At 68.0% G+C, this 461373-nt stretch carries 401 protein-coding genes, 6 tRNA genes, 3 pseudogenes and 1 riboswitch (1 of these 411 cut by a window edge); of the genes and pseudogenes, 279 read left to right on the forward strand and 131 right to left on the reverse strand.

What is annotated here, in order from left to right; genetic code table 11:
- Positions 1-104 precede the first annotated feature (104 nt).
- Positions 105-893, forward strand: coding sequence for a GNAT family N-acetyltransferase (locus tag ALI44B_RS12570; protein WP_077054965.1), 789 nt, complete (start codon positions 105-107; stop codon positions 891-893).
- 20 nt (positions 894-913) lie between these two features.
- Here ALI44B_RS12570 and ALI44B_RS12575 read toward each other — a convergent pair whose 3' ends face one another.
- From ALI44B_RS12575 to alr (ALI44B_RS12620), 9 genes and pseudogenes are all read right to left on the reverse strand, one after another.
- Positions 914-1675: an enhanced serine sensitivity protein SseB C-terminal domain-containing protein gene (locus ALI44B_RS12575; protein WP_077054966.1), complete on the reverse strand. Its 762-nt coding sequence runs from the start codon at positions 1673-1675 to the stop codon at positions 914-916.
- Between the two features lie 9 nt (positions 1676-1684).
- Positions 1685-2998, reverse strand: a complete 1314-nt coding sequence (locus ALI44B_RS12580; protein ID WP_077054967.1) for a hemolysin family protein — start codon at positions 2996-2998, stop codon at positions 1685-1687.
- Between the two features lie 115 nt (positions 2999-3113).
- Positions 3114-4487, reverse strand: a complete 1374-nt coding sequence (locus tag ALI44B_RS15615; RefSeq protein WP_496507436.1) for a sulfate/molybdate ABC transporter ATP-binding protein — start codon at positions 4485-4487, stop codon at positions 3114-3116.
- A pseudogene (locus tag ALI44B_RS16460) lies at positions 4464-5264 on the reverse strand (ABC transporter permease); the annotation flags it as partial. The gene ALI44B_RS15615 and the pseudogene ALI44B_RS16460, both read right to left, overlap by 24 nt.
- 154 nt (positions 5265-5418) lie before the next feature.
- Positions 5419-6093 (reverse strand): molybdate ABC transporter substrate-binding protein, encoded by a 675-nt coding sequence (modA, locus tag ALI44B_RS12600; protein ID WP_238592201.1) that lies wholly within the window; start codon positions 6091-6093, stop codon positions 5419-5421.
- A gap of 149 nt (positions 6094-6242) precedes the next feature.
- Positions 6243-6647 carry a TOBE domain-containing protein gene (locus tag ALI44B_RS12605; protein WP_077054968.1) on the reverse strand — a complete coding sequence of 135 codons (405 nt, stop codon included), beginning with the start codon at positions 6645-6647 and terminating at the stop codon, positions 6243-6245.
- 78 nt (positions 6648-6725) lie between these two features.
- Complete coding sequence (locus ALI44B_RS12610) at positions 6726-7958, reverse strand: hypothetical protein (RefSeq protein ID WP_077054969.1); 1233 nt, start codon at positions 7956-7958, stop codon at positions 6726-6728.
- Positions 7959-8220: 262 nt separating this feature from the next.
- Positions 8221-9255 (reverse strand): D-alanine--D-alanine ligase, encoded by a 1035-nt coding sequence (locus ALI44B_RS12615; RefSeq protein ID WP_238592202.1) that lies wholly within the window; start codon positions 9253-9255, stop codon positions 8221-8223.
- A complete protein-coding gene (gene alr / locus ALI44B_RS12620) occupies positions 9242-10528 on the reverse strand; it encodes an alanine racemase (RefSeq protein WP_083709990.1) in 1287 nt (428 codons plus the stop codon). The genes ALI44B_RS12615 and alr (ALI44B_RS12620) overlap by 14 nt, the downstream gene beginning before the upstream one ends.
- 232 nt (positions 10529-10760) lie before the next feature.
- Between alr (ALI44B_RS12620) and glsA the strand changes: the two genes are divergently transcribed.
- A complete protein-coding gene (gene glsA / locus ALI44B_RS12625; RefSeq protein ID WP_083709991.1) occupies positions 10761-11849 on the forward strand; it encodes a glutaminase A in 1089 nt (362 codons plus the stop codon).
- 11 nt (positions 11850-11860) lie between these two features.
- Here the strand turns inward: glsA and ALI44B_RS12630 are convergent, their stop codons facing one another.
- Positions 11861-12313, reverse strand: coding sequence for an Lrp/AsnC family transcriptional regulator (locus ALI44B_RS12630; protein ID WP_077054971.1), 453 nt, complete (start codon positions 12311-12313; stop codon positions 11861-11863).
- A 110-nt stretch (positions 12314-12423) separates the two neighbouring features.
- On the opposite strand from ALI44B_RS12630, the gene ALI44B_RS12635 reads away from it, so the two are divergent.
- From ALI44B_RS12635 to ALI44B_RS12645, 3 genes are all read left to right on the forward strand, one after another.
- Entirely contained in the window at positions 12424-12891 is a 468-nt protein-coding gene (locus ALI44B_RS12635) for a DUF2000 domain-containing protein (RefSeq protein ID WP_077054972.1), read from the forward strand.
- A 62-nt stretch (positions 12892-12953) separates the two neighbouring features.
- Positions 12954-13202 (forward strand): type II toxin-antitoxin system Phd/YefM family antitoxin, encoded by a 249-nt coding sequence (locus ALI44B_RS12640; protein ID WP_077054973.1) that lies wholly within the window; start codon positions 12954-12956, stop codon positions 13200-13202.
- Entirely contained in the window at positions 13199-13462 is a 264-nt protein-coding gene (locus tag ALI44B_RS12645) for a type II toxin-antitoxin system RelE family toxin (protein WP_077054974.1), read from the forward strand. The genes ALI44B_RS12640 and ALI44B_RS12645 overlap by 4 nt, the downstream gene beginning before the upstream one ends.
- On the opposite strand, the gene ALI44B_RS12650 is transcribed toward ALI44B_RS12645, so the two are convergent.
- Positions 13450-14898, reverse strand: coding sequence for an amino acid permease (locus ALI44B_RS12650; protein ID WP_077054975.1), 1449 nt, complete (start codon positions 14896-14898; stop codon positions 13450-13452). The genes ALI44B_RS12645 and ALI44B_RS12650 overlap by 13 nt on opposite strands.
- Before the next feature lie 137 nt (positions 14899-15035).
- On the opposite strand from ALI44B_RS12650, the gene ALI44B_RS12655 reads away from it, so the two are divergent.
- Complete coding sequence (locus tag ALI44B_RS12655; protein ID WP_077054976.1) at positions 15036-15413, forward strand: hypothetical protein; 378 nt, start codon at positions 15036-15038, stop codon at positions 15411-15413.
- On the opposite strand, the gene ALI44B_RS12660 is transcribed toward ALI44B_RS12655, so the two are convergent.
- The 5 genes from ALI44B_RS12660 to ALI44B_RS12680 all read right to left on the reverse strand — a co-directional run bounded on the left by ALI44B_RS12660 (position 15414) and on the right by ALI44B_RS12680 (position 20908).
- Positions 15414-16157 (reverse strand): methylated-DNA--[protein]-cysteine S-methyltransferase, encoded by a 744-nt coding sequence (locus ALI44B_RS12660; RefSeq protein ID WP_083709993.1) that lies wholly within the window; start codon positions 16155-16157, stop codon positions 15414-15416.
- Positions 16154-16705, reverse strand: coding sequence for an RNA polymerase sigma factor (locus tag ALI44B_RS12665; protein ID WP_077055593.1), 552 nt, complete (start codon positions 16703-16705; stop codon positions 16154-16156). The genes ALI44B_RS12660 and ALI44B_RS12665 overlap by 4 nt, the downstream gene beginning before the upstream one ends.
- A 158-nt stretch (positions 16706-16863) precedes the next feature.
- On the reverse strand, positions 16864-18072 hold the full coding sequence (locus tag ALI44B_RS12670; protein WP_083709994.1) for an ice-binding family protein: 1209 nt from the start codon (positions 18070-18072) through the stop codon (positions 16864-16866).
- A 167-nt stretch (positions 18073-18239) separates the two neighbouring features.
- Positions 18240-19517: an ArgE/DapE family deacylase gene (locus ALI44B_RS12675; RefSeq protein WP_077054977.1), complete on the reverse strand. Its 1278-nt coding sequence runs from the start codon at positions 19515-19517 to the stop codon at positions 18240-18242.
- Positions 19518-19537: 20 nt separating this feature from the next.
- Entirely contained in the window at positions 19538-20908 is a 1371-nt protein-coding gene (locus tag ALI44B_RS12680; protein ID WP_083709995.1) for an MFS transporter, read from the reverse strand.
- A gap of 174 nt (positions 20909-21082) precedes the next feature.
- On the opposite strand from ALI44B_RS12680, the gene ALI44B_RS12685 reads away from it, so the two are divergent.
- A complete protein-coding gene (locus tag ALI44B_RS12685) occupies positions 21083-22342 on the forward strand; it encodes an RsbRD N-terminal domain-containing protein (RefSeq protein WP_077054978.1) in 1260 nt (419 codons plus the stop codon).
- Here the strand turns inward: ALI44B_RS12685 and ALI44B_RS12690 are convergent.
- From ALI44B_RS12690 to ALI44B_RS12700, 3 genes are all read right to left on the reverse strand, one after another.
- Positions 22323-23180, reverse strand: a complete 858-nt coding sequence (locus ALI44B_RS12690; RefSeq protein WP_083709997.1) for a heme ABC transporter ATP-binding protein — start codon at positions 23178-23180, stop codon at positions 22323-22325. The two genes, ALI44B_RS12685 and ALI44B_RS12690, sit on opposite strands and share 20 nt — an antisense overlap.
- A complete protein-coding gene (locus tag ALI44B_RS12695; protein ID WP_077055597.1) occupies positions 23171-24256 on the reverse strand; it encodes a FecCD family ABC transporter permease in 1086 nt (361 codons plus the stop codon). Before ALI44B_RS12695 ends, ALI44B_RS12690 begins: the two co-directional genes overlap by 10 nt.
- A gap of 110 nt (positions 24257-24366) precedes the next feature.
- Positions 24367-25620, reverse strand: a complete 1254-nt coding sequence (locus ALI44B_RS12700) for a heme/hemin ABC transporter substrate-binding protein (protein ID WP_238592203.1) — start codon at positions 25618-25620, stop codon at positions 24367-24369.
- A 216-nt stretch (positions 25621-25836) separates the two neighbouring features.
- On the opposite strand from ALI44B_RS12700, the gene ALI44B_RS12705 reads away from it, so the two are divergent.
- From ALI44B_RS12705 to ALI44B_RS12760, 13 genes are all read left to right on the forward strand, one after another.
- Positions 25837-29559 carry an HtaA domain-containing protein gene (locus ALI44B_RS12705; RefSeq protein WP_077054979.1) on the forward strand — a complete coding sequence of 1241 codons (3723 nt, stop codon included), beginning with the start codon at positions 25837-25839 and terminating at the stop codon, positions 29557-29559.
- A gap of 247 nt (positions 29560-29806) precedes the next feature.
- Positions 29807-30604 (forward strand): GNAT family N-acetyltransferase, encoded by a 798-nt coding sequence (locus ALI44B_RS12710; protein WP_077054980.1) that lies wholly within the window; start codon positions 29807-29809, stop codon positions 30602-30604.
- Between the two features lie 109 nt (positions 30605-30713).
- Entirely contained in the window at positions 30714-31193 is a 480-nt protein-coding gene (locus ALI44B_RS12715) for a transporter substrate-binding domain-containing protein (protein ID WP_077054981.1), read from the forward strand.
- A gap of 2 nt (positions 31194-31195) precedes the next feature.
- Positions 31196-32176, forward strand: coding sequence for a cation diffusion facilitator family transporter (locus tag ALI44B_RS12720; protein ID WP_077054982.1), 981 nt, complete (start codon positions 31196-31198; stop codon positions 32174-32176).
- Positions 32177-32279: 103 nt separating this feature from the next.
- Positions 32280-32609: a DUF7882 family protein gene (locus tag ALI44B_RS12725; RefSeq protein WP_077054983.1), complete on the forward strand. Its 330-nt coding sequence runs from the start codon at positions 32280-32282 to the stop codon at positions 32607-32609.
- A gap of 58 nt (positions 32610-32667) precedes the next feature.
- A complete protein-coding gene (locus ALI44B_RS16300; protein WP_077054984.1) occupies positions 32668-35508 on the forward strand; it encodes a lamin tail domain-containing protein in 2841 nt (946 codons plus the stop codon).
- Positions 35505-35636, forward strand: coding sequence for a hypothetical protein (locus ALI44B_RS16545; RefSeq protein ID WP_268794198.1), 132 nt, complete (start codon positions 35505-35507; stop codon positions 35634-35636). Before ALI44B_RS16300 ends, ALI44B_RS16545 begins: the two co-directional genes overlap by 4 nt.
- A 92-nt stretch (positions 35637-35728) precedes the next feature.
- Positions 35729-36349 (forward strand): hypothetical protein, encoded by a 621-nt coding sequence (locus tag ALI44B_RS12735; protein WP_077054985.1) that lies wholly within the window; start codon positions 35729-35731, stop codon positions 36347-36349.
- A gap of 225 nt (positions 36350-36574) precedes the next feature.
- The gene (locus ALI44B_RS12740; protein ID WP_077054986.1) at positions 36575-37264 is read left to right on the forward strand and encodes a hypothetical protein; all 690 of its coding nucleotides are present in this window, start codon (positions 36575-36577) and stop codon (positions 37262-37264) included.
- A gap of 158 nt (positions 37265-37422) precedes the next feature.
- Positions 37423-37881: a hypothetical protein gene (locus ALI44B_RS15620; protein ID WP_083709998.1), complete on the forward strand. Its 459-nt coding sequence runs from the start codon at positions 37423-37425 to the stop codon at positions 37879-37881.
- Between the two features lie 14 nt (positions 37882-37895).
- Positions 37896-39038, forward strand: a complete 1143-nt coding sequence (gene purM / locus ALI44B_RS12750) for a phosphoribosylformylglycinamidine cyclo-ligase (protein WP_238592204.1) — start codon at positions 37896-37898, stop codon at positions 39036-39038.
- A 52-nt stretch (positions 39039-39090) separates the two neighbouring features.
- Entirely contained in the window at positions 39091-40548 is a 1458-nt protein-coding gene (purF, locus tag ALI44B_RS12755; RefSeq protein ID WP_077054988.1) for an amidophosphoribosyltransferase, read from the forward strand.
- 234 nt (positions 40549-40782) lie between these two features.
- Complete coding sequence (locus ALI44B_RS12760) at positions 40783-41136, forward strand: TIGR02611 family protein (RefSeq protein ID WP_238592205.1); 354 nt, start codon at positions 40783-40785, stop codon at positions 41134-41136.
- A gap of 223 nt (positions 41137-41359) precedes the next feature.
- Here the strand turns inward: ALI44B_RS12760 and ALI44B_RS12765 are convergent, their stop codons facing one another.
- Positions 41360-41554 (reverse strand): DUF3073 domain-containing protein, encoded by a 195-nt coding sequence (locus tag ALI44B_RS12765; protein ID WP_077054989.1) that lies wholly within the window; start codon positions 41552-41554, stop codon positions 41360-41362.
- Positions 41555-41796: 242 nt separating this feature from the next.
- A complete protein-coding gene (locus tag ALI44B_RS12770) occupies positions 41797-42012 on the reverse strand; it encodes a hypothetical protein (RefSeq protein ID WP_077054990.1) in 216 nt (71 codons plus the stop codon).
- Positions 42013-42125: 113 nt separating this feature from the next.
- On the opposite strand from ALI44B_RS12770, the gene ALI44B_RS12775 reads away from it, so the two are divergent.
- From ALI44B_RS12775 to ALI44B_RS12805, 7 genes are all read left to right on the forward strand, one after another.
- Positions 42126-42491 carry an ArsR/SmtB family transcription factor gene (locus tag ALI44B_RS12775; protein WP_077054991.1) on the forward strand — a complete coding sequence of 122 codons (366 nt, stop codon included), beginning with the start codon at positions 42126-42128 and terminating at the stop codon, positions 42489-42491.
- Positions 42492-42510: 19 nt separating this feature from the next.
- A complete protein-coding gene (locus ALI44B_RS12780; RefSeq protein ID WP_077054992.1) occupies positions 42511-43002 on the forward strand; it encodes an SRPBCC family protein in 492 nt (163 codons plus the stop codon).
- Positions 43003-43199: 197 nt separating this feature from the next.
- The gene (locus tag ALI44B_RS12785; protein WP_077054993.1) at positions 43200-44369 is read left to right on the forward strand and encodes an inorganic phosphate transporter; all 1170 of its coding nucleotides are present in this window, start codon (positions 43200-43202) and stop codon (positions 44367-44369) included.
- The gene (locus ALI44B_RS12790; protein WP_077054994.1) at positions 44366-44599 is read left to right on the forward strand and encodes a hypothetical protein; all 234 of its coding nucleotides are present in this window, start codon (positions 44366-44368) and stop codon (positions 44597-44599) included. Before ALI44B_RS12785 ends, ALI44B_RS12790 begins: the two co-directional genes overlap by 4 nt.
- Positions 44600-44605: 6 nt before the next feature.
- The gene (locus ALI44B_RS12795; RefSeq protein ID WP_077054995.1) at positions 44606-44998 is read left to right on the forward strand and encodes an ankyrin repeat domain-containing protein; all 393 of its coding nucleotides are present in this window, start codon (positions 44606-44608) and stop codon (positions 44996-44998) included.
- Positions 44991-45140: a GH-E family nuclease gene (locus ALI44B_RS16580; protein WP_179100268.1), complete on the forward strand. Its 150-nt coding sequence runs from the start codon at positions 44991-44993 to the stop codon at positions 45138-45140. The genes ALI44B_RS12795 and ALI44B_RS16580 overlap by 8 nt, the downstream gene beginning before the upstream one ends.
- Positions 45141-45148: 8 nt before the next feature.
- On the forward strand, positions 45149-45550 hold the full coding sequence (locus tag ALI44B_RS12805) for an ankyrin repeat domain-containing protein (RefSeq protein ID WP_077054996.1): 402 nt from the start codon (positions 45149-45151) through the stop codon (positions 45548-45550).
- A 15-nt stretch (positions 45551-45565) separates the two neighbouring features.
- On the opposite strand, the gene ALI44B_RS12810 is transcribed toward ALI44B_RS12805, so the two are convergent.
- The 4 genes and pseudogenes from ALI44B_RS12810 to ALI44B_RS12825 all read right to left on the reverse strand — a co-directional run bounded on the left by ALI44B_RS12810 (position 45566) and on the right by ALI44B_RS12825 (position 50424).
- Positions 45566-46249, reverse strand: coding sequence for a metal-dependent transcriptional regulator (locus tag ALI44B_RS12810; protein ID WP_077054997.1), 684 nt, complete (start codon positions 46247-46249; stop codon positions 45566-45568).
- A 27-nt stretch (positions 46250-46276) separates the two neighbouring features.
- A complete protein-coding gene (locus ALI44B_RS12815; RefSeq protein WP_077054998.1) occupies positions 46277-48316 on the reverse strand; it encodes an APC family permease in 2040 nt (679 codons plus the stop codon).
- Between the two features lie 780 nt (positions 48317-49096).
- Positions 49097-49489 (reverse strand): annotated as a pseudogene (locus ALI44B_RS16465) (PadR family transcriptional regulator); the annotation flags it as partial.
- On the reverse strand, positions 49486-50424 hold the full coding sequence (locus ALI44B_RS12825; RefSeq protein ID WP_077054999.1) for a DUF4097 family beta strand repeat-containing protein: 939 nt from the start codon (positions 50422-50424) through the stop codon (positions 49486-49488). The gene ALI44B_RS12825 and the pseudogene ALI44B_RS16465, both read right to left, overlap by 4 nt.
- 184 nt (positions 50425-50608) lie before the next feature.
- On the opposite strand from ALI44B_RS12825, the gene ALI44B_RS12830 reads away from it, so the two are divergent.
- Entirely contained in the window at positions 50609-51058 is a 450-nt protein-coding gene (locus ALI44B_RS12830; protein WP_077055000.1) for a TipAS antibiotic-recognition domain-containing protein, read from the forward strand.
- A gap of 62 nt (positions 51059-51120) precedes the next feature.
- Here ALI44B_RS12830 and yczE read toward each other — a convergent pair whose 3' ends face one another.
- Positions 51121-51783, reverse strand: coding sequence for a membrane protein YczE (yczE, locus tag ALI44B_RS12835; protein ID WP_077055001.1), 663 nt, complete (start codon positions 51781-51783; stop codon positions 51121-51123).
- Positions 51784-51844: 61 nt separating this feature from the next.
- On the opposite strand from yczE, the gene yczR reads away from it, so the two are divergent.
- The 3 genes from yczR (at position 51845) to ALI44B_RS12850 (ending at position 57887) form a co-directional block, all read left to right on the forward strand.
- A complete protein-coding gene (gene yczR / locus ALI44B_RS12840; protein ID WP_077055002.1) occupies positions 51845-53290 on the forward strand; it encodes a MocR-like transcription factor YczR in 1446 nt (481 codons plus the stop codon).
- A 183-nt stretch (positions 53291-53473) separates the two neighbouring features.
- Positions 53474-57364 (forward strand): efflux RND transporter permease subunit, encoded by a 3891-nt coding sequence (locus ALI44B_RS12845; protein WP_077055003.1) that lies wholly within the window; start codon positions 53474-53476, stop codon positions 57362-57364.
- Positions 57365-57416: 52 nt separating this feature from the next.
- A complete protein-coding gene (locus ALI44B_RS12850) occupies positions 57417-57887 on the forward strand; it encodes an NUDIX hydrolase (RefSeq protein WP_077055004.1) in 471 nt (156 codons plus the stop codon).
- 12 nt (positions 57888-57899) lie between these two features.
- Here ALI44B_RS12850 and ALI44B_RS12855 read toward each other — a convergent pair whose 3' ends face one another.
- A complete protein-coding gene (locus ALI44B_RS12855; RefSeq protein WP_077055005.1) occupies positions 57900-58532 on the reverse strand; it encodes an antibiotic biosynthesis monooxygenase in 633 nt (210 codons plus the stop codon).
- Between the two features lie 167 nt (positions 58533-58699).
- On the opposite strand from ALI44B_RS12855, the gene ALI44B_RS12860 reads away from it, so the two are divergent.
- Together ALI44B_RS12860 and ALI44B_RS12865 are read left to right on the forward strand one after the other, a co-directional pair.
- Positions 58700-58924 (forward strand): hypervirulence associated TUDOR domain-containing protein, encoded by a 225-nt coding sequence (locus ALI44B_RS12860; RefSeq protein ID WP_077055006.1) that lies wholly within the window; start codon positions 58700-58702, stop codon positions 58922-58924.
- Positions 58921-59916: an SDR family oxidoreductase gene (locus ALI44B_RS12865; RefSeq protein WP_077055007.1), complete on the forward strand. Its 996-nt coding sequence runs from the start codon at positions 58921-58923 to the stop codon at positions 59914-59916. The genes ALI44B_RS12860 and ALI44B_RS12865 overlap by 4 nt, the downstream gene beginning before the upstream one ends.
- Before the next feature lie 106 nt (positions 59917-60022).
- Here ALI44B_RS12865 and ALI44B_RS12870 read toward each other — a convergent pair whose 3' ends face one another.
- A complete protein-coding gene (locus ALI44B_RS12870) occupies positions 60023-60523 on the reverse strand; it encodes a GNAT family N-acetyltransferase (RefSeq protein WP_077055601.1) in 501 nt (166 codons plus the stop codon).
- A 292-nt stretch (positions 60524-60815) separates the two neighbouring features.
- On the opposite strand from ALI44B_RS12870, the gene ALI44B_RS12875 reads away from it, so the two are divergent.
- The gene (locus tag ALI44B_RS12875; RefSeq protein ID WP_077055008.1) at positions 60816-63128 is read left to right on the forward strand and encodes a DEAD/DEAH box helicase; all 2313 of its coding nucleotides are present in this window, start codon (positions 60816-60818) and stop codon (positions 63126-63128) included.
- 138 nt (positions 63129-63266) lie between these two features.
- Here ALI44B_RS12875 and ALI44B_RS12880 read toward each other — a convergent pair whose 3' ends face one another.
- The 8 genes from ALI44B_RS12880 to ALI44B_RS12915 form a co-directional block, all read right to left on the reverse strand.
- Positions 63267-64436, reverse strand: coding sequence for an Rv2578c family radical SAM protein (locus ALI44B_RS12880; RefSeq protein ID WP_077055009.1), 1170 nt, complete (start codon positions 64434-64436; stop codon positions 63267-63269).
- 46 nt (positions 64437-64482) lie between these two features.
- The gene (locus ALI44B_RS16470; protein WP_077055010.1) at positions 64483-65043 is read right to left on the reverse strand and encodes an SHOCT domain-containing protein; all 561 of its coding nucleotides are present in this window, start codon (positions 65041-65043) and stop codon (positions 64483-64485) included.
- 15 nt (positions 65044-65058) lie between these two features.
- Entirely contained in the window at positions 65059-65541 is a 483-nt protein-coding gene (locus ALI44B_RS12890; protein ID WP_077055011.1) for a DUF6325 family protein, read from the reverse strand.
- Positions 65542-65690: 149 nt separating this feature from the next.
- Positions 65691-66524, reverse strand: a complete 834-nt coding sequence (locus ALI44B_RS12895; RefSeq protein ID WP_083710006.1) for an energy-coupling factor transporter transmembrane component T — start codon at positions 66522-66524, stop codon at positions 65691-65693.
- Entirely contained in the window at positions 66521-68434 is a 1914-nt protein-coding gene (locus ALI44B_RS12900; RefSeq protein ID WP_083710008.1) for an ABC transporter ATP-binding protein, read from the reverse strand. Before ALI44B_RS12900 ends, ALI44B_RS12895 begins: the two co-directional genes overlap by 4 nt.
- Positions 68431-69066: an ECF transporter S component gene (locus ALI44B_RS12905; RefSeq protein ID WP_179100269.1), complete on the reverse strand. Its 636-nt coding sequence runs from the start codon at positions 69064-69066 to the stop codon at positions 68431-68433. The genes ALI44B_RS12900 and ALI44B_RS12905 overlap by 4 nt, the downstream gene beginning before the upstream one ends.
- 144 nt (positions 69067-69210) lie before the next feature.
- On the reverse strand, positions 69211-70176 hold the full coding sequence (locus ALI44B_RS12910; protein ID WP_077055013.1) for a pirin family protein: 966 nt from the start codon (positions 70174-70176) through the stop codon (positions 69211-69213).
- 16 nt (positions 70177-70192) lie between these two features.
- On the reverse strand, positions 70193-70531 hold the full coding sequence (locus ALI44B_RS12915) for a GNAT family N-acetyltransferase (protein ID WP_077055014.1): 339 nt from the start codon (positions 70529-70531) through the stop codon (positions 70193-70195).
- A gap of 170 nt (positions 70532-70701) precedes the next feature.
- Here ALI44B_RS12915 and ALI44B_RS12920 point away from each other — a divergent pair, with 170 nt between their 5' ends.
- The 7 genes from ALI44B_RS12920 to ALI44B_RS16615 all read left to right on the forward strand — a co-directional run bounded on the left by ALI44B_RS12920 (position 70702) and on the right by ALI44B_RS16615 (position 79025).
- Positions 70702-71379, forward strand: coding sequence for a hypothetical protein (locus ALI44B_RS12920; protein ID WP_143459253.1), 678 nt, complete (start codon positions 70702-70704; stop codon positions 71377-71379).
- A 78-nt stretch (positions 71380-71457) separates the two neighbouring features.
- Positions 71458-72207, forward strand: coding sequence for a YcnI family copper-binding membrane protein (locus tag ALI44B_RS12925; RefSeq protein ID WP_077055016.1), 750 nt, complete (start codon positions 71458-71460; stop codon positions 72205-72207).
- Between the two features lie 3 nt (positions 72208-72210).
- Entirely contained in the window at positions 72211-72972 is a 762-nt protein-coding gene (locus ALI44B_RS12930) for a copper resistance CopC family protein (RefSeq protein WP_077055017.1), read from the forward strand.
- Positions 72973-73253: 281 nt separating this feature from the next.
- A complete protein-coding gene (gene recQ / locus ALI44B_RS12935) occupies positions 73254-75110 on the forward strand; it encodes a DNA helicase RecQ (protein ID WP_179100292.1) in 1857 nt (618 codons plus the stop codon).
- A 287-nt stretch (positions 75111-75397) separates the two neighbouring features.
- Complete coding sequence (locus ALI44B_RS12940) at positions 75398-77683, forward strand: acyl-CoA dehydrogenase family protein (RefSeq protein ID WP_083710011.1); 2286 nt, start codon at positions 75398-75400, stop codon at positions 77681-77683.
- Between the two features lie 78 nt (positions 77684-77761).
- Complete coding sequence (locus tag ALI44B_RS12945) at positions 77762-78343, forward strand: MarR family winged helix-turn-helix transcriptional regulator (RefSeq protein ID WP_238592206.1); 582 nt, start codon at positions 77762-77764, stop codon at positions 78341-78343.
- A gap of 148 nt (positions 78344-78491) precedes the next feature.
- Complete coding sequence (locus tag ALI44B_RS16615) at positions 78492-79025, forward strand: TFIIB-type zinc ribbon-containing protein (RefSeq protein WP_496507431.1); 534 nt, start codon at positions 78492-78494, stop codon at positions 79023-79025.
- Between the two features lie 110 nt (positions 79026-79135).
- On the opposite strand, the gene ALI44B_RS12955 is transcribed toward ALI44B_RS16615, so the two are convergent.
- From ALI44B_RS12955 to ppa, 4 genes are all read right to left on the reverse strand, one after another.
- Positions 79136-79211, reverse strand: a tRNA-Phe gene (locus ALI44B_RS12955).
- A gap of 54 nt (positions 79212-79265) precedes the next feature.
- Positions 79266-79342, reverse strand: a tRNA-Asp gene (locus ALI44B_RS12960).
- A 131-nt stretch (positions 79343-79473) separates the two neighbouring features.
- Positions 79474-79546: transfer RNA gene (locus tag ALI44B_RS12965), tRNA-Glu, on the reverse strand.
- Between the two features lie 178 nt (positions 79547-79724).
- Positions 79725-80219, reverse strand: coding sequence for an inorganic diphosphatase (gene ppa, locus ALI44B_RS12970; RefSeq protein WP_077055020.1), 495 nt, complete (start codon positions 80217-80219; stop codon positions 79725-79727).
- A 41-nt stretch (positions 80220-80260) separates the two neighbouring features.
- Here ppa and tilS point away from each other — a divergent pair, with 41 nt between their 5' ends.
- The 17 genes from tilS to ALI44B_RS13045 all read left to right on the forward strand — a co-directional run bounded on the left by tilS (position 80261) and on the right by ALI44B_RS13045 (position 96748).
- Complete coding sequence (gene tilS / locus ALI44B_RS12975) at positions 80261-81406, forward strand: tRNA lysidine(34) synthetase TilS (protein WP_077055021.1); 1146 nt, start codon at positions 80261-80263, stop codon at positions 81404-81406.
- 69 nt (positions 81407-81475) lie between these two features.
- Positions 81476-82027, forward strand: a complete 552-nt coding sequence (gene hpt / locus ALI44B_RS12980) for a hypoxanthine phosphoribosyltransferase (protein WP_077055022.1) — start codon at positions 81476-81478, stop codon at positions 82025-82027.
- Positions 82028-82160: 133 nt separating this feature from the next.
- Positions 82161-84164 (forward strand): ATP-dependent zinc metalloprotease FtsH, encoded by a 2004-nt coding sequence (gene ftsH / locus ALI44B_RS12985; RefSeq protein ID WP_077055023.1) that lies wholly within the window; start codon positions 82161-82163, stop codon positions 84162-84164.
- 5 nt (positions 84165-84169) lie between these two features.
- Entirely contained in the window at positions 84170-84766 is a 597-nt protein-coding gene (gene folE, locus ALI44B_RS12990; protein ID WP_077055024.1) for a GTP cyclohydrolase I FolE, read from the forward strand.
- Between the two features lie 23 nt (positions 84767-84789).
- Positions 84790-85581, forward strand: a complete 792-nt coding sequence (gene folP / locus ALI44B_RS12995) for a dihydropteroate synthase (protein WP_179100293.1) — start codon at positions 84790-84792, stop codon at positions 85579-85581.
- Positions 85574-86059 (forward strand): dihydroneopterin aldolase, encoded by a 486-nt coding sequence (folB, locus tag ALI44B_RS13000; RefSeq protein ID WP_083710167.1) that lies wholly within the window; start codon positions 85574-85576, stop codon positions 86057-86059. Before folP ends, folB begins: the two co-directional genes overlap by 8 nt.
- On the forward strand, positions 86056-86601 hold the full coding sequence (gene folK, locus ALI44B_RS13005; RefSeq protein WP_077055027.1) for a 2-amino-4-hydroxy-6-hydroxymethyldihydropteridine diphosphokinase: 546 nt from the start codon (positions 86056-86058) through the stop codon (positions 86599-86601). The genes folB and folK overlap by 4 nt, the downstream gene beginning before the upstream one ends.
- Positions 86598-87074, forward strand: coding sequence for a DUF3180 domain-containing protein (locus ALI44B_RS13010; protein WP_077055028.1), 477 nt, complete (start codon positions 86598-86600; stop codon positions 87072-87074). Before folK ends, ALI44B_RS13010 begins: the two co-directional genes overlap by 4 nt.
- On the forward strand, positions 87043-87651 hold the full coding sequence (locus ALI44B_RS13015) for a PH domain-containing protein (protein WP_083710013.1): 609 nt from the start codon (positions 87043-87045) through the stop codon (positions 87649-87651). The genes ALI44B_RS13010 and ALI44B_RS13015 overlap by 32 nt, the downstream gene beginning before the upstream one ends.
- Positions 87648-89375 (forward strand): PH domain-containing protein, encoded by a 1728-nt coding sequence (locus tag ALI44B_RS13020; protein WP_077055029.1) that lies wholly within the window; start codon positions 87648-87650, stop codon positions 89373-89375. Before ALI44B_RS13015 ends, ALI44B_RS13020 begins: the two co-directional genes overlap by 4 nt.
- On the forward strand, positions 89372-90091 hold the full coding sequence (locus ALI44B_RS13025; RefSeq protein ID WP_077055030.1) for a Rossmann-like and DUF2520 domain-containing protein: 720 nt from the start codon (positions 89372-89374) through the stop codon (positions 90089-90091). The genes ALI44B_RS13020 and ALI44B_RS13025 overlap by 4 nt, the downstream gene beginning before the upstream one ends.
- Positions 90092-90221: 130 nt before the next feature.
- Positions 90222-90485, forward strand: a complete 264-nt coding sequence (locus tag ALI44B_RS13030; protein ID WP_077055031.1) for a hypothetical protein — start codon at positions 90222-90224, stop codon at positions 90483-90485.
- A gap of 33 nt (positions 90486-90518) precedes the next feature.
- Positions 90519-92108 carry a lysine--tRNA ligase gene (lysS, locus tag ALI44B_RS13035; RefSeq protein WP_077055032.1) on the forward strand — a complete coding sequence of 530 codons (1590 nt, stop codon included), beginning with the start codon at positions 90519-90521 and terminating at the stop codon, positions 92106-92108.
- Positions 92109-92124: 16 nt separating this feature from the next.
- Positions 92125-92271 carry a hypothetical protein gene (locus ALI44B_RS16205; protein ID WP_179100270.1) on the forward strand — a complete coding sequence of 49 codons (147 nt, stop codon included), beginning with the start codon at positions 92125-92127 and terminating at the stop codon, positions 92269-92271.
- Between the two features lie 38 nt (positions 92272-92309).
- On the forward strand, positions 92310-92486 hold the full coding sequence (locus ALI44B_RS16210; protein WP_179100271.1) for a hypothetical protein: 177 nt from the start codon (positions 92310-92312) through the stop codon (positions 92484-92486).
- A gap of 144 nt (positions 92487-92630) precedes the next feature.
- Positions 92631-94094 (forward strand): cardiolipin synthase, encoded by a 1464-nt coding sequence (cls, locus tag ALI44B_RS13040; protein ID WP_077055033.1) that lies wholly within the window; start codon positions 92631-92633, stop codon positions 94092-94094.
- Between the two features lie 125 nt (positions 94095-94219).
- The gene (locus ALI44B_RS13045) at positions 94220-96748 is read left to right on the forward strand and encodes an ATP-dependent Clp protease ATP-binding subunit (protein WP_077055606.1); all 2529 of its coding nucleotides are present in this window, start codon (positions 94220-94222) and stop codon (positions 96746-96748) included.
- Between the two features lie 110 nt (positions 96749-96858).
- Here the strand turns inward: ALI44B_RS13045 and ALI44B_RS16215 are convergent, their stop codons facing one another.
- The gene (locus tag ALI44B_RS16215) at positions 96859-97032 is read right to left on the reverse strand and encodes a hypothetical protein (RefSeq protein WP_179100272.1); all 174 of its coding nucleotides are present in this window, start codon (positions 97030-97032) and stop codon (positions 96859-96861) included.
- A gap of 168 nt (positions 97033-97200) precedes the next feature.
- On the opposite strand from ALI44B_RS16215, the gene ALI44B_RS13050 reads away from it, so the two are divergent.
- The 3 genes from ALI44B_RS13050 (at position 97201) to ALI44B_RS13080 (ending at position 103914) form a co-directional block, all read left to right on the forward strand.
- The gene (locus ALI44B_RS13050; protein ID WP_077055034.1) at positions 97201-97725 is read left to right on the forward strand and encodes an amino-acid N-acetyltransferase; all 525 of its coding nucleotides are present in this window, start codon (positions 97201-97203) and stop codon (positions 97723-97725) included.
- Between the two features lie 315 nt (positions 97726-98040).
- Positions 98041-103080: an ExeM/NucH family extracellular endonuclease gene (locus ALI44B_RS15635; protein WP_083710014.1), complete on the forward strand. Its 5040-nt coding sequence runs from the start codon at positions 98041-98043 to the stop codon at positions 103078-103080.
- A 141-nt stretch (positions 103081-103221) separates the two neighbouring features.
- The gene (locus ALI44B_RS13080) at positions 103222-103914 is read left to right on the forward strand and encodes a hypothetical protein (protein ID WP_077055035.1); all 693 of its coding nucleotides are present in this window, start codon (positions 103222-103224) and stop codon (positions 103912-103914) included.
- A 41-nt stretch (positions 103915-103955) separates the two neighbouring features.
- Here the strand turns inward: ALI44B_RS13080 and ALI44B_RS13085 are convergent, their stop codons facing one another.
- Positions 103956-104303, reverse strand: a complete 348-nt coding sequence (locus ALI44B_RS13085) for a hypothetical protein (protein ID WP_077055036.1) — start codon at positions 104301-104303, stop codon at positions 103956-103958.
- Positions 104304-104480: 177 nt separating this feature from the next.
- Here ALI44B_RS13085 and ALI44B_RS13090 point away from each other — a divergent pair, with 177 nt between their 5' ends.
- Positions 104481-104912 carry an SseB family protein gene (locus ALI44B_RS13090; protein WP_077055037.1) on the forward strand — a complete coding sequence of 144 codons (432 nt, stop codon included), beginning with the start codon at positions 104481-104483 and terminating at the stop codon, positions 104910-104912.
- Positions 104913-104984: 72 nt separating this feature from the next.
- On the opposite strand, the gene radA is transcribed toward ALI44B_RS13090, so the two are convergent.
- Positions 104985-106340, reverse strand: a complete 1356-nt coding sequence (radA, locus tag ALI44B_RS13095) for a DNA repair protein RadA (RefSeq protein WP_077055038.1) — start codon at positions 106338-106340, stop codon at positions 104985-104987.
- A gap of 95 nt (positions 106341-106435) precedes the next feature.
- Between radA and ALI44B_RS13100 the strand changes: the two genes are divergently transcribed.
- Both ALI44B_RS13100 and ALI44B_RS13105 read left to right on the forward strand, forming a co-directional pair.
- A tRNA-Ser gene (locus tag ALI44B_RS13100) sits at positions 106436-106525 on the forward strand.
- 304 nt (positions 106526-106829) lie between these two features.
- Positions 106830-108659: a PA0049 C-terminal domain-containing protein gene (locus ALI44B_RS13105; RefSeq protein ID WP_077055039.1), complete on the forward strand. Its 1830-nt coding sequence runs from the start codon at positions 106830-106832 to the stop codon at positions 108657-108659.
- 80 nt (positions 108660-108739) lie between these two features.
- Here ALI44B_RS13105 and ALI44B_RS13110 read toward each other — a convergent pair whose 3' ends face one another.
- Entirely contained in the window at positions 108740-110098 is a 1359-nt protein-coding gene (locus ALI44B_RS13110; RefSeq protein WP_143459259.1) for a M23 family metallopeptidase, read from the reverse strand.
- A gap of 165 nt (positions 110099-110263) precedes the next feature.
- Between ALI44B_RS13110 and ALI44B_RS16220 the strand changes: the two genes are divergently transcribed.
- Positions 110264-110419 carry a hypothetical protein gene (locus tag ALI44B_RS16220; RefSeq protein WP_179100273.1) on the forward strand — a complete coding sequence of 52 codons (156 nt, stop codon included), beginning with the start codon at positions 110264-110266 and terminating at the stop codon, positions 110417-110419.
- A gap of 79 nt (positions 110420-110498) precedes the next feature.
- Positions 110499-111401, forward strand: a complete 903-nt coding sequence (locus ALI44B_RS13115) for a hypothetical protein (protein ID WP_077055040.1) — start codon at positions 110499-110501, stop codon at positions 111399-111401.
- A 92-nt stretch (positions 111402-111493) separates the two neighbouring features.
- Here the strand turns inward: ALI44B_RS13115 and ALI44B_RS13120 are convergent, their stop codons facing one another.
- On the reverse strand, positions 111494-112063 hold the full coding sequence (locus ALI44B_RS13120) for an NUDIX hydrolase family protein (RefSeq protein ID WP_077055041.1): 570 nt from the start codon (positions 112061-112063) through the stop codon (positions 111494-111496).
- Between the two features lie 101 nt (positions 112064-112164).
- Here ALI44B_RS13120 and ALI44B_RS13125 point away from each other — a divergent pair, with 101 nt between their 5' ends.
- From ALI44B_RS13125 to ALI44B_RS13135, 3 genes are all read left to right on the forward strand, one after another.
- Positions 112165-112872, forward strand: a complete 708-nt coding sequence (locus tag ALI44B_RS13125) for an alpha/beta hydrolase (protein ID WP_077055042.1) — start codon at positions 112165-112167, stop codon at positions 112870-112872.
- A gap of 81 nt (positions 112873-112953) precedes the next feature.
- The gene (locus ALI44B_RS13130) at positions 112954-117783 is read left to right on the forward strand and encodes an Lhr family ATP-dependent helicase (RefSeq protein ID WP_077055043.1); all 4830 of its coding nucleotides are present in this window, start codon (positions 112954-112956) and stop codon (positions 117781-117783) included.
- Positions 117776-118552: a DNA-formamidopyrimidine glycosylase family protein gene (locus tag ALI44B_RS13135; RefSeq protein ID WP_077055044.1), complete on the forward strand. Its 777-nt coding sequence runs from the start codon at positions 117776-117778 to the stop codon at positions 118550-118552. The genes ALI44B_RS13130 and ALI44B_RS13135 overlap by 8 nt, the downstream gene beginning before the upstream one ends.
- Positions 118553-118802: 250 nt before the next feature.
- Here ALI44B_RS13135 and ALI44B_RS13140 read toward each other — a convergent pair whose 3' ends face one another.
- Together ALI44B_RS13140 and ALI44B_RS13145 are read right to left on the reverse strand one after the other, a co-directional pair.
- Positions 118803-120452, reverse strand: a complete 1650-nt coding sequence (locus tag ALI44B_RS13140; RefSeq protein WP_077055045.1) for a DEAD/DEAH box helicase — start codon at positions 120450-120452, stop codon at positions 118803-118805.
- Positions 120453-120746: 294 nt separating this feature from the next.
- A complete protein-coding gene (locus ALI44B_RS13145; RefSeq protein ID WP_077055046.1) occupies positions 120747-121328 on the reverse strand; it encodes a hypothetical protein in 582 nt (193 codons plus the stop codon).
- Between the two features lie 174 nt (positions 121329-121502).
- Between ALI44B_RS13145 and ALI44B_RS13150 the strand changes: the two genes are divergently transcribed.
- The 3 genes and pseudogenes from ALI44B_RS13150 to ALI44B_RS13160 all read left to right on the forward strand — a co-directional run bounded on the left by ALI44B_RS13150 (position 121503) and on the right by ALI44B_RS13160 (position 122966).
- Positions 121503-121976 (forward strand): EVE domain-containing protein, encoded by a 474-nt coding sequence (locus ALI44B_RS13150; protein WP_238592207.1) that lies wholly within the window; start codon positions 121503-121505, stop codon positions 121974-121976.
- Positions 121977-122019: 43 nt separating this feature from the next.
- A complete protein-coding gene (locus tag ALI44B_RS13155; RefSeq protein WP_077055047.1) occupies positions 122020-122565 on the forward strand; it encodes a 2-phosphosulfolactate phosphatase in 546 nt (181 codons plus the stop codon).
- Positions 122566-122663: 98 nt separating this feature from the next.
- Positions 122664-122966: pseudogene (locus ALI44B_RS13160) on the forward strand (DUF427 domain-containing protein).
- Between the two features lie 99 nt (positions 122967-123065).
- On the opposite strand, the gene ALI44B_RS13165 reads toward ALI44B_RS13160, so the two are convergent.
- The 4 genes from ALI44B_RS13165 to ALI44B_RS13180 all read right to left on the reverse strand — a co-directional run bounded on the left by ALI44B_RS13165 (position 123066) and on the right by ALI44B_RS13180 (position 125718).
- Positions 123066-123638, reverse strand: coding sequence for a DUF1697 domain-containing protein (locus tag ALI44B_RS13165; RefSeq protein WP_077055048.1), 573 nt, complete (start codon positions 123636-123638; stop codon positions 123066-123068).
- Entirely contained in the window at positions 123638-124135 is a 498-nt protein-coding gene (locus ALI44B_RS13170) for a SprT-like domain-containing protein (RefSeq protein ID WP_077055049.1), read from the reverse strand. The genes ALI44B_RS13165 and ALI44B_RS13170 overlap by 1 nt, the downstream gene beginning before the upstream one ends.
- 67 nt (positions 124136-124202) lie before the next feature.
- Positions 124203-124721, reverse strand: a complete 519-nt coding sequence (locus ALI44B_RS13175) for a hypothetical protein (protein ID WP_077055050.1) — start codon at positions 124719-124721, stop codon at positions 124203-124205.
- A 142-nt stretch (positions 124722-124863) separates the two neighbouring features.
- Positions 124864-125718, reverse strand: coding sequence for a spermidine synthase (locus tag ALI44B_RS13180; RefSeq protein ID WP_077055051.1), 855 nt, complete (start codon positions 125716-125718; stop codon positions 124864-124866).
- Positions 125719-125907: 189 nt separating this feature from the next.
- Between ALI44B_RS13180 and ALI44B_RS13185 the strand changes: the two genes are divergently transcribed.
- From ALI44B_RS13185 to ALI44B_RS13450, 54 genes are all read left to right on the forward strand, one after another.
- A complete protein-coding gene (locus tag ALI44B_RS13185) occupies positions 125908-129432 on the forward strand; it encodes a beta strand repeat-containing protein (RefSeq protein ID WP_077055052.1) in 3525 nt (1174 codons plus the stop codon).
- 202 nt (positions 129433-129634) lie between these two features.
- Entirely contained in the window at positions 129635-130369 is a 735-nt protein-coding gene (locus ALI44B_RS13190) for a DUF5819 family protein (RefSeq protein WP_238592208.1), read from the forward strand.
- The gene (locus ALI44B_RS13195; protein ID WP_238592209.1) at positions 130366-131676 is read left to right on the forward strand and encodes an HTTM domain-containing protein; all 1311 of its coding nucleotides are present in this window, start codon (positions 130366-130368) and stop codon (positions 131674-131676) included. The genes ALI44B_RS13190 and ALI44B_RS13195 overlap by 4 nt, the downstream gene beginning before the upstream one ends.
- Positions 131677-131876: 200 nt before the next feature.
- Positions 131877-135368 (forward strand): DNA-directed RNA polymerase subunit beta, encoded by a 3492-nt coding sequence (gene rpoB / locus ALI44B_RS13200; RefSeq protein ID WP_077055054.1) that lies wholly within the window; start codon positions 131877-131879, stop codon positions 135366-135368.
- A gap of 48 nt (positions 135369-135416) precedes the next feature.
- Positions 135417-139298, forward strand: coding sequence for a DNA-directed RNA polymerase subunit beta' (locus ALI44B_RS13205; RefSeq protein WP_077055055.1), 3882 nt, complete (start codon positions 135417-135419; stop codon positions 139296-139298).
- A 216-nt stretch (positions 139299-139514) separates the two neighbouring features.
- Complete coding sequence (locus tag ALI44B_RS15995) at positions 139515-140294, forward strand: hypothetical protein (protein ID WP_077055056.1); 780 nt, start codon at positions 139515-139517, stop codon at positions 140292-140294.
- Between the two features lie 110 nt (positions 140295-140404).
- Positions 140405-141091, forward strand: coding sequence for a hypothetical protein (locus tag ALI44B_RS13215; protein WP_077055057.1), 687 nt, complete (start codon positions 140405-140407; stop codon positions 141089-141091).
- 213 nt (positions 141092-141304) lie between these two features.
- Complete coding sequence (locus tag ALI44B_RS13220; protein WP_077055058.1) at positions 141305-142117, forward strand: amino acid ABC transporter substrate-binding protein; 813 nt, start codon at positions 141305-141307, stop codon at positions 142115-142117.
- 145 nt (positions 142118-142262) lie between these two features.
- Positions 142263-142925, forward strand: coding sequence for an amino acid ABC transporter permease (locus tag ALI44B_RS13225; RefSeq protein ID WP_077055059.1), 663 nt, complete (start codon positions 142263-142265; stop codon positions 142923-142925).
- The gene (locus tag ALI44B_RS13230) at positions 142912-143733 is read left to right on the forward strand and encodes an amino acid ABC transporter ATP-binding protein (protein WP_077055060.1); all 822 of its coding nucleotides are present in this window, start codon (positions 142912-142914) and stop codon (positions 143731-143733) included. Before ALI44B_RS13225 ends, ALI44B_RS13230 begins: the two co-directional genes overlap by 14 nt.
- Positions 143734-143826: 93 nt before the next feature.
- On the forward strand, positions 143827-145143 hold the full coding sequence (locus tag ALI44B_RS13235) for an MFS transporter (RefSeq protein WP_077055061.1): 1317 nt from the start codon (positions 143827-143829) through the stop codon (positions 145141-145143).
- 57 nt (positions 145144-145200) lie between these two features.
- The gene (locus tag ALI44B_RS13240) at positions 145201-149739 is read left to right on the forward strand and encodes a type VII secretion EssC family protein (protein ID WP_077055062.1); all 4539 of its coding nucleotides are present in this window, start codon (positions 145201-145203) and stop codon (positions 149737-149739) included.
- A 156-nt stretch (positions 149740-149895) separates the two neighbouring features.
- On the forward strand, positions 149896-150192 hold the full coding sequence (locus ALI44B_RS13245; RefSeq protein ID WP_077055063.1) for a WXG100 family type VII secretion target: 297 nt from the start codon (positions 149896-149898) through the stop codon (positions 150190-150192).
- Positions 150193-150510: 318 nt separating this feature from the next.
- Complete coding sequence (locus ALI44B_RS13250) at positions 150511-151914, forward strand: hypothetical protein (protein WP_077055064.1); 1404 nt, start codon at positions 150511-150513, stop codon at positions 151912-151914.
- A gap of 74 nt (positions 151915-151988) precedes the next feature.
- Positions 151989-152819 carry a PP2C family protein-serine/threonine phosphatase gene (locus tag ALI44B_RS13255; protein WP_077055065.1) on the forward strand — a complete coding sequence of 277 codons (831 nt, stop codon included), beginning with the start codon at positions 151989-151991 and terminating at the stop codon, positions 152817-152819.
- A gap of 8 nt (positions 152820-152827) precedes the next feature.
- Complete coding sequence (locus tag ALI44B_RS13260) at positions 152828-154345, forward strand: FHA domain-containing protein (protein ID WP_077055066.1); 1518 nt, start codon at positions 152828-152830, stop codon at positions 154343-154345.
- On the forward strand, positions 154346-156151 hold the full coding sequence (locus ALI44B_RS13265; protein WP_077055067.1) for a serine/threonine-protein kinase: 1806 nt from the start codon (positions 154346-154348) through the stop codon (positions 156149-156151).
- Entirely contained in the window at positions 156148-156849 is a 702-nt protein-coding gene (locus ALI44B_RS13270) for a hypothetical protein (RefSeq protein ID WP_077055068.1), read from the forward strand. Before ALI44B_RS13265 ends, ALI44B_RS13270 begins: the two co-directional genes overlap by 4 nt.
- Before the next feature lie 129 nt (positions 156850-156978).
- Positions 156979-162264, forward strand: a complete 5286-nt coding sequence (locus ALI44B_RS13275; protein ID WP_077055069.1) for an Ig-like domain-containing protein — start codon at positions 156979-156981, stop codon at positions 162262-162264.
- A gap of 63 nt (positions 162265-162327) precedes the next feature.
- Positions 162328-163296 (forward strand): AAA family ATPase, encoded by a 969-nt coding sequence (locus ALI44B_RS13280; protein WP_077055070.1) that lies wholly within the window; start codon positions 162328-162330, stop codon positions 163294-163296.
- Complete coding sequence (locus ALI44B_RS13285) at positions 163293-164624, forward strand: DUF58 domain-containing protein (protein ID WP_083710026.1); 1332 nt, start codon at positions 163293-163295, stop codon at positions 164622-164624. Before ALI44B_RS13280 ends, ALI44B_RS13285 begins: the two co-directional genes overlap by 4 nt.
- Positions 164621-167818, forward strand: a complete 3198-nt coding sequence (locus tag ALI44B_RS13290; protein WP_143459265.1) for a transglutaminase TgpA family protein — start codon at positions 164621-164623, stop codon at positions 167816-167818. The genes ALI44B_RS13285 and ALI44B_RS13290 overlap by 4 nt, the downstream gene beginning before the upstream one ends.
- Before the next feature lie 2 nt (positions 167819-167820).
- Positions 167821-169038 (forward strand): FHA domain-containing protein, encoded by a 1218-nt coding sequence (locus ALI44B_RS13295; protein ID WP_077055072.1) that lies wholly within the window; start codon positions 167821-167823, stop codon positions 169036-169038.
- Between the two features lie 9 nt (positions 169039-169047).
- The gene (locus ALI44B_RS13300) at positions 169048-169809 is read left to right on the forward strand and encodes a DUF6121 family protein (protein WP_077055073.1); all 762 of its coding nucleotides are present in this window, start codon (positions 169048-169050) and stop codon (positions 169807-169809) included.
- Positions 169810-169818: 9 nt separating this feature from the next.
- Positions 169819-170469, forward strand: a complete 651-nt coding sequence (locus ALI44B_RS13305) for a spermidine/putrescine ABC transporter substrate-binding protein (protein WP_077055611.1) — start codon at positions 169819-169821, stop codon at positions 170467-170469.
- 71 nt (positions 170470-170540) lie between these two features.
- Positions 170541-172238, forward strand: a complete 1698-nt coding sequence (locus ALI44B_RS13310) for a zinc ribbon domain-containing protein (protein WP_077055074.1) — start codon at positions 170541-170543, stop codon at positions 172236-172238.
- 298 nt (positions 172239-172536) lie between these two features.
- On the forward strand, positions 172537-172911 hold the full coding sequence (rpsL, locus tag ALI44B_RS13315; RefSeq protein WP_077055075.1) for a 30S ribosomal protein S12: 375 nt from the start codon (positions 172537-172539) through the stop codon (positions 172909-172911).
- Positions 172911-173381 carry a 30S ribosomal protein S7 gene (gene rpsG, locus ALI44B_RS13320; RefSeq protein ID WP_077055076.1) on the forward strand — a complete coding sequence of 157 codons (471 nt, stop codon included), beginning with the start codon at positions 172911-172913 and terminating at the stop codon, positions 173379-173381. Before rpsL ends, rpsG begins: the two co-directional genes overlap by 1 nt.
- A 170-nt stretch (positions 173382-173551) precedes the next feature.
- Positions 173552-175666 carry an elongation factor G gene (gene fusA, locus ALI44B_RS13325; protein WP_077055077.1) on the forward strand — a complete coding sequence of 705 codons (2115 nt, stop codon included), beginning with the start codon at positions 173552-173554 and terminating at the stop codon, positions 175664-175666.
- A 149-nt stretch (positions 175667-175815) separates the two neighbouring features.
- On the forward strand, positions 175816-177009 hold the full coding sequence (gene tuf / locus ALI44B_RS13330; protein WP_077055078.1) for an elongation factor Tu: 1194 nt from the start codon (positions 175816-175818) through the stop codon (positions 177007-177009).
- A 510-nt stretch (positions 177010-177519) separates the two neighbouring features.
- Positions 177520-177828: a 30S ribosomal protein S10 gene (rpsJ, locus tag ALI44B_RS13335; protein WP_005050520.1), complete on the forward strand. Its 309-nt coding sequence runs from the start codon at positions 177520-177522 to the stop codon at positions 177826-177828.
- 22 nt (positions 177829-177850) lie between these two features.
- Entirely contained in the window at positions 177851-178507 is a 657-nt protein-coding gene (gene rplC / locus ALI44B_RS13340; RefSeq protein ID WP_077055079.1) for a 50S ribosomal protein L3, read from the forward strand.
- Between the two features lie 5 nt (positions 178508-178512).
- On the forward strand, positions 178513-179202 hold the full coding sequence (gene rplD / locus ALI44B_RS13345; protein ID WP_077055080.1) for a 50S ribosomal protein L4: 690 nt from the start codon (positions 178513-178515) through the stop codon (positions 179200-179202).
- On the forward strand, positions 179199-179498 hold the full coding sequence (rplW, locus tag ALI44B_RS13350; protein ID WP_077055081.1) for a 50S ribosomal protein L23: 300 nt from the start codon (positions 179199-179201) through the stop codon (positions 179496-179498). The genes rplD and rplW overlap by 4 nt, the downstream gene beginning before the upstream one ends.
- A gap of 27 nt (positions 179499-179525) precedes the next feature.
- Positions 179526-180362, forward strand: coding sequence for a 50S ribosomal protein L2 (rplB, locus tag ALI44B_RS13355; RefSeq protein WP_077055082.1), 837 nt, complete (start codon positions 179526-179528; stop codon positions 180360-180362).
- Between the two features lie 15 nt (positions 180363-180377).
- Positions 180378-180659 (forward strand): 30S ribosomal protein S19, encoded by a 282-nt coding sequence (gene rpsS / locus ALI44B_RS13360; RefSeq protein WP_077055083.1) that lies wholly within the window; start codon positions 180378-180380, stop codon positions 180657-180659.
- Positions 180660-180684: 25 nt separating this feature from the next.
- A complete protein-coding gene (gene rplV / locus ALI44B_RS13365; protein WP_077055084.1) occupies positions 180685-181080 on the forward strand; it encodes a 50S ribosomal protein L22 in 396 nt (131 codons plus the stop codon).
- Positions 181080-181832, forward strand: a complete 753-nt coding sequence (rpsC, locus tag ALI44B_RS13370) for a 30S ribosomal protein S3 (RefSeq protein WP_077055085.1) — start codon at positions 181080-181082, stop codon at positions 181830-181832. Before rplV ends, rpsC begins: the two co-directional genes overlap by 1 nt.
- Positions 181832-182251 carry a 50S ribosomal protein L16 gene (rplP, locus tag ALI44B_RS13375; protein ID WP_077055086.1) on the forward strand — a complete coding sequence of 140 codons (420 nt, stop codon included), beginning with the start codon at positions 181832-181834 and terminating at the stop codon, positions 182249-182251. Before rpsC ends, rplP begins: the two co-directional genes overlap by 1 nt.
- On the forward strand, positions 182251-182571 hold the full coding sequence (gene rpmC, locus ALI44B_RS13380) for a 50S ribosomal protein L29 (RefSeq protein ID WP_077055087.1): 321 nt from the start codon (positions 182251-182253) through the stop codon (positions 182569-182571). The genes rplP and rpmC overlap by 1 nt, the downstream gene beginning before the upstream one ends.
- A gap of 2 nt (positions 182572-182573) precedes the next feature.
- A complete protein-coding gene (gene rpsQ / locus ALI44B_RS13385; RefSeq protein WP_077055088.1) occupies positions 182574-182861 on the forward strand; it encodes a 30S ribosomal protein S17 in 288 nt (95 codons plus the stop codon).
- 35 nt (positions 182862-182896) lie between these two features.
- The gene (gene rplN / locus ALI44B_RS13390) at positions 182897-183265 is read left to right on the forward strand and encodes a 50S ribosomal protein L14 (protein WP_077055089.1); all 369 of its coding nucleotides are present in this window, start codon (positions 182897-182899) and stop codon (positions 183263-183265) included.
- Positions 183266-183268: 3 nt separating this feature from the next.
- The gene (rplX, locus tag ALI44B_RS13395) at positions 183269-183628 is read left to right on the forward strand and encodes a 50S ribosomal protein L24 (RefSeq protein ID WP_077055090.1); all 360 of its coding nucleotides are present in this window, start codon (positions 183269-183271) and stop codon (positions 183626-183628) included.
- Positions 183628-184221: a 50S ribosomal protein L5 gene (rplE, locus tag ALI44B_RS13400; RefSeq protein WP_077055091.1), complete on the forward strand. Its 594-nt coding sequence runs from the start codon at positions 183628-183630 to the stop codon at positions 184219-184221. The genes rplX and rplE overlap by 1 nt, the downstream gene beginning before the upstream one ends.
- 123 nt (positions 184222-184344) lie before the next feature.
- On the forward strand, positions 184345-184743 hold the full coding sequence (gene rpsH, locus ALI44B_RS13405) for a 30S ribosomal protein S8 (protein WP_077055092.1): 399 nt from the start codon (positions 184345-184347) through the stop codon (positions 184741-184743).
- Positions 184744-184749: 6 nt separating this feature from the next.
- Entirely contained in the window at positions 184750-185286 is a 537-nt protein-coding gene (gene rplF / locus ALI44B_RS13410) for a 50S ribosomal protein L6 (RefSeq protein ID WP_077055093.1), read from the forward strand.
- A gap of 2 nt (positions 185287-185288) precedes the next feature.
- A complete protein-coding gene (gene rplR / locus ALI44B_RS13415) occupies positions 185289-185648 on the forward strand; it encodes a 50S ribosomal protein L18 (protein WP_077055094.1) in 360 nt (119 codons plus the stop codon).
- Positions 185649-185677: 29 nt separating this feature from the next.
- Positions 185678-186370 (forward strand): 30S ribosomal protein S5, encoded by a 693-nt coding sequence (gene rpsE, locus ALI44B_RS13420; protein ID WP_234991124.1) that lies wholly within the window; start codon positions 185678-185680, stop codon positions 186368-186370.
- Positions 186370-186555, forward strand: a complete 186-nt coding sequence (gene rpmD, locus ALI44B_RS13425) for a 50S ribosomal protein L30 (protein WP_077055096.1) — start codon at positions 186370-186372, stop codon at positions 186553-186555. The genes rpsE and rpmD overlap by 1 nt, the downstream gene beginning before the upstream one ends.
- Positions 186555-187217, forward strand: coding sequence for a 50S ribosomal protein L15 (gene rplO / locus ALI44B_RS16480; protein WP_077055097.1), 663 nt, complete (start codon positions 186555-186557; stop codon positions 187215-187217). The genes rpmD and rplO overlap by 1 nt, the downstream gene beginning before the upstream one ends.
- A gap of 91 nt (positions 187218-187308) precedes the next feature.
- Positions 187309-188631 carry a preprotein translocase subunit SecY gene (gene secY / locus ALI44B_RS13435; RefSeq protein WP_077055098.1) on the forward strand — a complete coding sequence of 441 codons (1323 nt, stop codon included), beginning with the start codon at positions 187309-187311 and terminating at the stop codon, positions 188629-188631.
- A complete protein-coding gene (locus ALI44B_RS13440; RefSeq protein WP_238592210.1) occupies positions 188628-189230 on the forward strand; it encodes an adenylate kinase in 603 nt (200 codons plus the stop codon). Before secY ends, ALI44B_RS13440 begins: the two co-directional genes overlap by 4 nt.
- A gap of 419 nt (positions 189231-189649) precedes the next feature.
- Entirely contained in the window at positions 189650-190477 is an 828-nt protein-coding gene (gene map / locus ALI44B_RS13445) for a type I methionyl aminopeptidase (RefSeq protein ID WP_077055099.1), read from the forward strand.
- Between the two features lie 11 nt (positions 190478-190488).
- A complete protein-coding gene (locus tag ALI44B_RS13450; RefSeq protein WP_077055100.1) occupies positions 190489-191379 on the forward strand; it encodes an aminodeoxychorismate lyase in 891 nt (296 codons plus the stop codon).
- Positions 191380-191392: 13 nt separating this feature from the next.
- On the opposite strand, the gene ALI44B_RS13455 is transcribed toward ALI44B_RS13450, so the two are convergent.
- Positions 191393-193312, reverse strand: a complete 1920-nt coding sequence (locus tag ALI44B_RS13455; protein WP_077055101.1) for a BglG family transcription antiterminator — start codon at positions 193310-193312, stop codon at positions 191393-191395.
- Between the two features lie 176 nt (positions 193313-193488).
- On the opposite strand from ALI44B_RS13455, the gene ALI44B_RS13460 reads away from it, so the two are divergent.
- From ALI44B_RS13460 to ALI44B_RS13520, 13 genes are all read left to right on the forward strand, one after another.
- Positions 193489-193842 carry a PTS sugar transporter subunit IIB gene (locus ALI44B_RS13460; RefSeq protein WP_077055102.1) on the forward strand — a complete coding sequence of 118 codons (354 nt, stop codon included), beginning with the start codon at positions 193489-193491 and terminating at the stop codon, positions 193840-193842.
- 8 nt (positions 193843-193850) lie between these two features.
- The gene (locus tag ALI44B_RS13465) at positions 193851-194126 is read left to right on the forward strand and encodes an HPr family phosphocarrier protein (RefSeq protein WP_077055103.1); all 276 of its coding nucleotides are present in this window, start codon (positions 193851-193853) and stop codon (positions 194124-194126) included.
- A 109-nt stretch (positions 194127-194235) separates the two neighbouring features.
- On the forward strand, positions 194236-195849 hold the full coding sequence (ptsP, locus tag ALI44B_RS13470; protein WP_238592242.1) for a phosphoenolpyruvate--protein phosphotransferase: 1614 nt from the start codon (positions 194236-194238) through the stop codon (positions 195847-195849).
- Between the two features lie 2 nt (positions 195850-195851).
- Complete coding sequence (locus ALI44B_RS13475) at positions 195852-197369, forward strand: PTS mannitol transporter subunit IIBC (RefSeq protein ID WP_077055104.1); 1518 nt, start codon at positions 195852-195854, stop codon at positions 197367-197369.
- 123 nt (positions 197370-197492) lie between these two features.
- On the forward strand, positions 197493-197933 hold the full coding sequence (locus ALI44B_RS13480) for a PTS mannitol transporter subunit IIA (RefSeq protein WP_077055105.1): 441 nt from the start codon (positions 197493-197495) through the stop codon (positions 197931-197933).
- Positions 197930-199087 carry a mannitol-1-phosphate 5-dehydrogenase gene (locus ALI44B_RS13485; protein WP_077055106.1) on the forward strand — a complete coding sequence of 386 codons (1158 nt, stop codon included), beginning with the start codon at positions 197930-197932 and terminating at the stop codon, positions 199085-199087. Before ALI44B_RS13480 ends, ALI44B_RS13485 begins: the two co-directional genes overlap by 4 nt.
- Positions 199088-199215: 128 nt before the next feature.
- Positions 199216-199437, forward strand: coding sequence for a translation initiation factor IF-1 (gene infA / locus ALI44B_RS13490; protein ID WP_021759551.1), 222 nt, complete (start codon positions 199216-199218; stop codon positions 199435-199437).
- Positions 199438-199590: 153 nt separating this feature from the next.
- Positions 199591-199704, forward strand: a complete 114-nt coding sequence (gene rpmJ / locus ALI44B_RS13495) for a 50S ribosomal protein L36 (protein ID WP_077055107.1) — start codon at positions 199591-199593, stop codon at positions 199702-199704.
- 188 nt (positions 199705-199892) lie between these two features.
- Positions 199893-200267: a 30S ribosomal protein S13 gene (rpsM, locus tag ALI44B_RS13500; protein WP_066277124.1), complete on the forward strand. Its 375-nt coding sequence runs from the start codon at positions 199893-199895 to the stop codon at positions 200265-200267.
- 42 nt (positions 200268-200309) lie between these two features.
- Positions 200310-200708, forward strand: a complete 399-nt coding sequence (gene rpsK, locus ALI44B_RS13505) for a 30S ribosomal protein S11 (RefSeq protein WP_077055108.1) — start codon at positions 200310-200312, stop codon at positions 200706-200708.
- A gap of 148 nt (positions 200709-200856) precedes the next feature.
- Positions 200857-201846, forward strand: coding sequence for a DNA-directed RNA polymerase subunit alpha (locus ALI44B_RS13510; RefSeq protein ID WP_077055109.1), 990 nt, complete (start codon positions 200857-200859; stop codon positions 201844-201846).
- Between the two features lie 50 nt (positions 201847-201896).
- Positions 201897-202451, forward strand: coding sequence for a 50S ribosomal protein L17 (gene rplQ / locus ALI44B_RS13515; RefSeq protein ID WP_077055110.1), 555 nt, complete (start codon positions 201897-201899; stop codon positions 202449-202451).
- A 129-nt stretch (positions 202452-202580) separates the two neighbouring features.
- Positions 202581-203615 (forward strand): GNAT family N-acetyltransferase, encoded by a 1035-nt coding sequence (locus tag ALI44B_RS13520; protein WP_077055111.1) that lies wholly within the window; start codon positions 202581-202583, stop codon positions 203613-203615.
- Between the two features lie 108 nt (positions 203616-203723).
- On the opposite strand, the gene ALI44B_RS13525 is transcribed toward ALI44B_RS13520, so the two are convergent.
- Both ALI44B_RS13525 and ALI44B_RS13530 read right to left on the reverse strand, forming a co-directional pair.
- Positions 203724-205577, reverse strand: a complete 1854-nt coding sequence (locus ALI44B_RS13525; protein WP_077055112.1) for an amidase family protein — start codon at positions 205575-205577, stop codon at positions 203724-203726.
- 80 nt (positions 205578-205657) lie between these two features.
- Positions 205658-206392 carry a cohesin domain-containing protein gene (locus ALI44B_RS13530; RefSeq protein ID WP_077055113.1) on the reverse strand — a complete coding sequence of 245 codons (735 nt, stop codon included), beginning with the start codon at positions 206390-206392 and terminating at the stop codon, positions 205658-205660.
- Positions 206393-206555: 163 nt separating this feature from the next.
- Between ALI44B_RS13530 and truA the strand changes: the two genes are divergently transcribed.
- The 4 genes from truA (at position 206556) to glmM (ending at position 210018) form a co-directional block, all read left to right on the forward strand.
- Positions 206556-207473, forward strand: a complete 918-nt coding sequence (gene truA / locus ALI44B_RS13535; protein WP_077055114.1) for a tRNA pseudouridine(38-40) synthase TruA — start codon at positions 206556-206558, stop codon at positions 207471-207473.
- A 207-nt stretch (positions 207474-207680) separates the two neighbouring features.
- Positions 207681-208127 carry a 50S ribosomal protein L13 gene (rplM, locus tag ALI44B_RS13540; protein ID WP_077055115.1) on the forward strand — a complete coding sequence of 149 codons (447 nt, stop codon included), beginning with the start codon at positions 207681-207683 and terminating at the stop codon, positions 208125-208127.
- 33 nt (positions 208128-208160) lie between these two features.
- The gene (gene rpsI, locus ALI44B_RS13545; RefSeq protein WP_077055116.1) at positions 208161-208643 is read left to right on the forward strand and encodes a 30S ribosomal protein S9; all 483 of its coding nucleotides are present in this window, start codon (positions 208161-208163) and stop codon (positions 208641-208643) included.
- A gap of 28 nt (positions 208644-208671) precedes the next feature.
- Complete coding sequence (glmM, locus tag ALI44B_RS13550) at positions 208672-210018, forward strand: phosphoglucosamine mutase (RefSeq protein WP_077055117.1); 1347 nt, start codon at positions 208672-208674, stop codon at positions 210016-210018.
- A gap of 134 nt (positions 210019-210152) precedes the next feature.
- On the opposite strand, the gene coaA is transcribed toward glmM, so the two are convergent.
- On the reverse strand, positions 210153-211148 hold the full coding sequence (coaA, locus tag ALI44B_RS13555) for a type I pantothenate kinase (RefSeq protein ID WP_077055118.1): 996 nt from the start codon (positions 211146-211148) through the stop codon (positions 210153-210155).
- Positions 211149-211182: 34 nt separating this feature from the next.
- Here coaA and glmS point away from each other — a divergent pair, with 34 nt between their 5' ends.
- From glmS to ALI44B_RS13595, 8 genes are all read left to right on the forward strand, one after another.
- Positions 211183-213030, forward strand: a complete 1848-nt coding sequence (gene glmS, locus ALI44B_RS13560) for a glutamine--fructose-6-phosphate transaminase (isomerizing) (RefSeq protein WP_077055119.1) — start codon at positions 211183-211185, stop codon at positions 213028-213030.
- Between the two features lie 85 nt (positions 213031-213115).
- Positions 213116-213505 (forward strand): holo-ACP synthase, encoded by a 390-nt coding sequence (locus ALI44B_RS13565; RefSeq protein ID WP_077055120.1) that lies wholly within the window; start codon positions 213116-213118, stop codon positions 213503-213505.
- A 4-nt stretch (positions 213506-213509) separates the two neighbouring features.
- Positions 213510-214619 carry an alanine racemase gene (alr, locus tag ALI44B_RS13570; RefSeq protein WP_077055121.1) on the forward strand — a complete coding sequence of 370 codons (1110 nt, stop codon included), beginning with the start codon at positions 213510-213512 and terminating at the stop codon, positions 214617-214619.
- The gene (gene tsaE / locus ALI44B_RS13575; RefSeq protein ID WP_286140828.1) at positions 214616-215071 is read left to right on the forward strand and encodes a tRNA (adenosine(37)-N6)-threonylcarbamoyltransferase complex ATPase subunit type 1 TsaE; all 456 of its coding nucleotides are present in this window, start codon (positions 214616-214618) and stop codon (positions 215069-215071) included. Before alr (ALI44B_RS13570) ends, tsaE begins: the two co-directional genes overlap by 4 nt.
- A 38-nt stretch (positions 215072-215109) precedes the next feature.
- Positions 215110-215712, forward strand: a complete 603-nt coding sequence (gene tsaB / locus ALI44B_RS13580; protein WP_077055122.1) for a tRNA (adenosine(37)-N6)-threonylcarbamoyltransferase complex dimerization subunit type 1 TsaB — start codon at positions 215110-215112, stop codon at positions 215710-215712.
- On the forward strand, positions 215709-216227 hold the full coding sequence (gene rimI, locus ALI44B_RS13585; protein ID WP_077055123.1) for a ribosomal protein S18-alanine N-acetyltransferase: 519 nt from the start codon (positions 215709-215711) through the stop codon (positions 216225-216227). The genes tsaB and rimI overlap by 4 nt, the downstream gene beginning before the upstream one ends.
- Positions 216224-217282, forward strand: coding sequence for a tRNA (adenosine(37)-N6)-threonylcarbamoyltransferase complex transferase subunit TsaD (tsaD, locus tag ALI44B_RS13590; protein ID WP_077055124.1), 1059 nt, complete (start codon positions 216224-216226; stop codon positions 217280-217282). The genes rimI and tsaD overlap by 4 nt, the downstream gene beginning before the upstream one ends.
- Positions 217283-217383: 101 nt before the next feature.
- Complete coding sequence (locus tag ALI44B_RS13595) at positions 217384-218256, forward strand: DUF4190 domain-containing protein (protein ID WP_077055125.1); 873 nt, start codon at positions 217384-217386, stop codon at positions 218254-218256.
- Here ALI44B_RS13595 and ALI44B_RS13600 read toward each other — a convergent pair.
- On the reverse strand, positions 218237-219439 hold the full coding sequence (locus tag ALI44B_RS13600) for a class I SAM-dependent methyltransferase (RefSeq protein ID WP_077055126.1): 1203 nt from the start codon (positions 219437-219439) through the stop codon (positions 218237-218239). The genes ALI44B_RS13595 and ALI44B_RS13600 overlap by 20 nt on opposite strands.
- Before the next feature lie 207 nt (positions 219440-219646).
- On the opposite strand from ALI44B_RS13600, the gene groES reads away from it, so the two are divergent.
- From groES to ALI44B_RS13615, 3 genes are all read left to right on the forward strand, one after another.
- Entirely contained in the window at positions 219647-219943 is a 297-nt protein-coding gene (gene groES / locus ALI44B_RS13605) for a co-chaperone GroES (RefSeq protein ID WP_077055127.1), read from the forward strand.
- A gap of 345 nt (positions 219944-220288) precedes the next feature.
- Positions 220289-221155, forward strand: a complete 867-nt coding sequence (rarD, locus tag ALI44B_RS13610) for an EamA family transporter RarD (protein WP_077055615.1) — start codon at positions 220289-220291, stop codon at positions 221153-221155.
- Between the two features lie 129 nt (positions 221156-221284).
- Positions 221285-222640 carry an ABC transporter substrate-binding protein gene (locus ALI44B_RS13615; RefSeq protein ID WP_083710033.1) on the forward strand — a complete coding sequence of 452 codons (1356 nt, stop codon included), beginning with the start codon at positions 221285-221287 and terminating at the stop codon, positions 222638-222640.
- Positions 222641-222711: 71 nt separating this feature from the next.
- On the opposite strand, the gene ALI44B_RS13620 is transcribed toward ALI44B_RS13615, so the two are convergent.
- The 6 genes from ALI44B_RS13620 to ALI44B_RS13645 all read right to left on the reverse strand — a co-directional run bounded on the left by ALI44B_RS13620 (position 222712) and on the right by ALI44B_RS13645 (position 228297).
- Complete coding sequence (locus ALI44B_RS13620; RefSeq protein ID WP_083710034.1) at positions 222712-223728, reverse strand: HAAS signaling domain-containing protein; 1017 nt, start codon at positions 223726-223728, stop codon at positions 222712-222714.
- Complete coding sequence (locus tag ALI44B_RS13625; protein ID WP_077055128.1) at positions 223725-224060, reverse strand: PadR family transcriptional regulator; 336 nt, start codon at positions 224058-224060, stop codon at positions 223725-223727. The genes ALI44B_RS13620 and ALI44B_RS13625 overlap by 4 nt, the downstream gene beginning before the upstream one ends.
- Before the next feature lie 171 nt (positions 224061-224231).
- Complete coding sequence (locus tag ALI44B_RS13630; protein ID WP_083710036.1) at positions 224232-225068, reverse strand: ABC transporter ATP-binding protein; 837 nt, start codon at positions 225066-225068, stop codon at positions 224232-224234.
- On the reverse strand, positions 225065-225988 hold the full coding sequence (locus tag ALI44B_RS13635) for an ABC transporter ATP-binding protein (protein ID WP_077055619.1): 924 nt from the start codon (positions 225986-225988) through the stop codon (positions 225065-225067). The genes ALI44B_RS13630 and ALI44B_RS13635 overlap by 4 nt, the downstream gene beginning before the upstream one ends.
- A 43-nt stretch (positions 225989-226031) precedes the next feature.
- A complete protein-coding gene (locus ALI44B_RS13640; protein ID WP_077055129.1) occupies positions 226032-227012 on the reverse strand; it encodes a branched-chain amino acid ABC transporter permease in 981 nt (326 codons plus the stop codon).
- A gap of 10 nt (positions 227013-227022) precedes the next feature.
- Positions 227023-228297, reverse strand: coding sequence for an ABC transporter permease subunit (locus ALI44B_RS13645; RefSeq protein ID WP_238592211.1), 1275 nt, complete (start codon positions 228295-228297; stop codon positions 227023-227025).
- A gap of 370 nt (positions 228298-228667) precedes the next feature.
- Between ALI44B_RS13645 and guaB the strand changes: the two genes are divergently transcribed.
- A complete protein-coding gene (gene guaB, locus ALI44B_RS13650) occupies positions 228668-230167 on the forward strand; it encodes an IMP dehydrogenase (protein ID WP_077055131.1) in 1500 nt (499 codons plus the stop codon).
- 357 nt (positions 230168-230524) lie between these two features.
- On the opposite strand, the gene ALI44B_RS13655 is transcribed toward guaB, so the two are convergent.
- Positions 230525-230746 (reverse strand): hypothetical protein, encoded by a 222-nt coding sequence (locus ALI44B_RS13655; RefSeq protein WP_077055132.1) that lies wholly within the window; start codon positions 230744-230746, stop codon positions 230525-230527.
- A 91-nt stretch (positions 230747-230837) separates the two neighbouring features.
- Between ALI44B_RS13655 and ALI44B_RS13660 the strand changes: the two genes are divergently transcribed.
- The 3 genes from ALI44B_RS13660 (at position 230838) to ALI44B_RS13670 (ending at position 234342) form a co-directional block, all read left to right on the forward strand.
- Entirely contained in the window at positions 230838-231017 is a 180-nt protein-coding gene (locus ALI44B_RS13660; protein WP_077055133.1) for a hypothetical protein, read from the forward strand.
- An 82-nt stretch (positions 231018-231099) separates the two neighbouring features.
- Positions 231100-232224 (forward strand): GuaB3 family IMP dehydrogenase-related protein, encoded by a 1125-nt coding sequence (locus ALI44B_RS13665; protein WP_077055134.1) that lies wholly within the window; start codon positions 231100-231102, stop codon positions 232222-232224.
- A 210-nt stretch (positions 232225-232434) separates the two neighbouring features.
- On the forward strand, positions 232435-234342 hold the full coding sequence (locus ALI44B_RS13670; RefSeq protein WP_083710037.1) for a glycerol-3-phosphate dehydrogenase/oxidase: 1908 nt from the start codon (positions 232435-232437) through the stop codon (positions 234340-234342).
- Positions 234343-234670: 328 nt separating this feature from the next.
- Here ALI44B_RS13670 and poxB read toward each other — a convergent pair whose 3' ends face one another.
- Both poxB and ALI44B_RS13680 read right to left on the reverse strand, forming a co-directional pair.
- Positions 234671-236401, reverse strand: coding sequence for a ubiquinone-dependent pyruvate dehydrogenase (poxB, locus tag ALI44B_RS13675; RefSeq protein ID WP_077055135.1), 1731 nt, complete (start codon positions 236399-236401; stop codon positions 234671-234673).
- Between the two features lie 101 nt (positions 236402-236502).
- Positions 236503-237492 carry a LacI family DNA-binding transcriptional regulator gene (locus ALI44B_RS13680; protein WP_083710173.1) on the reverse strand — a complete coding sequence of 330 codons (990 nt, stop codon included), beginning with the start codon at positions 237490-237492 and terminating at the stop codon, positions 236503-236505.
- A 367-nt stretch (positions 237493-237859) separates the two neighbouring features.
- On the opposite strand from ALI44B_RS13680, the gene ALI44B_RS13685 reads away from it, so the two are divergent.
- The 8 genes from ALI44B_RS13685 to ALI44B_RS16000 all read left to right on the forward strand — a co-directional run bounded on the left by ALI44B_RS13685 (position 237860) and on the right by ALI44B_RS16000 (position 253867).
- A complete protein-coding gene (locus tag ALI44B_RS13685) occupies positions 237860-238780 on the forward strand; it encodes a carbohydrate ABC transporter permease (protein ID WP_077055136.1) in 921 nt (306 codons plus the stop codon).
- A gap of 4 nt (positions 238781-238784) precedes the next feature.
- On the forward strand, positions 238785-239777 hold the full coding sequence (locus ALI44B_RS13690; RefSeq protein ID WP_077055137.1) for a carbohydrate ABC transporter permease: 993 nt from the start codon (positions 238785-238787) through the stop codon (positions 239775-239777).
- A 145-nt stretch (positions 239778-239922) separates the two neighbouring features.
- Complete coding sequence (locus ALI44B_RS13695) at positions 239923-241272, forward strand: ABC transporter substrate-binding protein (protein ID WP_077055138.1); 1350 nt, start codon at positions 239923-239925, stop codon at positions 241270-241272.
- Positions 241273-241381: 109 nt separating this feature from the next.
- Positions 241382-243001, forward strand: a complete 1620-nt coding sequence (gene arfA / locus ALI44B_RS13700; protein ID WP_238592212.1) for an arabinosylfuranosidase ArfA — start codon at positions 241382-241384, stop codon at positions 242999-243001.
- A complete protein-coding gene (locus tag ALI44B_RS13705; protein ID WP_077055139.1) occupies positions 242994-244775 on the forward strand; it encodes a glycoside hydrolase family 35 protein in 1782 nt (593 codons plus the stop codon). The genes arfA and ALI44B_RS13705 overlap by 8 nt, the downstream gene beginning before the upstream one ends.
- 144 nt (positions 244776-244919) lie before the next feature.
- On the forward strand, positions 244920-248543 hold the full coding sequence (locus ALI44B_RS13710) for an RICIN domain-containing protein (protein ID WP_083710039.1): 3624 nt from the start codon (positions 244920-244922) through the stop codon (positions 248541-248543).
- A 91-nt stretch (positions 248544-248634) separates the two neighbouring features.
- On the forward strand, positions 248635-252798 hold the full coding sequence (locus ALI44B_RS13715) for a family 43 glycosylhydrolase (RefSeq protein WP_077055141.1): 4164 nt from the start codon (positions 248635-248637) through the stop codon (positions 252796-252798).
- Between the two features lie 142 nt (positions 252799-252940).
- Positions 252941-253867 carry a hypothetical protein gene (locus ALI44B_RS16000; protein WP_143459267.1) on the forward strand — a complete coding sequence of 309 codons (927 nt, stop codon included), beginning with the start codon at positions 252941-252943 and terminating at the stop codon, positions 253865-253867.
- A 537-nt stretch (positions 253868-254404) separates the two neighbouring features.
- Here ALI44B_RS16000 and ALI44B_RS13725 read toward each other — a convergent pair.
- Positions 254405-254851: a DoxX family protein gene (locus ALI44B_RS13725; protein ID WP_077055143.1), complete on the reverse strand. Its 447-nt coding sequence runs from the start codon at positions 254849-254851 to the stop codon at positions 254405-254407.
- Positions 254852-255084: 233 nt separating this feature from the next.
- On the opposite strand from ALI44B_RS13725, the gene ALI44B_RS16230 reads away from it, so the two are divergent.
- Positions 255085-255240, forward strand: a complete 156-nt coding sequence (locus ALI44B_RS16230) for a hypothetical protein (protein ID WP_179100274.1) — start codon at positions 255085-255087, stop codon at positions 255238-255240.
- A 116-nt stretch (positions 255241-255356) separates the two neighbouring features.
- Here ALI44B_RS16230 and ALI44B_RS13730 read toward each other — a convergent pair whose 3' ends face one another.
- Positions 255357-255761, reverse strand: coding sequence for a hypothetical protein (locus ALI44B_RS13730; RefSeq protein WP_077055144.1), 405 nt, complete (start codon positions 255759-255761; stop codon positions 255357-255359).
- Positions 255762-255828: 67 nt separating this feature from the next.
- The gene (locus ALI44B_RS13735) at positions 255829-256386 is read right to left on the reverse strand and encodes an MOSC domain-containing protein (protein WP_077055145.1); all 558 of its coding nucleotides are present in this window, start codon (positions 256384-256386) and stop codon (positions 255829-255831) included.
- A gap of 54 nt (positions 256387-256440) precedes the next feature.
- Between ALI44B_RS13735 and ALI44B_RS13740 the strand changes: the two genes are divergently transcribed.
- The 6 genes from ALI44B_RS13740 (at position 256441) to ALI44B_RS13765 (ending at position 265538) form a co-directional block, all read left to right on the forward strand.
- Positions 256441-259506 (forward strand): DNA polymerase III subunit gamma and tau, encoded by a 3066-nt coding sequence (locus tag ALI44B_RS13740; RefSeq protein ID WP_083710176.1) that lies wholly within the window; start codon positions 256441-256443, stop codon positions 259504-259506.
- 3 nt (positions 259507-259509) lie between these two features.
- Positions 259510-260106: a recombination mediator RecR gene (recR, locus tag ALI44B_RS13745; RefSeq protein ID WP_077055146.1), complete on the forward strand. Its 597-nt coding sequence runs from the start codon at positions 259510-259512 to the stop codon at positions 260104-260106.
- Between the two features lie 144 nt (positions 260107-260250).
- On the forward strand, positions 260251-261516 hold the full coding sequence (locus tag ALI44B_RS13750; RefSeq protein WP_077055147.1) for an aspartate kinase: 1266 nt from the start codon (positions 260251-260253) through the stop codon (positions 261514-261516).
- Positions 261517-261618: 102 nt separating this feature from the next.
- Complete coding sequence (locus ALI44B_RS13755; RefSeq protein ID WP_077055148.1) at positions 261619-262674, forward strand: aspartate-semialdehyde dehydrogenase; 1056 nt, start codon at positions 261619-261621, stop codon at positions 262672-262674.
- Between the two features lie 14 nt (positions 262675-262688).
- Positions 262689-264341 carry a sensor histidine kinase gene (locus tag ALI44B_RS13760; RefSeq protein WP_077055149.1) on the forward strand — a complete coding sequence of 551 codons (1653 nt, stop codon included), beginning with the start codon at positions 262689-262691 and terminating at the stop codon, positions 264339-264341.
- A gap of 15 nt (positions 264342-264356) precedes the next feature.
- A complete protein-coding gene (locus ALI44B_RS13765) occupies positions 264357-265538 on the forward strand; it encodes a diguanylate cyclase (protein WP_077055150.1) in 1182 nt (393 codons plus the stop codon).
- Between the two features lie 39 nt (positions 265539-265577).
- On the opposite strand, the gene ALI44B_RS13770 is transcribed toward ALI44B_RS13765, so the two are convergent.
- Entirely contained in the window at positions 265578-266210 is a 633-nt protein-coding gene (locus ALI44B_RS13770) for a hypothetical protein (protein WP_077055151.1), read from the reverse strand.
- Between the two features lie 232 nt (positions 266211-266442).
- Between ALI44B_RS13770 and ALI44B_RS13775 the strand changes: the two genes are divergently transcribed.
- Both ALI44B_RS13775 and ALI44B_RS13780 read left to right on the forward strand, forming a co-directional pair.
- Positions 266443-267933 (forward strand): glycosyltransferase family 2 protein, encoded by a 1491-nt coding sequence (locus ALI44B_RS13775; protein WP_238592214.1) that lies wholly within the window; start codon positions 266443-266445, stop codon positions 267931-267933.
- On the forward strand, positions 267930-268313 hold the full coding sequence (locus ALI44B_RS13780; RefSeq protein ID WP_077055152.1) for a hypothetical protein: 384 nt from the start codon (positions 267930-267932) through the stop codon (positions 268311-268313). The genes ALI44B_RS13775 and ALI44B_RS13780 overlap by 4 nt, the downstream gene beginning before the upstream one ends.
- A 272-nt stretch (positions 268314-268585) precedes the next feature.
- Here the strand turns inward: ALI44B_RS13780 and ALI44B_RS13785 are convergent, their stop codons facing one another.
- Positions 268586-269620 (reverse strand): response regulator, encoded by a 1035-nt coding sequence (locus ALI44B_RS13785; protein ID WP_083710040.1) that lies wholly within the window; start codon positions 269618-269620, stop codon positions 268586-268588.
- Between the two features lie 95 nt (positions 269621-269715).
- Complete coding sequence (locus tag ALI44B_RS13790) at positions 269716-270723, reverse strand: glycoside hydrolase family 6 protein (protein WP_077055153.1); 1008 nt, start codon at positions 270721-270723, stop codon at positions 269716-269718.
- Positions 270724-270856: 133 nt separating this feature from the next.
- Between ALI44B_RS13790 and ALI44B_RS13795 the strand changes: the two genes are divergently transcribed.
- The 7 genes from ALI44B_RS13795 (at position 270857) to ALI44B_RS16240 (ending at position 276773) form a co-directional block, all read left to right on the forward strand.
- Positions 270857-271573 carry an SGNH/GDSL hydrolase family protein gene (locus ALI44B_RS13795; protein WP_077055154.1) on the forward strand — a complete coding sequence of 239 codons (717 nt, stop codon included), beginning with the start codon at positions 270857-270859 and terminating at the stop codon, positions 271571-271573.
- Between the two features lie 4 nt (positions 271574-271577).
- Positions 271578-273059, forward strand: coding sequence for a malate:quinone oxidoreductase (locus ALI44B_RS13800; protein WP_077055155.1), 1482 nt, complete (start codon positions 271578-271580; stop codon positions 273057-273059).
- A gap of 716 nt (positions 273060-273775) precedes the next feature.
- The gene (locus ALI44B_RS16485) at positions 273776-274330 is read left to right on the forward strand and encodes a hypothetical protein (protein ID WP_238592247.1); all 555 of its coding nucleotides are present in this window, start codon (positions 273776-273778) and stop codon (positions 274328-274330) included.
- Between the two features lies 1 nt (position 274331).
- On the forward strand, positions 274332-274418 hold the full coding sequence (locus tag ALI44B_RS16585) for a hypothetical protein (RefSeq protein ID WP_238592243.1): 87 nt from the start codon (positions 274332-274334) through the stop codon (positions 274416-274418).
- 123 nt (positions 274419-274541) lie between these two features.
- Positions 274542-275231, forward strand: a complete 690-nt coding sequence (locus tag ALI44B_RS13820) for a thymidine kinase (protein ID WP_083710042.1) — start codon at positions 274542-274544, stop codon at positions 275229-275231.
- The gene (locus ALI44B_RS13825) at positions 275228-275422 is read left to right on the forward strand and encodes a hypothetical protein (protein WP_077055158.1); all 195 of its coding nucleotides are present in this window, start codon (positions 275228-275230) and stop codon (positions 275420-275422) included. Before ALI44B_RS13820 ends, ALI44B_RS13825 begins: the two co-directional genes overlap by 4 nt.
- Positions 275423-275684: 262 nt before the next feature.
- The gene (locus tag ALI44B_RS16240) at positions 275685-276773 is read left to right on the forward strand and encodes a hypothetical protein (protein WP_077055159.1); all 1089 of its coding nucleotides are present in this window, start codon (positions 275685-275687) and stop codon (positions 276771-276773) included.
- 94 nt (positions 276774-276867) lie between these two features.
- Here the strand turns inward: ALI44B_RS16240 and ALI44B_RS13835 are convergent, their stop codons facing one another.
- On the reverse strand, positions 276868-277920 hold the full coding sequence (locus ALI44B_RS13835; protein ID WP_077055160.1) for an ABC transporter ATP-binding protein: 1053 nt from the start codon (positions 277918-277920) through the stop codon (positions 276868-276870).
- The gene (locus ALI44B_RS13840) at positions 277917-278951 is read right to left on the reverse strand and encodes an ABC transporter ATP-binding protein (RefSeq protein ID WP_238592215.1); all 1035 of its coding nucleotides are present in this window, start codon (positions 278949-278951) and stop codon (positions 277917-277919) included. The genes ALI44B_RS13835 and ALI44B_RS13840 overlap by 4 nt, the downstream gene beginning before the upstream one ends.
- A 177-nt stretch (positions 278952-279128) precedes the next feature.
- Here ALI44B_RS13840 and ALI44B_RS13845 point away from each other — a divergent pair, with 177 nt between their 5' ends.
- The 7 genes from ALI44B_RS13845 (at position 279129) to ALI44B_RS13875 (ending at position 287302) form a co-directional block, all read left to right on the forward strand.
- On the forward strand, positions 279129-280337 hold the full coding sequence (locus tag ALI44B_RS13845; protein ID WP_077055161.1) for a dipeptidase: 1209 nt from the start codon (positions 279129-279131) through the stop codon (positions 280335-280337).
- A complete protein-coding gene (locus ALI44B_RS13850; RefSeq protein WP_077055162.1) occupies positions 280338-281954 on the forward strand; it encodes an ABC transporter substrate-binding protein in 1617 nt (538 codons plus the stop codon). It abuts the gene before it with no gap.
- Positions 281955-282051: 97 nt separating this feature from the next.
- Complete coding sequence (locus ALI44B_RS13855; protein ID WP_077055163.1) at positions 282052-283014, forward strand: ABC transporter permease; 963 nt, start codon at positions 282052-282054, stop codon at positions 283012-283014.
- Between the two features lie 20 nt (positions 283015-283034).
- The gene (locus ALI44B_RS13860) at positions 283035-284030 is read left to right on the forward strand and encodes an ABC transporter permease (protein ID WP_083710045.1); all 996 of its coding nucleotides are present in this window, start codon (positions 283035-283037) and stop codon (positions 284028-284030) included.
- 2 nt (positions 284031-284032) lie between these two features.
- Complete coding sequence (locus ALI44B_RS13865) at positions 284033-285238, forward strand: M24 family metallopeptidase (RefSeq protein ID WP_077055164.1); 1206 nt, start codon at positions 284033-284035, stop codon at positions 285236-285238.
- Between the two features lie 58 nt (positions 285239-285296).
- A complete protein-coding gene (locus ALI44B_RS13870) occupies positions 285297-286244 on the forward strand; it encodes an alpha/beta fold hydrolase (RefSeq protein WP_077055165.1) in 948 nt (315 codons plus the stop codon).
- Positions 286139-287302 (forward strand): Lrp/AsnC family transcriptional regulator, encoded by a 1164-nt coding sequence (locus ALI44B_RS13875; protein WP_238592216.1) that lies wholly within the window; start codon positions 286139-286141, stop codon positions 287300-287302. The genes ALI44B_RS13870 and ALI44B_RS13875 overlap by 106 nt, the downstream gene beginning before the upstream one ends.
- A gap of 112 nt (positions 287303-287414) precedes the next feature.
- Here the strand turns inward: ALI44B_RS13875 and ALI44B_RS13880 are convergent, their stop codons facing one another.
- A complete protein-coding gene (locus ALI44B_RS13880; RefSeq protein ID WP_077055166.1) occupies positions 287415-288359 on the reverse strand; it encodes an NAD-dependent epimerase/dehydratase family protein in 945 nt (314 codons plus the stop codon).
- A 136-nt stretch (positions 288360-288495) separates the two neighbouring features.
- Here ALI44B_RS13880 and ALI44B_RS13885 point away from each other — a divergent pair, with 136 nt between their 5' ends.
- A complete protein-coding gene (locus ALI44B_RS13885; protein WP_077055167.1) occupies positions 288496-289221 on the forward strand; it encodes a TetR/AcrR family transcriptional regulator in 726 nt (241 codons plus the stop codon).
- Positions 289222-289223: 2 nt separating this feature from the next.
- Here ALI44B_RS13885 and ALI44B_RS13890 read toward each other — a convergent pair whose 3' ends face one another.
- Positions 289224-290105, reverse strand: coding sequence for a MurR/RpiR family transcriptional regulator (locus ALI44B_RS13890; RefSeq protein WP_077055168.1), 882 nt, complete (start codon positions 290103-290105; stop codon positions 289224-289226).
- Positions 290106-290221: 116 nt separating this feature from the next.
- Here ALI44B_RS13890 and ALI44B_RS13895 point away from each other — a divergent pair, with 116 nt between their 5' ends.
- From ALI44B_RS13895 to nagB, 4 genes are all read left to right on the forward strand, one after another.
- Positions 290222-291568, forward strand: a complete 1347-nt coding sequence (locus tag ALI44B_RS13895; protein ID WP_077055169.1) for an MFS transporter — start codon at positions 290222-290224, stop codon at positions 291566-291568.
- A complete protein-coding gene (locus ALI44B_RS13900; protein WP_077055170.1) occupies positions 291565-292731 on the forward strand; it encodes an anhydro-N-acetylmuramic acid kinase in 1167 nt (388 codons plus the stop codon). Before ALI44B_RS13895 ends, ALI44B_RS13900 begins: the two co-directional genes overlap by 4 nt.
- A gap of 38 nt (positions 292732-292769) precedes the next feature.
- Positions 292770-293708 carry an N-acetylmuramic acid 6-phosphate etherase gene (gene murQ / locus ALI44B_RS13905; protein WP_077055171.1) on the forward strand — a complete coding sequence of 313 codons (939 nt, stop codon included), beginning with the start codon at positions 292770-292772 and terminating at the stop codon, positions 293706-293708.
- 75 nt (positions 293709-293783) lie between these two features.
- The gene (gene nagB, locus ALI44B_RS13910) at positions 293784-294554 is read left to right on the forward strand and encodes a glucosamine-6-phosphate deaminase (RefSeq protein WP_077055172.1); all 771 of its coding nucleotides are present in this window, start codon (positions 293784-293786) and stop codon (positions 294552-294554) included.
- Here the strand turns inward: nagB and ALI44B_RS13915 are convergent.
- Genes ALI44B_RS13915 through ALI44B_RS13930 form a run of 4 tightly spaced genes read right to left on the reverse strand, consistent with a single transcriptional unit; the run spans position 294551 to position 299719 of the window.
- On the reverse strand, positions 294551-296206 hold the full coding sequence (locus tag ALI44B_RS13915) for a dipeptide ABC transporter ATP-binding protein (protein WP_077055173.1): 1656 nt from the start codon (positions 296204-296206) through the stop codon (positions 294551-294553). The two genes, nagB and ALI44B_RS13915, sit on opposite strands and share 4 nt — an antisense overlap.
- A complete protein-coding gene (locus tag ALI44B_RS13920) occupies positions 296203-297114 on the reverse strand; it encodes an ABC transporter permease (RefSeq protein ID WP_077055174.1) in 912 nt (303 codons plus the stop codon). The genes ALI44B_RS13915 and ALI44B_RS13920 overlap by 4 nt, the downstream gene beginning before the upstream one ends.
- The gene (locus ALI44B_RS13925) at positions 297111-298079 is read right to left on the reverse strand and encodes an ABC transporter permease (protein WP_077055175.1); all 969 of its coding nucleotides are present in this window, start codon (positions 298077-298079) and stop codon (positions 297111-297113) included. Before ALI44B_RS13925 ends, ALI44B_RS13920 begins: the two co-directional genes overlap by 4 nt.
- Positions 298079-299719 (reverse strand): ABC transporter substrate-binding protein, encoded by a 1641-nt coding sequence (locus ALI44B_RS13930; protein WP_077055176.1) that lies wholly within the window; start codon positions 299717-299719, stop codon positions 298079-298081. Before ALI44B_RS13930 ends, ALI44B_RS13925 begins: the two co-directional genes overlap by 1 nt.
- A gap of 266 nt (positions 299720-299985) precedes the next feature.
- On the opposite strand from ALI44B_RS13930, the gene ALI44B_RS13935 reads away from it, so the two are divergent.
- On the forward strand, positions 299986-300930 hold the full coding sequence (locus ALI44B_RS13935) for a helix-turn-helix transcriptional regulator (RefSeq protein WP_077055177.1): 945 nt from the start codon (positions 299986-299988) through the stop codon (positions 300928-300930).
- A gap of 9 nt (positions 300931-300939) precedes the next feature.
- Here ALI44B_RS13935 and ALI44B_RS13940 read toward each other — a convergent pair whose 3' ends face one another.
- Positions 300940-301545 carry a TetR/AcrR family transcriptional regulator gene (locus ALI44B_RS13940; protein WP_077055178.1) on the reverse strand — a complete coding sequence of 202 codons (606 nt, stop codon included), beginning with the start codon at positions 301543-301545 and terminating at the stop codon, positions 300940-300942.
- Between the two features lie 129 nt (positions 301546-301674).
- Here ALI44B_RS13940 and ALI44B_RS13945 point away from each other — a divergent pair, with 129 nt between their 5' ends.
- A complete protein-coding gene (locus ALI44B_RS13945; RefSeq protein WP_077055629.1) occupies positions 301675-302676 on the forward strand; it encodes an NAD(P)/FAD-dependent oxidoreductase in 1002 nt (333 codons plus the stop codon).
- A gap of 22 nt (positions 302677-302698) precedes the next feature.
- Here the strand turns inward: ALI44B_RS13945 and ALI44B_RS13950 are convergent, their stop codons facing one another.
- Entirely contained in the window at positions 302699-303652 is a 954-nt protein-coding gene (locus ALI44B_RS13950; RefSeq protein WP_077055179.1) for a CPBP family intramembrane glutamic endopeptidase, read from the reverse strand.
- Positions 303653-303809: 157 nt separating this feature from the next.
- On the opposite strand from ALI44B_RS13950, the gene ALI44B_RS13955 reads away from it, so the two are divergent.
- From ALI44B_RS13955 to ALI44B_RS14020, 14 genes are all read left to right on the forward strand, one after another.
- Positions 303810-305276 (forward strand): tyrosine-protein kinase domain-containing protein, encoded by a 1467-nt coding sequence (locus ALI44B_RS13955; protein WP_077055180.1) that lies wholly within the window; start codon positions 303810-303812, stop codon positions 305274-305276.
- Positions 305277-305401: 125 nt separating this feature from the next.
- Positions 305402-306007: an arsenate reductase/protein-tyrosine-phosphatase family protein gene (locus ALI44B_RS13960; RefSeq protein WP_143459273.1), complete on the forward strand. Its 606-nt coding sequence runs from the start codon at positions 305402-305404 to the stop codon at positions 306005-306007.
- A gap of 3 nt (positions 306008-306010) precedes the next feature.
- Positions 306011-307018: a hypothetical protein gene (locus ALI44B_RS13965; protein WP_077055182.1), complete on the forward strand. Its 1008-nt coding sequence runs from the start codon at positions 306011-306013 to the stop codon at positions 307016-307018.
- A 284-nt stretch (positions 307019-307302) separates the two neighbouring features.
- Positions 307303-308991 (forward strand): sugar transferase, encoded by a 1689-nt coding sequence (locus tag ALI44B_RS13970; protein WP_083710049.1) that lies wholly within the window; start codon positions 307303-307305, stop codon positions 308989-308991.
- Positions 308992-309030: 39 nt separating this feature from the next.
- Positions 309031-310152, forward strand: a complete 1122-nt coding sequence (locus ALI44B_RS13975; RefSeq protein ID WP_077055183.1) for a glycosyltransferase — start codon at positions 309031-309033, stop codon at positions 310150-310152.
- The gene (locus ALI44B_RS13980) at positions 310149-311225 is read left to right on the forward strand and encodes a glycosyltransferase (RefSeq protein ID WP_143459275.1); all 1077 of its coding nucleotides are present in this window, start codon (positions 310149-310151) and stop codon (positions 311223-311225) included. The genes ALI44B_RS13975 and ALI44B_RS13980 overlap by 4 nt, the downstream gene beginning before the upstream one ends.
- A gap of 48 nt (positions 311226-311273) precedes the next feature.
- A complete protein-coding gene (locus ALI44B_RS13985; protein WP_077055185.1) occupies positions 311274-313100 on the forward strand; it encodes a glycosyltransferase in 1827 nt (608 codons plus the stop codon).
- Positions 313101-313363: 263 nt separating this feature from the next.
- Positions 313364-314080, forward strand: a complete 717-nt coding sequence (locus tag ALI44B_RS13990; protein WP_143459277.1) for a glycosyltransferase — start codon at positions 313364-313366, stop codon at positions 314078-314080.
- A gap of 179 nt (positions 314081-314259) precedes the next feature.
- On the forward strand, positions 314260-316011 hold the full coding sequence (locus tag ALI44B_RS13995; RefSeq protein WP_179100276.1) for a DUF4012 domain-containing protein: 1752 nt from the start codon (positions 314260-314262) through the stop codon (positions 316009-316011).
- A 68-nt stretch (positions 316012-316079) separates the two neighbouring features.
- Positions 316080-316622: an LPXTG cell wall anchor domain-containing protein gene (locus ALI44B_RS14000; RefSeq protein ID WP_077055188.1), complete on the forward strand. Its 543-nt coding sequence runs from the start codon at positions 316080-316082 to the stop codon at positions 316620-316622.
- A gap of 168 nt (positions 316623-316790) precedes the next feature.
- Entirely contained in the window at positions 316791-318098 is a 1308-nt protein-coding gene (locus ALI44B_RS14005; protein WP_077055189.1) for a UDP-glucose dehydrogenase family protein, read from the forward strand.
- 210 nt (positions 318099-318308) lie between these two features.
- Positions 318309-319625 carry an O-antigen ligase family protein gene (locus tag ALI44B_RS14010; RefSeq protein WP_143459281.1) on the forward strand — a complete coding sequence of 439 codons (1317 nt, stop codon included), beginning with the start codon at positions 318309-318311 and terminating at the stop codon, positions 319623-319625.
- Positions 319626-319810: 185 nt separating this feature from the next.
- Positions 319811-321043 (forward strand): lipopolysaccharide biosynthesis protein, encoded by a 1233-nt coding sequence (locus ALI44B_RS14015; RefSeq protein ID WP_353615686.1) that lies wholly within the window; start codon positions 319811-319813, stop codon positions 321041-321043.
- 46 nt (positions 321044-321089) lie between these two features.
- Positions 321090-322001, forward strand: coding sequence for a glycosyltransferase (locus ALI44B_RS14020; protein ID WP_083710052.1), 912 nt, complete (start codon positions 321090-321092; stop codon positions 321999-322001).
- Between the two features lie 115 nt (positions 322002-322116).
- Here the strand turns inward: ALI44B_RS14020 and ALI44B_RS14025 are convergent, their stop codons facing one another.
- Positions 322117-322410 (reverse strand): hypothetical protein, encoded by a 294-nt coding sequence (locus ALI44B_RS14025; protein WP_077055193.1) that lies wholly within the window; start codon positions 322408-322410, stop codon positions 322117-322119.
- A 651-nt stretch (positions 322411-323061) separates the two neighbouring features.
- A complete protein-coding gene (locus ALI44B_RS14030) occupies positions 323062-324072 on the reverse strand; it encodes a DMT family transporter (RefSeq protein WP_077055194.1) in 1011 nt (336 codons plus the stop codon).
- A 33-nt stretch (positions 324073-324105) separates the two neighbouring features.
- Here ALI44B_RS14030 and ALI44B_RS14035 point away from each other — a divergent pair, with 33 nt between their 5' ends.
- Entirely contained in the window at positions 324106-324705 is a 600-nt protein-coding gene (locus tag ALI44B_RS14035; RefSeq protein WP_077055195.1) for a TetR/AcrR family transcriptional regulator, read from the forward strand.
- 203 nt (positions 324706-324908) lie between these two features.
- Positions 324909-326009: an acyltransferase family protein gene (locus ALI44B_RS14040; RefSeq protein WP_077055196.1), complete on the forward strand. Its 1101-nt coding sequence runs from the start codon at positions 324909-324911 to the stop codon at positions 326007-326009.
- A 109-nt stretch (positions 326010-326118) separates the two neighbouring features.
- Here ALI44B_RS14040 and ALI44B_RS14045 read toward each other — a convergent pair whose 3' ends face one another.
- On the reverse strand, positions 326119-327168 hold the full coding sequence (locus ALI44B_RS14045; protein WP_077055197.1) for an alcohol dehydrogenase catalytic domain-containing protein: 1050 nt from the start codon (positions 327166-327168) through the stop codon (positions 326119-326121).
- Positions 327169-327435: 267 nt separating this feature from the next.
- On the opposite strand from ALI44B_RS14045, the gene ALI44B_RS14050 reads away from it, so the two are divergent.
- The 3 genes from ALI44B_RS14050 (at position 327436) to ALI44B_RS14060 (ending at position 329338) form a co-directional block, all read left to right on the forward strand.
- Positions 327436-328014, forward strand: a complete 579-nt coding sequence (locus ALI44B_RS14050; RefSeq protein WP_077055198.1) for a hypothetical protein — start codon at positions 327436-327438, stop codon at positions 328012-328014.
- Positions 328015-328367: 353 nt separating this feature from the next.
- Positions 328368-328856 (forward strand): hypothetical protein, encoded by a 489-nt coding sequence (locus ALI44B_RS14055; RefSeq protein ID WP_077055199.1) that lies wholly within the window; start codon positions 328368-328370, stop codon positions 328854-328856.
- Positions 328853-329338: a hypothetical protein gene (locus ALI44B_RS14060; RefSeq protein ID WP_077055200.1), complete on the forward strand. Its 486-nt coding sequence runs from the start codon at positions 328853-328855 to the stop codon at positions 329336-329338. The genes ALI44B_RS14055 and ALI44B_RS14060 overlap by 4 nt, the downstream gene beginning before the upstream one ends.
- 36 nt (positions 329339-329374) lie before the next feature.
- Here the strand turns inward: ALI44B_RS14060 and ALI44B_RS14065 are convergent, their stop codons facing one another.
- The gene (locus tag ALI44B_RS14065) at positions 329375-329872 is read right to left on the reverse strand and encodes a VanZ family protein (protein ID WP_077055201.1); all 498 of its coding nucleotides are present in this window, start codon (positions 329870-329872) and stop codon (positions 329375-329377) included.
- Positions 329873-330042: 170 nt separating this feature from the next.
- Between ALI44B_RS14065 and ALI44B_RS14070 the strand changes: the two genes are divergently transcribed.
- Both ALI44B_RS14070 and ALI44B_RS14075 read left to right on the forward strand, forming a co-directional pair.
- A complete protein-coding gene (locus ALI44B_RS14070; protein ID WP_077055202.1) occupies positions 330043-330765 on the forward strand; it encodes a hypothetical protein in 723 nt (240 codons plus the stop codon).
- Between the two features lie 7 nt (positions 330766-330772).
- Positions 330773-330846 (forward strand) — tRNA-Pro (locus ALI44B_RS14075).
- A 102-nt stretch (positions 330847-330948) separates the two neighbouring features.
- Here ALI44B_RS14075 and ALI44B_RS14080 read toward each other — a convergent pair.
- Positions 330949-331875 (reverse strand): LysR family transcriptional regulator, encoded by a 927-nt coding sequence (locus tag ALI44B_RS14080; protein WP_077055203.1) that lies wholly within the window; start codon positions 331873-331875, stop codon positions 330949-330951.
- 72 nt (positions 331876-331947) lie between these two features.
- On the opposite strand from ALI44B_RS14080, the gene ALI44B_RS14085 reads away from it, so the two are divergent.
- A complete protein-coding gene (locus ALI44B_RS14085) occupies positions 331948-332967 on the forward strand; it encodes a DMT family transporter (protein ID WP_077055204.1) in 1020 nt (339 codons plus the stop codon).
- On the opposite strand, the gene ALI44B_RS14090 is transcribed toward ALI44B_RS14085, so the two are convergent.
- Positions 332865-333440 carry a VanZ family protein gene (locus ALI44B_RS14090; RefSeq protein ID WP_238592217.1) on the reverse strand — a complete coding sequence of 192 codons (576 nt, stop codon included), beginning with the start codon at positions 333438-333440 and terminating at the stop codon, positions 332865-332867. The genes ALI44B_RS14085 and ALI44B_RS14090 overlap by 103 nt on opposite strands.
- Before the next feature lie 156 nt (positions 333441-333596).
- On the opposite strand from ALI44B_RS14090, the gene ALI44B_RS16245 reads away from it, so the two are divergent.
- The 3 genes from ALI44B_RS16245 (at position 333597) to ALI44B_RS14105 (ending at position 335882) form a co-directional block, all read left to right on the forward strand.
- Positions 333597-334475 (forward strand): PfkB family carbohydrate kinase, encoded by an 879-nt coding sequence (locus ALI44B_RS16245; protein WP_077055632.1) that lies wholly within the window; start codon positions 333597-333599, stop codon positions 334473-334475.
- A 5-nt stretch (positions 334476-334480) separates the two neighbouring features.
- A complete protein-coding gene (locus ALI44B_RS14100) occupies positions 334481-334879 on the forward strand; it encodes a hypothetical protein (protein ID WP_077055205.1) in 399 nt (132 codons plus the stop codon).
- 112 nt (positions 334880-334991) lie between these two features.
- Entirely contained in the window at positions 334992-335882 is an 891-nt protein-coding gene (locus ALI44B_RS14105) for an SDR family oxidoreductase (RefSeq protein ID WP_077055206.1), read from the forward strand.
- A 198-nt stretch (positions 335883-336080) separates the two neighbouring features.
- On the opposite strand, the gene ALI44B_RS14110 is transcribed toward ALI44B_RS14105, so the two are convergent.
- The 4 genes from ALI44B_RS14110 to ALI44B_RS14125 form a co-directional block, all read right to left on the reverse strand.
- Positions 336081-336626, reverse strand: coding sequence for a Dps family protein (locus ALI44B_RS14110; RefSeq protein WP_077055207.1), 546 nt, complete (start codon positions 336624-336626; stop codon positions 336081-336083).
- Between the two features lie 123 nt (positions 336627-336749).
- Complete coding sequence (locus ALI44B_RS14115; RefSeq protein WP_077055208.1) at positions 336750-337643, reverse strand: SMP-30/gluconolactonase/LRE family protein; 894 nt, start codon at positions 337641-337643, stop codon at positions 336750-336752.
- The gene (locus ALI44B_RS14120) at positions 337640-339436 is read right to left on the reverse strand and encodes a glycoside hydrolase family 15 protein (protein WP_077055209.1); all 1797 of its coding nucleotides are present in this window, start codon (positions 339434-339436) and stop codon (positions 337640-337642) included. Before ALI44B_RS14120 ends, ALI44B_RS14115 begins: the two co-directional genes overlap by 4 nt.
- 77 nt (positions 339437-339513) lie before the next feature.
- Positions 339514-339996, reverse strand: a complete 483-nt coding sequence (locus ALI44B_RS14125) for a pyridoxamine 5'-phosphate oxidase family protein (protein WP_077055210.1) — start codon at positions 339994-339996, stop codon at positions 339514-339516.
- Positions 339997-340236: 240 nt separating this feature from the next.
- Between ALI44B_RS14125 and glgX the strand changes: the two genes are divergently transcribed.
- From glgX to treZ, 3 genes are read left to right on the forward strand one after another with little or no spacing between them, the layout of a single operon-like run.
- The gene (gene glgX, locus ALI44B_RS14130; protein ID WP_077055211.1) at positions 340237-342432 is read left to right on the forward strand and encodes a glycogen debranching protein GlgX; all 2196 of its coding nucleotides are present in this window, start codon (positions 340237-340239) and stop codon (positions 342430-342432) included.
- Positions 342432-344933: a malto-oligosyltrehalose synthase gene (gene treY / locus ALI44B_RS14135; protein WP_077055212.1), complete on the forward strand. Its 2502-nt coding sequence runs from the start codon at positions 342432-342434 to the stop codon at positions 344931-344933. The genes glgX and treY overlap by 1 nt, the downstream gene beginning before the upstream one ends.
- Positions 344930-346705, forward strand: coding sequence for a malto-oligosyltrehalose trehalohydrolase (gene treZ / locus ALI44B_RS14140; protein ID WP_077055213.1), 1776 nt, complete (start codon positions 344930-344932; stop codon positions 346703-346705). Before treY ends, treZ begins: the two co-directional genes overlap by 4 nt.
- A 90-nt stretch (positions 346706-346795) precedes the next feature.
- Here the strand turns inward: treZ and ALI44B_RS14145 are convergent, their stop codons facing one another.
- Both ALI44B_RS14145 and ALI44B_RS14150 read right to left on the reverse strand, forming a co-directional pair.
- Positions 346796-347794 carry a metallophosphoesterase gene (locus ALI44B_RS14145; RefSeq protein ID WP_143459283.1) on the reverse strand — a complete coding sequence of 333 codons (999 nt, stop codon included), beginning with the start codon at positions 347792-347794 and terminating at the stop codon, positions 346796-346798.
- Positions 347791-350328 (reverse strand): transglycosylase domain-containing protein, encoded by a 2538-nt coding sequence (locus ALI44B_RS14150; protein WP_077055214.1) that lies wholly within the window; start codon positions 350326-350328, stop codon positions 347791-347793. Before ALI44B_RS14150 ends, ALI44B_RS14145 begins: the two co-directional genes overlap by 4 nt.
- A 54-nt stretch (positions 350329-350382) precedes the next feature.
- Here ALI44B_RS14150 and sp36 point away from each other — a divergent pair, with 54 nt between their 5' ends.
- Positions 350383-350553: a Sp36 family protein gene (gene sp36, locus ALI44B_RS16010; RefSeq protein WP_143459285.1), complete on the forward strand. Its 171-nt coding sequence runs from the start codon at positions 350383-350385 to the stop codon at positions 350551-350553.
- Positions 350553-351023 carry a RidA family protein gene (locus ALI44B_RS14155; RefSeq protein ID WP_077055215.1) on the forward strand — a complete coding sequence of 157 codons (471 nt, stop codon included), beginning with the start codon at positions 350553-350555 and terminating at the stop codon, positions 351021-351023. Before sp36 ends, ALI44B_RS14155 begins: the two co-directional genes overlap by 1 nt.
- Here the strand turns inward: ALI44B_RS14155 and ALI44B_RS14160 are convergent.
- Positions 351020-353359, reverse strand: a complete 2340-nt coding sequence (locus tag ALI44B_RS14160; RefSeq protein WP_077055216.1) for a glycosyltransferase family 39 protein — start codon at positions 353357-353359, stop codon at positions 351020-351022. The two genes, ALI44B_RS14155 and ALI44B_RS14160, sit on opposite strands and share 4 nt — an antisense overlap.
- On the opposite strand from ALI44B_RS14160, the gene ALI44B_RS14165 reads away from it, so the two are divergent.
- Positions 353358-354638, forward strand: a complete 1281-nt coding sequence (locus ALI44B_RS14165; RefSeq protein ID WP_077055217.1) for a ThiF family adenylyltransferase — start codon at positions 353358-353360, stop codon at positions 354636-354638. The genes ALI44B_RS14160 and ALI44B_RS14165 overlap by 2 nt on opposite strands.
- A 97-nt stretch (positions 354639-354735) precedes the next feature.
- On the opposite strand, the gene ALI44B_RS14170 is transcribed toward ALI44B_RS14165, so the two are convergent.
- From ALI44B_RS14170 to ALI44B_RS14180, 3 genes are all read right to left on the reverse strand, one after another.
- Positions 354736-355089: a MoaD/ThiS family protein gene (locus ALI44B_RS14170; protein ID WP_077055218.1), complete on the reverse strand. Its 354-nt coding sequence runs from the start codon at positions 355087-355089 to the stop codon at positions 354736-354738.
- Positions 355090-355098: 9 nt separating this feature from the next.
- The gene (moaA, locus tag ALI44B_RS14175; protein WP_077055634.1) at positions 355099-356130 is read right to left on the reverse strand and encodes a GTP 3',8-cyclase MoaA; all 1032 of its coding nucleotides are present in this window, start codon (positions 356128-356130) and stop codon (positions 355099-355101) included.
- Positions 356131-356319: 189 nt separating this feature from the next.
- On the reverse strand, positions 356320-357780 hold the full coding sequence (locus tag ALI44B_RS14180) for a glycosyltransferase 87 family protein (protein WP_077055219.1): 1461 nt from the start codon (positions 357778-357780) through the stop codon (positions 356320-356322).
- Between the two features lie 144 nt (positions 357781-357924).
- Between ALI44B_RS14180 and ALI44B_RS14185 the strand changes: the two genes are divergently transcribed.
- Entirely contained in the window at positions 357925-359208 is a 1284-nt protein-coding gene (locus ALI44B_RS14185) for a molybdopterin-dependent oxidoreductase (RefSeq protein ID WP_077055220.1), read from the forward strand.
- Complete coding sequence (locus ALI44B_RS14190; RefSeq protein ID WP_083710055.1) at positions 359205-359711, forward strand: hypothetical protein; 507 nt, start codon at positions 359205-359207, stop codon at positions 359709-359711. Before ALI44B_RS14185 ends, ALI44B_RS14190 begins: the two co-directional genes overlap by 4 nt.
- A gap of 3 nt (positions 359712-359714) precedes the next feature.
- Here ALI44B_RS14190 and ALI44B_RS14195 read toward each other — a convergent pair whose 3' ends face one another.
- Genes ALI44B_RS14195 through ALI44B_RS14205 form a run of 3 tightly spaced genes read right to left on the reverse strand, consistent with a single transcriptional unit; the run spans position 359715 to position 361790 of the window.
- Entirely contained in the window at positions 359715-360431 is a 717-nt protein-coding gene (locus ALI44B_RS14195; protein ID WP_077055221.1) for a class I SAM-dependent methyltransferase, read from the reverse strand.
- Positions 360412-361122: a TIGR04282 family arsenosugar biosynthesis glycosyltransferase gene (locus ALI44B_RS14200; protein WP_077055222.1), complete on the reverse strand. Its 711-nt coding sequence runs from the start codon at positions 361120-361122 to the stop codon at positions 360412-360414. The genes ALI44B_RS14195 and ALI44B_RS14200 overlap by 20 nt, the downstream gene beginning before the upstream one ends.
- Complete coding sequence (locus ALI44B_RS14205) at positions 361119-361790, reverse strand: glycosyltransferase family 2 protein (protein WP_077055223.1); 672 nt, start codon at positions 361788-361790, stop codon at positions 361119-361121. The genes ALI44B_RS14200 and ALI44B_RS14205 overlap by 4 nt, the downstream gene beginning before the upstream one ends.
- Positions 361791-361895: 105 nt before the next feature.
- On the opposite strand from ALI44B_RS14205, the gene ALI44B_RS14210 reads away from it, so the two are divergent.
- Positions 361896-363614 carry a molybdopterin-dependent oxidoreductase gene (locus ALI44B_RS14210; RefSeq protein WP_083710056.1) on the forward strand — a complete coding sequence of 573 codons (1719 nt, stop codon included), beginning with the start codon at positions 361896-361898 and terminating at the stop codon, positions 363612-363614.
- Between the two features lie 72 nt (positions 363615-363686).
- Here ALI44B_RS14210 and ALI44B_RS14215 read toward each other — a convergent pair whose 3' ends face one another.
- From ALI44B_RS14215 to ALI44B_RS14235, 5 genes are all read right to left on the reverse strand, one after another.
- Entirely contained in the window at positions 363687-364241 is a 555-nt protein-coding gene (locus ALI44B_RS14215) for a hypothetical protein (protein WP_179100277.1), read from the reverse strand.
- A gap of 26 nt (positions 364242-364267) precedes the next feature.
- Positions 364268-366196 (reverse strand): alpha/beta fold hydrolase, encoded by a 1929-nt coding sequence (locus ALI44B_RS14220; protein WP_077055225.1) that lies wholly within the window; start codon positions 366194-366196, stop codon positions 364268-364270.
- Complete coding sequence (locus tag ALI44B_RS16250; RefSeq protein WP_077055226.1) at positions 366193-366495, reverse strand: hypothetical protein; 303 nt, start codon at positions 366493-366495, stop codon at positions 366193-366195. The genes ALI44B_RS14220 and ALI44B_RS16250 overlap by 4 nt, the downstream gene beginning before the upstream one ends.
- Positions 366496-366747: 252 nt before the next feature.
- The gene (locus tag ALI44B_RS14230; RefSeq protein WP_077055637.1) at positions 366748-367863 is read right to left on the reverse strand and encodes an NAD-dependent epimerase/dehydratase family protein; all 1116 of its coding nucleotides are present in this window, start codon (positions 367861-367863) and stop codon (positions 366748-366750) included.
- A gap of 8 nt (positions 367864-367871) precedes the next feature.
- Positions 367872-368771, reverse strand: a complete 900-nt coding sequence (locus ALI44B_RS14235) for an MTAP family purine nucleoside phosphorylase (RefSeq protein ID WP_077055638.1) — start codon at positions 368769-368771, stop codon at positions 367872-367874.
- 158 nt (positions 368772-368929) lie between these two features.
- Here ALI44B_RS14235 and ALI44B_RS14240 point away from each other — a divergent pair, with 158 nt between their 5' ends.
- From ALI44B_RS14240 to ALI44B_RS14255, 4 genes are read left to right on the forward strand one after another with little or no spacing between them, the layout of a single operon-like run.
- On the forward strand, positions 368930-370246 hold the full coding sequence (locus tag ALI44B_RS14240; protein WP_238592218.1) for a molybdopterin molybdotransferase MoeA: 1317 nt from the start codon (positions 368930-368932) through the stop codon (positions 370244-370246).
- Positions 370239-370715 (forward strand): cyclic pyranopterin monophosphate synthase MoaC, encoded by a 477-nt coding sequence (gene moaC, locus ALI44B_RS14245; RefSeq protein WP_077055228.1) that lies wholly within the window; start codon positions 370239-370241, stop codon positions 370713-370715. The genes ALI44B_RS14240 and moaC overlap by 8 nt, the downstream gene beginning before the upstream one ends.
- Entirely contained in the window at positions 370712-371419 is a 708-nt protein-coding gene (locus tag ALI44B_RS14250; protein ID WP_238592219.1) for a MogA/MoaB family molybdenum cofactor biosynthesis protein, read from the forward strand. The genes moaC and ALI44B_RS14250 overlap by 4 nt, the downstream gene beginning before the upstream one ends.
- On the forward strand, positions 371409-371855 hold the full coding sequence (locus ALI44B_RS14255; protein WP_077055229.1) for a molybdenum cofactor biosynthesis protein MoaE: 447 nt from the start codon (positions 371409-371411) through the stop codon (positions 371853-371855). Before ALI44B_RS14250 ends, ALI44B_RS14255 begins: the two co-directional genes overlap by 11 nt.
- Positions 371856-371993: 138 nt before the next feature.
- Here the strand turns inward: ALI44B_RS14255 and acs are convergent, their stop codons facing one another.
- Positions 371994-373961: an acetate--CoA ligase gene (gene acs / locus ALI44B_RS14260; protein ID WP_077055230.1), complete on the reverse strand. Its 1968-nt coding sequence runs from the start codon at positions 373959-373961 to the stop codon at positions 371994-371996.
- Positions 373962-374509: 548 nt separating this feature from the next.
- Between acs and ALI44B_RS14265 the strand changes: the two genes are divergently transcribed.
- The 5 genes from ALI44B_RS14265 to ALI44B_RS14285 all read left to right on the forward strand — a co-directional run bounded on the left by ALI44B_RS14265 (position 374510) and on the right by ALI44B_RS14285 (position 377829).
- Entirely contained in the window at positions 374510-375697 is a 1188-nt protein-coding gene (locus ALI44B_RS14265; RefSeq protein WP_083710059.1) for a TadA family conjugal transfer-associated ATPase, read from the forward strand.
- Positions 375694-376701, forward strand: coding sequence for a type II secretion system F family protein (locus ALI44B_RS14270; RefSeq protein WP_083710060.1), 1008 nt, complete (start codon positions 375694-375696; stop codon positions 376699-376701). Before ALI44B_RS14265 ends, ALI44B_RS14270 begins: the two co-directional genes overlap by 4 nt.
- Positions 376702-376739: 38 nt before the next feature.
- Positions 376740-376994 carry a DUF4244 domain-containing protein gene (locus ALI44B_RS14275; protein WP_238592220.1) on the forward strand — a complete coding sequence of 85 codons (255 nt, stop codon included), beginning with the start codon at positions 376740-376742 and terminating at the stop codon, positions 376992-376994.
- 2 nt (positions 376995-376996) lie between these two features.
- Positions 376997-377374 (forward strand): TadE family type IV pilus minor pilin, encoded by a 378-nt coding sequence (locus ALI44B_RS14280; RefSeq protein ID WP_083710062.1) that lies wholly within the window; start codon positions 376997-376999, stop codon positions 377372-377374.
- A 236-nt stretch (positions 377375-377610) separates the two neighbouring features.
- Positions 377611-377829: a hypothetical protein gene (locus ALI44B_RS14285; RefSeq protein WP_077055231.1), complete on the forward strand. Its 219-nt coding sequence runs from the start codon at positions 377611-377613 to the stop codon at positions 377827-377829.
- 23 nt (positions 377830-377852) lie between these two features.
- On the opposite strand, the gene ALI44B_RS14290 is transcribed toward ALI44B_RS14285, so the two are convergent.
- Positions 377853-378089: a hypothetical protein gene (locus ALI44B_RS14290; protein WP_077055232.1), complete on the reverse strand. Its 237-nt coding sequence runs from the start codon at positions 378087-378089 to the stop codon at positions 377853-377855.
- A gap of 128 nt (positions 378090-378217) precedes the next feature.
- On the opposite strand from ALI44B_RS14290, the gene topA reads away from it, so the two are divergent.
- From topA to ALI44B_RS14330, 8 genes are all read left to right on the forward strand, one after another.
- The gene (topA, locus tag ALI44B_RS14295; protein WP_077055233.1) at positions 378218-381100 is read left to right on the forward strand and encodes a type I DNA topoisomerase; all 2883 of its coding nucleotides are present in this window, start codon (positions 378218-378220) and stop codon (positions 381098-381100) included.
- On the forward strand, positions 381097-381732 hold the full coding sequence (tmk, locus tag ALI44B_RS14300; RefSeq protein WP_077055234.1) for a dTMP kinase: 636 nt from the start codon (positions 381097-381099) through the stop codon (positions 381730-381732). Before topA ends, tmk begins: the two co-directional genes overlap by 4 nt.
- A 199-nt stretch (positions 381733-381931) precedes the next feature.
- Entirely contained in the window at positions 381932-383059 is a 1128-nt protein-coding gene (locus ALI44B_RS14305) for a DNA polymerase III subunit delta' (RefSeq protein WP_077055235.1), read from the forward strand.
- 1 nt (position 383060) lies between these two features.
- On the forward strand, positions 383061-384782 hold the full coding sequence (locus ALI44B_RS14310; protein WP_238592221.1) for an alpha/beta hydrolase: 1722 nt from the start codon (positions 383061-383063) through the stop codon (positions 384780-384782).
- 120 nt (positions 384783-384902) lie between these two features.
- A tRNA-Thr gene (locus ALI44B_RS14315) sits at positions 384903-384978 on the forward strand.
- Positions 384979-385025: 47 nt separating this feature from the next.
- Entirely contained in the window at positions 385026-386030 is a 1005-nt protein-coding gene (locus tag ALI44B_RS14320) for a Gfo/Idh/MocA family protein (RefSeq protein ID WP_077055236.1), read from the forward strand.
- Between the two features lie 161 nt (positions 386031-386191).
- Positions 386192-387691: a D-alanyl-D-alanine carboxypeptidase/D-alanyl-D-alanine endopeptidase gene (dacB, locus tag ALI44B_RS14325; protein WP_238592222.1), complete on the forward strand. Its 1500-nt coding sequence runs from the start codon at positions 386192-386194 to the stop codon at positions 387689-387691.
- 17 nt (positions 387692-387708) lie between these two features.
- Complete coding sequence (locus ALI44B_RS14330; RefSeq protein WP_077055237.1) at positions 387709-388332, forward strand: isochorismatase family protein; 624 nt, start codon at positions 387709-387711, stop codon at positions 388330-388332.
- A 12-nt stretch (positions 388333-388344) separates the two neighbouring features.
- Here ALI44B_RS14330 and ALI44B_RS14335 read toward each other — a convergent pair whose 3' ends face one another.
- Positions 388345-389787, reverse strand: a complete 1443-nt coding sequence (locus tag ALI44B_RS14335) for a helix-turn-helix domain-containing protein (protein ID WP_077055238.1) — start codon at positions 389785-389787, stop codon at positions 388345-388347.
- Between the two features lie 127 nt (positions 389788-389914).
- Here ALI44B_RS14335 and ALI44B_RS14340 point away from each other — a divergent pair, with 127 nt between their 5' ends.
- Positions 389915-391885: a phosphoenolpyruvate carboxykinase (GTP) gene (locus tag ALI44B_RS14340; protein WP_083710063.1), complete on the forward strand. Its 1971-nt coding sequence runs from the start codon at positions 389915-389917 to the stop codon at positions 391883-391885.
- Positions 391886-392035: 150 nt separating this feature from the next.
- On the opposite strand, the gene ALI44B_RS14345 is transcribed toward ALI44B_RS14340, so the two are convergent.
- The 8 genes from ALI44B_RS14345 to ALI44B_RS14380 form a co-directional block, all read right to left on the reverse strand.
- A complete protein-coding gene (locus tag ALI44B_RS14345; protein WP_077055239.1) occupies positions 392036-394060 on the reverse strand; it encodes an ABC transporter ATP-binding protein in 2025 nt (674 codons plus the stop codon).
- Positions 394061-394127: 67 nt separating this feature from the next.
- Entirely contained in the window at positions 394128-394766 is a 639-nt protein-coding gene (locus ALI44B_RS14350) for a hypothetical protein (RefSeq protein ID WP_077055240.1), read from the reverse strand.
- A 634-nt stretch (positions 394767-395400) separates the two neighbouring features.
- Positions 395401-396813 carry an MFS transporter gene (locus tag ALI44B_RS14355; protein WP_077055241.1) on the reverse strand — a complete coding sequence of 471 codons (1413 nt, stop codon included), beginning with the start codon at positions 396811-396813 and terminating at the stop codon, positions 395401-395403.
- A gap of 288 nt (positions 396814-397101) precedes the next feature.
- Positions 397102-397584, reverse strand: coding sequence for a 6,7-dimethyl-8-ribityllumazine synthase (ribH, locus tag ALI44B_RS14360; protein WP_077055242.1), 483 nt, complete (start codon positions 397582-397584; stop codon positions 397102-397104).
- 64 nt (positions 397585-397648) lie between these two features.
- Positions 397649-398911, reverse strand: a complete 1263-nt coding sequence (locus ALI44B_RS14365; protein WP_077055243.1) for a bifunctional 3,4-dihydroxy-2-butanone-4-phosphate synthase/GTP cyclohydrolase II — start codon at positions 398909-398911, stop codon at positions 397649-397651.
- Positions 398908-399537: a riboflavin synthase gene (locus tag ALI44B_RS14370; RefSeq protein WP_077055244.1), complete on the reverse strand. Its 630-nt coding sequence runs from the start codon at positions 399535-399537 to the stop codon at positions 398908-398910. Before ALI44B_RS14370 ends, ALI44B_RS14365 begins: the two co-directional genes overlap by 4 nt.
- Complete coding sequence (gene ribD / locus ALI44B_RS14375; protein WP_077055245.1) at positions 399537-400598, reverse strand: bifunctional diaminohydroxyphosphoribosylaminopyrimidine deaminase/5-amino-6-(5-phosphoribosylamino)uracil reductase RibD; 1062 nt, start codon at positions 400596-400598, stop codon at positions 399537-399539. The genes ALI44B_RS14370 and ribD overlap by 1 nt, the downstream gene beginning before the upstream one ends.
- Positions 400599-400696: 98 nt before the next feature.
- Positions 400697-400885: riboswitch (FMN riboswitch) on the reverse strand.
- A gap of 60 nt (positions 400886-400945) precedes the next feature.
- The gene (locus tag ALI44B_RS14380) at positions 400946-401971 is read right to left on the reverse strand and encodes a sugar-binding transcriptional regulator (RefSeq protein WP_077055246.1); all 1026 of its coding nucleotides are present in this window, start codon (positions 401969-401971) and stop codon (positions 400946-400948) included.
- Positions 401972-402104: 133 nt separating this feature from the next.
- Here ALI44B_RS14380 and ALI44B_RS14385 point away from each other — a divergent pair, with 133 nt between their 5' ends.
- The 3 genes from ALI44B_RS14385 to glpK all read left to right on the forward strand — a co-directional run bounded on the left by ALI44B_RS14385 (position 402105) and on the right by glpK (position 406402).
- Complete coding sequence (locus ALI44B_RS14385; protein ID WP_077055647.1) at positions 402105-403838, forward strand: glycerol-3-phosphate dehydrogenase/oxidase; 1734 nt, start codon at positions 402105-402107, stop codon at positions 403836-403838.
- 183 nt (positions 403839-404021) lie between these two features.
- On the forward strand, positions 404022-404783 hold the full coding sequence (locus ALI44B_RS14390) for an MIP/aquaporin family protein (RefSeq protein ID WP_077055247.1): 762 nt from the start codon (positions 404022-404024) through the stop codon (positions 404781-404783).
- 104 nt (positions 404784-404887) lie between these two features.
- Positions 404888-406402 (forward strand): glycerol kinase GlpK, encoded by a 1515-nt coding sequence (gene glpK, locus ALI44B_RS14395; RefSeq protein WP_077055248.1) that lies wholly within the window; start codon positions 404888-404890, stop codon positions 406400-406402.
- 126 nt (positions 406403-406528) lie between these two features.
- Here the strand turns inward: glpK and ALI44B_RS14400 are convergent, their stop codons facing one another.
- From ALI44B_RS14400 to ALI44B_RS14415, 4 genes are all read right to left on the reverse strand, one after another.
- Positions 406529-406843 (reverse strand): hypothetical protein, encoded by a 315-nt coding sequence (locus ALI44B_RS14400; protein WP_077055249.1) that lies wholly within the window; start codon positions 406841-406843, stop codon positions 406529-406531.
- A gap of 200 nt (positions 406844-407043) precedes the next feature.
- Positions 407044-408048, reverse strand: a complete 1005-nt coding sequence (gene trpS, locus ALI44B_RS14405; RefSeq protein ID WP_077055250.1) for a tryptophan--tRNA ligase — start codon at positions 408046-408048, stop codon at positions 407044-407046.
- A 16-nt stretch (positions 408049-408064) separates the two neighbouring features.
- The gene (locus ALI44B_RS14410; protein WP_077055251.1) at positions 408065-408916 is read right to left on the reverse strand and encodes an exodeoxyribonuclease III; all 852 of its coding nucleotides are present in this window, start codon (positions 408914-408916) and stop codon (positions 408065-408067) included.
- A gap of 9 nt (positions 408917-408925) precedes the next feature.
- The gene (locus tag ALI44B_RS14415; protein WP_143459287.1) at positions 408926-410179 is read right to left on the reverse strand and encodes a YihY/virulence factor BrkB family protein; all 1254 of its coding nucleotides are present in this window, start codon (positions 410177-410179) and stop codon (positions 408926-408928) included.
- Positions 410180-410306: 127 nt separating this feature from the next.
- Here ALI44B_RS14415 and ALI44B_RS14420 point away from each other — a divergent pair, with 127 nt between their 5' ends.
- The 6 genes from ALI44B_RS14420 to ALI44B_RS14445 all read left to right on the forward strand — a co-directional run bounded on the left by ALI44B_RS14420 (position 410307) and on the right by ALI44B_RS14445 (position 424498).
- Positions 410307-411728, forward strand: a complete 1422-nt coding sequence (locus tag ALI44B_RS14420) for an FHA domain-containing protein (RefSeq protein ID WP_077055253.1) — start codon at positions 410307-410309, stop codon at positions 411726-411728.
- Positions 411729-411862: 134 nt separating this feature from the next.
- Positions 411863-413425, forward strand: coding sequence for a serine/threonine-protein kinase (locus tag ALI44B_RS14425; RefSeq protein WP_077055254.1), 1563 nt, complete (start codon positions 411863-411865; stop codon positions 413423-413425).
- Positions 413422-419412, forward strand: a complete 5991-nt coding sequence (locus tag ALI44B_RS14430; protein ID WP_077055255.1) for an Ig-like domain-containing protein — start codon at positions 413422-413424, stop codon at positions 419410-419412. Before ALI44B_RS14425 ends, ALI44B_RS14430 begins: the two co-directional genes overlap by 4 nt.
- Positions 419413-419449: 37 nt before the next feature.
- A complete protein-coding gene (locus tag ALI44B_RS14435) occupies positions 419450-420418 on the forward strand; it encodes an AAA family ATPase (RefSeq protein ID WP_077055256.1) in 969 nt (322 codons plus the stop codon).
- A gap of 52 nt (positions 420419-420470) precedes the next feature.
- On the forward strand, positions 420471-421901 hold the full coding sequence (locus ALI44B_RS14440) for a DUF58 domain-containing protein (protein ID WP_179100278.1): 1431 nt from the start codon (positions 420471-420473) through the stop codon (positions 421899-421901).
- Positions 421898-424498, forward strand: a complete 2601-nt coding sequence (locus ALI44B_RS14445) for a transglutaminase-like domain-containing protein (RefSeq protein ID WP_083710069.1) — start codon at positions 421898-421900, stop codon at positions 424496-424498. The genes ALI44B_RS14440 and ALI44B_RS14445 overlap by 4 nt, the downstream gene beginning before the upstream one ends.
- Before the next feature lie 82 nt (positions 424499-424580).
- Here ALI44B_RS14445 and ALI44B_RS14450 read toward each other — a convergent pair whose 3' ends face one another.
- The 4 genes from ALI44B_RS14450 to sdhC are packed head-to-tail and all read right to left on the reverse strand — an operon-like array spanning position 424581 to position 428111.
- On the reverse strand, positions 424581-425348 hold the full coding sequence (locus ALI44B_RS14450) for a succinate dehydrogenase iron-sulfur subunit (RefSeq protein WP_077055258.1): 768 nt from the start codon (positions 425346-425348) through the stop codon (positions 424581-424583).
- A 2-nt stretch (positions 425349-425350) separates the two neighbouring features.
- Complete coding sequence (sdhA, locus tag ALI44B_RS14455; protein WP_077055259.1) at positions 425351-427168, reverse strand: succinate dehydrogenase flavoprotein subunit; 1818 nt, start codon at positions 427166-427168, stop codon at positions 425351-425353.
- 60 nt (positions 427169-427228) lie between these two features.
- Positions 427229-427678 carry a succinate dehydrogenase hydrophobic membrane anchor subunit gene (locus ALI44B_RS14460; protein WP_077055260.1) on the reverse strand — a complete coding sequence of 150 codons (450 nt, stop codon included), beginning with the start codon at positions 427676-427678 and terminating at the stop codon, positions 427229-427231.
- Between the two features lie 13 nt (positions 427679-427691).
- On the reverse strand, positions 427692-428111 hold the full coding sequence (sdhC, locus tag ALI44B_RS14465; RefSeq protein WP_077055649.1) for a succinate dehydrogenase, cytochrome b556 subunit: 420 nt from the start codon (positions 428109-428111) through the stop codon (positions 427692-427694).
- 171 nt (positions 428112-428282) lie between these two features.
- Here sdhC and ALI44B_RS14470 point away from each other — a divergent pair, with 171 nt between their 5' ends.
- The 11 genes from ALI44B_RS14470 to ALI44B_RS14520 all read left to right on the forward strand — a co-directional run bounded on the left by ALI44B_RS14470 (position 428283) and on the right by ALI44B_RS14520 (position 440892).
- On the forward strand, positions 428283-429398 hold the full coding sequence (locus ALI44B_RS14470; protein ID WP_077055650.1) for a mannose-1-phosphate guanylyltransferase: 1116 nt from the start codon (positions 428283-428285) through the stop codon (positions 429396-429398).
- 516 nt (positions 429399-429914) lie between these two features.
- Positions 429915-431615 (forward strand): ABC-F family ATP-binding cassette domain-containing protein, encoded by a 1701-nt coding sequence (locus tag ALI44B_RS14475; RefSeq protein WP_077055651.1) that lies wholly within the window; start codon positions 429915-429917, stop codon positions 431613-431615.
- 218 nt (positions 431616-431833) lie between these two features.
- Complete coding sequence (locus ALI44B_RS14480) at positions 431834-432922, forward strand: BMP family lipoprotein (protein WP_077055652.1); 1089 nt, start codon at positions 431834-431836, stop codon at positions 432920-432922.
- A gap of 85 nt (positions 432923-433007) precedes the next feature.
- The gene (locus ALI44B_RS14485; RefSeq protein WP_077055261.1) at positions 433008-434516 is read left to right on the forward strand and encodes an ABC transporter ATP-binding protein; all 1509 of its coding nucleotides are present in this window, start codon (positions 433008-433010) and stop codon (positions 434514-434516) included.
- Positions 434513-435790 (forward strand): ABC transporter permease, encoded by a 1278-nt coding sequence (locus tag ALI44B_RS14490; RefSeq protein WP_083710073.1) that lies wholly within the window; start codon positions 434513-434515, stop codon positions 435788-435790. Before ALI44B_RS14485 ends, ALI44B_RS14490 begins: the two co-directional genes overlap by 4 nt.
- Positions 435787-437085, forward strand: coding sequence for an ABC transporter permease (locus tag ALI44B_RS14495; RefSeq protein WP_077055262.1), 1299 nt, complete (start codon positions 435787-435789; stop codon positions 437083-437085). The genes ALI44B_RS14490 and ALI44B_RS14495 overlap by 4 nt, the downstream gene beginning before the upstream one ends.
- A complete protein-coding gene (locus ALI44B_RS14500) occupies positions 437058-437564 on the forward strand; it encodes a cytidine deaminase (RefSeq protein WP_286140845.1) in 507 nt (168 codons plus the stop codon). The genes ALI44B_RS14495 and ALI44B_RS14500 overlap by 28 nt, the downstream gene beginning before the upstream one ends.
- Positions 437557-438882, forward strand: a complete 1326-nt coding sequence (locus ALI44B_RS14505) for a thymidine phosphorylase (RefSeq protein WP_077055264.1) — start codon at positions 437557-437559, stop codon at positions 438880-438882. The genes ALI44B_RS14500 and ALI44B_RS14505 overlap by 8 nt, the downstream gene beginning before the upstream one ends.
- 20 nt (positions 438883-438902) lie before the next feature.
- Positions 438903-440033, forward strand: a complete 1131-nt coding sequence (locus tag ALI44B_RS14510; RefSeq protein WP_077055265.1) for an adenosine deaminase — start codon at positions 438903-438905, stop codon at positions 440031-440033.
- Between the two features lie 77 nt (positions 440034-440110).
- Positions 440111-440590 carry a PTS sugar transporter subunit IIA gene (locus ALI44B_RS14515; RefSeq protein ID WP_077055266.1) on the forward strand — a complete coding sequence of 160 codons (480 nt, stop codon included), beginning with the start codon at positions 440111-440113 and terminating at the stop codon, positions 440588-440590.
- 29 nt (positions 440591-440619) lie between these two features.
- Positions 440620-440892, forward strand: coding sequence for a PTS sugar transporter subunit IIB (locus ALI44B_RS14520; RefSeq protein WP_077055267.1), 273 nt, complete (start codon positions 440620-440622; stop codon positions 440890-440892).
- Positions 440893-441104: 212 nt separating this feature from the next.
- Here the strand turns inward: ALI44B_RS14520 and ALI44B_RS14525 are convergent, their stop codons facing one another.
- Complete coding sequence (locus ALI44B_RS14525; RefSeq protein WP_077055268.1) at positions 441105-442796, reverse strand: phospho-sugar mutase; 1692 nt, start codon at positions 442794-442796, stop codon at positions 441105-441107.
- A complete protein-coding gene (locus ALI44B_RS14530) occupies positions 442796-443629 on the reverse strand; it encodes a purine-nucleoside phosphorylase (protein WP_077055269.1) in 834 nt (277 codons plus the stop codon). Before ALI44B_RS14530 ends, ALI44B_RS14525 begins: the two co-directional genes overlap by 1 nt.
- A 130-nt stretch (positions 443630-443759) precedes the next feature.
- Here ALI44B_RS14530 and ALI44B_RS14535 point away from each other — a divergent pair, with 130 nt between their 5' ends.
- Positions 443760-445193 (forward strand): NAD(P)H-quinone dehydrogenase, encoded by a 1434-nt coding sequence (locus ALI44B_RS14535; RefSeq protein WP_077055270.1) that lies wholly within the window; start codon positions 443760-443762, stop codon positions 445191-445193.
- A gap of 3 nt (positions 445194-445196) precedes the next feature.
- Entirely contained in the window at positions 445197-446123 is a 927-nt protein-coding gene (locus ALI44B_RS14540) for an AEC family transporter (RefSeq protein ID WP_077055271.1), read from the forward strand.
- Positions 446124-446166: 43 nt separating this feature from the next.
- Here the strand turns inward: ALI44B_RS14540 and ALI44B_RS14545 are convergent, their stop codons facing one another.
- The 3 genes from ALI44B_RS14545 to ALI44B_RS14555 all read right to left on the reverse strand — a co-directional run bounded on the left by ALI44B_RS14545 (position 446167) and on the right by ALI44B_RS14555 (position 449753).
- Positions 446167-446898 (reverse strand): Abi family protein, encoded by a 732-nt coding sequence (locus ALI44B_RS14545; protein WP_077055272.1) that lies wholly within the window; start codon positions 446896-446898, stop codon positions 446167-446169.
- A 284-nt stretch (positions 446899-447182) separates the two neighbouring features.
- Positions 447183-448961 (reverse strand): ATP-binding protein, encoded by a 1779-nt coding sequence (locus ALI44B_RS14550; RefSeq protein ID WP_077055273.1) that lies wholly within the window; start codon positions 448959-448961, stop codon positions 447183-447185.
- 144 nt (positions 448962-449105) lie between these two features.
- On the reverse strand, positions 449106-449753 hold the full coding sequence (locus ALI44B_RS14555; RefSeq protein WP_077055654.1) for a Maf family protein: 648 nt from the start codon (positions 449751-449753) through the stop codon (positions 449106-449108).
- 81 nt (positions 449754-449834) lie between these two features.
- Here ALI44B_RS14555 and ALI44B_RS14560 point away from each other — a divergent pair, with 81 nt between their 5' ends.
- The 4 genes from ALI44B_RS14560 to ALI44B_RS14575 are packed head-to-tail and all read left to right on the forward strand — an operon-like array spanning position 449835 to position 454145.
- Entirely contained in the window at positions 449835-451094 is a 1260-nt protein-coding gene (locus tag ALI44B_RS14560) for a class I SAM-dependent RNA methyltransferase (RefSeq protein ID WP_077055274.1), read from the forward strand.
- 28 nt (positions 451095-451122) lie between these two features.
- Entirely contained in the window at positions 451123-451785 is a 663-nt protein-coding gene (locus tag ALI44B_RS14565) for a response regulator transcription factor (RefSeq protein ID WP_077055655.1), read from the forward strand.
- 33 nt (positions 451786-451818) lie between these two features.
- Positions 451819-453126 (forward strand): sensor histidine kinase, encoded by a 1308-nt coding sequence (locus ALI44B_RS14570; RefSeq protein ID WP_143459291.1) that lies wholly within the window; start codon positions 451819-451821, stop codon positions 453124-453126.
- Positions 453123-454145: a DUF8320 family protein gene (locus ALI44B_RS14575; protein WP_077055276.1), complete on the forward strand. Its 1023-nt coding sequence runs from the start codon at positions 453123-453125 to the stop codon at positions 454143-454145. Before ALI44B_RS14570 ends, ALI44B_RS14575 begins: the two co-directional genes overlap by 4 nt.
- A gap of 251 nt (positions 454146-454396) precedes the next feature.
- Here the strand turns inward: ALI44B_RS14575 and ALI44B_RS14580 are convergent, their stop codons facing one another.
- Positions 454397-454663 (reverse strand): acyl-CoA carboxylase subunit epsilon, encoded by a 267-nt coding sequence (locus tag ALI44B_RS14580; RefSeq protein WP_083710074.1) that lies wholly within the window; start codon positions 454661-454663, stop codon positions 454397-454399.
- Positions 454660-456231: an acyl-CoA carboxylase subunit beta gene (locus ALI44B_RS14585; protein WP_077055657.1), complete on the reverse strand. Its 1572-nt coding sequence runs from the start codon at positions 456229-456231 to the stop codon at positions 454660-454662. Before ALI44B_RS14585 ends, ALI44B_RS14580 begins: the two co-directional genes overlap by 4 nt.
- Positions 456232-456599: 368 nt before the next feature.
- Here ALI44B_RS14585 and ALI44B_RS16310 point away from each other — a divergent pair, with 368 nt between their 5' ends.
- The 5 genes from ALI44B_RS16310 to ALI44B_RS14610 all read left to right on the forward strand — a co-directional run.
- Positions 456600-457586, forward strand: a complete 987-nt coding sequence (locus tag ALI44B_RS16310) for a biotin--[acetyl-CoA-carboxylase] ligase (RefSeq protein WP_077055277.1) — start codon at positions 456600-456602, stop codon at positions 457584-457586.
- A 48-nt stretch (positions 457587-457634) separates the two neighbouring features.
- Complete coding sequence (locus tag ALI44B_RS14595; RefSeq protein ID WP_238592223.1) at positions 457635-458213, forward strand: PH domain-containing protein; 579 nt, start codon at positions 457635-457637, stop codon at positions 458211-458213.
- Between the two features lie 211 nt (positions 458214-458424).
- Positions 458425-459561: a 5-(carboxyamino)imidazole ribonucleotide synthase gene (locus ALI44B_RS14600; RefSeq protein ID WP_077055278.1), complete on the forward strand. Its 1137-nt coding sequence runs from the start codon at positions 458425-458427 to the stop codon at positions 459559-459561.
- A 17-nt stretch (positions 459562-459578) separates the two neighbouring features.
- The gene (gene purE, locus ALI44B_RS14605) at positions 459579-460088 is read left to right on the forward strand and encodes a 5-(carboxyamino)imidazole ribonucleotide mutase (RefSeq protein WP_077055279.1); all 510 of its coding nucleotides are present in this window, start codon (positions 459579-459581) and stop codon (positions 460086-460088) included.
- Positions 460085-461373, forward strand: partial view of an LCP family protein gene (locus ALI44B_RS14610; RefSeq protein ID WP_077055280.1) — the 5' portion only. Its footprint extends 82 nt past the window's final position; 1289 of the gene's 1371 nt are visible here — the first part of the coding sequence; its start codon is at positions 460085-460087; its stop codon lies beyond the right edge, outside the window. Before purE ends, ALI44B_RS14610 begins: the two co-directional genes overlap by 4 nt.

The following is a 461373-nucleotide window of genomic DNA, read 5'->3' on the forward strand; positions in this document are numbered from 1 at the left end:
GCCGCTTCGACCCCGCAACAGGGCATTGCCAGCCACCGGACGCGCGGTTATCGTGTGCCCGCCGGCATTGTGCTGGCGCCGCCCGCCTGCGACGATGAACCCCGATGACTGATATTGAGCGTTACCTCCAGGCCTATGACGAACAGCTCCGAACGGATGCCGAGACCCCGAGCGCCGTGAGCGTCACACGCCTCGGCCCGCTCCGGCTCGTCACCTTCGCCGGTGGCCGAGGTTTCATCACCTACCAAGACCTCGGCGATGCGGATGCCGCGGCCATCGCGGCACTCGTGGAAGACGCGCTCGCGCACTACGTCGTGCAGCTCGAGATCACGCGCGTCGAGTGGAAGACCCGCGGGCATGACCGGGCACCCGGCCTCCACGAGGCCCTGCGGTCGAACGGTTTCGAGCCCGACGAGGTCGAATCGATCATGATCGGCCCGCTCGAAGCCCTGGCCGAAGACATCCCGACGCCCCCCGGTGTGACCCTGCGCGTCGTCACCGATGAGGCGGATGTCCGGGCCATGAGCGCCATGATCGACGAGGCGTTCGGCGAAGACGTCGACCCCGGCATCGCCGACGCTCTACTCGCGCGCCTCGCCCGCAACGACGGCATGCAGCTCTGGGTCGCCGAAACCGACGGCCGCATGGTGTCGGGCGGCCGCCTCGAACCGGTGCCCGGCACGGACTTCGTCGGCATCTGGGGCGGCGCCACCCTCGAGGCCTATCGCGGTCGCGGCATCTATCGCGCGCTCACGGCCGCCCGGGCGCGAGCCGCCCTGGCCCTCGGCAAGACCCTCGTCCACAGCGACTCGACCGAGTACTCGCGCCCCATTCTCGAGCGCTCAGGCCTCGTCAAGGTCTCGACCACGACCCCCTACCGCTGGGCGCGCTGACTCGTCGGACAGCGACAGGGTCAGCCGCGGCGGCCGAAGAGGGAGCGTCGGGACGAGGGGCGCGTATAGAAGGGCTGGAGGCTCGTGAGCAGGTGTTTCTCGCGCGGGCCGGCGAACGCGACATCCACGGGGTGCACCTGGGAGTAGTACACGAGGGCGCTGCCCAGGTCGTCGCTCACGGCCTCGCGGGTGTCGCGTGATCCGACGAGCACGAGCAGGTAGGCCTGGTCGTTGTTCTCGGGCGTGACCTTCCAGCCGAGGAACGCGCGCTCGACCTGGGGATGCCGCGCGAACAGCTCGGCAAGCGTCTGCTCCATGCCATCCGGAACCTGCGCGGGAGCGCCGACGAGAACCTCGGTGTCTTTCGCGAGCACGTTTGGGGTCATGGGGGCGACGCCGTCGAGCAGCTGCGCGATCTCGCCCGGCAGAAACTCTTTGCCCTGCGGCGAATGCGGGTTCAGCACGAGGCGCGCGCCCCGAGTCATGTCCCAGAACGCGCGGCAGGACAGCGCGAGGTAGCGGGTCTCGTAACCCGGGATGGCGGCCTGGGTCTCGGCGAGCCGCGCCTCCGAGGTGTAGAACGGCTGCACCGAGCTGCCGTCGGCCGACGTGAGGGGAGCGAAGGTGGCCATCTGCCCCTCGCCGTCTGCGGCCGGTTCGGCCCACCCCGGCACGAGCACGGTGCTGTCGAGCAGCGCGGCCAGGAAATCCGGGATGCCTTGCCCCGTATCGGCCGCGCGGATGAGAAGGGCTTCGAGCGTCGTCTGTTCGCTGTTTTCCACGCCGCGAGCCTACCCCTGTGCCGCGTCGGTGGGCGCGGGGTCGCCCGCGGGTCGCTTCGTCACGAGGATCTCGGCGATGCGGCGACGGTCCATGGCCGTCACCTTCAGTGAGGCATCCTCGAGCTCGATGACGTCGCCGACGGTCGCGAGCCGTCCGAGCCGGTGCACCACATAGCCGGCGATGGTGTCCCACGTGCCGCGAGGGATGCTCACTCCCGCGGCCTCCTCGAAGTCCTGGATGTTGAGGCGGCCGTCGACGACACCGCCCTCGTCGGCGAGTTCGCGGGGTGCGGCATCCGTGTCGTATTCGTCGAAGATCTCGCCGACGACCTCTTCGACCAGGTCTTCGAGCGTGACGATGCCGTCGGTGCCGCCGTATTCGTCGACGACCACGGCGATCTGCTGGTTCTGGGCGCGCATGCCCGTGAGCGTGGGCAGGACGCGCGCGGTCGACGGCAGATAGGGGATGTCGCGGCTCACGTCGCCGAGTGGCCGCGAGCTGTCGGTGGCCGCGGCGTCGTACAGATCGCGCACGTGCACGAACCCGGTGATGTCGTCGATCGACTGGTCGACCACGGGGTAGCGCGAGAACGGCAGGCCCTGCACGCGGTCGACGGCCTCGGCAATCGTCCCGGCACCGTCGAGCGCCACGACCTCGGGCCGCGGGCGCATGACCTCGCTGATCTGGCGGTCGCGCAGCGAGAGCACGTCGTCGAGGATGCGGCGCTCGTCCTCGGGCAGGCCCTCGTGGCTCGACACGATGTCGCGCAGCTCCTCGTCCGAGAGCTCGTCGCTCGACTTGTTGGGGTCGCCGCCCAGCAGCCGCACGACGGCGTTGGTCGACAGCGAGAGCAGCCAGATGACGGGCCGCATGAGGTGCGCGAATCCGTTGAGGACGGGCGCGACGGCGTAGGCGAACTGCGCATTGCGCTGGATGGCGAGCCGCTTGGGCGCGAGTTCGCCGAGCACGAGCGACAGGTAGGCGATGACGAGCGTCAGCGTGATGGTCGCGATAGTGCCGGCCACCTGTTCGCTGAGCCCCCAGGCCACGAAGAGCGGCACGACGGATGGCGCGATCGACGACGCTCCGTAGGCCGCCGACGCGAACCCGGCCACCGTGACGCCGATCTGCACGGCCGAGAGGAAGCGGTTCGGGTTGCGGGCCAGGCTCGCGACCTTCTCGCCGCGTTTGCCGCGCTGCGCGATGGCGTTGACCTGGCTCTCGCGCAACGTGACGAGGGCCATCTCGGTGGCCGCGAAAACGCCGCCGATGAGCACGAACACGAAGACGAGGACGATGTTGAGCAGAAGGTCGCCGTTCATCGGGCCACCCCCTGCGAGGTGCGGTGTGCGCTCGGGGTCACCCGGGCGCTGGGTCTATGGCAGTCGGTCGATGGTTCGACGGTGCGTGTCATGCCCGCAGCCTATTGAGCTTTTCTCAGAAAACGCCCGGGGTTGCGGGGTCGGTGGCGTCTGGGGCGGATGCGTCGGTGCGTGTGTGGGGCGCGGGGAATGCGACCACGTGATGTGTCGGCAGGGAGAACGTGACGCGGTCTCCGGCGTCGATGTTCATGGGCGCCCAGCGTCGCAGCGGAAGGTCGGCGAACACGTGCGCCGCTCGCACCCGCGCCGTGTCTCCATGCGGTTCGACGTCGAGGATGTCGGTGGTAATGCCACTGTGCTGCCCGAGGTGTGCGGCGCTACGGCCATTCGGCTCCTCCGCGAAGGCCGCCTCCGCCTCGTCGCTCGCCGAGAATTCGGCCGGCGTCGTTTCCGAGCGGCGCACTCCGACCGATGCGGGCGAGATGACCGCAACCCAGCGCTCGCCCGTCACCCTCGTCGGATCGGCGGCGTCGGGACGTATCGGTGATCCCCCGACAGCGCGCTCGCGCTCGCCCCGCGGAGGCAGGGGGATGCGCAGCCCGTCGTCCGTGTGCAGGACATCGCCGCGGCGCTCACCCTCGAAGAAGTTCAGGCCCGCGAGCTGCGCCATGAACGGCGTGCGCGGGCGTTCGATGAGGTCGTGGGGTGAGCCCTGCTCGACGATGCGGCCGCCGTTCATGACGAGCGCGCGGTCGGCGAGCGTGAGTGCATCGACCACGTCGTGCGTCACGAGGATGGTCGTTCGGTCGGTCAGCACGGTGCGCAGCAAGCGGCGCAGGTCGGAGGCGACCCGCACGTCGAGGGCTGACATCGGTTCGTCGAGCAGCAGCACCTCGGGGTTCGTGGCGAGGGCTCGCGCGATTGCAATGCGCTGAGCCTGCCCGCCGCTGAGCGTCGCCGGCATCCGATCTGCCAGGGATGCGGCATCCACTTGCCTGAGCCACCGCAGCGCCGTCTCGCGCGCGACCCGTCGTGACGCCCCCGCGCTGCGCGGACCGAATGCCACGTTCTCGAGCGCGGACAAATGCGGAAAGAGTAGGGCGTCTTGCGCCAGGAGAGCGACGCCCCGGCGATGCGGCGGCACGTTCACCCCGCGATCAACGAGAGTGCGCGAGCTGCGTATGCGAGAACCGAGGTCCGGCGTGAGGACCCCAGCGATCGCGCCCAACATCGTCGACTTACCCGAACCATTCGGACCGAGAATCGCGACCGTTTCGCCGGCCCGGACCTCGAACGAAGCCTCGACATTGCGTTCGCCGTGCCGGAATCGGGTGTCGAGCGAAACGGCCGCTCGACGCCGATGGGGCCGCGCATCCGGGCCTCTTTCGGTGTCGGCCCCGTTAGAGAGGAGCTTTTGTGAGGCATCCGTCGCGTCTGCGTCCTCAGTCGACTGTGCGCCGACGTCGGCCCGGCGTGCTCCCGGCTGCAGCCCCGCCAGCCACTGCGAGGCGACGACAATGAGCACCGCGACCAGGACGAGCACGAGGGAGAGGGCGACCGCGGCATCCGGGTCGGTTTCGCGCTGCAAATAGATCTCGAGGGGCAGCGTGCGGGTGGTGCCGGCGAGGCTGCCCGCGAAGGTGAGGGTTGCTCCGAACTCGCCGAGCGCGCGGGCGAACGACAGCACGGCGCCCGAGACGACGGCGGGCATAAGAAGGGGAAGCGTGACGCGCAGGAACACGGTCGTCGGACCGGCCCCGAGGGTTGCTGCGACGGTCTCGTAGCGCCCGCCGAACGTGCGCAGCGCTCCCTCGAGGCTCAGCACCAGGAAGGGCAGTGCAACGAAGGTCTGGGCGAGCACCACGGCGGTCGTGGAGAACGCGATGTCGATGCCCCACGAGCTGAGCAGCTGGCCGATGGGCCCCCGCCGCCCGAACGTGTAGAGCAGCGCGATGCCCGCGACGACGGGCGGCAGCACGAGCGGTAACAGCACGAGCGCTCGCACCACACGTTGTCCCGGGAATCGACTGCGTGCGAGCACGACGGCCAGCGGCACGCCGAAGACGAGACACAGCACCGTCGCGGTGAGCGACGTGCGCAGGCTCAGCCCGAGGGCCTGGAGCGAGGAGTCCGACGTGACGAGAGGGATGAATTCACCCCAGTTCACGCGCGCGATCATCGCGACCAGCGGCACCACCACGAACAAGCCGCCCACGGCCGCGACGACGAGGAGCCACCGAGGAACACCGATGCCTACCCCGGCCACGAGGTCAGCGGGACGTCGGTCTCGAGAAGCGCTCACGATGTCATCAGCCGCTCGCCTCGTGGGCTGAAGCGCGACGAAGACCGTATCGCTCGGGTGACGGCCCCACGTACGTGACGGTGCGCTGCAAACCTCGCCATCAGCGTGGCGCGCGGAGTCACGGGGCGCCGAAACCGGCCGCGGCGAGCACTTTCTGGCCGGCCGGGCTCGCAACGTAGGCCACGAACGCGCGCGCGACATCCGATTCTGCCGTGCCGCGCAACGTGGCGATCGGGTAGGTGTTGACGGCTTCGGCGGATTCGTCGAACGGGATGCCCAGGACGGTGTCGCCCGCCGCACGCACATCGGTCACGTAGACGAGGCCGGCGTCGGCTTCTCCCGAGGTCACCTTGCCGAGAACATCCGTCACCGACGATTCCTCGCTAACCGGTTGGATGTCGACGCCCGAGGCCTTCTCGATGGCCACCGTCGCCGATCCGCAGGGCACCTGCGGCGCACAGATAACGGTCTTCACGCCGGCACGAGCCAGGTCGTCGAGGGGTGCGATCTTGGCCGGGTTCGAGGGCGGCACCGCGATCTCGAGAGTGTTTGTCGCGAAGTCTGTGCTCGAGCCGTCGAGCAGGTCGCTGTCGGCGAGCTTCGCCATGTTCTTCGCGTCGGCCGACGCGAACACGTCGGCGGGGGCGCCCTCGACGATCTGCGTCACCAGGTCTGATGACCCCGCGAAGTTCAGGGTCACGGTCGTTCCCGGATGCGCCGCCTCGAAGTCGGCCGCGAGCTCGGTGAAGGTGCCCTTCAGGGATGCCGCGGCGAAGACCGTGATCTCTCCCATGATGGCGCGTGAGCCATCGGATCCGCCGGCTGCCGGCGTGTTCCCGCCATCGGACGGAGACGAACAGGCGCTCACCCCGGCCACGAGTGTGACCGCGAGCCCGAGTGCGAGGGCGATTCCTCGACGCCGGGCGCGGGGGCAGGACCGGCTCACGAGGCGCGCCCCGGCGTCTCGACGATCACGTTGGTGGCTTTGACGATGGCGATGGCAACCGAGCCGAGTTCGAGGCCCAGTTCGCGCACGGCCTCGCTGCTCATGAGCGACACCACGCGGTGCGGGCCGGCCTGGATCTCGACCTGCGCCATGACCGTGTCCATGACGATGTCGGTGACGATGCCGACGAAACGGTTGCGTGCCGACCGGCCGATCTCCGAGGGGTCGGCGGGCAGCACGGCGTTTTCGCGGGCCAGCCGGGCCAGCGACAGGCCGTCGACGACTGTGCGCCCCGATGCATCCTTCTCACTCTGGAGGGCGCCGCTCTCGACCCAGCGGCGCACCGTGTCGTCGCTCACTCCGAGAAACTGGGATGCTTCACGAATCCGTATCTGCGTCATGAAAGCCACCTTAGTATCGCAAATGCGACTTCGCGACGGTCACGGTCGACGTTACTCAACCCGCACCGGCAGCAAGGATCAGTTCGGAATCACCTGCGCCAGGATGAGCGCTCCACCGATCAGCACGGTCGGCACGATCCAGATCAGCGACCCGATGCCGAACCCCATGCGCAGGCGGCGGCCCTTCTTGCTCACCTGTCCCCGCTGAGCGGTCCTCGGATCGGCGCGGCGCGGGTCACCCGGTATCGCCGTCATGCCGGCCCCCGCGAGCGATGCCTGGCGAGCGACATCGACCTCGATCTCGGCGCTCGACCCGGCCAGACCGGCCGTCGACAGGGCGCGGGCCCGGTCGATTCCGCTCTCGCCGCCGAGGCGGTCGTCGCGCCAGCGTTCCCAGCGGGTCAGCTTGGCGCTCACGGCGTCGACGGCGTCGGTGAGGGCATCCCAGCGATCGGGGGAGAGCGTGACGACATCGCGCGTGGACACGAGGAACAGCCAGTCGTCGATGATCTCGACGTCATAGCCGCGCACGTCGTCCATAAGGCGTGTCATCACGTCGGGGGTGAACAGGTAGAGGGCATCCCGCTCATAGCCGCGTGGGCAGAACAGGGTGAAGTGTTCGTCGAAATCGCCCTCGAGGGACAGCTTCTGCGCGCCGCTCGGCACGGTGGCCAATGACAGACGTCGCGAGCCCGGGCCCCGAGACTGCAGCACGATGTGAGGAAGGCTCGTCGCGAGGCGCAGGGCCGCGTAGCCACCGAACTGCGTGTTGCGGCTGCCCTGCGCCCCCGTCAGCAGTTCGTAGTTCGCGATCTCGATGGGTCGGGGCCCGGTCGAGCGGAAGACGCGCGCCACGCGGAAGATGCCGCGATCGGCCCAGGGCGTCAGATGCATCGTGACGAAGGGGCCCGGAACGTAGACCAGTCGGTTGACCAACGCAAACCACGTGAAGCGGTAGTGCCGCTTGGGGGTGTCCCGTCGCGCGCGCAGGCGCAGCCACGCCCACAGGATCACGCAGAAGGCAACAAGCATGAGCATGCCGAAGCCGAACATTCCGGTGAGCTCGGAGTTCTTGTCGGGCTCGTCGTCGGCCAGCTCGGCGAAGAAGCCGATGAGCAAGCCGAACACGCCGAAGGGCATGACGAACACGCCGACGCCGAGGATGAACCGCCGGAACCGGGCCATGGGGGCCCGCGCGATCGGATAGTCCTGCACGAACCTCTTATAGAAGGCGCGCACATCGCGCCGCTTCACGCGCGCCGTCAGGGGCGCGGTGTTGAGAGTCGTATTCTGGCCCGCGAACGTGGTCACGCAGCATCCCCCTGGTCGTCGGGCCCGACCGGCCCTCCCTCAAAAATACGGGATGCGCGAGCCTCGCATCCGCGAGACGCCGAGGAGTTGGACTATCCGATGAATGATTATGCGGTGGGGAAGAGCTTCGACATAGACCGATGCTATGAAAAAGGCCCACCTCATTTTAGGAAGCCGAAGCTCGAGCCTTGGGTGGGCGCTGATATTCCAAGGATAGTCCCGATGCTGTGTGTCTGAAGGTTTGCGCGAGTGCGGTGCGTTGTCAGGCGCGGGCGGTGGCGAGGAGTTCGTCGAGGAGGGTGGCGTAGGGGATGCCGACGGCGTCGAACATCTTCGGCACCTGCGAGTCGGGGGTGAAGCCGGGCATGGTGTTGACCTCGTTGAGGAGGACGCCGTCGGGGGTGACGAAGAAGTCGAAGCGTGCGATGCCGCGGCAGCCGAGCGCCGTGAAGAGGGTGTCGGCAGCCGAGCGCAGGGCCTCGAGCTCGGGGTCGGTGACGCGCGCCGGGATGACGAAGGGCACGTGGCCGCCGTACTTCTGGTCGGTGCCGAAGACGTCTCCCGATGCGACGGTGATCTCGAGCGCGGGGCCGATGGTGCGGTGGCCGTCGGCGTGTTCGAGCACCGCGACATCCACCTCGCGCCCCTCGACGAATTGTTCGATCAGCACGTGTTCGTCGTGGCGGCGGGCTTCGTCGACAGCGGCCGGCAGGTCGGATGCCTGGGCCACGACACTCACGCCGTGACTCGACCCGGCGGCAACGGGTTTCACGACGACGGGATACGTGAGGCCCGCAACGGAGACGCTCTCGGCTACCGTGACCGCGGGAGAAGACACCGCGCTTCCCGCCACGACCCGACCCCCGACGACGTAGACGGCGGGCGCGGTCGCGATGCCGAGCGCCCCGGCGATGAGCTTGGTAACCCATTTGTCCATCGCCAGGGCACCCGGGCGGATGCCTCCCCCCACGACAGGCACCCGCACCACCCCCATGAGGGCCGCCATCGTGCCGTCCTCCCCGTTCACGCCGTGCAGCGCGGGGAACACGACATCCATCCCCTCGAGCCCCGCCACCGCCTCGGCCGCCGTCAGACGCGAGCGTTCGTCAGTGGCCGAACCATCGAACCACCCGCCGTCCCGGCCGATCGTGAGGCGATAGACGTCATACCGCTCACGGTCGAGTGTCCCCGCGACGCCAGCGGCCGAGGCCAGAGAGACGTCGTGTTCGCCGGAGGCGCCGCCCCCGATCACGCAGACCCGCACGCGTTCGTCGGGGGTCAGATCAGATCGCTGCACAATTCTTCTTTCGTCGGGGGAGGGCCCGGTCGCTGCCGGCGGGTCGATCGGTCGAACGGGCAAGGGCGGGCACGGCCGGGGATTTCGGTGGGCCACTCGGTTCCGGCGGTGCAATGGGTTCCGGCAGGCCGGTCGGTTGCGGGAGGGCAACAGATGCCGCCGCGGCCACCGGGATGGTGCGCCGGTCGACCCGGTGCACGCGGGCGCCGACGCCCACGACGATGTCGTGTTCGAGGGTGCCCGCCCAGTCGGCCCACTCGGCCACGGTCGGTTCGCCGGAGGTTCCCGGACCGAACACCGTGGCGCGTTCGCCGGGCTGGATGCCGTCGTCGCCGACATCCACCACGATCTGGTCCATCGAGAACAGGCCGACGACGGGGTAACGGCGGCCGCGCAACTGCACGAAGGCGCGACCCGAGGCCGTGCGCGGCAAACCATCGCCGTAACCGAGCGGCAGGAGCGCGAGCGTGGTCTCGGAGGACGTCGTATAGGTGTGCCCATAGCCGACGCCCGAACCGCGCGGCACGCGCCGCACCGAGACGACCGGGGCTGTCAACGTGAGTGCGGGTCGCAACTCCACCGTGCGCGACGGGTCGATGCCGTAGAGCCCGGCGCCCACGCGGCTGAGTTCATAGTGCGTGTCCGGCCGGGTGAGCGTCGCGGCGCTCGCCGCCAAATGACGAATCCTCGGCGAGAGCCCGCGGCGGCGAGCCACACGAACGCCGTTCTCGAAGATCATGCGCTCGCGATCGGTCTCGGGCGAGGTCGGGTCGGCGGCGCTCGAGAGATGCCCCATAACGCCGACCACGTCGATCGACCCCTGGGCCTGCCAGAGGTGCGCCATCTCGCACAGCGCCGCCCATTCGCCGCGGGGCGCTCCGTCGCGGTTCATGCCAACGTCGAGGTGCAGGTGCACGCGGGCGGCGCGGTGGGCACGGGATGCCGCGGCCGCCACGAATCGCAACTGCCTCATGCTCGACACGGCCAGGTCGACGTCGGCGCGATTCGCCGCCTCGTAGTCGGCGTCGAGCGGGTTGAGCCAACTCAAGATCGGGGCGGTGGGGGCGTCGGCCCGCAGCGTCAGCGCCTCGCCGATGCTCGTCACACCCAACCAGTCGGCGCCGTTCGCGAGCACGAGGGGCGCGAGGCTGCCGTGTCCGAAGCCGTCTGCCTTGAGCACGGCCATGAGCTGCCCGGCGGTGCGCTCGCTGAACAGGCGCGTGTTGTGGGCGATGGCTGCGGCATCCACCGTCAATTCTGCCGTCGTATGCATCGGTCCCCTTTCCCTCGATCCGACGCTACGCAGGCGTTCATGAGGGCGCCTCAGCCTGTGGGCCCCCTTCGTCCGGGCGAAACGGTCCTGCAGGATGACGGGAACCCGGCCGATCGGCCAAGGCCCGAGATGAGCGACCGCGGTGAATGCCCGCGGCTTCGGGAGTCGGTTCATGAGCGGCCGGGATAATGGGCACACAGGCCGTGGACCGCGCGGTGCCGGAGAGGACCGCATGAAATTCGACCTGCACGACGTTCCCGAACGCGTCTCGACGGGCACGCTGCCCGCCCCCGATCTCGTCGACGAGTTTGTGGAGGAGGCGCACCAGAGGAACCACTCGCTCGATGGTGGGGCCGTCGCCGACTACATCCCCGCGCTCGCCGATGCCGACCCAAACCTTTTCGGGGTGTCGGTGGTCGACGTTTCAGGTGATGCGCATGACGCGGGCGACACCGACCACGCGTTCTCGATCCAGTCGATCTCAAAGGCCTTCGTCTATGCGCTCGTCTGCGAAGAGCTCGGGCACGACGCCACCTACGAGCGCGTGGGCGTGAACAACACGGGCATGCCGTTCAACTCGGTCGTCGCGATCGAGCTCAACGAGGGGCACCCCATGAACCCCATGGTGAACGCCGGTGCCTTGACCACGACATCCCTCGCCCCCGGCACGGGCGATGAACAGTGGCGGTGGATCTGGAAGGGGCTCTCGGCTTTCGCGGGCCGCCACCTGGTCTTGGACGACGACGTCTATCGCTCGGAGCGGGCCGGCAACCAGCGCAATCAGGCCATCGCGCGCCTACTCGAGAGTTATGGGCGCATCGAGAAGGATCCGCTCGAGGTGGTCGACGTCTATACGAAGCAGTGCTCGCTTCTTGTGACGGCTCGCGACCTCGCCGTCATGGGGGCCACGCTGGCGGATGGCGGGGTCAACCCCATCACGAAGGAGCGCGTCGTGGCGCCGCACGTGTGCCGCGACACCCTGGCGGTGCTCGCGGCGAACGGCCTCTACGAGCGCTCGGGCGAGTGGCTGTTCGAGGTCGGAATCCCCGGCAAATCGGGCGTCTCGGGCGGCATCGTCACGGTCGCGCCCGGCAAGGCGGGCATCGGCGTGTTCTCGCCGCCGCTCGACGACGCCGGCAACAGCGTGCGCGGCAAACAGGCCACGGCGTTCCTGTCACGTGCCCTGGGCCTGAACGTGTTCGCCTCGGATGCCTTCGCGGAGGCCTCGATGACGGCCACCGCCGAAGCGGCCGACGACGACGATGCCTCGGGTGAGGAGATCGACGAGCGGGCCCACGACCTCTCCGACCAGGAGGCGTGACCGGGCGTCCTTCAGAGTGGCTCGACCGCCGTGTTGCGCAGGTGCTCGTAGACGACCGACGTGCGCACATCGGCGATCTCGGGTCGCTGCGTCAGCTTGTCGATGACGAAGGCATAGAGGCTGTCATTGTCGGCGACGGCCACGTGGATGATGAAGTCCTCGTTGCCGGTCGTGACGAACACACCGAGCGTCTCGGGGAGCGCCTGCGCCCAGTCGCGAAAGGCCTCGATCGACTTGCGCGACGGCGGGCGGATGCGCACGGCCACGAGTGCCTGAACGGGCCGCCCGATCGACGGCAGGTCGACGTCGAGGATGGCCCCGCGGATGACGCCGCGCGCGTGCAGGGCACGCGTGCGATCGAGAGCCGTCGTCGGTGAGACCCCGACAGCGGCCGCGACCTCGCGGTTCGTCTTCCGGGCGTTCGACTGCAATTCGCGCAGAATCGCCGTATCTATCGCGTCCATGACCTGCTTTCTCCGGGTTGCGCCGGACGATGTACGGGCGTTGCTCGTGTCGTCCGTCATCCGTCATACGATCTCAGCGTCTTGAAGGATTATCGAACAGAGGAGACGCTGTGGGCAACACAATCGGCTTTGCGCCCGAAGAGATCGACCCGCCGGCACCCACGCGAGCCGCCCGGCTGAAGTGGGTCGTTGTCGTGAACGACGCGCTGCCGGCGGGACGCGCGGTGAATGCGGCGATCTGCGCGGCGGCTGCGACATCCGCTCATGTTCAAGGGTTGCTCGGCGCGGATGCCGTCACCGCCGACGGCGAGGAACACCCGGGTCTGCCGTGGGTGGGGTGCAGCGTGCTGGTCGCCGACTCGGAAACGCTGCGCTCGATTCGCGCCAAAGCGGCCGCGCACGACGAGACGTTCGTCGCCGACATGCCCGCCGCCGCGCAGAACACGCGCGTCTATGACGAGTACCTGCAGCAGGTCGCCGAAACGCCCTCGACCGAGCTCGAGTACTACGCCGTCTCGATCGTCGGCCCGCGCAACCGCGTCGATCGCCTCGTCGGCCGCCTCCCGCTCCTGCCGTGACGGCGTCGCGAGGTCATCTCGCTTTTATGTACATGTAATGATTCGAGATGTACAGTTGACGCATGACCACGATCAACGTCACCGACGCGCGCGCGAAGTTTTCCGAGGTGATCGAGCGCTCCCACGACGAGGCGGTGTTCCTCGAGCGCCGGGGCCGGGCCGAGGCCGTTGTCATCAGCCCCGAGCAATACGAACGCATGATGGAGGCGCTCGAAGACGCCGAAGACGTCGCGGCCTTCGACGATGCAATGGCCGAAGAAGGCGACAACGTGCCCTGGGATCAGGTCAAAGCCGACCTCGGTTGGGTGTGACCGGGCGCTACTCGATCGAATTGCGCCCCGCGGCCGTCAAAGCGTTGCGCAAGATCGATCCCCAGGATCAGCCGCGCATCCGCGGCGCGATCGCCCTCCTCGGCGAAGACCCCCGGCCGCCCGGCGCTAAGGCGCTGCAGGGCCGACCGGGATTCCGTGTGCGGGTTGGCAACTACCGCATCGTCTACACGATCGAGGACACGGTCCTGCTCATCGTCGTGGTCACGCTCGGCCACCGCAAGGACGTCTACGAGCGCTGATCCACCTGATGCCTCGGGCTGTCCGGGTTCATGAGGGAGTGGCGGCGGCCGTACGCGAAGTAGATGATGAGGCCGATCACGAGCCAGATCCCGAACCGCAGCCAGGTCTCCCAGTGCAGCTGCAAGATGAGGAAGCCTGACGCGAGCACGCCGAATGCGGGCACCACGGGCATCCACGGCAAGCGGAAGGTGCGCGGGGCGTCGGGCTTGGTGCGGCGGAACACGATCACGGCCACGCACACCACGACGAAGGCGGCGAGGATGCCGATGTTGGTCAGGTCGGCGACCTGTTTGATGGGCAGGATTCCGGCGAGGACGGCCGCTGCGGCCCCGGCGATCCACGTGACGCGCTGCGGAACGCCCCGGCGGTCGGTCTTTGCGAACCAGCCGGGCAGCAGGCCGTCGCGGCTCATCGAGAACCAGACGCGCGTGACGCCCAGCAGGAACGTGAGCATGACGGTGAGGATCGAGAGCACGGCGAAGACGGCGATGATCGTGGCGATCACGGGCAGCCCCACGCTCGAGAACGCCGAGGCGAAGCCAGCCGTCGGGTCGATCTCGGTGTAGTTCTGCATGCCGGTCAGCACGAGCGTGGCCGCCACGTAAAGCAGCATCGCGATGACGAGCGACAGGATGATGGCCTTCGGCATGTGCTTCTTGCCGTCCTTGGCCTCCTCGGCCGCCGTCGACATGGCGTCGTAGCCGAACACCGCGAAGAACACGGTGGCCGCATCCGCGAAAACGGGCCCGAAACCGTTGGGCAGGAACGGGTCGTAGTTGGCCGTGTCGATGTAGAACACGCCCAGCCCGATGATGAACAGGATGAGCACGACCTTGATGGCCACGGCGACGAGCTCGAATCGGCCGAACGCCTTGGTGCCGCGGCTCAAGATGAAGGTCACGAGCAGGCAGACGACGATGGCGGGCAGGTTGATCACGCCGCCCTTGCCCTCGTCGGCGGTCGACGTCATCCACGCGGGCATATGGATGCCGATGCCCGACAGCGCCGCATCGAAGTAGCCCGAGATGCCGATCGCCACGACCGCCACGATGGCGACGTATTCGAGCAGCAGATCCCAGCCGATGAACCATCCGATGATCTCGCCGAGGGCGACGTAGCCGTAGGTGTAGGCCGAGCCGGCGCGCGGGATCATGCCCGCGAATTCGGCGTAGGAGAGGGCGGCGGCGGCCGACGCGAGGCCCGCGATGAGGAACGAGAACAGCACGCCGGGGCCGACGGCGGCGGATGTCTCGCTGCCGTGCGCCACCAGGCCAGCGAGCGAGAAGATGCCCACACCGATGATGCCGCCCACGCCGATGGCGGTCAGTTGCCAGAGACCGAGGCTCTTGAAGAGCTTCGAACCCTGGGACTCGTCGCCCGGTGCGTCGATGGGTTTCTTGCGCATGATGGAACGCGCGTGATCGTTGGTGCTCATTGGTACTCCCGGTGACAGCGGAAACGGCTCGACTCTGAGTCGCCTGCACGAAGCATAGCCCCCGTTCGGGTGCCAGCGCGGCCCCTCTTGGGCGGATGTCGGGGCACCGCGCCCGCGTGACGGCCTAAGCTCGAAGCATGTGGCTCACGAGCGATGGCACGATCAACCTGAGGGCTTTTCCGACCGACCAGTTGGTGAGCTACGACCAGGCGTTGGCGGCGCTCGCCGCGGTCGACGCCGATGAGCTCGAAGACCTCGAGCAGTTCGTGCTCGAGAGCCAGGACGGCGTCAACGAGGACATCGAAGAGACGATGACGTTCTCCGAGGCCGAGTCGGCGTTCGTGGATGCCTCGCTCCCGGATGAGGTCGACGCGGCGCTCGATTGGGCGGCGCTGACCGACATCGACCGACGGGGCGACGCGCTGCACGACATCCCGTTGCGCTGGCGGTATGACGTGTTGGTCATGTTCGAGGACCTGATCGACGAGGCGAAGGCCGAACCCGAGCGCTTCTGATCAGCGTGTGGCAGCCGCGTGCTCCAGGTCGAGAAGCGCCTGTTTTGCCGCGAACCCGCCGATGTAGCCGCCGAGCGAGCCGTCCGACCGCACGACGCGGTGGCACGGAACCACGATGGGCAGAGGGTTGGTCGAACACGCCGTGCCGACCGCGCGCACGGCACCGGGGTTGCCGACGAGCGCCGCCATCTCCTTGTAAGACGCCGTGCGACCGTAGGGGATCTCGGGCAGATGCTGTTGCACAAGCCGACGAAAACCGGCGGAGAGCCGCAGATCGAGGCTGAGATCAAAAGCCGTGCGGCGACCACCGAAGTAGTCATCGAGCTGGCGGGCCGGGGCATCCAGGCGGGCGGGGGCGTTCAGGATGCGGCGACCCACCGTTGCTCCGAGCGTGTCGAGCACGGCGTCGAAGTCCTCGTTGGCGAAGGCCACGCGCACCAGACCGGTGGCGGATGTCGCGAGCAGCAACTCGCCGACGGGGCTGTCGATCGTGCGAAACGCCAGGTCGAGCAGGTCGGCGTCGGCGGCCGCGTCAGCCAGGCGGGCGCGCAGCGCGTCAAGGTGCGCGGGCGGCGTCGGAGGGACGGTCAACCCATCCACGTGCGTGAGCGGGTTCGGGGAGACCGGCGTCGCGTCGAGATGTGCCGGTTGCGTCGCCGAGACGGGCCGCTCGGCGGGGTTCGCGGGTGTTGTCGGCGCGGCGGGCGCGGTGTCGGCCGCGCGGGGCTGGCTGTGGTCGGTCATGAGGTCTCCTCAGACAGGAAAGCGGTGGGGGGTGCCGGGGCGGGGGCCGAGGCTGGCCTGGGTGCGGCCGGTGGGTCGACAAGGATGGCGCGCAGGGACGTCATGCCGTCGGCAGCGGCGCGGCGCGCGGCATCCGTCGACCCGCCGAGAAGCTCGGCGACGTCGCGATAGGGCAGGCCGCCGAGGTGGTGATAGGCCACCGCCAGGCGCTGCTTGTGCGGCAGGGTGGCGAGGGCGGCCCAGAGGTCGAGGTCGCCGCCATCCGGAATGCCCAGGCTCGAGGCGCGCTCGGGGAGCTCACCGACGGGGATGGCGTGACGGCTGCGGGCACGCGTGATGTCGATGGCCTTGCGATGCGCGATGGTCACGAGCCATGCCTCGACGTTGGCCGACAGTGGCAGGGTGGGCCACGCGCCGAGTGCCGCGAGGAACGTCTCGGACCAGGCATCGTCGGCGTCGGTATGTGCACCGAGCACGGCGCGGCAGACGCGCAGGACCGTCTCGCCGTGTTCGGTCACGACCCTGTCGAAAGGCGGTTTCGTTGTCATCATGGGGAAGACGCGCGGGCGCCCCCGAACGTGAGATCGGCGGGCGAGCCGTTCTGACGACAGTAGCGCGCGCCGTGGTCGTCCTGGCCGCGGTGGCCGCGCACGCAAACGGCCGCCCGTGCCCCGAGGGGAACGAGCGGCCGTCGGTCGAGCCGTGGTTAAGCGTTCGTGCGAGCGTTCTCGCGGCGTCGCAGGCTGACTCCGGCGAGGCCGAGGCCACCGATGACGAGGCCCAGGGCCGTGACGCCGATCCATCCGTTGGCCGCCGAAGCGCCCGAGTTGGCGAGCGCGTCGGCAGAGTTGCCGCTACCCCCGCCGTTGGCCCCGCGGGTGGAGCTCGGGATGATGAGCACTGCGCCGTCGTCGGTTCCGGTTCCGTCGCCCGGGGTGCCGTTGCCGTTGCCCGTGCCGTCACCGGGGGTTCCGGGTCCGGTCGTGCCGCCGGTTCCGTCGCCGGGGGTCGGCGAGCCGCTGTCGGTGGGGGTGCCCGGACCGGTCGTCCCGCCGTCGGTCGGCGTGCCCGTTCCGGGAGGCGTGGCCGTCTCGGTGGGCGTGCCTGTTCCGGGAGGCGTGGCGGTGTCGGTCGGCGTGCCGATGAGCGGAGCCGTGACGCAGGTGGTCGACTGGAACACGTTGGACTGCAGCGAGACCTGCCCGTTGCGGGCCAGCGCGCGGCCGTCGACCCGTGTGCCGGTGGTCACCGAGATCGACTGCAGCGCCATGATGGTGCCGGTGAAGCGCGAGTTGGTGCCGAGCACGGCCGACTCGGCGACCTGCCAGTAGACGTTGCAGCTCGAGGCGCCGTCGAGAAGCGCGATGCGGCTGCTCGACGCGGTGATGAGCGTGCTGGCAGCCTGGAAGATGAACACCGCGTCAGGGTCGCCCTGCGCGTCGAGCGTCAGGGTGCCCGAGACCGCGAGGGGGCCCGAGGCGGTGTAGACGCCGCCGACGAGGGTCTGGCCGACGAGGTCACCCGCGACGTTCGCGGTGGTGGCCCGGCTGCGGGCGTCGTCATAGGCGACGAGCAGGGATGCCTTGGCCCCGGCCGCTGCGGCCTCGACGCGGGTCGTGCCGCCGACGATGCCGGGAGGGAAGCCCGTGATGGCCGAGCCGGGCGTCGTGCCGAGGTCTCCGTCGAGAACCGTGAGGCCCGTGTTGGTCACGGTCTCGCCGCCCAGGACCGAGTAGCTCGCGACGGCTCCGAGGCCGACGGGGGCTTCGGCGGCAAAGGCCGCCGGCGCTCCGAGGTTGATGATGAGTGCGGCCGTGCCGGCGACGGCTAGGGCCGCGCCCCCGAATAGACCGATCGGGCGCCGACGGAGGCCGGCGCGGTGGATAGTGGCGTGTTTCTGCGTGTCGGTTCCCATGGGAACCCCAATCCGCCCCCGAATGAGCGGGGGAGCAACAGCTCAAGGTGAGGTAGTTCGCAGATTATCGCTCACAGGGTGCTCTAAACGAGAGCCGGGCGAATTGCCAGTTTGAACAGGCTATTCAACGCTTTGAGGATAGGGTTCCAATCCGCCCGGCCGCGGCGCTACGAATTATTCGTCGTGCCGCACCATTCGGCTATGAAGAGCGCGATGCTCTTGGTGATCCGGCGCACCGACTCGATGTCCACGCGCTCGTCGAAACCGTGGATGGCCTCGGACACCGGCCCGTAGACGAGCGTCGGCGTGTTGCCGTAGAGCGTGAACACACGGCCGTCGAGGTAGCCCGGCGTCGTGAAGGATTCGAGCTTCTTGTCGAAGACGGTTTCGTGCACACGGGCAAGGGTGGCCTCGGCATCCGAGCCCTCTTCGAGAACATAGCCCTCGGAGTAGAAGCCCGTGCGCGTGGCCGTCGCCGTGATCGGATGCCCGTTCGGGTCGGTGCCGATTGCCGCCAGCGCCTCGGTCAATTCGCCCCAGGCATCCTCGGCCGTCACGCCCGGGTAGAGCGCCACCCGCACCTCGATCTCGCACCAGGCGGGAACGCTCGACGGCCAGTCGCCGCCTGAGATGGTGCCGAGGTTGAAGTTGATGGGATGCTCGAGATCCTCGAAGTAGCGGTGCGAGCCCTTCTCGGCATTCCAACGCTCCTCGACCTGGCGCAGCTGCGTCATGACATGGTGCGCCGCGTCGATGGCGTTGAAACCCGAGGCCATCTCGCGAGGATGGGTCGGCTCGCCGGCCACGCGCACGGTCATCCAGATGACTCCCGTGTTGGCGCGCACGAGCATGTCCTCTTCGGGCTCGGGGATGATGACGGCATCCGCCGTATAGCCACGCAGAAGCGCCGACAATGAGCCGTTGCCCGTGCACTCCTCTTCCACCACCGACTGGAAGTGGATGGGCGCCGCGGGCCGCAGCCCGGCGGCGACGACGGCGTCGAACGCGAACAGGTTGGCCACGAGGCCCGCCTTCATGTCGCCGCTGCCACGGCCATACAGCCACCCGTCAATAATCGGGGCATCCCAGGGCGAACGCGACCAGACCTGCTCCGGCCCCTCGGGCACCACGTCGACGTGCCCGTTGAGAATGAGCGAACGACCGGATGTCTCGGCCGGCCGATACGTGCCCACGACGTTGGTCATGCCCTCGTAGGAGACGGTGCTGGGGCCGTAGCCGACGTGCTCGCTCAGCTGCGCCGCATCCAACTCCCAGCGGTCCATGTCGAAACCGCGGCGCTGCATCTCGGCGAAGAGCAGGTCCTGCGCCGACCCCTCCCTGGTGCGGCGTGAGGGGTGGGTGACGAGCTGCTGCGTGAGGGCGAGCTGCGCGTCGAAGGCGTCATCGACGGCTCGGCAGATGCGTTCGGAGAGTGCGTGATCCATGAGAGTTCCTTACTGACTGACTATTCGACGATTGCTTTGTCGGTGATGCGCAGGCGCTCGCCGAGGGCGCCGCCCAGCACGGTGATGAGCGAGATGACGATGAGGATGAGGGCGGCCGACCACGAGGCGTTGCCGGATGCCGCGAGGAACGCCGTCGCGATGAGGGGCAGGAACCCGGTCAGGGCGCCCGCGATGTTGTAGCCGAGGGCCACGCCGGAGTAGCGCAGCTCGGGCGGGAAGAGTTCGGTGAGCAGGGCTCCCGTCACGGCGTAGGCGATCGTGACGATGGCGATGCCGACCGTGACGGCGACGATGATGGCCAGGGGGTTCTTGGTGTCGATGAGCCAGAACATCGGGAACGCCGCGACGGCCGTGAGCAGTCCGCCAATGACCGTCATGCGGCCGGCGCCGAACTTCTCGCCCAGGCGTCCGGCGAAAACGGTGACGACGATCTGGAAGGCCGCGGCCACGAGCGTCGCGTTGACCATGACGCCCCGGTCGACGCCGAGGGTGTTGCTGCCGTAGCTGACGACGAACGTGGTGATCATGTAGAAACCGCCGACGCCCAGCATGGCCGCGGCGATGGCGACGAGTAGGCGACCGCCCGCCTTGCGGAACACGTCGACGGCGGGGATGCGGGAGCGCTGCTCCTGCTTGACGAGGTCCTGGAAGATGGGAGATTCCTCGACCTTGAGCCGGATGTAGAGGGCCACGCCGAGAAGCGGGAAGGCGGCGAGGAACGGCAGACGCCAGCCCCACGCGTCGAAGACGTCGGGCGGCAGCAGCAGGGCGAGCGCGAAGGCTCCCGAGGAGACGAGCGTGCCGACGGGCGAGCCGATCTGCACGAGCGCCGCGAACCGGCCGCGCTTCTCGAGGGGTGCGTGTTCGACCGCGATGGTCACGGCCCCGCCCCATTCGCCGCCGACGGCCAGGCCCTGCAGCAGGCGCAGCACGGCGAGCATGATGGGCGCCGCGAGGCCGATGGTGCCGAAGTCGGGCAGGAACCCGATGAGCCCGGTCGCGCATCCGATCATCACGATGGTCGTGAGCAACGCGGGGCGGCGGCCGTACTTGTCGCCGATGTAGCCGAAGAGCAGGGCGCCGATCGGGCGGGCCGCGAAGCCCACGCCGAAGGTGGCGAAGGCCGCGAGGGTCGCGGCCGTTGCGTCGAGCTCGGTGAAGAAGAGGCGGTTGAAGACGAGGGCCGCTGCCGTGCCGAAGAGGAAGTAGTCGTACCACTCGAGGGCCGTGCCGACGAAGGCCGCGCGGGCGATGCGGGCGGCGTCGTGGCCCGAAACTGTAGGGGTGTCGGCGGGGGTGCCGGGGGCCGAGGTGGCCGCCGTGCTCGTGGTCTTGCGGGATGACTCGGGGTGGGGCGTAGGCGTGTCCATGGGAGACCCTCCGTGCAGAAGAAACAGGGACCGATGTTGTGGGGAATCCCATCGGCGGCGGCGAACGGCGTGTGAAGAGCGAATGACTGCGCCGTGCGTTTCGCTCTATCCTGGGCGTATCGCGGGGTGGCGGCAATGGATGCGCGCAACCCATGAGACGGAAGGTTTGTGCAGATGCACAATTCGAGCGACACCGAGCAGCTCTGGCCGGCCGTCAGCGGCACACCCGTCGAGCATGCCATCCTCGCGTGCCTGGGCGAGTTGGACGCCCTCGCGGCCGAGTATCTCGACGAGGTGCGGCAGCTGAGCGGCTACCCCGCATCTGCCATCACGGACGCCGAGATTCTCGACACGGCGACGGCATCGCTCGAGCTGTTGCTGCGGCTGATCGGTGACCTGCCGGTCACGCAGGATCTGCGCGTCGTGTCGACCGAGACCGGGCGCAAGAGGGCGCGCCAGGGCATCCCGATCGACTCGTTGTTGCGAGCGGTGCGCATGGACTTCCGGTTGATCTGGCGGGCGCTCAGGCGGCATGTTCCGCCCGAGTCGCTCGTGCAATTCGCCGAACAGGTGGTGCCGATCTGGGATGCGGTCGAGGTGCACACGACCGACATCCACGCCGGATATCTGGCCGAGCTCGCCGTCATGGAACGCGAGGCCGAACATGAGCGTGCCTTCTTGCTGCGCCGCCTCTTCGCCGCCGAGGAGCATGACCCGCGGCTCGTGGGGCAGGTGGCCGAAGCCCTGCGCGTCGACCCGCGCAGCCGCTTTCTCGTGGCCGTTTCGGCGGCCGATCGGCATTCCGAGCTGCGGCGGGCCGCGGCCGCCCGCGGGCTCGAGGATCAGCTGCACGATATCGAGGGCAGCTCGCTCATTCTGCTCGAGTGTGAACCCGGTGAGGATGCCGCGCCGCCCTGGTTGCTCGACCTCCCCGTCGGCATCTCGCCGCGCGCCGACGGCCTGGCCGAGGTCAGCCGCATGTGGCGCACGGCGAGGCACCTCGCGGCGGCTGTGCCTGAGAATCACGAGGGCGCCTATTCGGTGCGCGCGAACTGGGATGCCGTGGCGGCCGCGTCGCTCGGCGAGTTCGGGCGCGTGCTTGAACGCTCGGTGCTCGGGCCCCTCGACGGCTGCCCGCCGCGCGAGGCCGCCCTGTTGCGCGAGACCGTGACGGCCGTGTTGCGCGAGGGCACCGTGAGCCGGGCGGCGCAGGCGCTGTACTGCCACCGCAACACGGTGCTCAACCGGTTGGGGCGGTTCAAGGAGGTCACGGGTGTCGACCCTCTGCATCCGGGGGATGCGTCGGTCGTGCGCGTCGCGTTGGCCGTTACCGCCGCCGGCGCCGGTGCCGGTTCCGTGGTGGGCGCGAGCGATAGCGCTTCCGCTCGCGAGCCCAACGCTTCTCGCGCCGCGGTCAGCGCCGGGGCACGATGATGGGCTGACCCGTCGCGGGGTGCGGCACAAGGTCGACATCCTGGCGATAGACCGCGCGGATGCGTTCGGCCGTGAGCACCTCGGCCGGGATTCCTGTCGCCACCACGCGTCCGTTCTCGAGCAGGGTGATCGTGTCGGCGAAGGCCGCGGCGACGTTGAGGTCGTGCAGGACGATGACGACGGCATCCCCGGCGTGTGCTCGTTCGCGGGCCAGCCGCAGAACGTCCTCCTGGTGCTTCAGGTCGAGAGCCGCCGTTGGTTCGTCGAGCAGCAGGATGCCGGCGCGTTGGGCCAGCACACGGGCCAGGGCCGCACGGGCGCGTTCGCCGCCCGAGAGCGAGGGCACGGGGCGCTCGAGCAGGGGATGCAGCTCGGTCGCGGCGATCGCGTCGGCGACGGCCTGTTCGTCCTCCGCCTCGGCGGGTGTTCCGCGCCAGGGGGAACGGCCCATGCGCACGACCTCGTCCACTGTAAAGGGGAACGAGACGCGGTTCTCCTGCAGCAGCACGGCGCGTTCGCGGGCGAGCTGCTTCGGTTTCCAGGCATCCAAGTTTGTGCCGCGCACCGAGACGCTGCCGGCGGCGGGGCGGATGTCGCCGGCCAAGGCTGCGAGCAACGTCGACTTTCCGGCTCCGTTCGGCCCGATCAACGCGTGCACGCGACCCGCCTCGACCGTGAGATCGACGTCGGTCAGGATGCGCGCTCCGCCGATCGACACCGACACCGACTGGGCGCGCAGGGCAGGCGCGTCGGGTCCATCCGGCAGGGCGGACGCGGGGGCAGCAGACGCGGTTGCAGCAGACCCGACGCCGGCGGGCAGCTCGGCGCTCACGCCCATCCCCCCGCCTTGCGCCGCGTTCGCAGCAGCAGCCAGAAGAAGAACGGCCCGCCCACGAGCGACGTGATCATGCCGATGGGCAGATCGGCGAGGGGCACGGCCGTGCGCGCGAACAGGTCGGCCGTCGCGAGCAACAGGGCGCCGCCCAGCACGGATGCGATGAGTAGCGGCAGATGCGCGGGCCCGATGATCATGCGCATCAGGTGCGGGATGACGAGGCCCACGAACGCGATGATGCCCGCGAACGCCACGGCCGCGCACACGAGCAGCGCGACGACCACGATGATGAGGATGCGCACACCTTCGACGTTCACCCCGAGGTGGCGCGCGTTGCGCTCGCCGAGCGAGAACAGATCGAGCGTGCGGGCGCTGAGAAACGCGACCACGAGGCCCACGGCCACGAGCGGCGCGACGATGCCCACCTGCGACCACTGCGAACCGTTCAGGCTGCCGAGCTGCCAGAAGATGATCTGCTCGCGTGTGGACGTGTCGCCGATGAACGTCATGAGTGCGAGCCCGGCGCCCGCGAACGCGTTCACGGCGATGCCCGTCAGGATGAGTGTCACGACCTCGGTCTTGCCGTTGGAACGGCTCGTGGCATAGACGATGAGCACGGTGGCGAGTCCCGTGGCGAAGGCCAACAGGGGAACGGTCCACTGACCCGCGAACGTCCAGCCGAGAGTGATGGCCGTTGCGGCACCCAGGGCGGCGCCCGACGAAACGCCGACCACTCCGGCATCCGCGAGCGGGTTGCCGAAGACGGCCTGCATGAGCATGCCCGCGGCGGCCAGGGCGGCCCCGATGAGCAGTCCCATGAGCACGCGCGGAAAACGGATGGTGACGAGGGCCTGCTCGGCGTTTGGATGCGTGAGCGGAATGCCCAGGTCGAGCCCGAGCCGCGCGAGCAGCACCTGCACGACCTCGTGCGGCGGCACGGGCAGCTGGCCTGTGCCCGCCGAGATGAGCGCGACCACGACGAGCGCGACCGCCAGTGCGGTGAAGAGGACGGCCTTGCGGGTGCGGAACGGGTGACGGCCGGCGCGGCGCGGGGGAGCGGCGACCGTGTCGGCGGGCATCTCGGCGGAAAGAGCGACAGAGGGAGCGGCGGATGTCTCGGCGCTCCTGTTCGCTGGCCGTTCGGCCGCGGGCGTGGCTGCGGCCGAGGTGTCCGCGGGTTTCGCGGCGGTCATTCGGCGCTCGGGCTGCTGCTCGTCGTCGAGCCCGCGGCGCCCACGCTGTCGGGTGCCCACAAAGCCCGCGCCAGGGCATCCACGATCTGCGGTGTGCGCGGCCCGAAGCTCAACACATCACCATCGGCCATATCGATGACGCGCTTGTGCTGGCCGGCGGGCGTCGAGGCGATGGCGGGGACGCGCTCGATCAACCCGTCGATGCCGTCCACCGATTCGAGGCCGTCGGTCATCATGAGCAGCACGTCGGGGGCGGCCTGCACGATCGCCTCGGCCGTCATGGGCTTCATGCCCTGCCAGCCGATCTCGCCCGCGACATCCACGCCGCCGATGGTTTCGATCAGGGTGTCGGCGCCCGATCCCTCGCCGAAGAGGTAATAGATCCCGGCGCTGCCCCGCACATAGAGGAACATGACGCGCGGCCGGTCGGATGAGCGAGCGGCGACCTCGTTCACCTGCGCCGTCACCGCGGCCAGCTCGCCGTCGACCCGCGTCGAGAGTTGCTCGCCAACCGAGCTCACGCCGAGCGCCGTCGCGACCTCGTCGATGATCTGGTCGACGTTGTCGATGCGGCGATCGGGCGTGATGACCACGACGGGGATGCCCGCGTCGCGCAATTGCTGCCGCACCTCTTTCGGCCCGATGGTCGTGTCGGTGAGCACGACGGTGGGCGCCAGCTCGAGAATCGCCTCGCCGTTCAGCGAGTGGCCGCTCGAGGTGACGACCGGCAGGTCTGCCGTGCCGGGGAACGTGGTCGAGGTGTCGCGCCCCACGAGGTTGTCGCCCAGCCCGAGACCCCACACGGTCGCGGCCAGCGTTCCCGAGATGTCGATCGCGAGAATGCGGCTCGCGTCTTCGACCGTCACGGTGGTGCCCTCGCTGTCGGTCACGGTGACGGGCAGATCGGATGCCGGAGCCTCGGCCACGGGCTGCACGCCCTGGTTTTCGAGGCACGCCGTCGTGCCGCCCTCGACGGCCGCCGGATCGTCGGCGAGCGCGAGTTCGCTGAGCGGTGTGGCGCTGCCCGGGCACGCGGGCACGGTGGCTGACGTCGTGCCGCCCGACGCGGGCCCGGATGTCGGAGCGCCGGCCGTCTGGCATCCGGTGAGCGCGAGGGTGACGGCCGCGGCCGCTGCTGCCGCTGCGATGCCGACCGAGAACGGCCGACGAACCGAGGCCGAGTGGCCAGACGGCGTCGCACGGGTGGTCGACGTCTGGGAGCGGTGACGAGGGCGGTGAAGGATGCGCACGGGGCCGATTCTGTGGAAGTTAATGAGGTAAGGCTAACCTGAGCTTGACAGGGGCTCGACGGCCCCGATACTTTCTTAGCATAGCCTCACCTAACCCGCCACATCGGCGGAATTCCGGGGCTGACACAGCACTCGACCCGCGCCCCGCGCGCCCCGCCCCCAGCGGTCCGACCCCTTCTCGGACCGTCAACAGGTATGCCATCAGGAGCACAACCCGTGACAACACACCCCTCCGCACAGCCCGGGCCGCGCACGCGGCGCCCCCTGCGCGCCGCCCTCGCCAGCCTCACCGCGGCGCTGCTCATCGTCGGCGGTTCGTTCGCCGGCGCGACGGCCGCGACGGCCGAGGCGCTCGCCCCCGATTCCGCGACCGCGGCCGCGACGGCCGCAAACCCCGCGGCCGAGAGCCCGGCAGTCGACGCCACGTCATCCGAAGCTCCTGCCGTGGACGCTCCTGCCGCAGCACCCACCGCCGCGCCCCAGGCCGCCGCCGCTGTCGCCGCGCCCGCCCTGACGATCACTCCCGCGACGGATGTCGACCCCTCCGTCTCGAACACCTTCACCGTCACGGGCACCGGCTACGTGGGCGACGCCGCCGTCAACGGCGCTTATGTCGTCCTCGGTGAGAAGGCCAAGTGGGCGGGCGAAGGCCCCCTCCCCGCCGAGGGCTGGGCGGCGCTCTCTTGGGTGATGCCGCGCCAGATCGTCGACGGAAAATTCACCACGACGCTCACCATCCCGGCTGGCACGTTCGACCCGTCGAAGGCCTACCACGTGGGCACGTCCGCCGCGCACGGCCTGTCGGTCACGAACCGCTCGCTCGACGCCTTCGCGGCCATCGGCATCCGCCAGCCGGCGCCCGTCGCCGACCCGAAGATCACGGTCACGCCGGCCGCAGACATCGACCCGGCCGTGGCGAACACGTTCACCATCACGGGCACGGGCTTCGTCGGCCCCGGTGCCGCCAGTGGTGCCTACGTCGTGCTCGGCGAGAAGGCCAAGTGGTCCGGCGAGGGCGCCCTTCCGGCAACCGGTTGGGCCGGACTCGCCTGGGTGATGCCGCGCCAGATCGTCGATGGAAAATTCACCACGACGCTCACCATCCCGGCCGGCACCTTCGACCCGTCGAAGGCCTACCACGTGGGCACGTCGGCCGCGCATGGCCTGTCGGTCACGAACCGCTCGCTCGACTCGTTCGCCGACCTGAGCATTCGTCAGCCCGCGCCCGTCGCCGACCCGAAGATCACGGTCACGCCCGCATCCGATATCGACCCTGCCGTCGAGAACACGTTCACCGTGACGGGCACCGGTTTCGTCGGCGACGCCGCGGTCAACGGCGCCTATGTTGTTCTCGGCGAGAAGGCGAAATGGTCGGGAGAAGGCCCCCTGCCCTCCGCCGGCTGGGCTGCGCTGTCCTGGGTCATGCCGCGCCAGATTGTCGAAGGAAAATTCACGGTCACCCTCAAGATCCTGGCGGGCACGTTCGACCCGTCGAAGGAATACCACGTCGCCACGAGCGCAGCTCATGGGTTGTCGATCACCAACCGCACGCTCGACTCCTTCGCGGGCCTCTCGATCCGCCAGCCCGTGCCCGTTGCACAGCCGAAGATCACGGTGACTCCCGCATCCGCTATCGACCCCGCCGTCGAGAACACGTTCACGGTGAAGGGGACCGGTTTCACGGGCGAGGCCGCGGCGAGCGGTGCCTATGTGCTGCTCGGTGACCGCGCGATCTGGTCGGGCAACGGTCCACTGAAGGCCGACGGATGGCTGTCGACCAACTGGGTCATGCCGCGCCAGATCGTCGACGGAGCCTTCACGCTCACGATCAAGATCCCCGCCGGGGCCCTCACCTACGGCGTCGACTACCAGGTGGCCACGAGCGCCGCTCACGGTTTGTCGGTCACGAACCGCTCGCTCGACACGTTCCAGCAGCTCACGCTCGTGCCGCAGCCCGCGAAGTCCACCAGCACGACGCTCGCCGCCTCGGCCACGAGCATCTCGGTGGGCGATTCCGTGCGCTTCGACTTCACGGTGGCCCCCGCCGTCGACGGCACCGTCACGCTTCTGGATGGCTTCACCGTGCTGGCGAGCGACGTGCCCGTCCGCGCGGGCTCCGGGTCCTTCTCGACCTCGACCCTCTCCGCCGGTGTCCACTCGATCACGGCGCGTTTCCTGCCGAACCCCTCGACGGGTCTCGAACCCAGCACCTCGAATCGTGTGACGATCTCGGTCTCGTCGATCATCCCGCCCCAGCCGCCCACCCCTCCGACCCCGCCGACGCCCCCGACCACGCCCACGGCCCCCGTCAGCGACCCCACGCGTGCCGGCTCGCTCAGCTGGGGTGTCGTCTCGAGCTTCCGCGCCTACATCACGGGCTCGATTGCCAAGGGTTCCATCCAGGTTTCGGGCGGAGCCACGAGCTCCGGCGGCGCCTTCCAGTTCGGCCAGTCGAACGGTTCGTTTGATCTCGCGACCAACACCGGTTCCGCCGGCTATTCGGGTGCGGTGCGCTTCACGGGCCACGGCGGGGCGCTGGACGTCACGCTCGCCAACCCGCAGATCCAGGTCACCTCGGCCACCGCGGGCACGCTCTCCGCGACCGTCAACGGCACGCCGACCACGCTGGCCACGCTCGACCTGCAGTCGGCCGCGCGTTCCACGACGGGCAACTCGGTCACCTACCGCAACGCGCCCGTCACCTTCACGGCCGCGGGCTCCGAGGTCTTCCAGGGCCGCTATGCGACGGGCGATCCGCTCACCTTCACGATCGGTGTGGCGGGGGCTGCTCCGGCGGGCACCGCGGGAACGGTCGCTCAGGCATCCGGTGCCGCCGCCGCGACCTCGACGACGCCTCGCCTGCCGGCCACCGCACCCGCGAGCACGGGTATCGTCCTGACCGACGAGACGCGAGCGAAGCTCATCGCCGGCGACGAGGTCACGGTCTCGGCCGACGGCTTCCAGCCCACCGAGAAGAACATCCGCGTGGTCGTCTACTCGACACCCACCGTGCTCGCCTCGGGCCTCAGCGCCGACGCGTCGGGAGTCGTCACCTGGACGGGCAAGCTGCCCGCCACGCTCGAGCCCGGTGAGCACACGCTCACGTTCCAGGGGTCGATCAGCAAGGGTGTCGTGTTCGAACTGCCCGAGGTCACGACGCTCGCGGCGGGGTCGTGCCTCGTCGAGAACGCCACGCTCGATTGGGGCTTCAAGGAGTCGTTCCGCAACTACATCGAGGGCATCGCCCGCGGTGGGTGGGAGCTCGCCGACGGCGCCACCTACACCTACCCGACCTTCGGCTTCACGGGCGGAAAGGGCTCCTACAACCCCGAAGAGTCCTCGGGTGTGGTGTCGTTCGGCGGCAGCATCCGCTTCACGGGCCACGACGGCGCCCTCAACACGACGCTGACGAACCCTCGGATCGAGTTCGTCGACGACACGACGGCCTACATCCTGCTCGACGTCTCGGGCACGACGCAGGACGGTCAGGCCATCGCCGACACGGCCATCCGGTTCGCGAAACTCGACCTCGCGTCGGGCACGGTGAGCCAGGATGCCGGCAGCGTCACGGGTGCCGACATCGCCGCCGTCCTCACCGACGAAGGGGCCGCCGCGTTCGGCACCTACGCCGCCGGTGAAGAGCTCGACCCGGTCGCCTTCACGGTTCCGCTGCCCGCCGACTGCGGCGTCGCCGCGGCCCCGGCCGCCGAGGAGGAGACCGAGGTGACGACGACCGACACCCAGGCCGAACTCGCCGCGCCGGCCGCATCCACGGGCGACACCTCGTGGATCGTCTGGGCCATCGTCGCCGCCTTCGTGCTCCTCGCCGCCCTGGCGCTCGTGTGGATCGTCGTCGCCCGTCGCCGCTCCGTCTCCGCCGCTGCGGCAACAGGCTCCGGCCCCACCTCGAACGACGTGACGCCGGGCCCCCTGGCCTAGCCTCACGCCGCGAGGGCCGTGCCCCAAACGCGGCCCTCGCCAGATCGCCCCCGGTGCCCACGCGCCGGGGGCGATTCTGTTCCCCCTGCCCCTCTCGCGTCCCTCGGCACCAGGCACCAGGCACCAGGCGCCAGGCGCCGGGCACCGGGCATCAGGCGCTCCGAGCGGAGCAGCCGGTGGCTGGCGCGCCGCCCGACATCCAACCGCCCTCATCGCGCCCGCCCCCGATCGCCATTAGGGTGCTGTCGTGCTTCCCTCTCCGACGACACGACTGCGGTTCCGCGAGATGACGCTGGACGATCTCGACGACATGGCCGCGCTGCTCGGCGACCCCGCGGTGATGACCTATTACCCCGCCCCGAAGTCCCGCGCCGAGGCCGAGCGCTGGATCCGCTGGAACCTGGCGAACTACGCCGAGCACGGTTTCGGCTTGTGGATCGTCGAAACACACGACGGCGAATTCGTGGGGGATTGCGGGCTCACGCTGCAGACCGTCAACGGTCGGCTCGAGTTAGAGGTCGGCTACCACGTTCGCGCGGCCCTCCACGGCCAGGGATTCGCCACGGAGGCAGCATCCGCCTGTCTCACTTTCGCGCTCGACCACACAGTGGCGCGCACACTCGTCGCCATCATCGACCCCGCCAACAGGGCATCCCGATGCGTCGCCGAGAAGATCGGGATGCACCGCCTGCTCGACGACGGCGCTGACGGCGACGAGACCAAGCGTCGGCACGTCTTCGGGGTCAGGCTCATCCGCGACCCCGCGGAGAAGGCAGCCTACGACGCCGTCTGGGACGCCGATCCGATCGGAGTAGCCGAATTCCGGCACGCCGCCGAGGACGAGTACGACGCCGTCGCCGGCGTGATCGCCTCCTGGGTTCACGCTGATCCCGCCATTGGCCTCGCACAACTCGCCGACCGGTTGGACAGGCACTTCGCCGAACACTTCGGCTTGTCCGACACCTCGCACGACGCTCGCGCCATCGCGCAGGCGACTCTCGCCGCGGGTGCGGGCAGCCCGAATGACCCGCCCGTCGAAGGCTGAATCGGGCGGTCGGCGAGCGGCGTTACTCCGACATCCGATTCCTGTCCACCCCCACCCTTTTTCAGGCCCGAACGGGACTTCGCCGTCGAACCGTTCCTAAACTGGTGCGGTGAAAAAGTGGGCATCGATCGTGGCCGCCGGCTCGCTCGTCGCACTGGTGAGCGGCTGCGGCATCACCGTGCCGTCCGACCCCGACGGCACGCTCGACAGTGTGCGCGGCGGCGAGCTGCGGGTCGGCGTTTCGCCCAACGACGACTACACGGTCGTCAACGGGGATGACGTGAGCGGCATCGAACCCGAGGCCGTGCGCGCCTTCGCGGCCACCCTCGACGCCGACGTCGACTGGACCATCGGGTCGGAGCAGGCCCTCGTCAAGAAGCTCGAGAACGACGAGATCGACCTGCTCATCGCGGGCATCACCGACGACACCCCGTGGGTCGACAAGGCGGGCGTCAGCCGCGCCTACGCCGAGCACCCGGGCGTGGACGGCCGCATGGAGAAACACGTCATGCTCGTGCAACTCGGCGAAAACGCGTTCCTCAGCGAACTCGAACGTTTCCTCGGCGACTACACGCGGACGGAGGGTTGATCGTGGGTCGTTCGTCGAAAACGACCCCCGTGCGGCTCGGCCACACGGAGCTGCCCGAGCGCCAGACCGAGGTTCTGCGCCGAGCCATCCGCCTCGAATGGATCACGATCGGGTTCCTCGTCGTCACCGCGACCCTCGTCTTCCTGGTGCTCGGCAATTCGCAGGCGATGAAGTCGGCCTGGATCGAGGACCTGCTCTCCTTCATCCCGCCGATCGCGTTCCTCGTCGCCATCCGCGTCAACCGTTTAGCTCCCACACGCCGGCATCCGTATGGCTACTACCGCTCGGTCGGGGTCGGTCACCTCGTGGCCGCCGTCGCCCTGACCGGCATGGGTGCGTACCTCATCGTCGATTCGGCCATCGGCCTGTTTTCGGGCGAGCATCCGACCATCGGCACCGTCGATCTGTTCGGAAACGTGATCTGGCTCGGCTGGCTGATGATCGGCGTGATGGCGGTGACGGCCGTGCCGCCGGTGATCGTCGGCCGCATCAAGATGAAGCTCGCTCGCGAGTTGCACGACAAGGTGCTCTACGCCGACGCCGATATGAACAAGGCCGACTGGATGACTTCTATCGGCACGATCGTCGGCGTCTCGGGCATCGGCCTCGGCCTGTGGTGGCTCGACGCGTCCGCCGCCATCTTCATCGCGGGCAGCATCGTGTCCGACGGCGTGCGCAACCTCAAGTCGGCCGTGCTCGATTTGATGGATGAACGCGCCACGACGTTCGATGAGAAGAAACCCCACCCCCTGACGGCCGAGGTCGAGGACTACCTGCGCGGCCTCCACTGGGTGGCCGAGGCCGGATGCCGCGTACGCGATGAGGGCCATGTCTTCCACATCGAGGCGTTCGTCGTGCCGCGCAAACGCCGCCTGCCCTCGCTCGACACCCTCGAGGAGGCCCGCGATGGCTGCGCCGACGTCGACTGGAAGGTGCACGACGTCGTGATCGTGCCCGTGTCGAAGCTGCCCGACGTCGTCTGATCGCGATCCCGCACCCGATCGCGATTCATCTGCGCACTTCCCGCCTGATACTGTCCCCCCAAGTCGGAAATGCCCGACGCGCTCCAACAAGGGATGTAGCACCATGGGAAAACTCATCTACGGGATTGCCCCCGCTATCGAAATCGACGACCGCGGCCTCCGCCACCTGCAGGTCGCCATCTTCACCAAGCTGCGCCGTGACGAACGCTTCACCTTCAGCTGGGGCGATGAAGCCCTCGTCGGCGAAGATCTCGCGCTCGAAGAGGGCGAGGGCAAGTTCGGCACGGTCTGGCTCTCGAGCGCGGCCTCCCTCTACTTCAGCTACGACCGCCACCCGTCTGGCCCCCTCAACAAGGCCTGGGTCGAAGCGCTGCTCGAGATAGCAAACCGCACGGGCGGCCTCCGCCTCATCTCCGAGCCCGCCGCCAAGTAGGTCCGACCTGGCCTGACCCGGCCTGAGCGTCTGCGGCTCGCTCGGGTCCACGTCGGGCTTGCTCCCTCGCCGCGGCGTCGACGCGACGCCCGCGATTCGCCTGCCGTTCACCTGTGGTTCGCCCGGCACCGCCACGATCGAAGAATCCCTCGTTCTTCGCCCGAAAGGCCTGCCCGTGCGCTCACTTTCTCGGTCCTCGTGGGGTGCGCTCACGCTCGCCCTGCCGGTCGCCGCCGCCCTGCTCGCCCCGGCCGCGCTCGCCGCTCCGGCCAGTGCAGCCGCCGCCCCGATCGCAGCCGATGCTGCCGCCCCCATCCGCATCAATGAGGTCGAATCGGATGCCTCGCCCACCGACTGGGTCGAACTCACCAACATCGGCACGGCGCCCGTCGACATCTCGGGCTGGATCGTCAAGGACGACACCGACACGCGCACCGACGCGTTGCCCGCCGGAACCGTCCTCGCTCCCGGAGCATTCTTCGTCTTCGACCAGCCAGCCATGAGCTACGGCCTCGGCAAGGCCGACTCCGCCCGCCTCTTCGCGCCCGACGGCACCACGCTCGTCGACAGCTACTCCTGGACCGCGCACGCCGCCACCACCTACGGCCGCTGCGTCGACGGCACCGGCGCCTTCACCCTCGCGGCCGCGCCGACCAAGGGCGCCCCGAACGCCTGCACCGTCGATCCCGCCGACGTCGTGCGCATCAACGAGGTCGAGTCCTCGGGCGGCACCCCGGGCGACTGGGTCGAATTCACCAACATCGGCACGACCGCCGTGGATGCCTCGGGCCTCGTCCTGCGCGACGACGACGACACGCACTCCTACGTCCTCCCGGCCGGCAGCACCATCCCCGCGCGCGGCTTCCTTGCCGTGGGCGACCCCGAGGTCACCTTCGGACTGGGTGGCGCCGACGCGGCCCGCCTCTTCGCCGCCGACGGTTCGACTCTCATCGACAGCTACTCGTGGACCGCGCACGCCGCCACCACCTACGGCCGCTGCGCCGACGGCACGGGCGCCTTCGCCCTGACCACGGCCCCCACGCGCGGCGCCGCCAACGCGTGCGCCCCCGTCGCGGGCGCCGGCGTGCGCATCAACGAGATCGAGTCGAACGGCGGAACGCCCGGCGACTGGGTCGAACTCCTCAACCCCACGTCCGCGGCTATCGACCTGAGCGGCTGGATCGTCAAGGATAGCGCCGACGACCACGTCACGGTGCTGCCCGCCGGCTCGACCATCGCCCCCGGCGCCTTCTTCATCGTCGAGGAATCGACGCTCGGCTACGGTCTCGGCTCGGCCGACGCCGTGCGCCTCTTCGCCCCCGACGGCGTGACGCTGGTCGACCAGCACTCCTGGACCACCCACGCCGCCCTCACGCTCGGCCGTTGCCCCGACGCGACGGGCCCCTTCGCTGCGACGACGTCCTCCACCAAGGGCGCCCCGAACGTGTGCGACGGCACCGGCGGGGGAGACGACGGCGGCACGGGCGGCGGCGACATCCTCACCCTCCCGTGGGCCGGCGAGCAGACCGTCGACACGGTCGACCCCGCCAACCTGTTCGGCACCAACCTCAGCGGCCTCGCCTTCGAGCAGACCGCCGACCCCTCCGACGCCGACACCCTCTGGGCGGTCAAGAACGGCCCCGGAACCCTCTACCGCCTCGACGCCTCCGCCACCGGCTGGGCCCCCTCGACCGACGCCGGCTGGTCGAACGGCAAACTCCTGCACTATGCCGATGGCACAGGCGATGTGGATGCCGAGGGCGTCACGTTCACAGCCGCGGGCCCGTCGGGCGGCATCTTCGTCTCGACCGAGCGCAACAACGCCGACTCCAAGATCAGCCGCCCCTCGATCATCCGTTACGACGTGACCTCGACGGATGCCGCACTCTCGGCCACGCGCGAATGGAACCTCGCCGCCGACCTCGCCACCGACGTGCCCACCATCGGCGCCAACGCCGGCCTCGAGGGCATCACCTGGATCCCGGACGCCGACCTCGTCGCACAGGGCTTCGTCGACGAGCGCACCGGCGCCGCCTATAACCCGGCCAGCTACCCCAACCACGGTGACGGCCTCTTCTTCGTGGGCCTCGAAGCGAACGGCAGCATCTACGCCTACGCCCTCGACCAGAACTCCGGCGCCGTGAACCGCGTCGCCACGATTACGAGCGGCTTCCCGTCGGTCATGGAACTCGAATACGACCCCGCGACCGACCTGCTTTGGGCCGTCTGCGACGACACGTGCGAAGGCCGCTCGGCGCTTCTGAGCGTCGCGCAGAAGCCTGTTGGTGCCGCTGCTGCCGCTGCGCCTACTGCTGCCGCTGCGCCTGCTGCCGCCGCGGTCCCCGCCGCAGCTCCCGGCCGCTTCGCCATCACGGCCGTCCTCGAGCGCCCGACCGGCATGCCCAACGTCAACAACGAGGGTTTCGCCATCGCGCCGAACGCGCAGTGCACCGACGGCCTGAAGCCCGCGATCTGGTCGGACGACAACGGCACCGACGGTCACTCGCTCCGCCAGGGAACGATCGCCTGCCTCGCCGACGCGGTCGCTCCGGTCCCCGTGCCGTCGCCGACCCCGGCCCCCTCGGCAACACCGGGCGCTTCCGACCCCGCGGGCACGCCGGGCACGACTCCGGTCCGTTCGTCGGCCACCTCGGGCCTCGCCTCCACCGGCGCCACCCCCCTCATGGCCATCGGCGCCGCGGCCGTGCTTCTGCTGGCGGGCCTCGCGGTCTTCATCATTGCTCGCGTGCGTCGCGCGCGCTCGAATGCGACAGTCGACGCGGGCGCTGCCGGCGTCCCGACCGGCGCTCCCGGCACCGCCCAGGCCAGCTCAGCCGACGCCGCCCACGCCGACACGGCTCCGACATCCGCCCCCGACCGAAACGGCGACGCCTCATGACGCTCAAGAAGTTCGGCTCGATCACGGCCACCCTGGCGACGCTCGTCGCGCTCACCCTGACGTCCGGTCTGACGGTGCTCACCGAGTACGCCGACGAGCGCGAGGTCCAGGCCGAGTACGACTGGTAGACGGGATGTCGGCGGCTCCGAGCGCTATCACGCGCCACCGGCTCGCACAATGCATCTTTAGTGGTGTGTGCCGTGCCACTACGCTCGGAGCCATGCGCCGAACTCCCGCCCTCACCGTGTCCGCCCTTGCACTCACGCTCGCTTTCGGCGTCGTGGGATGCTCGACCCCGTCGAACGACGACTCCTCGCCCGCTGCCGAGTCTTCCTCGAGCGAAAGCCCCTCGTCGACGCCTACCTCGGAGTCGAACGAACTCGACGTCGCCCCCGCAGCCGGTGCCCTCATCACGGGCGACGGCTACACCTACAACGTTCCCGAAGGCTGGGAGCTGCAGGACAAGTCGATCGCCCCCGGGACCGACACGGCAGCGGCGGATGTCACCACCACAACCGACTTCGCCAACAACGTCAATGTCATCCTGAGCCCCGCCGGCGCCCTGACTCCCGACCAGGTCGAGAGCATGGCCGCCAAGGAGCTCGAGGCCGCCGGAGCCACCGACGTCACGGTCGAGCCCCGCATCATGTTCGGCGGCAAGGAGTCCGCCCACATCAGCGCCGGCATGACCGCGAGCGGCGCCACCTACCGCATCCACCAGTACTACGGCACGAACGATGACCAGACCTACATCGTCACGTTCTCCTTCGGCACCGATGTCGCCGACACCGAGGCCGTCGAGATCTCGGAGTCGATCCTGGCTTCCTGGACCTGGAGCTGACCTCAGCCCACCGACGCAACACAGCCCGCACGGCGAAAGGCCGCGAATCCCCGGATTCGCGGCCTTTTCGTGTGCCCGGCACCCCCATTCCTGAGAGTTAGCGGGGTGCAATATAACGGAAAGGTCACGACACCAATCCTTTTCGGGCAGGGTCCCGAACCCCTGACATCACCGAGCACGATCCACCGGGACATCCGCCCCACACACGAACGAAGGATTGACACCATGCGTAAATACATGAAGACCACACTCGGAGTTGCTGCTGCTGGCGCTCTCGCTTTCTCTCTCGCCGCGTGCTCGACCGGTGGCACGACCACCGAGTCCAGCTCTTCGCCGTCCTCCAGCTCCTCGTCGTCGGCTGACGCGACGCCCACCCCGCTGGCCTCGATCCCCGACCTCTCGAAGGGTGTCGACACCCAGGTCGCCGTCGACGCGTCGTTCGTCGACGCTCTGACCTCGCTGGGTCTGACCCCCGGCACCGTCGGAACGGCAACGTTCACCGATGGCACGTTCTCGTTCCCGATCACGGGCGGCAACGTCGACTACTACGACCCCGAAGAGGACTACCGTCCCTACGTTCAGGGCACCATCGACCACGAGGGTTCCGGCCTGTCGTTGACCGCCGGCGCGAAGGTCGTCGAGCTCAGCAACTTTGTCGTCGACCCGGGCACCTCGAAGCTCATGGGTGACGTGTCCGTCGATGGAACCGTTGCTGTTGAAGACGCCGTCCTGTTCGACCTCCACGGTGGCACCCTGAAGCCCCTCCAGATGGATGGCGACAACGCGATCCTCGAGGGCACCACGGTCCACATCTCTGACGACGCTGCTGCGCTTCTGAACGAGACCTTCGGCACCGACAAGGTCGCCGGCGGAATGCTCGTCGGTGTCGCCAAGATCACCGTCGCCACCAAGTAATTCAGCTCCACCCGTAACACGCACCAGTTTGGGGTCGCCGATTCTCACCCGTTGAGAAACGACGAGAAGGGCCCGGCATCCATGGATGTCGGGCCCTTCGGCGTGTGCCCCGGCATCCGCTCGGCGTCTGTCTCCCCAAAGTGCGCGACAATAGAACTATGAGCATTTCCCCCGGAGACCGGGACCCGCAGGGCGACCTGTCGCCCGCAGCGCCGCAGCCCCCGGCGGCCCAGCCCGATGTCCAGGCACAGGCCGCCGCGCAGCCCGCACAGGCACCCGCGCCGCAACCCGAGCCCGATTTCGTCGAGACCCTCGAAGACGCCGACGAAGAGATCGTCATCCGCCGGTCGCCGCGCTACCTGAACTTCATCCTGCTCGGGGCCCTGCTCGGCGCCATCGTCGCCTTCGTGCTCACGCTCGTCTTCCCCGAGAACCCCGACTACTCGCGCATCCAGGTCTTCGGATTCCTGCTGCTGGTGTGCGGCGTCATCGGCATCGCGCTGCTGAGCCTCGTCGCCATCCTGCTCGAACGAACAGTCGGCCGTCGTGTGATGCGCGCCCGAGCAGATAAACTGGGAGCACGCATTCCTCCCCACGAACCCGAGGGCAACGCCTGAGCATGAACTCTTCCGTGTCGAACAGCACCGCCCCCGCAACCGCGGCAGACCCAACGGGGTCGGCCAGCTATCGGGAGGCCGGGGTCGACACCGCAGCGGGTGACCTGGCCGTCGAGCTGATGAAGGCCGCTGTGCAGAAAACGCACGGGCCCGAGGTGCAGGGCGGAGTGGGCGGTTTCGCCGGGCTCTTCGATGCATCCGCCCTCGTCGGCATGTCCAAGCCGCTTCTCGCCACGTCGACCGACGGCGTGGGCACGAAGGTCGCCATCGCGCAGGCCATCGACAAGCACGACACCATCGGCCAAGACCTCGTCGGCATGGTCGTCGACGACATCGTGGTCGTGGGCGCAAAGCCGCTCTTCATGACCGACTACATCGCCTGCGGCAAGGTCGTGCCCGCCCGCATCGCCGATATCGTCGCCGGCATCGCGCGCGCCTGCTCCGACACGCGCACGGCACTCGTCGGCGGCGAGACGGCCGAGCACCCCGGCCTCCTGGGCCCCGACGACTACGACGTGGCAGGCGCGGCAACGGGTGTGGTCGAGGCCGACGACGTACGCGGCGCCCACCTCGTGGCCGACGGCGACGTCGTGCTCGCGCTCGAGTCCTCGGGCCTCCACTCCAACGGTTTCTCGCTCGTGCGCCACATCCTGGCCCAGCGCGGCATCGGGTTCGCCGACCACTCCGACGACTTCGGCGGCATGGTGGGCGAGGCGCTGCTCGAACCCACGCGGCTCTACACGTCACCGCTCGTCGACCTGCTGGCCGACGAGACGCTGGGGCGCAGCATCCACTCGCTCTCGCACGTCACGGGCGGCGGCATCGCGGCCAACCTTGCGCGCGTGCTGCCCGTCGGTTCGTGGGTCGAGGTCGACCGCAGCACCTGGTCGCCGGCCCCCGTGTTCCGCATCCTGAGCGACCTCGCGGGCACCACGCTCGAGAGCGCCGAGGGCACCTGGAACCTGAGCATCGGCTTCTTCGCGGTCGTCAGTGCAGCGGATGCCGCGGCCATCGCCACGCACCTCACCAACACCGGCATCCCCACGTGGCCTGTCGGCACCATCCACATGGGCGAGCGCGACCTCGCCGGCTTCGAGCAGGGCGCCAAGGGTGTCGACGGAGGCGCCGTGCGTCTCGTCGGCTCATACGCCTCCTGATGACTTCTTCCTGTTTTTCCCTCACCTCTCAGCACCCCGGAGCTCACTAAGCATGTGCGGAATCGTCGGCATCGTCTCAACCGAGCCGGTCAACCAGCAGGTCTACGACAGCCTTCTCCTTCTGCAGCACCGCGGCCAGGACTCGACGGGTATCGCCACCGTCGACGGCCGCACGGTGCACATGGTCAAGGCGAAGGGGCAGGTGCGCGAAGCTTTCCGCACGCGCGACATGCGCTCGCTCCTCGGCACCATGGGCCTCGGCCACGTGCGCTACGCCACCAAGGGTGACGCGGCCAACGAGCAGGAGGCGCAGCCGTTCTACGTGAACGCCCCCTACGGCATCGTCCTCGTGCACAACGGCAACCTCACGAACACGCGCGAACTGGCGGATGACCTCTTCCACGTCGACCGTCGCCACGTGAACTCCACGAGCGACACCGAGATGCTGCTCAACGTGCTTGCGACCGAGCTGCAGGGCCAGGTGTCGGGCCTCGAGCTCGACCCCGACCAGATCTTCGCGGCCGTCGAGCAGGTGCACGAGCGCGTCGAGGGTTCCTACGCCGTCATTTCGATGATCGCCGGGCAGGGTCTGCTCGCGTTCCGTGACCCTTACGGCATCCGCCCGCTCGTGCTCGGCCGTCGTGCCGTCGGCATGGTCGGCTACGAATACATCGTCGCCTCCGAGTCGCTCGTGCTCGAGTCGGCCGGCTACGAGATGGTGCGCGAGGTGGCGCCCGGCGAGGCCGTCTTCATCACCATCAGCGGTGAGCTCTACTCGCGTCAGTGCGCCAAGAACCCGCGCCTCGTGCCCTGCTCGTTCGAATACGTCTACCTGGCCCGCCCCGACTCCATCATGAACGGCATCTCGGTCTACGAGGCGCGTCTGCGTCTCGGCAACCGTCTCGCCGACACCATCGCCGAATACACGCCCATGGGCGATATCGACGTGGTCATGCCCATCCCCGATTCGGCCCGCCCCGCCGCCATGCAGGTGGCGCAGAAGCTCGGCGTCGAATACCGCGAGGGCTTCTACAAGAACCGCTACGTGGGCCGCACCTTCATCATGCCCGGGCAGGCGCAGCGCAAGAAGAGCGTGCGCCAGAAGCTCAACGCCATGGGCAGCGAGTTCAAGGGCAAGAACATCCTCATCGTCGACGACTCGATCGTGCGCGGCACCACGTCGAAAGAGATCGTCGACATGGCCCGCGCGGCCGGGGCCAACAAGGTCACGTTCACGTCGGCCGCGCCCCCCGTGCGCTACCCGCACGTCTACGGCATCAACATGCCGTCGCGCGGCGAGCTGATCGCCCACGGCAAGAAGATCCCCGAGATCGCCCGCGAACTCGGCGCCGACAACCTCATCTATCAGGAGGTCGCCGACATGAAGAGTGCCATCCTCGAGGGTTCCTCGCTCACCGAGCTCGAGATGAGCTGCTTCACGGGCGAATACGTCACGGGCACCGTGACCCCCGAATACCTCGACTGGGTCGAGCGCACGCAGCTGTCCTAGTTTCAGGCGGGGCGCGTATCGGGTCGCTGGTCTCGCTTATCGCTGTGGCGCTGTGCCGCGGTGTCGGGCGTCCATCGCGCGCCGCTCTGGCGTGCCTCAGCGTTGTGCCGTTGTGGTGTCGCCTCCGTCTGGTCGTGGCGTGAACCGGTGCGGGAGCTGAGCGACACCGGCGGATGGCCTGGGAGGCTCGGGCCTGCCCGTGACTGTGGCTCGGGCATCCGTTAGTTTGGGGCTATGGACGAGCGGCAGCAGCAGATGAGCAGGGATATCGCGATCGGCGAGAGCCCGCGCCAGCCGTTGCGCCAGTTCTTGCGCGCACTGCGAGCCCACCTCGACAAGTGGCCCTGGGCGCGTGCCGCCTATCGCATCGCCGTCGCCCTTATCGGCGGCACGGTCGTCGTCGTCGGCCTCATCATGGTTCCGCTGCCCGGCCCCGGCTGGCTCGTCGTCTTCCTCGGTTTCGCCATCCTCGGCACCGAATTCGCGTGGGCCAAGAAGGTCGCCGCGTTCGTCAAACGCCAGCTCGCCCGGTTCTGGGCCTGGTACAACGCCCGCCGCGCCCGCAAGCGCGCTGGCGCCGCTGCCTAGTTCCAGCCTCGCTTCTGACCTCTCACAACGCTCCGGGCTGCGGCGAGATTCGCAGTGTTTCTAGTGCTCCGACGCCGACGCCGACGTAACGTTCGCGCTGGCGCTGGCGCTGACGTTCTCGTCCCCGGACATGCGAAACGGCCGCTCACCGTGGTGGTGGAGCGGCCGTTTCGAGGTTGTTGCGTGTGCGGAGTGCGCAGCGAACGGGCGGCGGAGCGGGGCTCTACGCGCGCTTGGGTTCGTCGCGGTTGACGTCGTCGCCGACGTACTCCGACCACTTCGACAGTTCGTCGTTGTATTCGTCGGATGGGTGCCCTGTGAGCTCTCTCTCGAGAGCGTCATAGTTGACATCAGGACTGAAGGACTTGAGCTCACGTGCGATCTTCGTGTGCTTTGCCTTTTGACGGCCGCGCCCCATGCGAGACCCCCTCACGAATCAGTTGCCGAACGGATGGTGCCGCCCGGAGGTTTCACCAACCAGGGAACGATAAAGACTAAACGCCAGCTTATCATGTGGCGTGAATGCTAACGCCCGGCGGAGACGAGTCCCAGCCGGTATGCAGGAGTGGTGGCGCAGTCTCGGCGCCGACTCCGAGAGCCACGATACCGCAGCTCGAAGGTCGCGTGCCGCGGCATCCGTTCGTTCGTTCGAGAGGGACGCTATCGGGACCTCTGCCGGCGGGACACGACGTCCAGCCCGATCGCGAGGGTGAACCAGAACAGTGCGAAGAGGATGCCGATGAAACCGACGTCCTGGCCCGACACCCAGAGGCCCGCCCCGAGGGCGAAGAATGTCGCCGCCAGCGCGAAGCTCGCGATCGCGGCCACGTTCCAGGCCGAGATGCGTCGGTGCTGCGGGGTGCGTATTGCGTCCACGGCACCAGCTTGGGTGCCCGAGTGCCCGGTGTCGAGCGGATCGTGATGAACATTCGGTGACGGAGCCGGCTCGGTCTTCCCTTTCGTGGCCGAGCGGCGTAACGTACAACCAAATGGTTGCACAAACGATATCCCCCGATTCGCTGAGCGACGACCAGGTCGATCGCCTCTTCCACGCGCTTGCCGACGCCACCCGGCGTGACATCGTCACGCGTGTCATGGATGACGAGTTCTCGGTCACCGAATTGGCCGCACGCTATGACATGTCGTTCGCGGCCGTTCAGAAGCATGTCGCGGTACTCGAACAGGCGGCCCTCGTCTCGAAGGAGCGTCGCGGGCGCCAGCAAATCGTGCGCGGCAATGTCGACACCGTGCGTCGAGCCAATGAGCTGCTCGCGGCCTACGAAGACCTCTGGCGTCAGCGCTTCGCACGCATCGACGACCTGCTCGCCGAAGAACCTGTCGCCAGCACCGAATGATCTAGAAAGGAACCTCATCATGAGCAACGTCACGATCGAGAAAGATCTCGAGAACCTCACGCTCGAGATCGCCGCGGAGTTCGACGCCTCGGCCGATCAGGTCTGGCAGATCTGGGAGAACCCGCGCAAGCTCGAGCGGTGGTGGGGTCCGCCCACCTGGCCGGCCACGTTCGAGAAGCTCGAGCTGCACCCCGATGGAGCGGCGGCCTATTACATGACCGGCCCCGACGGTGAGAAGGCCCGGGGATGGTGGCGCGTCGTCGCCGTCGAGCCACCTACGCGCTTCGAATTCGAGGATGGCTTCGCCGACGAGAACGGCGACCCGGTCGAGTCGCTCGGTTCCACGCGCGCCGTCGTCACGATCACCGAGGCGGGAAGCCGCACGCGAATGAGTATCCTCAGCCGTTTCGAGAGTCTGGAGCAGATGGAGGAGATGGTGAAGATGGGCATGGAGGAGGGCATGAGCCAGGCCTTCACACAGATCGACGCACTCCTCGACCCGGAGGGGTAGCGGCCCGAGTGGTGGGCCCGGGCCGGCGGCAATGGTGCCGCAGCTCGGGCAGCGGGGCAGCGGTGGCGATGGGCGGGCGCGACATCCGATGTTCATCTGCCGTTGGGATGACGCGGGCGAGACGCAGGACTTGACTGTCTGGGTGCGGCAGCGAGCCGCCGCCCGCGGTCCGTCGCCGCAGGGGAAGGAGCGTCTCGATGGATGTCCTCGTCACCGTCATGCTGGTCGTCGCCATCGCCCTGGTGTTCGACTTCACGAACGGGTTCCACGACACCGCCAATGCCATGGCCACCTCGGTCGCCACGGGGGCGCTCAAACCGCGAGTGGCCGTCACGATCTCGGCGGTGCTCAACCTGGTCGGCGCGTTCCTCAGCACCGAGGTCGCCAAGACCATCTCGGGCGGCATCATCAACGAGGGGGATGGCGGCGTGGCGATCACGCCCGTCATGATCTTCGCGGGGCTCGTCGGAGCCGTGCTGTGGAACGTCGCCACGTGGTATCTCGGCCTGCCCTCCAGCTCGACGCACGCGCTCTTCGGCGGCCTCATCGGCGCCGCGATCGTCGGGGCCGGTTTCGACGCTGTCAACTTCGGCGCGGTCGTCTCGAAGGTGCTGCTGCCCGCGCTCATCTCGCCGCTCGTGGCCGGGGCCATCGCCCTGCTCGCCACCTACCTCGCGTACAAGATCACGAAGAACGCGACCATCCGTGGGTCGGAGGCCGGGTTCCGGCACGGGCAGACCATCTCGGCGTCGCTTGTCTCGCTCGCCCACGGCACGAACGACGCGCAGAAGACCATGGGTGTCATCACGCTCACGTTCATCGCGGCCGGTTACCAGCAGAGCGGCACGGGCCCTCAGTTCTGGGTGATCGCCGCGTGCGGTCTGGCGATCGCGCTCGGCACCTACCTGGGCGGATGGCGCATCATCCGCACGGTGGGCAAACGCATCACCGACATCACGTCGCCGCAGGGGTTCGCGGCCGAGACCAGTTCGGCGGCCACCATCCTCGTGTCGTCCCACCTGGGTTTCGCGCTGTCGACCACACAGGTCACGTCGGGTTCGATCGTGGGCGCCGGGCTCGGCAAGAAGCTCGCGTCGGTGCACTGGAACGTGGTCGGCAAGATCGCCATCGCCTGGGCCTTCACGCTGCCGGCGGCTGCCATCGTCGGCGGGCTCGCGGCCTGGGCGGCCTCGCAGAGCACGTTCGGTCTCATCATCGTCGCGGTGCTCGCCGTTGCCGGCGGCCTCACGTTCTACGTGCTGTCGCGCCGCCACCCGGTCACGCACGAAAACGTGAACGAAGACTCATCCGCCGCCGGTGACGCCGATCCCGCCGCACCCACCGAGAAAGCAGGGGCCTCAGCATGACGAACTTCCTGGGCATCGACTGGGGCGCTTTCGCCCTCGTCTTCGTGGTGGCGCTCGTCGCCACGGCCGTCATCGTCTCGTCGTTCGCCACGGCCCTGCGCCTGCTCGCGGCCGGCGGCGACGTCGGTCACCGGCCGCCCGCCGCAACCGTGGGCGCCTACGCCTGCTTCGCGGTCGGGGTGGCCGCTGTCCTCTACGGCCTCTACCTGATCATCCCTCAGTTCCACTAGCCGGCCGTGCTAGATCGTGCCGGGCGGACGCCGCTGCACTACGCAGCGCTAAGTGACGATGTCACTGAAATGAGGCGACTGATTCAGAATGGCGCATCCATAGATGCACCGGATACCCGAGGCAATACGCCCCTTCATTTTGCAGCGCAGGAGCGCAATGCCGCCGCCGTGCGCGAACTCATCGATGCTGGTGCCTCAATAGATCCGCAGGACGTCTACGGAAATACCCCGCTTAGTACGGCGACGTTTTATTCTGAGGGGGAAGGCGAGATCATCAAGATGTTGTTAGCAGCGGGGGCCGACATGCGCCTACCTAACCATTACGGACAGACGCCAATTGGATTGGCTGAATTGATCGCGAACTTCAATACCCGCGTGCACTATCCGGCTGGTGAATGAGTGGTGGCGAACTGCGCAGATAGCCCGAGATCAAAGGTGGGCACGCGCCGATCTGATCGAATTCGAAAACGACGCTTCCCACTATCAAGTGGAAGATTCCGTATCCAATCGAAGCCACAAGTACGAGGTGCCTCCATGCTAGATAGAGCCATGCGAACTGCTCTGCACTACGCCGCGTTAAACAACGACGTCGACGAGATTCAAAGGCTCATCAGGAGCGGCGAGTCGGTCGACGCGTCGGACTCGCTCGGTTTCACGCCGCTTCACTTCGCGGCGCAGGAACGAAATGTCGAGGCGGTCCGTGCGCTCATCCAGGCTGGAGCATCGATCGATGCTCAAAACGTCTATGGAAATGGCCCCTTGTCAGTCGCAACCTACTATTCACAGGGAGACGGCGACATCATCACGTTGTTGCTGGCCGCAGGGGCGGATATGCATCTCGCGAACAACTATGGTCAGACTCCGATCGGGCTGGCCAGCATGATCGCGAACTTTGACGCGCGAGTTCATTTTCCGTCCGATGATGGGGCCGGCGAACAGCCGCTTGCCTAATGAGGTGCCGCCGGCTCAGTGGTCGGCGGTGACCCAGATGGCGCGGGCCGCCGGCATGCCGAGTTCGCGCTCGACCGTTGAGGCGGGCTCGCCGACGCGCACCGAGACGGTGCCCGCGAAGTCGCGGTTGCGCACGACCGTGACGGGGTGGTCGAGGCCGAGGCCCAGCTCGTCGAAATAACGCAGGATGTCGGGGTCGTCGTCCGAGATGCGCACCACCACACCCGAGGCTCCGTCGGGCAGGTCGCTCAGGCGCACGGCGTCGGGCAGGTGCGGGTCGCCGTCGGCCGACGGGATCGGGTCGCCGTGCGGGTCGCGGGTCGGATGCCCCAGCTTCTCGTCGATGCGCTCGATCATGTTGTCGCTCACGGCGTGTTCGAGCACCTCGGCCTCGTCGTGCACCTCGTCCCAGCCGTAGCCGAGCTCGCGCACCAGGAACGTCTCGATCAGCCGATGCCGGCGCACCATCGAGATGGCGTAGCGGCGGCCGCGCTCGGTGAGCTCGATCGAGCGGTAGGGCGCATGCGTGATGAGCCCCTGCTCGTCGAGCCGCTTGAGCGAATCCGACACGGTCGACACGGCCACGCCCAGCTGCGCGGCGAGTGATTTCACGGTGGCGTGCTGCCCGGGCCATTCCTGGCTCGACCAGATCAGCTTCAGGTAGTCCTGAGCGGTGTTGGAGAGGTCGGAGACTGCCACGTCCCCATCATAGGGAGCTACTTCTTCCTACTTCTTGCTCTTCACGGGTCCGCGTGGCACGGCCTTCTCGGGCCGCACGGGCTCGCCGCGTCGTTCCTGACCGGGCAGCGGCCGAGACCGGCGCCCATAGATGAGCTCGGACGAGTCGAGAAGCCACGGCACGATCGTCACCGACACACCGTGCATGAGCAGCAGCTGCTGGCGGATGCGTTTGGCGCGGCGGTTGTGCAGCAGGCTCTCCCACCAGTGGCCCACGATATACATGGGCATGTACACGGTGACGACCTCGGAGCCGTGCTCCTCGCGGTGCGCCTTGATGTACTTCAGCACGGGGATGGCGAACTCGCGGTACGGCGATTCGAGCACCGTCAGCGGCACGTGGATGTTCATCTCCGACCACTGCTTCTCGAGCTTCTTGGTCGACTCCTCGTCGACCGCGATGTGTACGGCCTCGAGGCTCGCGTGGTTGGCCGCGATGGCGTAGTCGAGCGCCTTGAGCGTGGGCTTCTGCATCCGGTTGACCAGCACCATGGCGTGGTCGCCCGAGGCGCCGAAGGTGGTCGTGGGGTCGACCTCGATCTCCTTCTCGACATCCCGGTAGTAGCGGTTCACGCCGAGCATGAGCGTGTAGAGGATGGGCATGAGCACGAAGACCAGCCAGGCGCCGTGCGTGAACTTGGTGATGGTCACGACGATGAGCACGGATGCGGTGAGCAGCGCGCCGAACGCGTTGATGGCGAGCGACGGCCAGATCTCGCGGGGCTTGGCGTCGTGCTGCCGCAGCGCCCGCAGCCAGTGCTTGACCATGCCGATCTGCCCCAGCGTGAACGACACGAACACGCCGATGATGTAGAGCTGGATGAGCTGCGTGAGGTTCGCCTGATAGACGACGAGGATGACGCACGCGGCCAGGCCGAGAATGATCATGCCGTTCGAGAACACGAGGCGGTCGCCGCGCGTGTTGAGCGAGCGGGGAGCGTAGGAGTCGCGGGCCAGCACGGCGCCGAGCAGCGGGAACCCGTTGAACGCCGTGTTGGCGGCCAGCAGCAGCACGCACGCCGTGACGGCCTGGATGAAGAAGAAGGGGATGCTGTTGGCCCCGAACACGGCCGTCGCAACCTGTGCCATGAGGCTCGGCTGCGGGGCCGTCTCGCAGTTCGCGAAGCCCTGCAGGTGGCACGCGTTCTCGGCGTAGTGCACCCCCGAGATGAGCGCGAGCGCGGTCAGGCCGGCGAACAGCACGATGGCGGTTCCGCCCATGAGCACGAGCGTGGTCTGCGCGTTCTTGATCTGCGGGCGGCGGAACGCGGGCACGCCGTTCGAGACGGCCTCGACACCCGTGAGCGCCGAACATCCGCTCGAGAACGCGCGCAAGAGCAGCAGGATGAAGGCCGCCTGCGTCAGGTTCTCGCCCTGCACGGTGTAGGACGCGCTCTCGGCAACGGGGGCGTCGCCGAACAGGGTGCGCACGAGGCCGGCGACGATCATGACGAGCACGCTCGCGATGAAGAGGTAGGTGGGGATGGCGAAGGTCTTGCTCGACTCGCGCACGCCGCGCAGGTTCACGGCCATGATCACGAGCACGAAGCCCACAGCGATCTCGATGCGATAGGGGTTCAGCATCGGGATGGCCGAGATGATGTTGTCGACACCCGAGGCCACCGACACGGCCACGGTGAGCACGTAGTCGACGAGCAGGGCGGATGCGACGATCAGGCCGGCTTTCTCGCCCAGGTTCTTGTGGGCGACCTCATAGTCGCCACCGCCGGAGGGGTAGGCCTTGATGAGCTGCCGGTAGCTCGCGACGACGACGAGCAGCAGCACGATGACGGCCACGGCCACCCACGGCGCGAAGCTCAGGAACGCCAGGCCGCCGAGCAGCAGGATCATGAGCAGCTCTTGCGGCGCGTAGGCCACCGAGGAGAGCGCGTCGCTCGCGAAGATCGGCAGAGCGAGCCGCTTCGGCAGCAGCTGCCCCTCGAGTTTTTCGGTGGGGAGGGGATCACCGATCAGCCAGCGTTTCGCCGACCGACCCTCTTGTTGCGGCTCGCGCCCGTCTAGTGTCACGAGCGGCGATCCTACTCCTGTGCGGGGCCGCCGCCTAGCCGTCGGAGGTCGCTGTTTACGCGGTGTTCGGCCGCGGTATTGTGAGGCCCCCTCGACCGGGGGTCGGCGCGCGCCTGGCGGTTCGCGGGGGATATGCAGCTGAGCCCCGACCAGCGTTCGGTCGGGGCTCAGCGGGCTGTCAGGCGCGTGGATGCTCGAGCGTCAGCGTTTGCGCAACCAGATCACCACATCGGCGAGACGTGAGCGCAATTCGCGCACGTCGTCGTTCGACAGCGAGCCGTCCGCGGCACGGCGCCGCAGCTCGGCTCGAATCTGCTGCCGGGCGTCGTTGAGCGAGAGCTCGGCCTCGCCGAGCGCCAGCCGCGCGGCGACCCGCGGGTCGAACCGGTTGGCGGAGTTGCTCGACGTGTTGTCTGACGAGTCGGCAGACTCGTGGCCCGCGGTGTTACCCGCGGCGCTCGCCGACGCGTCGCCCGAGGCGTCCGAGTCGGTGTCGGCCGCAAAGTCGCGGGATCCATTGCCCGCGAATCCTGTTTCAGACGTTGCACTATCTGTCGCGGCGTCGAAGCCGGAGGCGGAACTCGTCTTCGGCTCGAAACCCGTCGTTCCGTTTCCGCTTCCGTAGTCAGGTGCGGTCGTGCCGCCGGGGGAGCCGTTGCCGGTGCGATTCGCATCTGGCGTGGCGCCGGACGCCGCTGCACCGCGGCCGTGCTCGGTCCGCGCCGAAGGGTCGCCCCAGGGGTTGCCGAACCCCCAGTCCGACCATGACTTCTTCTGGCCGTGCGGTTCGGGCTCGCGCGCGGCCGAGGCGAGATCGGCGCGCAGGCTGCGCATGGCGGCGCTCACATCCGATCGCACTTCGTCGGCCAGGCGGCGCACCGAATCGGTCACCTCGTCTTCGATGGACGAGAGCTGATCGGCTTTGGCGGCCAGCTCGGCGCGGCCCGCATCCGTGATCGTGTAGATCGACTTGCGGCCGTCGGTCGTTTTCGTGACGAGCCCCTCTTCCTCGAGCTTGGCGAGCCGGGGATAGATGGTGCCGGCACTGGGGGAGTAGGTGCCCCCGAAGCGATCGGTGAGGGCCTGGATGAGTTCGTAGCCGTGCTTGGGCGACTCCTGCAGCAGGTGCAGGAGGTAGAGGCGCAGGCTGCCGTGCGCGAAGACGGGGGTCATTCGGCGGGGCTCGCGGGCGCGGAGGGCGCGGTGGGAGAGGAGGGTGCGGTGGGTGCGGTGGGCCCGGAGGGAGCGGAGGGCTGGCCGGACGTGGACGAGGCGGATGAGGTGTGGCCCGCGTCATCCCGATCGCGTCGCAGCACCGAGATGTCACCCGAGACCGAGTTGGCCGCGATGTCGACATAGAAGCTGTCGTCGGCGCCGATGGTGGTCGTGTTGTAGCCGCGGCCGCGCGTGCTCGTGATCACGTTGCCGTCGAGACGCAGGGCACCCGTGACGGTGTTCGCCACGTAGCGCGCGCCGAGGCCCGGGTCGATGCGGGCGGTCAGCGCGCCCGAGACGGTGTTCGACGAGATCTTGTCGACGTGCCCGCGGATGTCGAGGAACGTGTCGGCCGTGATGCCGTCGGCCGAGAAGCGCTCGATGCGCCCCGTGGCCGTGATGTCGCCCGAGACGGTCTGCACGTCGACGCGCCCGGTGTGGTTCTGGATGCTGACCTCGCCGCTCACGCTGTGCACGTCGATGTTGCCCGTGATGCCGTCGAGCTGCAGTTCACCCGAGACGGTGCTGAGCTTGGCATCGCTCGTGAGGCCCGAGACGAGAGCGCCCGCCGTGACGGTGCCGAACGTGAGGGCGACGGCGCGAGGAACGAGCAGGCTGATGGTGACCTTGGCCGAGTTTGCGCCGAAGTTGCGGAACACCTCGAGGAAGTTGTTCCAGGCCACCTGGGGATGGTCGATGTCGAGACGATCGCCGTTGATCTCGATCTTGAGGTCTTTGCCGTGCACCTCGTGCACTTCGATGCGGGCGGTCTCTTCGTCGTGGCCGACGAGGTTGATCTGACCGCCGGCGAGGGCGACCTTGAGCGAGCGCACGATGCCGAGATCGATGACGCGTTGCTCGCCGGGGCGGACGATCCATTTTTCGAGAGTCATGATGGGCCTTTCCTTGGCGATGCTCGGTCGAGCTATATCGCGTTTGTGAACTCACGATATAACGCGTTTCTCGACAAGACAAGGCCTCACATCGGACGCGAAGGTTATTCGATCGTTTCGCGCCGGATCTTGACGGGGGAGTGCTGCGCGACACACCCTGGGTCGAGAACAAGGAGACCCGATCGTGGCAGAGAACGAGTTCGACGGTTTAGGCGGCGCAGGCGCCTTCAGCAGCCGGGGCGACGGCGGTTTCGAATACGGCGTGCACCGCGAAGAGGTCGAGCGACGGTGGGGTGCACAGGCTTACGCCGACCGCGCCGCGTGGTGGCGGGGGCTCGGCGAAGAGGGCCGTCAGGCGCTGCAGGCCGATACGCAGGCGCTCAACGAGACGTGGCAGGATGCGGCGGCGCGCGGCATCCCCGTCGGTGGCGACGAGGCGCAGAACCTCGCCGGGCGGCATGTGCGGTGGCTCGAGGCGGCAACCGAGGGGCACGAGGTCAGTGCGGCGTATCTGACCGGCCTCGGCGACCTGTATGCGGCCGACGAACGCTTCTGGCCGAATTACGGGGATGCCGCGGGCGCGGCCTTCGTGCGCGAGGCGCTGGCCGTCTTCGCCGAGCGCAACCTGCGGTAGCGAATCGACCGGCCCGCGTCTCGACGGGCTCGCGCGGGCGCCGAACGTGCGGAGCCGGATGCTCAGTTCGCGGGCGAGTCGATCGTCGGGTGCGCCGAGGGCGGAACCGTCCCCTGCAGGGCGGCCTCCCGTTTCTCGGCGCGCGTCGGCGGAACCGGCAGGCGGAAGAGCGGGATCGTGTAGGTGCAGAGTGGACCGATCAGTGCCGCGAAGAGAACGGTGCCGATGCCCAGGTTGCCGCCGAGCAGCCATCCGATGGTCAGCACGGTCACCTCGACGATGGTGCGACCGACCCAGATCGGCCAGCCGGTGCGCTGATGGATGCCCGTCATGAGGCCGTCGCGCGGACCCGACCCGAAGTGCCCCCCGAGGTAGAGGCCGGTCGCGACGGCGAGAAGCAGCAGGCCGGCGGGGAAGAGCAGAATGCGCACCCACAGGTCGAGACCCTCGGGGATGGCCCACAAGCCGATGTCGGCGCTCGGGCCGACGAGGAGCACGTTCAGCACGGTGCCGATGCCGGGCTTCTGCTTGAGCGGAATCCAGAGGAGAAGCACGATCGCGCCGACGCCGATGGTGATGGTGCCGAATGGCAAGCCGGTCTTGAGCGCGATGCCCTGCGTCAACACGTCCCAGGGTGAAACGCCGACCGCGGCGCGCACGATCAGGGCGATCGCGATTCCATAGAGGAAGAGGCCGAGGAGGAGTTGCAGGACGCGGCGGGTCATGGGTCCATCCAATTGCCAAAGTGGCCTTCCCGCAAGATGCCAATACGGCTAATCTGGCCTCATGACTGTACGACGGTTGGGGGCCGCATCCCTCGAATCCCTGCTCGGCGAGTGGCGCAACGGCGGAACGGCCAACGAAGACCTGGCTGATCGGCTGCGGTTGCTCATGCTCGACGGTCGCATTCCGGTGGGAACGCGTTTGCCCGCCGAACGTGAGCTGGCCTCGCGTCTTGCGGTGAGCCGGACGACCGTCGCCGCGACCTATAAGAGGCTGCGCGACGACGGCTACGTGGCGAGCCAGCAGGGGTCGGGGAGTGAGGCGCGGTTGCCGCGGCATCCGTTTGCGCGTGCCGACGATGCCGCGTCGCCCGTTCTCGACACCATCGACCTCACCAAAGCGGCCATGCCGTGCGCGCCCCAGGTGGGCCCCGCCGTGTTGCGGGCCGCCGAGCAGCTGCCCCGCTTCGCCGCCGACTGGGACTATGACGCCGTGGGCCTTCCGCATCTGCGCCAAGCCATCGCCGACCGCTACACGGCGCAGGGCCTGCCGACCGAGGCTGACGAGATCATGGTCACGATCGGCGCGCAGCACGCCATCGGACTCCTCTCCCGCGTGCTCGTGTCCCGCGGCGACCGCGTCGTCATCGAGACGCCCACCTATCCGCACGCCCAGCGCGCCCTGCTCGAGGCCGGTGCGCGTTTCGTGCCCATCTCGGTCACCGCCGAAGACGGGTGGGATGCCGAAGCCCTCGAGCACGCCTTCGAACGCACCAGCCCGCAACTCGCCTACGTCATGCCCGATTTCCACAATCCCACGGGCGCGAGCATGTCGCCCGCCGTGCGCGACCGCCTGTTGCGGGCCGCCGCGCGCCAGGGCACCACCGTGCTCGTCGATGAGACCACGGCCGAACTCGACATCGATCGCGACGGCGCTCGCAGCCGCTTCATCCCTGTGTCGGCGGGCGACACGGGCGCGAGCGTCGTGAACATCGGGTCGATCGGCAAAACCGTGTGGGGCGGGCTGCGCATCGGATGGATCCGTGCCGATCGCCCCCTCATTGCGCGCCTCGTCGCCGCACGCACGAGCCTCGACCTCGGCACCCCCATCCTCGAGCAGCTCGCGGTCGCCGAACTGCTGCCCGAGCTCGACGAGATCATCGCCGCCCGTCGCGTGCAGCTGCGCCGTTCGCGCGACCGGGTCGAGGAGCTGCTCGCCGAGCGCTTCCCCTCGTGGCACGTGCCGCACGTGCCGGGTGGCCTGGCCATCTGGGCCGGTCTCGGTCAACCCGTCAGCAGCGCGCTCACCCTCACGGCCCGCACCAATGGCCTCATTATGGCGGCGGGGCCGTGGTTCGGCTCGGATGGCGCGTTCGAGCGGTTCCTGCGCGTGCCCATCACCTACCCGGTCGACACGCTCGAGCGGGCGGTCGACCGTTTGCACGCGGCCTGGCTCGCCATCGGCGGCACCCGCCACCAGCCCCGGATGCTCGCCACCACGCTCGTCTGACGCGCTCGGTTCTCATTTGTCGTGCTCATGTGACCTGTGCGGCCCCGGCTGCGGAACGTTCTCCCCAGCCACATCCGCGCCTGTTTATGCACATTTCCCCACGCTCAGGCCCCCGTTATCAGCCGTGTGACAGAATTCGAGAAGTCAGCGCTGTCTGCGCACACTCACCGCACCAGGAGACAGATGCACTCGCTCGCCGTCCTCAGCATGAAGAACAAGGCGCTCATTGCCCTCGTCACCATCGTCGTCGCCATTTTCGGCGCGCTGGCGCTCACGGGGCTGAAGCAAGAGCTCGTGCCCAGCGTGCAGTTCCCGCAGCTGGCGATCGTCACAAGCTACCCGGGTGCCGCCCCCGAGGTCGTCAGTGAAGATGTCTCGAACCCGATCGAATCGGCCATCCGCGGTGTGCCCGACCTCGAGTCCACGAGCGCCACCTCCAGCACCAACCAGTCGGTCGTCTCGGCCACCTTCACCTACGGCACCAACCTGGCCACGGCCGAGCAGAAGATCGATCAAGCGATCAACCGCATCGAGTCGCAACTGCCCGACGGCGTCGACCCGCAGGTCATCTCGGGCAGCATCGACGATCTGCCCGTCATCCAGATCGCCGTCACGTCCAACACCGACACCAAAGAGTTGGCCACCCAGATTCGCGAGAACGCGCTCGCCGAGATCGAAGACACCGAGGGTGTGCGCGAGGCGCAGCTCATCGGCGACGTCGGGCAGCGCATCACGATCACGCCCGACCAGGGCAAACTCACCGAGCGCGGCCTCACCACGCAGGCCATCTCGGACACGCTCGACGCCAACGGCGTGCTCATCCCCGCGGGCGACGTCACGCAAGACGGCAAGACCTTCTCGGTGCAGACGGGCTCGAAGCTCGGATCGGTCGACGACATCGCGGGCCTGCCCCTGCTGCCCACCGACCCGCAGCCCGGCCAGGCCGTCACCAAGCTCAGCGATGTGGCAACGGTCGCGCTGACCGACGACCCACAGACCTCCATCTCGCGCGTCAACGGCGAGCCCGCCCTGACGATCGCCGTCACGAAGCTGCCGGCCGCCAACACCGTCGAGGTGTCGAAGGCGGTTCGCGCCCTGCTGCCGAGCCTCACCGACTCCATCGGCTCCGACGCCAAGCTCACGATCGTTTTCGACCAGGCGCCCTACATCGAGCAGTCGATCGAGACCCTCACGGTCGAGGGCCTGCTCGGTCTCGTGTTCGCGGTGCTCGTCATCCTGCTGTTCCTACTCGACATCCGCGCCACCATCGTGACGGCCATCTCCATTCCCACGTCGGTGCTCATCACGTTCATCGGTTTGCAGGCGGCCGATTACACGCTCAACATCCTCACCCTGGGTGCGCTGACCATCGCCATCGGGCGTGTGGTCGACGACTCCATCGTCGTCATCGAGAACATCAAGCGGCACCTGGCCATGGGGTCGCTCAGCGACCGCTCACCTGAGAAACGTTCGCGCGCCGTGCTCGAGGGCGTGCGCGAGGTCGCCGGCGCCATCACGGCTTCGACCATCACGACCGTCGCGGTGTTCCTGCCGCTCGCCTTCGTGGGCGATGTCACGGGTGAACTGTTCCGCCCGTTCGCGCTGACCGTGACGATCGCCTTGCTCGCATCGCTGCTCGTCGCGCTGACGATCGTGCCCGTGCTGGCCTACTGGTTCCTGCGGGCGCCCAAGGCCAAGAAGGTTGCGGCAACGGATGCGGCCTCCACCTCGTCTGACGCCGGCGCCCGCGTGGCTCGAGGCGTCGAGTCGGTTCCGACCACCACGTCGTCCATCCCGTTGCCCGGCTCTCGCCGCGCGCGCCGCCAGAGCGAAGACGACGTCGACGATCTCGACCACCCGACGCGCCTGCAAAAGGGCTACCTGCCGGTCATCCACTGGACCATCAAGCACTCCGTCTCGACGCTGCTCATCGCCGTGTTCGTGCTCGTCGGCACGTTCGCGCTGACGCCGTTCATGAAGACCAACTTCCTGGGCGACTCGGGGCAGAACACCCTCACGGTCACGCAGACGCTCGACGTGGGCGCCAGCCTGCAGGCCCAGGACGACGCGGCTTCGGCCGTGGAAGACGAGCTGCGCACCATCGACGGCATCGACACGGTCCAGCTGTCCATCGGTTCCAGCGGTTCCACCCTGCGCGACGCCTTCTCGGGCGGCGGCGCGGGCGCGATCACCTACTCGATCACCTCCTCGGATGACGTCGACCAAGAGGCGCTGCGCAACACCGTGCGCGACGAGCTCGAGAAGATCGACGGCGCTGGCGAGATCGAGGTCTCCGGGTCGGCCGGCTTCGGTGGCTCGAGCGATGTCGAGATCGACATCGAATCGCCCAACAGCGACGACCTCACCACCGCGAACGACACGCTCGTCAAGGCCGTCACGGGTCTCGAGGGTGTCACGCAGGTGGTCAGCAACCTGAGCGAGACGCGCCCCTACATCGGCGTGCAGATCGACCGCGACAAGGCGGCCGAGGCCGGCTACTCCGAGGTCGCCCTCGGTGGTTTCGTCGCCCAGGCCACGCAGCCCACGACCGTCGGCACGGTCGAGATCGACGGCACCACGCTGAACATCTACGTCCAGTCCGACAACCCGCCCACGACCGAGGCCGAGCTCGCCGAGCTCACCATTCCCACCGTGACGGGTCCCGTGCGCCTCGACTCGCTCGCGACCGTCGGCCTCGTCGACGGCCCGGCGTCGATCTCCTCCTCCGAGGGCAAGCGCACCGCAACCATCAGCGCCACGCCGGCCAGCGACAACATCGCGGCCGTGAGTGCCGAGGTGCAGACCGCCATCGACGATGCCGACCTGCCCGCCGGTGTGACGGCGTCGCTCGGCGGCGTCTCGTCCAGCCAGTCCGACGCGTTCGGCCAGCTGGGGCTCGCGCTCCTCGCCGCCATCCTGATCGTCTACATCGTCATGGTGGCCACGTTCCGGTCGCTGCGCCAGCCGCTGCTGCTGCTCATCTCGGTGCCGTTCGCGGCGACGGGTGCCATCGCGCTGCAGGTCGTCACGGGTATTCCGCTCGGAGTCGCCTCGCTCATCGGTGTGCTCATGCTCATCGGCATCGTGGTCACCAACGCCATCGTGCTCGTCGACTTGGTCAACCAGTACCGCAGACGCGGTATGACGGTGGCGCAGGCGGTCGAGCACGGTTCGGCCCGACGACTTCGCCCGATCCTCATGACCGCCCTGGCCACCATCCTGGCGCTCACGCCTATGGCCCTCGGCATCACGGGGCACGGCGGCTTCATCTCGCAGCCGCTCGCCATCGTCGTGATCGGCGGACTGCTGTCCTCCACGGTGCTCACGCTCGTCGTGCTGCCCACGCTTTACAACCTCGTCGAGGGCGCCAAGGAGCGCCGCAACGCCAAGCGCGCCGCGCGCGCCGACCAGGTCGCCCGCTCGCGCCCCATGCTGGCGGTCGAAAGCGGCCGCCCGGCTGGTGCCGAGCACGTGCCGGCCCATGCGGCTGGCGTGGTTGCGGGTGCGGCCAATGCGGCGCGCGCTGCCGAGGCTGAGCCGGCCGAACCTGTCGTGCAGGCTGAGGACGCGGAGCAGGCTGGGCAGCCCGAGGAGCCCGAGCAGCCCGACCAGGTCGAGCGCGCTGAGGACGCAGAGCAGGCCGAGCGCCCGAACGAGGTCGTCGACGGAACCGACAACGTCGAACACGTCGACAACGTCGAACATGGCGACAGTGTCGATAACGTCGAACACACCGACAACGTCGAACACGCCGACATCGGCGAACAGGGCGAGAACGCCGAGTACGTGGATGATGTCGAGCCCGACGCATCTACGGATGGTGAGCGCATCGATAGCGCAGAGCGCGACGAGACCGTCGAGCGTGACGAAAACGTCGAGCGTGACGAGACCGTCGAGAACGTCGAGAACGTCGAGAACGTCGAGAACGCCGAGGACGCCGAGGACGGCGAACGCTCCGACGACCTCGAGAACGCACACAACGGCGAACACGCTGAGAACGGCGAGTTGCCCAGCAATGGCGACAACGGCGAAGACGGCGAGCACCGCGAGGATGACGAGCGGCGCGAGCACTAGCGGCCGAGCTGAAGGGCGGCGGAGAGACATCCGCCGCCCTTAGGCTTGTCGCATGGCTACCCCGGACTTCATCCTCGAGCTGCGCGCGAAGATCGGCACCCACCCGCTGTGGCTGTCGGGAATCACGGCGGTCGTGCAGCGCGACAACGGCGACCTGCTGCTCGTGCGCCGGGCCGACAACGGCAACTGGACGCCCGTGACGGGCATCATCGACCCGGGAGAAGAGCCCGCCGTCGCCGCCGAACGCGAAGTGCTCGAAGAAGCCGACATCCGCGCCACCGTCGTGCGGCTCGCCAGCATCCAGACGACGGCCGAACACGTGTACCCGAACGGCGACCGCGCGCAGTACATCGACTTCACGTTCCTCTGCCGCTACGACGGCGGCGAACCCGCCCCCGCAGACGGCGAGAACCTCGAAGCGCGCTGGTTCGGCCGCGACGACCTGCCGCCCATGCCGCCCGAGTTCGCCGAACGCCTCGATGCCGCGCTCAGCGGAGAAGAGGCCGCCCGCTTCAAGCGCTAGTTCGGGAGCGAGCTACGCCTCGAGTTGGCCGTGCGAACGTGAGGGCGCCTGCAACCAGGGGCGCTGCATCCGCGTCACCCAGGGCAGCACCCAGTAGGCCATGATCGGCGTCAGGACGAGAGTCGACACGAGCACGTGCAGCAGCACTCCCCACGTCTCCCACCCGGGCACCAGCCATGTCACGAGGAACGTGAAGACGAGGTTGACGGGGAAGAAACCGAGCCAGATGCTCACGGCCTGCTTCCAGCGCGGGGGCGCCAGCGGCACGGTCACCTGAGTTCCCGTCGCTTCGGGGCCGCCCGGTCCGTGCGCGGCCGAGACGCTCGTGGCGAAGGGGGCGTCGAACCAGCCCTCGATGCCCGTGCGCTTCTCGCTGCGACGATGCTGCATGAAGTCCTTGCCGCTCGACAGCCACCAGGCGCGTTCGGAGGAGTTCTCCCACGCCAGCAGCGTCTCGTCGTCGCGGAATCGGTACAGCATGTACCAGATGTCGGATGTCTCGCCGGCCCTGACCCAGCCGGAGCCGAGGAAGCCGGGGTACTTGTTGGCGAGGTTGATGCCAGCCTGTACCCAGATAGTGGCTTCACCGATGCGGGCGGGGTCTACCGTCCGTTCGATGGAAACCGTAATGGGTTCGTGTTCCATGTCTCCAGCATGACGGATCTCTGTTTTGGCGCGGTAACGGACGCGTCCCGAGAGCCGACTAGTCGAGCCCGCCTCAACTCACAAGGGGCTGCCCATGAAAAATGCTCGGCGTAGCGTGGGGTGCACCCCTTCCCATCCGCCCCGCACCACCGAAGCTAAAGGATGCCATGAGCATCGAGATCGGCGACCGCGTGAGCTGGTCGACGCCGCAAGGTCGCACGCAGGGCGTCGTGCGCGAGAAGAAGGAGAAGGACTTCACCTTCGACGGCCAGAAGTTCACCGCGACGAGCGATGAACCGGCCTACATCGTCGAATCGGAGAAGTCGGGAAAGAAAGCGGCCCACAAGGGTTCCGCCCTACGCACGTTGAAGAAACCGGAGAAAAGTTCATGAGCCGTGGAGTCGCAGTCGTCACCGGAGGGTCCGCCGGACTCGGTCGCGCCATCGTGCGCGAGTTGGCCGCCCGTGACTGGGATGTCGCCATCCTCGCGCGTGGCCAGGAAGGTCTCGACGGTGCCGTCGCCGACGTGGAAGCGCTCGGTCGCCGCGGCCTAGGAGTCCCGACGGATGTTGCCGACCGTGAGGCCGTCGAGGCAGCGGCCGACCGCGTCGAAGCCGAACTCGGCCCCATCGACCTCTGGGTCAACGACGCTATGGTCGGCGTCTTCGGCGAGTTCGTCAGCACCGACCCCGAGGACTTCGAGCGCGCCTTCGCCGTCAACTTCTTCGGCTTCGTGAACGGAACGCGAGCCGCTCTCGCCCGGATGACTCCGAGGAACGCCGGCCACATCATCCAGATCGGTTCGGCGCTCGCGCACCGCGGCATCCCGCTGCAGGCGTCCTACTGTGCTGCCAAGCACGGCATCCAGGGCTTCACCGAGTCGGTCACGGCCGAGCTCACGCACAACAAGTCGAACATCTCCATCTCGACCGTGGACATGCCCGCCATGAACACCATGCAGTTCAGCTGGGTCAAGTCGCAGCTGCCCGACCACCCGCAGCCCGTGCCGCCGATCTCGCAGCCCGAGGTGTGCGCCCGCGTCGTCGCTGACGTGGCCGAGAAGCCGCGCAAGCGCACCTGGGTCGGCGAGGCCACTGTCGGGACCGTGCTCGGCAACCGTTTCGCGGCGGGTTTCATGGACCGCTACCTGGCGAACTCCGCCTACAGCGGCCAGCAGGCGCCCGAGAAGAAGAACCCCATGCTGCCGACCAACCTCTACGAGCCCACGCCCGGCGACCACGGTGCGCACGGCATTTTCGACGACAAGGCGCACGGCGAGACCGTTCAGACGTGGGCGATCCGCCACCGTCCGCTCGTCTACTCCGTCGCGGCCGGCGCGGCTGCGGTGCTCGCGGCGACGGCGGCGAAGGTGTTGCGCAAGTAGCAATCCGCCATCCCGCGGTTCCGAAACCCCGCGACCCCGTGATGCTGAGCGCCTGCGCCAGCCTCGCCAGAGGTCAGCGGGGTTTCGGCATCATGCGGTGTGGCGATCAGGCCGCGGGCCGGAGCGGTTTCGCCATGCACAGGCTCGAGGCCGCTCCCACATAGGGACCGTATTGCGGGATCTCGACGTAGCCGCAGCGCGTGTAGAGCGCCTGGGCGGCGTTATGGAGCGTCCCCGTCTCGAGCACGACTCGCGTGAACCCGGATGCCGCGGCGTCGGCTTCGAGGCGGTCCATCAGTGTCGTTGCAATGCCCTGCCCGCGGCCGTCGGGGTGCACGAACATGCGCTTCACCTCGGCTTCGACCTCGCCCGGAGTGCCGGTGCCCGAGGTCGTGTCTGTCAACGGAACCAGTGCCACCATGCCGAGCGCGCGCCCACTGTCGTCGCGGGCAACGTAGACGACGATGCCCGGCACCTCGAGTTCCTCGACGTCGAGGAGGAAGTTCTCCTCGGGCGGGTACAGGCTGTGCGCATAGGCCGCGCCCGCCTCCATGAGCTCGACGAGCTCGGGCTGGCGGGCAGGTTCGGGGGTGATCGTGATGCTCATGGTGACCAGCATGGCGCAGACATGTTTCGCGGCGGTTTCGATCGGGGTGATGACATCCGAGCCCCTCTCGTGTAATGTATGTAGGTCGGCTCTAGACACCGCGGTTGTGACGCGGAGAGGGTTTGTAAGTCTGGTGGGCCGGTTTCACTGCGAGAACGCAGATGAATTTCACACGATGTGAACGGTCCCCGGCCACTGATCGCCCGGGTATGAGAGAGATTGCCGCGCTTCACGTATGCGGCTCTTCTTGCTTGCTGTTTTCACGCAAAAAGAGATAACCCGGAAAAGTATCATGCCTAAAAAGAAGCCTGTCGGCGGACGACCCGCCAAGAACTACGACCCCAACTACGCCGCAAAGCGCCCCGCCGGAAAGCCGGGCAGCCGCAGCGAAGGCCACCGCGGATTCCGCGCAGCCGACCCCAACGCCCCGAAGAAGGCTCGCTGGAACGCCGACGAGCGTGCCGCAAAGCACGCTGGGCGCTACTCCGATGAGCCCCGCGCCAAGCGTTCCGACGACGACCGCGCCCCGCGCTCGTTCGACCGTGCGCCCCGCCGCGACAACGACGCCCCGCGCTCGTTCAACCGTGACGACCGCGCTCCTCGCCGTGACAACGACGCTCCGCGCCGCTTCGATCGGGATGACCGCGCCCCGCGCTCCTTCAACCGTGACGACCGCGCGCCTCGCTCGTTCAACCGCGATGACCGCGCCCCTCGTCGTGACAACGACGCGCCCCGCCGTTTCGACCGCGATGACCGTGCGCCCCGTTCGTTCAACCGTGACGACCGCGCTCCTCGCCGTGACAACGACGGCCCGCGTTCGTTCAACCGTGACGATCGTGCGCCCCGCTCGTTCAACCGCGACGACCGCGCGCCTCGCACCTTCAACCGTGATGACCGCGCGCCCCGTCGCGACAACGACGCGCCTCGCCGTTTCGACCGCGATGACCGCGCTCCGCGTTCGTTCAACCGTGACGACCGTGCCCCTCGCCGTGACAACGACGCTCCGCGTTCGTTCAACCGTGACGACCGCGCCCCTCGCCGCGACAACGACGCTCCCCGTTCGTTCAACCGCGATGACCGTGCGCCTCGCTCGTTCAACCGCGACGACCGCGCGCCCCGTCGCGACAACGACGCTCCCCGCTCCTTCAACCGTGACGACCGCGCACCTCGCCGCGACAACGACGCCCCGCGCCGTTTCGACCGCGATTCCAAGCCGGCGTTCCGCGACGACAAGCCCGCGTTCCGCGACGCTAAGCCGCCCCGCACCTTCACGCGCGACGGCCGCCCCGAGAACGAGGGCCGCGCGAGCGACTTCTACCCGAAGCGTGACGCCGCGAACCGCCCCGGTTTCTCCGGTGACGAAGACGTCGTGCTCGAGCGCCTCGAGGCTCAGGCCACGACGGCGACCGACGTCGAGGGTGTGACCTTCCAAGACCTCGGTCTCGGCGGCAACATCTCCGGCGCCCTCGCCGAGCTGGGCGCCGCGAGCCCGTTCCCCATCCAGGCCGCCACGATCCCCGACGTGCTCGCGGGTCGCGACGTGCTCGGCCGCGGCCGCACCGGCTCCGGCAAGACCATCGCCTTCGGTGCTCCGTTGGTCGAGAAGCTCATGGAGAACGGTGGCGGCAAGCGACGCGAAATGGGCCGCAAGCCCCGCGCGCTCATCCTGGCCCCCACGCGTGAGCTGGCGCTGCAGATCGACCGCACCGTGCAGCCCATCGCCCGCAGCGTCGGCCTGTTCACCACGCAGATCTACGGCGGCGTGCCCCAGGGTCGCCAGGTGGGCGCCCTGCAGCGCGGCGTCGACATCATCATCGGAACGCCCGGCCGCATCGAAGACCTCATCGAGCAGGGTCGTCTCGACCTCTCCGAGGTTTCCATCGTCGTGCTCGACGAGGCCGACCACATGTGCGACCTCGGGTTCCTCGAGCCCGTGCAGCGCATCATCCGCGAGACCGCTTCGGGCAACCAGAAGCTGCTCTTCTCGGCCACGCTCGACAAGGGTGTTGCAGCCCTCGTCAACGAGTTCCTCGAGAACCCGGCCGTGCACGAGGTCGCCGGTGAAGACCAGGCCTCCTCGACCATCGACCACCGCGTCCTCGTGGTCGAGCACCGCGACAAGGATCAGCTCATCGAGCAGCTGGCCGACCGCGAGGAGAAGACCCTCATCTTCGCCCGCACCCGCGCCTACGCCGAGCGTCTGACCGACCAGCTCGAGGATGCCGGCATCCCCGCCGTCGCCCTGCACGGTGACCTGAACCAGGCCCGCCGCACGCGCAACCTCGAAAAGGTGACCAGCGGTCGCGTCAAGGTTCTCGTGGCCACGGATGTCGCAGCCCGCGGCATTCACGTCGACGACATCACGCTCGTGGTGCAGGCCGACGCGCCCGACGAGTACAAGACCTACCTGCACCGCTCGGGTCGCACCGGCCGCGCCGGCAAGGAGGGCGTCGTCGTCACCCTGATCCCGCGCAGTCGTCAGCGTCGCATGACCGAGCTTCTCGGCCGCGCCGAGATCGAGGCCGATTTCGTCGAAGCCCGCCCGGGCGACGACATCATCGAAGGTCTCGCCGGTCGCATGACCCTCGCGGACATCACGGCGTAACACCCGCGTTTCGCACAAGAACGGGCCGTCCCTCAGGGGGCGGCCCGTTCTTGCGTTAACGAGGCAGTAGCTCAGAACTCGTGCGGGCGAGACGTGCGATGCCCATGCCGATGGTGATCCGAGCCCTGTGGCGTGAGTTCAGAACAGGGTGGGTGGCGGCTCTTCCGGGTTGGGTTCGAAGCGCGGCCCGCTGGGCACAGGCGCCCCCACCGTCTTCGCGCCGGGTGTCGTCGTCCCCGCCGACCATGCCATCTTCGACGGGTCGGAGCCGGCCGGGCGCCGTCGACGTTCACCGTCGCCGCCCGTGTACATGCCGAGCGCGGCCGATCGGATGCCGCCCGTCACGGGGTCTTCTTCGCCGCGCGTGAGCCCGTGCGTGCGCATGAGCGGACCCATGCGCTCGGACAGCCACCGCCGGTACTCCTTCGGCGCATAGGACGACTCGGCGTACATCGCGGTGTACGAGGCCACGAGGTGCGGATGGTTGCGCTGCAACCAGTGCATGAACCACCCCTTCACGCCGGGCCGCAGGTGCAGAGCCGTGTAGAGCACCGACGTGGCGCCCGCTTCGGCGCACATGCGCAGAGCGTTGTCGAGGTGCTCGCGCGTGTCGGTGAGGTGCGGCAGGATCGGCATCAGGAACACGCTGCACGGCAGACCGGCCTCGCGCGCGGCGGTGACGGTGGCGAGCCGGGCCGTGGCCGACGGGGTGCCCGGCTCGATCGATTGCTGCAGCTCGGGGTCGTAGATGGCGATCGACATCGCGAGGTCGACCGGGATGGTCTCGGCCGCCTGAGCCAGCAACCCCAGGTCGCGCCGCAGCAGCGTGCCCTTGGTGAGCATCGACAGCGGAGTGCCGCTCGCCGCGAGAGCCTCGATGATGCCGGGCATGAGCTTGTACTTGCCCTCGGCGCGTTGATAGGGATCGGTGTTGGTGCCGAGAGCCACCGGATGGTGCCCCCAGCTGGGTTTGGCGAGCTCGGTGCGCAAGACGTCGGCCACGTTGACCTTGACGACGACCTGGTTGTCGAAGTCGGCGCCCGCGTTGAGGTCGAGGTAGGTGTGCGTGGGGCGCGCGAAGCAATAGACGCACGCGTGCGAGCATCCACGGTAGGGGTTGATGGTCCAGCCGAAAGGAACGCTCGACTGGGAGTGCACCTTGTTGAGCGCGGACTTGGCGAGCACCTCGTGGAAGGTGACCCCGGCAAACTCGGGGGTCTGCACGGTGCGCACGAGGTTGTTGAGCTTGGCGAGGCCGGGAAGCGCGTCGGCGTCTTCCGTGGCGATTGCCTGCGCGTTCCATCTCATCCCTCTAGTAGAACATACGTTCGAGAGAATTGCGCGAGGAATCCAACTACAGGCCGAGCAGTTTGCCCTTCGCGGCGGCGAACTCTTCGGCCGTGAGCGCGCCCTGCTGGTGCAGGGCCGCGAGCTGTTCGAGTTGCTGCATGAGGTCGGCACCGCCTTCGGCGCCGACGGCGTTGCCCCCGGAGCCAGTCGTCGGCCCGGGGCCACCACCCGCGGCGCCGGTGAAGCCATCCACGCCGGCGTCCCCGCCTGCAGCCCCCGTGGCCGCGGGGCCGTGCTCAGCCGCCTGCGCTGGCGTCGGCAGCGTGCCAGAGGCGGGCTGGCCGTAACCCTGCGGGCCGTTCTGCTCGCCATAACCCTGCTCGCCATAGCCCTGCTGGCTGTAACCCGGTTGCGCATAGCCCTGCTGTGCATAGCCCGGTTGTGCATAGCCCTGCTGCCCGCCGCCCTGCGGTACTGGCTCGGCAGCCGGCGCCTCGTCGTAGCGGTCGCGCTCCTGGAAGCGCCTGATGCCGCCCGACACGGCCGTGGCGGTGCCCGCGATGACGGCGGTCCTCGCGGCGGCCTGCAGCAGACCCCCGCGTCCGATGCGTCTCAGGAAAGGCATGTTCGTCTCGTTTCGTCAGAGTCCGGATGCTTCGGCGACGATCTCGTTGACCACGGCCGCCGGGATCGTCTCGACGTGCCGGATGGCTCCGCCACCCGCCGAGATGGTCGCCGCCAGTTCCTTGGCCCACAGCATTTCTACGACCAGTATGGCGGCCGACGAACCCGCCGTCACGAGGGGAGCGAGGTCGGCGACATCCGTTTCGCCGGTGAGGCCGTGGGCGGCTAGGTCGAGAGCGGCCACGATGTCTCGGAACGCCTCGAAGTCTTCGGGGGCGTTGTGGTGGAATTCATCCCATTCGAGGATCGACACCTCGCCCTCGGCGGATTTGCTCACGAACACGAGGTCGAGCAGCCGCACCGAGTCGACGTCGGCGAGCTGCGCCACGGCCTGGGCGACGGCGGGGCCTGGCCCCGCGTCGGGGAATGCGAGCACGAGGACCTCGACGGGGCCGTAGTCGTCTGCGGGCACCGATGCGGCGTCGCTGTGCTCGGTCATGGTGTCCCCTTGCTGGCTTCGTCTGTTGTCGTCCGTTGCTGGGGACTGTAGCACCGCGTCGGCGGCCCCCGCAGACTTTTTTCGGACGCCGAGGCGGTACCGCGTCGGCAGCACTCACGTCACCGCTCGAAGCGTGAGGATGCGTCGCTTTAGCGAGACGTGAGGACGAAGACAGCTGCCGTCGCGAGCAGCAGGATCACGACGAATACGGTGTCCCGCGCGCGCCAGCGAACCGAGTAACGCTCAGTTCTGTGGCGAGACGCGCCGAACGCTCGAGAATCCATGGCGAAGGACATCCGCTCGGCGTGTCGGATGCCGCCGGCCAGGAGAGGCACGACCATGCCGACGCTGCGCCCCACCCATCCGACCGGCCCGCGCCGGACCACCGAACCGCGCACGCGGCGGGCGGCCCGCAGCTGCTCGAGGTCGCGCCCGAAACGCGGCACGAACCGATAGGCCGCCAGGGCCGTGTAACCGAAGCGATAGGGCACGCGCAGATTCTGCACGAGCGAGCGCACGAGGTCGGGCCCGGCCGTCGTGAGCCCCGCGATGAGCGACAGGGTCAGGATGCTGCACAGTCGCAGCGACGTGGCCAACCCGACGCCCAGCGCGGCCACGGTGTAGCGGTAGTCGCCGAGCTGCAGGATCACGGTGTCGGCGGACGCACCGAACAGGCCGTCGGGCAGAAGGCTCGAGCGCAGGGCGGCAGCCGGGTCGGTCCACGCGCCGAAGCCCAGTGCGAAAACGAGGATGAGCGCGGGTAGCGCGACGCCGAGCAGCAGGGCCGTGCGCCGGCCGATGCGGGCGCCCGTCGCGATCACGAGGAGCGCGAGCGCGAGGAAGAGCAGCGGGGTCAGGATGTCGCGCGTGAACAGGAGCGCCGCCATGGCGGGCAGAACGGCCGCCAGCTTGGAGAGCGGGTTCAAGGCGTACAGATAGTGGCGGGGGCGGGCCGAGGCGAAGCTGCGGTAGGGGTCTGTCACGCGTCGGCCCTCCGGCCGCTGGTGCCGTGATCGCCGCCGACGTGCGCCGCGGCGCCCGCGATCTGATCGAGCCGCCGCACCTGCCGCCACTCGGGATGCGTCGTCACCTCCTGGAACGCGCGCGCGAGCGGCGGCATGCGCAGCCCGTTGCGCTCGAGAATCGCCTCATCGCCGAGGATCTCATCGACAGTGCCCGACTCGACCAGCCGCCCGTCCGCCATGACGGCGAGATGATCGGCGTGGTCGACCGCCAATTGCAGGTCATGCGTCACGACGACGACGGTCGTGCCCGCGCGGTTCAGCGACTGCAGCAGGTCGAGCAGTTCGTCGCTGCGCTCGCGGTCTTGCCCGAACGTGGGTTCGTCGAGCACCAGGGTGGAGGCCCCCGCGATGAGCGCCGTGCCCACCGACAGTCGCCGCTTCTGCCCGCCCGACAAGAGGAATGGATGCACGTGGGCGGCGTCGGCCAGACCGAAACGCTCGAGCATCCCGGTCACCTGGTGCTCGATGGTCGACTCGTCGACACGCCGCGCCCGCAAACCGTAGGCCAGCTCATCGAAGGCGGTGTGGGCCACGAATTGGTGTTCGGGGTTTTGGAAGACGAATCCAACGTGTTCCGAGAGGCGGCGCGCGTCGGTGCGGGCGGGGTCGAAGCCGTGCACGCGCACGCGACCCGAGGAGGGTGCGGTGATGCCGACCATGGTCTGCACGAGGGATGACTTGCCGGCTCCGTTGACGCCGACGATCGCCCAGAATTCGCCCCGCCCGATCGTCAGCGAGACGTCGTGCACGATGCGGGTGCGGCGGCGCGTGACCGAGACGCGGTCGAGCACGACGGCCGGTTGCGGATGTTCGGGCGCGGCCTTCGTGGCGGCCGGGGCCGCTCGTGCCGAAGTCGAGGCCGAAGCCGGTGCTGACGCCGACGTGGAAGGTGGAGCTGAAGCCGACGCGGCGGTCGAAGCCGCAGCCGCGGTCGCCCTCGGGGCGGGCAACGACGACAACGCACGCTCCCGAGGAACCGCGTCCAGAGCCGCCGTCAACTCCTCGCCTGTCAGCGGCAACGGCTCGCCCGCGTCGAACACCCCCGCCCGCCGCAACCGCCGCCCCGCCTCGGTCGCGGGCGGCAACCACACGCCCAGCCGGTGCAATTCGTCTGCACGCCCCGCCAGCACCTCGCGCGGCGTGCCGTCGGCCACCGGATGCCCGTCGCGGTCGATCACGATGACGCGGTCGACGATGCGCACGGCCCGGTCGAGGTCGTGTTCGATGAGCACGAGGGTGTGGCGCCCGTCGGAGGCGATCTCGGCGAGGGCGTCGTACACGTCGTCCGCGCCGGCCGCGTCGAGGTTGGCGGTCGGTTCGTCGAGCACGATGGTGTCGGAGTCGAGCGCGAGCGCCGCGGCGATGGCGACCCGCTGGCGCCCGCCGCCCGACAGGATGTCGGGGTTGTCGTCCCGCCGCTCCCACAGGCCCACGCGGCGCAGGGCGGCCTCGGCACGGCGCAGGATCTCGGGCACCGGCAGGCTCAGGTTCTCGGGCCCGAAACACACCTCATCGAGCACGCTGCCCGTCACGATCTGGGCGTCGGCGTCTTGGAACACCATGCCGACGCGCTCGCTCAGGGCCGCCACCGAGGCATCCGTCGTGTCGACACCGTCTACCCGCACGCTGCCGTGCATCTCGGCCGGGACGGCGTGGGGCACCAGCCCGTTGAGCGCCAGCGCGAGCGTCGATTTGCCCGAACCACTCGGCCCCATGAGCAACACGACCTCGCCCGCCCGCAGGGTGAACGTCACGCCGTCGGGGCTGAAGCGGTCCCGTCCGTCGTGGCGGATGCGCAGCCCGTCGACGACGAGCCGCGGCTCGGGCGTCTGCGGTGCCTCGGGCGCGGGGATGGAGGCATCCGTCACGTGTGGGCCAGGCGAGGCATGCGCGAACCCGCGCCCGAACCCGAACCCGAACCCGTGCCGGTGCCCGACCCGGACGACCGCGACGGACGGCGATCGATATCGTGCTGCAGGCCGCGTGCGGCGCCCGTGCGATCGATGCCAGCGGCCACGAGACGCGCCAGCCACGTGACGAGGAGCGGCGTGAGCACCCACACGGCGATCGAGACGACCTCGGCGACGGGGGCGAAGTGGTCGACGCCCAGCGCGATCAACACGACACCGCCGAACACGGCGCCCGCGATGGCGGCCGCGAGGTAGAACACCCAGGCCTTCCAGTAGCGGTAGCGCGACAGGGCGAACGGCAGCTCTTGCAGCAAACCGATCAGCAGCCCCGTGCCGATGTGCCGCCACACGTTGGTGGGGTTGAAGGCAGACGCGGTGAGCCCCGCGATGACGCCCGTGACGACCGCGACGCCGGGCCGGCGCAGCAGCGATTGCGCCACGACGCCCGGGAAGAAGTAGACGCCGATGAGCACGCCATAGACGACGGGGATGGTGGCGAGCACGACGACGTGCAGGTAGCCCGTGACCGCGAACACGAGGCCGCCGCCCACGCCGATGGCGGCGCACGTGAGAAGGAGGCGGGTGTTCATGCTCGTCATGGTGAGTCCTGGTGTCGAGGCGGGGGCGCGTTCATCCAATGTAGTTGAGGCCTGTGACCGGAGCGAAGGGGAGGTTCGCGCGCCTGTGGTCTGACCACAGTTTACGCCTATTCATACCGCCCTGCCAGGGCGAGATCAGACCGTGCGGGGCCGGCGGCGGCGACGCGGAGTCAAGCGCACATTGGGCAGCGGCGGCGCCGGAATTCGCGCACCCGCGTGCCCCTCGACATGCCCGAAACGGCCGGCCTGCGCCTCCCAGTCATCCCGGGCGCTCACGATGTCGTCGTGGCTGCGTCCCACGAAGTTCCACCACATGATCAGGTCCTCGGCGAAAGGCTCGCCACCCAGCAGGATGAAGCGGGCATCACCCTCGGCGTGTACCGCCACGTGATCGCGCCCCAGCCCCAGATAGAGCATGGGCCCCGAGGTGAGCAGGGCGTCGCCCATGCGCAGCGCTCCCGACAGGACCGCGATGGCGTATTCGAACCCGGGAAGAAGGGGGATGGTGGCGCTCGCCGCATCCGACAACCGCGCGTCGGCGCCCACGATCGGTGTGTGCGTGGTGGCGGGGGAGCGCACGCCGCCGAGCTCGCCGAGGAAGACGGTGGCTCGCAGTGCGCCGTCGACGAAGACGGGCAGGTCGGCATGCGTTTCGAAGGCGGCATCACCGGCAGCGGCCTCGGGAGGCAACGCCACCCAGAACTGCAGGCCCTCGAGCGGCCCGGCCGTCTCGCCGATCGAGAACTCGGAGTGCGACACCCCGCGCCCACTCGTCATGAGGTTGAGCTCACCCGGTCGCAGCGTCACATCGCTGCCCACGCTGTCGCGGTGCCGGATATGGCCCACCAGGGGCCACGTCACGGTCTGCAAACCCGTGTGCGGGTGCGGCAGAACCCGCATGAGCGCCTCCTCGTCGAAACGGTCGAAGAAACACCACGCCCCCACCATGGGCAGGGCGCGCTGCGGCAGAAGACGATGCACCTGGATGCCGCGCACCCCGCCCAGCGGAACCTCGCGCGGCTCGAGCAGCAGCATCTCGGGCCCCTCGACGTCGGGGCGCCGGCTCACGCTCTCGGTGTTGTGCCCGTCGAGCCTCGTCATCGCGTTGCGCTCGCCATCACAGCGTGTCGGGCGAGACCAGGTGCTCGTCGAATTCGTGGTGCTCGGCCACGTAGTCGGCAACGAACGAGCAGCCGGCGACGATCTTCTCGCCGCGCGCCACAGTGTCTTCGAGGGCGGCCTTGACCAGAGTGGAACCCGAGCCCGCGCCCTGGAATTCGGGGCGGATGCCCGTGTGGGTGAACACGGTTGCGCCGTTCATCTCGCGCACGTCGGCGACGCCGACCAGAATGTTGCCGCGCCACAGCTCGTATCGCTCGCGCTCGTCGTTGCGCACGACCCGCTCGTCGCCGGTGCTCGCCTCGTTACCCGTCTCGGGCGATGTTTCGTCAGTCATGGTGCACGCTCCTTCGTGTGCCACAACCTACTCCGCGCGGCGCTTGTTCCGAACGGGTTGCGTTCGGCACCCACCCATCCACGCTATCGGCTCCGAATCAAGCCCGACCCGTCGATGTCTGGCCAGAACCCGCCCTCGACTATCGTTGACGACAGGAACAGGAGGAACGGATGCATTCACGCCCAGCCCGCGTGGCGCGCGGCCTCGTCGCCGCATCCGTTTCCACCTTCGCCGCCGCCCTCTCGCACGCGGCCGCCGGGTCTCAGGCCCCGAGCCTCGTGGCCGTCGCGCTGTGCCTCGTGGTGGCGTCCTTCGCGTGCATCGCGCTCGCCGGCCACCGCCTCACGCCGTGGCGCACGGCCGCGGCCGTTCTCGTGAGCCAGGCCGTCTATCACGCGCTGTTCACGGCCATTCCGGCGGTCTCGGGCAGTGCTGAATCGGTGTTCGGGATGTCGGGGGCGCACGTTCACGGGCAGGCCCACGCGGCCGCATCCCTGCCGTCGGTTTCGTCCTCGGCTGCCGACGCCGCGATGAGCATGTCTGCCGCGGGTTCGCACGCTCACGGCGCCGGCCACTCCGACGCGCTCATGTGGGCCGCGCACGGTCTCGCGGCGCTCGTCACGGTCGCCGTCGTGTTGCACGGCGAGCGCGTTTTCTGGGGCCTGTTCGACACCCTGCGCCTCACGTTCCTCACGCTCTTCCGTCCCGTCGCCGCGGCCAGCACGCCGTTGTCGGTCTCGGTCCCCGTGGTGGTGCGCCGCATCCTGGCGCCCGTCGCTCCCCCCTTCTTGTCCTCTGTGAAACATCGCGGCCCGCCGCGCGGAGTCTCGGCTGCCTTCGCGGCCTGACCCGCGCGTCGCACCATCCCCATTTCACAGTTATCGGTCGCAGGCTCTGCCGTGACCACCAGACAAGGACTCATTCGCATGAAGAAACGCACCCCCCTGCTCGCCGTCGGCTCCCTTACGGCCGGCGTCGCCCTCGCGCTCGGCGCCCCGCTCGCCGCCAGCGCGCACGTCTCGGTCACCCCGTCCGACACGGCCGCCGGTTCCTACACCGTGCTGAGCTTCGCGGTCGGCCACGGCTGCGACGGCTCGCCCACCACGAAGCTGAGCTTCGACATCCCCGAGGAGATCGTCGCCGTCACGCCGACGGTCAGTCCGAACTGGGACATCGAGAAGCAGATGACCGACCTCAAGGACCCGATCACCGACAGCCACGGCAAGTCGTTGGCCGAGCGCGTGGGAACGGTCGTTTACACGGCCAAGACGCCGCTCGCCGACGGCTACCGCGACACGGTGTCGTTCCAAGTGCAGCTGCCCGAAGACGCCGCCGGCAAGACCCTGAGCTTCCCCGTCGTGCAGTCGTGCGAGCAGGGCCAGAACGACTGGACCCAGGTCGCCGAAGACGGCCAGGACCCCGAGGAGCTGGAGTCGCCCGCACCGCAGGTGACCGTCACCGAGGCCTCGGCAGCGGGAGCCCACGGGCACTCTGACGCCGATGGGGATGAGGATGCTTCGGCCGCTTCCGCATCATCTGAAGCTGCTGCCGCCGCCACCACCGAAGCCGGCCCGGATGTCGTCGCCCGCACGCTCGGAATCCTCGGCATCGTCGTCGGCGCCGCCGGCATGGTCACGGCCGTCGTCGCCACCCGCCGTCGCACCCAGAAAGGCTGACGTATGACTGTCACCACTCGAAAGAAGTCTGGTCTCGCTCTCGCCGGGGCGCTCGCGCTCGCGGTCGGCACGCTGCTCGGCGTGTCCCCTCTCGGCGGTTCGGCGGCCGAGGCGCACAACTACCTCGTGTCGTCCAACCCGGCCGCGGGTTCGACCGTCACCGAGCAGCCGGGCCAGATCGTCATCACGACGAACGACGCCCTGCTCGATCTCGGCGGCGAGAGCGGCTCGAACCAGCTGCAGCTGAAGGGCCCGGGCGAGACCTTCTATGGTGACGGTTGCACGACGGTCAATGGTCCGGCGCTCACGATGCCCGCGCAGCTCGGCCAGCCGGGGGAGTACACGGTGATCTGGCAGGTCGTCTCGACCGACGGTCACCCGATCTCCAACGAGTTCACGTTCACCTGGGCCCCCGATGCCGCCCAGACGCTCGCCGAGGGGCAGACCAGCGCCCCGGTGTGCGGTCAGGCGTCGTCCCCGGCGGCCACCGAGCCGTCGACGGATGCTGCCACGGCAGCTCCTGCGCGCGACGCGACGGATTCAGCGGCGCCGGCCCCCGAGCCCGAGATGACCACGCAGACCGACGCCGCGACGGGCGAGCAGTCGCAGGCCGCCGGCGACATCCTCTGGATCGGTGGTGCCGTCGCGGTTCTGCTGATCGCGGGTCTGATCGTGCTGCTGGTGCTGCGTCGCCGCAAGCCGGCGGGTGTCGCGGATGATTCGGGCGCGGCGTCGTCGCACCCCGAGGGGCCCGGCGAGCGATAAGCCCTCGGCTCGGTCGCATTCTGTTCTCCACAGGTGTGATCGGGCCGATCTCTCCACGGATGCGGGGGAGCCCACCTTTCGGGGTGAGCTTCCCCGTATTTTCGTCTCACGGGATGCCGCACGGTGCTCCTGCAGACGAGGAGAACACCATGGGCAGCCCCACCGTCCGAGCGCCGCGCCGCACCTTCCCGCGCGTTCTCGATCTCACCGAGCAGCGGCGGTCGGCCGACGAGCCGACGGGTCCACCCGCTGGGTTGCCTGCTCCGCCATCCGGATCGGCGATGTCGGTGGAAGGAGGTAGCGTTATGGGCGTGACGCCCGCCCTCGAAGTCCTGCATCGTGTCTTCGGGTACGACGAGTTCCGCGGCGAGCAGGCCGAGATCGTCGAGCAGGTCGCGTCCGGCGGCGACGCCGTCGTGCTCATGCCAACGGGTGGCGGCAAGAGCCTCTGCTACCAAATCCCGGCGCTCCTGCGCGAGGGCACGGGCATCGTCGTCTCGCCGCTCATCGCGCTCATGCAAGACCAGGTCGATGCGCTCACGGCTGTTGGCGTGCAGGCGGCCTTCCTCAACTCGTCGCAAGACGCCGCCGAGCGCGAGCGCGTCGAGCGTGCCTACCTCGATGGCCAGCTCGATCTGCTCTATGTCGCCCCCGAGCGCCTCTCGTCCGAGTCGACGAAGCGATTCTTGGCCAATGGCAAGGTCGCGCTCTTCGCGATCGACGAGGCACACTGTGTGTCGCAGTGGGGTCACGACTTCCGCCCCGACTACCTGTCTCTGGGTGACCTCGTGCAGCGGTGGCCCGATGTGCCGCGCATCGCGCTCACGGCCACGGCCACCGACGCCACGCACCGCGAGATCACCGAGCGCCTGCACCTCGAGCGCGCGCAACACTTCGTGGCCAGCTTCGACCGGCCCAACATCCAATACCGCATCGTGCCGAAGAACGAGCCGCGCAAGCAGCTGCTCGACTTCATCCGGCGCGAGGGTTCCGGCGAGGCCGGCATCGTCTATGCCCTCAGTCGCAACACGGTCGAGAAGACGGCCGAGTTCTTGAAGCAGAACGGCATCGACGCCATGCCCTATCACGCGGGCCTCGACCAGGTCACACGTGCGCGCACGCAGGCCCGGTTCCTGCGCGAAGACGGTGTCGTCATCGTCGCCACGATCGCCTTCGGCATGGGCATCGACAAACCCGATGTGCGCTTCGTGGCGCACATCGACCTGCCGAAGAGCGTCGAGAGCTATTACCAGGAGACGGGTCGTGCCGGGCGAGACGGCCTGCCGTCCGTGGCCTGGTTGGCGTACGGTCTGCAAGACGTCGTGCAGCAGCGACGAATGATCGAGCAGTCACCCGGCGACCTCTCGCACCGCCTCAAGCTGCAGAAGCACCTCGATTCCATGCTCGCGCTCTGCGAGACCGTCGACTGCCGCCGTCAGAATCTGTTGCGTTACTTCGGCCAAGACGCCGAGCCGTGCGGCAACTGCGACACGTGCATCGAGAAGCCCGAGACGTGGGACGGCACGATCCCCGCTCAGAAGCTCCTCTCCACGGTCGTGCGCCTCAAGCGCGAGCGCAACCAAGAGTTCGGCGCCGGCCAGATCGTCGACATCTTGCGCGGCAAGCGCACACCGCGCGTCGAGCAGTTCGGTCACGACCAGATCGCGACCTTCGGCATCGGCCAAGACCTCAGCGACCAGCAGTGGCGCGGCGTCGTGCGTCAGCTCCTCGCCGCCGACCTGCTGGCCGCGCGCGGCGAATACGGCACGCTCGTCATCACGCCGGCGAGTGCCGAGGTGCTGAGCGGCAACCGCACGGTGCGCATGCGCAACGAGCCCCTCCGGCAGGCGTCCTCCGGCCGGTCGTCTTCGTCCTCCCGCCGAGCCGTCGTCGATCTCGCCGAGGCCGACATCCCGCTGTTCGAGGCGCTGCGCGCCTGGCGTGGGGCCGAGGCCAAGGAGCAGGGCGTTCCCGCCTACATCGTCTTCGGCGATGCCACCCTGCGCGCCGTCGCCGAGCTGCGCCCGCAATCGCTCGCCGACCTCGACGGCGTCAGTGGCATCGGCGAGAAGAAGCTCGCCGCCTACGGCGAGGGCCTCCTGAGCGTCGTCGCCGAACAGACCTCGGCCTCGGCCTAGCCTCCGCCTAGCCCCTGCCTCGGCCTCGCACCTGCGTCAGTCCCGCCCCTGCGTTGCACTCGCCCCACACCGAGGGGGTGGCATGCGCTCGTGCGCTCGATCTGCTCACCTCGGTCGCCTCGACAGACTCACTCGCGTAGGTCGACAGGTTTCGGTGCCCTGTAGAAATCGACAGCGACGGCCGCGAGCGGCTCGCGCGCATTTGTGGCAATCCCACGGGTCGCTTCACGGATCGTTAGCGGACTCCTACTATCGACACAGATTTCAGTGTGGAAAGGCAGATCTCAATGAGCAACCGAACCGACGCAACCCCCAACGACCTCGCCGCGAAGAACACGGGCCCCGAGGCAGTCGACGGCGCATCAGCCGAGGCGACCGCCGCCGGCGCGTCGGAAACCGTCGCCCCCGACGCGCTCGTCGAGCCCGAAACCGTCGCGCACCTCCCCGGCCCCGGCAGCCTCGACGCCGAAACCCCCACGCGTGCCGCGACCGAAGCGCCGGCACCCGCACGCTCGCGTTCGTCATCCGCAGCCGATCCCGGCGACGGGCCGCGCGTCGACGTCCCGTCGCTCGCCCACACCCTCCTCGGCAGCTGGCCTGAAGCACGCCTCGCCTCGAGGGCCCTCGCCGGTCGCCCCGACATGCAGCGCGACGAGAGCCTCGGCATGGCCGAGCACCGGCAGCGGGTCTTCGAGCAGCTGCACAAGCTCGTTGAGAACGGCCAGGTGCACCGTGCGTTCCCGACCCGCCTCGGCGGACACGACGACCACGGCGGCAACATCGCCGGCTTCGAAGAACTCGTCCTCGCCGACCCGTCGCTGCAGATCAAGTCGGGTGTGCAGTGGGGCCTCTTCGGCGCCGCCATCCTGCACCTCGGCACCGAGAAGCACCACACGGCCTTCCTGCCCGGCGCCATGAGCCTCGAGGTTCCCGGCGCGTTCGCCATGACCGAGACGGGCCACGGTTCGGATGTCTCGAGCATCGCCACCACGGCGACCTACGACCCTGACACCCGCGAGTTCGTCATCCAGACCCCGTTCCGCGCCGCCTGGAAGGACTACCTCGGCAACGCGGCCGTCCACGGCACCGCCGCCACGCTCTTCGCGCAGCTCATCACCAACGGTGTCAACCACGGCGTGCACTGCTTCTACGTGCCCCTGCGTGACGCCGACGGCGCCTTCCTGCCCGGCGTCGGCGGCGAAGACGACGGCCTCAAGGGCGGTCTCAACGGCATCGACAACGGCCGACTGCACTTCGACGACGTGCGCATCCCGCGCGAGAACCTCCTCAACCGCTACGGCGACGTCGCCGAGGACGGCACCTACACCTCGCCCATCGCGAGCCCCGGCCGACGCTTCTTCACCATGCTCGGAACCCTGGTGCAGGGGCGCGTGTCGCTCGACGGCGCGGCCACCGCGGCATCCGCCCTCGCCCTGCAGATCGCGATCACGTATGGCAGCGAGCGTCGGCAGTTTAACGCCGGCAGTGACACGCACGAGGAAGTCATCCTCGACTACCAGCGCCACCAGCGCCGGCTGCTGCCCCGTCTCGCGACGACCTATGCGCAGATCTTCGCGCACGACGACCTGCTCGTGAAGTTCGACGGCGTCTTCAGCGGGGCCGCCGACACCGACGACGACCGTCAGGACCTCGAAACGCTCGCGGCCGCGCTCAAGTCGCTGTCCACGTGGCACGCGCTCGACACCCTGCAGGAGGCGCGCGAGGCGTGCGGCGGTGCCGGCTTCCTCGCCGAGAACCGGCTTACGGGCCTGCGCGCCGACCTCGACGTCTACGCCACCTTCGAGGGCGACAACAATGTGCTCCTCCAGCTCGTCGGCAAGCGGCTGCTCGGCGACGTCGCCAAGCGCTTCAAAGGCGCCGACGCCAAGGTCCTCGCCAAGTACGCCGCCGGTCAGGTCGCCGACCGCGCCGTCCACGGCACGGGCCTCCGTTCGCTCGCGCAGACCGTCGCCGACCTGGGCTCCACGGCGCGATCCGTCGGACACCTCCGCGACACCGACACGCAGCGCGAGCTCCTCACCGGCCGCGTCGAGACCATGGTCGAACAGCTCGCCGCCAAACTTCGCCCCGCCGGCAAGCTCGGTCCGGTCGAGGCCGCCGCGCTCTTCAACGACAACCAGAACGAGCTCATCGAGGCGGCGCGAGCGCACGCTGAGCTCCTGCAGTGGGAGGCCTTCACGGCCGGTCTCGACAACATCACCGATACCGACACCCGCCAGGTGCTCACCTGGGTGCGTGATCTCTTCGGCCTGGGCCTCGTCGAGAAGCACCTCGCCTGGTATCTGATCGCGGGGCGCCTCTCGCCCCAGCGCGCCGGCGCCGTCGGGCCTTACATCGACCGGCTCATCGCCCGCTTGCGTCCCCACGCCGCCGACCTCGTCGAAGCCTTCGGCTACGGTCCCGAGCACGTGCGCGCGCCCATCGCCACGGGCGCTGAGCAGGCCCGGCAAGAAGAAGCGGCGAACTACTTTGCTCGCAAACGTGAAGCCGGCGAGCTGCCGATCGACGAGAAGACACTCAAGGCTCGCGAGAAGAAGATTCAGGTGAGCTAGCCGAATCGAGAGCAGATCGCTGCGCAGAACGCAACAGTAAGCCTGCTGACTGTTTATGCGCGGGGGTACATTGGTCTCATGGCATCTGAGGCGAATGGCGGCACCCCCGACGGGTCCGTCGACGCCACGCGCCGGAGCATGTCCGCCGCCGACGGACAGCAACGCGTGACCGTCGCTGTCGGCCGCGGCTCGCGCGAGCCCGACCGGACGGCAGGCGACCCACACGCGGAAAACCCGATGGCCTCCTGGCCGACGGGCAGGCTGCTCTCGACGGCATCGCGACTCGTCGAGCACGCCTGGGCCGAAGCTCTCGAGAGTCACGGTCTCACGCACGCCGGTTTGATCGTGTTGCACTTCCTGTCCGGCGGCCCTGCAAGCCAGATCGAGTTGGCTCGGCGCGCCCGCGTGCAGACGCAGACGATGTCGCGCACGCTCGATCGCCTGGAACGGGATGGCTACATCGAACGCACGGCCGACGCGACCGACCGTCGGCGCCACGTCGTCAGGCTCACGCCGGACGGGGCCGAGGCGTTCCGCAATGCGCATGACCTCGAGGCCCGCGTCTTCCCGGCGCTCCCGCAACAGGATGCGTTGCGCGCCGCTCTGCTCGAACTCATCGCCGCGAGCGAGACCCGGCGATGGGGTGTCGTCGACCGCTGACAAGAGCGGCCTGCCAGCCGCTCCCAGCGGTTTCTGAGTCCATCCTGATTAAATTCGGTGAACGCACAACGGCGTCACCCCGCGCATCCCGCGCCACTTCAGTGAGGAATCCGCAATGAACTGCCCGGTCGATAATGTCCCCCTCGTCATGAGCGAACGCTCCGGAGTCGAGATCGACTACTGCCCCACCTGCCGCGGCGTGTGGCTCGACCGCGGCGAGCTTGACAAGATCCTCGACCGCGCCAGCCGCGAGTTCGGCGGCGCTGCGGCTGCCGCCTCGGCCGAGGCCGCATCCGTGCAGCAGGGCCCGGCCAACGGGATGCCCGGCGGCCACACCGATGCTCCCAACCCGTACACGGGCCTTCCGCGCGACGCTGACCGTCCGTTCCCGGGCCGCGGTTCCGACCGCTGGGACGAGGGTGCCCGCGGCTACACCGACGGCCGCGACAGCCGCTCGCCGCGCGACCGCGACGATCACCGCCGCCGTGACGACAGTGACGACTTCGGCCGCGGGGGACTGGGCGGCCTGCTCGGCGGCATCACCGGCAATCGCGACAACAACGGCTACGGCAGCCGCGACAGCGACCGCCGCTACGACGACGACCGCCGCTACAACAACGACAACCGCAACGGCCACGGCCGCAAGCGCAAAGACAACTGGCTCAGCGAGCTCTTCGACTGATCGGCGTCTGCCTCGCGAGACGTCGTTCCTGCCTCGCGAGACTTCGTTAACGAGAAATCCCCCGGCGCCGCGAGGCGTTCGGGGGATTTCACATTCTGGCGATTTCGCTGTGGTGGCTCCGACGGGCGTCGATCCCGTGACCTCTCGATTTTCAGTCGAACGCTCTACCAACTGAGCTACAGAGCCGAAGGCTGTCGCCTCCATGGTGAAATGCCCCTCCAAAAGGAGAGGCATTCGACCTGGCGACCCTGACGGGACTTGAACCCGCGACCTCCGCCGTGACAGGGCGGCACGCTAACCAACTGCGCTACAGGGCCTCGATATTGTGTTGCTGTGTTTTCGTGCTTTTCGCACCTGACCATTATGCCGTATGTTTCACTCCGTTTTTTACACGGGCGTTTCGAGCTGGTTTGTGCGGGTGTTGCTGTTCTTCAGTGTAGTAGTACCGTGACCCCAACGGGATTCGAACCCGTGCTGCCGCCGTGAAAGGGCGGTGTCCTAGGCCACTAAACGATGGGGCCGGTGTGCCCGAGGGCACTGAACTACCGACGACCAAGCATACGGATTCGGCGGCACTTTGGCAAAACGTATCCCGCGGGTACGGGGAGCGCGAGCATGGCGGCTTCTCATCGAGTGCGTGAAAACACGGATGCCCCCGCCGCACACGCGAGCGAGGGCATCCGGGAAGAAAGCCAGCGACTAGTGGCCGCCCTCTTCTTTCAGCTTGGTGAAACCGTCTTGCACGATCTGCTCGGCCTCGGCCGCGTTGCCCCAGCCCTCGATCTTGACCCACTTGCCGGGCTCGAGGTCTTTGTAACGCGTGAAGAAGTGCTCGATCTCGTTGCGCGTCTGCTGCGGAACGTCGTCGATGTCCTGGATGTGGCTCCAGCGCGGGTCTTTTACGGGAACCACGACGACCTTGGCGTCGGAACCGGCCTCGTCGCTCATGTTGAGCACGCCGACGGGGCGAACCTTCACGCCCACGCCCGGGAACACGGGGTATTCGAGCAGCACGAGCGCGTCGACGGGGTCGCCGTCGAGGCCCAGCGTGTTCTCGAAGTAGCCGTAGTCGGTCGGGTAGACGAACGACGTGAACAGCACGCGGTCGAGGTAGACGCGACCGGTCTCGTGGTCGACCTCGTACTTGTTGCGGCTGCCCTTGGGAATTTCTACGACGACGTCGTAACCTGCCATGAGTTTCTCCTTGCTCGTGAAGTCTGGAATAACGTTACTGGATGCCTCCCTCCGCGCGCCCTGAACATCGCCGTCCCCTCGATCCGGCAACGGCCGAGGTGCGCGCGGCCGTGCGGCGTTCGCTCGCCGCCCACGTCGCCGGGGCTCCTGTCGCCGAGGCCACCGTCGCGGGCGCGGTCGATGCAGCACACGCACCGGCTCGGATGCCTGACGCAGCCAGTTCTGCGACCGCCGACGATCTCGCCCCCCTCGTCCTCGTCGCGCTGAGCGGTGGCCCCGACTCTCTGGCCCTCGCGGCGGCGGTCGCGTTCGAGGCGCCCAAGCTCGGCATCCGCGCCGGCGCCGTCATCGTCGATCACGCCCTGCAGTTCGGGTCCGAGGATGTCGCGGCCCGTGCCGCCGAGCAGGCCGCATCGCTCGGCCTCGCCCCCGTCATCGTCAAGAAGGTCGTGGTGTCGTGGGGTTCGGGCCCCGAATCGGCCGCCCGACACGCGCGCTATCTCGCCTTCGCGGAGGTGTTCGCCGAGACGGGGGCGTCCCACATCCTGATCGGCCACACGCTCGACGACCAGGCCGAGACCGTGCTGTTGGGGCTCGCCCGGGGTGCGGGGCCGGCGAGCCTGCGGGGGATGTCCGAGCTCACCGACCGCTACCTGCGACCGCTTCTCGGGGTGCACCGCGAGACAACGCACGCCTCGTGCGACGCCCTGGGCCTCGACGCGTGGACCGACCCCCACAACGACGAACACCGCTTCAGCCGCGTACGCGTGCGCAAGGCCGTGCTGCCCGTCCTGGAGCGCGAGCTCGGGCCGGGTGTTGCCGAGGCGCTCGCGCGCACCGCCGACATCCTGCGCGAGGACAGCGAGGCGCTCGACCGCATGGTCGACGAGATCATCGAGGAAATCTGCGAGCCGGCCGAGGCGGGGATCGCGGTCGACGTGCGCGCGCTCGCCGTGAACCCCGCGGCACTGCGCAACCGCATCATCCGCGTGGTCGCCGCGGGCGAGTTCGGCCAATACCTGAACCGCGCTCACACTCTCGAGATCGCCCGCCTCGTCACCGACTGGCGCGGCCAGGGCCCCATCGATGTGCCGGGCATCAGCGTCGCACGCGAGGGCGCACTCCTCGTCTTCACGGCGCGCGCCCACGACGAGGCCGAGGCCGAGCTGCGCGCCGACATCCCCTGAGCCAGATCCCGAGGAACCCCACCGGGATGCCGGGAAACGCGAGGCCCGAGACATCCGTACACTCGAATCATGGAATCGACGGACGTTCAGGGCGACCTCGCCCAAGTTTTGGTGACCGAGGAGCAGATCCACGACAAGCTGCGCGAGCTGGCGCGGCGCATCGAGGCCGACTACGAGGGTGAAGACCTGCTGCTCGTGGGCGTGCTGAAGGGCGCCGTCATGGTGATGGCCGACCTGAGCCGAGAACTGCGCAACCACGTCGAGATCGACTGGATGGCCGTCTCGTCCTACGGCAACAGCACCAAGTCGTCGGGTGTCGTGCAGATTCGCAAGGACCTCGACACCCCGCTCGAGGGCCGCCACGTGCTCATCGTCGAGGACATCATCGACTCCGGCCTCACGTTGTCGTGGCTGCTCGAGAACTTCGCCTCGCGCGGTGCCGCCTCCATCGAGGTGTGCGCACTTCTTCGCAAACCGGATGCCGCCAAGGTCGAGATCGACTGCCGCTACGTCGGTTTCGACATCCCCAACGAATTCGTCGTGGGCTATGGGCTCGACTACGCGGAGCGTTACCGCAACCTGCGCGATGTGGCCGTGCTCGCGCCGCACGTCTACGCCTGATCCGGGCGCTTTACGCCCACGGGGAACACAGAGTGGGCGCTCAGACTCTTAGAGATACCCTGGTGCGACACGGGCGATTGTGGCCCTCTTCGACCCACCTGCAGAAAGGTGACGGGCTGCGGCCCGGAGCAACATGAATTTCAAGCGCATCTTCAAGGGACCGCTTCCCTACATCCTGCTCGCCGTCGTCGTGTTCTTCGTCGGATCGAGCCTGCTCAACCTCAACGGTTTCAAAGAGGTGTCCACCGAGCACGGTCTGCAGCTCTTGAAGGACGACAAGGTCAAGGAGGTCATCCTCACCGAGGGTGACAACCGAGCCGACCTCACGCTTGCCTCGGCAGATGGCGACAACGGCACGATGGTGCAGTTCTACTACCTCAACGCGCGCGCCGCCGATGTCGTCGAAGCCGTCGACTCCGCCGCGCCCGCCGAGGGCTTCAACGACAAGGTGCCCCAGCCCAGCTGGTGGGGCAGCCTGCTGAGCCTGCTCATCCCGCTGCTGCTCATCGGTGTCTTCTTCTGGATCATGCTCTCGAGCATGCAGGGCGGCGGCAACAAGGTCATGCAGTTCGGCAAGTCCAAGGCCAAGCTCGTGTCGAAGGAAGCCCCCAAGGTCACCTTCCAAGACGTGGCCGGCAGCGACGAGGCCATCGAAGAGCTCGAAGAGATCAAAGACTTCCTGAAAGACCCGGCCAAGTTCCAGGCCGTCGGCGCCCGAATCCCCAAGGGTGTGCTGCTCTACGGCCCTCCCGGAACGGGTAAGACGCTGCTCGCCCGTGCCGTCGCAGGCGAGGCCGGCGTGCCGTTCTACTCGATCTCGGGTTCCGACTTCGTCGAGATGTTCGTCGGTGTCGGCGCCAGCCGCGTGCGCGACCTGTTCGAGCAGGCGAAGCAAAACGCCCCCGCCATCATCTTCATCGACGAGATCGACGCCGTCGGTCGCCACCGTGGTGCCGGCATGGGCGGCGGGCACGACGAGCGCGAGCAGACGCTCAACCAGCTGCTCGTCGAGATGGATGGCTTCGACCCCAAGGCCAACGTCATCCTCATCGCGGCGACGAACCGCCCCGACATCCTCGACCCCGCTCTGCTGCGGCCCGGCCGCTTCGACCGCCAGATCGGCGTCGACGCGCCCGACCTGCAGGGCCGCCGCCAGATCCTCGAGGTGCACGGCCGCGGCAAGCCGCTGTCGAAGAACGTCGACCTCGAGGTCGTCGCGCGCAAGACGCCCGGCTTCACGGGTGCCGACCTGGCGAACGTGCTGAACGAGGCCGCTCTTCTCACGGCCCGCTCGAACGCGCAGCTCATCGACAACCGCGCGCTCGACGAGGCCATCGACCGCGTCATCGCCGGCCCGCAGCGCCGCACGCGCATCATGAACGACCGCGAGAAGCTCATCACGGCCTACCACGAGGGTGGCCACGCGCTGGCCGCCGCTTCCATGCGCAACACCGACCCCGTGACCAAGGTCACGATCCTGCCGCGCGGACGCGCCCTCGGTTACACGATGGTGCTGCCGCTCGAGGACAAGTACTCGGTCACGCGCAACGAACTGCTCGACCAGCTGACCTACGCCATGGGCGGTCGCGTGGCCGAAGAGCTCGTGTTCCACGACCCCACCACGGGTGCGTCGAACGACATCGAGAAGGCCACGGGCATCGCTCGCAAGATGGTCACCGAATACGGCATGACGACCGATGTGGGCGCCGTGAAGCTCGGCCAGTCCTCGGGCGAGATGTTCCTCGGCCGCGACATGGGCCACCAGCGCGACTACTCCGAGTCGATCGCCGAGCGCGTCGACCAGGAGACGCGTCGCCTCATCGAGCAGGCGCACGACGAGGCGTGGCAGGTCATCACCGAGAACCGCGACATCCTCGACCGCCTGGCCGCCGAGCTGATGGAGAAGGAGACGCTCGACCACACCCAGCTGGCCGAGATCTTCACCGACGTCAAGAAGCTGCCCGAGCGACCGCAGTGGCTGTCGAGCGACAAGCGTCCCGTGTCCGACCGCCCGCCCATCGTGGTGGCCGCGAAGACCAAGATCCCCGTCGACCCCGGTGTGACCGACGGCGGCGTGGAGTCGGAAGAGCGTCCCGACCTGCGGACGAACCCCAACCCGCGTCCCGCGACGGCGTAAACCGCATGACGGGCGTCGACAGGCCCCGGATCGAGGCGGCCGTGCGCGAGCTCCTCGCCGCTATTGGTGAGGATGTCTCGCGAGAAGGTTTGGCCGAAACGCCTCGTCGCGTGGGCGAGGCGTACGCCGAGTTCTTCGGCGGCCTGCACGTCGACGCCGAGGCGTTCCTCGCCAACACCGTGCCCGTCGGCGACAGTGCCGGCGAGGTCGTGCTGGTGCGCGACATCGCGTTCCGGTCGATCTGCGAGCACCACCTGCTGCCGTTCCTCGGCACGGCGCATGTGGCCTATGTTCCCGGCGACAACGTGGTGGGGCTCGGCAGCCTGCCGCGCGTCGTCGACGCCATCGCGTCGCGTCCGCAGATGCAGGAGCGCCTGACCGAAGAGATCGCCGACACGCTCGAGCGCGGGCTCAAAGCGCGCGGAGTGCTCGTGGTGCTCGACGCCGTGCACGGCTGCGTCGTGGCCCGCGGGCAGCAGCAGCGCGACAGTTCGACCGTGACGGTCGCGAGCCGCGGAACGCTCAGCGACCCCGCCGCACGGGCCGAGATCTTCGCTCTGATCGGTGCGCGTCCAGCGCCGGATGCCGGGGCGACCCCGTGATGACCTCCGAGACGCCGCACGTGATGGGCGTCGTTAACGTCACGCCCGACTCGTTCAGCGACGGCGGCCAGTTCATCGACGCCGACGCGGCCCTCGCGCACGCACTGCAGCTCGCCGCCGACGGCGCAGACATCATCGACGTGGGCGGCGAATCGACGCGCCCCGGGGCTGATCGCGTCACGCCCGCCGAGGAACAGCGCCGCGTGCTGCCGCTCGTCCGCGCCCTGGCCGGCCGGGACATCGCCGTGAGCGTCGACACCATGAACGCCGAGACGGCTGCGCGGGCCGTGCACGAGGGCGCGGTCATCGTCAACGATGTGTCGGGGGGCCTCGCCGACGCGGGCATGGCCGCCGCTATCGCATCCACGCCGGCGATCTTCGTCATCGGGCACTGGCGAACCCACTCGGCCACCATGAACGCCTTCGCCGACTACGACGACGTCGTCACCGAGGTGCGCGACGAACTCTCGAAGCGGGTCGACGACGCGCGGGCCGCCGGCATCTCGGGCGACCGCATCGTTCTCGACCCGGGGCTCGGGTTCTCGAAGAACGGCTCACACAACTGGCAGCTCCTGGCCCGTCTCGACGAGCTGATCGAGTTCGGCTACCCCGTTCTCGTGGGCACGAGCCGCAAGCGGTTCCTCGGTGCGCTGCTGCCCGACGACGCGCCCATGACCGAGCGGGACTTGCCGACGGCCGTCACGAGCGTGTTGGCCGCGCAGGCCGGGGCGTGGGGGGTGCGCGTGCACGATGCATCCGCCACCCGGCTCGCCCTCGACACCTGGCGCGCATGGCAGAGTGGTCGACGTGGCTAGCCTCGACACCATCCAGCTGACCGGTTTGCGGGTGCGCGCGCACCACGGCGTGTACGACTTCGAGCGCGAGAACGGGCAAGACTTCGTCATCGACGTGACGGTGTGGCTCGACCTGGCGCGGGCGTCGGCGAGCGACGATGTGGCGACCACCATCCACTATGGCGAGCTGGCCGAGAGCATCGCCCGGTCCGTTGCCGCCGATCCCGTCGACCTCATCGAGACGGTTGCCGAACGCGTGGCGACGCTCGTGCTGGGCTACCCGGCCGCCGAGCGCACGCGCGTCACGGTGCACAAACCCGATGCGCCCATCTCGGTGCCCTTCGCCGATGTCGCGGTGAGCATCGAGCGCGAGCAGACCCCGCGGTTCGCTCCCGACGACCACGCAACGCGCGATGACAACACCACGGGCGGGGGCCACGTCGCCGACGCACGACCGGGCCGACACGGCTCAGTCGACCGAGCGGATGCCGACGCATGACGCCCATCATCAAGCCACCGGTTCACCCGCCCGTCCGCCGGCCCTCACAGCTGTCGCTCGGCGTGACGAGCGCCGTCGTGGCCTTCGGAGCCAACCTGGGCGACCGCGAGGCCACCATCCGTCAGGCCCTCAGCGACCTCGACGCCACGGACGGCATCACGGTCACGCGCGTCTCGCCGCTGCACAAATCCGTCGCCGTCAAACCCGACGGCGAAGACCCAGACGCGCCCGGCTACCTCAACGGTGTCGCCCTGCTCTCGACGACCCTCAGCCCGCGAGCCCTGCTCACCGAACTGAACCGCGTCGAACGCGAACACGGCCGGGTGCGCGCCGAAAGGTGGGGTGATCGCACGCTCGACCTCGACATCGTGGCCTTCGGAAAACTGACGGTCGACGAACCCGACCTCACCATCCCGCACCCCCGCGCCGCCCAACGCGCCTTCGTGCTCGCGCCCTGGCTCGACGTCGACCCGGATGCCGCGCTCCCCGGTCTCGGCCGCGCCGACGCCCTGCTCGCCGCCCTGCGAAAGGACCGCCCGTGACCCGCACGCGCGCCACGCCCATCATCGGCCTCGCCATCGTCGGCCTGGCCATCGGCTACCTCATCGAATACGCCTCCGCCGCCGGGGGGCGACCGCTCGTCATCCCGCCAGGCACCTTCTCGGCCACGCTCATCGCGGTCGCGGCCATCGTGGTGGGGTTCGCCATCCCGATTCGCCGCGCCGTCACGGGCAAGGCGCAGCGCATGATCGACCCGTTCCGGGCCATGCGCGTCGTCGTGCTCGCCAAGGCCTGCAGCCTGGTCGGCGGCCTGCTCATCGGCGTGACGCTCGGGGCTCTCGGCTTCCTCCTCACCCGGCCCGTGATGCCCGCGGTAGGCTCGACATGGTTGACGATTGCCGCACTCGCAGCATCCGCGATTCTGCTGGCGGCGGCCCTCGTCGCCGAGCACCTCTGCACGCTTCCGAAGGATGATGACGACGATGACACTGCCGGAGCCGCACCCTCACACTGAGCCCGCCTCGAGCGGCGAGTTCGCGCCACAACCCGCCGGCGGCGCCGTCGACGAGACGGCCCGCGCCGATCTCGCGGCTCACACCCCCGACGACCTCGGCCGCCTCGACCTGCCGCACGAGGGCTGGCAGCGCGTCTCGAAGCGCTACATCGTGGTCGAGCTGATCGGTTCGGTCATCACGCTCGCGGTGCTGGCCGCGGCCGCGATCTTCATCGCCGTCATTAGCGAGGCCGTGTGGCAGTGGTGGGTCGCGGGGCCGATCGCTCTCATCACCCTCATCTACATGATCTTCACGCCGCGCCGTGTGCGCTCGATCGGCTATCTGTTGCGCGACGACGACCTGCTGTTCCGCCGCGGCATCATGTGGCAGCGTTTCGTGGCCGTGCCCTACGGCCGCATGCAGCTCATCGACGTCAACCGCGGGCCCGTGGCGCGCGCCTTCGGGTTGTCCGAACTGAAGTTCGTCACGGCATCCGCCACCACGGGTGTCGTGCTGCCGGGCCTGCCCGCCGACGAAGCCGACCGCCTGCGCGACCACCTCGTCGCGGTCGCCGAGACCCGACGGACCGGCCTGTGAGCAACGACACCCCGCCGGGCTCGGCACCCCAGCCCCAGCCCCCGGCCTGGTCGGGCCAGCCGCAGTACCAGCCGCAGCAGCCGACGACCCCCGAGCGCCCGTCCTCCTCGCACATCCTGGCCGACGGCGAATGGCACCGCCTGCACCCCGCAACACCCCTCCTGCGCGGCGGCATCTTCTTCATCGCCGTCGCCGGTTTCGTCATCGCCAACCTGCGCGAGCGCCTCGTCGAACTCTTCCTGCCGCAGTTCGGCGACGAGGAGTACCGCGAATACGGCGACCCCGTCTCGTTCGTGTGGGAGCAGGGCCTCGTCGGCTGGGCGCTCCTCGCCCTCCTGGTGCTCCTCCTGGTCATCATCGGCACCTTCTTCCTCTCCTGGCGCATGCACACGTTCCGCATCACCAATGAGGCCGTCGAGGTGCGTTCGGGCATCGTGTTCCGCACCAACCGCAAGGCCAAGCTCGACCGCGTGCAGGGCGTCAACATCAACAAGCCGTTCCTGGCCCGCCTGCTGGGCGCCGCCAAGATGGAGGTCAGCGTCGCGGGCCAAGACGCCAACGTCAAGCTCGAATACCTCTACGCGCGCGATGCCGATGGCCTGCGGCGGGATGTCCTGACCCTCGCCTCGGGTGCCAAACTCGCCGAGCGGGGCAGCGCTCCGGTCGTGAGCGTGGGCCCGGCGGGCCTGGTGCGCAGCGACGACCCCGCCATCAGCCGCGTCGTCACCGAGCGCGTCAACGACTTCCTCTCGCCCGAGCTCGACCCCGATCAGGCGCCGCCCGAGTCGGTCGTGCGCATTCCCGTCGGCCGCCTGGTGGCCTCGACGATAATCGGATGGCCCACCATCATCGGTCTGGCCGTCATCGTCGCCGCGGCCATCCAGATCGCCAACGACCAGTTCTTCACCCTCTTCTGGACCATCCCCGCCGTCCTGGGCGTCGCCGGCTACATCTGGTCGACCATCACCAAATCGCTGCGCTATTCGATCGCGGGAACCCCGTCGGGTGTGCGCGTGGGCTTCGGCCTGCTCTCAACGAGCAACGACACCATCCCGCCCGGCCGCGTGCACGCCATCGAGGTGACCCAGTCGATCCTCTGGCGACCCTTCGGCTGGTGGCAGGTCCGCATCAATAAAGCGGGAGTCTCGCTCACCGACGCCGGCGCCGCCCGGGGCAACACCACCATCCTGCCCGTGGGAAAACTCGACGACGTGACCCGCGTTCTCGGCCTCATCGTCGACGACGCGCAGACGGATGGCCTGCTCACCGACCTGCGCGCGGCCATCACCGATCCCGGCTCCCACGGTTTCACCATCGCCCCTCGCCGCGCCCGCTGGCTCGACCCCTTCGCGTGGAAGCGCACCGGTTTCGCGCTGCGCGGGGGAGTGCTGCTGTTCCGCCGCGGAGTCGTCTGGCGCAAACTCGACGTGCTGCCGCTCGCGCGCCTGCAGTCCATCCAGGTGACACAGGGGCCGCTCGAGCGGCTCTTCCGGTTGTCGTCGGCGCAGGCGCACACCGTCATGGGGCCTGTCACGGCGACCGTTCCGACGATGTCGACGGCCAATGCGGTGCTGTTGCTCGAGACCGTGTCCGAGGCCGTCGTGCGGGCTTCCGCGGCTGACCGCAGCCACCGCTGGGGCGAGAACGGTGATGACGGCGCAGGCAGCCCCGCACGCGAAACGGGTCACCCTGACTACTTCGGCATGAACGGCGGGCAGCTGTGAGCGCACGCGCCGGGCGTCTCGGCGTCGGCATCATCGGCGCCGGCCGGGTCGGTCCCGTTCTGGGCGTAGCCCTCGCCGGTGCCGGCCACGCCATCGTGGGTGTCAGCGCGATCTCCGATGAGAGCCGCGATCGCGCCGAGGCCATGTTGCCGGGCGTGCCGGTGCTCGACATCCCCGTCATCGTCGAGCGCAGCGAACTGGTGATCCTGGCCGTGCCGCAGAGCGAATTGCCGCAGCTGGTCGCGGGCCTCGCCGCATCCGGAACCTGGCAGCCCGGGCAGCTCGTCATGCACACGGCGCCGCTCTACGGCATCGGGGTGCTGCAGCCCGCCCTGGCCGCCGGTGTGATCCCGCTCGCCATCCACCCCGCCATGGAATTCACGGGCTCCAGCATGGATGTCTCGCGACTCACCGAGACCTCGTTCGCCGTCACCGCTCCCGCTCCCGTTCTGCCGATCGCGCAGGCCCTCGTCGTCGAGATGGGCGGCGAACCGGTCGTCGTCGACGAGAAGGACCGCGCGGCCTATGCCGAGGCCGTCTCGATCGCCTCGGAGTTCTCGCGCTCGATCGTCACGCAGGCCACGGGCATCCTCGCGGGGATCGGCGTCGACAACCCGGGCGGGTTCCTCTCCTCCCTCGTGCGCTCGACCGTCGACAACGCCCTGCGCCGCGCCACGCCGCCGGGCGCCCTGCCGGGCCTCGACGAGTTGCGCTGACGCCGCACCCGCTTCGCGTCGAAGCCGCGCCCAGCGAGGTCGTTCGGTCCTGCCCCTGCGCCGACGCCCGGTCCCGCCCCTGCGCCGACACGCGGTCAGGGCCCTGACCCGCCTCGACTACGATCGGCCTGTGCCCCACTCCGAAACCCCGCTCCTCCGCACCGCCCTCGACGCCGCCGAATCGGCCGCCGACCGGGGTCTCGACGCCGTCCTCGCCGCCGCGCAATCGGCCATCATGGGCGAGTCCCACGTCACGCTCACCCGCCTGGCGCTCGTCAACCCCGAGACGAACTCACCTCTCGACGACGGCTATCGCGGCGTGGTGCGTGCCGTCATCCAGCTCACCGTCGGCGGGGAACGGGTCGACGGCTCCCGCGACTTCTACGTCAACTAAACTGTGGTGACCCCACAAGGAGACGCTTCCGCAATGAGTGACGACCGCCACGACGCCCCCCGCACCACCGCCCAGGCCGACGCCGCCGCATCCGACCCGTCGACCGCTGCCGCGACCGCCGCTGCCGACGACAACGGCTTCACGGCCGAAGAGGTCAGCGAGCAGAAGGCCGTGCGCCTGCAGAAGCGTGAGCGCCTCATTCGTGAGCGAGCGGATGCCGCGGGTGGCGCTTATCCCGTGCAGCTGCCCATCACCACCACCATCCCTGCGGTCCGCGCCAAGTTCGGCCACCTCGAGGCCGACGCCACGACGGGTGTCACGGTCGGACTCGCCGGGCGTCTCGTGCACCTGCGCAACACGGGCAAGCTGTGCTTCGCGTCGCTGCAATCGGGCGATGGCAGCCGCATCCAGGCCATGGTCTCTCTCGCCAACGTGGGCGAAGAATCGCTGGCCGCCTGGAAGGAACTCGTCGACCTGGGCGACCACGTCTTCGTCACGGGCGAGGTCATCTCGAGCCGCCGCGGCGAGCTGTCGATCATGGTCAGCGACTGGGCCATCGCCTCGAAGGCCCTGCTGCCGCTGCCCAACCTGCACAACGAGCTGAGCGAAGAATCGCGCGTGCGCAGCCGCTACCTCGACCTCATCGTGCGCGACCAGGCCCGCCAGACCGTGCGCGCCCGCGCCAAGGCCGTCGCCTCGCTGCGCGCCACGTTCGATGCGCACGACTTCCTCGAGGTCGAGACGCCCATGCTGCAGACCATCCACGGTGGTGCCGCGGCCCGCCCGTTCTCCACGCACTCCAACGCCTTCGACACCGAGCTCTTCCTGCGCATCGCGCCCGAGCTGTTCCTCAAGCGGGCCGTGGTCGGCGGCATCGACCGCGTGTTCGAGATCAACCGCAACTTCCGCAACGAGGGCGCCGACTCCACGCACAGCCCCGAGTTCGCCATGCTCGAGGCCTACCAGGCCTACGGCGACTACAACCAGATCGCCGACCTCACGCAGGAGCTCATCCAGAACGCGGCGCACGCGGTCTCGGGTTCGCACGTGGTCACGTGGGCCGACGGCACCGAATTCGACCTGGGTGGCGAATGGGATCGCCTGTCGATGTACGAGTCGCTGTCCGAGGCATCCGGTCGCACCATCACGCCGCAGACACCGCTCGACGAGCTCAAGGCCCTGGCCGACGAGGTCGAGCTCGAGGTGGGCGTGCCCACGCACGGCAAATACGTCGAAGAGTTGTGGGAGCACTTCGTGAAGGGCTCGCTCGAGCGCCCCACGTTCGTCATGGACTTCCCGCTCGACACCTCGCCCCTCGTGCGCGAGCACCGCTCGATTCCTGGTGTCGTCGAGAAGTGGGACCTCTACATTCGCGGCTTCGAGCTGGCCACGGGCTACTCCGAGCTCGTCGACCCCGTCATCCAGCGAGAGCGCTTCGTCGAGCAGGCGAAGCTCGGCGCGAAGGGCGATGTCGAGGCCATGCGCCTCGACGAAGAATTCCTGCGTGCGCTCGAACACGGCATGCCCCCGTCGGGTGGCATGGGCATGGGCATCGACCGCCTCATGATGGCGATCACGGGCCTCGGTATTCGCGAAACCATCCTGTTCCCCCTGGTCAAGTAGGCGAAGGAGCCTCAGCATGAGCTATCTGCCGAAGAACGAAACCGAGCCGGGCGACCCCAAGAAGCCCACCAACGCGCGCGTCATGATCTGGATCGTGGTGGGCGGCATCGGCCTCTACCTGATCGTCACGGGCGTCTACGGTGGCCTGACCGGCGGCAGCTAGGCGCGCGTCCCCGCCACAGGGCGTATCCTTGAGGAGTCATGGATAACTTCTGGGTCGCAGCCATCTGGTCACTCACCCCCACGGTCCTCGTGGGCGGGGTGTTCTGGTTCCTGATGCGCGCAATCATCCGCTCCGACCGCAACGAGCGCAAGGCGTATGCCGAGATCGAGGCCGAAGAGCGCGTGCGCCTGGGCCTGCCGCCCGCCGGCAAGTAACCGCCGCGGCTCGCCTGTCCGCGCTGCTCCGCACCCGCGTGTCGCGCGGTATGGCGGCCCAGAGACAGCGGGCAAAGCATCCGTGCATTGTGTGCACGCTAGGCTAAGGCCGCAAACGGGCCGAGTCGAGCGTGAGGAGAGCCGGTGACCACATACGGCTTCACGGGCTGGTTCGGCGTCGCGCTGCTCATCCTCGACCTGGCGGTCCGCGTTCTCGCGGTTGTCATCGTGCCGCGCAACCGCCGCCCGACCGCCGGCATGGCGTGGCTACTCGCGATCTTCCTCATCCCACTGGTCGGCATCGTCGTCTTCCTGCTCATCGGAAACCCGAAGCTGCCTCGCAAACGCCGGCGCAAACAGGATGACATCAACGTCTACATCCGGCAGACGACCCGCGACCTCGTGCGGGCCAACCTCACCGATGAATCGCCGCCGTGGTTCGCGAGCGTCGTCGCCCTGAACCGCCGTCTCGGCTCCATGCCCCTGCAGGGCGGCAATGACGCCACGCTCATCGCGGACTATCAGGCCTCCCTCGACGCCATGACCGAAGAGGTGGGCCGGGCCACGCGCTTCGTGCACGTCGAGTTCTACATCCTCACGTGCGACCAGACCACCTACCCGCTGTTCGACGCCCTCGAGGCGGCCGTCAAGCGTGGCGTCACGGTGCGCGTGCTGCTCGACCACTTCGCCAGCTTCCGCACGCGCGACTACAAGAAGACGCTGCGGCGCCTCACCGAGATGGGCGCCGACTGGCACCTGATGCTGCCCCTGCAGCCGCTCAAGGGCAAGTTCCAGCGCCCCGACCTGCGCAACCACCGCAAGCTGCTCATCGTCGACGGTGCCGTCGGCTACATGGGGTCGCAGAACGTGATCGACCGCAGCTACAACAAGTCCAGCAACATCAAGCGCGGCCTGCAGTGGCAGGAACTGGTCACGCGCATCGAAGGCCCGACGGTCGCGGCCCTCAACGCCGTCTTCCTGAGCGACTGGTACTCCGAAACCGACCAGATCCTCACCAACGAGACGGGCATCCTGGATGCCGCCACCAACGCCGGCGACCTCGAACTGCAGGTGGTGCCCTCCGGCCCCGGTTTCGACGGTGAGAACAACCTGCGCCTTTTCCTCGCGCTCATCTACAACGCGCAGCACCAGATCAACATCACGAGCCCCTACTTCGTGCCCGACGAGGCCATGCTCTACGCCGTGACGACGGCCGTGCAACGCGGCGTGCCGGTCAACCTGTTCGTCTCCGAGATCGGCGACCAGGCCCTCGTCTACCACGCGCAGCGCTCCTACTACGAAGAGCTGCTGCGCGCGGGCGTTCGCATCTGGATGTACCCGGCGCCCTACATCCTGCACGCTAAGCACTTCACCATCGACGACGAGATCGCCGTCATCGGCTCGAGCAACATGGACATGCGTTCCTTCGGCCTCAACATGGAGGTCTCGCTCATGGTGCGCGGCGCGGACTTCGTCGACGAGATGCGCCAGGTCGAAGAGCACTACCGCAGCGTCAGCCGCGAACTCACGCTCGACGAGTGGCTCACCCAGCCGCTCCGCTCCACCATCCTCGACAACATCGCCCGCCTCACCTCCTCGCTGCAATAGCCAGCCGAGGGCCCCGGATGCCGGGGGTCACGCCCACGGCGAACAGCGGACTTTTTGGCAGATTCCGCGGTTACTCTCTTTGTATCGGAAGCCACCTCCCTGTCTGGCCTTCCCAAGGAGTGAACATGTTCGAGAGATTCACCGACAGAGCTCGGCGCGTTGTCGTTTTGGCCCAAGAAGAGGCCAAGATGCTCAACCACAATTACATTGGCACAGAGCACATCCTGCTCGGCCTCATCCACGAGGGTGAGGGCGTTGCAGCGAAGGCGCTCGAGTCGCTGAACATCTCGCTCGACGCCGTGCGCGAGCAGGTGCAAGACATCATCGGCCAGGGGCAGCAGCAGCCCACCGGCCACATCCCCTTCACGCCGCGGGCGAAGAAGGTCCTCGAGCTGTCCCTGCGCGAAGCACTGCAGCTCGGCCACAACTACATCGGCACCGAGCACATCCTGCTCGGCCTCATCCGCGAGGGTGAAGGCGTTGCCGCCCAGGTTCTGGTGAAGCTCGGCGCCGACCTCAACCGCGTGCGCCAGCAGGTCATCCAGTTGCTCTCGGGTTACCAGGGCAAAGAGACGGCTGCCGTCGGCGGTGCCCCCGCCGAGCAGCAGGCTCAGGGTGGTTCGCAGATCCTCGACCAGTTCGGGCGCAACCTGACGCAGGCCGCACGCGACTCCAAGCTCGACCCCGTGATCGGGCGCGAGAAGGAGATCGAGCGCGTCATGCAGATCCTGTCGCGCCGCTCGAAGAACAACCCCGTCCTCATCGGTGAACCCGGTGTGGGAAAGACGGCCGTCGTCGAGGGCCTCGCCCAGGCGATCGTCAAGGGCGATGTTCCCGAGACGCTGAAGGACAAGCAGCTCTACTCGCTCGACCTCGGCTCGCTCATCGCGGGCAGCCGTTACCGCGGCGACTTCGAGGAGCGCCTGAAAAAGGTCACCAAGGAGATCCGCACGCGCGGCGACATCATCGTCTTCATCGACGAGATCCACACCCTCGTGGGTGCGGGTGCCGCCGAGGGTGCGATCGACGCGGCCTCCATCCTCAAGCCGCTCCTGGCCCGAGGTGAGCTGCAGACCATCGGCGCCACCACGCTCGACGAGTACCGCAAGCACTTCGAGAAGGATGCCGCGCTCGAGCGCCGTTTCCAGTCGATCCAGGTCGCCGAGCCGTCGCTCCCGCACTCGATCAACATCTTGAAGGGTCTGCGCGACCGCTACGAGGCTCACCACAAGGTGTCCATCACGGACGGTGCGATCGTGGCCGCCGCCAACCTGGCCGACCGCTACATCAGCGACCGGTTCCTGCCCGACAAGGCCATCGACCTGATCGACGAGGCCGGCGCCCGCCTGCGTCTGTCGATCCTGTCGAGCCCGCCCGAGCTGCGCGAATTCGACGAGAAGATCGCCAAGGTGCGCGAGGCCAAGGAAGCCGCCATCGAAGACCAGGACTTCGAGAAGGCCGCGTCGCTGCGCGACGAGGAGAAGAACCTCCTCGGCGAGCGTCTGCGCCTCGAGAAGCAGTGGCGTTCGGGCGAGGTCAAGACCACCGCGACGGTCGACGAAGGTCTGATCGCCGAGGTTCTGGCCCAGGCCACCGGCATCCCCGTGTTCAAGCTCACCGAGGAAGAATCCTCGCGACTCGTCTTCATGGAGAAGGCCCTGCACCAGCGCGTCATCGGTCAGGAGGAGGCCATCTCGGCCCTCTCGAAGACCATCCGACGCACGCGTGCCGGCCTGAAGGACCCGAAGCGTCCGAGCGGTTCGTTCATCTTCGCCGGCCCCACGGGTGTCGGAAAGACCGAGCTCGCCAAGGCGCTCGCCGAGTTCCTGTTCGACGACGAGGGCGCGATGATCTCGCTCGACATGTCCGAATACGGCGAGAAGCACACCGTTTCGCGTCTGTTCGGTGCCCCTCCCGGGTTCGTCGGGTTCGAAGAGGGCGGCCAGCTCACCGAGAAGGTGCGCCGCAAGCCGTTCAGCGTCGTGCTGTTCGACGAGATCGAGAAGGCCCACCCCGACATCTTCAACTCGCTGTTGCAGATTCTCGAAGAGGGCCGCCTGACCGATGGTCAGGGTCGTGTCGTCGACTTCAAGAACACCGTCATCATCATGACCACGAACCTCGGTTCGAAGGGCATCGCTGGCGGGCCGGTCGGCTTCCAGGTCGAGGGCGACTCCTCCACCGGGTACGACATCATGCGCGGCAAGGTCAACGAAGAGCTGAAGAAGCACTTCAAGCCCGAGTTCCTCAACCGTGTCGATGACACGATCGTGTTCCCGCAGCTCTCGAAGCCCGAGTTGCTGCAGATCGTCGATCTGTTCATCAAGCGTCTGGGCGAGCGCATGCTCGACCGCGACATGACCGTCGAACTCACGCTGCCCGCCAAGGAACGCCTGATCGAGGTCGGCTTCGACCCGTCGCTCGGTGCCCGTCCGCTGCGTCGTGCCATCCAGCACGAGGTCGAGGACTCGCTGTCCGAGAAGATCCTGCACGGCGAGCTCGGTGCCGGCGACCACGTCCACGTCGACTTCATCGATGGCAAGTTCGTGTTCACGACGAGCCAGCGCGAAGGCTACGCGTCGACCAACGTCAACGCCGGCGCAGCGCTCGGCACGGGGGCATCCACCCCCGACCTCGCGATCACCAGCGAATAGTCGACACGGTCGGCATCCGTGCTGACTGCCCGTAACGCCGAATGCGGCGACCGAACCTCAGGGTTCGTGTCGCCGCATTCGGCGTTTGAGCAAAGGTTCGATCGCCGGGCCTACTTGTCCTCGAGGCCGTTCAGGTCGGGGTCGGCGTCGCGGTCGGCCGCATCGCGTTTGGCCGGGGCATCCTGCTCGCCGGCGGGCTGGTCTGCCACGAGGTCGGTGTCCTGGGGGATCGAGAAGTCGGAGTAGGGGTCGTTTTCGGTGGGCTTGTCGTGTGCATCGCTCATGCGGCAACGGTACGCCCGGGCTCGCGCTGCCGCCACCGGTTGCGCGCGGCCCCGACCTCGGTGCGCAACCCCGAATTGCGTGGGCGAGCCGGGTCTAGGCTGGAAGACGGCCACCGGCGCACGAGGAGTGCACCACGGTGACGCCGGCGAGGCGGATGGAGGCGGCAGATGACGGAACAGGCAGTGCGCACCGAGTACACGGTGCGACGGGCGCGCACGAGCGATGTGCCGAAGATCCAGGCGCTCATCGAGCCCCTCGTGCAGGAGCGCATCCTGCTCGGCAAGGAGCGCGTCGTCTTCTACGAGGCCGTGCAAGAGTTCCGCGTGGCCGAGACGCCCGACGGCGAGCTGATCGGATGCGGCGCGCTGCATGTCATGTGGGAGGACCTCGGCGAGGTGCGCACGTTGGCCGTCTCGCAGAAGCACCTGCGCGCGGGCGTGGGCGGAGCCATCCTGGCCCGGCTCGAGGAGGACGCGCTCGAGCTCGGCGTGACCCGCCTGTTCTGCCTCACCTTCGAGGTGCCGTTCTTCGAGCGGCACGGCTTCCTGCCCATCGGCGAGACAGTCGTCGACCCTGAGGTCTACTACGAACTCATTCGCTCTCGGGATGAGGGTGTGGCCGAGTTCCTCGACCTGGCCCGGGTGAAGCCCAACACGCTCGGCAACACGCGGATGATGAAGACCATCGTCTGAGGTTCGCGGACGCTGACGGCATCCGATCTCGGCTTTCGCTGTTGCGATGCGGGGACTCATCCGTCTGCCGATTTCGGGCGGAGCATCCGCTCTCTGCTCTTTAGTGGCACCTCTAGCGCGTGTCGCTGCTCATCTGTTGCAGCCCCGTTGGAGTGTCACCCGTTGGGGTTACTTTTTTACCAACTGTTCATCTGTCAGACGCAGAGCGGTTATGGCGGCTTCCTAGCCTGACTAGGTCGCCGCCCGAGTTGGGTGCGCGATGGCGCGCACCCTCGACTCGCGTGCTCACCCGTCGCATCATCCCCAGGGAGACCCATGTCCGAGCCCCAACGCCGAGGAAGACTCCTCGCGTTCGCGACCCTCATCGGCCTCGCCGCCGCACCACTGTCGGTGCTTCCGGCGCAGGCCGCCCCAGACGGAACGGGGGTGGTGATCAACGAGGCCTACCTCAGTGGTGGCAGCCGCGGCGCCGCGTTCACCAACAAGTTCGTCGAGCTCTACAACCCGACCGACGCGCCCATCGACATCAGCGGCTGGTCGCTGCAGTACCGCAAGGCCACCGGCACCGAGGCCGACAGCTTCGGCGGCGTGACGCCCCTCACAGGCTCGATCGCTCCGAAGGGCTACTACCTCGTCTCGGGCAACAGCAACAGCACGACGGCCCCTGTCGGCGCAGCGCTCCCCACTCCGGATGTCGTGGGCACCATCGCCCCGAGCGGCACGACGGGCACCCTCGCCCTCGTCAAGAGCACCACCCCGGCCACCGCCCCCGCTGGCGACACCTCGGCCAACCCGCTGTTCGCCGACGTTCTCGGCTACGGCGCCTCGCAGACGTTCGAGAAGGCCGTCGCCACGGCCCCCGCCAGCAACACCGACGTCAAGTCGCTGGGCCGCACGGGCTTCGCCGACAGCGACGACAACGCCGCCGACTTCACCCTCTCGGCCACCATCACGCCGACGAACGCCGCCGGCGAGACCGCTGCACCGACGCCGACCGACCCGGCACCCACTCCCACGCCGACGGTCGCACCCACCGGCACGCCTACGCCGACCCCCACCGAGACCCCGGCTCCCGGCACGCCCGCCGAACTCACGGCCATCAAGGACATCCAGGGCACCACCGACGCCAGCCCCCTCGTGGGCAAGCGCGTCGCGGCGCGCGGTGTCGTCACGGCCGCCTACTCCGACGGCGGCTTCAGCGGCTACTACATCCAGACGCCCGCAACAGGCGGCAAGCTCGACCTGACGAAGCACCTCGCCTCAGAGGGCCTTTTCGTCTACTCGCCGTCGACCGTCGCCTCCGTCACCATCGGTGACTACGTCGAGGTCACGGGCGCCGTCTCCGAGTACTTCGGCCTGACGCAGGTCACGGTTGCCGCGGCATCCGACCTGAAGCAGCTCGACAAGGCCGGTGTCGTTGCCCCGACGCCCGCCGAGGTCGCCTACCCCGCCACCGATGCCCAGCGCGAGGTGCTCGAGGGCATGATCATCAAACCGCAGGGTGCCTACACGGTCACCGACAACTACACCGCCAACCAGTACGCCGAGATCGGCCTCATGGTCGGCACGACGCCCGCGATCAACCCGACGGTGCTCGGCAAGCCGGGTTCCGCCGCCTACGACGCCGAGGTGGCCCGCACCAAGGCCGGCCTCGTCAAGCTCGACGACGCGTCCACGATCAACTTCCTGCCGCGCGACGATCAGCCGCAGATCGGCGAGAGCATCCCGCTGCCCTACCTGTCGACCACCAACCCGGTGCGCGTCGGTGCGGCCGTGACGTTCACGAAGCCCGTCATCCTCGACTACCGCAACAGCTCGTGGAAGTTCCAGCCCACATCGCAGCTGACCGACGCCAACGCGGCGACCGTCCAGCCCGTCACGCTCGCCAACACGCGCGAGGCCGCTCCCCGCAACGTCGGTGGCAACGTGCGCCTCGGCACGTTCAACGTGCTGAACTACTTCTCGACCACGGGTGACGAGGTCGCCGGCTGCACCTTCTACAAGGACCGCGCCGACAAGCCCGTCACCGTCAACGGTGGCTGCAACGTGCGCGGCGCCGCCAACGACGCCAACCTCGAGCGTCAGCAGGCCAAGATCGTCGCGGCCATCAACGGCCTCGGCGCCGACGTGATCTCGCTCGAAGAGATCGAGAACTCCGCGGCAGCAGCCGGCAAGCCCCGTGACGAGGCGCTCGGCGTTCTCGTGGCGGCGCTCAACAAGGCAGCCGGCTCGGATGTCTGGGCGTTCGTCCCGTCGCCCGCCAAGCTCCCCGCCAAGGAAGACGTCATCCGCACGGCCTTCATCTACAAGAAGGCCGTCATCGAGACGGTCGGCGAATCGACCATCCTGACCGATTCGGCCAACTTCTCAAACGCTCGCCAGCCCAACGCCCAGGCCTTCAAGCCCGTCGGCGACCCGGCATCCAGCACCTTCGTCGTCATCGCCAACCACTTCAAGTCGAAGAGCACGTCCGACGCCGCCACGGGTGACAACGCCAACACGGGTCAGGGCGCCTTCACGGGTGACCGCACCCGACAGGCCACCGACCTCGTCGCCTTCGCCGAGAAGATGAAGACGCAGGCCGGCACCAAGAAGGTCTTCCTCGTCGGCGACTTCAACGCGTACGCGGCCGAAGACCCGATCGACGTCATCAAGAAGGCCGGCTACATCAGCCAGGAAGCCAAGACGGGCGAATACACCTACGCCTTCGGCGGTGCCGTCGGCTCGCTCGACCACGTGTTCGCCTCGCCCGAGGCCGACCAGACCGTGACGGGTGCGGATGTCTGGAACATCAACTCCGTCGAGTCGGTCGCCCTCGAGTACTCGCGCTTCAACTACAACGCGAAGAACCTGTACGACGCCTCGCCGTTCCGCTCGAGCGACCACGACCCGGTCGTCGTCGGCATCAACACGGGAACGTCGACCACCACGAGCATCAACCTGCTGAACATCAACGACTTCCACGGACGCATCGACGAGAACACCGTCAAGTTCGCCGGAACCGTCGAGGGTGCCAAGTTCGGTTTCGGCGACAGCCGCTCGCTGTTCCTCTCGGCCGGTGACAACATCGGTGCCTCGCTGTTCGCCTCGGCGGTCGACAAAGACCAGCCCACCATCGATGTGCTGAACGCTCTGGGCCTCGCAGCCTCGGCCGTCGGCAACCACGAGTTCGACGGCGGCTTCGCCGACCTGACCGATCGCGTGATCGACGGTGGCAAGAACGCCGCCTGGCCCTACCTCGGCGCCAACGTCTACAAGAAGGGCACCACCACCCCGGCGCTCGACGAGTACACGGTCATCGACGTAGACGGCGTGAAGGTCGGTGTCGTCGGTGTCGTCACCGAAGAGACCGCAACGCTCGTCTCGCCCGGTGGCATCGCCGACCTCACGTTCGGTGACCCCGTCGAGGCCGTCAACCGCGTGGCTGCCCAGCTGAGCGACGGCAACGCCGCCAACGGCGAAGCGGATGTCATCGTCGCCGAGTACCACGAGGGTGCCGGCGCCGGCACGCCCGAGAAGGCCACGCTCGAGCAGGAGGTCGCCGCCGGCGGCGCCTTCGCCGACATCGTCACGAAGACGAGCCCCGAGGTCGACGCCATCTTCACGGGCCACACGCACAAGCAGTACGTGTGGGACGCGGCTGTCCCCGGCAAGCCCGGCAAGACCCGCGCCATCGTTCAGACCGGCAACTACGGCGAGAACATCGGCCAGATCACGCTCGACGTCGTCAAGGCGACCGGTGAGGTGACCGCGCACACGGCGAAGAACATCGCCCGCGTGACCACCTCCGACGCCGCCCTCGTCGCCGCCTACCCGCGCGTGGCCGAGGTCAAGAAGATCGTCGACGCGGCCCTCGCGGCCGCCAAGGAGATCGGCGAACAGCCCATCGGTTCGATCACGGCCGACATCACCCGCGCCTTCGCGGGTGGCAAGACCGACGACCGCGCCTCGGAGTCCGCCCTCGGCAACTTCGTCGCCGACTCGCTCGTGTCGTCGCTGTCCTCCGCCGAACGCGGCGGCGCCGAGATCGGCATCGTCAACCCGGGTGGCCTGCGTGCTGACCTGATCTACGGCACCGACGGCGTCATCACCTATGCCGAGGCCAACGCGGTGCTGCCGTTCGTGAACAACCTCTGGACCACGTCGCTCACGGGCGCGCAGTTCAAGACCGTGCTCGAGCAGCAGTGGCAGACGAACGCCGACGGCACCGTGCCGAGCCGGCCGTTCCTCAACCTCGGGCTGTCGAAGAACGTGACCTACACCTACGACGCCTCGCGCGCCGCCGGTGACCGGGTCACGAGCATCTCGGTGAACGGCGCGGCCATCGACCCCGCCAAGAGCTACCGGATCGGCTCCTTCAGCTTCCTGCTGCAGGGTGGCGACAACTTCCGCGAGTTCGGCAACGGCACCAACACGCGCGACTCGGGTCTCGTCGACCGCGACGCGTGGATCAGCTACCTGAGCGCCAACAAGGGTGCGTCCCCGTCGTTCGACCGCCGCGCGGTCGCCGTCACGGGTGTTCCCACCGCGGCCGTCGAGCCGGGCTCCACCGTGACCTTCGAGGTCTCGAAGCTCGACCTGACGTCGCTCGGCGCCCCGGTCAACACCCAGCTGGCCGTCTCGGTCGGCGACACCGCCGTGGCGACCGTCCCGGTCACCGCCGGTGCGGCAACCGTCACCTTCACGGTGCCGGCTAACGCCTCGGGTGCCCAGACGATCACGCTGACCGCCGCCGAGAGCAAGACCGTCGTGCGGGTGCCCCTCCAGGTCACCGGGGCCACGGTTCCCGGCGAGCCGACCACGCCGCCGGTTCCCGCCGGTGTCGACGCGCTGATCGACGCGCTCAAGGACCTCATCACCACGGTGAAGGAGTTCCTGGCCGGCAAGACGATCGTCATCAACGTCGGCAGCGACTGGATCGGCAAGTGGGTCTCGGTCTGGCTGTACTCCGAGCCCGTCCTGATCAGCGACGGCTGGACGCAGGTCGACGCCGACGGCAACGTCACGGTGACGGTTCCCGCGGGCACCGAACCCGGTGCGCACCGCATCGCCGTGCAGGACGCATCCGGCGCGGTCATCGGCTGGACCGATGTGACGGTACTCGCCCCGACCCCCGGCACCGACCCCGGTGTCGACCCGGGCCAGAACCCCGGAACGGGTGCCGGTAACGGCACCGGAGCCGGCACGGGTACGGGCGCGGGCACGGGTGGAACGGGTGCGGGTAACGGCACCGGTTCGCTCAGCAACACGGGTGGCGAGCTGACCCAGGGCCTGCTGGCCGGTCTGCTTCTGCTGCTCGCCGGCGGTGGCGTCTTCGCCGCCGCTCGCCTGCGCCGCATGCGCCAGAACGGCTGAGGCGACGTCATAGGCTCCGGCGGGGTTTCCCACCGGCATAGCTGAACATATAACTGAACACACGCATCGGAGGGCCGTCGATCTGGCGACCCTCCGATGTCGTGTTCGGGGGCAGCCTGACCGCGTCGTTACGATTCACGTATGACTTCCTCCGAGCGCCCCGGCGGGGCCACGAACGACCGGCTGCCGGCATCCGTCTACCGTCGGCGCCGTCTGTTCGTCCTGCTCGGAGTCCTGGCGATCATCGGCATCATCGCGCTCGTGATCTGGAAGCCCGGCTCGAGTTCGGGGCGTTCCACCGACGTCACGGCCGCGACATCCACGCCCGTTCCGAGCGCGGCCGCGACAGGCCCTGCTGGTTCAGACGGAGCTGCCGAGGATACGACGACCCCGACGCCCACCCCCGCCGAGACGGGCGTGAACGAGGACGGCACGTGCAAGCCATCCGGCGTGAAGGTCGAAGCGCTCACGGATGCCTCGACCTACGCCGCCGGCGTCAACCCGCAGCTCTCGCTGTCGGTCACGAACACGGGCACGCAGCCGTGTCGCCTGAACGTGGGCACGTCGCAGCAGGTCTTCACGATCACCAGCGGCAGCGATCAGTATTGGACGTCGACGGACTGCCAGAAGGATCCCGCCGACGCCGAGGTCGACCTCGAGCCCGGCAAGACGGTCACGTCGAGTACCCCCATCACGTGGGACCGCACGCGCTCATCGGCCGACTCGTGCGACGGCGAACGCGATCAGGCGCCCGCCGGGGGAGCGTCCTACCACCTGAAGACCTCGGTGGCTGGCGTCGAGAGTGCGACGTCGAAGCAGTTCATCCTGAACTAGCTGGGCGCGCTGCGGCGACTCGCGGCGCCCGCACCCGCGCGTTAGAACTCGTCGGAGTACTGAACCGGAAGCGCTTCTTCGGGCTTCACCGGAACGGCTGTGGTCGACCAGTTGCTGATGCGGCCACGGATGTCGCTCAGGGCCGTTTCGACGGCTTCGTCGTTCGCCGAATCGTCGTCGATGTCGAGTTCAACGGGAATGGCGACGAGCTCGCTGGATGCGTCGAGCGTCATCTTCGCCTCGACGCGCTTGCCGGTCTCGGTGTATGCCGGCACGGTCACCGCTTCCGAGTGTGCCGCGCGACCGATCGACGTGACGAGGTCGAGCAGGGCATCGGAGATGGCGTCCGTGGTGACAAAGGTCTTGGACGCATAGGTGATTTCTTGCATCCCTGAATTCTGTCCGGCCGCGCGTTTTTCGCATAGGCGTTGCCGATTTATGCCGCGCGCGGTATGCGTTATCGGGTTGTTCGTTGGCGAAGCAGCGAGGGAGCGTCGATCCGTCCGCCGATTCAGCCCTCAGCGAGGTCGGATGTCGCGACGCCCGCTCTTTGGCAGAATGCTGTCATGGCCAAGAAACCTTCCGTGTCGTTCCGTTCCGATCTGCTCGCCGAGGCGCTCGAAAAGCAGGACATGGCTCAGGTCGCTCTGGCGCTGCGCAACGACCGCTTGGTGGTCCCGCTGTCGAAGCCGGCGCCCCGCGACAAGCCCACCGCTCCCGGTGAGGTGTGGATGTACCGCCGCCCCGAGGATGGTCGTCTCGCGTTGCTCGTCTTCTCCGACGCCAAGAACAAGCCGGAGGCGTTGCCTCCGTTCGTCGCGGCGCAGGACGGCGCGTGGCTGCACGAGTTCCTGCGGGTGCACGGCGACGAGATCGAGACGGTGTTCTTCGATATCGCGGGTCCGCACCCGATGCAGGCGCACCCAGCCGAGTTGCTGCGCGTCCTCGACCTCGATGGCGGTTCCCCGCCGCTCGACCCGGGAGTCGTCGCGCCGTAAAGAACCGCCCACATCGACCGCGGCGCGCAGCCGGCAGCCCGCTGCGAGAGGCCTGCCGGGCGCTGAGCGCCGCTAGAAGGCGGCGTCGAGTTCTCGCTCCCGCGGCGTGGATGCGGCGCTCTGAGCCAACCTCAGGGCCTCACGCAACGTGGATGCCTCGGCATCGATGATGGTCTTGTAGCCGAGGCGCTGCGCCTCTGAGCGTCGCTGTCGCGCCCCGTTGACCGGCCGCACCTCGCCCGCCAGGCTGATCTCACCGAACGTGGCGACGTCGTGGGGGATGGCGAGATCTTTCACAGCCGATGCCACGGCGATGGCGATCGCAAGATCGGCTCCGGGCTCGGCCAGCCGCACGCCGCCGACCGTCGACACATAGACGTCTTTATCGGCCAGCTTCACCCCGGCGCGCCGCTCGAGCACGGCGAGCAGCATGGCGAGACGCGAACCATCTACCCCGTTAGTGACGCGACGCGGGTTGGGCGTTGAACTCGGCGCCACGAGCGCCTGAACTTCAACGGGCAGGGGTCGCTTGCCCTCGAGCGCGATGGCCACGGCCGTGCCCGACACGGCGAGCCCCCGGCTGAGGAACAGGCTGCTGGGGTCGGGGACCTCTTCGATGCCATCGCCCGTCATCTCGAAGCATCCGACCTCGTCTGTGGGCCCGAAGCGGTTCTTGAGCGCGCGCACGAAGCGCAGGGATGTCTGCCGATCGCCCTCGAAGTGGCACACCACGTCGACCAGGTGTTCGAGCAGGCGCGGCCCCGCCACGGTGCCGTCTTTGGTGACATGCCCGACGATGAGCACGGGCAAGTTGCGCTCCTTGGCGACACGGATGAGGGTGGCCGCCACTTCGCGCACCTGCGCCGGCTGCCCGGCGAGCCCGTCGCTCATCGACGACGACACCGTCTGCACGGAGTCGACGATCAGCAGGCTCGGCTCGACCGCGTCGACCTGGCCCAGGATCGTGGCCAGATCGGTCTCGGCGGCCAAAAACAGGTTGGGGGTGAGCGCCCCGGTGCGGCTGGCGCGCAAACGCACCTGGCCCACCGATTCTTCGGCGCTCACGTAGAGCACCCGAGCTCCCTGGGCCGCACGCGCGGCCACCTCGAGCAGCAGGGTCGACTTGCCGACGCCCGGCTCACCCGACAGCAGAATGGCAGCGCCGGGCACGATGCCGCCGCCCAGCACCCGGTCGAACTCGCCGATGCCACTCGCCCAGCGCAGAAACTCGGTTTCGGGCAGATCGGTGATGGGGCGCGCGCTGCGGGCATCGCTGACGCGCACGGGCGCTAGTCGGGCGAGCTGGCCGATGTCGTTGGTGCTCTCGACCACGGTGCCCCACGCCTGGCATTGACCGCACCGACCGACCCACTTGATCGTCTTCCAGCCACACTCGGTGCAGGTGAATTGGGAGCTGGGTTTGGTCATACGAGGAGCCTAACCGGCACCACCGACAACGGGCGGATGCCGCCATCCCCGCCTCGATTCGCGCTCGACCGCCTCGGTCAACTACACTCTTTCTCGGTGGCGTGTCCGAGCGGCCTAAGGAGCACGCCTCGAAAGCGTGTGAACGTGAAAGCGTTCCGTGGGTTCAAATCCCACCGCCACCGCCACGAGCCCCTGACTCTTTCGAGAGTCAGGGGCTTTTTGCATGCGTGGGCGCGTCGGGGGTCTCGCTGGAGTCGTCGCGGTAAATCGGTGGAAGCGAACGCGGTTGAGCAAATTGGAACTCTGATATATTGCGCGGGACAGAGCTTCCTGTCCTCCCGTCCTTGTGGCGGGCCCAGCCTCCGGAGGAACCCCGTGCCATCACCCGCTTTTCTCGCCCGCACACGTCGGCGAGGCATCCCATCAAGATCTTCGCAACGGTTCGCGCGCACGAGCTGGGCGCCCGCGGCGATAGCCTCAGCTTCCCTCGTGTGTGGACTGGTCTTCTCCCTGGCAACGCCCGCGGTCGCTGCGGGTTCCGCTTCGCCCGATTCCACAGCACCGAACGTCGAAGAGGCACGGCTGAACAACGCCGTGGCGGGATCGACGGAACCGACATCCCGCCAATTCATACAGTCGAGCGGACTCGTGACACCCGTCACCGAACTGGACGAGCGTTTGAAGACCGCGTCGTCGACCCAGGCACCCCAGATCGTGGCCGATGCCGGGGCGGCGCTCTGGACTCGTGCGGTCGCCGGAGCGCAGGGTAAGAATCCCGAGGCGAGCGGTGACAGGTATGACGACCGCGGGCTCTATTGGGCGCGCTTGGCGGCCCGGATGTCCGTGAAGAACTGGGTTGCCGCCGACTCGGCCCGTGCCCAGCACCTGGAGAGTCTCCTGCAGTCACTCGAGCGATCCTCGCGAGGTTTCGCCGACGTTGCGCACTCCGAAGATGCGGGCACCCGGCGCATCCTCACAACGGGGTTCGACCCATTCCTGCTCGACGATGTCGGCCAACGCTCGAACCCCTCCGGCTCGGCCGCGCTCGTTCTCGACGGAACCACGATCGACACGCCTACCGGTCCCGCCGTCGTCCAGGCCGTCGTCCTGCCCGTCACCTACTCCGCCTTCGACGCCGGCATCGTCGAGGACGTCTACGGCCCCGGCCTGCGCTACGGCGCGCGCAGCACCGACATGCTCGTCACCATCAGCCAGGGGCGCCCCGACGGCTTCGACATCGAACGTTTCGCGGGGGTCTGGCGCGGGGGGAACCCGGACAATCTCCGTCAAGGATCAGCCGAGGGCTATCGTCAGGAGGCGCCGGCAGCGCCCGCCGCTCTCGGGTGGCCTCAGCCCGAGCCGTCCCCTCAGTTCATCGAGACGACGCTGCCGTGGCAGGCGATCGTTGCTGCAACGACCGGGCCGGCTCCCGTTCGTTTTAACGAGCAGATCTGTATTGCGCCGACGGGACTTCGTGAACCCGCGCAAACGCAGTGCGGCGCGGCTGCCGGGATCGATCCTTCCTGGTTTGCCGTGCACGGCGGCGGCGGCGACTACCTCTCGAACGAAAGCATGTACCGTGCCAACCGGCTGCGCGTTCAGATGGGCCGCGCCGACGTAGCAGGCGGCCACCTGCACACGAAGTCACTGGACTATGCGTCGATCCCCGCCGGACAGGTCACTTCGGGCGCGTTCGAGTCCGCCCGGGCCGCGGTGGTCGATCAGACGGTTGCCATCTTCGGAGCGGCAGCCCAGGCGTTGCGTCGCCCGGCGGAGGCCCGAGCCACGGCCACTCCGACCGAGGCGGACCGAGGTGGTGTCGTGTCGATCGACATAACGGGCCTCATTCCGCGAGAGCCGTTCCGCTTCGAGCCTCCCGTAGGCCCCGCGCAGGACCTCCTCGCTGATGACGAGGGATCGGTAACATCGACCTGGACCGTGCCGCAGGAGGCCGCGGCTGGCACCCAGAACCTGCTTTTTGCGCGCCAGGACGGTTCGAACTTCTCGGCGACGGTTCATCTGCGCGGGGGAGAAACGCCGCCCACAGCTACGCCGAGTCCCACAGCTACGCCGAGTCCCACAGCTACGCCGAGTCCCACGGCGACGCCGATCCAGGCTCCGACGCAGGCTGCATCAGCCGCGCCAGCGGCGGGCCCGAAGCGCGACTCGGCTGGAAACCGCTCGTCGGCCGAAAGCACGCTAGCCCAGTCCGGTGCGTCGGATGTCCGCGTACCGCTCGCGGTTGCGGTCACCGCGTCCCTGCTCGGCCTCGCGCTGGCAGTCCGACGCCGACGCTCACGTACCGCTGCTCGTCGGTAGGGACGACGCTCCCTCAAGCGCAGAGGAGGGGGTTCTCGTCACAGCGAGAACCCCCTCCTCTGGTGATCATTGGTGCCAGGTTAGACGACGACCCCGCGGGCGCGCAGGTAGGTGGCCGGGTTCGTGGGCGACCCACCGATCTGCACCTTCAGGTCGAGGTGGCAACCGGTGGCGACGCCCGTGCGACCGATGGACGCGATGGCTTGACCGCCCGATACCTGTTGACCGACGCTGACGCGAGTAGAACCACCCAGGATGTGTCCGTAGACCGTCTCGACCCCGCCACCGTGGTTGATGATGACGCGGTTTCCGAACGCACCGGCGTTGCCGACGAACGTCACTCGGCCGCCGGCCGTGGCCTTGATGGTGGAGCCGCAGCCGCCGCCGAAGTCGATGCCGTAGTGGAACGACGTGGAGCAACCGGTGCCGCCGCACAGGATCTGGCGGGGGCCGTACCACGACGTGATGCCGCCCGCAGCGGGACGCCACCAGCCCTGGGCTGATGGGGAGAAGAAGGTTCCGGTGCCGCTTCCGACTCCGCCACCCGGTGCGGGGGCGGGAGCAGCGCCGCCGCCTCCACCGCCGCCGCCGCCACCGGCGTTGGCCTGGGCGGCTGCCGCTGCTGCGGCGGCGCGGCGGGCCTCGGCGGCGCGAGCGGCTGCCTCGGCGGCGGCGCGGGCTGCTGCTTCTGCGGCAGCCTTACGGGCTGCAACGCCGTCTTGGTAGCCCTTCTCGACCTCGGCCGTAGTGCCCTTCAGGCTCGCGAGCTGCTCGGTGAGTCGGTCTTCGTTCTGTTCCTGCTCGGTCAGCGCGTCTTGCGCCGCCGATGCGGCGTCATTCGCCGCTTGGAGCTTGGTTTCCGCGTCGGCGCGGAGGGCTTCGAGCTCGGTGGCCGCAACCTTCGCCTGGTCGGTCAGCGCCGTGACCTGGTTGGCGTCCTTCTTAGCGTTCTCGAGCACGTCGGCGCTGCGGCTCGTCAGCTGGGAGAGGGCGCCGAGCTTGTAGAGGGTCTGGTCGGCGTTCTTGGCATCGACGAAGATGCCGGCGCTCGAGTCACCGTTGTTCATGCGGCCCAGGCGGGCGAAGAGCGACCCTGCCTGCTTCTGCGATGCGGCGGCCTTCTCGGTGGCGGCGGCGAGCTGCGTCTCGAGCGTGGCCTGGGCCTCCTCGGCGGCCGTGGCCTTATCGAGTGCCTCTTGATAGGCATTGGCCGCGACGACGGCCGCGGACTGCGCCTCGGCGACGCGGGTCGAGAGTTGGTCGATGAGGCCGTTGATCTTGTCGATCTCCGCCGCTTTCGAGGTTTCGTTCTGGCGCGCTTTCTGCACGTCGTCCCAGCTCGGGTAGTCGTCGGCGAATGCCGGTGACGCGATCCCCATCGAACTGAAGACGAGTGCGAATGCTGCGATCGCCACGACGGCACGCCTGCGTAGACTCATCAAATAATCCCTAACCTTCGAGCTTTCGTTTAATCTTCACATGCCAAGGGGTGGTCTGTCGCATTTGTCGGGCGCGCCGTTCGAGCCTCACCACACGACAAGAGGTGCGTGCAACCCCCGTGGCGGCGTTTTGCGCGAGTCCTCGAGGGGTGAATAGTGGAGGCCATGCCTCTTCTCATTGCACTCATCGTCATCGGAATCATCCTGCTCATCGTCGGCGGTGTCGTCGCCACGTTGAAGTTCCTGATCTGGCTGGGTCTCGCGCTCGTGCTCATCGGCGCGATCATCTGGCTGCTGCGCTACATCCGCAGCCGCGCCTGAATTTTCCGGGATCTCTGTCCCCGACGGCCCTCGACCTCTGCGTCGGGGGCCGTTTCGTATGCGCCCGTAAACTGGCGACATGACGACACCTCCGCCCCTCGGTCTGCTGCTCGACGTCGACGGCCCGATCGCCAGCCCTGTCACACGCACCATGGCCGTTCCGAGCATTGCCACCGATCTGGTGGCCTTGGCCAACGCGGGGGTGCCCGTCGCTTTCAACACGGGGCGATCGGATGCTTTCATCCGCGACGTCGTCGTGCCCGAGCTGCGGCTTGCCGGCCTCGCCGAGACCGCGCGGGTATATGCGATCTGCGAGAAGGGCGCCGTGTGGTTCCGCATTCCGGCGGCCACCGAGCACATCGCCGAGGAGGACATCTTCGTCGACGCATCCCTCGCGCTCGACGAGGATTATTCGCGCGAGATCGAGCAGCTGGTGGCCGACCGATTTGCCGACAGCATGTTCTTCGACCGCACGAAGCGAGCCATGGTGTCGGTCGAGCAGCATGTCGGCGTGGAATCGGCCGACTATCTGGCGGTCCAGCCCGTCTTCGACGAAGAGGCCATGCAGCGTTTGTCGGCTCGCGGCATCGGCGTCTTGCGCAACGACGATCACCGACCGGATGCCGAGGGCCTCGTCACGGTGAGGGTGGACCCGACGATCATCTCGACCGATATCGAGTCGGTGCGGGTGGGCAAAGACCTGGGCGCGGCGCGTCTGGTCGAATTGCTCGAGCAGGATGGCGTGACGATGCCGGTTTCGTGGCGCACCATGGGCGACTCGCGCAGCGACTACGCGATGGCCGACTGGCTGCATGAGCACGGCCACGACGTCGCTCACATCGACGTGCGCCCGGCCGACGGCGTGCCCGAGAAGACCTACCCGATCTACCACCACGATTCGCTCATCCACGACGAGGCGGGCGCGGTTTTCCTCACGAAGTGGGTGGCCCTGGTGCAGGGTGAGGACATCCGCGACGCCTGACCGTTTCGCCGTCACGTCAGCGCTGCACGGTTCCGTCAGCGTTGCGCGGTTCCGTTAGTGCGGAGCGGTTCCGTCAGTGCTGAGCGGTTCGGTCAGCGCAGCGCGCCGACCGAGGCGAGAGCCGCGCGCACGAGTGCCCCGCGACCGCCCTCCATCTCGGACGCCACATCGTCGGACGCGGCCTCTTCGGGAGTCATCCACGTGATCTCGAGGGCATCTTGCCGCGGCTCGCATGTGCCGGTCACAGGCACGACGTAGGCCATCGACACGGCGTGCTGCCGATCATCGGTGTAGGCGCTCACGCCGGGGATCGGGAAGTATTCGGCCACCTGGAACGGCACCGACGAGGCGGGCAGCAACGGGAAGGCCATGGGCCCGAGGTCTTTCTCCAGATGCCGGAACAGCGCATCGCGGAGTGTCTCGCCATAGAGCACGCGGCCCGACACGATGGTGCGGGTCATCTCGCCGAGCGCGGTGGCGCGCAGCAGCACCCCCACCGACGTGACGTTGCCCAACCCGTCGACGCGCACGGGCACGGCCTCGACATAGAGCAAGGGCAGGCGACGGCGAATCTGCTCGAGTTCGACATCGCTCAGCCACCCGGCGTTGGTATTGCCACCGGGATCGGGCGTGGGGTCGGGGTCTGGGGTGCGAACGGCCATGGTCCATTCTTACCCCCTCGGACGAGCGGAAGCGACGTAGGCAGTGTCGGTGTGGATGGATATGCTGCCTGACAGGCTGTGGAGAACGATATGGAGGCGGCATGGACGACGTACGGATCGACGAGAGCGCCGTCCTGTGGTCGGCCGGCCCGCAGCAGCGTGAGGGGCGCCCGCTCCTCGTCATCCTGCACGGGTATGGGTCGAACGAAGCCGACCTCTTCTCTCTGTCGCCCTACCTGCCGCTCTCGCCCGTCATCGCGTCGTTGCGGGCGCCCTTCACGGCACCCTGGCCCATCGACGGGTACTCCTGGTTCCGCCTGAAACGACGAGCGGATGTCTCCCTTCCCGGTCTCGCTTCCGACGACGGCGAGGTCGCGCCGAAGACGCCCGCCGTCGCCGCGGACGCCACGCCCGAGGCATCCATCGATGCGGTTCTCGCGTGGCTCGACGCGCTCGAGACGCCGCCGACCCAGATCGGCTTGCTGGGGTTCTCGCAGGGAGGCGTCATGGCGATCGAATTGATGCGCCGCCAGCCCGAGCGCTTCTCGTTCGTCGTCAACCTCTCCGGTTTCGTCTACGAGGGCGAACGAGCGGGGGATGTCGCGCTCGCCGAGTCGCTCCCGCCTGTGTTCTGGGGCCGCGGCACCCAGGACGACGTCATCACCGAGGCGGCGATCGTGCGCACGACCGATTGGCTGCCGGCACACAGCACCCTGAGCGGGCGCATCTACGAGGGTCTCGGCCACGCCGTCTCGCCCCAGGAACTCACCGATATCGCCGGCTTCGTGGAACGCGGTTTCGCGGCCTGAGTCGCTAGTGCACGGCGGTGCCTTCCACAAGGTGCCCGCCGCTCCCCGACGAATGTCAGTGGTCGGGGGCAGGATGGTGGCATGGGCGACGTGCTGCAACGGTTCTCTCCCGCGACCAGGGAATGGTTCAGCGGCGCTTTCCCCGCGCCCACCGCGGCCCAGGCCGGTGCGTGGGATGCGGTCTCGCGCGGCCACAATGCCCTCGTCGTCGCTCCCACCGGGTCGGGCAAGACGTTGTCCGCGTTCCTGTGGTCGCTCGATCGCCTGATGGCCGAGCCGCGTGAGCAGCCGGGCACGCGAGTCCTCTATATCTCCCCGCTCAAGGCGCTCGGCGTCGACGTCGAGCGCAACCTGCGTGCGCCGCTCGTCGGCATCACGCAGACGGCCAAGCGCCTAGGTCTCGAGCCGCCGTCGGTCACCGTCGGCGTGCGCTCGGGCGATACGGCCGCCAACGACCGGCGGGCGCTGCTCAAGCATCCCCCCGAGATTCTCATCACCACGCCCGAGTCGCTCTACCTCATGCTCACGAGCCAGGCGCGCGACACCTTGACGGGTGTCGAGACGGTCATCATCGACGAGGTCCACGCCGTCGCGGCCACCAAGCGCGGGGCGCATCTGGCCCTGTCGCTCGAGCGCCTCGACCGGTTGCTCGAGAAGCCTGCGCAGCGCATCGGGTTGTCGGCCACCGTGCGGCCGCGCGAAGAGGTGGCGCGGTTCTTGGGTGGCCGGGCCGAGGTCGAGATCGTGGCGCCACCGTCCAACAAGAAGTTCGACCTGCGCGTCGTCGTGCCGGTCGACGATATGACCAACCCCGGCGTGGTCGACACCTCGCCGCGCGAAGGTTCGGCCGGGGGAGTCTTCACGCCCGAAGAGAACACCGGTTCGATCTGGCCGCACGTCGAAGAGGCCATCGTCGACCGCATCCTCGAGCACCGATCGACCATCGTGTTCACCAACTCGAGGCGGCTGTCCGAGCGGCTGACCGCGCGGCTCAACGAGATCTACGAAGAGCGCCTGGCGATGGGCGCTGCATCCAGCGCTGCGACCGAAACGGATGCCGCCGGTGCGGGTTCCTCGTCAGGGGCCGTTCTGGGCGCCCCCGCCGCGTCCGATGCCCTGGTTGCCGCTGGCCTCGGTGCTCAAGCCGGTGCGGCACCAGAAGCAGCGCTCGATTCGAGCTCCGTCGGCGTTCCCGTTTCCACCGCCGTGGCCCCTCGTCGTGCGCCGGCCGAGATGATGGGTGGCAGTGGTCAGACGCAGGGCTCGCGGGCCGGCGCATCCACCGCTTCGGCCGAGTCCGATGACGCGCCCGTGCTCGCGCGCGCCCACCACGGCTCGGTGTCGAAAGAACAGCGCGCCGTCATCGAAGACGACCTGAAGACGGGCCGTCTGCGCTGCGTGGTCGCCACGTCGAGCCTCGAGCTCGGCATCGACATGGGCGAGGTCGACCTGGTCGTGCAGGTCGAGTCGCCGCCGTCGGTCGCCAGCGGTCTGCAACGCGTCGGTCGCGCCGGTCACCAGGTGGGCGAGACCTCTCGCGGCATCCTCTTCCCCAAGCACCGCGCCGACCTCGTGCACACGGCCGTCGCCTCCGAGCGCATGGTCGACGGCCTGATCGAGTCGCTGCAGGTGCCCACCAACCCGCTCGACATCCTCGCTCAGCAGACGATCGCGGCGGCTTCGGTCGACGACCTCGATGTCGAGGAGTGGTTCGAGACCGTGCGCCGCAGCGCGCCCTTCCAAAACCTCCCGCGCTCGGCCTATGAGGCCACCCTCGACCTTCTGGCGGGTCGCTATCCGTCCGACGAGTTCGCCGAACTGCGCCCGCGCATTGTTTGGGACCGCGACGCGGGCTCCATCTCGGGTCGCCCGGGCGCAAAGCGTCTGGCCGTCACCTCGGGTGGCACGATCCCCGACCGCGGCCTGTTCGGGGTCTTTATGGTCGGCGAGGCCGTTCCCGGCGAGAAGAGCACGACCGGTGTGGGGCCCGGCGCGCGCGTCGGCGAACTCGACGAGGAAATGGTCTACGAGTCCCGCGTGGGAGACGTCTTCGCGCTCGGCGCCACCAGCTGGCGCATCCAAGAGATCACCCACGACCGTGTGCTCGTCACCCCGGCCTTCGGCCAACCCGGGCGGCTCCCCTTCTGGAAAGGCGACGGCCTCGGCCGGCCCGCCGAGCTCGGCCGGGCGGTGGGCGCATTCATCCGCGATATCGACGGGGCCACAGCGGACGAGAGCGCGCTGCGCCTGCAGGCCGCGGGCCTGGACGAGAAAGCCATCGGCAACCTCACCACGTTCCTCCGCGAGCAACGCGAGGCGACCGGGCATGTGCCCACCGACAAGACGCTCGTCGTCGAGCGCTCGAGGGACGAGCTGGGCGACTGGCGCGTCATCCTGCACTCGCCGTTCGGAATGCAGGTGCACGCCCCCTGGGCGCTCGCCATCGGGGCACGCGTGCAAGAGCGGCTGGGAGTCGATGGGTCGGCGGTCGCCAGCGACGACGGCATCATCGTGCGCATCCCCGACAGCGACCAAGAGCCCCCGGGCGCGGACCTGTTCGTCTTCGAGCCCGACGAGCTGCAGCAGATCGTCACCGAAGAGGTCGGCGGGTCGGCCCTGTTCGCGTCGCGCTTCCGCGAATGCGCCGCGCGCGCCCTGCTCCTGCCGAACTACTCGCCCGGCAAACGGTCGCCGCTGTGGCAGCAACGTCAGCGCAGCGCCCAGCTGCTCGACGTGGCGCGAAAATACCCCACGTTCCCGATCATTCTCGAGACCGTGCGCGAGGTGTTGCAAGACGCCTACGACCTGCCGTCGCTGCTCGGCATCGCGCGCGAGATCGCCAGCCGCGCCATCCGCATCGTCGACACGACAACCGACGACCCCTCGCCCTTCGCTCGCTCGCTGCTCTTCGGCTACGTCGGCGCCTTCATGTACGAGGGCGACAGCCCCCTCGCCGAGCGTCGTGCCGCGGCCCTCACCATCGACAGCACCATGCTCGGCGAACTCCTCGGCCGGGTCGAGCTGCGAGAACTCCTCGACCCCGGGGTCATCGAGCAGACCGAACTCGAATTGCAGCGGCTCGCCCCCGAGCGGCAGATGCACGGTGTCGAAGGGGTGGCCGACCTCATGCGCCTCCTCGGCCCGCTCGGACTCGGCGAGATCGAGGCGCGGTTGAGCGAAGAAGACCGGCCGAACGCGCTGCAGCACCTCACGGCCCTCGCCTCGAGCAAACGGGCGCTGCCCGTCACGTTCGCCGGGCGCGAATGGTGGGTCGCCATCGAAGACGCCTCACGCTTGCGCGACGCGCTCGGCGTGCCGCTGCCCATCGGCGTGCCTGTTGCCTTCATCGAACCCGTTGCCGACCCCGTCGGCGACCTCGTCGCCCGCTATGCCCGCACGCACGCGCCCTTCACCACGCACGCCGTCGCCGAACGCTTCGGCCTCGGGTCGGCGGTCGTGCAACAGACGCTCAACCGGCTCACCGCCGACCGTCGCGTCATCAGCGGCGAATTCCTGCCCGGCGGGCGTGCCGGGCTCACGGCCGACGCGGCCGGCTCGACCGAGTGGTGCGACGCCGAAGTGCTGCGTCGGTTGCGCCTGCGCTCACTGGCGGCGCTCCGACACGAGGTGGAACCCGTCGACCAGCAGGCGTTCGGACGCTTCCTGCCCGCGTGGCAACACACGGGTGGGCGCCTCAAGGGCGTCGACGGGGTTGCAGCCGTCATCGAGCAGCTGGCCGGCGTGCCCATCCCCGCATCCGCCTGGGAATCGCTCGTGCTGCCCGAGCGCGTCGCCGACTACTCGCCCACCATGCTCGACGAACTCACGTCGACGGGCGAGGTCGTCTGGTCCGGTGCGGGAACGCTCGCCGGCAACGACGGATGGGTGAGCCTGCACCTCGCCGACACGCTGTCGCTCACCCTCACCGACCAGCCCGAACACACACCCAGCCCCCTGCAGCAAGAGATACTCGGAACCCTCGGGGGAGGCGGCGCCTACTTCTTCGGGCAACTCGCCGAGGCCACCGGGTCGACCGACGACAAAATGCTCGTCGAGGCGCTCTGGGATCTGGTCTGGGCGGGGCTGATCACGAACGACACCTTCTCGCCCCTGCGCACGCTCCTCGGCGGAGGAGGAGCGCACCGCACCGCGCGGCGCACCCCGCGCGCCCGCATGTATCGTGGCCGCAGCGTGCCTCGGCCCACCATGGCCACGCGCATCGGCGGTCCCACGCTCGGCGGCCGCTGGTCGATCCTGCCGCTCGCCGAGCAAGACACGACGGTGCGCGCCGCCGCCACGGCGGACTTCCTGCTCGAGCGCTATGGCGTCGTCACGCGCGGCTCGGTCGTGGCCGAGGGGGTGCCCGGAGGGTTCGCGCTCACCTACCGCGTGCTCTCGGGATTCGAAGAATCCGGGCGCTGTCGGCGCGGCTACTTCGTCGAGAAGCTGGGTGCGGCGCAGTTCGCCTCCTCCGGCACGATCGACCGGTTGCGCAGCTTCTCGCGCCCCGTCGACAGCACCACCGAAAAGCCCGAACTCCAGGCCCTCACCCTCGCCGCCACCGACCCGGCCAACCCCTACGGCGCGGCCCTCGCCTGGCCCGGCAGCGAAGCCACGGGCGTTAAACACCGCCCCGGCCGCAAAGCCGGTGGCCTCGTCACCCTCGTCGACGGTGCGCTCGTGCTCTACCTCGAACGCGGAGGCAAGACCATGCTCGCCTTCACCGACGACGCCGACGTTCTCCACGCCGCCGCGCTGTCCCTCGGCCGCACGGTCACCTCCGGCCGGGTCGACAAGCTGGCCATCGAAAAGGTCAACGGCGACTTCGCTCTCGGCGCGCCCATAGCCGTCCCCCTGCGCGAAGCCGGGTTCACCGAGACCCCGCGCGGATTGCGGATTCGACGTGCCTGAGGGCGATACCGTATACCGGTCCGCCCGCAGCCTCGACCGGGCGCTCGCCGGCCGCACCGTGACCGGCTTCGACCTGCGCGTGCCGCGGTTCGCCACCAGCGACCTCACGGGCGACACCATCCACAACGTCGCCAGCCGCGGAAAACACCTCCTGCACCGCATCGGCACGCACACGCTGCACAGTCACCTCAAGATGGAAGGCGAGTGGCACCTCTACCGTCCGGGCACAGCATGGAAGCGCCCCAACTATCAAGCCCGCGCCATCATCGAGACCGACGAATGGGTGGCCGTCGGCTTCGACCTCGGCATCGTCGAATTGCTCGAGACGCGCGACGAAGACGAAGCCGTCGGATATCTGGGGCCCGACCTGCTCGGAGGCGACTGGGATGCGGCCGAAGCGGCGGCCCGTCTCGCCGCTGAACCCGAGCGGCCCTCGGCTGTTGCCTTGCTCGACCAGCGCAACCTCGCCGGCATCGGCAACGAGTACGCCAACGAGATCTGCTTCATCCGTGGCATCCTGCCCACTCGCCCCATCGGCGAAACCGATATTGCCGCGGCGGTCGAACTGTCTTATCGGCTGCTGCACGCCAACCGCGACCGTCCCCGCCGCATCACCACCGGCAACCAGCGGCCCGGGCAAGAGACCTGGGTGTACGGCCGCAAGGGTCGCCCCTGTCGCCGTTGCGGAACGCCGATCCGCAAGGGCGAACTCGGAGCGACGGAACTTGAAATGCGCGTCACCTATTGGTGCCCGCGCTGCCAGACCTGAGCCCAGCCGTCAGACCTGAGCCGAGCTGTCAGACCTAAGCCGAGCTGTCAGACCTAAGGCGCGCTGCCTGACCTGAGGCGCGCTGCCTGACATGCGCCGCGCTGCCAAGCCTGCGCCGCGTAGCCACACTTGCGTCGCCCCGCCCAACCCGCGCCCCGGCAGCGCCACCGCCCGCAAGTCGGCGGTTGCCCGCATCCGGGCACGAAAAAGCGGGCCCCGGTAAAAACCGAGACCCGCTCTTCGTACATGTTTAGCGGCGACCCGAACCGCGCGTGTTCACGACCTGGCCGACGCCGAGGCCGCCGCTGCGACCACCGGAGTGACTGGCGCGACGCGAACCCGTGGGCCGGCTGCGCGTGGCGGAAGCATCCGACGCACTGTCGTACTGACGCGACGAGCCCGAGCCGGCGCCCGCGCCGTTGGCCGGAGCGCCGGTCGACGTGCTGTAGCTCTGCGTCGCGGCACGACCGCCGCGACCCGAGCCGGAGCCCTGACCGGCCGAAGCGCCGGAACCCGAACGCGCCGGACGACCCGAGCGGTCGCGACGCGGCTCACCCGAACGAGCGGAGCCGCCACGCGACTCGCCGCCGCGCGAACCGGCACCGGCCGTCGCGCCGTCGCGGGCGCCACGAGCGGCGCGCTTGCGCTGCGCGTTCGCACCGTTCGACGACCCACCACCCTGCGAGGTCGACGCCGCACGCGGCGCAGGCTTCACATAGGCCGCGACATCGCCGACGAGCGCGGTGACCTCGGGCGAGGTCGGCGTGACCTGCTGCGGCACCACCTGGATGTCGGCCTTGCGCATCAGAGTCTTGAGGTCGCTGCGCTGAGCGGGCGTGATGATCGTCAGAACATCGCCCGCGCTGCCGGCACGAGCCGTGCGGCCCGAGCGGTGCAGGTATGCCTTGTGCTCGGTGGGCGGGTCGACGTGCACGACCAGCTCGACGTTATCGACGTGCACGCCGCGCGCCGCGACATCCGTTGCGACCAGAACGCGAACCTTGCCCTCGCCGAACGCGGCGAGGTTGCGGTCACGGGCGGCCTGCGACAGGTTGCCGTGCAGGTCGACGGCGGGGATGCCCGAGTCGGTCAGCTGCTTGGCGAGCTTCTTGGCGTGGTGCTTGGTGCGCATGAAGAGGATGCGGCGGCCGGTGCCCGAGGCGACGGCCTGCACGAGGTTCTTCTTCTGGTCGAGGTCGCTGACCTCGAAAACGTGGTGGGTCATGGCGGCGACGGGGGAGTTGGCCTCGTCGACCGAGTGCAAGACCTCGTTGTGCAGATAGCGCTTGACGAGCTTGTCCACACCGTTGTCGAGCGTGGCCGAGAAGAGCAGACGCTGACCGTCGGTGGGGGTCTTGTCCATGAGGCGCGTGACGACGGGCAGGAAGCCCAGGTCGGCCATGTGGTCGGCCTCGTCGAGCACGGTGATCTCGACGGCGTCGAGCGACACGAAGCCCTGCTTCATGAGGTCTTCGAGGCGGCCGGGGCACGCGACGACGATATCGACGCCAGCCTTCAGGGCGGCGACCTGGCGGCTCTGGTTGACGCCACCGAAGATGGTGGTGGTCTTCATGCTGTAGGCGGCGGCGAGCGGTGCGAGCACGGCATCGATCTGCGTCGCGAGCTCGCGCGTCGGGGCCAGGATGAGGCCGACGGGGCGACCGGGGCGACGACGTCCGCCCGAGAGGGTGGTGCCGAGGCGAGCGGCCATCGGGATGCTGAAGGCCAGGGTCTTGCCCGAGCCCGTCTTTCCGCGGCCCAGCACATCGCGACCCGACAGCGTGTCGGGAAGCGTGTCGACCTGGATGGGGAAGGGCGTGGTCTTGCCATCGGCGATGAGCGCGTTGACGAGGGCGGTGGGAACGCCGAGAGCGGCGAACGTGGTGTCTGTTTCTGTCATGGGGTTGTGCCTTTCAGGCAGGCACCCTGTTCGTGACGCACGCATACCCCGGCCACGCCGCCTTCGGTGCCTGTTCGGATGAACCGGTGCACGGCGAAGAGGTGGGGCAGTGGTCGAACGGCAGAAAGGAGCTGCCGGGCGATCCGGTGATGCGTGCTCTGGCACGACGGGTGGATGTGGCGAAAGCGTCGGAAGACGCATCCGTTCGCCGTATGAAATCCGTGAACCGGCCGAGCCGGTGTGAAAGCGTTCTACGACGCAAGGGGCACCGTAGCGCCCACAAGTCCTCTCAGACTACAGCTTCGAGTCGTCGCCGTCGAATCTGGTGTCGTCGCCGGCGGGGGCATCGGATGCGGCATCCCCCGTATTCGCGTCGAGATCGTCCTCGTTCTGCCGCTCGGGGTCGAACGCCCACGTCGGCGCCATCTGCACCATGCGGGCCCCGCGCCACTGCCACAGCGACCACAGCGGGTACCACAGTGCGGGCGCAACGGCCCCCGAGATCTCGAGCCGGTCGCGATACAGCGTCTTGGTGGGGTCGCCGGGCGCCGGCGCGATGGCCATTCGGTGATCCCAGCGCGTCAGAAGCGTGAGCGGCCCACTCAATGGCGCGCCGCTGTCGTGCATGATGCGCACTCCGTCGGGCCGTTTCTCCTGAAAGTCGAGACGGATGTCTTGGCCGCCGACCGGCACGAGCCCGAGCGCCTTGAGCGTGACGGCGTGCGAGCCGGGCCCCCAGATCGTCGGGAACGTGCCCTCCTGTGACTCGGGCTGCAGCAGGGGGCCATACAGCTCGGTCAACACCGTCGGCGACTTGATCGCGCGCCAGGCGGCATCGGGGTCGCAGTCCAAGATCAACTTCAGCTGTACATGCATATCCCCATACTCCTCCGCCGGATGTCCGCACGCAGGGCCTTGCGCCCAGACATCCCGCGCATCCACAGTTTTCTCGGCCGACCACCGTCCCTCGGCCTCATCATCACCCAGCGCCCGTGTTCGGCAAGCGCGCGCCGTGGGCATGCGGCCGCCCCGGTGCGGTAAACAGGTCACGTGGCGATCCGATACTGGCTGGTGGTCGCGCCCCTCGACCGGGTGCGACGCCTGCGCGCGGCCGGCGTCGTCGAGATGACCTTCGGCGGCAGAGACGGGCTCGAGGATTTCTCCGAGGCCGACGGCATCGTCTTCTACTCCCCGCGCTACGAATCGCCCGAGGGTGAGCGTCTGCGTGCCTTCACGGCCATCGGCCGCATCTCCGACGGTCGGATGTTCCTCGCCGATCAGTCCGAGGGCTCGCGCTCCTGGCGGCGCCGCGTCGACTTCATGGACGACACGGTGTTCCAGTCCGTGCGCCCGCTCGTCGGCCTACTCGAGTTCACGCGCGATCGGCGCACCTGGGGCCAACAGTTGCGCCGAGGCATCCTCGAGATCTCGCGTCTCGATTTCGAAACCATCCGTGACGGGATGCGGCTGCCGTCGGCCGATGAGAGGCCCCCACGTTCCCTCACAGACAGGGTGTGGTACTGACTCCGGTTTCGCGGCCATGTTTCGGCGGGGTTACGATATCCGGATGAGCGTTCAGCAGACCGTCGTATCCCCCCTCACGCAGACGAAGTACCAGGTGCGCCTCGACTTCGGAAAGCCGGGGCTGAAGCGCATGACCGACGCCGACGTGATCATCTGGGTCGACTCGCTCGGCCAGTTCGAAACGATGAGCGTTCAGGCCTGCGCCGTCGAAGACGCGACGATCATTGCCGCCGACCTCACGAACCGCACGGCCGCGGCCCAGTGGGTGCTCGAGCACCAGGTTCGCCTGGGCCGTCGCGTGACCATCGCGGTCGTCGCCGCGGGTCGCGAGGGTGCCTTCACGAGCCACGACGCGCTCGCCGCTGGTGCTGTCATCGACGCGCTCGCAACGGCCGGTATCGACTTCACGTCGCCCGAGGCTGCCGTGGTGTGTGCCGCGTTCGAGGGTTTGCAGAAGGCTGTCGGCCACCTCTTCACTGCGTCGGTCGTCGGACAGGAAATGATCGTCGCGGGTGAGCGCGAGAAGGTCGTCCGCGCCTCGCAGGTCGACACACGCACCGATGTGAAGGTTCTGCGACTCGCGTCCTGATGCGTCGCACGGCCGGCGTCGTGCGACTCCTGTGTGAGCCTGCTGAGAGCGTTGTCCAGGCCCTCGCATTCGATCGGGCGTCGGCGTAGTCTCGCGCCATGAAAGCAACTCTGAATGACACGGTCCTCGCCGAAGCCGAGCAGGACGACCTGATCAAGATCGAGGGCAACTGGTACTTCCCGCCGGCGAGCCTGAAAAAAGAACTGTTCGAAAGCTCGGACACTCCGTACACCTGCCCCTGGTAGGGTGAGGCCCAGTACTGGAACGTGCGCGTCGGCGGCGACGTCCACGCCGACAAGGCCTGGAGCTACCCGACGCCCTACGACGGCGCCGCCTCGCGCGTCGGCAAGGACTTCGCGGGCTACGTAGCGTTCGACCCGTCGGTCACCATCGCCCCGTAACCCCACGGATCCTCGCGGGCATCCCCGTCGGCTTGGTATCGAGAAAGGCTCCGGCTCATCACATAACCGGAGCCTTTCTCCCGGCCGATCGCCGGCTAGCTACCAAACCAGCTTGCGAAGAGTTCTCAGGTTGCGCGTCGTGATGGCCTCGGCACCCGTGCGATACCGCGCCCGTGAGGAGATCTTCGCAAACGGGCTGTCCGTGCTCGAGCCCTTCGCAACCTCCCAATACATGACACCGTCGCCAACCGCGAGTCGTTCCGCTCCGGCGGTGGGCCCCTCGGCGCGCAGCGCGGCCGCCTCTTCGGCAAGCGCGTCGATGAGCGCCCGATCGGTCGCGAACGTGACATACGGATGCCGGTCGGGCACCTCGTCGAACGGATACGCGTCGATCACGGCCTGCATCTCGTCGAGACGCACCACCGCCACCGCGACGCCATATCCGTAGCGCACGTCGATCGCCGACTCGAGCCGGCGCCGAATCTCTGCGCGACCCGAATCCTCTTGCGCGGCGCCTTCGTTCGGGCCCTCGACCAAGACGTTGCCTGAAGCCAGGACAGTTTTCACGCGAGCGAACCCGGCATCCTGAAGCGCCGCCACCAGGTCGGCCGATTTGATCGTGTTGCCGCCCACGTTCACGCCGCGCAACAGCCCTACCCAGGTCGTCGGCATCACTCACCCATCCCGGCGGCCGCGGCTCGCCGACGTGTGCTGGCGGAAATCTCGCGCCTGGTCCAGGCGATCTCGAACGCCGGATCAAACCGCTTCGAGCACACCGCGCAGGAACTCTGCCTCGTGGGTCGCCGGTGTCGATACAGCGTGTGCCCGTTGGGGCACGTCCCCACCCAGGGCGCCAGCTCGTCGGCGGTTTCGCCCGAGTGCAGGCGCGAGCCCTCATAGCCCAGCTCGGCGGCGACCTTTCGCCACTGTGGACCGTGCCCGGCCCGCGAGCCGGCGACGGCGTGAGCGACCTCGTGCAGCAGGATCTGGTGGATCTCGTCGTCGTCGTAGCGCGACGCCAGGTAGCGCGAGACCGTGATGCGCTTATCGGTGTAGTTGCACAGGCCCGCACGTCGCTTCGCGTTGTCGAAGTCGAACGACCATGCCGCGTCGAGATGCAGGGCGATCAGGGCGTCGGCCCAGATGCGCACGCGCGCGAGATCTGACATGGCAAAAGGCTACCTCGCGGCACCGACATCCGTGCGTTGGGCCCCGATCCGGCAACCCGGCCGGCGGTCACGCGCTTTCGCTGAGGAACGACTCCGTGACGGCGATGGCAATGAGGGACGGCTCGAGTTCAGCCTCGCTCGCGCCCGCCTGGTTGCGCAGAAGGACGGCGGCCTTGAAATCGGCCAGCGCGGCCGCATATTCGCCGGCATCGAAGAGGACGCGCCCACGGTGCTGTAGGGCGACCGACTCGAGCGTCGGCCAATTCTGGGTGCGCGCATCATCCGCGCAGAGTGTCAGTTCATAGATCGCCTCGTCATAGCGCCCGAGGTATTGCAGCACCTGGGTGCGCAGGATGCGGGGCAGCAACAGATCCCGTCGGTTGCCGGTGAAGCGGGCGAGACGCACGGCCTGGCTTGCGACATCCAGAGCCTCATCGAGTTGTCCGGTGACTTTGAGCAACCACGCACGTTCGCTGAGGGCCTGCAGATTGCGCATGTCGCCGAGCTCGGCCAGGCGCTCGCCGGCCGCGCGCAGGTCGACTTTCTCGCGAAGGGTCACGGCGTCCCAGCCGAGCAAGATCTTCATGGGTGCCCCCGGATGTGGCTTATGTGGCGGTAGAGCATGCCGCTGAATGGCGGCGTTTCGAGCCTAACCGTGCAAGGCGTTTCGTCCCGTCAACCGCCCCCGCCTGTCGGCAATGGGCGGTCCGTCGCTCAGCCGCCGATCGTTACTTCGCGAGGAAGACGGAGCGATTCGGGGGCGGGGACGGCACGGCCGTCTGATCGGTCACGATCGGAGCGCTCCGGATGAATTCAGCCAGGGCTTTACCGTGCACGGCTTGCGCAGGGTGCGGCCCGCCGGCGAGCAAACGGGGGATGTAGTCGAGCGGCAGCGGCTCACCCGACGCAACCAGCACGACATTGCCGAACCGTCGGCCCTTCAACACCTGGGCCTCAGCCATCGCAGCGACGTGGGGGAGGACCGAGGCCACAGTGGCCGCTTGGCCGCGGGCGAATGCCAGTCCCGGTCCGTCCGCGATATTGATCGCCATGATTCCCTGCGGTGCGAGAAGGGAGGCGGCCAGGCGGTAGAACTCCTGGCTGGTCACATGGGCGGGGGTCCGGGAGCCGCCGAAGATGTCGACGACGACGATGTCCGCCGTTCCGAAGAGGCCAGCGGGCAACTTGCCGAGCGACTCGCGCGCATCGCCGTACCGCACCTTGATGTTGGCGCGTTTGGGCAGCGGCAAATGTTCTCGCACGAACGGCACGAGATCGGTCTCGAGTTCGAGCACCTGCTGACGGCTGCCCGGTCGGGTCGCGTCGATATATCGCGGCAGTGTGAACGCCCCGGCACCGAGATGGATGGCGGTGACGGGCGACCCCGGCGTGCCGAGCTCGTCGATCACGTGGCCGATGCGCTGGATGTACTCGAAGTGCAGCTGCGACGGGTCGCCCACGTTCACGTGGGACTGGGGGGTGCCGTCGACCACGAGCTGAAAGCTGTCTGGCACGAATCGGTCGGCTTCGATGACCGCCCGATAGCCGCTGATGCCGAGCGTTACTGAGGGGGGCGACGTCATAGAACGAGCGTAGCCCTCGTAGTTCGCCTCTGGACGGCCCAGCGTGCCGTTGTGCTCATCGGCAGCTATGTGTATCTTGATATATTGATGTTACTCAACCACGCCCGTGGCGTTTGGTTGCGTACAGAGACCCGCCGGTCTCCATGAGTCGTCAGATATGAACCCAACGAAACGTACGGAGCACCTCGAATGAAATCCAATACACGCCAGCACGACCGCCGAAAAGCTGCCGCGCTCGACACGGCCGGGTCTGCACCCGGTTCGAGCTTCCGGCGAGCCGGTCGCGTCGCACTCGTCGGTGCGGCCGTGGTCGCGGTCGCGGCGCTGTCCCTTCCGGGCGCCCTCCCGGCCTCGGCCGTTCTCGCAACCGGTTGGACCGGCGCGACCGGAGCCGATGCCGCGCAGTCGACCTCGGTCGGTTCGACCGGTGTGACAATCACCACCGACACGCCGAGCAACGGCAAAGGCGTCCGCGTCGAATCCGGGGGTGGGGATGTCGGCATCCGAACCACCGACGACGGTGAACTCGGGCTGGGCATCATCGGTCTCGATGAAGGCTTCCCCTGCGCGAACAACCAAGCGTGCAACCGCGGCGATGTCATCATCCGGTTCGCCAAACCGGTCACGAACCCGAAGATTCAATTCTCGGATCTCGGCGGAGCGTCTTTCGTGCTGGGCTTCGGCAACGTGTTCTCCTCGGCGAAATACACGCTGACTACCCCGGGTGTTGCGCTGTCGTCGACGTCGGGCGATTTGACCGTTACCCCGAACAGCGTGAGTGCCGCTCAGAACACGGCCCACAGCGGTGTCGTGACCGCCACTGGCACCGTCACGGAATTGCGATTCAACGTGATCATGGAGTCGCGCGGATCGGGCGTCGGCGCGGTGGCTTTCACCAAGGTCGCCCAGGACAGTCACCGCATCAACGTCGACATCGAGGACACTCCCGCGGCCGCGACAGCGACCTCGAATTCTTCGACCACCTCGAACGCTTCGTCCAACCCTGCGGTCGAGGGCAACGTCTCGTCGGCGTCGAACCCGGATTCCAACGCGTCGACGAACCCGACGGGAAGCACGAACGCGACCTCGGCCGCGAACCCGAGCCCGTCGGCAACGACCAATGCAAACGCGACATCTACGTCGAACGCCTCCGTGAACCAGAACGCGTCGGCCTCGGCCGCAGCTGACGGCACCTCGAACCCTGCCGCCCAGGCGGCCGCCCAGGCGGACGCGACCACGCAGGCTTCGGCCGCGGCGAACCCGGATGCGAGCATCGCGGCGCAGGTCGCGAGCACGGCGGATGCCTCGCGCAACGCCTCGTCGACCTCCGACTCGATCGCCAACGCCTCGGCGACCACGGCTGCTCAGGCGGCCGCGAACGCGGACAACTCGTCGGCCACCAACGCCAACGCCTCCCAGGTCGCTACGGCGGACGCGAACTCTGCCTCGAAGGCCGCTTCCATCGCGAACTCGTCGACGAACGCGTCGGTCGACTCCAACGCCAACGCGACGGCGAACCCGACCACGGACGCGAACGCGACGGCGAACCCGACGACGAACGCGAACGCGACGGCGAACCCGACGACGAACGCGAACGCGACGGCGAACCCGACCACGGACGCGAACGCGACGACGAACCCGACGACGAACGCGAACGCGACGTCGACCGCCAACTCGGACGTGAACAAGAATGCCTCGGCCTCGGCGGCTGCCGACGGTGATTCGAACCCGGCGGCTCAGGCCGCGGCTCAGGCCGACGCGACGACCCAGGCCTCGGCTGCAGCGAACCCGGACGCGAGCATCGCGGCGCAGGTCGCCAGCTCGGCGGATGCGTCGCGCAACGCCTCGTCCACCTCGGACACCATTGCCAACGCTTCTGCGACGACGGCCGCTCAGGCGGCTGCGAACGCCGACAACTCGGCCTCCACCAACGCCAACGCCTCCCAGGCCTCGACGGCGGATGCCGCATCTGCATCCCTCGCTGCCGCGATCGCGGATGCGTCCACCAATGCATCCATTCAGAAGAACGCGACGGCACTGTCGAACGCGAACGCGACCGCCAACCCCACGGGCACGACCAACGCGTCCGCCTCGACGAACCCGACGGCCACTACGGACGCGTCGTCGGCGACAAACCCGACCGCCGCGACGAACGCGAACGCGTCGACCAACCCCGCCGGCACCGTGAACACCAACGCTGCGGCCTCGGCCGCCGCCGACGGCGACGCCCGTCCGGCCGCGCAGGCTGCTGCCCGCGCGGATGCGACGACGCAGGCCTCGGCGGCTGCGAACCCCGATGCCAGCATCGCGGCTCAGGTCGCGGCAACGGCGGATGCTTCTCGCGACGCGTCTCAGAATGCCGACACCGCGCTGAACGCCTCGGCGCTCACCGCGGCCCAAGCTGCTGCGAACGCCGACAACTCTTCGTCGACGAACGCCAACGCGTCGCAGGTTGCGACCGCTGACTCCAACTCGGCGTCAAAGGCGGCGGCGATCGCGAACTCGTCCACGAACGCATCGGTGGACTCGAACGCCACCGCGTCGACCAACCCGACGGCGACGACGAATGCGTCGGCCGCCACAAACCCGAACGCGGCTACGAATGCGTCGGCTGCCACGAATCCCACGGCGACGACGAATGCGTCGGCTTCGACCAACCCGGCCGGATCGCTCAACACCAACGCCGCAGCATCCGCCGCAGCCGATGGCGACTCGAACCCCGCCGCGCAGGCCGCCGCCCGCGCCGACGCCACCACGCAGGCTTCAGCCGCTGCGAACCCCGATGCCAGCATCGCGGCTCAGGTGGCCGCAACGGCCGACGCGTCGAAGGATGCCTCGACCGACGCCAGCACCGCGATGAACGCCTCGGCTCGCACCGCGGCCCAGGCTGCGGCAAACGCGGACAACTCGTCCTCGACCAACGCCAACGCTTCGCAGGCCGCCACGGCTGACGCGGCGTCCGCGTCGAAGGCCGCGGCGATCGCGAACTCGTCGACGAACGCCTCGATCGATTCCAACGCGTCGGCCGCTTCGAACCCCTCCGGTTCGGTGAACGCCAACGCCTCGGCATCCGCCGCAGCCGACTCGCGGGCGAACGCCGCCGCGCAGGCCGCCGGTCGTGCCGACGCGACAACGCAGGCATCAGCCGCGGCGAACCCCGATGCGAGCATCGCGGCTCAGGTGGCGGCGACCGCCAACGCCTCCCGCGACGCGTCGACCACGTCGAAGACCGCGGCGAACGCATCGTCCATGACGGCTGCTCAGGCTGCGGCAAACGCCGACAACTCGTCGAGCGTCAACGCGACGGCCTCCCAGGCCGCCAACGCTGACAACTCGGCAGCGTCCCAGGCTGCTGCAATCGCCAACGCGTCCACCGACGCATCGGTCACCGCGACCGCTGCATCGAACGCGCAGGCGTCGTCGAACCCGTCGGCCGCCGCATCCGCGTCGTCGAACCCGTCGACCTCCACCTCGACGACGGCTAACGCATCGGGCACGACTGCAGGCGCGTCGGCGTCCACGCTGTCCGCATCGTCGTCGAAGGCCAACGGGACCAACACGGGCCTGAACAACGGCTCGCTGTCCAACACGGGTGCTGCCGACGCGACCGGCTTCGCCGCCCTCGCGGCCAGCCTGCTCGCCGCCGGAGGCCTGTTCGGTTTCTTGACGGTGGCCAAGCGTCGTCGTCAGGCCGGCTCCGCTTCCGCCGAATAAGGGGAATCGGACCCGTCACCCGATGACGAGCGGGGCGTGTGCGATCGATTCGTATGCGCCCCGCTTCGTCGTGCGGTCAAAATCCGCACAACTCTTTTGCATCTTATAGAACACTGATATATATAGTTTTAGCGTTTCACCTACGACATTCCGACAGGAGAGCCATATGGCCGCCACCGTTCATCGCCGCAGAGGTCCTCTCGTGCGAGGCGCACTAGCCGCCGGCGTCCTCTTCACCGCCTGGCACATCTTCGCCAGCTTCCTGTGGATCGGACCCGTCACCCCGCTGCGTGAACTCGTGCCGGGCAACCTCCTGACCAGCTACATGATCCCCTGGTACGGCCAGAGCTGGAGTGTCTTCGCACCCGAGCCCATCAACGGCGACTACCGCTTCAAGGTCCGCGCTCTCGTGGCGAACGAGGACGGCTCGACGCGTGAAACCGAATGGATCTCCGCCTCCGACGTCGAGATGTCGATGTCCCGTCACAACCTGTTCCCGCCCCGGGCATCCGGCCTCGGCACGCACCAGGCGTCCCTGCTGAAGGGCGCATACGACCGCCTGTCGCCCGAACAGCGCACGACGGCATCCCTGAACTATTTCGAGGGCGACGCCTGGCTCGGCCGCATGCAGAACGCGATGAACGAGCAGGGAGACGACCAGAGCCTCGTGGTCGCCTACATCGTCCAAGAGCGCTATTCGGATGCGTATTCCACTCAGGTCGCACGGGCTGTCTGGGGCGACTCGGTCATCCGCGTCCAGTTCCAGGTGCTCCGGCAGAACATCATCCCGTTCGTTGACCGCAACAACCCCGATGCCGTCCGCCCACCCGAACAGATCGCCGACACCGGATGGCGGGGCCTCATCACTCTGCCCCAACAGTCCGACGCCGACTTCGCCGACGTCTTCCGCCCCGCCTTCGAAAGGCTCGAGAAATGACCGCCGCCCCGCGCACGCCTACGAAAACCGCCGAAACGAAGCGCGCTCAGAAAACGCTTGCCGAGACAGAGGCCACCGAAACCATGGCTGCCGAGACGAAGCCCGCCGAGGCCGAGCCCGCCACGCCGAGTCCCGCCACGCCGAGTCCCGTCACGCCGAGTCCCGTCACGCCGAGTCCCGTCATGCCGAGTCCTGTCACGCCGGCCCCCTCGCGGCGCCTGCCCGCTCGGCAATCGGCACGCACGGTCGGGCTCCTCCTCCGTGATGGCATGCGCGGCCTCGCGCAGCTCGTCCGCACCCTCTTCTTGCAGGGGGAGTCGTGGCTCCTCGACCGCAAGCGCGCCACCTACGGCCTCGCCGTCACGCGCATGCTCCTCGGCCTGATGATCTTCGGCACCCTCGCCACGAACTTCTCGACGCGCCTCTATACCTTCGGAGCGGGCGCGGCCTGGACGGGCCAACTCGAATACCCCAGCAGCGACTTCTCGAGCATCTGGCCGTTCAACATCTTCGCGCAGGTCGCGGGCAACGACATCGTCTTCACCGAGCTCTATCTGCTGCTGGCCCTGTGCGCCGTCCTCTTCGCCATCGGCTATCGCACACGCCTCGTCATGATTCCCCTCTTCATCCTGTGGGTCGGTTTCGTCGAGGTGAACGAGTACGTCAGCGACCAGAGCGACAACCTCACACGCATCGCCCTCATCGCCATGTTCTTCACGTCGCCGGCCGAACGCTGGTCCATGGATGCCCTGCGCCGCCGTCGTTTCGCCGGTCGCCGATCCGCGTGGCCGATCAGGCTCTGGCGCTTCCAGCGCGTCCTGCCCCTCTGGTCGACGAACCTCGCGCACAACCTCGCCATCGTCGTGCTCGCCTGTCAGGTGTCCTTCATCTACGTCTCGGGCGGTCTCTACAAGGCCGGGGGAGCGCCGTGGTCGGGTGGCTGGGCTATCTACGACCCCATCCATGTGGAGCAATTCGGCACATGGCCCGAGTTGTCGGCGCTCGTCACGGCGTGGGCCCCGGCCGTCGCTTTCGCGACCCTGCTCACGCTCCTCGTGCAGGTCTCGTTCCCCCTGCTGCTCCTCAGGCGCGGCACCCGCATCTTCGCGCTCGTCGTCATGCTGGGGTTCCACGTCGGCATCGCCATTCTCATGGGTCTGCCGTGGTTCTCTCTGGCCATGATCGCCATCGACTCCATCTTCATTCGGGATGTCACCTGGCGCCACATGTCTCAGGGTTTGCGTCGAGCGTGGCTGCGGTCCGCCCCGGACTCAGCTCCGACATCAGCCCATATACAGGAGAAATGAAATCGGGTCAAGGAAGTAACTGGACACGGCGCGTCGGAGGGCATACACTTGACCTTTGCGCTCTTAGACATCCCTCTGCCTTCATATTGCGGTCGGCTTTCGGGCTCGGACATCATGTCCGGTCGGCTTTATCGCGGGGTCTACGAGTTCTCCATTACTAACAGTAACTTGACCCGACGGGGTCCACGGAGGTTATTTCCTTGGCTGCTGCGCGCAACGCATCCACCAACTCACCCAAGAACGGCCGCGGGGCTTCCCGTCTGTCGTTCGCTAAAATCACCGACACGCTGACGGTTCCGGATCTGCTCGCTTTGCAGACCGAGTCGTTCGACTGGCTGGTGGGCAACGACGTGTGGAAGGCACGCGTCGAAGAAGCCACCGCGCAGGGTCGTACCGACCTCGCGAGCCACTCGGGTCTCGAAGAGATCTTTGAAGAGATCTCTCCGATCGAAGACCTCGGCGAGACCATGCAGCTGTCGTTCGCCAACCCTTACCTCGAGCCCGAGAAGTACTCGATCGACGAGTGCAAGGAGCGTGGCAAGACCTACGCCGCTCCTCTCTATGTCGAGGCCGAGTTCATGAACCACCTCACGGGTGAGATCAAGACTCAGACGGTCTTCATGGGCGACTTCCCGCTCATGACCGAGCGTGGCACGTTCATTATCAACGGCACCGAGCGTGTCGTCGTCTCGCAGCTCGTCCGCTCGCCGGGCGTGTACTTCGAGCGTCAGCAGGAGAAGACGTCCGATAAGGACATCTACTCGGCTCGCGTCATCCCGAGCCGTGGTGCTTGGCTCGAGTTCGAGATCGACAAGCGCGACCAGGTCGGCGTCCGCATCGACCGCAAGCGCAAGCAGTCGGTCACGGTGTTCCTCAAGGCTCTCGGTCTGACGACCGAAGAGATCATGGAGGAGTTCAAGGGCTTCGAGTCCATCGAGCTCACCCTCGAGAAGGACACGATCCTCAGCAAGGAAGATGCCCTTCGCGACATCTACCGCAAGCTCCGTCCGGGCGAGCAGGTCGCTGCCGAGGCTGCGCGCGCGCTGCTCGACAACTTCTACTTCAACCCGAAGCGCTACGACCTGGCCAAGGTGGGTCGTTACAAGATCAACCGCAAGCTCGGCATCGATGCGCCGCTCAGCGACTCGGTCCTGACCGTCGAAGACATCGTCGCGACGATCAAGTACCTGGTGCGCCTGCACAGCAACGAGACCACCTACTCCGGTGTGCGCGATGGCAAGGGCGTCGACATCCGTCTCGACGTCGACGACATCGACCACTTCGGCAACCGTCGCATCCGCGCCGTGGGTGAGCTCATCCAGAACCAGGTGCGCACCGGCCTCAGCCGCATGGAGCGCGTCGTCCGCGAGCGTATGACCACGCAGGACATCGAGGCGATCACGCCGCAGACCCTGATCAACGTGCGCCCCGTCGTCGCCGCGATCAAGGAGTTCTTCGGAACGTCGCAGCTGTCGCAGTTCATGGACCAGAACAACCCGCTCGCCGGTCTGACGCACAAGCGTCGTCTCTCCGCGCTGGGCCCCGGTGGTCTGTCCCGTGAGCGCGCCGGCGTCGAGGTGCGAGACGTTCACCCGTCCCACTACGGCCGCATGTGCCCCATCGAAACCCCTGAAGGCCCCAACATCGGTCTGATCGGTTCGCTCGCCTCCTTCGCACGCATCAACGCGTTCGGGTTCATCGAGACCCCGTACCGCCGCGTCGTCGACGGCGAAGTCACCACCAACATCGATTACCTCACGGCGAGCGAAGAGGACGACTTCATCGTCGCCCAGGCCAACGCTCCTCTGACGGCCGACGCGCGCTTCGCCGAAGACCGCGTCCTGGCTCGTAAGAAGGGCGGCGAGGTCGACCTCGTTCCCGCCGAAGAAATCGGCTACATGGATGTCTCGCCGCGCCAGATGGTGTCGGTCGCGACCTCGCTCATCCCCTTCCTCGAGCACGACGATGCGAACCGCGCCCTCATGGGTGCCAACATGCAGCGTCAGGCCGTCCCGCTGCTGCGCAGCGAGTCGCCGCTCGTCGGAACGGGTATGGAGGGCTACGCCGCCGTCGACGCCGGAGACGTCGTCACCGCGCAGAAGTCGGGCGTCGTGTCCGAGGTTTCCGCCGATGTCGTCACCGTTCAGCTCGACGAGGGTGGAACGCAGGAGTACTACCTGCGCAAGTTCGACCGCTCCAACCAGGGCACCAGCTACAACAACCGCGTTGTCGTCACCGAGGGTGACCGCATCGAGGCCGGCGAGGTCATCGCCGACGGTCCCGCCACCGAGAACGGTGAACTGGCCCTCGGAAAGAACCTCCTCGTCGCCTTCATGACGTGGGAAGGTCACAACTTCGAAGACGCGATCATCCTGAGCCAGAACCTGGTGAAGGACGACGTGCTCTCCTCGATCCACATCGAGGAGTACGAGGTCGACGCCCGCGACACGAAGCTCGGCAAGGAAGAGATCACGCGTGACCTTCCGAACGTGAGCCCCGACCTGCTGAAGGACCTCGACGAGCGCGGAATCATCCGCATCGGCGCCGAGGTTCGCCCCGGCGACATCCTGGTCGGCAAGGTCACGCCCAAGGGTGAGACCGAGCTGAGCGCCGAGGAGCGACTGCTGCGCGCGATCTTCAACGAGAAGAGCCGCGAAGTCCGCGACACGAGCCTCAAGGTTCCCCACGGTGAGCGCGGCACGATCATCGCGGTCAAGGAGTTCAACTCCGAAGACGGCGACGACGAGCTGGGTTCGGGCGTCAACCGCCGCGTGGTCGTCTACATCGCCCAGAAGCGCAAGATCACCGAGGGTGACAAGCTCGCCGGTCGTCACGGCAACAAGGGTGTCATCGCCAAGATCCTGCCGGTCGAGGACATGCCGTTCCTCGCCGACGGAACTCCTGTCGACATCATCCTGAACCCGCTGGGCATCCCCGGTCGAATGAACTTCGGCCAGGTGCTCGAGACCCACCTCGGTTGGGTCGCCAAGCAGGGTTGGGATGTCGAGGGTTCGCCCGCCTGGGCGAAGAAGTTGCCGAAGGAAGCGCACAGCGCGGCCCCCGGCACCAAGGTTGCGACCCCCGTGTTCGACGGTGCCTTCGAGGAGGAGATCGCCGGTCTGCTCGACTCGACGACCCTCACCCGCGATGGTGAGCGCCTGATCGACTCGACCGGAAAGACGCGTCTGTTCGACGGCCGCTCCGGAGAGCCCTTCCCCGCCCCGATCTCGGTCGGCTACATGTACATCTTGAAGCTCCACCACCTGGTCGACGACAAGATCCACGCCCGTTCCACTGGCCCGTACTCCATGATCACGCAGCAGCCGCTGGGTGGTAAGGCGCAGTTCGGTGGACAGCGATTCGGTGAGATGGAGGTGTGGGCGCTCGAAGCATACGGTGCCGCCTACGCCCTGCAGGAGCTCCTGACCATCAAGTCGGACGACATCCTCGGCCGCGTGAAGGTGTACGAAGCCATCGTCAAGGGTGAGAACATCCAGGAGCCGGGTATCCCCGAATCCTTCAAGGTGCTCATCAAGGAAATGCAGTCGCTGTGCTTGAACGTCGAGGTCCTCTCGGCCGACGGCACCGCGGTCAGCCTGCGCGACACCGACGACGACGCATTCCGCGCCGCCGAAGAGCTCGGCATCAACATTTCCTCCCGGTTCGAGTCCTCGTCAATCGACGAGATCTAAACCAGGCCCCTGTAAAGAACTCACGAGTTTTCCTAAGTAGGAGAGAAATTGCTCGACGTAACCACTTTTGACGAGCTTCGCATTGGCCTGGCTACCGCTGACGACATCCGTCGTTGGTCGTACGGTGAGGTCAAGAAGCCCGAAACCATCAACTACCGCACCCTGAAGCCCGAGAAGGACGGTCTGTTCGGCGAACAGATCTTCGGACCGTCGCGTGACTGGGAATGCTCCTGTGGCAAGTACAAGCGTGTCCGCTTCAAGGGCATCGTCTGTGAGCGCTGCGGTGTCGAGGTCACGAAGTCGTCTGTGCGCCGTGAGCGCATGGGCCACATCGAACTCGCCGCCCCCGTCACTCACATCTGGTACTTCAAGGGCGTCCCGTCTCGCCTCGGTTACCTGCTCGACATGGCGCCGAAGGACCTCGAAAAGGTCATCTACTTCGCCGCCTACATGGTGATCGACGTCGACGACGAGGCCCGCCACGCCGACATGCCCGGTCTGGAGAACGAGCTCCGTCTCGAGATCAAGACCCTGGGTGACCAGCGCGACAGCCGCATCGCCGACCGTCTGAAGAAGCTCGAAGACGACCTCGCGGCCCTCGAGGCCGAAGGCGCCAAGAGCGACCAGAAGCGTCGCACCAAGGATGCCGCCGAGAAGGAGATGAGCCAGACCCGCAAGTCGTACGACGAGCAGATCGCTCACCTCGAGCGCGTCTGGGACGACTTCCGCAACCTGAAGGTCGGCGACCTGAAGCCGGAAGACGCCGTGTTCCACGAGCTGCAGGACCGCTTCGGCCTGTACTTCGACGCCTACATGGGCGCCGAGGCCATCAAGAAGCGCCTCCTCTCGTTCGACCTCGTGGCCGAAGCCGAGCTGCTGCACCTGCAGATCGCCGAGGGCAAGGGTCAGAAGAAGATCCGCGCCATCAAGCGCCTGCGCGTCGTCAACTCGTTCGTGCAGACCGGCAACTCGCCGGCCGCCATGGTGCTCGACGTGGTCCCCGTGATCCCGCCCGAGCTGCGCCCCATGGTTCAGCTCGACGGTGGCCGCTTCGCCACGTCCGACCTCAACGACCTCTACCGTCGTGTGATCAACCGCAACAACCGTCTGCGTCGTCTGCTCGACCTCGGTGCCCCCGAGATCATCGTCAACAACGAGAAGCGCATGCTTCAAGAGGCTGTTGACGCGCTGTTCGACAACGGCCGTCGTGGTCGCCCCGTCACCGGTACCGGCAACCGTGCCCTCAAGTCCCTCAGCGACATGCTGAAGGGTAAGCAGGGTCGTTTCCGCCAGAACCTGCTGGGCAAGCGCGTCGACTACTCGGGTCGTTCGGTCATCATCGTCGGCCCGCAGCTGAAGCTGCACCAGTGTGGTCTGCCCAAGCAGATGGCCCTGGAGCTCTTCAAGCCGTTCGTCATCAAGCGCCTGATCGACCTGAGCCACGCTCAGAACATCAAGGCGGCAAAGCGTATGGTCGAGCGCTCGCGCGCCGAGGTGTGGGATGTCTTGGAAGAGATCATCCGCGAACGCCCCGTGCTGCTGAACCGTGCGCCCACGCTGCACCGTCTCGGCATCCAGGCGTTCGAGCCTCAGCTCGTCGAGGGTAAGGCCATCCAGCTGCACCCGCTCGTGTGTGCTGCGTTCAACGCAGACTTCGACGGCGACCAGATGGCTGTCCACCTCCCGCTGTCGGTCGAGGCCCAGGCCGAAGCGCGCATCCTGATGCTCGCCTCGAACAACATCCTGAAGCCCTCCGACGGCCGCCCGGTCACCCTGCCCTCGCAGGACATGATCATCGGTCTGCACCACCTCACCACCCTCAAGTCGGGTGTCGAGGGCGAAGGCCGCGCGTTCTCCTCCGTCGCAGAAGCGATTCTCGCGAAGGACCAGGGCTCGCTCGACCTCAACGCCAAGGTGCGCATCCGTCTCGAAGGCGTGCACTTCGCCGAAGGACAGACGCCCGAAGACTTCGACGAGAGCAAGCCGTACCTGCTCGAGACGACGCTCGGTCGCGCGCTCTTCAACGAGGCCCTGCCTTACGACTACCCCTACATCGAAGACGTCGCCGACAAGGGCCGACTCTCGACGCTGGTCAACGACCTCGCCGAGCGTTACCCCAAGACGGTCGTCGCTGCCACCCTCGACAACATCAAGGACGCCGGTTTCCACTGGGCGACCCGAAGTGGTGTCACGGTCGCTCTCTCCGACATCCTCACTCCGCCGAACAAGCGCGAGATCGTGGGTGCCTACGAGAAGCAGGCCGCCAAGGTGCAGTCGCAGTTCGAGAAGGGTCTGATCACCGACTCCGAGCGTCGTCAGGAACTCATCCAGATCTGGACCGAGGCAACCGACAAGGTCGCCGAGGCCATGCGTGCGAACTTCCCCGAAGACAACACCATCAACCGCATGGTGTCGTCGGGTGCACGTGGTAACTGGCTGCAGATCCGCAACATCGCCGGTATGCGAGGCCTGGTGAACAACCCGAAGGGTGAGATCATCCCTCGCCCGATCATCTCGTCCTACCGCGAGGGCCTGTCCGTGGCCGAGTACTTCATCGCCACGCACGGTGCCCGTAAGGGTCTGGCCGACACGGCGCTTCGTACCGCCGACTCCGGTTACCTGACGCGTCGACTCGTCGACGTCTCGCAGGACGTCATCATCCGCGACGAGGACTGTGGCACCACCAAGGGCCTCACCCTCACCATCGCTGCGAAGGATGCCGACGGCACCCTGGTGCGCGACGCCAACGTCGAGAACTCCGTGTTCGCTCGTTCGCTCGCCGCCGAGGCCGTCGACCCCCAGGGCACCGTGGTGGCCGAAGCCGGAGACGACGTCGGAGACGTTCTCATCGACAAGCTCGTTGCCGCTGGCGTCGAGACGATCAAGGTCCGCTCCGTGCTGACCTGTGAGTCCAGCGTCGGTGTCTGCGCCGCCTGCTACGGCCGTTCGCTGGCCACCGGCAAGCTCGTCGACATCGGTGAGGCCGTCGGTATCATCGCGGCCCAGTCGATCGGTGAGCCCGGAACGCAGCTCACGATGCGTACCTTCCACACCGGTGGATCCGCGTCGGCAGACGACATCACGCAGGGTCTTCCCCGCGTGCAGGAGCTGTTCGAAGCCCGTACCCCGAAGGGTGCGACCCCGATCGCCGAGGCGCCGGGACGCATCACCATCGAGGAGACGGACAAGAGCCGCAAGGTCATCCTGACGCCCGACAACGGCGACGAAGCAGTGATCTACCCGGTGCTGAAGCGTGCAACCCTCCTCGTCGAGGACGGCCAGCACGTGGAGCTCGGTCAGCCGCTGCACATCGGTGCCGTCGACCCGAAGGAAGTCCTGCGCGTGCAGGGCGTCCGCGAAGTGCAGAAGCACCTCGTCGGTGGCGTGCAGGGTGTCTACCGCTCGCAGGGTGTCCCCATCCACGACAAGCACATCGAGGTCATCGTTCGTCAGATGCTCCGCAAGGTGACTGTCGTCGACCACGGTGACACCGACCTGCTGCCCGGTGAGCTCGTCGACCGCATGAAGTACAACGAGCTGAACCGTGCCGCTCTCACCGAGGGCAAGCGCACGGCCTCGGCCCGTCAGGAAGTCATGGGAATCACCAAGGCGTCGCTGGCCACCGAATCGTGGTTGAGCGCGGCTTCCTTCCAGGAGACCACGCGTGTTCTCACGCAGGCCGCCATGGAAGGCAAGTCCGACCCGCTGGTCGGCCTCAAGGAGAACGTCATCATCGGTAAGCTCATCCCCGCCGGAACGGGACTCGCGAAGTACCGCGACGTCACCGTCGAGGCGACGGAAGAGGCGAAGGCGGAGCGTTACCCGAACCGCATCTTCGCGTCCGATGGCGCGTTCGATGAAGCGGACCTCGGATTCGTCGACTTCGACACCTTCTCGAGCGACGACTTCACTCCCGGCACCTACAACTAAGCAGCATCCAACGCCCGGCTTCGGCTGAGTGTGTGAAGAGGGCCCCGGCATTTGCCGGGGCCCTCTTTTCGTGCGTTACGAGACCGTTATGGCGGCATGCATACGCCGGAATGCGCGAGGTGCCAGGATGTCCCCGAGCGTGCATGATGTGCGCCTGAAAATGAGCCCCGTGCCCTCTCGGCGCGGGGCCCCACAAGACAATACGGGGGCAGAGAAATGAGCACAGGGGACTTCGACGGCAACGGTGCCGAGCCGGATGAAACGGCCGGCGCGGCATCCGATTCGGGCGCCGCGCGAACGCGGGCGGGCAAGACGACGAGGTGGCTCGTCGCTGCCGCGCTCGTCCTGCTCCTCGTCGGGGGCGGCATCACGGCGCTCGTCATGGGCAACTCGCAGCGTGGCTCGGACGACGCGGCCGTCGACGCCGGTTCGACATCCACCGCAGCCCCGGCCACGCCCGGCAGCTCCGCCGCGACACCGACACCGACGTCGACATCGACCCCCACCCCGGGCACCGATGACCCGAACGAGACCCCCACGGTGGCCGAGACGGCATCCATTCCCTCGGAGTGCCGGGGCCTCTATGACGACGCCACCTGGGCAAGGCTCACAGGTGACTCGCAGCTGCCCCTGAACATTCCCGAGATGACGCACGACCAGAACTTCACCGGTTCCGACACGATCGATGCCGTCTTCGCGCCGCTCGTCAGCCTCGAGTGCATGTGGGGCCAGCCCGGTGAATACGGCATCAGCACGTGGGTCGCGACGGTCGACGAGGCGGAGGCCGCCGAAGGCCTCGCGCTGCTCAAGGCGGAGGGCTACGACTGCGGCGACCAGCTGGGCGGGGTGCGCTGCACGAAGGAGCACACCGACGGTCCGATGATCGCCGGGCACTCGATGGTGTTGCGGGGCGACGCGTGGGTGGCGACGCACTATGTCAACATCACCCCCGACAACTACTCCGAGATGGTTGTCGGCAAGCTCTTCGGCGAGTAACCGAGGGCATGGTGACGGGTCGGCGCTCGGCGCCGCAGCGTCAACGTCTTGACGGCTCGGCGCAGCCCGGCTGGGTAAGGTGAAGGCATCGTGAACCGAGGAGATCGACCGTGACCGCAGACAGTGCAGCCCCCACGCCGAACGACCGCGTGCGTCGCCGCAACATCACGCTCGCCATCGCCGCGGGCATCGTGTTGATCGTCGTGCTCCTGGCCGGTGTTCTCATCGGGTTGCAGGGGCTCGGCGGCACGAACGCCGGCGGGTCGGATGGGGGAGCGGACGGTTCGGGCTCCGGTGCGGGTGGTTCGAGCGAGAGTGCGCGGCCGCTGCCCAGCGAGACCGCGGCCGCCGCGCCCGTGATCACCGGTCCGAACCCGCAGAGCTGCGATCAGGTCTACAGCACGCGCATGTTCGCGACGCTCGAAGCGGGCGGCCCGCTGAACGACGAGACCATTGCCGAAGAACCCGCGAGCTCGATCCCCGCCGTCGCGGCACTGCTCGCCGACCTGCCCGGCCTGCGCTGCAGCTGGGGTCAGGCGGGCGAGTTCGCCATCATCACCGAGGTGAAGCAGGTCACCGCCGAGCAGTCCGCGGCGGCCCTGACGGCCCTGCGCGCGGCCGACTTCTCCTGCTACGCCGAGGCGGGCGGCACGCGCTGCGTCGTGCAGGACGACTCCGAGGGTGGATCGTCGGGGCAGTCGCACTTCCTGCGCGAGAACGTCTGGCTCGCGACCGACTGGCTGAACTGGCCGCAGGCCGGCTACACGGCCGATATGGTCCGCACGCTCTGGGGCTGAAAAAAGTCGCGCCACCCAGGAATGAGCGGGGGCGCGTGCGCGTTGCAGCACGAGGTCGAGCTTTCCGAGCCGGTCGCGCCGAGGCCTGGTGCGACGACACGGCGGAGGCTGCCGTAACACCGCGACATCGAGTCGCGGGGGCGGTTCGGGCCACGTAACTTGTGCTGAGGCATCCGCTGGTCGTTGCGGGTGCGAACGAGAGGAAACATCCCCATGTCGTCACGTCGTATTTTCGCCGCAGTGGCCGCCGGTGCGCTCGCCCTCGGGCTGAGCGCGTGCTCGTCGGGTGGAGTCGAGTCGGGTTCGGGCAGCACAGAGCCCACGAGCCTCGAGCAGATCAAGGATGCCGGCTCGATCGTCGTCGGAACCGAGGGCACCTACCGCCCGTTCAGCTACCACGAGGGTGGCGCTGGCGACCTCACGGGCTACGACGTCGAGGTCGTGACCGCCGTTGCCGACAAGCTGGGCGTCGACGTGAAGTTCGAAGAGACCCAGTGGGACGGCATCTTCGCCGGCCTCGAGGCTGGCCGCTTCGACATCATCGCGAACCAGGTGTCGATCAACGACGAGCGCGAAGAGAAGTACACGATGACCGAGCCCTACACGATCTCGCCCGGTGTGGTCATCGTCGCCAAGGACAACACCGACATCTCGTCGCTCGACGACCTGTCCGGCAAGACCACAGCTCAGTCGCTCACGAGCAACTGGCACGATGTGGCCACCACGGCCGGTGCCAACGTCGAAGACGTCGAGGGATGGGCTCAGGCCGTCGAGCTTCTGCAGCAGGGCCGCGTCGACGCGACCGTCAACGACAAGCTCACCTACCTCGACTACCTGAAGCAGCAGCCGGATGCCGGCATCAAGGTCGCCGCCGAGCTCGACGATGTGTCGCGCAACGCCTTCGCCCTGAAGAAGGGCAGCGACGACCTGGCCGACGCCATCAACAAGGCCCTCGACGACCTGCGCGCCGGCGGCACGCTCGCCGAGATCTCTGACAAGTACTTCGGCAGCGACGTCAGCCAGTAGGCACGGACGGAGCGCTCGGCCCGGCCGGGCGCTCCCCGCACGAGCGCAAGCCCGGTGCGACGCGCAGCCGTGGCTGCGAGGATAGACCGATCGGGGTGGCTGCCCCGCGTGATCAACGAGCGAGAGACGAGAGGTGAGGCATCCGATGGACAATCTCGAACTCTTCTGGACCTCCCTCTGGCCCATCGTCTCGGGCGCCATCATGGGCACGATCCCGCTCGCGCTCGTGTCGTTCGTCGTGGGCCTCGTGCTGGCTCTCGGCGTTGCCCTCATGCGGCTGTCGAAGAACCGCCTGCTCTCGGGCATCGCGCGCGTCTACATCTCGATCATCCGCGGCACACCCCTGCTCGTGCAGCTCTTCGTGATCTTCTACGGGCTGCCGTCCCTCGGCATCAAGCTCGACCCGTGGCCGAGCGCCATCATCGCGTTCTCGCTCAACGTAGGTGGCTATGCGGCCGAAGTCATTCGCGCGGCCATCCTGTCGGTGCCGAAGGGGCAGTGGGAGGCCGGGTACATGCTCGGAATGTCGCCCGCCAAGACCCTGCGCCGCGTGATTCTGCCGCAGGCCGCGCGCGTGTCGGTGCCGCCGCTGTCGAACACGTTCATCAGCCTGGTCAAAGACACCTCCCTGGCCTCGCTGATCCTCGTGACCGAGCTGTTCCGGCAGGCCCAGCGCATCGCCGCCTTCAGCCAGGAGTTCATGCTGCTCTACCTCGAAGCGGCCCTCGTCTACTGGCTCATCTGCATGGCCCTGTCGACCGGCCAGAACGTTCTCGAGAAGAGGTTGGACCGCTATGTCGCACACTGAGCCGACCCGGCGCCCCGGCCAGGTGAGCCAACCTCTGCTGCGGGTCTCGGGTCTCGAGAAGCGTTTCGGCGAGAACCGCGTGCTGCGCGGTGTCGACCTGGATGTCGCGCGCGGCCAGGTGCTGGCGCTCATCGGCCCGTCGGGCTCGGGTAAGACGACGCTCCTGCGATCGCTCAACGGCCTCGAACGCCCCGAAGCGGGTGTGCTCGAGATCGGGTCCGATGTGCGCGTGGACTTCGCCGGCCGCGACATCCGCCAGGGTGTGCTGGCGGCGCGCAACCGCACGTCGATGGTCTTCCAGCACTACAACCTCTTCCCCCACCGCACCGTGCTCGAGAACGTGATCGAGGGCCCCGTGCAGGTGCAGCGGATGCCGAAGCAACAGGCAACGGCCGAAGCGCTCGTGCTGCTCGAGCGCGTGGGCCTGGCGGACAAACGTGACTCCTACCCGTTCGAACTCTCGGGCGGGCAACAGCAGCGCGTCGGAATCGTGCGCGCCCTCGCCATGAAACCCGATCTGCTGCTCTTCGACGAGCCCACCTCGGCGCTCGACCCCGAACTCGTGGGCGAGGTGCTCGCCGTCATCGCCGAGCTCGCGTCCGAGGGTTGGACCATGGTCGTCGTCACGCACGAACTCGCGTTCGCGCGCGAGGTCGCCGACGAGGTCGTGTTCCTCGACGGCGGTGTGATCGTCGAGCGCGGGGCGCCGAAACAGGTGTTCCAGTCGCCGCGCGAAGAGCGCACCAAGCAGTTCCTCCGCCGCATCCTGCACCCCTTCGGCAGCGACGATTCGGCCACCGACGCATAAATCGCCTCGCGGCGCCACCTCGTGCGACCCGCCCACGCCCCGCAGTAGAGTGGGCGCCACGCGGGCCCGGCCCGGAACAGCGAGGAGCACGACATGGCGACGAACGAGCACGACGAGCACGACGCACGCGACGACCGCGGCAACCGCGACGTGAACGGTGAGCAGCAGCCCCCCGTGACGCAGCCGGAGCCGGGCGAACACTATGTCGTCGACTACGACGCCGTGCCCGCAGAAGAGGACCGCACCGTGCGCGAGACCGAGATGTACGACCCCGTGGTCGACGAGCAGGCCGCAGCGCCGCGCACCGCCGACGGCGCGCGGTCGGACGATGCGCATGACGCGCACGCCGACTCGAGACCGGCCGCACCTGTCCTGCCCGTTGGGTCGCACGAGACGCACGAAACTCACGAGTCGCCCCGGGCGACCCATGCGGACGCGACCGACAACCTGAGCGCATCCGATCACGACGCCGCGGCTTCACACACGGGACACGACGGCACGCTCGACGCCGACCGCGCCTCAGATGCGCGCGTTCACGACGAAGACACGCGCGACCACAGCTTCGCCCCGGCCGCCGCGGGCGTCGCCGGAACCGCGGGTGCCGCATCCGTCGCCGCCGCGCGCCACGACGACACGCGTCACGACAACGACTCGCGCGCCGATCGCACAGGCGACGCAGACCGCGCCGCGAACACCGACAACACCGCGACCGCCGCCCACACCGACAACACCGCGACTGCGACCCACACCGACGGCGACCTCACCGACCGCGAGCGCGCCGCCATCCGCGACGAGCGCGGCACGACGACGACCGCGCACACGGTCAACGACGAGGAGCGCCGCTCGATCCAGGTGCAGGCCCCGACCACGCCCGTGAAGCGCAGCAACCGCGGCTTCGGCATCGGCGTCATGCTGCTCTCGAGCCTCGTCTTCGCGGCCATCTATGGCGCGATCATCTACCTCGTCACCTTCTTCTTCCTCGACCCGTCGGTCGACGACGGCACCCAGGGCGTCCTCCAGGCCCTCGGCACCCCGGTCTTCTGGGTGCCCGTGCTCGTCTACCTGGTGGCCTGCATCCTCTGGGTCCTCATCGTGAACCGGGCCGGCGGATGGCTGCACGTGCTCTTCGGCCTCATCGTCGGTGTCCTCGCCTACGCCAGCGTCGTGGCCGTGCTGTCGGTCACGGCCTCGCTCGCCGAATCGCGCCCCGAGGACTTCACCGACTTCGTCTTCCGTTCGCTCATCGACTCGCGCGCGCTGCTGGCCTTCATCGTCGCCCGCGAGCTGCCGATCTGGTTCGGGGCCTGGGTGGGTCGCCGCGGACGCAAGCTGCGCGAACAGCACGCCGAGGCGCGCCGCGTCTACGACGACGAGTTGGCGGCGCAGAGCGACCGCTCACGGGTAGGGTAAGACCGTCCCGGGGTGAGACATGCCGCCGGGCCTGCCCGGTGAAAGGTACGACACCCCATGCGACTGAAGCTCACTCTTGCGCGATCCTCGGGCAGCACTGAAGACATCGTCGTCACGACCGATGCCGCCGCCACCATCGCCGAGGTGGCGGCGACGATCGCCCGCGTCGACCCGGCGTCGCCGTTCCAGGCGGACGGCAACGCCGGCCCGAGCGCTGGTGCCGGGGCTCCCGCATCCGGTGTCTCGGATGACGCGCTGCCCGATCTCACTCTGCAGGCAGCGCTGCCCGGGCACAGCGAGTGGCTCACGCTGCCGCCCGATGCCCCCGTGGGTGAAGCCTGGATCGGCTCGGGCGCGACCGTCGCGCTGACCGAGGCCGGCCGCTACTTCTCGCCCGCCAAAACGGGCAACGCGCCCACGCTCGCCACGCTCGAGATCCTGACGGGATCGGAGAAGGGCCGCACCCTGTCGCTCAGCGAGGGCAGTGTGACGATCGGCCGCGAAGACGTGTGCGACATCGTGCTCGACGACCGCATGGTGTCGAAGAAGCACGTGCGGCTCGAGGTGGGCGACGGCGTCGACGTCATCGACCTGGGCTCGGCCAACGGCGTCGAGGTGGATGGCGGCATCGTCACGCGTCTGCACGTGCGCGACGTCGACACCATCCTGCTCGGCGAGACCGAGCTGCGCATCCGCGTGCACGAGAGCGTGGCGGGTGCCGGCGCACCCAAGGCCGGGCCCATCTTCTTCAACCGGTCGCCCCGCGTCGAGCGCCGCTATGCCGGCCAGGAGTTCGCAGCGCCCGAGGTGCCCGCCGAGAAGGAGAACCAGCCGTTCCCCCTACTCGCCATGCTCACGCCCATGCTGCTCGGCGGGGCCATGTTCCTCATCACGAAGAACCCCATCTCGCTGCTCTTCGTGGCCATGACGCCCATGATGCTCATCGGCAACTACCTCACCACGCGCACACGCGACAAGCGCCGCCTGAAAAATGCCATCGCGCAGTTCGACACGCACCTCGAAGACCTCGACGAGAGGTTGCAGCGCGAGGCCATCATCGAACGCGAGGTGCGACTCGCCGAGGCGCCCTCGACGGGTGAGGCGCTCGAGCAGGCCATGCGCCGCGGCCCGGCCCTGTGGACGCGTCGCCCCGAGCACTGGGCCTTCCTCAACGTGCGCCTCGGCGTGGGGTCGATGCGTTCGCGCAACTCGATCAAGACCAGCGAACGCGGCGACCTGCTGCCCAAGTTCCAGGAACGCCTCGACGCCCTCATCGAGAAGACCGCATTCGTGCCCGGCGTGCCCCTCATCGACAACCTCTACGATTCCGGCGCGCTCGGCGTCGCCGGCAAGGGGGCCGCTGCGGCGGGTGCGCTCAACAGCATCCTCGTGCAGCTGACGGCCCTGCACTCGCCCGGCGAAATGGCCGTCGCCGCCCTCGTGAGCCCCGCCTGGTCCGAACGCCTGACCTGGCTGAAGTGGATGCCGCACACCTCGTCGCCGCAGAGCCCCATCGAGGGCATCCACCTCGCCGACGGCGCCTCCAGCGCCGCCGCCCTGCTCTCGGAGCTCGAGGGTCTCGTGCAGCAGCGCGCGGCGGACAAGCGCAAGGCCGCGAAACGTGGCGCCCTGCGCATCGACCGCGCCGCCATCGAACGCGGTGCGGATGTCGGCGAGGGCCAGGACGACGGCGTCGACGCACCCCTGCCCGCCGTCGTCGTCATCATCTCGGACGACGTGTCGGTCGACCGCGCGCGCCTCGTGCAGCTCGCCGAACAGGCCGCGGATGTCGGCATCTACCCGATCTGGGTTGCCGACGACGTGCCCGCGCTGCCCGCCGTCTGCCGCACCTACCTGTCCCTGCCGAACGGCGACGAGAACGCCGTCGTGGGCCTCGTGCGCCTGGGCGAGACCGTCGACGACGCCGTCACCGAGCTGATCGACGAGACGGTCGCGCTCGACTACGCCAAGCGCCTCGCATCCGTCATCGATGCTGGCGCCATCGCGGCCGACTCGAGCGACCTGCCGCGCTCGGTGTCGATGGTGAGCCTGCTCGGCCACGAACTCGTCGAACAGAGCGAGGCCGTCATCGACCGGTGGCGCCAGAACAACTCGATCCACGACCGGCGCCCCGGCGTCGAGCCGAAGAAGCGTCGCGCCGGCAAGCTGCGCGCGACGGTCGGATCGGCCGGCGTCGAAGCCATGCACCTCGACCTGCGTACGCAGGGCCCGCACGCCCTCGTGGGTGGCACGACGGGTGCCGGCAAGAGCGAGTTCCTGCAGGCGTGGGTGCTCGGAATGGCCGCCGAGTACAGCCCCGACCGCGTCACGTTCCTTTTCGTCGACTACAAGGGTGGTTCGGCCTTCGCCGATTGCGTCACGCTGCCGCACTGCGTGGGTCTCGTGACCGACCTGAGCCCGCACCTCGTGCGCCGCGCCCTGACCAGCCTGCGCGCCGAGCTGCACTTCCGCGAGCACCTGCTCAACCGCAAAAAGGCCAAAGACCTTCTCGAACTGGAGAAGCGCGGCGACCCCGACAGCCCGCCGGCGCTCGTGCTCGTCATCGACGAGTTCGCCGCCCTCGTGGGCGAGGTGCCCGAGTTCGTCGACGGTGTCGTCGACATCGCCCAGCGCGGACGTTCGCTCGGCATCCACCTCATCATGGCCACGCAGCGACCCGCGGGCGTCATCAAAGACAACCTGCGCGCCAATACCAACCTCCGCGTCGCTTTGCGCATGGCCGATGAGAGCGACAGCCAAGACGTCGTGGGCGTGAAGGATGCCGCGCACTTCGATCCAGCTATTCCGGGCCGCGGCCTCGCCAAAACGGGCCCCGGCCGCCTGCGCACCTTCCAGTCCGGTTACGCCGGCGGATGGACGGCGCGCGAACCCGAGCGCCCGGGCATCGAGGTTTCCGAGCTGCGCTTCGGCGCCGAGAACCGCTGGGAGGAGGCGCGTCGCACCGACGTCGACGAGAACCGTGACCTCGGGCCCACCGACCAGCAGCGGCTCGTCACGTCTATCATCCAGGCGTCGTCATCCGCGGCCATCCCCGCGCCCCGTCGCCCCTGGCTCGACGAACTCGCCAAGGTGTACGACCTCGGCAAGCTGCGGCAGCGCAGCGACGCCGAACTGCTCCTCGGCGTGACCGACCTGCCCGACTCGCAGCAGCAGAAGCCCGCCTACTTCCGCCCCGACCTCGACGGCCACCTCGTCGTCTACGGCACGGGTGGAACGGGCAAGAGCACGGTTCTGCGCACCATCGCCACGGCCGCGGCCATCACGCCGCGCGGCGGACCCGTCGAGGTCTACGGCCTCGACTTCGGCGCCGGCAGCCTGCGCATGCTCGAGACGCTGCCCCACGTGGGCTCGATCATCAACGGCGACGACAACGAACGCGTCGTGCGGCTCATGCGCTACCTCAAACAGCAGCTCGAATCGCGCGCACCCCGCTTCGCCGAGGCCAACGCGGCATCGATCGTCGACTACCGGCGGTTGGCGAACAAACCCGAGGAGCCGCGCATCCTGCTGCTCATCGACGGGTTCCCCGCGTTCCGGGCCGATTACGAGGTTCCCTCGGGCCGAACGCAGTGGTACGGCGTGTTCCAGGACATCATCGCCGACGGGCGCCAGCTCGGCATCCACGTGGCCTTCACGGCCGACCGCCCGGGTTCGGTGCCCGGCTCGGTGTCGTCGAGCGTGCAGGGTCGCGTCGTCTTGAGACTCGCGGATGACGGAGGCTACGGCCTGCTCGACGTGCCCAACGACATCCTGAGCGCCGCGTCACCGGCCGGGCGAGCCATCGTCGAGGGCGAGGAGACCCAGATCGCGGTGCTCGGCGGAACGCCCGTGCTCGCCGAACAATCGCAGGCCACCGCCGCACTCGCCGCCGCCATGACGCGCGCGGGCGTCAAACCCGTGCCGCCGGTGCGATCGCTGCCGCGCGAATACCCCGTCGACGATCTGCCGGCCACCGTCAACGGCCTGCCCGTCGTAGGCATCGGCGACGAGAACCTCGGGCCGGTGGGGCTCGAAGCAGCCGGAACGTTCCTCGTGTCGGGCCCGCCCGCATCCGGCCGGTCGAATGCCCTGCGCGCGCTCGCCGCCACGCTGCGACGCGCGAGCGACGACACCCGCCTCTACTACGTGGGCAACAAGCGCTCGCCGCTCGCCAGCGACCCCGCGTTCGTGGCCACGGCGACCACCATCGAGCAGGCCGCCGAACTGGCGAAGGACCTGAGCGCGGCGATGTCCGACGAGGACACCGAGGGCCGCATCGTCGTGATCATCGAGCAACTCGCGGACTTCTTGCAGACCTCGGCCGACAACCCGCTCGTCGACATGATCCGCACGGCCAAGCGCAGCGACCACCTCGTCATCGGCGAGGCGGAATCGAGCTCGTGGACCAGCTCGTGGCCGCTGCTCGGCGAGTTCAAGAACGCGCGCCGGGGCCTGCTGCTGCAGCCCGAGACCATGGACGGCGAAGTCATCGTGAAGACATCCCTGCCCCGGATGACGCGCGCCGAGTTCCCCGAGGGCCGCGGCGTGATGGTGGCGTCGGGCAAGTTCCAGCGCGTGCAGATGCCCCTGGCCTAAGGGGGAGCCCGGAGGGGGAGTCGCATGGGGAGTGCTCCCCATCGACGCCGCCGAATCCATTCGTTAGGTTTCTTCTAGACGGTGACGCAGAACCCACCGGCATCCATAACTTGACATCAGTACCACCCCGTTTTCACCCACAAAAGGAGCAACATCATGGCAAACCTCAACGTAACCTACGGTGACCTCAAGACCGCTGCCGGCCAGCTGTCGACCGGTAAGGGCGCCCTCGAGGACAAGCTCAACGAGCTGCAGCGTCTGGTCGGCGACCTGGTGTCGTCGGGCTTCGTGACCGACGCGGCGTCGGGTGCTTTCCACGACTCCTACACGCAGTTCACGACCGGTGCCACGCAGGCTGTTTCGGGCATCCAGGGTCTGTCTGACTACCTGAACAAGGCTGCCGACGCTCTGCAGAACACCGACCAGGAGCTGGCCAACGCCATCAAGGGCTAACACCTCTCCTCGCCGCGAGGCAAGCTCTACTTCCGGACTCCCGGCCCCCGTTCAGGGGGTCGGGAGTCCTCCTTTTGGAGGACAGACACGCCGTAAACGCGGAAAACGTACCCTAATTGGGGGTAATACTCCCTGCCGTCCGCGCGCGGGAATGTGGTTATCTGACGGAGAAGGCTGGGTGCAGTGAAGTGGTCGAGCGACACGAGCATCCCGGGCGAAGGCGCGCGGTAATCGTGCCGACATCCGTGTCTGCAACCAGCCGGGGACACCGTCAGATACGCCCGAACGCACCACCGGGCCCAGGGGAGAGAGTGCCACGTGTCGCACGCGGGCGAATCGAGGGGGCTGTCACGGTCGACCCTGCGCCTCGCGCTACCCGCTCTCGACGCCCCTGATCTCACCCTCGACGGCGTGCGCGGCACCCTCGCCACGGCCATCACGACCGCGGCCGGCGCGACCCGCCGTGGCATCGTGCGCGTGTTACGTCATCCCCGCACGGTCGCCCTCCCGACGCTGATCGCGGTGGCCAGTCTCGGCGCCGGAGTCGGCGTTTCTCGGGCCGATGCGATCGCCGTGGCCGGCCAGGAGATCGCCGCGTCACTCCTCGACGATGTCAACGTGCTCGCGGGTGAAGGCGCCGGAGCGTTCGCCTGGGTCGCTGCAAACGGCGGTGCCCTGCTGAGCTCGTCCGCGGCGGGCCTGTTCGGGCCGGCCGGCCTCGCCCTCATCGGTGCCAGCATCGCTCAACCGGTTGCCGCCGACGGTGGCGTGCACAGCGCGACCGCATTCGGCGCGACCCGCATCGCGGCGGCCATGGTGTCGATCGGCTCCCTGCTCGGGGCCTTCGGTGACGCCGGGCCCGCAGCCGGTCACGCGGCGCCGTCGGTCGCCCTGCTTCCCGTTCTCGATCGTGCCGTCGTCGAGGCGAACCTCGCAGGCGTGTTCCCCGGCATCGTGGGATTCGCCGGCTCTGCCTCGGCCGCTGTCACGCCGGCCGCCGCAGCGCTCACGCCGGGCGCGGCGACGCCGCAACCCGCATCCGATGTCGCGGCGCTCTTCGCGGTGCAGCAGGAGATCGATCTGCGCGGCGGCACCTCGTTCGCCGACATCCGCATCACGAAGCTCGATTCGGGGGCGTGGACCGTGCAGATCCCCTCGACGCAGGGCAGCTTCATCGACCCCATGGCCGCGAGCCATCCCAATGACGTCGTCGCCGATGTCGTGGCCATGTCGGGCGCGCAGACGGCGCTCGGCCGCGCGGTCACGGCGGCCATGACCGAGGCGGGGATCACGGCCACCGATCACGTGATGATGGTGGGCTTCAGCCTGGGCGGCATCACGGCGGCGCAGCTCGTCTCCGACCCCGACTTCCCCTTCACCGTCACCCACATCCTCACGGCGGGCGCGCCCATCGCGAGCTTCGCCATCCCCGCATCGGTCTCGGTGCTCTCGCTCGAATTGACGCAGGATGCCGTGCCCAAACTCGACGGCCGCTCGAACCCCACCCGCGCAACGTGGTCGACGCTCGAGGGCGACGCACCCCGGCTCGACGGCGAAACCGCGGCCCCCGGCATCGCGGGCGCCCACAACACCCTGCGCTATGCGGCCTTCGCCCGGCACCTGGTGGCGACCGACGATGCGACCGTCGGAGCTTTCGCGGCGTCGGCCGCGCCGTTCCTCACCGGGCTGGGCACGAGCACCGACTACGCCGTCGTCCGCTGACGAGGGTCTTCGTGAGGCGCATGGAGAGAAGTCCCCATCGCGCCAGCCCGCCAAACCCCTAGGCTGAGGGGGTGATGGCCCGAGAATCCACGATCGCCTCAGCGAAGCGCATCGTCACCGTGACGGTGACCGGTGTCAGCGACACGGGCTGCGTGCGCGAGATCAACGAAGACAGCTTCTTCGCCCAAGCCCCGATCTTCGCGGTCGCCGATGGCATGGGTGGGCATACGCGAGGAGACCTCGCGAGCCGGGCCGTCGTCGAATCGTTGGCTCACAGCATCCGCCCCGGTGTCGCCACCAGCCCCGAAGCCGTTTTCACCGCGCTGACGGCCGCCAACGCCCAGATCGCGTCGTGGTCCGAAGAGGTCGGCATTGCCGGCACGACCGTCGCCGGGCTCGCCCTCGTCACCCTGTCCGCGCAAACAGACCTGCACTGGATGGCCTTCAACATCGGCGATTCCCGCGTCTACCTGCTCGACGACGGCGAGTTCGAGCAGATCACGGTCGACCACTCCGCCGTGCAAGAGCTGCTCGATCAGGGTCGCATCACCTCAGACGAAGCCGAGCGGCATCCCGAACGCAACGTCGTCACGCGAGCCGTGGGGGTCGATGCGGATGCCGATGCCGACGTCTGGCTGCTGCCCACGTCGGGTCAACAAACGTTCCTCATCTGTTCAGACGGCCTCACGCGCGAGGTTTCCGACGACAAGATCCGCTCCGTACTCGCCACCAACGCCGACGATCCGGCGGGCGAATTGCTGCGCCTGGCGATCGAGAACGGCGCCCGCGACAACGTGACCGTGCTGGTGGTGCGAGCGACGACGCTCGACCCCACGCCTCCGGGCCCGGGATATCATGAAAATCGGTCACTCGGTTATCTCGAGAAGACCCTTCCGAGGCTTTAGGGGACACGATGACGGGGTATCTCTACACGCCCGGAGCGGCGGGCGACTGGTTGGTCGTCGCGGCGACCGGGCGACTGCTGTTGGCGCGCATCGACGGCGACGCCGCGCGCGCTGAACGCTGCCTGGCGGTGCTCGACGCGGGCACCTCGGTGTCGAATCTCGTCGACATCCTGTCGTCGCAGGGGCTCGAATCCACGGGGCCGTTCGCTCTGCTGTTCTGGGTCGACGGCGACATGGGCGGCAAGGGTCTCGGCGTGATCGTCCGAGGCACGCCCGAGGTCACCGTGCACAGCGACGGCGGCGACGTGCGCGTCGTGGCCGGCGGCTTCATGACGTGGAGCGAGCAGCTGGTCGACGGCGCGACGGGGTTCACGGTCGAGACGGGCGCCGCATCCGCTGGTTCCTCCGACGCTGCGAGTGACGCCCCGGCATCCCCTCTCGATCTGCCGTTCACCGGGGGTGCCGTCTGGGCGACGTCGGTGGCAACGGATGCCGCAGCCTCCGCGCTCTCGGGCGCTCGCGGGGCCGAAGCCGCCGCCCAGGCCGTGGCTCAGCTCACCGAGGTCGACGACGCCATCGACGGCGCGACCGTCATCGTGCCGACGCGTGCGCGCCGCCGCGAGCAGGCCGCCGCGAACGCCGCGCCCGAGGCGAACACGGCTGCGACGTCGGCCTTATCGACCTCAGCTGCGGAGAGCGCCGCAAGCCCGGCCGAGAGTGCCGCAAGCCCTGCTGAGAGTGACGCGAACCCGGCCGAGAGCGCCGACTCCGATGTGCCGGCCACCCCGGTCGAGGAGACCCGCGTCTTCCACACGACGACGGCGAGCTCGGCGGCCAACGCCACTAGCGCCGCCAGCCCTGCCGGCCCCGCCTCCGACGCCGACAGCTACGACTACCTCTTCGGTGCCACCATCTTCCGGCCGGTCGGTCAGGCCGCCGTCGCCGAGGAGGACGAGGAGGACGGCGAAGCCTCGGGGTCCCCCGCCTCGGCAAGCGTCCCTGCATCCTCGACGGCCACCGCAGCGACGCCCACCGTCGCGTCGGGCGACCACGACGGCAGCACGGTGTTCTCGACCGACATCCGTCAGGCCCGCGAGGAGAGCCGCGCCCGCGCCGGCGGCGACCAGGCGGGCGCATCCGCAGCATCCGCCCCCGCACCTGCCCTGGGCGACAGCGCCGACGCCCACCGCTTCGGTGGGTACGTGCTCGTGCTGCCCGACGGCCGCTCGCAAGAACTCAACGCGCCCGTCATCATCGGCCGCGCGCCGAGCGTCTCCAACGTTCCTGCCTCGGTTCTTCCGCACCTCATCACGCTCAGCGCCGACGACATCTCGCGCAACCACGTGCGCATCGCGGTCGAGGGCGGCACCGTCGTCGTCACCGACCTCCTGTCGTCGAACGGCACCCAGGTGATCCAGCCCGGCAAACCACCGCTCTCGTTGCGCGGCGGCGAACCGACGCCCGTCATCGTGGGCACAGTGGTCGACCTCGGCAGCGGCATCACCCTGACGATTGCGGAGGCATAGGTGGCGCAACGTCCCGTCGCCGCCCCGCCGCGGCTCGCCGGCCTCACCTATGACCGCGTGCTCGGTTCCGGCGGTTTCAGCGACGTCTACCTCTACCAGCAGGAGCTGCCCCGCCGCCTCGTGGCCGTGAAGGTTCTCGCGGCCGAGGAGACGACCGACGAGTCCCGTCGCGCGTTCGTGGCCGAGGCCAACCTGATGGCGCAGCTGTCGGCACACCCCTACATCGTCACGATCTACAACGCCGCCGTGACCGACGACGGCCGCCCCTACTTCGTCATGGAGTACTGCGCCGGCCCATCGCTCGCCGAGCAATACAAGCGAGCGAAGTTCAGTGTCGTCGACGCCCTCCGCACGGGGGTGCGCGTGTCGAGCGCCGTCGCAACCGCTCACGCCGCCGGCATCCTGCACCGCGACATCAAGCCAGCCAACGTGCTCACGAATGCTTACGGATGGCCCGCGCTCGCCGACTTCGGCATCTCCTCGGCCGTCGACACCGAGTTGCCGGCCCACGAGGCCGCCGACGCCGTGAACGCACCGCAGGGCGCCACGTCGACGGGCACGGTGGGCATGAGCATCCCGTGGTGCCCGCCCGAGCTCTTCGAGGAGCACCCGCAGCCGGATGTGCGCAGCGACGTCTTCTCACTCGCCGCCACCCTGTACACGCTGCTCGCCGGCCACACACCGTTCGAGGTGCCCGGCAAGCCCAACGGCACGGTCGATCTGATCGGGCGCATCGAGCGCGGCACGATTACGCCGCTCAACCGCACCGATGTTCCGCGATCGCTCGTCGCCGTGCTCAACAAGGGCATGGCCGTCGACCGGTCGCACCGCTACGCCACGGCCGTCGACTTCGCGCGCGCCCTGCAGCGGGTCGAGATGGAGCTGTCCTACTCGCCGACGCCCATCGACGTGCCCAACCTCATCGTCGAACAGCGGCCGGATGACTCGCAGCACGAGAACGGCGACGCCACCCGCATCCGCCAGGTCTCGACAATCGAGGCGCAGCCCGAGGATCGACCGCGCACGCCCGCGTCGGCGGCACCTACCGCCCCCGCGGCCCCGACACCTGCGCCCGCGGCCGACCCCACAGTCATCCGCGGCGTCACGCCGGTCGACGCTCAACCCACCTCGGCGGGCCCGGCGGCCGGTTCCGCATCGGGTTCACGAACGGCCGATCCGAAGCGCCCGCGCATCACGCCCGGCGACATGCCCGCGGCCCCCGCACCCGGCAGCCCGGGGGCAGCCGCAGCCGCACCCGCGCGCCCGCTCGGCGAGAACACCGTCCTGCGCCCGCGCGTCATCGCCGAGCCCGGCGCGGCCTCCGACGCCGATTCCGGCCGGGCCGCAGGCGGCACCGGCACCGGCACAGGCGGCGCCGACCCCGACGCGGCCCGCACCCCCCGCAAGCGCTGGCCCATCTGGGCCGCCGCCGGCACCGCGGTCGTCCTCGCCGCCGCCGTCACGGCAGCCATCGTCTTCGCCCCGCCCGCCCAGGGCCCGGCCAAACCCACGCCCGAGGCCTCGAGCGATATCGACACGGTCGGCATCCCGAGCCCCGTCGCGGGCGCCATCACGCCCAACGGCGACGCCACGGCGCTCACCTTCACGTGGTCGAACCCCGACGGCGAAGAGGGCGACCGCTACGTCTGGCAGCGCACCGACGGGCCCGCCACCGACCCCATCTCGACGCCCAACACCGAGGCCCTCATCGAGGGCGTCCAGCCCGGCCAGACGGTCTGCATCGAGGTCAGCATCAACCGCGGCGGAAAACTGTCGCTCGAACCCACGGAGATGTGTAGCCGATGAAGCCGCCGCGTATCGAATTCGTGGGGGAGTGGTACGACCTCACGCCCGACCAGCCCTTCTTCGTCGGCCGCGAATCCGACCTCGTCATCGACGAGAACCCGTTCCTGCACCGCCGGTTCCTGTCGATCTCGAGCGAGAACGGCCTGTGGTGGCTGTCTAACGTGGGCAACCTGCTGTCGGCCACGGTCACCGACACCACCGGCCAGGTGCAGGCGTGGCTGGCCCCCGGCGCCCGCCTGCCCATCGTGTTCCCGCAACTCATGGTCATGTTCAGCGCCGGGTCGACCACGTATGAGTTCACCATCCACTCCGAAGCCGAGTTCTTCGGCACCTCGTCGCTCACGACCATGCAGGCCGGCACGACGACGGTCGGTCCCGTGCATCTGACCACCTCGCAGCGGCTGCTCATCGTGGCGCTGGCCGAGAACGTGCTGCGCCAGACATCCCCGGGTCGTGGCGAGATCCCGGCCTCGTCAGAGGCGGCGGCGCGACTCGGATGGACGCAGACCGCGTTCAATCGCAAGCTCGACAACGTGTGCGACAAGCTTGATCGAATCGGCGTGCGCGGGCTGCGCGGAGGCCGCGGAAAACTGGCCACGGGCCGCCGCGCGCGCCTCGTCGAGTACGCGGTCTCGAGCCGCCTGGTCGACGCCGAAGACCTCGTGTTACTCGACCGGCCGCAGCAGGACAACCCCTGATGCGGGGGCCAGAGAAGTGCGTGCTAACTTAAGTGAGCTGATGTGGCCTTTTCGGGTGTCATCACATTGGGCACACATGATTCGATACGCGAGTGAATATCTCCTTGGGCGGGGCGAACGAATATGGGCATGAAAACGTGGCTGCGCGGCCGTAAGGTCACCGCGTCGATCGTTGCCGTTTCGGTTCTCGTCGGCGTGCCCGTCACCGCCGCGATCATCCACCAGGGTTTCCCCGTCACCGACGTCGAGCTGCAGGCCAAAGACGTCTGGGTGACCAACGGTCAGAAGCTGCTCGCGGGCCGCCTCAACCGCCAGATCGAAGAGCTGGATGCCTCGGTCGCCACCGTCTCGAACGACATCGACGTGCTGCAGAACGGCGACAACGTGCTCATGCACGACCGCTCGGGAAGCACCGTCGAGCGCATCGACCCGGCCAACGTCACCCTTGTCGAACGCGCCGAACTGCCGCCGGCAGCATCCATCGCCCTCGGCGACACGCGCCTCTCGGTGCTCGACCCGTCGAACGGCGAACTCTGGATCACCGACATCCAGAACGGCCTGAACTTCTCGATCACCGACACCAAATCCATCGCCAAACTCGGCCGGGATGCCCAGGCCACGGTCTCCTCAGAGGGCACGGTCTTCGCGGTCTCGCCCTCGAAGAAAAAGCTCTACACCTACAAGGCCGACGGCGGAGACCCCGTCGTCACCACCATCCCCGCCGTCAAGGACTTCCAACTCACGACGGCCGGCGAAGAGGCCGTGCTGCTCGACACCGACAAAAACCGAATCATCACGGGCGAGGGCAAGCCGCTCAAGCTGCCCGACACGGCCCTCAAGGTGCAGCAGCCGAGCGCCACGGCGGGCAACGTCATCGTCGCCACCGGCTCGACGCTCATCGACGTGCCCCTCGACGGCGGCGACACGCGCACTATCAAGGCCCGCATCACCACGCCCGTGAGCGACCCCAAGGGTGTCTCGGCGCCCGTCAACCTCAACGGATGCATCCACGGGGCGTGGGCTGGCGCGAGCCGCTACATCGCCGCGTGTGACGCGAAGGTGACAGACGTTCAGGATGTCGAGCCGCTCTCCAAGGGAGCAAGCCTCGTCTTCCGCGTCAACCGCAACGTCATCGCGCTCAACAACATCCAGTCGGGCGACGTCTGGCTCGTCGACTCGAACATGCGCCTCGTCAAGAACTGGGAAGAGGTCACCCCGCCCGAAGAGGACGAGGGTGAAGAGGGTGACGAGAAGGCCTCCACGCAGTCGTTCGAAGACACCATCGCCGACCGCACCGAGCAGAACCGGCCGCCCCTCGCGCGCGACGACGAGTTCGGCGCGCGCCCCGGCAAATCGACCGTGCTGGGCGTGCTCGACAACGACACCGACCCCGACGGCGACGTGCTCGTCATCAACAACTACGACCCCATCCCGCCCGAGACGGGCACGCTCGACACCGTCGACGGCGGGCGCGCGCTGCAGTTCACGCCCAACCCGAGCGCGGGCGCGGGCGCCACGGCCTCCTTCCGCTACTCGGTCTCGGACGGCCGGCCGGGTGGTGTCGCCGAGGCGAACGTCAACGTGAAACTCGTCGCGGCCGACCAGAACGCCGCCCCGATCACCAACCGCGAAGCCGCGACGACCGTCGAATCGGGCAAGAGCGTCACCTACAACGCGCTCACCGACTGGCGCGACCCCGACGGTGACGACATCTACCTGCAGCAGGCGGCCTCGGATGCCGGCGACCAGGTGCGTTTCTCGCCCGACGGCTACATCACGGTCACCCATACGTCGGGCGAGCTCGGCACGCGCGACATCAAGTTCGTCGTGAGCGACGGCACGGCCAGCGCCGAGGGCAAGTTCGTGCTCGACGTCAAGCCGCCGAACTCGCTCAACCCCGTCGGCACGCCCGACTACATCGAAACCTTCGTGGGCGAGCCCGCCGACGTGTTCCCGCTCGAGAACGACGTCTCGCCCTCGGGTGAGAAGCTCGACCTGCTCGCCGCCGAGTCGATCACGGCCGGCCTGCAGACCTCGGTCAACCCGGATGACGACAGCATCCGCGTTCTCTCGGGCGCCCCGGGTGCCTTCTACATCAAGTACACGGTCGGCGCCGCGGGCAAGTCGAGCCCCGGAATCATCCGCGTGCAGGTCAACGAGAAGCCGGCCCAGGCGCAGAAGCCCATCGCCGTGCGCGACATCGGCTATCTGCGGCCGAATGAGCCCACCTCGATCAACGTGCTCACGAACGACGTCTCGGCCTCGGGCAATGTGCTCGCCGTGCGGTCGGTCGACGTGCCCGACGAGGTCGCCGCGCAGCTGTCCGTCGAGGTGCTGAATCTGCAGGTCATCCGCGTCACCACCTCGGCCGCTGTCACGGGTCAGCTCCAGTTCAGCTACACGGTTTCGGATGGCACACAAGACGCCGTCACGACCGTCACCGTGGTGCCCATCCCGCCGCTCCAGAAGCACCAGGCGCCCATCCCCGCCGACGACCAGATCACGGTGCGCGCGGGTGACATCGTCTCGGTGCCCGTGCTCGACAACGACGTGCACCCCGACAACACCGTCATGAAGGTCGCGCCCGATCTGCAGCAGGCGCCGAGCGCGGGCCTCGCGTTCGTCGCCGACAACAAGGTTCGTTACCAGGCGCCAGCCGAAGCGGGCACCTACACCGCCCAATACAAGGTGACCGACGAGTTCCAGCAGACGGCCGTCGCGACGGTTACATTCACGGTCGTCGCGCCCGACGAGAAGAACAACTCCCAGCCCTCGCCGCGCACGCTCAACGCGCGCGTCTTCAGCGGCGCCACGGTGACGATCAACATCCCACTCGACGGTCTCGACCCCGACGGCGACTCGGTCGTCTACGACGGGCTCACCAACCCGCCCACCCTCGGCACGGTCATCGACTCCACGTCGACGAGCATCACGTACCGTTCGTTCGAGAACACCAGCGGAACCGACACCTTCTCCTACACGGTGAAAGACACGTACGGCGCAACCGCCGAGGGAACGGTCAACATCGGCGTCATCGCGCGCCCCGCAGAGGCTTCGCCGCCCAAGGCCGTCGACGACATCGTCGAGGTGCAGCCGGGTCGCGTCGTGACGGTGCCCGTGCTGGCAAACGACTCGGACCCCAACGGTTACGAGCTGAAGCTCGAAAAGAAGCTCGTCGAGGTGCCCGCCGAGATCGAGGCGAAGGTGACCGGCGCCAACGTCGAAATCCAGGCGCCCGACGAAGAGCGCACGTTCGGCGTGCAATACGCCATGAACAACGGCCACGGCGGAACAGACAACGCGTTCATCCAGGTGCGCGTCACGACCGCGGCGCGCCTGCAACCGCCCATCGTGCAAGACCACATCGTCGAAGCCAAAGACGTCGTCAACAAGAAGACCGTCGACATCGATGTGAAAGAGGGCGCCAGCAACCCCGGCGGCACCAACGACGAGTTGAAAATCTCCCTCGAGGGCCCCAACGGTGGCCAGGGCGAGCTGCTGTCGAACGGGCAGGTGCGCGTCACCCTCACCGACACGCGCGCGGCCATTGCCTACCGTCTCACCAACGAGACCGACAACCTCTCGACGGCTGCGTTCATCGTCGTGCCGCCCTTCTCCGACGGCATGCCGCCCGAGCTGCGCCCCAACCTGGCCGAGCAGATCGTGCCCATGAACGAGTCCCGAACGTGGAAGCTCTCCGACGTCGCCTACTCGCCCGGCGGCAAAGCCATCCGCATCCTGGATGTGAACACTGTTTCGTCGACCAACAGCGCCGGTGGCCGCAATGCTCCGGATGACACCACGCTCACGTTCACGCCCCGACGCGACTATCGCGGCCCGGCGTCGATCACGTTCGAGGCTTCGGACGGCACGTCGACGGGCCACCAGATCCTGACGCTTCCCATCACGGTGGGCGACCCGAACCAAGAGGACATCGCGCCGACGTTCATCGCGCAAGAGATTCCCATCGAGGCGGGCGAACCCGCGCAGACGGTCAACTTGCGCGCGGCGACCAACCACCCGAACCCCTCGCTCATCCCGCAGATGACCTACAGCGGTCTCTCGGGGGCGTCCGGCGGCATCGAGCCGGTCTTGAACGGTGACACGATCTCGGTGAGCGCACCGTTCGGAGTGCAGCCGGGAACATCCACCACACTGTCGTTCAACGTGACCTTCAAGCAGTTCACGGTGCCCGGAACCGTCACAGTGCGCGTGGTGAAATCGACCAGACCGCTCCCGTCGGCCGTCGGGGATTCCGAAGGTGACGCGCGACCGTCGAAGCCCGTGACGATCAACGTGCTGAAGAACGACTTCAACCCGTTCGGCAACGACGGCAAGCCGCTCACCATCGTTGACGCGGCGGTCGAGACGGGTAACGCCCAGGCAGCCGTCAAGGGCGAGAACATCACGGTCACACCGGGCCCTGACAAGGCGCAGACGATCAGCGTGTTGTATACGGTCGAAGATGCAACGAAGGACCCGTCGAGGCGGGCTCAAGGCCGAGTATCTGTCACAGTCATGAGCGAGCCGGATGCGCCGAAGGCTCCCGCGACGTCGACGAGCCCACGAAACATCACCGTGCGCGTCAATCCGTCTCCCTCGAGCAACGGTGCGCCAATCACCAAGTACACGGTCACGCGCACGCCCGGTGGCACGGTTCAGACGTGCCCGACGGCCGCGCCCTGCACGTTGAGCTTCGCGGGCGAGAATGGCCAGCAATACTCGTTCACCGTCACGGCCACCAACAAGGTCGGCACGAGCGAGGCATCGCCGCCCAAATCGGACACGTCCTACGGTACGCCTGCCACGCCCGGTGGTTTGAAAGCCAGCGCACCGCAGTACGCGCCTGGTGTCGTCAAAGGCGAGTGGAATGCCACGACCGACACTGGCGGTTCAGCTGTTACTTATGAGTACGAATTCAGCAACGGTACGAGCGGGCGCACAACCGCGCTACGTGCACAGACGGGCGACCTGCCCGCAGGGAGCTACACGTTCCGCGTGAGAGCCTGCAATACCGAGGCGGGTTGTAGCCCGTGGTCGGGAAACAGCAATGGAGCGTCGATGGCTGAGAAGCCGCCGCCCCCGCCGCCGCCGCCCCCTGCTCCCGCTGGTCCGAAGGTGACGTCCGGTAAGGGCGACATCAAGGCCGTCTCCGGCTCGGGCACCGGCTACCACTTCGCCTTCACGCTGGAGAACTTCCCTCCGAACAAGCGCGTGACGGTCATCTGCCGTGGTGCCGATGGCGCCGGCGGCGACTGGTATCACACGTCGCAGGGCCCCCGCCCCGGCTCCCCGGCCTACGTCACCGACGGCAACGGCAACCTGTCCACCCAGGCGGGTTGTTACAACGGAAACCCCGGTGAGCACTGGGTGACGGTGGACGGTATCGATTCGTCGAACCGCCCGGTCTGGTAGCGATTCGCACGTCGGCCCGAGCAGCACCCGCAGCATTTCTAACCCGAGAAGAGAGAGCAAAACGTGAGCGTTAGTCAGGAACAGGCGACGTGGTTCGCCGGGGCGTTCGATTCGTTGGTCACGAACGTCGGCGGCGCCATCCTGGGCAAGGAGGGCGTGATCAAGCTCATCATCGCGTCGCTGCTGTCCGAGGGTCACGTGCTGCTCGAGGACTTCCCGGGCACGGGTAAGACGGTGCTCGCCAAGGCGCTGGCCAACACGCTCGAGGGCACCAACTCGCGCATCCAGTTCACGCCCGACCTGCTGCCCTCCGACGTGACGGGCGTCACCATCTACAACCAGTCGCTCAACCAGTTCGAGTTCCACAAGGGACCGATCTTCGCCTCCGTGGTGCTGGCCGACGAGATCAACCGCGCGTCGCCGAAAACGCAGAGCGCGCTGCTCGAGGTGATGGAAGAGGGCAAGGTCACGGTCGACGGCGAGAGCTACCCGGTCGGCCGTCCGTTCATGGTCATCGCCACGCAGAACCCCGTCGAGCAGGCCGGAACCTACAAGCTGCCCGAAGCCCAGCTCGACCGATTCATCATCAAGACCACGCTCGGCTACCCCGACCGCTCCATCGCCGTCGACCTGCTGATGGATGCCGCCAACCGCTCGCGTGCCTCGAAGATCACGCCCATCATCGGCCCCGACGCCCTCATCGCCATGGCCGAGCTCGCCACCGATGTGCACGTCGACCGCAGCGTCATGGAATACATCACCGACATCGTCGGTGCAACGCGCGACCACAAGGACATCGCGCTGGGCGTGAGCATGCGCGGCAGCCTGTCTCTCGCCCGCATGGTCAAGACGTGGGCGCTGTCGCAGGGCCGCACCTACGCCACGCCCGACGACGTCGCCGAACTCGCCGTGCCTGTCCTCGCGCACCGTCTCATCGTCGACTCCGAATCCGAGTTCGCCGGCGTCAAGGCCGAAGACATCATCGCGGGCATCGTCGTAGACCTGCCCGCCCCGGCCTACCGCGCCGCATGAGCGAAACCGTCCGCCCGACGAAACCCCGCCTGAGCGTGCCGTTGGACGGCCTCCGCCAGGCCGGGGGCTCTGTCGCGCGGGCATTCGGCCGGTCCTCGGCCGTCGTCGCCCGCCGAACCGAACCGCTGCGGCGCGTCGTGTCGTCGTGGGTGCTCTGGGCCTGGCGCTACGTGCGACCGGTTCTCGCGGTCGTCTCACCTCTCGGATGGCTCGTGCTCGCGTCCGCGGCCACCGCGCTCGTCGTGGGTGCTGTTTTCGGCTGGGCCGAGCTGCTCATCGTCGGTGCGACGCTGGCCGCCGCCTGCATCGTCGCCGCCTGTTTCCTCTTCGGACGCTCACGTTTCCGCGTCGAGATCGAGCTCAACCCGCGCCGCGTGACGGTGGGGGAGCGGGCCATCGGGCGCGTGCTCGTCACCAACGTGGGCGAGAAGCGTTCCACCGCGACGACGCTCGAGCTGCCCGTCGGGCGCGGCCTGGCCGAGTTCGCCATCCCGGGTCTGGCCGCCAACGCCGACACGGAGGAACTGTTCGCCGTTCCCACGAACCGCCGCGCGGTCATCCATGCCGGCCCCGCCGTCTCGGTGCGCGGCGACCAGCTCGGGCTGTTCCGCCGCGTCGTGAAGTGGACCGAGCCCATCGAATTGTTCGTGCACCCCGTGACCACACGCCTGCATCCCACGGCCGCGGGCCTCGTGCGCGACCTCGAGGGCCAGATCACCAAAAAGATCACCAACAACGACATCTCCTTCCACGCGCTGCGCGACTACGTGACGGGCGACGATGTGCGCTATGTGCACTGGCGCTCGTCGGCGCGCACGGGCCAACTCATGGTGCGCCAGTTCGAGGAGTCCCGGCGCAGCCAGTTGACCATCGTGCACTCGCGCGACCGCCGCTACTACGCGTCCGACGACGAGTTCGAGCTGGCCGTGTCGGCGACCGCCTCGATCGCCTCGCAGGTCATCCGCGACGGCACCCAGATCAGCGTCGTCACTGAGGGCCTGCAACTGCGCACGCACTCGGTCGTGTCGATCTTGGATGACTCGTGCCGCATCGAACCCCTCGAGGGTGAGACGGGCAACGCGCGCACATTCGCCCGCGAGGCCACCAAACGCCTGCCCCCGCCCAGCGTCGTCGTCATCGTCGCCGGTTCGTTGATGGATGCCTCGGACTACCGTTCCGTGCAGCGCCTCTTCGGCGGCGACACCAACGTCATCGCCATCGCGGTGGCGCTCGGCCAGAAGGCTCGGTTGACGGATGTCGCGGGCCTCAGTGTCATCTCGATCGGCGCTCTCACCGACCTCCCGCGCGTGATGGCGAGGGCCGTATGAGCGGCGTGTTCCCCCAGCCGAACCGGGATGGTTCGCGCATCACCCCGCCGCCGGCCGCTGGTGCCTCCGCCGCGGGTGCTGCGGGAACTCCTGGTGCCGGTGCGAGCGCAATGCCCCCGGCCGTCTCGGAGAAGCCCTCACGTCGCGGCCGAGCAGGTCGCGCCGAACGCGCCGACGCCACCGGCCGCACCGACCGTCCTGCGCGCGGATCACGCGCCGAACGCGCCGCCCGCGGAGAGTCGTCGGATCGTTCCCCCCGCGGCAATCGATCCGACCGCGCCGAACGCCCCGCCCGCGCATCCCGTGCCGAGCGCGCCGAAAACCGGGCCGCTGCGTCCGCTTCCGGTGGCGGTCGCCCGCCGCGCGCGCCCCGCCAACCCGCCGCGCCCCGCCCGCCCCTCCCGCGAGGCACGGTCACGCCCCTCGCCTGGCGCGACCTCGGCGTCGTATCGTTCCTCAGCCTCATCGGCCTGTGGGGCTTCGCCCCCGCCTTCAGCGACAACTGGTACCTCCTCGCGGCCTTCGGCGGCCTCCTGGTCGGCACGGCCGCGGGCTACCTCTCCCACCGCTGGCGCCTCAACGCCCTCCTCACGGCCCTCCTCGCGCTCGTCGGCTACTTCGTCTTCGGCAGCGCCTTCGCGGTCACGGCGGATGCCATTGCCGGCGTCGTGCCCACGCTCGTCACGCTGCGTTCCCTCGCCCTGGGCGCGGTCTTCGGATGGCGAGACATCCTCACCCTTGCCCCGCCCGTCGGCGCCCCCGAGTACATCAACGTGCTGCCCTACGTCGCCGCGTGGCTCGTGGGCCTCGTCTCGGCCATCCTCACCCTGCGCTGGATGCCGCGCCACGACCGCACGCCCGGCCGCCTCGCCGTGCTGCTCTCGGGCCCCGCCGCGCTCTACATCTTCAGCGTCGTCATCGGCACCGAGCGACCCTTCTTCGCCGCCGCGCGTGGAATCGTCTTCGCGGCCATCGCGCTCGTGTGGCTGAGCTGGCGCCGCAGCTCGGCCGAGAACGTGAGCCTGCAGGACCGCTCGGGTCTCGTCCGCACCAAACTCCTCGGAACCGGCGCCGTCGTCCTGGCCGCCGCCCTCGTCGCCGGGCTGGGCGCAGGCTTCCTCACCCCGCCATCCGCCGATCGTGTCGTCGTGCGCGAGCACGTGCAGCCACCCTTCGACCCCGAGGAGTACCCGAGCCCGCTGAGCGGTTTCCGGCAGTACACGAAGACCCTCGCCGAGACCGACCTGTTCGAGGTCACGGGCCTCGAGAAGGGCGACCGGTTGCGCCTCGCCACCATGGACACGTACGACGGCGAGCTCTGGAAGCTCGCGCCCGCCGATGTGCAGACCGACGGTTCGGGGTCGTTCCAGCTCGTCTCGCGCCAACTGCCCGCGCCCGAGTTGTTGACGGCCAAGGGTTCGCGCAACATCGACGTCTCCGTCACGGGCTATCAGGGCCCGTGGCTGCCCGTCGTCGGCTACCCGACCGGCCTCGAACTGCCCGAGACGCCCGACAAGTCGCAAGACCTGCGTTTCAACGCCGACACCGCCACGGCCGTCGTCACGTCGGGCATCGGCCCCAAGTTCACCTACGACCTGCAGTCCGTTTTGCAGACGCAGCCCTCCGACGAGGCCCTCGCCGATGTGCCCGTCGCCTCGGTCACCCTGCCGGCCGTGCAGCGCGTGCCCAGCATCGTCAAGGCCAAGACCAACGAGTTCGTCGGCGATGCCACGAGCCCGATCGGCAAGTTGCGCGCCATCGAGAACAACCTCAAGACGAGCGGATATCTGAGCCACGGTCTCGCGAGCGACACGGCCACCTCGCGCGCCGGCCACGGTGCCGATCGCATGGAGGAGCTGTTCACGCGCAACCAGCTGATCGGCGACCAGGAGCAGTACGCCTCGGCGTTCGCGCTCATGGCCCGCCAGCTGGGTTACCCTGCGCGCGTCGTCATGGGCTTCGCGCCCGAGAACGTCTCCGAAGACGGCGCCACCAAGATCACGGGCAACGACGTCACGGCCTGGGTCGAGGTACCTTTCGAGGGCGTCGGCTGGGTGCAGTTCGACCCGACCCCGGACGAGACCGAGATCCCGCAGGATCAGAACCCGAAGCCCAAGACCGAGCCGCAGCCTCAGGTGCGTCAGCCCCCGCGCGTCGACAAGCGCGACGAGGACCTGCTCACCAACGTCGAGATCGACGACAGCAACGACGAGAAGAAGGACGACCAGATCGTCGTCCCCACCTGGATGTATGGACTCGCCGCCGCGCTGGCCGTGCCGATCCTCGCCTACCTCATCCCGTTCCTCATCGTCATGGCCATCAAGCGCCGCCGCGTGAAGCGTCGTCGCAACGCGCCCACCCCCGACCGTCAGGCCGCGGGTGCGTGGGACGAGCTCCTCGACCGCCACGCCGAGTACGGCGTCGAGGTGCCGCAGGGTATGACGCGTCGCGCGACGGCCGCTGCGCTGGCCGCCGCCGTGCCGTCGTCCTCGGTGTCGAAATCTTCGGATGCCTCGAACTCCTCGGGTGCATCGAACTCTTCGGGTGCGTCGACGGCTCAGGCGGCGCCATCCGTTTCGGGGTCGCAGCCCGCGTCGTTCGCGCCCCCGTCCGACCCGGCCGCCCGCGGTTCCGGAACCCCGTCGATCCTGGCGTCGAGCGCCCCCGCGGCCGGGCAGAGCCCCACGAGTTCGCCTGATGGTCGCCTCCCAGGTTCGTCGGCGACCGCCGCGTCGTCCGCGAGCGGTTCGTTCGCCGCCGTCGCCCGGGATGCCGACCGCGCCGTCTTCGCGGGCGTCGACGTCCCCGCAGCCGAGGTCGACGCCATCTGGAGCGAGACCGAGCGCCGCATCCGTTCGACCGGTTCGGCGGTCGGCTGGTGGCGCCGCCAGCGCAGCCGCTTCCGCGTCAATTCGAAGCGCCGCGTCAGCGACCGCCTGACCGCTCCCGACCACAAGCCCAAGCGTTCGGCCTGCTCGGCCGCCGCCGAATCGACGACGGGTGGCGCGCCCACTCCCGCGCGGCGTAGCGTAGGACGCGCGTCGAAGAAAAACTCGGGTTCTGCGGCATCCACACGGCCGAACCCCAACCCGAACCCGGCGGCCACTCCGGCGACGCAGCAGCCCGCGTCGAAGCCGAACCGCCTTCGACGCAACCGAGCAACGCCGAACCAGCCCGAGCAGAAGGGGGAGTAGCAGTGACCGACCGCGAACGCTGGGATGCTGCCATCCCGCCCCGCCCGCCGCTCCCGCCCGTGCCCGGTGCCTCAGGTTCCGAACCGACCCCTCCCGGTGCGCCTCTTCCGCCGCCCCCGCCACTTCCGCCCGCGCCACCCCTCCCTCCCGTCTCGAACCTCGGCGGACAACCGGCGCCGTCGCAGCAGCCGCCGACCCCGGAACAGCGACCGGCCGAGCAGCCGTCGGCGCGCAAGATCGGCCTGCCCCCGGGCGTCGCGGCCCCTCGCACCGATCAGACCGCTTTCTCGCGCGACCCTATCCCCGTTCTGAAGCCGGAATTCGGCATCACGGGCGGCACCATCCCGGTCGCGCCCGGTTCCCGCAACCCCGGCACCATCGGCGCGGCCCCTCTCCCGACGCCCGCCAACGACGCACCCGCTGCTCCTCCGGCGGTCCAGTCTGCTCCTTCTGAACCGCAGACATCCGCATCGCAGCCTTCCGCACAGCAGCTTTCCGAAGCGGACGCATCCCTCCCGCAGGCGCCCGCGCAGCTGGCATCTGCCCGTCAGCCCGACCCGGCCGACGCGGTCGGCTCGGCGCTCCCAATCCCGGCTCCCATCGTCCCCGCGGCCGCTCCCACCCACGCTCCCTCGGCCGCCTCTCCTGCGACGGGCGCTCCCGCGTCATCAACGCCTGCCGCCGCGCCGCCTCTGTCTCCTCCCGCGGGCGCGGCTTCAGCGCCGGCTGCCGCGCCGCCACTGTCGTCCCCTGCGGGCGCGGCCCCGGCACCCGTCACGCCTCCGGCTCCCGCAACGCAGGCCGCGGCATCCGGAACGATCTCGCACCCCGACGCAGCCGGACACCCCGCGCCTGCCCCGTCGACCCCGGCCCGCGGCGTCACGGCGGCCTCAGCAATCGAACTCGAACTCCCCGATGGCCAGGTCGTGCCCCTCGTCACGGGCATCCTGCTGGGCCGAGACCCGCAGCCGCAGTCCCACCTCGACATCACGGCCAGAGCCCGCCTTTACGACACGCAGCGCAGCGTCTCGAAAACCCACGCGGCCGTCGGCCTCGACTCCTCGGGTCTCTGGGTCATCGACCTCGAGTCGACGAACGGAACCTCCCTCATCTCCGCCACGGGCGCCGAACGCTTCGTCGACCCCGGTGTCAAAACCCCCGTCGCCGACGACGAGTCCCTGCGCTTCGGCGAATACCCCGTCCACATCCGCCGTCGCTGACGCGCTGCCATGTCGACTCCGTCCGGCGAGCCCAACCGCTATCCCATCGTCCTCGCGGTCTTCGCGGCCATCACGTTCTTCGCCCTCGTCGTCTGCGCCTTCGGTTTCATCAGCCTCTTCACCAACCTCGAGGTCATCGACGAACCGGATGCCGGCCCGCTCGTCGGCCCGTCCATGGTCGCCTTCGCCCTGGCCACCGTCCTGATCTCGCTCCTCCGCCGGGCGGCCACCCTCCGCGCCCGCCCGACCCCGGGCGCGCAACCGCCTTCGACTCCCGACGCCCAGTCCTTCGACGCGCCGCCCTCTTCGTCTGCGGCCTCCGACGCCCGGCACTTCGGTGCGCCGCCCTCTTCGTCTCGGACTCCCGTCGCCCGGTCCTCCGACGCCCGGCACTTCGGTGTGCCGCTCTCCTCCTCTCCGGCTCCCGACACCCGGCCTTCGGACGCGCCGCCCTCTTCTCCCTCGAACCCGTCTCCGGCGGTCCCGCGCCCACCCGCCTCCGACCCCTCGCGCGTCCCGGTCGGATGGGCCGTCCTGACCGGTTTGGCCACCTACCTCGTCTACGCCCTCTCCGGCGCCGTCCTCTATGCGGCCACGACGGGCAGCATCCTCGCGGGTGTCATCTTCGCCCGCGACACGTTCCTCGGACCCTTCGCCCTCGCCGTGGCCGTAGCCGCGTTCGTCGTCGCGCTGGTGTTCGCGATCCTCGTGATCGTGGGTGGCGAACATCCGCGCCGCCCGCTCTGGCCGTGGGAACGGGATCGCGGGTAACGTATGGTCATGGACCGGTCGCTCGAGACGCGTGTCAGCCAGGCGGTGGACGCGTGGCTGAAGTGGTTGCCCCGCTGGCACCCGTCCACGCACACGGGCCGCACGCGAGTGTGCCGCCGCTGTTTCGGTTCGCCCGTGATGGTGGCCGCGGGTCTCGACCACGATGTGCCGCATGCCGTGCAACACGGTCTCTCCACGCGCGTGAAGGCCATCGTCGATGACGTCGTCGACGACTACACCAACAAGAACCTGCCGCTCCTCCGCCACGAGCTCACCGAGGCCGAGCGGCGCAAGGCGGCCACCTATCGCCCCGAACACGGCCTCGAGCCCGAATACGACGGCCTCCCTCTCGACCCCGAGCCCGACCCTTCGGCCCCCTACCTCTTCACCCTGGCGGGCCTCGCCGACCTCGACACACCGCAAGCCGCGCCGCCGCCACCTCCGCCCCCGCCACTGTCCGACGAGGAGAAGGTCGCCCTGCGCACCGAGATCCGCCTGGCCGACGAGTGCGCCATCCACGCCGGCAAACTGGTCTGCATCGCCATGGCCGAGCACCGTGGTCGGATCGAGCGCGCGGTCGCGATCTACGTCGAACCGCAGGTCGCCGCGCTCCTCTCCGACCTGAGCCTCGAGCTCGACGCCCCGCCCTCGCAGTGGTGATGGATGTTCGAGCCACAGCCCGGCGTCACTAAACTTCCAGCAACAACTCATTCCACATCCCGGGGGACACCATGACGCAGCCGACCGACGACGACAACCGCCCCGAGCGCCCGCCGCTCCCGCCCGTCCCCCCGATGCCCGCGAACGGTGCTCCCGCCGCATCCGCCCCGGCTCAGCACCCCACACCCTCGGCACAGCACCCGCAGCAGCAGAACCCCGCCGAACAGCGTCCTGGCCAGCCGTTCCCCGCGCAGCCGGCCCAGCAGTACCCTGCCCAGCAGCCGACTCCCCAGCAGCCGACGCAGCAGTACCCCGCCCCGTCGGCCCCGCAGTACCCCGGGCAGCAGCCCGGCCAGCAGCAGTACCCTGCCCAGCAGTCGGGCCAACCGCAGCAGGGCCAGCCGCAGCAGGGCCAACAGCAGCCGACGCAGCAGTGGCCCGCCCAGCCGGCCCAGCAATACCCCGCGCAGCAGCCCAGCCCGCAGCAGCCGACTCAGCAGTACCCTGCCCAGCCGACGCAGCAGTACCCGGCGCAACCCACTCAGCAGCGCTCAGGGCAGCAGCCGCCGCAGAACTACGGCGCCCAGCAACCGACGACTCCTCAGCAATACCCGAACGCTCAGTCCCGCCCCGCCGCTCAGTCCCGCCCGGCCGCCCAGCAGCCCCCCGTCGCCCCGCAGCAGGGCACGCCCTACACCGGCCCCATCCCGCCGACCGGTTCCGGGCCGTCCAGCCGACCGGGCACCGACACCCCTCGCAAGAAGCGCCGCCGCGGCCCCATCATCGCCATCATCTCCTCCGTCGTCGTCCTCATCCTGCTCATCGCCGGCGGCATCGTCGGCTACTCCGTGGGCACCGCGGCGCACGCGCCGGAAAACCAGGTCACGGCCTACCTCGACGCCCTCGTCGACGGTGATGCCGCCGAGGCCCTGAAGCTGGCCGGAACGGAGGTCGACGCCGACGCGGATGTCCTGCTCACCAACAAGGCCTACGCCGAGGTCGCCGACCGCCCGTCCGCCTACGAGATCGGCCGCACGACGACATCCGGCGACACCGCCACCGTCACCGCGACCATCACGCAGGGCGACGCCGAACTCACCGAAGAATTCACGCTGCAGAAAGACGGCAAGGATGCGATCTTCTTCGACAAGTGGGCGCTCGAGGAAGTGCCGCTCGGCACGATCACTGTCGGTATGACAGGCCCGTCAGCGGTTGCCCCCGCGGTCGTCGGTATCGCGATCCCCGAAGGAGCCGAGTCCCTGCGCGCACTCCCGGGCACCTACGAGGTCGGCCTGGCCGAGGACAACGAGTTCTACTCCGTCGAGGCCCAGCAGGTCACGGTCGAGGGCTTCACGGGCTCGGCGGCAGCGCCTTCGGCCGATCTCACGGTCGCGCTCACGGATGCGGGAACGCAGAAGGCCAACGACGCGGTCAACTCCTGGCTGGACGCCTGCCAGGCATCCACCGAGTTCGATCCGGCCGGCTGCTCGTTCTACGCCACGGGCAAGAACCCCGCTTACACCTACACGAACACGACGTGGACCCTCGACCCGCGGCCGACGTTCACCATCGGCGAGTGGAACGGCACGGGATACCGCGTGTCGACGGGTGCCACGGGCCAGGCCAACCTGAAGGCCGATATCCGCGACAACGCGTCGGGTGCGACCGGCACGGCCACGGCGGGCCCGATCCCCGTGTTCGTGAACGGTGACATCACCGAGATCACGGCCGACGGAGCCACCTTCGTCTCGTCGATTTCGCGCGGCTGAGCGGGGCCTGGAGGGTTGTCCCTCCGGCTTGACCGCCCGACCCCCGCCGCGTAACATTGCAGGGGTGTGCGCTTTGTCGTGCCATGAACCGTGCCCGAAAGGGTCTGCTCGGGTTCACATCTCTCACACATCGGGTCGGGTCGACCATCGACCAGCCCCCACGGCATATCCGTCGCCTACTGGCTGAGCCTTCTGCTCATCCTGACGGATCCAATCGAACTCAATGCTCCGAGCAATCGGCGCGTCGAATGCTAAAAGCACATTCGCTGTCACCGTGCAGCACAAACAAGGAGAAGTAGTGCCAACTATTCAGCAGTTGGTCCGGAAGGGTCGCACGCCGAAGGTCTCCAAGACCAAGGCTCCCGCCCTGAAGGCAAACCCGCAGCAGCGTGGCGTATGCACCCGTGTGTACACCACCACCCCCAAGAAGCCGAACTCGGCGATGCGCAAGGTCGCTCGTGTGAAGCTTTCCAACGGCACCGAGGTCACCGCCTACATCCCCGGTGAGGGCCACAACCTGCAGGAGCACTCCATGGTGCTCGTCCGCGGTGGTCGTGTGAAAGACCTCCCCGGTGTCCGTTACAAGATCGTTCGCGGCGCCCTCGACACGCAGGCCGTCAAGAACCGCAAGCAGGCTCGCAGCCGTTACGGCGCGAAGATGGAGAAGAAGTAATGCCTCGTAAGGGTCCCGCTCCGAAGCGCCCCGTCGTCGCAGATCCCGTCTACGGCGCGCCGATCGTCTCCCAGCTCGTCAACAAGATCCTTGTTGACGGCAAGAAGGGCCTCGCCGAGCGCATCGTCTACGACGCGCTCTCCGGTGTCTCCACCAAGAACGGCCAGGACGCCGTCGTCACCTTGAAGAAGGCGCTCGACAACGTTCGCCCCACGCTCGAGGTCCGCTCGCGTCGTGTCGGTGGTTCCACCTACCAGGTGCCGGTCGAGGTCAAGCCTCACCGCGCCAACACGCTGGCCCTCCGTTGGCTCGTCAGCTACGCGAAGGGTCGTCGTGAGAAGACCATGACCGAGCGTCTGACCAACGAGATCCTCGACGCCTCCAACGGCCTCGGTGCCGCTGTGAAGCGTCGTGAAGACACTCACAAGATGGCCGAGTCCAACAAGGCCTTCGCGCACTACCGCTGGTAAACCCCGGTTTACCGCACGCTGGCATCTCGCATCCAGGCCGTCTTCGGTCTGGTCTGGTCGGGATGCCGGTGCCGGGGCCCTCATCGGGCCCCGGACCCTCGCGGGCAACACCGCGCGGGAATCCGTGAGTAGCACTCACGGCACACACAACAACTTCCTGGAGGAACCCAGTGGCACTTGACGTGCTCACCGACCTGAACAAGGTCCGCAACATCGGCATCATGGCCCACATCGATGCCGGCAAGACCACGACGACCGAGCGCATCCTGTTCTACACGGGCGTCAACCACAAAATTGGTGAGACCCACGACGGTGCCTCGACCATGGACTGGATGGAGCAGGAGCAGGAGCGCGGCATCACCATCACGTCCGCCGCGACGACGTGCTACTGGGACAAGAACCAGATCAACATCATCGACACCCCCGGTCACGTCGACTTCACCGTCGAGGTGGAGCGTTCGCTCCGCGTCCTCGATGGCGCCGTCGCCGTCTTCGACGGCAAGGAGGGCGTCGAGCCCCAGTCCGAGACCGTCTGGCGTCAGGCCGACAAGTACGACGTCCCCCGCATCTGCTTCGTCAACAAGATGGACAAGCTGGGTGCCGACTTCTACTTCACCGTCGACACGATCATCAACCGCCTGAAGGCCAAGCCGCTGGTTCTCCAGCTGCCGATCGGCTCCGAGAGCGAGTTCGAGGGTGTCGTCGACCTGGTCGAGATGCGCGCGCTCACGTGGCGTGGCGACTCCAAGGGTGACGTCGAGATGGGCGCCAAGTACGCCATCGAAGAGATCCCCGCCGACCTCGCCGACAAGGCCGCCGAGTACCGCAACGCGCTGCTCGAGGTCGTCGCCGAGACCGACGACGCGCTCATGGAGCGTTTCTTCGCCGGCGAAGAGATCACGGTCCCCGAGATCAAGGCCGCCATCCGCAAGCTCACCGTCAACAGCGAGATCTACCCGGTCCTCTGTGGTTCGGCGTTCAAGAACCGCGGCGTGCAGCCCATGCTCGACGCCGTCATCGACTACCTGCCGTCGCCGCTCGACGTGCCGGCCGTCGAGGGCCACGACGTTCGCGACGAAGAGAAGATCGTCCTCCGTCACCCCGACGCAACCGAGCCGTTCGCGGCCCTCGCGTTCAAGGTTGCCGTTCACCCGTTCTTCGGTCGTCTCACCTACGTGCGCGTGTACTCCGGTCACCTCGACTCGGGTGCCGCTGTCGCCAACAGCACCAAGGGCAAGAAGGAGCGCATCGGAAAGATCTTCCAGATGCACGCCAACAAGGAGAACCCGGTTCCCTCGGTCACCGCCGGCCACATCTACGCGGTCATCGGTCTGAAGGACACCACCACGGGTGACACCCTGTGCGACCCCAACGACCAGGTCGTCCTCGAGTCGATGACGTTCCCGGCCCCCGTTATCGAGGTCGCGATCGAGCCCAAGACCAAGGCTGACCAGGAGAAGCTCTCCACGGCCATCCAGAAGCTGGCCGAAGAAGACCCGACCTTCCGCGTCGAGCTCAACCCCGAGACCGGTCAGACGGTCATCAAGGGCATGGGCGAGCTGCACCTCGACATCCTCGTCGACCGCATGAAGCGCGAATTCAAGGTCGAGGCCAACGTCGGAAAGCCCCAGGTCGCCTACCGCGAGACCATCCGCAAGTCGGTCGAGCGTCACGACTACACGCACAAGAAGCAGACCGGTGGTTCCGGTCAGTTCGCCAAGATCCAGTTCGCTCTCGAGCCCATGGAAGTCACCCCCGAAGAGACTTACGTGTTCGAGAACAAGGTCACCGGTGGACGCATCCCGCGTGAATACATCCCTTCCATCGACGCCGGTTTCCAGGATGCCCTCAACGTGGGTATCCTCGCTGGCTACCCGATGGTCGGCGTGAAGGCCATCCTTCTCGACGGTGCGGCGCACGACGTCGACTCCTCCGAAATGGCCTTCAAGATCGCCGGTTCCATGGGCTTCAAAGAGGCCGCACGCAAGGCCAGCCCGGTTCTTCTCGAACCGTTGATGGCTGTCGAGGTGCGCACCCCCGAGGAGTACATGGGCGACGTGATCGGCGACCTCAACTCCCGCCGTGGCATGATCCAGTCGATGGAAGATGCCTCCGGTGTGAAGGTCGTTCGTGCAAACGTTCCGCTGTCGGAAATGTTCGGTTACATCGGTGACCTGCGTTCCAAGACGTCGGGTCGTGCGGTGTTCTCGATGACCTTCGAGAGCTACGCTGAGGTCCCCAAGGCCGTCGCCGAGGAGATCGTGCAAAAGGGCAAGGGCGAATAGCCTCACAGCCCCAATCGTTGACGGGCCCGGTCGCCGCCGGTGTATCGGGCCCAGTCACGATCAAGTAACATAAGTACACAAATCCCGTAGAGAACCGAGCGCATTCCAGCGCCCGGGTTATTTACACCAATGTCCTAGGGAGGACCATAGTGGCTAAGGCCAAGTTCGAGCGGACCAAGCCGCACGTCAACATCGGAACGATCGGTCACGTCGACCACGGCAAGACCACCCTCACCGCAGCTATCTCGAAGGTGCTCGCCGACAAGTTCCCGTCCGCGACCAACGTTCAGCGCGACTTCGCGTCGATCGACTCCGCTCCCGAAGAGCGTCAGCGCGGTATCACGATCAACATCTCGCACGTCGAGTACGAGACCGAGAAGCGCCACTACGCGCACGTTGACGCCCCGGGTCACGCTGACTACATCAAGAACATGATCACCGGTGCCGCTCAGATGGATGGCGCGATCCTCGTTGTCGCCGCCACCGACGGCCCGATGGCTCAGACCCGTGAGCACGTTCTGCTCGCCAAGCAGGTCGGCGTTCCCTACCTGCTCGTCGCGCTGAACAAGTCCGACATGGTCGACGACGAAGAGATCCTCGAGCTCGTTGAGCTCGAGGTCCGCGAGCTGCTCTCGAGCCAGGACTTCGATGGCGACAACGCCCCCGTCGTTCGCGTCTCGGGCCTCAAGGCTCTCGAAGGCGACGAGAAGTGGGTCGACGCAATCGTCGAGCTCATGAACGCTGTCGACGAGTCCATCCCCGACCCGGTGCGCGACAAGGACAAGCCGTTCTTGATGCCCATCGAGGACGTCTTCACGATCACCGGTCGTGGAACCGTCGTTACGGGCCGCGCCGAGCGTGGAACCCTCGCGATCAACTCCGAGGTCGAGATCGTCGGCATCCGCCCGACGCAGAAGACCATCGTCACGGGTATCGAGATGTTCCACAAGCAGCTCGACGAGGCATGGGCCGGCGAGAACTGTGGTCTCCTGCTTCGCGGCACCAAGCGCGAAGACGTTGAGCGCGGCCAGGTCGTCGTCAAGCCGGGTTCGGTCACGCCGCACACCCAGTTCGAGGGCACCGCATACATCCTGTCCAAGGATGAGGGTGGGCGTCACAACCCGTTCTACGCGAACTACCGTCCGCAGTTCTACTTCCGCACCACCGACGTCACCGGCGTCATCACGCTGCCCGAGGGCACCGAGATGGTCATGCCTGGCGACACCACCGAAATGACCGTTGAGCTGATTCAGCCCATCGCCATGGAAGAGGGCCTCGGCTTCGCGATCCGTGAGGGTGGCCGCACCGTTGGTGCCGGTACCGTCACGAACATCCTGAAGTAGTTCCTCGCAGCTCAGCTGCATTGCTTCACCGGCGCTGCCCGGGTCTTCGGATCCGGGCAGCGCTTTTTTCATGCCGGGGGAGTGCTCCGAGCATCCGGTTTCCGGCGGCCCGCGAACCCGGGCGGGCGAGGGTCGGATGCGCGACACGCCCGGGTTGCATCGATGCCAAACATCTGTCAGACTCTTCTAGTTGAGAACTTCCGGCTACCCGTGTGCGTTCATTCGCCCGAGAGCTTCGGAATCACTGCCAGGCTGTGCATAGACCTCGTCTAGGCCGCAGGCAGCACAACACACACTTAAACGAATCCCCTTCTCAGTCGCGTTTATTCGCGCCTTTCTGTGTGATGCGTCCGCTGGTGCGGAATGCGGCACAGATCGGGTGAAGAGGTGCAGGGCAAGACTTGACAGATGAACAGTGGTGCGACACCAGGAGTGCCCGGCGTATTACTACGCCACGAAGCGCGTCCAATGCGATAAAACGTATGACGCTTAAAAGAGAGTGAGTCACACATGGCGGGACAAAAGATCCGCATTCGACTTAAGTCGTATGACCACGAGGTCATCGACACCTCGGCGCGAAAGATCGTCGACACGGTAACCCGTGCAGGTGCAACCGTCGTCGGCCCCGTGCCGCTTCCGACGGAGAAGAACGTGGTGTGTGTCATCCGTTCGCCGCACAAGTACAAAGACAGCCGCGAGCACTTCGAGATGCGCACGCACAAGCGCCTCATCGACATCATCGACCCGACGCCCAAGGCCGTCGACTCGCTCATGCGACTCGACCTCCCCGCGGACGTCAACATCGAGATCAAGCTCTGAGCCGGCGAGGACAAGGGAAACTATGTCTACGACTAACAAGACCACCAAGGGTCTGCTCGGCAAGAAGCTCGGCATGACCCAGGTTTGGGACGAGAACAACAAGCTTGTTCCCGTGACCGTCATCGAAATCACCCCGAACGTCGTCACCCAGGTTCGCACCCCCGAGGTCGATGGTTACGACGCCGTTCAGATCGCCTACGGCCAGATCGACCCGCGCAAGGTCAACAAGCCCGACGCCGGTCACTTCGACAAGGCAGGCGTCACGCCTCGCCGCCACGTCACCGAGGTCCGCACCGCGGATGCCGGCGACTACTCGCTCGGTCAGGAACTCACTGTCGACGCCACGTTCGAAGCCGGCCAGAAGGTCGACGTCGTCGGAACGTCCAAGGGTAAGGGTTTCGCCGGTGTCATGAAGCGTCACAACTTCAAGGGTGTCTCCGCTTCGCACGGTGCCCACCGCAACCACCGTAAGCCCGGTTCCATCGGTGCTTCCTCGACCCCCAGCCGTGTCTTCAAGGGCATGCGCATGGCCGGACGCATGGGTGGTGAGCGCGTGACCGTGCTCAACCTCCGCGTTCACTCGGTCGACGCCGAGAAGGGCCTGCTGCTGGTCAAGGGTGCCGTTCCCGGCGCTCGCGGCCGCATCGTTTTCGTCCGCAACGCAGTGAAGGGAGCGTAGCCTCCATGTCTACCTCACTCGACGTTATCGACACCCAGGGTAAGAAGACCGGTTCGGTCGACCTTCCCGACGAGGTGTTCGACGTTCAGACCAACATCCCCCTCATCCACCAGGTCGTTGTCGCGCAGCTCGCTGCCGCCCGTCAGGGAACGCACAAGACCAAGAACCGTGGAGAGGTTTCGGGCGCCGGCCGCAAGCCGTTCAAGCAGAAGGGAACCGGTCGCGCTCGTCAGGGCTCGATCCGTGCCCCTCAGATGACCGGCGGTGGCATCGTCCACGGACCGACTCCGCGCAACTACTCGCAGCGCACCCCCAAGAAGATGATCGCCGCCGCCCTGCGCGGAGCGCTCTCCGACCGGGCCCGCGGTGGCCGTCTGCACGTCGTCGAGACCCTCGCGGTGTCGACCGAGCGTGTCACCAAGGCTGCAGCCGAGTACCTGGCGACCATCGCCTCCTCGAAGCACGTGCTCATCGTTATCGAGCGCGGCGACGAGGCGAGCCTGCTCGCCGTCCGCAACATCCCCACCGTTCACGTTCTGGAATACGACCAGCTGAACGCCTACGACGTGCTCGTGTCCGACGACATCGTCTTCACCAAGGCCGCCTACGACGCTTTCGTCGCCGGTCCTGTTGTGGGCAAGTCCGTCACCGCATCGGCTTCGTCGGCTGACGTTACTGAGGAGGTCTCGGCATGACCGCGATCAACAAAGACCCCCGCGACATCATCATCGCCCCGGTGATCTCCGAGAAGAGCTACGGCCTGATCGACGAGGGAAAGTACACCTTCGTGGTTGACCCCCGCTCGAACAAGACCGAGATCAAGCTCGCCATCGAGAAGATCTTCAAGGTCGAGGTTGCGTCCATCAACACCCTGAACCGTCAGGGCAAGACCCGCCGTACCAAGTTCGGTCTCGGCAAGCGCAAGGACACGAAGCGTGCGATCGTCACGCTGAAGTCCGGTTCCATCGACATCTTCACGGCAGTCGGCTAAGACGACCGGGATTAGAGGAAATTAGACATGGCTATTCGTAAGTACAAGCCCACGACCCCCGGTCGTCGTGGATCGAGCGTTTCCGATTTCGCAGAAATCACGCGCTCGACCCCGGAGAAGTCGCTTCTGCGTCCGCTCTCCAAAACCGGTGGCCGCAACAACCAGGGCCGCATCACGACCCGTCACATCGGTGGTGGCCACAAGCGCCAGTACCGCGTCATCGACTTCCGTCGCAATGACAAAGACGGCGTGAACGCCAAGGTTGCTCACATCGAGTACGACCCCAACCGCACGGCTCGTATCGCGCTTCTCCACTTCGTGGACGGCACCAAGCGTTACATCCTTGCGCCCAACAAGCTCAAGCAGGGCGACATCATCGAGTCCGGCTCGGGTGCTGACATCAAGCCGGGTAACAACCTGCCCTTGAAGAACATCCCGACCGGTACCGTGATTCACGCCATCGAGCTGAAGCCGGGCGGCGGCGCCAAGATGGCCCGTTCCGCCGGTGCCTCGGTTCGTCTCGTCGCCAAGGATGGCCCCTACGCGCAGCTCCGTCTGCCGTCCGGTGAAATCCGCAACGTCGACGCACGCTGCCGCGCCACCATCGGCGAGGTCGGCAACGCCGAGCAGTCCAACATCAACTGGGGTAAGGCCGGCCGTAACCGCTGGAAGGGCATCCGCCCGACCGTGCGTGGTGTCGCCATGAACCCGGTCGACCACCCCCACGGTGGTGGTGAGGGTAAGACCTCCGGTGGACGTCACCCGGTCAGCCCTTGGGGCCAAAAAGAGGGTCGCACCCGCCACCCCAACAAGGAAAGCGACAAGCTCATCGTTCGTCGCCGTAACGTCGGCAAGAAGCGCTAGTAGGAGTTGTAGAAGATGCCACGCAGTCTCAAGAAGGGCCCCTTCGTTGATGACCACCTGCTCCGCAAGGTAGTTACGGCGAACGAAGCCAACAACAAGAACGTGATCAAGACCTGGTCGCGCCGCTCGATGATCATCCCCGCCATGCTGGGACACACCATCGCGGTGCACGACGGTCGCAAGCACATCCCGGTGTTCGTCACCGAGAGCATGGTGGGCCACAAGCTCGGCGAGTTTGCCCCCACCCGCACCTTCCGTGGACACGTGAAGGACGACAAGAAGGGCCGCCGCCGCTAAGCGGTGGTGTGAAGGAGGAAGAGAAATGGTGGAGTCAATCGCACGTGTGCGACACATCCGCGTCACCCCCCAAAAGGCTCGTCGCGTCATCAACCTGATCCGTGGCCGCCAGGCGCAGGAAGCACTGGCCATCCTGAAGTTCGCCCCTCAGGGCGCTTCGGAGCCCGTGTACAAGTTGGTCGCGTCGGCTATCGCGAATGCTCGCGTCAAGGCCGATGCCTCGAACACCTACCTGGACGAGCAGGACCTCTACGTGGCCCGTGTATTCGTTGATGAGGGTACGACCCTCAAGCGTTTCCAGCCCCGTGCCCAGGGTCGTGCTTTCCGCATCAACAAGCGCACCAGCCACATCACCGTCGTGCTCGCCACGCCGGATGAGACCGTTGCTGCCGCTGGCACGAAGAAGAAGGTGAGCAAGTAATGGGCCAGAAAGTAAACCCGTACGGCTTCCGTCTGGGAATCACCACCGACCACGTGTCGCGCTGGTTCTCCGACAGCACGAAGAAGGGTCAGCGTTACAGCGACTACCTCGCTGAAGACGTCAAGATCCGTGCACTGCTGAGCACCTCGCTCGACCGTGCCGGCGTCTCCCGCATCGAAATCGAGCGCACCCGCGACCGTGTCCGCGTGGACATCCACACGGCTCGTCCCGGAATCGTCATCGGCCGCCGCGGCGCCGAGGCCGAGCGCATCCGTGGAGATCTCGAGAAGCTCACCGGCAAGCAGATCCAGCTGAACATCCTCGAGGTCAAGAACCCCGAGGCCGACGCTCAGCTGGTCGCCCAGGGCATCGCCGAGCAGCTCTCCGCTCGTGTGGCTTTCCGCCGCGCGATGCGTAAGGGCCTGCAGGGCGCTCAGCGCGCTGGCGCCAAGGGTGTTCGTATCCAGGTCTCCGGCCGCCTCGGCGGCGCCGAGATGAGCCGTTCCGAGTTCTACCGTGAAGGCCGTGTGCCCCTGCACACCCTGCGCGCGAACATCGACTACGGCTTCTACGAGGCCAAGACCACCTTCGGCCGCATCGGCGTGAAGGTCTGGATCTACAAGGGCGACATCACCAACAAGGAACTCGCTCGCGAGCAGGCTAACGCGAAGTCGCCGAGCCGCGAGCGCAACGACCGTCCCCGCCGTGCCCCGCGCACGGAGGCTCCGGTTGCAGAAGGAGCAACGGCATAATGCTGATTCCCCGTCGTGTAAAGCACCGCAAGCAGCACCGTCCGCACCGTACCGGCCAGGCCACTGGTGGAACCCAGGTCAGCTTCGGCGAGTACGGCATCCAGGCACTCACTCCCGCCTACGTGACCAACCGTCAGATCGAGTCCGCTCGTATCGCGATGACGCGTCACATCAAGCGTGGGGGAAAGGTCTGGATCAACATCTACCCCGACCGTCCGCTCACCAAGAAGCCTGCTGAAACCCGCATGGGTTCCGGTAAGGGTTCGCCCGAGTGGTGGGTCGCCAACGTCAAGCCGGGTCGCGTCCTCTTCGAGGTCGCCGGTGTCAGCGAAGAGCTGGCCAAGGAAGCACTGACCCGTGCAATTCACAAGCTGCCCCTCAAGGCACGCATCATCAAGCGCGAGGAGGGCGACGCATAATGGCGATCGGTTCCAAGGAGCTCACCTCGACTGAGCTCGACACTTTCGAAGACGAGCGACTCGTCGAAGAGCTGCGTAAGGCGAAGGAAGAACTCTTCAACCTGCGCTTCCAGGCCGCTACCGGCCAGCTCGAGACCCACGGCCGCCTGCGTGCCGTGAAGCGCGACATTGCCCGCATCTACACGGTCATCCGTGAGCGCGAGCTGGGCATTCGCGCCACCCCCGTCGTCGAGGCAGCACCTGCCAAGGCGGAGAAGAAGACCAAGAAGAAGGATGCTGCACCCGCGGCAGCCGAGACCGAGACTGAGGAGGCCAAGTAACTATGGCTCAGACCGAAGAGAAGGTCGCCGAGGCTGTTGTCCGCGGCTACCGAAAGACTCGTCGTGGCTACGTCGTCAGCGACAAGATGGACAAGACCATCGTCGTCGAGGTCGAAGACCGCGTGAAGCACCCGCTGTACGGCAAGGTCATCCGCCGCACGTCCAAGGTGAAGGCTCACGACGAGCTCAACACCGCCGGCATCGGCGACCTCGTTCTCATCAGCGAGACCCGTCCCCTGAGCGCTTCGAAGCGCTGGCGCCTGGTCGAGATTCTCGAGAAGGCTAAGTAAGCCCCCGCGGGCTTGCTTCGTAGAAGGAGTATCAAGTGATTCAGCAGGAATCCCGGCTCAAGGTGGCCGACAACACCGGCGCCAAGGAGCTGCTCACCATCCGCGTTCTCGGAGGCTCCGGCCGCCGTTACGCCGGATTGGGTGACACGATCGTGGCAACGGTCAAGGACGCTATCCCCGGTGGAAACGTGAAGAAGGGTGACGTCGTCAAGGCAGTCATCGTTCGCACGAAGAAGGAAGTCCGCCGCCCGGACGGCTCGTACATCAAGTTCGACGAGAACGCCGCAGTGATCTTGAAGAACGACGGTGACCCCCGCGGTACCCGTATCTTCGGACCGGTCGGTCGCGAACTCCGCGACAAGAAGTTCATGAAGATCGTCTCGTTGGCACCGGAGGTTATCTAAGTCATGGCAAAGATCAAAAAGGGCGACCTCGTTCAGGTCATCTCGGGCGCAACCCAGGCCCGCGGCGGAGACCGCGGCAAGCAGGGCAAAGTCATCGAGGTACTCGTCGAGAAGAACCGCGTGATCGTCGAAGGCGTCAACTACGTCACCAAGCACGTCCGCCAGGGTCAGACCCAGCGCGGATCGAAGACTGGTGGCATCGAGACGCACGAAGCGCCGATCCACATCTCCAACGTCGCGCTCGTCGACCCGGAGACCAAGAAGCCGACTCGCGTCGGCCACCGCAACGAAACCGTAACGAAGAACGGCGTCGAGAAGACGGTCCGCGTTCGTTACGCCAAGACGTCTGGTAAGGACCTGTAATGACCGACACCGCAACTGCTGCGCCGGCTGGCAAGATCCAGCCGCGCCTCAAGCAGAAGTACCGCAGCGAAATCGTTCCGGCCCTCAAGGACCAGTTCGGCTTCGGCAACGTGCACCAGGTTCCCGGCCTCGTCAAGGTCGTCGTGAACACCGGTGTGGGTGAAGCAGCCCGCGATGGCAAGATCATCGACGGTGCGGTTTCCGACCTCACCAAGATCACGGGCCAGAAGCCGCAGGTCACCAAGGCCCGCAAGTCGATTGCTCAGTTCAAGCTGCGCGAAGGCCAGCCCATTGGCGCACACGTCACGCTTCGTGGCGACCGCGCCTGGGAATTCCTGGATCGTCTGCTCTCGCTCGCACTGCCCCGCATCCGCGACTTCCGCGGTCTGAGCGACCAGCAGTTCGACGGAAACGGCAACTACACGTTCGGTCTTCAGGAGCAGAGTGTGTTCCACGAGATCGATCAGGATAAGATCGACCGGGTTCGCGGTTTCGACATCACTGTCGTCACCACCGCGAAGACGGACGAAGAGGGTCGCGCGCTGTTGAAGTCGCTCGGTTTCCCGTTCCGTAGCTCCGAAACTTCCAACTAACTTTCGAATCATCTGATTCGTCTCGTGTTGGACAACGGGCCCGGGGTTTTCCCGGGCCCGTACCACCACAGGTCGTCGTTCGTGTAACGGGCGCCGAAACCTGGTGACAAAAGGAAAAATCATATGACAATGACAGATCCGGTCGCAGACATGCTGACCAGACTGCGCAACGCGAACTCGGCGCACCACGACACCGTGTCGATGCCGCACTCCAAGCTCAAAGGGCACATCGCCGACATCCTCAAGGCCGAAGGTTACATCTCGGGTTGGGAAGTTGCCGACGCCCGCGTCGGACAGACGCTCACGCTGAACCTCAAGTTCGGTCCGAACCGCGAACGCTCCATCGCCGGCATCAAGCGTGTCTCGAAGCCCGGCCTCCGCGTCTACGCGAAGTCGACCGAGATTCCCCGCGTTCTCGGCGGGCTCGGCGTAGCCATCCTGTCCACCTCCTCCGGTCTGCTCACCGACCGTCAGGCTGAGAAGAAGGGCGTAGGCGGAGAAGTACTCGCCTACGTGTGGTAGCCATTCATGTCTCGTATTGGAAGACTCCCCATTCAGATTCCTGCCGGCGTCACCGTTTCGGTTGACGGCCGTCAGGTTGCCGTGAAGGGCCCGAAGGGCGAGCTCGCGCTCACCGTCGCCCAGCCCATCGAAGTTGCTATCGAAGAGGGCCAGGTGCTCGTCACCCGTCCCGACGACGAGCGCGACTCCCGTTCGCTGCACGGCCTCACGCGCACGCTCATCGCCAACCAGATCATCGGTGTCACCGAGGGTTACACCAAGGGCCTCGAAGTCGTTGGAACCGGTTACCGCGTTCAGCAGCGTGGCGCCAACGTCGAGTTCGCACTCGGCTTCTCGCACCCCGTCATGATCGAACCGCCCGCTGGCATCACGCTCACGGTCGAGGGCAACAACAAGCTCACGATCTCGGGCATCGACAAGCAGGCCGTCGGTGAGGCTGCTGCCAACATCCGCAAGATTCGTAAGCCGGAGCCCTACAAGGGCAAGGGTGTCCGTTACGCCGGCGAGAACGTTCGCCGCAAGGCCGGAAAGTCGGGTAAGTAACCATGGCCGTTAAGACCAAGTCTGCTGCGCGTGACCGTCGTCACGCCCGGCTGCGCAAGAAGATCGAAGGCACCGAGGTTCGTCCCCGTCTCGTCGTGAACCGTTCGTCCCGCCACGTTTTCGTGCAGGTCGTCGACGACAGCAAGGGCCACACCCTCGTTTCCGCCTCCACGCTCGAGAGCGACCTGCGGTCGTTCGACGGTGACAAGACCGCCAAGGCCAAGCGCGTCGGCGAACTCGTCGCCGAACGTGCCAAGAGCGCCGGCATCGAAGACGTCGTATTCGACCGTGGCGGCAACCGCTACGCCGGACGCGTCGCTGCGATCGCCGAAGGCGCACGCGAAGGCGGGTTGAACCTGTGAGCGACAACGAAGCTAAGAAGGAGCAGGAAGTGGCGACTGACCAGACTGCCGCTGAGAAGCCGGTCGAGACCGCCGCTGGCACCGACAACGCGGGTCGCACCGACGCGCGCGGTGAGCGCCGTGGTGGCGGCCGTGGCGAGCGTGGCCAGGGCCGCGACCGCAATAGCCGTGATGCCGACAAGAGCCAGTTCCTGGAGCGCGTCGTCACCATCAACCGCGTGTCGAAGGTCGTGAAGGGTGGACGTCGGTTCAGCTTCACTGCCCTCGTCGTCGTCGGCGATGGCAACGGCCTCGTGGGCGTTGGCTACGGAAAGGCGAAGGAAGTTCCCCTCGCCATTTCGAAGGGTGTCGAAGAGGCGAAGAAGAACTTCTTCCGCGTTCCTCGCACCGGCTCGACCATCCCGCACCCCGTCCAGGGTGAAGCCGCTGCCGGCGTCGTCCTCCTGCGCCCCGCCTCGGGTGGTACCGGTGTTATCGCCGGTGGCCCCGTTCGCGCCGTGCTCGAGTGCGCTGGCATCCACGACGTCCTGAGCAAGTCGCTCGGTTCGTCCAACACGATCAACATCGTGCACGCCACGGTGGCGGCTCTGCAGCAGCTCGAAGAACCTCGTGCCGTTGCCGCCCGTCGCGGTCTGGAATTCGACCAGGTCGCTCCTGCCCGCCTCGTGCGCGCCGAAGCTGAGGCTGTCGCTGCTGCGGCTGCCGCGAAGGTAGGTGCCTAATGGCCGGTCGCCTGAAGGTCACGCAGATCAAGTCCAAAGTTAGTGAGAAGCAGTACCAGCGCGACACTCTGCGCAGCCTGGGACTGAAGCGCATCGGCTCCACGGTCATCCGCCCGGATGACTCGCAGAACCGCGGCTACGTCAACACTGTTGCTCACCTCGTAAAAGTTGAGGAGATCGACTAATGGCTGACGAGAAGAAAGACGTCACCGAGGAGACCCCCAAGAAGGCTCCCGCCAAGAAGGCAGCGCCCAAGGCTGCTGCCGACAAGGCTCCCGCCGCCAAGGCTCCGGCCAAGAAGGCTCCCGCGAAGAAGGCTGCAGCTTCGGCTGACGCCGCCTCCGTCGAGTCGGCTCCTGCCGCCAAGAAGGCTCCGGCCAAGAAGGCAGCAGAAGAGGTCGAGGCTCGCGTGCAGGTTCTGAAGGTGCACCACCTTCGTCCCGCCGCCGGCTCCAAGAAGGAACGCACGCGCGTCGGCCGTGGTGAAGGATCCAAGGGTAAGACCGCGGGTCGTGGAACCAAGGGTACGAAGGCTCGTTACTCCGTTCGTCCCGGTTTCGCCGGTGGACAGCTCCCGCTGCACATGCGTGCGCCGAAGCTGCGCGGGTTCAAGAACCCGTTCCGCGTCGAGTACCAGGTCGTCAACCTGGAGAAGCTGGCCGAGCTCTACCCGGCCGGTGGCGACGTCACCATCCAGGACCTCGTGCTCAAGGGCGCCGTTCGCAAGAACGAGAAGGTCAAGGTTCTCGGCAACGGTGACATTTCAGTTAAGCTGAACGTAGCGGTTGACAAGGTCTCTGACTCTGCCGAGCAGAAGATCGTGGCAGCCGGGGGCTCTGTAAAGTAGCTTTCGGGCTGTTCCGTGTCAGGAACTCACCCGGGTGGTCGTGAAAGCGGCCACCCGGGCCGACCCCGCTTAACCCTCAGGAGGCACCCCCTTGTTTAGCGCCGTTGCGCGGATCTTCCGCACACCCGACTTGCGTCGGAAGATCGGTTTCACTCTGGGCATCATCGCCCTCTACCGCTTGGGGTCCTTCATCCCGGCACCGTTTGTCGATTTCGGCAACGTGCAGGCGTGTCTCGCCCAGAACCAGGGAACCTCCGGTCTCTACGAGCTCGTCAACCTCTTCTCCGGTGGTGCACTCCTCCAGCTGTCGATCTTCGCGCTGGGAATCATGCCCTACATCACCGCGTCGATCATCGTGCAGCTCCTGCGCGTGGTCATCCCGCACTTCGAAACCCTGCACAAAGAGGGTCAGGCGGGTCAGGGCAAGCTGACGCAGTACACGCGTTACCTCACAATCTTCCTGGGTGTTCTGCAATCGACCACCCTGATCACCGTCGCCCGATCGGGTGCCCTTTTCGGCACGAACTCCGGCGGCGAGTGCTCGCAGTTGCTCACCAATGACGCGTGGTACGCCATCCTGCTCATGGTCATCACCATGACCGCCGGCACCGGCCTCATCATGTGGATGGGCGAGCTCATCACCGAACGCGGCGTCGGCAACGGCATGTCGCTCCTGATCTTCACGTCGATCTCGGCCACCTTCCCCGCCTCGCTGTGGGCCATCTGGCAGTCGCGTGGCGTCGAGACCTTCCTCCTGGTTCTGGCGGTCGGCCTGCTGATCGTCGGACTCGTGGTGTTCGTCGAACAGTCGCAGCGTCGCATTCCGGTGCAATACGCCAAGCGCATGGTCGGTCGCCGCACCTACGGCGGCAACAACACCTATATCCCGATCAAGGTCAACATGGCCGGCGTCGTGCCCGTCATCTTCGCCTCGTCGTTGCTGTACCTGCCCGCTTTGATTGCGCAGTTCAACCAGCCCGCTGCGGGTCAAGAGCCGGCCGCGTGGGTCACCTGGGTCACGAACTACCTGACCAAGGGCGATCACCCGCTCTACATGCTCCTGTACTTCCTGCTCATCGTGGGCTTCACCTACTTCTACGTCGCCATCACTTTCAACCCTGAAGAAGTGGCCGACAACATGAAGAAGTACGGCGGGTTCATCCCCGGCATCCGTGCCGGTCGCCCCACGGCCGAGTACCTCGACTACGTGCTCACCCGCGTGACCCTGCCCGGATCGATCTACCTCGGTTTGATCGCACTCATCCCGTTGATCGCCCTCGCGCTGGTCGGTGCCAACCAGAACTTCCCGTTCGGTGGCGCATCCATCCTGATCATCGTCGGTGTCGGACTCGAGACCGTGAAGCAGATCGACTCGCAGCTGCAGCAGCGTCACTACGAAGGACTGCTGCGTTGAGCGGCGACCGAGGCATCCGTTTGCTCATCGTCGGGCCCCCCGGGGCTGGCAAGGGCACGCAGGCTTCGGCGGTCGCTGAGGCTTACGGCATCCCCGCCATCTCGACGGGCGACATCTTCCGCGCCAACATCGAGCAGGGCACCGAACTGGGCAAGCAGGTCCAAGAGGTCATGGCTTCGGGCGGATTCGTTCCCGATGAACTCACGAATTCGATCGTGGCCGACCGGTTGAAGCAGGATGACGCCCAGGGCGGGTTCCTGCTCGACGGCTACCCGCGCACGACCGAGCAGGTGCACGAGCTCGACCGCATCCTCGCCGAAAGCGGTGCCGAACTGGACGCCGTCATTCAGCTGCAGGCCGACACCGACGAGGTCGTCAAGCGCCTCACGAAGCGCGCGCTCGAGCAGGGTCGCGTCGACGACACCGAAGACGTGATTCGTCACCGCCAAGATCTCTACCGTGAGCAGACCGAGCCCGTCATCGCGATCTACGCCGAACGCGGCGTCGTCGTCGAGGTCGACGGACTGGGAACTGTTGATGATGTAGCTGCTCGCGTTCGCGATGGCCTCGCCGCCCGCGGGCTCGGTGTCCACGCGTAGCCACGGTGTCCACGCGTAGCCACGGTGTCCACGCGTAACCGTTGAGCCCAGGCCTCGCCACGGCGTTCACGCCGAGCAACGTGGTGCGCGTAACGTCGGCATCGCCATCACGTGTTGAGACGCCGAAGGCTCGTGGAATCTCAGCAGAGTAAGCGCCGGCGACGTCGGCCTCTGCGAACATCGCGATTCCCGTGCCGCGTGTCGACCGCGGTGAACCGCATGGAGAATCGTGAAGCGGGATACCTACGGTGATCCGTATTCGCTTCGCACTATCACAACGCGCACAGTGAATCACAAGGCGCACAGTCATTCGCGAGGAGCACAGCGAAGTGCACCTCGTACAGTGAACCGCGACGCGCACAGAGGGTCGTGGTGAGAACAGTCAGTCGTGGGCGTGAGCGCCCCGGAAGGAGTGGCGAATGCTGCGTAGATCCATTTACAAGTCGCCGGCGCAGCTGCGCCTGATGATGGCGCCGGGCGCCGCGACCGCTGCGTCGCTCGAAGCCGCGCGGTCCGCCATCCGGGTGGGAGCCACCACGCTGGACGTGAACGCAGCGGCCGAAGCTGCGATCGTCGCTCTCGGTGGGCAACCCAACTTCGTGCTCGAGCCCGGTTACAACCACACAATCTGTGCGTCCGTGAACGACGACGTGGTGCACGGCATCCCCAATGCTCGCCCGCTCGAACCGGGTGACATCGTCTCGATCGATAGCGGCGCCATCCTCGACGGCTGGAACGGAGACGCGGCGATCACCGTCGTGATCCCCGACCAGACGCGCCCCGATCTCGTGGCCGCCCGGCAGAAACTCTCCGATGTGACCGAAGGCTCGCTGTGGGCTGGCATCGCTCGTCTTGCGCGCGCGAAGCACCTCAACGAGGTCGGCGACGCCGTACAGGGGTATGTCGAGGCACGCGGGGACTACGGCATCCTGACCGACTACATCGGACACGGCATCGGACGCTCGATGCACGAGGCGCCGCCCGTCTTCAACTACCGCGTCTCGCAGAAGGGCCCGGAGGTGAAGCCCGGTCTCGTCGTCGCCATCGAGCCCATGGTGGTCGCCGGGTCGATCGAGACTTACGTGCGCGACGACGACTGGACGGTCGCTACCGAAGACGGCCTCGATGCCGCCCACTGGGAGCACAGCGTGGCCGTGCACAAAGACGGCATCTGGGTGCTCACCGCGCCCGACGGCGGAGCCTCTAAACTGGCCGAATTCGGCGTGACGCCGACGCCCATCGCCTGAAAGGCCGCCCCATGACCGAGAACGTTTACCGCATCGAACTCGCCGCCGCTCACGAGCAGCAACCCGCCGACGGATGGTGGAGGAGTGCCACGCACGTCGGTCAGGGCGAGGCGTCGCTCGACGCCCGCGATCTCGGCGCCTCCCGCGGCGACGGCATCTTCGAGACGTTCGGCACGATGGAAGGACGCGTGCACGCGCTCGACGCGCACCTCGCGCGACTTGGACGGTCCGCCCATTCGCTCGATCTGCCTCAGCCGAATGTCGAACAGCTGGGCGTCGTCGTCCGCCGCGCAGCTCAGGAAATCGGCGCGCCGGGGCAGGCTTCGATCAAACTCGTACTCACGCGCGGCGTCGAGGGCACCGGCATACCGACCGGATGGATGGTCGTCACCGCGATCGCTGAGGAGACGTTCGCCGGGCAGCGACGCGACGGTATCGACGTCGTCGTGCTCGAGCGCGGATACCCGAGCGACGTGGCCGAGCGGGCGCCCTGGCTTCTCGCCGGCGCCAAGACGTTGTCTTATGCGGTGAACATGGCCGCCCTGCGCGAAGCCAAACGACGTGGCGCCGACGAGGCGCTGTTCGTGTCGACGGACGGCTACGCACTCGAGGCCCCCACCTCGAACCTGGTCGTGAAACTCGACGGCGAGTTCGTGACGACGCCTCCCGTGAACGGCATCCTCGCCGGCACGACGCAGGGCGACCTCTTCGAGTTGCTCGAGGGCTGGGGTGAGCGAACGTCATACAGACTTCTCACTATCGCCGAGGTGCGCCGGGCTGAAGCCGCGTGGCTGCTGTCGAGCGTTCGCCTGGCCGCCCCGCTGCGGTCCCTCGACGGTGAGCAGCTGGCCGTCGACGTCGAGCTCACGGCTCGAATCAACGGCGCGCTGCTCAGCCGCTGAGCTGAGTCGGCGCCTATGCGTCGATGACGTGGACGAGCTCGTCGATGAAGCTCGGGAAGTCGACGGCGTTGCGCACGATGCGCTGCACGTCGGCGCGGTTCGAGAACACCTCGACGAACTGGTCGAAAACGCTCTGGAAGCTGCCGCGGTCGACCGCCGAGAACGCGATGAACGCGACCACGTTGACGCGGTATTCACCCCAGGGGAGAGGTGTCTCGTTGACCGAGATCGCGATGGCCGTGCGCGTCGCCGTCATGGTCATGGCATGCGGCACGGCCAAGGCCTCGGTGAAGGCCGTGGATGACATGCGCTCGCGTTGCAGGGCCCCCTCGACGTAGCCCTGGTCGACGACCGAGGCCTCGACCATCCGCTCACCCAGGGTGCGGATCATGGCGTCGCTGTCCGAGACCGTGAGGTTGCGGAAGAACAGATCCTCACGGAAGTACTTCAGCAGCTGACCCTTGATGCGCTCACGCCGCCGCATGCGCTTGATCTCGGCGATCTCGCGTCGAGCCCGGTCGATATCGCCCGCCGTGAGGAACGGCTGGATGACGACGACGCCGGGGGAGGGGACGGGCGGCTCGATCGTCGACAACACCAGATCGGTGTCGATGGTCGACCAGTCCACGTCGCTGCGCGTGACGACCTGGCGGACGCGCAGCTCGGTGCCGAGCGACCCTTCGACGCGCTGCAGCAGCAGGCTGTGCAGGTCGTAATAGTTGGGGCACACGATGGTGCAGGTGACCAGGTCGTCGCCATACATCTGCCGCTCGAGTTGCGCGCCCACGTGCATGGCGATGTAGGCGATCTCGTCGTCGTTGACGGTGATGGCGGCGCGTTCCTGCAGGCGGCTGGCGATATAGACGGCCAGCTCATAGATCATCGGGAACGAACTCTTGATGCTCTTGGTGAGCGGGTTGCGAGAATAGGAGCGGTCTTTGGCGCGCCGCACCAGGTTCTGCACGTGCATCGACAGGCGCACGAGGAAGTCCTCGTCCGAGAGGTCGACGACGTACTGCTCGCTCGCCGCCTGCGTGATGTCGCGCATGGTCTCGAGGATGTCGCGGTCGAGGTAGTCGTCACCCTCATGAGCGTGCGCGTGGGCGGGTTCTGCTCCCGGCGTGATGACGCGCGTGCCCAAGAGATGCGCCAGGTAGTCGATCTCAGCGCCTCCGAGGTCGACCTCGAAATGCGTTTGGATGAGGGAGTGCAGGTCCTGGCCGACGCCTTCGGGCGGCAGATCGGCCTGGGGCGGGTTGGTCTCGATGTCGCGGTGCTTCGAGACCCGGTCGACGGCGATGGCGATGTGGAGGAGGACATCCGCAATGCCGTATTCGTTGACGTAGTAGCCGCGCGCGGTGAGCGCCTGCACCAGATCGGTCTTGAAAGCACCGAGGGTCTGCGCCGAGAACTCACGCTGGATGGCGACGAGCTCGACCATGCCGCGCTCGGTCTCTTCGCGGAACATCCTGCTGAGCAGGCGCCGCCTGGCTGTCTCGGTTCCCGTCAAGGTCACGACGCTGCCGGCGCGCCCGAGCCGCAGCGTCTCGCCGGACAGCAGCTGTCGCACGCGCCCGAGATCGGCTTCGATTGTCGAGTCGCTCACATGCAGTGTCGCCGCGAGCTCGTAGACGTCGAGCCCGTCGGGGCTGTCGATGAGCCGACGCACGATGGCGTACAGCCGATCGCGGGGTGTTTCGGCGTCGGCGCCGACGGCGTGCACGAACTGTGTGTAGGCCTCACGGTCGATGCGATAACCGTCGCCACCCGAGCGGATGGGCGCGAGTGGCGCCGCCTCGTCTTTGATCTGCGTGACATAGCTGCGCACGCTGCGCGGGGTCACGCCCAGGACGTCGCTCAATTCGCCGGCCGTCACCCAGCCGCCGTCGCGCGCGAGGTAGGTGAGGAGCCGTTCGTGTTTGTCGCGGATCACCGAACCTCCTTCCCGCGTTATTCGAGTTAACCATCTCGAACCCGTGCAAGCGGTCAGCGCACGCGCCTTTCCGGGGTGGCGGAAAGCGATCTAGTGGCACGGATGCTCTGGCGGGACGAATATGGCAAGGTCGGCAGCATCCTGCCGAAGCAACGGTTGTAAAGCGGAGGCAGTCAATGAGGATCCTCATTGTGTGTGGCGCGGGCGCGTCCAGCACATTCGTCGCACTGCGCGTTCGCCGCACCGTCGCAGCCCGCGGCCTCGACCATGTCGTCGAGGCAGGGTCGGTCGAGCGCATCCCCGAGGCGAACGAAACGCTGGGTGGCGAGTTGCGCCCCGCCGAGGCATCCGCCAATCGTGCCGATGTCGTCCTCATCGGCCCGCACCTGGCGGACCAGTTCGACGGGCTGAACGGGCGCATCGAGCGTTCCGGCGGCCGGGCCGTTCTGCTGCCCACCGACATCTTCACTGACGCATCCGGCGACCGGGCCCTCGACCTGGCACTGGCCGCACCCATCACCACCCCGTAAGGAACCCCATGATTGAACGCACTGTCAGCATCGGCTCGGCCAACGGGCTGCACGCGCGCCCCGCGAAGCTGTTCGCGCAGGCGGCGTCGGGCGCCGGCATCCCCGTCACGATTCAGAAAGACGGCGGCAAGGCTGTCAACGCGGCGAGCATCCTGGGCGTCATCTCGCTCGGCATCGAACACGGCGACACGGTGACAGTCACGGCCGACGGCACCGGCGACGACGCCGAACAGGTTCTCGACACCCTGACCGAGCTGCTGGCCACGGACCACGACAATGCCTAGCACCACCACCACGCACGGTCGGGACTCCGAGGTCACGACGACCACGACGCTCACAACGCTCACGGGTGTCGGCATCGGCACGGGTGCCGCGGTCGGCCCCATCGCATTCATGGCTCCCGCCCTTCCCGAGCCGAAGGATGTCGCCTCCACGCGCTCCATCGACGAGGAGACCGCCCGCGTGCGCACGTCTGTCGCCGTCGTTTCGCAGGAACTCGACGCGCGCGGCCAGAAAGCGGGCGGCGCAGCCCAGGAAGTTCTCGAAGCCCAGGCCATGATGGCCGAGGACCCGGCCCTCACCGAACTCATCGACCAGAAGATCGCCGCGGGCGGCACCGCCGAGCGCGCCGTCTTCGAGGCCTTCTCCTCCTTCCGCGCCCAGCTCGAAGCCCTCGGCGGCTACCTCGCCGAGCGCGCCGCCGACCTCGACGACGTGTCGCAGCGCGTGATCGCCGACCTGAGCGGTGTCGCGGCCCCCGGCGTTCCCGAACGCGATGAGCCGTTCATCCTCATCGCGCGCGACCTGGCCCCGGCCGACACGGCCGTGCTCGATCTCACCCGTGTTCTCGCCCTCGTCACCACGGATGGCGGGCCCACCTCGCACACGGCGATCCTCGCCCGCGAGAAGTCGATCGTCGCGATCGTCGGCACCCAGACCTCCGAGGGCCTGAACGACGGCGACGTCGTCGTGGTCGACGCGGCCACCGGCCAGGTGACGCTCAACCCCGACGCGGACCTCGTCGACGCCACGACCGAGCGCATCCGGGCATGCGCCGCTCAGGCCGAACTGCCCGCAGAGCCCGGACGCCTCGCCGACGGCACGCCCATGCCCCTCCTCGCCAACCTCGGCGACGTGGCGGGCGCAGCCCCCGCCGTCGAACGCGGTGCCGAAGGCGTCGGCCTCTTCCGCACCGAGTTCCTCTTCCTCGACTCGACGACGGCCCCCACGGTGGCCGACCAGCGCGCCTCCTACACGGCGCTGCTCGAGGCCTTCGCCGGTAAGAAGGTCGTCGTGCGTCTGCTCGACGCCGGCGCCGACAAGCCCCTGCCGTTCCTCAACGACGCGCACGAAGAGAACCCCGCGATGGGCCTCCGTGGCCTGCGGGCCCTGCGCGCCAGCGAGAACCTGCTGCGCGACCAGCTCACGGCGCTCGCCGAGGCAGACGCCGCGACATCCGCCGATCTGTGGGTCATGGCACCCATGGTGTCCACGGTCGAGGAGACGGTCTACTTCGTCAAAATGGCCGCCGAATACGGCATCCGCACGGCCGGCGTCATGGTCGAGGTTCCCTCGGCCGCTCTGCTCGCCGACCGCATCCTGCCGCACGCTGCCTTCGCGTCGATCGGCACCAACGACCTCACCCAGTACACGCTCGCCGCCGACCGTCAGCTCGGCTCGGTGGCCGCCTTCCAGAGCCCCTGGCACCCCGCGGTGCTGCGGCTCATCCGGGAAGTCGCGCGTGCGGGCGAGTCGACGGGCAAACCTGTCGGCGTGTGCGGCGAGGCTGCCGCAGACCCCCTGCTCGCGATCGTTCTCGCGGGCCTCGGTGTCACCTCCCTGTCCATGTCCCCGGCGGCGCTCGCAGACGTGCGCGCCTCCCTTCTCACCGTCACCCTCGACGAGGCACGCACCATTGCCGAGTCCGCCCTGGCCGCCGACGAGGCAGCCGACGCCAAGACCGCAGCGCTCGCCGCGGCAACCCGAATCACAACGAAAGAGAACTGATCATGACGACGACGTCAACGCCCACCCAAAAGGGTGGATTCCGGGTCGGGGTGCAGCGCTTCGGCACCTTCCTCTCGGGCATGGTGATGCCCAACATCGCCGCCTTCATCGCGTGGGGCCTCATCACGGCCCTGTTCATCCCCACCGGCTGGCTGCCGAACGAGCAGATCGCGACCCTGGTCAACCCGACGCTGTTCTTCCTGCTGCCGCTCCTGATCGCCAACACCGGTGGTCGGATGATCTATGACACCCGTGGTGGCGTCGTGGCAACAATCGCGACCATGGGCGTCATCGCCTCGACCATGGGCACCCCCGTGTTCGACGGCGGAACCCCCATGTTCCTCGGCGCCATGATCGTCGGTCCCCTCGCCGCCTGGATCATGAAGCAGGTCGACAAGCTCTGGGACGGCAAGATCAAGGCCGGCTTCGAGATGCTCGTCAACAACTTCTCGGCCGGCATCCTCGGCGCCATCCTGGCCATCGGCGCGTTCTTCGCCGTCGGCCCGGTCATCAGCGCCATCACCGACTGGCTCGAGGGCGCCGTCGACTGGCTGGTCGCCGCGCAGCTGCTGCCCCTCGCCTCGATCTTCATCGAGCCCGGCAAGGTGCTGTTCCTGAACAACGCCATCAACCACGGTGTGCTCACCCCCATCGGCACCGCGCAGGCCCAGGATGCCGGCAAGAGCGTGCTGTTCCTGCTCGAGGCGAACCCCGGCCCCGGCCTCGGTCTGCTGCTGGCCTTCGCGTTCTTCGGTCTCGGTAGCGCCCGCGCCACCGCCCCCGGCGCGATCGTGATCCAGTTCCTCGGTGGAATCCACGAGATCTACTTCCCTTACATCCTCGCCAAGCCCATCCTGCTGCTCTCGGTCATCGCCGGTGGCGCCGCCGGTATCGCCACCAACGTGGCCTTCAACTCGGGTCTCGTGAGCCCCGCGTCGCCCGGCAGCATCTTCGCGATCCTCGCGGTCACGGAGAAGGGCAGCTATGTGGGTGTCATCCTGTCGGTCATCCTGGCCGCTGCCGTGTCGTTCATCATCTCGGCCGTCATCCTGCGGGCCACGCGCAAGCGCGACATCGCCGCGGGCAACGCCGGTGACCTGAGCGCCGCCATCGCGCAGACCGAAGCCAACAAGGGCAAGAAGTCCAGCGTGCTCGGCAACATCCAGCATGACGGTGCCGCCGCCGGTGCCACCGCGACCGACGAGGGCCTCGTGGCCACGCTCGAGCGCAAGCCGATCAACAAGATCGTCTTCGCCTGCGACGCGGGCATGGGCTCGAGCGCCATGGGTGCATCGGTTCTGCGCAACAAGATCAAGAAAGCCGGCATCGACGGTGTCGACGTGACCAACAAGTCGATCGCCAACCTCGACGGCTCGGAGGACCTCGTGATCACGCAGCGCGAGCTCACCGACCGCGCCAAGGGCAAGACCCCTGAAGCCACCCACCTCTCGGTGGACAACTTCATGAACAGCCCCAAGTACGACGAGGTCGTCGAACTGCTCCGCGCCGAAGGGCACTGAGCACAAGGAATAACCGGATGACAGGGCCGGGCGGGTGGCGGCAACTCACAGCCACCCGCCCGGTCGTGTTTGCCAGACTGGGTTCGTCCACCGGCGAACCGAACGTAAGGAAGAAACAGGACCATGAGCGAACAGATTCTTGCCGCCGATCAGATCGAGATCGTGTCGGATGCCGTGACGAAAGAGCAGGCGATCCGCCGGGCCGCCGACATCCTCGAGCGCGTCGGCGCCGTGTCAGACGGGTACTACGCCGCCATGCTGCAGCGCGAAGAGACCGTCAGCACCTACATGGGCAACTTCCTGGCGATCCCGCACGGCACCAACGACGCGAAAGACACCATCACGCGGTCGGCCCTGTCGTTCACGCGCTACGAGCAGCCCATCGACTGGGCGGGCGAAGAAGTGCGTTTCGTCGTCGGCATCGCGGGCGTCAACAACGAGCACCTCGACATCCTGTCGCGCATCGCCATCATCTTCTCCGACGAGGACGAGGTCGCGAAGCTCGCGGATGCCTCCACCACCGACGAGATCTTCGCCCTGCTCGGGGATGTGAACGCCGAATGAAGGCCGTCCACTTCGGCGCCGGCAACATCGGGCGCGGGTTCATCGGAGTCCTCCTGAACGAGGCCGGCTACGACCTCGTCTTCGCCGACGTCAACGGCGAGCTGACCGAGCGCATCGACCGCGTCGGCCACTTCACGGTGCACGAGGTCGGCGAGGGTGGCACCGACCACGTCGTCGACAACGTGCGCGCCATCGACAGCCGATCGCGCGAGGACGAGCTGGTCGCAGAGATCGCTTCGGCCGATATCGTCACAACCGCCGTCGGCCCCAACATCCTGCGCTTCGTCGCGCCCGCCATCGCGCGCGGCATCGACCAGCGCCCAGCGGATGCCGCGCCACTGGCCGTCATGGCGTGCGAGAACGCGGTCAACGCCACCGACATCTTGCAGGCCGAGGTGCGTGCCGCCGTCGGCGACGCCGCCTGGGAGAAGCTGGCCGCGAAGGCCGTCTTCGCCAACACGGCCGTCGACCGCATCGTCCCCGCCCAGGAGCCCACGGGCCCCGACGGCATCGATGTCACGGTCGAGACGTTCTCGGAGTGGGCCATCGAGGAGCCGCCCTTCGGCGGAAACGCCCCCCGCATTCCGGGCGCCCACTTCGTGCCCGACCTCGAGCCCTACATCGAGCGCAAGCTCTTCACCGTCAACACGGGCCACGCCACGACCGCCTACTTCGGCGCCCTCGCGGGGCATGACGCCATCGCCGACGCCATCGGTGATCCGGATGTCGCGGCCAAGGTGCGCGCCACGCTCGAAGAGACCTCGGCCCTCCTCGTCGAGAAGCACGGCCTCGACGTCGCCGAGCAGGACGCGTACCGCGCCACCATCCTGCAGCGCTTCGCCAACCCGCACCTGCCCGACACCGTGTCGCGCGTGGGCCGCCAGCCCCTGCGCAAGCTGTCGCGCAACGAGCGCTTCGTGTCGCCCGCCGCCCAGCTGGCCGAGCGCGGCACCGACCCCGTGGCCCTCGTCGCCGCCATCGGTGCTGCACTGCGCTTCGACGCCGCGGATGACGAGCAGAGCGTGCTGATGAAGACGGCTCTCTCGACGCTCACGACCGAGCAATTCATCGAAGAACACCTCGGGTTGGCGCCCGAACACCCCCTCTATGCATCCCTGTTCGACGTCGTCGCGGCGCGTGCGCAGGAATTATAGAGACGGACTGGTAAATAGCAAGGACATCGCATAAGATCGTTCTTTGGTGCTTTATGCACGCTTTTGGCGTGTCCGGCACCGCATGCAACGCATGACCAGCACACCCTACCTATTGCGACAGTGAGGCTATGGCCAAAAAAGACGGCGTCATCGAAATTGAAGGCTCAGTGGTTGAGGCTCTGCCCAACGCGATGTTCCGCGTTGAGCTGACCAACGGCCACAAGGTGCTTGCCCACATCTCGGGCAAAATGCGCCAGCACTACATCCGCATCCTCCCCGAGGACCGCGTGATCGTCGAGCTGAGCCCCTACGACCTGACCCGCGGCCGGATCGTCTACCGCTACAAGTAGACACTCATCTTTCACACGGGCACGCGCGAGCGATCGGGCGTGTCGATCGGAAAGGTGTGCTGTAAGTAACGGCCGGGAAGGTCGCGGAGTCCGCTCCGCTCCCTGCTGAAGACAGCATCCGGCACGAGGACAGCGACACAAAGGAAAAGAACAATGAAGGTCAACCCCAGCGTCAAGCGCATCTGCGAAAAATGCAAAGTCATTCGTCGCAACGGTCGCGTCATGGTGATCTGCGAGAACCCGCGTCACAAGCAGCGCCAGGGCTAAGTCCCGAGGGCCGGCCGCAAGGCCGGCACCGCCGCTTCGCGGAATGGTGGAGACATCCACCACAACTGAATATGTATTGAGGCAGGTCCAGATCTCGTCGACGTGAGTCGGCGGGGGACACCCCGGGTTGGAGGCCCGGGCACCGGATCTGCTGCAGACCTCCACTTCAAATAACAGGAGAAGCCACAATGGCACGTCTCGCCGGAGTAGACATTCCCCGCGATAAGCGCGTGGAAGTTGCACTGACGTACATCTATGGTGTTGGCCGCACGAGGGCCCTCAAGACCCTCGCCGACACCTCCATCGATGGAAACATCCGCGTGAAGGATCTGAGCGACGATCAGCTCGTTCTCCTCCGCGACTACATCGAGGGCAACTACAAGGTTGAGGGTGACCTTCGCCGTGAGGTTGCCGCCGACATCCGCCGCAAGGTCGAGATCGGAAGCTACGAGGGCATCCGCCACCGTCGCGGCCTGCCCGTCCGCGGACAGCGCACCAAGACCAACGCTCGTACCCGCAAGGGCCCGAAGCGCACCGTAGCCGGCAAGAAGAAGGCTCGCTAGGCCCTCGGCCAGCGCAGCCCGCCTCAGGATTCAGGAGTAATCATGGCAGCACCCAAGTCGGCTATCCGCAAGCCGCGTAAGAAAGAAAAGAAGAACGTCGCCGTGGGCCAGGCCCACATCAAGTCGACCTTCAACAACACCATCGTCTCGATCACCGACACCACCGGTGCGGTCATCAGCTGGGCCTCCTCGGGTGGCGTCGGCTTCAAGGGTTCGCGTAAGTCGACCCCGTTCGCCGCGCAGCTCGCTGCCGAGTCGGCCGCGCGCCAGGCTCAGGAGCACGGCATGAAGAAGGTCGACGTCTTCGTCAAGGGACCGGGTTCGGGTCGTGAGACCGCGATCCGTTCGCTTCAGGCCGCTGGTCTCGAGGTCGGTTCGATCAACGACGTCACCCCGCAGGCGCACAACGGTTGCCGCCCGCCCAAGCGTCGTCGCGTCTAATCCTTTAGATGTCAGTCCGGCGGAGCCCCAGGCTCCGCCGGCGCTGGCGTCTCAGGGTCGCGACGCGATACCAGAGCTCCAGCGCGCACCTCACAACCTCGCCAACGCAAGTGTCATATAGCGGACACTTAGCCGAAAGGACCACATAGTGCTTATTGCACAGCGCCCAACGCTCACCGAAGAGAACATCTCCGAGTTCCGCAGCCGGTTCGTCATCGAGCCCCTCGAGCCCGGCTTCGGTTACACCCTCGGTAACTCCCTCCGCCGCACGCTGCTCTCCTCGATCCCCGGCGCTGCTGTCACCAGCATCCGCATCGATGGTGTTCTGCACGAGTTCTCGACGATCCCCGGTGTGCGTGAAGACGTCACCGAGATCATCCTCAACATCAAGGGCCTCGTCGTCTCCTCCGAGCACGACGAGCCCATCACCGCTTACCTGCGCAAGACGGGTGCCGGCCAGGTCACGGCCGCCGACATCTCCGCTCCCGCGGGTGTCGAGGTGCACAACCCCGACCTCGTCATCGCGACGCTCAACGAGAAGGCCAAGTTCGAACTCGAACTGACCATCGAGCGTGGCCGTGGCTACGTGTCGTCCGCCCAGAACCGCAACGAGTTCAGCGAAGCCGGCCAGATTCCGGTCGACTCGATCTACTCGCCCGTTCTCAAGGTCACCTACCGCGTCGAGGCAACTCGTGCCGGTGAGCGCACCGACTTCGACCGCCTCGTGGTCGACGTCGAAACCAAGAACGCGATCACCCCGCGCGACGCCATCGCGTCGGCAGGACGCACCCTCACCGAGCTGTTCGGTCTCGCCCGCGAGCTGAACAACCAGGCTGAGGGCATCGAGATTGGCCCGGCACCCGTCGACGCCGTTCTCTCGAACGAGCTCTCGATCCCGATCGAAGATCTCGACCTCTCGGTTCGCTCCTACAACTGCCTGAAGCGCGAAGGCATCAACACGGTCTCCGAGCTCGTCGCTCTGAGCGAGACCCAGCTGATGAACATCCGCAACTTCGGTCAGAAGTCGGTCGACGAGGTTCGCGACAAGCTCACCGAAATGGGTCTGTCGCTGAAGGATTCGGTGCCCGGTTTCGACGGCGCCCACTTCTACAGCGGCTACGAAGAAGAGACCATCTAAGTCTCGTCCTCGAGACACTTTTCACCACATAACTCTGGAGAACGACAAGAATGCCTAAGCCAACTAAGGGCCCCCGCCTCGGAGGCGGTCCTGCACACGAGCGCCTCATGCTGGCGAACCTCGCCGCCGCGCTGTTCACCCACAAGCGCATCACCACCACCGAGACCAAGGCCAAGCGCCTGCGTCCCGTCGCCGAGCGTCTCGTGACGTTCGCGAAGCGTGGCGACCTGCACGCGCGCCGTCGCGTCATGGGAATCATCAGCGACAAGTCCGTCGTGCACGAGCTCTTCACCGAGATCGCGCCCCTCGTGGCCGAGCGCGAAGGCGGCTACACCCGCATCATCAAGACCGGCTACCGCAAGGGTGACAACGCCCCCATGGCCGTGATCGAGCTCGTTCTCGAGCCCGTCACGCCCAAGGTGAAGTCGGCCAAGAAGTCCGCAGCCGCTCAGCCGGTCGCGACCGAGGCTCCGGCCGAGGAAGCGCCCGTCGAAGAGACCGCCGCTGACGAGACCGTCGTCGCCGATGACGCTGCCGAGGCCGACACCCCCGCTGCCGCCACCGACGAGGCTGCCGCCGACGAGAAGGCCGACGACGCTAAGTAGTCGACCTCTTCATCACGAACGAAACCCCCGCGCCCTCGAGGCGGCGGGGGTTTCGTCGTTCCCGGGCGGCGAGCGGTGATCCATCGGGGTGGGGTGACGGCTCCGAGAGGGCCTCAGTAGGGTGGATGGATGACCGAGAGCCTGACACCCCTGGACGAACGCGTCGACGCGCCCCGCGAATTGCCGGGGCTCGAGCATCCCGATGTCGCGGTGTGGCGGCCGGCGACCGAGGAGGACCTGGATGCCCTCGTTGTGGCGCAGAAGGCCATCGACGCGGCCGATCACCCCACGCATGCGACCACGAGGGAGTGGATCGCCGAGCAGCTGACCTCGTCGGCCGTCGACAACGCCGCTGACACGATCGTCGGGTTCGACGGGGCGGGTTCCGTCGTGGCTTACGGGGCCGTGGTGCTGCATCCGCTTCATGACACGCGCGTGCAGGTCTACCTGATGGGCGGTGTGCACCCCGAGCATCGGGGGCGCGGGATCGGGCGGCTGCTGTTCGCGTGGCAGCATGCCCGGGCGCAGCAGCAACTTGCTGCGACATCCGCGACACTGCCGGGGTGGGTGATGGCCTATGAGGACGAGGGAAACGCGGATGCCGTTTCGGTGGCGAAGCGCACGGGACTGAAGGTTGCTCGATATTTCACGACCAAGGTGCGCGAGGTGGGCGATCCGATTCCCGAGCTCGTGCCGCCCGAGGGCGTGGAGATTCGCGCGTTCGGCGCGGACGTTTCGGAGGAGACCCGGTCGGCGCGCAACGACGCTTTTCGGGACCACTGGGGGAGCCAGCCGACCGCGACGGAGCGGTGGGGGCACTTCACGGGGGCGCCGAACTTCAGGAACGAGTTGTCGCGCGTGGCCGTCGAGGTGGTGACCGGTCGGGTCGTCGCGTTCTGTCTTGTGACCGTGAACGAGGCGGACTGGGCGGCACAGGGGTTCACGAGTGGGTACATCGAGCTCGTCGGGGTGGTCAGGGACTTCCGTCGACAGGGGCTGGCGCCGGCAACGATCGCGGCGACGCTCGCGGCGCTGCGGACCGTCGGCTACGAGCGCGCCATTCTCGACGTCGACTCCGAGAGCCCGACGGGTGCCGACACGCTCTACACGAATCTCGGGTTCCGGCCCGATACGCGCGAGGTCGCGCTGGTGGCCGCCTACTAGACGAGCGCAGGCGGGCAGGATGCAGAAGAGCGGTCGGGATGTGAGGACATCCCGACCGCTCTTGCGTGTAGTGCGTTTGGTGCGTTGTGCGTGTGGAGCGCGGCGCGGCTAGCCGAGGGGGCCGTAGAGCGCCGGGGTGGTGCGGTAGTGGGTGGCCTGCTCGAACGCGTAGGCGAGCCCGATGATGGTGCCCTCGGCGTAGTCGCGGCCGAGGAACTCGAGGTTGACGCCCGCGCCCGTGATGGTGTTGTCGGCCGCGATGGCCTGCCCCATGGGGACCGAGATGGCCGGCATGCCCGTGTTGGGGCTGAGGCGCATGTTGGTCGACTGGGTGTTGTAGGGCGTGCCCGACGGGTAGACGAGGGAGTCGAGGTCGAGGTCATCCATCATCTTGGTGACGAGTGCCTGGCCCGTGGCGATCTGGGTGGTGTGGGTTCCCGCGGGGCCGGCCCAGGCCTGGTACTGCGCCTCGGTGATGGCGTCCCGGCTGGTGTAGGTGGACTTGCGGCTGGGCACATAGGTGCCCGAGTCGACGATGCCCTGCAGTGAGCGGGCGGCCACGTTCGGGGCGAGGTGCTTGGCGATGTACTCGTTGAGATCGTGCTTGAACTCGTTGGTCGAGCCGCTGCCTTCGTCGAGGACCCGCTTGAAGGCCGGCGTCTGCTCGACGGCGACGACGGTCGCGCCCTGTGCCTCGAGGGTGGCCTTCGCCTGGTTCCAGAGCCGCACGTTGGTGGGGTTGGTGCCGATCATGGTCGTCACGTAACCGATGCGCTTACCCTTCAGCGCCTCGGGGTCGAGAGACGACGTGTAGGACTCGGGCACCTTTCCGGTCTGCTCGGACGTGACGGGGTCGGCCGCATCCACGCCCGTGACCGCATCGAGCGCCACCGCGGCATCCGTCACGCTGCGGGCGATGGGGCCACCCGTGTCCTGGCTGAGGGCGAGGGGGATGATTCCGTCGCGGCTGGCGAGACCCACGGTGGGGCGGATGCCGACCAACTGGTTGTAGGTCGACGGGATGCGGATCGAGCCGCCCGTGTCGGTGCCGAAGCCGATGCCCGCCAGGTTGGCCGCGATGGACGCGCCCGTTCCACCCGACGAACCGCCCGCGGTGCGCGACAGGTTGTAGGGGCTCGCGACGAGCGTCGAGGTCCCGGCCGGCTGGTAGGACGAGAACTCGGAGGCGAAACCGAACGCGAACTCGTCGAGGCTGGCCTTGGCGAGGATGACGGCGCCCGCGTTGCGCAGGCCCGCGACCATGGCGGCATCCGTGGTCGTCTGGTTGTCGTTCCAGCAGCCGCAGCCGCCCGTCGTGGGCATGTCCTTGGTGTCGTAGTTGTCCTTGACCGCGATCGGGATGCCGAGCAGCATGCTGGTCATACCCTTCGAGGCGCGTTCGGCGTCGGCCGCGGCCGCTGCCGTCAGGGCCTGCTTGTTGACCGTGATGATGGAGTTGAGCGCGCGACCCACGGCCGAAGCATCCGGTGTGGCCTTGTCGTAGGCGGCGATGCGGTCGATGTAGTCCTGCGTGAGCTCGACGGATGTCAGCACGCCCGCGTTCATGGCGGCCTGCATGTCGATGGTCGACGCCTCGATCAGCTCGAATTCGCCGTCGTCGTAGATCATGCGCTGCGAGAGGGCGGCGATGTCCGTGGCGGTGATGGTCTTGTCGCCGTTGGTATCAGCCGCGGCGACCGTCGACCACTCGGCGGATGCGCTGGTGTCACCCAGGTGCGAGGCGAGCAGTTCGAGATCGGCCGTCGTGACCTGGCGGTCGCCCGTGAGGTCGAGGTCGGTGTAGTACGGCGCGAGCAGCGCGGCGGCCGGCGGCTCGGCCACGGGGGTCGCGGCGGTGGCGGGCACGACGACGAGGGTGCCGAGCGCCAGCACGGACGCGAGGCCCGTGGCGGCCGTCACCGTGACGCGGGAGCGCCGGGAGAATGCGGAGGTTGTGGGCACGGAGCGGTTCCTCTGGGAGACGAGGGGTCGGTCGACCCCGCTAGCGGTGGGGGAGGAGCGGAAGGAGCGGAACGAGCGCATCAGCGGGTACCCGCCTTGCGGCGTCGGGCCACGACGAGACCGGCACCCATGGCGGCAACGGCTGCGGCGGCGAGGCCGGCAACGCCGAACCCGACACCCGTCGAGGCGAGCGGGCTGGTCGGGCGGTCTGCGACGGGCAGCGGTGTGGCCGTCGAGGAGGCCGCGGGGGCCGGAGCGGCGGTGGCCGATGAGGTGGGTTCGGGCGACGCGGTGGGCGTGGGGGTCGCGACGGGTTCGACGACGACATCGGCGGCTGCGGCATCCGCGACCGTCGCCGTTGTGTTGGCCGAGTCGACGATGGTGACCGAAGAAACCTCGATGCTCGTGTCGCCGGCACCGATCGTGGCGAATTCGAGGCCCGCCGTCAGGTCGCCCGACACGGTGGGGGAGGTGCCGAGGCGCGTGTGCACGATCGTCAGGCTGCCCGTGTTCTCGTCGACGGTGTCGAAGCCGCCATCCGGGCCCGTGATGCTGTCGTCGACATAGTCGAAGACGGCCGGGTCGTAGTCGAGGGTCACGGTGTAGGTGAAGACATCCGCGGTGCCGATGAGTCCGACCGTGAGATCGACGGTATCGCCGACGGTGACGGATGCGGGGGTCGCGGTCAGGGTGACCGAGCCGGGTGCCGAGGCGGCGAAGGCGGGGCCGGCCGAAAGGGCTGTGAGCCCGAGGGCGAGGGTGCCGACGGCGAGAACCGATCGGAGTGGTGGGCGACGCAGGGCAGAGTTATGCATCAGGACGCAGTCCTACTTTCTTTCACGAAGAACGGCTCGAGCGGCGGGGAAGATGAGGCCGCGGGGGAAGGAACCGTCGGGGAGTGGTGCAGGGTGCCTCACTGTATCCACGGCGTATTGCCGCCCCGGATCGGTGGTGTTTCTCGCGCGTTACGATGGTCGGATGGCTGAAACCCGATCGGATGCGGCGACCACGCGTCTGCGCCTCGACATCGCCTACGACGGCACGGCGTTCGCGGGCTGGGCCAAACAGCCGGGTCTGCGCACCGTGCAGGGCGTGCTCGAGGAGGCGATCTCGCGCGTGCTCGGCAATCGCGGTCGCCCCATCGTGTTGACGGTCGCGGGCCGCACCGACGCGGGAGTGCACGCGACGGGCCAGGTGGCGCACGTCGACCTCGACGACTGGCAGCTCACGCGCTTCTCGACCTCGCAGAACGACCCGTCGGTCACGCACGACCCCGGCCACATGCTGCTGCGCCGGGCCAACGGCGCGATCGGCACCTACGCGGATGTCCTGATCCGCGGCGCCCGCATCGTTCCCGACGGTTTCGACGCACGGTTCTCGGCCCTCTGGCGCCGCTACGAGTACCGCATCGCCGACAGCGTCTCGGTGCGCAACCCACTCGACCGCAACCCGGTGCTCTGGCTCAACGAGACGCTCGACGTCGACGCGATGCAGAGCGCCGCCGATGCGCTCGTGGGGCTGCACGACTTCGCGGCCTTCTGCAAACCGCGCGAGGGCGCCACGACCATCCGCACGCTGCAGGAGTTCCGCTGGCGTCGCGACGAGCACGGCGAACTGCGGGCCCACCTGCGGGCCGACGCCTTCTGCCACAGCATGGTGCGCGCGCTCGTGGGCGGATGCGTGGCCGTCGGGCTCGGCCGCATCCGGGTGTCCGATCTCCTCCCGCTCTTCGACCAGCAGAACCGCGCGGCGCTCTTCCCCGTCATGCCGGCCCGCGGCCTCACGTTCGTCGAGGTCGGTTATCCGGATGACGCCGAGCTCGCCGAACGCGCGCAACTCACGCGCCAGCGCCGCACCCTCAGCGGCCTCGTGGATGACGACGACGATGACGAGTAGCTGCGCCGACGGCCCGTGCGGCGCCCGCCTGAATTGACCGTCACAACGCCCGTGGGGTAATGTTGACCCTTGGTGTCTGCGCATGCTGTCAGACACCCGTAGTTGAGCCCTCCACCTGGCGCGTTCCCCGAGAATCTTCTCGCGAGAACACGCCGCACGGAGTGGGATTCACGAACGACCAACTTACGACAAGAAAGCAGCACTACTGTGACGCGCACTTACACCCCGAAGGCCAGTGAGATCCAGCGTGACTGGGTCATCATCGACGCCGAAGACGTGGTTCTCGGCCGCCTGGCCAGCCACGCCGCCGTTCTCCTCCGCGGCAAGCACAAGCCGACGTTCGCTCCCCACATGGACATGGGCGACTTCGTCATCATCATCAACGCCGACAAGGTGGCCCTGACCGGCTCGAAGGCCGACCAGAAGAAGGCTTACCGCCACTCGGGTTACCCGGGCGGCCTCAAGGCTGTCACCTACTCCGAACTGCTGGAGAAGAACCCGGCCCGCGCCGTCGAGAAGGCCGTCCGCGGCATGCTCCCCAAGAACTCCATCGGCCGCGCTCAGCTGCGCAAGCTGAAGGTCTACACGGGCAGCGAGCACCCTCACGCTGCTCAGCAGCCGAAGACCTACACCCTCGACCAGGTCGCCCAGTAAGCGCCGAGTAGACAGACTTTAAGGATTCCCACAGTGGCGAAGATCGCAGATTCCATCGAAACCCCGGAGACGTTCTCCACCGAGACGCCCGTCGAGGCCGCACCGTCGACCCCGCGCGCACCCCTCAGCGTTCCCGGCGCAGCCGTCGGTCGTCGCAAGCAGGCTATTGCCCGCGTGCGTTTGATCCCCGGCTCGGGCACCATCACGGTCAACGGCCGTGCGCTCGACGAGTACTTCCCCAACAAGCTGCACCAGCAGCTGATCAACGACCCGTTCACGGTTCTCGACCTCGCGGGTGGCTACGACGTCATCGCTCGCATCTCGGGTGGTGGCCCCTCCGGCCAGGCCGGCGCCCTGCGCCTCGGCATCGCTCGTGCCCTGAACGAGATCGACGAAGAGAACAACCGCGCCACCCTCAAGAAGGCCGGCTTCCTCTCGCGCGACGCTCGCGTCAAGGAGCGTAAGAAGGCTGGTCTCAAGAAGGCTCGTAAGGCTCCGCAGTTCTCCAAGCGTTAATCGCTCGCCGAACCTAGACTCAAGCTTTATGCCCCGTCTTTTCGGAACCGACGGCGTCCGTGGCGTCGCGAACCAACACCTCACTGTCGAGCTCGCGCTCGGTTTGGCCCAGGCCGCCGCGCGCGTGCTCGGTGAGGAAGCTCGCGACGCCGGACGCCGTCCGGTTGCAGTGCTCGCCCGAGACCCTCGTGTCTCGGGCGAGTTCATTTCCGCCGCCGTCGCCGCCGGGCTCGCCTCGGCCGGCGTCGACGTGCTGGAAGCGGGCGTGCTGCCCACCCCGGCAGCCGCCTACCTGATCGCCGACATCGGCGCCGACTTCGGCGTCATGATCTCGGCATCGCACAATCCCGCCCCCGACAACGGCATCAAATTCTTCGCCCGCGGGGGCCGCAAACTTGCCGATGAGGTCGAAGACCGCATCGAAGAAGCACTCGCCGAGCCGAAACTTGCACCCATCGGAGCCGATGTGGGGCGCATCCGTCGGTTCGCCGATGCCGAAGACCGCTACGTCGTGCACCTGCTCAGCACGCTGCCGCATCCGCTCGCCGGCATCCACGTCGTGCTCGACTGCGCCCACGGCGCGGCCGCCGGCGTGTCGCCCGAGGCCTTCCGCGATGCGGGAGCTCAGGTCACCGTGATCGGCAACGACCCCGACGGAATGAACATCAACGACGGCGTCGGGTCGACGCACCTCGACCTGCTGGCCGAAGCCGTGCTCGCCCACGGTGCCCAGGTGGGCATCGCGCACGATGGCGACGCCGACCGCTGCCTGGCCGTCGACGCCGACGGCAACATCATCGACGGCGACCAGATCATGGCCATCCTCGCGGTCTCGATGAAAGAGCGCGGGCGCCTGCGCGATGACACGCTCGTCGCCACCGTCATGTCGAACCTCGGCCTGCGCATGGCCATGGCCGACAACGGCATCACCATGCTGCAGACGCGCGTGGGCGACCGCTACGTGCTCGAAGCCATGAACGAGGGCGGATTCTCGTTGGGCGGCGAACAGTCGGGCCACGTGATCATGAGCGATTTCGCCACGACGGGTGACGGCATCCTCACCGGTCTGCACCTCGTCAGCGAGATGGCGCGCACCGGCAAGAGCCTCAAAGAACTGGCCGGCGTCATGTCGGTCTACCCGCAGATTCTCGTGAACGTGAGCGGGGTCGACCGGGCCGCGCTGCACACCGACGAGCCCCTCGCCGTGGCGCTGGCCGAAGCCGAGGCCGAGTTGGGTGAAACCGGACGCGTTTTGCTGCGGCCGAGTGGCACCGAGCCGCTCGTGCGCGTCATGGTGGAGGCCGCCGATCAGCCCACGGCCGACCGCCTCGCGCACCGACTCGCGGATGTCGTGCGCGAACGCCTGAGTGTTTGATGCGTTCTCTGAACGCCCGGGGGTCTAACGCGTTCTCCGGCCGTCCGGGTATCTGACGCTTTCCCCCAAGCACTGAGGGCCTGACGCGTTCGTCAAGCGCCCGGATCGCTGACGCGTTCTGTAGAACGCCCTCGCTAGACCTTGCGCAGCAGGACCGAGCTGACCGAGTGGTTCGAGTCTTTGCGCAGGACGAGTTTCGCGCGCGCTTTGGTGGGACGGATGTTGTCGACCAGGTTGGGCTCGTTGATCTCGGTCCAGTAGAGGCGGGCTCGCTTGCGCGCCTCGTCGGCCGTGAGGTCGGTGAAGACGTTGAAGTAGGAGTTGGGGTTGGCGAAAGCGCCCTGCTGCAACTGCATGAAGCGGTCCTCGTACCACTGCGCGATATCCGACGTGCGGGCGTCGACGTAGATGCTGAAGTCGAAGAGGTCGCTCACCGCGAGGCTGCGACCGTTGGGGGCCGGCTGCAGCACGTTGAGACCTTCGACGATGAGGACATCCGGTCGGCGCACCACGACGTGCGCGTCCTCGACGATGTCGTACTTCATGTGCGAGTAGACGGGTGTGCGCACCTCGGAGCGGCCGCTCTTGACCTCGGTGATGAAGCGCAGCAGCGCCCGCCGGTCGTAGGACTCGGGGAAGCCTTTGCGCGCCATGATGCCGCGGCGCTCGAGTTCGGCGTTGGGGTAGAGGAACCCGTCGGTGGTGACGAGCTCGACGCGCGGGGTGTCGGGCCAGCGGGCCATGAGCTCGCGCAGGAGCCGGGCCACGGTCGACTTGCCGACCGCGACCGAACCCGCCACGCCGATGACGAAGGGTGTGCGGGCGGTGCTGCCGCCGAGGAAAGCCGTCGTGTCGTCGTGAAGCTTCTTCGCGTTGGCGACGTAGAGGCTGAGCAGGCGGCTGAGGGGCAGATAGACCTCGGCGACCTCGCCCATGTCGAGACGATCGCCGATGCCCCGCAGTTGCACGATCTCGGCATCCGTCAGCGGCGAGGACGTCGTGGGGGCCAGCCGCGCCCAGTCGGAGCGGAGGATTTCGACGAAGGGCGTCGACTCGGAGGCGGTCGTGACCTGGCCCGTCGCGGGGGACGGGGGCGTGGCCGACGCGTCGGCTCGAGGGGCTCCTGACATAGGGATACAGTCTATTCCGGGTAGGCTGTCGAACATGTGTGGAATCGTTGGATACGTCGGAAACGGCGACTCACTTGATGTCTTGCTCACCGGTCTCGGCCGCCTCGAATACCGCGGATACGACTCCGCGGGCGTGGCTGTGATCGACGACGACGGGGCCATGCACACGCGCAAACGTGCCGGCAAGCTCAAGGTTCTGGTCGACGACATCCAGGCCGACCCCCTGCCCGCCGGTCACACCGGCATCGGGCACACGCGCTGGGCCACGCACGGCGGCCCCACCGACGGCAACGCGCACCCGCACCTGGGTGACGACGGCCGCCTGGCCCTGATTCACAACGGCATCATCGAGAACTTCAACACGCTGAAGACCGAGCTGCTGGCCGAGGGCTTCACGTTCGAGAGCGAGACCGACACCGAGGTCGCCGCCGTCATGATCGGCCGCGAATACCGCCGCGTCGGCAACCTCGAAGAGGCGTTCCGCTCGGTCGTCTCGCGCCTCGAGGGCGCCTTCACGCTCCTCGCCGTTCACCAAGACTCGCCCGGCGTGGTCGTCGGTGCCCGCCGCAACTCGCCCCTCGTCATCGGCCTGGGCGACGGCGAAAACTTCCTCGGTTCGGATGTCGCGGCCTTCGTCGCCTTCACGCGCCGGGCCCTCGCCATCGGCCAGGACCAGATCGTCACCATCACGCCTGAGACCGTCACGGTCACGGACTTCGACGGCGCGCCCGTCGAGGTCGAAGCCTTCGAGGTGCAGTGGGATGCCGCGGCCGCCGAGAAGGGCGGATGGCCGAGCTTCATGGCCAAGGAGATCGACGAAGAGCCCGACGCGGTGGCCAACACCCTGCGCGGTCGCATCGAGGACGGGCGGATCGTCATCCCCGAACTCGCCGACCTCGACCAGCTCTTCAGCGATATCGACCGCATTGTCGTGATCGCCTGCGGCACGGCCGCCTACGCGGGCATGGTGGGCAAGTACGCGCTCGAGAAATGGGCCGGCATCCCCGTCGACGTCGAGCTCAGCCACGAGTTCCGCTACCGCGAGCCCGTCATCACGCCGCGCACCCTGGTGGTCTCGATCAGCCAGTCGGGCGAGACCATGGACACGCTCATGGCCGTCAAGTTCGCGCGCGAGTCGGGTGCCAAGACGCTGTCGGTGTGCAACACGCAGGGCGCCACCATCCCGCGTGAATCGGATGCCGTCGTCTACACGCACGCGGGGCCCGAGGTCGCCGTCGCATCGACCAAGGCGTTCGTCGCGCAGATCACGGCCCTCTACCTCTTCGCGCTGCACCTCGCGCGCATCCGCGGCACGCAGACCCCCGAGTTCCTCGCCGAGCAGGTCGAGGAGCTGCGCTCGATCCCCGAGAAGATCCGCTTCGTGCTCGACGAGAAGAAGGTCATCGGCGAGCTCGCGCACTGGATGTCCGACAGCCGCGCGGTCCTGTTCCTCGGTCGCCACGTGGGCTACCCGATCGCGCTCGAGGGCGCGCTCAAGCTCAAGGAGCTGGCCTACATCCACGCCGAGGGTTTCGCGGCCGGCGAGCTGAAGCACGGGCCGATCGCCCTGATCGAGCCCGGCCAGCCCGTGTTCGTCATCGTGCCGAGCCCGCGCGGATCGGCCATGCTGCACGCCAAGGTCGTCTCGAACATCCAGGAGATTCGGGCCCGCGGCGCGCGCATCATCGCGATCGCCGAGGAGGGCGACGCCGCGGTGCTGCCGTTCGCCGACGAGGTGCTGCGCATTCCGCTCGCCGCGCCGCTGTTCGAACCGCTGCTCGCCGTCATCCCGATGCAGATCTTCGCGATGGAACTGTCGACGGCCAAGGGCCTCGACGTCGACCAGCCGCGCAACCTGGCCAAGTCCGTCACCGTCGAATAACCGACATGGATGCGGGTCGCCGGTCTCGTGTCGGCGACCTCCCGTCGTCGGCACTCACGTCAGTAGCCACTCCCGGAGGTGCGCGATGATCGTCGGAATCGGCGTCGACCTCGTCGATCTGGCGCGTTTCGAGCGCTCGGTGTCGCGCACGCCTCGGCTGAAGGAACGCCTGTTCACGGCGGCCGAGCGCGAGAAGCCGTTGCGTTCGCTGGCCGGGCGGTTTGCTGCGAAGGAAGCTTTGATCAAGGCGCTCGGCTCGTCGGACGGCATCCGCTGGCTCGAGATCGAGGTGTCGAACGGCCCCGAGGGTGACCCTGAATTCCGTTTCACGGGCGGCACGGCCGAACGGGTCGCGACGCGCGGAATCGACGTCGTGCACCTCTCGATGAGCCACGACGGCGGCGCCGCGATCGCCTTCGTCGTCGCGGAGCGCCACTCGCCCGCCGAGCGGGCCCCAGAAGCTGAGGCAAAATAGCACCATGACCGACTTCCGAAGCGCCACCATCGACCTTGCCGCGGTCGGCGCCAACCTGCGCCGCGTGCGCGAGATCGTCGGCGACGTCAAGGTGCTCACGGTCGTGAAGGCTGATGCCTACGGCCACGGCGCCGTCGAGGTGGCGCGCGCGGCGGTTGCGGCGGGCGCCGACTACCTGGGCACGGCCGACCTCGACGAGGCGCTGGCGCTCCGGGCGGCGGGCATCGAGGCGCCCATCCTGTGCTGGCTCCACGGGCCCGATGTCGCGTTCGACGAGGCGTTGGATGTGGGCATCGAGATCGGTGTGTCGTCGGCGTCGCAATTGGAGCGCGTGGCGGCCGCGGCATCCCGCGAACGGCCGGCCGTCGTGCAGCTGAAGCTCGAGACGGGTTTGAGCCGCAACGGCGCTTCCGAGAGCGAGTGGGATGCGCTGTTCGCGCGGGCCCAGGCGCTCGAATCGGACGGGCTGCTGCGCGTGCACGGGCTGTTCACGCACGTGTCGAACACCTCGCCCGAGGAAGATCGCGCGGCCCTGGCCTGCTTCGAGCGCGGCATCCGCTTGGCCGCTCAGGCCGGTTTGCGACCCGTGCTGCTGCACGCGGCGGCGACGGCGGCGGCGATCGATCTGCCCGAGTCGCGCTACGACATGATTCGCCTGGGCGTCGGGCTCTACGGCCTGAGTCCCTTCGACGACCGCACCTCGGCGGACCTCGGCCTCGTGCCCGTGATGCGACTGTCGGCGCGCGTGGCGGCGGTCAGAACCGTGGATGCCGGAGCCGGCGTCTCCTACAACTACACGTATCGCACCGAAGCGCCCACGCGACTCGCCCTCGTGCCGCTGGGCTACGCCGACGGCATCCCGCGGCACGCCTCGAACCGGGGGCCCGTGTCGATCAACGGCCGCCGCTACACCGTGGCCGGGCGCGTGGCCATGGATCAGTTCGTCGTCGACGTGGGGTCGGATGAGGTCGCGGTGGGCGACGAGGTCGTGCTCTTCGGCGCGGGGCGAGGCGGCGAACCGACGGCGGATGACTGGGCCGACGCGGCCGACACCATCAACTACGAGATCGTGACGCGGATCGGGCCGCGGGTGCGCAAGGAGTACCGCTCGTGAGCGGGCCGCAGGTGCTCGAGCTGCCGTTCGACGCCGAGGTGCCGACGGCGGAGGACATGCACGAGCTGGGCATCCGCTTCGCGGGGCTGCTGCGGGCGGGCGACCTGGTGGTGCTCGACGGCCCGCTCGGCGCGGGGAAGACCACGTTGAGCCGCGGCATCGGCGAGGGCCTCGGCATCCGAGGGCCCGTGACCAGCCCCACGTTCGTGCTCGCGCGCACGCACCCCTCGCTCGTGGGCGGGCCGCCGCTCGTGCACGTCGATGCCTACCGCCTGGGCAGCGCGCTCGAACTCGACGACCTCGACATCGACTTCGAGCGCTCCGTCGTGGTGGTCGAGTGGGGCAGCGGCATGCTGGATGGCGTGGCCGACGCCTGGTACGAGGTGCGCATCGAGCGCCCCACCGACGTGCGCCGCGTGCGCATCGAGCGGCGGGTGGCCTCGGGCGCCTAAGCCGAATCTGGCCCGCGCCCCGAAGGTAGGCTGGGGGAGTGCTATTGGTCCTGGATTCCTCCATCGGAACGAGCGTCGCCGTCGTCGACCTCGAACGCGGCGTGATCGCCGAACGCGGCGAGGCCGACACCATGCGCCACGCCGAGGTCGTGGGCGCACTCATCCGCGATGTGCTCGCCGAGGCGGATGTCTCGATCGACGAGTTGTCGGGTGTCGTGGCGGGAATGGGCCCCGGGCCCTTCACGGGTCTGCGCATCGGGATCGCCGCGGCCCGGGTGTTCGCGCTCGGCGCCGGCAAACCGCTCGTGCCCATGGTCAGCCACGACGCCATCGCGGCCGACTGGTACGAGGCGGGGGGAACGGGCGAGCTGCTCGTCGTGACCGATGCGCGCCGCCGCGAGCGGTACTACTCCACCTACAGCGACGCCGATACGCGCGTGCAGGGGCCCGCCCTGGCGAAGCCCGACGACCTGCCCGAGGCCGCGAACCGGGTGGATGCGACATCCGTGTCGGCCGGCGCGCTCGGCATGGTGGCCGAACGACGTTATGCGGCCGGACTGCCCTTCCCCGCCGACGAACCGCTCTACCTGCGCTCGCCCGACGTGACGCTGTCGGCGGGCCCCAAGCGGGTGACGGCGTGACCTGGCAGCTGCGCCGCGCCACGGTCGACGACGTTGCGGCCATCATGGCCATCGAGACGAGCGTGTTCGAGACCGACGCGTGGAGCGACGAGATGATGCGAGCGGATGTCGCGTCGCCGCACACCTATTACGTGGTCGCCTTCCATCCCGAAACGCCCGACGTGATCGACGGCTATGCCGGCTTTCTCGCCCCCGCCGGATCGCGCGACGGCGACGTGCAGACCATCGCCGTCGCCGAACACGCCAGGCGCCGGGGCCTTGGCCGCGTGCTCATGGGTGCTCTGCTGGGCGAGGCCCGACGCCGTCGCGTCTCGGAGGTTTTTCTCGAGGTGCGCGAAGACAATCCGGTCGCGCAGGGCCTCTACGAGAGCCTCGGTTTCGTGCCCATCGCGGTGCGGCCCCACTATTACCAACCGGATGACGTCGCCGCCGTCGTCATGAAACTCACCGTCCCCGAGCCGCAACCCGGCCTGGCGGTCGGCCACGAGATCACCGCCACGGAGGCCCCCGCGTGAACACCGACAACCCGCTCGTCCTCGGCATCGAGACGTCGTGCGACGAAACCGGCATCGGCATCGTGCGCGGGCGCGAGCTGCTGAGCAACACCATCGCGTCGTCCATGGACGAACACGCGCGCTACGGCGGCGTCGTGCCCGAGGTCGCCGCGCGTGCGCACCTCGAGGCCATCGTGCCCGCCATTCACGAGGCCGTCGCCGAGGCGGGCATCAGCCTGCACGATCTCGATGCGATCGCCGTCACATCGGGCCCCGGGCTGTCGGGTGCGCTCATGGTCGGTATCGGCGCGGCCAAGGCGCTCGCCGTGTCGCTCGACAAGCCGCTCTACGCCGTGAACCACCTCGTCGGACACGTGGGCGCCGACATCCTCGATCCCGCGGGGGACGCCTTCGAGTACCCGACCGTGGCGCTGCTCGTGTCGGGCGGGCACACGTCTCTGCTGCTCGTGCGCGACCTCGTGAGCGACGTCGAGCTGTTGGGCGAGACGATCGACGACGCGGCGGGGGAGGCCTTCGACAAGGTTGCTCGCGTGCTGGGGCTGCCTTACCCGGGTGGGCCGCAGATCGACCGCGTGGCGGCATCCGGAGACCCGAAAGTGATTCGTTTCCCGCGCGGTTTGACGCTGCCGAAGGACCTCGAGAAGCATCGCTACGACTTCTCGTTCTCGGGGCTGAAGACGGCCGTGGCACGGTGGGTCGAGAAGAAACGCGACGACGGCGAAGAGGTGCCGGTCGCGGATGTCGCGGCGAGTTTTCGTGAGGCCGTGGCGGATGTTCTGCTGACCAAGGCCATCGCGGCATGCCACGACTATGACGTGCCGCGCCTGCTGCTGGGCGGGGGCGTGGTCGCGAATGCGCGCGTGCGCGAGCTGGCCGCCGAACGCGCTCGGGCCGCGGGGGTGCAGCTGAGGATTCCGCCGCTGTCGCTGTGCACCGACAACGGGGCCATGATCGCCGAGCTCGGGGCGCAGCTGATCATGAACGGGCACGCGCCGTCGACGCTCGACTTCCCGGCCGACTCGTCGTTGCCCGTGACCGAGATCCAGGTGCGCTGAGGTTCTGCACGGAGTTATCCACAGGCGGCTCCGTCGGTGGAGTCTGGGTCGGGAACTCAATACGCTAGACCCGGCGGCAGACGCCCGGCTAAGGAGACCTCATGACCGACGAACAACGTCCCCAGGGCGAGCCGCCTGTGCCGCCGCAGCCGACGCAAGGCTGGCAGGCCCCCGCGGCGAACGGCCAGGTTCCCGGCACGAACGGGCAGGCTCCCGGGCAGCCGGCGCCGACGTGGCAGCAGGGCGGGGCTCAGCAGCAGCCTTATGGGCAGCCGCAGCAGTATGGGCAGCCGTCGTATGGGCAGCCTCAGTCTGCCGGCCAGTCCCCGCAATCGCACGGCTACGGCCAGCCGCAGCAGCCCGGCCAGCCTCAGGGTTACGGCCAGCCGCAGGAACACGGGCAGTCCCAGCCCTCTGCCCAGTCGCAGCAGTACGGGCAGCCGGTTCAGCAGTATGGCCAGCCGCAACAGTATGGGCAGCCGCAACAGTATGGCCAAGCTCAGCAGTACGGCCAGCCGCAGACGTTCGGTCAGCCGCAGCAGTATGGGCAACCTCAGCAGTACGGCCAGCCACAGCAGTATGGCCAGCCTCAATCCAGCGGCCAGGGTGGCACGGGAGGTCAGGCGGCCTACGGCACGCCCACGCAAGCTCCGGTCGGTTATGGCGCGTACCCCGGCTACGAGCAGGGCATTGCCGCGGCCAGCGCGATCCCGGCGAAGCCGTCGAAGCCCGGGCATCCGCTCGCCACGACGGGTGTCGTGCTGGGTGTCATCGGCGTGATCGGCGGCATCATCTTCGGGTGGACGCTGCCCGTCGCCATCGTCGCCCTCGTGCTCGGCTTGCGCGCCCGCCGCAAAGAACCGCACGCGTCGGGCATGGCGCTCGCCGCGGTCGTGACGGGCGGCGTGGGAACGGTGCTGTCGCTCGCCTGGTTGGCCTACAGCATCGTGACGATCATCGACTATCTGAAGTAACGCGCTCCACGAGAAGGGCCGTGTGGCGGCCGGCGACCCGGGTCAAGATGAGGGTCGCCGAGCCGCGGCCCTTCGGGGCCAAGCGTTTGCGGAACGCGGCGGGATCGACATCCACACCGCGTTTCTTGATCTCGACCGTGCCCACGCCGCGCTCCTTCAGCTCACGCTTGATGCGCTTCTCGTCGAGCGGCCACCGCTCGAGCACCCGGAACACCGACGCGAAAGGCGTCTGCACGGCCTCGTCGCCCGCCAGATAGGCGATGCCGTCGCTCACCATGCCGGCGCCCACCCGCGTCGCCAGCTGCCCGATCAGGCGCGCGCGGATCACCGCGCCATCCGGTTCGTAGACGAACTCGCCCAGCTCGCGCACGTCCACGTCGGCGCTGTCGGCATCGGCCACCAACTCGTCGCTGCCCGCCGCCGACACCACCAGGGCCGCGCGACGTACACCCGGGCGAGCCAGCGAGCCGAACCACAAACCCATCTCGACCACCTGGCCGTCGACGCTCACCCACTGCGCCTCCGCCTCGGCCGGAATCAGATCGCGATCGAACCCGGGGCCGAGCTTCACACCCGTCGGCATGCGCGACGCCACGTCGAACACGAGATCGAGCGACGGCGAATAGTCCGACGGCTTCGTCAACCGCGACGTGTTCTGATGCCCAGCCGTGCGCCGGGCCGGGTCGAAGAACACCGCATCGACGGCATCCACATCGAAAGCCGCCGCATCGCCGTGCTCGGCCCGCGCCGAAGGGAACGGCGCCAGGTTGTAGCTCGCCACGACCGCCGTCACCTCGTCGGAATCGACAGCGGTGACCTCGAGATCGAGGGCAGCCAGAGCCATCGCGTCGCCCCCGTTGCCGCAACCCAGATCGGCGACCGAACGGATGCCGGCCGCCTGAAAACGCCCCGCGTGCAACGCCGCGACACGCAACCGGGTGGCCTGCTCGAGCCCCGCCTCGGTGAACAACATGCGGCTCGCGAAATCTCCGAACTTGGTGACGGCCTTGCGACGCAGACGCGCTTGCGTGAGCACGGCCTGTACGAGCGCCGGTGGATGGCCCGCCTCGCGCAACCGGGCGACGGTCGACACCGGATCGGACGCCAACGCATCGACGTCGATCGAGTCGAGTAGCGTGAGGCCTGCGGGGGTCAGAAGTTCGACGAGCTCGGTTTTCTCCACCACGTCAACCTACCGTCATCCTTCCCCGGCCGAGGTCAGACGACCGGGCCCGGGTCACCGCAATAATTGGCACTCACGTTGCACGAGTGCCAGCCGGTTGCCTACACTGGCATTAGCACTCTCGCAGTGAGGGTGCTAACGCCCGCCGGGCCTCACGTCCATCGGGCCACCAGTCCATTTCGTACGTTGTTCAGAAAGAGGTCAACCGTGTCGGTCTCCATCAAGCCGCTCGAGGATCGCATCGTCATCAAGCAGGTCGAAGCCGAGCAGACCACTGCTTCCGGTCTCGTCATCCCCGACACCGCCAAAGAAAAGCCCCAGGAGGGCGAAGTCGTCGCCGTCGGCCCCGGCCGCATCGACGACAACGGCAACCGCGTTCCTCTCGACGTCGCCACCGGCGACCGCGTCATCTACTCCAAGTACGGCGGAACCGAAGTGAAGTTCGACGGCAACGACTACCTCGTGCTCTCGGCTCGCGACGTGCTCGCGGTCATCGTCCGATAACGACGACCCCCCGCGCGGCATCACCGCCGCGCACCAGAACCACCGCAACGCCCCGGATGCTTCGGCACCGGGGCGTTGTCGCGTGTCGGGGCCCTGTCGCGCTGGCAGGAACGCGCGCACGCGTGACCGTTCCGACGCGCGACCTGGCCCGAACGCGGGTCTAACATCGAGAGAGTGCAGAACCCCTCGGACCCGTCAGAGGTCGACCTCGACCTGAACCTCTCGAACACCCCCGCCGCCGCGCCCGGAGCCGCCTCGAACGCCGCGCCCCAGTCATCCGGCGGCCCGGCCGAGCCAGGCACGGCCCCCGCCCTCACGGACGCCTCGAACCGTCGCGCCGGCCTCATCTACGCCGTCTCCGCCTACGGCCTCTGGGGCGTGCTGCCGCTCTACTTCCTCACGCTCGTGCCCGCCGGCCCGTGGGAGGTCGTCGCCCTCCGCATCCTGTTCTCGCTCGTCTTCTGCGCGATCCTCATCGCCGTCACGCGCGCGTGGAAACCCTTCGTGGCCGTGGTCAAGCAGCCGCGCATCCTCTTCACGATGGGACTCGCGGGCCTCTTCATCTATGCCAACTGGCAGACCTACGTCATCGCCACCCTCACGGGGCATGTGGTCGAGGCCGCACTCGGCTACTTCATCAACCCCATCGTCACGATCTTCCTCGGCGTGCTGCTGCTCAAAGAACGCCTGCGCGTGTCGCAGTGGCTGGCGGTCGGCATCAGCATCCTGGCCGTCGTCGTGCTCACGGTCGGTTATGGCCGGCTGCCGTGGATCTCGCTCGTGCTCGCCTTCTCGTTCGGCTTCTACGGCCTGATCAAGAAGCGCGTCGGCGGGTCGGTGGATGCCGTGTCCGGCCTCGCGCTCGAGACCGTGTGGCTCGCGCCCGTCGCCATCGTGCAGCTCATCATTGTGGGGCTCACGACGGGCATCACGTTCGGAAACGTGAGCATCTGGCACACGCTGCTGCTCATCGCATCCGGTGTCATCACGGCCGTTCCGCTGCTGTTCTTCGCCTCGGCCGCCCGTCGGTTGCCGCTCGTGTGGATGGGGTTCATCCAGTACGTGGCGCCCATCATCCAGTTCGCCGTCGGCGTGGCGATTCTGCACGAGGCCATGCCCCTCGAACGGTGGGTCGGATTCGGCCTGGTCTGGGTCGCGCTGGTCATTCTCAGCGTCGACGCGATAGTGGCCACAAAACGCCAGCGCAAATAAACCTTCCCCCAGAGCGTTACACGCGCGTAACATGACCGGAACGTGGCGGAACCTTCCCGCCTTTAACGTGACCTAACGGCACCTTCGCAGTTGTCGTGCCCTTACATCAGCGACGTCATAAGGAGCACCATGAGCAACACAGCGCCACTTAGTTCCATTCGCAAGAAGCCGCTGCGCTACGCAGCGGGTATCGCCGCCTTCACCGTGTCAGCTCTCGTGCTGACCGCGTGTTCGAGCGGTGGCTCCGGCGAGGAGACGACCTCTTCCGCCTCGGCCGAATCGTGTGGGCCCGACGCGGCCACCTCGACTCCGAACCTCAGCCCCGCAGAACCCGCGGCGGCCGTTGCTCGTGACACCAAGCTCAAGATCGGCACCATCCTGCCGACGACCGGTAGCCTCGCCTTCCTCGGCCCGCCCGAGATCGCCGGCGTGCAGCTCGCCGCCGACGACATCAACGCGTCGAAGGACGGCGTCCTCGGCGGCAACGTCGAGATCATCAACCGCGACTCCGGTGACACCACCACCGACATCGCCACCCAGTCGGCCACCGACCTGCTCAGCCAGGGCGTTTCGGGCATCGTCGGCGCGGCATCCTCGGGTGTCACCAAGACGTTCATCGACCAGGTGACGCAGGCTCAGGTCGTGCAGATCTCGCCGGCCAACACGGCCCCCGAGTTCAGCGACTACCCCGATGGCGGCTACTACTTCCGCACCGCCCCCTCCGACGTGCTGCAGGGCCGCGTGCTCGGCAACACCATCGTGGGCGACGGCAACGAGAACGTCGGCATCATCTACCTGAACGATGCCTATGGCACCGGACTGACCGAGAACGTGACGCAGGCTATTGAGGCAGCCGGCGGCAAGGTTGTCGCATCCGAGGCCTTCAACGAGGGTGACAGCCAGTTCAGCGCCCAGATCGACGCCGTCCTGGCCGAAGACCCCGACGCCATCGCCGTGATCGCCTTCGACCAGACGAAGGTCATCATGCCCGAGCTCGTCGGCACCAAGGGCTTCTCCGGCGGTCAGACGTACTTCGTCGACGGCAACCTGTCCGACTACTCGAAGGACTTCGACAAGGGCCTCCTCAACTGCGCCAAGGGCACCCTGCCCGGTGTGTTCGCCGAGGATGACTTCAAGTCGAAGCTGCTGGGTGTGGACCCCGACCTGGCCGACTACAGCTACTCCGCCGAGTCGTACGACGCCGTGATCCTCATGGGTCTCGCCGCGATCGCCGCCGGTGACGCCACGGGCCCGGCCATCCAGTCGAAGCTCAAGGATGTTTCGGAGGGCGGCACCAAGTGCACGGCCTTCGAAGAGTGCGCCGACCTGCTCGCAGCCGGCACCGACATCGACTACGACGGCATCTCCGGTCCGATCACGTTCGACGACAACGGTGACCCCACCGAGGCGTACATGGGCATCTACCAGTACGGCAAGGACAACACCTACGCCCCGCTGAACGTCGAGTTCGGCTCGCTCAAGTAAGGCACAACTGCAACGGTCTCGGGCCGGGTCTCCTCGCGGAGGCCCGGCCCGTTCGTTGTTTCGGCGTCGCGTCAGTCCTGTTTGCGCGACACCGAGTACTTCATCCAGCCATCCACGATGTTCCAGGCGGCGAGGGCGCCGACCGCGATCGCCACGACGATGTTGACGACCTTGCCGCGGCCCGTCCACTCGGCGATGCCGACGGCGCGCGCGAACTCGGGGTTGATCACATCCTGGGTCAGCAGGATCGAGGCGATCACCGCGAAGGCGACGGACAGCGCCGCGCTGGTGAGGAACAGCATCCGGGTGTATCGGCCCGTCGACCACAGCGCATAAGCCCACACGATCTCGAGAAGCGCGAGCAGGACGAAGACGCCCACCCAGAGCGGCCACAAGGCCGGTGCGAGAACGGGGATGGTCTCGCCCGACGCGTCGGTCACGAACGGCCAGAACTGTTGCCCCACGAGCGCGGCGATCCAGGCCGCCAGCAGCACGGTCGTGCAGACGAAGCCCGCGAGGCCCGGCTGTCCGGCGCGCGGCGGCTGCGGCAGGGCGTCGAGCGAGAACGGCACGAGGGGAGACCTGTCGGTGCGCGTGCGCTCGACGATCACGAACGCGAGCGTGGTCCAGAACGCGATGTGCACGCCGGCCGAGATCGCGAGCCCGATGGCCGACCCGATGACGCCGCCGAACGTCGCGCCCGTGAGGGCTTGGATGGTGGCCGAGGCGACAGCCGCGATCGGCACGATGATGGCCAGCAGAAGGATCAGCAGCTGCTTCCACGCCAGGTAGTACTCGGGGCCGACGAGGTGCAGCGGCCGATCGGCGTAGCGGGCTGCCAGGCGGGCGGGTTCGCCGAGATCGGTCAGGATGTCGCGCTCGGCGTGTGAGGCGTCCTCACCGCCCTCCAGGCGCGCCTCGAGGGCGTCGGTAATGCTGGCGCGCAGCTCGCGATCGACATCGGAGCGCTGCGACTCGGGCAGCGCGCGCACGACGGCCCAGACATAACGGTCGGTGAGGGTGACGCCGGATGCGGCAGCGGTGCCGGTGCCGGCGGCGGGGGTCGAAGCGGAGGCGGAGGCGTTCATCGTGTGGTCCCTTCGGTCAGGTGCCGGAGCGAGTCGGTGAGCCGCTCCCAATCGTCGGCCAGGCGGTGGGCGAGGTCGATGCCCTCCTGGCTCGTGCGGTAGAACTTGCGCGGGCGGGCCTCGTCGGTGTTCCACTCGCTCGTGAGCAGCCCCTGGGCCTCGAGGCGCCGCAGCAGCGGGTAGAGCGTGTTGCCCTCGACCTCGATGCCCGCGGCCTCGAGGTGCTCGAGCAGGGCGTAGCCGTAGTTGGGCGTGCGCAGTGCCAGCAGGCAGGCGAGCACGGCCGTTCCGCGCCTGAGCTCCTGGAAGTACGTCGCATCCTTGTCTTGCATGTGCCACACGTTAGTGTGTGCCACACAGTATGTCAACGAAGAGAGCTGGCGTCGCGGCGTGGGGGAGCCCAAGCGGGCGCCCTGCTCGGCGCACACAAAGAAGCCCCGACCGTGCACGCGGTCGGGGCTTCCTGCGTCGCGGGTCGCGCAACGCGTGGGGGATGCTCGGGGCTAGATCCCGCGCGCCGCATCCTGATCGGCGGCCAGGGTGCCGAGATACAGCTCGATCACCTTGGGGTCCTTCATGAGGTCGCGACCGGTGCCCGTGTAGGCGTCGCGGCCCTGGTCGAGCACGTAGCCGCGGTCGCAGATCTGCAGGCAGCGGCGCGCGTTCTGCTCGACCATGATGACCGAGACGCCCGTCTTGTTGATCTGCTTGACGCGCAGGAACGTCTCGTCCTGGCGCACGGGGGAGAGGCCGGCGGACGGCTCGTCGAGCAGCAGAACGCTCGGCTCCATCATGAGCGCGCGGCCCATGGCCACCATCTGGCGCTCGCCGCCCGACAGCGAACCGGCGCGCTGTTTGCGGCGCTTGCCGAGCTCGGGGAACAGCGTCGTGACGAAGTCGATGCGTTCGTTCAGCAACTTGGGCTTCTGGAAGATGCCCATCTCGAGGTTCTCTTCGATCGTCAGGCCCGGGAACACGTTGTTGTTCTGCGGCACCATGCCGACGCCCTTGGCGACGAGCTTGTCGGCCTTCAGCCCCGTGATGTCCTCGCCGTTCAGGTGCACGGTGCCGGAGCGCACGTTCACCTGCCCGAAGATGGCCTTCAGCAGCGTCGACTTTCCGGCGCCGTTGGGGCCGATTATGCCGATGAGTTCACCGGGCATGGCCTCGATGCTGCATCCGTTCAAGATGTTGACGCCCGGCAGGTAGCCGGCGACGAGCACATCGGTGCGGATGACGGCGCGGTCGGCGGTCGCCGTGCCGGCGGTCGAGCTGCCCGCTGTCGGGGCGCCCGCCGTCGTGGGGGTTCCGGATGCATCCGGCTCGGCTGCGTGGCTCATGCCTCGTCCTTCCCGTGCTTCTGTTCGTGGTCGTCGGCGTGACGCGCGGCGGCAGCCTTCTCGGCCTCTTCGACCGGGTTGGGCCCGTCGATGTCGCCGAGGTCGGTGTCGTGGTGCGCGCCCAGGTAGGCGTCGATCACGGCCGGGTCCTCCATGACCTTCTCGGGCGGCCCCTCGGCCACGATCTTGCCCTCGGCCATGACGATGACCCAGTCGGAGATGTGGCGGACCATGTGCATATCGTGCTCGACGAAGAGCACGCTCATGCCCTCGCTCTTCAGGTCCTTGATGTGACCGAGGAGCGACTGCGTGAGCGCCGGGTTGACGCCGGCCATGGGCTCGTCGAGCATGACGAGGCGCGGGTTGGTCATGAGGGCGCGCGCCATCTCGAGCAGCTTGCGCTGACCGCCAGACAGGGATGCCGCGTAGTCCTCGGACTTCTCGTCGAGCTTGAAGCGCGCAAGCAGTTCTTCGGCCTTGGTCGTGATCTCGGCCTCTTCACCCTTCCACAGCGCGCGGAACAGGGCACGGAACAGGTTCTCGCCCTTCTGCTTCTGCGCGCCGAGCAGCATGTTCTGCAGCACGGTGAGGCGGCCGAGGGACTTGGTCAGCTGGAAGGTGCGCACCATGCCCGAGCGTGACACCTTGTAGGCCGAGACGCCCGCGAGGGACTTGCCGTCGAACTGCCACGTGCCCGTGTTGGGCTTGTCGAAACCCGTGAGCAGGTTGAAGAGCGTGGTCTTGCCGGCGCCGTTCGGTCCGATGAGGGCCGTGATCTGGCCGCGCGGGATCTCGACGTGCTCGACGTCGACGGCCGTCAGGCCCCCGAACTGCCGCGTCACACCGTCGGCGATCACGATGGGGTCGGTCTTGCGGCATCCGGGGCCGACGGGGCCGTCGACGAGCGGATGTTCGAGCACGGAGGTCGCCGTGCCCGTGGGCGTTGCTGCAGAAGACGAGTGATCAGACACTGAACGACAGCTCCTTCTTGTTACCGAATATGCCTTGTGGCCTGAATATCACCAGCAGCATGAGCGCGAGGCCCACGAGGATGAATCGGATCTGGCCGGCCTGGCTGGTCGAGATGAACGACAGGATGCCGACATCGATGAGTCCATAGAGGATGCCCTGCGTGAGCGACAGCACGACCCAGAAGATCATGGCGCCGACGATCGGGCCGAAGAGGGTCGCTGCCCCACCGAGGAGCATGATCGTCCAGATGAAGAACGTGAGCGCCGTTCCATAGTTCGCGGGCTGAACGGCACGCGGCAGGATGAAGATCACGCCGGCCAGCGAGCCGAAGACGCCACCGAGAACGAGGGCCTGCATCTTGTAGGAGTAGACGTTCTTGCCGAGGGCGCGCACGGCATCCTCGTCTTCACGCACGGCCTTGACGACGCGGCCCCAGGGGCTGCGCATCAAGAGGAACACGAGCAGCGTGGCGATGAGCACGACGCCCCAGCCGACGAGGCGCACCCACCACTGGTCCGCCGAGTAGACGAACGGGCCGAAGCCGTAGCGACCGTCCGGCAGCGGGTTGATGGCGTAGAAGCCGCTCGAGAAGTTGCTGAGGCCGTTGGCGGCGCCCGTGACATCCGTGAGGCCCGTGGTCGTGACCACGAAGCGCATGATCTCGGCCGAAGCGATGGTCACGATGGCCAGATAGTCGGCCCGCAGCCTCAGGGTTGGAATACCGAGCACGAAGGCGAACAGAACGGATGCCACAATCGCGGCCAGCACGGCCACCCACAGCGGCGCACCGAACGTGAGAACCGAGATGGCGAACGCATATGCTCCGACGAGCATGAAGGCTGCCTGACCGAAGTTGAGCAGACCCGTGTAGCCGAAGTGGATGTTGAGGCCGATGGCCGCAAGGGCGTAGGCGGCGGTGGTCGGGCTGATCAGCTCGCCCGCCGCATTGCCGAGAATATTTCCCCAGTCCATGAGTATCTCCCTAACCGATCCGCTCGCGGCGGCCGAGTATGCCCTGCGGGCGAACGAGCAAAACGAGAATGAGAACGACGAGAGCCGAGGCGTACTTCAGGTCGGGCGGCAGCACGAGCGTCGAGAGTTCGACGAACAGGCCGACGACGATCGAGCCGATGAGCGCCCCGAAGGCCGTTCCGAGGCCGCCGAGCGTGACGGCGGCGAACATCATCAGCAGGATCTGGAACCCCATGTCCCACGAGACCTGGCGGTACAGCGCGAACATCACACCGGCTAGGGCAGACAGGGCGCCGGCCAGGATCCACACGATGCGGATGATGCGGTCGACGTTGATGCCGGATGCGGCGGCGAGCGACGCATTGTCCGACACGGCGCGCGTGGCCTTACCGATGCGCGTGCGGGTGAGGAAGTATCCGACCGCCAGCAGCACGACGACGCTGAGGCCCATGCTGATGAGCGTGGCGACCGTCAAACGCAGCGGACCGATGATGACGGGCGTCGAGAGCCCCACGTTCATGGTCTTCGTCTGCCCGCCGATGTTGAAGAGGTAGACGTAGCGCAACACGATCGACAAACCGATGGACACCACCATGGCCTGCACGAGTCTCACCCCCCTGCGCCTCAAGGGTTTCCAAAGCACGGCGTCGTTCAGGTAGCCGAAGACAGCACCCAACAGCACGGCGACGATGGTCGCCACGACGATGTTGAGGCCGAGCAGCACGCCGAACACCCACGACATGATGGCGCCGAAGGTGACCATCTCGCCCTGGGCGAAGTTGTTGAGGCCCGTCGTGCCGAAGATCAGCGTGATGCCGATGGCCGCGAGGGCCAGCAGCAGGCCGAAGTTGAGGCCGGCGACGATGCGGATGAGCAGCTGTTCGCCGAACCCGGTGGTCTGCCGGGTGTCCTCGCCCGTGGGAAACAGCACGCTGACCGAGTTGGTCTGGGCGAGCGTGATCTCCTTGCTGGCCTCGGTGCCGTCGCGCAGGGCGACGCCGTCGGGCAGAGTCGACTCGTCGAGCTCGACCGTGTAGGTGCCGGCTTCGGGAACGTTCACCGTCCAGCGGCCCTGATCGTTGGTGCTGACGGTTTCGTCGAATCCGTTGCCCGAGACGGCGACGTCGACATCCGCGACACCCTCGTCCCCGGACTTGATGATTCCCGACACCGTGAAGGTGCTGGTGAAGTCGCTCGTGGGTTCCGGGCTGGGTGCCGGGGTCGCCGACAGGTGCACGGTGTCGACGGATGCCGGGGCGGCCGCAGAGGCGCTGGCGGCCGGCATCCCGATACTGACGACGAGAGCGAAACAGACGGATAAGACACTGGCAAATACCAGGGCGAGGCGACCCACCATCGCGTGTGGTCGTGAACGGCCCAAGCTGCACCTCCATTGTGTGAGACGGGAGGGCGGTTGCCCCCAGTTTCCGTCTTCGTGCGCTGACTGGTGGCCGACGCTACAGCGGGTATGTGTCGAATATGTTTCCGGCACAGCACTCGTTTTTTTCACCCCGTCCACTTTGACGGCCACTGCCCGATAGTGGGGCCTGGAGCCGAGGAATACAAGGGGGTACAGCTCGTTTAGTATTAAGTACCGGATCCCCAGAGGTGTGAATCCGCCTTCTGCTCGGCCTCGAACATGGAAAAGAGAAATGATGGATCAGCCGGATCCCTTCGGTTTTGTCGGTCTCACCTACGACGATGTGCTGCTTCTGCCCGGGCACACCGACGTCATCCCCAGTGAAGCCGAGACGTCATCGCGTCTCACCAAGCGCATCCGGTTGAATACCCCCTTGCTCTCGAGCGCCATGGATACCGTCACCGAGGCACGCATGGCCATCGCCATGGCCCGCGAGGGTGGCATCGGCATCCTGCACCGCAACCTGTCGATCCAGGACCAGGCCGACCAGGTCGACCGCGTCAAGCGCAGCGAATCTGGCATGATCACCAACCCCGTCACGACCACGCCCACCGCAACGGTGGCCGAAGTCGATGCGCTCTGCGGACAATTCCGCGTTTCGGGTCTGCCCGTCGTCGACGGCGAGGGCGTGCTCGTGGGCATCGTCACCAACCGCGACATGCGTTTCGTCTCGCCGTTCGAAAAGGCCACCACGCTCGTGCGCGACGTCATGACGAGCGAGAACCTCGTCACCGCGCCCGTCGGCGTTTCCTCCGACGAGGCCATGGCGCTGCTGGCCCAGCACCGCATCGAGAAGCTGCCCCTGGTCGACGAGCGCCGCAAGCTCAAGGGCCTCATCACGGTCAAAGACTTCGTCAAGACCGAGCAGTACCCGCTGTCGACCAAGGATGACGAGGGTCGCCTGCGCGTGGGCGCCGCCATCGGTTTCTTCGGCGACGCGTGGCAGCGTGCCGGCGCCCTGCTCGAGGCGGGCGTCGACGTGCTCGTGGTCGACACGGCCAACGGCGACTCGGCCGGCGTGCTCGATGTCATCCGTAAGCTGAAGAAAGATCCGGCTTTCGCGGCCGTCGACATCATCGGCGGCAACGTGGCGACGCGTTCGGGTGCCCAGGCGATCATCGACGCCGGAGCGGATGCCATCAAGGTCGGCGTCGGACCGGGCTCCATCTGCACCACGCGCGTCGTGGCCGGTGTGGGTGTGCCCCAGGTGACCGCGGTGTACGAGGCATCCCTCGCGGCCCGCGAATCGGGAACCCCCGTGATCGCCGACGGCGGCCTGCAGTACTCGGGTGATATCGCCAAGGCGCTCGTCGCGGGTGCCGACACCGTCATGCTGGGCTCGCTGCTCGCCGGCACCGACGAGAGCCCCGGCGACCTGATCTTCCAGGGCGGCAAGCAGTTCAAGAGCTACCGCGGCATGGGTTCGCTGGGCGCTCTGCAGACGCGCGGCACCAAGACGTCCTATTCGAAGGACCGCTACTTCCAGTCGGATGTCCCCTCCGACGACAAGCTCATCCCCGAGGGTATCGAGGGACAGGTCCCCTATCGCGGGCCGGTCTCGGCGGTCTCCTACCAGCTCATCGGCGGCCTGCGTCAGTCGATGTTCTATGTTGGCGCTCGCTCGATCGAGGAGCTCAAGATGAAGGGCAAGTTCGTGCGCATCACGCCCGCCGGCCTGAAAGAGTCGCACCCGCACGACGTGCAGATCGTGGTCGAGGCGCCGAACTACCGCTAAGACGCAAACGCTTCACCTCAACTGCCCGGATGGCCGACACGCCATCCGGGCAGTTTTTTTCAGGATGGTCGCGACGTGAGAGGTTGTCGCAGCTCAGGGGTGGCGCTCGCAAGTTCGTGGTGGTGTGGGGACCGTGGCCCCGACCTCGTCTGAGAGAACCCCAGATACAAGGGCTGGCACCGGGGAAGTGGACAGGCTGGACGAGGCGTTCATTGGGAGTGTGTGGGGAGCGCGCAATCGCGTGCATTCCGCAGGATCCGCCTGCTCAATTGGAGGAACACCCATGAAGAAGACCACCTCGATTCTTAGCACCGCCGCGCTCGCGTGCGGTCTCGTTGCCGCCACGCTGGCTCCCGCTCACGCGGGTACGGCCTCGGCGTCGGCAACCGCTGCAGGCACCGCTGGCGCGTCGGCATCCGCGGCGGCGAACGCGTCGGCGTCGGCAAACGCCAATGCATCGTCCTCGGCCAACGGGTTCTCCTTCTCGAACGCAACGTCCGGGAGCACCGGATCGTGGAGTTGGTCGGGCGGCTCCTGGGCGAACGCGTACTCGGGCAGCACCGGATCGTGGGGCTCCACTGGCTCTTCGAACGCCTTTGGTTCGGGCTCCGCTCAGGGCTCTACGCAGGGCTTTGCCTCGAGCGGGACGTCATTCGGAGCGACGAACGGCATGACCATTTCGTCAGGCGTGTGGACCTTCGGCGTGACCGGCGGTTCCATCACGGGTCTGGCTAACGGCACGACCGGAGTCGTCTACCCGTCGGCCCGCCCCTCCCGGGTGAACGGCGTGACGGTGGCACCGGGCACCTACAAGATCGTCGCGGGCAAGCCCGTGCTCGTCTCGAAGTAGCTCAGGCACGGGCCGTCGGCCCGCGCATTCCCCTCTCCGGGAAGGTGCGGGCCGATGGTCCTCGCGACGATAAGGTAGTGGGGTGAGCTACGAAAACGAGATCGGCGTGTCGAAACGAGCCCGACGGGCGTATGCCTTCGACGACATCGCGGTCGTTCCTTCCCGCCGAACGCGCGACCCCGAAGACGTGTCGGTGTCGTGGTCAATCGACGCCTACCAGTTCGGCATCCCGTTCCTCGCGGCACCGATAGACTCCGTCGTGTCGCCGTCGACGGCCATCATGATGGGGCAGCTGGGCGGACTCGGCGTGCTCGACCTCGAAGGTCTGTGGACGCGGTACGAGAACCCCGAGCCCTACCTCGCCGAGATCGCGCAACTGAGCGCGGCTCAGGCCACCTCCCGCATGCAGGAGATCTACTCCGAGCCCATCAAACCCGAGCTCGTCACGGCCCGCCTGGCCGAGATCCGCGCGGCCGGTGTCACGGTCGCCGGTGCGCTGTCGCCGCAGCGCACACAAGAGCTGTACGAAACGGTCGTGGCGGCCGGTGTCGACCTGTTCGTCATCCGCGGCACCACAGTTTCGGCCGAGCATGTCTCGAAGAATCAAGAGCCGCTCAACCTGAAGAAGTTCATCTACGAGCTCGATGTTCCCGTCATCGTGGGTGGGGCATCCACCTACACCGCTGCGCTGCACCTCATGCGCACGGGCGCGGCCGGCGTGCTCGTCGGCTTCGGCGGTGGAGCGGCGTCGACCACGCGCGCCACGCTCGGCATCCACGCCCCCATGGCGACCGCCGTCGCCGACGTGGCCGGCGCTCGCCGCGACTACATGGACGAGTCGGGCGGCCGCTACGTGCACGTCATCGCCGACGGCGGCCTCGGCACGTCGGGCGACATCGTCAAGGCCATCGCCTGCGGCGCCGACGCGGTCATGCTGGGCAGCGCCCTCGCGCGGTCGACCGATGCACCCGGTCAGGGCTACCACTGGGGCGCCGAGGCGCACCACTCGAAGCTTCCGCGCGGCAACCGCGTTCCCGTCGAGCAGATCGGCACGCTCGAAGAGGTCCTCTACGGCCCCGCGACGTCGGCCGATGGCACGGCCAACCTGGTCGGTGCGCTGCGTCGCTCGATGGCCACGACGGGTTACTCCGACCTCAAGGAATTCCAGCGCATCGACGTCGTTGTGGCGCCCTACCGCGTGAGCTGATCTCTCGAATGCAGCATGTTCTCGTGATGCCGGTCCTTTCGGGGGCCGGCATCACGTGTGTGCGCCGACCTCTTACTGTGAGCGGATGTGCGGCACAAGCGCTTGTTCGCGCGCCGCGGGCGTATTAGCGTCGGGAACGTGGCCGACATCGCCTGTCGTGGCGGTCACCGATCCGGCGGAAGCGGCAGGCGGTTACCCAGGAGGACTCCGATGGCGCATCCGAATCACGGCCGAGACGACGACGGCAGAACGACGAAGCTCGGGCCGGAGGAACGCGCCCAGGCGATCGCTGCCCTGAAGGAGAAAGAACTCGACATCCTGGTCGTGGGCGGCGGCATCGTGGGCGCGGGCAGTGCGCTCGACGCCGTGACGCGCGGCCTGTCGACGGGAATCCTCGAGGCCAGGGACTGGTCGTCGGGCACGTCGAGCCGGTCGTCGAAACTGGTGCACGGCGGCATCCGCTATCTCGAGCAGCTCGACTTCCGCCTGGTGCGCGAGGCCCTGACCGAGCGCGGGCTGCTGCTGCAGCGCATCGCGCCGCACCTCGTGAAACCCGTGCGTTTTCTCTACCCGCTGAAGAAGCGGTTCTATGAGCGTTTCTACATCGGCGCGGGCATGCTGCTCTACGACCTGTTCTCGTACACGGGCGGGCGCCCGCCCGGTGTGCCGCACCACCGCCACCTCTCGAAGCGCGGGGTGCAGCGGGCCCTGCCGTCGCTCGCCTCCGACGCATTCGTCGGCGGGCTCACCTATTACGACGCGCAGGTCGACGACGCCCGCTACGGCGCCTCGGTCGTGCGCACGGCTGCCTACTATGGCGCCCACGCCGCGAGCCGGGTGCGGGTCGAAGGTTTCCTCAAGGTCGGCCAGCGGGTCGTCGGCGTCAAGGCGCACGACCTGGAGACGGGCGAACGTTTCGAGGTGCGCGCGAAGCAGGTCGTCAATGCGACGGGCGTGTGGACCGACGACACCCAGTCGATGGTGGGGGAGCGCGGTCAGTTCAAGGTGCGCGCGTCGAAGGGTGTGCACTTGGTGGTGCCGCGCGACCGCTTCCAGTCGAACATGGGTCTGTTGTTGCGCACCGAGAAGAGCGTGCTCTTCGTCATCCCGTGGGGTCGCCATTGGCTGATCGGCACGACGGACACGGATTGGCACCTCGACAAGGCGCACCCCGCCGCGACGGCCGCCGACATCGATTACATCCTCGAACACGTCAACTCGGTGCTCGCGGTGCCGCTGACGCGCGACGACGTCGAGGGTGTCTACGCGGGTCTGCGTCCCCTGCTCGCGGGGGAGAGCGACCAGACGTCGAAGCTGTCGCGCGAGCACCTCGTCGCGCATTCCGTGCCGGGGCTCGTGGTGATCGCGGGCGGCAAGTGGACGACGTATCGGATCATGGCCAAGGATGCGGTGGATGCTGCGGCATCCGCTCTCGACGGCAAGATCCCCGAGAGCGTGACCGAGAACGTGGCGTTGTTGGGAGCCGAGGGCTATCAGGCCGCGTGGAACAAGCGCGCCAAGATCGCGAAGGCGTTCGATGTGCACCCCACGCGGGTCGAACACCTGCTCAACCGCTTCGGCGTCTTGTCGGATGAGGTGCTCGATCTCATTCGCGAACGCCCCGAGTTGAAGGAGCCGCTGCCCGGGGCCGACGACTACTTGCAGGCGGAGGTCGTCTACGCGGCCACGCACGAGGGGGCCCTGCACCTCGAGGATGTCCTCGCCCGCCGCACGCGCATCTCGATCGAGGCCTGGGATCGCGGCGTTTCGGCGGCACCGGTCGCGGCCAAGCTCATGCAGGAGGCACTCGGCTGGGACGACGAGCGCACGCAGCGGGAGATCGACAATTACCTCAAGCGGGTCGAAGCCGAGCGTGCCTCGCAGGAGCAGCCCGACGACGAGTCGGCCGACCGGATCCGACTCGCGGCCCCCGACATCCAGTCAGGCGCACACGAATCGGATGTCTCGCCGGCCGAGGACCCGCAGCAACCCGACGAGTCGGCGTCCGAAGCCTCGGCCGACGAGCCGTCGCGTGATGAGGTCACGCACGGCGACACCGACGGCACGGCCGATGACCCGGGCCACGAGAACGACACATCCGGCGTCGAAAAGAACTAGCGGCACCTGACACGAGGGGCGTTGGAGCGCACGCACCCCCACGCCCCTCTCTCGTACCCGGCCGACACGGACATCTTTTTCTTGATTTCGCTATTCCAGGTGAACTATTCCAGTTGGAATAGTCCAGCTGGAATAGTCCAAACGAAACGGTCCTCCTCCTGCGCCGATAGTGGTGCCGACCGCGGGAGTTGCGGCGACACAATCAGCGCGAAACCCGGGTAGGGCTCGGCCAACAGTGACGTGCGCTCCATATTCCAGACGGAATATTCCGGCGGGAATGGTTCAGATGGAATAGCCGAGACGCGAAAAAGATGTTCCATGAGGCTGGTCAGTCGAAGATGCGCCGCAGGACGTTGGTGTTGGCGAGGTCGAGGAGCTCGTCGCCGCGGCCCGAGAGCACGGTGCGCAGCGCGTAGAGCGTGAAGCCGCCCGCCTGCTCGGCCGTGATGGTCGGCGGGATGGAGAGCTCTTGGCGAGCGGTGACGACGTCGATGAGCGCCGGGCCGTCGTGTTCGAAGGCCTCGCGCAGCGCCTCGGACAGGTCGTTGGGCTTCTCGACGCGCACGCCGTGGATGCCCATGGCCTTGGCCACCTCGGCGAAGTTCGGGTTGACCAGGTCGGTGCCGTAGTTCACGATGCCCGCGGCCTTCATCTCGACCTCGACGAAGTTGAGCGACGAGTTGTTGAACACCACGATCTTGACGGGCAGCTTGTTCTGCACGAGCGACAGCAGCTCGCCCATGAGCATCGTGAGGCCGCCGTCGCCCGCGAGCGCGATGACCTGTCGATCGGGGTGGGATGCCTGCGCGCCCAGCCCCTGCGACACGGCGTTCGCCATGGTTCCGTGGCTGAACGATCCGATGAGGCGGCGCTTGCCGTTCATGTGTAGGTAGCGGGCCGCCCAGGTGACGGGGGAGCCGACATCCGGAATGAAGACGGCGTCGTCGTCGGCCAGCTCGTCGACCAGGCGCGTCAGATATTGCGGGTGGATGGGGGAGCGGTTGTGGTCGTTGTCGGCGAGCTCGTCGAGGCCCTTGCGGGACTTCTTGTAGTGCTTGAGGGCGTCTTCGAGGTGAGAACGTTTCTTCTTGCGCTCGACGAGATTGGTGAGGGCCGCCGCGGTGTCCTTGACGGTTCCGACGAGGCCCAGCGTGAGCGGCGTGCGGCGGCCGAGCTGTTCGCCGCGGACATCCACCTGGATCTTGACGGCCTTCTCGGGGAAGAACTGTTGGTAGGGGAAATCGGAGCCGAGCACGAGGAGCGTGTCGCAGGTTTCCATGGCGCGGTAGCCCGAGGCGAAACCGAGCAGACCCGTCATGCCGACGTCGAAGGGGTTGTCGTATTCGACGTGCTCCTTGCCGCGCAGCGCGTGCACGATGGGGGCGCCCAGGGTGTCGGCCAGCGCCAGAAGCTCGTCGTGCGCGCCCGCGGCCCCTGCGCCGGCCAGGATGGTGACCTTCTCGCCCTTGTTCAAGAGGGCTGCGGCCTCGGCGAGGCCCTCGGCCGACGGCAGCACCGAGCTCTGGGTCGGGCGGATCGAGACCGTGCGCGGGCTGTCGGCCTTCTTCAACAGGATGTCGCCCGGGATCACGATGACCGCGACACCCTTCTTCTCGATGGCCGTGCGCATGGCGATCTCAAGCACGCGCGGCATCTGGGCGGGATCGGAGACGAGTTCGCAGTAGACGCTGCACTCGCGGAACAGCTCCTGCGGGTGCGTCTCCTGGAAGTAGTTGCTGCCGATCTCACCGCTCGGGATGTGGGCGGCGATCGCCAGAACGGGCACGCGGGAGCGGTTGGCGTCGTAGAGCCCGTTGATGAGGTGCAGGTTGCCGGGGCCGCAGCTGGCGGCACACACCGACAGCTCGCCCGTGAGCGCGGCCTCGGCCGAGGCTGCGAAGGCGGCGCCCTCCTCGTGGCGCACGTGCACCCAGTCGAGGTCTCCATCGGCGCGCAACGCATCCGTGAAGCCGTTGAGCGAATCGCCCGGCAGGCCGTAGACGCGTTTCACCCCTGACGCCTTGAGTGTGTCGACGATGTTCGCTGCGATCGTGCCCATGTTTCAGCCCTTCGTGTGCGGATGATTCGTCGGGCGGTCGGCGCTGATCGCCCTCCACCATCCGATCACATCAGGCCGTGCAATGTGAGGGGGTTGCCACGTCAGTCTCGGGCGTAAGGAGCCGTGGACGCGCGCTCGACGAGGCGCACCGGCACGATGGTGGTACCCGCCGCTGCCGCGTTCTGCTCGATCTCGGCGAGGAGGCGTTGCACGCAGATGCGACCGACGGCCGAGAAGTCCTGGTGCACGGTCGTGAGCGGCGGCCAGTAGGACGACGATTCCTCGGTGTCGTCGAAGCCCACGACGCTGACATCGTCCGGCACGGGCCGCCCCGCCTCGTGCAGGGCGCGCAAGACTCCGAGCGCCATCTGGTCGTTGGCCGCGAAGATGGCGGTCACGGCCGGGTTCTGTGCGAGCTGCGCCCCGATGCGGTAGCCGGACTCGGCCGACCAATCACCGACGAGCGGTTCGTCGACGGGAGCGCCGACCGCCTCGAGTGACGCGCGCCACGCCTCGGTGCGTCGCGCCGACGAGAACGACGTCGGCGGCCCGGCCACGTGGTGCACGGTCGGGTGGCCGAGCGCCAGAAGGTGCTCGGTGGCGAGTCGGGCACCCTGGCGCTGGTCGGTGTCGACCACGGTGTAGGGGTCTGCGGCATCCGAATCGACGATGACGACGGGGATGCCAGCGGGCAGCGAGATGTCGGCGCGGTCGAGGATGTGCGCCTCGATGATGATGAGGATGCCGTCGACGGCCTGCTCGCTCAAACGCGTGAACGCGCCCGCGACCTCGCCCTGGGTCGGATGGCTGAGCGGCATGAGTGTGATCGAATAGCCCGCCTCGGCCGTGGCCGTCGCGATGGCGTCGAGCGTGCGCATGTTGCCGAAGGTCGAAAGCGTGAACATAATGACGCCGATCGTCCGGAAGCGGCCCGTCTTGAGCGCCCGCGCGGCGCTGTTGGGGCGGTAGCCGACGGCGGCCATGGCGGCCAGCACGCGGTCGCGGGTGTCGGCGTCGACGTTCTGGTGGCCGTTCGAGACGCGCGACACGGTCTGCGAGGAAACGCCCGCGCGCTTCGCCACGTCGGCCATCGACGGACCGCGCACGCGCGAGGAGGCTACACCCAGAGGCCCGGATGGCGTCAGGGAAACTGCCGGCAGCGGCTCCCGCGAGGGCTGCGACGAGCCGGCCCCATCGCCCGAGGGCACGTCTGCAGCGAGCGGCGGAGCGTCGGGCGAGACGTCGCCCACCAGCGGCTGAGCGGCGAGCGGAACGGGGGAGGTGGCGTCGTCGACAGGCACTCGAGACCCCCTTCTCGCCGCACTTGACGCGACGCTGTTGTCGTGTAAAGGTGTAACCCACACCCCATGTTTACGTAAACACGCTACCATCAGAACGCAGATGTTTACGCAAACATCGCACCACACCGAAACTCGCTCCCAACGAACCGGATTTCCCATGACGACGCTGTCAGCAGACGCCCCCGCCACCCCGCGGCCGGCCGCTCTCCGGCGAGACAAACGCAGATGGACGGGATGGGCCTTCGTGGCCCCGTTCCTCGTCGTCTTCGCGCTCGTGCTCGTCGCCCCCGTGATCTATGCGATCTACCTCAGCCTCTTCAAGGAGCAGCTGATCGGCGGCAACGCGTTCGTCGGCATCTCGAACTACACGCAGGCCCTCTCCGACCCCAAGTTCTGGGACTCGCTCGGCCGCGTCGCCCTGTTCCTCTGCGTGCAGGTGCCCATCATGCTGGGCCTCGCCCTCTTCGCGGCGCTCGCCATCGACTCGGCCCGCCTCTACCTGTCGTCGTTCTTCCGCATCTCGATCTTCCTGCCCTACGCGGTTCCCGCCGTCGTCGCGACGCTCATGTGGGGCTTCATGTACGGCAACCGCTTCGGCCTCGTCGGAAACGTCAACGACTTCTTCGGCATCCAGCTGCCCGATCCGCTGTCGAACAACTGGGTGTTGCTCTCGATCGGCAACATCGTCACGTGGGAGTTCGTGGGCTACAACATGCTCATCTTCTACGCCGCGCTGCGCGTCATCTCGACGGACCTCTACGAGGCAGCCGAGCTCGACGGTGCCAGCCAGTGGCGCATCATCCGCAGCATCAAGCTGCCCGCCATCCGCGGTGCCATCGTGATCGCCGGCATCTTCTCGGTCATCGGCAGCTTCCAGTTGTTCAACGAGCCGAACATCCTGCAATCGCTCGCGCCCAACACGATCTCGACGTTCTTCACGCCGAACATGTACGCCTACAACCTGTCGTTCTCGGGCCAGCAGTACAACTACTCGGCCGCCATCGCCATCATCATGGGCGTCGTCACCGCCGTGATCGCCTACATCGTGCAGAACTCCGGTTCGCGCAAGGAGAAGTGACGCCATGACCAGCGTGCAACAGGGCGCAGCCCCCGCCCCCTCGAACCAGCCCACCGATAAGATCGACGCCACGACCGGCCGCGTGCGCCCGGCGCGGCGTTCGTCGACCGGCCAGCGCCGCCCGCGTTTCGCCAAACCGCAGGAGGGCGGCTTCCGCAAGAAGCGTTCCGTCTGGCTGACCGTCGTCATGGCCGTCATGCTCGTCTACGCGCTGCTTCCGCTGTTCTGGCTCTTCGTCAACTCGACCAAGACGCAGGACGTGCTCTTCAACTCGTTCGGCCTGTGGTTCTCGGGCGACTTCTCGTTGTTCGCGAACATCGGCGAGACGCTGGCCTACCACGACGGCGAATTCATCCGCTGGTTCGGCAACACCGTGCTCTACGTGGTCGTCGGCGCCGGCGGGGCCACGTTCCTCGCCACGCTCGCGGGCTACGGCCTGGCCAAGTACGACTTCCCCGGCAAGAAGGGCGTCTTCGCGGTCGTCCTCGGCGCCGTGGCCGTGCCCGGAACCGCGCTCGCCGTTCCCACGTTCCTCATGTTCAGCCAGCTGGGTCTGACCAACACCCCGTGGGCGATCATCCTGCCCTCGCTCATCAGCCCCTTCGGCCTCTATCTCATCTGGACCTACGCCATCGATTCGGTGCCCACCGAGTTGCTCGAGGCGGCGCGGATGGATGGGGCGGGCGAATTCCGAACCTTCTTCACCATCTCGCTCAAGTTGCTGAGCCCCGGTCTCATCACGGTGTTGCTCTTCACCATGGTGGCCACCTGGAACAACTACTTCCTGCCGCTCATCATGCTGTCCGAGTCGACGTGGTACCCCCTCACGGTGGGCCTCAACCAGTGGAACAACCAGGCCTCCACGGCCGGCGGCGAGGCCATCTACAACCTCGTCATCACGGGCTCGTTCCTCACCATCATCCCGATCGTCATCGCGTTCCTCTTCATGCAGCGCTACTGGCAGTCGGGGCTCGCCGCGGGCAGCGTCAAGCAGTAACGACGACCCGCGGATGTCTCACCCGCAGCACCTTCACCGCAGCATCCCTTCACCGCATCACTGCTTCACCGCACCACCCGTAACACACAGCTCCGCATCCACACCGAAACCCGAACACCGTTTACAACGACGTGAAAGGAAAACGATGAACAGTCGTTTCAAGAAGACCGTCTGGCGCACGCTCGCCACGGCAACTGTCGGCATCGCCGCCGGCGCCTCGCTCGTGGCCTGCTCGTCGGGCCCCGGCGGCTCGGCCGACTCCGGCTCGGCAGAGGACCTCGAGAAGGCCCTGCAGACCGAATCATCCATCACCGTATGGGCCTGGGCCCCCGCGGTCGAGGACATCGCCAAGGCCTTCGAGGAGAAGTACCCGAAGATCACGGTCAACGTGGAGAACGTCGGCACCGGCAATGACCAGTACACCAAGCTGCAGAACGCGATCAAGGCCGGCTCGGGCGCCCCCGACGTGGCCCAGATCGAGTACTACGCGCTGCCGCAGTTCGCGCTCGGCAACTCGCTCGCCGACCTGTCGAAGTTCGGCTTCGACGACCTGGAAGACAAGTTCACGGCCTCGACGTGGAACTCGGTCAACCTGAACGACAAGCTCTACGCCCTGCCGCAGGACTCCGGCCCCATGGCGATGTTCTATCGCAAGGACGTCTTCGACAAGTACGGCATCGCCGTGCCCGAGACCTGGGACCAGTACATCGCGGCCGCGAAGACCATCCACGACGCCGACCCCAACGCCTACATCACCAACGACACCGGCGACGCGGGCTTCACCACGAGCATGATCTGGCAGGCCGGCGGCAAGCCGTACACGGTCGACGGCGAGAACGTGGGCATCAACCTGCAGGACGAGGGCTCGAAGAAGTGGGCCGACAAGTGGAACCAGCTGGTCGAGGGCGGCTACGTGGCCCAGACCTCCTCCTGGAGCGACGAGTGGTTCCGCGGCCTGTCCGACGGTTCGATCGCCACGCTCATCATCGGCTCGTGGATGCCCGGCAACCTCGAGGGCCAGGCCCCCGACGGCTCCGGCCAGTGGCGCGTCGCCCCCATGCCGCAGTACGAGGCCGGCGGAACCGCGACGGCCGAGAACGGTGGCGGTGGAGACGCCGTGCTCGAGCAGTCGAAGAACAAGCTCGTCGCCGCAGCCTTCCTGAAGTACATGAACGCCGAAGAGGGCACGCAGATCTCGATCGACAAGGGCGGCTTCCCGTCGACCAACGCCGACCTCGAGTCCGACGAATTCCTCGGCTACGAGAGCGAGTACTTCGGCGGCCAGAAGATCAACGAGGTCTTCGCCGACTCGGCCAAGAACGTCGTCAAGGGATGGCAGTACCTGCCCTTCCAGGTCTACGCCAACAGCATCTACAACGACACCGTCGGCCAGGCCTACGCCAACAAGTCCGACCTCAACGAGGGTCTGACCGCCTGGCAGAAGGCCTCGGCCAGCTACGGCTCCGAGCAGGGCTTCACGGTCTCCGAGAAGTAGCCGGCCCGCGAAGTAACCGGCCGGGGAGCAGCCAGCTCCGGCCAGAACGACCAGATGGCGGGCGGATCCCCCTCCGCCCGCCATCTCCTTCCCCCTCGAAAGGTTCCCCGTGCTCACCGCCTCGCTGCGCCTGAACACCCGCACCCCCGTCGCTCCCGTCAATCCCCGGCTCTTCGGCTCGTTCGTCGAGCACATGGGTCGCGCGGTCTATACGGGCATCTTCGAACCCGGCCACGAGACGGCGGATGCGGCGGGCTTCCGTTCCGACGTCGCCGACCTCGTGCGCGAGCTCGGCGTCAGCATCGTGCGCTACCCGGGCGGCAACTTCGTCTCGGGTTTCAAGTGGGAAGACAGCGTGGGACCGGTGGACGAACGACCCGTGCGATTGGATGCCGCGTGGCACTCGATCGAGACGAACCGCGTCGGCATCCACGAGTTCGCCGCCTGGGCCGCATCGGCGGGAGTCGAGGTCATGCAGGCCGTGAACCTCGGCACCCGCGGCGTCGCCGAAGCCGCAGAACTGCTCGAATACTGCAACATTCCGCGCGGCACGGCGTTGAGCGATGCCCGCCGCGCCAACGGGGCCGACGAGCCCTTCGACATCCGCGTCTGGTGCCTCGGCAACGAGATGGACGGGCCCTGGCAGATCGGCCACAAGACGGCCGACGAATATGGCCGCCTGGCCGCCGAGACCGCGCGCCTCATGCGCTTCGTCGACCCCCGCATCGAATTGGTGGCGGCGGGTTCGTCGAACGCCGATATGCCCACGTTCGGCAGCTGGGAGCGCACGGTGCTGACGCACACGGCCGGGCTCGTCGACCACATCTCGGTGCACGCCTATTACGAGGAGCTGGATGGCGACGCCGAGAGCTTCCTGGCCTCGGCCGTGGGGCTCGACCGCTACCTCGAGGAGGTGGCCCAGATCATCGACGAGGTGCGCGCCGAGGCCGGCATCGAGCGGCCCATCGGCATCAGCGTCGACGAGTGGAACGTCTGGTATCAGACGCGTTTCAACGAGGTCGACAAGGAACCCCTGCTGACGGGGGAGTGGAACGAGGCGCCGCGCCTGATCGAGGACGAGTACGGCGTGACCGACGCCGTGGTGGTCGGCTCGCTGTTGAACTCGCTGCTGCGGCACGGCGACCGCGTGTCGATGGCGAACCTCGCGCAGCTCGTCAACGTGATCGCGCCCATCCGTTCAGAGCCCGGCGGGCCCGCCTGGCGGCAGACGACGTTCCACCCGTTCGAGCGCACCGCCCGGTTCGCGCGCGGCGAGATCCTCGCGGTGGATGTCTCGGGCGCACCCGTCGTCGAGACGCAGAAGTACGGCGCCGTTCCCGTCGTCGATGCCGCGGCCACGCGCGACGGCGACGAGGTGGTGCTGTTCTTCGTGAACCGGTCGACGACCGACGAGCTCGCCCTGAGCGTCGACATCCCGGATGTCGCGGGGCTCGCGCTCGTAGACGCCGAGACGTTGACCGTGCCGGAGGGACTCGATCGGCACGCCTCGAACACGGCGACCGAACCTGCGCGCGTGGGCCTCGTGCCGCTCGCGGGTGTCGAGGTTTCTTCGGGCACCGAGGTTTCTTCGACCGTATCCGTCACCCTGCCCGCGCTCTCGTGGTCGATCATCCGCCTGGCAGCGACATCCGCTGCCGCTCCATCCGCCTCTTCTCCGTCCGACGCTTCGGACGCAACGACTTCTTCCCTGGGGGACACCCGTGCCTGACTTCCGCATCGGCGACACCGACTTCGAGCTCGACGGTCAGCCGTTCCGCGTGCTCGCCGGCGCGCTGCACTACTTCCGCGTGCACCCCGAACAGTGGGCCGACCGCATCCGCAAGGCCAAGCTCATGGGCCTCAACACCATCGAGACCTACGTGCCGTGGAACCTGCACGAGCCGAACCCCGGCCACTTCGACCTGACGGGCCGCCTCGACCTCGAGCGCTTCCTGCAGCTCATCGCCGACGCGGGGATGTATGCCATCGTGCGCCCGGGCCCCTACATCTGCGCCGAGTGGGACAACGGCGGCCTGCCCGCGTGGCTGTTCCGCGACGAGGCCGTGGGCGTGCGCCGCTTCGAGCCCCTTTATATGGCCGAGGTCGAGCGCTACTTCGATCGCGTGCTGCCCATCGTCGAGCGCGCGCAGATCTCGAACGGCGGCCCCGTCATCCTCGTGCAGATCGAGAACGAGTACGGCGCCTATGGCGACGACAAGCAGTACCTCGAGGCGCTCGTGGCCCTCAACCGCGCGCACGGCATCACGGTGCCGCTCACGACCATCGACCAGCCCACCGACGAGATGCTCGCCAACGGCAGCCTGCCGGGCCTGCACAAGACCGGTTCGTTCGGGTCGCGCGCCACCGAGCGCCTGGCCACGCTGCGCCGCCACCAGCCCACGGGCCCGCTCATGTGCGCCGAGTTCTGGAACGGCTGGTTCGACTTCTGGGGCTCGCACCACCACACCACGCCGGCCGCCGAGGCCGCGCGCGAGCTCGACGAACTGCTCGCAACCGGGGCATCCGTCAACCTGTACATGTTCCACGGCGGCACCAACTTCGGCTTCACGAACGGCGCCAACGACAAGGGTGTCTATCAGCCGACGGTCACGAGCTACGACTACGACGCCCCGCTCGACGAGGCCGGCAACCCGGGCCCCAAGTTCTGGGCGTTCCGCGACGTGATCGCGAAGTATGCGCCGGTTCCCGACGAGGTTCCGGATGCCGCGGCGCCCGCCCCGGCGTTCCGAGCTCCGCTCGACGCCGTCGTCCCCTTCTGGCAGGTCGCCTCGGCGCTCGGCGAGAGCGTTCCGCACCGCAGCATCCCGACCTTCGACCAGGTGGAGCACTACACGGGTTTCGGCGTCTACTGCACCGAGATCGACTTCCGCGGCACCGGGCGCGCGCCCGTCCTGACCATCGGCGAGGTGCGCGACCGCGCGCTCGTCTTCCTGAACCGCCAGCCCGTCGGCGTGCTGTCGCGCGACAACCACGACCGCGGCATCGGCCTGCCGTTCGAGGCGTCGGGCACGCTCGAGATCCTCGTCGAAGACCAGGGCCGTGTGAACTACGGGCACCGCATCGGCGAGGACAAGGGCCTGATCGGCCCCGTCACGATCGACGGGCACGCGCACGAGCGCTGGGAGTTGCAGCCGCTCGGGCTCGACGACCTGTCACCCGTGTCCGAGGCGTTCGCGCGGGCCGCGGCACCTAACCCCGAGGCATCCGCCATCGCCGGCCCCGCGTTCGTGCGCGCGACCGTCGAGCTCGAGGCGCCCACCGACCTGTTCCTCGACACCACCACGCTCGGCAAGGGCGTGGCCTGGGTGAACGGTTTCAACCTCGGCCGTTACTGGCGCCGGGGCCCGCAGAACACGCTCTACGTTCCCGCCTCGACCCTGAAGCCCGGCGCGAACGAGATCGTGCTCTTCGAACTGCACGCCATCCCCGACGCGACCCTCTCGTTCGTGAGAGCCGCCGACCTCGGTCACACCGAGTTCTAGATCACCGCGGGCCGGCCACGGTCGGCCCGCGGGTCCAACCCCGAAGTACGACATACCCGCAGCACCAACCCATCAGCACCACCGCACCACCCGCATGACCCGATGCACCCTCATCACACGCAATGAAGCGAAAGGGAACGTCCCATGACAGCACGAACACCCCGGGGTCGCCGACTCCGGCGCACCGTCTCGATGGCACTGACGGGCGCGCTCGCCGCCTCCGGTGTCGCCCTCGCCGGAGCGGGGGCGCACGCGGCGCCCGCGGCGACGGCGCCGGCCCAGGCCGTCACCTCCCAGGCTGCCGTGGCCGCGGCATCCGCCACCCAGACGATCACGCCGGACCCGTCCTACCAGCAGCCCGAGTTCGAGGGCTGGGGCACGAGCCTCGTCTGGTTCGCCAACGCCACGGGCGACTACCCCGACGAGGTGCGCAACAAGCTCGCCGACATGGTCTTCGGAAAAGACGGCCTGAACCTCAACATCGCGCGCTACAACGTGGGCGGCGGCGACGCGCCCGAGACGCGCTCCTACCTGCGCCCGGGCGGCGACGTCGAGGGCTGGTGGAAGCGCCCGGCCGGCCTCGACCAGAACGCGCGCGACTGGTGGAACCCCGACGACGACAGCATGTGGAACTTCGACGCCGACCCCACGCAGCGCTGGTGGGTGCAGGCCGCCAAGGCCCGCGGCGTCGATAAATGGGAGACGTTCTCCAACTCGCCGCCCTACTTCATGACCAACAGCGGCGTGGTCTCGGGTGCTGTCGACAAGAACGCCGACCAGATGCGCGCGGCCGATATCGACGATTTCGCGGCCTACATGGCCCGCGCCACCGAGCACCTCGAAGACGCCGAGGGCATCACGGTCGACACGATCGACCTGCTGAACGAGCCCTGGAACGGATACTGGACCGCCTACGGGCGACAGGAGGGCGCGAACATCCCGCCCGCCACGCAGGAGAAAATCTTCGCCGCGCTGGCTAAGGCCCAGGTGAAGTACGGCAGCGACTCGAAGATCTCGGGCATGGACGAGACCAACCCGGGCCGCTTCGCGAGCACCTGGAACGGCTACGCCGACGCCACCAAGAACCTCATCGAGCAACTCAACGTGCACACCTACGGCACGGGCCAGCGCTCGAGCGTGCGCGATATCGCGAAGGCCGCCGACAAACCGCTGTGGATGAGCGAGGTCGAGGGCTCGTGGGGCAACGGCCAGAACTTCGAGTCGATGGCCCCCGGCCTCGGCATGGCCGGCCGCATCACCGACGACCTGCGCGAGCTCGAGCCGTCGGCCTGGGTGTTCTGGCAGCCCGTCGAGGACTACGACAACATGACGCCCGCCGCCGAGAACGCCAACTGGGGAAGCATCCAGCTGCCCTTCAACGGCAACGAGACGGGCGACTACACGATCCGCACGAACACCAAATACAACACCGTGCGTAACTACACGCACTACATCGAGCCGGGCGACCACATCGTCGGCGTCAACGACACCAAGACGACGGCCGCGATCGACGGGGATGGTTCGGGCGCGACGCTCGTCTCCATCAACGACGCGACGGCCGCCAAGACCGTGGCCATCGACCTGACGAAGTTCGCCTCGACCGCGGGCGCCACCGTGACGCCCATCGTGACCGACGCCTCGGGCGCGCTCGTGGCGCAGCCCGCCATCCCCGTGACCGACGGATCGGCCACCGTCACGCTGCCCGCCGCCTCCGTCACGACCCTCGTGGTCGACGGGGTCTCGGGCGTCGCCGACGACGCGAGCATCTTCACCGATCGCGGCGTCTACCAGCTGACGAGCGCTCACGCCTCGAAGGCTCTCTCGGCCGCCGCCGGGAAGGTCACGCAGGAGAACGTCGACCAGACGAAGGGCGCGCAGCACTGGCGCGTCGAGAAGTTGACCGACGGCGTTTCGAACCGCGAGGAGTACCGCGTGCTCAACGTGGCGAGCGGGCAGGCCCTGTCGGCGTCGTCGCGCACGGCTCTGACCACCGCGTCCGCCTCCGGAACCGCGGGTGTGCAGCCCGCCGCCTCGCGCTGGATACTGTCGACGACGGGTGACGGAAGCTACACGTTCGTGAACAAGGCCTACGGCACGCTGCTCGACGTGGGCGGTCAGTCGACGGCGGCCGGAGCATCCGTGGGTCTGTGGACGGGATCGTCGGCCGACAACCAGCGCTTCATCGTGTCGGACCTGTCGCTGTCGGATGTCGCCCCCGTGCGCGTCTTCACGGCGCCCGGCGTGACGCCCGCCTTGCCCGAGACCGTTTCGGCCACGCAGGCTTCGGGCGCAACGGCGCAGGTGCCCGTCGCCTGGACGACCGACGGCGTCGACTTCTCGGCCGCCGGCGTCGTCGCCGTGACGGGTGTCGCGACCGGACCCGCGGGGGACACGCGCGACGTGACCGCCGAGGTGGTCGTCGGCACGCTCGCCTCGACGCTGCCCGCCCGCGCCAAGACGTGGCTCGGGCACGAACCCGAGCTGCCCGCCACCGTCACCGCGGTGACCGAGGGTGGCGAACAGGTCGACGTGGCCGTCACGTGGGATCTCGACGAGGTCGACGCCGACGCCTGGGACACCGTCGGAACCGTGACCGTTTCGGGTGCGACGACTGCGGGCTCCGTGCCCGCGACCGTGCGCGTGCAGGTCACGAACCCGTCGCTCGTCAACGTGGCGCTCGCGCCGAACGGCACGCCCACGGCATCCTTCAGCGGACAGTGGGACAAGGTGACCAACGTGAACGACGGCGTGGTCGACTCGAATCGCTGGACGAACTGGGTGTCGGGGCAGTGGCGCCCGAGCGACTGGGTGCAGATGGATCTCGCCACCGAGACCACCATCGACCACGTCACGCTGCGCTTCTACAACGACAACGGCGGAACCCTGCCGGCCGATACCGTGCAGCTGAGCTGGTGGGATGCCGCGGCCTCGGCCTGGGTGCCCGTCAACGCCCAGCCCACCACGGTGACCGAGGATGTCTTCGAGCTCGCCACCCCCGTGACGACGTCGAAGCTGCGCGCCACCATGACGGCCCGCGCCAACGCGTGCATCGCGCTGTCGGAATTCGAGGTGTGGGCGCCCGGCGCGCCCGGTGTCGGAACCGATGCGACGCTCGACCAGCTGACCGTGAACGGTGAGGCCGTTGCCGGGTTCGATGCCGAGACGCTCGAATACCGGGTGCCGATCGCGGCGCTGACCGAGGGTGCGGATGCGGCAGCCGATGCCGCTCCGGCCGCGAGGGTGTCGTCGGCCGCCGGTTCGACCGCCGTCGCCGTCGCCGCCGTTCCGGCTTCGCGGGTCTCCGCGCTCGCGGTTGCCGCCGAGGCACCCGTTTTGGGCGCACGCTCGGCCGACCCGTACGCGACCGTGACGATCGCGCAGCCCGATGCGGCGGCCGCCGAGCCCGTCGGAACCGTGACGGTCGCCGCCGAGAACGGTGAGGCGTCGTCGACCTATACGGTTCGTTTCGTGGCCGATGCCGTGGAGCCGGTCGACCCGACCGACCCGGGCACCGGCGGCGGTACGCCCGGAACAGGCACGCCCGGTGCAGGGAGCGGTTCTGGTTCCGGCGCTGGTTCGGGTTCGGGCGCTGGTTCGGGTTCCGGGGCCGGAACGGCCAACGGTTCGAACTGGCTCGCGAACTCGGGTGCGCAGGTGGGCGGCTTCGCTGCCCTCGGCGCGCTGCTGCTCGCGGCCGGCGCGGCGCTCGTCGTCGTGCGTCGACGCCGCGCGGGTTCGACCAGTGCAGGTTCGACAAGCGCGGAGTAGCTGAGACGGGTGCGGGTCGTTCGTCGGCCCGCACCCGCTCCTCGCTCTCTGCACCTTTCTTCTCCTTCCACACCGACGTGAAAGCGATTCAATGACCTCTCGTTCCTTCAAGCGGCCGTGCGCGGCCGCCCTCGCCCTCGCCGGGGGTTTCCTCCTGGCCACGGGCCCGGTCTCGGCGGCGCTCGCCGCGGCCGCCCCGACTCCGTCGGCTACCGCCGGCGATTCCGCACCCACCCCTGTGGCCTGGGGCTCCTCAGCCGTGCCCGCCGAGCTCGCCACGGCATCGGGCGCTGGCCTCGCCGCCGGCCTCGACCACACCCTCTTCCTCGCCGCCGACGGCGGCGAGGCGGCCTGGGGCGCGAACGGTTTCGGCCAAGCATCCGTGCCCGCCGCGCTCGCCGACCGCACCGTGACGCAGATCGCAGCCGGCGCCAACCATTCCCTCGCTCTCACCTCCGAGGGCGACGTCGTGGCCTGGGGCCGCGACGGCGACGACCAGACCGACGTGCCGTCCGCGGCCACGCGCGTGCTGCAGATCGCCGCCGGCGGCTCCAACTCGCTCGCCGTGCTCGAAAACGGCTCCCTCGTGGCCTGGGGCGACAACGGCTTCGGCCAGAACGATGTCCCCGCCACGCTCGACGGCGAAACGGTCACGAGCGCGGCCATCGGCTCGGGCTTCACGCTCGCCGCCACCGCCGACGGCGATGTCGTGGCCTGGGGCCGCTCCGACGTGGGCCAGCTCGAGGTTCCGGACGCCCTCGCCGACGAAGAGGTCGTGCAGGTCGCGGCCGGCACCGACCAGGCGCTCGCGCTCACCGACGACGGCCGCGTCTTCGCCTGGGGTGGCGACGCCTTCGGCCAGGCGGATGCGCCGGCCACCGTCACCGCGCCCGGATCCGACATCGCGACCCTCGCCGCGGGCCCGTACTTCTCGGCGGCACTGACCGCCGACGGCGACGCGATCGTGTGGGGCAAACAGGATGCCCGCGCAGCCGACCTGCCGGACGGACCCCTTGCCGCGATCGCCGCCACCGAAACCGGTGCGACGGCTCTCGCGGGCGCGGCGCCCGCCTTCGGCTCGGCACCGGGAGGCGCGGGCAACACGCCCGAGTCCCTCCCCGGCGAGCCGACGACGCCCACCGAACCCGGCCAGCCCGGCACGCAGCCCGGCACCGGCGCCGGCACGGGCTCCGGCTCCGGCACGGACGCCGGTTCAGGCGCCGGAACGAGCACGGGCTCGGGAACGAACGGCTCGACCCCCGGAGGCCTCGCCCTCTCGGGCGTCGACCTCGCTACGATGCTCGCGCTCGCCGTCGCCATCCTCGGCGCCGCGACCGGTTTGCTCGTCGCTGTCCGCCGTTCGCGCTACGCCGTTTCGTCGGCAAGCGCAGCGTCGATCCTCGACGAGGATGCAGCCTCTGCTCCCTCTGCTCCCTCTGCTCCCTCCGGGCCGGCCGCAGCCACCTCAGCAGACGCCGACACGGCAGCCGTCGCATCCGAGCCCCGCCGCTCTCGCAACCACAAGCTGCGTCGCACCTTCGGCCGCGGCGCCGCCCTCACCACGGCCCTCGGCCTCGCGGTCACGGGTTCGCTCGCCGCCCAGCCGCCCGCAGCGGCCGACGCCGCCGCGCTCGCCCCCACCTACCCGAGTCCCACCCTGCAGCAGCTCGTCGAGAACGACTTCGTGCTCTACTTCGCCAACGCGGGAACCGCCAACCCCGGCGCCGTATCGCCCGGCGACCACATCGGCCTTTTCCAGAAGAAGACCGACCAGCCCTACGGTCTCGACCAGGCCACGGGCGGCAGCTGGGGTTACGTCTCCGATGCCAACAGCACGCCGACCGCCAACGATTCGGCGGGCACCGACAAGACGGCCTCGCTGCGCTACGACAAGCCGCCGACCGGCGCCAAGCTCGACACGCGTTCTGTGGATTACGCCTTCGACCTTCCCGAGGGTTCGTATGACGTGAGCTTCGGTTTCCAGCTGCCGTCCGGCTGGACCAACCGCGACGTCGACCTGCGGGCAGAGGGCCGCAGCCTCGAACGAGTCAATGCGCCATCCGGAAGCCTGCTCGAACGCACCTATACGGTCGAGGTCACCGACGGCACGCTCGACCTCGAGGTGCACAGCCCCGCCGGCCGCACCAACGCCTACACCGATCCGGCCGTCAACTACCTGATCGTGCGCGCGCCGAAGACCTACGGCGCCGAGCTGCTGGCCGAGAAGATCCGCACCGTCACCCTGGGCGCCGCTCAGCGCGAGGGCTATGCGGATGACTCGCTCGCCGCCCTCGACGCCGAGATCGCCCGCGCGCAGAAGCTCGTGACCGCCGGATCGACCGACACCGCCGCCATCCGGGCCTCGTATGACGCCCTCGGCTCGGCATTTGTGGCGCTCCGCCCGCTCGTCACCTACGACTCGTTCCGCCCGGGACAGGCGTGGGTCGACGACAACGGAAACCCGATCCAGGCTCACGGCGGCCAGGTCGTGCCGTCGAAGGACGCCGACGGCCGCACGCTCTACTACTGGTACGGCGAGGACCGCTGGAACGGATACTCGGCCAGCCGCGGCGTGCACGTCTACTCGTCGTACGACCTTTACAACTGGCACGACGAGGGTCTCGCCCTGCAGGCCATGTCGGCGCCCGGCCAATTCGAGGACGACGCCTACTTCGCCGAGCTCTACGCCGACTACACGGCGGAGCAGAAGGCCGCCGTCTACCGCGACCTCGGAACGGTGCAGACCGACCCGAACGTGAACGCCGCCATCCTCGAACGCCCCAAGGTGATCTACAACGAGAGCACCGACCAGTGGGTGCTGTGGGTGCACGCCGACGGGCCGAGCGCGACCTCCAACGCGCAATACGCCAAGGCCAACGCGGGTGTCGCGGTGTCGGATTCGCCCACGGGACCGTTCCGCTACGTCGACAGCTACCGGTTGAACGTGGCGCCAGAAGGTGAGCCGAACTACCAGCCCGACAGCCCCGGCATGGCGCGCGACATGAACCTGTTCGTCGACACCGACAAGACCGGCTACATCATCTACGCCAGCGAAGAAAACCTCACTCTGTTCGTCTCGAAACTGAGCTCGAACTACATGTTCCTCTCGACCTCCGTGGAGAAAGCCGAAAAGGGTGTCGACTTCACCCGCGCCTATATCGGCGGGCAACGTGAGGCCCCGGCCGTGTTCCTCTACCAGGGCACGTACTACCTGATCACGTCGGGGGCCACGGGCTGGAACCCGAACCCGGCGAAATACGCCACGGCGACGAGCATGCTGGGGGAGTGGACCGACAAGGGCAACCCGGCGACGGGTCCCACGGCATCCACGACCCACGGCAGCCAGTCGACGTCGGTCATTCCGATCGACCCGGCCGCGGGCAAGTTCATCTACATGGGCGACCGTTGGACGCCCAACGACCTGAAGAACGCGCCCGCCGTCTGGCTGCCGCTCGAATTCGGCGAGCAGGGCCAGCTGTCGCTCAACTGGTACGACGAGTGGACGCTCGACGACCTCGAGGGCAAGGGTTCGGTGAGTGTCGACCTCGAGCTCCCGGCGACCGTGACACTGGGGGATGCGGCCAGCCTGCCGACCTCCGCCACCGTCACGTCCTCGGGCGTCACGTCGAAGCGCACCGTCACCTGGGCGGCCGCGTCCCTCGACGTTCCCGGTCCCGTCACGCTCACGGCATCCGTCGAGGGCGTCGCCAAACCGATCACCCGCCAGACGATCGTCGTGCCGAAGGGCCTGCGCTACCTCGTGGATGCCGGGGGCGCCGCGTCACCCGAATACGACGCAATCCGTTCCGCCGTCGCCGACCAAGCGCCCCTGCTGAACTCGACGTTCGATCAGCAACTCGCCGCCGACCCGGCGACGGGTCTCCGCTGGGGCAGCACGAACCCGGCAACGGGCACGAACACGGGCTCGCTGTTCGAGTCGCTGCGCTACGTCTCGGCCACCGCGCCCGACAAGCGCCTCGGCTACCGCTTCGAGGGTCTGGATGCCGGCAGCTACGACGTCTACGTGGGCCTCTACGACCCGTGGTCGCAGTGGGCGAAGAATCGCCGCGCAGCCATCGCTGTCAACGGCGAGCAGGTCGTCGCAGCCCAGCCCATCACGGGCCAGAACACGGTCGCGTCGCTCCCGAATCGCGCCGTAGCCGCCGACGGCGCCCTCGACCTGACGCTCACCCCCGTGGGCTCGGGCGACGGCACCGACGTGCAACTCAGCTGGATCATGATCGTCCAGCGCTAGCGCGCCGCGCGCAAAGTCAGGGGTGGGTGCCGGTACCGGCACCCACCCCTTTCGCTTGCCCTTCCCGGTGAACTATCAGTATGAGAAATACTCACTCGGGAGGGTGAAGGTATCGAGATTCGACGACGAATAGGAGATACCCATGAGAAACGCATCGAAATTAATGACCGTTGGAGTGCTTACCACTTTGCTTACCGGCGGTGTAGTGATGCCAGCTGCCGCACACGACCCCGCCTCGGCGACGGTAGACGCGCTAGAACGGGTCGCTCCAGATGCACTGGACGGTAATGTTCAAGCGCCCACGGATGGGGTGGATGACATTCCGTTCCACGCCGAACTTGCTGAGGGCGATGTGTCACTTCCCACCGCCGTTGGCGCACCCGTCACAATCGACACGCCGGAAGGTGGGATAAAAATCGAGCTTCCTTTTGCGACGAATCAGGCGACGGCTCAAGGCATCGCGCCGGGTGTGGTGGCCTACGACAATGCGAACGGCACCACCACGGTTTCATCAGTGAAACAGGCCGGAGCGCTTCAATTCACAACGGTCATAGAAACATCCGCGGCGCCGACCGAGTTTTCCTACGACATCGCTGTTCCGGAAGGTGGAAGCATCCTTGAGGGCACTGGGGGATACTTCATCCTTGATAGTGACGGCGAGCCAGTGGCAACCATCGCCGCACCATGGGCTCTCGACGCAAACGGTGCTTCAGTGCCCACCCGCTACGAATTCGCAGGGACCACCCTGACGCAGGTCGTGGAGCATGCCTCGACGAAGGTGGTTTACCCCGTCGTGGCCGATCCAAAGTTCGAATGGTTCAATCTCCTGCCGACCGTCAAATTGACGCGCTCTGAAACGTCTTCCGCCAGAACGGCAACGGGCCTCGCGACCGTGTGTGGTTGGGCGGCCAGAACTACAGGCTATTTGGGTGGCGCAGTATGTGGCCTGAACGCCGGGTCGATCATCGTCAATGCGAACCGGGCCTATGGTGCTGGCAAGTGCCTCAGGCTACTCATCGGACCCGGAGTCGTGGGTGGAGTGCCGTACAAGGACGGTTACTGCCGATGAGTATCCGCACCCTTTTCGCTGTCGACAGCCGCCGAGCTGTAATGGCCACACCGGGGCGGCGACTCGCCTCGCTCGCGTCGTTCATTCTTCTCACAGGCGGTGCGATCCTTCTGGGGCAGCACGTCTCGCCCTGGGTGTGGCCTTGTCTGATTGTCGTAGACATACTGATTTTCGCAGTTCTCGGAGACAGGTGGGCCGACCAGGATGCTCATCGCGCGGCCGAATCACAGCGGCAGGGTCGGGGATGACGGCCACCCGCAGGATGAGCTGGGCCCGAGCATTTGGCGGCATCCTCGTTTCAGTCTCAGTCGCCTTGATCCCACTCCTGATTGTGTGTTCCTTCTCTGAGGACGTGTGGATGCGGTGGGGAGCGCTCGCCGCGTGTGGCTACATCCTCGCGGCGATGATGCGGTCGATGCGCACCTTCGAAACGCGTTTCGATCGTGACACGCAGCACGGTGATCCTTCCTCCTGACGAGCGAAAGTGGGCCGGAAACGCAGGGTTCCCGGCCTACCTTCGGCGCTGTCTGAAAGAACCTAGGCGGTCGCGGCGCGGGGCGCACGGGAGGCCTGTCCGCGGCGGGAGGCGATGACGGCGTCGACGCTGAAGGCGCCTGCGCCCGTGAAGGCGGGCACAAGTGACGCGACGGCGAGGAGCAACGTGAACTCGATGCCGCCGTCCTGCGCGAAGAAGCCGGCCGGCAGGTGTGCGGTGACGAGAGCGCCCACCGACACGATGGCGAGTGCGATGCCGGCGATGCGGGTGCCGAGACCCAGCACGAGCAGCAGGCCTCCGACGAGCTCGACGAGCGCCACGACGGGGGCGAGGATAGCGGGGGCGGGAAGCCCCATGCCCTCGAACATCTGCTGCACACCCGGCAGCCCGATGACGAACAGCTTCTGGGCGCCGTGGGCGATGAAGATGCCGCCGACGGCGAGGCGCAGCAGCAGAAGGCCGGCAGAGGTCGAGGTGCGCTGGAACATGTGTCTCCTGACGTGGAACGAGTGACGGACGGGAGACCGGGCGGGGGACATCGGTGGCCGGCCTCCGCGAAAACAGCTTGGCGAAGCATCCCGACAGCGAGCCGCTTGTCCCCTGAAAGAGGGGTGGATGTCGGTGTGTCGAACTCTCGGCTGCGGTATGGGTCCGGAGGCGTCAACGGGGTTTCGGCGGCGAGCGCGGCGGCGTAGCGTTGCAGTCAACCGAAGGAGACAGCATGAGCGACATCAACGGCTTCGCAGCCGCCGACTTCCCCGACGACGCACGCACCCCGGTCGGCGACGACCTGCCGGGCCAGGAGACCGACGCCGAGGCGATCTTCCGCGAGCGCCTCGAAGAACAGGACGACGAGGCCGCCGGCAAGAAGCCGTAGCCTGGCGCATCCTCGCGCCGCTGCATCCGAAGCCCTCTCCGCCCAGGAGGGGGCTTCGCTGTGTGACGGGCTCGGCTATTAGCTCGAGCGGCAAGCAGCTGCCGGTACGTCGCCGATCAGCCGAATTCGATGAACTGGATGGCGATGCCCACGATGGCGGCCACGATGCCGATGCCGAGCAGCAGCCACCCGATCAGCCGAAAGGTGCGGCCGTCGATCTCGGGCTCGCGCGTGCGGCAGATCCACGGGGCGCGGTGATTGAACCACAGGGGGATGTCATCGCCCACCTGTGCGCGCAACGCCTCGGCCGTAGAGGCGGGGGCCTCGTGCACGTCGTGGTCGTCGTCGAGCCAGCGCACGATGTTGCCCTTGGGGCCCGTGGCGATGACGCCGTCCACCTGGATCCACCGTTTGCGCACGCTGCCGAGGATGAGCCCGATGCCGAGCAACACGGTGCCGAGACCCAACCCGAACCACGTGAAGACCTCACTGATCAGACCGACAGCGGTGTGACCATCCATGTCGTGCCTTTCGCGTCGATCGGTTCTTCGTCGATGCTAGCGGAGGCGCGTGACGGCTTCCTGCGCGCTAGACGACGCCGAGCGGGCGGTGCGGTTCGGCGGGCAGCTCGATCCCGATGGGGTCACCCGCGCGCACCGTGCCACCGGTGACGACGATGCTCATGACACCGGCTTTGCGGATGACATTGCCCTCGGCATCCTTGCCCAGCACGGCTTTCATGAGCCCGCGCTCTTTGCCGTTGATCTGGGTGCAGGGGTTGCGCAACCCCGTGATCTCGATGAGCGCCTCGGAGCCGAGCCGCAGCCGCGTGCCCTCTGGCAGCCCCAGCAGGTCGACGCCCTCAGTGGTCACGTTTTCGCCCAGCTCGCCCGGTGCGACCTCGAAGCCGCGCTCGCCGAGTTCGTCGAACAGCTCGCTGTGCATGAGGTGCACCTGCCGCAGGTTGGGTGATTCGGGGTCTCTCTTCAGGCGGTGCACGTGTTGCACGGTCTCGCCGAAGTGGGCGTCGCCCTCGACCCCGCGGCCCGCGACCAGGCGGATGTCGGGGGCGGTCGGTTTGCTGAAATTGTGGGCGTCGTCGCGGCTCACGGCGACGACGCGGGCGGCGGTTCCCTGTGCGCTCATGCCTCGAGTCTGCCACCCCGGCGAATGTCGGTGGTGGCGGCTAGCATTGGTTTCGTGGTCACCGCCTTATATCGCCGTTATCGGCCAGAGAATTTCGCCGAAATGATCGGTCAGTCGCAGGTGACCGATCCGCTCATGACGGCGTTGCGCACCAACCGTGTCAATCACGCCTATCTCTTCAGCGGCCCGCGCGGCTGCGGCAAGACGACGTCGGCCCGCATCCTGGCGCGCTGCCTCAACTGTGCAGAGGGCCCGACCGACACCCCGTGCGGCGTCTGCCCCAGCTGTGTCGAGCTGGGTCGCGACGGCGGCGGCTCGCTCGACGTGGTCGAGATCGACGCGGCGAGCCATAACGGTGTCGACGACGCGCGCGACTTGCGCGAGCGCGCCGTCTTCGCCCCCGCGCGCGACCGCTACAAGATCTTCATCCTCGACGAGGCCCACATGGTCACGCCGCAGGGCTTCAACGCGCTGCTCAAGATCGTCGAAGAGCCGCCAGAGCACATCAAGTTCATCTTCGCCACGACCGAGCCCGACAAGGTCATCGGCACCATCCGCTCGCGCACCCACCACTACCCGTTCCGGCTCATTCCGTCGGCGCAGATGCTCGAATACGTGCAGCACATGTGCGATCTCGAGGGCGTCACGGTCGAGCCAGGTGTTCTTCCGCTCGTGGTGCGTGCCGGTGGCGGTTCGGCGCGCGACACGCTGTCGCTGCTCGACCAGCTGATGGCCGGGTCCGATGGCACGAGCGTCGACTACGAGCGCGCCGTCGCGCTGCTGGGTTACACCCACGCCACCCTGCTCGACGACGCCGTCGAGGCGCTCGGTTCGCGAGACGCCGCGGCGGCCTTCAACGCGGTCGACCGGGTCATCCAGACGGGTCAAGACCCCCGCCGCTTCGTTGACGACCTGCTCGAGCGGCTGCGCGACCTCATCGTCGTGGGCGCGACCGGTGCGGCCGGTGCCCAGGCGGTGCTGCGCGGCATCCCGCAAGATGAGCTCGACCGCATGGCCGTTCAGGCCGACAGCTTCGGCCAGGCCGAGCTGAGCCGCACGGCCGATATCGTCAACGCGGCCCTCAGCGAGATGACGGGCGCCACCTCGCCCAAGCTGCACCTCGAACTCATGACGGCGCGCATTCTGGTGCCCTCGATGGACGACAGCTCGCGCGGTGCCCTGGCGCGCGTCGAGCGGCTCGAGCGGCGCGTGGGCGTCGACGGCTCGGGTGGAAACAACGCCGAGCTGGCTCCGCGCGGCGAGGCTGCGCGCCCCGGCGGGGGAGCGGCTGGTGCTCCGGCGCGTGCCGCGACCGCGGGCCCGGCGCAAGCTCCTGCACCCGCGCGCACCTCGGCCCAACCCGCTACTGCGACGCAAGCCCCGGCTTCCTCGCGCACGCAAGAACCTTCGGGCGAACAGGCGCCCGCGCGTGCTCAGGCTGCGGGGGCTGATTCGTCGACCGCCGCAGCGGCTCAGGCCGCGGGTGTCGTGGCCGCTTCCTCGAGCGACGACGCCGCAACGACAGCGGCGACCGGTGAAGCGCTGGCGAAGGCAGCGGCTGCGTCCTGGGGCATTGAGGTCGCAGAAACCACAATCGAGCCCGCCGCTGCTCGTTCAACCTCGGCGCGGCCCTCGACTGAGTCCACGCCGGCCGAGTCCTCGCAGGCTGGGTCCACGCCCGCGGAACTGGCTCGTGATGCAGCCGACGAGAATCCGTCGAACCGGGAAGAGGCGTCTTCCGAGGCGCCGTCTGTGCCTACCAAGTCTGTGCCTACCAAGTCTGTGCCTAACAAGTCGGTGCCTCACAATGAGCCGTCTGCCAATGAGCCGCTCGCCGACCAGCCGCTCGTCGATGCGGCCTACACCGCGTCACCGGGGGCTGACCAGGTCGATGCTCCGGTGGCCGCCGGCACGCATCCGGCTGCGGCCTCTGCGCCGGGAGCTGCAGAGAAGGCCCCCGACCTCGCCGCCGCTCCCGCCGTGCCGGCCGCCGATCTGGCGTCCCCGGTGTCCGACACCTCCGCGGCCCCCGTGTCGCTGCAGCAGCTCAAAGACGCCTGGCCCGAGATCCTCGAACGCGTGGCCGACACCAGTCGCCCGGCGTGGCTCGTCGCCGCGACGGCAACCGTGCGCGCCCTGCAGGGCGACATCCTCACGCTCACCTTCCCGAGCCACAACGACGTCGAGGGCTTCAAACGCGCCGACGCCGGCGAGGGCCCAAGCGAATGGCTGCGCCGCGCGATCGTCGACGTGCTCGGCATCCGAGTGAAATACATCGCCCGTGTCGACCCCGGTCCCGGATCGGGTGGCTCTCGCGGCCCGGCCGCCGGACCGCGCGACGGAGAACCCGGCGCACCCGCGACCGCGCCGCGCGCGACCCCGGCGCCCGCCGGTAGTCCGCAGACCGACGATGCCCGCGCGGCGGCCCCCGCCGGTGCAGGCGCGTCCTCGTCCGCCTCGGCCCCGGCACACGCCGCGTCCGCAGGGCGTCCTGCGACCCGCGCCGCCGCTCCGAGCGCACCCGCCACGAATGTCGACGATTCCGGATGGCACGTCGTCGCCATCCCGCAGGCCCACGTCTCGTCCGACGACAACGACGACAGCAGTGTCGCGGCACCTGAGGCTGCCGCCGCTCCCGCGAAGTCCACCGCTGCCGTCGCTCCCGCGAATTCGGCTGCCCCCGCGGCGACCGACGCCGAAGCGCCGCCCGTCGACGACGAGCCGCCCTACGATGACATGCCGCCCCCCGAAGACGACGAGGCGCCCTTCCCCGACCCCGGCTTCGGTTCGGCCGCGCCCACCGAGGCGTCGCCCTGGGCCACGCCGTCGTCCGGCCCCGCCATCATCCCGCCCGTCGGGCCCCCGCCCGTTGTGCCGCCGCGTGCCCGCCCGGCCGCCGCCCCCGCAGCCGCGGCCCCCGATGTGCCGGCACCCGCCGTCGCGCGCGCCAAGAAACGCGCCGCCGAGCCGAAGATCGACCCGGGCCCCACCGCCGGGCACCAGAGCCACCCCGCCGCGTCCACGCGCTACGGCGAGGCCGTCGTGCGCGAACTCCTCGGGGCCACGTTCCTCGAAGAGCAGCCGCACGTTCCCGCCACACGATTCAATCGAGGGCAGTAAGCAATGTACGAAGGAATCGTTCAAGAACTCATCGACGAATTCGGGCGCCTGCCCGGCATCGGCCCGAAGTCGGCGCAACGCATCGCGTTCCACATCGTGCAGACCGAGACATTCGACGTGGCCCACCTCGCCGAACTCCTCACCGTCGTGCGCGACAAAGTGCACTTCTGCGTCATCTGCGGAAACGTCGCCGAACAAGAAACCTGCTCCATCTGCCGCGACCCCCGCCGCGACCTCAGCCTCATCTGCGTCGTCGAAGAAGCCAAAGACGTCGTCGCCATCGAACGCACCCGCGAATTCCGCGGCCGCTACCACGTGCTCGGCGGCGCCATCAGCCCCATCGACGGCATCGGTCCCGACGACCTCCGCATCCGCCAACTCATGCAACGCCTCGCCGACGACACCGTCACCGAGGTCATCATCGCCACCGACCCCAACCTCGAAGGCGAAGCGACCGCCACCTACCTGTCCCGCCTGCTCAGCCCCCTCGGCATGCGCATCACGCGCCTCGCCTCCGGACTGCCCGTCGGCGGCGACCTCGAATACGCCGACGAAGTCACCCTCGGCCGTGCGTTCGAAGGCCGCACCGTCGTCAAATAGGCCCGCAGACCACGGATGCCGTGAGGCTTCCGTCAGGGAACGCGGCCCGGGCGTGAGGGTCGCCGACACATTGACGAAGCGACATGTCGCCGCCCCTACAATGGTGATTCGGGCCCCGGCCCCACGCCCCCACAGGAGAACCACGTGAGCCTCATCGTGCAGAAGTTCGGCGGATCATCCGTCGCCGACGCCGAAAGCATCAAACGCGTCGCCAAGCGGATCGTCGAAACGCGCCGCGCCGGGAACGACGTCGTCGTCGCCGTCTCTGCAATGGGAGACACCACCGACGAACTGCTCGACCTCGCCCACCAGGTGACGCCCCTGCCCGAGCCGCGCGAACTCGACATGCTGCTCTCGAGCGGCGAACGCATCAGCATGGCCCTGCTCGCCATGGCCATCAAGAGCATGGGCTACGACGCCCGCTCCTTCACCGGCAGCCAGGCCGGCATGATCACCGACGCGCAACACGGTGCCGCGCGCATCGTCGACGTCACACCCGTGCGCCTGCGCGAAGCTCTCGACGAAGGCTCCATCGTCATCGTCGCCGGGTTCCAGGGCTTCAACCGCGACACGCGCGACATCACCACGCTCGGCCGCGGCGGCTCCGACACCACCGCCGTCGCCCTCGCCGCCGCCCTCGGGGCCGACGTCTGTGAGATCTACACCGACGTCGACGGCATCTTCACCATGGACCCGCGCGTCGTGCCGCGCGCCCGCAAGATCCAGACCATCACGAGCGAAGAGATGCTCGAACTCGCAGCGGCCGGCGCCAAAGTGCTCTACATCCGCGCCGTGGAGTACGCTCGACGCCACGGTGTCACCCTGCACGTGCGGTCGTCGTTCAACAACAACGAGGGAACCCTCGTCATCAACCCGAAAGAAGGCGAACAGGTGGAACAGCCCATCGTCACCGGCATCGCGACCGACCTGTCCGAGGCCAAGATCACGGTCGTCGGCGTTCCCGACGTCCCCGGCAAGGCCGCCCAGATCTTCAAGATCGTCGCCAAAACCAACGCCAACGTCGACATGATCGTGCAAAACGTGTCCGCCGCCGCGACCGGCCTCACCGATATCTCGTTCACGCTGCCGAAGTCCGAAGCTCAGGCAGTGCTCAAGGCCCTGCAAGCCGACCAAGGCGAAGTCGGGTTCCTCGGCCTGCAGCACGACGACCAGATCGGCAAGCTCGCCCTCGTCGGTGCCGGCATGCGCACCAACACGGGCGTCTCGGCCAAACTCTTCGAGGCCCTGCACCTCGCCTCCATCAACATCGAGATGATCTCGACCTCCGAGATCCGCATCAGCGTCGTCACGCGCGCCGACAGCGTCAACGACGCCGCGCGCGTGCTGCACGCCGCCTTCGACCTCGACGCCGACGAAGAAGCCATCGTCTACGCGGGCACCGGTCGCTAAACAGCGCCGCCCGCAGGACAACCAGCACGGCCAGCAGAGCCAGCACCACCGCACGCGCACCACCCGGAGCACCCCACTCCCCGAACAAGCGAGGTCCCCGCCATGGCAACAGGAGTACACGTCGGCATCGTCGGCGCCACCGGACAGGTCGGACGCGTCATGCGCGAACTGCTCGAGGAGCGCGGGTTCCCGCTCGCCAGCATCCGCTTCTTCGCCACCGCGCGCTCGGCCGGCAGCACCATCCGCTTCGCGGGCGAGGACATCGTCGTCGAAGACGTCGCCACGGCCGACCCGTCGGGCCTCGACATCGCCCTGTTCTCGGCCGGCGCCACCGGTTCGCGCGCCCACGCCCCCCGCTTCGCCGAGGCCGGAGCCACCGTCATCGACAACTCGAGCGCCTGGCGCATGGACCCCGAGGTGCCCCTCGTCGTCAGCGAGGTCAACCCGCACGCCATCGACCAGGCCGTCAAGGGCATCATCGCCAACCCCAACTGCACCACCATGGCCGCCATGCCCGTGCTCAAGGTGCTCGACGCCGAAGCCGGCCTGCAGCGCCTCATCGTCTCCACCTACCAGGCCGTCTCGGGCTCCGGGCTGGCGGGCGCCGAAGAATTGGCCACCCAGATCCGTGTGGCCACGGCATCCCCCAACCTGCTGGGTCTCGTGCACGACGGCCGCGCGGTCGAGCTGCCCGAACCCGTCAAATACGTGCGCCCCATCGCCTTCGACGTCATCCCGTTCGCCGGCAACCTCGTCGAAGACGGCGAGAACGAGACCGACGAAGAGAAGAAGCTGCGCAACGAGAGCCGCAAGATTCTCGAGCTGCCCGAACTGCTCGTGTCGGGCACGTGCGTGCGCGTCCCCGTCTTCACGGGCCACTCGCTGTCGATCAACGTCGAGTTCGAGCGCGAGCTCACGCCCGAGCGCGCCACCGAACTGCTGTCGGATGCCCCGGGCGTGCAGCTCAGCGATGTGCCGACGCCGCTCGAGGCCGCCGGCCAGGACCCGTCGTTCGTCGGGCGCATCCGAGCCGACCAGAGTGCCCCGAAGGGCCGCGGCCTGGCGCTGTTCATCAGCAACGACAACCTGCGCAAGGGTGCCGCCCTCAACGCCGTCCAGATCGCCGAACTCATCGCCACACGCGTCGCCGCCGTCTGAGCTAGTCTCATGCAATGACCACTTCCGCCGAGCCCGTCGAGGAGTTGGCCGGGCAACGCGAGAGGCTCGAGAGAAACGTCTTCCTGACGCAGCTGCTGCTATCGGTGGCGGTGCTGATCCTCGTCTGCGTCGTCATCGTGCTGAACCCGCAGACGGCCTCGTCGCCGCTGTTCCTCATCGGCACGGGCATCGTCTTCGTCTCGACGGTGCTCTCGGCGGTCATCCCCTGGGGTGTGGTGCCGCGGGCCTTCGTCATCGTGCTGCCCCTGCTCGACCTGCTGGCGCTCGGCTTCCTGCGCGAGGGTGAACCCGCCCTCGGGGCCTCCCTCTTCATGGTCTTCCCGATCATCTGGATGTCCACCTACTTCGGCTTCACAGCCGCGGTCCTGGGGCCGCTCCTCGCATCCATCTACCTCTGGATGTCGGCCGCACTCAGCCCCGGAGACCTCGAGGTCGACGACCTGCCGCGGCTTCTCGTGCTGCCGATCACGTTCTTCTTCGTGTCGACCACGGCCTACCTCACGGCCAAACGCTCGCGCGCCCAACGCACGCTGCTGCGCCAGCAGGCCCTCCTGCTCGAGGAAGCGCTCTCCCGCGCCCGCCGCGACAAGCGCACGCTCGACGAGGTGCTCAATGCCGTCAACTTCGGTGTCGTGGGCTTCGACGACGTGGGCCGCGTCACGATCTCGAACGAGCCCTACCGGCGCCTCCTCGACCAATACGGCGCGCTCGAGGGAACCTCGTTCATCTCCAACCTCTACGACGAGGACCGCACCACGCCGCTCACCCACGAGCAGCGTCCGTCGACGCGCGCCATGCACGGCGAGACCTTCGACAACGTCACGGTCTGGATGGCCTCGCCCGACAGTCCCTCGACGGCGCACTCGTTCTCGGGCCGCCAGCTCGTCACCGACACGGGCGAACGCGACGGCTCGGTCATCGTCTCGCGCGATGTGACGACCGAGCTGAAGGCCATCAAGGCCCGCGACGACCTGGTTGCCTCGGTGTCGCACGAACTGCGAACGCCGCTCACCTCCATCCTGGGCTATCTCGAATTAGTGCTCGACTCGGAGAGCGTCGATGAAGACTCCCGCGCGATGATCGAGGTCGCGCTCAACAACGCCGACCGCATGCTCGCGCTCGTCGCCGACCTGCTCACAACGGCCGCCGACTCCGAACATCTCTACCTCCTCACGTTCAGCCGCACGGACCTGAACCAGGTCGTCGAGCAATCACTCGAGGGCCTGCGCCCCGCGGCCTCCGAACGCGGCATCACGCTCGAAACCGTCGCCGACCCGGGCATCGTGCTGCAGGCCGACGGCTTCCGCCTGCGCCAGGTGATCGACAACCTGGTATCGAACGCCATCAAATACAACACCGAGAACGGCATCGTCATGGTGAGCATCTCCGAGACCGACGACACCGTCACCCTGCGCGTCGCCGACACGGGCATCGGCATGTCGGCCGAAGAGCAGAAGGGTCTGTTCGAGAAGTTCTATCGCGCCGACTCGGTGCGGCAGTCGAGCGTGCACGGAACGGGCCTCGGGCTCAACATCACCCGCAACATCATCGAACAACACAACGGCCAGGTCCAGGTCGAAAGCATCCCGGGAGAGGGCACGACCATCATCGTCACGCTGCCCCGCCAGGCTGTCCTGGGCGCCTGAGCGCGAAAGGCCCTCATGAATCTCGATCTCAACACGCTGCTGATCGTCAACGGCCTCGTCGTCGTGCTGTGCGGTGTGTCCTTCGTGCTCAACACCGCGCTGCGCCGCAACGACCCGGTCGGCCGCCTCTGGTCGATCGCCTTCGTCATGGGCATGCTCACGGCGCTCAGCTACGCGGTGTGGGGCACGGTGCCGGATGCCTGGTGGGCCGTGGCCATCGGCAACGCCTCGTTCGTCACCTCCCTCGGGGCCATGTGGTCGGGCGCGCGTGTCTTCAACGGCCGCCGCTCCTGGTTCTTCATCGTCGGGATCGCCGCCATCCTCGTCGCCGCCAACGTGGTCGTCTACGGTCCGAGCGGCGGCGACTGGGCGGGCGGCGAGGCGCAGCTCGGGGGAGTGGCCCTCTTCGCGGCGCTCGCCGGCATCGAGACGCTGCGCGGTCGCCTGAACGACAAGATCAACGCGCGCATCCTCTCGGCCGTGCTCTGGACGGTTGCCGTCTTCTTCGGCGCCCGCCTCCTCGTCTTCGTGACGCTGGGCCCGCTGAGCGACGTCTTCCAGACCTACTTCAACACCCTCATCTCGACGTTTATCGCGACCCTGCTGACGCTGTCGGCCGCGCTCTCGATGTCCATTCTGCGCACCGAATGGTCGGCGCAGCGCCCGGGCGACGCCTCAGGCCGCGGTCGCGGAACCCCGAACGAGGCCCAGTTCTCGATGGGCGTGCTGAGCGACGGAGCCTTCGCCCGCGGCGCCGAGGACCGCGTCGAGCGCGCACGCCTGCAGAAGCAGCCCATCGCCATGATCGGCGCCGAGGTCGACAACCTCACCGACCTGAACAACGCGTTCAGTCGCTCGCTCGGCGACCAGGCCATCGCTCGGTTCGCGGCGGCGCTGCGCGAACAGGCGCCGCTGTCGGCCATCATCGGTCACAACGGCGGTGGCCGCTTCACGATCCTCGCGATCATCAACCACGAGCGCGAGGTGCAGCCCCTCATCGAGCGCGTACAGACGGCGCTGGTCGACCAGCCGCTCGACCGCGTGACCGGCATCCGCATCTCGGCCAGCTTCGGCGTCGCGACGACGACGCGCGGCCCCGCCGACTACGCCACGCTCAGCGAGCAGGTGCAGACGGCTCTGCGCGCGGCACGGGCGGCCGGCGGCAACCGATCGCAGTCCTTCGCCGCCCTGCGCTGAGCGACCCCGCGCTGCGCGAGCTACGCCGCGCGAACCGACCTACGGCGCGATAGCGATCGTCAGCGTGTCGGTCGCCGTCTGCTTCGCGTACTCGGTCGACGTGGGCGTCGTCTGCAGCAGCAGCTCATACGTGAACGACAGCGTGACCTCGGTGGCCGCGGCATCCACGGCCGGCAGCACGAAGGTCTGGCTGTAGCTGTAGGGCGACTTCACGAGATACCCCGGCGCCACGGATGCCTGGTCGCTCAGCGCGCCCGGCGCGGGAAGCGACACGCCACCCTTGCCCTGCACCGACGTGGTCACGCTCACGCGCGACAGGAAGATGTCCTGGCCGTCGTCGTCCGTGGCGAGGGCGGCCGTGAGCGAGAAGCTGATGGGCTTGTTGGCCCCGGCCCGCCACTCGTTCATCATGAGCGTCGAGAAGTAGTCGACCGTGATGTTGATGTTGCCGGCGCCGAGGTTGCGCTTGGTGCTGCCCGCCGCGAGGTCGTTCTGAATCGTCTCGATCGTGGGAACGGGCGTGGGCGTGGGGATGGCGACGGCGGTCGGCGTGGCCGAGGGCGATGCCGAGGGGGTGCGCCCCGTCATCCACGGCGGCGTGCCGCACGCGGTCAGCGACGCCACCACGACGGCGGCGAGTGCGGTGCTGACGAGTCGTCGGCGCAACGGCATGGGGTCCCCCCGGGAGGTATGAGCTGGTCTCGGGTTTCGGGCCCCGACCGGAGCTGAGCAAATCTTGAGCAAGTCTTGACGCGATCCTAGCTGATCCCAGCGCAAACCCTGTGGTGGGCCGTGGAGACTCTAATCAGCACCCCGAAGTGCCACGGAAACACCAGCACGAACCCCAGACTTCAGCTCGACCCGCTCAGCATCTATCCAACCCTCACAACGAATGGAGTAGGCAATGTCCAACCCGACACCCGAGAAGGCATTGCCAGAGCCCATCATGGCAACGAACGAGAACCCCTACGTCTCTTCCCGCGTCGAAATCGACCCCGACCTCGAGGCCTACGCCGCCGACTTCATGGAGTCGGTCGAAGCGCTGCCCACCTACAAGCCGACCATCGGATGCATCATCCCGGCCTACAACGAGGCCGAGTCGATCGCGTCGGTGCTGGATTCGCTGCTCAACCAGACACGCATCCCCGACGTCATCCACGTGATCGTCAACAACACGACCGACGACACCGTCGAGATCGCCAGCCACTACGCCGGCCCGCACACCCGCGGCCAGGGCGAGGGCATGCAGTCCACCGAGATCTACGTTCACGATATCGGCGAGAACAAGGACAAGAAGGTCGGCGCCCTGAACTACGGCTTCTCGCTCGTCGAGGGCTGCGACTACCTGCTCGGTGTCGACGGCGACACCACGGCCGAGCCCATCGCTGTCGAACAGCTCGAAGCCGAGATCGCCTCGGACAGCCGCATCGGCGGCATCTCGGCGATCTACTCGATCGACGACAGCGACATGAAGGGTGTCATCCCCTCGTTCCTGATCGCCGGCCAGCGCGCCCAGTTCGCCGCCTTCAACATGCAGAACATGCTGAAGGGCCGCAACATGGCCGTGCTCGGCGGCCAGTTCTCGATCTTCTCGGTCAAGACGCTGCGCGAGGTCATGGTCGACAACCACCAGGCCACCCCGTGGGTCAAGGACTCCGAGGTCGAGGACTCGCTCCTCTCGCTGCAGATCAAGAGCGCCGGCTACCTCACCAAGATCAGCGCCCAGTCCCGCGCCAACGTCGGCGGCATGACCACCCTGCGCGGCCTCGACGCCCAGCAGGTGAAATGGAACTTCGGCGCCATCGAGCTCATGTGGCCCGGCCAGCGCGGCGACACCAAGGGCCAGCCGTTCCACCCCAACCTGCGCCTGCGCTGGTTCGAACACTTCTCCATGCTGATCAACATGTTCAGCCGCCTGCTCTTCGTCACGCTGCTCGTCGCGTCGCTCTCGATCAGCGCCTTCGTCTTCAGCCCCATCTGGCTCATCCCGCCGATCACGGCCATGGCGCTCAACCTGCGTGTAGCCCTGTCGATGAAGAACCGGAACGCCAAGGACATCCTGTTCGCGGTGCTGTTCTTCCCAGCCGAGATCTACATGATCGTGCGCCTCGGACACTTCGTCCGCGCCTGGACCAAGTTCGCCAGCCGCAAGCAGGTCGACAACTGGGCCGCCCAGGCCAAAGCCGAGCGCGGTGCCGGACAGGCCTACCTCGTGCCCCTCGTCGTCGCGGTCGCGATCTTCGCGGTACTGGTCTTCACCTGGTTCCAGCTCTCAGTAGTCGTGCAGTCGACCGTGCTGTGGATCGGCTGGCCTATCCTGGGCGTCATCACCGTGCTGCAGACCCTCAGCATGTTCACCAAATTGATCCGTCGTCAGCGAGGCTACAAGGTTTGATCCAGACCAGATACATCGAACACCACCGCTACTCGCGGCTCCTCGACCACCTGTCGGGGGATGCCGCGAGTCAGCGGCGCTTCGTCCTCGACTTCGTGAGTCTGTGGACACCGCGCACCGAACGCCTGCAACAGGCCCTCGCCACCAACAACCTGCAAGACGCGGATGTCGTGCTCCTCTCCATCCGCTCCTCCTCCACCATGATCGGCGCGATGATGCTCGAGGCCGCGGCCGGACTCATCCACTCGGCCGTGAAACGCCGCGACGTGGCCGGGGCCGAGAAGCACCTGGCCCGCCTGCACGAGCTGGGCGGCCTGACCTGCGCCGAACTGCTCTGGATTCTCGAGCACCCCGAGCCCGCCGGCACGAGCGCCTCCTAGGCTCCATCGCACCACCTGCAGCACCGCTTCACCGCTTCACCGCTTCACCGCTTCACCGCACCACACCCGTCCCGGATGACTTCAGCCTCCGCCGCGGAACCGCCTCCCTTTTCTCCCCGCTCCTCCCGTTCGCCCCTCGCGACTCCGCCAGATTCGCCGCCGCTCCCGCCGAGCAGTATTCGTCGTACCCGCCGCCGCATCCCGCGCCGTTCTCGGGCACAAAAAAGCCCCGCCAGGAGCGGGGCTTCGTCGTGTAATTCGTCGTCGGGCGATCAGGCCTCGATCGCCGCCAGGCGGTAACCGACACCGCGCACAGTCTCGATCCAGCGCGGCGACGTGATGCTGTCGCCGAGCTTGCGCCGCAGGTTTCCCATGTGCACCTCGACGACGCGCTTGTCGGCCTCGTTGATGTAATAGGCCGTGACGTAGCTCTCGCCGCGCAGCAGCAGCGCCAGGTCGGCCTTCGAGCGCACGCGCCGGTTCGATTCCATGAGCGCGTGGATGAGGTCGAACTCGCTGCGCGTGAGGTCCACTTCTTTTCCGTCGTGCTCGACGATGCGCATCTCGGGGTGCAGGCGCAGCCCGTTGTGGGTCAGCCATCCCTCGGTCTGCTGATGGGCGGCGGATGCGGGAGCGGCCGCGCCGTCGTTCGCGCCGGGTGCTGCGGGCACACCGCCCGTGGGCGTTGCGGCGGGCGCAGTGCTGGCGGGTGAAGCCGAGGGGTCTGCCGGCGTGAACGTGGCAGGCGCCGACGCGGCGGGCTCGGCGGGGGAGTAGTTGACGGGAGCCGGGGCGGCGGGCGTGTGGGTCGTCTGCTCGGGCGGGGCGCTCACGGGCGTGATGACGCCGGGCGCCGCGGGAGCACTGGGCTCGGACCCGAAGGGCTGCACGGCCACGGCGTCGGCGCTGCCGAGGGGGGAACCGGCCGCGCGCGGGCGGCGCAGCATGGCCTCGATGCGGGCGCGCAGTTCGCGCGGGCGGAAAGGTTTGGTGAGGTAGTCGTCGGCGCCGGCCTCAAGCCCCTGCAGTGTGTCGATCTCTTCGTTCATGGCTGTGAGCATGACGATGTAGGTCGACGAGAAGGCGCGGATGCGGCGGGCGGCCTCGAAACCGTCGATGCCCGGAAGGCTCACGTCGAGCGTGGTGACGATGGGGTCGTAGGCGCGGACGGCCTGGACGCCATCCAGCCCGTTGCCGGTCGAAACGGTCTCGAAGCCGGCCTGCGTGAGCACGGTCTCGAGCAGGTGCCGGATGTCCGGGTCGTCTTCGATTATGACGGCGACGCGCCGTTCCCCCTGAGTCATCATCAGGCCGATGCTACCAATGGAGAAGTGCTAAAACGCATAATTCCTCGGTTCAAACGATAAACGGGTTCATTTTGCCCCCCGAGCGGGTGGCGCGGTCACCATCCGGCGTTGCGCGTGAGCTCGAGTGCCGACGTCGGCCACCACGCTCCCGCGATCGGACCGCCGTTGCACTGCCCGTCGCTCTCGCCCGGCGCCTTGATCCAGAGGTTGGCGTCGTGGTGGCTGCCGTCGGTCACGATGCCGGGCGTGACTCCGAGAGCGCGGCCGCTCGGGTTGCACCAGTCGCCGTTCGACCCGTTGCCGTTGCGCGACGTGTCGATCACGTAGTGACTGTTGCCCGTGAGCTGTGAGAGCTTCTCGGCATAAGCGTGTTCGAGGTCATCCGCGTTGTAGTTCGAGACGTTGCTGGCGAAACCGCGCGCCTCGCCGATGCCCGCGTCGTTCAGCAGCTTGGCCATGTCTTCGGCGCTGCGCCAGGTGGAGTGCCCGCCGTCGAGGTAGATGGTGGCCTCGGCCTCGTGCAGGATGTCGACGGCCGACCGCACTTCGCCCACGCGCTGCGCCTCGTTGTTGCACTGCTGGGCGAGAGCGAGGGCATCCGGTTCGACGATGTAGATCGGGGATCGCTCGGATTCGGGCGAACTCTCCTGGCCGGCGGTCGCGATCTCGCCGACCCAGGCATAGTAGTCCTCGGTGCTCGACAGCCCTCCGGAGGACTCGTTGCCGCAGTCGCGGTTGGGCACGCCGTAGACGACGAAGACCGGCAGGCGGCCCGTGCGGAACGCGTCGTCGGTGACCTGCCGCACGTAGGTGCCCACCTCGCCGCGGGGGTACTCCTCGGGCGTCAGCCAGATGGCCGCCGGGGTGTCGGCCAGGCGCTGGTAGAGGGCGGCGTTGACGGCCTGGCCCGCGCGCGTCGCATCCTGAGCGGCGTTGGCCGCAAGTGAGTCGGGGTCGGCATACAGGCTCACGTCGGTGAACGGGTTGCGGTCGGGCGGCGGCGCGAGGAACACGATGGCGAACACACTCCCAATGGCGAGCAGCGGCGCGAAGATGATCGCCAGCGTCGCCGTGAGGCGTCGGCGTTTCGGGGCAGCGCCCACGGTGTCCTCGCGATTCTTTCGGGGCCTGAAGTGTGCATAACTCTATCCCCCGAAACGAGGCGGACTCGGCGAGATCGTGTCCCCAGTTTGTGCCGTGCGCAATCCGGCATGTCGCCCGCGCCGAACAAGAGATATGACCAAGCCTCACTCCGCGCGTTCGCGCTTCCGCCGCTGGGGCGCTGTGCTCGCCGCCGTCGTCGCCGTGCCGCTCGCGCTCGCCGCATGCACACCGGGCGGCGGGGATGCGGCGGGCCCGACATCCACCGTGCCCGCCCCCGATCTGCCGGCCGACGCCCCGGTCGTCGCGTTCTACGGCGACTCCTACACACTCGGAACGGGCGCGACGGATGCCGCCAACCGCTGGTCGACGGTCATCTGTCGCGAGAACGGTTGGCGCGAGGTGAACCCGAGCGTCAACGGCCTCGGCTTCGTCAACAACCGCACGCCCGATGTGGACCTCGTCGAGCAGGTCATCGACGCCGACCCCGACATCGTGTTCGTGACGATGGGTTTGAACGACAATTTCTCGTATGACAGCCGGGCGGATGACATCCATGCGGCCATCGACCGGGACATCGACGCGTTGCACGGCGCGCTGCCCGACGCGCGCCTCATCGTGGTCGAACCGTTCTGGTACACCGACGACCGCCCCGAATCGCTCGACGTGATCAGCGGCTGGGTCGAAGATGCGGCGAAACACGCCGATGCGGACTACATTCCCGGCGCCTCGCACTGGATCGAGGGACACCCCGAATGGATGGCCGGCGACGGCCTGCACCCCAACGACGAGGGCTACGCCGAGATGGCCGATCGCATGCGTGAAGAGCTCGCGAAACTCGGCATAAGCTAGGGGAATGACCGATAATAAGCCGGTTGACGTCGTCCTCATCGGCGGCGGCATCATGAGTGCCACCCTCGCCGTTCTGCTCAAGCAATTGCAGCCCGATTGGACCATCGAGGTCTTCGAGCGACTGGGCGACGTCGCCCTCGAATCATCCAACCCGTGGAACAACGCGGGAACGGGCCATGCGGCCCTGTGCGAGCTGAACTACATGCCCCAGGGGGCCGACGGTGAAGTCGACCCGGGCAAGGCCATCAGCATCAACGAGCAGTTCCAGCTGAGCCGCCAGTTCTGGGCGCACCTCGTGCGTGAAGGCCAGCTGGGCGACCCGTCGTCGTTCATCAACACGGCCCCGCACATGACCTTCGTGCGCGGCGAACGCGACGTCGAGTACTTGAAGAAGCGGTATGAGTCGCTGAAAGACCAGCCGCTCTTCGGGGACATCGAATACTCCGAAGACAGCCGCGTCATCAATAAATGGGCGCCGCTGCTCATGCGCAAACGCCGCGCGGGCGAGCCCTTCGCGGCCACGCGCGTGCACACGGGCACCGACGTCGACTTCGGCGCGCTCACGCACAAACTCTTCGACGCGGCCGTCGCCGACGGCGGCGTGGGCCTCAACCTCAACTTCGAGGTGCGCGGGCTCAAGAAGCACAAAGACGGCACGTGGGGCATCCGCTTCCGCGACCTCGTGGGCCGCACGCCCGGCACCGTCAACGCGCGCTTCGTCTTCGTGGGCGCGGGCGGCTGGGCGCTCAAGCTGCTGCAGAAATCGGGCATCCCCGAGGTCAAGGGCTACGGCGTCTTCCCCATCTCGGGCCAGTTCCTGCGCACCGACAACCCCAAGGTCGTCGCCGAGCACACCGCCAAGGTCTACAGCCAGGCCGCCGTCGGCGCGCCGCCCATGTCGGTGCCGCACCTCGACACGCGCGTGGTCGACGGCCAGGCCAGCCTGCTGTTCGGCCCGTACGCCGGGTTCAGCCCCAAGTTCTTGAAGAACGGCTCGATCACCGACCTCGTCACGCAGGTGCGCCCGCACAACCTGGTGCCCATGCTGGCGGTCGCGAAGGACAACCCGTCGCTGTTGAAGTACCTCATCGGCGAGCTGCTGGCCTCGCGCGCCAAGAAGTTCGACGCGCTGCGCGAGTTCATGCCGACGGCCCGCGAAGAGGATTGGTACCTGATCACGGCCGGCCAGCGCGCCCAGGTCATGAAGAAGGACGCGAAGAAGGGCGGCGTGCTGCAGTTCGGCACCGAGGTCATCGCGGCGGCCGACGGATCGATCGCGGGTCTCCTGGGTGCCTCGCCCGGCGCCTCGACGGCCGTTCCCATCATGCTGGATGTCCTGAAGCGCTGCTTCCCCGACGAGCTCGCCTCGTGGGAGCCCCGCATCCGCGAGATGATCCCGACCTATGGCGAGACCCTGAACGGCGACCCCGAGAAAGCGCGCGCCGTGATGGCGTCGACGGCCGAGGCGTTGAAGATCGCCGACTGACGCGAGCATTCCTCCGCGCGACTGAGCGCGGAACTCGAGGCGGTATCCGGTTGAGGCCGGGTGCCGCCTCTTCGTGTCCGCGGCCGTGTGGTTCGACCGGGAGTGCGATCGGGCCGGGCGCTGTCGGGCGGGCATCCTTCTTGCTAGCATTGATATATCAATGTATCGATGAGAGGGATCTGTATGTCTGTCGAAAACACAAAGAGGGCGACCGCCCTGCGGCTCGGAGCCGTTGGCATTCTGCTGGGGGCGGCGATTGCGGCCCCGGCGCTCAGTGCGGCCCTGGCGGCCGAGCCGTCGGCCGCCGAGAAGATCAGCGAGTCAGAGGCTCGCTTCACGCTGCCGGGCGACGTGACGGCGACCATGTCGCTCGCCGGTGGTTCGCGCACGTTCGGCGCGGTCGGCGTGCTCAATCTCGGCAACTCGACGGCGGGCATGTACAGCCCCCAGATCGACCCCGATCAGACGCAGTCCATCAGGATCGACGTTCCGACGAGCTGCCGGCGGGGCCAGACCTGCAACGACGGCCAGATCATCCTGAGCTTCAGCAAACCGGTCACAGGGTTGTCCGTGCATATTGCCGAGTTCGGTGGCGGGAATGGGGCCGACGGCTGGAAGCTGGTGTCGTCGATCCCCGCCGGCGCCGCGATGAGCCCGTCGAGCGGAAATACGTTCCTCGACGATGGCGACGGTTTCCTGCGGGGAACATCGACCGGATGCTCGACGAGCACCGGTGGCTGCGGCTCCCTGGTCATCGCGAGCGACAAGCCCGTGACGGAGCTTCGATTCGACGCGCGCACGACCGGGACGAAGATCCTGGGCGGGGGCGGGATCGATGGCTACAACGTCTCGGTGAGCGCGGCGGCGGTGCCTACTCCTACTCCTACTCCTACTCCTACTCCTACTCCTACTCCTACTCCGACTCCTACGCCGACTCCGACGACGACTCCGACGCCTACGCCTACGCCTACTCCTACTCCTACTCCGACTCCGACTCCGACTCCGACGCCGACGCCTACGCCGACGCCGACGCCGACGCCGACGCCTACGCCTACGCCTACGCCTACGCCTACGCCTACGCCTACGCCGACGCCGACTCCGACTCCGACTCCGACTCCGACGCCGACTCCTACGCCGACGCCGACTCCCACGCCCACCCCGACTCCCACGCCCACCCCGACCGCAACCCCCACGCCGACTCCGGCAGCCGCCATCGTTCCCGAGAAGCCGAAGCCGACCCCGGCAGCGCTCCCGTCGACCGGCGCGGGTGACGTGTCGCTCGTCGCGGGTGGTGCCGCGGTGCTCGCGCTCGCCGGCGCGGTCATCGCCGTGACGCGTCGAGTGCGACGCGGCCGCTAGTACGACGCGCACGAACATCCCGTCACGCGCGCACGGTGACCGGATGACCACGGAGGCCCGGACGAGATCGATCGCCCGGGCCTCCCGTCGTGCGCCGGGCGTGCCGCCTACTAGGCTTTCCGCGTGGCAAAACTCTACTTCCGCTACGGCGCGATGAACTCGGGCAAGTCGACGGCCCTCCTGCAGGCGGCCTACAACTATGAGGAGCGCGGTCACAGCGTGCTGCTCGCGAAGCCCGCCGTCGACACGAAGGGTGACCGCCACATCCAGAGTCGCCTGGGCGTCGCGCGCGAGGTCGACTACGTCATCACGGGTGCCGACGACTCCTACGACCTCTTCCAGCGCCATCGCGCCGAGCGGTTGGCCGCCGACAAGCTCGACGTCAGCTGCCTGCTGGTCGACGAGGCCCAATTCTTGACGGATGCTCAGGTGGACGGGCTGTTGCGCATCGCCTTGCTTGAGGGCATCCCGGTTCTGGCCTACGGCATCCGCACCGATTTCCTGACCGTGGCCTTTCCCGGCAGCCGGCGGTTGCTCGAGGTGGCCCACAGCCTCGAAGAGCTGAAGACGATCTGCCGGTGCGGCCGCAAGGCCATCTTCAATGGGCGGCTCATCGGCGACCGCTTCACGTTCGACGGCGCGCAGGTGGCCATCGACGGCGAAGAGGTCGCCTACGAATCGCTGTGCGGTGTGTGTTATCTGCAGGAGTCGGGCGGCGTTCTGGGCACGGGGCGCACAGACGCCTCGGCTCGGGGCACCGACCGCGGCGCTGATCTCGGCGCTGTCGCCGACGTCGATGGATCGCGCGCGTGAGTGGTGCGGGTCGCCGACCTTTCATCGGCACGATCTTGTGCGGGGTGGCCGCGGTGATCTTCGCGAGCCTCGCGGCGCTCGCTTTCACCGGGGGAGACGCGGGAACCGGCGTACTCTATCTCGTTCTGACCGCGCTCTGGGTGGGCATGGCGGCGGTTCTGCAGCGCCGTCGAGGTAGCCGGCGCCGTTAGCGCCGGACGGTTCTGCACAACCGGATGTCGCCGCCTTTCTCCACGGATGCGTGCGACACGCCGCTTTCTGCCACGCGATGTGAGTCGTTTGTTTCTGTCACTCGCACGGGTGCCGCCCGTCTGAGGGCCGTAATCCCGCCGCACTGCGCCTGTTGATCGCGGCGCGACGCGAAGCATCGTCGATTTAGCGCGCGCTGGCGGCGGTCGGTGGGTCGATGGATTTGCCATTCTGGAATTCCACTCAACGATCAAGGGATGCACAATGCAGCTGTCTTACTCGTCCACCCCAGCCGCGCGCCCCGCGCGCACGCGCCGGCGCTCAGCCGGCCTCCTGTCCGCCGCCGTCGCGGCCGGCGTCGCGTTCGCCGTTGCGGGAGCACCGGCCGCCTTCGCCGAAGACACCACGTCGGTCACGATCAACTCCGCGACCTCGGCCACCCTCGGGCTGTCCTCCGGCGCCACCGCCAACCTCACCTTCTCGGGCTCGGCCGACCGCTACTTCATGACAGAGGCGCCCCAGGACCAGTTCTCCTACCTCGGCACGGCCGATCAGTACGCGTTGGACGGGCCGTTCGCATCCGCCCTCGGCGCCAAGGCGCAGACGCTGACCGACTGCCCGGGTGACACGACGACCTGTGCGCCCGGCCGCCTCGTCATCGAGCTGAGCGAACCCATGACCGACGTCAAGGTGCACCTCTCCGATCTCGGATCCCGCGGGCCCATCATCACCGGCCAGCCCACGGCCTTCTTCAGCGACGCGTACCGCCTGGTGTCGTCGCAGCCGTCGGGCGCCACCGTGAAGCCGTCCTCGGGCGCCTCCTTCACCACCGATGCGTCGGGCGCCGTGTGGGGTCTGAACAGCCCGTGCAACGAGACCCCGGGCGCCGGATGCGGTTCGCTCATCGTCTCGTCGCCGACGCCCATCACGCGGCTCGAGTTCGAGGTCGCGCTGCGCACCGTGTCCCCGGTCGCGAGCGACAGCAACGACAACACCATCATCTCCGTCTCGGGAACGCCCGTGCCGAAGCCGACCCCCACGCCCACGCCGACCCCGACGGCTCCGCAGCCGACGACGCCGGCGACCCCCGTGGTGACGCCGACTGCTCCCGCCACCCCGACGGCCGGCCCGACGCCGGTCGCACCGGTACCGTCGGCGTCGGTGACGCCCACGACGACCCCAGCCGTCGTCGTCCCCGGTAAGCCTGTCGGCGCCAAGCCCGCGGGCTCGGGCCTGGCTAATACGGGAGCCGAGGCATCCGTGTTGCCGATCGCCGCCGGCTCGGCGCTCCTGGCCGGTCTCGCGTTCGTCGGAACCGCCGCGTTCCGCCGCCGCCGCGCCAACCGTGCATAGGCAAGAACGGGGCATGACCCCGTGACAGAAGGGCGTCGGATGACATCATCCGGCGCCCTTCTCGCGTTCAGCTTGCAGCCCGAGCTGTCGCGGCTCAGCCGGCCGCCGAAAACTCCGCTACCGCCCGCTCGGCGTGGTGGCACGCCACCGTGCGCGGGGCGCCAACGGGGAACTCGCGCCGCAGCGGCACGTCGGTGCGGCATTCGTCGGTCGCCAGCCAGCACCTCGGGTTGAAGCGGCATCCGGTGGGCGGGTTTACGGGCGACGGCGGCTCGCCCTGCAAAACGCGCCGGCGAGCAAGGCGACCCCGGTCGGCGCGATCGAGCGTGGGCGAGGCCGACAGCAGGGCCTGCGTGTAGGGATGCGAGGGCTGGTCATAGATCGTGGCCGTGTCACCCTCTTCGGCGATGCGCCCGAGGTACATGACGGCCACGCGGTCGGCGATGTGGCGCACCACCGAGAGGTCGTGCGCGATGAACAGGATCGAGACGCCCAGCCGGGTCTGCAGATCGCCCAGCAGGTTGATCACCTGCGCCTGCACCGACACGTCGAGCGCCGAGACGGGTTCGTCGCACACGAGCACGTCGGGGTCGAGCGCCAGCGCCCGCGCGATGCCGATGCGCTGCCGCTGGCCACCCGAGAACTGGTGCGGAAAACGGCTCATCATGCTGGGCGCGAGCCCCACGAGTTCGAGCAGCTCGGCCACGCGTTCGCGGCGCGAGGCGGCCGTGCCCGTGCGGGTGGCGGCGAGGGGCTCGGCGATCAGATCGGCCACGGTCATGCGCGGGTCGAGCGATGTGTAGGGGTCTTGGAAGATCATCTGCACGCCGCGCCGCAGCAGCCGCCGGTCGCGCACGCGCCCCGCCGTCACGTCGTCGCCGTGGTAGCGCAGGGTGCCGCCATCCGGTTTCTCGAGGCCCACGAGCATGCGCGCGAGCGTGGATTTGCCGCAGCCCGATTCGCCCACGATGCCGAGCGTTTCGCCGGCCCGCAGCGTCAGGCTCACGCCATCCACGGCCGAGACGTGGCGGGGTTTCAGGCGGCTGCCGCCCGAGAACGTGCGCACCAGATCGGATGCCTCGAGCACGACTTCTGGCTCGGTGCGCGTCGGCCCGAGCTCGATGAGGGGTGATGAGGTGTCGCTCATGACAGGGCTCCCGTCAGCAGTTCGTCGCTCCGGTGGCAGGCGGCCGCACGGCCCGGTGCCACGTCGGCGAGGGGTGGTCGGGTGGTGCGGCACACGTCGACCGCGAAGAGGCAGCGCGTGTGGAACGAGCATCCGGTCGGCACCTGGCCGGGGCTCGGCGGCGACCCGGGAATGGTGAGCAAACGCCCGCCGCGCAGGCTCGCCTGCGGCACCGAACGCAGCAGGGCCTCGGTGTAGGGGTGCGCGGGCCGAGCCAGCACGGTGTCGGCGTCGCCGCGTTCGACGACGCGCCCCGCATACATGACGGCCAGGCGGTCGGCGACCTCGGTGACGACGCCCAGGTCGTGCGTGATCAAGAGGATGCCCATGCCGAGCTCCGAGCGCAACCGGTCGAGCAGGTCGAGGATCTGCGCCTGCACCGTGACGTCGAGGGCCGTGGTCGGCTCGTCGGCGATGAGCAGTTCGGGTTCGAGTGCGATGGCCATGGCGATGAGGATGCGCTGGCGCATACCGCCCGAGAACTGGTGGGGGTAATCATCCACGCGCTGCTGCGGTGCCGGGATGCCCACGAGCCCGAGCAGCTCGACCGCCGACGCCTTGGCCTGTTTGCGCGTGGCGCCGCGGTGCACGCGGAAGAGTTCGCCGATCTGGTCGCCGATCGAGAGCACGGGGTTGAGGGCCGAGAGCGCGTCCTGCAGCACGAGGCTCATGCGCTCGCCGCGCAACCGGCGCCGTTGCTCGGGCGTGATGGCGAGCAGGTCGGTGTCGCCGAGGCGCAGCGTGTCGGCACTGACGCGCGTGTGCTCGTCGACGAGGCCCATGATGGCGCGCGCCGTGACCGATTTGCCCGAACCCGATTCGCCGAGCAGGGCCACGACCTCACCGCGGCGGATGTCGAGGCCCACGTCGCGCACGGCCGGAATGTCGTCGGGGCCGCCCGTGAAACTGACGCTCAGCCCGTCGACGCGCAGGACGACGGGTGGGGCGAGCGTCGCCCGAGCCGTTGATGCGTTGTTCTCTGAGATGTCCACAAATTCATAATGTCACGGGAAAAGCGCCGAAATGTTTCAAATTGGTAAACACTGCGCCGGATATCTTCGATTTTATTGACACCAGCGCCGGTCGTAACCGACAGTGGGGTCTACCACGCCGAGAACAGTCGGTGCACCACGCCGCTTGCGGCACCGCAATCGTTAGGAGAACCACGCGTGCTTGAACCCTCTGAGCGCTACACCGGCTACACCGCCTACGACTACCTCGAAGCCGGCAAGGACTACCGCCACTTCGATTACGCCAAGCAGATCGGGCGTGTGCCCGAATACACCGGCCTCGACCTGTCCGACGCCGAGAAGGAACGCACGACGAAGCTGTTGCGCGAAGAGACCGTCATCTCGCTGCACGACCACGTGCAGGTGTTCCCCGAAGACATGACGCAGCTGCGCGACCACATCCGCCAGGGCCGCGAACCCACGGGCTACGAGGGCCTCTCGCGTTCGGGCATCACGGCCGTCTTCGACAACGGCATGGACGGCACGTGCTGCATCTCGAGCGACGCCGGCTGGAAGTACCAGGACGTGCTCTTCGACCTCGGCGTGCGCATGGCCGACCTCGCGCACCAGGACTTCGTCATCAAGGGCGAGACCATCAAGGACATCGAGTACGCCGCCGCGACGGGCCGCATCGCCCACGTGTTCGCGCTCGAGGCATCCACCATGATCGAGAACGAGGTCGACCGGCTCGACGTGCTCTACGGTTTCGGCGTGCGCCAGATGGGTATCGCGTACTCCGAGGCCAACACGCTCGGCTCGGGCCTGAAGGAACGCGGCGACGGCGGCCTGACCTACTTCGGCGAGCGCGCCGTCGAGCGCATGAACAAGCTCGGCATCGCCATCGACGTGTCCCACTCGGGCGATGTCACGGCCGTCGACGCCATCAAGGCCTCGAAGAAGCCCGTCTTCATCACGCACGCCGGCGCCCGCGCCGTCTGGCCCACCAACCGCATGAAGACCGACGAGACCATCGTCGAATGCGCCAAGCGTGGCGGTGTGATCGGCCTCGAAGCCGCACCCCACACGACGCTGTCGCCGAAGCATCCCCGCCACTCGATCGAGTCGGTCATGGATCACTTCGAGTACTGCGTCGACCTCGTCGGCCTCGAGCACGTGAGCTTCGGGCCCGACACGCTGTTCGGCGACCACGTCGGACTGCACGATGCCTTCAGCTCCAACCTGTCCCTCGGGCAGGCCCACGGCGCTGTCGAATACGAGAAGGTCGCCTATGTCGACGGTCTCGAGAACCCGGCCGAAGAGTTCTTCAACATCATCGGCTGGTTGGTCAAACACGGTTATTCCGATGACGAAATCCGCGCCGTCGTCGGTGGAAACACTCTGCGGGTACTGAAGGAGGTTTGGGTCTAAATGAAAAAAACTACGCGAATCGCCGCGGTGGCCGCCCTGGCCGCATCGGCACTCGCACTCAGCGCGTGCGCCCCGAGCGCCCCGCCAGAAGCCGGCGGGGGAGAGGCGACGGCGTCGAGCGAGACGCTCACCATCGCCACCACCACCGACGTCGTGAACTACAACCCGCTCATCGGCAACAGCCGCAGCGACTACTGGATCACGAACCTGATGTACCCCCACCTGTTGTCGATCGCCGACGACGGAACGAAGGAAGCCCAGGTGGCGACCAAGTGGGGTTATGTCGACGAGACCACGGGTTACTACGAGATCCGCGACGACCTGTCGTGGTCCGACGGCGAGAAGCTGACGGCCGAAGACGTGGCCTGGACCATGAACGCCGTCAAGCAGGACCAGCCCTCCGGCACGTTCTACGGTCAGCTCGCCAACTTCGAGTCGGCCGAAGCCGTCTCTGACACGCGCGTCGAGATCACACTCACGCAGCCCGACTCCTCGATCGTCGAAGAGATCGGCTTCTGGGGCAACGTGGTGCCGCAGCACGTCTTCGAGAAGGCCGACTCGGTCGCGAACTTCCCGAACGACGGCAGCGACGGCGGCTGGGTCTCGGCCGGTCCCTACGTGCTCACCGACGTGCAGGTCGGCCAGAGCTATTCGATGGACCGCGTCGACGACTACCCGCTCATCGAGGGTGGCACCCCGTCATCCGCCAAGGTCGTCTACCGCGTGTTCCCCGACATCAACACCGAGATCCTGGCGCTGCAGTCGGGCGAGGTGGATGTCATCGCCAACGCGCTGCCCCCGGCGCAGGTGAAGACGCTGCAGAACACGCCCGGCATCGAGGTGGAGGAGTCGGTGGGTCTCGGTTATGCCCACATGACCTACAACATGACGAAGCCCGACCTGGCCAAGGTCGAGGTGCGTCAGGCCCTCGCGCACGCCGTGGACTACGACGCTATTCGCAAGGTCGTGCTGCAGGATCAGGCCGTGTCGACGGGTTCGAGCCCGCTCATGCCCGTGCTGGCCGACTACTACGACAAGTCGATCAAGGAATACAAGTTCGACACCGACCTGTCGCGTGAGCTCATGGAGAAGGCCGGCTACACGGCCGACGGTTCGGGCATGTTCCCCGTGTCGTTCCGCCTGATCTACTCGCTGCAGGACTCGGTGACGAGCCAGTGGGCCACCCTCGTCAAGGATTCGGCCGCGAAGGCCGGCATCACGATCGAGCTGCAGGGCACCGAGCGCAACACCTACCTGGCACAGACGAACGCCGGCGACTTCGACATCTATGCGGGCAACTTCGCCATCATGGATGACCCGGTCACCAACATGACGCTCGCCTACCTGCCCGACGGCGCCATCAACTACAGCTACGTCGACGACCCCGAGCTGAACGAACTCATCACGACCGCATCGGCCACCACCGATAAGGACGAGAAGATCAAGCTCATGCAAGAGGCCGCCGCCATCGTCAACGAGAACGTGTACGACAACATCATGTACACGCAGAACCTCTACTTCGCACACAGCGACAAGTGGACCGGGTTCGTCTCGAAGCCGAGTGAGCTGCTGTCGATCGTCAACCCGATCAGCGTGGCATCCGCTCACCTGAAGTAACGAGCAGAGCGGCATCCGCCCGAGCCCCCAACCGGGCGGATGCCGCCTCCCCGCGTTTTCTCACGCTCCACCTCTTCTCTGGAAAGGGCCGCGCCTCGTGTCTCTGTGGTCATTCGTCCTCCGCCGCTTCGGCCGAGGAATCCTCACGATCTGGTTCGCCGTGACCGTGACGTTCCTGCTGCTGCGCCTGCTGCCCGGCGACCCGGCGCTCGCCGTCGCCAGCCCGAACATGACCGACGAGGCCCGCGAGGCCCTGCTTACGCAATACGGCCTCAACCAGCCCCTCATCGTGCAATACGGCCTCTACCTCTGGCAGCTCGTGCAGGGCAACCTCGGCGTCTCGTTCACGCAGTCGATCCCCGTGCTCGACGTGCTCATGCAGCGCCTGCCCTGGACGCTCCTGCTCACCGGAACGGCCCTCGTCTTCACGGTCCTCGTGGGCGTGCCGCTCGGCGTCCTGGCCGCCGCCCGCCGCGGCACCGGCTGGGACCGCCTCGTGCAGATCGTCGGCGTCACAGGCCAGTCGCTCTTCGTTCCGAGCGTCGGCGTGCTGCTGCTCTTCACGTTCGGCCTCACGCTCGGATGGTTCCCCATCGGCGGCGCCTATACGAACGGCACCTACGGCGGCGAGTGGTATCTGAGCGTCATTCAGCACCTGGTGCTGCCGGCGACATCCCTCGTCTTGATCCAGCTCGGGTCGTATGTCTTGACCATGCGCTCGACCCTGATCGACGCCCTGGGCGAGGACTACACGACCCTGGCCCACGCCAACGGCATGCCGCCCCGCCGCGTGCTGTGGAAGCACGCGCTGCGCAACGCCCTCCTGCCCACCACGACGCTCATCGGGCTGCAGCTCGGATTCCTCGTGGGCGGCGCGGTGCTCACCGAGACCGTCTTCGCCTACCCGGGCATCGGCCGCGGCATCTTCGAGGCCGTCACGCAGCTCGACTTCCCCGTCCTGCAGGGAGCGTTCCTCATGTTGGCGCTCACGGTCGTGGTCATCAACATGCTCACCGACCTCGTCTACGGACTTCTCGACCCCCGGGTGAAAACCTCATGAGCGCGATGAAAGGCGAGCGGATGTCTTCTCCTACCGACTCTTCGACCGACACGGGCGCGGGCATCGACCCCGCCGAGACCGCCGCCGCGACCGAGCAGCCCGCGGACGCGAGCGAGAACGCGGAGCGCGATCGCGCCGCCGTCGCCTCGACCGGCGCGGAGCCTGTCGCCACGGAGAGCCTGCGCGCCAGCGCCGCAACGTGGCGGGCCTTCCGCAAAGAGCCCCTCGGCCTCGTCGCGCTCGCCGTCATGGCGGTCCTCGTGTTCGTGGCCGTCGCCGCGCCGTTGCTCGCCCCCTACCCGGGCAGCTACGGCGACACCGTGCTCGAGGGCCCGACCGGCGCGCACTGGTTCGGCACCGACTCGCTCGGCCGCGACGTCTTCGGCGAGGTCATCTGGGGCACGCAGCAGAGCCTGCTCGTGGCCGTGCTCGCGAGCCTCATCGCCATCGCCGTCGGCACGCTCGTCGCCGTCGTCGGCGCCTACTTCCGCAAGCTCGACGGCCCCATCTCGGTGCTGGTCGACCTCATGCTGTCGCTGCCCGTCCTGCCCCTCATGATCCTCATCGCGGCGCTCGTCGGTCCGTCGACCACCACGATCATCCTGGTCGTCGCCGCGTTCTCGTGGCCCGAGGTGACGCGCATCGTGCGCTCGCAGGCGCTGACGGTGGTCGGCCTGCCGTATGTCGACGCGGCGCGTTTGATGACGACATCCCCGGCCTGGATCATCACGAAACACATCATCCCGGCCGTGACACCTGTCATCGTCGTGTCGGTCGTCGTCACCGCCTCGCGCGCCGTGCTCTCGGCGGCCGGGCTCGCGTTCCTCGGTCTCGGCGACCCGAACACGTGGTCGTGGGGACGCATCCTCTATGAGGCGCAGCAGTCGGGCGCCATGTCGAGCGCCTGGTGGCTGACGCTGTTCCCCTCGCTCGCCATCCTCGCGCTCGTGCTGTCGGCCACGCTCCTGTCGATCGCCTACAACGACGCGCGCAACCCCAAGTCCCGCCGGAGGTAGACATGGTTTTCACACAACGCCTCGGCTCTGACTTCTTCGAGACCGTGCAGCGGGGCGTCATCGAGCGCCTGAAAGAGGCCGGGCTCGACGCCGTCGTGACGGCCGACCCCGAAGACGTGGCCTACCTCACGGGCTTCTTCCACCACCCGGGCGAGCGGCCAGTGGTCGTGTGGCTCGAGGCATCCGGTCGGTGCGTTCTGCTGCTGCCCGCGCTCGAGCGCGAGCACGCCGAAAGCCAATCCGCGCACGCCGAGCTCGTCGACTACCCCGAGTTTCCGGGCGTCGTGAGCCCGTGGGATGTCTTGGCCGAGCGGGTGCGGCCCGTTGCCGTCTCGTCATCCTCTGCCGCCCCGTCGTTCCGGGTCGGGCACTCGACCACCATCTCCTATGAGCGGCTCGTCGCGGCCACGCGGGCCTTCTCCTTCGCGGCGCTCGAACCCACCGATGTGATCCTGCGCTCACGTTTCATCAAGCAACCCGGCGAGATCGAGCTGCACCGCGAGGCCGCGCGCATCACCGACCGCATGCTCGACGCGGGAGTGCGCCTCGTGCGCGACGCCGTCGTGGCGGGCGGCCAGATGCCGAGTGAGGCCGAGCTGGCGGCGCACGTCGGGCGCATCGGCACGGGCATCATGTACGACGAGCACGCGGATGTCGTGGTGGGCTCGTTCCTGGCCGGCGGCCTCGTCTATTCGGGCGCCAACAGTTCGAAACCTCACGGGCTGCCCTCGAGTTATCGCCTGCGACCCGGAGACACCTTCATGTTGTCGCTCGGCTGCGCCGTGGGCGGACGTTTCGTCGAGGGGGAGCGCACGTTCGTGATGGGCGAGCCCACGGCATCCCAGATTCGCTATCACGACGCCATCTACGAGGCGCAGAAGCGCGGCCGCGAGACCATTCGGGCCGGGCTCGAGTGCCGCGAAGCCAACGAGCTGTGCCTCGACGTGATCCGCGACGCCGGGCTCGGGGAGTACATCCTGCACCGGCAGGGTCACGGCATCGGCCTCGGCATGCACGAGCCGCCGTGGCTCGAGGCGGGCGACGCCACGGTGCTCGAGGCTGGCATGGTCGTCTCAAACGAACCGGGCATCTATGTGACGGGGCACGCGGGCTACCGCATCTCGGACAGCATGCTCGTCACGGCCGAGGGCGCCGAACCCCTCACCTCCTTCCCGCGGCGGCTCGACGATTGCCTCATCGAGCTGTGATGGACACCGAACGCACCGAACGCATCGAACGCACCGAACGTCGACAGAAAGGTCAGCGATGACATCCGAAACCGTTTCACCCGAATTCGCCCGCGCAACAAGCGAGGCTCAGATGGTCGAGATCAACGGCAACCGCCTGGCCGTCGAGGTTCTCGGCCCCGAGGGTGCGCCCGTCATCCTCACGCACCACGGCGCGCCGGGCCTCGGCTCGCGGGCCGAACCGCGCGCGAGCTTCGGGCGCCTGGCCGACGAATACCGCGTCATCGTGTTCGACGCGCGCGGCTCGGGCCAGAGTGAGGGCAACGGCGAGTTCTCGCACGAGCAGTGGGCCGCCGACCTCGACGCGCTGCGCGAGTGGGCGGGCGTCGAGCAGGTCGTCATGGCGGGCGGATCCTACGGCGGCTTCATGTCGATGGAGTATGCCATCCGCTATCCGCACCGCGTCGCCGCCATGGTGTTGCGCGACACGGCCGCCGACAACAGCCACTCCGAGCTGTCTCGCGCCAACGCGCTGGCCAGCGACCGGGTCACGGTCGACATGGAGAAGTTCGATCGCATCGACGAGGGTCGCGTGCGCGACAACGACGATCTGCGCGACTGCTGGCGCGAGATTCTGCCCCTCTACGACTTCGAATACGACCCCGCAGCCGTCGAGCGCAAGGTCGAGGCCACGCCGTATCGATACGAAGCTCACAATTACGCGTTCTCGCACAACCTTCCGCACTACGATCTGAAAGAGGCGCTGCCGGGGGTGACGGCGCCGACGCTCATCACGGTAGGTCGCACCGACTGGATCACGCCGGTATCGTGCAGTGAGACGATCGATCGGCTGATTCCCGACAGCACGTTGAGAATCTTCGAGAAGTCGGGGCATTCACCCCAGATCGAGGAGGCGGAAGCATGGACCGACGAGGTGCGCACGTTCCTGCACCGGGTCGACCCGCCGACGACGACGCCCGCGAGCGACCCGAGCGACACGCCGAGCCCGACCCCGACGGCGCCGTAGGGCAGCCGAGCGTGTCGGTGAAGATGCTCGACGAGCTGACCGAGCTCGACCGCCGCATCATCGTGGCGTTGCAGCACGACGGCCGGGCCAGCTGGCGCGCCATCGCCGAGATGGTGGGCGGCACGGTCGCCACGGTCACGCGGCGCGGGCAGCAGTTGCTGAGCTCGGGTGTCGCGCGCATCGCGGTGCTGCCGGCGCTCGGTTCAGAGGGTCCCGTCGACGCGTTCCTCGTGCGCATCAACTGCGCGCCGGGCACGCAGTTGCAGGTGGCCGAAGAGCTGGTCGGGCATCCGGATGTGCGCTTCATCACGCTTGTGACGGGCGGCTACGACCTGATCGCCGAGCTCGTGGTGCACGGCGGCTCGACGCACTACCCCCAGATCATTCAGCAATTGCAGTCGATCCGCGGCGTGGAGCGGTGGCGCAGCGACCTCATCATGCACGTCTACAAGGTGAGCTACGACTGGAGCCGGCAGCTGTTCGCCAGCACCATGAAGCTGCCCGAGTCGGCGGCCGAATCGTTGGCGCAGGTCGACGCCGGGGTGTGCGACCCGACGCACTTCGACGACCAGGACCGAGCCATCCTCACCGCCTTGCGCGACGACGGCCGCCTCACCTTCAAATCGGTGGCGGATGGCCTGGGCATGAACGAGTCGAGCGTGCGTCGCCGTTTCGAACGCATGCGGCAGCTCGGATGTATGGACACCCTCACGCTCGTGCCCGCCTCGGCGCTGGGTATGGGCGCCGAGACGCTGCTCACCGTGAACGTGGCGCCCGGCCAGCTCGAGGCCGTGGCGCAGGCCCTGCGCGCTTATCCCGCCGTGCGCTATCTCGCGGCGACGCTCGACCAGAACTCGCTGTTCTGCGAGGTCATCACGCCGTCGACCGAAGATCTCTACAGCTTCATCACGTCGTCGCTGTCGACGCTCGAGGGGGTGCTCGGGTGGAATGCGGCCATGGAGCTGCTGTTCCTGAAGCGCGGTTTCGTCGAGACGCCGTGGTGGCGGGCGCAGGTCGGCCTGCCCGCGCGTCGCGGCGCCTCGACGACGTCGGCGTAGCGGCTCGGTCGCTGACTGAGCGGTCGAGTGGCACGACCGGCCCACGGCGCAGCCGTGTCCTGACCGGGCGATCATGCTGCGTGCCGGCTCTCTTGCTGGTGTACTTGTCGCCTTAGGCGGCAGCCGCGGTTTCGCGCGCTCGCTGTTGAGCGAAGGCGACGGACGCTTCGAGCGCCTCCTTCTCGGGCGTCGCGGCAACGCCCAGCGTGCGTTCGGTGACGGTCGAGTCGACGAGGAACGGCTCGTTGAACTGATAGGCCATCTTGCGAAGCTCCCTCATGAACGGGTTGGTGGCGGCGGCCAGGGCCAGCCCGATGGGTGGGATATCGCGCGTGCGACCCGTCGATCCGGCGATGGCGTTGATGCGCGCGGCGAGTTCGGTGCGCGGCAGCTCGGAGGAGTTGGGGGCGAGCCAGGGACGGCCCCACGCGACATCCGATCGCGCCGCCGTCACGAGGGTTTCGGCGAAGTCGGGCAGATAGGTCCAGCTGTGCGGTTGACGCGTGCGCCCGACCTGCCAGGCGGTCTTGCCGGCCAACAGCGGGTCGAAGAAACGCGCCCCGATGTGGGCCGAGGCCGTCGGGGCGGCACCGAAGTAGTCGCTGCCGCGCACCTCGGTGGCCCGCACGTCGCCGCGGTCGTTGGCCTCTTTCAGGCGGTGCCACATCTCGGCGCGCACGCGGCCCTTCATCTCGGTCGAGGCGAGCGGCGCATCTTCGGTCATGCGGGCGGTCATGGGGCCGTAGCCGTAGAGGTTGCCCGTCATGACAATGTCGGCGCCCGTCGTGCGCGTGGCCTCGAGGATGGCGTCGGTGATGGCCGGCCAGATCGTCGCCCACTCGGGGTAGGGCGGGTTGGTGCACACGTAGAGGGTCTGCGCGCCGTCGAGGTGGGGGATGAGCGAGGCGGCGTCGAGCGCGTCGGCCTTGACGGCCGTGATGCCCGGATGCGTCGTGCCCGAGCGTGTGGCGAGCGTGACGTCTTCGCCATCGCGCAGGAGCGCGTCGGCCACGTGCGTGCCGATGGGGCCGGCGCCGAGGATGAGTGAGCGGGTCATGGGATGTCCTTCGTGAGAGTGGTGAGGGAACGAGGGAGAGCAGTGCTCTCGGAGTGAGAGTATGCCTACGCCGGACGCGCTGTCAAGAGCGGTGCTCTCGTTTGCGAGCAGGGCTCCGTTGCGTGACACTGGGGGGATGTCTGACATCGATCGCGTCGAAGCTGCTCACGCCGCCGAACCGCCGCGCCCGCGCGCCCGGGAGCGCGCCCGCGAGCGCGTCCGCAGCGAAGCTCTCGACATCGCCGCGCGCCAGCTCGCCGACGTCGGCGCCGCCGCCCTGTCCGTGCGCGCCGTGGCCCGCGAGCTCGGCATGGTCTCGTCGGCCATCTACCGCTACTTCCCGAGCCGCGACGCCCTCCTCACGGCCCTCATCGTCGACGCCTACACCGAGCTCGGCGAGACCGCTACGCGCGCCGAAGCCGCCGCTCCGCGCGACGACTACCGCGCACGGTTCGCCGCGCTCGCCCACGCGGTGCGCGGCTGGGCGCTCGAGAACCGCCACCGCTACGCGCTCATCTACGGCTCGCCCGTGCCGGGTTACGCGGCACCGCAAGACACGGTGGCTCCGGCATCCATGGTCTCGTTGCTCATCGCGAGCGTGTTTCAAGATGCGGTGGCCGCCGGGCATCGGCCGGTCGTAACCCCCGCCATGACCGCGTCGGCCGATCTGGTCGAACCCCTCAAGCGCTACTTCGAGATCGACGCCGCGGGCGAACTCGTCATGGTCGTCATCTTCGCGTTCACGAATCTCTTCGGCACGGTGTCGTTCGAGCTGTTCGGGCACCTCAATAACACGACGGGTGACGCCGACCGCTGGTTCGAGATCGTCATCGACGAGCTGGCCGGCCGCCTCGGGCTCTAGCCTCAGCTGCGCGCGACCGCCCGATACGTGCGCTGCAAGGCCGACGTCGACGCCTCATAGTTGGCCTGCGCCACCCCGGTGAACAGACAGTCCACCACGAGCAACTGCGCGATGCGGCTGCCGAGCGCCCCCGATCGCAGCGGGCTCTCGCGCGCGGCCGTGCGCAAAACGGTGTCGGCCAGCGTCGCGAGCGGCGAGTTCTCGTCGTTCGTGATGGCGATGGTCGCCGCGCCGGATTCCTTGGCGAGCCGCAAGAACTCGTAGGTGTCGGTCGTTGCCCCAGAATGCGAGATCGCCACGGCCACGGCATCGGCGTCGAGCACGGCAGCCGCCGTCCAGGCGGTGTGCGCCTCCGACCATTCAAGCGCCACGCGCCCGATGCGCGACAGCTTGCGCTGCAGGTCCATGGCCACGATCGCGCTGGCGCCCACGCCGTAGATATCCACGCGGCGCGCACCCGTGATCGCCGCGACGGCGCGCTCCAGGTTGTCGATGTCGAGAATCTCGGCCGTATCGGCGATCGAACGGGCCTCGGTGGCGGCGATCTTGGCCACCACGTCGGCGAGCGAATCGTCGGGCGAGATATCGGATGCCGGAACCGACGATTCGGAGGTCGCCATCCGTTCGCGCAGGTTCTGCTCGGTCAGGTCCTGCCGCAGGTCGCGGTATTTCTCATAGCCCATGCGCCGCGTGAATCGCACGACCGTGGTCGTCGATGTCTCGGACTGTTCGGCGATCTCGCCGATCGAACGCCCGGCGAACGCCTCGGGGTCGGCCAGCAGAGCCTCGGCGATTCGGCGCTCGGCCGGCCGCAGCGTGGGCAGCAGCGCGCGGACCTCGATCAGCACCGTGCGCGATCCGGGCCGCCCCTTGCGTGGGTTCATGCTGTCATTGTCCCGTGTTCCGCCGTCGGGAACAAAAGTTACACGCCAGTAACAAACGGAGGTAACTTTATGACCTAGGGTTGGTGACATCCCGCCGGAACCAAAGGAGGTACCCCGTGTCTATCGCCACCGCTCCCACCGTGAGCCCGAAAGCACGTCGCCGCGCCATCGTCGCCGGCAGTGTCGGAAACTTCATCGAATGGTACGAATTCGGCATCTACGGATTCTTCGCCACCATCATCGCCAGCCAGTTCTTCAGCGGCGGCCAGCAATCGGGGGTCGAGGCCCTCATCGCCACCTACGCCTCCTTCGCCATCAGCTTCTTCTTCCGCCCCGTCGGCGCCGCGCTCTTCGGGCGCATCGGCGACCGCATCGGCCGCAAACCCACGCTCATCATCGTGCTCATCATGATGTCGGTGGCCACGGCCCTCATCGGCGTGCTGCCCACCTACGCCTCGATCGGCATCGCCGCGCCCATCCTGCTGACGCTCGTGCGCATCCTGCAGGGCCTCTCGGCCGGTGGCGAATTCGGTGGCGCCGTGTCGGTCATGACCGAGTTCGCGCCCGCCGGCAAACGCGGCATCTATGGCGCCTGGCAGTCGTTCACGGTCGCCCTCGGCCTCCTCGCGGGTGCCGGAACGAGCGCCCTGCTCGCGACCCTACTGAGCGAAGCCGATCTCGCGGCCTGGGGATGGCGCATCGCCTTCCTCGTGGCACTTCCCCTCGGTGCCGTGGCGCTGCTCTTGCGCCTGAACCTCGAGGAGACCCCCGCGTTCCAGAAGGTGGAGCAGGCGAAGGCAGCCGGTGCGCCCGCCGGGGCCGATGCGGCTGCGCTCGTCGACGCCCCCGTCATCCGCGCCGGCGCCGCCGAGACCGCCAAAGCCATCTTCGTGGGCATCGCGCGCCTCATGGGCTGGTCGGCCGCGGGTTACACGTTCCTTGTCGTCATCCCCTCCTACCTGCAGAGCACGCTCAACGCCTCGTTCCAGCAGGCGCTGCTCGCGACGGTGTTCGCCAACCTCGGTTTCGCCGCCGCGATCCTTCCGGCCGGATGGCTGTCCGACCGCATCGGGCGCCGCTGGGTCATGCTCACGGGCTCTCTCGCCATCCTGGTGCTGGCCCTGCCCCTGCTCAACCTGCTGCAGGACCCGAACTCCACTGTCGAGGTTCGCTCGTTCGCCGTCATCGTCGCGGGCTTCGCCGTCGGCCTCATCGCGGGCCCTGGGCCGGCCATGCTCGCCGAGATGTTCCCCACCACGGTGCGTTACACGGGTCTCGGCCTCGCCTACTCCATTTCGAACGCCGTCTTCTCGGGCAGCGCGGGCCTCATCATCACATCGCTCATCGCGGCCACGGGCAACATCGACGTGCCGGCCTACTACGTCATGGCCACGTGCTTCGTGAGCGCCATCGCGATCGCCACGCTGAAGGGCGACGCCCACCGCAAGGAGCTGCGCAAATGACTTCTGCATCCACGCGTGTGATCGGGCTCATGTCGGGCACGTCGCACGACGCCATCGATGCCGCGGCAGCCGACATCCGCGTCGAGGGGGACACGCTCGTGGTCACGCCGCTCGGGCTGATCAGCGTGCCCTACGCCCCCGAGCTGCGGTCGGCCATCTCGGCCGCGCTGCCGCCCGCGCGCACGTCGGTCGACGAGGTCTGCCGGCTCGACACGCGCATCGGCCAGGCCTTCGCGGATGTCGCCGCCCGGGCCCTCGAGGAACTCTGCGACGGCCGCGCCGACCTCATCGTCTCGCACGGCCAGACGCTCTACCACTGGGTCGAGGACGGCCGCGTCGAGGGCACGCTGCAGCTCGGCCAACCCGCCTGGATCGCCGAGAAGACGGGCCTCACCGTGGTCGCCGACCTGCGTTCGCGCGATGTCGCGGCCGGCGGGCAGGGTGCGCCGCTCGTGAGCATCATCGACGCGCTGTGGCTGGCCGGCGGTTCGGCCGCCGCCGTCAACTTGGGCGGCATCGCCAACGCGACGCTCGTGTCGCCGACGGCCGACCCCATCGCCTTCGACACGGGCCCCGCCAACGCCCTCATCGACGCCGTGGTCACGGAACATACCCTGGGCGCCGAGCGTTTCGACGCCGACGGGGCGCTCGCCGCCGCCGGCACGGTCGACGAGGCGTTGCTCGAACGCCTGCTCGACGAGGACTACTACGCGCTTCCGGCCCCCAAGTCCACGGGGAAAGAGCTTTTTCACCTGGGCTATCTCGGGCCTTTCCTTGCCGGCTACGAGACTCCCGGCATCCAGGATCTGGTCGCCACGCTGACCGCTTTGACGGCTCGCACCGTGGCCGATGCGGTGCGCGGTGCCGATCGCGTGATCGTGGCGGGTGGCGGAACCCTCAACCCCGTGCTGATGGGGATGCTGCGCGCCGAGTTGCCGCACGCCGACGTGGTCACGAGCGACACGCTGGGCCTGCCGTCGGCCGCCAAGGAGGCGCTCGCGTTCGCCGTGCTCGGCTTCCTGACCGTCAACGGACAAGCCGGAACGCTGCCGTCGTGCACGGGGGCGCGCCACGCGAGCGTGCTGGGCGCCATCGTGCCGGGGGAGTCGCTGCCCGAGCGCGTGCTCACCGGGCCGCCCCGCGCCCTGCGCTTCGAGCGCTGAACGCACTTACATCGCCGAACGTGAACCAAGGAACACAGATGTCCTCAGAAGAACTCGACTCCCTCGCCTCGCTCTACACCGAGGGTCCGAACCCCAAGACCACCGACCTCGACACCTTCGACACCCTGCGCGTGCTCGAGGTCATGAACGACGAAGACCAGCTCGTCGCGCCCGCCGTGCGCCGCGTGCTGCCGCAGATCGCGCAGGCCGTCGAGCTCATCGCCGAGGCGCGCCGTGCAGGCGGCCGGCTCATCTACATCGGCGCCGGCACGAGCGGCCGCCTCGGCCTGCTCGACGCCGTCGAATGTCCGCCCACGTTCGGCACCGACCCGTCCGAGGTGCTCGGGCTCATCGCGGGCGGCGAGAACGCCTTCGTGCGCGCCGTCGAGGGGGCCGAAGACGATCCGGCGCTCGCCGTCACCGAGCTCGAGGCGGCGCACGTCGGACCATCCGATGTCGTCGTCGGCCTGGCCGCGAGCGGTCGCACGCCCTATGTGATCGGCGGCCTGCGCTATGCGCGCGAACAGGGGGCCGCGACGGTCGCCATCTCGTGCAACCCCGGCGCGCGCATCAGCGCCGAAGCGGATGTCGCGATCGAGGTGCTCACGGGCCCCGAAGTGCTCACGGGCTCCACGCGCCTGAAGGCCGGCACGGCGCAGAAACTCGTGTGCAACATGCTCACGACCGCCAGCATGGTGCGCACGGGCAAGGCCTACGGCAACCTCATGGTCGACCTGCTGCCCACCAACGCCAAACTCGTCGACCGGGCGCAGCGCATCGTGGCCGAGGCTGCGCACGTCGACCGCGACCGCGCCGATGCGGCGCTCGACGCCGCGGGCGACCACGCAAAGACGGCCGTCGTCATGCTGCTGGCCGACCGCGACGCCGAGCAGGCCGCGGCGCTCCTCGCGCTCGCCGACGGCAATGTGCGGCGGGCCGTGGCTCTCGCGACCTCGCCCTCCGAGCGCACGATCTAGCCCGGCGCCCGTCGCCAGAAACGCCTGGCCGAACCACATTCATGCGCCCGCACCGGGCCAGTTCAGGAGAATCCCGTGGAAGTCATCATCGTTCCGACCGCCCAGGATGTCGGCGAGCTCGCAGCCGCCCGCATCGCCGACCTCGTCGCGCGCACATCCGACGCCGTCCTCGGCCTCGCCACCGGGTCCAGCCCGCAGGGTGTCTACGCCGAGCTGCGACGCCGTGTGCAGGCGGGCAGCCTCTCGTTCGCCGGCGTGCGCGGTTTCGCGCTCGACGAATACGTGGGCCTGCCGCTCGAACATCCCGAGTCCTATGCGAGCGTCATCGCGCGGGATGTCGTCGAGCCGCTCGGTTTCGACCCGTCGAACGTTCGCGTGCCCGACGGCCGCGCCGACGACCTCGACCGCGCCGCCCGGGACTACGACGAGGCCATCGCGGCGGCCGGCGGCATCGACCTGCAGATCCTCGGCATCGGCGCCAACGGCCACATCGGCTTCAACGAGCCCACCTCATCGTTCGCGTCCCGCACGCGCATCAAGACCCTCGCGCCACAAACGCGCCTCGACAACGCGCGCTTCTTCGACAGCCCCGACCAGGTGCCCACGCACTGCCTGACGCAGGGGCTCGGAACCATCCTCGAAGCGCGCGAGGTCGTGCTTGTGGCGCAGGGCGCGGGCAAGGCGGCGGCCATCGCGGCGGCGGTCGAGGGTCCGCTGACCGCACTCGTGCCGGGTTCGGCGCTGCAGCTGCACAGGCGTGCCACGGTCATCGTCGACGAGGATGCGGCATCCAACCTCACGCTCGCCGACTACTACCGCTACACCTACGCGCGCAAACCCGCCTAACGGGCGGACACCCCAGCGGGCTCGATGCGCGGGATGGCGGCGAGCAACTGCTGCGTGTAAGCATGCTGTGGCCGTGCGAACACGTCGTCGATGTCGCCCTGCTCGACCACGCGGCCGTCCTTCAGCACGAGCACGCGGTCGCTGACATGCGAGATGACGCCGAGATCGTGCGAGATGAAGAGGTAGGCCACACCGGTCGCGGCCTGCACCTCGGCAAGCAGGTCGAGCACCTGGGCCTGCACCGACACGTCGAGCGCCGACACCGGTTCGTCGAGCAGGATGAGGCGCGGCTCGGTGGCCAGGGCGCGCGCGATGGCCACGCGCTGCCGCTGCCCGCCCGAGAGTGTCAGCGGACGCCGGTCGAGGTGTTCTTCGCCGAGACCGACCTGTTCGAGCAACTCGATACTGCGCGCCCGCACGCTGGCCGACCGGGTGGCCCGCCCGCTCACCGTCAGCGCCTCCGCCAGCACGCGCCCCACGGTGTAGCGCGGGTCGAACGACGACAGCGGGTCTTGATAAATGATCTGCACGTCACGGCGCAGGGCGCGGCGGTCCGCTCGGGATGCCGTCGCCCAATCGTGTTCGACGCGCTCGCCGCCGATACCGCCCGCGACGATCCTCACGCTCCCGCGGGTCGGCGCCTCGAGCCCCACGACGATGCGCCCCGTCGTCGTCTTCCCCGAGCCGGACTCGCCGACGATGCCGAGCGTCTCACCCGCGCGCACCTCGAACGACACGTCGTCGACGACCGTGCGGCTCACGCCATCCGGCCCGACGAAGTCTTTCGAAACGCCCTCGGCTCGGGCGACGACCTCACCGATCGGCCGCCGTTCGCCGACGAGCGTCGCAGCGCCCGCCCCCGGCACCAACCGCGTCCCGCGCGCATGCTCCGCCGGGATCGCCGCCAACAACGCCCGCGTATATTCATGCGCCGGCGCGGCAAACACCTCCCGCGTGTCACCCGCCTCCACGACCCGCCCCTGCCGCACGACGAGCAACCGCTCGGCCACGCGCGACACGACGGCCAGGTCGTGGCTGATCACGAGCAGCGCCCGCCCGTCGTTCTTCAGGTCGTCGAGCAGGTCGAGAATCTGCGCCTGCACGGTCACATCGAGCGCGGTCGTCGGCTCGTCGGCGATCAACAGCTCGGGGTCGCCCGCGATGGCCGACGCGATGAGCGCCCGCTGCCGCAATCCGCCCGACAGCTGCGACGGCAATTGCCGCGCCCGCAGCTCGGGATGCGGAACCCCGACCCGCCCGAGCAACTCGATCACGCGGCGGTCGCGCTCGGCCCGCCCGAGCGCCGTGCTCACGCGCAGCGCCTCGTCGATCTCGTGACCGACGGGCCGGATCGGGTCGAGGCTCACGAGCGCATCCTGCATGACGAAGCCGATGCGCGACCCCCGGATGCCGCGCCACTGCCTCTCGCGCAACCGCGTCAGGTCGATGCCGTCGAACGTCGCACGGCGGGCCGCCACCCGCGCGCCGTCGCCCGTCAGGCCGATGAGCGTGCGCGCCGTGACCGATTTGCCCGACCCCGATTCGCCGACGATCGCGACACCCTCGCCCCGGTCGATCGTGAACGAAACATCCGAAACCGCCTCGTGTCCGCCGAAGCTGACCGTGAGGTTTTCAACTGAAACGAGGCTCATGCGCCTCTCCCTTCGCTGCGCTGCTGCAGATACCGACCGATCAGGGTCGTGCTGATCACGAGGCCCGTGATGGCCAGCCCGGGAAAGGCGCCGTACCACCAGGCCAGGTCGAGAAAGTTGCGCGCCGACGACAACATCGAGCCCCACTCGGGTTCGGGCGGCGCCGTTCCGAGCCCTAAGAAGCTGAGCGCGCTTCCCGCGACGGTGGCCGTGCCGATGCCGATGGTCGCCAGAATGACGACGGGTTTCACGGCATTCGGCAGCACATGCCGCCACACCACCTGGCTCTCGCGCACCCCCAGGGCTCGCGCCGCCTCGATATAGGGCGCCTGCCGAATGGCAAAGGTCTGCGCCCGCACCAATCGCGCATAACTCGGGATGGACGCGAGCCCGATCGCGAGCAGCGCATTCGTCGTGCCGCCGCCCACGATCGAGATGACGACCAGGGCGAGCAGTAGTTCGGGGAACGCGAGCCCGACATCCATGGTGCGCATGATCAGGCCATCGAGGAAGCGGTTGCCGAGCCCCGCGGCCAGCCCGAACACCAGGCCACCCGCCACCGCGATGGCGATGGCCCCGAAGCCCAGCAGCAGTGAGGCCCGCGCCCCGTAGATCAGCCGGCTCAGGATGTCGCGGCCGTTCTCGTCGGTGCCGAGCGGGTGTGCCCCACCGGGCGCCGCGAGCGCGTTGGCCGTGTCGACCGCATACGGGTCGAACGGCGCCAACAGCGAGGGCCACGCGGCGGCCACGGCGAGGGCCGCGAGGAACAGGGCCGCCGCGACGAGCGGAACCCGCCCCCACCATCCGGCCGCCCGCGTGGGAGCTGCCGAGGTGAAGGCGACGAGCCCGCGATCCGAGGGCGTCTCGGAGGCGCCGGCGAGCCGATCACCGGGTGCACGCAAACTCATGCGGCCACCTCCTTGGTCTCCGTGGTCGACGCCGTTCGAGCGGTCTTCAAACGCGGATCCAGCACGGGATACAGCAGATCGACCACGAGGTTCACCACCACATAAACGACGGCCGACAGCAGCACCACGCCGAGCACCACGGGCATGTCCTTGGCGTTCACAGCCGCGAGCAGCGTGCGCCCGAGCCCCTGCCGCGTGAAGAGCGATTCGACGATGACGGTTCCGCCGAGCAAACCGCCCACCACGAAACCGGTCATGGTGGCCAGCGGGATGAGCGAATGCCGCAACCCGTGTCGCACGCGCACGGCCGCGTCGCTCAGTCCGCGCGCCCGGGCCGTCGTGATGAACGGCTGCTCGAGCACCTCCTCGAGCGACGACCGCAGCACCTGCGACAGCACGGCCGCGATCGGCAGGGCCAGCGTCAGGGCGGGCAACACGAGCGCCCGGCCATCCGCGTTGCCCACCGACGGCAGCCAGTGCAGCGAATACGAGAACACCGACAGCAGCAGGATGCCGAGCCAGAACGACGGCGACGACGCGAGGAACAATTCGATGGATGTCGCGCCACCCCGCACGACGGCCCCGCGTTTGGCCGTGAACACCGCCACGACCACGGCGAGCACGACGGCCACGAGGGCTGCGACACCGGCCAGCTGCACGGTGCCGCCGATCTGCTCGCCGAGCACCTGGGTCACGGGCGTCTGCAGCCGGTACGACGTGCCGAGATCACCCACCGCGAGCCGCCCGAGGTAGCGCACGTATTGCACGAGCAACGGCTGGTCGAAGCCATACTCGGCCCGCACTTGCGCGATGACCTCGGGCGACGGGTTGGCCTCCGGCCCGCCCACGATCGCATAGGCGGGGTCGCCCGGCGTGATCTGCACCGCCAAGAACGTGAGGGTCGCGGCACCCCAGGCCACGCCAACGCCCGCGGCGAGTCGCGCGCCGATCTTCGCGAGTGCCATTACTCGGCGGCCAACCAGGTGTCCTGGAACCACAGGGCGCCATACGCGCTCTCGAAGGTCACGCCGCCCACGCGGTCGTTGTGGCTCACGAGGTCGGGCCGCACATAGAGCGGCACGGCCGGCGCCAGCTCGACGAGTCGCTCCTGCGCCTGCTCATACAGCGAGGCTCGTTCGGCATCGTCGGTCGTCTGGCGGGCGCTGTCGAGCAGCCCGTCGAGCTCGTCGTCGCGCGTGTAGGACCCGTTCTGCCCGCGGCGCTCGGGCGTCGTGATGTTGTCCGACGAATACCGGATCCACAGCACATCGGCCGTGTTCGTCGTCCAGATACCCGAGGTCAGGTCGTAGTCGCCCACGGCCGAGCGGTCGGTCGCCTCCTGCGTCGACACCAGCTGGATCTGCACGTCGAAGCCCACCTTCTTGGCGGCCGCCTGCGCGAGTTCGATGATCTGCGTCGTCTGCGCCACCGTGCCCGTGTGCGGCAGGAACGCGGTCAGGCGCTCGCCGTCCTTGGTGCGGTATCCGTCGGCGTCGCGGCCCGTCCAGCCGGCCTCGTCGAGCAGCTCGTTGGCGCGGTCGGGGTCGAAGTCGATGGCCGAGGCGTTCTCGGCATAGTCGGGCGTCACGGGTGTGATGTAGCCGTTCGACACCTCCCATTGCCCGAACGAGACGGTGTCGACGATGTCCTTGCGGTCGATCGAGGCCACGAACGCCTGCCGCACGGCCACGTCGTCGAAGGGTGCGCGTTCGCTGTTCAGCCACAGCGAGAACGGATGCCCGGGGCGGTCCGTCGACGTGAACGTGAAGCCCTCCTTCTTCTCGATCTGGGCTACGTTCTGCGGCGGCGTCCACTCGATGATGTCGAAGTCGTCGGCGAGCAGGCCGTTGTAGCGCACGGCATCCTCGGGCACGAACGTGAACGTGATGCCGTCGAGGTAGGGCGCGCCCTGGTTCTTGGCTTCCTCGGGTGCCCAGGCGTAGTCGTCGTTGCGCACGAGCGAGATGCTCTCGCCCTTGACCCACTTGTCGAACTTGTATGGCCCGCTGCCGATGGGATGCTCGGCGATCGTCCCCGGCGCCTCCGCGATCTGCTTGGGCGACACGATCGACAGGTAGGTCTGCGCGAGCACGTTGATGAACGACGAGTACGGCGTCGCGAGCGTCACCTTCAGCGTGTACTCGTCCACGACCTCGCTCGAGCGGTAGGGCGCGATGTAGGAGGCGGCGAGTGGCGACTTCGTGGCGGGGTCGATGATGTGCTCGAAGTTGGCCTTCAGGCCCTCGGCGTTCCAGGGCGAGCCGTCGTGGAAGGTGACGCCCTCTCGCAGGTGGAAGGTGTATTCGAGGCCGTCGGGCGAGACATCCCAGCTGTCGGCGAGGCCGCCCGCGAACGAGCCGTCCTTGTTCTGCCACACGAGCGTGTCGAAGATGGGTCGCAGCAGCGTGGTCGTGTTGGTGGTCGAGAGCTGGTGCGGGTCGAGCAGCGTGGGCTCGTCGGCGTTCTCGCCCACCCGGAGCGTGCCGCCCGCGACGGGTGTGGCGTCGTCGGCGGGGGAGCCACCGGGTTCGGCGGCGCAGGCCCCGAGCCCCGCGAGCAGGGCGGTGGCCAGGGTCAGTGCGGCGATGCGCCGTCGTGCAGTCATGGTTCCTCATTCACAGGTCGTCGGATGTGTGAGCCCCGAGGTGCGGGGTGGCCTCATGTAACCGGGCGTGGCGCCCCGCCGACAACTGTGCGCTGTCACACAGCCGCGAATGTGTCGCGGCGTTTCCCCCCATGACGGGGGCCGTTGACGCACCGATCGTTTGTCGCCAGGCTCGCGGGGACTCTGTCTGCGCCGAGGCGGATGCCCTGTGCGCTTTTTGGATACTTGCCACCGGGGGGTATTGCGCGAGAAAATACTTATGAGATATGAACGACGACTTCACCGCCTCGCGATTTCGCACGCGCGATCCCGAAGAGGCCCTGCCGGTACTGGCCCGGCACTATTCAGCGGTGTCTCTGTCAGCCGACGAGCCCGAGCGCTTCGCCATCGATCACGCGATTTCGGGGGACAGCAGGCTCGCGGTCAGCCGAGTCGCCTTCGACTCGCGCGCCGAGGGCAACGTGCAGCTCGAGGACCGCTACTTCGTGGGGCATCTGCTCGCCGGCCGCATGAGTCTCGTCACGGGCCGCGACACGGTCGATGTCACGCAGCCCATGCTCTACCCGCGCACCATCTGCACGGTCGGGTGGAGCGATCTGCGCATGGCCATCGTCACGATCGACGTCGCCGAGGTCGAACGCCTCGTGCGGCTCATGGGTGCCGACCCCAACGGCCACGCCTTCACGGGCGTCAACCCGATCTCCCCGGCCCTCGGCGCCCAGTGGGCTGCCATGGTCAAACACCTGAATCGGGATGTCTTCAGCCCCGCCAACCCCGACCCGACACCGTTGCAGCGCGCCGAGGCTCGAGAAGAACTCGCCTCCACGCTGCTGCGCGTCTTCCCGAACACGACCATGGATGCTCCCGGCATGGGCGGCCAGTCGTGGGCTCCCGCCAACCTGCGGCGGGCGCTGCGCTTCATCGAGGAGAACGCGTCGGGTGTGGTGACGGTGTCGTCGATCGCCGAGGCCTCGGGCTACAGCATCCGCGGTCTGCAGAATGCGTTCCAACGCTCGATGAATATGACCCCGCTGGCCTACCTGCGCCGCGTGCGCCTCGACGCCGTGTATTCGACGCTGCGCGCGGGGAGCCCGGCCGACGGAACCATCGCCGAGATCGCGCGGGGAGCCGGGTTCACGCACATCGGGCGTTTCACCGAGCAGTTCCGTGAGGAATTCGGCATGACCCCGCGGCAGTCGCGCGGGCTTTAGGTTCCCGGTTCAGTCGTTGTAGCGCTCGGCCCCGAGGCTCCGGTCGTCGAGCCGGCGCAGCGCGTTCTCGACGAGGTAAGCGGCGCGATTCGGCGGCATGCGCGGCGGTTCGGACGCGCGGGCCAGCGCAATTCCGTCGAGGGTGGCGAGAAGGAGTGCGCTCTCCGAACCCGCATGCAGTTCGGGGTATATCTCGGCGACGATCTTCTCGAGTCGCTCTTCGAGACGCTTCCAGGCGCCCTGGTAGTTCTTCGCGAACGCGTCGTTCGACGTCGACTTCGCTGCGAACCACAGCCACACGATGGCGGCCTCGCGACCATCGTCGGTCACGCAGGCCAGCGCCATGCACATCTGCTCGAACCGGTCACGCACGCTGGGCGTCGCGGCCTCCATGGCCTCGAAGCGGCGCCGGAAGCCCGCGATGATGTGATCCATGGCCGCCTGCAGCAGCTCGTCCTTCGAGGGGAAGTGCGTCGTGAGCTCGGCGACCGTCACGTCCAGCTCGGCCGCCAGCCCGTCGATCGATGCCGCTTCGAGCCCGTCGCGCGCGATGACGTGCACGAGGGCGTCGAGAACGTGGGCCGTCGCCGTTGACGCCCGAGGTTCGATTTCCATAACCGTAAGTATCCGCCATCCGCAGCCTTTCCCCGCGCACAATGCGTATTCGCGCTCATCTTGCGCATTCGGCAAGGTCTCTTGCCCCTCGCGCCGCGTCCGCCGAGGATGAAGGAGAAGGAGATCACCATGACATTCGTTTCACAGCCCACCTCCACTTCTGACGCCCGCCCCAACGTGGCCGACGTCCTCATCGTCGGGGGAGGAGCCGCCGGACTCTCGGCCGGTCTCGTCCTCGGCCGCGCCCGCCGCACCGTCCTCATCATCGACGGCGGCCAGCCCCGCAACGCGCCCGCCGAGGGCGTGCACGGCTACCTCACGCGCGACGGCATTCCGCCCGCCGAACTCGTCGCCCGTGGCCGCGCCGAGGTCGAACACTACGGCGGCGTCATCCGCGACGGCCAGGTCGTCGACACGCGCCGCGACCCCGACGGCCTGTTCGTCGCCACGCTCGACGACGGCTCGGAGGTGCTCGGGCGCCGGCTGCTCATCGCGACCGGTCTCGTCGACGTGCTGCCCGACATCCCGGGCCTTGCGCCGCTCTGGGGTAAGGATGTGCTGCACTGCCCGTACTGCCACGGCTGGGAGGTGCGCGACCGCCGCATCGGCGTGCTGGCGACGAGCCCGATGTCGTTCCACCAGGCCTGGATGTTCCGCCAGTGGTCCGCCGACCTCACCTTCTTCCTCGACGACGTCTTCGAGCCGAGCGACGAGCAGTGGGAGCAGCTGGCGGCCCGCGGCATCCGTGTCGTGCGCGGCCCCGTTGCCGAGGTCACGCTCAACGACGACGGCCGGATGTCGGGCGTCACGCTCGCCGACGGCACCGCCTTCTCGCTCGATGCCCTAGCCGTCGGTTCCCGCGTCGAGGCCCGCATCGCGCCGTTCGCGCCCCTCGGAGTCGTCCCCACCGACCACCCCACCGGCATGGGCACGTTCATCGCGGTCGACGAGGCCGGGGCCACGGGCATCCCGGGCGTCTGGGCCATCGGCAACGTCTCCGAGCTGCGCACCCAGGTCTCGACCGCGGTCGCCGCCGGCAACTTCACGGCCGCCCAAATCAACGCCGACCTCATCGCCGCCGACACGGCCGAGGCCGTCGCCGCCTACCGCGCCCGCGCTACAGCGGACTAGCCCTCACAGCGGGGCGAGCGGTCTAAGCGACCGTGAGCCCCGCGATGATGATGAGGCCGTTGAAGGTGGCGTGCGCGATGATGGCGCCGCCGAGACGCCCGGTGTAAGCCGCGAGGGCTCCGGTGCCGAGGCCGAGGATGAGGGTCGAGAGCCCGACCGACCACATGCCCACGCCGAACTGCGTCTGCAGCACGTGCACGACCGAGAACACGATCGACGACACGATGATGGCCGTCACGGTCGCGCGGCGGCGATCCCGCGACACCCCGACGGGCCGAGCCGCGGCGAGGGCTGCGGAATCGGCGAGCGTCGGATGCGGGTGGGTGTGCGAGGCATCCCGGTGCGCGTGGTCGAGCGCCGACGCCGCGTGGCCGAGGCCCGTGGTGGGCTGAGGGCCGGTAGCGGCCAGCACCACGGGGGCGGTGGCCGTTGCCAGATCGCCGGCCGCGTCATCCGTGAGCCCGTCTCGCGAGGAGGCGACGGCACCGTTATAGACGGAGCGCTGCAGCAGCCCGCGGAAGAACAGCTCTTCGATGAGCGGCGCCAGCACGATGGGCGCCAGCAGCGTGCCGAACACCCAGACGGCGTTGTATTCGACCTCGCCGATGGTGACGAAGCCGATGCTCATCTGGCCGTAGAAGGCGATCTCGATGAGGCTGGCGGCGACGCGCGCGAGCAGCCCCACGCCGAGGCCCCACAGGATGTCGATGAACCGGAAGCGCAGCCCGAAGTCGGCCGTGAGCGACCGGCGCCCCCGCAGGAACGAGGCCACGAGCACGGCGCCGAGCAGTGGAACCCACACGACCAGATAGCTGAGGAACGTGGCGACACCGATGGTCGTCGTCCACCCGGAGGTGAGGATGAGGGGCAGCAGCGCGGCGAAAACCAGCGCCAGACCGACCCCGATGGCCGCGTCGGTGGCACCCCAGCGCGGCACGCGGGGCGTGGCGAGCGGTCGTGACGTGGCGGCATCCATGTCACCAATGTAGGGGTTCGGCCCGCTCCTGTGGGCGGGGCTGGCGGGGTTAACCTGCTTGTAACCCCCCAAATGCGCGCATCTACCCGCCGTGTGGGATCATGAACCCGGGCATTCTCTCGTTCTGCCCGCTCGTTCAACAGGGGAGGACGCTCGAGTGGAGCTTCGCGACTACATCCGTATCCTGCGCAAGAGTTGGTTGCTCATCGTGTTGCTCACCCTCGTGGGTGTGGCGGCGGCGGCGACGTTCTCTCTGCTGCAGAAACCCATGTACACGGCATCCACGAAGGTCTTCGTGAGCACGTCGTCGGGGCAGAACGTCTCCGATCTGGCGCAGGGCAACTCGTTCACGGTGCAGCGGGTCAAGACCTACTCCGACCTGGTGACGACCCCCATCGTGCTGCAGCCCGTCATCGCGGCGCTCGAGCTCAACATGACGTCGGACGATCTGGCGTCGGCCGTTTCGGCCTCTGCCCCTCTCGACACCACTCTCATCGAGATCAGCGTCTCGAACGAAGACCCGGTGCTCGCCGCCGACCTGGCCAACGCCATCTCGCAGTCGCTCACGGCCGTCGTGCAAGACATCGAGGCGCCCGAGGCCGGCAGCGAGAACACCAGCCCCGTGAAGCTCACGCGCGTGCAGGATGCCCCGGTCCCGCAGTCCCCGGTCAGCCCCAAGGTTCCGCTCAACGTCGCCCTCGGCGCGCTCGTCGGCCTGGCCCTCGGCCTCGCCATCGCGGTGTTGCGCGAGACGCTCGACAACCGCGTGCGCAACGAGCGCGACGTGGCCCAGCTCACCGACGCCCCCATCATCGGCGGCATCGCGTTCGACCCCAAGGCCAAGACGCGCCCCCTCATCGTGCAAGCCGATCCGCGCAGCCCGCGGGCCGAGTCGTTCCGCACGCTGCGCACCAACCTCTCCTTCCTCGATATCGGCTCGGAGGACCGCAGCTTCGTGGTCACGAGCTCGGTGCAGTCCGAGGGCAAGAGCACGACGGCCGCCAACCTGGCGATCTCGCTGGCCGACTCGGGCGCCCGCGTGCTGCTCGTCGACGCCGACCTGCGCCGCCCGAAGGTGGCCGAGTACATGGGCCTCGAGGGCGCCGTCGGCATCACCGACGTGCTCATCGGCCGCGCCGAGTTGCTCGACGTGGTGCAGCCGTGGGGCCGCTCGAAGCTCTTCGTGCTGCCGGCCGGCAAGATCCCGCCGAACCCGTCCGAGCTGCTGGGCTCGTCGGCCATGGCCGACCTCATCGCGCTGTTCAACCGCGAGTTCGACGCCGTCATCTTCGACGCGCCGCCGCTCCTGCCCGTCACCGACGCGGCCATCCTGTCGAAGAGCGTCGGCGGCTCCATCCTCGTCGTCGCCGCGGGTCACACGCACAAGAACCAGCTCAAGGGTGCCGTTTCGGCGCTCGAGAACGTGGGTGCGCCGATCTCGGGTCTCGTCCTGACCATGCTGCCCACCAAGGGCCCCGACGCCTACGGTTACGGCCGCTACGGCTACGCCTACGGGTATGGCTACGGCGACGAAGAGACGGTCGACCAGTCGGCCGTCGCCGAAGACGGTTCGCGCCCCGCCAAGCCCACGCCCTCCAAGAAGACCACCACCAAGGGCGCCTAAGCCCCTCACACACGTTTGTTCGCGCGATGCCGCGCACCGCGTCGGGCGTCCGCCAGCCAGCCCGTTCACCCGCGGTGTAGCGCGCAGTTCTACCCTGGGATGAAGTTCGGGAAAGGTTTTCGCTCGTGTCTGACGCAATCCGTGTACTACCCACTGTGAAGGTTCCTGCTTTGCGCGTTCTCACCGTCTGCACCGGCAACATCTGCCGCTCACCGATGGCCGAGCAGATGCTCGAGTCGGCGTTCCTGCAGGCGGGCATCGCCGCGCACGTGTCGAGCGCGGGCACGCAGGCCATGGTCGGTCACGACATCACGCCCGAGACGGCCGCGCAGCTGAACGCCCACGGCGTGGCCCCCAAGGCGCACCGGTCGACGCAGCTCACCGAGGGTCTCGTCTCGGCCGCCGACCTCGTGTTGGTCGCCACGCGCGCCCACCGCAGCGAGGTCGTCTCGCTGCTGCCGCGGGCGTCGCGCTACACGTTCACCATCCGCCAGTTCGCGCGGCTGGTCGACTCGCTCGAGGAGGGGGAGTGGCGCGACATCCGCTCGCTCTCCGATCTCGTCATGTCGGTGGCCGCGCAGCGCGGTTTCGCCCTGCCGCCCGAAGACCTCACGGTCGATGACGTCGTCGACCCCTACCGCCAGTCCGAGGCCGTCTACATCGAGGTGGCCGACGAGCTCGACTCCGCGGTCGCGACGATCACGGCCGCTTTCGCGCGAGCGACGAAGTAGCCCATGGCACGGGGTAAGGGTTCGGGGGCGCCGCGTTCGCTGTGGCGCCGCGACGGCGGTTCGTCGGATCAGCCGCGGTGGCGCACCTGGTTGATCATCGGCGTGGCGTTGTTCCTCGTCATCGACGTCGTGGTCATCGCCCTGGCATTGGCGCAGAACCGCGCCCCGGCCGACGAGTCGACGTCCCGCCCCATCCCCACGTTCACCGATACGCCCGCGACCCCGGCGACCCCCGCCGCTCCGGGTGCCGGTTCGGGTGCCGGTGCCACGAACGCCCCCGGCGCCGTCGACGACACCCTCCCCGCCACGCGTTTCCTCGCCGCCGACAACGGCACGTCCGCCTGGCGGGCCACGCAGGGCTCGTGCCCCACGGGCCCCGGCGTGATCGAGCGCACCACCGACGGTGGCGTCACCTGGGTCAATGTGCCCGCAGCATCCCTCGACCTGCGCCAGATCTTCCGCTTCACATCGCTCGGGGCCTCGTCGGCCGCCGTGGTCGGCACCACGGGCGACGACTGCACGCTCGAGGCGTTCCGCACGTTCTCGGCCGGCAGCACGTGGTCGGCCAACGCCGCCGAGCTCGCCGCCGCCACCTACATCGACCCCGCCGAGCCCGCGGTCGTGCAGACGCCCGCCGGCCCCGTCACGCCGCCGTGCCCCAACCCGCGTCAGGTCGTTCCGGGCACCGCGAACCTCACCGTGCTGTGCACCGACCAGCTTCTGTCGCAGCAGTCGGGCGGCGCGTGGTCGAGCGCGCAGGTGCCGGGTGCGCTGGCCGCGACATCCACATCGGATGGTCTCACGGTCGTCTCGACGGGTGTGCAGGGCTGCGCGGGCCTCTCGATCGCCACGCTGCCCGCCGACCTCTCGGGTGCGCGCCTGACCCCGATCGGATGCCTCGCCGCCGAAACGTCGCCCGCCGAGGTCGCCATCTCGGAGTCGATGGGGTCGCTCTGGCTCTGGTCGAACGCCGCGAGCTACGTCTCGCCCGACGGCGGAGCCACCTGGTAGGCGATATCACCCCATTTCGGGGCGATGAATGTGCATACATTCCGCTACGTGTCATTCCAAACGGAATATCACCTCGTGCACATACTAAACTGGTTTGCACGCCATGTAACCCTTTCGGGGGTCGTCGTGAGCGCGCATGTCCCCTCTTTGGACACTTGTTGTATGACAAGCCCGTGCCGAAGTATTAAAGGTGCATTAACGCGCATATCTTCAGCCATGGCGCCGGATATGGTTGGCAAACCGGTCAACGTTGACGACATCAGTACCACCACAGCGGAGACGACATGATCGAGGACGTTTCGACGACAGCACGCGACCGTGCTGCGTCTGCCGCGCGGTCTGGGCCGGGCGCATCCGCGGCCTCGGGTGCGGTCGGCCGCCCCGACACCCTCGACGACGCGCTCGCTTCCGCCTCCGCTTCCTCGACTTCTGGTTTCGGCGCCGCGGGCGCCGCCACCGCCGCCTCGGCTTCCGACCCCGACGGCCCCGGCCGCAGGCCCGGCCTCCCCGGCACCCTCTCGGCCGCCCGCGCCGCCGCCCGCAACTGGCGCTCGGCCTACGGTTCGCGCCTCGTCTTCAGCGACCTGCTGGTGCTCGTCTGGGTCGTCTTCGGCGTGCAGCTCGGCTACTTCGGCTACGACACCGCCAACGCCAACTTCGTGGGCGACCTGGCCGGCACGGTCGTCAGCTACACGGCCATCTCGTTGGCCATCATCATCGGCTGGATGGTCTCGCTCACCGCTTTCGGCAGTCGCGGCTATCGAGTGGTGGGCGTGGGTGTCGCCGAGTACAAACTGATCGCCGACGCATCCGTGCGCTGGTTCGGGCTCGTGGCCATCATCGCGTTCCTGTTCAAGATCGACCTGGCCCGCGGCTACATCCTCATCGCTTTCCCGGTGGGCATGGTCGTGCTCATGTTCTCGCGCTGGATGTGGCGGCAGTGGCTGGGTGTGCAGCGGGCGCGCGGCGCGTATTCGTCGCAGGTGCTGCTGGTCGGCAGCGAAGAGTCCACGTCGCATATCGCTCGCGAACTGCAGCGTCAGCCGGCCGCCGGTTACCGCGTGGTGGGTGCCTGCATCCCGTCGGGCCGGGTTGCCGACTACCTGCCCGGCACCACCATCCCCGTCTCGGGCAACGTCGATTCGGTGATGGAAGCCATGGATGCCACGGGCGCCGACACCCTGGTCATCACGTCGTCCGATGAGCTGTCACCCCAGAAGGTGCGCGAGCTCAGCTGGAACCTCGAGCCCGGCCGCCAACACCTCGTCGTGGCGCCCGCGCTGACCGACCTGGGTGGCCCCCGCATCCACACGCGCCCCGTCGCCGGCCTGCCCCTGATTCACGTCGAGACGCCGCGCTATGAGGGCCGTAAGCAGGTCGCGAAACGCCTCTTCGACATCCTCGCCTCCGGCATGCTGATTCTGGTGCTCTCGCCCGTGCTCGCCATCATCGCCATCACGGTGCGCCTCACGAGCCCGGGCCCGGTGCTGTTCCGCCAGCAGCGCGTGGGCATTCGCGGCAGCATGTTCTCGATGCTCAAGTTCCGCAGCATGGTCACGGATGCCGAAGCCCTCCTCCCCGCCCTGCAAGCCGAGTCGCGCGAAGCCGGCAACGAGGTGCTCTTCAAGATGAAGGACGACCCCCGCATCACGCGCATCGGCAAGGTGTTGCGCCGCTACTCCCTCGACGAGCTGCCCCAACTCTTCAACGTCTTCGGCGGCAGCATGTCCCTCGTCGGCCCCCGACCGCCCCTCGAATCCGAGGTCTCGGCTTACGAGAAGCACGTGCACCGCCGCTTCCTCGTCAAACCCGGCATCACGGGCCTCTGGCAGGTCTCGGGCCGCTCCAACCTCTCGTGGGAAGACACCGTGCGCCTCGACCTCTACTACGTCGAAAACTGGTCCATCACGGGCGACATCATCATCCTCTGGCGCACGTTCAAAGCGGTCGTCGGGCGAGATGGGGCTTACTAGAAATGCCCGCCAACCGAGAAAAATCTGAGGCCTAACTGCATGTCACGCAAGTCAGTAGCGATCATCGGAACACGCGGTTACCCCAGCTATTACGGCGGCTTCGAGACGGCCGTGCGCATGTTGGCTCCTTTCCTGGTCGACGACGGCTGGGATGTCACGGTGTACGGTCGCCCGGGCGCGGTGCGAACGGATGACCCGGCGCTCGACAAACGCGTGAACACCGTCATGACCCGCGGAGTCGAGACAAAGTCGATCAGCACCCTCAGCTACGGCCTCACCGCTTCGGCGCACGCGCTCGTCAAGAAACCGGATGTCGCGCTCGTGATGAATGTCGCGAACGGTTACTTCCTGCCTCTTCTGAAAGCCCGAGGGATCCCCACGGTCGTCAACGTGGACGGCATCGAGTGGGACCGCGACAAGTGGGGCCGCGCGGCGAAAGCCGTCTTCCGCGGAGGCGCCAAGATGACGGCCAAGTTCGGCTCGGAGATGGTCTACGACTCGCACGAGATCGCCCGCCGCTGGAAGGTCGATTTCAAGCGAGACGGCACGTTCATTCCCTACGGCGGAGACCTTGTCGAGGAGCTGCCGCTCGAGCCCGGCCTCACGCATCGGGGCTACGTGCTGGTCGTGGCTCGCTTCGTTCCCGAGAACACCATCAACGAATTCATCGAAGCGGCACGCAACCTCGCCGCCGACACCCCCGTAGTCATCGTCGGATCGTCTGGCTACGGCGGGCCGATCGAGGAGGCTGTCGCAGCTCTCGCTTCGGAACACAGCAATGTTCACTGGCTGGGTCACCTCAGCGACGACAGGCGACTGCTGAGCCTCTGGCAGCACGCCGGCGCCTACTTCCACGGCCACAGCGTCGGCGGAACTAACCCCGCCCTGGTGCAGGCGATGGCCGCCGGTGCGCCCGTCGTGGCTCGCGACACGGTCTACAACCGCGAAGTACTGGGCGGCGCCGGCTTGCTGACCGCCCCGAACCCGCGGGCGATCGAGCAGGCTTTGCGCTCCTTCATGTCGGGCAACGTGGACCTCGAGGCGCAAAGCGCTCTGAGTATTGCTCGGGCCGAGGACGTCTACTCGTGGAGGGGCGTGTGCCAGAAATACAGCGATCTGCTCGACTCCGCCATGCAGTTGCGACGGGGTGGCCGCCGTTGAGCGGTGAGGCGCCGCTACTCCGGGTCTTTCCCGAGTTGCGTGCCGCGCATGTCGAGCGCGCCGAGGACATGCTGCCGGGCACGACGCTGTACTTCACGCAAAAGTACGACCTGGGGGACACGCCATCCGGGCACGAATTCGTTCAAGTCAGCCTTCCACAGGCGATCGTGAAGGTTGCTCGCAGTCCCGCGCAGAAGCTCGAGCTTCCCGAGCCGTTGTGGCTGCGGTATTACCCCGGGAACTTCGTTCTCGGTATCACGTGGAGAGTATCCGGCCTCCTGCGGGGTCGACGACGTTCCGCCTCCGCCTACAGCATCGAGAACAACGACGTCGATGCGCTCTTGTTCTCGGGCCGCAGCGTTCCGACTCTCGTTCGCAAGATTGCCCTTGCCGCATTCGGTCTCACCGCTCGCGCCGTCTATGGGCGCCTCGCCTACGGAAGCGACGGCGCGCGTGAGACCTACGAGTCCATCCCGTTCCTTCGTGGCGTCACGAGTCGCACGTTCCTCGAGCTTCCCGCTCCGCGTTCGACCGTCAGCGACGAAGCCCAGCCCGGGCGGGCGGTCTTCGTCGGCCGACTCGAAGAACGAAAAGGCGTCGAGCGGCTGATGGATGCCTGGCCCGCCGTCGAAGAGGCTGTGCCCGGCGCTGTCCTCGAAATCGTCGGCGACGGCCCGCTCAGCGATGAGGTCAGCGACTGGTGTCGGCAGAACGAACGTCAACGCGTCGCCTCGGGCGCACTGGATCACGCGACGGTGCTTCGCCGACTAGAAGTCGCCTCGGTCCTCGTAGCGCCGTCTCAGCGGGATGGCCGCTGGCGGGAGCAGATCGGGTTGCCCATCTCCGAAGCCTTGAGCACCGGGCTCACGATCGTGACAACGTCTGAGACGGGCCTCGCGGACTGGTTGCGCTCGACGGGGCACCACGTGGTCTCGGCCGATGCCCGCGACCACGATGCACTCAGCGGCGCCCTTATCCGAGCGATCGAGCGTCCCCTTGACCGGGCATCAGTCCTCGAATCTTTGCCATCCACTCTGGGGCGAATCGAGGCGGACGCGTGGCTCAATTCATGACTTCGTCGTCGAATGGTCCATCGCCAACCGGTAGCAAGGAGAGCAACCATGGTTCTATCGAACGCTGAGGCGATCGTCGTTCACTACCGCAGCTACGAAACCGTCGCTGAAACCGTGAGTGCCCTCCTCGCCGAGGGGTTCACGACGGACACGTTGACGGTTGTCGACACCAGTGAAGAGCCCGCGCGCCGGCAAGAGCTCGCCGAGATGCTGCCGAGCGGCACCTCCGTCCTGTTCACCTCGAACGGTGGATATGGAGCAGCGATCAATCACGCGCTCGATCACCTGAAGCGGGTGCGCGCCGAACTACCGGCCTACACCCTGGTCGCCACGCACGAGGTGATGCCGGCGGCGGGCGATATCCAACGCCTCATCGACGCTCTCGAAAACGAGCCCAGCGCTGCGGCCGCGGGTCCCACGCTCGTAACGGGGGATGATGGCGCGCAGATCTGGTCGGAAGGTGGAACCTTCAGCGGGCGCTTCTCGCTTCCAGCCCACGAATCGTTCGGCGAATATCGCGCACCCACGATGGATGGCCAGCCGCAGTCCCGCGAATGGCTCGACGGCGCGTTCGTCCTCTACCGCTCGGTCCCTTTGGATGAACTACGGTTCGACGAGAGTTTCTTCCTCTATATGGAAGAGACCGACCTGCACCTCCGGCTGAAGCGAGCCGGGCATGGGCTGTTGTGGGTGCCCGGAACATCCGTCTGGCAGAGCTCCGGGGGAGTGCCGCCGTTCTACTTCGCGAGAAACCTTCGTTTGCTCTTCCAGAAGCACCCCGAGCGGTTCACCTCGAAGATCGCGGTTCCCGCTGCCGTCGCGCGTCGAGCGCTGTCGTTGGGCCTGAAAAAGCGCGACGTGAACGGGATCGTGCAATTGGTGCGGGGTTTGAATGCCCGAGTCGCAAGCCCCGAAGCTGAACCACACGTCATCGTGCTCAACCCGCTCGGCGGCACCCTCCTCCACTACGAGGAAGCGCTTGCGAGTGTCCTGCGAGCCGGCGGCGCGCGGGTGGAACGGCTGCGCGTCTTCGAGCCGTCCGCGGGTGGCGGCAGCAAGCTCGACTGGGTGCGCAATTACATCCGCGCGCTCGTGTCCGCGCGCAGGCGCAGCGCTGCCGCAACGAACGTCGTCGTGTTGTGGCCGGTGCTCGGCTACCTCGATGTGATCCTCATCAGAGCGATCGCTGGGTCGCGAAGCCGACTCATCATGCATGACCCCGAGCCCCTCGTGCACGCGGTCGGCTATGACCGCATGAGCCGAGGCCTCGCCGGGTTGTTTGCGCGGTCCTTCACCCTGGTCTCTCACAGCTCGGCCGCGTCATCGGCAATCGAAGCGAGTGGCTGGCACGGGTCGGTCGAGACCCTTCCGCATCCGATCTTCGACCCCACGCCGGCGGCTCGCCGAGCCGGAGGCAAACCGATCGTGAGTGTCCTCGGTCAGTACAAGAAGGATCGCGACCTCGCCGCCCTCGAAGAGATCGCTGAGGGGATGGCAGGTGAGGCCGAACTCAACATCCATGGCCGCGGCTGGCCGGACGTTCCCGGGTGGCGGGTGGACGCTCGCTTCATCTCGGAGAAAGAGATGGATGATGTCATCGCTGAGAGCGCTGCCGTCGTGATTCCCTACAAAAGGTTCTTCCAGAGCGGTGTCGCGTTCAGGGCGCTCGAGAGTGCTGTGCCCGTCGTGGGCGTGAACGGAAGCTCGCTGGACGACCTTTTCGGCAGCGATTCGGGTTTGCTGGTGTCGCCGGGCCAGAAATGGAGTGATGCCGTGCAGGTAGCGATTCGATCGGGAAGGTCGCAGGCGGAGGCCGCCGCTCGATCCTGGCGCGCGCGGTGCGTCGAGGCGTGGCGAAAGGGGCTCGCATCGTGACGAAGCGCGGTCTCACTCTTGTCGTTCTGGGCCGGGCCACCGAATCAAAGGAGCGCGCCTGGCGCGAAGGTCTCGGACTAGTCCGGACGGTTCGTTTGACCGGCGCGGCGCCCAGCGGCTCGCGATTCGGCTCACGCGCTCTCGGTCTCGGGCTCGACTCCGCTCTCGTCGCTCTGAAGGCGCTCGCCGTGGGAGCACGGAGCCCGTTTCTCGCTACGAACCCCTGGATAGCCGTCGCGCTGAAGGCGACTCTCCGACGACGCGTGGCTGTCACGGGAATCTATGCGGTCGCCGGCTCCCGCAGCTTCAAGATGCTGCGCCTCGTTCTCCGAGACTCGCCCGTCGTCACCACCGTCAGGGTCGAAGCCGAAGCCTGGACGGCGGCGGGGGGACGCGCCGTCCCCGTGGTCTACGGCAACACATTCGGATATCCCGAGTCTCGCGATCGCGGAGACGGCGTGCTCCACATCTTCGTTGGCGGGTCCTCGGATCGCGACACGGTCGCCATCGATCAGCTCGAACGAGAAGTCCGATCGAGCTCGGCGCCCGTCGTCTTGACGGTCGTGGGCAACGAAGACCCATCCTCCTGGTCGGAAGGCGATCGGCGCATCGAACACACCGGCCGCGTGAGCCCGGACCGTTTCGGCGCCCTCCTGAGCGAGGCCGACGTGGTGTTCCTTCCGCTCGTGCCGTCGGACCGCGCCGCCGGACACATGGTTACGGTCGGGGCCCTGGAATCCGGGCTGCGCGTTCTCACGTCGGACACCATCGGTATGACCGGATATGTGGACGGCACATACGTGCGCCCGCTGGTGGCCGGCGAAAGCGTGCTCGCACAGCTCGAGGCCCTCGCGGATCGGACCGACGAGGGTCGCGCAGAGACGCGCGCCTTCTGGCGAGAGACCTTCAGTGTGGATGCTTACGTGGCCCGAGTGCGCGCGGCACTGCGGGCGCTGTCGGCTCCGAAACAAGATGCCTGAATATACTGACGACGCTTACACGTTGCACGGGTGACTTCTGATGTCGCCGCTTGCGTGTCTAGCGAGGATCGAAAAGACGGGGCGCATTCATGACGGCAGCGAGCCACGAAACACCGACAGCTCGGAGAAACGTCCGCCGACGGTCGCGCAGGTCCGCGGGCTCCAAGCGCCGTCGCACCGTGCTGATCGTGATCGGTGTCGTGCTGCTGGTGTTGCTCGCCGCAGCTGCCTGGGTGGGCATCCGCGCTCTCCTCGTCAAGCAAGATCTCGAGCAGGTCGTGCCTCTCACGTCGAGCCTCAAGCAGGCGGTCACCGAGCAGGACCAAGCAGCCGTTGCACGGGACTCGTCTGAGCTGTCATCCCGAGCCTCGTCGGCTGCATCGCTCTCTGGCGACCCGATCTGGAGAGCCGCCGAAGTCATTCCCTTCATCGGCCCGAACCTCACGGCGGTCCGCGAAATCGCCCAGGTCGCCGATGACCTCGCCAGCAAAGCCGTGGCACCGCTGGCCCGCATCGCGACCGAGGTGAAAGCCGAGGACTTCAAGCCGCAGAACGGCGCTATTGATGTCGCGCCTCTCGAAGCCGCTCGCGTCCCCGTCAGCGGGGCGCAGGTGGCCCTAACGAACGCTCAGAAGTCTGTCGCCGCTATCGACACCAGCGGCACGATCGGACAAGTCACGTCTGCCGTCGACCAGATCGAAGGCGAACTGGATGCCCTGGTCCCGACGGTCACGGCGCTCGACAACGCCGTCCAGCTGCTGCCTTCCATGCTCGGCGCCGAAGGTCCGAAGCAATACCTGCTCCTCATTCAGAACCCCGCAGAACTCCGCTCCGGCGGTGGAATTCCGGGTGCTCTGGCGCTTCTGAAGACGGATGGCGGCAAGCTCACGCTGGAGCAGCAAGCATCGTCGGCCGACTTCCCCCGCTTCCAACAGCCGATCTTGCCGCTTCCCGCGGAAACGCAGGGGCTCTATGGATCGATCGTCGGCGAATACATCCAGAACGTCACGCTCACCCCGAAATTCTCGCTCTCGGGCGAGCTGGCGCAGGCGATGTGGCAGCAGCGGTACGGCACGACCGTCGATGGTGTCATCTCGGTAGACCCCGTCACTCTGAGCTATCTCTTGGGCGCCACGGGTCCGGTCGGCCTCGTGACCGGCGACCAGTTGACTCAGGAGAACGCGGTGAGCCTGCTCCTCAGCGAGGTCTACGCGCGCTATCCGTTGCCGGCTCAGCAGGACCTCTTCTTCGCCGCGGCGGCCAAAGCCGTCTTCGACAAGGTGTCGGCCGGCGACATCGACCCCATCAAGCTCGTCGACGCACTGACGCGCGCGGGTTCGGAGCGCCGGATCATGGTGTGGAACGCCGACGAGCAGTCGCGGGATGTGCTCGCCGGAACGACGCTGGCGGGGGACCTGCCCGCTTACAGCGACGAGCGAACCGGACTCGGCCTGTACTTCAACGACGGCACCGGCGCCAAGATGGACTACTACCTGACCGCGGACACCCAGGTCGGCTCCCTCGTGTGCCGCCAGGACGGCAAGCCCTATCAGGTCGTGCAGGTCACTGTGAAGAACAACGCTCCCGCCGACGCCGGCACGTCGCTGCCGGAATATGTCACGGCGGGTGGCGCTTACGGCGTGTCGCCCGGCAGTGTGAAGACGTTCGTGTCAGCGTATGGTTCACCTGGCCTGGTGAACCTCGGCGTTATGCGAGACGGAGCCTCGGTTTCGGCGCTGTCGACGTCGGATGACGGGTATGGCGTCACACAGATTCCCGTTCAGCTAGCGCCTGGGGAATCGACTACTTTGACCTTCGGATATCTTGCGCCGAGAAGCCAGTCGACCATCGGAGAGTTCCAGAGAACGCCGATTGTTAACATGAATGAAACCTCAGAGTTGTCACTGTCCTGTGAATCTGCTCTATGGTAGAGACTGTCTACTCAGGAAAAGGTGGCCACACCTCTCCTTCCATAATCCAATTCGGGGGTTACATCCACATGGCAAAGAAGATTTTCGCGGGCCTCGTGCTTGCGGTCCTCGCGTTCTTCTCGGTTCCCGCCGCGGCAAACGCTGCCGGCTACGTGCCGAGCACCAACATCTCGGGTGACAACACTGTTGTCGCCGGTGGCACGACCATCATCAACTTCGCTCCGGGCTCCTTCGCCGGCAGCGAGAACGTGTCCATCACCATCACCGGCGCTGGCTCGGCCACCATCGGTGCTTTCAAGGCTGAGACCGTCACCGTCACCAAGCAGGCAGCTGCTGACGGCTCGCTCAGCATCTCCGTCAAGCTCCCCGCCGGCGCCACCGGCACCTACTCGCTGACCGCGACCGGTGTCACCTCGGGCAACGTGGGAACCTACACCATCACCGTCGTTCCGGCCGATTCGGCTAACGGCTCCGGCTCGGGCGCACTGCCCGACACCGGTTCGTCCGTCTCGATGCTGGCCGTCTGGGCCGGTGCCGGTGCGCTTCTCCTCGGTGCCGCTCTGATCGCCGTCATGACGGTCGTTCGTCGCCAGCGCCTCGCGCAGGACTAATATCCCCAAGGCTTAATCGCCTTCGAGAAAGGCCCCAGATCCTCACGGAACTGGGGCCTTTCTTTTATGCCGCCGTGCGGCCTGCTTTGTAAATTCTTCATGCACAAGCGGAGAAGCGCGTCCTCGTGCAGAGTCCCCACGTGCCCGCCCAACTAGGCTGGAGTGACTATGAGAATGTCTGTGATCGGTTGTGGGTATTTGGGCGCGGTGCATGCCGCGTCAATGGCGAAGCTTGGCCATGAGGTCGTCGGCATCGATGTCGACCCCGCCAAGATCGAGGCCCTGGCCGCGGGCAAGTCCCCGATTTTCGAGCCCGGCCTTCCCGAGCTCCTCGTCGAATCAGTCGGCAGCGGCAGGCTTTCGTTCAGCACGGACACCTCCGCTGCTCGAGGCGCGAAGGTCCACTTCATCGCTGTGGGTACACCCCAGAAGGCGGGCAGCTACGCAGCCGACCTCCGATTCGTCGACGCGGCCGTCGAAGGCCTCATGCCGCACCTGGCTCCCGGTGACCTGGTCGTCGGCAAGTCGACCGTGCCCGTGGGCACAGCGGAGCGCCTCGCGAAGATGATCGAACCGACCGGAGCGATGCTTGCCTGGAACCCCGAATTCCTGCGCGAGGGTTTCGCCGTCAAGGACACCATCAGCCCCGACCGCCTCGTCTACGGCCTGCCCCCGGAGCCCGCCGACGCGGCTACAGCTCAGGCGCTTCTCGACGAGGTTTACGCCGAAGCCCTCAGCCATGACACTCCTCTGGTCGCCACTGACTATGCGACCGCTGAGCTGGTCAAGGTCGCCGCCAACGCGTTCCTGGCAACCAAGATCTCATTCATCAACGCAATGGCCGAGATATCCGAAGCCGCGGGCGCTGACGTGACCCAGCTGGCGGACGCCATCGGCTACGACGCCCGTATCGGTCGACGCTTCCTCAACGCCGGTGCCGGTTTCGGCGGTGGCTGCCTACCCAAAGACATCCGCGCTTTCTCGGCGCGGGCAGAAGAGCTCGGCAAGGGCGAAGCGCTCAACTTCCTGAAAGAAGTCGATGCCATCAACCTGCGTCGTCGCGATCGCGTCGTCGAGCTGGTCGTCGAAGCTCTCGGCGGCAGCGCCTACAACAAGAAGGTTGCCGTCCTGGGGCTCGCTTTCAAGCCCGACAGCGACGACATCCGCGACTCGCCGTCGCTCGACGTGGCGGTGCGCCTGAACGGCCTGGGCGCGAACGTCGTGGCAACGGACCCTGAGGCGATCGCGAACTCGCGCCGCATGCACCCGCAGCTGGTGTTCGGCACGACCGAAGAGGCGCTGCAAGACGCGGATGCCGTCGTCGTCGTCACCGAGTGGAGCGAGTACCGTGCGCTCGACCCCGTGGCGGTAGCCGCAGTCGTTCGCGGAACTGTGGTTATTGACGGTCGGAACTGCCTCGACCTCGCCGCCTGGCGCGGTGCCGGCTGGACGTACATCGGTCTCGGGCGCAAGTAGCAAGCTCGTGGTCTGTAGTCGAAAGCCTGTACTCGGTCCCGCCTCGACGTCTCACCAGCGCGAATCGAGCGTCGTCCCAAACAATTTCCGTCAGGCTTTCTCACCTGGCGCAGTTCGAGAGTTGGTGGACATGCGCGATCGCCGGTTCGAGGCAACTGCTTTGGGTCGCAGGGAAGGCGCGTTCGATGAGTTCTGCTTTAGGCTCGTGACGTGTTAGAAGAAGCCTTGACTTATGTCGCCGTATTCGTTGCGGTGGTATTCGTCCTGTCGCTTCTGCTTTCAATGAAGCCAGCAGCTCGTGCAACGCTCCTCGCCGTTCTGGTTGGAATGGGTGCGGGCCTCATCGGAGTGCAGATCGCTCAGGTGCACGTCTTCACGATCCTGCTGTTGATCTGGGTTCTTTTTTCAAAGCGTGCGAGCCGTTCGATCGCACCAATTGAGGCAATACTCACCATCGTCGCCGCCGCACTACTTGCTTCTACCGTCCTTTATGGCGAGCTGGTTAATAGTCCGACTCTCGGGCTGCAACTACTAGCCTTAGCGGGTTGTACAGCTCTGATTGTCATCTTCGCGTCTGCGTCCGATGTGAAGGCGATGCTCTATGGCCTGCTGATAATGACCTCAGCGAGCAGCGTCTTCGGCTTGCTGCAGATTGTTGGCATAGCGCCGTACGACGTCTGGCACTTGAGTATCTCCGCGCTTGGGCGGCCAACCGGTCTGTATTCAGAGCCCGACTGGCTTGGCATGATGGCGGGCGTAGGGCTCGTCCTGGCTTGGCGCCTGCCTCTGCAACGTTGGGTGCGAGTGCTTCTCATACTGGCGAACATGAGTGCTTGGGTTTTGGCATTCGCCAGAGCCGCCTGGGTCGCAGTCGTGGCGTCGGCCATGCTCGCTGTGGTTGTCTACCTCATAACGCGCAAGAAGAGCGCCCCTCGCGTGACGCCGAAATCAGGCCGCATTCTGGCTACTGCTCTGAGCGGTGTGGTCGCCATTCTGGCTTTCTCCTTCATTCCGAGTCTCCACGACAACCTAGTGACCCGGCTTTCCCAGACTTTGCGAGTAGCCGATAACGACGTTTCCGCGCAAGCGCGAGTGGCCCAGAACGATGGTCTCAACTACCTGGCCAGCACGAGTCCGTGGTACGGGTGGGGACTCAGTACTAGCGGCCGAGTCGGCGTGTCCGGTCGTCTCAACTTCGGGGAGTCGCGCAACAACGTTGGCTCGAATTGGGTCGTCTCGTTCTGGGTAGACGGGGGCCTACTTAGCGTCGCTTTGCTAATCCTGTTTGGAGCCGCGGTCATCTTGACGCTTCGCACAATCCAGTCCCAGGTGCTTGTACTCGTTCTGCTCAGTAGCTTCTTCTCGAACGCGGTTTACCAGCCCGTCACGTGGTTGATGCTTGGGTTGTGCCTATCGGTTGTGAGGATGCGGCGCGAACGAACTGCTGAGCAGGTCGACGAATCGGAGTCGAAGACAGCGGTTGCACACAGGTTTGGGCAGCAACTAGTCTCGCGAACTCCCGCCTAAACCGGCATAGTTGTTGGCCATTTCCGGATGAACCGTATACTCAGACCACGGGGATCTACTACCCCCTCCGCCGCGTAGTTGCGAGACCTAAGCGACTATTAGGGCTTCCGAGACTTTGTGGCATTCCTGATCTATTTCCGACCGGTGTGCCTCGGCCGCGGGGTTCAATTCACATGGGGTTATGAGTGAAACGGTTTCTGGCGAAGCTCTCCTGGTACACGGCCACTATGTTGGCCAACTCATCCATCGGGCTTCTGGTTGTCCCGGTCACGATCTATGTTGCTGGTGCCGCGGAATGGGGTGCGATCGCTGTCGGGCAATCGGTCGGCAGCATCGCGACTATCTTCGTTGCGTTGGGATGGGGGTACAACGGACCCAGCCTCATCGGGCGGGCCAATCCAGTTGAGCGCCAAACGATCGCGATTCATTCGATAGTCGCCCGCGCTGTCACCGCCCCCTTCATCACCGCCGGGGCTGCAATTGTGGCATACCTGTTGGCGCCAACGCTGCCGTGGGCTGCCGTTATCGCGTGCATCACCATCAGCTTGGGTGGGCTTGGCATGTCCTGGTATTTCGTGGGGGACGGTCAGCCGAAAAAGCTGTTCATTTGGGACGGAGTCCCACGATGGACGGGCAATCTTGTGGGGGTCGCAGCGCTTTGGGTCTGGCATGACATCTATATTTTCCTGTGGATCCAACTGGCCGGCGGGGTCTTGGCCAGCGCCATTTCTTGCATAGTCGTCATTTCGCAGGGCGTTCGGTCACCTCGGCACACCTGGAATCTCAGGGAAGCGTTCCGCGGGGTGAGGAGCCAATTACATGCGGGGATCACTGTAGTCACCGCGACGACTTTCGCTTCCCTTCCGACCCTGGTCATCGCCGCTTTGGCTCCCGCCAGCGTGCCTGTCTATGCCCTCGGAGAGAGACTTGTGCGATTTGCTCTCATGGGAATTACCCCTTTCCTTCAATGGGTTCAGGGGTGGGTTCCTAGAGCTACTCCCGAGAAGCCTGTGGTGTGGCGAATCAGATGGGCGACGAGGGTCGCGTGCGTCGGCGCGCTGCCGCTCGGGCTAGCGGTCGCTCTACTCGGCCCGTTCGCTGGCCACCTGCTATCTGCAGGCGTCGTCGAGCTGCCGTTCGCCTTGACTGTTGCATTCGGCGTTGCGGTGGCTATGTCCGCCGTGTCGAGAGTTGTCGGAATGGCGTGTCTGCTCGCCTTGGGCGCGGACCGGGCAGTAGCCATCAGCGCGGTCCTCGGAGCCATTGTGGGAACGCCCCTCCTCTTCGTCTTGGTCCCCGTTTACGGGGCCATCGGCGCAGCATCATCCCTGGCCCTGGCTGAAGTAATCGTCGTCGTGTACCAGGTGATTGCGTTGCGACGCACGCTCGGGCGGGAGCTCGGCCCAACCGCGGTATAGATATTGCAAGGCAACTACAATTCATCGATCTACGAGAGGCGCCGCTATGTCCGACTCAGAAGCCAACGTTGTTGGAGTCTTAGTTGCCTATAACACTCCAGGCAACGTGATCGTAGATACTGCTCGCCGTCTTGGGCCGCAAATGTCTCGCTTACTGGTGATGGACAACAGCGACCGTGCCGATGCGCAGGTGTCCGGGGCATTGTCTGAGGCCGCAATCCACGGCGTGGAATATCATTCGTTAGGCGGAAATGTAGGTATTGCTCCCGCTCAAAATCAGGGCATCGCGAGAGCAATGAATCTAGGCGCGCAGTACGTTTTGTTCTTAGACGACGACAGCACCTTTCCGGCCGGTGGGGTTGATGGACTCATTCGCGCACTCCAGAACGAGCGAGAGCAATTTCCGGAGACTGTCGGCATTGGCCCTGAAGTTGTCGATCACAGAACAGGCCAAGCGCTCATACCCGTTTGGGAGGGTTCGCGAATCCGCCCCGGCCGGGTCAACACCACGACCGAAGTTGCTTATCTGATCAGTTCCGGCGCACTCATCGATGTCACGGCCTTCGAAAAATTCGGGCTCTTCAAAGGCGAGTACTTCATCGATCAAGTCGACAAAGAGTGGGGGCTGCGGGTCGGGCTAGAAGGCGGACGGCTCGTGGTTACGGCCGATGTGACAATGTCCCACCAATTAGGCGATACGCCTACACGCACACGAAGTGGCAGCGTTCGATACACACATGAAAGCGCAACGAGGGATTATTACTTGACTCGGAATGCGGTACTGCTCATGCGCGATCTGAAACTTCCTGCCGTCAAATATGTCGATCTCCTGAGGCTGCTCGGAGAAAGCTCTGTTCGAAAGGTGCTTGGACGAGGACGAAGCACAGCTCAGCGGCGGGCTGTTCTCGCAGGCCTTCGCGATGGGATGCGCAACCGCCGCGGTCCCCGCCCGCAATGAAGTTAGGTCTCTGGAAGTACGAAGACTGACTTGCACGGAGTTCTCTCAAACGTGCCGGAGGAACAGCCCTTGTATGAGAGAGTCGGCGCGCAAAAGTGCCAACAAGCCCCGTCTCTTAGAAGTTGAAGTTGCTCTCGAGGCCTAGCCCGAGGTGAGTGAGAGCGAGCTCAACTCGTGGACCGTCCGGAGCGTTGTAGGGGTGAAGATGGCCGGCAACCACTAGGGCGGCGCTGGTCCCCGCTGCGCGCAGCCCGAGAATGCGGTGAGCGGCGGTGTTGAGAATCATGACGTCGTAGACGTCTGGCGGGCCGTCGGTGCAGCGGACCTGGGCTCGGATGTGCTGGTTGTGGCCGTCCGCTATGAGTTCGGACGTTGAGATAATGACGGCTTCGCGGACGGTGAATGCCACGTTGGCTCCCGGGCTTGTAGTTGGCAGAGGGTGTCGGAAACGTAGCAGGGGCGCGGCCCGGAGCCTTGATAGCGGCTGGGGGCTCGAGCATCCAATTGGGGGTTAGGGCTTTCTTCTCGCGGGGATGCGTGGGAGAAAGAGAGGCCGGCGTTGTGCCCGGTGGCGGCGTGTTGCTTAAGGGGAGACTGCGTATGAGTGGGCAGAACGAGTATGGGCTTGATGTGAGCGGATCAGAGGAGCGCCGCATCACAGGTGTCCAGCCGATGGGCCAGCAGGAGGATGGTGCGGCTCGGCCGCGTGTGTGGGGGCTGATCGCGTGGGCGGCGGGGGCCGTTGCCGTCGGGGCGGTGTTGGCTGTGCCCGTGATGATGCTGGCGCAGTTGGTGTCGTTGGGGCGCGTGTCGGGGGATTGGACGAGCGATGAGTACGCGTTGTTTGCGTGGATTGCGTATACGGCTCTGGCTGTTCTGCCGATCTCGTTGCCGGGTGTTTTCAACGTGATCATGACCGTGGTGTTTGCGGTGCTGGCGCGGGGGAAGCGCGGCATCCTGTGGGTTCAGGGGTGGGTATGGGCGTTGAGTGGTGTGGCCGTGCTGCCCGCGATCGTGCTGGGGCTGTGGGGGCCCGAGATGGGGGTGCTCGGGGACAACTTCACCTTTGTGCTGATGAGTTCGAACGCTGTCGGCTGGGCGGTGATGGTTGCCGTGTGGGGTGTGGTGCAGCGGCGGCGTCAGAAGACGCAAGGTCTTCAGGCGATGAGCGGCGGCGCGGGGGCAGAAGCACGAGTGTGATGGCGGCGGCTCCGAGGAGGAGGCCTGCGGCCGTGGCGAGGGTGAAGGGTTCGCCGAAGATGAGGGCTCCGAGGACGGAGGTTGCCGGTGCGACCAGGAAGAGCAGCGCGTTGAGGCCTGTGATGCCGAGGTGGCGGAGGAGCGCCCAGTAGAGGGCGTAGGCCAGGAGGCTGGGGATGAGGGCCGTGAGGGCTGTCGCGAACCAGAAGCTGGGCTCGGCGGGCGGCGCCCAAGTGTTTGTGGCGACGGCGACGATCGTGATGGCGGCGAGGGAGACGGCGGAGTGGACCGCGAGGGTGGGGAAGACTCCGAGGGTCGACGAGGTGCGGCGCTCGAGGAACGTGGCGGTGACGAGGCAGGCTAGCGCGACGAGCGGGAGCAGGTAGCCGGGGTTGGGGGATGCGGCGGCTGCGGCATCCGACCAGACGATCATGACGACGCCCGCGGCGCCGAGCGCGAGGCCGAGCCATTGGAGTGCGCGGACGCGGAGGCCGAGGAGCGGGCCGACGAGGGTCGCGACGACGAGGGGTTGGACGGCGTCGATGAGGGCGGTGGTTCCCGAGGAGACGCCGGCTGCGACGGCCAGGTAGATGGGGACGACGTAGCCGAATTGGGCGAAGAGGCCGATAAGTAGGTGCGGGCGGATGTCGCGCCACGACGGCATGCGTAGGCGGCGGCGGGCGGCGAGGAAGAGGGCGCCGGCGGCGAGGAGGCCCGCGACGAGGACGAAGCGCCAGAGGACGAACGTGATGGGGTGCGACTCGGCGGTGCCGGCTTTGGCGATGAGGAAACCGGAGCTCCAGCTCAGGACGAAGACCACCGAGGCCGCGGTCAGGAGGACGGGGCGAGGTATACCGATCTGTTTACTCATGGGTCCGACTATACAGGGCGGTATAGTTGGGGGATGCGAAAAGAGTTCGAGCCCGAGGTGGCGCCCGTGATGACATCCGGGGCGACGAAGGTGTTGGCGGCCGCGACCGACCTGTTTTATCGCGAGGGGATTCATGCGGTGGGGGTCGACGCTATTGCGGCAGCGGCCGGGGTGACGAAGAAGACGTTGTACGACAGATTCGGGTCGAAGGATGCGCTTGCCGTGGCTTATCTGCGCGGGCGCGATGAGCGGTGGCGGGCTTATCTTGCCGCGGGGCTCGAGAAGGTGCCTGTAGGGACGATCGATCGCGTGCTGGCTGTATTCGACATCACGGATGCGTGGGCGCGCGAAAACCTGTCGAAGGGGTGCGGGGCGATCAATGCGCGCGCCGAGTTCGAGGGGATGGGGCATCCGATCGCGGGTGAGGCGATCAGGCAGAAGAAGTGGATGCACGAGCTGTTCGCCGACTTGTGCCGCGAGGCCGGTGTCGATGACGCCGAGGGGATGGCCGACACGCTCATGTTGCTGCACGAGGGCGGGCTTGTGACCGGCGGAATGGGGACTTTCGAGCGGCCGTTTGCGGTCGCGCGGGCGGCAGCTGCGCGGTTGTTTCGGAAGACAGACGGGGAATAACTTTGCAGGCTCTGTATCCGCGGACTGACCGTCAGAAGGCCTGTTCGCGTCTTCGTTTGAAGGGCGGCTGTGAAGCGCTCATTGCCTGGATCCCTCCTCTCTTCCCCGCGTCGCTCCAGTCATGTGCGGGATAGCTGAAGAGCGCACGGAGAACGCGATGCAGAGTAGGCACATACTAGACTCGCGATGAATCTGGGGGACCGATGAGAACGATCGCTAATACTTTCGATCCGAAATACAACAGCCTGAACGCTATCCGGCTGTTCCTTGCGCTGCTCGTGATTGTCTCGCATTCTTGGCCTCTCGGAGGATACGGAAAAGACCCGGGCATTGGCGATCAGGACCTGGGGGACTGGGCCGTTGCTGGTTTCTTCGCGATTTCCGGATATCTCATAACGGCCAGCAGAGTCAACACGACTCGAACAGTGAGCTACTACTGGCGACGCTTTTTGCGGATCTACCCGGCGTATATCGTGGCCACAATTGTCGTGGCTCTCGCTTTAGCCCCGCTTAGCGCTTGGCTTTCCGGCCGTTCGTACGATTGGGTGAACGGTGCTAGTTACATCGTCAACAACGCTGCGGTCATGATTCGACAGTGGGGGATATCGGGGACACTTCAAGACGTGCCCTATGTCACAACTTGGAACGGGTCCGCTTGGACCCTTTTCTACGAGTTGATTTGCTATATCGCAATCGGTGTAGCGGTGTCCTTCATCCCGCGTCGCTTCCTCACTGCCGCGCTTTGGGTAGCGTTCGCCATGACGACTATGACCACCGCTTTTGTGCTAGCGGGTACCGATTTTCACTCGATCATCGAACTCACGGCGCGCCTAGGTGGTTTCTTTCTTGCCGGAGCCCTCATCTATCAGTACCGTGCGACCGTTCCAATGCATTGGGTGCTCGCTGTCGCATCAGGACTAGCGATTGCTTTGCTGGCTGCTGCAGGTCTCTTCCAGGTGCTCGCCGGCATTCCGGTTGCCTACCTCATGCTGTATCTCGGAGCCCGGCTCCCACTACAAAAGCTGGGTGCACGCAACGATTTTTCTTATGGCGTTTATATCTACGCGTTCCCTGTCCAGCAGCTGCTGGCCACTGCCTTCCTCGGCCGCGACGTTCCCTTTATTATCTTCGTCCTGGCGTCCATAGTTGGTACCGCGCCACTTGCGGTGGCGAGTTGGTTCCTCGTCGAGAAGCCCGCTATGCGAGCGAAGAACCTCTTCGCTCGCACGCGAGCCGAAAAAGCGATTGTCGACCCTCAACCGGGCCCGACTATGCCAGCTTCTGAGTCAACGCCTCGATCATAAGGTGGGCCGTAGCGATGGTCGGGACTGAACCTATGCATGATGGTTGAGCGCCCGCTAGCCACCGGTCGGTATGCCTGAGCACAGACCGACCGAGTATTAGTGCGCCGAGTCAATCGGCCGGGTGGATGACCGTGATGCCCGTGGGTGGGGCCGTGGCCGTGAGGGGCAGCAGGGTGGCGCCCTCGGCGAGGGTGACGGCGCCGCCGACCAGGTCTTGGGGGCGCAGCGTGCCGTCGGCGACGAGGGTGAGCATGGCGGCGTAGTCCGCGGCGGCCATGCCGTGGCTGCCCAGGAGGTCGAGTTCCCAGCCGATGACGCGGTCGAGGGGCAGGCGCGGCAGTTCGTCGGCCGAGAGGAGGCCGATCTGCACGTGGCGGCCGCGGCGACGCAGCGACAGGAGCGCGTCGGTGCTGGTGGATGCCGAACCGACGGCGTCGAGGGCCACGTGGGCTCCGCCATCCGTGATGCTGATGACCTGGTCGACGACGGATGCCGCCACGACGGATGCCGCCGCCACGACGGTGGCCTCGGCGCCCACGCTGCGGGCGAGGGTCAAAGCATCCGGGTTGCGGTCGATGGCGACGACGCGTGCGCCCAGGGCTGAGGCGATCATGATGGCGCTGAGGCCCACGCCTCCGGCGCCGAAGACGGCCACCCATTCGCCCGGCTGCACGTCGGCTCGGGCATGCACCGCGCGGAAGGCCGTGGCGAAACGGCAGCCGAGGCTGGCGGCCGCATCATCCGAAATCGTGTCGGGAACCGCGACCAGGTTGGTGTCGGCGGCGTGGATGGCGACCAGCTCGGCGTGTGAGCCCCAGCCCGTGAAACCCGGCTGCGTCTGGTTCGGGCACACCTGCGCGTTGCCGCCCAGGCACCACTCGCACACGCCGCATCCGCACACGAACGGCGACGTGACGCGGTCGCCGACCGACCAGTTGCTGACGCCGGCGCCGACCTGCTCGATGGTTCCCACGAACTCGTGGCCCGGAACGTGCGGCAGGTGCACCGTGTCGTCGTGCCCGGCCCACGCGTGCCAGTCGCTGCGGCACAGGCCCGACGCGGCGACCCGGATGACCACGCCACCCTCGGGTGCGGTCGGGGCCTCGACCTCGCGCACCTCGGGTGTGGTGCCGAAACGGTCGTAGACGATTGCTCGCATCGGGGAGCTCCAATCGGGGTGGCCGCGGGGGCGTGCGGCGAGGGGCGGCGGTGCGGGTGCCTCAGACCACGCTAGTCCCCGACCGGGGCCGTCTCGAATCAGGTCTCGCAGCGCGAGCGCACGGTGAAGCCGAAGCCCTTCGTCGTTCCAGAGTGCGATGGGTGTCCTGCGCCACTTGCGGCGAGGGCAGGGCTCCCGTCTCAGCTTGAATGAGTATCAGAATGTTAGCTTCAGAGGAGTTGTTCGGCTTATCGAAAGGCTCCGCCGATGTTCAAGAAAGTTGTTCTCTCAGTGGTCGTCGGCGCGGCCGCGCTTGCCGGCCCGATCGTGGCTGCGTCGGGTGATGTCGCGCAGGCGGCCGTCACGGGGTATGTGCCGGGCACGTCGGTGACGGTGTCCGGCGAGCGCGTGCCCGGCGGGTTGATCGTGATCGAATTCTCGCCCGGGTCGTTTGCGCCCGGAGAAGTCGTGGTGGTGAGCGTGACCGGCAGTGGCGGCTATACGCACACCGAGCGGCTTGTCGCCGGGGCCGACGGTGCGTTGCGCTACGAGTTCCGGGTGCCCGCGGATGGCGTGGGCAGCTACGACATCGTCGCGACGGGTGTGTCGAGCGGAAGTATCGGCACGGCGCGCGTCGACCTGGTTCCGGCGGATGCGGGTGGTCCGACATCCGGTGCCCTGCCCGCGACTGGATTGCGAGACCCGCTGCTGGTGGCGTGGGTCGGTGGCGGTGCGACCGTGCTGGCCGGCGCCATGGTGGGCACGAGTGTGCTGCGGCGGCGACAGAGCGCGCGGCGGTATGTGAGCCGGTCGATCGACGGACCGCGGTGGCCCTCGCTGCAGTAACCGGCATCGACACGCCGCTCACGGTAATGCGCAATCACCCGATAACGACCCGAACCTGGGAGCGGCACCAGAAAAGCCGAACGGCTTCTGAGTCTCGGGGGAGGGGCTCAGAAGCCGTTCGCGGCCTGTTGTCTGGGCAGGTCGTGGCTACAGCATACGTCCTTCTTAAGGTGGACAACCTGAACATTTGGTCGAAAACATCGGCGTGTTGCCAAGAAGACGGGTTTGCGGAAACCCGCAAGGGCGTCAGGTGCTGAAAGAGCCGGTCACAACCGGGTTGGGTGCTTCATCTTCGAGAAGACCCGCGAATGCCGATAGGTTGTTTCTAGGGGACAGAAGACCCGGGGGGATTCATGACACGGCACCACTTCTTTACGCGCACGCTGGGTGCCGGCATGCTGGCCGCGGGCGCGGTAGTGGCGCTCGTCGCCTGCACGAGCCCGACGCCCACACCGACCGTCACGGTCACCGACGCACAGACCGTCACGCCGTCGCCTGTGGCCGAAGAGGTCGAGCGTGTCGGCGAGCTCACCGGCCCGCAGGCGTGGGGCCTCTGCTACGCGCTCACCGTGAAAGGCGACGTGCTCGGCAGGACGATCGAGCCGCCGCTCTACGCCGATAGCGTGGTCGAGGCCCGTTCTGACGACTCCTGGTTCATCGGTTTCAACGGTGAGGTGTCCTCTGAGGGGACTTCGGCTCCGGGCCGCACGTGGTGTCTCATCAGCGGTCCGCCCGAGAACTTCAGCGACATCGCGCACGCGAGCGAGGTGGGCAAGGCCATCGAAGACCTCGACCCGCAGGCAGACCGTGATGACGCGCAATTCTCGGGGAGCGAATCATGAAACGTGTGACCCAGGCATCCATCGCGGGCGCGGCTGTCGTGCTCGCCCTCTCGCTGGCGGGATGCTCGACGGCCGAACCTCAGCCGGCCGCCACAGTGACCTCCACCTCGGTTGAAACCCTCGCGCCCGAAGTGACGAAGGCGCCCCTGGCCCCGCTCACGGCCGAGGAGGCCTACGGTGTGTGCGACGCGCTGATTCTGCGCGAGGCGTCCGACCAGGTCACTTACACGCACGAGCCCTTTGCCGATTCCACGATCGTGCAGCGCCGGGACGGCTGGTGGTATGTGGGTGTCGAGGGAACGACCACCACCACCGAGACCGGTCAAGCCCAGGTGTCCGGCGACTTCTGCTTGATCAAGGGCGCGATCCTCGACACCGAAGTTCACTCCTTGAGTTCGCAACTCGGGTCGATCGCCGACCTCGATCCGCAGGCTCCGCTCGACGACGAGCAGTGGGGCGTCACGGGCCCGGGTGGCATCTAGGCGTTTAGTCACCTACTCGCCCAGGCGCCCGGCCGTCTAGCGACCGCGCAGGATGCTTTCGCGCGCCGCTTGCATGTGCACCAGGTCGGCGGCGCGCTGGCGTTCGCGGTCGCGGCGGCGCACGCGCTTGACGATGACGATGGCGATGAGGGTGCCGAGGATGGCGCCGGACGTGTTGGCTGCGACATCCAGAATGCTGGCGAAGCGGTGCGGCAACAGGAGCGCCTGGCAGAGCTCGATGCCGAGACTGAGACTGGCGCACAGCAGCGGTGAGAACCACAGCAACCAGCGGGGGAGCGCGAGCGCGACGAGCAGGCCGAGGGGCAGGAACATGACAATGTTTGCACCGAACTCGACCACGCCGTAGGTGACGAAGCGCGGCAGGCCCACGCCGTAGAGGGTGTCGAGCACGCGCGCGATGGTGCCGCGGGCGCCCGCGTCGACGGGGGTGGGCCAGAAGACGATGACGAGCACGGCGACCGTGACGACCGCGAGCAGCCAGCTCGAGATCTGTCGAAGTCGGATGTCGGTCATGCGGTCCTCGCGCTCGGAAGGGTGGCCCGGGGGCCGTCGGTGAGGATCCGCGCCGATCGTGTGCGCCAGCCTACCCCCGACCGCCGACGCGCGTAGTGTGGATGTGCGCGCCACGCCGTTCCATGTTTCGAACACTTGTTCGAGTGCGGGTTTTTCTCTACACTCGCCATATGGAAGTTCTGTTCGATCATCTCGCCCGTGCCGCCGCCAAGGTGGGCACGCAACGTCTTCGCTCGCCGTCGGCCACGTCGCCCTCGGCCGTCTACCGCCAACTGCCCGACGACGCGCTCAACCAGGCGCTGTGGCAGCTCGGCGAACTCCAGCGCGCCACCGAGGCGCTGTCCGCCGTCATCGCCGGAGAAATGCTCACGCGGGATGAGGGGCGCGCCGACGTCACCCTGCGGCGCATCCGCGGCCTCACGCGCGCCTCGGGCGACACCGTCGAGCGTTTGCTGCGCGTCGGCACGGTCGTCGCCGAAACCGAGCAGGCCATTGACGCGGCCGCCACGTTCGACGAGGCGCAGCCGCTGTGGCGGGAGCGCGGGGTCATGGATGCGGCGCCCAGCGCGGACGAGGAGGGCGACACGCCGCTCGGCTCGCAGCCGGTGCAGCTGCCGTGGGCCGCACCCGTCGCGCTCGCCGTCGTCGCGGGCGAGCTGTCGGCCGAGACCGCCGGGGTCATCCTGCGCGGGCTCGCCCCGGCCGTTGAACGCGCCGATGTGCGCGAACTGCAGGCCGCCGCCGAGTCGCTCGTGCTCGCCGCCACCGAGCACACGCCTGAATGGTTGGAGCGCCAGGCATCCAAGATCTGCTGGCGGTTGTCGTCGCCCGTGTCGGTCGCCGGCCGTGTACGCGAGGGCCGAGAATATCGGCTATCCTTAGTGAGGCCTTAGGGCCAATCGGGGTGTGGCGCAGCTTGGTAGCGCGCCTCGTTCGGGACGAGGAGGTCGTGGGTTCGAATCCCGCCACCCCGACACACACAGCAACACGCAGAACAAAGAAGCCCGGCCAGACAGGAATGTCAGGCCGGGCTTTTTCGTTGCCAGTGATCTCGTTCCTGGGCGATTGCCACTGCTCTATCGACCGCCGGTTGCGTCACTTGTGCCGGCCGCTGCCCTGGCGGCGACGGTCCGAAGCGCCGCCAGGACCGCACGAACGGGCGACAACGCAATCGCGTCCGGGCGCGCGAGGGCATCGACATGTCGCACGAGCGGGACATCGATGATCGGGCGCAGCACCATCCCGTCGACGGCAAGGGGTGCCGCCGTCATCCGCGGCATGACGGCGATACCCGCCCCGGCGCGAACGACCTGGGCGGCGACGGAGAATTCGTTGATGCGGTGATCGATCCGAGGGGATTGGCCGATCATGGCTCCCAGCTGCGCGAGCACGCCCGCGAGCGGGAAGCCGTCGTGTGTCGAGATCCACCGCTCGTCCCTCAACTGCTCGAGGCGGATGCTCGGCGCCGCGGCGAGGGGGTGTTCCGCGTGGAGGGCGATATCGAGGGGCTCGACGAGAAGCGGCGTGACGACCAGGCGCTGCCGCGGCCACTCCGGATCGTGGGCCAGGCGGTGCGCAACGACGAGGTCATAGTCGGCGGTGAGTCCGGCGAATGCTTCCTGCGCGACGTCGGCGTCGGCGAGGGAAACCCGGGGTCCCGCGCCCAGTTCGGCGAGAAGGGGACCGAACAGCGCGAGCCCGGCGCTGTGAAAAGCGGACACGCGGACCGGTCGCTCGTCGCCTCCGAGGAACAGCCCGAGGGCATCCCGAGCGTCGGCGAACGCCACCTCCACCCGGGTGGCGGCAACCGCGAGTGCTTCCCCCGCCTCCGTGAGCACCAGCCGTCGCCCGCGTTTGACGGTCAAAGGAACGGGGATGCCGGCCTGCAGCGCCGCGATCTGCTGCGACACGGCGGAGGCGCTGACACCCATGGCGGCGGCGACCGCCGCGATACTGCCGCGGTCGCCGAGCTCGCGCAGCAGGCGAAGGCGAGCTGGATCCATAAGGTTCTCCTAAAGCGTCGATCAAGAGATCGACCGTTGCTCTTCCGCGTCGGATGTCTGGAGACTAACACCATGGCCTTTCGCGCTCGCCCCTTTCCCCTCGTCGACCTTCTCCTTCTCGGTGTCGCGGCAGTGTGGGGTGCGAGTTTCCTGGCGGCGAAAGACCTCGCCGCCGAGACGGGTGTGCCTGCGGCTGTCGCCCTCCGCTTTCTCGTCGCCGCGGTGGCGACGGCCCTGCTCTGCCTCGCGCGCCGCGAGACCCTCCCGCGGGGGCGAGGCCTTCTGATCGCCATTGTTCTCGGATGCTCTCAGGCCGCGATCATCGGCCTCGAAACGTGGGGCGTGCACCTGACGTCGGCAACCAACGCGGGGCTGCTGATCAGCCTGGCCGTCGTGATGACCCCTGTTCTCGAGGGCATCGCCTCCCGCTCGTGGCTTCCCCGCTCCTACTTCATCGCCGCCGTTGCCGCCGTCGTCGGAGTTGCGCTCCTCGTCTCCGAGGGCGGCCTGCGCGAACCGACCATCGGCGACGGACTCGTGGTCGCCGCGGCCGTCGTCAGGGCGTTCCATGTCACCGCCAGCGCGCACCTGACGAGAGGCCGCACAGAAGGATCGCTGGGCGTGGTGCTCGTGCAGATGATCGTGTGTGCTGCCGTCTTCACCGTCCTGGCCGGACGCGATCTGTCGTCGGCCGTCGCGCAATTGGATGCGTCGGGGTGGGCGAACGTCCTCTTCCTCGGTCTGCTGTGCTCCGTGTTCGCCTTCGTCGTGCAGCTCTGGGCGGTGAGGCGCACCTCGGCGTCGCGCGCCAGCATCCTCATGGGAACGGAACCGGTGTGGGCGCTGCTCGTCGGCGTGCTGATAGCCGGCGAAGTCATCGGAGTGCTCGGCGCGTGTGGCGCGGTTCTGATCATCGCCGCGAGCTATGCGGGACAGGCCATCGAACGGCGACACCGCCAACAGGCTGCGAGGGATGCTGCCTTACCGGGTCACCGCTCCGAGCCTGGAGTTTCAGCGGTGGCTGCCCAGCGGAAACGGTCGACGAGGGCGGACCCTCTGGACGACCGGACAACGAGTAGGAAGAGCACGTAGCCGAGTGCAGCGCCCGTCACGTTGAAGATGAAGTCGTTGATGTCGGCGATGTGGCCACCGCCGAAGAACCGTTGAGCGGCGAGCTGGAGGAGTTCGATCGTCAGGCTTGCGCCCGCGGAGATGGCGAGCACCGTCCGCCATCGAGGGCGGGCAACAAGAAGGGCGATGAGCACGCCCAGCGGCACGAACACGGCGACGTTGATGAGCGCATCCTCGACCTCGTAGTCCACGAAGGGGACGAGCGCGACCGACGGGGTCCACGGTTCATCGCTGCCGGGCGCGTCGAGGAAGATCGGGAAGATCGTGTTCGCCACGATCCCCGCGACGTAGATGGAGAGGGCTGCAGCGACGGCGACCCGGGGGAGCGACAGGAGTCGCCGCGCACGCAACCCGAGAACCAGGATTGCGAAAAGCGCTACGCCGAGGGGGATGACCACAGGCAGCACGGGCACCTGGTCGAAGGGGTTACTCACGATCCCTCAAGATACCCGGTGCGCTGCATCAGGTTGCGCACCGGCATCCATCGGTCGGCGAGGGGTTCGAAGGGGCCGCACAGGAAACGCGCGAATGCCGGCGCCGCGCATGACAGGGTAGAAGGGCGCGCACGCGCACAACGAAAGGTGGATGCCGTGGCAGATGTCGTCGTCATCGGGGATGCTCTCATCGACGAGTTCGAGCACGACGGGCAGGCGGTCGAAGCCGTCGGTGGCGCCGCGCTCAACGTGGCCCTCGGCATCCGCATCCTGAAGCGGCGCTCGGCTTTGATTGCCATGGTGGGGGATGACGCGGCCGGCGATGCCATTGCGCGGCACGTGCGTGAGGCTGATGTGGCCCTGCTGCGCACCGACGCGCCCTATGGAACGGCTCGGGCGGTGTCGACGCGTGTCGGAGGTGAGCCCACCTACGTGTTCAACGAGGCCGCTCAGAAACGGCGGGTCGAATTCGACCGCGATGCGCTGCTGCTCGTGCGCACCGCATCCATCGTGGCCGTCAGCTGTCTCGCGCTCGACAACGACGCTCAGGTCGACGACCTGCTCACGGTGGTCACCGACCCCGAACGCCGCCTCGTGCTCGACCCCAATCCGCGCCCCGGCATGATGAACAACCTTCCGCTCTTCGCCGCCAATCTGCGACGCATCGCCGCCGTCAGCCTGCTCGTCAAGGTCAGCGACGAGGATGCCGCTCTGCTCGGCTACCTCGACCTCGAATCGCTGGCCGAGGACCTGCTCACCTCCGGCGCCCGCTACGTGCTCGGAACGGCCGGAGCCCAGGGCGCCACGCTCTACGGCGACGGCCTCGAGGTCAGCGTGCCCATCGCCCGGCTCGACGCGCCGATCGTCGACACCATGGGCGCGGGCGACTCGGTCCTGGCCACGACGGTCGCGGCCCTGCTCGGCGGCGTGCCCGAAGACGAGGATGACTGGCAAGAAATCCTCGAACGCGCGATGTCCGTCGCCGCGGCCACCTGCCGCGTCGCCGGCCCCACGCTGCAACTCCCGCGCGGCTGAATCTCGTGAATGCAGAACCGTCGGACGGCTCGTGGGCCGACATCAACGCCCACGTCGATACTGATGCCGATGTCCACGTCAATTCCCATGCCGATGTCCACGTCAATTCCCATGCCGATACCGATGCCGACGAAGCGCCGCCGAGGGAGGGTCCCGCGTTCGACGACGTGCCGCCGAGCCCCCAGGCCGCGGTCCAGGCGTTCTACCCCTACCCCGATCACCCCGGGTGGTATCGATATCACGACGGCACGTCCTGGATGGGCGAACCGCAGCTCTTCCCTTGGTGGAAGCGGCCCGTGGCGTGGTGGACGGGGCGACCGCCCGTCTGGCTCGTGCTCGGCTGGCTTGCGCTGTCGGGTGTGATTGCTGTGGGTTACCACTTCATCAGCGCTCTCTGGTCCTGAGCCGGGCGCGATGTCTTCTCCTCTGTGCCCGCCGTGCGACCGACGTCCTAGGGCTTCTGCGCCTGTTGGTCAACCCCGCGCGTGCCGAATGATGCGCGCCTAGCTTTGACATATGTCGAACATCTACGAACCGCAGAACCCCCTCACGCAGTACAAGCAGCCGCCCTTCAAGCCGCAGCAGCAGCCCGACCCGGGTGACACGTTCCAGATGGACCCGAAGCCCGACCACGGCGAAGAGACCTACATCGGCCACGGCCGTCTCGCCGGCCGCAAGGCGCTCATCACGGGTGGCGACTCGGGCATCGGCCGCGCCGTCGCCATCGCCTTCGCCCGCGAGGGTGCGGATGTCGTGCTCAACTACCTGCCCGACGAGCAGGCCAACGCCGAAGACACCAAGAAGGTGCTCGAAGAGACCGGCCGCCAGGTCGAGCTCATCCCCGGCGACCTCACCGACGAGAAGTTCAACTACGAGCTCGTCGAGAAGACCGTCGAAGCCCTCGGCGGCCTCGACCTCCTCGTCATGGTGGGCGGGTACATGCAGACCGTCGCCAGCTTCGACGACTTCACCACCGAGCTGCTCGACCACACGTTCAAAACCAACGTGTACTCGCTCTTCTGGCTGACGGATGCCGCGCTCAAGCACCTTAAGCCCGGTGCAGCGATCATCACCACGTCGTCCATCCAGGGCTTCAACCCCTCGCCCGGCCTCATCGAGTACGCCGGCACCAAGGCCGCCATCGTCAACGTGACGCGTGGCCTCGCCGCCCAGCTCGCCGAGAAGGGCATCCGCGTGAACGGTGTCGCACCGGGCCCGTTCTGGACCCCGCTGCAGCCGTCGGCCGTGCCCAACGAGAAGATCGAGTCGTTCGGCTCGGAGGCCGCCTACGGTCGCCCCGGCCAGCCGGCCGAGCTGGCGAGCACGTATGTCTACCTCGCCTCGCAGGAAGCCAGCTACACGAGCGGCGAGACCATCGCCGTCACCGGTGGCACCGCGGTTCACTAACCCGCGGGCCCGCTAGACCGCCCGGCGGCGCATCCTCGGATGCCGCAGCCGTCGCGGAAGGTCCGGAACACGACTCTCGGGGGAGGTCGTGTCCCGGACCTTTTTCGTGCGCTCCCGCCCCCCGCTGTGGTCGCCGCACACGACGAAGCCCCGGCCGCCAAGAGGCGGGCCGGGGCTTCGGGTGGTGAGTCGCGCGGGTTACTTGGTGCGCGAGGTGACGCGGTTCTCGGCGCTGACCATCCAGGCGTACTGCTCGAGCTTGGCGATGATGGCGTGCAGGATGTCGGCGCTCGTGGGGTCTTCCTCGTCGATCTCGTCGTGGACCTCACGCATGGTGCCGACCGTGTTCTCGAGGCGGACCGTGATGAGGTCGACCGTCTCGGCGGTGTCGATCTCGCCGTGCGGGTATTCGGGAAGCGTGGTGGTGGCGGCGACCGTGTCGCTGCGGCCGTCGGGCACGGCGTGCAGGGCGCGCAGTCGCTCGGCGACCTCGTCGCTGAATTCGCGCGCGGCGTCGATGATCTCGTCGAGCTGCAGGTGCAGGTCGCGGAAGTTCTTGCCCACGACGTTCCAGTGCGCCTGCTTGCCCTGCAGGTGCAGCTCGATCAGGTCGACGAGCACCTTCTGCATGTTGTCGGTGAGGGTCTTCGACGCCTTGAAGCCCTTTTCGGCGTTCTGACGGCGGGTGGTCTTGGCGCCCGCGCCGGCGGGTGCTTCGACGTGGCGTTCGAGTGTGGTGGTCATATGCGACTCCTTTTTCGTGGGCGGGATCTGTTGGTGGCAAACGAGCCATTCGAGTAGCCCGTGTTAAGCGTACGACCGGGATGTCCCCGTGGCGAGGGGTAGCACTCGGGCGTTCGCTGTGCTTTAGCTCGGGTCGCTGGGCGCGCTCCCGAAACGGTTGACGGGCCGGCCGGTGGCGACGCCGTCGACGCGGAAGATGCCGCCCGAGAGCGGCGCGGATTGCAGGTCTTCTTCGGCGAGACCGTCGCGCGAGGTGCCGATGAACAGGACGTCGAGGCCGGGGCCGCCGAACGCGACGCTCGTGACGTTGGGCACGGGGACTTCGATTTCGAGCGTGATGTCGCCCTCGGCATCCCACCGCACGACCTTGCCCGCGCCGGAGAGCCCGTTCCAGAAGTTGCCGTCGGTGTCGAGCGCGAGCCCGTCGGAGGGCTGGCCCACGAGGAAGGGCTCGAGTTCACCGAGCGCGCCGTCGGGCGAGTAGTCGGCGCGATAGACCGTGGAGGTGCTGGTGTCGGTGAGGTACATGATCGAGCCGTCGTCCGACCATTCGAACCCGTTGGTCACACCGAAGCCGCCGTGCAGCGTGCGCAGCGTGCCCTCGGGGTCGACCGAATAGACGGCCGCGTCGGGGTCGTCGCGCGTCACGCCCATCGACCCGACGACGAAGCGCCCGAACGGGTCGCATTTGCCCTCGTTGAGGCGCATATCGGGGTGGGCGTGCTCGATCTCGGCGAGTGTCTTCACGATCGCGCCCTGTTCGTCGAGCAGCACAACGCGGTCGCCGAGCGCGGCCACGAATCCGCCATCGACGGTGGGCTGGAAGGAGGGGAGGGGCGGTGGCAGCCGCGTGGCCCAGTCTCGCGATCCGTCAGCGGGGTCGTCGAGGCGGCCGCGATGCAGCGTGCCCGCGGTGATGTCGGCCCAGCGCAACTCGTCGGTCGAGGCATCCCAATAAATGCTCTCGACGAGGATTGCGTGGGTGTCACGAAAGACGGTTGCGGTGGGCGTGGTCACTTTTCGGTCAACTCCTCGATGGTGATCGCCGCGTTGATGAGGGCCAGGTGGCTGAGGCCTTGCGGCAGGTTGCCCCAGAACGACCCATCGTGTTCCGAAATCATCTCGGCGAAAAGGCCGACATCGTTGGATGTCTTCACGAGCTTGTTCATGCGCGCGATCGCCTCGTCGTGCCGGCCGACACACGCCAGCGCGGATGCGGCCCAGAAGCCGCACGCCACGAACTGGTGCTCCTCCTGCTCGACGCCCGAGTAGCGGTACATGTGAGCGCCGCGCCCGAGCTCTTTCTGCAGGGCGTCGATGCTGCGCGACATGCGCTCGCCGCGTTCGAACCCGCTCGGCCCGTGCAACAGCACCGAGGTGTCGAGGTCGGTCGTGCCCGGGTACATGACGTAGCTGCCGAGTTCTTCGTCCCAGCAGTTGTCGTCGACCCACGCCTTGATGCGGTCGCGTTCGGCGGCCCAGCGCTCGGAACTGCCGGCCACCTGGCCGAGGTCGGCGAGACGCACGGCCGCGTCGAGGGCCTGCCAGCATCCCATCTTCGACGACGTGTAGTGCTGTTCTTCGGGCAGCTCCCACATGCCGGCGTCGCGGTTGCGCCACAGATCGCACGTGCGGTCGGCGATGGATGCGAGCAGCCGCCCCGTCTCGACGTCGAGCACGTTGCCCGCGTCGACGTAGAGCCGGCAGATGTCGAAGAGGTCACCGAACACGCCGAGCTGCAGCTGCCCGTGCGCGGGGTTGCCCGAGACGACGGGCCCGACGCCGCGCCAGCCCGGAACATCGTGCGTGGTGACGCCGTCGCTCACGTTGCCGCCGAGGTCGTAGAACACCGCGAGGTCGGGGCCGTTCTCCTTGATGGTGCGCAGCAACCACGAAATGGCCGCCTGGGTCTCTTCGCGCAGCCCGAATCGCACGAGCGCGTGGGCCGTGTAGGCCAGGTCGCGCACCCAGGCGAAGCGGTAGTCCCAGTTCTTGCCGCCCGTCGGGTTTTCGGGCAGCGACGTCGTCGCCGCGGCCGCGATGGCACCCGTGGGGCTGTAGATGAGGAGCTTGAGGGCGAGCGCGCTGCGCTGCACGTGCGGCGCCCAGGGCCCCGAGTAGTGGAACTCGCGCGACCACATGCGCCAGTTGTCGACGGTGCGGTCGATGCCCTTGTCGACGTTCTCGGGCACGGGGAAGTGCAGGGGCTCGTTGTCGGTGGCGACCATGACGAGCAGGTGCCGCGAATCGGAGCGCGTGGTGAATTCGCCGCGGATGGACCCGCTGTTGGCGTCGTCTTCGCCGGGCTTGGAGACACCGTGATCGAGCCCCGTGACGGCGATGTTGGTGTGGCCGACGCGCATGATCGTGCCCTCGGTGGTGTTCTGCAACCACGGCGAGGCGGTGCCGAGCTTGGTGCCGGGCTGCACCTTCCAGGCCATCTTCACCGAGCCCTCGAGGCCCTCGATGCGGCGGGCGAACTCGGCCCACGGCAGGCGGCCCGCGATGCCCGTGACGAGGGCGTCGGTCACGCGCACCGAACCCTTGGCCGTGGTGAAGGTGGTCTGCAGCACGTTGGTGCCCTGAACGTAGCGACGCTTGACGTCGAAGTCGTCGACGGGCGCGAGCTGGATGCATCCGCCCGTCTCTGCGTCGAGAATGGCGGCGAAGACGGGCGGGCTGTCGAGATTGGGGATGGGCAGCCAGTCGACCTGGCCGCGCTTGCCGATGAGGGCTACCGTGCGGCCATCTCCGATCGCGGCGTAGTCGCGCAGATCGGAGTAGTCGGGGCCGCCGGAGTCTTCTTCCATCTTCGAACCGTAACCGTGACGTCTGACATCGGGCCCGGAGTTCCGCCCCGAGCGAACGGCACCCCGGACCCCTTGCATCAGAGTTCGACGGCCTCGTTCTCGCCCACATCGGGCGACTTCTTCTGCGTCGTGGCCTTGGCCACCTTGAACAGCGTGACGATCTTGGGGTCGTTGTTCACCCAGTACTCGGCCGAGTCAGCGCTGACCTTGACGAGCGCGATGCGCGGGTCTTCGCGGCCCTTCTCGAACCAGGCCTCGGCCGACGGGCCCCACAGCTCGTCGATCTTCGCCTCGTCGGTCACGATCGACGCCGTGCCCGCGATCGAGAGGTAGCCGTCGCCGCCGTGCACGGCCACGTTGACGTTCGGGTTCTGGGCGATCTCGTCGGTCTTCTCGGTGGGCTTGGGCGTGAAGAACCAGAGGTCGCCGTCGAACTCCCGCTCCTGCAGGGCCAGCGGGCGGCTGTGCAACGCGCCGTCCGAGGCGACCGTCGTGAGCGTGGCGATGCGCGCCTTGGTCAAAACCTTCGAAATGTTGTCGAGTTCTTCCTGCGTGGCCATGTGGCCCTCCTTCTCTCGTGTCATCGGGCGGTGAGCGGATGCTCGGCCGCACGTTGCCGGATCGGCTATAGCAGCCCGTCCTCTTCTCACGCTAGCCCCGCCCGCTCTGTGCGCAAGGGGGAGAGCGGAGTCACCGGTTCCCCGTACGATCGGAAGGAAGCTGAATACCGTTGGACCTCTTGTTGAACCCTCCGCCCGGGCTTTTCCCGCGGACGGAAACCCCCGCACGAATGGATACTGATGGAAACCTGGCCCGGAAACCCCTACCCGCTCGGAGCGACCTTTGACGGCAGTGGCACGAACTTCGCCATCTTCAGCGAGACGGCCGATCGCGTCGAGCTCTGCCTGTTCGACACCGACGGCACCGAGCACTGTGTTGACCTGGTCGAGGTCGACGCCTATGTGTGGCACGCCTACCTGCCGCAGGTGCACCCGGGGCAGGCCTACGGCTACCGCGTGCACGGCGAGTACGACCCGGCATCCGGCAAGCGTTCCGACCCGTCGAAGCTTCTGCTCGACCCCTACGCCAAGGCCGTCCAGGGTGAGATCGACTGGAACCCGGCGATGTACTCCTACAGCTTCGACGACCCGACCGTGCGCAACGAGGACGACTCCGCCCCCTTCGCCTCGAAGAGCGTCGTCATCAACCCGTTCTTCGACTGGGAGGGCGACCGCCTGCTGAAGACGCCCTACAACGAGACCGTCATCTATGAGGCGCACGTCAAGGGCCTCACCGAGATGCACCCCGAGATTCCCGAAGAGCAGCGCGGCACCTACGCCGGAATCGCGCATCCCTCGGTCATCCAGCACCTCGAGCGCCTGGGCGTCACCGCCATCGAGCTCATGCCCGTGCACCAGTTCGTGCACGACTCCACGCTCGAAGAAAAGGGCCTGCGCAACTACTGGGGCTACAACACCATCGGCTTCTTCGCGCCGCACAACGGCTACTCGTCCACGGGCGACGCCGGCCAGCAGGTGCAGGAGTTCAAGTCCATGGTGCGCGCCCTGCACCGCGCGGGCATCGAGGTCATCCTCGACGTGGTCTATAACCACACGGCCGAAGGAAACCACCTCGGCCCCACCCTTTCCATGCGCGGCATCGACAACGAGGCCTACTACCGCCTCGTCGACGACGACAAGCAGTACTACATGGACTACACCGGCACGGGCAACTCGCTCAACGTGGGCCACCCGCACGCCCTGCAGCTGATCATGGACAGCCTGCGCTACTGGGTCAACGAGATGCACGTCGACGGCTTCCGCTTCGACCTCGCCTCCACGCTGGCGCGCGAGTTCTACGACGTCGACAAGCTCGCCACCTTCTTCGAGCTCGTGCAGCAGGACCCGGTGGTCTCGCAGGTCAAGCTCATCGCCGAGCCGTGGGATGTCGGCCCCGGCGGCTACCAGGTGGGCAACTTCCCGCCCCAGTGGACCGAGTGGAACGGTAAGTACCGCGACACCGTTCGTGACTTCTGGCGCGGCGAGCCCTCCACGCTCGGCGAGTTCGCGGCCCGCCTCACGGGTTCGGCCGACCTCTACGAGCGCGACGGACGCCGCCCCGTGGCATCCATCAACTTCGTCACCGCCCACGACGGCTTCACGCTACGCGACCTCGTCTCCTACAACGAGAAGCACAACGACGCCAACGGGGAAGACAACAACGACGGCGAATCGCACAACCGCTCGTGGAACTCGGGCGTCGAGGGCGAAACCGACGACCCAACGGTGCTCGCCATCCGCTCACGCCAGCAGCGCAACATCCTGGCCACCCTGTTGCTCTCGCAGGGCGTGCCCATGGTGCTGCACGGCGACGAGCTGGGGCGCACGCAGCACGGCAACAACAACACCTACGCGCAGGACTCCGAGATCGCCTGGCTCAACTGGGCCGACGCCGACGAGTCGCTCATCGAGTTCACCTCGGCCGTGATCCGCCTGCGCCGCGAGCACCCCACCTTCCGCCGCATCCGCTACTTCGATGGCCGACCCGTGTCGCGCACCAACGAAGACCCGCTGCCCGACATCGTGTGGCTCAACACCAACGGCGCCGAGATGGAGGAGAGCGACTGGGATTCGAGCTACGCCAAGGCCGTCGCCGTCTTCCTCAACGGAAACGGCATCCGCGGGCGCGACCGTCAGGGCCGTGAGGTCACCGACCAGCACTTCATCCTGGCGTTCAACGCGTCCGACACCGATGTGCCGTTCACGCTGCCGCCGGCCGAATACTCCGAGAAGTGGGACACCGTCATCAACACCGCCGGGGGAGTCGCGGGGCTGAGCGCCCTGCCCGCCGGCAGTGAACTCACCGTCGCCGGCCGCTCCATCGTGGTGCTGCGCGAACACGTCGAAAAGCCGATCGCGGCCGACGACTCGATCGCCGAAAGCCTCACGCAGACGGCCAGCCACCCTGTCATCGAATCGGGATCACCGGAGGTCTGATGAGAATCCCCGCCAACACCTACCGCCTGCAGCTGCAGAAGGACTTCACGTTCGACGACGCGGCCGCGGTGCTTCCCTACCTGAAGCGCCTCGGCGTCGACTGGATCTACCTGTCGCCCATCCTGAAGGCCGAACCGGGGTCGAACCACGGCTACGACGTCGTCGACCACACGAAGGTCGACGATGAGCGCGGGGGCCGCGAGGCCTTCGCGCGCCTGGCCGAGCGTGCCCACGAGATGGGCTTCGGCGTGCTCGTCGACATCGTGCCCAACCACGTGGGTGTCGCGACGCCCCACATCAACGGCTGGTGGTGGGATGTCCTCACGCACGGCCAGGCCTCCCAGTACGCATCCTTCTTCGACGTCGACTGGGCGGCGGGTGGCGGCAAGCTCGTCATCCCCGTGCTCGGCGACGAATCGGGCGAGGGGCTCGAAGTGGTCGGCGACCAGCTGCACTACTACGAGAACCGCTACCCCATCGCGCCCGGCACCACCGAGGGGCTCGACGCCGAGGCATCCGACTATGCGCTGTCGGTGCACGAGCGCCAGAACTACCGCCTGGTGCACTGGAAGCTGGCCGACACCGACCTGAACTACCGTCGGTTCTTCGCGGTCAACACGCTGGCCGCGATCCGGGTCGAGGACACCACGGTGTTCAACGCGTCGCACGTCGAGATCGAGAGCTGGTTCCAAGAAGGACTGGCCGACGGCCTGCGCATCGACCACCCCGACGGCCTCTACGACCCGTCCGGCTACCTCGAGGGCCTCTCGGCTCTCACGGGTGACGCCTACCTGCTGGTCGAGAAGATCACCGAGCCGGGCGAGCAGCTGCCGACCGAATGGCGCACGGCGGGCACCACGGGCTACGACATGCTGGCCACCATCGACCGCTTGTTCGTCGACCCGGCCGGCGAGTCGGCGCTCGACGCCATCGACGCCGAGCTGCGCGCGCAGACCGAGATGGGCGAGGCACCCACGTGGGCCGACCTCATCCACGACACCAAGCGCGGCATCGCCACGGGCATCCTCGGCAGCGAGACCCTGCGCCTGGCGCGCGAGCTGGGTCAGGCCAACGACGACAACACCATCGATGCGCTGAGCGAGATCCTGGCCAGCTTCCCCGTCTATCGCAGCTACCTGCCCGAGGGCTCGAGTGCTCCTCTCATGGTGGCAGCGGGGGATGCCGCGGCGCGTCGCCCCGAGCTCGAACCCACGATCTCGGCCCTCGTCAAGCGTCTCGCCGACCCCTCCGAGCCGGCCGCGCGACGCCTGCAGCAGACCTCCGGCATGGTGATGGCGAAGGGCGTCGAAGACACGGCGTTCTACCGCTACACGCGCCTCACGTCGCTCACCGAGGTGGGCGCCGACCCGAGCATCTTCGCCACCGACACGGCCGAGTTCCATCGTGTGCAGGCCGAGCGTGTCGGGCGGTGGGAGCGCGCCATGACGACGCTCTCGACGCACGACACCAAGCGTGGCGAAGACGTGCGCGCCCGCATCAGCACCATCGCCGAGATTCCGGGCGAGTGGGCCGAGACGCTGCGCGGCATCCGTGCGACGCCGGCCGGAACCACGGGTGACGGGCCTTTCGACAACCTGCTGTGGCAGGCGATCGTGGGCGCCTGGCCGCTCAGCCGCGAACGCGCACACGCCTATGTCGAGAAGGCCTCACGTGAGGCCGGCAACTCCACCACGTGGACGGCCCCCGACGAGGCGTTCGAAGAGCGTATGCACGCGGCCGTCGATGCCGCGTTCGACGATGAGACCGTCAACGGCCTCGTCACGTCGTTCGTGGCGCGCGTGACCGATGCCGGGCGCAGCAACGCGCTCGCCGCCAAGCTCGTGCAGATCACCTCGGTGGGCGTCCCCGACGTGTACCAGGGCACCGAACTGTGGGAGGACTCGCTCGTCGACCCCGACAACCGTCGCCTCATCGACTACGACGCGCACATCGCCACGCTCGACCGCTTGGACGCGCTCGAGTCCGGCACCGTGCCGGCCGTGGACGAGGACGGGCTCGCCAAACTGCTCGTCACGCAGCGCGCCCTGACGCTCACGCGCGACCGCGCCGACCTGTTCACGGGGTATGCGCCCGTGACCGTGTCGGGCCCCGCGGCCGCGCACCTCATCGCGTTCGACCGCGGGGGAGCGATCACGCTCGCCACGCGCCTGCCCCTCGGCCTCGCCGCGCGCGGCGGCTGGGAGGGCACCACGGTCGCGCTTCCCGAGGGCCGCTGGCGCGATGCGCTCAGCGGGCGCCCCATCGGGTCGGGCGAGGTGACGGCCGCCGAGATCCTCACGGCGCTGCCCGTCGCACTGCTCGTGCGCGACGAGGGCGACAGCGATGCGAACGCCTCCGCCGGTAACGCCGGTGCCGCCGCATCCGAGCTCGCCGCCTCCGAACACGGTGCCGAGGGCTCGGTCGAGGCCGATGTCGAGCACGCCCCCGATCACACCCCGACCGACACGTTCGCCGAACCGGATGCCGAAGGAACATCATGACCCGCCACGAACCGTTCTCCGTCTGGGCGCCCCGCGCCGACACCGCCGAGCTCGTCCTCGGCAGCGACACGGTAGTCCTCGAACCGGCCGGTGACGGCTGGTTCGTCGCCCCCGCCGACACGGTCGCTCAGGCATCCGCTGCCGGCGACGTCGACTACGGCTACCTGCTCGACGGCGAAGGCCCGTTCCCCGACCCGCGCTCGCGCCGCCAGCCGAAGGGTGTGCACGAGCTCTCGCGCACCTGGGATGCCTCGGCCTACGCCTGGGGCGACCACGCGTGGTCGGGCCGCCCCCTCGCCGGCGGTGTCATCTACGAGCTGCACATCGGCACGTTCACGCCGGGCGGCACGTTCGACAGCGCGATCGAGAAGCTCGACCACCTCGTCGAACTCGGCATCGACTTCGTCGAGGTGCTGCCCGTCAACGGCTTCAACGGCGTGCACAACTGGGGCTACGACGGCGTGCTGTGGTACGCCGTGCACGAGCAGTACGGCGGCCCGACGGGCTACCAGCGCTTCGTCGACGCGTGCCACCAGCGCGGGCTCGCCGTCATCCAGGACGTCGTTTACAACCACCTCGGCCCCTCGGGCAACTACCTGCCGAAGTTCGGCCCCTACCTGCACGACGGCAGCAGCAACACCTGGGGCGCGTCGCTCAACCTCGACGGCGAAGAGTCGGATGCGGTGCGCGACTACATCGTCGACAACGTGCTGTCCTGGTTCACCGATATGCACGTCGACGGCCTGCGCCTCGACGCCGTGCACGCCCTGCGCGACGACCGGGCCACCCACATCCTGCAGGAGATGGCCATCCAGACCGAGCGTGTGAGCGCCCGCCTGAACAAGCCGCTCACGCTCATCGCCGAATCCGACCGCAACGACCCGCGCACCATCACGCCGCTCGAGGCGGGCGGTATCGGCATGGCGGGGCAGTGGTCCGACGACTTCCACCACGCCGTGCACGCCAACGTCACGGGCGAACACGACGGCTACTACTCGGACTTCGCCGGCATCGAGAGCCTCGTCAAGGTGCTCACGCGCGGCTTCTTCCACGACGGCACGTACTCATCGTTCCGGGGTCACCACCACGGCGCGCCGATCGACACACTGCGCACCCCCGCGTGGCGTCTCGTGGTGTGCAACCAGAACCACGACCAGATCGGCAACCGCGCCATCGGTGATCGCCTGACGGCCACGCTCGACGAGAACCAGCTGGCACTCGCCGCGGGCCTTACGCTGCTGTCGCCCTTCACGCCCATGCTGTTCATGGGTGAGGAGTGGGCCGCATCGACGCCGTGGCAGTTCTTCACGTCGCACCCCGAGCCCGAGCTCGGCACCGCGACGGCCGAGGGGCGCATCGCCGAGTTCGCGAAGCTGGGCTGGGACCCGAGCATCGTTCCCGACCCGCAGGACCCCGAGACGTTCGAGCGCTCGAAGTTGCAGTGGGGCGAGATCGAGGGCGACGGCATCCACGGTCGCACGCTCGAGCTCTACCGCCGCCTCATCCACCTGCGCCGCAGCATCCCGTCGATCACCGACCCGTCGTTCCGCGACGTCACGGTGCACGCCCCCGCCGAGACGCTGCTCGTGGTCGAACGACCGGATGTCGCCATCCTCGTCAACCTGGGAGCCGACACTGTCGAGCTGCCCGACGCCCTGGCGGCCCGCTACACCGGATGGTCGGAGGCCCTCGTCTCGGGCGACTATACGGCTACGCCGACGCTGGGAGCGCACACCCTCGTCGTCCTGACGCGCACGCACCTCGCGGCCTGACCAGAGCCAGCTCTTTCCGCTGCCCGGAACACACGAAGACCCCCTCACGAATAGGTGAGGGGGTCTTCGCTATGAAAGGAGAACGGACGCCTACGGCTTCGGAACGAGCGTGAGCAGCGTGGCCTCGGGACGACACGCGAATCGCACGGGGGCGTAGATCGAGGTGCCGAGGCCGGCCGAGACGTGCAGGTGCGCGGCCCGCCAGGCGTGACGCCAGATGCTGAGCCCCTTAACCTGGGCGCGCGGGATGTCGCAGTTCGTGACGAGCGCGCCGTAGCCCGGAATGCAGACCTGCCCGCCGTGCGTGTGCCCGGCGAGGATGAGGTCGGCACCGTGCGTGACGAACGAGTTGAGCACGCGCTGGTAGGGCGCGTGGGCGACTCCGATCGTGACGACGTCGCGCGTTGTGCGCTGCGCGTCGGCCGTGTCTTCGTCCTCGAAGTCTTCGTCCTCGCGCTGCGCGTCGATGAGACCCGTGAGGAGGTCGAGGCGGTCGACGCCGATGTGCGGGTCGTCGACGCCGAAGAAGTCGAGGCGGGTGCCCTTGATGGTCACGCCGCCGACGGCGTTGTTGAGGTTCTGCCACCCGAGCGAGTCGGTGAAGAAGCGCTCGAGCCGCGCGGTGTCGAGGTCGCGCGTGCGGCGCTTGGGTCGGCCGGCGGCGCGGGAGCTCGGACCGAAGAAGTAGCGCAGCCAGTTCTTCTTGACCGGGCCGTAGTAATCGTTCGAGCCGTTGACGTAGGCGCCGGGCACGCCGCCGAAGTCGGCGAACGCCAGCTCGATGCCCGCGATTCCGTCTTTGTGGCCCAGATTGTCGCCCGTGTCGACGATCAGGTCGGGCTTCAGCTCGGCGAGCTCGCGCACCCACTGCTGCTTGTCGGCCTGCCAGGGCGCCATGTGCAGATCGGAGACGTGCAGGATGGTGAGCGGCTCGGCGCCGTGCGGCAGCACGGGCACCTCGACGCGACGCAGCGTGAAGAGGCGCCGCTCGATGAGCGACCCCCAGGCGAAGGCCAGAAGCCCGGAGAGGGCCAGGGCGCCTACGGCGACCCCGGCCCCTCCGGTGGTGCGGCGGAGCGTTTTACTCAACCGCAGTTCTTCTTCTTCAACGCGACGGTGACCGTGGTGTTCTCGGGGTTGGCGGTGGTGTTCGCCGCCGGGTTCTGACCGGTCACCTGCCCGTCGTTCGGGGCCCCGGGATCGGCGGTGCACATGAACTGCACTCCGAAGCCGGCGTCTTCGAGCGACTTCTGGGCTCGTTGCTGGTTTTGGTTGGCCACATCGGGCACGGCTACCTCGGCCGGCTGCCCGCTCGACGGCCGCAGAGTGATGGTTGAACCGACCGACACGTTCACGCCGGCACCGGGCTCGGTGGCCGCGACGACACCCTCTTGCAACTGCGACGCGATGGGCTCGCCCGTGGCGACGGTGAAGCCCGCGGACTGCAGCGTGGTGGTGGCATCGGCGACGGACTTGCCGCGCACATCGGGCACCGCGACCTGCTTGGCGCGGATCAGGCTCTGCGAGGGCTGCGGGAACGCATCCCCGCCGAACTTGCCAACGGCCGAATTCATGATCTGCGACCAGACGCGGAACTTGGCGCTGAAGCCGGTTTGCCCGCCGAGCACACGCACGTTGTACATGCTGGCGTCGCCCGTGACGTTGCCGATCCAGAGCGAGGTGACGGCCTTGGTGGTGCCACCCGTGATCCAGGAATGCAGCGCGTCGTCGGCGGTTCCCGTCTTGCCGAACAGGGGAGCGCCGCGCACGGTCGTGGCCGCGGCGGTTCCACCGGGCTGGAAGATCGTCTGCATGGCGTAGGCCGCCGTGTTGGCGATCTCGGGCGTGACGCCCTGCTTGCAGTTGGCGTTCGGAGGCGTGAGCTTCTCGCCGTCGGGCTTGACGATCTCGTCGATGACGATGGGCTCGCAGTACTTGCCCTGGGCCGCGATGCCGGCGAACGACGAGGCCATGGTGAGGCCGGCGATGTCATTCGATCCGAGGATGGAACCGGGGAAGTCGACGAGCTGCTTGCCGTCGGCGCGGTGAACGCCCATGGACTCGGCGGTCTGGCGGATCTCGCAGAGGTCGAGCTTCTGCGCCATGGCGACGAAGGCCGAGTTGACACTTCGCTTGGTGGCGTCGATGGCCGTGATGGCTCCCGGGCTCGATCCGTCGAAGTTCTGTGGGTTCCACGCGCCGCGCCAGTTGCCCTCACACGTGTTGGTGAAGGAGGTGAACGTGCGGCGCTTGCCGTCAACCGTCTCGTTGAGCGAGTGCCCGTTCTTCAGCCAGTCGAGCAGCGTGTAGACCTTGTAGGACGATCCGACGGGGAAGCCCGTGGAGCCGCCGTAGGCCTGGTCGGTGTTGTAGTTGACGGCCGTGAAGCTCGGGTCGGGCGAGTCGCCCGCCGTGTAGTTCTTGTTCTGCGCCATGGCGAGCACGCGGCCGGTGCCGGGCTGCACGGTGGCGGCCGTCGCGCCGATGTCGACGCGGGCCATGGCCTTGGGGATGTAGGCGTCGATGGCGGCCTGCGAGGAGTTCTGCAGGTCGAGGTCGAGCGTGGTGTAGACGTCGAGTCCGCCGCGCTTCAGCAGCGCCAGGCGCTCTTCGTCGGTGGCGCCGAAGGCCGGGTTGCGCTTGATGACCCAGGTCACGTAGTCGCAGAAGTAGGCCGCGTTGCCCGCGGTCTGGCAGCCGGATGACGGCTGCACGATGTTGGGCTCGACCGCCGAGGCGAGAGCCACGTCGTGCTCTTCCTGCGTGATCTTCTTCTCTTCGAGCATCTTGTCGATGACGTAGTCGCGTCGGACCTTCGTCAGCGAGTAGCCGTCGGCCGCGCCGTTGACCTCCTGGTCGGGACGGTCGATGCGCAAACCCGAGGGGTTGTTCAGCATGGCGATCAGCGTGGCCGCCTGCTGGATGTTGACGTCCTTGGAGGACACCCCGAAGTAGTACTTCGACGCTGCCTCGACGCCGTAGCTCTGCCCGCCGAAGTTGGCGATGTTGAGGTAGCCCAGGAGGATCTGGTCTTTGGTGTAGTTCTTCTCGACACCGACCGCGAGACGCATCTCTTTCAGCTTGCGCTCGGGGGTGGTCTTGGTGGCCTCTTTGTAGGCGGCGTCGCGCTTGTCTTTGTCGGCGATCTGCTCGGCCTGCTGCACGAGGACGTTCTTCACGTATTGCTGCGTGATCGACGAACCACCCTGGGTGTCGCCACCGACCACGTAGGTCTTGATGACCGCACGGGCCGTGCCCATGATGTCGATGCCGCCGTGCTCGTAGAAGCGGGGGTCTTCAGCCGAGACCGCGCCGTCTTTCAGGAACTGCGAGACGTTCTCCCACGCCACGTCTTCGCGGTTCTGGTCGAAGAAGGACGCGAGGAGCACGTGCGTGCCGTCGGCAGCCGTAGCGTAGATGTTCGACTTCTCCATGGGAGCGTCGACGTTGAGGTAGTTCGGCAGGTTGTCGAAGACGCTGATCGCGTTGTTCGCGGTCATGCCGGTGAGGGCGAGAGCGGGTGTGACAGCGGCGGTGACCAGCACCCCGGCGGCGACGCTGAGGCCGACGAATCCGAGGAGGCCGCCGAGCGCACCCCTACCCGTACGTTTTTCTTGAGGCATAGGATCGAGCCTAAGCGACAAAACTGTAAAAGTGCCCGAATAACGAGGAGAACCATGCCCCGCTGGGAGTACGTCACGACCCCCCTGCTCATCCACAACACCGCCGCGATCCTCAACAACTGGGGCAGCGACGGCTGGGAGCTCGTCCAAATCGTTACCGGACCGGAAGGCGGCCTCGTGGCCTACCTGAAGCGCCCGGTCGCCGAAGCCGGAGCGGGCGCCTGATGGCCGTCATCGCCGAGCGGCTCGCCGAGCTCGCCATCGAGCTGCCCGAGGTGGCCGCACCGGTCGCCGCCTACGTGCCCGCCGTGGTTCAGGGCAACCTGGTCTACACGTCGGGCCAGCTGCCCTTCGTCGCGGGCGCGCTGCCCGCCACGGGCAAGGTGGGCGACGGCCACGGCCTGGTGCCCGCCGCCGACGCGCAAGACTTCGCGCGCACGGCCGCCCTCAACGCCCTCGCCGCCGTGCAGAGCGTCATCGGCTCGCTCGACCGCGTCACCCAGATCGTCAAGGTCACGGGTTTCGTGGCGTCCGCCCCCGAGTTCACCGGTCAGCCGGGCGTCATCAACGGCGCCTCGACGGTGCTCGGCGAGATCTTCGGCGACCTGGGCGTGCACGCGCGCTCGGCCGTCGGCGTCGCCGTGCTGCCGCTCGACTCGCCCGTCGAGGTCGAGATCATCGTCGCCTTCGCCTAGGGCGCGGGCGTCGCGACCGGAACGGTGGGAGCCGACGTCGACCCCGGTTCGCCGGGCAGCGGCGTCGGCATCCCGAACGGGTCGGTGGGCGGCGTCGTGAGCGATGGGTCGACGTAGTCCTCGGGCGGGGCGCCCCGCGTGGGAGCATCCCCGTCGTCGGTCGGCACGCGCTCGAAGCGCAAGACGTTCACGCCCGTGAGCTTCCACTGTTCGGTGATCGAGAAGCCGAGGGGCGCCAGCCGTGCAGCGACCCCGCCACGCCAGTCGCGTTTGTTGCTGGTGATCAGGTAGATGACATCCGCTTCATTGGCCACCTCGAGGCGCTCAGAGAGCGGGTAGATGCTCTCCCAGAGGGTGCCGCGCAGGGCGCCGGGGGTGTCGAGGTTGATGTCGGTCATGCCGGCAAAGGCATCGGGATAGGCGACCTCGATGACGCGGGAGGTGGCCGTGGGGTGGCGTCGGACAGGGCCGAAGATCACGGCATCCTTGGTGCCCACCGTCTCGGCCGCACGCTCGCGCGCGATGAGGTCGGCCACCTGCGACCACGCCGAGTTGTCCTTGGCCTCTGGCAACCGCTGAGAGACGATGGATGGCGCAGCCACCGCCGCAATGACCGTGACGGCGATCGCGATCTGCCACTTCTTGCGCAGCACCGCCACGATCGGCACGGCCATCAGCAGCGCGAGCGCCGGAGCGGTGAACGCCAGGTAGCGCGGCGAATAGAGCGGCGAGAAGATCTCGGAGGCGACGACGAGGCCCGACAGCGGCACGAGGAGCCACGGCACGGCGACCTGCAGCAGCGTGAGACCGCCGCCCGCGATGCCACCCGGTTTGGCGGGGGAGCGGAATCGTACCCAGCCGCCCCACGCCAGGATGACGACGCCGATGGCGGCGAGAGGCCAGCCGATCCAGGCGAGCACGGGGTTCTCGGTGAAGAACTGGGTGGTGAAGATCTGGCCGCGCGTGGCGTCGCTGATGGGCGCGATCCAGCTGACCTGTTTGGCCTGGGCGCGGATGGCGAGCACCAGCGGCAGGGCGCCTGCGGCGGCGATACCGGCGGCGACGAGGAACGATCCGAAGACGCGGGCCGTGTTGGCCGCTCGGGCTTTGCCCCGCAGACGCGTGAGCGCCCACCAGACCATGGTCACGCCGTGCGCTGCGAGCAGGAGGGCGAGGTAGGCGAAGATGGCGACCCCGCCGACGGCCAGCACGACGTAGGCGACCCAGGGCCAGATGCGGCGACGGCTGCGCACGGCGTAGACGAGCACGAGCGTGAGCGTGATGGCGATGAGCGTGGTCAGGGCGAACGAGCGGCCCTCGGTTCCCATCCACGCCACGCGCGGCATGAGGAAGAACAGGATGCCCGCTACCACGGCGATGCGGTGCGTGACGAGCCGGCCGCCCAGCCACACGATGAAACCGGAGGACAGGCCGATGCAGACCGCGCTCGGCAACCTCAACGTGAGCGGGCTGTAGCCGACCAGGTCGAACCACAGGTGCATGAGCGAGTAGTAGGCGGCGTGCACGGCGTCGACGGTCTGCACCATCTGCCAGAGCTGGCCGAAGCTGCGCGTGGCCGACGTGACCGTTGCGGCCTCGTCGTACCAGACCGAGGGAACCCAGAGGAAGGCGCCCGAGACGATGAGGCCCGCGAGGCCCACGAGGATGGCGTCGCGCAGGCGCCGGCCGCGCCCGGGGGCTGCGGGGGAACGCTTCGACGAGCGCCGGGGGGTCTTCGTCGAGGTGGCGGCTGTGGATGCCTCGGGTGAGGGCGTCTGGGGCGAGGGTGTCCGGGCCGAGGATGTTTCAGTTGCAGGAGCTTCGGCGGAGGATGTCTCGGGTGAGGCCGTCTCAGGTGAGGCCGTCTCGGGTGAGGCCGTGTCGGGTGAGGTCGTCGCAGATGACGTCTTCCCTGATGCCGAGCGAGCGTGCTGGTCGCGCTGAGCCGCGGCGGCGGCGGCCGGAGCCACCACGCTTGCGACGGCCGGGGCGCCGGAAGGTCCGTCACCGTGCGCGGTGGCAGGTGCCTCGGCCTGCGCCGGAGAGTCGTCTGCGGGCACTGGGGCGCTCGCCGCGTTCTCGTGCGCCGATGGAGACGCTGAGGCATCCGGGTGCTCGTTTGCGTTTGCGTTTGCGTTTGCGCTGGCGTCAGCGGGGTCACCGAAGACCTGGGTCGCGCGCGTGATGGCGGCGTCGAGGTCTTCGGGCGAGGACGCCGCGGGGGAGCGGTCGGGCTCGTCGGGTCGGTCGGATGCGTGAGGTGCGGTGTTCTCGCCCGCGGTTAGGCTGGGGTCGTCGCTGCCGCGCGCCGAGTGTGCGCGAGGAAGGTCAGTCATGAATTCTCTGCCTCCGCTAGTGGAACCCGGGCCGGCGCTCAGCCCTGCCCAACTCGAACGTTTCTCACGTCATGTTGCCTTGCCCGGCCTCGGACTCACCGGTCAACGACGGCTCTCGAACGCGCGTGTGCTGGTGGTGGGGGCCGGGGGTCTCGGCTCACCCGTGCTGCACTACCTTACCGCGGCGGGCATCGGAACCCTGGGAGTGCTGGACGACGACACCGTGGATGTGAGCAATCTTCAGCGGCAGGTCATCCACTCGACAGCCACGGTGGGCATGCCCAAAGCGGAGTCGGCGGCCCAGGCCATGTGCGCCATCAACCCCGACGTGCGCGTCGAGGTGCACCCCGTGCGGTTGATGCCCGAGAACGCGCTCGACCTGTTCGCGCGCTACGACGTGATCGTCGACGGAACCGACAACTTCTTCACCCGCTACCTCGCGAATGACACGGCGGCCGTGCTCGGCAAACCGTATGTCTGGGGCTCGGTGCTGCGCTACGACGCGCAGGTGAGCGTGTTCTGGCAGGGAGCCCCCGAGGGGCGGTCGCTCGACTACCGCGACCTGCTGCCCGTCGCGCCGAACGACGACGACGTTCTCTCGTGTTCGGATGCGGGCGTGCTCGGCGCCGTGTGCGGCCTCGTGGGTTCGATGATGGCGACCGAGACGATCAAACTCGTGGCCGGCGTGGGCGACGTGCTGCTCGGGCGCGTGCAGAACTTCGACGCGCTGGCCGGCACCTGGCGCGAGTTCGAGCTGCGCCGCGCTGACGCTCGGCGGCCCATCACGCTCGACGAGTGGCGCGAGCGCTGGGGTGACGCGGCGGTGACCGTGAGCGGGCTTTCGGGTGTCCCGGGCGGGGAGCGCGAGGCCGGATTCCCGGGCCGGTCAGGCGCGGAAGCGGCTGCGGCAACGGGCTCACCATCTGATGGCACAGCGGTGGACGACAGCGTGCCGCTCATCGAGCCGCGCGAGTTGGCGGCGCTTCTGCGCGGGGCCGATGCGGATGCGGGTATCGAACTCGTCGACGTGCGTCAGCCGTTCGAGCGCGACATCGTCTCTATCGTGGGCTCATCGTGGCTCGACCCCGAGGCGCTCGTCGAGGGCCTGCGACAGCGCGGCGTGGATGCTGAAACGCCCGTCGTCGTGCTGTGCAAGTCGGGCGTGCGCTCGGCCCGCGCCGTGCGGGAGCTGCGAGAACACGGGGTCGACGCGCGGTCGCTGCGGGGCGGCATCCTGGCCTGGGTCGACGAGGTCGAACCCGAGTTGCCGCGCTACTAGAGCTGGGAGGGTCGCGACCGCGCTCGCGGCGCAGGGGGGCCGCGATCGAGCGCTCCGTCGAGGTGAACGTGAGCGATCGCGCCGGTGTCGTTCGGCCTCAGCCGCCGGCGAACGGGGGCATGACGTCGATCCGGTCGTCCGCCGCGAGGGTGCGGGCGTGGTCGGTGACCGCCACCCCGTTGACGAGGAACGAGCAGCGCCGGAAGACCGCCTCGGCGTGAGTGACGGCGTCGGTCGAGATCGAGGTGGCCGCAGGGGCTGGTGCCGCGGCTGCGTCAGCGACCGGGGATGACGGCGCCGCGAGTTGCCCAGCAACCGCCGCGAGAGCATCCGCAATGGTGGAGCCCGCCGGGAGGTCGACCTCGGCGGTGTCGCGACCGACGGCGGCACGCGCGGCAGCGAAGAAGCGCAGGGTGACGCGCAGGGCTGTGGTGGAGGCATCCGCTCGCATTGTCACGCGTCAGCCGCCGATCGCGCTCATGCTGCGGGCGGGCTGCACGAAGTCGGGGTTATCGAGGCCGTGCCCGGCGGGTTTGCCCCACATGGCCTCACGCCACAGGTTGGCGACCTCGGCGTCGGAGGCACCGGCGCGCATCGGGGTGAGCAGGTCGGTTTCGGTGTGCGAGAAGAGGCAGCTGCGCACGCGGCCGTCGGCCGTGAGGCGCGTGCGACGGCAGTCCGCACAGAACGGCTCGGAGACCGAGGCGATGATGCCGACCGTGCCGAGCTCGACGCCCGACCGGTCGAACACGCGGAAGAGTTCGGCGGGGGCGCCGTCGCGCGGGGCGTCGTGGGGCGTGAGTGTGAAGCGTTCGGTGAGGCGGGCTCGAATCTCGGTGGCCGTCACCATATCGGAACGGCTCCACGTGTGATCGGCGTCGAGGGGCATCTGCTCGATGAAACGCAGCTGGTAGCCGCGTTCGAGGCACCACGCGAGCAGCTCGGCCGCCTCGCCGTCGTTGACCCCGCGCAGCAGCACGGCATTGATCTTGATGGGGCCGAGACCCGCCTCGGCGGCCTTCTCGATGCCGTCGAGCACGCGTTCGAGGAACGGGCGGCGCGTGACCTCGAGAAAAGTCGCCGCGTGCACGGTGTCGAGCGACACGTTGATGCGGTCGAGGCCCGCGGCGGCGAGACCGGCCGCGCGCGACGACAGGCCGATGGCGTTGGTCGTGAGCGAGACCTCGGGGCGCGGTTCGAGCGCGGAGCACGCCGCGATGATCGAGGCCAGGTCGGCGCGCAGCAGCGGCTCGCCGCCCGTGAAGCGCAGCTGGCGCACACCCAGCAGCGAGACGGCGATATGAGACATCCTCACGACTTCATCGGCCTGCATGAGCGCCGCGGCGGGTTTGGTGGGCAGGCCCTCGGCGGGCATGCAGTAGGTGCAGCGCAGGTTGCAGCGCTCGGTGAGCGAGATGCGCAGATCGGTGGCCGAGCGGTTCCAGCGGTCGACGAGGCCGGATGCCGCGGGGCGCGCGCCCGCGTGCACGATCGGGCCGAGCCCGAGACCGACCGGGGTGGCCGACGCGCGCGAGGAGGGCGGGACGGCGGATCCGGACACGGCGGTCGAGGTGGCCGAGGCGGCGGCCCGAGAGGCCGGGACGACCTGCTCGGACGCTCCCTGATGCGCGCCGGCAGCCGGCACGGCGGGGAATCCGAGAGAGACGGTCACAGGTTGAGGCTAAGCGACATCGGGTCGATCCGCCACGTCGGGCGTCCTCGCGGCACCACTCGAGCCGGTTGCGACATCTTTTCGACGCCCCGGAAGCCGACGACGGATGCCGCGCCACAGCTGCTGCGGAGCATCCCGCCCCTGACGCCACCACGACACCGCCACCAGCACGACGATCGACACCGCTATGCCCCAGCGCTGCACCGCGAGGCTCGGGAAGATCTGCCGGTTGAGGATCGAGAGGCCGATCACGAACCACTCCCACCGCCCGCTCATGGCGATGAACGGCACGAGCAGCAGGGCGTACCAGGGGTAGCGCGGGCTCACGATGAGGAGCGTCACGCCGATCATGACGAGCTGGGCCACCCACGGCCGTTCTGGGTCGGTCGCGACGATGACGGCCACGGCCGTGACCACGAGCAGGATGGCCGCGACGGGCAACGCCGCGCTGCCCGGGGCGAACAGTGAGATGAGACCGAATCTGCTGCCATCCTCATAACCCTCTTCGCTGAGATAGCCGGGCAGATAGCCGAGCACGCCGATGCCGGTCGACAGGATGTAGGGGATGTAGAGCACGGCGAACGTGGCGACGGCCGCGACGACGACCTTCCAGCCTTGGCGGCGCAAGAGGGCGGGGGCCGCGATCACCGGGATGAGTTTGACGGCTATGGCGCCGCCCAGGGCCACACCGCCGAGCGCGCGTCGGCCGATCGTGACCGACAGCGTGGCCACGAGGATGAGCACGGCCCCGACGAGGTCGACGTGCGAGTTCGTGACACCCTCGGCCAAGACGAGCGGACACCACGCCCACAGGGCCGCCTGCCAGCCCGGCAGGGCGCGCCGGCGCAGGGCCCGCAGCAGCAACGCGGCCGTGCCCAGCACGAAGAGCAGCCCGACGGCTTGGAGTGGCCAATACTCGGCCGAGGGGCCGACGAAGAAGCGCACCCCCGCGAACAGCATCTCGGCGAGAGGCGGATAGATCGTCGGCACCTGCGGCCGGTTGATGGCCGTGCACAACACCTCGCCCGTTCCGACCTCGCGCGTCTTCGAGATGCGCTCGCCGTCGCAGCTCTCGGAGCCGTCGGCCGCAACCGTCGGGGCCGGGAACAGCCAGTCGGTGCGCAGCTCGGCGAGGGCCGGGTCGGCGGGTACGTACTTGTAGGGCGATATGCCCGCGTTCTGCACGATGCCGTCCCAGGCATACCGGGCAGAGTCGGTGCTCGTGTTGGGCGGACCCGCCATGGCCGCGGCGCCGAGCACCGCGCATCCGATGAGCACGAGGGCCGTCACCGCGCGGCCGCGCACGCCCTTCAGCGCCCAGATCGACAGCGCGAACAGGGCCCACAGCGTGTAGGTCGCCCACGCCATGGCCGGGCGGTCGTCGTCGCTGTAGACGCCCAGATTCAGCACCGTGAAAGCCGTCAGAACGGTGGATGCCGCCAGGAGAACGGCGGTGAGAGCGATACGCACGTCCCCATCTTGAAGGAAAAGCCGGCCGAGACCCATCCCGAATGGCCACGGTGACGAATAAAGGTCAGCAATACGTGTCGGCAGGCATCCGCCCGCCTAGGCTCAGAGCCACACCGCGCAGACGCGCTCGACGAAGGGACCGGCATGCGATTCCTTCTCTATCGACTGCGCCGCAGCATCGGCTCGCCCTCGCGCAACCCGCGCATGGCCACCGTCACCGGCCGGCTGCTCGGCCTCGCGTTCCTGATCTGCTTCGGCACGGGGCTCTACAGCCACTTCCTGCAGGAGCCGCTGGCCTGGATGACCTTCACCACGCGCCCCCTGTGGCTCTACCAGGTGACGCAGGGCATCCACATCACGGCCGGCATCCTGTGCTTCCCGCTGCTGCTCGGCAAGCTCTACGTGGTGTTCCCCGACCTGTTCCAATACCCACCCGTGCGCAGCCTGAAGAAGGGCGGCGCCGTCGACCTGCTCGAGCGCGGGTCGATCGCGCTCTTCGTCGGGGCGTCGCTCGTCGAGATCACGATCGGGTTGCTGAACACTTTTCAGCTCTACATCTGGCCGTTCGGCTTTCGGCAGGTGCACTACGCCCTCGCCTACGTGATCATCGGGTCGCTCGCCATTCACATCGCGGTGAAGCTGCCCGTGATCAGGCGGTACTGGTTCAAGGGGCGCATGCCAGAGGGTGAGCCGGTTCTCGCCAGCGGGCGTGAGGATGCCGAGATCGGTCGAGAGATGGCGGATGCTCGCGCGGCGAGTGCACCCTTCGCCGCTCGTGGGATCACCGGGCGGGTCTTCGATTGGATCGACACGACCCCCGCTCCGGACAAGGCCGTCAGCCGGCGCGGTTTCGTCGCCACGCTCGCCGTCGCGGCCGCGGCCCTCGTGGCGTTCACGGGTGGCCAGTCGTTCCGCGTGCTCGACCGCCTCAACGCCTTCGCGCCGCGCAAGGCCGGCATCGGCCCGCAATCGTTGCCCATCAACCGCACGGCCGCTGCCGCGAAGGTCACCGAGACGGCCGTCGACCCGGGCTGGACGCTGACCATCGCCAACGGCGACCGCAGCATCGACCTCAGTTACGCCGACCTGACGGGGATGCCGCAGACCTCCGTCGACCTGCCCATCGCGTGCGTCGAGGGATGGAGCCAGATGGCCAGCTGGAGGGGCGTGCGCATGAGCGAGTTGGCGGCGCTTGTGGGCGCGACATCCGCGGATGCTTTCAAAGCCACGAGTCTTGAGACGAACTCGCGCTACGGCGTGATGACGATGGGCCCCGAATACGTGAACGATCCTCTGACCCTGGTGGCCGTGCAGCTCAACGGCGAACCGCTCGACATCGACCACGGCTACCCGGCCCGCATGATCGCGCCCGGCCGCCCCGGGGTGCTGCAAACCAAATGGCTGAGCCGACTGGAAGTGACCTCATGACCGGAGTCGTGGCAGAAGCCCCCGAGAGCGCGGGGCGCGGCGTGACCGTTGTGCGAGGCATCCTCATCGCCGTGGGCGTGGCCCTCATCGGTTTCGGCGGCTACACGCTCGTCATGCTGCAGCCGCGGCCGAACCAGCTGATCGGCGTGGCCGTGTGGCTCATCGGCGCGATCGTATTGCATGACGCCGTGCTATCGCCGCTGCTCGTGGGCGTCGGCCTCCTCATGCGGCGGGCCGGGCACCGGGTGCCCTGGACCGTGATCGCGCTCGTGCAGGGCGCCGTCGTGATCGGATGCCTGTTCACCCTCATGTTCCTGCCCGAGGTCGCCGTGCAACAGCGCGGGCCGAAGAACCCCACCGTCGTGCCGCTGGACTACGCGCAGAATCTCGTGATCATGTGGGCCGTCCTCGCCGCGATCGTGGTCATCGGCAGTATCGTGCTCGTGCGACGCACGCGGCGCGGGGGACGCAGCCACAGCAACGTGCGCCCGCCGCGCGCGTAAAGCCTAGGAGGCGCCGAGCGCCAGCGACACGAACGTGCGGCCGTCGGCCACCCAGTTCTGGTCGGGCACGAGGCCGGCGTGGGCGGCGCGGGTCGTCAACGCGCGCTGGCCGATCTCGGCCCAGGGGAACGGGTCGCTCTGGTGGCCGTGGCCGTTGACGACGGCGCCCTCGAAGGCGCGGTCGTGGTCGTCGTCGGGGTGGGTCTCGACGATGACGCGCCCGTGCGGCGCCAGCAGCTCGGCGACACGCGCGAGCAGGGCGCTCGGGTCTCCGCCGATGCCGATGTTGCCGTCGAGCAGGAGGGCCGTGCCCCACGCGCCCTCGCGCGGCAGCGGGTCGAAGACCGAGCGGCGCAGCACGTCGAGTCCGGCCGCCTCGGCGATCTCGAGGGCCGCGGGGGACACGTCGATGCCGAACGCCTCGAAACCGGCGTCGGCGGCTGCTTTCACCATGCGACCCGGCCCGCAGCCGATGTCGAGCACGGGGCCCGTCGCGCGCGTCAACACGTCGCGGTCGGTGTCATCCGCGTCGGCGCTCCACTTCGATACGTCGAACGGTGCCGGATGCCGGGGCGAGTCGCTCGCCGTCTCGCGCAGGTAGAGCACCTCGTCGTCGTGACGCAGCGCCCGAGCATAAGGCTCGCCGCCGCCCGAACCGAAGGTGGCCGGGACGGCGGGGGTGGCGAAATCATCCGAACGGTCAGTTTCGGTCGTGCTCATGGCGGGCTCCTTCGGCGGTGGCGGAGGTAGTGCCCTCGATGCGGCGCAGGGTTTCGGCGAAACGCGTGTGCGGGGCGAGGGTCGCCACGGTGCGCGCATCGTCGATGGTGTCGACGTCGACGAGTTCCGGCACGAGGCTCACGCCCAGGCCGACCGCTTTGAGGCGGTCGAGTTGCACGCGGCCGGTGTCGTCCTGCGACATGGGCACGCCGCGGATGAGTGAACCGTCGGGTTCACGCATGCCGAGTGTCCAGAAGCCGCCGTCGTTGGCGAAGCCGAAGAAGACGTCGGTCGTGCCGGCATCCGTGTCGGCGTCGCTCGTGCTCGTGGCTTCGTCTTCAGCGGCCCATCGCGCGAACATGTCGCGCAGAACCTGGGCGTCGAGCTGGGGCGTGTCCATGCCGATCAGCACGGTGGGACCCGTGCAGTGATCGAAAATGTGCGCCAGCCTCACGTCGAGGTCTCCTGTTCCTTGAGGTACTACCTCATAGTCTTCGGAGCCGGGCGGGAAAAGGTTTCCATCGAAGTAGAGGATGCGGCGATCGACGTCGACGGCGCTGGCCGCCGCGAGCGTGTCCTGGATCGCGGCGGCGGCGACCTCGGCGGCCTGCTCATAGCTCAGCGGCGGGTGCAGGCGGGTCTTCACCTTGCCGGGAATGGTCTCCTTCGCGATGACGATCAACGTGGTCACGGGCGGCGCACCTCTCGCAGCAGTCGGGACATGTCTTGGATGGCGACCACGGTGCCCTTCAGGGTTCCCGTCACCTTCGAACGGCCGACGCGTTCCGTGTAGGGGGTGTCCGTTTCTTCGATGCGCCACCCCTCGGCTTTCGCGCGCAACACCATCTCGAGGGGGTAGCCGCTGCGACGGTCCTGCAGGTCGAGGGCGAGCAGCCGTTCGCGGTGGCCGGCGCGCATGGGGCCGAGGTCGTGGATGTCGACGTGCGCGCGTCGGCGGATCAGGAACGACAGTGCGAGGTTGGCGGCGCGCGCGTGCAGCGGCCACGATCGGGCGGATGTCGGGCGCCGGCGTCCCAACATCAGGTCGACGTCGCCGCGTTCCACGGGGTCGACGACGAGCGGCAGATCGGCCGGGTCCATCGACGAGTCGGCATCGCAGAACGCGACGGTGGGCGCGGATGCGGCGAGCAGCCCCGTGTGGGCCGCCGAACCGAAGCCCCGGCGTGCTTCCGAAACCACGACGGCGCCGTGCTCGCGGGCAACCTCCGCCGACCGGTCAGTGGAGCCGTTGTCGACGACGATGGCGCGGTAGCCCTCCGGCAGGCGGGACATGATCCAGGGCAGCGAGCCTTCCTCGTTCAAACAGGGGAAGATGACGTCGACTCGGGGCTGAACCATTTTCTGAGAGTACAAGCAAGCGGTGTGGCATCCGTGCACCGGGAGTTGGCCTTGACAACCGCTCGACGGGCGTCGAAACGTAGCGGGGCGACTTATTCTGAGGCGATGAGCACAGACGACGAGCGGGCCGACCCGGCGACCACGTGGGACTCGCTGGCCGCGGGCGCCCGGGGCGCGGCCCGTGGGGGTGAGGCGCGCTCGAGTACCGCGACCCGTGAAGGCGGCGCGTCCGGTGGCGACGCTGGACCACGTCTTCCGCTGTTTCGTGACCCGGCCACCTGGTGGGCCGCGCTCGCGGGCATCGTCTCGGCCATCGTGGTTCTCGCGGTCGCTGAAGTCATCGCGGTGTTCCTCGGCCTGGCCGGCAGCCCGCTGTTCGCGGTCGGCGCCTGGGTCATCGATCTCGTGCCCGGCTGGCTGAAGGATGCCGTCATCCAGGCGTTCGGCACGGCCGACAAGATCGTCCTCCTCGGCGTTCTCGCCGTCGTTGTGCTGCTCCTCGCAGCCGCGGCCGGTATCGCGCAATACCGCCGCTCACCCTTCGGCATCGTCATCCTGATCGCGGTCTCGGCCATCGCCGCCGTCGCCGTCACGACCCGGCCCGAGGCGACCGGGGTAGATGCCATCCCCACCGTCGTCGGCATGATCGCGGGTGCCGTGCTGCTGCGGCAGGCCGTGCGGGCGCTCGCCGACTGGCGCGAATCGGCGGCGCGCGAGCGGGGAACCGTGGCGCGTTCGGGCGGGCTCGCCCAGCTGGACCGCCGCAAGTTCCTCGGCCTGACCCTCATCGCCGGCGTCGCAGCGGCCGCCGCCGGGGCTGGCGCGCGCGCCTTCAACCAGGCCGTCACCTACGTCTCCGATCTGCGCGCCAAGATCACGCTGCCCGCCGCAGCCACGGCCGAGGCCCCTGCCCCGGCCGGCGCCGACCTCGACATCGATGGCGTGGTCTCCTACATCACGCCGAACGAGGAGTTCTATCGCATCGATACGGCCCTGCAGGTGCCCAACATCGACCCGGATGCCTGGAGCCTGAAGGTCACGGGCATGGTCGACCGTGAGATCGAGATCACCTTCGACGAGCTCCTGGCCAAACCGCTGGTGGAGCACACGACGACGCTTGCGTGCGTCTCGAACGAGGTCGGCGGAACCCTCATCGGCAACGCGGTGTGGCTGGGCTATCCCATTCGCGAACTGCTTGCCCAGGCGGGGGTACAGGCGGGAGCGGACATGGTGTTGTCGCGCAGCGAGGACGGTTTCACGGCATCCACACCGCTCGAGGTGCTGCAGGAAGAGGACCGCGAGGCGCTGCTGGCGGTCGGCATGAACGGCGAACCGCTGCCGCTCGAGCACGGTTTCCCGGTGCGCATGGTCGTGCCGGGGTTGTATGGCTACGTGTCGGCGACGAAGTGGGTGGTCGAGCTGACGGTGACGACGTTCGCGGCCGAAACCGCCTATTGGACGGATCGCGGCTGGGGCGAGCGCGGCCCCATCAAGCAGTCGTCGCGCATCGACACGCCGCGGCAGCTCGGCAAGATCGCCCCGGGGCGCACGGCCGTCGCGGGCGTGGCGTGGGCGCAGCACACGGGCATCCGTGCGGTCGACGTGCGCATCGACGACGGCCCGTGGCAGCCGGCCCGCCTCGCCGACACCGTCGGACCCGACACCTGGGTGCAGTGGGTCTACGAATGGGATGCCTCTGGCGGCCAGCATCAGGTGCAGGTCCGCTCCACCGACGCCGCGGGCCAGCAGCAGACGGAGGCCCTCGCGGGCGTCCTGCCCGACGGCGCCACCGGCCTCCACACCATCACGGTGAACGTGGGCTGATCGTTCCTCACCAAACCAGCGATCGTGGCCTGACGGGGAACGAGGGCGACACCACGGTCCGGTGTCGCCTTGTCACGATGGCTCAGCGGGGTGCGGGAGCGGCTCCGACGGAGGGACGGATGAGGGCGTTCCATACTGCTTCTCGTACGGATCGGGGAGCGTCGAGGCTATGTCCTCGCGAATGGTGTACCAATCACCTCGTACGCACCGGCCGTCGACGTCGAGCAATATGACCCCGAGGTCGAGCCCGTAATAAAGAGTGACTCCGCCCGGCGCTCTGGCCGTTATGGCGCGATGTTCAGCCGCGTAAGAATTGGTTTCAAGAGCAAAGCCCTGCGATTGCCAATAGTGGAGAATGCGGTTCGTAGGCCCTTCGATGTCGGTCAGCCCCTCCTGGCGTCGGCCGCCTGACCAATAAACGCCGTCGCTGTGTGAAATGACGTCGCACTGTTCCGGAAGTGGGCTTTCCTCGATATGCCAGTTTCCGCCGATGACATTCGAAGCGTTCTCGAGGAGACTATGGACTTCGGCTCGGGCTTCAGCGGGGGTCGTGATGATTTCGGGGTCGCCTTTCTTCTGTTCGATGAGGTCACTCGTCGATGTGCATCCCGTCAGGAGCGTCGCCACGAGCGAGACCAAGACACTCAGCCGCCTCATCGCAGGTACTCTCCATGCAAATGCAGGTCGGTGCGTCTGCCGTCCGTGACGGTCTCACCGCGAAGGATGCGACGAATGTTATGCAGGCTTTCCGTATCGGCGCCGAAGTACTTCCGACGATCGTCGGTTTCGCTCCCACCCACGGCGTTGTGTCCGACAACGGGCTCGAGCCTCGTTCCGTCCGTCAAGGTTGCGCCGTCCACCCCGAAAACGCGCGCGCCCCAGGCTTCGTTTTCGGGGTCGACTCGCCCGCTTACCTTCTGGCCGAATCTCGCCAACACATCCGTCTGCGCTTGCGAGACGAAGACCTGCTCCGCTGGAACATTGAGGTCGGATGCTGCCAGGTGATCCGGTATGCCAGCCGAACCCACGAGTACGACGGAATCCACGGCGAGAGGACGTGTGGCGAGAGCCAGGGCCACCAGAGTCGAGCCATACGAGTGGCCGATCACGGACGTGCGGGGAGAGACCCCCTTTGTGGAAGTCACGATTGATGTCTCGGCGATGTCCGCTGCGAGACGAGAGGCACCCTCGCGCGCTCGATCGTTCCGAGGCACTTCGGCTGGGCCTGGGCTGTCGAAATTCAGCCACAGAACGACGGCCGAGTCCTCGTCCTTCGATCTGATCCGCGCCGCAGCGCGAGCGTAGTCCGGCAATTCAGCGACACTGCTGTTCATGCCGGGGACGAGATAGCTCACGTTTGTAGCGTTCGAAAGGTCACCGATCGACACCGCGACACGTGGTCTGCCCGGCATTGCATTGTCGAGGGTGACGAGATATTCGGGCGGGTCGTCATGGCGGGCGCTACCCGTGCCGTAGCGCTTCAGGAGCAACCCAAAAGCACTCAGTCGTGCAGCGGCGTCGGCCATGCCCGGGTCGCCGTCATAACTGCGCGGCCCGTCGCGGCCCGCGAGCTCGCGGTAACGAGTGGCGGCAGCGTCATATAACCGCTGCAGGCGCTTGACGTTCGCGTAGTCGCGGTCGAGCGGAGACGCCCCTGCCAGGGTCCCCACCCGCTCGGGGTCGCGGTCGGCCAAGCGCTTTCGAAACGCCGGGCTCAGGCCGGCCCAGATGCCGGCGACCTGCGCAACCGGCATCCGGCCCAGAGCCGCGAGCGCCCCGTCGGCGTCGGTGCCGTACGCGTCTTCGAACGCGGAGCCGTCCAGTGTGGCCCAGGCCCGCAGGATGTCGGAGGTGTCGGCGTCGAGCCGCGAACCCGGGTGACCCGTCCTCGGCACGCCCGCAGCGTCGAAAATGGGGAGATCATCGAGCCCCTGGACGGCAGTCTCGTCGGCGCGGGCGCGGGCGTCGATCTGCGCCATCCAGAGCTGTCTGATAGTGGCCAGCTGGGTCAGGCATTCGCGCCACGCCATTCGGGCGCGTTCGACCGTCGCTACATCCGCCGCGTCGGTGCCGATGATTAATGTGCCCGAAGACTCGCCGGGGGAGACCGCCGCAGGAGCATCCGGAACCACGTCCCACCGGAACGTCCAGTCGCCCAGTGCCTCGCTTCCGAGCGCGCGGCTGATCGTGCGGGCATGCGAGCGGATGTCTGCGAGCTCCGCCGCGGCCCGTGCACGAAGCCGCGAGCATTCGCTGCTGATCGCCTCGACGGACACCGCATAAGCGATGTAGGTGGCCCGATAGCCGTCGAATGTGGCCGCGGCCGTGCCGAGTCGCTCGTGCAGCAATGAGGCCGTGCCCGAGAGCGCCACCGTCACGCGCGAGACGTTCGCGTCGAACAGTGCCCCGGCACCGCGAATGTTCTCGGCCATCGCCCGGTACGTCTGTGCCTGTGCAGCGAAACCTTCGCCGCTCTGCAGGATCGTGGCGAAGTCGCCCCTGCCGGGGTCTGAAAGCCCGCCGAGCGGGCCGCCCTCGGTGAACAGTTCGTCACCCGTCGCCGCGCGCGTCGCGCGCCTCACGGTGTGGCCGCCTGGGCGAGAACGTCGTCGGCATCTCGCAAACCCGCACGAGCCGCAGACACCGATTCCGACATCCGGCCCACCGATTCGACGAGACCTGCGCCCATCATCTGCACGGCGTGCCCCGCGCTCTGCATTGCCCGCGCCACCGTCGTGGACCCGATCGTCTCGGTCGAGGCCGTGCGCATACGCGCCAGGAGCAGCGGCACCGTCACGCCCGTGATGTAGGCCGCGACGGCCCGATCGACGAGCGCCTTCCCCTCGTCGATGTCCGCAAACGTGATCGTGAGATCGGCCATGGCGCCCCCGCCCGGAACCGTCGTTACGTGCGCAGGGCGGCGGTTCCCTCATCCGCGGTGCTCTGCCAAAGTAGCCCGCCGGCGTGGCTGCCCGAGGGGGCCTCAGGCGGCCGACAAAGGGCGAACGTGAGGCTTATTTCAGATCGACGATGAAGTGGCCCCTGTTCGGGTGGGTCGGCCTCGTCGCGGCGCGTGGCGGCCGCCGAGAAGTCGCCCCGAAAACCTTCGCGTCGGGCGGCGTGTCCGTCGAAACTACCGCTGCACGGCATCCCGCAGCGGTGCGGTTGCGAACTCCCGCATGCCGTCGTCGAACCCCACGCGGGCCCGATAGCCCAGCTCGGTCGCGAGCCGCTCCGACGACGCCGTGATGTGGCGCACATCGCCCAGGCGGTATTCGCCGGTGACGACGGGGGCCGGGCCGCCCGCGTGCCGGCTCAGCGCCTCGGCCATATCGCCGATCGTGTGCACGTGACCTGACCCGACGTTGTAGGCGCGGAATGATCCGGATGCCGCATCCGCCGTCGCTGCCAGTGCCGCGAGGTTCGCCCCGGCGATGTCGTCGACGTGCACGAAGTCGCGGCGCTGGCCACCGTCCTCGAACACGCGCGGCGCCTCACCGCGTGCCAGGGCCGAGCGGAACAGCGACGCCACACCCGCGTAGGGCGTGTTCTGCGGCATGCCGGGTCCATAGACGTTGTGGTAGCGCAGCGCGATCGCGCGCCCGCCGGTGCTACGCGCCCACGACGTGGACAGGTACTCCTGCGTGAGCTTCGTGATCGCATAGACGTTGCGCGGGTCAAGCGGCGCGTCCTCCTCGATCAGCACGGATTCGAGCGGTTCGCCCGTCGCGTCGTCGAGGGGGTCGAATCGTCCGGCGTCGAGGTCGGAAACCTGCCGCGGGCCGGGGCGCACGAAACGCTCGCCCGAGCGGTAGCGCCCCTCGCCGTAGACGACCATCGACGAGGCGACGACGAGGCGGTCGATGCCGGCCGTGTCGAGGGCGGCGAGCAGCACGGCCGTGCCCAGATCGTTCGAGCCCACATAGTCGGGGGCGTCCTGGAAGTCGACGCCGAGCCCGACCTTCGCGGCCTGATGGCACACGGCGTCGACGCCGTCGAGGATGGCGGGCATGGCCTGGGGGTCGGTGACGTCGGCGCGGATGAATTCGGCGCGCGGGTCGATGGTGGGCGGCCCGCCGTGCACGTCGGCCCGCAGGTTGTCGGCGATGCGCACCTGCCACCCGGCGTCGAGCGCCGCGCGCACGATGGCGCTGCCGATGAAGCCCGCTCCGCCCGTGACGAGCAGCCGCCCGGGCGACGACGGGGACGACGAAGACGAGGACGGGGACGGGGACGGCGACGGCGTCATCGCGTCGCTCACAGTGCGGCGGTGGGGGCGGCGTGGGCTCCGGCATCCGCGCGCCGAACCGGACGCGAGAGCACCTCGGCCACGGCGTCGGGGGCCACCTGGTCGCGCGGCACGAAGTCTGCGGGGATGGAGCGGATGATCGCCTCGAGCGCTGCGACGATGCGCGGCTGGGCGTCGGCGAGGCGCTGCAGCACGAGCTGGTGGCTGACCGCATCCTCATCCTTCTCGGCCCCGGCTTCGGGCGCCAGGCCCGCGTCGCTGTCGGTCACGAAGGAGAGATTGATGGTCTCGATGTTGAGCTCGCCGGCGAGCGGAACTTCGGGATACATCGTCATGTTGATGGTGTGCGCACCGGCGGCGCGGAACCACAGCGATTCGGCGCGCGTGGAGAAACGCGGTCCCTGGATGACGACACAGGTGCCCGAGGCGCGGAAGGGTCCGCCATCCTGACGCACGGCCTCGACCGCGAGCGCGTGCAACTCGGGCGAGAACGGGTCGGCCTGCATGAGGTGCTGCACGGCGCCCTGGTCGTAGAACGTGTCGGGGCGCGACGACGTGCGGTCGATGTACTGGTCGGTGACGACGAGCGTGCCGGGCGGAACCTCGGGGCTGACGCCGCCGACGGCCGACGACGACAGGATGGTCTTGACCCCGAGCGAGGCGAGCGCCCAGATGTTGGCGCGGAAGTTGATGAGGTGCGGAGGAACCGAGTGGTCCGAGCCGTGCCGCGTGAGGAACGCGACGCGGCGCCCGCCCATTTCTCCCACCGTGACGGGGCTCGAGGGCCGGCCGTAGGGGGTGTCGATCTCGACGGTTTCGGCGGTGCCCTCGGCGAAGAGCTTGTAGAGGCCCGAGCCGCCGATGACGGCGATGTCGGCGTGCAGGGTGGGGGATGTCGTGTCGGTCACGGTGCTCCAGACGTGTGCGTGCGCGATCGGCGCGGGTGAGGAGGGCGGCGTGCCGCCCAGAACAAGTATGCGGGTGGCCGTCTGGCGCGCCAAGATAGGGGGAGGAGCGGGGTGAGCCTTGCGGGCCCTCCGCCTGGCGACTATGAGACGAGACGGTCATGAGTGACGGGATGGCTCCGACATCCGTTCGTGTGCTGCGTTCGGTCGAGGAGCACGGCGAGGTCGTGCGCGCGCTGCTCGCGCCCCTGGCGGCACGGCTGGGGGCCGAGGAGCTGGCGGTGTCGGCCGGGCGGATGTCGCAGCATCCTCACGACTATGACGGCCGGGTCTTGGCCGCCGACGTGCGGGCCCCCATCGATCTGCCGCCCTTCGACAACTCGCAGATGGACGGGTACGCCGTGGTGAGCGACGACCTGGCGGATGCTTCGGGCGAGCGCCCCGTGGCGCTACGGGTGGCCCCGCACATCCCCGCCGGGTCGACCGGCAGGCCGCTCGAGCGCGGGTGGGCCGCGCCGATCATGACGGGCGCGCCGATCCCCGAGGGGGCCGACGCCGTCGTGCCCATCGAGCAGGTCGATCCGCCCGCATTCTTCGCCGATCAGCCTCAGCCCGCATCGTCCGCGGTTCCGCCCGTCGCCCGGTTCACCCGCCCCGTCGCCCCCGGCACCTACCGTCGGGTACGCGGCAGCGATATCGCGGCGGGCAGCCTCCTCCTCGCCGCCGGCACACGACTCGGGGCCGCCCAATGGGGTGTCCTCGCCGCATCCGGTGTCGCCACCGTGCCCGTGCGCCGTCGCGTGCGCGTCACCGTCCTCTCGACGGGCCACGAGCTGCGCCAACCCGGCGACGCCCTCGGCCCCGGCCAGATCTTCGACGCCAACAGCGCAGCCCTGACGCGCGCGCTCGCCGAGGTCGACGCCGACGTGCGCACGGTGGCCGCCGTCTCCGACGATCCCGAGGCCTTCTCCCGTCAACTGGCGGCCCTCGGCGCCGAGACCGATCTGCTCGTCACCACGGGCGGCGTCAGCGCGGGCGCCTACGAGGTGGTGCGCGAAACCCTGGCGGGCGCCGGGGTCGACTTCGTGGGCGTGCGCATGCAGCCGGGCGGCCCACAGGGTTCGGGAGCCCTGCGCGACACAGGGATGCCGGTCGTCACGTTCCCCGGAAACCCCGTCTCCGCGCTCATCTCGTTCGAGGTGTTCCTCCGGCCCGTGTTGCTCGAACTCGCCGGGGCTCGAGCATCCGACCGCCAGCGTCTGCGCGTCACCCTCGCCGAGGATGCGACCTCGCCCGTCGACAAACACCAGATCCGCCGCGGTCGCCTGCGCGAGGACGGTCGCGTCGAACTCGTCGGCGGCCCCGGATCCCATCTTCTGCACGCCTACGCCGCCTCGGCGTTGCTGGTGCACATTCCCGCCGGTGTGGCATCCGTCACCGCCGGCGACACTCTCGAAGCCTGGAGGATCGATGACTGATCAGCCCCTCACCCACCTGCGACCAGACGGTTCGGCCCACATGGTCGACGTCAGCGACAAGCCGGTGACGACTCGCATCGCGACCGCGCAAGCCGTGTTGCACACGCGGGCCGATGTGGTGGCGCAGGTGACGTCGGGCACGCTGCCGAAGGGTGAGGCGCTCGGCACGGCGCGCATCGCGGGCATCATGGCCGCCAAGCAGACGTCCACGCTCATCCCGCTGTGCCACCCCCTGCCGATCAGCTCGGTCACGATCGACATCGAGCCGCAGGGGTCCGATCTGCTGGTGCTCGCGTCGGTGAAGACGTCGGGGGTCACGGGCGTCGAGATGGAGGCGCTCACGGCCGCCAGCGTCACGGCGCTCACCCTCTACGACATGATCAAGGCCATCGACCGCGAGGCCGTCATCGGCGAGATCCTCGTGCGGCAGAAGTCCGGCGGACGCTCGGGCGATTGGAGCCGCTCATGATCGACGAACGATCGGATGATCTGGGCGACACGCCCTCGGGTCACGCCTCGGGAGCAGCGGGGGAGCACGCCGCGACCGGCGGGGGCCCGGGTGCCGGCGCTGGCGCGGCGGACAGCGGCGACTCCTCGTTCGTCTCGAGCTCGGGCGCCCTGTCCCTCGAAGACCTGTCCATGCCCGGTTCGGGCGGCCCCGACGAGGTCGTCGACGGCGTGCCCTCGGCGGCGGCTGCGGGGCGCGCGCGGGTGATCGTCGCCTCCACGAGCGCGGCCGAGGGAACCTTCATCGACCGCACGGGCCCGCTCATCGAGGCGTGGTTGCGGCAACGCGCATTCGACACCCCCGACCCGCTCGTGGTCGCGGACGGTCCGGCCGTGGGCGACGCGCTGCGTCAGGCGCTCGCGGACGACGTGGACATCGTCGTCACGACGGGCGGCACGGGCATCTCGCCGACCGATGCGACGCCCGAGCAGACATCCGCCCTGCTCGACCACACCATCCCCGGTTTCGCCGAGGAGCTGCGCCGGCGCGGCGCCCAGGTATCCTCGCGCGCGCTGCTCAGCCGCGGGGTCGCGGGGGTCGCCGGGCGCACGCTCGTCGTCAACCTGCCGGGCTCGGCGGGGGGAGTCGAGGACGGCCTGCAACTGCTGGGCGAAATCCTCGAGCACGCCCTCGACCAGCTGTCGGGCGGCACGCATGACGCCTGATCCGAGCGCGGCGGGCGTCGTGGCGCTCGCCGACGTCGTCGACCGCCCCATCTCCATCGCGGAGTGCGAGACGCTCGTGGCCGACGACCGGTTCGGGGCCGTCGTCACGTTCGCGGGCGTCGTCCGCAACCACGACGAGGGCCGGGGCGTGCTCACGCTGTCCTACACGGCTCACCCCACGGCGGCGGCGGTCATCGCGGATGTCGCACGCGATGTTGCCGCGCGCTTCCCCGACGTCTCGCTCGCCGTTCTGCATCGTGTCGGCGACTTGACCATCGGCGACGTGGCCCTGGCCGCCGCGGTCGCTTCGGCGCACCGAGCGCCCGCCTTCGAGGCGGCAGCGCTCCTCGTCGATCTCGTCAAAGAGCGCGTGCCGATCTGGAAGGAACAGTCCTTCGACGACGGCCAGACCGAGTGGGTCGCCGCCCTCGGCTAAATCGTTTGCCGTCTGAGCGCGGTGGCGCCGACGCCTCGCGCCGCCGGAACTTCGGTTCGTCGGCGGCACACGGATGCCGTCCGGGCATTGGTCGATCCTCCGGCCGGGCGCGTTTACACGGCGCCCGGCCGGAGTCGGTCAGCCCACCTTCTCGGTGATGATCTGCATGACGGTCGTGTCGGCCAGCGTGGTGGTGTCGCCGATCTCGCGGCCCTCGGCGACATCGCGCAGCAGTCGCCGCATGATCTTGCCCGATCGCGTCTTCGGCAACTCGTTCACGACGAAGATCTGGCGGGGCCGGGCGATGGGCCCGATCTGCTCGCCGACATGCGTGCGCAGAACGGCCTGGATGTCTTCGACCGCCTTCGACTCTTCGAGCTGGCTCTCCTTGATGATCACGAATGCCACGACAGCCTGCCCGGTGGTCTCATCGGATGCCCCGACGACGGCCGCCTCGGCCGTGAACGGATGCGACACGAGGGCCGATTCGATCTCGGCCGTCGACAGGCGGTGGCCCGACACGTTCATGACGTCGTCGACGCGGCCGAGCAGCCACACGTCGCCGTCCTCGTCGAGGCGCGCGCCGTCACCCGCGAAGTACTTGTCTCCGAACTTCTCCCAATAGGTTTCTTTGAAGCGCTCGGGGTCGCCCCAGATGCCGCGCAGCATGCTGGGCCAGGGTTCGGTCACGACCAGCAGGCCGCCGTTGCCCTCGCCGACGGGGTTGCCGTCGTCGTCGACCACGTCGATCGCGATTCCGGGCAGGGGCACCTGCGCGCTTCCGGGCTTCGTCTCGGTGATACCCGGCAGTGCCGAGATCATGATGGCGCCGGTCTCGGTCTGCCACCACGTGTCCACGATGGGGGCCGCCTTGCCGCCGATGACCTTGCGGTACCACATCCAGGCCTCGGGGTTGATGGGTTCGCCCACCGAGCCGAGCAGGCGCAGCGACGATAGGTCGAACTGCTTCGGAATCTTGCGGCCGAGCTTCATGAACGAGCGGATGGCCGTGGGCGCCGTGTAGAAGATCGAGACCTTGTACTTCTCGATGATCTCCCACCAGCGACCGGGATGCGGGCTGTCGGGCGTGCCCTCATAGATGACCTGCGTGGCGCCGTTGGCGAGCGGGCCGTAGGTGACGTAGGTGTGTCCCGTGATCCAGCCGATGTCGGCCGTGCACCAGTACACGTCGCTGTCGGCGTGCAGGTCGAAAACGTTCTTGTGGGTGAAGGCCGCCTGGGTCAGATATCCGCCCGAGGTGTGCAGAATTCCCTTCGGTTTGCCCGTCGTTCCCGAGGTGTAGAGGATGAACAGCGGGTTCTCGGCGGAGAAGGCCTCGGCGATGTGATCGGGGGATGCCGCGGCGAGCTCGTCGTGCCACCACCGGTCGCGCTCGGGGTTCCAATCCACGGTGTTCTCGCCGCGCTTGACGACGAGAACGTTGGTGACGGTGTCCTGGGGCCCGAGGTCGCCGCGCGCCTCGAGTGCCGCGTCGACGGCGGGTTTGAGCGGCGAGACCTTGCCCTTGCGCCAGCCGCCGTCGGCCGTGATGACGAGTTTCGCGGCCGCGTCGTCGATGCGCGAGCGCAGGCTGTCGGCGCTGAAGCCGCCGAACACGACGGAGTGCACGGCCCCGAGGCGCGCGACGGCGAGCATCGCGATGACGGCCTCGGGAATCATGGGCAGGTAGATGGCGACACGGTCGCCTGCGCGGATGCCGAGGGCGGCCAGCACGTTGGCGGCCCGCTTCACCTCGGCGGTGAGCTCGGCGTAGGTCAGGCTGCGGCTGTCGCCCGGCTCGCCTTCGAAGTGCAGGGCCACGCGGTCGCCATTGCCCTGCTCGACGTGGCGGTCGAGGCAGTTGTAGGCCACGTTGAGCGTGCCGTCGTCGAACCATTTCGCGAAGGGCGGGTTGGTCCAGTCGAGCGTCTGCGTGAACGGCTTCTCCCACGTCACGAGCTCGCGCGCCTGGCGCGCCCAGAACCCGAGGCGGTCGTCGGATGCTTCGGCATAGAGTTCGGCGTTCGCAACCGCGTTGGCGGCGAAATCGTCGCTCGGTGCGAACCGGCGGTCTTCGTGTAAGAGGTTGTCGATCCTGTTGCTCATTGCGGCTCGGCGCTCCTTTGCGTTGCTGTTCGGACGGCGGTGTCCTGACTGCAGACGACTGTACTCCGATTCCAGGAACGGCTTGCCGACGGCGGGCGAGGGTCTCCGCGCGCCCGTAAAAAACCGACCAGTTTGTTCTCAGGAGGCTCCCAGACGCTTGTCGGCATTTAGGGGGACACGCGGGTTTGCGCATCTGGTGTTTCCGCGTACACTTGAACACGGCCGAATCTTCGTATTCGTGCATGCGGCGCCCGGATTCCCCCCAATCCCGCGTCGCATCTGGCGGCACCCATTCCCCCCAATGGGTGCCGCCCCCTTCTTTTTAAGCGCTTCTTCGCGCTGCCAGTGCGTCCCATGCGGATGCATCTCCCCGGGCCGTCTGCGCGCGACGGCTTGAGCGCGCCTTCTCCGCCGATTTCGGTTGCCCCAGTTCGGGTGTTCCCCGTTCGGGTCGGCAATTCGTTCTCCACAGGCGGCATTCGCGGGATCTGTCCACAGCTTGACCGTCTCCGCCTCGCGAGGCGGCGAGCGCGCATACCGTCACAGGCATGAACTCTCTCCTCGAGCAAAAGCGCGTCAGGGATCGCGCCCGGGCCGCCTTCGGCTCAGGGCTGCGCCCCGCGCCCAGACTCTCGGCGCCGCCTGCCGAGCAGTCACGACCCGTTCCGCGGCCGCTCCTCATCGAGCGGTATCGCGATCGCGCTTTGTCCGGCATTGGCGAGCGCGGCAGCGGCGGGCACGGCGCGTCGACGTCGAGCGTCATCCCGATCGCGCCCGTTGCTCCGCTCCGCATCGACACGGCGTCGCGCTTCGGTGACCTCGGCCCCTACCTCCTCCTCGACGACGTGACAGACATCGTGATCACCGGTTCGAGTGGTGCCTGGGTCGACCGGGGCCGGGGCTTCGAGCGCATCGTCGAATGGAGCGGGGGCGACGACGTCGTCCACACCCTGGCCGTTCGTCTCATCGCCGAGGGCGGCAGGCATGTCGACGAGGTGAGCCCGTTCGTCGATGTGCGCCTGCCCGGTGGCATCCGGGTGCACTCCGTGCTGCCGCCTCTGTCCGTCGGGGGAGCGGCGCTCAGCATCCGGGTCCCGGCGCAGCGGCCCCTCCTACTCGAGCATCTCCACGCGCGCGGCATGTTCGCTCCGCGTGGCGATGCCCTGTCACGGCGGTTGCGCGAGGCCGTGTCCTCTCGCACCAACGTGCTGATTTCGGGCGGAGCCGGAACGGGGAAGACCACCCTGCTCGCCGCCCTGTTGTCCGATGCCGATCCGTCCGAGCGCATCATCTGCGTCGAGGATGTCTCCGAACTCGTGCTCGATCACCCCCACGTCGTCTCGCTCGAAGCGCGCCAACCCAATGCCGAAGGCAGCGGAGGCGTCGACATCGCCCGCCTCCTCCGCGAGTCGCTGCGCATGCGACCGGACAGACTCGTGCTCGGAGAATGCCGCGGCAGCGAGATCCGAGACATGCTCGGTGCCCTGAACACCGGCCACGAGGGCGGGGCGTGCACGGTCCACGCCAACTCCCTCAGCGACGTGCCCGCACGGCTCGAATCGCTCGGGGCCCTGGCCGGCATGTCGTCAGAGGCTGTCGCTCGCCAGGCGGTCAGTGCCATCGGTCTCATCGTCCACCTGCGGCGCGTCGGCGGCATCAGGCGCGTCGCGGCACTCGGGCACTTCACCCGTGACGAACGCGGCCGCCTCACCATCGCTTCGGAGGTCTCCTCGTGACCGTCCACCGCCTCTCGGCCCGTCGCATCCCCGTCGTTCGACGGATCATGCACGCCGCAGCCGTCGATGAACGCCCGCACGCCGAGAACATCGCGACGGTCGTGCAGAGGCTCGCCGTCGTCCTCGAAGCGGGGGTCTCACCCGGTTCGGCGTGGCGCTACCTCGACGACGACTCGGCAGCCGTGGCTTCAGACAGCGTCGCGCCGGTCGTCCGTGCGGTGCGCGAACTTCGGCCGGGGGGAAGCGTCGTGCCCGCGCTCCTCGGGGCCGCACCGAAGACGGGCCCGGCGGCCCCGCTCTGGCGTGCGGTCGCCGCCGCCTGGCAGGTTTCCGAGGTCACCGGGGCGCCGCTCGCGCCCTGCCTCTCGTCGATCGGCGAATCCCTCCTCGACATCGGATCCACTGAACGCGCGGTCCAGATCGCATTGGCCGGGCCGACGGCGTCATCTCGTCTTGTGCTCGCGCTTCCCCTAGTTGGCCTGGTCTTCGGAGCCCTCCTCGGCTTCGACACGCTCCAGTTCCTGTTCACCTCGATCGTCGGAGGCGTCTGCGGTGTCACCGCCGTCTTACTGGTGCTGATCGCGCACCGCTGGAGCAATCGCCTGGTCCTCGCGGTGGCGCCTCGCGGGCGTGCCCCCGGTCTCCTGCTCGATCTCACGATCGTTGCGCTCGCGTCCGGGCGGTCCGCGCTCGCCGCCGTGGCAGCCGTGACGACGGCCGTCTCGGATTGCGAACTCGAGGCGGCGACCGACGAGGCCGAGCGCCGCGACCGTGAAGCGGTTCTCGTGCTCTCGAAGCGCGCCGGAATCCCGGCCTCCCTTCTCCTCGCCTCCGAAGCGCAGGCCTACCGCCGCACGGCCCGCACCGTGGCCGCCCGCAACGCCGAGAAGCTCGGCACCCAGCTGCTCCTCCCGCTCGGGCTCTGCATCCTGCCCGCCTTCATCCTCCTCGGCGTCGTCCCCATCGTCGCCGGCATCCTCTCGAGCGCCGTCAGCGCGCTCTAGCTGCCCTCACACCGCCCGCCCACAACCACTGGAGCCTCATGTATCCCTTCTCACCGCTCATGCCCGAACTCGCACCAACGCGCGAGCCATCGTCGTCGCAGTGGCCCTCGACCTCGTATGTGCCGGGAGGCGGTCGATCGCTCGCCGACGAAACCGGAGCAGCCACAGCGGAATACGTCATAACGACCATGGCCGCCGTCGCATTCGCTGGTCTACTCGTCGTGATCATGCGCAGCGACGAGGTGAAGGGCATTCTCCTCGACCTCGTCCGACGCGCGCTGAACGTCGGTTGACCGTGGACGACAGACATGCCGCGCTCGGGCCCGCGCGGGCCTCAGAACACGAACGGGGTTCCGCAGCCGCGGAGTTCGCGGTGACGATGCCCGCCGTGCTTCTGGTTCTGGCCATGACGGTCGGAGCGTTGGGAGCCGCGGCGCATCAGGTGCGACTCGCGGATGCGGCCGCCGATGCCGCGCGCGCTCTCGGTCGTGGTGAGTCCGCTGCGGCCGCCGGGGCTCTCGCCGCGCGGGTCGCCCCGGGTTCCCAGCTCGCAACCTCTACCGATGGCGAACTCGTCTGCGCCGAGGTCGCGAAAGCCTGGGCGCTCCCCGGGGGCCGTGCAACCGGCATCCGACTGGTCGCCTACGCCTGTGCCCTCGGAGGCGGACGATGAACGCGCTCCTCTGCAAGGTGACGACACGCCGGTGCGTCACCGAGGGCCGACTGCATCAGCCCTCTCGCTCCCCGGCGGCAGCGCGGCAACCCGCCGACCTCAGTGGCTGCGGCGCGTGTGGTTCGTGTATTCGAGGTTCGGGCACGCTGCTGTCCGTCGCGTTGATCGCGTGTGGTGCGTCGATCACTGTGGCGCTCGCGGCGTCGAGCGGGGCCGCGCTGGCTCGACAGAACCTGATGCACGCCGCCGACGGATCGGCGCTCGCCGCCGCCGACTCCCGCAACGGCTTCTCGGATGCCGACCCCTGCGAAGCCGCCGCCCTCGTGGCTGCAGCGTACAACGCGCGCGTCTCGGTGTGTCATCCCTGCGACGACGCGATGTGCGTCGAAGTGAGCGATGCCTTCCTCGGAATCTCCTTCACGGCGCGAGCACGAGCGAGCGGGGTGGTCGCATGAGCGGCCCGCCCGCGTTCACACGCTTAGGAGAAGTTCGTGGTGAGGAAGCGATACGCGACAGCGCTCGGCAGCGCCGAACCCGCCGACTCGAACTCCTGGCCCGCGGAGCGCGCATAAACATAGGTCTTGCCGCCAGCGGCCGGAATCTCGACCGTGGGCTTCGGCCGACCGTCCTCCAAGAAGCCGGTTGCCACCGTGCGACCTTCGAGGGGTCCATCTGTGAGCTTGGCCGTGTACGTCGTCTTCGTCGTGTCACTCATACCTCTTATTGTCCTCACAACCGAAACGGGCACAAGGGGTCAGTGTCGTTCGCGGCGGAATCACGCGGCAGCCGATTAGGTGGAGGCCCAGTGGGTGTGTGTATGGTGTGGCTGACGAGAGGAGTCTGGTGACAGGCACAAAGAAGCTGGTCATCGTAGAGTCGCCCACCAAGATGAAGTCGATTGCCGGCTATCTGGGCGACGGATACGAGGTCCTGAGTTCGGTGGGGCACATTCGTGACCTGGCCGAGCCGAAGAACCTGCCCGCCGACCTGAAAAAGGGCGGCCTCGGCAAGTTCGCCGTCGATGTCGACAACGGCTTCGAGCCGTACTACGTCGTGTCCGACAGCAAGAAGAAAACTGTCGCCGAACTCAAACGAGCCCTGAAAGACGCCGACGAGCTCTTGCTCGCCACCGATGAAGACCGCGAAGGCGAAGCAATCGCGTGGCACCTGCTCCAGGTCCTGAAGCCCAAAGTGCCCGTGCGCCGCATGGTCTTCCACGAGATCACCAAAGATGCCATCCTCGCGGCCACCGACAACACGCGTGAGCTCGACGTCGCCCTGGTCGACGCGCAGGAGACGCGCCGCATCCTCGACCGCATCTACGGATACGAGATCTCGCCCGTGCTCTGGCGCAAGGTCGGTCCCGCCCTCTCCGCCGGGCGCGTGCAATCCGCCGCCACCCGCCTCGTCGTCGACCGCGAGCGCGAACGCCTCGCCTTCACCGCGGCCAGCTACTGGGACCTCACGGCCCACGTCGCCGCCGACGACGCCACCCCATTCGAGGCACGTCTCGTGCGACTCGACGGCGAACGCGTCGCGACCGGCCGCGACTACGACGACACCGGTGCGCTGAAGAGCAAGGCCGTTCCTCTCGACGAGGCCACCGCCACCAGCCTGGCCGCCGCGCTCTCGGCCCCCGGCACGCCGGTCCGCGTGAGCAAAGTCGAATCGAAGCCGTACTCGCGCCGCCCGGCGGCCCCCTTCACGACGTCGACGCTGCAGCAGGAGGCCGCGCGCAAGCTGCGGTTCTCGGCCCGTCAGACGATGAGCGTCGCCCAGTCGCTCTACGAAAACGGTTACATCACCTATATGCGAACCGACTCGGCATCGCTGTCGAGCCAGGCCATCAACGCGGCCCGTGCGCAGGCGACCAGCCTCTACGGCGCCGAGACGATCCCCGACAAGCCGCGTCAATACGCCGGCAAGTCCAAGAACGCGCAAGAGGCGCACGAGGCCATCAGGCCCTCCGGCGACACGTTCCGCACACCGTCGTCGCTCGCGTCGACCCTGCACGGCAACGACTTCAAGCTCTACGACCTCATCTGGAAGCGCACCGTCGCCAGCCAGATGGCCGACGCCAAGGGGCAGACCGCCACGGTCACCATCGAAGCGACCGCCGACAAGGTCGCCGAGTTCACCGCATCCGGCACCGTGATCACGTTCCGCGGGTTCCTCAACGCCTACGAAGAGGGCCAGGACGAAGACCGCAACGCCGATGCCAGCGCCAAGGAAGCGAAGCTCCCGCCGCTGACCGAAGGCCAGCAGGTCGCCTTGCGCGATGTCGAGGCAAAGGGCCACGAGACCAGCCCGCCGCCCCGCTACACCGAAGCAAGCCTCGTCAAACAGCTCGAAGAGCTCGGCATCGGCCGACCTTCCACCTATGCGCAGACCATCGCGACGATCATGGATCGCGGATACGTCACGCAACGTGGGCAGGCGCTCATCCCCAGCTGGATCGCGTTCAGCGTCGTGCGTCTGCTCGAGCAGCACTTCGGCGACCTCGTGCAGTACGACTTCACCGCTGCGATGGAAGAAGACCTCGACCGCATCGCCAACGGCAGCCAAGACCGCACGGCCTGGTTGCAGAACTTCTACTACGGCGGAGACGACCACACCGGCCTGCGCCAGGTCATCGACAACCTGGGCGAGATCGACGCGCGAGACATCAACTCCCTGCGCATCGACGACGACATCACCCTGCGCATCGGCAAGTACGGCCCCTACCTCGAGGTGCCCGACCCCGACAACGCCGAAGGAACGCCGCGCCGCGTCAACATCCCCGAAGAACTCGCACCCGACGAGCTCACGCCGGCTAAGGCGCGCGAGCTGATCGACGCGCCCGTCATCGGTGACCGCGTTTTGGGCGTCAACCCCGAGAACGGCAAGCAGGTCGTCGCGAAGGACGGTCGCTTCGGCCCCTACGTCACCGAGGTCGACCCCGAGCCCGCCGAAGGCGAAACTCCCGAAGCGGATGCCGCCACCGTCGACCAGGCCACCGGCGAAGTGCTCGACGGCGCCAAGAAACCCGCCAAGAAGAAGGCACCCGCCAAGAAAGCCGCCGAGAAGCCGCGCACCGCGTCCCTGTTCAAGTCGATGTCGCCCGAGACGATCGACTTCGATACGGCCATGAAGCTGCTCAGCCTGCCCCGCGTGGTCGGCAACGACCCCGAGAGCGGCGAAGAGATCACGGCCCAGAACGGCCGCTACGGTCCCTACCTCAAGAAGGGCGCCGACACGCGTTCGCTCACGAGCGAGGACGAGATCTTCACGATCGACATCCCGGCAGCCGTCGAGCTCTACGCCCAGCCCAAATACGGTGCCAAGCGCGCCTCGAGCTCCCTGAAAGAGTTCGAGGCCGACCCCGAAAGCGGCAAGCCCATCAAGGTGAAGGACGGCCGATTCGGGCCCTACGTCACCGACGGCGTCACCAACGCGACCATCCCCAAGGCCGAATCGGTCGAAGAGATTACGTTCGACCGGGCCGTTCAGTTGCTCGCCGACAAGCGCGCAAAGGGTCCGGCCAAACCGCGGGCGAAGAAGGCTCCGGCCAAGAAGGCGCCCGCGAAGAAGGCACCCGCCAAGAAGCCGGCCGCTGCCAAGGCAACTGCTGCAAAGCCGACCGCTGCGAAGACGGCCGCTGCGAAAACGACTACGGCGAAAACGGCCACCGCGAAGGCACCGGCCAAGAAGCCCGCCGCCACGAAACCGGCCGCCGACGCGACATGAGCGAGCGACCGCATCCCGGCCTCTTCGTAACGATCGAAGGAGGGGACGGCTCGGGTAAATCGACCCAGGCCGCCCTCCTCGAGCAGTGGCTGACCGATGAGGGGTACACCGTCGTTCGCACGCGCGAACCCGGCGGCACCGAGGTCGGATTGCTGCTGCGCGAGATCGTTCTGCACCACCGAGGAGACATCCCCCCGCGCGCCGAGGCGCTCCTCTACGCCGCCGACCGTGCTCAACACGTGGCCACGCTCGTCCGGCCCGCCCTGCAACGCGGAGACATCGTCCTGCAAGACCGGTACATCGACTCCTCGGTCGCCTATCAGGGTGCCGGGCGCACGCTCGGGGGCGAAGAGATCCGCGCGCTGTCCGACTGGGCGACCGACGGCTTGGCGCCCGACGTCACGCTGCTCCTCGACCTCGACGAAGAAACCGCACGGGCCAGGATGGGGGCCACCGAACGCCGGTTCGACCGCCTCGAGGCCGAGAAGCAGGACTTCCACCGCCGGGTCCGCGGAGCCTTCCTCGCCATCGCCGACAACGAGCCCGAGCGGGTCGCCGTGATCGACGCGGCCGAACCCGTCGAACTCGTCGCCGAGACGATCGCCGCACGCATCCGCCCGCTCCTCCCGTAGGGCTGCCCCGCCGCCAGCATCCGCCCGCTCCTCCCGGAGCGCTCTGGTGCCACACGCAGTCGGCTGCTCTTCCCGTGGAGCCGCGCCGCCAGCATCTGCCCGTTCGGCCGGGGGTGAGCTCGCGCGCAGCCGGCTCCTGTGGCCGGGGCCGCTGAGGTGACGCCCGCCGGTTGTCGGAGGCCGCCGGTAAGGTGGAACCGTGGGAGCTTGGGACGACATCATCGGGCAGACGGACGCCGTCGAGCTGTTGACCGACGCCAGCCAGAACCCGCAAGCCATGACGCACGCCTGGCTCATCACGGGGCCTCCGGGCTCCGGGCGTTCCAACCTGGCCTATGCCTTCGCCAAAGCCCTGCTCAGCCGTGTGCCGGGCGGTGACGAGCAGACCGACCAGCAGGTCGACGCGCGTACGCATCCCGATCTGACGTCGCTGTCGACGAGCAAGGTAATTATCTCGATCGACGAAGTGCGGCACCTCGTCACGGGTGCGTCCTACGCGCCCTCGGTCGGCCGCTACCGCGTGCTCGTCGTCGAAGACGCCGACCGCATGGCCGAGCGCACCTCCAACGTGCTCCTCAAAGCCCTCGAAGAGCCGCCCGAGCGCACCGTGTGGATTTTGTGCGCGCCCAGCGAAGCCGACCTCATTCCCACCATCCGGTCGCGCGTCCGCAGCGTGCGGTTGCGCGTGCCCGACGTGACCGAAGTGGCCGCGCTCCTGCAGCGCCGCGACGGCGTGGACGCCGAGACGGCCGAGCGCGCCGCCCGGCACGCCCAGAACCACATCGGCATGGCACACCGGCTCGCCACCGACGAGACCGCACGTCAGCGGCGCGAAGAGACCCTTCGAGTGGCGCTGACCGTGCGCACCGTCTCGGACGCCGTCGTGGGGGCGGCCACGCTACTCGAGCTCGCCGGCTCCGACGCGAGTGCCTACACCGAGCAACGCGACGCCGAAGAACGCGAACACGCGCTGCGCTCGCTGGGCATCGAACCCGGCAAACCCGTTCCGCCCGCCCTACGCGCACAGATCCGCGGCCTCGAAGAAGAACAGAAGCGCCGCGCCACCCGCAGCCTGCGCGACGGCATCGACCGCATCCTCGTCGACCTGCAATCGGTCTATCGCGACATCGCGCTGCTGCAATTCGGCATCGACGACACCATCATCAATCGCGAGCTGTTGCCGCACCTGCGACAATCAGCACAATCGTCGAGCCAGGCCAGCACCATGGCCACACTCGACGCCATCGCCACCGCCCGCCACCGCATAGAGGGGAACGTCGCACCGGCACTGGCCCTCGAAGCCATGCTGGTCGCGGCACAACGCTGACATGAATAACGACGACATGGGCAACGACGACATGGGTAACGACGACATGGACAAGACCGACAGGCACCAGGCCGAGCAGAACGCGCCGGGCGACAGCAGCACCCCGCAGAGCTCCACGCCGTGGGAACTCGCTGCCGCCGAGGTATCCGTCGCGGGTCGACGCCCCCGCCGCTCGGTGCGCCGCCGCGCCGCGAGCGTCGTCGCCACCGTCACGGTCGCCGCCCTCGCCCTGAGCGGCTGCGTCACGGCCTTCCTGCCGGGGGACCGCAACGGCGGAGGCAGCAGCACATCCACGCCCGTAGCCGAAGACGTGGCCGCCGATCTGAAGCCCTTCTACGAGCAAACCCTCACCTGGAAGAGCTGCGAGGGCGGCGAGCTCGAATGCACCACCTTCGACACGCCCGAGAACTGGGATGACCCCGCGGCTGGTTCGGTCGAGATCGCCGCCGTGCGCTCCCGAGCCACCGGTTCCGACCGCGTCGGTTCGCTGCTCGTCAACCCCGGCGGGCCCGGCGGCTCCGGCTACGACTTCGTCGCAGACAGCCTCGACTTCGCCACCGACCAGAAGCTGCAAGAGTCCTTCGACGTCGTCGGCTTCGACCCCCGCGGCGTCGGCCGGTCGACACCCGTCACCTGCTTCGACCCGGAAGGGCTCGACGCCTACCTCTACGACATCCCGGCCAACGCGCGCGGAACAGAAGCCTGGCAGCAGGAGAGCGCCCAGAGCGCCACCGACTTCGGCAAGGCCTGCGCCGACAACACGGGCGACTTCCTGCACTACGTGAACACCGTGCAATCGGCCCACGACATGGACCTGCTGCGCGCCCTCGTCGGCGACAGCAAGCTCTACTACCTCGGCTACTCCTACGGCACCTTCCTCGGCGCCACCTACGCCGAACTCTTCCCCGACAAGGTCGGTCGCCTCGTGCTCGACGGCGCCATCGACCCGTCGGTCAGCAACTTCGAGGTCACCAAGACGCAGTCGATCGGCTTCGAGAACGCCCTCAAGGCCTACCTCGAGAGCTGCCTCGGCGGCTCGGATTGCCCCTTTACCGGGTCGGTCGATCAGGCCATGACCCAGATCCGGGCGCTGCTCGAATCCGTCGACAAGACGCCCATCCGCAACTCCGACGGGCGCATGCTCGGCTCGGGCACGCTCGTCACCGCGATCATCTACCCGCTCTACTCGCAGTCCAGCTGGAGCTACCTCACCCAGATGTTCGACGACGTCATGAAGGGTTCCGCCAGCGTCGCCTTCACACTCGCCGACGGGTACAACGGGCGCAACCCCGACGGCACCTACGCCGACAACTCCACCGAATCGTTCACGGCCTACAACTGCCTCGACTATACCTACGACGCCGACCCGGCCGTCATGGCCGAGCAGGCCGCCGAGATCGAGAAGGCCGCCCCCGTCATCGGCAGCTACATGACCTACGGCGACATCGGATGCGCCAACTGGCCCTACACCGACGGCGCCGAGCGAGCCGCCATCAACGCCCCCGGCGCCCCGCCCATCATGGTCGTCGGCACCACCAATGACCCGGCAACGCCCTACGAATGGGCCGTCTCGCTCGCCGATCAGCTCGAAAGCGGATTCCTCCTCACCTACGAAGGCGAGGGGCACACGGGGTACAACAAGGGCTCCGAATGCGTGGACAATGCCGTGGACGACTATCTGGTCAATGGCACCGCGTTGACCTCCGATCCGAAATGCACCTGATCAACAAATAAATGACACGCGCATGACCGCGGCGGGGCTGGGCCCGATTCACACTCGGGCCCAGAAACCGCTAAGATCATTCCTTGTGTTGCCGTACACGCGAAAGCGAACGGCAAACACGCCGCCCTAGCTCAGTCGGCAGAGCGATTCACTCGTAATGAATAGGTCAGGGGTTCGATTCCCCTGGGCGGCTCCACTTCTTCACCCCTCGTGCGGCCCACGTACAAGCACTAAGCTGGCGCCGTGACTAAAGACGGCACGCTCCGCTGGGGCATCCTCGGACCAGGCGGCATCGCACACGCGTTCACCGCAGACCTCATCCAGAACGGTCTCATCGTTCAGGCCGTCGGCTCGCGCCAACTCATCAAGGCGCAAGAATTCGCCGACGAATTCGACATCGCCAACGCGCACGGCAGCTACGAAGACCTCGTGGCCGACCCCGACGTCGACGTCGTCTACATCGCCACGCCGCATCCGTTCCACGCCGATAACGCCCTCCTCGCGTTGAACGCCGGCAAGCACGTCCTCGTCGAGAAACCCTTCACTCTCAACCAGGCCGAAGCCGAACGCGTCGTCGCGCGCGCCAACGAGCTCGGGCTCGTCGTGCTCGAGGCGATGTGGACCCGCTTCCTGCCGCACATGGTGCGCCTGCGCGAGATCCTCGCCGAAGGCCTGCTCGGCGACCTCGTCGGCGTTGTCGCCGACCACACGCAGTCCCTGCCGCAGAATCCCGAACACCGCATCAACAACCTCGAGCTCGGCGGCGGCGCTTTGCTCGACCTCGGCATCTACCCGGTGTCATTCACGGTCGACGTGCTCGGCATCCCCGACACCATCCAGGCGTCCGCAGCCTTCGCCGAGACGGGCGCCGACTCCACCGTCGCCACGGTGTTCGGCTATGAGGGAGGCCGCACCGCCACCAGCTTCAGCACCAGCACGGCCAAGGGCACCAACGTGGCGTCCGTGCTCGGCACGCGCGGACGCATCGACCTCGACGCCGTGTGGTACTCGCCGACCACGTTCCGCCGCTACGACGCCGATGGCGAGCTGCAGGAGACATACACGTCGACCGTCGTCGGCCGCGGCATGCACTATCAGGCGCTCGAACTCGAACGACTCGTCGCCGAAGGACACCTCTCGGGCGACATCCTGCCGACCAGCGAATCGATCGCCATCATGGGTGTACTCGACGAGATCCGGCGACAGATCGGGCTCGTCTACCCGGGGGAGCGGAACAGGGCGATCTAACGGCCGGGTCGGCGCCCCGCCGTGCCCGCGTGACGGCAGCGCTTGGGCGACAGGGCGTCCGTGTGTCGGTGTGCCCGTGTGCCCGAGCGCTCGGAGGTCGGTCTGCGCACAACTCAACATTCGATGGGGCGAAAACGTGAACCCCGGTTTAGGATCTTCGGGTGCGCGAAACCTCTGACGACACCACCGAACGTCCTTCAGAACCGTCGTCGACCCCGCGCGGCGTCGGAGCCTTCTTCGCCCGCCACCGCACCGCCTGGCTGATCACGGCCGCCGCGGCTGGCTTCGCCCTCATCGGCTCGGGCGCCGTGGCCGTCGGCGCAGCAACGTCGCCCGTCGTCACGTCGAGCGCGCAAACGGCCGAGGTGCAGGATGTCGCGCCCTCGACATCCGCGAGCCCGACGCCCACCCCGACAGCCACCACGCCGCCGCCGCGCCCGGTGCCCGCCAACGCCGTGCCGGCCTCGAAACTGCGCACCTGCTCGGTGCAGGGCCTCACCACCGACCCCCGCTTCGGCAACATGCAGGCGCAGGCCCTGAACGCCGACACGGGCGAGGTGCTCTTCGACCGCGACGCCAACACGCCCAACCGCACCGCCAGCGTGCTGAAAGTGCTCACCACGTCGGCCGCGCTCTCCGCTCTCGGCCCCGACTACCGCGCGACGACGCGCGTGGTGCAGGGCTCAGAGCCTGGCACGATCGTGCTGGTCGGCGGCGGAGACGTGACGCTCACGCGGCTTCCGACGGGCCAGGAATCGATCTACAAGGGCGCTGCGCACCTCGACGACCTCGCCGCGCGCGCGAAAACCGCCTACGAGGCGTCCAACCCGGGTGTGCCCATCACGAAGATCGTGCTCGACGCGAGCTACTTCGGCGGCGACGGCTGGCAGCCCAGCTGGGAGACCTCGGAGCGCTGGAACGGCTGGATGTCGATCATCACGGCTTTGCAGGTCGACGGCGACCGCGACAACCCCGTCTTGCAGGATTCGCCGCGCAGCACCGACCCGGTCGCCCGCGCGGGCACGGCCTTCGCCTCGTACTTCGGCGGCGTGCCAACGGTCGTCGGCACGGCCCCGGCCGGCGCAACCGAATTGGCCCAGGTGCAGTCGCAGCCCGTCTCGGTGCTCGTGAAGCAGACGCTTGTGCCCTCGGACAACTCGGTGGCCGAGATGCTCGGGCGTCTGACCGCCATCAAGATGGGCGCCGGCAACACGTTCGACGCCATCCGCCAGGCCACACCTCAGGCGTTGCAGGCCTATGGAATCGACACGTCGGGCATCGTCACGGTGGACGGTTCTGGCCTCAGCGACAACAACGCCGTGCCGCCCAAGTACCTCACACAGCTCATGCTCAAGGTCAACAAGCGCGAGGGCAACCTGGGCAACATCTACGACGGCCTGCCCGTCGCGGGTCGCTCGGGCACGCTGTCGTTCAGCGACCGCTTCAACGGCGGCAACACCGTGGCGCGCGGGCACATCTTCGCCAAGACCGGGTCGATCAAGACGGGCTACACGCTGTCGGGCATCGTCAAGGCCAAGGATGGCAGCACGCTCGTGTTCGCGATCTTCGCCCTCGGCAAGGTGTCGGCAACCGCTCGTCAGGCCATCGACACCCTCGCGACCGGCTTCTACAATTGTGGAAACAATCTCTCGAACAACTGAAGCGGGGTAGTGAGCGGATGTCGCGGGCACTCTTCATCGTCGACGTGCAGAACGATTTCACCGAGGGTGGCGCTCTGGGCGTCGACGGCGGCATCCAGGTGGCGGGCGCGATCACCGAGTACCTCGCGGACCACGCCGACCACTATGCGCTGATCGTGGCGTCGCGCGACTGGCACGACGCCGATAACGACAATGGCGGCCACTTCGCCGTCGACGCTGACCCGAACTTCGTCGACACGTGGCCCGAGCACTGCGTCGCCGGCACACCCGGGGCGGACTACCATCCGGCTTTCGTCACCGATGAGGTCGACGTGCACGTGCACAAGGGGCAGGGTGAGCCGGCCTATTCGGCCTACGAAGGTGTTGCCGAGGATGGCCGCGCCGTGCCCGCGCTCGTGGAGGAGCGCGGGATCACGGACATCGACGTGGTGGGGATCGCGACCGACCACTGCGTGCGGGCGACCGTGCTCGACGCGTTGGCGCACGGCCGGCGTGTGCGGGTCTTCGAGGATCTCGTCGCGGGGGTTGCGCCCGAGACCACCGTGGCCGCGCTCGAGGAGATGAAGGCCGCAGGGGCCGAGATCGTCGGCCGCCCCACGCTCGACCTCGTCGAACCGTCGCTCACGACCGAGCCGCGCTGACCCGCTGACCCGCTACTCGCCCTCGTGCCGCTCAAGGAACGCATACACCTCGGCGTCGTCGACCCCCGGGAACGTGCCGCTCGGCAGCGGTGACAGCACGTGCGCGTGCAGCCGCGCGCTCGGCCACGCCTGGTCGGCCCACCGCTCGGCTTGCTCGGGCCGCGGGGTCTTGCAGCACGCCGGGTCGGGGCACGTCGACACGGCACGCGTCACAGTCTCGCGCCCGCGGAACCACTTCGCCTGCGCAAACGGAACGCCCACCGAGATGCTGAACTCGCCGTCACTCGTCGTGCCCGTCTGGGTGGCGCACCAGAACGTGCCGGCGGGCGTATCGGTGTACTGGTAGAGCTCGGTCGTGCGGTTGGTGCGGTCGAACGCCGCTCGCGCGCTCCAGCGTCGGCACAGGATCTGGCCCTCCACGGCGCCCGTCACGTCGGTGGGCAGGGGCAGCCCGTCGTTCTCGTAGGCCTTCGCGATCGCGCCATCCCCGTCGACCCGCAGAAAGTGCAGCGGCATATCGAGCGTGGATGTCGCGAGGTTCGTCATGCGCAGAGCTGCCGCCTCGTGCGTCACACCGAAGGCGTCGCGAAAGTCCTCGACCGCGAGGTTGCGATCCTTCTTCGCTTTGGCCAGGAACTCGACGGCCGCCGTGCGCGGCATGAGGCAGGCGGCCGAGAAGTAGTTGATCTCGAGGCGCTGTTGCAGAAACTCGGCATAGCTGCTGGGGCGTTCGTGTCCGAGCAGCCGGTGTGCCATGGCCTGCAAAGCCATGGCGCGCAGGCCGTGCCCGCCGGGGATGGAGGCGGGCGGCAGGTAGATGCGGCCGTTCGCCAGGTCGGTCACACTGCGCGTGGAATGCGGAAGGTCGTTCACATAGAGCAGCTGAAAACCGAGTCGCTCGGCCATGATGCTGACCGTGCGGTGGGTGACCGCGCCGACGCTGTGCCCGGCCGCTTTGATCTGCTTCTCGGCGAGGGCGTCGATGTCGGGGAGGTAGTTGTTGCGCGCGCGCATCCAGGCGCGGAGCTCGGTGTTCGCACGCCGAGCCTCCTCGGGGGTGGCGATGGCGTCTGAGGCCCGGCGCTGCAGCTCGCGGTGCAGGCCCACGAGCGCCGTGAGCGCGTCATCCGCCATGCCCTTGGTCGGTTTGACGCGGGGGAGCGCCAGGGCGCTGTAGAGGGGGCTGCGTTGCGCGCGGTCGAGTTCGATTTCGAGGGCGGCGCGCGGGCTCGGGGGTGCGCTGTCGAGCAGGGTGGCGAGGCTGACCCCGAGCGCCCGAGCGAGTTCGCCGAGTTGAGAGAGCCTCGGTTCGCGTTTGCCGTTCTCGATGAGGGAGAGCTGGCTGCCCGCGAGACCGACTCGTGTTCCGAGGTCGTCGAGCGTGAGGCCGCGCTCGAGGCGGTGATGGCGGATGCGCTGGCCCAGGGTGACCGGATCGGTAGCGTCGCTGCTCATTTCTTCACGATAGCGAAAGATCGGCGATTCTTAACATGCTGGAGGCGATAAAGACCGGCGATTGCTGCGTCAGGCTGGAGTCACGGATCACCGACGACCGGCCAGACGCCGAGAAGGAGACGCGACCATGACGATCGCCCCCGACCGAAAAGAACGTGCCACGACCGAGCGCACGAACGCCGGCCTCGGGTATGCCGGGCGTTTTCGCACCGGGTCATCTGCCGGCAGCGTCGGGGACTCCGCCACGCGGACCACGGTCGCTCGCGCCACGAGGGCCGAGCGGTCCGCCCCCGTCCCCGACAACCCCTACGAGGGCCGAGGCCTGGCCGGCCTGCGTGCCTGGGTCGCCGAGGTCGCCGCGCTGACGACGCCCGACAGCATCCACTGGTGCACGGGTTCGACCGCCGAGAATTACGAGCTCACGCGCCAGGCCGTTGCCGACGGTTCCCTGCTGCAGCTCAACCCCGAGTGGCGCCCCAACAGCTACCTGGCGCGCTCGGCGGCGTCCGATGTGGCCCGTGTCGAGGCGCGCACGTTCATCTGCTCGGCCGACGAGGCGGATGCCGGCCCCACCAACAATTGGCGCGAGCCATCCGCCCTGCGTGCCGAGCTCGAGGGCGTCCTGGCCGGCAGCATGCGTGGCCGCACGCTCTACGTCGTGCCCTTCTCGCTCGGCCCCGTCGGTGGCCCGCTCTCGCTCGTCGGCGTGCAGCTGACCGACTCGCCCTACGCCGTGCTGTCGATGGGCATCATGACGCGCACGGGCGATCGCGTGCTCGACCAGATCGCCGCGGGAACGCCCTGGGTGCGCACGCTGCACTCGCTCGGCGCGCCGCTCGAGGACGGCCAGGCCGATGTCGCGTGGCCCTGCAACGACGACAAATACATCGCCCATTTCCCCGACAGCCGCGAGGTCATCTCCTACGGCTCGGGCTACGGCGGCAACGCGCTGCTGGCGAAGAAGTGTGTGGCGCTGCGCATCGCATCGGTCATCGGGCGTGACGAGGGATGGCTGGCCGAGCACATGCTCCTCATCCGCATCACGTCGCCCGAGGGCAACCGCTACCACGTGGCCGCGGCGTTCCCCTCGGCGTGCGGCAAGACGAACCTCGCGATGTTGCGCTCGTCGCGCCCCGGATGGCGGGTCGAGACGCTCGGCGACGACATCACATGGATGAAGCCCGGCGCCGACGGCCGGCTGTGGGCGATCAACCCCGAGGCGGGCTTCTTCGGCGTGGCGCCGGGAACGGGCGAGGCCACGAACCGCACGGCCGTCGACACGCTGTGGGGCAACACGATCTTCACGAACGTGGCCCTGCGCGACGACGGCGACGTGTGGTGGGAGGGCCTCACCGAGACGCCGCCCGCCCACCTCGTCGACTGGACGGGCGAAGACTGGACGCCCGACGCGGGTCGACCGGCCGCGCATCCGAATTCCCGTTTCACGGTGTCGGCGTCGCAGTGCCCGACCCTCGCCGAGGGATGGGATGAGCCCGTCGCCATCGACGCGATCGTGTTCGGCGGGCGGCGCGCCACCAACGTGCCGCTCGTCACCGAGGCGAGCGACTGGGCGAACGGCGTGTTCTTCGGCGCGACGATCTCGTCCGAGAAGACCGCGGCGGCCGAGGGCACGGTGGGCGAACTGCGCCGCGACCCGTTCGCCATGCTGCCGTTCTGCGGCTACAACATGGCCGACTACTGGGCGCACTGGCTGCGCGTCGGCCGCACGCTCTCGCCGTCGGGTACCCCGAAGATCTTCCAGGTCAACTGGTTCCGCAAGGGCGAGGATGGCTCGTTCCTCTGGCCCGGCTTCGGCGAGAACATGCGCGTGCTCGAGTGGATGGTGCGCCGCATCGAGCGCTCCGTGCCCGCCGTCGAGTCGCCCCTCGGTCGTGTGCCGGCTCCCGGCGACCTGAACGTGGACGGCCTCGACGTCGCGCCGGATGCCCTCGCCGAACTCTTCGCGGTCGACCGCGAGTCCTGGCTGGCCGAAGCCCAGCTGACCGAGGACTTCTTCGACACCTTCGGGCCTCGGGTGCCCGCTGCCCTGCGCGCCGAACTGGCCGCCCTGCGCTACCGCCTCCGCCAGGCGGACTAGCGCCCCACGAACGACGAAGCCGGACTGCAGCCCGCTGGGGGCACGTGCAGTCCGGCTTCGTTTTGTCTGCGGCAGCGCGGCAGCGCGGCAGCGCGGCAGCACGGCAGCGGCGGTGAGCGCGATGCTCTCGACGGGCGCCGGGCGCCTCCGCTACACGAGCAGCTGGTGCTTCGCCAGGTCGCGGTAGAGCGGCGTGGTCTGCACGAGCTCGCTGTGCGTTCCCACGCCGACGACCTTGCCCTGGTCGATGACGACGATCTGGTCGCTGTCGACGACGGTGGAGAGGCGGTGCGCGATGACGATCATGGTGCGGTCTTCGGCCACGGCGTCGATGGCTTCGCGCATCTTCTGCTCGTTGGCGCCGTCGAGCGATGACGTCGACTCGTCGAGCAGCAGGATCGGGGGAGCGGACAGCAGCGCGCGGGCGATGGCGAGGCGCTGGCGTTCGCCACCCGACAGCATGATGCCGTCCTCGCCGACGAGGGCGCTGAGCCCGGCGGGGTCGCGGTCGAGCACGTCGCCCAGGTTCACGGAGCGCAGCACGTGCACGCACGCTTCGTCGGTGGCGTTGGGCGACGCGAGCAGCAGGTTGTCGCGCAGCGTTCCCGCAAGCACGGGCGCGTCCTGTTCGACGTAGCCCAGCTGACCGCGCAGCGCCGTGCGCTCGAGGGTGCGGATGTCGACGCCACCCATGCGCACACTGCCGGACTCGGGGTCGTAGAAGCGCTCGATGAGCCCCAGGATGGTGGACTTGCCGGCCCCGGAGGGGCCGACGAGGGCCGTGCGCTTGCCGCGCGGAACCTCGAAGCTGATGCCCCGCAGGATGGGGTCGCCCGCGACGCGCTTCGTGACCGCGGAGGGGATCGCTTGGGCATCCGGGTTTTCGGCTTCCGCGAGCTGGGCCTCGACCGCGGCGAGTTCGGCCGCACGCTTCTCGTCGCGCGCAACCGCGTCCACGCCGCCGATGGCATCGGCGACGACCGCCGAGGTGGGCTCGCCCGTGGGAATCAGCGCCGAATCATCCGCACCCGGCGGGATGGCCGCGGGGGAGTAGCGGAACGTGACGTCGACGAATTCGATGGCGGGCGCCTCGTGGTTCCACGAGCCCGGGTCGGCGACCGTGCGCGCGATGGCCTCGTCGTTGGCGTTCTCGAGGGGGAGGTCGATGATCTCTTGGATGCGGCCGAGCGCGCCGAGGGCCTGGTTGGTGGCGCTGATGGCCCCGAAAGCCTGGCCGAGCGGCATGATCATCATGAAGAGGAACAGGATGAAGGCCACCAGGTTGGCGACCGTGATGGCGCCCGATGCGACGCGGAAGCCGCCGACGCCCAGCACCACGAGGAACGACACCTGCATGGCGACGCCGGCGACGGGCACCACGAGGGCCGAGATCTTGGCCACGTCGATGCCCATGTCGAAGGCGCCCTTGGCGTCTTTCTCGACGCTGGCGATCTCGCGCTCGGTGGCGTTGGAGGCGCGCACCGTGCGCACCGAGCTGATGGCGCGTTCGACGGCCGCGGCGAGGTCGCCGACCTTGGCCTGCGCGCGGGCGCTGGCCTGGCGGATGCGGCCCGAGAGCACGGTCACGACGACGACCGACACGGCGATGACGAGCACCGTCAGGCCGAGAAGGACGGGGTCGATGATGAGCATGGCGATGAGCGCACCGACGAACGTCAGCGACCCGCCGATGGCCTCGACGAGGCCCTGCGTGAGCACGGCGCGCAGGAGCGTGGTGTCGCTGCCGACACGCGAGACGAGGTCGCCCGTGCGACGGGTGTCGAACTCGGAGATCGGCAGGTGCAGCATGCGCGCCACGAGCCGGCGGCGGCTCGACAGCACGACGCCCTCACCCGTGCGCTGCAGCAGGTAGTGCTGGTAGCCCGAGATGATCGACGACACGACGACGAGCGCGATGAGCGCCCAGACGAGACCGCCGAGCCCGCCCCCCTCGCCCACGACCGAGATCACCTGTGAGACGAGCAGCGGCTGCGCCAGCGACGCGGCCGCGCCGAGGATCGACAAGCCGATCACGAAGTACAGCACCTTCTTGTGCTCGAACAGATACGGCAGCAGCTGGCCGAAGGTGGCGCGCGGCCCCTCGGGTGTGGCGCCACGACGCCCGAACGGGCTGCGGCGGGCGGAGGACGTGCGCGGGGTCTCAGAGGATGACATCTGTTCTTTCATCTGTCGTGGTTCGTGATCGACCCCTCTAATCTACGTGCCTTTCCCGGAGGCGGCGTCAGAGGCTCGGGCCACCTCCCGGGCGCGCTGGGTTCGGTAGAAGGTCGAGGGGATCGGCCGCGCAATCGAGGAAGATCGGATCGCTCTTGCTGAACGGGTAGACGCCCGATCGTCTGTCGCGGTCGAAGTCCTTGCTCGAGTAGTCATCGGGTGCCAATCCGCGATCGACCAAGCAGGCGGCCATGATGCTCTGCTCGGGTTCGTGAGCGGGGTTCCTGGCGATCGACCAGAACAGAGGCGACACCGACTCATACGACGAGCTACATGCGAGGAACTCCTCGCCAGGATCGGTGGGATCGAACGATTCTGGAGCTCCCTCCTGCGTGTACCCGCCCCCGGGCGTGAACGCTCGCACCTCGTAACCCAGGCCGAGCGCGCAGGCGGCGAACTCGTGCTCGACACGCGAGAGCTCGTCTGCCGTGATCAGACCGTCCGACAGGATGTCCTCGCTCGTCGGATCATCGGCGCTCGACAGAGCGTCGTCGAATTCGCGCGCCCACGGTCCCGTGAAGAGGCTCGGCGCTGGGCTGGAGCTGACACTTCTCGAGGCGGTCGCTTCAGGTCGAGCTGTGTTTGCCGAATTTGTCGCCGTGGAGCATGCCGTTGCACCCACGCTGCACGCCAGGACGATGAACACGGTTCCGACGAAGCGGTGGCCCGCCGACGCCGGCCCCCTTCCGCTGGCTTCACATACCCCGTTCATGTCAGTAGGTCGTCGTACCGGACGACCGCCAATCGACATAAGACGGCACCGCGCTCGTGCCATAGAGGCCTACTCGTGGGCCTCGCACGATCGTCTTCGAGGGCCCGTGCTTGATCCAGTGTCGAATGTCGAAGCATTTGTAGTTGTAAGACGCGTCGCGACGCGTCTGATAGCAGGTCACCGCCGACGCGTCCTCCGTCGCGATCGGCGCGAATCCGCTGCCGAGAATAATCCCCGCGAGTACTGCAGCGCTCGCCCGCGCCGCATTCCGTCGTCCCATTCTGCCCTCCTGATCCGGCAGCACACGCTGCATCACAACGAGTGTGCTCCCTGTGCGGCTCACGGGTAGGCGCGTACACAGATTCCAGACGGATCCTCGTTCGGGAAGTTAGGTCTGACCGGGGATAAATAGGTGGTTTCGCGTCGCGCATCGCCGCGAAAATCTTCGCTCAGCTCAGCGTGTCGCGCGTGAGTTGAAGGTGCGCGACGAAAACGGGGGCGGATGCCGGGCCGAAGCTCCGACATCCGCCCCCGTTCAGCCGCGCGAGGCGGTCAGGAGGTGCGCTGACTAGGCGACGTCGTTCTCGTAGTCGACGTCCTTGGTCTCTTTGCTCAGGAAGAGTGCGATGAGCGTGAGCACGGCGGCGGCGCTCAGGTAGGTGCCCACGAGGAACACGCTGCCGTCGGCGAGCTGCCACAGGAAGACGGCGATGAACGGGGCGACGGCCGCACCGAGGATCGACGACACGTTGTAGCTGATGGCCGAGCCCGTGTAACGCACGTTGCCGGGGAAGAGCTCGGGCAGCTGCGCACCCATGGGGCCGAAGGTGAGGCCCATGAGCGTGAAGCCGATGACGAGCAGCGCCATGACGCCCACGAACCCGGCGCCGAACAGGGGCACCCAGAGCAGGCCGAAGACGAGGATGCCGAGGGACACGGTCATGAGCATCTTGCGGCGACCGAACTTCTCGGCCAGCGGCCCGGCGACGAGCGTGAAGATGCCGAAGAACACGACGCCGACGATGAGCATGATGAGGAAGTCGTTGCGGGCGTAGCCGAGCCCGGGCACGAACGTGTCGATCGCCTCGGCCGACATGGGCTTGCCCTTGGCCTCGGCGCCCGCCTGAGCGGCCTCGAGCGTGGAGGCCGTCGTGCCGAACGTGAGGGTGAACGTGGTCATCAGGTAGAAGAGCACGTAGGTGGCCAGCATGATGAAGGTTCCGAGGATGAGCTGACGCCAGCTCGTCTTGAACACGCGGGCGAGCGGCAGCTTGGCGACTTCACCCTTCTCGACGACCTTCTGGAACGCGGGCGTTTCGACGAGCTTGAGGCGCACGTAGAGGCCCACGATGACGAGAACGGCCGAGATCAGGAACGGGATACGCCAGCCCCACGCCGCGAACGCCTCGGGGGAGAGGCCCACGCTCAGCCACAGGAAGATGAGGTTCGCGATGATGAAGCCGATGGGGGCGCCCAGCTGCGGGAACGTTCCATAGATGGCGCGCTTGTTCTTGGGGGCGTTCTCGGTGGCGAGGAGGGCCGCGCCGCTCCATTCGCCGCCGAGGCCGAGGCCCTGCGCGAAACGCATGATGACGAGGAGGGCCGGGGCCCAGAACTCCCAGCCGGGGACCTGGGCGGTGGGCAGGCATCCGATCAGGACGGTGGCGATGCCCATGGTCAGCAGGGAGGCGACGAGCGTGCCCTTGCGGCCGATGCGGTCACCGAAATGGCCGAAGAGGATGGAGCCGATGGGGCGCGCGACGAAGGCGGCACCGAAGGCAGCGAACGACGAGAGCAGGGCTGTGGCCGGGTCCTGGTTCGGGAAGAAGAGCGCCGGGAACACGAGCACGGCCGCCGTGGCGTAGACGTAGAAGTCGTAGAACTCGATCGACGTGCCGACGAGGCTCGCGATGACGACGCGCGAACGCGGATTGACGGGGGCCGGGGCGGCGGATGCGGATGACGAAACTGTTGTGGACATTGACCTGTGCTTACCTGCGTAGCTGTGAAGGTTCGCGCGCCGAGCGGCGGCGGAACCACGAAACACCGTTGGGCGGATGCGCCGGTCTCGCGCGGGCCGCCTCGGAAAAGGGGGAGATCCGCTTGTGGCGGACCTGAAAACCATACGCCAGCGCGGCGTGTCGCGCTAATCGGCGCGGATTTCGAGTCCGGGCGAGAGCCGCAAACCGCAAACGGCCCGTTCGCCCGCACACGCGAAAGCCGCGGGGCCCGTCCTGCACGGCCCCGCGGCTTGTTCGGCGAGATTTGTCTACGCGTTCGACGCGCCCCGCAGTTCGCGCAGCAGCACGGCCGTCGCCACGGCCGCCTGAGCCGCCTCGCGCCCCTTGTCCTCTTTCGAGTCGGGCAAGCCGGCGCGGTCGAGCCCCTGCTTCTCGTCGTCGAGCGTGAGCACACCGAATCCGACCGGTTTGCCGGTCGCGATGGTCACCTGCGTGAGACCCGAGGTGGCGGCATCCGAGACGTATTCGAAGTGCGGGGTGCCGCCGCGAATGATGACGCCCAGCGCCACGACCGCGTCGGCCCCGGACTCGAGGGCCACCTTCGAGGCGACGGGCAGTTCGAAGCTGCCGGCCACGCGCACGAGGCGGTGCGTGACACCCATCTCGTCGAGCGCCTTCTCGGCCCCCGCGATGAGCCCGTTGGTGATGACCTCGTGCCACTGGCCCGCGATCACGACCACGTTCAGGCCGGTTCCGTCGACGTGCAGGTCGGGCTGTCCTTCGCCACTCATGTGTTCCTCTTTCTCTGTGTTCGGTGTTGTGTGTTCGATGCAGACCGCATCGGATGTCGGGTGTCTAGTTGTCGTGCAGCGCGATGATGTGCCCCATGCGATCGCGCTTGGTGTTCAGGTAGGCCTCGTTGAACGCGCCGACTCCCACGATGAGCGGCACGCGCTCCGACACTGTGACCCCGTGCATCGTGAGCTGGCGCTCTTTCTCGGGGTTGTTGGTCAAGAGGCGCACCGACGTCATACCCAAGTCGTCGAGGATGGCCGAGGCGGCCTCGTAGTTGCGGGCATCGGCGGGCAACCCGAGCGCGATGTTGGCGTCGAGCGTGTCGAGCCCGTCCTCTTGCAGGCGGTAGGCGCGCAGTTTGTTGACGAGTCCGATGCCGCGCCCCTCCTGCCCGCGCAGGTAGATGACGACGCCGCCGTGGCGCTGGATGGTGTCGAGCGCGGTGTCGAGCTGCGGCCCGCATTCGCATTTCAGCGACCCGAAGGCCTCGCCCGTCAGGCATTCGCTGTGCACGCGCACGAGGGCACCCTCGGCGGCCGGGTTGCCCGAGACGATGGCCACGTGATCGGCGCCCGTGCGGCGGTCGTGGTAGGCGCGCATACGGAAGCTGCCGTGCGTCGTGGGCACGGTCGTCTCGACCTCGAAGCGCACGGCGGGGTCGGCGGGCGTCTGGTCTTCGCCGGGCGCCGTGCCGTCGCACAGGGCCTCGGCGTCGGGGTGTTCGACGATGTAGGCGATGAGGTCGGCGATGGTGATAACGGGCAGGCCGAACTCGGCGCCGAGCGCGATGAGCCCGGGCAGGCGCGTCATCTCGCCGGTGTCTTCGACGACCTCGCAGATGGCGCCGACGGGGGTGAGACCCGCGAGGCGCATGAGGTCGACGGCGGCCTCGGTGTGGCCGGGGCGTTCGCGCACGCCACCGTCGCGGGCGCGCAGCGGCACGATGTGGCCGGGACGGATGACGCTCGTGGCGGTCGACAGCGGGTCGCCCAGCACGCGCAGGGTCTTGGCGCGGTCAGACGCCGAGATGCCCGTCGTCACGCCCGTCGCGGCATCCACCGTCACGGTATAGGCCGTCTGGCGCAGGTCTTGGTTGCGCGCCACCATGGGCGGCAGCTCGAGCCGGTCGGCGTACTCGTTCGACATGGGCGCGCAGATGTAGCCGCTCGTGTGCCGGATGGTCCACGCCAACCACTCCTGCGTCGCATATTGCGCCGAGAGGATGACGTCGCCCTCGTTCTCGCGCCCCTCATCGTCGGCCACGAGCACGGGTTTGCCCGCGCGCAGCGCCTCGAGCGCCTCGGGAATCGTCGACAGGCTCATGAGTGGGTTTCCGTTCTGCGGGTGGTGATGGCCAGCATGCGTTCCATGTGGCGGGCCAGGATGTCGGTCTCGATGTTCACGGTGTCGCCCACGACGCGCTCGCCGAGGGTCGTGGCCGCGAGTGTTTCGGGAATCAGCGACACCTCGAACCACTGCGCGGGTTCGGCCGGGTCACTCACGGCCGAGACGGTCAGCGAGACGCCGTCGATCGCGATGGAGCCCTTGTCGACGACGAGCGGGGCGTGCTTCTCGTCGAGGCTGAAGCGCAGCACACGCCAGGCGCTGCCCTCGGTGATCGAGAGCAGCTGCGACGTGCCGTCGATGTGTCCCTGCACGATGTGGCCGCCGAGACGGTCGCCCACCTGGGCGGCGCGTTCCAGGTTGACGCGGCGCCCGACATCCGCCCCGGAGAGGGTCGACATGGCCAGGGTCTGCGCCATCACATCGGCCGTGAACGAGTCGGGGGTCTGGTCGACGACCGTCAGGCAGACGCCCGAGACCGAGATGGAGTCCCCGTGCGCGGCGCCCGTGACGGCGAGTGGCCCGCGCACGGTGAAGCGCGCGGCATCACCCGTGTGCTCGATGGCCGTGATCGTGCCCGTTTCTTCGATGATTCCGGTGAACATCAGTGCGTCCCTTCTGGGCGGGCGGTGACCACGAGGTCGTCTCCCAGCCGTTCGATCCCGTCGATGACGAGGCGTCGTTGTGCGTCGATGGTGCCGACCCCGAGGTCGGTGGTGGCGAGGCGCCCGCCGCCCAGCAGCGTCGGCGCAAGGTAGATGAGGTAGCTGTCGACGAGGCCCGCGCGCACGAAGGCGCTGGCCAGGGTGGGCCCGCCCTCGACGAACAGGGTGCGGATGCCTCGGGCGCGCAGCTCTGCGAGATCGGCCGCGAGGTCGCCTCCCGAGAGCGTCACGAGCTCGTGCGGATGCCGGCGCACGGAGGCCTCAGCCGGAACGGGTCGCGTGCCGAACACCACGGGAACGGGCTGAGCGCCCAGTAACGAGCCGTCGTCGGCGCGCGCCGTGAGCGACGCATCGTCGGCCAGGATCGTGCCCGTGCCGACGGCGATGGCATCGGATGCTGCGCGCCGGCGGTGCACATCGGCCCGCGCCGCTGGCCCCGTGATCCACTGGCTGGTGCCGTCGTCTGCTGCGGCGCGCCCGTCGAGGCTCGATGCCCACTTGACGGTGACGAGTGGCCGACCCAGGCGGGCCGTGACGAGCCAGTCGCCGAGCAGCGCTGTAGCCGCGGCCTCTTCTAGACCAGCGATGACCTCGACGCCACCGGCGCGCAGCCGTTCGGCGCCCCCGCCGGAGTGGCGGCCCGGGTCAGCCACGGCGTAGACGACGCGGGCGACGCCCGCGGCGAGCAGGGCCTCAGAGCAGGGCCCCGTGCGGCCCGTGTGGTTGCAGGGCTCGAGCGTGACGACGGCCGTGGCCCCGGCCGCGGCACCCGCGGGCAGCTGCGACAGTGCGTCGACCTCGGCGTGCGGTGTGCCGGCGCCGCGATGCCAGCCCTCGGCGATGACGGCGAATTCGCCCGTCGCGGGATCGGGCCGGGCGGCGAGGATGACGCAGCCGACCTGCGGGTTGACGCCCCGCGCCGGCCCGTTGCCCGCGTCGTCGATGGCGCGGCGCATGGCGCGTCGAAGCTCCGCCTCGGTGGGGGCTGGATTCCCGGTCATGTCGTCCTTGTGGTCTCTGTCGAGACGGACTCCGGGTGCGTTCTGAGCGCTCGCCGTCTGGGCGCGCGCTCTCGCCGGCCGTCGACATCGGTCGACGACCCGTGCTTCCTCTCATCCGGACTCGAGCCTGCTGGTGCAGACCCATAACCGTCGGTTCCGGAATTCCACCGGATCGGCCCTCGACGCGTTCTCGTCGCCGTGGGCCGGAGCCTCGGGCGGCAGGAATGTTTCTCGGGTTCGCGGACTATCACCGCCGGTTCGGACTCTCACCGACCCCGGAGCACGTTTCTGTTGCTGACTCTACCGAACGCCGCCGACCACGGGGTTATTCCGAGCGTCTTCGCGGCCTAATCCGACGAATTATGACGGCGCCAGCGCTCGGCCTGCGTGGCGTCGGCGGGCGCTCCGTCGACCAGTTCGCGCGCCGTGCGGGAGTCGAGGATGAGGTCGGTGATGAGGCCCGCGGCGAGGGCTCCGCGCAGGCTCGCGAGCTTCGAGGTGCCCGCGACGATGCACACGCGGCGCGACACCCGGCGCAGGACCTGCAGGTCGGGGCCCGAGGAGCGTTGGTTGAGCGCGATGCCGTCGTCCGAGCCATCCTCACGGAAGAAGACCGTCGCCACGTCGCCGACCACCTTGGCCTCGGCCAGGGACGCGAAGTCGTCGTCGTCGAGGTAGCCGCCGATGTAGACGTGGCTCGGCACCCCGGCGAAGGGCGAGCCGAGGCCGAAGACCGCGACATCCATGCCGGCCTGGATATCGATGACGCGGTGGATGCTGCGCTCACGCCACAGCGCCTTCTTCGTGCCCGGGTCGTCGAAGAACGCGGGCACGGGGAACTGCTGCACGTAGGCCCCGTACGCCCCGCCGAAGCGTTGCAGGATCTCGCTGGCATAGAGGATGCCCGTGGTGCGCGGGTTCGCGGCGCCGTTCAACTGCACGATCGACGAGTTGTGGGTGGCCTTGGCGACGAGGTGCCGCGACACGGCGCTCATGGTGCTGCCCCAGGCCACACCCATGGTCATGTTCGAGTCGAAGAAGCTGCCGAGAATCCGTGCAGCCGAGATGGCCACGCGTTCAAGCCGGTCGACGTCGCTCGTGAGTTCGGGAACGGGCACCACGTGGGCGACCACGCCATACCGTCGACGGATGTCTGCCTCCACCTGTCGCGGCATGTCGAGGGGCGAGCGCACCTGGATCTCGACGAGGCCGGTTTCGCGGGCGTGACTGAGCAGCCGGGAGACCGAGGAGCGCGAGGTGTGCAACTCGGAGGCAATGGCCTCCATCGTGAGGTCTTGCATGTAATACAACTGCGCGGCGGTCAGTGCGTCACGCGTTTTCGGCGTCAGTGCCGTGGTGGGCGAAGGAACCATGAGGCCATCCTTGCACGTTTGTGCACGCAATTTGACCGAGTGTGATCGAGGGCGTTCACTGATACGGACACAGACACAGTGCCGTGCTCCACACCCCCTGAAGCAATGGCGCGTAACAAGAGGAGTGACCGTCGTGAACGCCGCATCATCTTCATCCGCAACCCGTTCCAGCGTCCAGAGCCTGACCGAGCGTCCCCACGCCCAGGTTCTCGTCATCGGCGGCGGCATCAACGGCATCGCAACCTTCCGCGACCTGGCCCTGCAGGGCGTCGACGTCGTGCTCGTCGAGCGCGGCGACTACTGCTCGGGCGCCTCGGCCGCCTCGTCGCACATGATCCACGGTGGCGTGCGCTACCTGGAGAACGGCGAGTTCCGCCTCGTCAAGGAGTCGGTCACCGAGCGCAACGGTCTGCTCAAGATCGCGCCGCACTACGTGAAGCCGCTCGAGACCACCATCCCCATCTTCACCACCGTCTCGGGTGTGCTGTCGGCCCCCGGCCGCATCCTCACCCACAAGGGCGGCAAGCCGAAGGAGCGCGGGGCTGCGCTCATCAAGATCGGCCTGACCATGTACGACTCCTTCTCGCGTGACGGCGGCGCCGTTCCCCGCCACCGCTTCCACGGTCACAAGAAGTCCATGGCCGACCTGCCGAAGCTCAACGACAACCTCAAGTACACGGCCACCTACTACGACGCCTCGGTGCACGACCCCGAGCGCCTGGCCCTCGACGTGCTGCGCGACGGCCTGGCCCAGGGCCCGCACGCCCGTGCCGCCAACTACGTCGAGGCCGTCGGCGCCTCCGACGGCGGTGTCGTGCTGCGCGACGTCGTCTCGGGCGAAGAATTCACCGTGAAGGCGGATGTCGTCGTCAACACGTCCGGCCCCTGGACCGACCTCACCAACGAGGCCCTCGGCGAGAAGACGGCCTACATGGGCGGCACCAAGGGCTCGCACATCGTGCTCGACAACCCCGAGCTGCTCGCCGCCACCAAGGGTCGCGAGATCTTCTTCGAGAACAACGACGGCCGCATCGTGCTGATCTACCCGCTCAAGGGCAAGGTCATGGTCGGCACCACCGACCTCGAGGCGGATGTGCGCGAACCCGCCGTCTGCACCGAGGAGGAGGTCGACTACTTCTTCGGGCTCGTGAAGCACGTCTTCCCGACCATCGACGTCAACCGTGAGCAGATCGTCTACCGCTTCTCCGGCATCCGCCCGCTGCCCGGCCACGGCGACACGGCCCCCGGCTTCGTGTCCCGCGACTACCGCATCGTGCCCTCGACCTTCGGCACCGCCACGCTGCTCAGCCTCGTCGGCGGTAAGTGGACCACGTTCCGCGCGCTGGCCGAGCACCTCAGCAACGAGGTCCTCGAGCGCCTGCACCAGACCCGCAGCGTGTCGACGCTCGGCATGCCCATCGGTGGCGGCCGCGACTACCCGACCACGGATGACGCGCGCACCGTCTGGGTCACGAGCCACGGCCGCGAGGTGAGCCGCGCCCGCGCCGACATGCTGCTCGAGCGCTACGGAACGCGCGCCGCCGCCGTCATCGACGAGCTCGCCGAGTCGGGCGACACCCCGCTCGAGAACGCCGCCGAGTACAGCGCGCAGGAGATCGAATACCTCGTTCGCACCGAATCGGTCGTGCACCTCTCCGACGTGCTGCAGCGCCGCACGAGCCTCGCCTTCACGGGCCAGGCCACCGACGCGCTGCTCGCCGAGCTCGGTTCGATCACGGCCGGAGTCCTCGGCTGGTCGAGCGACGAGACCGCCGCCGAGATCGCCGAGGCCGCGCGCATCCTGCGCGAGGCACACGGTGTCGCGGTGGGCAGCACCAGCGCCAAGGAGGACGCGCTCAGCAAGTAGTCGGTCAGCGGGGAGGCTCGACGCCCTCGGGCGCGGCCTCCCCGCGAACCAACATTGAACGCATTCTCACGCGGAAGTCTTGTTTGCACGCTAGCGCGGTCGCTAGCGTGCAGATAGGTCGATATATAACCCGGAAGGGTCACCCGCCAGGGCGGCCCGAGAGTACTCGCAAGGAAGGTCAACGTGGACGTCAATTTGGGAACGATATTCCTCTCGGAAACCGTGGGAACAGCAATGCTGCTCCTGCTCGGTGGAGGTGTAGTCGCAAACGTAGTACTCGCTAAGTCCAAGGGCTTCGACGGCGGTTGGTTGCTGATCAACTTCGGATGGGGCCTCGCGGTCTTCTCCGGTGTGATCGTCTCCTACGCCTCAGGAGCCCACCTCAACCCGGCCGTCACGGTCGGCATCATCACGTCGGGCGCCGAAGAGTTCGTGCCCGGCATCCCCGTCGACTTCCTGTCGACGATCGTCTATTTCGCGGCGCAGATGCTCGGTGCCATCATTGGTGCGGTGCTCGTGTTCCTCGCCTACAAGAAGCACTTCGACGAGACGGAAGACGCCGGCGCCAAGCTCGGTGTGTTCTCGACGGGCCCCGGCATCCGCAGCTACGGCTGGAACTTCCTCACCGAGGTCATCGGCACGTTCGTGCTCGTGTTCGTCGTTCTCGGCTTCGGCCGCAACGGTGACGCGTCAGGCCTCGCCTCGCTCGGCGCCCTGCCCGTCGCGCTGCTCGTGGTCGCCATCGGTGCGTCGCTCGGTGGTCCCACCGGTTACGCCATCAACCCGGCCCGTGACCTCGGACCGCGCATCGTGCACGCCCTCCTCCCCATCAAGGGCAAGGGCACGAGCGACTGGTCCTACGCGTGGGTTCCGGTCGCCGGACCCCTCGTCGGTGGCGCCATCGCCGGTCTGGCCTCGCAGGTTCTCCTGCCCGTCCTGACCTGATCTGATTTCTCTTCTCTTCACCTGATCGACCCGGTGCGGATGCGCGCCTCAACCCCGACGCGCATCCGCCCACCCGAATAACCCTCTACAAAGGAGTAACTCTCATGACGGACTACGTCATCGCCATCGACCAGGGAACGACCTCGACGCGCGCGATCGTTTTCGACAAGAACGGTAACATCATCTCGACCGGTCAGCTCGAGCACGAGCAGATCTTCCCCAAGGCCGGCTGGGTCGAGCACGACCCGAAAGAGATCTGGAACAACACGCGTGAGGTGATCGGTACCGCGCTGTCGAAGGCGAACATCACGCGTCACGACATCCAGGCCATCGGTATCACCAACCAGCGCGAAACCGCCGTGGTGTGGGACAAGAACACCGGTGAGCCCGTCTACAACGCCATCGTTTGGCAGGACACCCGGACGCAGTCGATCGTCGACCGCCTCGCCGGCGACGAAGGCCTCGAGCGCTTCAAGTCCAAGGTCGGACTGCCGCTCGCGACCTACTTCTCGGGTACCAAGATCGTCTGGATCCTCGAGAACGTCGAGGGTGCGCGCGAAAAGGCCGAGGCCGGCGACCTGCTCTTCGGCACGACCGACAGCTGGGTTCTCTGGAACCTGACCGGTGGCACCGACGGCGGCGTGCACGTGACCGACGTCACCAACGCCAGCCGCACGCTCTTCATGGACCTCGAGACCCTCAGCTGGGACGACGAGATCCTCGAAATCTTCGGTGTGCCGAAGTCCATGCTGCCCGAGATCAAGTCCTCCTCGGAGATCTACGGCCACGCGTCGGGCCACAGCCTGCTGCGTGAGGTTCCCATCGCCGGCATCCTGGGCGACCAGCAGGCCGCCACGTTCGGTCAGGCCGCCTTCCAGCAGGGCGAGGCCAAGAACACCTACGGCACCGGTAACTTCCTCATCTTCAACACCGGTGAGGAGATCATCCACTCGGAGAACGGCCTGCTCACGACGCTCGGCTACAAGCTGGGCGACGCCAAGCCGCACTACGCGCTCGAAGGTTCGATCGCCGTCACGGGTTCGCTCATCCAGTGGCTGCGCGACAACCTGGGCATCATCAACTCGGCGCCCGATGTCGAGAAGCTGGCCGCGACCGTCGAAGACAACGGTGGCGCCTACTTCGTGCCCGCCTTCTCGGGTCTCTTCGCGCCGTACTGGCGTTCGGATGCCCGCGGCGCCCTCGTCGGTATGACCCGTTACGTGAACAAGGGTCACATCGCTCGCGCCGCGCTCGAGGCCACGGCCTACCAGACCGCCGAGGTGCTGGATGCCGTCAACGCCGACTCCGGCGTTCCGCTCACCGAGCTCAAGGTCGACGGCGGTATGACGGCCAACGACACGCTCATGCAGTTCCAGGCCGACATCCTCGGCGTTCCCGTCGTGCGCCCCGTCGTCGCCGAGACGACCGCCCTCGGTGCCGCCTACGCAGCCGGCCTCGCCGTCGGCTTCTGGAGCGACCTCGACGACCTGGGCAAGAACTGGCAGGAAGACAAGCGCTGGGAGCCCTCGATGGACAAGGGCGAGCGCGACCGCCTCTACCGCAACTGGAAGAAGGCTGTCACGAAGACCTTCGACTGGGTCGACGAGGACGTGCAGTAATTCTCTAGCGGTAATGCCCGGATCGGTTGCGATCCGCTGAGAGAGAGAAAGAGCCCCGAGGCTGATGCCTCGGGGCTTTTTCGTGTGCGGGGACGCCGTGCGGGGGGAGCCCCGGAGCCGGTCGGTTTAGAGGACGCCGGCGGTGGCGAGGCCCGCGAGGGCGATGAGGGTGGTCGAGACGGCGGCGATGCCCGCGGCGGCCTCGAGGATGCTCTGGCGGCGCTGGCGGAGCTGAAGCGTCTTCTCGAGCGAACCGGGTTCGAGGCTGGCCTGCGCTTCGCGGCGCGTGTCAAAGGTGCCGATGACGTTGCCGCGCGCGTCGGTGGCGATGTAGCGCCCATTGAGATGTTCGATGAGGCCCGCGTAGTTGCCGCCGGCGTTGCCGACGGTGAGCCGGTCGTCGATCTCGGTCCAGCTCGCGGGGGCGAAGGTCGTGCTCATCGTCGGTGATCTCTCTCTGTGTGCGCCAATGCTGACATCACTCAGATGTATAGGTAGTTAGAGACTCTAGCTAAATAAAGAGAGCCGGTTGCGGAAGCGGTCGTTGTCGTGCAACTGTCGCGCCATCGTGCGCCGTCCTGAACGGTCCGCGCGGCGTTGGTCGGCGATGGCTCGCGCGCCGACACGCGCCTCTTGGGCGCTCAGCGGCGGGGGAGGAGCCCGACGCGGTCGTAGACGGTGCGCAGAGTTGTGTTGGCGTGCTCGGCCGCGCGATCTGCCGCGGCTGCGAGCAGGCGGTCGAGTTCGGCGGGATCGGCGAGCAGCTCGTTGGTGCGCGCGCGGATGGGCTCGAGCGTAGAAGTGACGACCTCGGCGACACCCTTCTTGAGGTCGCCGTAACCGCGGCCCGCGTACTCGTTCTCGAGCGTCTCGATCGGCGTGCCCGAGAGGGCCGAGAAGATCGTGAGCAGGTTGGAGACACCGGGCTTCTCGTCGCGGTCGAAGCGAATCGCATTATCGGTGTCGGTGACCGCGCGCATGATCTTCTTCGCCGTGACCTTCGGGTCGTCGAGCACGCGGATGAGGCCCGCGTCGGTGTCGGCCGATTTCGACATCTTGGCCGTCGGGTTCTGCAGATCGTAGATCTTGGCGGTGGCCTTCAGGATGTAGGGCTCGGGCACCGTGAACGTCTCGCCGAAGCGGTGGTTGAACCGCCCCGCGAGATCGCGCGTGAGCTCGAGGTGCTGGCGCTGGTCTTCGCCCACCGGCACGACGTTGGTCTGGTAGAGCAGGATGTCGGCGGCCATGAGCACGGGGTAGGTGAAGAGGCCCACAGACGCCTGGTCGGCACCCTGCTTCTGCGACTTGTCCTTGAACTGGGTCATGCGCCCGGCCTCGCCGAAGCCCGTGATGGTGTTGAGGATCCAGGCCAGCTCGGGATGGGCCGCCACGTGCGACTGCACGAACAGCGTGGACTTGGCGGGATCGATGCCCGCCGCGATGTACTGCGCGGCCGTGGTGCGCGTGCGCTCGCGCAGCTCGGCCGGGTCTTGCGGCACCGTGAGCGCGTGCAGGTCGACGACGCAATAGTAGGCGTCGAACTCGTCTTGCAGCGCGACCCACTGAGTGAGCGCGCCGATGTAGTTGCCGAGGTGCAGCGACGACGACGACGGCTGCATACCGGAGAAGATGATGGGCTTGGTCATGAGGTTCTGGTTCTCTCTAGAGGGCGTAGTCGACGACGACGGGAGCGTGGTCGGACCAGCGCTTGTCGTAGGCCTCGGCCCGGTCGACCGTGTAGTTGGTGGCGACGGCCGCGAGGGCCGGGGTGGCGAGATGGTAGTCGATGCGCCATCCGGTGTCGTTGTCGAAGGCCTGACCGCGCCACGACCACCAGGTGTAGGGGCCCTCGACCTCGCCCGCGGCCTGGCGGCCCACGTCGACCCAGCCGAGGCCCGTGCCGGTCGACCCGTCGGCGCCCTCGACCGGCTCGCCCTCTGGGCCCACAAAGCGGTCGAAGTAGGCACGCTCGCGCGGCAGGAACCCCGAGCGCTTCACGTTGCCCTTCCAGTTCTTGATGTCGAGCTTCTGGTGGCCCACATTGAGGTCACCGAGCACGAGCGCGTAGTCGGAGTGTTTGGCCAGCTCTGGCAGGCGCTCGGCCATGGCGTCGAGGAATTTCCACTTCTCGTCTTGTTTCGGCGTGTCTTGTTCGCCCGAGTGCACGTAGGTGCTGACGACCGTGACGACCGTGCCGTTGACCTCGTAGTCGGCCTCGAGCCAGCGGCCCGCGCTGTCGAACTCGGCGGCGCCCAGCTCGACGCGGTGGATGTGGGCGCGATCACGGCTGGCGAGTGCGACGCCCGCGCGGCCCTTGGCGGTTGCCGGGTCGTGCAAGATGTTCCAGTCGGGGCCGAGCAGGCCCTCGAGGTCTTCGGTGGAGGCGCGCACCTCTTGCAGCGCGAGGATGTCGACGCCACGCCCGTCGAGCCACTCGCCCATGCCCTTGCGGAACGCGGCGCGCACGCCGTTCACGTTGACACTGGCGATGCGGAGGGGAGCTTTCGACGACATGGACCCAGCTTATAGGGGCCCTCCGACACCCGTTCGGCCGGTCGTACGGGCGGATGCGGTGCCGACGGGCGAGCCGTTCGGGGAGGCCTCGGCCAGGGCCTCGCGCGCGGCTTGCCACTCGCGGTGGGCCTGACGGAGGCGGCGACGGGAGAGGGGGCGCGACATCCAGGAGGCGTGTTCGTATTCGTCGCGGGCGTCGCGCAATTCGGCTTCGGCCACCACGAGGCGCGCGCGGCGTTCGGCGTCGAGACGCTCGGCGCGCGACATCCGGTGCAATTGCACGCCCTTGTCTTCGACGCCCACGGCGATCCACGACGCGGCGAGCAGGATGATGCGGCAGATCGCGTTGAACCAGATCAACAGACCGATGAAGACCGCGAAGGTGGCGAGCAGCGGGTTGCGCGACGCCGCCTGGATGACCCACCCGCTGAAGACGCTGAGCGCGGAGAGGGCGACGCTGCCGATGAGCGCGCCACCCGCCAGATCGCGCCAGGGAATGGGGATGCGGCTGAGGATGCGGTACATCGAGCCGATGGTGACGAGGTTGACCATGACGGCGACGAGCAGTCCGATCGCGCCCGCGGCCACCGTGCTCGCGCCCGAGTTCGAATCGATGCCGAAGAGGAAGAGGAGCCACGTGACGGCCTGCGTGCTCAGCACCGAGAACACGGCCGACGCGAACAGCATGACGCCGAAGACGAGGGCGAGCCCCAGGTCGACGGCCTTCTGCAAGAGATAGGGGCGGCTGTCGCGGGGAAGCGAGAACACCGAGCGGATGGCCTGACGCGTGTAGGCCAACCAGCTGATGGCGGTCCATAGGAGGCCGACGAGGGCGATCGTTCCCGTCCAGCCATACAGCCCGAGCCCCAGCAGGTCGTCGGTGTTGATCAGGCCGCCGGGGCCGATGAGGCCGGGGATGGCGCGGTCGATGATGTCGACGAGGGCCGAGTAGATGGCGGCGTTCGACGTGAGCCAGATGCCGGCCACCGAGAACACGACGACGAGGGCCGCGAAGACCGCGAAAAGGGATTGGAAGCTCATGCCGGATGCCAAAAGGTTGCCGTCGTTGAGGTTGTAGTTCATGACGACGCGGTAGATCTTCTGGCGTTGCACCCACCGGGTCACGCGCGTGGCCTGTTTCACGGGGCGATCGAGGCGTTTGACGAGCGCGTTGTCGCTCTGCTCGATGGCGCGTTCGAGGGGTGTCACGCCGGCTGCAACGGATGCGGGGGGCGACACACTCTCGTCACGGGGTGCTGGCACGGTCACAGCGTAGCGAAAGCGTTCGGCGGATTACCCGGCAGAGGCGGCGATCTCTTGGCAGAATGGGGGAACCGCGACTCGCCGAGGGTGGCGGCTCGCACCGACTGAGGCCACAGGGATCACCACATTGAGCATCGCCGACACCACCACTTCTTCGTCATCGACGTCGTCGCCGACCGCGCCGGCTGGCGACGCCCGGGCCGTTCGTTACACGCTGGCCGAGCAGGGTTCGCCCTGGATCTTCGTGGTCGCCGAGCGCAGTGCCGTGGCCATCAAGGCGCCCTCCGAGCCCGATGTGGTCGAGGGTTTGTGGGCCCTGATGCGCAGTGGCGAGGCTCGTGCCGATGAGTTGGCGGCCGTCATCCCCGAGTTCTCGGGCGAGCGGCGCACGGCCTTCGCGGTCGTGGGCGACGACGAGCCGAACGCGGTTTCCGGCACCGATGACGGCGCCGAGAGCTTCACGGTGATCGCACACGGCCGGGCGGCCGTCGATGCCCTCTCGGCGTCCGACGCCCAGCGTGCCGGGCGCGCGAGTAGCGGCTGGAAGCGCATCGAGGCCGACGGCGACGCGCCGTGGGCCCGCGAGGTTCTCACCGGTTCCCGCAAATTCGCACTGGGTGATCTTGCACAAGAGGTCGGCGCGGATGCCGTGGGCGTCTCGTTCCCGCTCGACGCCGGTGTCGTCGTCGCCAACCGCCTCGACGTCGCTCTGGCGGGGGCTTCGCTCGAGGCCACGGCAGAGCCGGAAGCAGTGGAAGCGGCGGAGGTCGAGCATGAGCGCGAGCCCGAGCCGCTCGAGGCAGAGCCCGAAGCCGAGCCCGCGCACGATGCTCCGGACGAGACCACCCGCATCCAGCCGCTCGGGCAGAGTCGGGGCGTCGAGGACGACGTGTTCTCCGAGGAGACGATCCTGACCCGCCGTCCGGCGCCCGCGGCCGAACCGCGCGTGCTCGACGTGAGCGATCAGGCCGGTGGAATGGACGGCGCGCCGTTGACCAAGGCGCCGGGCGTCGCCGCATCCATCGAGGCCGAGACCGAGACGGTCATCCGCCCGCGCCGCAGCGTCGTGCCGCGCCTGGCCGACGACAGCCTGTTGCAGCACGACGGCGAGACCGTGCTGCGCCCCGACATCGCGCGCCCGGTCGAAGACGAGACCGTTTTTCGCCACGTGCCGTTCGTGCCCGACGACCCACAGACCGTCATGTACGGGTTCCGCGTCAACGGCGGGCAGGCCTACCCGCTCGACGCCGTGCACTACTTCGGGCGCAACCCGCGGCAGCCGCGCATCCCGCTGCCCGACCCGTCGCGGCTCGTGCCCGTCGTGTCGTCGACTAAATCGGTGTCGGCCACGCACCTCGAGATCAAGCAGGTGGGCGACTCGATCGTCGCCACCGACCTGAAATCGACCAACGGCACGAGCGTCAACCTGCCCCATAAACACTGGCAGCGCCTGCGTCAGGGAGAATCGATCGTGGTCGTGCCCGGCACGCTCATCGATATCGGCGACGGTAACGTGATCGAGATCCTCCCGCCCTGGCGCGGCGAGTAGGGGCGCGCCGCCCCGCCGCACCCGCGCAGCCCGCTCGCGCACGGCCCGCACGCACGCGGCCCGCACGCGGGTAACCCGCACCCAGCAGCATCCCGAATTCCGTATCGCCCGAACCCGACCGAGGAAAGAGAACCGTGGGGAGACGACTGCCGTCACAGCCGCCGACGCTGCCGGGTTTCTCGTTCGTGCGCATACTCGGGTCGGGCGGGTTCGCCGATGTGTTCCTCTATGAGCAGGACAGCCCGCGGCGGCAGGTCGCCGTCAAGGTGATGCTGGCCGAATACGTGAACAACCATGTGCGGCAGATGTTCGCGGCCGAGGCCGACCTGATGGCGCAGCTGAGCGCGCATCCCTCCATCCTCACCGTCTATCAATCGGGCGTGGCGGGTGACGGACGGCCCTATCTCGTGATGGAACTGTGCTCGCAGACACTCGGCACGGGCTATCGCAACAACCGGCTCTCGGCCGCCGAAGCGTTGCGCGTGGGCATCAAGATCGGCGGCGCGGCCGAGAGCGCCCACCGCACGGGCGTGCTGCACCGCGACATCAAACCGTCCAACATTCTCATGACGGCATATGGCAATCCGGTGCTGAGCGATTTCGGCATCGCCGGTGCGGTCGACGAGATCGACGACGACGCGGTCGTGGGCATGAGCGTGCCGTGGACAGCTGCCGAGGTGCTGCGCGCCGACACCAACGGAACCATCGCGAGCGAGGTCTTCTCCCTGGGCGCCACCGTCTACACGCTGCTCGCCGGGCGGTCGCCGTTCGAGATCGAGGGCGGCGACAACTCGTCGGCGCAACTCATGTCGCGCATCAATCGCGGGGTCATCACACCCATCGGCCGCGATGACGTGCCCGAGAATCTCGAGCGCGTGCTGCGCAAATCGCTGGCCCGCAAACCCGAGAACCGCCACCGCTCGGCCATGGAGTTCATCCGCGAGCTGCAGGCCGTCGAGGCGTCGATGGGGCTGGCGCAGACGCAGCCCGACGTCAGTGTCGACGAGTGGGCGGATGTCGCGCCCGACGATCCCGACGACCGCACGCGTGTGAACCCCATCCGCGATGTGCAGCCCGTCGCGCGCCGACGTCGTGCACGCGGTGACCAGGCCATCGGCGAGCCGGGGCGGGGTGCCGGGGCATCGAACACTCCCGCGATGGGAATGGCGGGCGCCGGTGCGCGTGCCGTCGGGCGCGACGTCGCGGGTTCGACGGGCACCCGGGCGCGCGGCACCGCCGCCGACGCGCAGTCGCGATCGCGCCGCCGCGGAACGGCGACCGGGGGCGCCGGGGCTTCGTCGGCGCCCGCCGCATCGTGGCGATCGGGCCGCTGGTTCGTGGCGGCCATCGTCGCGTGCGCGGTTCTCGTGCTCGCCCTGGCTGCGACGGCCGTGTACGTCGTCGTGCGGGCGGGGAGCGCCGAAGCGGTTCCGGCGGTCCGAGATGTGGTCGCGACATCCGCCGACGGTTCCTTGACATTCAGTTGGCCAGACCCGGGCATCGAAACCGACGACCTCTATGAGATCGAGGTCGACGACGACAGCTCGAGCACCCAGCGCAGCACGACCTTCGTCGTGGCGGGTGAACCGGGCGACACGGTCTGCATCACGGTGCGCGTCAACCGCGACGGCTCGCTCGGCGACCGCAGCCCCGAAAGCTGCGGCGTGGTGCCCGAGGCGGGTACGGGCGCCGGATGATCCGCGCATTCCTCGCCCGACGCGGCGCGGCCCTCGCCACCGTGCTGGCCGGCGTGCTCGTGGTCGCCCTCATCGCCGTGATCTCCCTCGTGAGCACGGGCTATCGCGCCGACAACCTGAGCCTCGACGACGATTCGGTGTGGGTCACCAACCAGAGCCGGCAGGCGATCGGTCGCGCCAACGTGCGCGTGGGCGAACTCAACGCCGCGCTGGCCGTCGAACGCGCCGGCACCGGCGCGACGGGCGTGGATGTGGTGCAAGACGGGGCTACCGTGCTGCTCGTCGACCGCGCGGCCGGGAGCGTCGGCCGCGTCGATCTGGCCACGGCCACCGTGGACGAACCGGTTCCGCTGCCGCCGGGGGCCTCCGACGTGCACGTGGCCCGCGGCCGCGTCGTGATAGCGCGCGGCGGCGACCTGTGGCTTCTTCCCACGGCCTCGCTCGAGGACTTCCGCTCCGACGACGAGCCGACGGTGTCGCTCGGTGCCGATGCGCTCACAGCGGTGGCGCCGACGGGAGACATCTTCGTCTACCGCGCCGAGACGGGGCGGCTCTCGCACCTCGGGCCGGGAAGCGACCGGGTCGACGACGCGACGACGATCGGCACGGGCGCGACCGATACCCCGCAAGACGGGGGAGTCGACGGCGGTGCGGACGGGGGAGCGGACGGGGCGCCGGCGGTGGCCGGTTCCCCGGGTTCCCTGCAACTCACGGCCACGGGCGATCGGTATGCGCTGCTCGACCGCGACGCCGGGCTGCTGCACACGCCATCCGGTCAGATCGACCTGGCCGACATCGACGGGTTGGATGCCGACACCGCCGTCGTCCAGCAACCCTCCGCCGCCCGCGACGGAGTGCTCGTCGCCACCGCCGATTCGCTCGTCGAAGTGTCGTCGTCGGGCGCCGGGCGCGTGCTCGCGACGGGAGCGTTCGGGCCGGCCGTCGCCCCCGCATCGACTCCGAACCCCGCGGCGGGCGCCGCGGGCGAATGTCTCGTGGGAGCCTGGCGGAGCGGGACCGTCGCAACCCTCTGCGGCCGGCCGTCGAGCGATGCCGACGCCCGCGTGTCGACCGTCAGCGGGTTGGTTCCCGGCGCCGACCTCGCCTTCCGGGTGCTCGAGGACCGCGTCGTGCTGAACGACCGGGTGGGCGGCGGCTCCTGGGCCGTTCTCGACGGCAACCGGTCGATCGACAACTGGGACGACCTGCTCGCCGACACCGACACCGAGGAACAGGTCGAAGAGAACACCGACGACACCCCGCCCGAATACGACGAAGAACAGAAGCCCCCGGTCGCGGTCGCCGACAGCCTCGGGGCGCGGCCCGGACGCTCGACGCTGCTTCCCGTGCTGCTGAACGACTACGACCCCAACGGCGATGTGCTCGTCATCGACGGCGTCGGGGAGGTGCCGACGGACACCGGGCGCGTCGACCTCGTGAACGACGGGCAGAGCATCAAGCTGACCCTCTCGCCCGAGGCCAGGGGCGACCTCCGGTTCGCCTACTCCATCAGCGACGGCCGTGGCGGCACGGCGACGGCCGATGTGACCGTGACGGTGCGCGGGGACGACGAGAACGGCCCGCCCGCGCAGGTGCGGCCGACGCGCACGACCGTCGCTTCGGGCGGACGCGTGAGCACCCAGGTGCTCGGCGACTGGGTCGACCCCGACGGAGACCCCCTCTACCTCACGCGCGCGAGCGTCGACGCACCCGACCTGACGCAATTCACCCCCGCAGGTGAGGTCGTCTACACCGACGGCGGCACGGGAGCGGAAGCCCGCGACATCCCGCTGCTCGTGTCGGACGGCCGGGCCGAGGGCGCCGGTGTGTTGGCCGTGAGCATCAAACCGTCGGGTCAGGTGCCCATCATCACCGACGGGTTCGCCGTGACCGCCTATGCAGGCGAGGATGTGCGCATCACGCCGCTCGATCACGCGCGCGGCGGCTCGGCACCCCTGCGCCTCGTCAACGTTCCGAGCCGCGACGGATCGACCGTCGTGCCGGACTACGACCTCGGCACGTTCCGTTTCACGAGCGGCGAGGCGCGCACCCACTTGCTCGAGTACACCGTGACCGACGGCGTGCTCACCGAGACGGGCCAGGTGCGCATCGACGTGCTGCCGAATCCCACCGGCGCGGCACCCGTCACGGTTCCGCACACGGCTTTCGTGCGCGAACAGTCGAGCCAGGATGTCGCCGTGCTCGAGCAGGACTTCGACCCGGCCGGCGGCGTGCTCGTCGTCACGGGCGTCGACGACGCGCCCATCGACAGCGGCATCCGCGTGGAGGTCGTCGAACAGCGGCTCGTGCGCATCACCCTGACGCGGCCGCTCGAGGCGCCGACGCCCATCGGCTACCACGTGTCGAACGGCACGGCCGAGAGCGACGGCACGATCACGGTCATCCAGGTGCCGACGCCCGCCGTGCGACAGGCGCCCATCGCCAACCCCGACACGGCGTCGGTGCGCGTGGGCGACGCCATCGACATCCCCGTGCTCGCCAACGACCGGCACCCCGACGGCGACGCCCTCACCCTCGACGCCACCCTCAGCCGACAGGTTCCGGGCAACGCGGGTCTGCTCTTCGTGTCGGGCACGGTTCTGCGCTACCTCGCGCCGCGCGAACCCGGAAACTACACGGCGACCTATCGCGTGCGCGGGCCCGACGGGCAGTGGGCCGACGCCGACGTCACGATCACCGTGCGCGAGGCCGACGCGGCCGGCAACCGTCCGCCCGTGCCCAAGACCGTGACGAGCCGCGTGCTCGCGGGCGACACCGTCCGCGTGCCGATCCCGCTGCAGGGCATCGATCCCGACGGCGACTCGGTCAAGCTCGCGGGGCAGGCCAGCAACCCGGAAAAGGGTGCCGTGACGGCATCCGGAATCGATTGGTTCGAGTACGAAGCGGGCGCCTATTCCACCGGAACCGACGAATTCTCGTACACGGTCGTCGACACGCTCGGTCAGACCGCGACGGGAACCGTGCGCATCGGCATCAGCCCGCCGCGAGACGGTGCCCGCAACCCCGTCGCGACCTCCGACGAGGTGACGACGCGGCCGGGCCGCACCATCACGGTGCGCCCGCTCGACAACGATTCCGACCCCGACGGCGACACGCTCACCATCACGGGCGTCACGCCGACGACGCCGGGGGCCGCGGCCGAGGTGCGCGGCAGCACCATCCGCGTCACGGTTCCCGACGGGCGCGGTCGTTACGGCTTCGTGTACGACATCGAGAACGGCCGCGGCGGCACGGCATCCACCTTCCTCACGGTCGTCGCCGACCCGGATGCTCCGGCCGCCAGGCCCCTGGCCCGCGACACCGTCCTCTCGCTCAGCGATATCCAAGACGCCGACGAGGTGACCGTCAACCCGCTGAAGAACGTGTTCTTCGCCGAGGGAGAGGTGTCCTCGCTGGACCTCACGATTCCCGGCGACTTCGCCCAGGCCGCGCGCATAACCAGTTCGAAGCGCGTCGTGGTCGCCGTGACGAACGAGAGCCAGATCATCCCCTTCGTCGTCGCCCACCCCGACGACGCCGACGTCACGGCCACGGCTTTCATCTGGGTGCCGGGCAAGCGGGATGCGGTGCCGCAACTCAAGGCGGGTGTGAAACCGATCAGCGTCACGAGCGGCGAGAGTGTCGACATCCGGCTCGCCGACTATGTGATCGCGCCAGACGGACGCGACGTGCGCCTCACGGACACCGCCACGGTGCGGGCCACCCACGCCGATGGTTCGGCCCTCACGGTGGACGACCGCACCCTGCGTTTCCGCAGCGCCGACGGCTACTTCGGGCCGGCTTCGATCTCGTTCGAGGTCACCGATTCGGGCGGGGGCGGCGCAGGGGGCGCGGCGAAGGCGGCCACGCTCGTCCTGCCGATCGACGTGGTGCCCACCGAGAACCAGCCGCCCGTCTTCACGGGGGGCCAGATCGACTTCGAACCGGGGCAGTCGAAGGACATCGACCTCACAAAACTCACGCGCTATCCCTACGCCGACGACCTGGACCAGCTCGCGTTCAGCGTGCTCGACCCGCGCGCCACCGGTTTCGACGTTGCGCTGTCGGGCAGCACCCTGACGGTCACGGCCCGCGCCGATACGCCGAAGGGGTCGGCGTCGAGCGCGCTCATCGGCGTGCGTGACACCGCGAACCCGGGTCAGAACGGGCGCCTCGACCTGCGCGTCGTCGCCTCGACGCGTCCGCTGGCTCAGCCCGCCACCGACCAGGTCATCGCGCCCCGCGGCCAGACCACCACGGTCAACGTGCTGCAGAACGACCAGGCCACCAACCCCTTCCCGGGCGAACCCCTCACGGTCGTCGCGGTGCGCGGCGCCGACGGGCAGAACGTGCCGGCGGGGGTCAGCATCACGCCGTCGGCCGACCGCTCGACGCTCTCCATCCAGGTTTCGGGCGATGCGGCCGCTCGCGACACCACGGTGCAATACCAGGTCGCGGATGCCACGGGCGATCCGGCCCGGCACACGTGGGGCACCGTGCGCATCAGCGTTCAAGACGCGCCCGACCCCGTGAGTGCCGTGCGCGTCACAGGCTTCGACGACCGCGGCATCACCGTCACGTGGGTGCCGGGCGCCGCCAACAACGCGAGTATCACGGGATTCCGGGTGGGCGTGCGTCCCGCGGGTGGCGGGGCCGCAACAACGACGGCCTGCGCAGCGACGACGTGCCGCGTGCCGACCCCCGGCAACGGCAGCGACAACGCCGTCACACTCGAGGTGGTGGCCGAGAACAGCATCGGGGCGTCAACGCCGACCGGGCTGGCCGAACGCGTCTGGTCCGACGTGATTCCGGCCGCACCCGCCGGCATCACTGCCGAACCCCTCGACGGGGGCCTCCGCATCGGCTGGGATGCCGTGAGCATGCCGTCCGGCGCGAGCCCCGTGCGCACCTACGTGGCCACGGTCGGCGGCCGCGAACGCAGCATCGCCGCCACCGGAAGCTGTTCGGGCGGCCGGTGCACGACCGAGGTGCAGGGCCTGCCCAACGGCAGCCGCGTCGACCTCACCATCTCGGCGCGTAACGACGCGTATCCGGCCCTCTCGAAGTGGAACAGCGCCGCGGGCCAGGGCACACCCTTCGGCGCCCCGAGCGGCGGCGGCGTGCGCGCCGACGGCGACTCCGGCAGCGGCACCGTGACGGTGTCGTGGTCGGGCTTCGGCTCGAACGGCGACCCCATCGCCGGGTACTTCGTCGAGCGGCTCGCGAACGGACAGACCCCGACGGGCTCCGGCGCCTGCCGGGTGTCGAGTCCCGCGCCCGGCACCGTCACGCCGCCCGTCGCCGGGGGATCGGTCGTCGAGGTCCGCTCAGAAGGGGCGGGCGCGTCATCCACCGTTTTCACCGGTCTCGACGAGGCGAACAAGACGTACTTCTTCGCCGTCTGGGCCTACAACCGCGCGGGCTGCGCCGTCTCGAACGTGACCGAGGTGCGCATCCGGCCGACGCCCGGCGACGCCCCACGCGCCGACGGGGTCATGGTCGAGACCGCGCGTTCCACCTACGACTACCGCGTCACCAACCTGCAGCCGCGGGCCGACCGCTACCAGATCGCCACGGTCGACGCGGCCGGCAACCGGGTCGGATCCTGGGTGTCGTTCGCCACCGGATCGTTCCCGCGTGAGGTGCTCGAGCTGCCCACCGGGCAGCGCGTGCAGTTCGCGCTGCGAGCCTGCAACGTCTACGCCGTCGTCGAGGTGTGCGGTGACCCCGCGGTCATGACCGCGCCCGAGACATCCCTCGCGTTCCGGCCCGTCGACCTGCGCTACGACGGCGCGGCCGGCGCGTACAGCTGGACCGCCCTCCCCTCGAACGGGCCCGACTACCCGGCCACCGCCCTGTGCGTCGACCAGGCCAACCCCGAGAACATGGGCACCAGCTCGGCAACCGGATGCTCGTTCCCCGCGCCGCCCGTCGACCCCGCGCTGTTTATCACCATCGGCGGCAAGAGGATTCAGGTGACCCCATGACGCGTGCCCCGGCATTCCACCCCCGAAAGGACCCCTCGTGACCCTCACCCCCGAAGAGGCGCGCTGGTTCGCCAGCACCTTCGACTCCCTCGTCGCGAACGTGGAGCAGGTGCTGCTCGGCAAGAGCCACGTCGTGCGGCTGGCCTTCACCACCCTGATGAGCCGCGGCCACCTGCTGCTCGAGGACGTGCCCGGAACCGGTAAGACGTCGCTCGCGCGCGCCATCGCGGCATCCATCGACGGCACGCATTCGCGCGTGCAGTTCACGCCCGACCTGCTGCCCGGCGACATCACGGGTGTGAGCATCTATGACCAGCGCAGCGGCAGCTTCGAGTTCCACCGCGGCCCGATCTTCGCGAACATCGTGCTCGCCGACGAGATCAACCGCGCGAGCCCCAAGACCCAGTCGGCGCTGCTCGAAGTGATGGAGGAGCTGACGGTGACGGTTGACGGCACCACGCATCCGGTGCATCCGCCGTTCATGGTGCTCGCCACGCAGAACCCCATCGAACAGGCCGGAACCTACCGCCTGCCCGAGGCCCAACTCGACCGCTTCCTGCTGAAGACGTCGATCGGATACCCCGACCACCAGTCCACGATGCAGATTCTCGAGGGGGCCGCGGCTCCCGCGACCATCTCGCCCGTCGTGCCCGCGTCGACCATTCGCGACATGTTGGCCATCGCGCGCACCACCTTCGTCGACCCGACGATCAACGACTACATCGTGCGCATCGTCGAGGCCACGAGGCAGGCCGAGGAGGTGCGGCTGGGCGCGAGCGTGCGCGGGGCTCTGGCTCTGCTCGCCGCGGTGCGCACGTGGGCCGTGTCGCAGGGTCGCACATTCGTCACCCCCGACGATGTGAAGGCGCTCGCTGAACCCGTGCTCGCGCACCGGCTCGTGCTCGACGCCGAGGCGGAATACGACGGGGTGACGCCCTCGAGCGTCATCTCGCAGGTGCTCATCGATGCGCCGCCGCCCGGAGACGGGGCTGGCCGTGCCGGCTAACGAAGGGAAGGCGGGGGAGGGGACGGAGCGGAACACGAGCGGCCGCGCGGCTGTGCCCGTCGTCACACGTGCGAGCGCCGACACGCGCTCGCGCACGCGCACGAACGCGCGCACGAACGGGCGAGCGTCGACCCGGACCTCGGCGCGCGGCGCGACAGGTCTGCGCGACCTGACGTCCACGTCCCTGCGAGCCGATGCCGCAGACGACGCGGGGCTGGCCGCGAATGCTCGCCTGAGCGTGGCCCGCACGCTCCGTCGCGCTCGCCGCGCGCTCGCGCGCGCCTGGTCGGCCGTCACGGCGGTCGTCACGCCCCTCGGCTGGGCCGTCGCCGTCCTCGCGATCGCCGGGCTCGCTGCCGGCTACGCACTCGGCTGGACCGAGTTCGTCGTCATCGGCTGGGCCGCCGTCATCGCGGCCGCGGTCGCCGCTCTCTTCCTCATCGGCCGCATCCGGCACGGGGTCACGCTGCACCTCGCCGACGACCGCGTCGTCGTGGGGGCCACGGCGGTCGGCCAGCTCACGATCGGCAACCCCGGGCTCCGGCTGTTGCCGGCCATCACCGTCGACGTGCCCGTGGGCGAGGCCGCCCTCGATGTGCCCGTGCCGCCGCTGGCCCCCCGACAGCAGATCGAAGAACTCTTCCGCGTGCCGGCGACGAGGCGGGGCGTGTTCCCCGTCGGGCCGGCCCGCGCCACCCGGCGCGACCCGCTCGGGCTCGTGCGGCGCGAACACGCGTGGACCGACGCATCCGCCCTGTACGTGCATCCGCTCACGGTGTCGGTGCCGAGCCTCAGCACGGGTTTCGTGCGCGACCTCGAGGGTAGTCCGACGCGCGACCTCACGAGCGACGACGTGTCGTTCCACGCGCTGCGCGAATATGCGCCGGGAGACGAGAGGCGCAGCATCCACTGGCGGTCGACGGCGAAGACCGGGCGTTTCATGGTGCGCCAGTACGAGGAGACCCGCCGCAGCCACCTCATGGTGGCGCTCTCGGCCCGAGCCGACGAATACGCGAGCGACGAGGAATTCGAGCTGGCGGTGAGCGTCGCGGCATCGCTCGGCGTGCGCGCCATCCGAGACACGCGCACCGTCTCGGTCGTGACGGGTGAGGTAACCCCCGAGTTCTCGCGTCGCACCGTGCGGTCGGTGCGGGCCTTCGCCTCGGTCACGCCCACGCGGCTGCTCGACGACCTGGCCGCGGTCGAGCTCGAGGACCGCGCACTCGACCTCGCCGCCACGGCCCGTGCAGCCGCCGACACCATCGGCGGCATCTCGCTCGCGTTCCTCGTGTGCGGCAGCGCCACCGAACCCGCCGCCATCCGCGAGGCGGCTCGCCAGCTTCCCCTCGGTGTGGATGTCGTCGCCATCGTGTGCGAATCGGAGGGCGTGCCCGCGCAACGTGTGTCGGCGGGCCTCACGGTCGTGACGATCGGATACCTCGACGACCTGCGTCCGGCCCTCAACCGGGCGGTGGCGCGATGAGCCGCCCCGACGCGCAGAGGAGCGCGCCGCAGGCCCCCGCCTCGGGTGGCACGTCGCGGCCGACCCCGCGATCAACCCGTCGTGCGCGCGCCGGACGCCCGGGCTGGACCGGGCTTCTCCTCGGCGTGCTGGCGCCCCTCCTCGCAACGGCCGTCGCCCTCGCCGCGTTCTGGCCCGTCTACCAGTCCATCGAGTTCGTGCGGATGGCCGCCGTCACCGTCGTCGTCGGTGGCGCTCTCGCGGTGCTGGGTGCCCGCTTCCGCTGGTCGCCCCTCCTCGTCGCGGCGCTCACGGCCGCCGTCGTCCTCATCGCGGGTGTGCCCCTCGCCATCCCCAGCGAAGCGACCGCGGGCGGATGGCTGCCCACCGGTCCGGCGCTCCTGCACCTCCTCGAGGCCACGGCGCTCTCCTGGCGGCAACTCGTCACCATCGTGACCCCCGTCGGCGCCTACCAGGCCCTCCTCGTGCCCGCGTTCCTCCTCGGCCTCGTGACAACCGTGCTGTCGGCCTCGCTGGCGTTGCGGTCGCGGCATCCTCGTCTGGCCCTCGCGCCCCCGTTCCTGCTCCTGGCGGCCGCCGTCGCCCTCGGGCCGACCGAGGTGGCGCCGGCCTGGACGATCGCCGTCGGCGCCCTTCTCGTGCTCGTGTCGGCCGTCTGGGCGGTCCTCCCGCCCGCGAGGTCGACCGCTCCGGGGTTTGCCGGTTCATCGCGCGCGCCACAGAATGCCGGCCGCGCCGCAGCAGCACCCGTCATCGGCCACGCGGTGAGCCGCAGCCGCTCCGTGCGCCTCGCCGTCACGCGCGTGGCCGCCATCGCCGTCGTTCTCGCCGTGGCCCTCGCGGGCAGCACGGTTTTGGCCACGGTTCTCGCCCCCGCTTCCGATCGGGATGTCATCAGGGCCCACGTCGAGCAACCGTTCGTGCCGCGGGACTACCCGTCCCCGCTCGCCGGCTTCCGCTCCTATCTCGATCCCGCCACGCGCAACGAGACGCTCTTGACGGTCGAAGGGCTGCCGGCCGAAGCGCGCCTGCGCCTCGCCACGGTGGACACCTATACCGGAGTGGTCTACGCCGTGGGTGACGCCTCGGGCGGCTCCGGCACCGACTCCGGCGGCGCCCCAGGCAGCGCCTCCGATTCCGGCAGCGACGCCGACGGCGAAACCGTTTCGTCGTCCTCGGCGGATGCCGCTGGCTCGGCATCCGCGTCCGGCTCCGGCATCTTCACGCGGGTCCCCTACCGCCTCACGCCGACCGCGACCGGAACCCGCGTCGACCTCACGGTGCGCGTCGACCAATTCAGCGACGTCTGGGTTCCCGACGCCGGCGCGCTCGAGCAACTCCGTTTCCACGGCCCGCGCGCCGACGCCCTGACCGACAGCTTCAGCTACAACGCCGCCACGGGAACGGCCGCCGTCTCAGCGGGCCTGCGGCCGGGGGACTCCTACCGCCTCACCGCCATCCTCCCGCCCGCCACAGACGATGTGGATGTCTCGAGCCTCCGCCCCGGAACAACCGCCCTGCCCGAACCCGCCGCCGTGCCCGACGCGCTCACCGAGTGGTTGACGCGCAACGCCGTCGCTCCCGCCGCGGGTGCCGAGCCCGCCGACGGCGCCAACTCCGGCAGCGAAGGATCCGACAGCGCCGACGCCGGCACCCCCGGTGCCTCCCTGCAGCGAGCCCTCGACGCCCTCGCATCCACGGGCTACGTCAGCCACGGCATCGACCCCGACACCCCGCGCAGCGTCTCCGGACATGGCATCGCCCGCCTCGAGACGCTCTTCACCGAGCAGCCCATGGTCGGCGATCAGGAACAGTACGCGACGGCCGCCGCCCTGATCGCGCGCCAGCTGGGGTTCCCGGCCCGCGTCGTCCTGGGTTTCCGTCCGGACGGTGCCGCCGCGGGCGATACCTCCGGTCCGGTCGCCGTCACGGGCGCGGACATCGATGCCTGGGTCGAGATCCAGGACTCCTCGGGCCGCTGGGTCACGATCGATCCCACGCCCGTCGTCCGCGACATCCCCGAGCGCGCGCCCGACGAGCCGACGCCCATCTCGAAGCCGCAGACCGTCGTCCCGCCGCCCGTCGTCGAAGACCCCGAGGAGAGCACCCCGGCGGCCCCCGACAGCGAGATCTCTTACCCGCCCGCCGAGCAGCCGTGGTGGCTCGCGGCGCTCCGCATCGTGCTCACGGTGGCGGGCTGGACCCTCCTCGTCGCGGCACTCCTGGCGGCACCGTTCCTGGCCGTCATCGCTGCGAAGGCCCGTCGCCGCCACACCCGGCGCCGGCGAGGGAGTGCCGACGCCCGCATCCGCGCCGGCTGGCTCGAAGCGCGCGACACGGCCGTCGACTACGGCATCGACATCCCGGCCTCGGCAACGCGTCGCGAAGCCGCTGCCCGCATCGGCAGCAAGACGGCCGTCACGCTGGCCTCGGTCGCCGACCGGGTGTCGTTCTCACCCGACCGTCCCGACGACGACGACGCCGACAAGGTCTGGCAGGGTGTCGACGAACTCCGCCGCCGCGTCGCGGAAAGACACACCCGACGCGAACGCCTCCGCGCCCGCATCGCCCTCACATCCCTCCGCCGCCCGCGCTAGCCCGCCCGCCCGCGCTCCGCCCACGCAAAACGCCCGCCCGCACCTCTCGGCACGAACGGGCGTTCTCAGCGGGGCTGACGCGTCAGGCGCGGCCGCGCATCACGGCCTGCTTCACTTCGGCGATGGCCTGCGTCACCTGGATGCCACGGGGGCACGCGTCGGTGCAGTTGAAGGTGGTGCGGCAGCGCCACACGCCTTCCTTGTCGTTGAGGATGTCGAGGCGCACGTTCGAGGCGTCGTCGCGCGAGTCGAAGATGAATCGGTGCGCGTTGACGATCGCGGCGGGACCGAAGTACTGCCCGTCGGTCCAGAACACGGGGCAGCTCGACGTGCACGCGGCGCACAGGATGCACTTGGTGGTGTCGTCGAAGCGCGCACGGTCGGCGACCGACTGGATGCGCTCCTTGCCGGCGCCCGGCTTCGACGTGGCCTGCAGGAAGGGCTGGACTTCGCGGTAGGAGGCGAAGAACGGCTCCATGTCGACGACGAGGTCCTTCTCCAGGGGCAGACCCTTAATGGCCTCGACGTAGATCGGCTTCGAGATGTCGAGGTCTTTGATCAGGGTCTTGCAGGCGAGACGGTTGCGGCCGTTGATGCGCATGGCGTCGGAGCCGCAGATGCCGTGGGCGCACGAGCGACGGAACGTGAGCGAACCGTCCTGGTCCCACTTGATCTTGTGCAGCGCGTCGAGGATGCGGTCGGTGGCGAACATTTCGACGTCGTAGTCGACCCACTTGGGCTCTTCGTCGACCTCCGGGTTGAACCGGCGGATGATGAGCGTGACCGTGAAGGGTTTGAGGGCGTCGTCGGCGGGGGCGTCGGCGGGAGCGTCGAGTGTGGCGGTAGCCATGTCTAGTACTTCCTCTCCATCGGCTGGTAGCGCGTGATCGTGACGGGCTTCCAGTCGAGCGTGATGTGGTCTGCCGCGTCGGACGACAGGGGGTCGCCGGTCAAGTAGGCCATGGTGTGTTTCATGTAGTTCTCGTCGTCGCGCTTCGGGTAGTCGTCGCGCATGTGGCCGCCACGGCTTTCCTTGCGGTTGCGAGCGGAGTAGACGACGACCTCGGCGAGGTCGAGCAGGAAGCCGAGTTCGATGGCCTCCAGCAGGTCGGTGTTGAACCGGCGACCTTTGTCTTGCACGGCGATGTTGCGGTAACGGTCGCGCAGGTTGTGGATCGTCTCGGTGACCTCGGCGAGCGACTCGTCGGTGCGGAACACCTGTGCGTTGCGGTCCATGTGCTCTTGAAGCTCTTTACGGATGGTCGAGAGGCGCTCGGTTCCGTTGGAGTTGCGGGCGTTCTCGACGAGCTCCTGCACGAAGGCGGCCGGGTTCTCGGGCAGCGGCGTGAAGTCGACGTTCTGCACGTATTCGACGGCGTTGTTGCCGGCGCGTTTGCCGAACACGTTGATGTCGAGCAGCGAGTTGGTGCCGAGACGGTTGGAGCCGTGCACGGACACGCAGGCGCATTCGCCGGCGGCGTAGAGGCCGGGCACGACGGTGTTGTTGTCGCTCAGCACCTCGGCGCGCACGTTGGTGGGGATGCCGCCCATGGCGTAGTGCGCCGTGGGCATGACGGGCACGGGTTCGACGACCGGGTCGACGCCCAGGTAGGTGCGCGCGAACTCGGTGATGTCGGGCAGCTTGGTCTCGAGCACCTCGGCCCCGAGGTGCGTGCAGTCGAGGTAGACGTAGTCCTTGTGGGGGCCGGCGCCGCGACCCTCGGCCACCTCTTGCACCATGCAGCGGGCGACGATGTCGCGCGGCGCGAGGTCTTTGATGGTGGGGGCGTAGCGCTCCATGAAGCGCTCACCCGAGGCGTTTCTGAGGATGGCTCCCTCACCGCGCGCACCCTCGGTGAGCAGGATGCCGAGGCCGGCCAAACCGGTCGGGTGGAACTGGAAGAACTCCATGTCCTCGAGCGGCAGGCCCTTGCGCCAGATGATTCCGACGCCGTCACCCGTGAGGGTGTGCGCGTTGGAGGTGGTCTTGTAGATCTTGCCGAAACCGCCCGTGGCGAAGATGATCGCCTTGGCCTGGAAGACGTGGATGTCGCCCGTGGCGAGTTCGTAGGCCACGACGCCCGACGGCTTCTTGACGCCGTCGACCTCGGTCATGATGAGGTCGAGCGCGTAGTACTCGTTGAAGAAGTTGATGCCGAGACGCACGCAGTTCTGGAACAGCGTCTGCAGGATCATGTGTCCCGTGCGGTCGGCGGCGTAGCAGGCGCGGCGCACGGGCGATTTGCCGTGGTCACGCGTGTGCCCGCCGAAGCGGCGCTGGTCGATCTTGCCCTCGGGCGTGCGGTTGAACGGCAGGCCCATGTTCTCGAGGTCGATGACGGCGTCGATGGCCTCTTTGGCGAGGATCTCGGCCGCGTCCTGGTCGACCAGGTAGTCGCCACCCTTGACGGTGTCGAACGTGTGCCACTCCCACGAGTCCTCTTCGACGTTGGCGAGGGCCGCCGCCATGCCACCCTGTGCCGCACCGGTGTGCGAACGCGTGGGGTAGAGCTTCGAGATGACGGCCGTCTTGGCGCCGGGCCCGGCCTCGATGGCGGCGCGCATTCCGGCGCCGCCCGCTCCGACGATGACGATGTCGAATTGGTGGTAGTGGACTCCGTCGATGACGGTGGATTCAGCGGTCGTGTCGGCCGAGAATGATGAGGTCACAGGTACATCCGTAATTCTGGTGGGTGGTGAAGCGGGGCCGGAACTCGTCGTTCAGAAGGTCTAGCTCGTGGGGCAGAAGGACGCGACCAGGTCGGCGGGGGCACCGGCGGGGCACGGGTCGAACGTGAAGACCACGAGCGTGCCGAGCACGATGAGCACGACGGCCGAGACGAAGATGGCGCCCTTGAGGATCTTGCCGACCGTCTGGTTGCGCGAGTAGTCGTTGACGAGGGTGCGCATGCCGTTGGAGCCGTGGATGAGCGCGAGCCACAGCATCGCGACATCCCACCACTGCCAGAACGGGCTCGAGAGCTTGCCGCCCACGAACGCGAAGTCGATGGCGCTCACGCCGTCGCCCACCATGAGGTTGACGAAGAGGTGACCGAAGATGAGCACGACCAGCACCACACCGGAGGCGCGCATGTAGATCCAGCCCCACTTCTCCCAGTTCACGCCTTTTTTGGGCGCCGGGCGGATGGGGGTGCGGGGGGCGTCGATTGTCGTCGTCATGATCTGGCCCCTTCTAGTGCGAGAACACGTTGATCAGGTGCCGGGGCACGAAACCGAGCATGGTGACGACCCACAGGCCGATAACCACGTAGAACATGACCTTCTGGTACTTCGAGCCCTTGGACCAGAAGTCGATCAGGACGATGCGCAGGCCGTTGTAGGCGTGATATGCGATCGCGCCGACCAGGGCGACCTCACCGAGGCCCATGATGGGCGTCTGGTAGGTGCCGATGACGGCGTTATAGGCCTCGGGGGAGACCCGGATGAGGGCCGTGTCGAGGATGTGGACCAGCAGGAAGAAGAAGATGGCGACACCCGTGATTCGGTGAAGCACCCACGACCACATGCCTTCGCGACCGCGGTACAGAGTACCTGCGGGTCGTTTGGGACCGGACTGAGTTATCGGTGGAGTCCCTGCCGTCTTCAGTGACACGAACGACCCTCCCTGACTTTTGCGGCTGACGGTGGCCGTCATGGCCTCCGTCGCGTCAAATCGGCGCGTAATGCAAGTCTATGTCGTTCACCTGGGGAGCGCCGGTTAGGTGTGCCTAAGAAGCGGGGTCGAATGCGGGGAATCGTCACGCGCCGCCGCTATGGTGAGGGCATGACGACTGCCCTCGAACGCTTCTACAGTGTGATCCCCGCCGGTGGCATTGGTTCCCGCCTCTGGCCCCTGTCCCGTGCCGATGCACCCAAGTTCTTGCACGACCTCACGGGGTCGGGCCAGTCGTTGTTGCGCGCCACCTGGGATCGCCTCGAGCCGCTCGCCGGTCCCGACCGCATCATGGTCGTCACGGGCCGGGCCCACCGCGCCGCCGTCGAGGGCCAGCTGCCCGACCTCCACGACCACAACATCGTCCTCGAGAGCGACCCGCGCGACTCCACGGCCGCGATCGCCCTGGCCGCGGCCATCCTGATGAAGCGCGAACCGGATGTCATCATCGGCTCGTTCGCGGCCGACCACGTCATCCGCGGCGACCGTCTCTTCCGCAGCACGGTCACGCAGGCCGTGCAGACGGCCGAGGCGGGCTACATCACGACCATCGGCATCCAGCCCACCGAACCAGCCATCGGCTTCGGCTATATCAAGACGGGCACGCAGCTCGACGTCCCGGGTGCCGAACTCGCCACCAAGGTCGACTCGTTCGTCGAGAAGCCCGACCTGAAGACGGCCAAGCGCTACCTGCACTCGGGGGATTACCTCTGGAACGCGGGCATGTACATCTCGCGCGCCGATGTGTTGCTCGCCGAACTCGAGCGGCACGAGCCCGAGATGCACGCACTCGTCGTCGAGCTCGCCGAGGCCTGGGATGATCCCGCGACGCGTGGCCCGGCCGTCGACCACATCTGGCCGCGCCTGAAGAAGATCGCCATCGACTACTCGGTGGCCGAGCCCGCCGCCGCCGCGGGTCGCCTCGCCGTCATCCCCGGGCACTTCGACTGGGACGACGTGGGCGATTTCGCCTCGCTCGCCAAGCTCAACTCGTCGGGCCGCAAGACCGACCTCGCCATCCTGGGCGAGAACGCCCGCGTGCTGTCGGATGCCTCGAGCGGAATCGTCGTCAGCCAGTCGAACCGCGTCATCAGCCTCATCGGAGTGACCGACATCGTCGTGGTCGACACCCCCGACGCGCTCCTCGTCACCACGAGCCAGAACGCGCAGCGGGTGAAGAGCGTCGTCGATGCGCTGAAGCTGTCGGGTCGCGACGACGTCCTCTAATCTTGCATATCGGTTTCGGCCGGGGTCTGGCATCGCGCCGCCCCGGCCGTTATCGTTGGTGCCATGAAGTTGTAACGTCGGCACATCCGGCCCGTTCGCGGTTGCGCTCCCCGTCTCGTTCCCGAGGTCGTCGGTCGAGCGAAGCACCCGGCGGGCATTTCAGATCCGGATGCCGACGCTCGTGCCCTGCCCCGGGCGCCGTGCCCTCCTGCCGCTCGCCGTCGCTCGTTCGCGCGTCCCCGCGCCCGAAGCGTCGATCGCGCCCGGCCGGAAACGGTGACGACCGGCATCCGCACGTGAGGACCCCTCGGGTTCGTCGGCTCCGCCCCACGAAAGGCGGTCCCCATGCGACCACAGCACGACACCCACTCATCCTCGGCACGAACGAACGAGGTTCACTCAGACGAAACCGAGGCCGCGACGAAACGACCCCTCACAACTGCCGCCACCGGGGTCCCGGCGGCGACCGACCCTGTGGCGGCGACCAACCCCGCGGGCGTGCCCGACACTGCGAGCGTGACCGGAACATCAGCTCTCGTCGACTACCTCAAGGTCAGTCACATCGACCGGCGCTTCGGCGACCGCCGGGTGCTCGCCGACGTCTCGTTCGCCGTTGCAGCGGGCAACCGCACGGGCCTCGTCGGCGAGAACGGTTCGGGAAAATCGACCCTGCTCGGCATCATCGCGGGCGAGGCAGAAGCGGATGCGGGAGACATCCTGCGCCCCGTTCGCACCGGCTACCTGCCGCAAGAGGTCCGGTACGAACGCGGCGAGAGCGTCGGGGCCCTGCTCGAACGCGCGCTCGCCGAGGTGCGCGGTCTTGAACGCGAGCTCGAGGAAGCGGCGGCGGCGCTGGGCGAGGGCACCGAGGCATCCGCCCGCCGTTTCGATCGAGCGTTGACGGCGGCCGAACGCGCGGATGTCTGGTCGGCCGACGCGCGTCTCGCCGAGGCCGTGCAGGCGCTCGGGGTCGACTCGATTCCGCGGCACCGCTCGCTCGACGACGTCTCGGGCGGCCAACGCTCGCGCCTGGCCCTGGCGGCTGTGCTGACCTCGCGGCCGACGGCCCTGCTGCTCGACGAGCCGACGAACCATCTCGACGACGAAGCCGCGGCGTTCCTCACGCGCGTGCTGCACGGATGGTCGGGGCCCGTGCTCTTCGCGAGTCACGATCGTGCCTTCCTCGACGAGGCCGCGACGACACTGGTCGATCTCGACCTGCGCGATTCGGCTGACGGGGTGACCCAGTTCGGGGGCGGTTTCTCGGAGTATCTCTCGGAGAAGCGGTTGGCCAGGGAGCGCTGGGAGCGCCGCTTCGCCGACGAGCAGGACGAGCTCAACCGGTTGCGCGGCGAGGCGCAGGAGACGGCCCGCGCGGTCTCGCACAACGCCCCGATCTCGGACAACAACAAGATGGCGTTCGGGATGCGCGGCGACCGCGTGGTGCAACAGATCAGTCGCCGCATCCGCAACGCCGCCGGCCGGCTCGAACGCCTCGAGGCCGAGCAGGTGCGCAAACCGCCGGCGCCGCTGACATTCCAAGGAATCCCGGCGGGCACGACGGTGTCGGCGAACGAGGGGGCGCTGGTCGGCCTGCGCGACGTGGAGGTGCCCGGGCGTCTCTCGCTTGAACGGCTGACCGTCGCGCCGCGCACGCGCCTGCTCATCACGGGCGCCAACGGCTCGGGCAAGTCCACCGCGCTCGCCGTCCTCGCCGGGCGTCTGCCGCTGACATCCGCGCATGCCCGTTCGGATGCGGGGGCCACAGGCTCGCAGGCGAACGGGCCCGCTCATGACGCCGATCCTGCCGGCCGGGGCATCCGGCGCCAGCGCCCGGGCCTGCGCGTCGGCCTGCTCGAACAAGACGTGCGATTCCCCGATGCGAATGCCTCGCCACGCCGTCTCTACGAACGCACGCTGGGCGAGCAACGCGCCGAGCGCACGCCCCTCGTCTCGCTCGGCCTCGTGGCGCCGCGCGACCTCGACCGACCCGTCGGCGTGCTCTCGGTGGGGCAGCAACGACGCCTGGCGCTGGCGCTCATCATCGCGCGGCCGCCGCACCTCTTCCTGCTCGACGAACCCACCAACCACCTGTCGCTCGCGCTCGCGACAGAGCTCGAGGAAGCGCTCGACTCCTACCCGGGCGCCGTGGTGCTGGCGAGCCACGACCGGTGGCTGCGGCGGCGCTGGGAGGGGCAGGTGCTGTCGCTCGTCTGAACAGTGCAGTGCGCAGGCGCGCGGGCGATTTTCCCCAGCTGCTCATGTGAGCAGACCCGTGCACCACCCAATTGTTTCGGCCTAATATCCGGTGAGGAACTGCTTTGTAACGCTTCTGCGGCAAAGCCCGACCCGGCATCGTGGCCTCCGTAACATTGGGTAACGTATGCCCATATGGCTCCGAGAAATCTTCCGGAGCAGCATTCATGGAGGAAACCTTGACAATCACATTCCGTAAGGCAGCAGCGAGCTCCCTCGCCGGTGTCGGACTCGTGGCACTTCTGGCCGGCTGCGGATCAGCACCGTCGTCGGACAACACCTCCGGTGGTGCCGCCGCTTCCGACTTCCTGCCGTGCATCGTCTCCGACGCCGGTGGCTTCGACGACAAGTCCTTCAACCAGTCCTCGTACGAGGGTCTGGTCGAGGCGGCCGACACCCTGGGCGTCGAGCCCAAGGACGTCCAGTCCGACAAGGAAGACGACTACGCCCCGAACATCACCAACCTCGTCGACCAGGGCTGCAACCTGATCGTCACGGTCGGATTCGCCCTCGCCGACGCCACCAAGGCCGCCGCCGAAGAGAACACCGACGTCGACTTCGTCATGCTCGACGACAACTCGATCGACCTCGAGAACGTCAAGCCCGTCGTCTACGACACCGCCCAGGCCGCGTTCCTCGCCGGCTACACGGCCGCCGCCTACTCGAAGACCGGCGTCGTCGGCACCTTCGGTGGCATGCAGTTCCCGACCGTCACCATCTTCATGGACGGCTTCGCCGATGGCGTGAAGTACTTCAACGAGCAGAAGAGCAAGGACGTCAAGGTCGTCGGCTGGGATGTCGCGGGCCAGACCGGCTCCTTCACCGGTGGCTTCGAGGCCAACGACACCGCCAAGCAGCTCGCCAACGCGCTCATCGACCAGAACGCCGACGTGCTGCTGCCCGTCGGTGGCCCGATCTTCCTGTCGGCCATCGAGGCCGTCAAGGACTCGGGCAAGGACATCGCGATGATCGGTGTCGACGCCGACCTCTACGAGACCGCCGCCTCCGACAACGCCCTCTTCCTGACCTCGGTCCTGAAGCAGATGAAGTCCGGTGTCACCGACATCGTCGAGGCGGCCGGTAAGGGTGACTTCGACGCCGCTCCCTACGTGGGCACGCTCGAGAACGACGGCGTGGGAATCGCCCCGTTCCACGACTACGAGTCCAAGGTCCCCGCCGACCTGCAGGGCGAGCTCGACACCATCAAGGCCGGCATCATCGACGGCTCGATCACGGTCGAGTCGCCGTCGTCGCCGAAGTCCGAGTAACACCCGCACACAGCACCAAGGCGAGGGGGGCCCAGCCGCAGGCTGGGCCCCCCGACCCGTTCTCTACGACGTAGGATTCAACAACATGAAGCTCGAACTGCGCGGCATCACGAAGAGATTCGGATCTCTCGTAGCCAACGACCACATCGACCTGGTGGTCGAACCGGGAGAGATCCACTGCCTGCTCGGCGAGAACGGTGCTGGCAAGTCCACCCTGATGAACGTGCTCTACGGCCTCTATCAGGCCGAAGAGGGCGACATCCTGCTCGACGATCGAGTGCAACACTTCGAGGGCCCCGGTGACGCCATGCGCGCCGGCATCGGCATGGTGCACCAGCACTTCATGCTCATCCCCGTCTTCACGGTCGCCGAGAACGTCATGCTCGGGCACGAAGAGACCAAGGCCGGCGGCCGCCTCAACCTCGACGCCGCCCGCGCCCGCGTGCGCGAGATCTCGGCCCGCTTCGGCTTCGACGTCGACCCGGATGCCCTCGTCGGCGACCTGCCCGTCGGCATCCAGCAGCGCGTCGAGATCATCAAGGCCCTGTCCCGGGATGCCTCGGTCCTCGTGTTCGACGAGCCCACCGCCGTGCTCACGCCGCAAGAGACCGACGAACTCATGACGATCATGCGCCAGCTGAAGAGCGAGGGCACATCGATCGTCTTCATCACCCACAAACTCCGCGAGGTGCGCGAGGTGGCCGACCGCATCACGGTCGTGCGTCTCGGCAAGATCGTCGGCGAAGCATCCCCGACCGCCTCGAACTCCGAGCTCGCCGCCCTTATGGTGGGCCGCAACGTCGAGCTCACGGTGCACAAGGAGCCCGCGCGCCCGGGCGCCGCCAGCCTGGTCGTCGAACACCTCGACGTGATCGACGCCAACGGCATCAAGGTCGTCAACGACGTCAGCTTCGAGGTGCACGAGGGCGAGATCCTGGCGATCGCCGGTGTGCAGGGCAACGGCCAGACCGAGCTCACCGAGGCCATCCTCGGCATCCAGCCGCGCACCAACGGTTCGATCAGCCTGAACGGCACGCGCCTCAACGGCCAGAGCGTGAAGAAGGTGCTCAACGCGGGCGTCGGCTTCGTGCCAGAAGACCGCACGCACGACGGTCTCGTGGGCGAATTCACGATCGCCGAGAACCTCATGCTCGACCGCAGCGACCAGCAGCCCTTCGTCAAGGGCGGCACGCTGCAGCTGAAGGCCCTCAACGACTTCGCCGAGGAGAAGAAGCGCGAGTTCGACATCCGCGCCGAATCGATCAACACGCACGCGGGCCGCCTGTCGGGCGGAAACCAGCAGAAGGTCGTGCTGGCGCGCGAACTGAGCCGCGAGCTGAAACTGTTCGTGGCCTCGCAGCCGACGCGCGGCATCGACGTGGGGTCGATCGAGTTCGTGCACAAACGCATGGTCGAGACGCGCGACGCGGGGGTTCCCGTGATCGTCGTGTCCACCGAACTGGACGAGGTGGTGGCCCTGGCCGACCGCATCGCCGTGATGTACCGCGGGAGCATCGTCGGCATCGTTCCAGGGGATACCCCGCGAGACGTACTGGGCCTCATGATGGCCGGAGAAACGGGAGTAGCCGCGTGAGCGACAACAACCAGCAGAACACCCCGGCGCCGGCCTCCAAGCCCGCGCCGAAGCCCGACACCGAGGCCCCCCGCTCGAACAAGATCCTCAACGAGATCCTCGGCGGCAGCTTCCTCATCTCGATCCTGGCCGTGCTGCTGGCGCTCATCGCCGGCGCCATCCTGATCGCCGCCACCAACGAAGACGTGCAGACGGCATCCGGCTACTTCTTCAGCCGCCCCGGCGACACGCTCGGCGCCATCTGGCAGGCCGTCTCGGGCGCCTACTCGGCGCTCTTCCAGGGCTCGGTCTACAACTTCCGCCGCGACAGCTTCGCCGACGGCATCAAGCCGCTCACCGAGACGCTCACCTTCGCCACACCGCTCATCGCGGCCGGTCTGGGTGTCGGCCTCGCGTTCCGCGTGGGCCTCTTCAACATCGGTGGCCGCGGCCAGATGCTCATCGCGGCCGCGTGTGCCGGATGGGTCGGCTTCTCGTTCCAGCTGCCCGCGCCGTTGCACATCACCCTCGCCGTCCTGGCGGGCATCGCGGGTGGCGCCATCTGGGGCGGTCTCGTCGGCTTCTTGAAGGCCCGCACGGGAGCCCACGAGGTCATCCTGACCATCATGCTCAACTACGTGGCGTTCTACCTGATCAGCTACATGCTGCGCACGCCCGGCCTGCTGCAGGCACCTGGTTCGCCCAACCCGAAGTCGCCGCCCATGGCCGAGACGGCCGTGTTCCCCGCGCTCTTCGGCTCGAAGTACAACCTGCATCTCGGCTTCATCCTCGTCATCATCGCAACCGCGCTGGTGTGGTACCTGCTCAACCGCTCGAGCCTCGGCTTCCGGTTCCGAGCCGTGGGTGAGAACCCCAACGCGGCCAAGGTCGCGGGTATCGACGTGAAGAACACCTACGTCTACGCCATGCTCTTCTCGGGCGGCCTCGTGGGTCTCGCCGGCGTCTCGCAGGTGCTCGGCACCGTGACGGGTGGCTTCTCGGGCGGCATCGACGCGGGCATCGGTTTCGACGCCATCACCGTGGCGCTGCTCGGACGCTCGAAGCCCATCGGCATCTTCTTCGCCGGCATCCTGTTCGGCGCGTTCAAGGCCGGCGGATTCTCGATGCAGGCCGCCGAGGGTGTCCCCGTCGACATCGTCGTGGTCGTGCAGTCGCTCATCGTGCTGTTCATCGCCGCGCCGCCGCTCGTGCGCGCGATCTTCTTCCTTCCGAAGCCCGGCGGCCGCGCCCGCAGAGTGCTTCCCAACGTTTCGAAGGAGGTGGCCGCGAAATGAGCGTCACCACACCCAACACCCCGCACGAAACGGTCGACCCGGTCGACGACGGCCTCGAGAAGGCGGTCGTGAAGAAGTGGAAGGCTCCCATCGCCTTCGCCATCTTCGTCGTCATCTCGGCCCTGCTGTTCTTCGTGGCCCGCCGCGACGGCGTCACCGAGCTGCGCCTGTCGGCCGAGAACGACGCCATCCAGCTGCCCTCGATCGAGGCCCCCGTCATGCCGACGGGCATCGTGGTCGTCATCCTGCTCGCCCTGATGACCGCCGCGGCGTTCTGGCTCGCGAACCAGGCCAAGCGCATTCCGCTGTGGCTGACTGCGGTCTTCGGCTTCGTCTTCATGTACGGCTTCCTCACCTGGGCCGGCGCCGACAAGTCCATCCCCATCACGGGTCTGCTCCTGGGCAGCGTCGCCCTCAGCGCGCCGCTCATCTTCGGTGCGCTCGGCGGCGTCATCTCCGAGCGCGTGGGCGTGGTCAACGTGGCGATCGAGGGTCAGTTGCTGGCGGGCGCGTTCCTGTCGGCGTTCGTCGCCTCGATCACGCGCAACCCGTTCGCGGGTCTGCTCGCGGCCATCGTGGCCGGTGTGCTCGTGAGCTTCGTTCTCGCGGCCTTCGCCATCAAGTACCTGGTCGACCAGGTGATCGTCGGCGTCGTGCTCAACGTTCTGGTGGCGGGGCTCACGAGCTTCCTCTACTCGACCGTGTTGTCGTCGAACACCGAGGCTTTCAACACGCCGCCGCGTCTGCCGCGCATCCCCATCCCGCTGCTGAGCGACATCCCCATCCTGGGCCGCGTGCTGTTCGACCAGACGATCATCATCTACCTGATGTACATCGCCATCGCACTCGTCTTCTACGGCCTGTTCTTCACCAAGTGGGGCCTGCGCCTGCGCGCCGTCGGTGAGCACCCGCAGGCCGCCGACACGGTCGGCATCCGCGTGAACTCGACCCGCTTCTGGAACGTCTCGATCGCGGGCGCCATCGCGGGCCTCGGTGGCGCCTACTTCACGCTCGGCTCGGTCGGTGGGTTCACGAAAGAGATGACGGCGGGTGCGGGCTTCATCGCCCTGGCCGCCGTGATCTTCGGCCGCTGGGACCCCATCCGCGCCACGCTCGCGGCCCTGCTCTTCGGTTTCGCGACCAACCTGCAGAACACGCTCGGCGCCATCGGCTCGGGCGTGCCGAGCGAGTTCCTGCTCATGCTGCCCTACCTCGTGACGATCTTCGCGGTCGCCGGCCTCGTCGGCCAAGTGCGAGGGCCCGCGGCATCCGGCAAACCGTATATCAAGTCTTAGCAAGCGACAGGTCGGAGAACCACACGATGAGTCAATCAACCATGCATTCGAGCGACGAGGTGCACTCGGGCGATATCGACTGGGGCCAGCTGCGGGATGCCGCCATGGAGGCCATGCAGAAGGCCTACGTGCCCTACTCGAAGTTCCCCGTCGGCGTGGCCGCCATCGCCACCGACGGACGCATCATCGCGGGTTGCAATGTCGAGAACGCCAGCTACGGCCTGACGCTGTGCGCCGAATGCGCGCTCGTCTCCACGCTGCACCTCACGGGCGGCGGCCAGCTCGTGGCCTTCACCTGCGTCGACGGCCAGGGCAACACGCTCATGCCGTGCGGCCGCTGCCGTCAGCTTCTCTACGAACACGCCGTTCCGGGCATGCTGCTCGAAACCCTCAGCGGAATCCGAACCATCGACGAGGTGCTGCCGGATGCGTTCGGCCCCCGCACCCTCAACGCCTACACAGAAGAGAACCATGAGTAACACGACCCCCGCCGCATCCGCTTCGTCCGCCGTCGAGTCCTTCGACGCCGTCGACCTCATCCGCACCAAGCGCGACAAGGGCGAGCTGTCGACGGCCGAGATCGACTGGCTCATCGACGCCTTCACGCGCCGCTATGTGGCCGACGAGCAGATGTCGGCCCTCGCCATGGCGATCCTCCTGAACGGCATGACGCGCCGCGAGATCCGCGATATGACGCTCGCGATGATCCGCTCGGGCGAGACCATGGACTTCTCGAACCTCGGCAAGGTCACGGTCGACAAGCACTCCACGGGCGGCGTCGGCGACAAGATCACGCTTCCCCTCATGCCCCTCGTCGCGTCGTTCGGCGTGGCGGTGCCGCAGCTCTCGGGCCGCGGCCTCGGCCACACGGGCGGAACGCTCGACAAGCTCGAGTCGATCCCCGGCTGGCGCGCCGAGATCTCGAACGAGGAGATGTTCGCCCAGCTGCGCGACGTCGGCGGCGTCATCTGCGCCGCGGGCAAGGGACTCGCCCCGGCCGACAAGCGGCTCTACGCGTTGCGCGACACGACGGGAACGGTCGAGGCCATCCCGCTCATCGCATCCTCGATCATGTCGAAGAAGATCGCCGAGGGCACCAGCGCGCTCGTGCTCGACGTGAAGTTCGGCTCCGGCGCGTTCATGACCGACTACGACAAGGCGCTCGAGTTGGCGCAGACCATGGTCGACCTCGGCAAGGATGCGGGCGTCAACACGTCCGCGCTGCTCACCGACATGAGCGTTCCCCTGGGGCTCGCCATCGGCAACGCCAACGAGGTGCGCGAATCGGTCGAGGTGCTCGAGGGCGGGGGACCGGCCGACATCGTCGAGCTCACGGTCGCCCTGGCGCGAGAAATGCTCACCCTGGCGGGCCAGCCCGATGCCGACGTCGAGGCCGCACTGGCCGACGGTCGTGCCATGGACACGTGGCGTCGCGCCATCCGTGCCCAGGGCGGCGACCCGGATGCGGCGCTCCCCGTCGCGCGCAACACCCACACGGTCACGGCCGACGCCGACGGCGTGCTCGGCAAGCAGGAGGCGCTGCCCTTCGGCATCGCCGCCTGGCGTTTGGGCGCCGGACGCGCGCGGCAGCAGGACCCGGTGCTGCACGCATCCGGCATCGACCTGCACGCCAAGCTCGGCGACACCGTCACGAAGGGCCAGCCGCTGTTCACGCTGTCGGCCGACGACGAGGCCCGGTTCCCGCGCGCACTCGAGGCGCTCGAGGGCGCCTACGAGATTCACGCCCCCGGAACCGTGGTGCACCGCTCGCCCCTCGTCGCTTCCCGCGTGTCCTAGGTCACGGGTACGCTGAGACCGTGACTACGACCGAAGAATTCCTGCTCCCCGGCGGCATCGACCTGCGCCAGCTGCCCAAGATCTCGCTGCACGACCACCTCGACGGCGGCCTGCGTCCCCAGACCATCCTCGAGCTCGCCGACGCCCACGGCGTCGACGTTCCGGCCGGCACCTCGGCCGAGCTCGCGCAGTGGTTCCTCGACCAGTGCAACGCCGGCAACCTGCCCGACTACCTCAAGACGTTCGACCTGACCATCGCGGTCATGCAGACGCGCGAGGGGCTGGCCCGCGTGGCCCGCGAGTTCGTGCAAGACCTGGCCGAAGACGGCGTCATCTACGGCGAGATCCGCTGGGCTCCCGAGCAGCACCTGCAGCAGGGTCTGTCGCTCGACGAGACCGTCGAGGCCGTGCAAGAGGGCATCGAGCAGGGCATCGACGATGTCTCGCGCGAGGGCTTCGACATCCAGATCGGTCAGCTCATCACGGCCATGCGCCACGCCGACCGCGGCCTCGAGATCGCCGAGCTGGCCGTGCGCCACCGCGAGAACGGTGTCGTCGGCTTCGACATCGCCGGCGCCGAGAAGGGCTTCCCGGCCTCGAAGCACCGCGCGGCGTTCGACTACCTGCAGTCCGAGTTCTTCCCCGTCACCGTGCACGCGGGCGAGGCCGACGGCCTCGACTCGATCAAGAGCGCCCTGATCGACGGCCGCGCGCTGCGCCTCGGTCACGGTGTGCGCATCGCCGAAGACATCCACACGGTGCGGTCAGACGACGAGAACCAGTACGTCTCGCTCGGCCCGATCGCCCAGTGGGTGCGCGACCGCGAGATCCCGCTCGAGACGAGCCCGTCGTCCAACCTGCAGACGGGTGCCGTCGAGCAGTGGGGCGAGGACCTGATCGACCACCCGATCGACCTGCTCTACCAGCTGGGCTTCCGGGTCACGGTCAACGTCGACAACCGCACCATGTCGGGCACCACGCTCACGCGCGAACTCGGCCTGCTGTCCGACGCGTTCGGCTACGACCTCGACGACCTCGAGACGTTCCAGCTCAACGCGGCCGCCGCGGCCTTCCTGCCGATCGAAGATCGCGAAGAGCTCTCCGAGGCGATCGAAGAGGGCTTCGAGGACGCCCAGAACTCACTCTCCTGACAGCCGCGCCGACCCCGGACGGGCTACTCTGACAGGGTGGCCCGCCCCGGGCCGAGCGCGACAGGATGTGTGATTTCATGACCCTTCCCCCTCTTCCGGACAACGCTGTGCGGTTGGGTGTCACGGTCGACGACTGGCGAGGAGCCATCCGTGCATCGGGTGACGCCCTCGTGGCGGCCGGCGCGACGCTCGACGGCTACACCGACCGCATGGTCCAGGTGATCGACGAGTTCGGCAGCTACATCGTCATCGCCCCCGGGCTCGCCCTGGCACACGCGCGGCCCGGCCCCGACATCCTGAGCGACGCGCTCTCGGTGGTCACGCTCGCCGAGCCCGTGTCGTTCGGGCATCCGCACAACGACCCCGTGCGCGTCATCCTCGGCCTCGCCGTGACGACGCCGGACAGCCACGTGACGAGCGTTGCGAGCCTCGCCAACGTGTTCAATGACAGCGCCGCCATCCCCGCCCTGGCCGACGCGCAGAGCGTCGACGAGGTGCGCTCGGTGCTCGGCATCCCGGCCGGTCCGGCCGAGTCCACCGGCCACCCCCAAGCCTGACCGTCCGTCTTTTAGGAAGAGAGCCCACGATGAAGATCGTCGCCATCTGCGGTGCCGGGGTCGGCACCTCCGCCATCCTCAAACTCAACGCCGAGCGCGCGCTCGAGCGTCTCGACCTCGAGGCGGATGTCTCGGCGACCGACGTTGCGAGCGTGCAGACGGTCGGCGCCGACGCGCAGATCATCCTCACCTCGCCCGAGTTGGTCGACCGCATCGGCAAGACGTACGCCGACATCATCGTCATCGAGAACTACTTCGACCTCGACGAGCTCACGCGCAAGCTCGAGATCGCGCTGGGCTGAGGCGACCTCGCGCCGCGCTGCGACGCACGCCGGCGGCAAGGCGACCGTCGGCACAACAGGTCATGTCGTGAGGCAGCCTCGACCGGGCCCGACCGACAAGGCAGGCTGACAGGCAGACAGGCGACACGCCGCAACAAGGAAAGGCCGCCCGATCAGATTCGGGCGGCTTTTCCTGTGTGCGAGAAGCGATCGTGCTGCGCCCGCTCGTGCGTCTAGCGCGCGATGACCTCGTCGGCGATGCGCTGCAGATCGGCGCGCAGGGCCTCGATGCGGTGCGCCGCGGCCTCGGGTTCGCTCTGCTCGCTGCGCGCGTCGAGATAGAACTTCAGCTTCGGCTCGGTGCCAGAGGGGCGGGCCATGACGCGTGACCCGTCGGCGAGGTGGAAGCGCAACGCGTCGGTGGGCGGCAACTGCTCGAAACCGTCGCTTAGGTCGTCGATCTGCTCGACCTTCACGCCGCCCAGCTCGGCGGGCGGCTGGTCGCGCAGCGCGGCCATGATGCGGCCGATGATGGACAGATCCGTGACACGGATCGACAGCTGACCGCTCGCGTAGACGCCGAACGTTTCGGCGAAGCGCGCGAGCAGCCCCGCAACGTCGGTGCCCGCCGTGTGCGCCTCGGACGCCAGGTCGAGGAACGCCAGCGCGGCCGAGATGCCGTCTTTATCGCGCACCACGCTCGGGTTCACGAGATAGCCGAGGGCTTCTTCATAACCGAAGACGAGCCCGGGCACGCGCGACACCCACTTGAATCCCGTGAGCGTCTCGGCGAACCGCAGCCCGTGGGCCTTGGCCACCTCGCCGAGGGCGGGGGAGGAGACGATCGAGCAGGCGAGCACGCCGTCCACGCCGTCGCGTTCGGCCTGCTGCGCGGCGTGCCAGCCGAGCAACCAGCCCACCTCGTTGCCGGTCAGCTGGCGGAACCCGGCGGGCGCGGCGGTATCGGGGATGGCGACTGAGAGGCGGTCGGCATCGGGATCGTTCGCGATCACCAGGTCGGCGTGCGCGTCGCGCGCGGCCTGGAACGCCAGGTCGAGCGCGCCCGGTTCTTCGGGGTTGGGGAACGACACGGTCGGAAAAGCGGGGTCGGGGTCGCGCTGCTCGACGACCGGTTCGACGGGCGGGTACCCGGCGGCGTCGATCACGCGCGAGAAGGTCTCCCATCCGACGCCGTGCATAGCCGTGTAGACGACGCGCAACGGCGAGTCGAAGGAGCGAACGGGCCCGGCGGTCGCGGCGACATAGGCGTCGACGACATCCTCGCCAGCCGTCTCATACGCCGTCGAGCGCGGCAGCTCGAGCACATTGCCCGTCTCGGCGACACGCAGGATGTGGGCGGCGATATCGGCGTCGGCGGGCGACACGATCTGCGAGCCGCGATCTTCGTCGCCCAGGTACACCTTGTAGCCGTTATCGGCGGGCGGGTTGTGGCTCGCGGTGACCATGACGCCGGCCGAGGCGTTCAGGTGCCGCACCGCGAACGCCAGCACGGGAGTTGGCAGCAGGCGGGGCAGCAGGATGGCGCGCACCCCGGCCCCGGCCATGAGCTCGGCCGTGTCGGTGGCAAAGACGCGCGAGTTCTTGCGGCCGTCGTAACCGATGACGACGCTCGCCGTCTGGCCGGGCGCAGCGCGCTCGATGAGGTAGGCGGCGAGACCCGCGGCGGCCTGCGACACGAGCACGCGGTTCATGCGCGCCGATCCGGCCTCGATGCGCCCGCGCAGCCCGGCCGTGCCGAACTCGAGTCGCGTGTCGAAGCGTTCGTGCAGTTCGTCGAGCGCGATCTCGCTGCCTGCCTCGGCATCTTTCAGCAGCAGTTCGATCTCGGTGCGCGTCTCGTCGTCGGGGTCTTGCCCCGCCCAGGCACGCGCGGCCTGCACCACCTGGTCGCGGTCGAGCGTCATTACAGCGCCCCCACGATGCGGGCGAGCAGGGCGCTGATCACGGGCTCGGCTTCGCGGCCGGCCTCGATGACCTCTTCGTGCGACAGCGGCGTCTTCTGGATGCCGGCAGCCAGGTTGGTGATGAGCGACATGCCCAGGATCTCCATGCCGGCCTGGCGGGCGGCGATCGCCTCGAGCGCCGTCGACATGCCGACGATGTGCCCGCCGATGGCCTTGGCCATCTGCACCTCGGCCGGGGTCTCGTAGTGCGGCCCGCGGAACTGCGTGTACACGCCCTCGTCGAGCGACGGCTCGATCTCGTGCGCGAGCTGGCGCAGGCGGCTCGAGTACAGGTCGGTCAGGTCGATGAAGGTCGCGCCCTCGAGCGGAGAGTCGGCCGTGAGGTTGATGTGGTCGCTGATCAGCACGGGCGTGCCGGGCTTCCAGTGTTCTTTGATGCCACCGGCGCCGTTGGTCAGGATCATGGTGGTCGCACCCGTCGCGGCGGCCGTGCGCACGGAGTGCACGACGCGGCGCACGCCGTGGTTCTCGTAGTAGTGGGTGCGGGCGCCGATGACGAGCGCGCGCTTGCCGCTCGGCAGCAGGATGCTGCGCAACGTGCCGGGGTGGCCGGCCAGGGCGGGCTTCGAGAACCCGATGATCTCGTCGGCCGGGATGGTGGCCGTGGTCTCGCCGAGCAGTTCGGCGGCCTTGCCCCAGCCGCTGCCGAGGGTCAGGGCGATGTCGTGGCGGTCGACGCCGGTCTTCTCGGCGATCTGGGCCGCAGCGTTGCGGGCGATCTCGAAGGGATCGGTGGCCGGATCGTCGAGGGGGTGAGAGAAGTGTTCAGACATGAATCCACTCTATTGGCTGGCGCGGGCGGGGCCAGGGCTTGACGCTCGCCTGAGCCGGTGTGGCGGCATCCGTGCGCGCGTGAGCGAATCCGTTTTGGTGCGCATCCGTGTCACCCGCGAGAATGGAGCAATGGCATATGAGTTCGAGCGCAAACAGCGAATCGCCGTCCTGGGCGGCGGCCCGGGTGGTTACGAGGCGGCCCTCGCGGGCGCTCAACTCGGGGCGGATGTCACGCTCATCGAGCGCACGGGCGTGGGCGGTTCGGCCGTCATCACCGACGTCGTGCCCTCGAAGTCGCTCATCGCCACGGCCGAGGCCGCCATCAGCATCTCCGAGGCCGAAGACCTGGGCGTGCAGTTCTTCAGCCGCAGCGCCGAGGGTCGGCCGGTGCGGCCCGAGGTGGCCGTCAACCTCGCGGCCGTGAACAAGCGTCTGCTGGGCCTCGCGCGTCAGCAGTCCGAAGACATGCGCACCAATCTCGTGCGCGAGGGCGTGCGCATCATCCAGGGCGAGGGGCGACTCGACGGGCGCAACAACGTGGTCGTCTCGACGGGCGGCGATGCGCCGACCGACTTCGACGGCGTCGAGGCCGACACCATCGTCATCTCGGTGGGCGCGAGCCCGCGTCAGCTTCCGTCGGCCAAACCCGATGGTGAACGCATCCTCACGTGGACGCAGCTCTACAACCTGAAGAGCGTTCCCGAGCACCTCATCGTCGTGGGTTCGGGTGTCACGGGCGCCGAGTTCGCCAGCGCCTACACGGCCCTCGGCTCGAAGGTCACGCTCATCTCGAGCCGCGACCAGGTGCTGCCGGGCGAGGACGCCGACGCGGCCGCCGTGATCGAGAAGGTCTTCAAGCGCAACGGCATGACGGTGCTCTCGAAGTCGCGCGCCGACAGCGTTGCGCGCACCGAGAACGGGGTCATCGCCACGCTCTCCGACGGGCGCACGGTCGAGGGCAGCCACTGCCTCGTCGCCGTGGGGTCGGTGCCCAACACCTCCGGCATCGGGCTCGAAGAGGCGGGCGTGCAGCTCACCGAGTCGGGCCACATCCGCGTGAACCGGGTGGCGCGCACATCCATGCCCAACATCTATGCGGCCGGCGATTGCACCACGCTGCTGCCGCTCGCCTCGGTGGCGTCGATGCAGGGCCGCACGGCCATGTTCCACGCCATGGGCGATGCCGTGAGCCCCATCGAGGTGCGCAACGTGGCCGCCAACATCTTCACGCAGCCCGAGATCGCGACCGTCGGCTGGACGCAGAAGCAGATCGAAGAGGGCATCGCGCAGGGCGACATCTACAAACTGCCCCTGGCCTCCAACCCGCGCGCCAAGATGATGGGCATCAAGGATGGCTTCGTCAAACTGTTCGCGCGCACGGGGTCTGGCACCGTCATCGGCGGCGTGATCGTGGCGCCCAAGGCATCCGAACTCGTCTTCCCCCTGGCCCTCGCGGTCGAGCACCGCCTCACGGTCGACCAGGTGGCGCGCGCCTTCGCCGTCTACCCGTCGCTCACGGGGTCGCTGGCCGACGCGGCCCGCGCCATGCACATCGTTCTCTAACGCATGGGCGGTGTGCTCGTCGGTTTCGGCATCATCGGTTTCGTCATCCTGGTCGGGTACATCGCCGGGCGGCTGAAGATCGGTGGGCCCGACGCCGGCTACACGCTCAACCGCATCGCGTTCTTCGTCACCAACCCGGCGCTGCTCTTCACCGTTCTGGCGCACGCCGACCTGCACGTGGTGTTCTCGTCGTTCATCCTCGTGGCCGGCATCGCGGCCGTCGCCATGGCGCTCGTCTACGTGCTCGTGGCGCGGCTGTGGTTCAAGTCAGGCGCGTCTGAGACAACCATCGGCGCCATGGCGTCTGGCTACGTCAACGCCAACAACATCGGCATCCCCGTGGCCGTCTACGTGCTGGGCGACGCGCAATACGTGGCGCCCATCCTGCTGCTGCAACTCATCGTCTTCGCGCCCATCGCCTTGGGCGTGCTCGATGTGGCCGACCGCGGTTCGGCGTCGTTCCGCACCATCGCCACGCAGCCGTTCCGCAACCCCATGATCATCGCGTCGGTGATCGGCGTCATCGTGGCCGCGACGGGGCTGCCCGTGCCCGACGAGGTCTACGCGCCGTTCGAGTTGCTGGGCGGTGCCGCCGTTCCCCTCATCCTGCTGGCGTTCGGCATGTCGCTCAACGGCCAGCGCCCGTTCCAGGCGGGCACGGGTCGCAAGGCCGTCCTCGTGTCGTCGCTGCTCAAATCGGTGGGCATGCCCGTTGCGGCCTACCTCCTCGCCCATTTCGCTTTCGGGATGTCGGGGGCGCCGCTCTTCGCGGCCGTCGTCCTCGCGGCCCTGCCCAGCGCGCAGAACGTCTTCAACTTCGCGAGCCGCTACGGTCGCGGGGTGGTCCTCGCCCGCGACACCGTGCTCCTGACGACCATCGCCTCGGTCCCGGTCCTCCTCGTCATCGCGGCGCTCCTCGCGCCGCTATAGAACGCGCGAGATCCGCGCGGCAAAGGACGCCTGCGCTCTTACCTCAGAAACTCCGCACCGCGTCGTCGGAATCGGGGGAACGAGCGGCGACGTCTGCAAGGGTAGTTCGTTCAGCGCACCACGCGGCGACGTCAACGCTCGTGTAGCCCAGGATGGTGAGCAACCGCTCGAGAACTCGACGGTGTTCGATGTTATGGATCGGTTCATGGTGACTCACGCGGTTGCGAAAGTTGCGGGCCTGGTTGAGCAGCACGTAAAGGTCCGAACGGCGTCCCCGGAAGAGCGGGAAAGCGTGCCGGAGAGCCTTCTGCCAGAGTGAGCGTTCATAGTCGACACCGGTGGCCTTGTCGCCGCTCTTCAGGAGACCGGTCCAGAAACCGAAGTCGAGCGCGGCAACGATGTCGTCGGGAGTCGGAGGAGGGAGGTGTCGACGGTTGCGCTCCGTCTCCAGCCGTCGAATCTTCTGGCGCAGATCGGCTTCCTGCCGATAGACCAAACGAAGATCCTCGCTATTCCACCAGTCCGCGCGGCCGAACCGGCGCGCCAGTTGATCGTTCATGGCGTTTCTGGTCGTGATCTCGACGAGATGAAGGGGTCCGAGATAGGCGGCCGCGAGAGCCATGTTGTACACGTATGTGTCCAGGGGATCGGTGCGAATACCGTCGCAGGCTCGCCGTGAGGAGTGCGCATACCCCGTCAACCGCGGCCGGGAGAGCAGGCGCGTGAGCTCCGAGCGCTGGCGCGCGGTCGCGGTGTTTCGATCGGGGATGGCCACGGGATCACCATAGACAATCCGCCCGCCCCTAGTTAGGGTTGACCTGTACGTGCACGAGACACACCCGGCCATTCGGGTCCCTCGTGCCTAAACTGAATGGCCTCGATGGGAGCCCGATTTTTCGGGCTCCTTTCTTGTTTCCGGTTCATCCACACGAATGCAGCGACTTTCTCTTGCGTTCGCTCCCTCGTGGTACCAAAACGTGGCGCCCGCGCCTTTTCCGCCCCTGCGCCGGACCTCCCCGAAAAAGGTCGAGGGTGTCCGCGCAGCGGGCGTGTCGCCTTCTACTCCGAGATGGTGAGCAGCTGGTGGCCACTCGACACGGTCGTGCCGACCTCGGCCTTGACGTTGCCGACCACGCCGTCCTTGTGGGCCGTGATGGGCTGTTCCATCTTCATGGCCTCGAGCACGAGCAGCAGATCGCCCTTGACGACGCGTTCGCCCTCGGAGACCTGCAGCTTCACGATGGTGGCCTGCATGGGGGAGGAGACGCTGTCGCCCGTGGCGGTGACGACGGAGCCGGAGCCGCCGCCGCGTCGCCCGGGGGGCGTGACCGAACGGCCCGCGCCCGATGCCCCGGCGGAACCGACCTGGCCGAGGCCCTCGGGCAGGCTCACGGCGATGCGCTTGCCGCCGACTTCGACGACGACCGTGTCGCGGCCGCCCTGCGGTGACGAGGGCTCGAGCTCACCGTTCCAGGGCTCGATGTCGTTCTCGAACTCGTTCTCGATCCACAGCGTGTAGACGCCGAAGGTGCCGTCGGCGGCCGTGAAGGCGGGCTCGCGCACGATCTTGCGGTGGAAAGGCAGCACGGTGGGCAGGCCGGCTACCTCGAACTCGTCGAGGGCGCGGCGGGCGCGCTCGAGGGCCTGTTCGCGCGTGGCGCCCGTGACGATGACCTTGCCGAGCAGCGAGTCGAAGGCGCCCGAGATCTCGTCACCGGCCGTGACACCCGAGTCGACGCGCACGCCGGGGCCGCCGAGCGAGGAGAACACGTGGATGGGGCCGGGCTGCGGCAGGAACCCGCGACCTGGGTCTTCGCCGTTGATGCGGAACTCGAACGAGTGCCCGACGGGGGTGGGGTCGCCGTAGTCGAGCGTGCCGCCCGCGGCGATGCGGAACTGCTCGCGCACGAGGTCGATGCCCGTGACCTCTTCGGAGACGGGGTGCTCGACCTGCAGGCGCGTGTTGACCTCGAGGAACGACACCGTTCCGTCGCCGCCGATCAGGAACTCGCACGTGCCGGCGCCCACGTAGCCGACCTCTTTCAGGATGGCCTTGGATGCACGGTAGAGCTCGGTGTTCTGCGCCTCGGTGAGGAACGGCGCGGGGGCCTCCTCGACGAGCTTCTGGTGGCGGCGCTGCAGCGAGCAGTCGCGCGTGGACACGACGACGACGTTGCCCTCGGCGTCGGCGAGGCACTGCGTCTCGACGTGGCGCGGCTTGTCGAGGTACTTCTCGACGAAGCATTCGCCGCGGCCGAAGGCGGCGACGGCCTCGCGCGTGGCCGATTCGAAGAGCTCGGGGATGGAGTCGCGGTCGCGGGCCACCTTGAGGCCGCGCCCGCCGCCGCCGAAAGCGGCCTTGATGGCCACGGGCAGGCCGTGCGTGTCGACGAAGTCGAGCACCTCCTGCGCGCCCGAGACGGGGTTGATGGTGCCGGGGGCGAGGGGTGCGCCCACCTTCTCGGCCACGTGGCGGGCCGAGACCTTGTCGCCCAGTCGCTCGATGGCCTCGGGGGAGGGCCCGATCCACACGAGCCCGGCGTCGACGACGGCGCGCGCGAAGTCGGCGTTCTCGGCGAGGAAGCCGTAGCCCGGGTGCACGGCGTCGGCGCCGGACCGTCGGGCCACCGAGAGCAGCTTCTCGATGGAGAGGTAGGTGGTGGCGCTCGTGGCACCCTCGAGCGCGTAGGCCTCGTCGGCGAGTTTCGCGTGCAGGGCGTCGCGATCCTGATCGGCGTAGACGGCGACACTGCCGAGGTTGCTGTCGCGCGCGGCGCGGATCACCCGAACGGCGATCTCGCCCCGGTTGGCAATGAGGACTTTGGAGATAGCTGGCACAGTCCCTTAGCCTATTGCCCTTTTCGCGAGGCCCTTTGGTCATTCCTCACAAAAATGCCGGGCAAACCAGGGCGCACATCGACAAGCCGAAGGCGAGCGGATGCCTGACTCCGAGGTCCGTCGTTCGCTCGCCTGCGGCGAGCCTCAGCGGTTGCGCAGCGACGACCAGGAGCCGCCCAGGGTGTTCACCGTGCGCCGGAGCGCCGGCAGCGACATCCCGACCACGGTCGACGGGTCGCCCTCGATGCGCTGGATGAACGGGGCCCCGAGGCTGTCGATCGTGAATGCGCCCGCGACCTGGAGCGGCTCGCCCGTCGCGATGTAGTCGTCGATCTCGACGTCGGTGATGTCGTCGGCGAAGGTCACGGTGGCCGATGTGGTGCCGCCCGTCGCGCCGTTCACGCGACCCCCGCGGTGGTCGATGACCCAGAGGCCCGAGTGCAGTGTGCCCGTCGCGCCGCGCTGCAGCTGCCAGCGTTCGCGCGCCCGCTCGGGCGTGTGCGGTTTGCCGTAGGCCACGCCGTCGATCTCGAACGCCGAGTCGCCGCCCACCACGAACCCGTCGAGCGCCTCGGATGCCCGAGCCGCGGCCTCGACGACCGCCTCCGCTTTCACGCGCCCGAGGAACGCGACCATCTCGGCGGGGGACAGTGCGCCGTGTTCGGCCTCGTGGCGTGCGACCGCGGCATCCTCGTCGACCTCGGAGGGGATGACCACGGGTTCGACGCCGGCCTGGCGCAACAGCATGAGCCGGGCGGGGGAGGTGCTTGCCAGGTAGAGGGTCACGACGATCCTGTCTTCTTGTCGGGCGGGGCGGCCGGGCGCGGGCGCAGCAGTGTTGGTGTGCCGCGGCATCCGTGTAATGCTCGACGGATGAGCATTTCAGGTGACACCGCCGACAGCATCGTTCTCGAGATTAGCAATGTGGCCCACGGGGGCGTCTTCGTGGCGCGCCACGAGGGCCGCGTCGTCTTCGTGCCCGACACCATGCCGGGCGAGACGGTGCGCGCGCGCATCACGGATGACTCGAAGAAGAGCTTCTGGCGCGCCGAGACGCTCGAGGTGCTCACGCCCGCGCCCGAGCGCGTGCCGCACATCTGGTCGGCGGCCTCGATCGACCGCGCACCCGACGAGCGTGCCGGCGGAGCCGAATTCGGCCACATCGCGTTGCCGCACCAGCGCGAGCTGAAGCGCCGCGTGCTCGTCGACGCCCTGCAGCGTTTCGGCGGCATCGAGCGCGACGTCGAGGTCGAGGCGGCCCCGGGCGACGACGAGGCCAACGGTCTCGGCTACCGCAGCCGCGTGAGCCTGCACGTCGACGAAGAGGGCCGCGTGGGCCCGTTCGCCGCGCGCAGCCACCGCGTCGTGCCCGTCGACGACCTGCCGCTCGCCACGAGCGCTGTGCAGCAGGCCGCGCCCCTCGGCACGCCCATGCCCGGCCTCGAGCGCGTCGACGTCATCGCGCCGTCGGTGGGTGCCACGCGCGTCGTCGGCACCGACCCCGACGGCCGCCGCCGCGCGGGCGAACCCCTCGTCGAGCGTGTCGGCACGCGCGAGTTCCATGTCGCCGAAGAGGGTTTCTGGCAGGTGCACCGCCACGCGGCCGATGTGCTCACGCGCGCCGTGCAAGACATCCTGGTCGCCGACGAATTCGACCCCCAGGCCTTCAACCTCGATCTCTACGGCGGCGTCGGCCTGTTCGCGGCCGCGCTGGGCGACAAGTTCGGCCGCACCACGCGCATCACGACCGTCGAATCCGAGACCACGGCCACCGACTGGGCCGCTGAGAACCTGGCCGAGTGGGTAGGCGCTCAGGCCATCACCGACCGCGTCGACCGCTACCTGCAGCGCCTCGTGCGTTCCGTCGGAGCATCCGAGCGCCGTCGACTGCAGGCCGCCACCGTCGTGCTCGACCCGCCCCGCTCGGGCGCCGGCAAGAACGTCGTTGCGGCCCTCGTCGACCTGCACCCCGCCCAGATCGTCTACGTGGCGTGCGACCCCGTCGCCCTCGCGCGCGACCTCGGTTCGTTCCGTGACGCGGGCTACGAGCTCGACCGCCTGCGCGCCTTCGACCTGTTCCCGCACACGCACCACCTCGAATCGGTAGCGCTCCTCCGCCCGACGAACCGTTAGGCCCGCCGTGTCGGGCTACGATGAGCACGTGGTACGCGTGGCGATTATCGACGATCATGAATCGGTCCGACTGGGGTTGGCCGCCGTGTGTGCGGCGTCCGGCTACGACGTGGTGCAATCCGTGGCCACGGTCAACGACTTCCTGAGTCGCTCGCAGGCCACGCACGGCCCCTCGGCCGATGTCGTCATCCTCGACCTGTCGCTCGGCGACGGTTCGCGCATCGCCGACAACGTGCGCCGCGTGCACGACACGGGTTCCGCCGTGCTCATCCACTCGATAGCCGACCGGATGGCCGGTGTGCGTGAGGCTCTCGCAGCTGGCGCGGCAGCCGTCATCCCCAAGTCGTCGCCCACGGGAACGGTCGTCTCGGCCATTCGCACGGTCGCCAACGGACAGGTGCTCAACAACCTCGAGTGGGCCAGCGCGATCGACGCCGACTCCGAGTTCGCGCAGGTGCAGCTGGGTCGGCGAGAGCGTGATGTGTTGCATCTCTATGCATCCGGCCTGCCCATGAAAGACGTCGCCGCCCAGCTCGGCATCGCGCAGTCTACGGCCAAAGAGTACCTCTCCCGCATCCGCACCAAGTACGTCGATGTGGGACGCCCCGCGCCCACTAAAGTGGATCTATTGCGCCGGGCCGTCGAAGACGGCATCCTGCCGGATCTCGGTCCGAGCCAGAACGACGCGTAGAGCCGCAACACAAAAACACACGGGGGGCGCTGGGTGACAACGGGAATACCCGACAACATCAACCGGGTCGTGGCCCCACGGCAACGGTTGTTCAGCACCGAGCGCGTCGAACGCCTCTATGACCGTTCCGTCGCGGCCATCTCGCTGTTGTTCGGGTTGCAGACCTTCTCGGTCGTCCTGAGCGATGGCAGCCTCATCGAGGGGCCCGCCGGCAACGCCACCCTCATCCTGGTCTTCGGCACCCTCACGCTCTTCATCGCCGCCGGTTTCGCCGGTCGCTTCGCGCGGCCGACGGCCACCCTCTTCGCGATCGTCTACCTCGTCTCCGTCATCGCGTGGCCGTTCCTCACCGGTGGCGCCCATGCGGCCTCCGACACCGAGCCGTGGTTGTGGTACCTGTGTGGCGCTGTCGCCTGTGCCACCGCCGCACTGGCCTTCCCGACCACCTTGGCCATCGTCTACAGCATCGTCACGCCCGTTGCCTATGGCGTCGCTCGCACCATCGGCCCCGGTGGTCAGATCGTCAACGCCGAGATCGGTGTACTGGATGCCTCCTACGGCGCCATGATCGGACTCATCATCGTCATGCTGGGCGTCACGTTCCGCCATGCGGCGCGCGCGGTCGACGAAGCGCGGGTCACGGCCCTCAACCGCTACGACGAGGCCGTGCACCAGCACGCGCGCGAGGTGCAGCGCATCGAGGTCGACGCGCTCGTGCACGATATGGTGCTTGCCGCCCTGCAGGCCGCCGAGCGCGCCACGACCCCCGCGCAGTCCCGGGCCGCGGTCGCGCTCGCCGAGAACGCCATCAAACACCTCGCGACTCATGGCGACACGCTCACGGCATCCGCTCGTGACGACGGAGACCTCGAACCCACCTACGGCACGGGCGAACTGGTCGCCGCCATCTCGCGCGCGGCCCGGGCGCACCGGGTTCCTTTCGAGGTGCACGACGAGACGAGCGAGCATTTCCCGCTGCCGGCTCGCGTGCTCGCCATCCTGTCGAGTGCCACCGAACAGGCCATGGCCAACAGCGCGCAGCACGCCGGTGACCGCGTGACGTCCCGCACCGTGACGCTCCGCACGACCGCCGGGCGCGTCGAGATCGTCGTGCACGACGACGGAGTGGGCTTCGACCCGACGCGCGTCGACGAGAGCCGCCTGGGCCTGCGCGTCTCCATCATCGAACGCGTCGTGAAATCGGGCGGCAGCGTGACCATCGACAGCACGGCGGGCGCCGGCACGACGATCGTCATCCGCTGGGCGCCCAACCAAACCATCCAGGCACCCCGGCCGCCGGCCGCCCCCGGCGAGCTGACCGAGCAGGGGGCCGCCTCGTGATCGCGCTCAACCGCTACGCGCTCCTGGCCCTGGCCGCCGCGTTCTCGATCTACAACGTCATCCGCGGTGTCATCACGCTGCCGCAGGCCGAATCGCCCTGGCCAAGCATCGTGGGCATGGTGCTCTACCTCGTCGTCACCATCATCAGCCTGTGGCCGTCGTCGCCGACGGCCATGCCGCTGTGGCTCGCGAGCCTCAACCTCGGCACGGCCGTCGCGCTGCCGCTGCTCGTCACGTCGCAGCTCGATCCGTCGGTCAACAACGGCTACGCCACCTGGCACGTCGCGTCGATCGGCGCGCTCATGACCATCACGGCCGTGCGGCGCCGCGAGGCCTTCGCCTGGATCGGCATCATCTTCTTGACCGCGCAGTCCATCCTCTGGGCCGGGGCGGGCGTCGCCCTGCAGATCGGCATCCCAGGCAGCATCCTGTGGGTGGCGCTGGCATCCATTCTGACGCGGTCGCTCGTGCGCGTGGGGCGCGATGAACAGAACCTCGCCATCGCCGAGCGCGAGGCCGCGCAGTGGCAGGCCGCGCAGGACGCGCACCACGAGGAGCGCCGCGTGCGCCTCAAGCAGGCCGAACGCGTGGCGCTGCCGACGCTTCGCAACATCATCCTCGCGGGCGGTTCGCTCAGCCAGCAGGAGCGTGCCGAGGCCAAGGTGCTCGAGGCGGGGCTGCGCGACGAGATCCGCGGGCGCATGTTGCTGAACGACGCCGTGCGGGCGCGTGTGGCCGAGGCCCGCCGCCGCGGAAGTGTCATCTCGCTGCTCGACGAGGGAACGCTCGACGAGATCGCCGAAGACGATCGCCAGCGCGTGCTCGACCGCGTGGCCGAGGCTGTGGCGTCGACGCGGGCCCACCGCATGATCGTGCGCACGGCACCCGTCGACTCGCCGACGGCCGTGACGGTCGTGGCGCTCAACCCGTCGGGTGACCCGGACGACGACGAGGACGAAGTGCAGCTGTGGCTCGAGATCCCGCGCAAGGCGTCGGTCGAGACGCACACCGGGGCTTAACAGTCGGAAGGGCCGGTTCCAGAGGAACCGGCCCTTCACAAACCCCAGGTCGAACGGTAACCCGAATACCAGCTCGACCCGCCCCCAGCCATTCGTACATACCCTTGTTCACACGAGTGGCTGGTGGTGAATCTCTTGCGAGAGCCACCTAGCAATACTTATTCTGGCGGTCGGCCGCCAAGCGTACCAGTCGGCATTTCGGAGGACACCCCCGTATTCGTGGGGCGATGTCGTGGGCTCAGTCGGCCGAATCAGCCGGTGAAGCCGCGCCAGTGCCCCGGGCCGGGCACATGGGGTCGACGCAAGCCGCGCTGGCTGCGCTGCCACGCCGTCACGCGAACCGGGCGCGGTGTGGCGGCAGCGGCGGCCTCGCGGGCGCGCAGCGTGGCGAGCAGCACGGCGGTCACGGCGGCGAGCTCGACATCGCTCGGGGCGCCCGAGACCACGCGGAACGCGGGCGACGCCGCAGACGTCGTGGCCGCGGCATCCGCCGTCGTGTCGGTCGGGGTCGAACTCACAGCGGGATGTTCCCGTGCTTCTTGGCCGGCAGGCTCGCGCGTTTGGTGCGCAGGGCCCGCAGCGCCTTGATGACCGATACGCGCGTGGCGGCCGGCTCGATGACGCCGTCAAGTTCGCCGCGCTCGGCAGCGAGGAACGGGCTGGCCACGTTGTAGGTGTACTCGTTGGCGAGCTTGGTGCGCACGGCCTGCACGTCTTCGCCGGCCTCTTCGGCGCGTTTGATCTCGCCGCGGTAAAGGATGTTGACGGCGCCCTGGCCGCCCATGACGGCGATCTCGGCGGTCGGCCACGCCAGGTTGATGTCGGCGCCCAGCTGCTTCGAACCCATGACGATGTACGCGCCGCCGTAGGCCTTCCGCAGGATCACGGTGACGAGCGGCACGGTGGCCTCGGCGTAGGCGTAGAGCAGCTTGGCGCCGCGGCGGATGACACCGGTCCACTCCTGGTCGGTGCCGGGCAGGTAGCCGGGCACGTCGACGAGCGTGAGGATGGGGATCGAGAACGCGTCACAGAAGCGCACGAAGCGCGAGGCTTTCTCGCCCGCCTCGATGTTGAGGGTTCCCGCCATGGCCTGAGGCTGGTTGGCGATGACGCCCACCGTGCGGCCCTCGACCCGGGCGAACCCGATGACGATGTTGGGCGCGAACAGCGGCTGCACCTCGAGGAAGTCGCCGTGGTCGACGACGTGCTCGATGACGGTCTTCACGTCGTAGGGCTGGTTGGGGGAGTCGGGGATGAGCGTGTTGAGGCGGCGGTCCTCGTCGGTGGTCTCGAGCTCGACGACGGTGTCGAATTCGGGCAGCTCGGCCAGGTTGTTGTCGGGCAGGAAGCTCACGAGCGAACGCGCGTAGTCCAGGGCATCCTGTTCGTCGCTCGCCAGGTAGTGCGCCACACCCGAGCGCGTGTTGTGGGTGAGCGCGCCGCCCAGTTCTTCCATGCCGACGTCCTCGCCCGTGACGGTCTTGATGACGTCGGGGCCCGTGACGAACATCTGGCTGGTCTTGTCGACCATGATGACGAAGTCGGTGAGGGCGGGGGAGTAGACGGCGCCGCCGGCCGCTGGGCCCATGATGAGCGAGATCTGCGGGATGACACCCGAGGCGGCCGTGTTGCGGCGGAAGATCTCGCCGTACTTGCCGAGGGCCACGACGCCCTCCTGAATGCGGGCTCCACCCGAGTCGAGGATGCCGAGGATGGGCACGCCCGTCTTCAGTGCGAGGTCCATGACCTTGATGATCTTTTCGCCGGCCACCTCGCCGAGCGATCCGCCGAAGACCGTGAAGTCCTGCGAGTAGACGGCGACCTGGCGGCCGTGGATGGTGCCCGTTCCGGTGACGACGGCGTCACCGTAGGGCCGGGACTTGTCCATGCCGAAAGCGTGCGTGCGGTGGCGCACGAACTCGTCGAGCTCGACGAAGCTGCCCGGGTCGAGCAGCAGGTCGATGCGCTCACGCGCCGTCATCTTGCCCTTGGCGTGCTGCTTTTTGATGGCGGCTTCGCCCGAGGCGGTCACGGCCTCGTGGTATCGACGGGAGAGGTCGGCCAGCTTGCCGGCCGTCGTCATCATGTCGGGGGTGTCAGGGGCGCCCTGGACCTCGGTCGGTTGAGCAGCGTCTTTGGCGTTCACGTCAAGGTTCTCCGTCACGGGCTTCACTCTACCGTGCACGGAGGGGCCCCAACCGTTGGAGGAACCCCACAAGGTGCGCGCACGAGCCTTGTCGGTATCGCGTTTCCTCGTGCGCGTCGAGCGGGTCTGAGCGCCCCGGCGGACCCGATGCCTCGGCGGCGCGGGATGTCGACCGGTGCGGATGTCGAGCGACGCGGAGGACGAGTGGCGGACCACGAGTGGTGCGGATGTCGCAGCGATGCCGGATGTCGCAGCGATCCCGATGCTGCGGGACGCTATCTCGCAGAAGCTTCCGTACTCTTGGGCGCATGCCTCCTACCTCAGCCCTGCTTCCTCGCTCGTCGGCTGCCGCCGGCCGACTCGTCGCGCTGCCGCACGCCCTGTCGACGAATGACGAGCTCACGGAGCGCGTCCGCACGGCCCCGTCGGAGTGGCCGCATCTCTCGGTCGTGGTCACCGACGACCAGCGCGCGGGGCGGGGACGCCTCGGACGCGTGTGGACGGCCGAGGCCGGGACGTCCCTCGCGGTTTCGGTGCTGTTGCGCCCGCAACCCGCCTTCTCGCCCGACGTCTACGGCTGGATCCCGTTGGCCGCGGGGGCCGCTATGACGCTGGCCGTGCGGGAGGCGCTGGCCGGAGCATCCGAGATCGCCCGCGATTCTGACGCCAACGCCAGCGCCAATGCCGCTGCCGATGCGGATGCCGACGCCAACGCCGATGCCAATGGCAACGCCCATGCCAATGCTGGTGCCGAGAGCGAGTCCGCTGCCAAGTCCGCCGAGCGCCGCGTGCATCTCAAATGGCCGAACGACGTGCTCATCGAGGGCCGCAAGGTTGCCGGAGTGCTCTCGGAGCTGCTCGCGCTGCCGAACGCCCCCGCGGTCGTCGTAGGCGTGGGCCTCAACCTCTCGATGACCGCCGAGCAACTTCCCGTGCCCACGGCGACATCGCTCGCGCTCGCCGGGGTGCGCGACATCGACGTCGACGCCGTGCTCGCACGGTTCCTCACCGAACTCGACGAGATGCTGCACGCCCTGCAACAGGCGGACGGTGACGCGGTAGCGGCCGGCGTGCACGCGCGCGTCGCCGCCCTGCTCGGAACGGTGGGCCGCGACATCCGCGCCGACCTGCCGGGGGGAGACACGCTCGAGGGGCGCGCGACGGGTCTCGCCCCCGACGGCCGCCTGCTCGTGCGGCGCCGCGACGCCGCCCCGGGCCAGGCCCCCGAGGTCGCCGTCGCGGCGGGGGGCATCACCCACCTGCGGCTGACCGGTTCGGGCGAAACCCTCGGCTGACCGGCGCGTGCACCCGGTGGGGAATGCGGTGTGCGGTACAAAGGAGACATGGCCCAGCAGCAGATGAACACGGAGACGTCCGCGTTCGATGTGCTTTCGCGACCGGTGGTCCCCACCGAACGTGTCGTCGCCCGCTTGCGCCCGCACGGACGGGTGCTGCTCTGGCCGGCGCTCGCGCTGATCGCCGGATCGGGTGCCGCCGCCTACGCTTTCGGCCTCTTCACGGAGACCTGGCAGCTGTGGACCATCGCGGGTGTTCTTGCCGCCTGGGTGCTCTTCGCCGTCCTGCTGCCCTACGCGCTGTGGCTCAACCGCCGTTACATCATCACCACGCGGCGCGTCATCTCGCGCCGTGGTTTCTTCGTGCGCGAACGCACCGAGATCTTCCATGGCCGCGGCTATTCCACGGCGCTCCGTCGTGGGCCGCTGCAGTCGATGTTCCGTTCGGGCACGCTCGTGCTGACCTCCGGTATCGACAAACCACTCGTGCTCGCCGACGTGCCGCGCGCCGACCTGGTTTCCGAGGCGCTCAACGAGCTCGTCGAGCGCAGCCAGACCGCCGGAGCCTCGCTCCGTTCGTCGGCCGGTTCGATCGTGCCGCCGCGCCCGCCGCTGCCCGGCGCCTGACGGCAACCCGGCTGCCGCGCGAGCGGCGCCTGACCGGTCTGTGGCCGCAATCTGACCGCCATGCGTGCGGCGCCTGACCGCTCTGTGGCCGCTACGTGACCGCCACGCGTCCGGCGCCTGACCCCCACGCCCGGCGCGGCACGCACCCCGCAAATGCGGCAGGATGGTTATTGGTGGAACGGCCGACCCAGGCCGTGCGACGTGAGGAGCGATGATGGTGACAGTCGGTGTGATCGGCGGCGGACAGCTGGCACGGATGATGATCCCCCCGGCGGTGAACCTCGGCCTCGACATCCGCATCCTGGCGGAGCAGGACGGCATGTCGGCAGCCCTCGCGGCGACGGCTGTCGGCGACTACCGCGACCTCGACACGGTTCTGGCGTTCGCCGAGACCGTCGACGTCATCACGTTCGACCACGAGCACGTGCCGGCGCCCATCCTGCGCGAACTGCAGGCGCGCGGCATCCCCGTTCACCCGGGCCCCGATGCCCTGCACTTCGCCCAAGACAAGATCGCCATGCGCGAGAAGCTGTCCGAGATCGGCGTGCCGGTTCCCGAGTGGGCGGCCGTGACCAACGCCGACGAGCTGGCCGCGTTCCTCGCCGACAACGGTGGCGCTGCCGTGCTCAAGACCCCGCGCGGCGGCTACGACGGCAAGGGTGTGCGCGTCGTGCGCTCGGCCGACGACGCCGCCGACTGGTTCGCCGCCCTCGACGAGGACGGCCGCGGCGGCGCTCTGCTGGTCGAAGAACTCGTCGACTTCCGCCGCGAGCTCGCGCAGCTCGTGGCCCGCCGCCCGAGCGGACAGATCGTGGCCTGGCCCGTCGTCGAAACCGTGCAGAAGGATGGCGTGTGCAGCGAAGTGTTCGCGCCCGCCCCGCGTTCGGCCGGCCGCGTCGCCGAGATGGCCGAGCAGATCGCCCTGACGATCGCCGAGACCCTCGGCGTGACCGGTGTGCTCGCCGTCGAGCTCTTCGAGACCACCGACGACCGCATCCTCGTCAACGAGCTCGCCATGCGCCCGCACAACTCGGGCCACTGGACGCAGGATGGCTGCACCACGAGCCAGTTCGAGCAGCACCTGCGCGCCGTGCTCGACCTGCCGCTCGGCGCCACCGGATGCCACGACGACTACACGGTCATGGCCAACATCCTGGGCGGCCCCAGCGAGGGCACGCTCACCGACCGCTATGCGGCCGCGCTCGAGGCCCACCCCACGGTCAAGGTGCACAACTACGGCAAGGAGCCGCGCCCGGGTCGCAAGGTCGGCCACCTCAACGTTTCGGGGCCGGATCTCGACGAGGTTGCCTACCAGGCGCGTGCCGCAGCCGCCTTCTTCCAGGACTGAACCTTACGATGGGGGCTATGTCTCAGCTCTCCTCAGCTTCTCCCGTCGTCGGCGTCGTCATGGGCAGTGACTCCGACTGGTCCGTCATGCGCGACGCGCGCGACGTGCTCGAGGAGTTCGGTGTGCCCTACGAGGTCGAGGTCGTCTCGGCCCACCGCACGCCCGAGAAGATGATCGACTACGGGCGCGAGGCCCGGGGCCGCGGCATCCGCGTCATCATCGCCGGAGCCGGGGGAGCCGCGCACCTGCCCGGCATGCTCGCGGCCGTCACGGTGTTGCCCGTCATCGGTGTGCCCGTGCCCCTCGCGCGCCTCGACGGCCTCGACTCGCTGCTCTCGATCGTGCAGATGCCGGGCGGCGTGCCCGTCGCCACGGTGTCGATCGGCGGCGCCAAGAACGCGGGGCTGCTGGCCGTCCAGATTCTCGGCACCTCGGATGACGCGCTCGCCGACGCCATGGCCGCGTACCAGGTGGGGCTCGCCGACACGGTCGCCGAGAAGAACGACGCCCTCAAAAAGACCCTATGAGCACGTACACCGCGCTGCCGATCCGGCATCCCAACACCCAGTCGCGCACGGTGATGACGCGGCGTGCCTGGTGGCTCGTCGCCATGAACTTCCTCATCCCGGGCTCGGCCCAGGTGCTCGCGGGCAACCGCCGCCTCGGGCGCATCGGCCTCATCGCCACAATCACCATGTGGGTGCTCGTCCTGGCGGCCCTGCTGCTCTATCTCGCCACGCCGCAGACGATCTACAACCTCGCGACGAACTCCTATGCGCTGCTGCTGGCCCAGATCGTGCTCGTGGCTTACGCGTTCCTCTGGATCGTGCTCACGATCAATACGCTCTCGCTCGTGAAGCTCATCCGCGCGCGGCCGTCGTCGCGCGCCTGGATAGCGCTCGCGACGGTGGCGCTGCTCGTGGTCTCGGTGGGTGGGGCCGGCGCTGGCGCTTACTACGCGGGCATCACGCGCGGAACGCTGCAGTCGATCTTCGGCGGGGGCGCGGCATCCGTGCCGCCCGTCGACGGCCACTACAACATCCTGTTGCTGGGCGGTGACGCCGGCCCCGACCGCGAGGGCCTGCGCCCCGACAGCATGTCGGTCGTGTCGGTGGATGCCGAGACGGGCGCCGCGACCATGATCGGCCTGCCCCGCGACCTGCACAACATGCCCTTCTCCGACGGGTCGCCCATGAAGAAGCTCTACCCCAACGGGTACGGTTACAACGGCCGCTGCGATGTGAGCGCGTGCATGCTGAACTCCGTCTACACCGAGGCCGAGGTGCGGCATCCGGATCTCTACCCCGATGCCATCAAGAACGGCTCGCGGCCGGGCATCGAGGCCACGAAAGAGGCCATCGAGGGCACGCTCGACCTCGAGATCCAGTACTACGTGCTCATCGACATGCAGGGCTTCAGCGATCTCATCGACGCGCTCGGCGGCGTGGACATCACGGTGCCGAAGCGTGTGCCGGTCGGCGGCGATGAGAACCTCGTCGGTGTGGCCGAGTGGATCGAGGTGGGCGAGCACCACATGAACGGCTACTACGCGCTCTGGTACGCGCGGTCGCGGCACGGTTCGAGCGACTACGAGCGCATGGAACGGCAGCGGCAATTGCAGGCGGCGATTCTCAAGCAGTTCACGCCCGCCAACGTTCTGAGCAAGTTTCAGGTGATCGCGCAGGCCGGATCGCAGGTCGTCAAGACCGACATCCCGCAGGACATGCTCGGCTACTTCGTCGAGTTGGCGCTCAAGACCAAAGAGCTGCCCATCACCAACATCGAGCTCACGCCGGCCTCAGGCATCCAGCC

The organism is Leifsonia sp. ALI-44-B, assembly GCF_001984125.1.
Taxonomy (GTDB): domain Bacteria; phylum Actinomycetota; class Actinomycetes; order Actinomycetales; family Microbacteriaceae; genus Okibacterium.

What these genes read in the sequence shown, in the direction of transcription:
- sp36 (WP_143459285.1), top strand. Translation starts at nt 350,383, where the DNA reads ATGCCCCGCTGGGAGTACGTCACGACCCCCCTGCTCATCCACAACACC.
- ALI44B_RS13290 (WP_143459265.1), top strand. Translation starts at nt 164,621, where the DNA reads ATGAGCGGCGTGTTCCCCCAGCCGAACCGGGATGGTTCGCGCATCACC.
- ALI44B_RS13180 (WP_077055051.1), bottom strand. Translation starts at nt 125,718, where the DNA reads ATGACGTCGCCCCCCTCAGTAACGCTCGGCATCAGCGGCTATCGGGCG.
- recQ (WP_179100292.1), top strand. Translation starts at nt 73,254, where the DNA reads ATGTCGGTGGAAGGAGGTAGCGTTATGGGCGTGACGCCCGCCCTCGAA.
- ALI44B_RS14000 (WP_077055188.1), top strand. Translation starts at nt 316,080, where the DNA reads ATGGCAAAGAAGATTTTCGCGGGCCTCGTGCTTGCGGTCCTCGCGTTC.
- rpmC (WP_077055087.1), top strand. Translation starts at nt 182,251, where the DNA reads ATGGCGATCGGTTCCAAGGAGCTCACCTCGACTGAGCTCGACACTTTC.
- ALI44B_RS14430 (WP_077055255.1), top strand. Translation starts at nt 413,422, where the DNA reads ATGATCCGCGCATTCCTCGCCCGACGCGGCGCGGCCCTCGCCACCGTG.
- ALI44B_RS13130 (WP_077055043.1), top strand. Translation starts at nt 112,954, where the DNA reads ATGGGCGACGTGCTGCAACGGTTCTCTCCCGCGACCAGGGAATGGTTC.
- rplB (WP_077055082.1), top strand. Translation starts at nt 179,526, where the DNA reads ATGGCTATTCGTAAGTACAAGCCCACGACCCCCGGTCGTCGTGGATCG.
- ALI44B_RS13530 (WP_077055113.1), bottom strand. Translation starts at nt 206,392, where the DNA reads ATGCATAACTCTGCCCTGCGTCGCCCACCACTCCGATCGGTTCTCGCC.
- ALI44B_RS12775 (WP_077054991.1), top strand. Translation starts at nt 42,126, where the DNA reads ATGGTTGCACAAACGATATCCCCCGATTCGCTGAGCGACGACCAGGTC.
- ALI44B_RS12780 (WP_077054992.1), top strand. Translation starts at nt 42,511, where the DNA reads ATGAGCAACGTCACGATCGAGAAAGATCTCGAGAACCTCACGCTCGAG.
- moaC (WP_077055228.1), top strand. Translation starts at nt 370,239, where the DNA reads ATGACTGATCAGCCCCTCACCCACCTGCGACCAGACGGTTCGGCCCAC.
- ALI44B_RS12665 (WP_077055593.1), bottom strand. Translation starts at nt 16,705, where the DNA reads ATGACAACGAAACCGCCTTTCGACAGGGTCGTGACCGAACACGGCGAG.
- ALI44B_RS12740 (WP_077054986.1), top strand. Translation starts at nt 36,575, where the DNA reads ATGCGTAAATACATGAAGACCACACTCGGAGTTGCTGCTGCTGGCGCT.
- ALI44B_RS14110 (WP_077055207.1), bottom strand. Translation starts at nt 336,626, where the DNA reads ATGACCACCACACTCGAACGCCACGTCGAAGCACCCGCCGGCGCGGGC.
- ALI44B_RS14250 (WP_238592219.1), top strand. Translation starts at nt 370,712, where the DNA reads ATGATCGACGAACGATCGGATGATCTGGGCGACACGCCCTCGGGTCAC.
- ALI44B_RS13145 (WP_077055046.1), bottom strand. Translation starts at nt 121,328, where the DNA reads ATGCATGTACAGCTGAAGTTGATCTTGGACTGCGACCCCGATGCCGCC.
- ALI44B_RS12690 (WP_083709997.1), bottom strand. Translation starts at nt 23,180, where the DNA reads ATGGGCGTGAGCGCCGAGCTGCCCGCCGGCGTCGGGTCTGCTGCAACC.
- ALI44B_RS12860 (WP_077055006.1), top strand. Translation starts at nt 58,700, where the DNA reads ATGAGCATCGAGATCGGCGACCGCGTGAGCTGGTCGACGCCGCAAGGT.
- ALI44B_RS12915 (WP_077055014.1), bottom strand. Translation starts at nt 70,531, where the DNA reads ATGACTGACGAAACATCGCCCGAGACGGGTAACGAGGCGAGCACCGGC.
- ALI44B_RS12825 (WP_077054999.1), bottom strand. Translation starts at nt 50,424, where the DNA reads ATGACTCTCGAAAAATGGATCGTCCGCCCCGGCGAGCAACGCGTCATC.
- ALI44B_RS14275 (WP_238592220.1), top strand. Translation starts at nt 376,740, where the DNA reads ATGTATCCCTTCTCACCGCTCATGCCCGAACTCGCACCAACGCGCGAG.
- ALI44B_RS13925 (WP_077055175.1), bottom strand. Translation starts at nt 298,079, where the DNA reads ATGGCACTCGCGAAGATCGGCGCGCGACTCGCCGCGGGCGTTGGCGTG.
- ALI44B_RS13775 (WP_238592214.1), top strand. Translation starts at nt 266,443, where the DNA reads ATGTCCAACCCGACACCCGAGAAGGCATTGCCAGAGCCCATCATGGCA.
- ALI44B_RS12680 (WP_083709995.1), bottom strand. Translation starts at nt 20,908, where the DNA reads ATGGACACGCCTACGCCCCACCCCGAGTCATCCCGCAAGACCACGAGC.
- tmk (WP_077055234.1), top strand. Translation starts at nt 381,097, where the DNA reads ATGAGCGAGCGACCGCATCCCGGCCTCTTCGTAACGATCGAAGGAGGG.
- ALI44B_RS14335 (WP_077055238.1), bottom strand. Translation starts at nt 389,787, where the DNA reads ATGAGCAGCGACGCTACCGATCCGGTCACCCTGGGCCAGCGCATCCGC.
- ALI44B_RS16000 (WP_143459267.1), top strand. Translation starts at nt 252,941, where the DNA reads ATGAGAAACGCATCGAAATTAATGACCGTTGGAGTGCTTACCACTTTG.
- murQ (WP_077055171.1), top strand. Translation starts at nt 292,770, where the DNA reads ATGTCCTCAGAAGAACTCGACTCCCTCGCCTCGCTCTACACCGAGGGT.
- rplR (WP_077055094.1), top strand. Translation starts at nt 185,289, where the DNA reads ATGGCCGTTAAGACCAAGTCTGCTGCGCGTGACCGTCGTCACGCCCGG.
- ALI44B_RS13155 (WP_077055047.1), top strand. Translation starts at nt 122,020, where the DNA reads ATGAGCGTTCAGCAGACCGTCGTATCCCCCCTCACGCAGACGAAGTAC.
- ALI44B_RS12630 (WP_077054971.1), bottom strand. Translation starts at nt 12,313, where the DNA reads ATGGACGCGATAGATACGGCGATTCTGCGCGAATTGCAGTCGAACGCC.
- yczR (WP_077055002.1), top strand. Translation starts at nt 51,845, where the DNA reads ATGACTGTACGACGGTTGGGGGCCGCATCCCTCGAATCCCTGCTCGGC.
- ALI44B_RS16615 (WP_496507431.1), top strand. Translation starts at nt 78,492, where the DNA reads ATGAGCGAACGCTCCGGAGTCGAGATCGACTACTGCCCCACCTGCCGC.
- glgX (WP_077055211.1), top strand. Translation starts at nt 340,237, where the DNA reads ATGGAAACCTGGCCCGGAAACCCCTACCCGCTCGGAGCGACCTTTGAC.
- ALI44B_RS14355 (WP_077055241.1), bottom strand. Translation starts at nt 396,813, where the DNA reads ATGTCCACAACAGTTTCGTCATCCGCATCCGCCGCCCCGGCCCCCGTC.
- ALI44B_RS13110 (WP_143459259.1), bottom strand. Translation starts at nt 110,098, where the DNA reads ATGAGTCTACGCAGGCGTGCCGTCGTGGCGATCGCAGCATTCGCACTC.
- ALI44B_RS12940 (WP_083710011.1), top strand. Translation starts at nt 75,398, where the DNA reads ATGAGCAACCGAACCGACGCAACCCCCAACGACCTCGCCGCGAAGAAC.
- ALI44B_RS14340 (WP_083710063.1), top strand. Translation starts at nt 389,915, where the DNA reads ATGACGATCGCCCCCGACCGAAAAGAACGTGCCACGACCGAGCGCACG.
- ALI44B_RS12790 (WP_077054994.1), top strand. Translation starts at nt 44,366, where the DNA reads ATGACGAACTTCCTGGGCATCGACTGGGGCGCTTTCGCCCTCGTCTTC.
- infA (WP_021759551.1), top strand. Translation starts at nt 199,216, where the DNA reads ATGGCCAAAAAAGACGGCGTCATCGAAATTGAAGGCTCAGTGGTTGAG.
- ALI44B_RS13770 (WP_077055151.1), bottom strand. Translation starts at nt 266,210, where the DNA reads ATGCCGTTGCGCCGACGACTCGTCAGCACCGCACTCGCCGCCGTCGTG.
- ALI44B_RS13695 (WP_077055138.1), top strand. Translation starts at nt 239,923, where the DNA reads ATGAACAGTCGTTTCAAGAAGACCGTCTGGCGCACGCTCGCCACGGCA.
- glsA (WP_083709991.1), top strand. Translation starts at nt 10,761, where the DNA reads ATGAAATTCGACCTGCACGACGTTCCCGAACGCGTCTCGACGGGCACG.
- ALI44B_RS13485 (WP_077055106.1), top strand. Translation starts at nt 197,930, where the DNA reads ATGAAGGCCGTCCACTTCGGCGCCGGCAACATCGGGCGCGGGTTCATC.
- ALI44B_RS13465 (WP_077055103.1), top strand. Translation starts at nt 193,851, where the DNA reads ATGATTGAACGCACTGTCAGCATCGGCTCGGCCAACGGGCTGCACGCG.
- ALI44B_RS13015 (WP_083710013.1), top strand. Translation starts at nt 87,043, where the DNA reads ATGACACTGCCGGAGCCGCACCCTCACACTGAGCCCGCCTCGAGCGGC.
- ALI44B_RS14205 (WP_077055223.1), bottom strand. Translation starts at nt 361,790, where the DNA reads ATGGTTCAGCCCCGAGTCGACGTCATCTTCCCCTGTTTGAACGAGGAA.
- ALI44B_RS13480 (WP_077055105.1), top strand. Translation starts at nt 197,493, where the DNA reads ATGAGCGAACAGATTCTTGCCGCCGATCAGATCGAGATCGTGTCGGAT.
- ALI44B_RS13755 (WP_077055148.1), top strand. Translation starts at nt 261,619, where the DNA reads ATGGCAACAGGAGTACACGTCGGCATCGTCGGCGCCACCGGACAGGTC.
- ALI44B_RS13125 (WP_077055042.1), top strand. Translation starts at nt 112,165, where the DNA reads ATGGACGACGTACGGATCGACGAGAGCGCCGTCCTGTGGTCGGCCGGC.
- ALI44B_RS14400 (WP_077055249.1), bottom strand. Translation starts at nt 406,843, where the DNA reads ATGAGCACGACCTTCGCCCCCGCGAGCTGGACCGAGATCGACGACCGG.
- ALI44B_RS16470 (WP_077055010.1), bottom strand. Translation starts at nt 65,043, where the DNA reads ATGCCTTTCCTGAGACGCATCGGACGCGGGGGTCTGCTGCAGGCCGCC.
- ALI44B_RS13715 (WP_077055141.1), top strand. Translation starts at nt 248,635, where the DNA reads ATGACCTCTCGTTCCTTCAAGCGGCCGTGCGCGGCCGCCCTCGCCCTC.
- ALI44B_RS16210 (WP_179100271.1), top strand. Translation starts at nt 92,310, where the DNA reads ATGGATAACTTCTGGGTCGCAGCCATCTGGTCACTCACCCCCACGGTC.
- ALI44B_RS13045 (WP_077055606.1), top strand. Translation starts at nt 94,220, where the DNA reads ATGTTCGAGAGATTCACCGACAGAGCTCGGCGCGTTGTCGTTTTGGCC.
- guaB (WP_077055131.1), top strand. Translation starts at nt 228,668, where the DNA reads ATGGATCAGCCGGATCCCTTCGGTTTTGTCGGTCTCACCTACGACGAT.
- folK (WP_077055027.1), top strand. Translation starts at nt 86,056, where the DNA reads ATGACGCCCATCATCAAGCCACCGGTTCACCCGCCCGTCCGCCGGCCC.
- lysS (WP_077055032.1), top strand. Translation starts at nt 90,519, where the DNA reads ATGAGTGACGACCGCCACGACGCCCCCCGCACCACCGCCCAGGCCGAC.
- rpsH (WP_077055092.1), top strand. Translation starts at nt 184,345, where the DNA reads ATGACAATGACAGATCCGGTCGCAGACATGCTGACCAGACTGCGCAAC.
- ALI44B_RS13450 (WP_077055100.1), top strand. Translation starts at nt 190,489, where the DNA reads ATGACCGAGAACGTTTACCGCATCGAACTCGCCGCCGCTCACGAGCAG.
- ALI44B_RS13860 (WP_083710045.1), top strand. Translation starts at nt 283,035, where the DNA reads ATGTCTTCTCCTACCGACTCTTCGACCGACACGGGCGCGGGCATCGAC.
- ALI44B_RS13170 (WP_077055049.1), bottom strand. Translation starts at nt 124,135, where the DNA reads ATGTCAGATCTCGCGCGCGTGCGCATCTGGGCCGACGCCCTGATCGCC.
- ALI44B_RS13615 (WP_083710033.1), top strand. Translation starts at nt 221,285, where the DNA reads ATGAGCAACACAGCGCCACTTAGTTCCATTCGCAAGAAGCCGCTGCGC.
- ALI44B_RS13115 (WP_077055040.1), top strand. Translation starts at nt 110,499, where the DNA reads ATGACGACACCTCCGCCCCTCGGTCTGCTGCTCGACGTCGACGGCCCG.
- ALI44B_RS13120 (WP_077055041.1), bottom strand. Translation starts at nt 112,063, where the DNA reads ATGGCCGTTCGCACCCCAGACCCCGACCCCACGCCCGATCCCGGTGGC.
- ribD (WP_077055245.1), bottom strand. Translation starts at nt 400,598, where the DNA reads ATGACCGGGAATCCAGCCCCCACCGAGGCGGAGCTTCGACGCGCCATG.
- ALI44B_RS16205 (WP_179100270.1), top strand. Translation starts at nt 92,125, where the DNA reads ATGAGCTATCTGCCGAAGAACGAAACCGAGCCGGGCGACCCCAAGAAG.
- ALI44B_RS13255 (WP_077055065.1), top strand. Translation starts at nt 151,989, where the DNA reads ATGGCCCGAGAATCCACGATCGCCTCAGCGAAGCGCATCGTCACCGTG.
- ALI44B_RS14050 (WP_077055198.1), top strand. Translation starts at nt 327,436, where the DNA reads ATGTTCAAGAAAGTTGTTCTCTCAGTGGTCGTCGGCGCGGCCGCGCTT.
- ALI44B_RS14515 (WP_077055266.1), top strand. Translation starts at nt 440,111, where the DNA reads ATGACCCTTCCCCCTCTTCCGGACAACGCTGTGCGGTTGGGTGTCACG.
- rplO (WP_077055097.1), top strand. Translation starts at nt 186,555, where the DNA reads ATGGCTGACGAGAAGAAAGACGTCACCGAGGAGACCCCCAAGAAGGCT.
- ALI44B_RS14470 (WP_077055650.1), top strand. Translation starts at nt 428,283, where the DNA reads ATGACGACTGCCCTCGAACGCTTCTACAGTGTGATCCCCGCCGGTGGC.
- ALI44B_RS13260 (WP_077055066.1), top strand. Translation starts at nt 152,828, where the DNA reads ATGACGGGGTATCTCTACACGCCCGGAGCGGCGGGCGACTGGTTGGTC.
- ALI44B_RS13240 (WP_077055062.1), top strand. Translation starts at nt 145,201, where the DNA reads ATGCGACTGAAGCTCACTCTTGCGCGATCCTCGGGCAGCACTGAAGAC.
- ALI44B_RS14310 (WP_238592221.1), top strand. Translation starts at nt 383,061, where the DNA reads ATGAATAACGACGACATGGGCAACGACGACATGGGTAACGACGACATG.
- ALI44B_RS13245 (WP_077055063.1), top strand. Translation starts at nt 149,896, where the DNA reads ATGGCAAACCTCAACGTAACCTACGGTGACCTCAAGACCGCTGCCGGC.
- ALI44B_RS16220 (WP_179100273.1), top strand. Translation starts at nt 110,264, where the DNA reads ATGCCTCTTCTCATTGCACTCATCGTCATCGGAATCATCCTGCTCATC.
- ALI44B_RS13765 (WP_077055150.1), top strand. Translation starts at nt 264,357, where the DNA reads ATGAATCTCGATCTCAACACGCTGCTGATCGTCAACGGCCTCGTCGTC.
- ALI44B_RS13270 (WP_077055068.1), top strand. Translation starts at nt 156,148, where the DNA reads ATGAAGCCGCCGCGTATCGAATTCGTGGGGGAGTGGTACGACCTCACG.
- ALI44B_RS12640 (WP_077054973.1), top strand. Translation starts at nt 12,954, where the DNA reads ATGACCACGATCAACGTCACCGACGCGCGCGCGAAGTTTTCCGAGGTG.
- ALI44B_RS12735 (WP_077054985.1), top strand. Translation starts at nt 35,729, where the DNA reads ATGCGCCGAACTCCCGCCCTCACCGTGTCCGCCCTTGCACTCACGCTC.
- ALI44B_RS13850 (WP_077055162.1), top strand. Translation starts at nt 280,338, where the DNA reads ATGAAAAAAACTACGCGAATCGCCGCGGTGGCCGCCCTGGCCGCATCG.
- rplP (WP_077055086.1), top strand. Translation starts at nt 181,832, where the DNA reads ATGCTGATTCCCCGTCGTGTAAAGCACCGCAAGCAGCACCGTCCGCAC.
- ALI44B_RS13225 (WP_077055059.1), top strand. Translation starts at nt 142,263, where the DNA reads ATGGACAATCTCGAACTCTTCTGGACCTCCCTCTGGCCCATCGTCTCG.
- ALI44B_RS15635 (WP_083710014.1), top strand. Translation starts at nt 98,041, where the DNA reads ATGTCCGAGCCCCAACGCCGAGGAAGACTCCTCGCGTTCGCGACCCTC.
- ALI44B_RS14150 (WP_077055214.1), bottom strand. Translation starts at nt 350,328, where the DNA reads ATGCCTCAAGAAAAACGTACGGGTAGGGGTGCGCTCGGCGGCCTCCTC.
- ALI44B_RS14040 (WP_077055196.1), top strand. Translation starts at nt 324,909, where the DNA reads ATGAGAACGATCGCTAATACTTTCGATCCGAAATACAACAGCCTGAAC.
- ALI44B_RS13165 (WP_077055048.1), bottom strand. Translation starts at nt 123,638, where the DNA reads ATGCCGACGACCTGGGTAGGGCTGTTGCGCGGCGTGAACGTGGGCGGC.
- rplF (WP_077055093.1), top strand. Translation starts at nt 184,750, where the DNA reads ATGTCTCGTATTGGAAGACTCCCCATTCAGATTCCTGCCGGCGTCACC.
- folP (WP_179100293.1), top strand. Translation starts at nt 84,790, where the DNA reads ATGGGCGTCGTTAACGTCACGCCCGACTCGTTCAGCGACGGCGGCCAG.
- ALI44B_RS13520 (WP_077055111.1), top strand. Translation starts at nt 202,581, where the DNA reads ATGACCGAGAGCCTGACACCCCTGGACGAACGCGTCGACGCGCCCCGC.
- ALI44B_RS14085 (WP_077055204.1), top strand. Translation starts at nt 331,948, where the DNA reads ATGGCCTTTCGCGCTCGCCCCTTTCCCCTCGTCGACCTTCTCCTTCTC.
- ALI44B_RS13950 (WP_077055179.1), bottom strand. Translation starts at nt 303,652, where the DNA reads ATGGATGCCGCCACGTCACGACCGCTCGCCACGCCCCGCGTGCCGCGC.
- rplE (WP_077055091.1), top strand. Translation starts at nt 183,628, where the DNA reads ATGACCGACACCGCAACTGCTGCGCCGGCTGGCAAGATCCAGCCGCGC.
- ALI44B_RS13195 (WP_238592209.1), top strand. Translation starts at nt 130,366, where the DNA reads ATGACCGCCGCCCCGCGCACGCCTACGAAAACCGCCGAAACGAAGCGC.
- ALI44B_RS14160 (WP_077055216.1), bottom strand. Translation starts at nt 353,359, where the DNA reads ATGACTGACCTTCCTCGCGCACACTCGGCGCGCGGCAGCGACGACCCC.
- ALI44B_RS14070 (WP_077055202.1), top strand. Translation starts at nt 330,043, where the DNA reads ATGGAAGTTCTGTTCGATCATCTCGCCCGTGCCGCCGCCAAGGTGGGC.
- recR (WP_077055146.1), top strand. Translation starts at nt 259,510, where the DNA reads ATGTACGAAGGAATCGTTCAAGAACTCATCGACGAATTCGGGCGCCTG.
- ALI44B_RS13305 (WP_077055611.1), top strand. Translation starts at nt 169,819, where the DNA reads ATGGACCGGTCGCTCGAGACGCGTGTCAGCCAGGCGGTGGACGCGTGG.
- rpmD (WP_077055096.1), top strand. Translation starts at nt 186,370, where the DNA reads ATGGCCGGTCGCCTGAAGGTCACGCAGATCAAGTCCAAAGTTAGTGAG.
- ALI44B_RS12725 (WP_077054983.1), top strand. Translation starts at nt 32,280, where the DNA reads ATGGGAAAACTCATCTACGGGATTGCCCCCGCTATCGAAATCGACGAC.
- ALI44B_RS13935 (WP_077055177.1), top strand. Translation starts at nt 299,986, where the DNA reads ATGAACGACGACTTCACCGCCTCGCGATTTCGCACGCGCGATCCCGAA.
- ALI44B_RS12845 (WP_077055003.1), top strand. Translation starts at nt 53,474, where the DNA reads ATGCACTCGCTCGCCGTCCTCAGCATGAAGAACAAGGCGCTCATTGCC.
- ptsP (WP_238592242.1), top strand. Translation starts at nt 194,236, where the DNA reads ATGGCTCCCGCCCTTCCCGAGCCGAAGGATGTCGCCTCCACGCGCTCC.
- rpsC (WP_077055085.1), top strand. Translation starts at nt 181,080, where the DNA reads ATGGGCCAGAAAGTAAACCCGTACGGCTTCCGTCTGGGAATCACCACC.
- ALI44B_RS14240 (WP_238592218.1), top strand. Translation starts at nt 368,930, where the DNA reads ATGAGTGACGGGATGGCTCCGACATCCGTTCGTGTGCTGCGTTCGGTC.
- ALI44B_RS16240 (WP_077055159.1), top strand. Translation starts at nt 275,685, where the DNA reads ATGCAGCTGTCTTACTCGTCCACCCCAGCCGCGCGCCCCGCGCGCACG.
- ALI44B_RS13630 (WP_083710036.1), bottom strand. Translation starts at nt 225,068, where the DNA reads ATGAGCCACGCAGCCGAGCCGGATGCATCCGGAACCCCCACGACGGCG.
- ALI44B_RS14020 (WP_083710052.1), top strand. Translation starts at nt 321,090, where the DNA reads ATGTCCGACTCAGAAGCCAACGTTGTTGGAGTCTTAGTTGCCTATAAC.
- ALI44B_RS14600 (WP_077055278.1), top strand. Translation starts at nt 458,425, where the DNA reads ATGATGGTGACAGTCGGTGTGATCGGCGGCGGACAGCTGGCACGGATG.
- ALI44B_RS14005 (WP_077055189.1), top strand. Translation starts at nt 316,791, where the DNA reads ATGAGAATGTCTGTGATCGGTTGTGGGTATTTGGGCGCGGTGCATGCC.
- yczE (WP_077055001.1), bottom strand. Translation starts at nt 51,783, where the DNA reads ATGACCCGCCGCGTCCTGCAACTCCTCCTCGGCCTCTTCCTCTATGGA.
- ALI44B_RS13880 (WP_077055166.1), bottom strand. Translation starts at nt 288,359, where the DNA reads ATGACCCGCTCACTCATCCTCGGCGCCGGCCCCATCGGCACGCACGTG.
- ALI44B_RS14485 (WP_077055261.1), top strand. Translation starts at nt 433,008, where the DNA reads ATGAAGCTCGAACTGCGCGGCATCACGAAGAGATTCGGATCTCTCGTA.
- ALI44B_RS14535 (WP_077055270.1), top strand. Translation starts at nt 443,760, where the DNA reads ATGGCATATGAGTTCGAGCGCAAACAGCGAATCGCCGTCCTGGGCGGC.
- alr (WP_077055121.1), top strand. Translation starts at nt 213,510, where the DNA reads ATGACCGACTTCCGAAGCGCCACCATCGACCTTGCCGCGGTCGGCGCC.
- ALI44B_RS13625 (WP_077055128.1), bottom strand. Translation starts at nt 224,060, where the DNA reads ATGCAAGACAAGGATGCGACGTACTTCCAGGAGCTCAGGCGCGGAACG.
- ALI44B_RS16485 (WP_238592247.1), top strand. Translation starts at nt 273,776, where the DNA reads ATGCTCGACGAGCACCGGTGGCTGCGGCTCCCTGGTCATCGCGAGCGA.
- ALI44B_RS13235 (WP_077055061.1), top strand. Translation starts at nt 143,827, where the DNA reads ATGGCGACGAACGAGCACGACGAGCACGACGCACGCGACGACCGCGGC.
- modA (WP_238592201.1), bottom strand. Translation starts at nt 6,093, where the DNA reads ATGGGAGAGATCACGGTCTTCGCCGCGGCATCCCTGAAGGGCACCTTC.
- ALI44B_RS14265 (WP_083710059.1), top strand. Translation starts at nt 374,510, where the DNA reads ATGAACTCTCTCCTCGAGCAAAAGCGCGTCAGGGATCGCGCCCGGGCC.
- ALI44B_RS14120 (WP_077055209.1), bottom strand. Translation starts at nt 339,436, where the DNA reads ATGGAAGAAGACTCCGGCGGCCCCGACTACTCCGATCTGCGCGACTAC.
- purE (WP_077055279.1), top strand. Translation starts at nt 459,579, where the DNA reads ATGTCTCAGCTCTCCTCAGCTTCTCCCGTCGTCGGCGTCGTCATGGGC.
- ALI44B_RS12765 (WP_077054989.1), bottom strand. Translation starts at nt 41,554, where the DNA reads ATGGGGCGCGGCCGTCAAAAGGCAAAGCACACGAAGATCGCACGTGAG.
- glmM (WP_077055117.1), top strand. Translation starts at nt 208,672, where the DNA reads ATGCCCCGTCTTTTCGGAACCGACGGCGTCCGTGGCGTCGCGAACCAA.
- ALI44B_RS13660 (WP_077055133.1), top strand. Translation starts at nt 230,838, where the DNA reads ATGACCATTTCGTCAGGCGTGTGGACCTTCGGCGTGACCGGCGGTTCC.
- ALI44B_RS12670 (WP_083709994.1), bottom strand. Translation starts at nt 18,072, where the DNA reads ATGGGAACCGACACGCAGAAACACGCCACTATCCACCGCGCCGGCCTC.
- ALI44B_RS12695 (WP_077055597.1), bottom strand. Translation starts at nt 24,256, where the DNA reads ATGCCCGCCGACACGGTCGCCGCTCCCCCGCGCCGCGCCGGCCGTCAC.
- ALI44B_RS14105 (WP_077055206.1), top strand. Translation starts at nt 334,992, where the DNA reads ATGTCGAACATCTACGAACCGCAGAACCCCCTCACGCAGTACAAGCAG.
- ALI44B_RS13175 (WP_077055050.1), bottom strand. Translation starts at nt 124,721, where the DNA reads ATGAAGATCTTGCTCGGCTGGGACGCCGTGACCCTTCGCGAGAAAGTC.
- ALI44B_RS14035 (WP_077055195.1), top strand. Translation starts at nt 324,106, where the DNA reads ATGCGAAAAGAGTTCGAGCCCGAGGTGGCGCCCGTGATGACATCCGGG.
- ALI44B_RS14540 (WP_077055271.1), top strand. Translation starts at nt 445,197, where the DNA reads ATGGGCGGTGTGCTCGTCGGTTTCGGCATCATCGGTTTCGTCATCCTG.
- ftsH (WP_077055023.1), top strand. Translation starts at nt 82,161, where the DNA reads ATGAATTTCAAGCGCATCTTCAAGGGACCGCTTCCCTACATCCTGCTC.
- rplD (WP_077055080.1), top strand. Translation starts at nt 178,513, where the DNA reads ATGTCTACCTCACTCGACGTTATCGACACCCAGGGTAAGAAGACCGGT.
- ALI44B_RS13565 (WP_077055120.1), top strand. Translation starts at nt 213,116, where the DNA reads ATGATCGTCGGAATCGGCGTCGACCTCGTCGATCTGGCGCGTTTCGAG.
- ALI44B_RS16250 (WP_077055226.1), bottom strand. Translation starts at nt 366,495, where the DNA reads ATGGCCGATCTCACGATCACGTTTGCGGACATCGACGAGGGGAAGGCG.
- ALI44B_RS13460 (WP_077055102.1), top strand. Translation starts at nt 193,489, where the DNA reads ATGAGGATCCTCATTGTGTGTGGCGCGGGCGCGTCCAGCACATTCGTC.
- ALI44B_RS12930 (WP_077055017.1), top strand. Translation starts at nt 72,211, where the DNA reads ATGACTGTCACCACTCGAAAGAAGTCTGGTCTCGCTCTCGCCGGGGCG.
- rplW (WP_077055081.1), top strand. Translation starts at nt 179,199, where the DNA reads ATGACCGCGATCAACAAAGACCCCCGCGACATCATCATCGCCCCGGTG.
- ALI44B_RS14560 (WP_077055274.1), top strand. Translation starts at nt 449,835, where the DNA reads ATGAGCATTTCAGGTGACACCGCCGACAGCATCGTTCTCGAGATTAGC.
- ALI44B_RS14530 (WP_077055269.1), bottom strand. Translation starts at nt 443,629, where the DNA reads ATGTCTGAACACTTCTCTCACCCCCTCGACGATCCGGCCACCGATCCC.
- ALI44B_RS14125 (WP_077055210.1), bottom strand. Translation starts at nt 339,996, where the DNA reads ATGGCCACGCAGGAAGAACTCGACAACATTTCGAAGGTTTTGACCAAG.
- ALI44B_RS12675 (WP_077054977.1), bottom strand. Translation starts at nt 19,517, where the DNA reads ATGGATCACGCACTCTCCGAACGCATCTGCCGAGCCGTCGATGACGCC.
- ppa (WP_077055020.1), bottom strand. Translation starts at nt 80,219, where the DNA reads ATGGCAGGTTACGACGTCGTCGTAGAAATTCCCAAGGGCAGCCGCAAC.
- hpt (WP_077055022.1), top strand. Translation starts at nt 81,476, where the DNA reads ATGGAATCGACGGACGTTCAGGGCGACCTCGCCCAAGTTTTGGTGACC.
- ALI44B_RS13710 (WP_083710039.1), top strand. Translation starts at nt 244,920, where the DNA reads ATGACAGCACGAACACCCCGGGGTCGCCGACTCCGGCGCACCGTCTCG.
- ALI44B_RS13640 (WP_077055129.1), bottom strand. Translation starts at nt 227,012, where the DNA reads ATGGACTGGGGAAATATTCTCGGCAATGCGGCGGGCGAGCTGATCAGC.
- ALI44B_RS14155 (WP_077055215.1), top strand. Translation starts at nt 350,553, where the DNA reads ATGGCCGTCATCGCCGAGCGGCTCGCCGAGCTCGCCATCGAGCTGCCC.
- ALI44B_RS13970 (WP_083710049.1), top strand. Translation starts at nt 307,303, where the DNA reads ATGATCGAGGACGTTTCGACGACAGCACGCGACCGTGCTGCGTCTGCC.
- ALI44B_RS14520 (WP_077055267.1), top strand. Translation starts at nt 440,620, where the DNA reads ATGAAGATCGTCGCCATCTGCGGTGCCGGGGTCGGCACCTCCGCCATC.
- ALI44B_RS13965 (WP_077055182.1), top strand. Translation starts at nt 306,011, where the DNA reads ATGGCACGGGGTAAGGGTTCGGGGGCGCCGCGTTCGCTGTGGCGCCGC.
- ALI44B_RS14030 (WP_077055194.1), bottom strand. Translation starts at nt 324,072, where the DNA reads ATGAGTAAACAGATCGGTATACCTCGCCCCGTCCTCCTGACCGCGGCC.
- ALI44B_RS13785 (WP_083710040.1), bottom strand. Translation starts at nt 269,620, where the DNA reads ATGATGACTCAGGGGGAACGGCGCGTCGCCGTCATAATCGAAGACGAC.
- ALI44B_RS14195 (WP_077055221.1), bottom strand. Translation starts at nt 360,431, where the DNA reads ATGAGCACGACCGAAACTGACCGTTCGGATGATTTCGCCACCCCCGCC.
- rpsJ (WP_005050520.1), top strand. Translation starts at nt 177,520, where the DNA reads ATGGCGGGACAAAAGATCCGCATTCGACTTAAGTCGTATGACCACGAG.
- treZ (WP_077055213.1), top strand. Translation starts at nt 344,930, where the DNA reads ATGACCCGCCACGAACCGTTCTCCGTCTGGGCGCCCCGCGCCGACACC.
- ALI44B_RS12870 (WP_077055601.1), bottom strand. Translation starts at nt 60,523, where the DNA reads ATGAGCATCACGATCACCCCCGAACCTGCCCGCCAGCCCGAGCTCGTC.
- ALI44B_RS14185 (WP_077055220.1), top strand. Translation starts at nt 357,925, where the DNA reads ATGCGATTCCTTCTCTATCGACTGCGCCGCAGCATCGGCTCGCCCTCG.
- ALI44B_RS13300 (WP_077055073.1), top strand. Translation starts at nt 169,048, where the DNA reads ATGTCGACTCCGTCCGGCGAGCCCAACCGCTATCCCATCGTCCTCGCG.
- ALI44B_RS12945 (WP_238592206.1), top strand. Translation starts at nt 77,762, where the DNA reads ATGGCATCTGAGGCGAATGGCGGCACCCCCGACGGGTCCGTCGACGCC.
- ALI44B_RS13945 (WP_077055629.1), top strand. Translation starts at nt 301,675, where the DNA reads ATGACATTCGTTTCACAGCCCACCTCCACTTCTGACGCCCGCCCCAAC.
- ALI44B_RS16545 (WP_268794198.1), top strand. Translation starts at nt 35,505, where the DNA reads ATGACGCTCAAGAAGTTCGGCTCGATCACGGCCACCCTGGCGACGCTC.
- ALI44B_RS13835 (WP_077055160.1), bottom strand. Translation starts at nt 277,920, where the DNA reads ATGAGCGACACCTCATCACCCCTCATCGAGCTCGGGCCGACGCGCACC.
- ribH (WP_077055242.1), bottom strand. Translation starts at nt 397,584, where the DNA reads ATGAGTGGCGAAGGACAGCCCGACCTGCACGTCGACGGAACCGGCCTG.
- ALI44B_RS14065 (WP_077055201.1), bottom strand. Translation starts at nt 329,872, where the DNA reads ATGACCGACATCCGACTTCGACAGATCTCGAGCTGGCTGCTCGCGGTC.
- ALI44B_RS16310 (WP_077055277.1), top strand. Translation starts at nt 456,600, where the DNA reads ATGCCTCCTACCTCAGCCCTGCTTCCTCGCTCGTCGGCTGCCGCCGGC.
- ALI44B_RS14585 (WP_077055657.1), bottom strand. Translation starts at nt 456,231, where the DNA reads ATGATGACGACGGCCGGCAAGCTGGCCGACCTCTCCCGTCGATACCAC.
- ALI44B_RS13725 (WP_077055143.1), bottom strand. Translation starts at nt 254,851, where the DNA reads ATGTTCCAGCGCACCTCGACCTCTGCCGGCCTTCTGCTGCTGCGCCTC.
- ALI44B_RS12875 (WP_077055008.1), top strand. Translation starts at nt 60,816, where the DNA reads ATGCCTAAAAAGAAGCCTGTCGGCGGACGACCCGCCAAGAACTACGAC.
- ALI44B_RS14190 (WP_083710055.1), top strand. Translation starts at nt 359,205, where the DNA reads ATGACCGGAGTCGTGGCAGAAGCCCCCGAGAGCGCGGGGCGCGGCGTG.
- rplX (WP_077055090.1), top strand. Translation starts at nt 183,269, where the DNA reads ATGGCAAAGATCAAAAAGGGCGACCTCGTTCAGGTCATCTCGGGCGCA.
- ALI44B_RS14290 (WP_077055232.1), bottom strand. Translation starts at nt 378,089, where the DNA reads ATGAGTGACACGACGAAGACGACGTACACGGCCAAGCTCACAGATGGA.
- ALI44B_RS13875 (WP_238592216.1), top strand. Translation starts at nt 286,139, where the DNA reads ATGGACCGACGAGGTGCGCACGTTCCTGCACCGGGTCGACCCGCCGAC.
- ALI44B_RS13230 (WP_077055060.1), top strand. Translation starts at nt 142,912, where the DNA reads ATGTCGCACACTGAGCCGACCCGGCGCCCCGGCCAGGTGAGCCAACCT.
- ALI44B_RS13310 (WP_077055074.1), top strand. Translation starts at nt 170,541, where the DNA reads ATGACGCAGCCGACCGACGACGACAACCGCCCCGAGCGCCCGCCGCTC.
- ALI44B_RS12905 (WP_179100269.1), bottom strand. Translation starts at nt 69,066, where the DNA reads ATGAACACCCGCCTCCTTCTCACGTGCGCCGCCATCGGCGTGGGCGGC.
- ALI44B_RS13975 (WP_077055183.1), top strand. Translation starts at nt 309,031, where the DNA reads ATGTCACGCAAGTCAGTAGCGATCATCGGAACACGCGGTTACCCCAGC.
- treY (WP_077055212.1), top strand. Translation starts at nt 342,432, where the DNA reads ATGAGAATCCCCGCCAACACCTACCGCCTGCAGCTGCAGAAGGACTTC.
- ALI44B_RS14060 (WP_077055200.1), top strand. Translation starts at nt 328,853, where the DNA reads ATGAAACGTGTGACCCAGGCATCCATCGCGGGCGCGGCTGTCGTGCTC.
- ALI44B_RS15995 (WP_077055056.1), top strand. Translation starts at nt 139,515, where the DNA reads ATGAGCACAGGGGACTTCGACGGCAACGGTGCCGAGCCGGATGAAACG.
- ALI44B_RS12785 (WP_077054993.1), top strand. Translation starts at nt 43,200, where the DNA reads ATGGATGTCCTCGTCACCGTCATGCTGGTCGTCGCCATCGCCCTGGTG.
- ALI44B_RS13645 (WP_238592211.1), bottom strand. Translation starts at nt 228,297, where the DNA reads ATGCCGGCCGCCAGCGCCTCTGCGGCCGCCCCGGCATCCGTCGACACC.
- ALI44B_RS14230 (WP_077055637.1), bottom strand. Translation starts at nt 367,863, where the DNA reads ATGACGCCGTCGCCGTCCCCGTCCCCGTCCTCGTCTTCGTCGTCCCCG.
- ALI44B_RS13670 (WP_083710037.1), top strand. Translation starts at nt 232,435, where the DNA reads ATGGCGCATCCGAATCACGGCCGAGACGACGACGGCAGAACGACGAAG.
- ALI44B_RS13870 (WP_077055165.1), top strand. Translation starts at nt 285,297, where the DNA reads ATGACATCCGAAACCGTTTCACCCGAATTCGCCCGCGCAACAAGCGAG.
- ALI44B_RS13275 (WP_077055069.1), top strand. Translation starts at nt 156,979, where the DNA reads ATGAAAACGTGGCTGCGCGGCCGTAAGGTCACCGCGTCGATCGTTGCC.
- ALI44B_RS13620 (WP_083710034.1), bottom strand. Translation starts at nt 223,728, where the DNA reads ATGAACGCCTCCGCCTCCGCTTCGACCCCCGCCGCCGGCACCGGCACC.
- ALI44B_RS12570 (WP_077054965.1), top strand. Translation starts at nt 105, where the DNA reads ATGACTGATATTGAGCGTTACCTCCAGGCCTATGACGAACAGCTCCGA.
- ALI44B_RS14445 (WP_083710069.1), top strand. Translation starts at nt 421,898, where the DNA reads ATGAGCCGCCCCGACGCGCAGAGGAGCGCGCCGCAGGCCCCCGCCTCG.
- ALI44B_RS13730 (WP_077055144.1), bottom strand. Translation starts at nt 255,761, where the DNA reads ATGGATGGTCACACCGCTGTCGGTCTGATCAGTGAGGTCTTCACGTGG.
- ALI44B_RS12880 (WP_077055009.1), bottom strand. Translation starts at nt 64,436, where the DNA reads ATGAGATGGAACGCGCAGGCAATCGCCACGGAAGACGCCGACGCGCTT.
- ALI44B_RS14330 (WP_077055237.1), top strand. Translation starts at nt 387,709, where the DNA reads ATGTCGCGGGCACTCTTCATCGTCGACGTGCAGAACGATTTCACCGAG.
- ALI44B_RS14345 (WP_077055239.1), bottom strand. Translation starts at nt 394,060, where the DNA reads ATGTCATCCTCTGAGACCCCGCGCACGTCCTCCGCCCGCCGCAGCCCG.
- glpK (WP_077055248.1), top strand. Translation starts at nt 404,888, where the DNA reads ATGACGGACTACGTCATCGCCATCGACCAGGGAACGACCTCGACGCGC.
- radA (WP_077055038.1), bottom strand. Translation starts at nt 106,340, where the DNA reads ATGACCAAACCCAGCTCCCAATTCACCTGCACCGAGTGTGGCTGGAAG.
- ALI44B_RS13285 (WP_083710026.1), top strand. Translation starts at nt 163,293, where the DNA reads ATGAGCGAAACCGTCCGCCCGACGAAACCCCGCCTGAGCGTGCCGTTG.
- ALI44B_RS13900 (WP_077055170.1), top strand. Translation starts at nt 291,565, where the DNA reads ATGACTTCTGCATCCACGCGTGTGATCGGGCTCATGTCGGGCACGTCG.
- ALI44B_RS14525 (WP_077055268.1), bottom strand. Translation starts at nt 442,796, where the DNA reads ATGACGCTCGACCGCGACCAGGTGGTGCAGGCCGCGCGTGCCTGGGCG.
- ALI44B_RS14370 (WP_077055244.1), bottom strand. Translation starts at nt 399,537, where the DNA reads ATGTTCACCGGAATCATCGAAGAAACGGGCACGATCACGGCCATCGAG.
- rpsQ (WP_077055088.1), top strand. Translation starts at nt 182,574, where the DNA reads ATGGCTCAGACCGAAGAGAAGGTCGCCGAGGCTGTTGTCCGCGGCTAC.
- ALI44B_RS12580 (WP_077054967.1), bottom strand. Translation starts at nt 2,998, where the DNA reads ATGAACGGCGACCTTCTGCTCAACATCGTCCTCGTCTTCGTGTTCGTG.
- alr (WP_083709990.1), bottom strand. Translation starts at nt 10,528, where the DNA reads ATGCATACGACGGCAGAATTGACGGTGGATGCCGCAGCCATCGCCCAC.
- ALI44B_RS14255 (WP_077055229.1), top strand. Translation starts at nt 371,409, where the DNA reads ATGACGCCTGATCCGAGCGCGGCGGGCGTCGTGGCGCTCGCCGACGTC.
- ALI44B_RS13735 (WP_077055145.1), bottom strand. Translation starts at nt 256,386, where the DNA reads ATGAGCGCACAGGGAACCGCCGCCCGCGTCGTCGCCGTGAGCCGCGAC.
- ALI44B_RS12685 (WP_077054978.1), top strand. Translation starts at nt 21,083, where the DNA reads ATGCACAATTCGAGCGACACCGAGCAGCTCTGGCCGGCCGTCAGCGGC.
- ALI44B_RS13595 (WP_077055125.1), top strand. Translation starts at nt 217,384, where the DNA reads ATGACCGACGAACAACGTCCCCAGGGCGAGCCGCCTGTGCCGCCGCAG.
- ALI44B_RS12805 (WP_077054996.1), top strand. Translation starts at nt 45,149, where the DNA reads ATGCGAACTGCTCTGCACTACGCCGCGTTAAACAACGACGTCGACGAG.
- rplQ (WP_077055110.1), top strand. Translation starts at nt 201,897, where the DNA reads ATGCCTAAGCCAACTAAGGGCCCCCGCCTCGGAGGCGGTCCTGCACAC.
- ALI44B_RS13760 (WP_077055149.1), top strand. Translation starts at nt 262,689, where the DNA reads ATGACCACTTCCGCCGAGCCCGTCGAGGAGTTGGCCGGGCAACGCGAG.
- ALI44B_RS13795 (WP_077055154.1), top strand. Translation starts at nt 270,857, where the DNA reads ATGACCAAGCCTCACTCCGCGCGTTCGCGCTTCCGCCGCTGGGGCGCT.
- ALI44B_RS13475 (WP_077055104.1), top strand. Translation starts at nt 195,852, where the DNA reads ATGACGACGACGTCAACGCCCACCCAAAAGGGTGGATTCCGGGTCGGG.
- purF (WP_077054988.1), top strand. Translation starts at nt 39,091, where the DNA reads ATGTGCGGAATCGTCGGCATCGTCTCAACCGAGCCGGTCAACCAGCAG.
- ALI44B_RS12760 (WP_238592205.1), top strand. Translation starts at nt 40,783, where the DNA reads ATGGACGAGCGGCAGCAGCAGATGAGCAGGGATATCGCGATCGGCGAG.
- ALI44B_RS14285 (WP_077055231.1), top strand. Translation starts at nt 377,611, where the DNA reads ATGCACGCCGCCGACGGATCGGCGCTCGCCGCCGCCGACTCCCGCAAC.
- ALI44B_RS13885 (WP_077055167.1), top strand. Translation starts at nt 288,496, where the DNA reads ATGTCTGACATCGATCGCGTCGAAGCTGCTCACGCCGCCGAACCGCCG.
- ALI44B_RS14410 (WP_077055251.1), bottom strand. Translation starts at nt 408,916, where the DNA reads ATGTCGTCGAAAGCTCCCCTCCGCATCGCCAGTGTCAACGTGAACGGC.
- ALI44B_RS13690 (WP_077055137.1), top strand. Translation starts at nt 238,785, where the DNA reads ATGACCAGCGTGCAACAGGGCGCAGCCCCCGCCCCCTCGAACCAGCCC.
- truA (WP_077055114.1), top strand. Translation starts at nt 206,556, where the DNA reads ATGGCTGAAACCCGATCGGATGCGGCGACCACGCGTCTGCGCCTCGAC.
- map (WP_077055099.1), top strand. Translation starts at nt 189,650, where the DNA reads ATGCTGCGTAGATCCATTTACAAGTCGCCGGCGCAGCTGCGCCTGATG.
- ALI44B_RS13940 (WP_077055178.1), bottom strand. Translation starts at nt 301,545, where the DNA reads ATGGAAATCGAACCTCGGGCGTCAACGGCGACGGCCCACGTTCTCGAC.
- ALI44B_RS12655 (WP_077054976.1), top strand. Translation starts at nt 15,036, where the DNA reads ATGTGGCTCACGAGCGATGGCACGATCAACCTGAGGGCTTTTCCGACC.
- ALI44B_RS13085 (WP_077055036.1), bottom strand. Translation starts at nt 104,303, where the DNA reads ATGCAAGAAATCACCTATGCGTCCAAGACCTTTGTCACCACGGACGCC.
- ALI44B_RS13890 (WP_077055168.1), bottom strand. Translation starts at nt 290,105, where the DNA reads ATGAACCCACGCAAGGGGCGGCCCGGATCGCGCACGGTGCTGATCGAG.
- ALI44B_RS12890 (WP_077055011.1), bottom strand. Translation starts at nt 65,541, where the DNA reads ATGACCGAGCACAGCGACGCCGCATCGGTGCCCGCAGACGACTACGGC.
- ALI44B_RS12910 (WP_077055013.1), bottom strand. Translation starts at nt 70,176, where the DNA reads ATGACGAGGCTCGACGGGCACAACACCGAGAGCGTGAGCCGGCGCCCC.
- ALI44B_RS12925 (WP_077055016.1), top strand. Translation starts at nt 71,458, where the DNA reads ATGAAGAAACGCACCCCCCTGCTCGCCGTCGGCTCCCTTACGGCCGGC.
- ALI44B_RS12865 (WP_077055007.1), top strand. Translation starts at nt 58,921, where the DNA reads ATGAGCCGTGGAGTCGCAGTCGTCACCGGAGGGTCCGCCGGACTCGGT.
- ALI44B_RS12660 (WP_083709993.1), bottom strand. Translation starts at nt 16,157, where the DNA reads ATGACCGACCACAGCCAGCCCCGCGCGGCCGACACCGCGCCCGCCGCG.
- coaA (WP_077055118.1), bottom strand. Translation starts at nt 211,148, where the DNA reads ATGTCAGGAGCCCCTCGAGCCGACGCGTCGGCCACGCCCCCGTCCCCC.
- glmS (WP_077055119.1), top strand. Translation starts at nt 211,183, where the DNA reads ATGTGTGGAATCGTTGGATACGTCGGAAACGGCGACTCACTTGATGTC.
- rpsK (WP_077055108.1), top strand. Translation starts at nt 200,310, where the DNA reads ATGGCAGCACCCAAGTCGGCTATCCGCAAGCCGCGTAAGAAAGAAAAG.
- ALI44B_RS13930 (WP_077055176.1), bottom strand. Translation starts at nt 299,719, where the DNA reads ATGACTGCACGACGGCGCATCGCCGCACTGACCCTGGCCACCGCCCTG.
- ALI44B_RS14495 (WP_077055262.1), top strand. Translation starts at nt 435,787, where the DNA reads ATGAGCGTCACCACACCCAACACCCCGCACGAAACGGTCGACCCGGTC.
- ALI44B_RS12855 (WP_077055005.1), bottom strand. Translation starts at nt 58,532, where the DNA reads ATGGAACACGAACCCATTACGGTTTCCATCGAACGGACGGTAGACCCC.
- ALI44B_RS14460 (WP_077055260.1), bottom strand. Translation starts at nt 427,678, where the DNA reads ATGACGACGACAATCGACGCCCCCCGCACCCCCATCCGCCCGGCGCCC.
- ALI44B_RS13680 (WP_083710173.1), bottom strand. Translation starts at nt 237,492, where the DNA reads ATGGCCGACGTGGCGAAGCGCGCGGGCGTTTCCTCGCAGACCGTGTCG.
- ALI44B_RS12605 (WP_077054968.1), bottom strand. Translation starts at nt 6,647, where the DNA reads ATGACGCAGATACGGATTCGTGAAGCATCCCAGTTTCTCGGAGTGAGC.
- ALI44B_RS14380 (WP_077055246.1), bottom strand. Translation starts at nt 401,971, where the DNA reads ATGGTTCCTTCGCCCACCACGGCACTGACGCCGAAAACGCGTGACGCA.
- rpmJ (WP_077055107.1), top strand. Translation starts at nt 199,591, where the DNA reads ATGAAGGTCAACCCCAGCGTCAAGCGCATCTGCGAAAAATGCAAAGTC.
- rplC (WP_077055079.1), top strand. Translation starts at nt 177,851, where the DNA reads ATGTCTACGACTAACAAGACCACCAAGGGTCTGCTCGGCAAGAAGCTC.
- ALI44B_RS14505 (WP_077055264.1), top strand. Translation starts at nt 437,557, where the DNA reads ATGAGTAACACGACCCCCGCCGCATCCGCTTCGTCCGCCGTCGAGTCC.
- folE (WP_077055024.1), top strand. Translation starts at nt 84,170, where the DNA reads ATGACGGGCGTCGACAGGCCCCGGATCGAGGCGGCCGTGCGCGAGCTC.
- ALI44B_RS13915 (WP_077055173.1), bottom strand. Translation starts at nt 296,206, where the DNA reads ATGAGCCTCGTTTCAGTTGAAAACCTCACGGTCAGCTTCGGCGGACAC.
- acs (WP_077055230.1), bottom strand. Translation starts at nt 373,961, where the DNA reads ATGAGCAACAGGATCGACAACCTCTTACACGAAGACCGCCGGTTCGCA.
- ALI44B_RS14055 (WP_077055199.1), top strand. Translation starts at nt 328,368, where the DNA reads ATGACACGGCACCACTTCTTTACGCGCACGCTGGGTGCCGGCATGCTG.
- ALI44B_RS12650 (WP_077054975.1), bottom strand. Translation starts at nt 14,898, where the DNA reads ATGAGCACCAACGATCACGCGCGTTCCATCATGCGCAAGAAACCCATC.
- rplV (WP_077055084.1), top strand. Translation starts at nt 180,685, where the DNA reads ATGGTGGAGTCAATCGCACGTGTGCGACACATCCGCGTCACCCCCCAA.
- ALI44B_RS13865 (WP_077055164.1), top strand. Translation starts at nt 284,033, where the DNA reads ATGGTTTTCACACAACGCCTCGGCTCTGACTTCTTCGAGACCGTGCAG.
- tilS (WP_077055021.1), top strand. Translation starts at nt 80,261, where the DNA reads ATGCCTCCCTCCGCGCGCCCTGAACATCGCCGTCCCCTCGATCCGGCA.
- ALI44B_RS13185 (WP_077055052.1), top strand. Translation starts at nt 125,908, where the DNA reads ATGAAATCCAATACACGCCAGCACGACCGCCGAAAAGCTGCCGCGCTC.
- ALI44B_RS14165 (WP_077055217.1), top strand. Translation starts at nt 353,358, where the DNA reads ATGAATTCTCTGCCTCCGCTAGTGGAACCCGGGCCGGCGCTCAGCCCT.
- ALI44B_RS16215 (WP_179100272.1), bottom strand. Translation starts at nt 97,032, where the DNA reads ATGAGCGATGCACACGACAAGCCCACCGAAAACGACCCCTACTCCGAC.
- ALI44B_RS13800 (WP_077055155.1), top strand. Translation starts at nt 271,578, where the DNA reads ATGACCGATAATAAGCCGGTTGACGTCGTCCTCATCGGCGGCGGCATC.
- rpsM (WP_066277124.1), top strand. Translation starts at nt 199,893, where the DNA reads ATGGCACGTCTCGCCGGAGTAGACATTCCCCGCGATAAGCGCGTGGAA.
- rpsG (WP_077055076.1), top strand. Translation starts at nt 172,911, where the DNA reads ATGCCTCGTAAGGGTCCCGCTCCGAAGCGCCCCGTCGTCGCAGATCCC.
- ALI44B_RS14080 (WP_077055203.1), bottom strand. Translation starts at nt 331,875, where the DNA reads ATGGATCCAGCTCGCCTTCGCCTGCTGCGCGAGCTCGGCGACCGCGGC.
- ALI44B_RS13090 (WP_077055037.1), top strand. Translation starts at nt 104,481, where the DNA reads ATGGCCAAGAAACCTTCCGTGTCGTTCCGTTCCGATCTGCTCGCCGAG.
- ALI44B_RS16230 (WP_179100274.1), top strand. Translation starts at nt 255,085, where the DNA reads ATGAGCGACATCAACGGCTTCGCAGCCGCCGACTTCCCCGACGACGCA.
- ALI44B_RS15620 (WP_083709998.1), top strand. Translation starts at nt 37,423, where the DNA reads ATGAGCATTTCCCCCGGAGACCGGGACCCGCAGGGCGACCTGTCGCCC.
- ALI44B_RS14045 (WP_077055197.1), bottom strand. Translation starts at nt 327,168, where the DNA reads ATGCGAGCAATCGTCTACGACCGTTTCGGCACCACACCCGAGGTGCGC.
- ALI44B_RS14210 (WP_083710056.1), top strand. Translation starts at nt 361,896, where the DNA reads ATGAGCACAGACGACGAGCGGGCCGACCCGGCGACCACGTGGGACTCG.
- ALI44B_RS13080 (WP_077055035.1), top strand. Translation starts at nt 103,222, where the DNA reads ATGACTTCCTCCGAGCGCCCCGGCGGGGCCACGAACGACCGGCTGCCG.
- trpS (WP_077055250.1), bottom strand. Translation starts at nt 408,048, where the DNA reads ATGACCAAGCCCATCATCTTCTCCGGTATGCAGCCGTCGTCGTCGTCG.
- rpsS (WP_077055083.1), top strand. Translation starts at nt 180,378, where the DNA reads ATGCCACGCAGTCTCAAGAAGGGCCCCTTCGTTGATGACCACCTGCTC.
- ALI44B_RS13220 (WP_077055058.1), top strand. Translation starts at nt 141,305, where the DNA reads ATGTCGTCACGTCGTATTTTCGCCGCAGTGGCCGCCGGTGCGCTCGCC.
- ALI44B_RS14365 (WP_077055243.1), bottom strand. Translation starts at nt 398,911, where the DNA reads ATGAGCCTGTCGACGATTCCCGAGGCGCTCGAGGCGCTGCGCGCGGGC.
- ALI44B_RS14450 (WP_077055258.1), bottom strand. Translation starts at nt 425,348, where the DNA reads ATGGCTACCGCCACACTCGACGCTCCCGCCGACGCCCCCGCCGACGAC.
- ALI44B_RS12920 (WP_143459253.1), top strand. Translation starts at nt 70,702, where the DNA reads ATGCATTCACGCCCAGCCCGCGTGGCGCGCGGCCTCGTCGCCGCATCC.
- ALI44B_RS14595 (WP_238592223.1), top strand. Translation starts at nt 457,635, where the DNA reads ATGGCCCAGCAGCAGATGAACACGGAGACGTCCGCGTTCGATGTGCTT.
- ALI44B_RS13140 (WP_077055045.1), bottom strand. Translation starts at nt 120,452, where the DNA reads ATGACAGAAACAGACACCACGTTCGCCGCTCTCGGCGTTCCCACCGCC.
- poxB (WP_077055135.1), bottom strand. Translation starts at nt 236,401, where the DNA reads ATGGGCACGATCGCAGCGAACATCGTCGACACACTCAAGGCGTCAGGG.
- ALI44B_RS13050 (WP_077055034.1), top strand. Translation starts at nt 97,201, where the DNA reads ATGACGGAACAGGCAGTGCGCACCGAGTACACGGTGCGACGGGCGCGC.
- ALI44B_RS12850 (WP_077055004.1), top strand. Translation starts at nt 57,417, where the DNA reads ATGGCTACCCCGGACTTCATCCTCGAGCTGCGCGCGAAGATCGGCACC.
- ALI44B_RS13685 (WP_077055136.1), top strand. Translation starts at nt 237,860, where the DNA reads ATGACGACGCTGTCAGCAGACGCCCCCGCCACCCCGCGGCCGGCCGCT.
- ALI44B_RS13920 (WP_077055174.1), bottom strand. Translation starts at nt 297,114, where the DNA reads ATGAGTTTGCGTGCACCCGGTGATCGGCTCGCCGGCGCCTCCGAGACG.
- ALI44B_RS14170 (WP_077055218.1), bottom strand. Translation starts at nt 355,089, where the DNA reads ATGCGAGCGGATGCCTCCACCACAGCCCTGCGCGTCACCCTGCGCTTC.
- ALI44B_RS13985 (WP_077055185.1), top strand. Translation starts at nt 311,274, where the DNA reads ATGGTTCTATCGAACGCTGAGGCGATCGTCGTTCACTACCGCAGCTAC.